Annotated in this window: 385 protein-coding genes, 11 tRNA genes, 3 rRNA genes and 1 other annotated feature (2 of these 400 only partly in view); of the genes, 244 read left to right on the top strand and 155 right to left on the bottom strand. The window is 44.2% G+C overall.

Annotated features, from left to right (window positions below; all coding sequences use genetic code 11):
* The 3 genes from ACM0P2_RS13855 to ACM0P2_RS13845 all read right to left on the bottom strand — a co-directional run.
* Positions 1-84 carry the 5' portion of a malate synthase G gene (locus ACM0P2_RS13855; RefSeq protein WP_419226709.1) on the bottom strand. Its footprint begins 2,112 nt before the window's first position, so 84 of the gene's 2,196 nt are visible here — the first part of the coding sequence; its start codon is at positions 82-84; its stop codon lies off the left edge, out of view.
* 98 nt (positions 85-182) lie between these two features.
* On the bottom strand, positions 183-1,127 hold the full coding sequence (locus ACM0P2_RS13850) for a LysR family transcriptional regulator (RefSeq protein ID WP_105931610.1): 945 nt from the start codon (positions 1,125-1,127) through the stop codon (positions 183-185).
* Positions 1,128-1,409: 282 nt separating this feature from the next.
* Positions 1,410-3,005, bottom strand: a complete 1,596-nt coding sequence (locus ACM0P2_RS13845) for an isocitrate lyase (RefSeq protein WP_120961413.1) — start codon at positions 3,003-3,005, stop codon at positions 1,410-1,412.
* A gap of 387 nt (positions 3,006-3,392) precedes the next feature.
* Here ACM0P2_RS13845 and ACM0P2_RS13840 point away from each other — a divergent pair, with 387 nt between their 5' ends.
* From ACM0P2_RS13840 to glsB, 3 genes are all read left to right on the top strand, one after another.
* Positions 3,393-4,355 carry a chemotaxis protein CheV gene (locus ACM0P2_RS13840; protein WP_159119955.1) on the top strand — a complete coding sequence of 321 codons (963 nt, stop codon included), beginning with the start codon at positions 3,393-3,395 and terminating at the stop codon, positions 4,353-4,355.
* A gap of 242 nt (positions 4,356-4,597) precedes the next feature.
* Positions 4,598-6,064 (top strand): alkaline phosphatase, encoded by a 1,467-nt coding sequence (locus ACM0P2_RS13835; RefSeq protein ID WP_159119956.1) that lies wholly within the window; start codon positions 4,598-4,600, stop codon positions 6,062-6,064.
* 122 nt (positions 6,065-6,186) lie between these two features.
* Complete coding sequence (glsB, locus tag ACM0P2_RS13830; RefSeq protein ID WP_159120011.1) at positions 6,187-7,095, top strand: glutaminase B; 909 nt, start codon at positions 6,187-6,189, stop codon at positions 7,093-7,095.
* On the opposite strand, the gene ACM0P2_RS13825 is transcribed toward glsB, so the two are convergent.
* The 12 genes from ACM0P2_RS13825 to ACM0P2_RS13770 form a co-directional block, all read right to left on the bottom strand.
* Positions 7,092-8,582 carry a lipocalin-like domain-containing protein gene (locus ACM0P2_RS13825; RefSeq protein ID WP_236547191.1) on the bottom strand — a complete coding sequence of 497 codons (1,491 nt, stop codon included), beginning with the start codon at positions 8,580-8,582 and terminating at the stop codon, positions 7,092-7,094. The two genes, glsB and ACM0P2_RS13825, sit on opposite strands and share 4 nt — an antisense overlap.
* Positions 8,579-11,515, bottom strand: a complete 2,937-nt coding sequence (locus tag ACM0P2_RS13820) for an FtsX-like permease family protein (protein ID WP_159120013.1) — start codon at positions 11,513-11,515, stop codon at positions 8,579-8,581. The genes ACM0P2_RS13825 and ACM0P2_RS13820 overlap by 4 nt, the downstream gene beginning before the upstream one ends.
* Before the next feature lie 119 nt (positions 11,516-11,634).
* Positions 11,635-12,315, bottom strand: a complete 681-nt coding sequence (locus ACM0P2_RS13815) for an ABC transporter ATP-binding protein (RefSeq protein ID WP_159119957.1) — start codon at positions 12,313-12,315, stop codon at positions 11,635-11,637.
* A 141-nt stretch (positions 12,316-12,456) separates the two neighbouring features.
* A complete protein-coding gene (locus tag ACM0P2_RS13810) occupies positions 12,457-13,158 on the bottom strand; it encodes a VC0807 family protein (protein WP_105931615.1) in 702 nt (233 codons plus the stop codon).
* A gap of 46 nt (positions 13,159-13,204) precedes the next feature.
* Positions 13,205-13,744, bottom strand: coding sequence for a rhomboid family intramembrane serine protease (locus ACM0P2_RS13805; protein ID WP_159119958.1), 540 nt, complete (start codon positions 13,742-13,744; stop codon positions 13,205-13,207).
* A 21-nt stretch (positions 13,745-13,765) separates the two neighbouring features.
* Positions 13,766-14,932 (bottom strand): glutathionylspermidine synthase family protein, encoded by a 1,167-nt coding sequence (locus tag ACM0P2_RS13800; protein WP_419226708.1) that lies wholly within the window; start codon positions 14,930-14,932, stop codon positions 13,766-13,768.
* A gap of 2 nt (positions 14,933-14,934) precedes the next feature.
* Positions 14,935-15,603 carry a DUF1190 family protein gene (locus ACM0P2_RS13795; RefSeq protein ID WP_159119960.1) on the bottom strand — a complete coding sequence of 223 codons (669 nt, stop codon included), beginning with the start codon at positions 15,601-15,603 and terminating at the stop codon, positions 14,935-14,937.
* A 10-nt stretch (positions 15,604-15,613) separates the two neighbouring features.
* Positions 15,614-16,030 (bottom strand): DUF350 domain-containing protein, encoded by a 417-nt coding sequence (locus tag ACM0P2_RS13790; protein WP_105931619.1) that lies wholly within the window; start codon positions 16,028-16,030, stop codon positions 15,614-15,616.
* A gap of 16 nt (positions 16,031-16,046) precedes the next feature.
* A complete protein-coding gene (locus ACM0P2_RS13785) occupies positions 16,047-16,691 on the bottom strand; it encodes a YjfK family protein (protein ID WP_419226707.1) in 645 nt (214 codons plus the stop codon).
* A gap of 12 nt (positions 16,692-16,703) precedes the next feature.
* The gene (locus ACM0P2_RS13780) at positions 16,704-17,759 is read right to left on the bottom strand and encodes a potassium channel protein (RefSeq protein WP_173359997.1); all 1,056 of its coding nucleotides are present in this window, start codon (positions 17,757-17,759) and stop codon (positions 16,704-16,706) included.
* Between the two features lie 149 nt (positions 17,760-17,908).
* Complete coding sequence (locus ACM0P2_RS13775) at positions 17,909-18,589, bottom strand: PspA/IM30 family protein (RefSeq protein ID WP_105931621.1); 681 nt, start codon at positions 18,587-18,589, stop codon at positions 17,909-17,911.
* Between the two features lie 24 nt (positions 18,590-18,613).
* Complete coding sequence (locus ACM0P2_RS13770; RefSeq protein ID WP_159119962.1) at positions 18,614-19,003, bottom strand: DUF2170 family protein; 390 nt, start codon at positions 19,001-19,003, stop codon at positions 18,614-18,616.
* A gap of 332 nt (positions 19,004-19,335) precedes the next feature.
* Here ACM0P2_RS13770 and ACM0P2_RS13765 point away from each other — a divergent pair, with 332 nt between their 5' ends.
* From ACM0P2_RS13765 to secF, 6 genes are all read left to right on the top strand, one after another.
* On the top strand, positions 19,336-19,539 hold the full coding sequence (locus ACM0P2_RS13765) for a DUF6471 domain-containing protein (protein WP_233095149.1): 204 nt from the start codon (positions 19,336-19,338) through the stop codon (positions 19,537-19,539).
* Positions 19,540-19,965: 426 nt separating this feature from the next.
* A complete protein-coding gene (gene queA, locus ACM0P2_RS13760) occupies positions 19,966-21,012 on the top strand; it encodes a tRNA preQ1(34) S-adenosylmethionine ribosyltransferase-isomerase QueA (protein ID WP_159119963.1) in 1,047 nt (348 codons plus the stop codon).
* Positions 21,013-21,159: 147 nt separating this feature from the next.
* Complete coding sequence (gene tgt / locus ACM0P2_RS13755; RefSeq protein ID WP_105931623.1) at positions 21,160-22,272, top strand: tRNA guanosine(34) transglycosylase Tgt; 1,113 nt, start codon at positions 21,160-21,162, stop codon at positions 22,270-22,272.
* 24 nt (positions 22,273-22,296) lie between these two features.
* The gene (yajC, locus tag ACM0P2_RS13750; RefSeq protein ID WP_105931624.1) at positions 22,297-22,632 is read left to right on the top strand and encodes a preprotein translocase subunit YajC; all 336 of its coding nucleotides are present in this window, start codon (positions 22,297-22,299) and stop codon (positions 22,630-22,632) included.
* Between the two features lie 55 nt (positions 22,633-22,687).
* On the top strand, positions 22,688-24,532 hold the full coding sequence (gene secD, locus ACM0P2_RS13745) for a protein translocase subunit SecD (protein WP_159119964.1): 1,845 nt from the start codon (positions 22,688-22,690) through the stop codon (positions 24,530-24,532).
* Between the two features lie 10 nt (positions 24,533-24,542).
* Positions 24,543-25,484 carry a protein translocase subunit SecF gene (gene secF, locus ACM0P2_RS13740; protein ID WP_159119965.1) on the top strand — a complete coding sequence of 314 codons (942 nt, stop codon included), beginning with the start codon at positions 24,543-24,545 and terminating at the stop codon, positions 25,482-25,484.
* Between the two features lie 75 nt (positions 25,485-25,559).
* Here secF and ACM0P2_RS13735 read toward each other — a convergent pair whose 3' ends face one another.
* The gene (locus tag ACM0P2_RS13735; protein ID WP_159119966.1) at positions 25,560-26,456 is read right to left on the bottom strand and encodes a LytR/AlgR family response regulator transcription factor; all 897 of its coding nucleotides are present in this window, start codon (positions 26,454-26,456) and stop codon (positions 25,560-25,562) included.
* A 108-nt stretch (positions 26,457-26,564) separates the two neighbouring features.
* On the opposite strand from ACM0P2_RS13735, the gene ACM0P2_RS13730 reads away from it, so the two are divergent.
* Positions 26,565-27,878: an acyltransferase family protein gene (locus tag ACM0P2_RS13730; RefSeq protein ID WP_159119967.1), complete on the top strand. Its 1,314-nt coding sequence runs from the start codon at positions 26,565-26,567 to the stop codon at positions 27,876-27,878.
* 157 nt (positions 27,879-28,035) lie between these two features.
* Here ACM0P2_RS13730 and suhB read toward each other — a convergent pair whose 3' ends face one another.
* Entirely contained in the window at positions 28,036-28,812 is a 777-nt protein-coding gene (gene suhB / locus ACM0P2_RS13725; protein ID WP_419226706.1) for an inositol-1-monophosphatase, read from the bottom strand.
* Positions 28,813-29,173: 361 nt separating this feature from the next.
* Between suhB and trmJ the strand changes: the two genes are divergently transcribed.
* Positions 29,174-29,938, top strand: coding sequence for a tRNA (cytosine(32)/uridine(32)-2'-O)-methyltransferase TrmJ (trmJ, locus tag ACM0P2_RS13720; protein WP_159119969.1), 765 nt, complete (start codon positions 29,174-29,176; stop codon positions 29,936-29,938).
* A 6-nt stretch (positions 29,939-29,944) separates the two neighbouring features.
* Entirely contained in the window at positions 29,945-30,769 is an 825-nt protein-coding gene (gene cysE / locus ACM0P2_RS13715) for a serine O-acetyltransferase (RefSeq protein WP_159119970.1), read from the top strand.
* Between the two features lie 52 nt (positions 30,770-30,821).
* On the opposite strand, the gene putP is transcribed toward cysE, so the two are convergent.
* The 3 genes from putP to putA form a co-directional block, all read right to left on the bottom strand.
* Positions 30,822-32,306, bottom strand: a complete 1,485-nt coding sequence (gene putP, locus ACM0P2_RS13710) for a sodium/proline symporter PutP (protein WP_419226705.1) — start codon at positions 32,304-32,306, stop codon at positions 30,822-30,824.
* Between the two features lie 70 nt (positions 32,307-32,376).
* A complete protein-coding gene (locus ACM0P2_RS13705; RefSeq protein ID WP_173359991.1) occupies positions 32,377-34,938 on the bottom strand; it encodes a TonB-dependent receptor plug domain-containing protein in 2,562 nt (853 codons plus the stop codon).
* A 52-nt stretch (positions 34,939-34,990) separates the two neighbouring features.
* The gene (gene putA, locus ACM0P2_RS13700) at positions 34,991-38,497 is read right to left on the bottom strand and encodes a bifunctional proline dehydrogenase/L-glutamate gamma-semialdehyde dehydrogenase PutA (RefSeq protein ID WP_419226704.1); all 3,507 of its coding nucleotides are present in this window, start codon (positions 38,495-38,497) and stop codon (positions 34,991-34,993) included.
* 152 nt (positions 38,498-38,649) lie between these two features.
* On the opposite strand from putA, the gene ACM0P2_RS13695 reads away from it, so the two are divergent.
* The 22 genes from ACM0P2_RS13695 to ACM0P2_RS13590 all read left to right on the top strand — a co-directional run bounded on the left by ACM0P2_RS13695 (position 38,650) and on the right by ACM0P2_RS13590 (position 61,074).
* Positions 38,650-39,096, top strand: coding sequence for an Lrp/AsnC family transcriptional regulator (locus ACM0P2_RS13695; RefSeq protein WP_236547194.1), 447 nt, complete (start codon positions 38,650-38,652; stop codon positions 39,094-39,096).
* Between the two features lie 103 nt (positions 39,097-39,199).
* Positions 39,200-40,672 (top strand): flavin-containing monooxygenase, encoded by a 1,473-nt coding sequence (locus tag ACM0P2_RS13690; RefSeq protein ID WP_419226703.1) that lies wholly within the window; start codon positions 39,200-39,202, stop codon positions 40,670-40,672.
* A gap of 30 nt (positions 40,673-40,702) precedes the next feature.
* Positions 40,703-41,611: an alpha/beta fold hydrolase gene (locus ACM0P2_RS13685; protein WP_173359989.1), complete on the top strand. Its 909-nt coding sequence runs from the start codon at positions 40,703-40,705 to the stop codon at positions 41,609-41,611.
* A 174-nt stretch (positions 41,612-41,785) separates the two neighbouring features.
* The gene (gene iscR / locus ACM0P2_RS13680) at positions 41,786-42,271 is read left to right on the top strand and encodes a Fe-S cluster assembly transcriptional regulator IscR (RefSeq protein WP_105931634.1); all 486 of its coding nucleotides are present in this window, start codon (positions 41,786-41,788) and stop codon (positions 42,269-42,271) included.
* Between the two features lie 18 nt (positions 42,272-42,289).
* Positions 42,290-43,456 (top strand): IscS subfamily cysteine desulfurase, encoded by a 1,167-nt coding sequence (locus ACM0P2_RS13675; RefSeq protein ID WP_159119991.1) that lies wholly within the window; start codon positions 42,290-42,292, stop codon positions 43,454-43,456.
* 338 nt (positions 43,457-43,794) lie between these two features.
* Positions 43,795-45,231, top strand: a complete 1,437-nt coding sequence (gene sufB, locus ACM0P2_RS13670; protein ID WP_105931636.1) for a Fe-S cluster assembly protein SufB — start codon at positions 43,795-43,797, stop codon at positions 45,229-45,231.
* Between the two features lie 3 nt (positions 45,232-45,234).
* The gene (sufC, locus tag ACM0P2_RS13665) at positions 45,235-45,996 is read left to right on the top strand and encodes a Fe-S cluster assembly ATPase SufC (protein WP_105931637.1); all 762 of its coding nucleotides are present in this window, start codon (positions 45,235-45,237) and stop codon (positions 45,994-45,996) included.
* Complete coding sequence (sufD, locus tag ACM0P2_RS13660; RefSeq protein WP_419226702.1) at positions 45,993-47,249, top strand: Fe-S cluster assembly protein SufD; 1,257 nt, start codon at positions 45,993-45,995, stop codon at positions 47,247-47,249. The genes sufC and sufD overlap by 4 nt, the downstream gene beginning before the upstream one ends.
* Positions 47,246-48,463: an aminotransferase class V-fold PLP-dependent enzyme gene (locus ACM0P2_RS13655; protein WP_105931639.1), complete on the top strand. Its 1,218-nt coding sequence runs from the start codon at positions 47,246-47,248 to the stop codon at positions 48,461-48,463. The genes sufD and ACM0P2_RS13655 overlap by 4 nt, the downstream gene beginning before the upstream one ends.
* Positions 48,464-48,472: 9 nt before the next feature.
* A complete protein-coding gene (locus tag ACM0P2_RS13650; protein ID WP_159119993.1) occupies positions 48,473-48,829 on the top strand; it encodes a HesB/IscA family protein in 357 nt (118 codons plus the stop codon).
* Positions 48,830-48,879: 50 nt separating this feature from the next.
* Positions 48,880-49,413, top strand: a complete 534-nt coding sequence (sufT, locus tag ACM0P2_RS13645; RefSeq protein ID WP_105931641.1) for a putative Fe-S cluster assembly protein SufT — start codon at positions 48,880-48,882, stop codon at positions 49,411-49,413.
* Positions 49,414-49,472: 59 nt separating this feature from the next.
* Complete coding sequence (locus tag ACM0P2_RS13640) at positions 49,473-49,883, top strand: SufE family protein (protein ID WP_159119994.1); 411 nt, start codon at positions 49,473-49,475, stop codon at positions 49,881-49,883.
* Positions 49,884-50,198: 315 nt separating this feature from the next.
* On the top strand, positions 50,199-50,630 hold the full coding sequence (ndk, locus tag ACM0P2_RS13635) for a nucleoside-diphosphate kinase (protein ID WP_012519000.1): 432 nt from the start codon (positions 50,199-50,201) through the stop codon (positions 50,628-50,630).
* Between the two features lie 310 nt (positions 50,631-50,940).
* Positions 50,941-52,059 carry a bifunctional tRNA (adenosine(37)-C2)-methyltransferase TrmG/ribosomal RNA large subunit methyltransferase RlmN gene (locus ACM0P2_RS13630; protein ID WP_159119995.1) on the top strand — a complete coding sequence of 373 codons (1,119 nt, stop codon included), beginning with the start codon at positions 50,941-50,943 and terminating at the stop codon, positions 52,057-52,059.
* A 24-nt stretch (positions 52,060-52,083) separates the two neighbouring features.
* Positions 52,084-53,274 (top strand): type IV pilus biogenesis/stability protein PilW, encoded by a 1,191-nt coding sequence (gene pilW / locus ACM0P2_RS13625; RefSeq protein ID WP_159119996.1) that lies wholly within the window; start codon positions 52,084-52,086, stop codon positions 53,272-53,274.
* 6 nt (positions 53,275-53,280) lie between these two features.
* On the top strand, positions 53,281-54,315 hold the full coding sequence (locus ACM0P2_RS13620) for a RodZ domain-containing protein (RefSeq protein WP_159119997.1): 1,035 nt from the start codon (positions 53,281-53,283) through the stop codon (positions 54,313-54,315).
* A gap of 8 nt (positions 54,316-54,323) precedes the next feature.
* Positions 54,324-55,442: a flavodoxin-dependent (E)-4-hydroxy-3-methylbut-2-enyl-diphosphate synthase gene (gene ispG, locus ACM0P2_RS13615; protein WP_105931646.1), complete on the top strand. Its 1,119-nt coding sequence runs from the start codon at positions 54,324-54,326 to the stop codon at positions 55,440-55,442.
* Between the two features lie 82 nt (positions 55,443-55,524).
* Entirely contained in the window at positions 55,525-56,808 is a 1,284-nt protein-coding gene (gene hisS, locus ACM0P2_RS13610; protein ID WP_159119998.1) for a histidine--tRNA ligase, read from the top strand.
* 12 nt (positions 56,809-56,820) lie between these two features.
* On the top strand, positions 56,821-57,441 hold the full coding sequence (locus ACM0P2_RS13605; RefSeq protein WP_105931648.1) for a YfgM family protein: 621 nt from the start codon (positions 56,821-56,823) through the stop codon (positions 57,439-57,441).
* A gap of 46 nt (positions 57,442-57,487) precedes the next feature.
* Positions 57,488-58,747, top strand: coding sequence for an outer membrane protein assembly factor BamB (bamB, locus tag ACM0P2_RS13600; RefSeq protein WP_159119999.1), 1,260 nt, complete (start codon positions 57,488-57,490; stop codon positions 58,745-58,747).
* Between the two features lie 307 nt (positions 58,748-59,054).
* On the top strand, positions 59,055-60,500 hold the full coding sequence (gene der / locus ACM0P2_RS13595; RefSeq protein ID WP_105931650.1) for a ribosome biogenesis GTPase Der: 1,446 nt from the start codon (positions 59,055-59,057) through the stop codon (positions 60,498-60,500).
* Between the two features lie 394 nt (positions 60,501-60,894).
* Positions 60,895-61,074, top strand: coding sequence for an exodeoxyribonuclease VII large subunit (locus ACM0P2_RS13590; protein WP_159120000.1), 180 nt, complete (start codon positions 60,895-60,897; stop codon positions 61,072-61,074).
* Here the strand turns inward: ACM0P2_RS13590 and ACM0P2_RS13585 are convergent.
* Both ACM0P2_RS13585 and xseA read right to left on the bottom strand, forming a co-directional pair.
* Positions 61,071-62,231 carry a hypothetical protein gene (locus tag ACM0P2_RS13585; RefSeq protein WP_419226701.1) on the bottom strand — a complete coding sequence of 387 codons (1,161 nt, stop codon included), beginning with the start codon at positions 62,229-62,231 and terminating at the stop codon, positions 61,071-61,073. The two genes, ACM0P2_RS13590 and ACM0P2_RS13585, sit on opposite strands and share 4 nt — an antisense overlap.
* Positions 62,232-62,246: 15 nt before the next feature.
* Positions 62,247-63,599, bottom strand: a complete 1,353-nt coding sequence (gene xseA / locus ACM0P2_RS13580; RefSeq protein ID WP_159120002.1) for an exodeoxyribonuclease VII large subunit — start codon at positions 63,597-63,599, stop codon at positions 62,247-62,249.
* 100 nt (positions 63,600-63,699) lie between these two features.
* Here xseA and guaB point away from each other — a divergent pair, with 100 nt between their 5' ends.
* The 4 genes from guaB to ACM0P2_RS13560 all read left to right on the top strand — a co-directional run bounded on the left by guaB (position 63,700) and on the right by ACM0P2_RS13560 (position 69,659).
* Positions 63,700-65,169, top strand: a complete 1,470-nt coding sequence (gene guaB / locus ACM0P2_RS13575) for an IMP dehydrogenase (RefSeq protein ID WP_105931655.1) — start codon at positions 63,700-63,702, stop codon at positions 65,167-65,169.
* Between the two features lie 71 nt (positions 65,170-65,240).
* Positions 65,241-66,818: a glutamine-hydrolyzing GMP synthase gene (gene guaA / locus ACM0P2_RS13570; RefSeq protein ID WP_159120003.1), complete on the top strand. Its 1,578-nt coding sequence runs from the start codon at positions 65,241-65,243 to the stop codon at positions 66,816-66,818.
* Positions 66,819-67,034: 216 nt separating this feature from the next.
* Positions 67,035-68,657, top strand: coding sequence for a methyl-accepting chemotaxis protein (locus ACM0P2_RS13565; RefSeq protein ID WP_159120004.1), 1,623 nt, complete (start codon positions 67,035-67,037; stop codon positions 68,655-68,657).
* Positions 68,658-68,756: 99 nt separating this feature from the next.
* Entirely contained in the window at positions 68,757-69,659 is a 903-nt protein-coding gene (locus ACM0P2_RS13560) for a histone deacetylase (protein WP_159120005.1), read from the top strand.
* Positions 69,660-69,762: 103 nt separating this feature from the next.
* Here the strand turns inward: ACM0P2_RS13560 and ACM0P2_RS13555 are convergent, their stop codons facing one another.
* The 6 genes from ACM0P2_RS13555 to folD form a co-directional block, all read right to left on the bottom strand.
* The gene (locus tag ACM0P2_RS13555) at positions 69,763-70,779 is read right to left on the bottom strand and encodes a phospholipase A (RefSeq protein WP_159120006.1); all 1,017 of its coding nucleotides are present in this window, start codon (positions 70,777-70,779) and stop codon (positions 69,763-69,765) included.
* A gap of 35 nt (positions 70,780-70,814) precedes the next feature.
* Positions 70,815-71,657 carry an MBL fold metallo-hydrolase gene (locus ACM0P2_RS13550; RefSeq protein ID WP_173359984.1) on the bottom strand — a complete coding sequence of 281 codons (843 nt, stop codon included), beginning with the start codon at positions 71,655-71,657 and terminating at the stop codon, positions 70,815-70,817.
* A 38-nt stretch (positions 71,658-71,695) separates the two neighbouring features.
* On the bottom strand, positions 71,696-73,414 hold the full coding sequence (locus ACM0P2_RS13545) for a proline--tRNA ligase (protein WP_159120007.1): 1,719 nt from the start codon (positions 73,412-73,414) through the stop codon (positions 71,696-71,698).
* Between the two features lie 154 nt (positions 73,415-73,568).
* Positions 73,569-74,288 (bottom strand): tRNA (N6-threonylcarbamoyladenosine(37)-N6)-methyltransferase TrmO, encoded by a 720-nt coding sequence (tsaA, locus tag ACM0P2_RS13540; RefSeq protein WP_173359983.1) that lies wholly within the window; start codon positions 74,286-74,288, stop codon positions 73,569-73,571.
* Positions 74,289-74,525: 237 nt separating this feature from the next.
* Entirely contained in the window at positions 74,526-75,113 is a 588-nt protein-coding gene (locus ACM0P2_RS13535) for a DUF1415 domain-containing protein (protein WP_173359982.1), read from the bottom strand.
* A gap of 105 nt (positions 75,114-75,218) precedes the next feature.
* Positions 75,219-76,073, bottom strand: a complete 855-nt coding sequence (gene folD / locus ACM0P2_RS13530; RefSeq protein WP_105931664.1) for a bifunctional methylenetetrahydrofolate dehydrogenase/methenyltetrahydrofolate cyclohydrolase FolD — start codon at positions 76,071-76,073, stop codon at positions 75,219-75,221.
* A 378-nt stretch (positions 76,074-76,451) separates the two neighbouring features.
* On the opposite strand from folD, the gene ACM0P2_RS13525 reads away from it, so the two are divergent.
* The 15 genes from ACM0P2_RS13525 to dapE all read left to right on the top strand — a co-directional run bounded on the left by ACM0P2_RS13525 (position 76,452) and on the right by dapE (position 88,587).
* Positions 76,452-76,528, top strand: a tRNA-Pro gene (locus tag ACM0P2_RS13525).
* A 23-nt stretch (positions 76,529-76,551) separates the two neighbouring features.
* Positions 76,552-76,628, top strand: a tRNA-Arg gene (locus ACM0P2_RS13520).
* 88 nt (positions 76,629-76,716) lie between these two features.
* A tRNA-His gene (locus ACM0P2_RS13515) sits at positions 76,717-76,792 on the top strand.
* A gap of 6 nt (positions 76,793-76,798) precedes the next feature.
* Positions 76,799-76,883, top strand: a tRNA-Leu gene (locus ACM0P2_RS13510).
* A 41-nt stretch (positions 76,884-76,924) separates the two neighbouring features.
* Positions 76,925-77,001: transfer RNA gene (locus ACM0P2_RS13505), tRNA-Pro, on the top strand.
* Between the two features lie 168 nt (positions 77,002-77,169).
* A tRNA-His gene (locus ACM0P2_RS13500) sits at positions 77,170-77,245 on the top strand.
* Positions 77,246-77,252: 7 nt separating this feature from the next.
* Positions 77,253-77,337, top strand: a tRNA-Leu gene (locus ACM0P2_RS13495).
* A 44-nt stretch (positions 77,338-77,381) separates the two neighbouring features.
* Positions 77,382-77,458 (top strand) — tRNA-Pro (locus tag ACM0P2_RS13490).
* Between the two features lie 352 nt (positions 77,459-77,810).
* Positions 77,811-79,115, top strand: coding sequence for a trigger factor (gene tig, locus ACM0P2_RS13485; RefSeq protein ID WP_105931665.1), 1,305 nt, complete (start codon positions 77,811-77,813; stop codon positions 79,113-79,115).
* Positions 79,116-79,213: 98 nt separating this feature from the next.
* Positions 79,214-79,843: an ATP-dependent Clp endopeptidase proteolytic subunit ClpP gene (gene clpP / locus ACM0P2_RS13480; RefSeq protein WP_105931666.1), complete on the top strand. Its 630-nt coding sequence runs from the start codon at positions 79,214-79,216 to the stop codon at positions 79,841-79,843.
* A 74-nt stretch (positions 79,844-79,917) separates the two neighbouring features.
* Positions 79,918-81,192: an ATP-dependent protease ATP-binding subunit ClpX gene (clpX, locus tag ACM0P2_RS13475; protein WP_105931757.1), complete on the top strand. Its 1,275-nt coding sequence runs from the start codon at positions 79,918-79,920 to the stop codon at positions 81,190-81,192.
* Between the two features lie 341 nt (positions 81,193-81,533).
* Entirely contained in the window at positions 81,534-83,885 is a 2,352-nt protein-coding gene (gene lon / locus ACM0P2_RS13470; protein ID WP_419226700.1) for an endopeptidase La, read from the top strand.
* Positions 83,886-84,206: 321 nt separating this feature from the next.
* Positions 84,207-84,479 (top strand): nucleoid-associated protein HU-beta, encoded by a 273-nt coding sequence (hupB, locus tag ACM0P2_RS13465; RefSeq protein ID WP_012518978.1) that lies wholly within the window; start codon positions 84,207-84,209, stop codon positions 84,477-84,479.
* Positions 84,480-84,791: 312 nt separating this feature from the next.
* On the top strand, positions 84,792-86,684 hold the full coding sequence (locus ACM0P2_RS13460) for a SurA N-terminal domain-containing protein (RefSeq protein WP_159120313.1): 1,893 nt from the start codon (positions 84,792-84,794) through the stop codon (positions 86,682-86,684).
* A 727-nt stretch (positions 86,685-87,411) separates the two neighbouring features.
* Positions 87,412-88,587, top strand: coding sequence for a succinyl-diaminopimelate desuccinylase (dapE, locus tag ACM0P2_RS13455; protein ID WP_159120312.1), 1,176 nt, complete (start codon positions 87,412-87,414; stop codon positions 88,585-88,587).
* A gap of 238 nt (positions 88,588-88,825) precedes the next feature.
* Here dapE and ACM0P2_RS13450 read toward each other — a convergent pair whose 3' ends face one another.
* From ACM0P2_RS13450 to ACM0P2_RS13440, 3 genes are all read right to left on the bottom strand, one after another.
* The gene (locus tag ACM0P2_RS13450; protein WP_159120311.1) at positions 88,826-90,544 is read right to left on the bottom strand and encodes a GNAT family N-acyltransferase; all 1,719 of its coding nucleotides are present in this window, start codon (positions 90,542-90,544) and stop codon (positions 88,826-88,828) included.
* A gap of 284 nt (positions 90,545-90,828) precedes the next feature.
* Positions 90,829-91,626: a UDP-2,3-diacylglucosamine diphosphatase gene (locus tag ACM0P2_RS13445; protein WP_159120310.1), complete on the bottom strand. Its 798-nt coding sequence runs from the start codon at positions 91,624-91,626 to the stop codon at positions 90,829-90,831.
* Positions 91,627-91,719: 93 nt separating this feature from the next.
* Positions 91,720-92,625: a LysR family transcriptional regulator gene (locus tag ACM0P2_RS13440; protein ID WP_159120309.1), complete on the bottom strand. Its 906-nt coding sequence runs from the start codon at positions 92,623-92,625 to the stop codon at positions 91,720-91,722.
* A 119-nt stretch (positions 92,626-92,744) separates the two neighbouring features.
* Between ACM0P2_RS13440 and ACM0P2_RS13435 the strand changes: the two genes are divergently transcribed.
* The 4 genes from ACM0P2_RS13435 (at position 92,745) to ACM0P2_RS13420 (ending at position 96,596) form a co-directional block, all read left to right on the top strand.
* Positions 92,745-93,644, top strand: coding sequence for a bile acid:sodium symporter family protein (locus tag ACM0P2_RS13435; protein ID WP_159120308.1), 900 nt, complete (start codon positions 92,745-92,747; stop codon positions 93,642-93,644).
* A 127-nt stretch (positions 93,645-93,771) separates the two neighbouring features.
* A complete protein-coding gene (locus ACM0P2_RS13430) occupies positions 93,772-94,602 on the top strand; it encodes an SDR family oxidoreductase (RefSeq protein WP_159120307.1) in 831 nt (276 codons plus the stop codon).
* A 135-nt stretch (positions 94,603-94,737) separates the two neighbouring features.
* On the top strand, positions 94,738-95,844 hold the full coding sequence (locus ACM0P2_RS13425) for a phosphotransferase family protein (RefSeq protein ID WP_159120306.1): 1,107 nt from the start codon (positions 94,738-94,740) through the stop codon (positions 95,842-95,844).
* Positions 95,844-96,596 (top strand): SDR family oxidoreductase, encoded by a 753-nt coding sequence (locus ACM0P2_RS13420; RefSeq protein WP_159120305.1) that lies wholly within the window; start codon positions 95,844-95,846, stop codon positions 96,594-96,596. Before ACM0P2_RS13425 ends, ACM0P2_RS13420 begins: the two co-directional genes overlap by 1 nt.
* A gap of 69 nt (positions 96,597-96,665) precedes the next feature.
* Here the strand turns inward: ACM0P2_RS13420 and rpsT are convergent, their stop codons facing one another.
* Positions 96,666-96,929, bottom strand: coding sequence for a 30S ribosomal protein S20 (gene rpsT, locus ACM0P2_RS13415; RefSeq protein WP_014950134.1), 264 nt, complete (start codon positions 96,927-96,929; stop codon positions 96,666-96,668).
* Positions 96,930-97,548: 619 nt separating this feature from the next.
* Between rpsT and murJ the strand changes: the two genes are divergently transcribed.
* The 11 genes from murJ (at position 97,549) to ACM0P2_RS13360 (ending at position 112,555) form a co-directional block, all read left to right on the top strand.
* The gene (gene murJ, locus ACM0P2_RS13410) at positions 97,549-99,108 is read left to right on the top strand and encodes a murein biosynthesis integral membrane protein MurJ (RefSeq protein WP_105931677.1); all 1,560 of its coding nucleotides are present in this window, start codon (positions 97,549-97,551) and stop codon (positions 99,106-99,108) included.
* 176 nt (positions 99,109-99,284) lie between these two features.
* Complete coding sequence (gene ribF / locus ACM0P2_RS13405) at positions 99,285-100,205, top strand: bifunctional riboflavin kinase/FAD synthetase (protein ID WP_159120303.1); 921 nt, start codon at positions 99,285-99,287, stop codon at positions 100,203-100,205.
* A gap of 269 nt (positions 100,206-100,474) precedes the next feature.
* Positions 100,475-103,294: an isoleucine--tRNA ligase gene (ileS, locus tag ACM0P2_RS13400; RefSeq protein ID WP_159120302.1), complete on the top strand. Its 2,820-nt coding sequence runs from the start codon at positions 100,475-100,477 to the stop codon at positions 103,292-103,294.
* Entirely contained in the window at positions 103,287-103,835 is a 549-nt protein-coding gene (lspA, locus tag ACM0P2_RS13395) for a signal peptidase II (RefSeq protein WP_159120301.1), read from the top strand. The genes ileS and lspA overlap by 8 nt, the downstream gene beginning before the upstream one ends.
* Before the next feature lie 14 nt (positions 103,836-103,849).
* On the top strand, positions 103,850-104,317 hold the full coding sequence (gene fkpB / locus ACM0P2_RS13390) for an FKBP-type peptidyl-prolyl cis-trans isomerase (RefSeq protein ID WP_105931681.1): 468 nt from the start codon (positions 103,850-103,852) through the stop codon (positions 104,315-104,317).
* A 2-nt stretch (positions 104,318-104,319) separates the two neighbouring features.
* On the top strand, positions 104,320-105,264 hold the full coding sequence (gene ispH, locus ACM0P2_RS13385; protein WP_159120300.1) for a 4-hydroxy-3-methylbut-2-enyl diphosphate reductase: 945 nt from the start codon (positions 104,320-104,322) through the stop codon (positions 105,262-105,264).
* Between the two features lie 677 nt (positions 105,265-105,941).
* Positions 105,942-106,592, top strand: coding sequence for a prepilin-type N-terminal cleavage/methylation domain-containing protein (locus ACM0P2_RS13380; protein ID WP_105931683.1), 651 nt, complete (start codon positions 105,942-105,944; stop codon positions 106,590-106,592).
* Entirely contained in the window at positions 106,589-107,449 is an 861-nt protein-coding gene (locus ACM0P2_RS13375; RefSeq protein ID WP_159120295.1) for a PilW family protein, read from the top strand. The genes ACM0P2_RS13380 and ACM0P2_RS13375 overlap by 4 nt, the downstream gene beginning before the upstream one ends.
* Positions 107,446-108,009: a PilX N-terminal domain-containing pilus assembly protein gene (locus ACM0P2_RS13370; RefSeq protein WP_159120294.1), complete on the top strand. Its 564-nt coding sequence runs from the start codon at positions 107,446-107,448 to the stop codon at positions 108,007-108,009. Before ACM0P2_RS13375 ends, ACM0P2_RS13370 begins: the two co-directional genes overlap by 4 nt.
* Positions 108,010-108,017: 8 nt before the next feature.
* A complete protein-coding gene (locus ACM0P2_RS13365; protein ID WP_159120293.1) occupies positions 108,018-112,088 on the top strand; it encodes a PilC/PilY family type IV pilus protein in 4,071 nt (1,356 codons plus the stop codon).
* A 2-nt stretch (positions 112,089-112,090) separates the two neighbouring features.
* Positions 112,091-112,555 carry a type IV pilin protein gene (locus tag ACM0P2_RS13360; protein ID WP_159120292.1) on the top strand — a complete coding sequence of 155 codons (465 nt, stop codon included), beginning with the start codon at positions 112,091-112,093 and terminating at the stop codon, positions 112,553-112,555.
* An 86-nt stretch (positions 112,556-112,641) separates the two neighbouring features.
* Here the strand turns inward: ACM0P2_RS13360 and ACM0P2_RS13355 are convergent, their stop codons facing one another.
* Genes ACM0P2_RS13355 through ACM0P2_RS13340 form a run of 4 tightly spaced genes read right to left on the bottom strand, consistent with a single transcriptional unit; the run spans position 112,642 to position 115,072 of the window.
* The gene (locus ACM0P2_RS13355) at positions 112,642-112,980 is read right to left on the bottom strand and encodes a hypothetical protein (RefSeq protein WP_236547218.1); all 339 of its coding nucleotides are present in this window, start codon (positions 112,978-112,980) and stop codon (positions 112,642-112,644) included.
* On the bottom strand, positions 112,967-113,887 hold the full coding sequence (locus tag ACM0P2_RS13350) for a hypothetical protein (RefSeq protein ID WP_159120291.1): 921 nt from the start codon (positions 113,885-113,887) through the stop codon (positions 112,967-112,969). The genes ACM0P2_RS13355 and ACM0P2_RS13350 overlap by 14 nt, the downstream gene beginning before the upstream one ends.
* Positions 113,877-114,557 carry a potassium:proton antiporter gene (locus tag ACM0P2_RS13345; protein ID WP_419226699.1) on the bottom strand — a complete coding sequence of 227 codons (681 nt, stop codon included), beginning with the start codon at positions 114,555-114,557 and terminating at the stop codon, positions 113,877-113,879. Before ACM0P2_RS13345 ends, ACM0P2_RS13350 begins: the two co-directional genes overlap by 11 nt.
* Complete coding sequence (locus ACM0P2_RS13340) at positions 114,518-115,072, bottom strand: prepilin-type N-terminal cleavage/methylation domain-containing protein (protein WP_159120289.1); 555 nt, start codon at positions 115,070-115,072, stop codon at positions 114,518-114,520. The genes ACM0P2_RS13345 and ACM0P2_RS13340 overlap by 40 nt, the downstream gene beginning before the upstream one ends.
* 78 nt (positions 115,073-115,150) lie before the next feature.
* On the opposite strand from ACM0P2_RS13340, the gene ACM0P2_RS13335 reads away from it, so the two are divergent.
* Positions 115,151-115,543, top strand: coding sequence for a type IV pilin protein (locus ACM0P2_RS13335; RefSeq protein WP_159120288.1), 393 nt, complete (start codon positions 115,151-115,153; stop codon positions 115,541-115,543).
* Between the two features lie 67 nt (positions 115,544-115,610).
* On the opposite strand, the gene ACM0P2_RS13330 is transcribed toward ACM0P2_RS13335, so the two are convergent.
* Positions 115,611-116,192, bottom strand: a complete 582-nt coding sequence (locus ACM0P2_RS13330; RefSeq protein ID WP_159120287.1) for a GspH/FimT family pseudopilin — start codon at positions 116,190-116,192, stop codon at positions 115,611-115,613.
* A gap of 460 nt (positions 116,193-116,652) precedes the next feature.
* Here ACM0P2_RS13330 and nadE point away from each other — a divergent pair, with 460 nt between their 5' ends.
* Together nadE and ACM0P2_RS13320 are read left to right on the top strand one after the other, a co-directional pair.
* Positions 116,653-117,489, top strand: coding sequence for an ammonia-dependent NAD(+) synthetase (gene nadE / locus ACM0P2_RS13325; RefSeq protein WP_120961304.1), 837 nt, complete (start codon positions 116,653-116,655; stop codon positions 117,487-117,489).
* 2 nt (positions 117,490-117,491) lie between these two features.
* Positions 117,492-117,830 carry a P-II family nitrogen regulator gene (locus ACM0P2_RS13320; protein ID WP_105931694.1) on the top strand — a complete coding sequence of 113 codons (339 nt, stop codon included), beginning with the start codon at positions 117,492-117,494 and terminating at the stop codon, positions 117,828-117,830.
* 88 nt (positions 117,831-117,918) lie between these two features.
* On the opposite strand, the gene ACM0P2_RS13315 is transcribed toward ACM0P2_RS13320, so the two are convergent.
* Both ACM0P2_RS13315 and ACM0P2_RS13310 read right to left on the bottom strand, forming a co-directional pair.
* On the bottom strand, positions 117,919-118,404 hold the full coding sequence (locus ACM0P2_RS13315) for an FKBP-type peptidyl-prolyl cis-trans isomerase (protein WP_159120286.1): 486 nt from the start codon (positions 118,402-118,404) through the stop codon (positions 117,919-117,921).
* A 78-nt stretch (positions 118,405-118,482) separates the two neighbouring features.
* Entirely contained in the window at positions 118,483-119,529 is a 1,047-nt protein-coding gene (locus ACM0P2_RS13310; RefSeq protein WP_419226698.1) for a YgfZ/GcvT domain-containing protein, read from the bottom strand.
* Between the two features lie 188 nt (positions 119,530-119,717).
* Between ACM0P2_RS13310 and ACM0P2_RS13305 the strand changes: the two genes are divergently transcribed.
* The 3 genes from ACM0P2_RS13305 to ACM0P2_RS13295 are packed head-to-tail and all read left to right on the top strand — an operon-like array spanning position 119,718 to position 121,365.
* Positions 119,718-119,969: a succinate dehydrogenase assembly factor 2 gene (locus ACM0P2_RS13305; RefSeq protein ID WP_159120284.1), complete on the top strand. Its 252-nt coding sequence runs from the start codon at positions 119,718-119,720 to the stop codon at positions 119,967-119,969.
* Positions 119,970-120,021: 52 nt separating this feature from the next.
* Positions 120,022-120,486, top strand: coding sequence for a hypothetical protein (locus ACM0P2_RS13300; RefSeq protein ID WP_419226697.1), 465 nt, complete (start codon positions 120,022-120,024; stop codon positions 120,484-120,486).
* Between the two features lie 3 nt (positions 120,487-120,489).
* Complete coding sequence (locus ACM0P2_RS13295) at positions 120,490-121,365, top strand: MaoC/PaaZ C-terminal domain-containing protein (RefSeq protein ID WP_419226696.1); 876 nt, start codon at positions 120,490-120,492, stop codon at positions 121,363-121,365.
* 203 nt (positions 121,366-121,568) lie between these two features.
* Here the strand turns inward: ACM0P2_RS13295 and nadB are convergent, their stop codons facing one another.
* Positions 121,569-123,254: an L-aspartate oxidase gene (nadB, locus tag ACM0P2_RS13290; RefSeq protein WP_419226695.1), complete on the bottom strand. Its 1,686-nt coding sequence runs from the start codon at positions 123,252-123,254 to the stop codon at positions 121,569-121,571.
* A 196-nt stretch (positions 123,255-123,450) separates the two neighbouring features.
* Here nadB and rpoE point away from each other — a divergent pair, with 196 nt between their 5' ends.
* The 10 genes from rpoE to ACM0P2_RS13240 all read left to right on the top strand — a co-directional run bounded on the left by rpoE (position 123,451) and on the right by ACM0P2_RS13240 (position 132,878).
* Positions 123,451-124,029 (top strand): RNA polymerase sigma factor RpoE, encoded by a 579-nt coding sequence (gene rpoE / locus ACM0P2_RS13285; protein ID WP_105931700.1) that lies wholly within the window; start codon positions 123,451-123,453, stop codon positions 124,027-124,029.
* Positions 124,030-124,128: 99 nt separating this feature from the next.
* Positions 124,129-124,713 carry a sigma-E factor negative regulatory protein gene (locus tag ACM0P2_RS13280; RefSeq protein ID WP_419226694.1) on the top strand — a complete coding sequence of 195 codons (585 nt, stop codon included), beginning with the start codon at positions 124,129-124,131 and terminating at the stop codon, positions 124,711-124,713.
* A 180-nt stretch (positions 124,714-124,893) separates the two neighbouring features.
* Positions 124,894-126,027: a MucB/RseB C-terminal domain-containing protein gene (locus tag ACM0P2_RS13275; protein ID WP_419226693.1), complete on the top strand. Its 1,134-nt coding sequence runs from the start codon at positions 124,894-124,896 to the stop codon at positions 126,025-126,027.
* An 11-nt stretch (positions 126,028-126,038) separates the two neighbouring features.
* On the top strand, positions 126,039-126,485 hold the full coding sequence (locus tag ACM0P2_RS13270) for a SoxR reducing system RseC family protein (RefSeq protein WP_419226692.1): 447 nt from the start codon (positions 126,039-126,041) through the stop codon (positions 126,483-126,485).
* Between the two features lie 313 nt (positions 126,486-126,798).
* Entirely contained in the window at positions 126,799-128,595 is a 1,797-nt protein-coding gene (gene lepA, locus ACM0P2_RS13265) for a translation elongation factor 4 (protein WP_419226691.1), read from the top strand.
* On the top strand, positions 128,595-129,497 hold the full coding sequence (gene lepB / locus ACM0P2_RS13260; RefSeq protein ID WP_159120278.1) for a signal peptidase I: 903 nt from the start codon (positions 128,595-128,597) through the stop codon (positions 129,495-129,497). The genes lepA and lepB (ACM0P2_RS13260) overlap by 1 nt, the downstream gene beginning before the upstream one ends.
* The gene (gene rnc / locus ACM0P2_RS13255) at positions 129,497-130,183 is read left to right on the top strand and encodes a ribonuclease III (protein ID WP_419226690.1); all 687 of its coding nucleotides are present in this window, start codon (positions 129,497-129,499) and stop codon (positions 130,181-130,183) included. Before lepB (ACM0P2_RS13260) ends, rnc begins: the two co-directional genes overlap by 1 nt.
* 19 nt (positions 130,184-130,202) lie before the next feature.
* Positions 130,203-131,114, top strand: a complete 912-nt coding sequence (era, locus tag ACM0P2_RS13250; protein ID WP_159120297.1) for a GTPase Era — start codon at positions 130,203-130,205, stop codon at positions 131,112-131,114.
* Positions 131,115-131,383: 269 nt separating this feature from the next.
* Positions 131,384-132,022, top strand: a complete 639-nt coding sequence (gene pdxH / locus ACM0P2_RS13245) for a pyridoxamine 5'-phosphate oxidase (RefSeq protein ID WP_419226689.1) — start codon at positions 131,384-131,386, stop codon at positions 132,020-132,022.
* Between the two features lie 55 nt (positions 132,023-132,077).
* A complete protein-coding gene (locus tag ACM0P2_RS13240; RefSeq protein WP_419226688.1) occupies positions 132,078-132,878 on the top strand; it encodes a TatD family hydrolase in 801 nt (266 codons plus the stop codon).
* 18 nt (positions 132,879-132,896) lie between these two features.
* Here the strand turns inward: ACM0P2_RS13240 and ACM0P2_RS13235 are convergent, their stop codons facing one another.
* Entirely contained in the window at positions 132,897-133,571 is a 675-nt protein-coding gene (locus ACM0P2_RS13235; protein ID WP_419227706.1) for a hypothetical protein, read from the bottom strand.
* Between the two features lie 148 nt (positions 133,572-133,719).
* Here ACM0P2_RS13235 and serB point away from each other — a divergent pair, with 148 nt between their 5' ends.
* Complete coding sequence (serB, locus tag ACM0P2_RS13230) at positions 133,720-134,709, top strand: phosphoserine phosphatase SerB (protein WP_419227705.1); 990 nt, start codon at positions 133,720-133,722, stop codon at positions 134,707-134,709.
* A gap of 134 nt (positions 134,710-134,843) precedes the next feature.
* On the opposite strand, the gene ACM0P2_RS13225 is transcribed toward serB, so the two are convergent.
* Positions 134,844-137,369, bottom strand: coding sequence for a PilZ domain-containing protein (locus ACM0P2_RS13225; RefSeq protein WP_419226687.1), 2,526 nt, complete (start codon positions 137,367-137,369; stop codon positions 134,844-134,846).
* A 188-nt stretch (positions 137,370-137,557) separates the two neighbouring features.
* On the opposite strand from ACM0P2_RS13225, the gene radA reads away from it, so the two are divergent.
* A complete protein-coding gene (gene radA / locus ACM0P2_RS13220) occupies positions 137,558-138,925 on the top strand; it encodes a DNA repair protein RadA (RefSeq protein ID WP_159120272.1) in 1,368 nt (455 codons plus the stop codon).
* A gap of 140 nt (positions 138,926-139,065) precedes the next feature.
* Here radA and ACM0P2_RS13215 read toward each other — a convergent pair whose 3' ends face one another.
* Both ACM0P2_RS13215 and ettA read right to left on the bottom strand, forming a co-directional pair.
* The gene (locus ACM0P2_RS13215; protein WP_159120271.1) at positions 139,066-139,473 is read right to left on the bottom strand and encodes a PilZ domain-containing protein; all 408 of its coding nucleotides are present in this window, start codon (positions 139,471-139,473) and stop codon (positions 139,066-139,068) included.
* Positions 139,474-139,626: 153 nt separating this feature from the next.
* Complete coding sequence (gene ettA, locus ACM0P2_RS13210) at positions 139,627-141,294, bottom strand: energy-dependent translational throttle protein EttA (RefSeq protein WP_159120270.1); 1,668 nt, start codon at positions 141,292-141,294, stop codon at positions 139,627-139,629.
* 345 nt (positions 141,295-141,639) lie between these two features.
* Between ettA and lpxD the strand changes: the two genes are divergently transcribed.
* The 10 genes from lpxD to ACM0P2_RS13160 all read left to right on the top strand — a co-directional run bounded on the left by lpxD (position 141,640) and on the right by ACM0P2_RS13160 (position 150,251).
* Complete coding sequence (lpxD, locus tag ACM0P2_RS13205) at positions 141,640-142,668, top strand: UDP-3-O-(3-hydroxymyristoyl)glucosamine N-acyltransferase (protein ID WP_419226686.1); 1,029 nt, start codon at positions 141,640-141,642, stop codon at positions 142,666-142,668.
* Positions 142,669-142,822: 154 nt separating this feature from the next.
* Positions 142,823-144,079, top strand: coding sequence for a serine hydroxymethyltransferase (gene glyA, locus ACM0P2_RS13200; RefSeq protein ID WP_105931715.1), 1,257 nt, complete (start codon positions 142,823-142,825; stop codon positions 144,077-144,079).
* Between the two features lie 99 nt (positions 144,080-144,178).
* Positions 144,179-144,628, top strand: coding sequence for a transcriptional regulator NrdR (gene nrdR, locus ACM0P2_RS13195; protein ID WP_012517538.1), 450 nt, complete (start codon positions 144,179-144,181; stop codon positions 144,626-144,628).
* A gap of 43 nt (positions 144,629-144,671) precedes the next feature.
* Positions 144,672-145,811, top strand: coding sequence for a bifunctional diaminohydroxyphosphoribosylaminopyrimidine deaminase/5-amino-6-(5-phosphoribosylamino)uracil reductase RibD (gene ribD, locus ACM0P2_RS13190; RefSeq protein ID WP_159120268.1), 1,140 nt, complete (start codon positions 144,672-144,674; stop codon positions 145,809-145,811).
* A 20-nt stretch (positions 145,812-145,831) separates the two neighbouring features.
* On the top strand, positions 145,832-146,494 hold the full coding sequence (locus ACM0P2_RS13185) for a riboflavin synthase (RefSeq protein ID WP_159120267.1): 663 nt from the start codon (positions 145,832-145,834) through the stop codon (positions 146,492-146,494).
* A gap of 20 nt (positions 146,495-146,514) precedes the next feature.
* Entirely contained in the window at positions 146,515-147,615 is a 1,101-nt protein-coding gene (ribBA, locus tag ACM0P2_RS13180) for a bifunctional 3,4-dihydroxy-2-butanone-4-phosphate synthase/GTP cyclohydrolase II (protein WP_159120266.1), read from the top strand.
* A gap of 174 nt (positions 147,616-147,789) precedes the next feature.
* Positions 147,790-148,263, top strand: a complete 474-nt coding sequence (gene ribE, locus ACM0P2_RS13175) for a 6,7-dimethyl-8-ribityllumazine synthase (protein ID WP_105931719.1) — start codon at positions 147,790-147,792, stop codon at positions 148,261-148,263.
* Between the two features lie 12 nt (positions 148,264-148,275).
* Complete coding sequence (gene nusB / locus ACM0P2_RS13170; protein WP_159120265.1) at positions 148,276-148,698, top strand: transcription antitermination factor NusB; 423 nt, start codon at positions 148,276-148,278, stop codon at positions 148,696-148,698.
* 47 nt (positions 148,699-148,745) lie between these two features.
* Positions 148,746-149,711 (top strand): thiamine-phosphate kinase, encoded by a 966-nt coding sequence (gene thiL / locus ACM0P2_RS13165; RefSeq protein ID WP_159120264.1) that lies wholly within the window; start codon positions 148,746-148,748, stop codon positions 149,709-149,711.
* Positions 149,712-149,750: 39 nt separating this feature from the next.
* Positions 149,751-150,251, top strand: coding sequence for a phosphatidylglycerophosphatase A (locus tag ACM0P2_RS13160; protein WP_159120263.1), 501 nt, complete (start codon positions 149,751-149,753; stop codon positions 150,249-150,251).
* Between the two features lie 159 nt (positions 150,252-150,410).
* Here ACM0P2_RS13160 and dxs read toward each other — a convergent pair whose 3' ends face one another.
* Genes dxs through xseB form a run of 3 tightly spaced genes read right to left on the bottom strand, consistent with a single transcriptional unit; the run spans position 150,411 to position 153,486 of the window.
* Positions 150,411-152,291, bottom strand: a complete 1,881-nt coding sequence (gene dxs, locus ACM0P2_RS13155; protein WP_419226685.1) for a 1-deoxy-D-xylulose-5-phosphate synthase — start codon at positions 152,289-152,291, stop codon at positions 150,411-150,413.
* A 32-nt stretch (positions 152,292-152,323) separates the two neighbouring features.
* A complete protein-coding gene (locus ACM0P2_RS13150) occupies positions 152,324-153,214 on the bottom strand; it encodes a farnesyl diphosphate synthase (RefSeq protein WP_419226684.1) in 891 nt (296 codons plus the stop codon).
* 29 nt (positions 153,215-153,243) lie between these two features.
* Positions 153,244-153,486, bottom strand: a complete 243-nt coding sequence (gene xseB, locus ACM0P2_RS13145) for an exodeoxyribonuclease VII small subunit (RefSeq protein WP_419226683.1) — start codon at positions 153,484-153,486, stop codon at positions 153,244-153,246.
* A 399-nt stretch (positions 153,487-153,885) separates the two neighbouring features.
* On the opposite strand from xseB, the gene pomA reads away from it, so the two are divergent.
* Positions 153,886-154,647, top strand: a complete 762-nt coding sequence (pomA, locus tag ACM0P2_RS13140) for a flagellar motor protein PomA (RefSeq protein ID WP_159120259.1) — start codon at positions 153,886-153,888, stop codon at positions 154,645-154,647.
* A complete protein-coding gene (locus ACM0P2_RS13135) occupies positions 154,647-155,576 on the top strand; it encodes a flagellar motor protein MotB (protein ID WP_159120258.1) in 930 nt (309 codons plus the stop codon). The genes pomA and ACM0P2_RS13135 overlap by 1 nt, the downstream gene beginning before the upstream one ends.
* Before the next feature lie 76 nt (positions 155,577-155,652).
* Here the strand turns inward: ACM0P2_RS13135 and ACM0P2_RS13130 are convergent, their stop codons facing one another.
* From ACM0P2_RS13130 to ACM0P2_RS13110, 5 genes are read right to left on the bottom strand one after another with little or no spacing between them, the layout of a single operon-like run.
* Complete coding sequence (locus tag ACM0P2_RS13130; RefSeq protein ID WP_159120257.1) at positions 155,653-156,909, bottom strand: SAM-dependent methyltransferase; 1,257 nt, start codon at positions 156,907-156,909, stop codon at positions 155,653-155,655.
* A gap of 2 nt (positions 156,910-156,911) precedes the next feature.
* The gene (locus ACM0P2_RS13125) at positions 156,912-157,655 is read right to left on the bottom strand and encodes a DUF1365 domain-containing protein (protein WP_159120256.1); all 744 of its coding nucleotides are present in this window, start codon (positions 157,653-157,655) and stop codon (positions 156,912-156,914) included.
* Positions 157,652-158,917 (bottom strand): NAD(P)/FAD-dependent oxidoreductase, encoded by a 1,266-nt coding sequence (locus tag ACM0P2_RS13120; RefSeq protein WP_159120255.1) that lies wholly within the window; start codon positions 158,915-158,917, stop codon positions 157,652-157,654. Before ACM0P2_RS13120 ends, ACM0P2_RS13125 begins: the two co-directional genes overlap by 4 nt.
* 11 nt (positions 158,918-158,928) lie before the next feature.
* A complete protein-coding gene (locus ACM0P2_RS13115) occupies positions 158,929-159,648 on the bottom strand; it encodes an SDR family NAD(P)-dependent oxidoreductase (protein WP_159120254.1) in 720 nt (239 codons plus the stop codon).
* Positions 159,645-160,085 (bottom strand): nuclear transport factor 2 family protein, encoded by a 441-nt coding sequence (locus ACM0P2_RS13110; protein ID WP_159120253.1) that lies wholly within the window; start codon positions 160,083-160,085, stop codon positions 159,645-159,647. The genes ACM0P2_RS13115 and ACM0P2_RS13110 overlap by 4 nt, the downstream gene beginning before the upstream one ends.
* Before the next feature lie 257 nt (positions 160,086-160,342).
* Here ACM0P2_RS13110 and ACM0P2_RS13105 point away from each other — a divergent pair, with 257 nt between their 5' ends.
* The 3 genes from ACM0P2_RS13105 (at position 160,343) to ACM0P2_RS13095 (ending at position 162,386) form a co-directional block, all read left to right on the top strand.
* Positions 160,343-160,918, top strand: a complete 576-nt coding sequence (locus ACM0P2_RS13105) for an LON peptidase substrate-binding domain-containing protein (protein ID WP_159120252.1) — start codon at positions 160,343-160,345, stop codon at positions 160,916-160,918.
* Between the two features lie 120 nt (positions 160,919-161,038).
* Positions 161,039-161,650: a sigma-70 family RNA polymerase sigma factor gene (locus ACM0P2_RS13100; protein ID WP_105931732.1), complete on the top strand. Its 612-nt coding sequence runs from the start codon at positions 161,039-161,041 to the stop codon at positions 161,648-161,650.
* Positions 161,643-162,386 (top strand): ChrR family anti-sigma-E factor, encoded by a 744-nt coding sequence (locus tag ACM0P2_RS13095; RefSeq protein ID WP_159120251.1) that lies wholly within the window; start codon positions 161,643-161,645, stop codon positions 162,384-162,386. The genes ACM0P2_RS13100 and ACM0P2_RS13095 overlap by 8 nt, the downstream gene beginning before the upstream one ends.
* A 112-nt stretch (positions 162,387-162,498) precedes the next feature.
* Here ACM0P2_RS13095 and ACM0P2_RS13090 read toward each other — a convergent pair whose 3' ends face one another.
* Positions 162,499-163,263 carry an outer membrane protein assembly factor BamD gene (locus ACM0P2_RS13090; protein WP_105931734.1) on the bottom strand — a complete coding sequence of 255 codons (765 nt, stop codon included), beginning with the start codon at positions 163,261-163,263 and terminating at the stop codon, positions 162,499-162,501.
* Positions 163,264-163,449: 186 nt separating this feature from the next.
* On the opposite strand from ACM0P2_RS13090, the gene rluD reads away from it, so the two are divergent.
* The 4 genes from rluD to dld all read left to right on the top strand — a co-directional run bounded on the left by rluD (position 163,450) and on the right by dld (position 169,796).
* Entirely contained in the window at positions 163,450-164,433 is a 984-nt protein-coding gene (rluD, locus tag ACM0P2_RS13085; RefSeq protein ID WP_159120249.1) for a 23S rRNA pseudouridine(1911/1915/1917) synthase RluD, read from the top strand.
* Between the two features lie 15 nt (positions 164,434-164,448).
* Positions 164,449-165,204: a peptidoglycan editing factor PgeF gene (gene pgeF / locus ACM0P2_RS13080; RefSeq protein WP_159120248.1), complete on the top strand. Its 756-nt coding sequence runs from the start codon at positions 164,449-164,451 to the stop codon at positions 165,202-165,204.
* A 189-nt stretch (positions 165,205-165,393) separates the two neighbouring features.
* Positions 165,394-167,970, top strand: a complete 2,577-nt coding sequence (gene clpB / locus ACM0P2_RS13075; protein WP_419226682.1) for an ATP-dependent chaperone ClpB — start codon at positions 165,394-165,396, stop codon at positions 167,968-167,970.
* Between the two features lie 122 nt (positions 167,971-168,092).
* Positions 168,093-169,796 carry a D-lactate dehydrogenase gene (gene dld, locus ACM0P2_RS13070; protein WP_419226681.1) on the top strand — a complete coding sequence of 568 codons (1,704 nt, stop codon included), beginning with the start codon at positions 168,093-168,095 and terminating at the stop codon, positions 169,794-169,796.
* A gap of 21 nt (positions 169,797-169,817) precedes the next feature.
* Here the strand turns inward: dld and prsT are convergent, their stop codons facing one another.
* From prsT to xdp1 (ACM0P2_RS13055), 3 genes are all read right to left on the bottom strand, one after another.
* Complete coding sequence (gene prsT, locus ACM0P2_RS13065) at positions 169,818-172,631, bottom strand: XrtA/PEP-CTERM system TPR-repeat protein PrsT (RefSeq protein WP_159120296.1); 2,814 nt, start codon at positions 172,629-172,631, stop codon at positions 169,818-169,820.
* A 105-nt stretch (positions 172,632-172,736) separates the two neighbouring features.
* Positions 172,737-173,702, bottom strand: coding sequence for an exosortase-dependent surface protein XDP1 (gene xdp1, locus ACM0P2_RS13060; protein WP_159120245.1), 966 nt, complete (start codon positions 173,700-173,702; stop codon positions 172,737-172,739).
* Between the two features lie 162 nt (positions 173,703-173,864).
* Positions 173,865-174,803, bottom strand: a complete 939-nt coding sequence (gene xdp1, locus ACM0P2_RS13055; protein WP_419226680.1) for an exosortase-dependent surface protein XDP1 — start codon at positions 174,801-174,803, stop codon at positions 173,865-173,867.
* Positions 174,804-175,184: 381 nt separating this feature from the next.
* Here xdp1 (ACM0P2_RS13055) and pssA point away from each other — a divergent pair, with 381 nt between their 5' ends.
* The 6 genes from pssA to rrf all read left to right on the top strand — a co-directional run bounded on the left by pssA (position 175,185) and on the right by rrf (position 181,877).
* Positions 175,185-175,988: a CDP-diacylglycerol--serine O-phosphatidyltransferase gene (pssA, locus tag ACM0P2_RS13050; protein ID WP_419226679.1), complete on the top strand. Its 804-nt coding sequence runs from the start codon at positions 175,185-175,187 to the stop codon at positions 175,986-175,988.
* Between the two features lie 466 nt (positions 175,989-176,454).
* A 16S ribosomal RNA gene (locus tag ACM0P2_RS13045) occupies positions 176,455-177,987 on the top strand.
* Between the two features lie 79 nt (positions 177,988-178,066).
* Positions 178,067-178,142 (top strand) — tRNA-Ala (locus ACM0P2_RS13040).
* A 46-nt stretch (positions 178,143-178,188) separates the two neighbouring features.
* Positions 178,189-178,265, top strand: a tRNA-Ile gene (locus ACM0P2_RS13035).
* Between the two features lie 386 nt (positions 178,266-178,651).
* A 23S ribosomal RNA gene (locus tag ACM0P2_RS13030) occupies positions 178,652-181,532 on the top strand.
* A gap of 229 nt (positions 181,533-181,761) precedes the next feature.
* Positions 181,762-181,877, top strand: a 5S ribosomal RNA gene (gene rrf / locus ACM0P2_RS13025).
* The 16S, 23S and 5S rRNA genes sit together here with 2 tRNA genes alongside, the layout of an rRNA operon.
* 88 nt (positions 181,878-181,965) lie before the next feature.
* Here the strand turns inward: rrf and ACM0P2_RS13020 are convergent.
* Positions 181,966-183,210: an IS4 family transposase gene (locus ACM0P2_RS13020; protein ID WP_419226678.1), complete on the bottom strand. Its 1,245-nt coding sequence runs from the start codon at positions 183,208-183,210 to the stop codon at positions 181,966-181,968.
* 272 nt (positions 183,211-183,482) lie between these two features.
* Here ACM0P2_RS13020 and ACM0P2_RS13015 point away from each other — a divergent pair, with 272 nt between their 5' ends.
* The 8 genes from ACM0P2_RS13015 to ACM0P2_RS12980 all read left to right on the top strand — a co-directional run bounded on the left by ACM0P2_RS13015 (position 183,483) and on the right by ACM0P2_RS12980 (position 191,076).
* Entirely contained in the window at positions 183,483-184,220 is a 738-nt protein-coding gene (locus tag ACM0P2_RS13015; RefSeq protein WP_236547038.1) for a transporter substrate-binding domain-containing protein, read from the top strand.
* Between the two features lie 211 nt (positions 184,221-184,431).
* Complete coding sequence (locus ACM0P2_RS13010) at positions 184,432-184,866, top strand: hypothetical protein (protein WP_419226677.1); 435 nt, start codon at positions 184,432-184,434, stop codon at positions 184,864-184,866.
* Positions 184,867-185,021: 155 nt separating this feature from the next.
* Complete coding sequence (locus tag ACM0P2_RS13005) at positions 185,022-185,873, top strand: DUF692 domain-containing protein (RefSeq protein WP_159117474.1); 852 nt, start codon at positions 185,022-185,024, stop codon at positions 185,871-185,873.
* Positions 185,870-186,634 (top strand): DNA-binding domain-containing protein, encoded by a 765-nt coding sequence (locus tag ACM0P2_RS13000; RefSeq protein ID WP_159117475.1) that lies wholly within the window; start codon positions 185,870-185,872, stop codon positions 186,632-186,634. Before ACM0P2_RS13005 ends, ACM0P2_RS13000 begins: the two co-directional genes overlap by 4 nt.
* Positions 186,635-186,865: 231 nt before the next feature.
* Positions 186,866-186,988, top strand: coding sequence for a hypothetical protein (locus tag ACM0P2_RS12995; RefSeq protein WP_256253717.1), 123 nt, complete (start codon positions 186,866-186,868; stop codon positions 186,986-186,988).
* 22 nt (positions 186,989-187,010) lie between these two features.
* Positions 187,011-187,547: an adenine phosphoribosyltransferase gene (apt, locus tag ACM0P2_RS12990; RefSeq protein ID WP_105929287.1), complete on the top strand. Its 537-nt coding sequence runs from the start codon at positions 187,011-187,013 to the stop codon at positions 187,545-187,547.
* A gap of 41 nt (positions 187,548-187,588) precedes the next feature.
* Positions 187,589-190,711, top strand: a complete 3,123-nt coding sequence (gene dnaX / locus ACM0P2_RS12985) for a DNA polymerase III subunit gamma/tau (RefSeq protein ID WP_419226676.1) — start codon at positions 187,589-187,591, stop codon at positions 190,709-190,711.
* A gap of 38 nt (positions 190,712-190,749) precedes the next feature.
* Positions 190,750-191,076 (top strand): YbaB/EbfC family nucleoid-associated protein, encoded by a 327-nt coding sequence (locus ACM0P2_RS12980; RefSeq protein ID WP_014950049.1) that lies wholly within the window; start codon positions 190,750-190,752, stop codon positions 191,074-191,076.
* 156 nt (positions 191,077-191,232) lie between these two features.
* Here ACM0P2_RS12980 and ACM0P2_RS12975 read toward each other — a convergent pair whose 3' ends face one another.
* A complete protein-coding gene (locus ACM0P2_RS12975) occupies positions 191,233-192,021 on the bottom strand; it encodes a ferredoxin--NADP reductase (protein WP_173360214.1) in 789 nt (262 codons plus the stop codon).
* Between the two features lie 249 nt (positions 192,022-192,270).
* Here ACM0P2_RS12975 and ACM0P2_RS12970 point away from each other — a divergent pair, with 249 nt between their 5' ends.
* The 8 genes from ACM0P2_RS12970 to ACM0P2_RS12935 all read left to right on the top strand — a co-directional run bounded on the left by ACM0P2_RS12970 (position 192,271) and on the right by ACM0P2_RS12935 (position 203,853).
* Entirely contained in the window at positions 192,271-192,975 is a 705-nt protein-coding gene (locus ACM0P2_RS12970; RefSeq protein ID WP_173360213.1) for a hypothetical protein, read from the top strand.
* A 272-nt stretch (positions 192,976-193,247) separates the two neighbouring features.
* On the top strand, positions 193,248-195,809 hold the full coding sequence (locus ACM0P2_RS12965; protein WP_159117479.1) for an HWE histidine kinase domain-containing protein: 2,562 nt from the start codon (positions 193,248-193,250) through the stop codon (positions 195,807-195,809).
* 4 nt (positions 195,810-195,813) lie between these two features.
* Positions 195,814-198,207, top strand: a complete 2,394-nt coding sequence (locus ACM0P2_RS12960; RefSeq protein ID WP_419226675.1) for an EAL domain-containing protein — start codon at positions 195,814-195,816, stop codon at positions 198,205-198,207.
* 355 nt (positions 198,208-198,562) lie between these two features.
* Positions 198,563-199,549, top strand: a complete 987-nt coding sequence (locus tag ACM0P2_RS12955) for a hypothetical protein (protein ID WP_419226674.1) — start codon at positions 198,563-198,565, stop codon at positions 199,547-199,549.
* 5 nt (positions 199,550-199,554) lie between these two features.
* The gene (gene recR, locus ACM0P2_RS12950; RefSeq protein WP_105929294.1) at positions 199,555-200,154 is read left to right on the top strand and encodes a recombination mediator RecR; all 600 of its coding nucleotides are present in this window, start codon (positions 199,555-199,557) and stop codon (positions 200,152-200,154) included.
* Between the two features lie 235 nt (positions 200,155-200,389).
* A complete protein-coding gene (htpG, locus tag ACM0P2_RS12945) occupies positions 200,390-202,312 on the top strand; it encodes a molecular chaperone HtpG (protein WP_173360211.1) in 1,923 nt (640 codons plus the stop codon).
* A gap of 351 nt (positions 202,313-202,663) precedes the next feature.
* Entirely contained in the window at positions 202,664-203,308 is a 645-nt protein-coding gene (adk, locus tag ACM0P2_RS12940; protein WP_159117482.1) for an adenylate kinase, read from the top strand.
* 149 nt (positions 203,309-203,457) lie between these two features.
* Positions 203,458-203,853, top strand: coding sequence for an MAPEG family protein (locus tag ACM0P2_RS12935; protein WP_071815288.1), 396 nt, complete (start codon positions 203,458-203,460; stop codon positions 203,851-203,853).
* Between the two features lie 109 nt (positions 203,854-203,962).
* Here ACM0P2_RS12935 and ACM0P2_RS12930 read toward each other — a convergent pair whose 3' ends face one another.
* Both ACM0P2_RS12930 and lepB (ACM0P2_RS12925) read right to left on the bottom strand, forming a co-directional pair.
* Positions 203,963-206,557 carry a TonB-dependent receptor gene (locus ACM0P2_RS12930; RefSeq protein ID WP_173360209.1) on the bottom strand — a complete coding sequence of 865 codons (2,595 nt, stop codon included), beginning with the start codon at positions 206,555-206,557 and terminating at the stop codon, positions 203,963-203,965.
* A 465-nt stretch (positions 206,558-207,022) separates the two neighbouring features.
* The gene (lepB, locus tag ACM0P2_RS12925) at positions 207,023-207,658 is read right to left on the bottom strand and encodes a signal peptidase I (RefSeq protein WP_173360208.1); all 636 of its coding nucleotides are present in this window, start codon (positions 207,656-207,658) and stop codon (positions 207,023-207,025) included.
* A 363-nt stretch (positions 207,659-208,021) separates the two neighbouring features.
* Here lepB (ACM0P2_RS12925) and ACM0P2_RS12920 point away from each other — a divergent pair, with 363 nt between their 5' ends.
* Complete coding sequence (locus ACM0P2_RS12920; protein WP_419226673.1) at positions 208,022-210,901, top strand: M16 family metallopeptidase; 2,880 nt, start codon at positions 208,022-208,024, stop codon at positions 210,899-210,901.
* A gap of 119 nt (positions 210,902-211,020) precedes the next feature.
* Here the strand turns inward: ACM0P2_RS12920 and ACM0P2_RS12915 are convergent, their stop codons facing one another.
* A complete protein-coding gene (locus ACM0P2_RS12915) occupies positions 211,021-213,156 on the bottom strand; it encodes a methyl-accepting chemotaxis protein (protein WP_173360206.1) in 2,136 nt (711 codons plus the stop codon).
* Between the two features lie 307 nt (positions 213,157-213,463).
* Here ACM0P2_RS12915 and ACM0P2_RS12910 point away from each other — a divergent pair, with 307 nt between their 5' ends.
* Positions 213,464-214,309, top strand: a complete 846-nt coding sequence (locus ACM0P2_RS12910) for a formate/nitrite transporter family protein (protein WP_173360205.1) — start codon at positions 213,464-213,466, stop codon at positions 214,307-214,309.
* A 75-nt stretch (positions 214,310-214,384) separates the two neighbouring features.
* Here ACM0P2_RS12910 and hisIE read toward each other — a convergent pair whose 3' ends face one another.
* From hisIE to hisG, 8 genes are read right to left on the bottom strand one after another with little or no spacing between them, the layout of a single operon-like run.
* Positions 214,385-215,002: a bifunctional phosphoribosyl-AMP cyclohydrolase/phosphoribosyl-ATP diphosphatase HisIE gene (gene hisIE, locus ACM0P2_RS12905; protein ID WP_159117488.1), complete on the bottom strand. Its 618-nt coding sequence runs from the start codon at positions 215,000-215,002 to the stop codon at positions 214,385-214,387.
* Complete coding sequence (hisF, locus tag ACM0P2_RS12900; protein ID WP_173360204.1) at positions 214,999-215,811, bottom strand: imidazole glycerol phosphate synthase subunit HisF; 813 nt, start codon at positions 215,809-215,811, stop codon at positions 214,999-215,001. Before hisF ends, hisIE begins: the two co-directional genes overlap by 4 nt.
* The gene (hisA, locus tag ACM0P2_RS12895) at positions 215,793-216,530 is read right to left on the bottom strand and encodes a 1-(5-phosphoribosyl)-5-[(5-phosphoribosylamino)methylideneamino]imidazole-4-carboxamide isomerase (protein ID WP_173360203.1); all 738 of its coding nucleotides are present in this window, start codon (positions 216,528-216,530) and stop codon (positions 215,793-215,795) included. Before hisA ends, hisF begins: the two co-directional genes overlap by 19 nt.
* A complete protein-coding gene (hisH, locus tag ACM0P2_RS12890; protein ID WP_159117491.1) occupies positions 216,530-217,159 on the bottom strand; it encodes an imidazole glycerol phosphate synthase subunit HisH in 630 nt (209 codons plus the stop codon). The genes hisA and hisH overlap by 1 nt, the downstream gene beginning before the upstream one ends.
* The gene (hisB, locus tag ACM0P2_RS12885; RefSeq protein WP_159117492.1) at positions 217,159-218,229 is read right to left on the bottom strand and encodes a bifunctional histidinol-phosphatase/imidazoleglycerol-phosphate dehydratase HisB; all 1,071 of its coding nucleotides are present in this window, start codon (positions 218,227-218,229) and stop codon (positions 217,159-217,161) included. The genes hisH and hisB overlap by 1 nt, the downstream gene beginning before the upstream one ends.
* Positions 218,226-219,305, bottom strand: coding sequence for a histidinol-phosphate transaminase (hisC, locus tag ACM0P2_RS12880; protein WP_159117493.1), 1,080 nt, complete (start codon positions 219,303-219,305; stop codon positions 218,226-218,228). The genes hisB and hisC overlap by 4 nt, the downstream gene beginning before the upstream one ends.
* The gene (gene hisD, locus ACM0P2_RS12875; RefSeq protein WP_159117494.1) at positions 219,305-220,609 is read right to left on the bottom strand and encodes a histidinol dehydrogenase; all 1,305 of its coding nucleotides are present in this window, start codon (positions 220,607-220,609) and stop codon (positions 219,305-219,307) included. The genes hisC and hisD overlap by 1 nt, the downstream gene beginning before the upstream one ends.
* Before the next feature lie 13 nt (positions 220,610-220,622).
* Positions 220,623-221,525: an ATP phosphoribosyltransferase gene (gene hisG / locus ACM0P2_RS12870; protein WP_159117495.1), complete on the bottom strand. Its 903-nt coding sequence runs from the start codon at positions 221,523-221,525 to the stop codon at positions 220,623-220,625.
* A gap of 50 nt (positions 221,526-221,575) precedes the next feature.
* Positions 221,576-221,693 (bottom strand) — a sequence feature (His leader region).
* Between the two features lie 230 nt (positions 221,694-221,923).
* Here hisG and ACM0P2_RS12865 point away from each other — a divergent pair.
* A complete protein-coding gene (locus tag ACM0P2_RS12865) occupies positions 221,924-222,163 on the top strand; it encodes a hypothetical protein (RefSeq protein ID WP_159117496.1) in 240 nt (79 codons plus the stop codon).
* 15 nt (positions 222,164-222,178) lie between these two features.
* On the opposite strand, the gene ACM0P2_RS12860 is transcribed toward ACM0P2_RS12865, so the two are convergent.
* Positions 222,179-222,952, bottom strand: a complete 774-nt coding sequence (locus ACM0P2_RS12860) for a ParA family protein (RefSeq protein ID WP_159117497.1) — start codon at positions 222,950-222,952, stop codon at positions 222,179-222,181.
* Between the two features lie 209 nt (positions 222,953-223,161).
* Here ACM0P2_RS12860 and ACM0P2_RS12855 point away from each other — a divergent pair, with 209 nt between their 5' ends.
* Together ACM0P2_RS12855 and ACM0P2_RS12850 are read left to right on the top strand one after the other, a co-directional pair.
* Positions 223,162-225,072 carry a TonB-dependent receptor domain-containing protein gene (locus ACM0P2_RS12855; protein ID WP_173360201.1) on the top strand — a complete coding sequence of 637 codons (1,911 nt, stop codon included), beginning with the start codon at positions 223,162-223,164 and terminating at the stop codon, positions 225,070-225,072.
* Positions 225,045-226,085: an MBL fold metallo-hydrolase gene (locus ACM0P2_RS12850; RefSeq protein ID WP_159117498.1), complete on the top strand. Its 1,041-nt coding sequence runs from the start codon at positions 225,045-225,047 to the stop codon at positions 226,083-226,085. The genes ACM0P2_RS12855 and ACM0P2_RS12850 overlap by 28 nt, the downstream gene beginning before the upstream one ends.
* A gap of 87 nt (positions 226,086-226,172) precedes the next feature.
* Here ACM0P2_RS12850 and ACM0P2_RS12845 read toward each other — a convergent pair whose 3' ends face one another.
* The 3 genes from ACM0P2_RS12845 to ACM0P2_RS12835 form a co-directional block, all read right to left on the bottom strand.
* Positions 226,173-226,745, bottom strand: a complete 573-nt coding sequence (locus ACM0P2_RS12845; protein WP_159117499.1) for a YSC84-related protein — start codon at positions 226,743-226,745, stop codon at positions 226,173-226,175.
* 161 nt (positions 226,746-226,906) lie between these two features.
* On the bottom strand, positions 226,907-227,152 hold the full coding sequence (locus ACM0P2_RS12840; RefSeq protein ID WP_159117500.1) for a DUF6482 family protein: 246 nt from the start codon (positions 227,150-227,152) through the stop codon (positions 226,907-226,909).
* A 144-nt stretch (positions 227,153-227,296) separates the two neighbouring features.
* Positions 227,297-227,779 (bottom strand): DUF2244 domain-containing protein, encoded by a 483-nt coding sequence (locus tag ACM0P2_RS12835; RefSeq protein WP_105929315.1) that lies wholly within the window; start codon positions 227,777-227,779, stop codon positions 227,297-227,299.
* A gap of 149 nt (positions 227,780-227,928) precedes the next feature.
* Between ACM0P2_RS12835 and ACM0P2_RS12830 the strand changes: the two genes are divergently transcribed.
* The 3 genes from ACM0P2_RS12830 (at position 227,929) to ACM0P2_RS12820 (ending at position 230,670) form a co-directional block, all read left to right on the top strand.
* The gene (locus ACM0P2_RS12830; RefSeq protein ID WP_159117501.1) at positions 227,929-228,840 is read left to right on the top strand and encodes a sulfite exporter TauE/SafE family protein; all 912 of its coding nucleotides are present in this window, start codon (positions 227,929-227,931) and stop codon (positions 228,838-228,840) included.
* Between the two features lie 102 nt (positions 228,841-228,942).
* The gene (locus tag ACM0P2_RS12825; RefSeq protein ID WP_159117502.1) at positions 228,943-230,247 is read left to right on the top strand and encodes an alpha-amylase family glycosyl hydrolase; all 1,305 of its coding nucleotides are present in this window, start codon (positions 228,943-228,945) and stop codon (positions 230,245-230,247) included.
* A gap of 201 nt (positions 230,248-230,448) precedes the next feature.
* Entirely contained in the window at positions 230,449-230,670 is a 222-nt protein-coding gene (locus ACM0P2_RS12820; protein ID WP_173360200.1) for a hypothetical protein, read from the top strand.
* A 73-nt stretch (positions 230,671-230,743) separates the two neighbouring features.
* On the opposite strand, the gene ACM0P2_RS12815 is transcribed toward ACM0P2_RS12820, so the two are convergent.
* The 4 genes from ACM0P2_RS12815 to ACM0P2_RS12800 form a co-directional block, all read right to left on the bottom strand.
* Positions 230,744-231,220, bottom strand: coding sequence for a GFA family protein (locus tag ACM0P2_RS12815; RefSeq protein ID WP_419226672.1), 477 nt, complete (start codon positions 231,218-231,220; stop codon positions 230,744-230,746).
* A gap of 174 nt (positions 231,221-231,394) precedes the next feature.
* Positions 231,395-232,006, bottom strand: a complete 612-nt coding sequence (locus ACM0P2_RS12810; protein ID WP_173360199.1) for a phosphatase PAP2 family protein — start codon at positions 232,004-232,006, stop codon at positions 231,395-231,397.
* 148 nt (positions 232,007-232,154) lie between these two features.
* Positions 232,155-232,799: a calcium-binding protein gene (locus tag ACM0P2_RS12805; protein ID WP_173360198.1), complete on the bottom strand. Its 645-nt coding sequence runs from the start codon at positions 232,797-232,799 to the stop codon at positions 232,155-232,157.
* 241 nt (positions 232,800-233,040) lie between these two features.
* Positions 233,041-234,099: an aromatic ring-hydroxylating oxygenase subunit alpha gene (locus tag ACM0P2_RS12800; protein WP_173360197.1), complete on the bottom strand. Its 1,059-nt coding sequence runs from the start codon at positions 234,097-234,099 to the stop codon at positions 233,041-233,043.
* Positions 234,100-234,261: 162 nt separating this feature from the next.
* On the opposite strand from ACM0P2_RS12800, the gene ACM0P2_RS12795 reads away from it, so the two are divergent.
* Positions 234,262-235,182, top strand: a complete 921-nt coding sequence (locus tag ACM0P2_RS12795; protein ID WP_173360216.1) for a cation diffusion facilitator family transporter — start codon at positions 234,262-234,264, stop codon at positions 235,180-235,182.
* A gap of 203 nt (positions 235,183-235,385) precedes the next feature.
* Positions 235,386-235,718, top strand: a complete 333-nt coding sequence (locus ACM0P2_RS12790) for a hypothetical protein (protein ID WP_159117508.1) — start codon at positions 235,386-235,388, stop codon at positions 235,716-235,718.
* Between the two features lie 87 nt (positions 235,719-235,805).
* On the opposite strand, the gene ACM0P2_RS12785 is transcribed toward ACM0P2_RS12790, so the two are convergent.
* On the bottom strand, positions 235,806-236,030 hold the full coding sequence (locus ACM0P2_RS12785; protein ID WP_159117509.1) for a hypothetical protein: 225 nt from the start codon (positions 236,028-236,030) through the stop codon (positions 235,806-235,808).
* A gap of 212 nt (positions 236,031-236,242) precedes the next feature.
* On the opposite strand from ACM0P2_RS12785, the gene ACM0P2_RS12780 reads away from it, so the two are divergent.
* From ACM0P2_RS12780 to ACM0P2_RS12725, 12 genes are all read left to right on the top strand, one after another.
* Positions 236,243-238,162 carry an ATP-dependent DNA helicase gene (locus ACM0P2_RS12780; RefSeq protein ID WP_120958883.1) on the top strand — a complete coding sequence of 640 codons (1,920 nt, stop codon included), beginning with the start codon at positions 236,243-236,245 and terminating at the stop codon, positions 238,160-238,162.
* A gap of 77 nt (positions 238,163-238,239) precedes the next feature.
* Positions 238,240-238,953: a tRNA (adenosine(37)-N6)-threonylcarbamoyltransferase complex dimerization subunit type 1 TsaB gene (gene tsaB, locus ACM0P2_RS12775; RefSeq protein WP_159117510.1), complete on the top strand. Its 714-nt coding sequence runs from the start codon at positions 238,240-238,242 to the stop codon at positions 238,951-238,953.
* 80 nt (positions 238,954-239,033) lie between these two features.
* Positions 239,034-239,327 (top strand): hypothetical protein, encoded by a 294-nt coding sequence (locus ACM0P2_RS12770; protein ID WP_159117511.1) that lies wholly within the window; start codon positions 239,034-239,036, stop codon positions 239,325-239,327.
* A 447-nt stretch (positions 239,328-239,774) separates the two neighbouring features.
* Positions 239,775-240,467: a Slp family lipoprotein gene (locus ACM0P2_RS12765; protein ID WP_159117512.1), complete on the top strand. Its 693-nt coding sequence runs from the start codon at positions 239,775-239,777 to the stop codon at positions 240,465-240,467.
* 95 nt (positions 240,468-240,562) lie between these two features.
* Positions 240,563-241,402 carry an alpha/beta fold hydrolase gene (locus ACM0P2_RS12760; protein WP_159117513.1) on the top strand — a complete coding sequence of 280 codons (840 nt, stop codon included), beginning with the start codon at positions 240,563-240,565 and terminating at the stop codon, positions 241,400-241,402.
* Between the two features lie 121 nt (positions 241,403-241,523).
* Complete coding sequence (fadD, locus tag ACM0P2_RS12755; protein ID WP_159117514.1) at positions 241,524-243,176, top strand: long-chain-fatty-acid--CoA ligase FadD; 1,653 nt, start codon at positions 241,524-241,526, stop codon at positions 243,174-243,176.
* A gap of 62 nt (positions 243,177-243,238) precedes the next feature.
* On the top strand, positions 243,239-244,396 hold the full coding sequence (gene rnd, locus ACM0P2_RS12750; RefSeq protein WP_159117515.1) for a ribonuclease D: 1,158 nt from the start codon (positions 243,239-243,241) through the stop codon (positions 244,394-244,396).
* 57 nt (positions 244,397-244,453) lie between these two features.
* Positions 244,454-244,750, top strand: coding sequence for a YcgL domain-containing protein (locus tag ACM0P2_RS12745; protein WP_120958887.1), 297 nt, complete (start codon positions 244,454-244,456; stop codon positions 244,748-244,750).
* Positions 244,751-244,756: 6 nt separating this feature from the next.
* Positions 244,757-245,839 carry a lytic murein transglycosylase gene (locus tag ACM0P2_RS12740; RefSeq protein WP_159117516.1) on the top strand — a complete coding sequence of 361 codons (1,083 nt, stop codon included), beginning with the start codon at positions 244,757-244,759 and terminating at the stop codon, positions 245,837-245,839.
* Positions 245,839-246,507: a fumarylacetoacetate hydrolase family protein gene (locus ACM0P2_RS12735; RefSeq protein ID WP_159117517.1), complete on the top strand. Its 669-nt coding sequence runs from the start codon at positions 245,839-245,841 to the stop codon at positions 246,505-246,507. The genes ACM0P2_RS12740 and ACM0P2_RS12735 overlap by 1 nt, the downstream gene beginning before the upstream one ends.
* Positions 246,504-246,998 (top strand): YcgN family cysteine cluster protein, encoded by a 495-nt coding sequence (locus tag ACM0P2_RS12730; protein ID WP_159117518.1) that lies wholly within the window; start codon positions 246,504-246,506, stop codon positions 246,996-246,998. The genes ACM0P2_RS12735 and ACM0P2_RS12730 overlap by 4 nt, the downstream gene beginning before the upstream one ends.
* Before the next feature lie 143 nt (positions 246,999-247,141).
* Positions 247,142-248,425, top strand: a complete 1,284-nt coding sequence (locus ACM0P2_RS12725) for an alginate export family protein (RefSeq protein WP_173360196.1) — start codon at positions 247,142-247,144, stop codon at positions 248,423-248,425.
* Positions 248,426-248,570: 145 nt separating this feature from the next.
* On the opposite strand, the gene ACM0P2_RS12720 is transcribed toward ACM0P2_RS12725, so the two are convergent.
* Genes ACM0P2_RS12720 through nhaB form a run of 3 tightly spaced genes read right to left on the bottom strand, consistent with a single transcriptional unit; the run spans position 248,571 to position 251,221 of the window.
* Positions 248,571-249,119, bottom strand: coding sequence for a GNAT family N-acetyltransferase (locus ACM0P2_RS12720; protein WP_159117520.1), 549 nt, complete (start codon positions 249,117-249,119; stop codon positions 248,571-248,573).
* Positions 249,116-249,643 (bottom strand): disulfide bond formation protein DsbB, encoded by a 528-nt coding sequence (gene dsbB, locus ACM0P2_RS12715; protein ID WP_159117521.1) that lies wholly within the window; start codon positions 249,641-249,643, stop codon positions 249,116-249,118. Before dsbB ends, ACM0P2_RS12720 begins: the two co-directional genes overlap by 4 nt.
* Positions 249,644-249,646: 3 nt before the next feature.
* Positions 249,647-251,221: a sodium/proton antiporter NhaB gene (gene nhaB, locus ACM0P2_RS12710; RefSeq protein ID WP_159117522.1), complete on the bottom strand. Its 1,575-nt coding sequence runs from the start codon at positions 251,219-251,221 to the stop codon at positions 249,647-249,649.
* A 430-nt stretch (positions 251,222-251,651) separates the two neighbouring features.
* On the opposite strand from nhaB, the gene fadR reads away from it, so the two are divergent.
* The 4 genes from fadR (at position 251,652) to ACM0P2_RS12690 (ending at position 256,518) form a co-directional block, all read left to right on the top strand.
* The gene (fadR, locus tag ACM0P2_RS12705) at positions 251,652-252,362 is read left to right on the top strand and encodes a fatty acid metabolism transcriptional regulator FadR (RefSeq protein WP_105929339.1); all 711 of its coding nucleotides are present in this window, start codon (positions 251,652-251,654) and stop codon (positions 252,360-252,362) included.
* A 470-nt stretch (positions 252,363-252,832) separates the two neighbouring features.
* Positions 252,833-255,010, top strand: a complete 2,178-nt coding sequence (locus tag ACM0P2_RS12700) for a S9 family peptidase (RefSeq protein ID WP_159117523.1) — start codon at positions 252,833-252,835, stop codon at positions 255,008-255,010.
* Between the two features lie 171 nt (positions 255,011-255,181).
* Entirely contained in the window at positions 255,182-255,541 is a 360-nt protein-coding gene (locus ACM0P2_RS12695) for a phasin-related domain-containing protein (protein WP_105929341.1), read from the top strand.
* 215 nt (positions 255,542-255,756) lie between these two features.
* Positions 255,757-256,518, top strand: a complete 762-nt coding sequence (locus tag ACM0P2_RS12690; RefSeq protein ID WP_173360195.1) for a hypothetical protein — start codon at positions 255,757-255,759, stop codon at positions 256,516-256,518.
* Between the two features lie 78 nt (positions 256,519-256,596).
* Here ACM0P2_RS12690 and ACM0P2_RS12685 read toward each other — a convergent pair whose 3' ends face one another.
* A complete protein-coding gene (locus tag ACM0P2_RS12685) occupies positions 256,597-258,033 on the bottom strand; it encodes a hypothetical protein (RefSeq protein ID WP_159117525.1) in 1,437 nt (478 codons plus the stop codon).
* A gap of 92 nt (positions 258,034-258,125) precedes the next feature.
* A complete protein-coding gene (locus ACM0P2_RS12680) occupies positions 258,126-259,586 on the bottom strand; it encodes a DUF3336 domain-containing protein (RefSeq protein WP_105929344.1) in 1,461 nt (486 codons plus the stop codon).
* 422 nt (positions 259,587-260,008) lie between these two features.
* Here ACM0P2_RS12680 and ACM0P2_RS12675 point away from each other — a divergent pair, with 422 nt between their 5' ends.
* The 3 genes from ACM0P2_RS12675 to ACM0P2_RS12665 all read left to right on the top strand — a co-directional run bounded on the left by ACM0P2_RS12675 (position 260,009) and on the right by ACM0P2_RS12665 (position 263,406).
* A complete protein-coding gene (locus tag ACM0P2_RS12675; protein ID WP_159117526.1) occupies positions 260,009-261,217 on the top strand; it encodes a DUF445 domain-containing protein in 1,209 nt (402 codons plus the stop codon).
* A 73-nt stretch (positions 261,218-261,290) separates the two neighbouring features.
* On the top strand, positions 261,291-261,956 hold the full coding sequence (locus tag ACM0P2_RS12670) for a TetR/AcrR family transcriptional regulator (protein WP_159117527.1): 666 nt from the start codon (positions 261,291-261,293) through the stop codon (positions 261,954-261,956).
* Positions 261,957-261,966: 10 nt separating this feature from the next.
* Positions 261,967-263,406 (top strand): wax ester/triacylglycerol synthase domain-containing protein, encoded by a 1,440-nt coding sequence (locus tag ACM0P2_RS12665; RefSeq protein ID WP_105929347.1) that lies wholly within the window; start codon positions 261,967-261,969, stop codon positions 263,404-263,406.
* A gap of 67 nt (positions 263,407-263,473) precedes the next feature.
* Here ACM0P2_RS12665 and ACM0P2_RS12660 read toward each other — a convergent pair whose 3' ends face one another.
* Entirely contained in the window at positions 263,474-264,199 is a 726-nt protein-coding gene (locus ACM0P2_RS12660; RefSeq protein ID WP_159117528.1) for a DUF1439 domain-containing protein, read from the bottom strand.
* Positions 264,200-264,406: 207 nt separating this feature from the next.
* Between ACM0P2_RS12660 and ACM0P2_RS12655 the strand changes: the two genes are divergently transcribed.
* A complete protein-coding gene (locus ACM0P2_RS12655; protein ID WP_159117529.1) occupies positions 264,407-266,044 on the top strand; it encodes a GMC family oxidoreductase in 1,638 nt (545 codons plus the stop codon).
* A gap of 218 nt (positions 266,045-266,262) precedes the next feature.
* Here ACM0P2_RS12655 and ACM0P2_RS12650 read toward each other — a convergent pair whose 3' ends face one another.
* Complete coding sequence (locus tag ACM0P2_RS12650; protein WP_159117533.1) at positions 266,263-266,868, bottom strand: TetR/AcrR family transcriptional regulator; 606 nt, start codon at positions 266,866-266,868, stop codon at positions 266,263-266,265.
* Positions 266,869-267,006: 138 nt separating this feature from the next.
* Here ACM0P2_RS12650 and ACM0P2_RS12645 point away from each other — a divergent pair, with 138 nt between their 5' ends.
* The 3 genes from ACM0P2_RS12645 to ACM0P2_RS12635 all read left to right on the top strand — a co-directional run bounded on the left by ACM0P2_RS12645 (position 267,007) and on the right by ACM0P2_RS12635 (position 270,568).
* Complete coding sequence (locus ACM0P2_RS12645) at positions 267,007-267,846, top strand: crotonase/enoyl-CoA hydratase family protein (RefSeq protein WP_159117534.1); 840 nt, start codon at positions 267,007-267,009, stop codon at positions 267,844-267,846.
* A gap of 117 nt (positions 267,847-267,963) precedes the next feature.
* Positions 267,964-270,006, top strand: coding sequence for an NADPH-dependent 2,4-dienoyl-CoA reductase (locus ACM0P2_RS12640; RefSeq protein WP_159117535.1), 2,043 nt, complete (start codon positions 267,964-267,966; stop codon positions 270,004-270,006).
* 208 nt (positions 270,007-270,214) lie between these two features.
* On the top strand, positions 270,215-270,568 hold the full coding sequence (locus ACM0P2_RS12635) for a HopJ type III effector protein (protein ID WP_159117536.1): 354 nt from the start codon (positions 270,215-270,217) through the stop codon (positions 270,566-270,568).
* 68 nt (positions 270,569-270,636) lie between these two features.
* Here the strand turns inward: ACM0P2_RS12635 and ACM0P2_RS12630 are convergent, their stop codons facing one another.
* Genes ACM0P2_RS12630 through ACM0P2_RS12620 form a run of 3 tightly spaced genes read right to left on the bottom strand, consistent with a single transcriptional unit; the run spans position 270,637 to position 273,058 of the window.
* The gene (locus ACM0P2_RS12630; RefSeq protein WP_159117537.1) at positions 270,637-271,854 is read right to left on the bottom strand and encodes a retropepsin-like aspartic protease family protein; all 1,218 of its coding nucleotides are present in this window, start codon (positions 271,852-271,854) and stop codon (positions 270,637-270,639) included.
* A complete protein-coding gene (locus tag ACM0P2_RS12625) occupies positions 271,851-272,300 on the bottom strand; it encodes an acyl-CoA thioesterase (protein ID WP_159117538.1) in 450 nt (149 codons plus the stop codon). The genes ACM0P2_RS12630 and ACM0P2_RS12625 overlap by 4 nt, the downstream gene beginning before the upstream one ends.
* Before the next feature lie 47 nt (positions 272,301-272,347).
* Complete coding sequence (locus ACM0P2_RS12620; RefSeq protein ID WP_159117539.1) at positions 272,348-273,058, bottom strand: FFLEELY motif protein; 711 nt, start codon at positions 273,056-273,058, stop codon at positions 272,348-272,350.
* 151 nt (positions 273,059-273,209) lie between these two features.
* Here ACM0P2_RS12620 and ACM0P2_RS12615 point away from each other — a divergent pair, with 151 nt between their 5' ends.
* The 4 genes from ACM0P2_RS12615 to ACM0P2_RS12600 all read left to right on the top strand — a co-directional run bounded on the left by ACM0P2_RS12615 (position 273,210) and on the right by ACM0P2_RS12600 (position 278,340).
* A complete protein-coding gene (locus tag ACM0P2_RS12615) occupies positions 273,210-273,818 on the top strand; it encodes an elongation factor P hydroxylase (RefSeq protein WP_159117540.1) in 609 nt (202 codons plus the stop codon).
* Complete coding sequence (locus ACM0P2_RS12610; protein ID WP_173360189.1) at positions 273,815-274,963, top strand: ATP-NAD kinase family protein; 1,149 nt, start codon at positions 273,815-273,817, stop codon at positions 274,961-274,963. The genes ACM0P2_RS12615 and ACM0P2_RS12610 overlap by 4 nt, the downstream gene beginning before the upstream one ends.
* Positions 274,964-275,087: 124 nt before the next feature.
* A complete protein-coding gene (locus ACM0P2_RS12605) occupies positions 275,088-275,381 on the top strand; it encodes a YfcL family protein (RefSeq protein ID WP_159117542.1) in 294 nt (97 codons plus the stop codon).
* A 205-nt stretch (positions 275,382-275,586) separates the two neighbouring features.
* On the top strand, positions 275,587-278,340 hold the full coding sequence (locus ACM0P2_RS12600) for a M16 family metallopeptidase (protein ID WP_159117543.1): 2,754 nt from the start codon (positions 275,587-275,589) through the stop codon (positions 278,338-278,340).
* A gap of 67 nt (positions 278,341-278,407) precedes the next feature.
* On the opposite strand, the gene ACM0P2_RS12595 is transcribed toward ACM0P2_RS12600, so the two are convergent.
* A complete protein-coding gene (locus ACM0P2_RS12595; protein ID WP_120958912.1) occupies positions 278,408-278,749 on the bottom strand; it encodes a carboxymuconolactone decarboxylase family protein in 342 nt (113 codons plus the stop codon).
* A 229-nt stretch (positions 278,750-278,978) separates the two neighbouring features.
* Here ACM0P2_RS12595 and ACM0P2_RS12590 point away from each other — a divergent pair, with 229 nt between their 5' ends.
* The 3 genes from ACM0P2_RS12590 to ACM0P2_RS12580 all read left to right on the top strand — a co-directional run bounded on the left by ACM0P2_RS12590 (position 278,979) and on the right by ACM0P2_RS12580 (position 285,233).
* Positions 278,979-283,187 (top strand): two-component regulator propeller domain-containing protein, encoded by a 4,209-nt coding sequence (locus tag ACM0P2_RS12590; RefSeq protein ID WP_419226671.1) that lies wholly within the window; start codon positions 278,979-278,981, stop codon positions 283,185-283,187.
* Positions 283,188-283,258: 71 nt separating this feature from the next.
* Positions 283,259-284,566, top strand: coding sequence for a short-chain fatty acid transporter (locus tag ACM0P2_RS12585; RefSeq protein ID WP_419226670.1), 1,308 nt, complete (start codon positions 283,259-283,261; stop codon positions 284,564-284,566).
* A 109-nt stretch (positions 284,567-284,675) separates the two neighbouring features.
* Positions 284,676-285,233: an isochorismatase family protein gene (locus ACM0P2_RS12580; RefSeq protein ID WP_419226669.1), complete on the top strand. Its 558-nt coding sequence runs from the start codon at positions 284,676-284,678 to the stop codon at positions 285,231-285,233.
* Positions 285,234-285,314: 81 nt separating this feature from the next.
* Here the strand turns inward: ACM0P2_RS12580 and ACM0P2_RS12575 are convergent, their stop codons facing one another.
* A complete protein-coding gene (locus tag ACM0P2_RS12575) occupies positions 285,315-286,841 on the bottom strand; it encodes an ATP-binding cassette domain-containing protein (protein WP_419227704.1) in 1,527 nt (508 codons plus the stop codon).
* A gap of 379 nt (positions 286,842-287,220) precedes the next feature.
* Between ACM0P2_RS12575 and ACM0P2_RS12570 the strand changes: the two genes are divergently transcribed.
* A complete protein-coding gene (locus tag ACM0P2_RS12570; RefSeq protein ID WP_419226668.1) occupies positions 287,221-288,399 on the top strand; it encodes an alcohol dehydrogenase family protein in 1,179 nt (392 codons plus the stop codon).
* 86 nt (positions 288,400-288,485) lie between these two features.
* On the opposite strand, the gene ACM0P2_RS12565 is transcribed toward ACM0P2_RS12570, so the two are convergent.
* The gene (locus ACM0P2_RS12565; protein WP_173360185.1) at positions 288,486-289,097 is read right to left on the bottom strand and encodes a chalcone isomerase family protein; all 612 of its coding nucleotides are present in this window, start codon (positions 289,095-289,097) and stop codon (positions 288,486-288,488) included.
* Between the two features lie 137 nt (positions 289,098-289,234).
* Between ACM0P2_RS12565 and ACM0P2_RS12560 the strand changes: the two genes are divergently transcribed.
* The 4 genes from ACM0P2_RS12560 (at position 289,235) to ACM0P2_RS12545 (ending at position 292,679) form a co-directional block, all read left to right on the top strand.
* The gene (locus ACM0P2_RS12560; protein ID WP_236547042.1) at positions 289,235-289,963 is read left to right on the top strand and encodes a hypothetical protein; all 729 of its coding nucleotides are present in this window, start codon (positions 289,235-289,237) and stop codon (positions 289,961-289,963) included.
* 555 nt (positions 289,964-290,518) lie between these two features.
* The gene (locus ACM0P2_RS12555) at positions 290,519-291,175 is read left to right on the top strand and encodes a FlgO family outer membrane protein (RefSeq protein WP_373995997.1); all 657 of its coding nucleotides are present in this window, start codon (positions 290,519-290,521) and stop codon (positions 291,173-291,175) included.
* A 4-nt stretch (positions 291,176-291,179) separates the two neighbouring features.
* Positions 291,180-291,944, top strand: a complete 765-nt coding sequence (locus ACM0P2_RS12550) for a FlgO family outer membrane protein (RefSeq protein WP_159117549.1) — start codon at positions 291,180-291,182, stop codon at positions 291,942-291,944.
* Between the two features lie 9 nt (positions 291,945-291,953).
* Positions 291,954-292,679, top strand: a complete 726-nt coding sequence (locus ACM0P2_RS12545) for a FlgO family outer membrane protein (protein WP_419226667.1) — start codon at positions 291,954-291,956, stop codon at positions 292,677-292,679.
* Between the two features lie 125 nt (positions 292,680-292,804).
* Here ACM0P2_RS12545 and mnmC read toward each other — a convergent pair whose 3' ends face one another.
* Both mnmC and ACM0P2_RS12535 read right to left on the bottom strand, forming a co-directional pair.
* A complete protein-coding gene (gene mnmC, locus ACM0P2_RS12540; protein ID WP_419226666.1) occupies positions 292,805-294,865 on the bottom strand; it encodes a bifunctional tRNA (5-methylaminomethyl-2-thiouridine)(34)-methyltransferase MnmD/FAD-dependent 5-carboxymethylaminomethyl-2-thiouridine(34) oxidoreductase MnmC in 2,061 nt (686 codons plus the stop codon).
* Positions 294,855-296,132, bottom strand: a complete 1,278-nt coding sequence (locus ACM0P2_RS12535; protein WP_236547044.1) for a Kelch repeat-containing protein — start codon at positions 296,130-296,132, stop codon at positions 294,855-294,857. Before ACM0P2_RS12535 ends, mnmC begins: the two co-directional genes overlap by 11 nt.
* A 368-nt stretch (positions 296,133-296,500) precedes the next feature.
* Between ACM0P2_RS12535 and fabB the strand changes: the two genes are divergently transcribed.
* Positions 296,501-297,715: a beta-ketoacyl-ACP synthase I gene (gene fabB, locus ACM0P2_RS12530; RefSeq protein ID WP_159117552.1), complete on the top strand. Its 1,215-nt coding sequence runs from the start codon at positions 296,501-296,503 to the stop codon at positions 297,713-297,715.
* A gap of 120 nt (positions 297,716-297,835) precedes the next feature.
* Here fabB and ACM0P2_RS12525 read toward each other — a convergent pair whose 3' ends face one another.
* Positions 297,836-299,557, bottom strand: a complete 1,722-nt coding sequence (locus ACM0P2_RS12525; protein ID WP_419226665.1) for a serine hydrolase domain-containing protein — start codon at positions 299,555-299,557, stop codon at positions 297,836-297,838.
* Positions 299,558-299,819: 262 nt separating this feature from the next.
* Here ACM0P2_RS12525 and ACM0P2_RS12520 point away from each other — a divergent pair, with 262 nt between their 5' ends.
* The 3 genes from ACM0P2_RS12520 (at position 299,820) to ACM0P2_RS12510 (ending at position 301,808) form a co-directional block, all read left to right on the top strand.
* Positions 299,820-300,440, top strand: a complete 621-nt coding sequence (locus ACM0P2_RS12520; protein WP_419226664.1) for a serine hydrolase domain-containing protein — start codon at positions 299,820-299,822, stop codon at positions 300,438-300,440.
* Between the two features lie 90 nt (positions 300,441-300,530).
* Positions 300,531-300,866 (top strand): hypothetical protein, encoded by a 336-nt coding sequence (locus ACM0P2_RS12515; protein ID WP_419226663.1) that lies wholly within the window; start codon positions 300,531-300,533, stop codon positions 300,864-300,866.
* Positions 300,867-301,100: 234 nt separating this feature from the next.
* Positions 301,101-301,808, top strand: a complete 708-nt coding sequence (locus tag ACM0P2_RS12510; RefSeq protein ID WP_419226662.1) for a hypothetical protein — start codon at positions 301,101-301,103, stop codon at positions 301,806-301,808.
* A gap of 190 nt (positions 301,809-301,998) precedes the next feature.
* On the opposite strand, the gene ACM0P2_RS12505 is transcribed toward ACM0P2_RS12510, so the two are convergent.
* The 3 genes from ACM0P2_RS12505 to ACM0P2_RS12495 all read right to left on the bottom strand — a co-directional run bounded on the left by ACM0P2_RS12505 (position 301,999) and on the right by ACM0P2_RS12495 (position 305,333).
* Positions 301,999-302,988 carry a proline iminopeptidase-family hydrolase gene (locus ACM0P2_RS12505; RefSeq protein WP_173360181.1) on the bottom strand — a complete coding sequence of 330 codons (990 nt, stop codon included), beginning with the start codon at positions 302,986-302,988 and terminating at the stop codon, positions 301,999-302,001.
* A gap of 665 nt (positions 302,989-303,653) precedes the next feature.
* On the bottom strand, positions 303,654-304,562 hold the full coding sequence (locus tag ACM0P2_RS12500) for an alpha/beta fold hydrolase (protein WP_419226661.1): 909 nt from the start codon (positions 304,560-304,562) through the stop codon (positions 303,654-303,656).
* Between the two features lie 81 nt (positions 304,563-304,643).
* Positions 304,644-305,333: a Crp/Fnr family transcriptional regulator gene (locus ACM0P2_RS12495; RefSeq protein WP_159117565.1), complete on the bottom strand. Its 690-nt coding sequence runs from the start codon at positions 305,331-305,333 to the stop codon at positions 304,644-304,646.
* Positions 305,334-305,512: 179 nt separating this feature from the next.
* Between ACM0P2_RS12495 and ACM0P2_RS12490 the strand changes: the two genes are divergently transcribed.
* From ACM0P2_RS12490 to purF, 11 genes are all read left to right on the top strand, one after another.
* Positions 305,513-306,268: a class II aldolase/adducin family protein gene (locus tag ACM0P2_RS12490; RefSeq protein ID WP_159117566.1), complete on the top strand. Its 756-nt coding sequence runs from the start codon at positions 305,513-305,515 to the stop codon at positions 306,266-306,268.
* A gap of 206 nt (positions 306,269-306,474) precedes the next feature.
* Positions 306,475-307,683 carry a 4-phosphoerythronate dehydrogenase gene (locus ACM0P2_RS12485; RefSeq protein WP_159117567.1) on the top strand — a complete coding sequence of 403 codons (1,209 nt, stop codon included), beginning with the start codon at positions 306,475-306,477 and terminating at the stop codon, positions 307,681-307,683.
* A 29-nt stretch (positions 307,684-307,712) separates the two neighbouring features.
* The gene (locus tag ACM0P2_RS12480; protein ID WP_159117568.1) at positions 307,713-308,729 is read left to right on the top strand and encodes an aspartate-semialdehyde dehydrogenase; all 1,017 of its coding nucleotides are present in this window, start codon (positions 307,713-307,715) and stop codon (positions 308,727-308,729) included.
* Positions 308,730-309,178: 449 nt separating this feature from the next.
* Positions 309,179-313,372: a FimV/HubP family polar landmark protein gene (locus tag ACM0P2_RS12475; RefSeq protein WP_419226660.1), complete on the top strand. Its 4,194-nt coding sequence runs from the start codon at positions 309,179-309,181 to the stop codon at positions 313,370-313,372.
* A 179-nt stretch (positions 313,373-313,551) separates the two neighbouring features.
* Positions 313,552-314,340 (top strand): tRNA pseudouridine(38-40) synthase TruA, encoded by a 789-nt coding sequence (gene truA / locus ACM0P2_RS12470; protein ID WP_159117570.1) that lies wholly within the window; start codon positions 313,552-313,554, stop codon positions 314,338-314,340.
* Between the two features lie 169 nt (positions 314,341-314,509).
* Complete coding sequence (locus ACM0P2_RS12465) at positions 314,510-315,310, top strand: substrate-binding periplasmic protein (RefSeq protein WP_159117571.1); 801 nt, start codon at positions 314,510-314,512, stop codon at positions 315,308-315,310.
* A 295-nt stretch (positions 315,311-315,605) separates the two neighbouring features.
* Positions 315,606-316,451, top strand: a complete 846-nt coding sequence (gene accD / locus ACM0P2_RS12460; RefSeq protein WP_159117572.1) for an acetyl-CoA carboxylase, carboxyltransferase subunit beta — start codon at positions 315,606-315,608, stop codon at positions 316,449-316,451.
* Positions 316,451-317,782 (top strand): bifunctional tetrahydrofolate synthase/dihydrofolate synthase, encoded by a 1,332-nt coding sequence (gene folC / locus ACM0P2_RS12455; protein ID WP_159117573.1) that lies wholly within the window; start codon positions 316,451-316,453, stop codon positions 317,780-317,782. The genes accD and folC overlap by 1 nt, the downstream gene beginning before the upstream one ends.
* A 45-nt stretch (positions 317,783-317,827) precedes the next feature.
* Positions 317,828-318,442, top strand: coding sequence for an SPOR domain-containing protein (locus tag ACM0P2_RS12450; protein ID WP_159117574.1), 615 nt, complete (start codon positions 317,828-317,830; stop codon positions 318,440-318,442).
* A 130-nt stretch (positions 318,443-318,572) separates the two neighbouring features.
* Entirely contained in the window at positions 318,573-319,061 is a 489-nt protein-coding gene (locus ACM0P2_RS12445) for a CvpA family protein (protein ID WP_159117575.1), read from the top strand.
* Positions 319,062-319,075: 14 nt separating this feature from the next.
* Positions 319,076-320,599 (top strand): amidophosphoribosyltransferase, encoded by a 1,524-nt coding sequence (gene purF / locus ACM0P2_RS12440; protein ID WP_120958931.1) that lies wholly within the window; start codon positions 319,076-319,078, stop codon positions 320,597-320,599.
* An 88-nt stretch (positions 320,600-320,687) separates the two neighbouring features.
* Here the strand turns inward: purF and ACM0P2_RS12435 are convergent, their stop codons facing one another.
* Entirely contained in the window at positions 320,688-321,287 is a 600-nt protein-coding gene (locus ACM0P2_RS12435) for a Yip1 family protein (protein WP_105929391.1), read from the bottom strand.
* Between the two features lie 207 nt (positions 321,288-321,494).
* A complete protein-coding gene (miaE, locus tag ACM0P2_RS12430; RefSeq protein ID WP_159117576.1) occupies positions 321,495-322,277 on the bottom strand; it encodes a tRNA isopentenyl-2-thiomethyl-A-37 hydroxylase MiaE in 783 nt (260 codons plus the stop codon).
* 165 nt (positions 322,278-322,442) lie between these two features.
* On the opposite strand from miaE, the gene ACM0P2_RS12425 reads away from it, so the two are divergent.
* The 4 genes from ACM0P2_RS12425 (at position 322,443) to ACM0P2_RS12410 (ending at position 326,782) form a co-directional block, all read left to right on the top strand.
* Complete coding sequence (locus tag ACM0P2_RS12425; protein ID WP_159117577.1) at positions 322,443-323,039, top strand: ACP phosphodiesterase; 597 nt, start codon at positions 322,443-322,445, stop codon at positions 323,037-323,039.
* Between the two features lie 271 nt (positions 323,040-323,310).
* The gene (locus ACM0P2_RS12420) at positions 323,311-324,819 is read left to right on the top strand and encodes a S10 family peptidase (RefSeq protein WP_373995999.1); all 1,509 of its coding nucleotides are present in this window, start codon (positions 323,311-323,313) and stop codon (positions 324,817-324,819) included.
* Between the two features lie 173 nt (positions 324,820-324,992).
* Entirely contained in the window at positions 324,993-326,246 is a 1,254-nt protein-coding gene (locus tag ACM0P2_RS12415) for a nidogen-like domain-containing protein (RefSeq protein ID WP_419226659.1), read from the top strand.
* A 56-nt stretch (positions 326,247-326,302) separates the two neighbouring features.
* Positions 326,303-326,782 (top strand): invasion associated locus B family protein, encoded by a 480-nt coding sequence (locus tag ACM0P2_RS12410; protein WP_159117580.1) that lies wholly within the window; start codon positions 326,303-326,305, stop codon positions 326,780-326,782.
* Between the two features lie 28 nt (positions 326,783-326,810).
* Here ACM0P2_RS12410 and ACM0P2_RS12405 read toward each other — a convergent pair whose 3' ends face one another.
* A complete protein-coding gene (locus ACM0P2_RS12405) occupies positions 326,811-327,728 on the bottom strand; it encodes a LysR family transcriptional regulator (protein WP_419226658.1) in 918 nt (305 codons plus the stop codon).
* 99 nt (positions 327,729-327,827) lie between these two features.
* Between ACM0P2_RS12405 and ACM0P2_RS12400 the strand changes: the two genes are divergently transcribed.
* Complete coding sequence (locus tag ACM0P2_RS12400) at positions 327,828-328,838, top strand: zinc-binding alcohol dehydrogenase family protein (protein ID WP_159117614.1); 1,011 nt, start codon at positions 327,828-327,830, stop codon at positions 328,836-328,838.
* A gap of 81 nt (positions 328,839-328,919) precedes the next feature.
* On the opposite strand, the gene ACM0P2_RS12395 is transcribed toward ACM0P2_RS12400, so the two are convergent.
* Positions 328,920-329,915, bottom strand: a complete 996-nt coding sequence (locus ACM0P2_RS12395; RefSeq protein ID WP_419226657.1) for a YhdH/YhfP family quinone oxidoreductase — start codon at positions 329,913-329,915, stop codon at positions 328,920-328,922.
* Positions 329,916-330,113: 198 nt separating this feature from the next.
* Between ACM0P2_RS12395 and ACM0P2_RS12390 the strand changes: the two genes are divergently transcribed.
* A complete protein-coding gene (locus ACM0P2_RS12390; protein ID WP_419226656.1) occupies positions 330,114-330,533 on the top strand; it encodes a winged helix-turn-helix transcriptional regulator in 420 nt (139 codons plus the stop codon).
* Between the two features lie 146 nt (positions 330,534-330,679).
* On the opposite strand, the gene gtfA is transcribed toward ACM0P2_RS12390, so the two are convergent.
* From gtfA to ACM0P2_RS12345, 9 genes are all read right to left on the bottom strand, one after another.
* A complete protein-coding gene (gene gtfA / locus ACM0P2_RS12385) occupies positions 330,680-332,176 on the bottom strand; it encodes a sucrose phosphorylase (RefSeq protein ID WP_419226655.1) in 1,497 nt (498 codons plus the stop codon).
* 346 nt (positions 332,177-332,522) lie between these two features.
* Positions 332,523-332,690 (bottom strand): oxidoreductase-like domain-containing protein, encoded by a 168-nt coding sequence (locus ACM0P2_RS12380; RefSeq protein WP_419226654.1) that lies wholly within the window; start codon positions 332,688-332,690, stop codon positions 332,523-332,525.
* A gap of 265 nt (positions 332,691-332,955) precedes the next feature.
* Entirely contained in the window at positions 332,956-334,725 is a 1,770-nt protein-coding gene (locus ACM0P2_RS12375; RefSeq protein ID WP_236547045.1) for a flotillin family protein, read from the bottom strand.
* A gap of 19 nt (positions 334,726-334,744) precedes the next feature.
* Entirely contained in the window at positions 334,745-335,359 is a 615-nt protein-coding gene (locus ACM0P2_RS12370) for an OB-fold-containig protein (RefSeq protein ID WP_419226653.1), read from the bottom strand.
* Between the two features lie 169 nt (positions 335,360-335,528).
* Positions 335,529-336,308 (bottom strand): hypothetical protein, encoded by a 780-nt coding sequence (locus ACM0P2_RS12365; RefSeq protein WP_419226652.1) that lies wholly within the window; start codon positions 336,306-336,308, stop codon positions 335,529-335,531.
* Positions 336,309-336,393: 85 nt separating this feature from the next.
* A complete protein-coding gene (locus tag ACM0P2_RS12360; protein WP_419226651.1) occupies positions 336,394-338,316 on the bottom strand; it encodes an alkaline phosphatase in 1,923 nt (640 codons plus the stop codon).
* Positions 338,317-338,330: 14 nt separating this feature from the next.
* Positions 338,331-339,914 (bottom strand): alkaline phosphatase, encoded by a 1,584-nt coding sequence (locus ACM0P2_RS12355; protein WP_159117589.1) that lies wholly within the window; start codon positions 339,912-339,914, stop codon positions 338,331-338,333.
* Between the two features lie 320 nt (positions 339,915-340,234).
* On the bottom strand, positions 340,235-340,960 hold the full coding sequence (lpxH, locus tag ACM0P2_RS12350) for a UDP-2,3-diacylglucosamine diphosphatase (protein WP_159117590.1): 726 nt from the start codon (positions 340,958-340,960) through the stop codon (positions 340,235-340,237).
* Positions 340,961-341,100: 140 nt separating this feature from the next.
* Positions 341,101-341,592, bottom strand: a complete 492-nt coding sequence (locus ACM0P2_RS12345) for a peptidylprolyl isomerase (protein ID WP_159117591.1) — start codon at positions 341,590-341,592, stop codon at positions 341,101-341,103.
* Between the two features lie 165 nt (positions 341,593-341,757).
* On the opposite strand from ACM0P2_RS12345, the gene cysS reads away from it, so the two are divergent.
* A complete protein-coding gene (gene cysS / locus ACM0P2_RS12340; RefSeq protein WP_419226650.1) occupies positions 341,758-343,140 on the top strand; it encodes a cysteine--tRNA ligase in 1,383 nt (460 codons plus the stop codon).
* A gap of 79 nt (positions 343,141-343,219) precedes the next feature.
* Here cysS and ACM0P2_RS12335 read toward each other — a convergent pair whose 3' ends face one another.
* The 3 genes from ACM0P2_RS12335 to gloB form a co-directional block, all read right to left on the bottom strand.
* Entirely contained in the window at positions 343,220-344,251 is a 1,032-nt protein-coding gene (locus tag ACM0P2_RS12335) for an ion transporter (protein ID WP_390608449.1), read from the bottom strand.
* Positions 344,252-344,284: 33 nt separating this feature from the next.
* Positions 344,285-345,949 carry a lytic transglycosylase gene (locus ACM0P2_RS12330; RefSeq protein ID WP_159117594.1) on the bottom strand — a complete coding sequence of 555 codons (1,665 nt, stop codon included), beginning with the start codon at positions 345,947-345,949 and terminating at the stop codon, positions 344,285-344,287.
* A gap of 64 nt (positions 345,950-346,013) precedes the next feature.
* Positions 346,014-346,805, bottom strand: coding sequence for a hydroxyacylglutathione hydrolase (gene gloB / locus ACM0P2_RS12325; protein WP_159117595.1), 792 nt, complete (start codon positions 346,803-346,805; stop codon positions 346,014-346,016).
* Positions 346,806-346,889: 84 nt separating this feature from the next.
* Here gloB and ACM0P2_RS12320 point away from each other — a divergent pair, with 84 nt between their 5' ends.
* On the top strand, positions 346,890-347,750 hold the full coding sequence (locus ACM0P2_RS12320; RefSeq protein WP_159117596.1) for a class I SAM-dependent methyltransferase: 861 nt from the start codon (positions 346,890-346,892) through the stop codon (positions 347,748-347,750).
* 197 nt (positions 347,751-347,947) lie between these two features.
* On the opposite strand, the gene metG is transcribed toward ACM0P2_RS12320, so the two are convergent.
* Positions 347,948-349,975 (bottom strand): methionine--tRNA ligase, encoded by a 2,028-nt coding sequence (metG, locus tag ACM0P2_RS12315; protein ID WP_159117597.1) that lies wholly within the window; start codon positions 349,973-349,975, stop codon positions 347,948-347,950.
* Positions 349,976-350,083: 108 nt separating this feature from the next.
* On the opposite strand from metG, the gene apbC reads away from it, so the two are divergent.
* From apbC to ACM0P2_RS12270, 9 genes are all read left to right on the top strand, one after another.
* On the top strand, positions 350,084-351,190 hold the full coding sequence (gene apbC, locus ACM0P2_RS12310) for an iron-sulfur cluster carrier protein ApbC (protein ID WP_159117598.1): 1,107 nt from the start codon (positions 350,084-350,086) through the stop codon (positions 351,188-351,190).
* 195 nt (positions 351,191-351,385) lie between these two features.
* Positions 351,386-351,979: a dCTP deaminase gene (gene dcd, locus ACM0P2_RS12305; protein ID WP_105929416.1), complete on the top strand. Its 594-nt coding sequence runs from the start codon at positions 351,386-351,388 to the stop codon at positions 351,977-351,979.
* Between the two features lie 139 nt (positions 351,980-352,118).
* Positions 352,119-353,555 carry an SLC13 family permease gene (locus ACM0P2_RS12300; protein WP_173360170.1) on the top strand — a complete coding sequence of 479 codons (1,437 nt, stop codon included), beginning with the start codon at positions 352,119-352,121 and terminating at the stop codon, positions 353,553-353,555.
* Positions 353,556-353,701: 146 nt separating this feature from the next.
* Positions 353,702-353,778 (top strand) — tRNA-Pro (locus ACM0P2_RS12295).
* Between the two features lie 335 nt (positions 353,779-354,113).
* Positions 354,114-354,704: a hypothetical protein gene (locus ACM0P2_RS12290; RefSeq protein WP_105929783.1), complete on the top strand. Its 591-nt coding sequence runs from the start codon at positions 354,114-354,116 to the stop codon at positions 354,702-354,704.
* 4 nt (positions 354,705-354,708) lie between these two features.
* On the top strand, positions 354,709-357,132 hold the full coding sequence (gene hsdR, locus ACM0P2_RS12285) for an EcoAI/FtnUII family type I restriction enzme subunit R (protein ID WP_105929782.1): 2,424 nt from the start codon (positions 354,709-354,711) through the stop codon (positions 357,130-357,132).
* 39 nt (positions 357,133-357,171) lie between these two features.
* The gene (locus tag ACM0P2_RS12280; protein ID WP_105929781.1) at positions 357,172-358,662 is read left to right on the top strand and encodes an N-6 DNA methylase; all 1,491 of its coding nucleotides are present in this window, start codon (positions 357,172-357,174) and stop codon (positions 358,660-358,662) included.
* Entirely contained in the window at positions 358,662-360,398 is a 1,737-nt protein-coding gene (locus ACM0P2_RS12275) for a restriction endonuclease subunit S (RefSeq protein WP_167390607.1), read from the top strand. The genes ACM0P2_RS12280 and ACM0P2_RS12275 overlap by 1 nt, the downstream gene beginning before the upstream one ends.
* A 125-nt stretch (positions 360,399-360,523) precedes the next feature.
* Positions 360,524-361,006, top strand: a complete 483-nt coding sequence (locus ACM0P2_RS12270; protein ID WP_159117600.1) for an HNH endonuclease — start codon at positions 360,524-360,526, stop codon at positions 361,004-361,006.
* A 320-nt stretch (positions 361,007-361,326) separates the two neighbouring features.
* Here ACM0P2_RS12270 and ACM0P2_RS12265 read toward each other — a convergent pair whose 3' ends face one another.
* The 6 genes from ACM0P2_RS12265 to ACM0P2_RS12240 form a co-directional block, all read right to left on the bottom strand.
* Entirely contained in the window at positions 361,327-361,665 is a 339-nt protein-coding gene (locus tag ACM0P2_RS12265) for a type II toxin-antitoxin system RnlB family antitoxin (RefSeq protein ID WP_105929778.1), read from the bottom strand.
* Positions 361,666-361,670: 5 nt separating this feature from the next.
* The gene (locus ACM0P2_RS12260) at positions 361,671-362,750 is read right to left on the bottom strand and encodes a type II toxin-antitoxin system RnlA family toxin (protein ID WP_105929777.1); all 1,080 of its coding nucleotides are present in this window, start codon (positions 362,748-362,750) and stop codon (positions 361,671-361,673) included.
* Between the two features lie 453 nt (positions 362,751-363,203).
* Positions 363,204-364,058, bottom strand: a complete 855-nt coding sequence (locus ACM0P2_RS12255) for an alpha/beta fold hydrolase (RefSeq protein ID WP_159117601.1) — start codon at positions 364,056-364,058, stop codon at positions 363,204-363,206.
* Between the two features lie 116 nt (positions 364,059-364,174).
* Positions 364,175-365,527: a sensor histidine kinase gene (locus tag ACM0P2_RS12250; protein WP_159117602.1), complete on the bottom strand. Its 1,353-nt coding sequence runs from the start codon at positions 365,525-365,527 to the stop codon at positions 364,175-364,177.
* Positions 365,527-367,053: a response regulator gene (locus ACM0P2_RS12245; protein ID WP_159117603.1), complete on the bottom strand. Its 1,527-nt coding sequence runs from the start codon at positions 367,051-367,053 to the stop codon at positions 365,527-365,529. The genes ACM0P2_RS12250 and ACM0P2_RS12245 overlap by 1 nt, the downstream gene beginning before the upstream one ends.
* 247 nt (positions 367,054-367,300) lie before the next feature.
* Complete coding sequence (locus tag ACM0P2_RS12240; RefSeq protein WP_159117604.1) at positions 367,301-368,803, bottom strand: catalase; 1,503 nt, start codon at positions 368,801-368,803, stop codon at positions 367,301-367,303.
* A gap of 233 nt (positions 368,804-369,036) precedes the next feature.
* Between ACM0P2_RS12240 and ACM0P2_RS12235 the strand changes: the two genes are divergently transcribed.
* A complete protein-coding gene (locus tag ACM0P2_RS12235) occupies positions 369,037-369,708 on the top strand; it encodes a nitroreductase (RefSeq protein WP_159117605.1) in 672 nt (223 codons plus the stop codon).
* A gap of 105 nt (positions 369,709-369,813) precedes the next feature.
* Here the strand turns inward: ACM0P2_RS12235 and ACM0P2_RS12230 are convergent, their stop codons facing one another.
* The 4 genes from ACM0P2_RS12230 to ACM0P2_RS12215 all read right to left on the bottom strand — a co-directional run bounded on the left by ACM0P2_RS12230 (position 369,814) and on the right by ACM0P2_RS12215 (position 375,100).
* Positions 369,814-371,700, bottom strand: coding sequence for a putative bifunctional diguanylate cyclase/phosphodiesterase (locus ACM0P2_RS12230; RefSeq protein ID WP_419226649.1), 1,887 nt, complete (start codon positions 371,698-371,700; stop codon positions 369,814-369,816).
* Between the two features lie 158 nt (positions 371,701-371,858).
* Positions 371,859-372,965, bottom strand: a complete 1,107-nt coding sequence (locus ACM0P2_RS12225; protein WP_173359935.1) for an NADH:flavin oxidoreductase/NADH oxidase — start codon at positions 372,963-372,965, stop codon at positions 371,859-371,861.
* Between the two features lie 99 nt (positions 372,966-373,064).
* Complete coding sequence (locus tag ACM0P2_RS12220; RefSeq protein ID WP_173359936.1) at positions 373,065-374,219, bottom strand: iron-containing alcohol dehydrogenase; 1,155 nt, start codon at positions 374,217-374,219, stop codon at positions 373,065-373,067.
* A 14-nt stretch (positions 374,220-374,233) separates the two neighbouring features.
* Positions 374,234-375,100, bottom strand: a complete 867-nt coding sequence (locus tag ACM0P2_RS12215) for a type 1 glutamine amidotransferase domain-containing protein (protein ID WP_419226648.1) — start codon at positions 375,098-375,100, stop codon at positions 374,234-374,236.
* Between the two features lie 108 nt (positions 375,101-375,208).
* Between ACM0P2_RS12215 and ACM0P2_RS12210 the strand changes: the two genes are divergently transcribed.
* The gene (locus ACM0P2_RS12210; RefSeq protein ID WP_419227703.1) at positions 375,209-376,117 is read left to right on the top strand and encodes a LysR family transcriptional regulator; all 909 of its coding nucleotides are present in this window, start codon (positions 375,209-375,211) and stop codon (positions 376,115-376,117) included.
* Between the two features lie 76 nt (positions 376,118-376,193).
* Here ACM0P2_RS12210 and ACM0P2_RS12205 read toward each other — a convergent pair whose 3' ends face one another.
* Entirely contained in the window at positions 376,194-376,598 is a 405-nt protein-coding gene (locus ACM0P2_RS12205; protein WP_120958972.1) for a phosphate ABC transporter substrate-binding protein, read from the bottom strand.
* A 154-nt stretch (positions 376,599-376,752) separates the two neighbouring features.
* Between ACM0P2_RS12205 and ACM0P2_RS12200 the strand changes: the two genes are divergently transcribed.
* The 6 genes from ACM0P2_RS12200 (at position 376,753) to ACM0P2_RS12175 (ending at position 387,838) form a co-directional block, all read left to right on the top strand.
* Positions 376,753-377,004 carry a hypothetical protein gene (locus ACM0P2_RS12200; protein ID WP_105929767.1) on the top strand — a complete coding sequence of 84 codons (252 nt, stop codon included), beginning with the start codon at positions 376,753-376,755 and terminating at the stop codon, positions 377,002-377,004.
* Between the two features lie 206 nt (positions 377,005-377,210).
* A complete protein-coding gene (locus tag ACM0P2_RS12195; protein WP_419226647.1) occupies positions 377,211-379,130 on the top strand; it encodes a Cache 3/Cache 2 fusion domain-containing protein in 1,920 nt (639 codons plus the stop codon).
* 179 nt (positions 379,131-379,309) lie between these two features.
* Positions 379,310-381,952, top strand: a complete 2,643-nt coding sequence (locus ACM0P2_RS12190) for a M1 family metallopeptidase (RefSeq protein ID WP_159117613.1) — start codon at positions 379,310-379,312, stop codon at positions 381,950-381,952.
* A 337-nt stretch (positions 381,953-382,289) separates the two neighbouring features.
* On the top strand, positions 382,290-386,249 hold the full coding sequence (locus tag ACM0P2_RS12185; protein ID WP_419226646.1) for an ExeM/NucH family extracellular endonuclease: 3,960 nt from the start codon (positions 382,290-382,292) through the stop codon (positions 386,247-386,249).
* A 16-nt stretch (positions 386,250-386,265) separates the two neighbouring features.
* Entirely contained in the window at positions 386,266-386,832 is a 567-nt protein-coding gene (locus tag ACM0P2_RS12180) for a PEP-CTERM sorting domain-containing protein (protein WP_159117617.1), read from the top strand.
* A gap of 118 nt (positions 386,833-386,950) precedes the next feature.
* Entirely contained in the window at positions 386,951-387,838 is an 888-nt protein-coding gene (locus ACM0P2_RS12175; RefSeq protein WP_419226645.1) for a WYL domain-containing protein, read from the top strand.
* A gap of 118 nt (positions 387,839-387,956) precedes the next feature.
* Here ACM0P2_RS12175 and ACM0P2_RS12170 read toward each other — a convergent pair whose 3' ends face one another.
* Entirely contained in the window at positions 387,957-390,083 is a 2,127-nt protein-coding gene (locus tag ACM0P2_RS12170; protein WP_159117619.1) for a response regulator, read from the bottom strand.
* 405 nt (positions 390,084-390,488) lie between these two features.
* On the opposite strand from ACM0P2_RS12170, the gene ACM0P2_RS12165 reads away from it, so the two are divergent.
* Together ACM0P2_RS12165 and ACM0P2_RS12160 are read left to right on the top strand one after the other, a co-directional pair.
* Complete coding sequence (locus ACM0P2_RS12165) at positions 390,489-392,363, top strand: alkaline phosphatase PhoX (protein WP_173359941.1); 1,875 nt, start codon at positions 390,489-390,491, stop codon at positions 392,361-392,363.
* A 64-nt stretch (positions 392,364-392,427) separates the two neighbouring features.
* Positions 392,428-394,170: a hypothetical protein gene (locus tag ACM0P2_RS12160; RefSeq protein WP_419226644.1), complete on the top strand. Its 1,743-nt coding sequence runs from the start codon at positions 392,428-392,430 to the stop codon at positions 394,168-394,170.
* A gap of 34 nt (positions 394,171-394,204) precedes the next feature.
* Here ACM0P2_RS12160 and ACM0P2_RS12155 read toward each other — a convergent pair whose 3' ends face one another.
* From ACM0P2_RS12155 to ACM0P2_RS12145, 3 genes are read right to left on the bottom strand one after another with little or no spacing between them, the layout of a single operon-like run.
* Complete coding sequence (locus tag ACM0P2_RS12155; protein WP_419226643.1) at positions 394,205-394,798, bottom strand: DUF1989 domain-containing protein; 594 nt, start codon at positions 394,796-394,798, stop codon at positions 394,205-394,207.
* 17 nt (positions 394,799-394,815) lie between these two features.
* Entirely contained in the window at positions 394,816-395,487 is a 672-nt protein-coding gene (gene gntA, locus ACM0P2_RS12150; RefSeq protein ID WP_159117623.1) for a guanitoxin biosynthesis heme-dependent pre-guanitoxin N-hydroxylase GntA, read from the bottom strand.
* 48 nt (positions 395,488-395,535) lie between these two features.
* Positions 395,536-396,516: a glycosyltransferase family 2 protein gene (locus tag ACM0P2_RS12145; protein ID WP_159117624.1), complete on the bottom strand. Its 981-nt coding sequence runs from the start codon at positions 396,514-396,516 to the stop codon at positions 395,536-395,538.
* A 600-nt stretch (positions 396,517-397,116) separates the two neighbouring features.
* Here ACM0P2_RS12145 and ACM0P2_RS12140 point away from each other — a divergent pair.
* Positions 397,117-397,665, top strand: a complete 549-nt coding sequence (locus ACM0P2_RS12140) for a hypothetical protein (protein WP_159117625.1) — start codon at positions 397,117-397,119, stop codon at positions 397,663-397,665.
* A gap of 28 nt (positions 397,666-397,693) precedes the next feature.
* Here ACM0P2_RS12140 and ACM0P2_RS12135 read toward each other — a convergent pair whose 3' ends face one another.
* The gene (locus ACM0P2_RS12135; RefSeq protein ID WP_159117626.1) at positions 397,694-398,671 is read right to left on the bottom strand and encodes an endonuclease/exonuclease/phosphatase family protein; all 978 of its coding nucleotides are present in this window, start codon (positions 398,669-398,671) and stop codon (positions 397,694-397,696) included.
* A gap of 360 nt (positions 398,672-399,031) precedes the next feature.
* On the opposite strand from ACM0P2_RS12135, the gene ACM0P2_RS12130 reads away from it, so the two are divergent.
* The gene (locus ACM0P2_RS12130; protein WP_419226642.1) at positions 399,032-399,631 is read left to right on the top strand and encodes a BON domain-containing protein; all 600 of its coding nucleotides are present in this window, start codon (positions 399,032-399,034) and stop codon (positions 399,629-399,631) included.
* Positions 399,632-399,927: 296 nt separating this feature from the next.
* Here ACM0P2_RS12130 and ACM0P2_RS12125 read toward each other — a convergent pair whose 3' ends face one another.
* Entirely contained in the window at positions 399,928-400,128 is a 201-nt protein-coding gene (locus ACM0P2_RS12125) for a hypothetical protein (protein WP_159117628.1), read from the bottom strand.
* Between the two features lie 598 nt (positions 400,129-400,726).
* Here ACM0P2_RS12125 and ACM0P2_RS12120 point away from each other — a divergent pair.
* A complete protein-coding gene (locus ACM0P2_RS12120) occupies positions 400,727-401,104 on the top strand; it encodes a hypothetical protein (RefSeq protein WP_159117629.1) in 378 nt (125 codons plus the stop codon).
* A gap of 71 nt (positions 401,105-401,175) precedes the next feature.
* On the opposite strand, the gene ACM0P2_RS12115 is transcribed toward ACM0P2_RS12120, so the two are convergent.
* The 3 genes from ACM0P2_RS12115 to ACM0P2_RS12105 form a co-directional block, all read right to left on the bottom strand.
* Positions 401,176-402,084: a 5'-methylthioadenosine/S-adenosylhomocysteine nucleosidase gene (locus ACM0P2_RS12115; RefSeq protein WP_159117630.1), complete on the bottom strand. Its 909-nt coding sequence runs from the start codon at positions 402,082-402,084 to the stop codon at positions 401,176-401,178.
* A 191-nt stretch (positions 402,085-402,275) separates the two neighbouring features.
* Complete coding sequence (gene pyk / locus ACM0P2_RS12110; protein ID WP_105929741.1) at positions 402,276-403,712, bottom strand: pyruvate kinase; 1,437 nt, start codon at positions 403,710-403,712, stop codon at positions 402,276-402,278.
* A 235-nt stretch (positions 403,713-403,947) separates the two neighbouring features.
* Positions 403,948-404,799 (bottom strand): MurR/RpiR family transcriptional regulator, encoded by an 852-nt coding sequence (locus ACM0P2_RS12105; RefSeq protein WP_105929740.1) that lies wholly within the window; start codon positions 404,797-404,799, stop codon positions 403,948-403,950.
* Positions 404,800-405,083: 284 nt separating this feature from the next.
* Between ACM0P2_RS12105 and zwf the strand changes: the two genes are divergently transcribed.
* Genes zwf through ACM0P2_RS12080 form a run of 5 tightly spaced genes read left to right on the top strand, consistent with a single transcriptional unit; the run spans position 405,084 to position 410,708 of the window.
* Entirely contained in the window at positions 405,084-406,577 is a 1,494-nt protein-coding gene (gene zwf, locus ACM0P2_RS12100) for a glucose-6-phosphate dehydrogenase (RefSeq protein WP_159117631.1), read from the top strand.
* Position 406,578: 1 nt separating this feature from the next.
* Entirely contained in the window at positions 406,579-407,271 is a 693-nt protein-coding gene (pgl, locus tag ACM0P2_RS12095; RefSeq protein WP_159117632.1) for a 6-phosphogluconolactonase, read from the top strand.
* Positions 407,272-407,280: 9 nt separating this feature from the next.
* Positions 407,281-409,107 (top strand): phosphogluconate dehydratase, encoded by a 1,827-nt coding sequence (edd, locus tag ACM0P2_RS12090; protein WP_105929737.1) that lies wholly within the window; start codon positions 407,281-407,283, stop codon positions 409,105-409,107.
* Positions 409,107-410,060 carry a glucokinase gene (locus ACM0P2_RS12085; protein WP_159117633.1) on the top strand — a complete coding sequence of 318 codons (954 nt, stop codon included), beginning with the start codon at positions 409,107-409,109 and terminating at the stop codon, positions 410,058-410,060. Before edd ends, ACM0P2_RS12085 begins: the two co-directional genes overlap by 1 nt.
* 3 nt (positions 410,061-410,063) lie before the next feature.
* Positions 410,064-410,708, top strand: coding sequence for a bifunctional 4-hydroxy-2-oxoglutarate aldolase/2-dehydro-3-deoxy-phosphogluconate aldolase (locus ACM0P2_RS12080; RefSeq protein ID WP_105929735.1), 645 nt, complete (start codon positions 410,064-410,066; stop codon positions 410,706-410,708).
* A 130-nt stretch (positions 410,709-410,838) separates the two neighbouring features.
* Here the strand turns inward: ACM0P2_RS12080 and ACM0P2_RS12075 are convergent, their stop codons facing one another.
* Entirely contained in the window at positions 410,839-411,690 is an 852-nt protein-coding gene (locus ACM0P2_RS12075; RefSeq protein ID WP_159117634.1) for a D-hexose-6-phosphate mutarotase, read from the bottom strand.
* A 186-nt stretch (positions 411,691-411,876) separates the two neighbouring features.
* The gene (gene gap / locus ACM0P2_RS12070; RefSeq protein ID WP_159117635.1) at positions 411,877-412,872 is read right to left on the bottom strand and encodes a type I glyceraldehyde-3-phosphate dehydrogenase; all 996 of its coding nucleotides are present in this window, start codon (positions 412,870-412,872) and stop codon (positions 411,877-411,879) included.
* 236 nt (positions 412,873-413,108) lie between these two features.
* Here gap and malQ point away from each other — a divergent pair, with 236 nt between their 5' ends.
* From malQ to msrB, 5 genes are all read left to right on the top strand, one after another.
* The gene (gene malQ / locus ACM0P2_RS12065; RefSeq protein WP_173359943.1) at positions 413,109-415,307 is read left to right on the top strand and encodes a 4-alpha-glucanotransferase; all 2,199 of its coding nucleotides are present in this window, start codon (positions 413,109-413,111) and stop codon (positions 415,305-415,307) included.
* Positions 415,308-415,483: 176 nt separating this feature from the next.
* Positions 415,484-417,667: a 1,4-alpha-glucan branching protein GlgB gene (gene glgB, locus ACM0P2_RS12060; RefSeq protein WP_173359944.1), complete on the top strand. Its 2,184-nt coding sequence runs from the start codon at positions 415,484-415,486 to the stop codon at positions 417,665-417,667.
* A gap of 31 nt (positions 417,668-417,698) precedes the next feature.
* Entirely contained in the window at positions 417,699-419,786 is a 2,088-nt protein-coding gene (gene glgX, locus ACM0P2_RS12055) for a glycogen debranching protein GlgX (RefSeq protein WP_419226641.1), read from the top strand.
* A 279-nt stretch (positions 419,787-420,065) separates the two neighbouring features.
* A complete protein-coding gene (gndA, locus tag ACM0P2_RS12050) occupies positions 420,066-421,619 on the top strand; it encodes an NADP-dependent phosphogluconate dehydrogenase (protein ID WP_159117639.1) in 1,554 nt (517 codons plus the stop codon).
* A gap of 113 nt (positions 421,620-421,732) precedes the next feature.
* Entirely contained in the window at positions 421,733-422,161 is a 429-nt protein-coding gene (msrB, locus tag ACM0P2_RS12045) for a peptide-methionine (R)-S-oxide reductase MsrB (protein WP_159117640.1), read from the top strand.
* A 160-nt stretch (positions 422,162-422,321) separates the two neighbouring features.
* Here the strand turns inward: msrB and ACM0P2_RS12040 are convergent, their stop codons facing one another.
* Entirely contained in the window at positions 422,322-423,206 is an 885-nt protein-coding gene (locus ACM0P2_RS12040; protein ID WP_419226640.1) for a DUF2989 domain-containing protein, read from the bottom strand.
* A 192-nt stretch (positions 423,207-423,398) separates the two neighbouring features.
* Here ACM0P2_RS12040 and ACM0P2_RS12035 point away from each other — a divergent pair, with 192 nt between their 5' ends.
* From ACM0P2_RS12035 to ACM0P2_RS12005, 7 genes are all read left to right on the top strand, one after another.
* Entirely contained in the window at positions 423,399-424,844 is a 1,446-nt protein-coding gene (locus tag ACM0P2_RS12035; protein WP_105929726.1) for a glyceraldehyde-3-phosphate dehydrogenase, read from the top strand.
* 175 nt (positions 424,845-425,019) lie between these two features.
* Positions 425,020-426,159 (top strand): M14 family metallopeptidase, encoded by a 1,140-nt coding sequence (locus ACM0P2_RS12030; protein WP_173359945.1) that lies wholly within the window; start codon positions 425,020-425,022, stop codon positions 426,157-426,159.
* Positions 426,160-426,262: 103 nt separating this feature from the next.
* Positions 426,263-427,921 (top strand): alanine/glycine:cation symporter family protein, encoded by a 1,659-nt coding sequence (locus ACM0P2_RS12025; protein ID WP_159117643.1) that lies wholly within the window; start codon positions 426,263-426,265, stop codon positions 427,919-427,921.
* Positions 427,922-428,178: 257 nt separating this feature from the next.
* Positions 428,179-428,505 carry a zinc ribbon domain-containing protein gene (locus tag ACM0P2_RS12020; RefSeq protein ID WP_014949837.1) on the top strand — a complete coding sequence of 109 codons (327 nt, stop codon included), beginning with the start codon at positions 428,179-428,181 and terminating at the stop codon, positions 428,503-428,505.
* Positions 428,506-428,799: a YeaC family protein gene (locus tag ACM0P2_RS12015; RefSeq protein WP_105929723.1), complete on the top strand. Its 294-nt coding sequence runs from the start codon at positions 428,506-428,508 to the stop codon at positions 428,797-428,799. It begins immediately after the preceding gene.
* On the top strand, positions 428,789-431,710 hold the full coding sequence (locus ACM0P2_RS12010) for a DUF349 domain-containing protein (protein WP_419226639.1): 2,922 nt from the start codon (positions 428,789-428,791) through the stop codon (positions 431,708-431,710). Before ACM0P2_RS12015 ends, ACM0P2_RS12010 begins: the two co-directional genes overlap by 11 nt.
* A complete protein-coding gene (locus tag ACM0P2_RS12005) occupies positions 431,711-431,929 on the top strand; it encodes a hypothetical protein (protein ID WP_159117645.1) in 219 nt (72 codons plus the stop codon). It abuts the gene before it with no gap.
* A 63-nt stretch (positions 431,930-431,992) separates the two neighbouring features.
* Here the strand turns inward: ACM0P2_RS12005 and ACM0P2_RS12000 are convergent, their stop codons facing one another.
* The 13 genes from ACM0P2_RS12000 to ACM0P2_RS11940 all read right to left on the bottom strand — a co-directional run bounded on the left by ACM0P2_RS12000 (position 431,993) and on the right by ACM0P2_RS11940 (position 442,077).
* Complete coding sequence (locus tag ACM0P2_RS12000; protein WP_159117646.1) at positions 431,993-432,187, bottom strand: hypothetical protein; 195 nt, start codon at positions 432,185-432,187, stop codon at positions 431,993-431,995.
* 38 nt (positions 432,188-432,225) lie between these two features.
* On the bottom strand, positions 432,226-432,402 hold the full coding sequence (locus ACM0P2_RS11995) for a DUF1328 domain-containing protein (RefSeq protein ID WP_025255564.1): 177 nt from the start codon (positions 432,400-432,402) through the stop codon (positions 432,226-432,228).
* Positions 432,403-432,645: 243 nt separating this feature from the next.
* Complete coding sequence (locus tag ACM0P2_RS11990) at positions 432,646-433,341, bottom strand: DUF2490 domain-containing protein (RefSeq protein WP_159117647.1); 696 nt, start codon at positions 433,339-433,341, stop codon at positions 432,646-432,648.
* A gap of 107 nt (positions 433,342-433,448) precedes the next feature.
* Positions 433,449-434,090, bottom strand: coding sequence for a phosphoribosyl-AMP cyclohydrolase (locus tag ACM0P2_RS11985; protein WP_159117648.1), 642 nt, complete (start codon positions 434,088-434,090; stop codon positions 433,449-433,451).
* A gap of 395 nt (positions 434,091-434,485) precedes the next feature.
* The gene (locus ACM0P2_RS11980; protein ID WP_159117649.1) at positions 434,486-435,058 is read right to left on the bottom strand and encodes a CC0125/CC1285 family lipoprotein; all 573 of its coding nucleotides are present in this window, start codon (positions 435,056-435,058) and stop codon (positions 434,486-434,488) included.
* Between the two features lie 25 nt (positions 435,059-435,083).
* Positions 435,084-435,341: a hypothetical protein gene (locus ACM0P2_RS11975; RefSeq protein WP_159117650.1), complete on the bottom strand. Its 258-nt coding sequence runs from the start codon at positions 435,339-435,341 to the stop codon at positions 435,084-435,086.
* Positions 435,342-435,385: 44 nt separating this feature from the next.
* Positions 435,386-435,898 carry a hypothetical protein gene (locus ACM0P2_RS11970; RefSeq protein ID WP_419226638.1) on the bottom strand — a complete coding sequence of 171 codons (513 nt, stop codon included), beginning with the start codon at positions 435,896-435,898 and terminating at the stop codon, positions 435,386-435,388.
* 4 nt (positions 435,899-435,902) lie between these two features.
* Positions 435,903-436,232 (bottom strand): DUF883 domain-containing protein, encoded by a 330-nt coding sequence (locus ACM0P2_RS11965; protein WP_105929716.1) that lies wholly within the window; start codon positions 436,230-436,232, stop codon positions 435,903-435,905.
* A gap of 203 nt (positions 436,233-436,435) precedes the next feature.
* Entirely contained in the window at positions 436,436-438,532 is a 2,097-nt protein-coding gene (locus ACM0P2_RS11960; RefSeq protein WP_419226637.1) for a response regulator, read from the bottom strand.
* A gap of 12 nt (positions 438,533-438,544) precedes the next feature.
* Entirely contained in the window at positions 438,545-438,997 is a 453-nt protein-coding gene (locus tag ACM0P2_RS11955; RefSeq protein ID WP_105929714.1) for a response regulator, read from the bottom strand.
* The gene (locus ACM0P2_RS11950) at positions 438,987-440,501 is read right to left on the bottom strand and encodes a sensor histidine kinase (RefSeq protein ID WP_159117653.1); all 1,515 of its coding nucleotides are present in this window, start codon (positions 440,499-440,501) and stop codon (positions 438,987-438,989) included. Before ACM0P2_RS11950 ends, ACM0P2_RS11955 begins: the two co-directional genes overlap by 11 nt.
* 4 nt (positions 440,502-440,505) lie before the next feature.
* Positions 440,506-440,730, bottom strand: a complete 225-nt coding sequence (locus tag ACM0P2_RS11945) for a hypothetical protein (RefSeq protein ID WP_159117654.1) — start codon at positions 440,728-440,730, stop codon at positions 440,506-440,508.
* Between the two features lie 15 nt (positions 440,731-440,745).
* Positions 440,746-442,077, bottom strand: coding sequence for a sigma-54-dependent transcriptional regulator (locus ACM0P2_RS11940; RefSeq protein ID WP_105929711.1), 1,332 nt, complete (start codon positions 442,075-442,077; stop codon positions 440,746-440,748).
* A 464-nt stretch (positions 442,078-442,541) separates the two neighbouring features.
* Between ACM0P2_RS11940 and ACM0P2_RS11935 the strand changes: the two genes are divergently transcribed.
* On the top strand, positions 442,542-443,147 hold the full coding sequence (locus ACM0P2_RS11935; RefSeq protein ID WP_419226636.1) for an exopolysaccharide biosynthesis protein: 606 nt from the start codon (positions 442,542-442,544) through the stop codon (positions 443,145-443,147).
* A 9-nt stretch (positions 443,148-443,156) separates the two neighbouring features.
* Here ACM0P2_RS11935 and ACM0P2_RS11930 read toward each other — a convergent pair whose 3' ends face one another.
* Positions 443,157-444,080, bottom strand: coding sequence for a LysR family transcriptional regulator (locus ACM0P2_RS11930; protein ID WP_419226635.1), 924 nt, complete (start codon positions 444,078-444,080; stop codon positions 443,157-443,159).
* 55 nt (positions 444,081-444,135) lie between these two features.
* Positions 444,136-444,486 carry a rhodanese-like domain-containing protein gene (locus tag ACM0P2_RS11925; RefSeq protein WP_120959019.1) on the bottom strand — a complete coding sequence of 117 codons (351 nt, stop codon included), beginning with the start codon at positions 444,484-444,486 and terminating at the stop codon, positions 444,136-444,138.
* Between the two features lie 186 nt (positions 444,487-444,672).
* On the opposite strand from ACM0P2_RS11925, the gene ACM0P2_RS11920 reads away from it, so the two are divergent.
* Entirely contained in the window at positions 444,673-444,984 is a 312-nt protein-coding gene (locus ACM0P2_RS11920) for an ArsR/SmtB family transcription factor (protein ID WP_105929707.1), read from the top strand.
* Between the two features lie 82 nt (positions 444,985-445,066).
* On the opposite strand, the gene ACM0P2_RS11915 is transcribed toward ACM0P2_RS11920, so the two are convergent.
* Together ACM0P2_RS11915 and maoP are read right to left on the bottom strand one after the other, a co-directional pair.
* On the bottom strand, positions 445,067-445,813 hold the full coding sequence (locus ACM0P2_RS11915; RefSeq protein ID WP_159117658.1) for a PRC-barrel domain-containing protein: 747 nt from the start codon (positions 445,811-445,813) through the stop codon (positions 445,067-445,069).
* Between the two features lie 196 nt (positions 445,814-446,009).
* Positions 446,010-446,366 (bottom strand): DUF413 domain-containing protein, encoded by a 357-nt coding sequence (maoP, locus tag ACM0P2_RS11910; protein ID WP_105929705.1) that lies wholly within the window; start codon positions 446,364-446,366, stop codon positions 446,010-446,012.
* A gap of 396 nt (positions 446,367-446,762) precedes the next feature.
* On the opposite strand from maoP, the gene ACM0P2_RS11905 reads away from it, so the two are divergent.
* The 7 genes from ACM0P2_RS11905 to ACM0P2_RS11875 all read left to right on the top strand — a co-directional run bounded on the left by ACM0P2_RS11905 (position 446,763) and on the right by ACM0P2_RS11875 (position 456,308).
* Positions 446,763-446,930, top strand: a complete 168-nt coding sequence (locus ACM0P2_RS11905; protein WP_167390606.1) for a hypothetical protein — start codon at positions 446,763-446,765, stop codon at positions 446,928-446,930.
* A 126-nt stretch (positions 446,931-447,056) separates the two neighbouring features.
* Entirely contained in the window at positions 447,057-447,887 is an 831-nt protein-coding gene (locus ACM0P2_RS11900) for a LysR family transcriptional regulator (protein WP_159117659.1), read from the top strand.
* Positions 447,888-447,954: 67 nt separating this feature from the next.
* A complete protein-coding gene (locus ACM0P2_RS11895) occupies positions 447,955-448,305 on the top strand; it encodes a DUF2750 domain-containing protein (RefSeq protein WP_105929703.1) in 351 nt (116 codons plus the stop codon).
* 59 nt (positions 448,306-448,364) lie between these two features.
* Positions 448,365-448,598, top strand: coding sequence for a DUF2789 domain-containing protein (locus tag ACM0P2_RS11890; RefSeq protein ID WP_014949810.1), 234 nt, complete (start codon positions 448,365-448,367; stop codon positions 448,596-448,598).
* Positions 448,599-448,663: 65 nt separating this feature from the next.
* Positions 448,664-450,049, top strand: a complete 1,386-nt coding sequence (locus ACM0P2_RS11885) for a ribonuclease J (RefSeq protein WP_419226634.1) — start codon at positions 448,664-448,666, stop codon at positions 450,047-450,049.
* Between the two features lie 200 nt (positions 450,050-450,249).
* On the top strand, positions 450,250-454,422 hold the full coding sequence (locus tag ACM0P2_RS11880; protein WP_419226633.1) for an EAL domain-containing protein: 4,173 nt from the start codon (positions 450,250-450,252) through the stop codon (positions 454,420-454,422).
* A 212-nt stretch (positions 454,423-454,634) separates the two neighbouring features.
* Positions 454,635-456,308, top strand: a complete 1,674-nt coding sequence (locus tag ACM0P2_RS11875; RefSeq protein ID WP_419226632.1) for an AMP-binding protein — start codon at positions 454,635-454,637, stop codon at positions 456,306-456,308.
* A gap of 120 nt (positions 456,309-456,428) precedes the next feature.
* Here the strand turns inward: ACM0P2_RS11875 and ACM0P2_RS11870 are convergent, their stop codons facing one another.
* Positions 456,429-457,082, bottom strand: a complete 654-nt coding sequence (locus ACM0P2_RS11870; protein ID WP_419226631.1) for a dUTP diphosphatase — start codon at positions 457,080-457,082, stop codon at positions 456,429-456,431.
* A 683-nt stretch (positions 457,083-457,765) separates the two neighbouring features.
* On the opposite strand from ACM0P2_RS11870, the gene recC reads away from it, so the two are divergent.
* Positions 457,766-461,373, top strand: the 5' portion of a protein-coding gene (gene recC / locus ACM0P2_RS11865) for an exodeoxyribonuclease V subunit gamma (RefSeq protein WP_419226630.1). Its footprint extends 22 nt past the window's final position; only the first 3,608 of its 3,630 coding nucleotides appear in the window; the start codon lies at positions 457,766-457,768; the stop codon falls past the right edge of the window.

The raw sequence follows: 461,373 nt of genomic DNA, 5'->3' as shown, positions 1-461,373 counted from the left end.
TGTACCAGGAAGAGCCTGTTCGTTGATAAAGTTATCGAGTTGTTCGGCAACCTGTAGTCGGCCTCTAGTAATATATCCTTGCATAACTACCTCTATACATTTGTCTGTTAACCCAGTGTAGTGTGTATAGAGATAGTTTTTTAATTTATGGTTTGTATTTTTGCCATATATCTCGTGAATGTTTAGCCGGCGTTCATTTCGCTAGCCACATCGCTGATTAAACGGCGTAGCCAAATGTGTCCTGCATCGTGGTGAAGTAGGGCACTCCACGCCATTTTTAACGCAATAGGCGGGATGTCGAAAGGGGGCTCTTTAATTACTACGTCTGGGTCGTGTTTAAATAAACGGGCAGCTTTACTTGGCAAGGTAGCAATAAGCTTCTGCTTTTTCGCAATCTGCAGGGCTGCATGATAATGACGCGTAAACACACGAATAGCGCGTTGTTTTCCAATTTTTGTTAGCTCAGCGTCAACCCACCCCAATTTTTGAACTTCATTTGGGTCAATACCCACGCCCACGCCAAAGCCAGTTTTGCTAACCCAAATATGCTGAGCACTCAGATAGCCCTCAAGGTCGCATTTTTCAACTAGCGGGTGGTCGGCACTCATTACACAGCTAAAGGTGTCATACCAGATAACTTTTTGGTGAAACGACAAAGGCAGTTCATCGAAGCGGTTAATTGCCATATCCACTTTACCTTGCTCTACATCGTGAAACGTCACGTCGCTTGGCGTGATAAGGTCGAGGGTAATATTAGGCGCTAAATCGGCTAGCCTGCCCACTAATTCAAGTAGCAGAGTACTCTCCGCATAGTCACTGGTCATTATGCGGAAGGTTCTGTCGCTGGTTAAGGGGTCGAAATCAGTCTCTGGCTGAATAGAACTTTCTAATCGACTAAGCACATCGCGAATAATAGGCTGTAGCTCAAGTGCGCGCTTAGTAGGTGTCATCCCGTCACTGGTGCGAACGAGAAGCGGATCTTTAAACAGATCGCGAAGGCGCTTTAAGCCGTTACTCATTGCTGGTTGAGTAATGCTTAGCTGGTTTGCCGCTTTCGTTACACTTCCTTCGCGCAACAGCACATCCAAATAAACCAATAAATTCAGGTCGACCTTCGCTATATTCATTATTCTAATGCTCTTTTTAAACTGAATTAAACGTAACTATTATAAAGCTTTTTTATTGCAATGTCAGATAAGCGTTTAGTCTTAAATGAATAGTTTTAATATTTTTAAGTTATTGGTTTTTAATGAGTATGTAGTTTTTTTATGAAGCCAAAAAAAAGATAGTTTTCTTTATTTTTTGTTGAGGGCATAAATAAAATAAATGTGAGGCATAAAAAAGGGCACCCGAAGGTGCCCTGTAGGAAAGGTTGGGATACTTTCCGTTTAACTCTTTACCTGTTCGCGTTATACGTCAAACTGGTTCATGGTGTTGTCTTCACCAGATGCTTTCAGTGCACCTTCACCAGAGAAGTACTCTTTGTGCGTGTCACCTAGGTCTGAACCTGCCATCGCCTGGTGCTTAACGCACGCTAGACCTTGACGAATTTCTTGACGCTGAACACCGCGTACATAAGCAAGCATGCCTTCTTCACCGAAGTAACCCTTTGCAAGGTTGTCAGTAGACAGTGCTGCAGTGTGGTAAGTAGGTAGCGTGATAAGGTGGTGGAAGATACCCGCTTCACGTGCTGCATCAGCTTGGAAGCTCTTAATCTTCTCATCAGCTTCTGCTGCAAGTTCGCTGTCATCGTAGTCAGCAGACATCAGTTTTGCGCGGTCGTAACCAGAAACGTCTTTGCCTGCTTCTGTCCATGCGTCAAATACTTGCTGACGGAAGTTAAGCGTCCAGTTGAACGATGGAGAGTTGTTGTATACCAGCTTAGCGTTTGGAACCTGTTCGCGAATAGCGTTAACCATTTCAGCGATCTGACCAACGTGAGGCTTTTCAGTCTCAATCCAAAGTAGGTCAGCACCGTGCTTAAGCGACGTCACACAGTCAAGTACTACACGGTCAAAACCTGTGTTGTCTTTAAAGCGGAATAAACCGTTTGGTAAGCGCTCAGGCTTAACAAGTTTGCCACCTTGCTTAAGCACTAGGTCGCCTTCAGTTAGGTCTTCCACACCCGCAACATCAGTCGTTTTAAGGAAGGCGTTATACTGGGCAGCTAGGTCACCTTCAGAGGTAGACACAGGAATTTTCTGAGTAAGACCAGCACCTAGTGAGTCAGTACGTGCAACAATTACACCTTCATCTACACCTAGTTCAAGGAATGCATAGCGTACTGCATTGATTTTTGCTAAGAAGTCTTCATGTGGAACCGTTACTTTACCGTCTTGGTGACCACATTGCTTAGCGTCCGATACTTGGTTTTCGATTTGGATACAGCACGCGCCAGCTTCAATCATTTGTTTCGCAAGTAGGTATGTTGCTTCTTCGTTACCGAAACCTGCGTCGATGTCAGCAATAATTGGCACTACGTGAGTTTCGTAGTTGTCTATTTCTGCTTGGATAGCCGCTACATCACCGCCATTTTTCTTTGCGTCGTCTAGTTTGTGGAAAAGGTCGCCCAATTCACGCGCATCTGCTTGGCGAAGGAAAGTGTAAAGCTCTTCGATAAGTGCAGATACTGATGTTTTTTCGTGCATTGATTGGTCAGGAAGAGGACCAAATTCAGAGCGAAGTGCTGCTACCATCCAACCTGAAAGATAAAGGTAGCTTTTGCTTGTAGTGCCTTGATGCTTCTTAACAGAAAGCATTTTTTGTTGGCCTACGAAACCATGCCAGCAGCCAAGTGACTGTGTGTACTGAGACGAATCTGCGTCGTATTCAGCCATGTCTTTGCGCATGATACTTGCTGTGTAACGAGCAATGTCTAAACCTGTTTTGAAACGGTTTTGAACCTTCATGCGTGCAGCGAACTCTGGATTAATGCCTTCCCAAGTTCCGTTTTGTGCTGCCTTTAATGTGGCGAAGTTATCAATGTCTTGTTGATATTGCGACATGAGCGTCTCTCCCGACTATAATTAAAATACTTAACGTTGTTTATGTTTACGCTGTAGGGCGTTCCCGTTGATTCCATTTCATCCTAGTGCCGGAATTGGAATAATAGAAATATATATTTTGCATTGCGGTCATTTATTTTGTGAATGTATGGGGTGTGCAGGGGCGTACAATGGCGTACAGGGGTGTACAGTGGCGTACATATATTAGCAAGTACGATGTTATGCACAGTAAGCGGTAGTTGCTGTCGTTTGTTTAATCAGTCTATTAGCTAAAAGGGTAATGGTATTGTGTGAGAAGGCAGGGTAAATTTCCGCGAGCAAATACGGCGGTAACATGCCTGCAATATTTTGGCTAGCTAATTGATATTAAGATAAAAAGTGGGTTTTATGAGTAGCAGTGTACTGTCGTCAGTTGATCAAAGAACAAAGCTAGTTGGTGAAAACAGACTAGAGCTTTTGATGTTCCAGCTTGGAACACGGCACGTTTTTGCCATGAATGTCTTTAAAATTAAAGAAGTCATTAATGTTCCAAAACTTAACATCATGCCTGGCTCTCACCATAATCTCAAAGGCGTGATGAACTACCGCGGTAGCTCAATTCCTATCATCGATTTACGACAAGCTATAAAAATGCGCGGTACGTCTACCGAAGAAACGGCGAAGAACGTGATCATTACTGAATACAATAGAAGCATTCAGGGTTTTATCATTGGTAACGTTAAAAACATTGTTAACACCTCCTGGGGCTCTATTCAGCCGCCTCCTTCAGCAATCGGAAAGTCAAACTATTTAACCGCCATAACTCAGGTGAATATTGAGGGTAAACAAGAGCTGGTCGAGATAATTGACGTTGAAAAAGTATTAGCTGAAATCATTGATTACGACACATCTATCTCTGAGGAAGTACTGGACAAAGAAATAGTTAACCACTTTGTGGGCAAGAAAGTGCTTATAGTGGATGACTCCAGCACCGCAAGAAAACAAATCAAAGATACCTTGGAACAGCTTGGTGTTACCATTATTGAGCGTAAGAACGGCGCTGAAGCGCTTTCATTGCTGAAGAAATGGGCTGATGAAGGCAAAAATCCTACCGACGAGATATTACTCATGTTTACCGACGCTGAAATGCCAGAGATGGACGGATATAGGCTGACATCAGAGGTGCGCGGCGATCCAAGAATGAGTGATTTGTTTATTGCGCTTAATACGTCCCTAAGCGGCAGCTTTAACGACGCCATGGTAGAAAAAGTGGGATGTAATCGATTTATTTCAAAATTCCAACCAGATATGCTTGTTGACGTTGCTCAGCAGCGCATGCGCGAATATCTTGAGTCTACCAACAATAAGTAGCCCTTTTTTCCCTTTCGTATTTTGACCTCCTAGCGTTGCCAGATGAACCTTTAGTCATCTGGTGGCGCAGCATTTTTATCCAAAAGCTTTGAGCATCTTGCCTGCCTGCATTACACTACTATTTTCTATCGCTTAACAAACATAAGTGCACATTAGCGAATAGTAGCGATAGCACCGATTTTTGTATCTGCACCCGATTAAAAGGGCTTTTAGATACTTTTAACTTACTCAGGGAAGTTTAAATGATTAAACAATTTGTTCGCACATCCGTTTTAAGCTGTGCGTCAATCGCCGTTTTAGCGGGTTGCGGTATCACTGAATCTGCAAATCAGCCTGCCAGCCCAAATAGTCTTTATCCACAATCTGTACCGAAGAATATTATTATGGTTGTTGCAGACGGTATGGGGCCTGCCTACACAACGGCATATCGTAATTTTGTTGACGATCCTTCAACACCTAAGATAGAACCCGTTGTGTTCGACGATATCTTAGTTGGCAATGCATCGACTTATCCTGCTCAAGTTTCTGGCTATGTAACAGATTCAGCCGCAGCGGCTACTGCATTGGCTACTGGCGTGAAGTCATATAATGGTGCAATTGGCGTTGATGTAAATAAGCAGCCTGTAAACTCAGTGATGTATCACGCGAAAAGCAAGGGTATGCGAACTGGTTTAGCGGTGACTTCTCAAATTGTTCATGCGACGCCTGCTTCTTACATCGCTCACAATGAAAGCCGTAAGAACTATAACGAAATTGCTGAAGATTTTTTCGATGTTCGCGCCGATGGAAAGTTCGTTGCTGATGTAATGCTGGGTGGTGGAACCTCATACTTTGAACGTGAAGACAGAGACATCTTGGCCGAGTTTATTGATGCGGGCTACGAATATGCTGATTCATACAACCGCCTAGCATCAGTACCTGCAGGGAGTAACGTATTGGGCTTATTTGCACCTGTAGCGCTGCCTGCAGTGCTTGATGATAAGCGTAAAAATCGCCTTGAGTACCTAACGCAAAATGCCATCAAGCATTTAGAAAACGATAACGGATACTTTCTTTTAGTTGAGGCAAGTCAGGTAGACTGGGCTGGTCATTCAAATGACATCGCTTCTGCTATGGCTGAAATGCACGACTTAGCGCTTACCATGGAATATCTACGGGATTACGTTAAAGCTAATCCCGACACCTTGGTCGTGTTAACTGCCGATCACAGTACCGGCGGTTTAACGATTGGTGCTAATGGCGACTATCGCTGGAGCCCAGAGCATTTGAAGTCAATGTCTGCATCAGTAATGACTATTGCTCTTGAAATGGCGAACGAAGAGAATCCTGGCGAGTTTGTTGCGAAAAAGCTAGGTCTTTCTTTAAGTGAAGAAGAGCTTGCTACCCTTGATAGCGTATCTAACCAGGATGATAAGACACGCTTCATGGCTGTGAAGACCTTTTTAGATACAAAAACTAACACAGGCTGGACCACTGGCGGCCATACTGGGGTAGATGTTGAAGTATTTGCTTTCGGTGCGGGGTATCAATCGTTCATGGGGCAAATAGACAATACGGATATTGCGAAGAAAATCTTCAGCTTTATTGATAAAAAGCAGCCGGTACAGATCGCGCCTCCATCGAAGAAAGTATCTACTAATATAGAGCTTACGTCTGACGAAGATGATGACGGCCAGTGTAATTTTAAAGAGGACTGGCACTGCAACTAGTTAATGCGATAGCTTCTTTGATTTAAGAAGTATCTTGTCATAAATAAAGCGCCGACGTTATATAACAGGCGCTTTATTTTTATCAGCAAAAAATGAGGCTATAACAGAGAATGGAAAACGAAATGCTGTCGTTACTTCAAGATATCTTTGAAGAAGTTGAACCTATGTTGGGAATGGGAAAGGTTGCTGACTACATTCCGGCTCTGGCGACGGTAAACCCACGACAATTTGGTATATCAATTTGTGACACCCAGGGGCGAATTACGTCAATCGGCGATGCCAGCGTGCCTTTTTCTATTCAAAGTATCTCGAAGGTTTTCAACTTAGTGTTAGCTATTAATCACTATGGAGAAACCATGTGGGATCGCGTGGGATGCGAGCCCTCAGGTCTGCCGTTTAACTCGTTAGTGCAGCTAGAATATGAAAATGGTATTCCACGAAACCCTTTTATCAACGCCGGAGCGCTGGTGGTTAGCGATATGGTGCAGTCTCGTTTTGCTTCCCCCTTCATTGCCATGCGAGACTTTGTAAGACGCTTAAGTTGTAACGGTGAGATTGTTGTTAATAAAGTAGTAGCAGAATCTGAATTTGAGCATCGCTCTCGCAACGCGGCAATGGCTTATTTGATGAAAGCCTACGGTAACTTTGAAAATGAGGTGGAGGATGTGCTTAGAAACTACTTCCATAACTGCGCACTGGAAATGAGCTGTGAAGATTTGGCGCGCTCTACCAGTTTTCTCGCTAACGCAGGTTTTTCTACTTGCGCCAACGAACAAGTGCTTACGCCTTATCAAACTAAACAGGTGAACGCCCTGTTAGCAACCAGCGGTATGTACGACGAAGCAGGTAGTTTCGCATTCAAAGTGGGGCTGCCAGGTAAAAGCGGGGTAGGCGGTGGCATTGTTGCCGTTGTACCTGGCCGTTTCTCAATTTGCGTATTTTCACCAGCGCTTAACAGTGTAGGTAACTCCCAGCTAGGCGTTGCCGCACTAACCTCGCTTAGCGAACGCATAAACTGGTCTATCTATTAATAGCCTGTCAACTCCATAAAGCCGCTTCCTGAGTGGCTTCCCTTTACCTGAACTCGCCCTTCGTAGTAGGGGAAAACACTGTCATTCCACTGATCTTTCTTAAACGCAGAGATAGTCACGTCGATATCCTTTGAAGGGATCTTTATTTGCCAATGAGAGGGAACAACATGGCGGCTATTCTCACGTTGTATCGTTGCATATTTTAACGGGGAGATAAAAATGTCATTCTGGCTCAGAGTCTCTTTATTTCCATTCTCAGTGATGTAGCTGGCGGTTATGTAAACCTCGTTTACGAGGTTTTCGCCATGCTTGTCGTTATCCTTACGTACTTTCTCGCTCTGGTTAGCGGCGTGCATGCGAAAAGCCATCAACTTACTGCCATCGTTTAAATGAAGCGAAAACCAATCCCATCCCATGGCTTGATTATTGGCTAGATGGCTTGTCCACTCATGGTCGAACCAACCGTTTCCTTTTACCTTTATCGCTTTACCGTCAACGTTAATAGCGCCCTCTGCCTGAATGAAAGGCTGACTGTAATAGTACGAGCGCAGACGCCCGTCCTCGGTCTTTTTGCTGTAGCCTTTTTCACCATGCTTAATAAAAGGGCCTGAAGTGGTGAGGTTCAGCGATACAGCTACGGCATTATCGTTGAGCTTGTGAGCACTGGTTAATGCAGCAGGTGATGATGCCTGTTGGTTTTCTTTTTCAGGTAGGTCAGACATTACTTGCTTAGTTTGCCCAAATGCAAAAGACAGTGTGGACGGAAACATGCTTTCGCGTTTGTTGTTGTCATCTATATCTTTTGTTGAGCTTTCCCATACCCAATCGTCTATGGCTGCGCTGAACGGTTGTGAGCGAACATAAGCGTTGCCTACGCCGCCAGAAGCGAAGCGTTCTTCGAAGTAATGAGCGTTTGCGGTATAAAGTGATGCATGTCCCATCCACTGCTGCCCGTTTGACCAGCTACTACTTGTGGCATCGATATGAGCATCGTCACTGGTATTAAAGCGAAAGAGAGTGTATTGAAGGCCGATTTCATCGCCAGTTTCGCTTTCCAATACGAAAGTTAAATACCACCATTCAAGCTGAAAATCAGGATGGCTTTTGTGATCAGAAGGCAACCGTAAGGGCTTGTTGCGCTCTACAGAGGTAAACCGAGCGCTAGTTTCCATGTCTCCAAAGAAGCGGTTGGGTGTGTTATTCACTTCATTATTTATACTGTCCGGTTTCTTTACAGTGTTATCCGCTGTATTGAGACTAGCTTCTGTGTAGGAGGTATTTTTACCACCGGTTTCATTTTTCATCGTTTCATCGGCGGGCTCGCTGCAAGCCGTTAATAAACAGCACGCAGCGATAATTCCAAGCAGTGCTGAAGATTTTATCTGTTTTTCCTCTTTATCTAACAGGCTTACGAATAACTTTTTCCATTGCTTTAGATAGTGGTTTAACAGTTGTAATGACAGCTTTTTAGCATGATTTAGCGTCATAGCTGAACCTCCTGCCTTAAGTCGATTTTTGGCTTTAACTTGCCCAAAGGAAGCAGCAGTACCAGCGATACGATAAGCAGAGACAAGCCCACGCTAGATACAATGACTTGTGCGTTAATGGCGAGCGGGTATGTCCAGTTAAACGCGTATCTGTTTACTAAGTTGATAAATACATACGCCAGATAAATACCAAAAGGTACGGCAAGAAGTGCAGACATAAAGCACAGCAACATGTACTGCATAAAGAGTGCAAATTTCACCTTGATTTGGCTTACTCCAAGGGCTCTAAGTACCGATAGCTGCGCCGCGCTGCCCAGGGTTAATACCGTCAGTGAAACTGCAAAAGCAATGCCTGCAACTAAAAGCGTTGTAATATTTAGGCCATCGGTCAATACAAAAGTCCTATCAAAGGTTTGCATAGAGATATCTAGTAAATTTTGCTTGGCATACAAGGTGTATTTACCTTGCATTTGGGGCTGTGCATCCAGCATTTTTTCTACTTCAGCTTTAAACTTAGCGTCGTTTGAATTAAGAGGCGTCGATGATCCGTCGCTAATATCACCGCCATAACCACCGCCCCTCTCTTTATTCTTTCCAGTGAACTTGGCTTCAGGTCTATCGGTTTTAACCGTTGGATAGATTGCCATTACGCCAGAGTACAATGCGTTTTTAACTACATCATCCTGCGTAGCAAAGAAGGGCAGGGGTACCAATACTTGACCGTTCAGATTCCCATAATCAGGGTAAATGCCGAGGACTTTCCACGTAGGCATTGTTGAAAAGATAGTTGAACCTACCTCTGAACCAGCCTGTGCTATTTGATCATTTAGCGCAGCGTTGTCCGATGTTTCTGACTGACGAAATTTGATACTCGAAATAGCCAACGTATCACCTAGCGCTATGTCATGCTTGTAGGCAAGCTGTTGATTGATAAAAATACCTTCGCCGTTAATGAATTTTTGCCACACAGAATTAATCGCTTTGTTTCCCTTTAGTCCATTCTGTGGTGACGTGCTTTTTTCTGGATTCGGCACTAGGCCTGACATTGGGCCTGACATTGAACCCGAAACAGTGCTTGAAACTGTTTTAAGTACTGAATCTAACACTAGTGCTTTTTTGCCGGTGTCGTGAACAGGGTAGCTACTTATAGATATCTTTGTGGGCGCATCTACCCTGCTTATTGCGCCCCCTCCGTTTCCAGCGACGCCTATGATTTTTCCTTCTACTTTCAAAAGAGGTGTTGTGGTCATGGAGGGTAAAAGCTTCACCCTTGAAAGAGGCTGGTTGGTATATAAATAGAAGGGGGCGTAAAGCCTTTGGGTTAACCACTGCTCGGTTGCGTTTCTGAAACTATCCGTCATGGTATTCATGCCAATATTGGCGGTAAGGGCGATGAAAAAAGCACATACTGCAAGGCGGGTTTTGCCCGATAATGAATGCATATTGGCAATAACATAATAAAACACCGGCCACTTTTTGGGCGTAATGCCTGTTAGTGCTTTTGCGATAATTGGAAGCCATAATAGTACTAGCACACAGCTAGATAGCAGAAGCAGTGCAACGAAGAGAAGTGCAGAAGCGGTTGAGGTGACAACCTGCTCTACAGCGAAGAGCAACAGGAGCGTAAACAGTGTTGAAGTCAGAACAAATAAAAGAGAAGCGCCTTTCGTTTTCTTCACTCGATTAACGGTCAAAGCCTTTGAAAGCTTTGATACCGGTACGAGTGCAAACAGGGCTAGCGAGAGAAATGTTACGAATAGCGCCAGGCCAAACAGCGAGAGCAAATTAACATCGGGGTTCACAAACACCGCGTTAAACAGCGACGTAAAAGTACCGCTGATTACCGGAGAGAGCAAAGTCGCGGCCTGAAAGCCTATAAACATTCCAATAGGTATGCTCATCAGACAATACAAAAGGAGTTCTGTGAATAAAGCACTCGTTAATATTGTGCTTGAAATACCCAACTGACGAAAGCGAATGATGTTAGGTAAGCGTGTACGGTACATTAAATTAAGCGCATTAAGCACGATGAATAGCGCTACTACCCCCATAAGTCCACTCATCGCCCACAGGTTTAAACGAAAGCTGTCGGGTAGAGAGCCTGTTTCATTTGTGGAACCTGAAGTCGTCACCGAGACGGGTGTACCAAGAACCGCCTCTATATCTCTAACGTCTTGCGTTTTGAGCGCAGTTAAAGCAATTAACCCGGCAAGTGGAAATTGCCCATCGTTTAAATTAACACCGGCTTTATAGAAATCGTCAATTGGAATCACCAGCGTATCTTGGGGAACCAGATTGGTAGTGCTGGCAGCTATAGTCGCAGGCCAGAAAAGTCGTGTTTCGTTACCTTCTGCTGACTTTATTTGCGGCGGCACATGGTGGCTATGGCAATTAAGCTTCGCGCTTGTGGCGGGATGTAGAAGCCCATTTACTGCAAAAACATCAAACGTATCTGAGGCTGAGCGCTGTGAATTCGATGGCTTTGGACTAAATATCCGTCCGTTACTTTTCAATGAAGCTTGCGAAGAGGACATTGAGTTTTGAAGTAAAGACATGTCAGGCACCGAAAAGCCTCGCATCCGGCTTCCCAGAAATGGCTGGGAATCTATACCTAACAGCGTAATCGTCGAATGCTTTTTGGTTTCCTGAGCTTCGTTTTTCTCGCTGCTACAGGTTAGCGTGATATCTCGTGTAGTAAATGCAATAAGCTGAGTAAAACCACTTCTTCGCAATAACGAATACTGCTCTTTGGTGAAATTTACCGCCTTGTCAGCTGGCGTAACAAGGCTATTGGTTAAAAGGCTTTGCTTATTTTGCAGCAGCTCACCCTGCGTGGCGCCCTCGTTTATCAATAGAACGGTAATTAACCCTGTATTTGCCAACACTATTGCAAAAATAATAAGCAACGGCTCCCACGAGCGCTTTTTCGCCATAGCAAAGAGAGCTAAGGTAGTGAGCAATAAGGTACGCAACCGTTTCTCCTTTTACTTGCTGTTTTGGTGCTTTATTTTGGTGTTGGATGGCTTCGCAATGTCATGGACTACATATCGGTTTAAACAAACGTGTCTTCAGACTCAGCGTTTGCTAGTACACCTTTATGCAGTCTCATAACTCGGTCTGCTCGTTTGGCCACATCACGACTGTGCGTAACTACCACTAACGCGGTATTAGTATTCTTACAGGTTTGATAAAGCAGATCCGCTACGCTCTCGCTGGTGGTTTCATCTAAGTTACCTGTAGGCTCGTCGGCTAGCACAAGGGAAGGGCGATGCACAAGGGCACGGGCAATGGCACAGCGCTGCTGTTCACCACCAGAAAGCTGGCTAAGGGGCTTTTTGGAAAGTGCTATAATACCTAGCTGCTGCATAAGCGCTTGCTGATAGCCTTTATCGTAATTTCCTTTAAGCCGTGCTGTGAAAGCAATATTGTCCCATGCGTTAAAGCAATCGAATAAGTTAAAGCTTTGAAAAACAATGCCCAGTTTGTTTTTGCGAAACCCATCAATGTCGTGAGCGTTATTTGTACGTTTCGTAATAGATAAGTTGTCGATGAGTATGTCACCGCTATCTGGCCTGTCGAAACCAGCGATTAGCGATAGCAACGTTGACTTTCCGCAGCCAGATGCGCCCTGAATGCTTACTGATTCAGCGCTATTTAATGTAAGTTCAAGATTGTTTAGCAGCGGCTTTTCTGAGGCAGAAAATGATTTTTTCAACTTGTTTATAATCAGCATAGGCAGGTATTTTTATAGTCTATAAGCGCCGACAATACTCAGCAGTAAACTCTATACGTATGGGGGAGGTATTAGGCTTAAAAGGCGTAGCTGTTTTAGAGAAACAAAAAAGGGGCGGTGAGCCCCTTAGTAGTAAACGCATTACTGATTTATAAAATTGTCGAGTTCTTCGCCAGTAATCTTTTTAATTTGCGCAAACAAATACCAAAGGGCAGCAATAAGCAAAATCATGCTCGGAATGACAATCACTGGATAGCTGAGCGCAGTCATTCGACCAAGTTCTTCGGTATAAGCGGTCGTGCCCGGTTCACTAACCAAAATCATTTTAGCCAGTATGTAGTTAAGCGCCGATGAAAGAAAAAAGGAGCTGGCAACGATATAAGAGCTAACCGCTACTTTCTTTTTAAATTCGCTCTGTTTGTTTTTGGCATCTAGTACTTGGTTAAGATGAGGCCAGTTGATAATTTGGTCGTTTAGGATGAGGATCTTAACCAAAGGCTTATTGGTGTATTGAGTAATGAGTACCGCAATGCCGATAAGACCCGGTATCGCCGCTTCTTTAATCGCAATGTATTCAGCAGGAAGTTTAAGTAAACTGAAGCCGCCAGTGAGCAGCACGCTGATAATACCTAGCACAGAAAAGCCGTTGACCTTTCCAGATTCTTTTAAGTCCCATAACCCATAGCCAATTGGAAAGCTTAATGCAGCAACAATGCTCCACGCTGGGCCTAAATAATCTTCAGAACTTGCATAGCTCATCAGAACCACGGGAATAACAATGTTAAACGCTAGGTTGCCGAAAAAGCCTTGGTTTTTTTGAGTCGGTTCTTGTACTGCTGACATATCTTCTAATAACGTCTTATCTTGTGGCCAATTATACGTGAACTAATTAGCGTGCCCAGTGCCATGCGGCAAATAAGCCACCAAGAAAGCCAAATAAATGATATTCAAAGGAAATAAATTTCGATGTGGGAAGTACGCCAACTAGCATTCCGCCGTAAAGCGCAGCAACCACGAGTGAAATAAGTAAATACCGCACTTTATTACTACGAAAGCCAGCCAATACGAGGAAGCCGAAATAGCCATATACCATACCACTTGCGCCGATATGTGTTGCCGTTCTGCCAAATAGCCACACACCCAAGCCACCTATAATAAGTGCGCTGAACGTGGCAATAATAAAGGTGCGCTTTCCCCATTGCATGGTTAGCCACATAAATAATAATAGGGGAACCAAGTTTGCCATTAAATGGGTTGGCGTACCGTGAAGAAAAGGGGCTGTAAAAATATAGGGTAATGTTGATAGCGTGCGCGGCACTACACCAAATTGGTTGAGTGCATTACCGGTAAGCAGGTTGGCAGCTTCTATTACAATTAACAGTGCTCCTAGCGTTAGCAGTACGCGAATTTGAAAAGAAAGCGGCTTCATCAAAAGGGCCCCTAAAATAGACTACAGAATAATATGAGGAAGGTAGCGAGAAAGATCTTGAGTAATAGCAGAAGCATCTTCCCTTACCGAAATACCCGCTGGCATGTCATCTACCAACCAACTCCCTATAAGCGTATGATTACCTTCAAAAACGGGTAAAGGTTCAAATGCTTGAACAATAAAGCCTTCTTCACCATACGGGCCTTCGCTGAGCACATTTTCAATGCCACTCTCAATCATAGATACATTGGCGCCTTCTCTAGAAAAAAGTGGCTTTTTAATCCATTTTCCAGACAGACTCTTTGCGCTTATTTCATCTGAGAAAAAAGAAGGGAGAAGGTTGGGATGGCCCTCAAATTTTTTCCAGAGCTGAGGCAAAAGCGCCTTATTAGAAATTACTGATTTCCATGGCGGCTCTATCCAATTAACCTGAGCATCTTCTAATATGTCGCCAAATTCTTCGCGCAGCATAAATTCCCAAGGATAAAGCTTAAAGCAATCTGTGATGGGGGCATCCTGAAGGTCAGTGAAAACGCCAGTGTCCGCCAAGCCAATATCTTCAATGAAAGTAAAGTCGGCGCTTAGGCCAGCCTCCTTTGCGCAATCTTGAAGGTACTGCACGGTTCCGCGATCTTCTACGGTATCTTTGCAGCATGCCATGTGTATCTGATTGATATTGTAATGAAGGGCTATTTCTCGAAAACGGTGCACCAGTTTCTCTTGCAAGCTGTTAAATTGGTCCGCGTGCAAGGGCAGCTTTCCCCGGTCTACGTTTTGCGATAGCCACAGCCACTGCCAAAAGCCTGACTCATACAAGCTGGTGGGCGTATCTGCGTTGTTCTCTAATAATTTTGCAGGCCCCTTGCCGTTATAAACGAGATCAAGACGTGAATATAAGCTTGGGTCTCGCTCACGCCAGCTATTGCGTACTAAGTCCCAATGCTGTTCTGGGATGCGAAAGCGAGTGAGTAATTCCTCACTATTCACCACATCCTCGGTAACCGACAAGCACATTTGATGTAGCTCGGCGGTAGGATCTTCAATATCGTTTTCGATTTGCGCTAGCGTAAATTGGTAGTAGGCGCTCTCATCCCAGTAGGGTTCGCCATACATGGTATGAAAATGAAAACCGAACTCGTTGGCCAGTTGCTGCCAGCCTTTGCGAGGCTGGCATGGCATTCTAAACATAGTTATCCGCCCCAGCCGCCTTTACGGCTGCTGCTGCCCCAAGAAGATTTAGCACGCACGCTGCTGCCAAACCCGCCTCGTTTCATCGTGCGGTTCACTGTGGGCTTAGGCTTATAAACATCCTTATTTACGCGGTAATTTCTTTTTCGTATATCACCGTCGAAGACATAGCCGTCTGCGGTTATCCAGCGTGAACGAAACGGTGAGTTATACGAATACGACGTGTATAAAGGTTGAGAGTAATAACGACTTGGTGAAAGCAAAGAACTCACCATATAGCCCGCCATAAATGGCATAAAGAAGCTACCACCACCATTATTCACTTGCTGGCACTGATTAGGACCGAATTCGTGTTCGCAGTCATATTCAGAACTAAAGCGCGGGCTGGTGCGCATGGCCTCGTCTACCGCCGTTTGGTAAGCCGCTTCACAGCGCTCTACAGCGCCAGGGTAGTCTTGTTTGCAGTCTTCTAGTGAAGTGTAAATAGTGGCATCTTCTTTTTCTGCGCCACAACCGCTTAAAATAACGCTGGCGACACCCAACGCCAAGGGCTTAACACTAAAGCCTTTTCGCATGCGACTAAGGTCAATGTGCTTGGTACGCTTTAGCGCTGGCTTTTCACCTTGCATACTTTCATGAAGGTTAAGCGGAGTATTTTGTTTATCAGTCATCGCTGCCCCCTTAATAGGTCATGCAAGCGGCATTTAATAAGCCAACGGCAATAGACATGCTGGCAAGCATCACACCTGCCGAAACTTCATTGTTGTTGATGCGTTCTGCGATTTTTGGCATGAAGCTAAAGCGTAAGATGGCGAAGGCGAGAGATTGCGCAACAACAGCGACCAGCGCCCAAATAGCAAAATCTACCACGGCAACGGAGTTTGAAGCTGCGCTACCTAAAGCGATGGCAAAACCAATAATGGCACCGCCGAAACCGATAGCGGCAGCGACGTTCTTATCTTCTTTAACCAGCTTCCATTCATCGTGGGGGGTAACTAGCGCATACACGAGTTTAAAGATAAACAGAAAGACAATCGACAAGCCAAAGTAAAGCGCAAAGTTATCTAAGCCTGCCAAAGACTGCATTATTGTATCCATAACTATTCCTTTTTAATTAACCGTTTATCGTGATATCGGCAGGCTCTATATCGAAACCTGTAGAGACCACCAAACATCTGTCTAAATTATTACCCACTTGTTTTTCTTCACCTACAACAAGCAGTGTTTCTACTCTATTATTTTCAATAGGCCGCTCGTAAAGCATCATAAACTGGTCGGTTTTACTTACATCACCATCTTCTTCATAAGTGGTTTCGGTTACCGCTACTGGGGGAGATTCGTCACCTACTGCGCCCCAAACACGGGTAAACACCTTGCCATCTACCTCATAGGTAGGCTGGCTAATGACGTTTTTCAAGCAATCGTTCCACTGGGCAGTATTGCCAATGGTTTTTGTTTCGTAAAAGTGCCATAGCTTAACATCAGTAACATGGTTTTCTGATAAGCCGCCATCGGTAACGACCTGTAAGAAGCCGTCGTCATCGGTATAAAATCGAAGTAGGGTACCGCCAGTATCTAGCGGTGCTTCGCCAACTGCTTGAATAAGCTGGGAGCGTGCAGCGCCTTCTATGGTTAATTCTGGCTCTAAAAGGGAGAGCTTTAAATTATCCAATTCAAAGGAACCACCAAGATAAAGCCCCATGATTTCAGGCGCTTTAGGCTTTTTGGGTTCCGCTTTTTTAAATAGCTTACTAAACATATCTACGGCCTCTTAGTCAGCGTCAAGAGACGACCAGTTAATTGCATTAATTCGGCGCTCGGCAATATAAAATAACGTGTCGCCCGGATTCAACGTAGCATCTAATGATGGGTTTACGACCATTTCTTTCACCAAACCATTGGGCGCATAGCCGATAAATATGGCGTCGTGTTTACGTTTCAAGTTAACAAACAATTTGGCTACGGAAATTGCTGAACAACTTTCCGGGATTTTGACAGAAAATTGCGCTTGCCCCTCATCAATACTCAATAAGTCGTGATGAAGCATACTTGAGCCTGGATCGAAGGCTGCTTTGACCAGCATTTCAATAGCAACACTGGGCGTACACTCCACTTTTGGGCAGTGGTCTTGCAGAAGGCTGACCAAGCTATCATCATTAAAATAAGCAACTTGATGGGCGTCCGGGTTGCGTTTGGTGCAGTAAAGCGCGGTGGTCATAGTGACATCATCTTGAGGGTTATCAATAAGAATGGTTCGGGCAGTGCCAACACAGGCGCGGTCCATGTCCTCGTCTTTATTGAACGAGTCGACTTTTACGAACTCAATAACACCTGGCATTGGGTTAGTAATATCGGCTTTTACACACAACACAATGTCTGGGCGCTCCGCCATGGCGTCACGCTCTTTAAGGATCAAATCGAGAAGCAACATGGTACGCTGCTCATTCCATCCAATTACCAAGATATGGTTATTCAGCATTAAGCTATTCATACCCAACAATCCTTTCTTCCACGTTAATGAAACCCAAGCTGCAATTCGACCAATAACCATGGCGAAGATACTTAAACCAAGCGGTATGACGTAAAGCGCTACAATTAATTTTCCGGCTGGTGTGACAGGAGACAAGTCGCCATAGCCTACCGTTGAGGCGGTTACCGCTAGCCAGTAGACAAAGTCGGTATTGGCAATGAGATCGTTTTCGTTAGCAGCGTACAGCAGCCAGTAACTTGTTACTGCGTAAAAAGCAGTGGCACCAACTATGGTGTACCAACGTGATTCTGCAAAATATTGCAGCATGATTTTTCGCAGTTTTATCCATGGAGACATAAAAGAAACAGCCCTTGTTATGCGTGCCTTTACTCTGCCTTGAAGTGCTTGATTTGTCTAGGTTAGGTTATCACCATAAGGTGAGTTTAACTGTATGATTTTGTAACAAGAATTAAAAATGGGAGCGTTAAAGCTCCCATTTCACATAGTTACTTGCCAAGAATTCGCGCTAGCTCGTCATCGGCTGAGGTTTTACTGCCTTTAATACCCGCTTCGGCTAAGCGCTTTTCAAGATCGCTGCTCGACTCTTCGCTAGCAAGTTCTTCCGCGGCTTGTAGTTCAGCGTTGCGCATCTTTTGCTTATCCTGAATGCGAGACAATGACTCTGTCGCCGTCTTCATTTTGCTATTCGCGCCCATGTGACGTGACGACACAGCAACTTGTGCTTTCTGAACGCTTTCAGTGGCCTTTACCATATCAACCTGTTGTTCAAGTCGACGCAAATTTGCTTTAGCCTGCTGAATATTATGTGCAAGTTGCTTTTCTGACTGCTTAAACTGGTCAAGGTAAGCTTGCTCTTGCTCGCGCTCTTCTTTCAGTTCAGCCACTTTCTGCGCGCAGTCTAGCGCGAGCTGACGATCGCTATCAATCGCCTTGCGAGCGTGCTCTTCATACTCTGCAATCGACGAATTAAAGCTATCGACTTTCTGTTGAGAAAGCTTACACTTCGCCAAAATTTGCGTACGTGCATGATCTGACTTGCGCAATTCTTCTTTGGCTTCTCTGATTTCTTGCTCCAGAATTCGAATAGCCTGACTATCTGCAACAGACTGAGCAGCTTCGGTAGCACCACCTTTTACTGCGGTAATAAGTTTTTTCCACACTGACATTCGCTTCTCCTTAAGAAGTAAATTTTAGTTAAGGTGTGTTTCGTAAGCATCTAGGAACGATGCAACATTCTGAAACAGGGTTTCAACTTCAATAACAATACTTTCGGCTTTCGACTGGGCACTTAGTGCACCAAAGGCGGTGTAGTATTCTTCGCCACCAATGTTTGAAATGCCTACTGTGGTAAGAGGAAATACCATATGGGTAGACAGAATTTCATGGTCTAACGCAGGTTTATCTTTCACATCAGAAGCAGCAAACAAGAGGCTTTCTACTAAAATCTGCTCTCCGCTGATAGCAAGCCATGCATCAATGCCGTCTTGATTAGCAATAAGCAGGCAGTTCTCCTCACGTGTTACCACAAAGTCATCGTGCTCTTTTAAGAAGCTCTCGATGCTCTCCAGTTCCCAGCTCATACCTTTCTCCTTTAATTATTGAAGCGATAATTTTGAAAATGAATGTCGTGTGTGGCGCTAACCCATTGTGCTTCTTTACTTGTTAAAGAGGACAATCAAAGGTGTTGACACCCGCTGTACTGTACCGACTATTTTCACTCTCGCCAATATCTTGACTTGCAGTGTAGACGCATTATGCCATAATCGTCAATATTAAATACGTGCTTTAAGTGTAAAAAAGTGTGTTTTTGTAAAATATACATCACAAATGTGTGGTTTTGGAGGCCGTCTTGACGACGATAAAAGCTAAAAATGCGTGGCGACAAACGGTGGCTAGAGTAGTGAAGTCTGAAATGTCGGTTCGGGGCGTAAAGTATCAAGCATTAAGCCAAAGGCTTGAGGAAATTGGGGTTGAGCAAAGTGCAGACAATCTTAGAAACAAAGTGAACAAAGGTATAATGGGCGCAGATTTACTGTTACAAATTTTGTATGTGTTGAAAGCGCGTCCATTAGATGCAGCACTTTTAGAAGAAATCTTAACTGACCTTGAGCGCTAAAACGCGTAAAATAAGAGGGTATCGTTGGGCAGTAGAGATTTTGTTGACACAGGGCCAGGTTTATAACCAGATTTAAATTATGAAAGCGTGGATGATATATCGGCATTGCAGATAAAAAAATACCCAGCAAATGCCGGGTACAAATAATAAGGAATGTTATTGGGAGAACATCATCACTATCTGCGTTTATCTTAAGCGTTTAAGAAAAATGATGCTATCAAAGAATGATGGTCGCGCGTATCTCTTTTGATGCTTAGTTATTTGAAATTATACGAACCTATGTAGCTATCTGAAAAGTATGAGCTTTAAGATTTGTATTGCTTTCATTTCTGTAAGCTTTAGCCAATTCTTTAGCCTTTAGTATAAACTTAACGATACTTAAAATTGCACTTTGGCTTAACATTAACACCTAATATTGTTGTAACTATGAAACTATCAGATTTTAGCTTTGAGCTACCCGAAAAACTTATCGCCAAATATCCCACTCAACAGCGTACAGCTAGTCGCTTATTACACCTAAACGGTAAAAGCGGCAGCGTAGAACACACTATGTTTGCTGACATGCTGAAATTTGTAGAGCCTGGCGATTTGCTAGTTTTTAACAATACACGCGTGATCCCAGCGCGCCTGCTGGGTAAGAAAGAAACGGGTGGCCAAGTAGAGGTGCTCATAGAGCGTATTACGTCTGACCACACTGCGCTTGCCCATGTGCGTGCCAGTAAAGCGCCCAAACCGGGTTCAAAACTTATTTTAGAAGAGAAGGTGAATGTAACGGTCACCGGTAGGGACGATGCATTATTTATTCTGCAATTTGATCACGATGAGACTGTACTGTCGCTGTTAGAAGCTCATGGCCACATGCCACTCCCACCTTATATCGACCGCCCCGATGAAAACTCAGACAAAGAGCGTTATCAAACGGTTTACAATGAAAAGCCAGGTGCAGTGGCTGCCCCCACGGCCGGTCTTCATTTTGATGAAGCTATTCTAGCTGCGTTGAAAGAGAAAGGTGTGAATTTGGCGTTTGTGACTTTGCACGTTGGTGCAGGGACGTTTCAGCCAGTGCGTGTTGATAACATCCAAGAGCATAAGATGCATGCAGAGTTCGCGGAAGTACCGCAAGATGTAGTAGATGCAGTGCTTGAAACAAAAGCCAACGGCAAACGAGTCATTGCAGTAGGTACTACATCAGTGCGTTCCCTAGAATCAGCCGCTAAAGCGTGCGTTGATCGCAAACATAAAGACGTTATCGCGCCATTTAACGAAGACACTGAAATTTTTATCTATCCCGGTTTTGAATTCAACGTGGTGGACGCCATGTTCACTAACTTTCACCTACCAGAGTCCACCCTAATGATGCTGATTAGCGCGTTTGCAGGTAAAGACAATGTGATGAAAGCCTATCAAGAAGCCATAGAAAAAGAGTATCGATTCTTTAGCTATGGTGATTCAATGTTTATTGAGCGCGCTTAAAAAAATAGGCGTTTAATTGCCTCGTACTAGTTTAGTTACAGATAAACATAGATACGGGGCATGATCTCAGCCAAATTACTGGTATAATCTCCGCCAATTTATTTTTATACCCAGCGCAAACGCGCATCAAAGTGGGAATGCTTTCACATGCAATTTGAGTTGTTAAAAACCGAAGGCCGAGCCAGACGCGGTCGTTTGGTGTTTGAACGCGGTGTTGTTGAAACTCCAGCGTTTATGCCCGTAGGCACTTACGGTACGGTTAAGGGGATGACCCCAGAAGAATTAAAAGACAGCGGTGCACACATCTGTCTTGGAAATACCTTTCACCTAATGCTACGCCCTGGTACCGGCATCATTCGCCAGCACGGCGATCTGCACGATTTTATGAATTGGGACAAGCCGATTCTTACTGATTCAGGCGGCTTCCAGGTATTTAGCTTGGGTGACTTGCGTAAAATTACCGAAGAAGGCGTAACGTTCCGCTCTCCAATTAATGGCGAAAAGATTTTGCTTACGCCTGAAAAATCGATGGAAGTTCAGCGTGATTTAGGCTCGGACATCGTGATGATTTTTGACGAATGCACACCGTATCCTGCTACTGAGCAAGAAGCGCGTATCTCGATGGAAATGTCGCTTCGCTGGGCTAAACGTAGTAAGGAAGCCCACGGCGATAACCCAGCGGCACTGTTTGGTATCATTCAGGGCGGTATGTATGAAGGACTGCGAGATGTCTCACTTGCTGGTCTTGAAGCGATTGGTTTTGACGGTTATGCCATTGGCGGTCTTTCAGTAGGCGAGCCGAAAGAAGATATGATCCGCATTATCGACCACACTGCACCAAAAATTCCTGAAGATAAGCCGCGCTACTTAATGGGCGTAGGTAAACCTGAAGATTTGGTTGAGTCTGTGCGTCGCGGTATCGATATGTTCGACTGCGTAATGCCAACACGTAACGCCCGTAACGGTCACCTGTTCGTGACGGAAGGCGTAGTGAAGATTCGCAATGCGAAACACAGAAACGATACCTCACCATTAGATGAGAATTGTGATTGCTACACTTGTAAAAACTATTCTCGCTCTTATCTACATCATTTGGACAAGTGTAACGAAATCTTGGGTGCGCGCTTAAACACCATCCATAACCTTCGCTACTATCAGCGTGTAATGCAGGGTCTTCGCGATGCGATTGACGCAGGTACACTTGATGAGTTTGTACAAGAATTTTATGAACAAAAAGGGTTGCCGGTTCCGGCACTATAACAACGATATTATTTGGGGAATTTTATGAGCCTATTTATCTCTAACGCTTACGCACAGTCTGCTGGTGCGCCGCAAGGTGGCGGCATGGAAATGATCATCATGCTAGCTGTATTTGGTTTAATCTTTTACTTCTTGCTTTACCGTCCACAAGCGAAGCGCGTAAAAGAGCATAAAAATCTAGTATCTTCACTTAGCAAAGGCGATGAAGTGCTCACACAAGGTGGTTTGGTAGGAAAAATCACTAAAGTGTCAGAAGAAAAAGACTTCATTGAAGTTGCACTAAATGAATCAAACAACATTGTTGTTCAGAAGTCTTCAGTAACTGCTGTGCTGCCAAAAGGCACAATGAAGTCACTGTAAGTAACAACCGCCGGGGCCGGGACGCTTCCCGGTTTTGGCACGAAAGGATTATCCAGTGCTAAACAAAAACTCCATATGGAAGGTACTGAGTGTACTCATTGTTGTTGCAATGTGTGCACTCTATGCACTTCCTAATATTTATGGCGAAGATCACGCCGTACAAATCTCAGCAGGTCGTGATGCTGTAGTTACAAACGCTACGGTTGAGCAAGTAAAAGCGGCCCTTGCCGAAAAGAATATCTCACCTAAGCGCGTTGAGTTTGAAAACGAGCAAATTTTAGTTCGTGTTTCTGATTCAGATACGCAGCTTGTTGCTCGCGAAACCCTTGAAAAAGTGCTTGGCGATGACTACTACGTTGCCATGAACCTAGCGCCAGACACACCAGAGTGGCTTGAAGGGCTAGGTGGTTCGCCAATGAAGCTTGGCCTTGACCTTCGTGGTGGCGTTCACTTCCTAATGGAAGTAGATATGTCAGAAGTTATCACTAAGTCGCTTGAAGATGCAGAGAGTGGTTTCCGTACCTCACTGCGTGAAGAAGGTATTCGCTATCGCGGCGTAAAGCAGGTTGATGATCATATCGACATTACTTTTCGTGATGAAGAGACTCTTGATAAGGCTGAATTCTTTCTACGCAATCAAAGCCGTGATCTTACCTTCAATCAAATCGATGACCTAACCCTTCGCGCTGTTTTCGCTGAAAGTAAGCTTCAGGAAATTCGCGACAACGCGGTTAAGCAAAACATCACCATTATTCGTAATCGTGTGAACCAGCTTGGTGTGGCAGAGCCGCTTGTTCAAAAGCAAGGTGCAGAGCGCATTGTGGTTCAGCTACCAGGTATTCAAGATACCGCTCGTGCAAAAGAGATTCTAAACGCAACAGCGACGCTAGAATTTCGCATGGTTGATCAGAAAAACGATATTCGCGACGCATTGAATGGTCGTGTACCTCCTGGTTCTCAGGTTATCGAAGACCAACAAGGCATTCCTCAGCTACTTGAAAAGCGCATTATGCTTACTGGTAGCCATATTATAGATGCAAACAGTGGGGTAGATGAGTACGGTCTTCCAAACGTGAATATTTCACTGGACTCTGAAGGCGGTAACAAGATGTCTCGCTCGACCCGAGGCAATATCGGTAAGCCAATGGCGACTGTATTCATTGAATACAAATCCACGGGTGAGAGAAACAAAGACGGCAAGTTAATCTTTGAAAAAGAAGAGCAGGTTATCTCTGTTGCAACTATTCGTGCGCAGCTGGGCAGTAAGTTTCAAATTACTGGTCTTGATTCTCCGAAGGAAGCACGGGACCTTGCGTTATTACTTCGCGCGGGTGCATTGATTGCGCCAATTCAAATTGTTGAAGAACGCACTGTAGGGCCAAGCTTAGGTAAGGAAAACATTGAGTTAGGTATGCAGGCCATTGTTTATGGCTTAGCGGCAGTGCTTGTTTTCATGTTGATTTACTACAAAGCTTTTGGCGTTGTGGCGAACATTGCTCTTATTACCAACTTGGTAATGATTGTTGGCATTATGTCGATGATTCCAGGCGCAACGCTAACACTACCGGGTATGGCGGGTATTGTTTTAACCGTTGGTATGGCGGTAGATGCGAACGTGCTTATTTATGAGCGTATCCGAGAAGAGCTTCGCGACGGGCGTAGTCCACAGCAAGCTATTCATCACGGGTATGACAGTGCATTCTCAACCATCTTGGATGCGAATATCACTACTTTCATTGCTGGTCTTATTCTGTTCGCGGTAGGTACCGGCCCAATTAAAGGCTTCTCTATTACGCTAATGATTGGTATCGCAACTTCAATGTTTACCGCTATTTTGGTTACTCGCGTTATTGTTAACGCAGTATGGGGCGGCAAACGTGTAGAGAAATTAGCGATTTAAGGAGCGTAAAATGCAGTTATTAAAATTATCCGAAACCGTTAATTTCATGCGCCTTCGCATTCCTGCGATGGTGCTATCGACACTTCTCATTATTGGCTCATTTGTTTCTCTTGGAGTGAACAGCCTTAATTGGGGTCTAGATTTTACTGGCGGTACGCTTATTGAAGTGGGCTATGAAGATTCGGCTGATCTAGAAGCGATTCGCGTACAGCTTAACGAAGCTAACTTTGAAGATGCTATAGTGCAGAATTTTGGCAGCAGCCAAGATGTACTTATCCGCATTGCTCCTCGTGATGGTGTTAAAGCCGTTACTATTGGCGAGCAGGTGCTTGCAGCACTACGTGCTGACGGTACTGCGGTTGATATGCGTCGTATCGAATTCGTAGGTCCAAACGTAGGCGAAGAGTTAACAGAGCAGGGCGGCCTTGCAATGCTAGTCGCACTGTTATGTATCCTCGTTTATGTCGCGATGCGTTTTGAATGGCGATTTGCTTTAGGGTCAGTATCGGCGCTAGCGCACGACGTTATACTTACGCTGGGTTTATTTTCAGTACTTCAAATTGAATTTGACCTTACGGTACTGGCTGCGGTGCTTGCAGTAATTGGTTATTCACTTAACGATACCATCGTTGTGTGTGACCGTATTCGTGAGAATTTCCGCAAAATTCGTAAAGGTGAGCCAGTTGAGATTATCAACATCTCACTAACGCAAACCCTTAACCGTACTATCATCACGTCACTAACGACGGTGTTAGTATTGGTTGCCTTGTTCTATAAAGGTGGTGCACTTATTCATGGTTTCGCCACTGCGTTGCTATTCGGTGTAGTGGTAGGTACTTACTCATCGGTGTATATCGCAAGTTCAGTGGCACTTGCATTGGGTATTAGTAAAGAAGACCTAATGCCACCACAGGTAGAGAAAGAAGGCGCTGACTTAGATCCTATGCCTTAGTTTTACACGCTTGAAACGTACAAAAAACCGTATCTATGATGCGGTTTTTTTATGCTTTAACAAAAGTGGAATTTACTATTGATTGGGGGCTAATGCTTGTTTCAGATCATCTTTATATCGCCTTGAAAGCGCTACTGATTGACCGTTATTGAGCATTATTGTTCCATCCCCTGTTTCTTCATAACTTATAGACACAATGGCAGGTATTCGCACTGCGTGCGACCGGTGCACTCGCATAAAGCCTTGATGCGCTCCTTCTTCACAAAACCGGCCAAGGGTATAACGCAAAGGGTAAACGCCCACGTGAGTATGAAGGTTAATGTAGTTTCCTGAGGCTTCTACTCGCTGTATGTCAGTGACTTGAACCAAAAACTCCTTATTGAGCTTTTTCACCAATAAATAGTCAGGTAAGGTGCTGGCCACGTTGTCATTCGTTATCTGTGATGTGTCGCGTGTAATAGGTGATGCTTCACCAATTAAGCGTTGATAGCCAAACCGTGCAATATAGTAAAAAGTAATCAGAGTAATATAGCCCCATACATCCTTTCGATATTCGTAGATGAACTCATTGAGCCATATCCCAAAGTCATAATTGCGTTCAGAGAATAAATAAACAAGCTTTCGAAACGCTACCATTAATAATACATGGGCTACCGAAAATAAACTGGCGAAGGCAAAATGCCACCCAAGCCATGTCGCTCCCACTTTTACTTTCTGATCGAGTGTACGTATAGCGATAATTAGTGGGATGACGAGTAAAGCGGTGCTCAAAGCACTCGAGTATTCCCAAACGTACGGCTCCCAAAGTGCTACGCTGTTATTGTCGCTTCGAGAAAATTCAGTCCAACTAGACGCAGCATTGATTGAATTGTTAATAAACAAATAGGCTGTAAGCAAAACAAATGCAGCGTATTTATGTTTTGATTCAGAATCCCTAAGAAACTGACTCCATTTTTCATCCCAGTTATTCACCGCTTAACCCTTTTTCCCTTAATCTCGTCACTTAGGCGTTTGCTGTCGGACGTCTATCACATTAGATGCAACACGTTAGTTAAGCACTATTGAATAGGAGTGAGGACATTGACGCAAGCATATGTTGATCAGGAAGCAACGTTTGTTAATAGAACTTCAAAGGGGGAGGCGAGAGAGATGGCCGTGGTCGAGAGTCCTGTCACTCAGCGTTATTTCGAGTTGGATGCACTGCGTGTCACCGCGTTTGGTGTACTCATTTTTTATCACATCGGAATGTATTACGTTTTAGAGTGGGGCTGGCATATAAAAAGCGACGTGCAATTTCCACTACTGCAAGATGTGATGATATTGACCAACCAATGGCGTATGTCTTTATTATTTTTGATCTCTGCCATGGTATTTACTGTCGTGCTGCGCCGCGCTTATGACCAAACGACCTCTCGCTGGCGTGTATCACTTTTACTACTGGGGAAGAGGGCGTTGCGGATATTAATTCCTCTTGTTTTCGGTATGTTTGTTATCGTCGCGCCCCAAGTATACGTAGAGTGGACAGTAAGCGGAGCACTAGCCATGCCGTTTAGCGAGTTCTACGTTGCTTACATTAATCCAAATACTGACTTGTTTATCGACAAACAATCGGTAATTGGCTTACTGACGTGGAATCACCTTTGGTTTTTACCTTACCTTTTTGTGTATAGCGCTTTCATATTGCTGTTTTTCCCGCTTATCAGATTTGTGGAAGTAAGGGCGTTGAGAGTACTCGATAGTTTGGCGCTGTTTAGCGTGTTAGTGGTTACGATCATGACTGCCATATGGCTGGAACTACGAGTAGCATATCCCACGTCGCACGACTTGCTTAATGATTGGTATAGTCATGCAAAGTACTTTTTTGTGATGCTGGTAGGTATTGTGATTGTGCTTAGACCCGCATTGTATGCTGCAATTATGAGGTCCCGTTACGTAAGCTTAACCATTGCGATAGTACTTTACAGCGTCATAATTTTAGACCGGCACGACTTGCTAGGCCCTACAGGGCAGTTAATGGAGTCGTCGCCTGGGTTTCGTGTTTTGGTTGGTGTAATCGTTGTACTTAATCACTGGGCATGGTTGGCAGCAATATTGGGGTTCGGTCGAAAATATTTGTCTTACCCGAGTAAGGTGGTGAGCTATTTGAACAAAGGCGTATTGCCTTACTATATGGTGCATCAAACGATAATTGTGGTGGCGGCATTCTTTTTGAGCTCCCGTGTATCGTCGACACTCGGAGAATTTATTTTAATAACGCTAATAACCGGTGTGGGGTGCGCACTGACATACGAAGTCGCCAAGCGCTTTTTAATACTTAGATTTTTGTTTGGCCTAAAGTTAAACACGAGTCCGCATAGCTCATTAGCCACTCAGCGAGAGGTAAAATGTTCGTAATCGCGGTGTGTTACCGCAGGTATAACGAAACCAATAAGTGAGAAAAAGAAAAAGGCGCTATGCCACGTCATTCGTGTCATAGCGCCTTTACTGTTTAACTGTGCTTGGTTTATCGGCTCAGTTTATGTGCTTACGAGCGATTTATTTAAGCTGCTTCTTACTTAAGATGCTTAACTAGGCCTTGAACCACCTTCACGCTACCAGCAACAATTTCACCTTTGTGAAGCGGGTCGTTTCCGCCTTTAAAGTCTGTTACCAATCCGCCAGCTTCACGAACAATAAGCTCACCTGCTGCAATGTCCCAAGACTTAATACCGCGCTCCCAGTAACCGTCGTGGCGGCCAGCTGCAACGTAAGCAAGATCTAGCGCTGCGCTACCCGCGCGGCGAATGTCACCCACTTCGTGGAAAATTTTGTTTAAACTTAGCGCGTACTCACCAAATGCAGCTTTGTTCTTGAAAGGTAATCCAGTAGCGATAATGGTTTCAGAAAGGTCGCGAGGCTTAGAAGCACGAATACGATAGCCGTTAAGCTGTGCACCTTGACCGCGACTCGCGGTAAATAATTCACTGCGAATTGGGTCGAAAACGACCGCTTGGTCTAGACGACCTTTGTGAAGAAGTGCAATTGAAACGGCAAAGTGAGGAATGCCTTTTACAAAGTTAGTGGTGCCATCTAGAGGATCGATAATCCACTGATAGTCAGTTTCTGTGCCCAGAACTTCACCCGCTTCTTCACCTAGGAAGCAATGGTTCGGGTAAGACTGCTGAATTTTATAAATAATTGCTTGTTCTGCTTCTTTGTCAACTTGTGTAACGAAGTCGTTCAAGCCTTTAGACTCTGTCGCAACTTCATTATGTTTTTCAAAACCACGAACAATAACTGTTCCAGCCGCACGCGCAGCGCGCACCGCAATATTCAGCATAGGATGCATAGATAAACCACCAATTGTAAAAGACCAATGAAACGAACCAGCTGTTTAAAAAATAGCTAGTTGTTTTCGAAAACGGGCGGAGTCTACCAGAATCACAGTGTGATGCAAATGAAATCCCACAACAGAATGTGTTAATCAAAAAAGTAAGCCTGGATTAGATGACGAATACAGAAAAGCAAGAAGCGGCTGCGTTACAGAACTTTAAAAGGGACTAGCATATACATCCAATTCGTTAGTCTGGAGACAGCTCTGAATAGCCATCTATACTGCCGCTGTGTTAAACTTGCGTAATTGAAGCTAGTTAGGTGATGCGAAGTAAGTGAGTGTCATCTTTTAAAGAAAGTACGTAGGTATTGCAGGCATGCTCGAAAATATTCGCATCATTTTAGTTAACACATCTCACACTGGAAACATTGGCTCGACGGCGCGCGCCATGAAGACCATGGGATTAAGCAGCTTGTATCTGGTAGACCCGGTAAATGAACCCGACGGCCAAGCAAGTGCGTTAGCGGCTGGCGCTGGGGATGTACTAGCAAATGCCAAAATTGTTAGCACATTGGAAGAAGCGGTGAAGGATTGTGGTTTAGTAGTGGGAACATCTGCTCGTTCTCGCACGCATTCATGGCCCATGCTCGGTCCAAGGGATTGTGGTGAAAAGCTTGTTCAAGAAGTGGAAAAGTACCCAGTTGCATTGGTGTTTGGTCGCGAAAACAGTGGTTTAACGAACGAAGAATTGCAGCAGTGCCATTTCCATATGTGTATTCCGGCTAACCCTGAATATAGCTCTCTGAACTTGGCAGCTGCTGTTCAAACCCTGTGTTATGAAATTCGTATGGCATTTTTGAATCGTGAAACCTATCCAAGTGTAGAGGAAGAGTATCCGCTTAATGAAGATCTGGAGCGTTTCTACGTGCATTTAGAGTCGACGTTAGAAAAGACATCGTTCATTCGCAAAAGTCATCCTGGCGTTGTGATGACGAAGCTTCGCCGACTTTTCAACCGCGCTCGCCCTGAATCACAAGAGCTAAATATCTTGCGCGGTATTTTGGCGTCTATCGATAAGTCAGTGAACAATGCTGCCTCAGGTGAATCCCACTTTACTGAAACAAAAGAAGAGAAAAAGTAAACGCGTATGTTTGCCCGTATTAAAGATGACATCAAAGGTGTTTTTCATCGTGACCCCGCGGCTAGAAACACGTTTGAAGTGCTAACTAACTATCCTGGCCTTCACGCAGTCTGGCTGCATCGCATCAGTCACAAGCTCTGGAAAGCTGAATGGAAATGGTTGGCGCGCACCTTATCAACATTTAGCCGCTGGCTGACGGGCATTGAAATTCACCCTGGCGCCACCTTAGGTCGCAGAGTATTCATCGACCATGGTATGGGCGTCGTTATCGGCGAAACCGCCGAGATTGGTGACGACGTTACGCTTTATCACGGCGTTACGCTTGGCGGTACTAGCTGGAAGGCAGGTAAACGTCACCCTACACTCAAAAATGGCTCGGTGGTGGGAGCGGGGGCTAAAGTTCTAGGGCCCATCACCATAGGTGAAAATGCTAAAGTAGGCTCTAACTCTGTTGTGGTAAAAGACATTCCAGACGGCGCGACGGCGGTAGGGATCCCTGGCCGTATAATCATTTCCAAGCAAAAGGAAATCTCTGCGGCTACAAATCCGCAGCGCGACAAAATAGCGCAGAAATATGGTTTTGATGCCTATGCGGTTGCGCCTGATAATCCAGACCCTGTGGCAAATGCCATGGGTATAATGCTAGAACATATGCACCAAATGGACACAAAAGTGGAAGAGATGTGCAAGGTTATTCAGTCGCTCGGTGGTGAAGTGTGTACAGACAATTTACACAATATCAGCGCTGAGGATTTTGCTGAAACGGGTATCGAATTTAACGAGTCAAAACAAAAAGATGGCGAACACGCGTCATTCGACCCGGCGATATAGAATGTGGTAAAGGCCCATCCCAAAGAGTAATTGGGATGGGTATCCTTTGCTATTAGTTCTGAAGCTTTTTCAAAACGTTATGGTGGCATTGCTCGAAGCGTTCTGAATGCTTCTCCGTCATGCTCACTAATAAAATGGCGAGTGTACTCACTAAGAAGCCAGGTATAAGTTCGTAAACATCACTAGTGCTAAGTCCAAACCCTAGCGAAACGTTCATATTCGACCACAAGATAGTCGTTAGACCTCCGCATACAATACCTGCAATGGCGCCGTTTTTCGTCATTTTATTCCAATAAAGGCTGATAAGGATCAAAGGTCCAAATGCTGCCCCAAAGCCTGCCCATGCGTTTCCTACTAATGATAGCACGCTGTTACTTCTATCTTGTGCAAGAATAAGTGCGACGAAAGCTACTCCAACAACCGAAAGTCGTGCAACGATGACTCGTTCTTTTTGACTCGCTTTTTTTCTAATGAAAGCGTAGTAAACGTCTTCTGTTATCGAACTCGATGACACTAATAGCTGAGACGAGATAGTACTCATTATCGCAGAAAGGATCGCCGCCAGTAAAAAGCCCGTGACCCAAGGGTGAAAAAGCGTGGTAGACATCACGATAAAGATTGTTTCAGAGTCTGCTATGGTAAGCCCATTTGCCGCGGCGAAAGCAGCGCCCGTTAACCCTACACCAATTGTCCCTAGTGTGACGGTCAACATCCAGCTCATGCCTATTCGTCTAGCGGCAACCAGGTCTTTCAATCCACGGATTGCCATAAAGCGCACTATGATATGTGGCTGACCAAAATAGCCAAGTCCCCAAGCCATGGCTGAAACAACAGTAATAAGGGCAGTATCTTGAAAGGAGAGTAGGGAGGGTTGCAAGTTTTGTAACTGGGTTATCGTAGTGTTCACACCTCCTATTTCTAAAACCGCCACCACAGGCACTAAAACTAATGCAACCAACATAATACATCCTTGGACGAAGTCAGTAACACTAACCGCGGTAAAGCCACCGAATGTGCTATACGAAACCACAACTAACGCTGTGAGGTAGATTCCTGTCTCGTAGCTTAAACCAAATGAAGATTCAAACAGCTTGCCACCTGCAACTAAACCGGATGTGGTGTATATGGCGAAAAATACAACGATGACGGCGGCACACAGTACGCGGATTATGCGGCTGTTATCGTTAAATCGACGTTCTAAGTATTCAGGTATTGTCACGGCATCATCAAGTTGTTCTGTATACACGCGTAGCCTAGGGGCGAGTAGCCTGTAATTTAAATAGGCGCCTATGGTCAATCCGATGGCCATCCATATACCATTTATTCCGACTAAAAATATGAGTCCAGGAAGACCCATTAAAATCCACCCGCTCATGTCAGATGCACCAGCAGACAATGCTGTCACCGCTGGGCCAAGTTGACGTCCGCCAAGCATGAAGCCCGATACGTCATTTTTTGTAGAAAAGTATCCGTAAGCACCAATTCCTAATAGCACAATGAAATAAAGTGCCAACGATAGATAAACACTATCTAGCATAGTTTTCTCTTCTTTTTTGTATGATTAAATAGGGGCTCTCGAAACGAGCCCCTATGCTATATAGGTATGATTAGAAGTTTGCCGATAGTCTTAAGTAGTAACTACCACCACCAAGTCCAGCAGGGTGGTTAAGGGGATATATAGCACCTAGGAAGCCGCCATCTCTACCCGTAAAACCTGCGGTTTCCCATTCGTCAGGGAACTCGTCAAACAGGTTTTTGGCACCTATTGCAACAGACATATTCTCATTGATGTCGTAGGCTAATTCAGCATCGACAATAAACATACTGGGTGTGACCACCGGCAGCGTTTCATCATTGAAGAGTGACTCATAAACTTCACCGTAGTAATTAACGCGAATCAGTGCGTTAAATGGTTCGAAGCTATGATCAACCGTAAATGTTGTGCGATAGTCAGGCAAGGCGTCTTCTACTTCACGTGCCCTTGCATCTGATACGGTTTCACCGCGATTCGTTACTTTGGTATCGGTGTAATTCAATGCCAATGTGAATTTTGTAGATGAGTTGTCCCAGTTGATAGGGTAGTTTGCAACTACATCTACACCTGAGGTTTCTGTATCGAAGTCATTAACAAAGAAAGAGATTTGGCTTACAGTAGCCGCCTCAGCTACGCCACCTGCGACTAACTGGTCGCGTTGTTCTGGTGTAAGTTCGCGAGTAACTTGTGCAATTCGATCGTCAATTTTTATATTGAAATAATCAACGGTCAACGATAGGTCACCTAAAGATGTGGTAAAACCTAAACTCACGTTGCGAGCGTCTTCAGGCCCTAACTGACCTCCACCAAATAGAGCCGCAAATGGACTTGTAGTCGAAACGACTAATAGCTCTTCTAACTGTCCATTATTAAAGTTAGTTGCTGCTCTTTGTAAGTTAGACTGTCCAACACTAGGGGCCCTGAATCCGGTGCTTACTGCCCCACGTATTGCGAAGTCATCATTAACCATATAACGAGCGGTTAACTTTCCATTCGTCGTAGTACCAAAATCACTGTAGTCTTCGTATCTAATGGCGAGGCCAAGTAGCAAGTCATCGGTAACATCCGCTTCAAAATCTACGTATGCACTTGAACTATTTCTAGAAAAATCTCCAGAGATGCTTGGATTGAAGCCTTGGAAGCCGTTAGAGCCTACTGAAAAGCCTTGTGAAACGAATTCACCCGCCGTATAAGAAGCCTCGTCTCCGGGAGTTATTTCAAACGATTCATCATGATACTGAAGACCGAAAGCGACGTTTAAATCTGATGCGAATGCAGCAACTTCAACAACCTTTGAGAAATCTGCGTTGAAAACGGTTTCATTCTCAATTTGCGCGCCTAAGTAGAACTCAGTAGGAGAGGCAGAACCTAATGATGCGTTAACGGTATTGTAAATTTCATAAGACAAATTATTTTCGCCGTTAACAACACTCACGTCGTAGGTTAAGCCGTTATCTAACTCGCCCTTGAGCCCTAGAGCAATGCTGTAATCTTCCACATTTCCGCCAAAGCGAGGCGTAAATCCACCCGGGAACCATGAAAAGAATGAAAAGCAGTTATCGCCAGCACCATTTACAAAGTTCTGTGCATCGTCAAAGCTGGTCGTTGGAAGAGGTCCTGTAGGACAGCCTTCACCGGTAGAGTCGGCAAAAAGTGCGTCTGAACCGCTAGCGAAAACGCCTTGTCTGTTAGTTGGATTACGGTAGAAAAAGCTACCATCGACGTCACGAGTCGCGTAGTTTGCAAAGCCATAAGCTTGCACGTATTCATTGATGTCATAGCCGCTATTTATAAAAAATTTGTAATCGTCAGAGACTTCGGGAGCACCCCAGACAACCACCGGGTTTTGAATCGGGAACCCTGCAGCATCTAACGCAGTTGCGCCGCTATTGGTCCCCTCACCATCCTGAACGCCTCGGCTAGTTGGGCCTGAATCTTTTGCTTGAAATGATGCGACCAAGAAACCGTCGTCACCCAAATGGAACCCATAAGCTCCTGAAACCTCAAACGTTTCACCATCGTTATAATATGACTTACCATATTGAGCGGTAATCATTCTTGTTTCAGGATCATCTTGAAGTGCATAGTTGATTACGCCTGCGATTGCATCAGAACCATATTGCGCAGCCGCACCATCTCTCAAGATCTCTACGCGTTTTAGTGCCGCACCGAACAATGGCGTTACGTCTACGCCTTGCGCTCCGCGGTTAACACCAGAAACAAATTCGCCTACTACCGCACCGCGATGACGACGCTTACCATTCACTAACACAAGGGTTTGGTCTGCTGCAAGTGAGCGAAGGTTTACTGGGCGCACCATACTTGCTGCGTCAGATATGGGTTCTCTACTTGCGTTTAAGGAGGGGACAACAGCTGTTAATGCGTCAATAGCATTAGTGCTGCCCTGACGCATTAATTCTTGAGAATCCACAATGTCGATTGGACTTGGCGTTTCCATCGCCGAGCGTGCTTGCGCTCTCCTTGAACCCAATACGGCTATTTGTTCATAGTCAGCTGCGTCATCTGCTGCCTCTTCGGTTTGCGCGTATGCCTGTGCAGAAAGGTAAGCTGTCGAAGATAACGCTATAGCAATCGACAGCGGTAAGAACTTTCTTTTGTTGAAGTTATAGTTCATTTTATTTCCTCTACTTGTTGTTTATCATTTTCTTAATTGTTTTAGTTTTGGGTTAGCAGGCAATCGCTAGTAGCGATGCGTTCCCTCCTGCTGCAGTTGTGTTAATACAGACGTGTCGCTCAAAAGTACAGCATTTTTGTACCTCTTCTGGCGAGGTTGTGAGTGATAGTATTGCTCCTTCTCGTAGTGACAATGCTATTCTTATTTCTCTTAATCGATTTTTTTCACAGTGGATAACTACCCCGTAGAAGCCACTCAATTTAGTTAAATCGTTTGCTGAAAGGGTGCCATCGATAGCATTGGCACCTTTTGCGCCTTTACAGATAATAAGAGGTATCGCCCCAGCTTGTTTAACCGCTTGAGACTGACGAACCGCTTCATCGAAATGTTCTCCAAGACACAAAATAACGCCCTTACCGAATTCTCTAAGTACATTCAATTCGCCTGTAGGTCCTGGCATAGTGGTTTCATTAAGTATGTGACGATTGTGAGTTTGGCCGAGGCTGTTAATCATGTTTTGGACGACGTCAAAGGCTAGTGTTTCTTTATCAATGTCGTGAGACGCCAAATTCAGCATGGTAGATTCTGACTTAATGAATTTACTTAGGTAATGTGGTCCACCTGCTTTTGGTCCTGTACCGGAGAGGTTCTCTCCGCCGAAAGGTTGTGAGCCAACGATGGCACCAACCTGATCACGGTTCACGTAGATATTGCCAACGTTTAGGCTTGATACGAGTTTTTCTACGCGAGAATCGATTCTGCTATGAATGCCAAAAGTTAAGCCGTAACCACTTGCGTTTACACGCTCTACTATTTGACCAATGTGCTTTGCTTTAAACTTTGCAACATGTAAGACAGGGCCAAAAATCTCGGTCTCAAGTGCATCAATTCCCGATGTTTCTATAACAGTAGGTGGAATAAAGTAACCATGATTTGGCACTTCACCTTCAAATGACACAACAATATTGTCTGCGTTATCGTTTATATAAGTACTTATGGTGTTTAGCGCTTGTTCGTTAATTACAGGCCCAATATCCGTGTCTATATGCCACGGGTCAGCGACCTTTAATTCATTAATTGCACCGCTCAGCATTGATATAAAGCTTGCGTAAATATCTTCCTGAATATAGAGCATGCGTAACGCTGAGCAGCGTTGGCCAGCAGATTGAAACGCAGAGCGCACCACGTCTTTTACTGCTTGCTCTAAAAGCGCGGTAGAGTCTACGATCATGCAATTAAGACCGCCCGTCTCGGCAATTAACGGCGCGTCAGGGGCGCAATGTTCAGCCATATTGCGGTTGATGCGTTGCGCGGTGAGCGTTGAGCCTGTGAAACATACACCGTCGATTTTCGGAGAAGCTGTTAACGTATTTCCAACCGTAGCTCCTTCTCCTGGAACCAGCTGAAATACGTCACGTGGTACGCCCGCTTTATATAGTAGCTTTGAGGCAAACCAAGCGGAAATCGTTGTCGTTTCCGCGGGTTTTGCTACAACAGCATTTCCACTCGCCAGAGCGGCGGCAACTTGGCCGATAAAGATCGCTAGCGGAAAGTTCCATGGAGAAACACAAGCAAAAATACCACATGGTTTCGATGCTTTTTGGTTTATCGCTTCCGCCGCATAGTAGCGTAAGAAGTCTACTGCTTCGCGAATTTCAGCGACCGCATCAAACGCATTTTTTCCCGCCTCGCGACAGAGTATGGCAAAAATTTCTCCGCTGTTTTGTTCGAGTAAGTCCGCGGCTCGATTAAGAATTGCACCCCTGGAGCGTACACCTTGTTCCTTCCAAATACGGGCACTATCGATGGCTCTAAGCACGTCAGACTCATCTGCAAAGACAACTGAACCAATAGCGTCATTATGGTTAGCAGGGTTTACGACTTCAAATGATGGCTTGTGAGAAACGTCATGCTTTACCAGTGGGGTAGCCTGCCATTGCGTATTCGAAAAGTGGTATCGCAATTCATTAAATGCATCTTGGTCTATGGGCTGAAAGAGATCGAATCCTTTAGAGTTTTTGCGATGTTCACCAAAAATGGCCTCAGGCATAGCAATAACCGATGTTTTGGGGACTTGAACTTGCGTAAGCGGATATTGTGTAACCTGTGATACTGGCACCGATTTATCGACAATTTGATTGACGAAAGATGAATTTGCGCCATTTTCCAGTAGTCGACGGACTAGGTATGCAAGCAGATCTCTGTGTTTACCTACTGGTGCATAGATTCGGCATTTTATACGCTCTTTTGATACAAGGTAGCGGTAAAGACTTTCTCCCATACCATGAAGACGTTGAAACTCAAAACCATTGTTATCATCTGTCATTTGTAAAATGGCGGCGACAGTACATGCATTATGTGTTGCAAACTGTGGGTAAATTACATGTCGCATATCTAAAAGTTTTTTAGCACAGTATAAATATGATGTGTCGGTTGCCGCTTTAGATGTGTAAACCGGGAAGTTTTTAACACCATTTACTTGCGCTTTCTTTATCTCCGCATCCCAATAAGCACCCTTAACAAGTCTTACTGTTATTTTGCGAGCCAATCGCGTTGAAAGTTCAAATAGCCAATCTAAAACGTGTGGGGCTGCTTTATTATAGGCTTGAACCACAACACCGAAGCCGTCCCACCCTTCTAAGCTAACATCACTTAATACGTCTTGAATAACCTCAAGCGACAGATCAAGTCGATCAGATTCTTCAGCGTCTATGTTTAGCCCTAAATTACCAGATTTGGCAAGTTGAGCGAGCTCCAGCACCTTTGGTGTAAGTTCTTCTAATACCCGTTCTTTGTTTATAGATTCATAACGGGGGTGAAGGGCTGAAAGCTTTATTGATATGCCCGCGTTTTGATGTATGTCGCCACTTCTAGACAGCGTGAGTAGGTGTTCAATCGCTTTTTTGTATTCAGCAAAATAGCGCTCAGCGTCGTGTTGCGTCAACGCAGCTTCACCCAACATATCATAAGAATAACCAAAGCCAGCTTTAACATTCGCTTGCCCGCGCTTCACTGCTGATGAAATAGATTCGCCTAGTACAAACTGATGCCCAAGCTCTTTCATTGCCATTTTTACGGCAACACGAATAGTAGGCGCACCAAGGCGCTTAACAAGTGGCTTAACTTTTTTAGTTATGCGTTTCTGCTCGTTCTTGCTGAGTACTTTGCCAGTTAGCATTAATCCCCATGTTGCCGCGTTAACTAAAGACGAACTAGACTGGCCTAGATGCTTATCCCATTCGGAAGAGGCTATCTTATCTTCGATTAATTCCTCGGCAGTAAAACCATCTGGCACTCGCAGTAATGCTTCAGCCAAACACATAAGAGCGATACCTTCATCCGTTGAAAGACCATACTTTGATAGGAACGTCTCCATTAAGCTTGGCTTCACATCATCGCGAAGGTGATGAACAAGCTTTTGCGCATATTCTTTTGTCAGCGCTTCATGGGCAATAGGCAGAGATAGCTGGTCGAGGAGCTTCTTAATCACAACAGATTCATCTTCTCTAATTGCGTTGTTGATATCGGTTCTCGAATGTAGTTTGCATACGTCAAGCATACAGTTAGGTCTCGTTAAAATGATTAAAGTCTGAGCATGATTCTACGCTTTGAGGTGTGGTTTTATTTCCTTTAATTAATCGATTAAGTGTGGTTTATTAGCTTTTTTATTGCTATTTTTAGTGTGTTTGGTTCGTAAAATGGGGTGTTTTAGTGAATTTGGATGCTTATGATAAAAAGATCATCAAGGAGTTATCTTCTGACGGCCGAATGTCCGTAAGTGAATTAGCAGATCGGATAGGGCTTTCAAAAACACCGTGTCAGAATCGACTAAAGCGACTTATAGAAAACGAATACATATTAGGTTTTAAAGCGATTGTTAATCATGCAAAGCTGGATATGGAAATGGTAGCGTTCACAGAAGTCACTATGTCAGATACAAAAGAGTCAGCGCTTGCAGCTTTCAATACAGCAGTCAGCAAAATACCTGAGATAGAGCAGTGTCATTTAATAGCGGGAACATTCGATTACCTCCTTAAAATACGAACTAGAAACATGAATCAATACCGTAAGATATTAGCGGAAACTGTTTCTGTTCTTCCGTTCATAGAGTCGACGTCAACGTATGTTTCTATGCAACCTATCAAGGAGCAAGGATAAATAAACTTGATATGGTCCTTAAGAAAGCGTTCAAGCATTGACGGAAGAACAACGGCAACATAGATTAACGTCATATCTTTTTTGATGACCATTAGAGACAAGCATGCAAAACACAGTGCCATTTTTAGATGTATTGATTGTTGGCGCGGGAATCTCCGGAATTGGCTGTGCTTATCACATACAAAAGAAATGTCCTGACTTGTCCTATTCGATTATTGAGGCACGAGGCGATCTCGGTGGCACTTGGGATTTATTTAAGTACCCGGGAATACGGTCAGATTCCGATTTATTTACCTTTGGTTACGACTTCAAACCGTGGAAAGAGAAAAAAGCAATTGCAGATGGTCGCTCAATAAAAGCTTATATAGAAGAGACGGCAGTAGAAAGCGGAATTAAAAAGCACATACGCTTTTTAACCCGTGTGGTTGATATAAATTGGCAAACTGACAAACAGTATTGGCTGGTAACGCTTGAGTCAGAACAAAGCGGGCAAAGTGAACAAGTAGCTGCAAGATGGATCTTCAATGCGTCAGGTTACTATCGTTATGACAAAGGTTACACGCCAGATTTTTCAGGGCAATCCCGTTTCAAAGGTCAGATTGTTCATCCTCAGCATTGGCCCGAAGATCTGGAGTACGAAAATAAACGAGTAGTTGTAATAGGAAGCGGTGCAACTGCGGTAACACTGGTGCCGGCAATTGCAAAAATAGCCTCACACGTGACGATGCTTCAAAGAACGCCGTCTTACGTATTGCCTGTGCCTGTAGAAGATCCTATCGCAAAGTATTTACGCGCGTTGTTTAACGACGATATCGCATTTAATGCAGCCAGACGGTTTAACATTGCGAAACAGCGCTGGGTATACGCATTTTGTCAGCGCTTCCCGAAACGAGCGCGAAAAATCATTCGTAGCCTAAACATTAAAATGCTGCCTGAGGGTTATCCCGTCGATAAGCACTTCAACCCGCCTTATAATCCTTGGGAGCAGAGACTTTGCGCTGTTCCAGACGGAGACTTGTTCGAATCCATCTCTGAAGGGAAGGCCTCGGTTGCTACCGATACTATCGATACGTTTACCGAAACGGGTATTCAACTTGAGTCAGGCGAACATTTAGATGCAGATATTATTGTTACCGCCACAGGGCTGAACCTTTTACCGTTAGGGGGGCTTATCCCCAAGATAGATGGCGACCCCGTATCCCTTCCAACATGCGTTACGTACAAAGGCATGTTGCTTAGTGGTGTCCCTAACTTTGCTATTGCAGTGGGGTACACAGCGTCTTCTTGGACATTAAAAATAGGGCTTTTGTGCGAGCATTTTACACGGTTACTGAATCACATGAAGCATCACGGCTTCGTTCAGTGTACGCCTGTGGCAGAACCAGATATGGAGACACAGCCGCTGCTAAACTTCGGTGCAGGATATATTCAGCGTTCATTAGATAAGTTACCCCGGCAAGGCATGCATTTTCCCTGGTCGATGTCGTTCAATTATGCAGAAGATGTGAAGATTTTTCGCAAAGGTCGAGTTGATGATCCTGCGCTGAAATTTGAAAAAAGAAAAGAGCAAGACTGATAATTTTGTCGAAATTTCAAGAGAATAAATATGAGCTTAGCGCAGCATAATGAACAGTATATAACGCTTAAATACGGCGACAAATTTTGCTACGCAGAGCACGGAGCGGACAATAACGACACCTTAATTTTAATAGCTGGGCTAGGTTTACAACTAGTGTATTGGCCCAAGGCTCTTATTGAGCGGTTAGTTGAAAGTGGTTTACACGTAATTTGCTTTGATAACCGTGATGCAGGCCGCTCTGTTCGCAGCAATACTCCTCACCCCAGTTTATTGCAGCAGTTGCGGGGTAAAGCTCCCAAAGGTGCTTATGGTTTAGATAAAATGGCAGAGGACACCGTGCAGCTCATGTCAGCATTAAATGTTGAAAAAGCGCATATCGTAGGCATGTCGATGGGTGGAATGATAGCCCAAACGCTGGCTAGCGAATATCCTAAAAATGTTAAGTCTTTAACCTCGATTTTTTCTACAACAGGTAATAGACGGGTAGGGCAGCCCTCTTATTCAACACTATGGCGAATGGCCAGAGCAAAAGCGCCGATGAATGAAAGCGAGGCCATTAAAAACTATCACGCTATGATGACCCATATTGGCGATGGTGTGGCAGAAGATGCTATTAATCAGTGGCATCAATACGCGCGACTAGCATGGCAAAGAAATGGCGCAAAAAGTGATGCAAAAGCCATGTTTAGACAAATTGGGGCTATTATGAAGTCCGGCGACCGCACCACATCGCTTCAGAGGATCACCGCCCCTACGTTAGTGATACATGGTGATGTGGATCGCATGGTTCACCCAAGTGGCGGGGCCGCTACAGCCAAAGCAATATCAGGGGCAAAACATCAGGTTCTGCGCGGGTTACGCCACCAGATTGATACCCTTCAGTCTCATCGGATAGCCGACAGTATTCTCGCCCACATTCATCTAAACACTAAATAAGATGACCGCTTTTAAAGTAGTTTGGCCATATCAAGGAGTCTGAACTACTTTTTCTAATTTATAAATCCGATTTCACGTATCAATAATACTTGACTATTTTACTAGGTTTTATACTTGACCAATTTAGTCGGGTATGTGAAAATTTCCGTCATTATAAAACGGCGGGAGAATCCAATGAAACTCACTTCTAAAGGGCGCTATGCGGTTACCGCGATGCTTGACGTCGCTTTGCATTCAAAGCGTGGTCCAGTGCCTCTTGCCGACATTTCAGAACGACAAGAAATCTCCTTATCCTATTTAGAACAGCTTTTTTCTCGTCTTCGTAAAGAGAAATTAGTTGATAGCGTTCGTGGTCCAGGCGGAGGTTATTTATTAGGCCGTGAAGCCAGCGAGATAGCGATAGGTGAAGTCATTCGCGCAGTGGATGAATCAATCGATGCTACACGCTGTCAAGGCCAAGCTGACTGTCAAGGCGGCGATCGCTGTCTAACCCATAGTTTGTGGCAGGATTTAAGTGATCGCATCGCTACGTTTTTAAATTCAATCACGTTAGGTGAGCTGATGGCAAAGCGGGATGTACAAGAGGTGGCTGGTCGACAAGACAGTAACGCATCCCTGCGTCACATAACTAGTGACATTGAAGTAAGTATTCAACTTTAAGTAGGTTTTGACTAACCCATGGCTTTATCAACACCCATTTATTTAGACTACGCGGCAACCACACCGGTGGAGCCACTCGTTGCCGAGGCAATGGCAAAGTGCCTGACACTTGACGGAAACTTTGGCAATCCAGCCTCTCGTAGCTATCGGTTTGGCTGGATGGCAGAAGAAGCGGTAGATGTCGCAAGAAATCAAATAAGCGACGCCCTCAACTGTGACCCAAGAGAAATTGTACTTACCTCAGGTGCCACCGAGTCGAATAATCTTGCGATAAAAGGCGTAGCCGAGGGATATGCTGAGAAGGGTAAGCATATTGTTACCGTGTCCACTGAACACAAGGCAGTCCTAGACACTTGCGAGTATCTGGAAAGCCAAGGCTTTGAAGTTACTTATCTTAATGTACAAGAAGACGGGCTGATAAAATTAACAGATCTAGAAAATGCGCTGCGCGAAGACACTATTTTAGTGTCCGTTATGCACGTGAATAATGAGCTAGGTGTAATTCAAGATATTCAAGCTATTGGTGATATTTGCCGCGGGCGTGATGTCCTTTTTCATGTGGATGGAGCGCAAAGCGTGGGTAAAATTGCAATGGATTTGGCGGAGTTACCCATAGATTTGCTGTCGATGTCGGCTCACAAGATGTATGGTCCGAAAGGAATGGGGGCACTTTACGTCCGCCGACGTCCTAAAATTAAGTTAGTTTCACAAATTCATGGTGGCGGGCACGAACGGGGCATGCGCTCGGGTACGCTAGCTACTCATCAAATTGTTGGAATGGGTGAAGCGCTTTCTTTAGCCGTATCGAAGATGGATGATGATAATGCGCGCATACTCGCGCTTAGAAATTCACTTTGGCAAGGCTTGCAGCAACTTGACGATATTTATCTCAACGGCCATGCGACACAGCGTATAGCAGGCATTCTCAATGTTAGTTTTGCTGGTGTTGATGGTGAAAGCTTAATGATGGGGTTGAACGATATTGCGGTATCGTCTGGCTCGGCATGTACATCGGCTAGCTTAGAGCCTTCATATGTTTTAAAGGCTATCGGCCGAAGCAACGAACTTGCCCATGCGGGCATTCGTTTTAGCGTTGGACGTTTTACGACCCAAGATGACATAGATTACGTAGTAAGGAAGGTTGTTGACGTAACTACCAAATTACGCGCTGCAATTACCGCGTAAATCACAATCACAGTGAGTCTTCATGTGAAGACTATGAATTAAAATTAATAGCCATGGGGCGTCGAAAATGCCACATGTAGCGTCAAAAGAGTATTTACCGCTGTAAAATAGCGGCTGAATATTTGAGTGAAATAGTCGGGTATTATATACTACGGCACCAAAATTTTAGGCTGTCCTCAATGTAACTGGCAGTTTCGGCCGTTTAGGTAAGTGAATAGATGCTTAATAGATTAAAGGTCGAACAAAAGTGAGTGCTTAAATTACCAAGACCGTGGGGTAATTTAATCGTCAGGAAAGCAAAGTGGCAGCAAATGCAGGCAAACAAGTGAGATCCCAACATGAGTGAACAGATCGAACAGGCGTTAGAAAGAAAGTACGATGCGGGTTTCTATTCAGAAATCGAATCAGAAACGTTTGAAAGCGGCCTGGACGAGTCGGTTATCCGCCGCATATCAGCAATGAAAAACGAGCCAGAATGGATGCTTGAATGGCGCTTAAAGTCTTATCGTGCATGGCTCGAAATGGAAGAGCCAGATTGGGCACACGTTGACTATCCTAAAATCGACTATCAATCAATTTCTTACTACTCGGCACCAAAGAGTATGAAGGATAAGCCGAAGTCGCTAGATGAAGTTGACCCTGAGCTACTGCGTACCTATGAGAAGCTGGGTATACCGCTACACGAACAAGAAATGTTAGCGGGTGTTGCAGTTGACGCTGTATTTGACTCGGTATCTGTTGTGACCACTTATCGCGAGAAACTTGAAGAAGCGGGCGTTATCTTCTGTCCGATTTCTGAAGCGGTTCACAAATATCCAGACCTTGTTAAGAAATACATTGGCTCAGTAGTTCCGCGCACGGATAACTACTTCGCTGCGCTAAACAGTGCGGTATTTACAGACGGTTCATTCGTTTATATTCCAAAAGGCACACGCTGCCCAATGGAGCTTTCTACTTATTTCCGTATTAACGAAATGAACACGGGTCAGTTCGAACGTACGTTGATTGTTGCCGACGAAGGCAGCTACGTAAGCTATCTAGAAGGTTGTACTGCACCGCAGCGCGACGAAAACCAGCTGCACGCTGCGGTGGTTGAATTAGTTGCGATGGACGACGCCCAAATCAAATACTCAACGGTACAAAACTGGTACCCGGGTGATGAAAACGGTAAAGGCGGTATCTACAACTTCGTAACGAAACGCGGTATTGCGCATACCAACGCGAAAATATCGTGGACGCAGGTTGAAACGGGCTCAGCGGTAACGTGGAAGTACCCAAGCTGTGTACTTAAAGGCGATAACAGTGTGGGTGAGTTCTACTCAGTCGCGCTAACACGCGGTCGTCAACAGGCCGATACCGGTACGAAGATGATCCATGTGGGTAAAAATACCAGGTCGACCATCATCTCTAAGGGGATCTCAGCGGGTAACAGCAACAATGCTTATCGCGGACTGGTTCAAATGGGTCCGCGCGCAGACGGTGCACGTAACTTCACCGAGTGCGACTCGCTACTTATCGGCGACAAGTGTGGCGCACACACGTTCCCTTATATCGAAAGCCGTAACCCTTCGGCCATTGTTGAGCACGAAGCAACAACATCGAAGGTGAGCGACGAACAATTATTCTTGTGTCAGCAACGCGGTCTAGACACAGAGAAAGCCGTTTCTATGATTGTTAACGGTTTCTGTAAAGAAGTATTCAAAGAGCTGCCAATGGAATTTGCCGTAGAAGCCGGCAAACTGCTCGAAATTAGTCTTGAAGGTTCAGTGGGGTAATCAATGCTTAGTATCAAGAATTTACATGCCAGCGTGGAAGAGAAAAACATCATTAAGGGTCTTAACCTTGAAGTTAAACCTGGTGAAGTACACGCTATCATGGGCCCTAACGGTGCCGGTAAAAGTACACTAGGTTACGTGCTCTCTGGACGTGACGGCTATGAAGTAAGTGAAGGTGAAGCGACCCTTAACGGTAAAGATTTGCTAGAGCTTGATGTTGAAGAGCGTGCACGAGAAGGCCTTTTCCTTGCGTTTCAATACCCAGTAGAGATTCCTGGCGTTAGCAACATGGAATTTATGAAAGAGTCGGTAAACGCCATGCGTGAAGAGCGCGGCGAAGCGCCACTGACTGCTGCTGAGTTCCTTAAAAAGGCGAAAGAGGCCTGTAAGCAAGTTCAGCTGCCACTCGACTTTCTTAAGCGCGGTGTAAACGAAGGTTTCTCAGGTGGTGAGAAAAAGCGCAACGAAATCATGCAGATGATTTTGCTAGAGCCAAAACTTTGTATTCTTGACGAATCCGACTCTGGCCTTGACGTTGACGCCCTGCAGGTTGTTGCCGATGGCGTAAACAGCCAACGCGACGGTGAGCGCAGCTTCATCGTTGTTACTCACTACCAGCGCCTTCTTGACTATATTAAGCCTGACTTTGTACACATTCTTGCTGACGGCAAAATCGTGAAAAGCGGAGATGCGTCATTAGCGCTAGAAGTAGAGAAGAGCGGATACGCATTCCTAGGTAAGGCGTACGAGGAGGCTGAGGCATGAGTCAATGGCTAGTACAGGTCATTGATACAGCGCAGCGCGACGACTATTTATCGCCCGTGCGTCAACAGGCCTTAGCACAGTTAAAAGCCGACGGTTGGCCAGCTCGAAGAAGCGAAAGCTGGCGCTTTACGCCACTCACGCCTGTAGAAAAGCGTGAAGCAAAACAAGCTGTACAAGCAGAGAACCTGCCAGTACCGGCTATAGATAACCTTAATGCTATAGACTTGATTTTTGTTGATGGCGTTTTGGTTACACAGGTTAATACGTTAGACGTACCAGCTGGCATGACAATTACGTCACTTAATACCGATGATGCCGCAACACAGCAGGCCATTAGCAGCGTGTATGGCCAGGTTAAACCTGCCGGTCATATGTTTGGTTTGGTGAACGATGCATTATGCCAACACGGTATATTTATAAACGTAGAAGCAAACGCGAAAATTGATACGCCAGTTCGTATCGTTAACATGGCCTCACAAGATGTAGATGCCCATACCCGCGTAGTCGTTAAAGTAGCCGAAGGCGCACGCGCTACCGTTATTGAACAAGGTTTCGGTGATACCGAAAGCTTAACAACCGCGTTTGCTGAGTACGATTTAGCTGATGATGCGCATCTAGAGCATTATCGCTTTGCCATGTTTACTGGCAAAGCAAAACAGTTAGGTGGTAGCCACTTTAAACTTCACAACCGCACTACGCTCAACAGCACTATGGTGGGGTATGGCAGTGAGCTATCGCGTTTAGACGTTGATATCCATCACGCTGGCGAATTTGCCGATGCGAAAATGAACGCCATTTATCTTCTGGCTGAGGGTGAGTTATTCGATCTTCACTCAACCATTGAGCATGCTATGCCAAACGGTACAACAGAAGAAAACGCGCGCGGCATCGTAGGTGACAAAGCCCGTGCTGTCTTTAATGGTCGTATTCATATTCATCGTGATGCACAGAAAACGTTAGCAGAGCTTAACAACCGTAACTTGTTGCTATCTCGTCGTGGCGTTATTAATACGAAGCCAGAGCTTGAAATTTACGCTGATGACGTTAAATGTGCCCACGGCGCAACGGTTGCCGAGATTGAAGAAGAAGCGCTGTACTACATGCTAACCCGCGGGATTTCTCGTAGTAAAGCGTTGGTCATGCTTAATTTTGGGTTTATTCAAGAGCTTATTAACGACGTGCCCAATGCGGCGGTACGTGAATGGCTAGCGCCCATCTTGAGTGAGCGTTTTTCCCAAATGGAGGTTAAATGAGCTTAGACGTTGCAGCACTTCGTGCCCAGTTTCCTATTTTATCTAAAACGGTAGACGGCAAGCCGCTTGTCTATCTTGATAATGCAGCGACGACTCAAAAGCCTCAGGCTGTGATTGACGCGCTTGTCGACTTTTATACAGGGACGAATGCGAACGTGCACCGTGGCGCGCATCATCTATCGGATGAGGCGACCCGCCGCTATGAAAATGCACGTACCAGCGTAGCTAAGTTTATTAACGCGACAGTTCGCGAAGAAGTGATCTGGACGGCCGGCACCACCGAAGCCATTAACATAGTGGCGAATGGAGTAGGGCAGCTTTTGAGCGAAGGCGATGAAGTAATGGTGACTGAGCTTGAGCATCACGCCAACTTGGTTACTTGGCAGCAGGCCTGTCGACGTGCGGGCGCAACGCTTAACATTGTCCCAATCTTCGATAGCGGAGAACTTGATGTTGAAGCATTTGATCGATTGCTGTCTGAAAACACCAAGATGGTGGCCTTTCCGCATGTTTCTAATGCACTAGGCACCGTTAACCCTATCAAATTACTTACCCAAAAAGCCAAAGCTGTTGGCGCATGGGTTTTAGTTGATGGCGCTCAGGGCATAGCTCACGGCGGCGTTGATGTTCAAGATATCGGCTGCGATTTCTACGCTTTTTCTGGTCACAAATTGTTTGGCCCAACGGGCATCGGTTGCCTGTGGGGTAAAAAAGACGTGTTAGAAACCTGGCCGGTGTGGCAGGTGGGCGGCGAAATGATTAAAGATGTCACGTACCATGAAGCTACATGGGGAGCGTTACCAAATCGTTTGGAAGCAGGCACGCCTAACATTGCCGGTGCTATTGGCATGGGAGCCGCAGTAGATTGGTTTAGTGGCCTTGATGTAAAAGCCTTGCACGAGCACGAGCAAAAACTGCTTGCTTATGCGACACAGCAGGCTGAAGCACTTGAAGGCATGCGTATCATAGGAACGGCCCCTAATAAGGTGGGCGTCCTCAGCTTCGCACTTGATGGCGCACATCCGGCTGATATTGGGTTTATTCTAGACAGGCAAGGCGTGGCAATTCGTACAGGCGATAACTGTGCACAGCCATTAATGAAGCGTCTTGGTGTTCCCGGAACTGCTCGTGCATCGTTCTCAATTTATAACACGCTTGAAGAAGTGGACAGCCTATTTGCTGCACTTAAAAAAGCAAAAATGATGTTGGCCTAAGGAGGCATTATGAGTGTTGAAACTTTCGTACCTAGTACAAAGCTCATTACGCTAACTGACAGTGCCGTTAAGCATTTCGAAAGTAAGCTTAAAGACAAGCCTGGTCAGTTAATTCGTTTATCAACAAAAGTCAGCGGCTGTACGGGTTATGCTTACGTGCTTGATTTTGCTGATAGTGCGCAGACGGGTGATGAGATAGTGGAAATCTCTCCTATTGTGAATGTGGCAGTTGCTGCAGATGCTACAGACCTTTTGCGTAACACCGAAATTGATTACGTGACGGAAGGCGTAAACGGCGTTATTAAATATAACAACCCTAACGTGGTTGATGAGTGCGGGTGTGGTGAGAGCTTTAACGTAGGCTAAGCGCCGCGATGAAGACCATCAACAGTAGAACAAAGAGTACTAAGTAGTTTATGAAGCAAAAAATGGTGACCACCGAGCGCGACTGTAAAGCGCGCTTAGTTCCTGCGGGTAACCCTACCGTGATCCCTGAAGGCGAGTTTGTGAATATCACCCAAGAACTCGGTGGTAACTATACGGTAACGTGGCGCGGTAATATGTACCGTATTGATGGTACAGATGCTGGTGCAATTGGCCGCAAAGCCATGACGCTGAGCTTTGACGCCCCCGAAGATGGAAACATCAGCGAACAGCAGGTGTGGGACGCTTTAGAAACTATTTATGACCCCGAAATTCCGATAAACCTCGTGTCTCTTGGTCTCATTTATAAAGTGGTGATAGACCAGGCATCAGGCGCTGTAAATATCGATATGACGCTTACTGCACCCGGGTGCGGCATGGGGCCGGTATTGGTTGGTGACGTTGAGTATCGAGTTGCTATGGTGCCACACGTTAAGAATGTAAACGTAGAACTCGTATTTGACCCTGCATGGTCACGCGATATGATGAGCGAAGAAGCTCAGCTTGAGGCGGGTTTATTCTTTTAAGCGGTTAAGGTAACTTACCGTCCGACACATTTTCTCTTTACAAAATTACGGAAATAGCAATGCAACTACCTAGCAGTGACGAAATTATTGATGATTTAGCGTTCTTCGATGATTGGGAACAGCGTTATCAGTACATCATTGACTTAGGCAAATCTATTCCGGGTTTACCTGAAGATGCAAAAACACCAGACCGCCTAGTTAAAGGCTGTCAGAGCAGTGTCTGGTTGGTTGAGTCTTATGATGGCAATAAAATCAACTTTGACGTAGACAGCGACGCCGTTATCGTTCAAGGCCTGCTTGCGTTAGTGCTTGCCGCCTACAACGAAAAAACGCCAAAGGATATTCTAGCATTTGATATCGACGGCTACTTTGAAGCGTTAGACTTAGAGCGCCATATCACCCCAACAAGGGGAAATGGTTTGCGCGCGATAGTTGGAAAGATCCAAGAGTTAGCAAAAGCGAACGCTTAATACTTTATAGTTGTTAACGCCATACCTATATAGGCGTTAATTACTTGAGATACTTGGCTGAATAGGCGTTTTGTTATTCCATCGTGGTTCTTTGCTAAGGGAAGATATTATGGCTATTACATGTCTGCCAGTGCAAAATAAAGTATACACTGTCATCAAACTGTCATGGGCTATGCGCTAATCTGACGATACATCCTAATAAAAAACAACACGTTACGCCTGTTTTAAAAAGGCGCTGGTCAAGCCGTTATTAATTGCCTATAATTCGCGGCCAAAATTTTAAAGATACATACACTAATTGTTTGGAGAGAGAACATGGCTCTTGAGCGTACTTTTTCGATTATCAAGCCTGATGCGGTAGCTAAAAACGTTATCGGTGCAATTTACAACCGTTTCGAATCTGCAGGTCTTCGCATCGTGGCATCTAAGATGATCCACATGAGCAAAGAGCAAGCAGAAGGCTTCTATGCAGAACACAAAGAGCGTCCTTTCTTCGGCGCACTTGTAGACTTCATGACGTCTGGTCCAGTTATGGTTCAAGTACTAGAAGGCGAAAACGCTGTTCTAGCTAACCGTGAAATCATGGGTGCAACGAACCCAGCTGATGCAGCTGCAGGTACACTTCGCTCTGACTACGCTGCGTCAATCGACGAAAACGCAGTTCACGGTTCTGACGCTCCAGAATCAGCAGCGCGTGAAATCGCATACTTCTTCTCTGAAGAAGAAATCTGCCCACGTACTCGCTAAGATTACGTAAGTAGAAAGAAACGAGGCTACAGCGCCTCGTTTTTTTTGCGCTGAAAAAGAGGAGGTGTGCGTTTTATGTGCTCTGCGTATTTCTCATGCAGGTAAGCTAAATTGTGCATTTCAAGTATAGCCAAACTTAACGATACTCTGCGTTAAATCGGCTTTTTCTCAAATCTCATCTGTGGTAAAATCCGCGCAAATTTTAATCAGCAGCCATTCGCTGTTCTAGCGATACTCAAGTTGCCTGATTTTTACACCATTTTTAGCAGTAAGAGGGGCATCCCTCGAAGGTACAAGGGTCATCGTATTCATGGCAAAAACTAACTTATTAAATCTAAATCGCGAAGGCTTGCGCAGTTTCTTTAAAGAAATGGGCGAGAAACCATTTCGTGCCGATCAGGTCATGAAATGGATTTACCAGCACGGAGTAAGCGATTTTGAGGAAATGAGTAACCTCAATAAAAACCTTCGCGCGATGCTCATCGAAAATTGCGAAATTAAAGCCCCAGAAATTGCATACTTTCAAGAAGCTAGCGATGGAACTATTAAATTCGCGCTTACCTTAGAGGGTGGTCAAGAGGTTGAGTCGGTTTGGATCCCAGAGACCGATCGAGCAACCTTGTGTGTTTCTTCACAAGTGGGTTGCGCCCTTGAGTGTACTTTCTGTTCAACGGCCCAGCAGGGTTTTAACCGTAATCTCAGTGTAAGCGAAATTATCGGTCAGGTATGGCGCGTTGCGACCTTCCTTGGGCTTTCTAAGGATACAAGCAAGCGTCCAATTACGAATGTTGTGATGATGGGAATGGGCGAGCCGCTGTTAAACCTTAAAAACGTGGTGCCAGCAATGGATATCATGTTAGACGACTTTGGCTTTGGTTTGTCAAAACGCCGTGTTACGTTAAGTACCTCTGGTGTTGTACCAGCCCTTGATATGCTTGGCGATCAAATTGACGTTGCGCTTGCTATCTCGCTACATGCGCCAACGGACGAGTTGCGTAACGAAATTGTACCTGTGAATAAAAAGTACAACATCGAGGCATTCTTAGCGGGTGTGAGACGTTACCTTGCCAAGTCTAAAGCTAACCAAGGTCGTGTGACGGTTGAATACGTAATGCTTTCGAACATCAACGACAGCACTGAGCAAGCTCATCAGCTGGCAAAGGTATTGAAAGATACACCTAGTAAAATAAACTTAATACCTTTCAATCCATACCCAGGTTCTCCATACACCTGTTCGAGCAATTCTCGCATCGATAGGTTTGCTAAAGTGCTTATGGAATATGGATTTACCACCGTAGTGCGTAAAACTCGAGGTGATGATATCGACGCTGCATGCGGTCAATTAGTAGGCGATGTAGTGGACAGAACGAAAAGAATGTTAAAAAAACAGGTGAAGGGCGAGGCAATTTCAGTAAAAATGGCCCAATAATCATTAAGATATTAGGGTAAGACTATGGTTGCAGGATTGCGCACTTCACTTCGCGTTGGTTTTTTAAGTGCGGTTCTACTAGCGACTGGCTGTGTAAGCAACAGCCAGTCGGGCTTGTACAGTGGTAATTTCGACCACGAGGAAGCGGCACGAACACGTACATCTTTGGGTCTCACCTATCTTAAAAACAATAACTATACGCAAGCAAAAAAGAATCTAGACAAGGCGCTAGAGTTCAATCCACGCTCTGCGGACGTTCAATTTGCTATGGCCTATTATTATCAGTTGGTTGGTGATAACCGTCGTGCCGAAGAGTTCTATCAAACCGCTATCGACATAGCCCCTGACAATGGTGACATTGCCAATAGCTATGGTGCGTTTAAATGTCAAAACGGCGAATATGACGACGCAAAGCGTTATTTCTTTAAAGCCATAAATAACCGCCTTTATGCAAATGCGGCCCAAACCTACGAAAACCTTGCGCTGTGTGCACAAAGCCAAGGCGAATTAGAAGACGCGATTGGCTACCTTCAAGAGGCGCTCAATCATCAGCCGGCGCGAGGCAAATCCCTTTTCTTGTTAAGTGAGTTGTATACTATTACAGAACAGTGGGATCTAGCCGAGTCTTCTTTACGTAAATATGAGCGGGTAGCGAGAGTATCTCCAGACTATTTATGGCTAGCGTATGAAGTTGCGAAAGGTAAGGGCGATTACCAAGCTGCTAATGAATACGGTGATATGATGATTGCCGTCTATCCCGAGAGCGAATTAACTCAGCGCTATCTTGCCGAACGAAAAACGATGCAAAGTAAAGTGGTTAGAACGGTGAAATCTGCCAAAGCAGAACCAAGTGATGGTCAAGGTTCAAGTTTGGGAGAAGGAGTTAACGCAGAGGGAAAACGTCTAGCGCAAACGTCGCAGGCTGAATCGAGTAGCGGTGAAAGTGAACCGAATCAACAGGCTACACTTTACAGTAATGAAGAAACGCCTGAAGTGAACGACGCGTTGGACAATGAAACAAACCAAAACACTGAATTATCTGCCCAAAGTAATAAATTCCATGTAGTAAAAGACGGTGAAAACTTATATCGTATTTCTTTACTGCACAATATCAGAATGGCGACACTGCAGAAGTGGAATAACCTAGAGAATACTGGCGCTATTATTGCTGGTCAGAAGCTTTGGTTAGTACCACCTAATATGCAGGAGGAATAAGGTTTAATGGTGTCAGAAGAAAACGCGAATCAAGAAGTCATTTCGCAACAAGAAGAAAATACGCCAAGCCCTGGGGCAATGCTAAAAGCACGCCGAGAGAAGTTGGGTTTATCTCAACAGGATATTGCTGATAAGCTTTTCTTAAAATCAAAACAAATCAATGATTTAGAAAACGATGTCATTGACGAAAAGTCATCTGTGACGTTTACGAAGGGATACGTGAGAAACTATGCCAAACAATTAGGCATGAATTCTCACGAAGTCATTGAGGCATTTGAACGGTATCACAATCAAACATCGGTCCCATCTTCAGAAAAACTTCAAAGTTTTTCAAAGCGTGTCGCCAAACAGACACACGATGACCGCTGGATGATGGTTACCTATGTTATTTTGCTGCTCATCATTGCTGGTGTGGTTATGTGGTGGTATCAGCAGCCAAATGATGAGGCGGTTTCAGACATTCCGCTCACTGAAGCAGTTAAGCGAGAGGCGGCTAATACACCTATCACATCTGAGGGTGGTGCATCGAATCGAACTCAGCTAAATGGCAGTGATTTATCAAGTGACCCTGCATCATCTACCTCTACAAATAACGATTTGTTGAATTCAAACGCTTCTTCAATTGATGAGCCAGTCATTGATGAAGAAAGTGATGAATTTGCGCAAGACGGTAGTATAAACGAGGGGGCTATTTCAGCCCCTGATACGGACATCAACGAAAGCAATAACCTTACGGCATTAGTAAGCAGCAATAGCCAATCTGAGCCTAATCTTGAAATTGCCGCAGAAAGTAATGCAGCGCCCATTTCTATGGTTTTTACTTTCGTTGACGATTGCTGGGTTAATATAAAAGACGCGTCTGGTGAAGCAATAGCCTACGGGGTTAAGCAAAAAGGGCGTGTGATGGAAATTCAGGGTGTTCCTCCTGTTGAAGTTACGCTCGGCGCACCGGATAATGTGCGTATATCAGTTAACGGCGAGACTGTTGATATTTCTTCATACCAGAACGGTAAAACAGCTCGGTTCGCACTTCCTTTATAGGTAATCAGATGTTTGCAGATAGTCCTATTAAACGCAGAAAGTCTACGCGTATTAATGTAGGTAACGTTCCCATTGGCGATGGCGCTCCCATTGCTGTTCAGTCTATGACAAATACTCGCACCACTGACGTGGCGGCGACTGTCGATCAAATTAATCGCATTGTTGCCGTAGGTGGTGAGATCGTTCGCGTATCTGTTCCCACCATGGAAGCGGCTGAAGCGTTCAAAGAAATTAAAAAGCAGGTAAGTGTGCCGCTCGTGGCTGATATCCACTTCGATTATCGTATTGCGCTCAAAGTGGCAGAATACGGCGTGGATTGCTTGCGTATAAACCCTGGTAATATCGGTAACATGGAACGGGTGCGTTCTGTTGTTGATTGTGCGAAAGATAAAAATATTCCTATTCGCATTGGTGTAAACGGCGGTTCTCTAGAAAAAGATTTACAAGAAAAGTATGGCGAACCTACGCCAGAAGCACTTGTTGAATCTGCCATGCGTCACGTTGATATTCTCGACAAGCTTAACTTCGATCAGTTCAAGGTAAGTGTTAAAGCCTCGGATGTGTTTCTTGCTGTAGGTGCATACCGTTTGTTGGCGCAAAAAATTGATCAACCTCTTCATCTGGGCATCACTGAAGCTGGCGGTCAACGGGCGGGCGCGGTTAAAAGTGCGGTAGGGCTTGGTATGTTATTGGCTGAAGGTATAGGCGATACTATTCGCGTGTCTCTTGCAGCTGATCCAGTAGAAGAAATAAAAGTTGGCTTTGATATATTGAAGTCACTACGCATTCGCTCGCGTGGGATCAATTTCATTGCGTGCCCGAGTTGCTCAAGACAGGAGTTTGACGTAATCGGCACAGTGAATGCCCTTGAACAAAGACTGGAAGACATCCTTACTCCAATGGATGTGTCTATCATAGGTTGTGTGGTTAATGGTCCTGGTGAAGCGGAAGTGTCTGATTTAGGCCTTACCGGTGCGCGCAATATGAGCGGCCTTTACGAAGACGGCAAACGTGTGAAAGAACGCCTTCCTAATGACGATTTGGTCGACAAACTTGAAGCTAAGATTCGCGCAAAAGCATCGCGTATAAGTGAGCAAAATAAAATACAGGTCTCGGTAAAAGACTAAGAGGTTTTTTGTTCATTGTTGTTTATTCCTAAAGCCCCTATAATGCGGGGCTTTTCACTATATAGCAGTATGAGAATTTCACGTGGCTAAGACTATTCAGGCAATTCGAGGCATGAATGACTGCCTACCGGAGATTTCCGGTACGTGGCAAAAGGTAGAATCTGTACTTCGTCAAGTGGTGGCGAGTTACGGTTACCAAGAAATACGTACTCCCATCGTTGAAAGCACCGACTTATTCAAGCGTTCCATCGGCGAAGTAACCGATATCGTTGAAAAAGAGATGTATACCTTTGAGGATAGAAATGGCGACAGCTTGACGCTTCGTCCAGAAGGCACAGCAAGCTGCGTGCGTGCAGGTAACGAACACGGTTTATTGTATAACCAACAACAGCGTTTGTGGTATATGGGCCCGATGTTCCGCCACGAACGTCCACAAAAAGGTCGCTACCGCCAATTCCACCAGTTTGGTGTGGAAACCTATGGCATGGATGGCCCGGACATCGATCTAGAGGTTATTCTACTTAGCGCACGTTTTTGGAAAGCGTTCGGTATTGAGCAGCATGTAAAACTGCAAATAAATACCCTAGGCTCAAACGAAGCGCGAGCAGCCTATCGCGATACGCTAGTGGAGTTCTTAAAAGAAAGAGCTGACCAGCTAGATGAAGATTCATTACGCCGACTAGAAACTAACCCGCTTCGCGTACTCGATTCTAAGAACCCAGAAGTTCAAGCGGCTATTGCTGATGCGCCAGCTCTTATCGATCACTTGGATGAAGAATCTAAAGTTCACTTTGAAACGCTTTGCGCGCGCTTAACGCAAGCGGGCATTGAATTTGAAATAAACCCTCGTTTAGTACGCGGACTAGATTACTACAACCGTACTGTGTTCGAATGGGTTACCGATAGCCTAGGCGCCCAAGGCACCGTGTGTGCAGGTGGTCGCTACGATGGCTTGGTTGAACAGTTAGGCGGTAAAGCAACACCAGCGGTTGGCTTTGCCATGGGTATAGAACGTTTGGTACTGTTGCTGACCACGCTTACAGAAGAAGGCCAAGATTCAAGCTTTGCTGACGTTTACGTGACGGCAATGGGCGATGACGCACAGTCTTATGCCATAGAAGTTGCTGAACACCTTCGCAATCGGCTTCCAAACGTGCGCATTATGATGCACTGTGGCGGCGGCAACTTTAAAAAACAATTAAAGCGTGCAGATAAAACAGGTGCACGTTTGGCGCTGCTTTTAGGTAATGACGAAATGCAGTCTCGCGAAGTAGGGGTAAAACCGCTACGCGACGGCCAAGAACAAGTTACAGTCAGCTTTGATACCTTATCTGATAGGGTTGCAGAGATGCTGAGCGCACAATAAAAAGAGGACACTATGGAACAGTTCGCAACAGAAGAACAACAAGTAGAAGCGATCAAGCGCTTTTGGAAAGAACACGGTACTGCAATCATTGTTGGTGCTGCACTAGGTTTAGGCGGTCTTTGGGGCTGGCGTTATTACTCAGATGCGCAAATAGAAAGCAAAGAAGCAGCATCTGTTGCATATCAAAATGCCGTCGAGACTTTTGGCACCGAAGGCAGCGATGCAAAAGTGAATGCGTTTATTGAAGAGAATAAAGACAGTGGCTATGCGAGTATTGCGGGCCTACTAGCGGCTAAGCAAGCGGTAGATGCGGGTGATTTAGACGCAGCGGCTTCGCATTTAAACAGCGTTGTTACCTTTGCTGAAAACGATGAATTAAAAGTACTTGCGTCACTTCGTTTAGCTCGCGTGCAAATTGAAATGAACCAGCTGGACGCGGCGTTGTCTACGCTTAGCAATGTAACAAACGACGCATTTTCAGCAGAAGTTTCTGAACTAAAAGGCGACGTGTATCAGAAACAAGGCAAGTTTGACGATGCGCGATTAGCTTATTCAAATGCGTTAGAAAAAAATGCCAACAATCCGCTTTTACAAATGAAACTAGATAACCTTTCGGTATCTGCAGCTCAGTAAGCGATAGTCCCATTGGGCTGGTGTAAATAATAAAGAGGTACGCAATTTGTTTCACAACACGTGTGGCCGTAAAGGTCGATTTGCTCGCACGATAGGTATGGCACTCGCGGTGTCTATCACAATGTCAGGCTGTTCAACCATTTCTGATTGGTTTGCAGATGACGAAGAATTAGAGATTCGCCGTTTAAAGCCTATTGAAGCTAAGTTCTCTCCACAGGTAGTCTGGGATCGTGATATTGGAGACGGTGTTGACCATTACTTTTCGCGTCTTCGTCCGGTTTACGCTTATGACAAACTCTACGCGGCAGACCGTCATGGTGTTGTCGTGGCGATGGAACCAGAATCTGGCAAAGTGTTGTGGCAAAAGGACTTCGCTCAATTCCGTTCTGAAGGCATGATGAGTGCGGTAACCAAATTATGGCGCAGCGGAGAAACTGCGCGTATTGGTGGTATTGCTGTTGCTGACAGACATGTATTCATTGGCACTGAAAATGGTTACGTAGCGGCAATGGACGCAGAAAGCGGTGAGCTTGTTTGGGAAGCCACAGTTCCTGGCGAAATCTTAGCAGCGCCAGCAGCCGATGAAGGCATTTTAGTGGTTAACACTGGTGCAGGCAGCCTTTTCGGTTTTAACACGCGCACTGGCGAACAGCTTTGGAGACATGAAGGCGACACTCCTCCGTTGACCCTTCGCGGCATTTCAGGCCCCATCGCATCTAACGGTGGTGCTATTGTAGGAACGCCGACTGGAAAAATTCAGGTGAACCTTATCGAAACAGGTGTGCTCGCATGGGAAACCGTAATAGCGACACCTTCTGGTGCAACAGAGCTAGAGCGTATCGTTGATATCGATACCACACCAGTATTGTTTGGCGGCACCATTTTTACAGTGTCGTACAACGGTACACTAGCTGCAGTCGAACTTCGTTCAGGTCGCGTTATTTGGAAACGTGAATATGCATCATTTCGCAATCTGACTATCGAGGGGAACAAAATTTTTGTTGTTGATAATAACTCCAACGTTTACGCCCTCGACAGACGCAATGGTGTAGAACTATGGTCTCAAGGCTTACTTAAGAAACGTTCGTTAACGGCCGCTACGCCTGTCGGTGACCACATTGTGGTTGGCGATAACTGGGGTTTCCTTCATTGGATTGAGCAAGAAACCGGTGAAGTGGTTGCTCGCTTAGATGTGGGGGGCGATGACGAAGACGACGCTATTTTTGCTGCGCCTCTTAAAGTGGATGACAGTGTAGTTGCGGTAACGCGAAATGGTGTTGTAGCGTCGGTACGCATACCGAATTAGAAAGATTACTGCTTAACAACCAAGTTAAATAGGGGCGTTTCGGATAATATTCGAAACGCCTTTTCTTATTGTCTACACCAATATATTTACAGCTTTCGATCACCTAATTCATTTTGTTAGGGCAATGTGTTAAGTCTCCCAGAACTGCATTGGTATTAGGTTGTGAACAAGGTATAATGCGCCCATTCTCGAAAGCCTCATCTAAAACACCACATGTTGGAGAATCATTCTCTTAAACCTAGTTTGTGATATTTGGTGTGCATGGCTTGTGCTTTTTTTAGCTTTCATGACCCTTAGGATCTGATAAATGTTACCCGTTGTTGCTTTGGTTGGCCGCCCAAATGTAGGCAAGTCAACCTTGTTTAATCGCCTTACAAATACCCGCGATGCACTCGTTGCTGATTACCCGGGCCTAACTCGCGACCGTAAATATGGCCAAGCGAAATTTGAAAAGCGCCAGTTTATCGTAGTGGATACCGGCGGTATTACGGGCGATGAAGAGGGCATTGATGCTGAAATGGCCCAGCAGTCACTTTTAGCCATCGAAGAAGCCGATGTTGTACTTTTTTTAGTGGATGCGCGAGCGGGTTTATTGCCAGCAGACCAAGGCATAGCTGACCACCTTCGCCGCATAAATAAAAAGGTATTTGTTGTAGCTAACAAAGTTGATGGCATTGATGGCGATAGTGAGAGCGCTGAGTTTTATTCACTTGGATTAGGTGCAATAAAGCAAATTGCAGCTGCACATGGACGCGGCATAAGCCAACTATTACAAGATGCGCTTAAACCTCTGGAAGTTGATTTTCCTGACATGGAGATTATCGATGAAGAGCCAGAGGAAGAAGAAGATGCGGAAACCCAGCGTCAGCGCTTGCAAGAACTTCCCATCAAGCTTGCTATAGTAGGCAAGCCAAACGTGGGTAAATCTACGCTCACAAACCGTATTCTCGGTGAAGAGCGCGTTGTTGTGTACGACATGCCAGGTACGACGCGAGACAGCGTTTATATTCCTATGGAGCGCGACGAGAGAGAGTACATTCTCATCGATACCGCAGGGGTGAGAAAGCGCAGAAAAATTAGCGAAGCGGTAGAGAAATTTTCAATTGTAAAAACCCTACAGGCCATTGAAGAGGCCAATGTGGTTCTATTAGTCATTGATGCCCGAGAAGGGATTACTGACCAAGACTTAAGCCTACTTGGCTTTGTGCTTAATTCGGGCCGTTCACTGGTGGTAGCCGTGAATAAATGGGATGGATTGAGTACGGATGTAAAAGACGATATCAAACGTGAGATGGATCGTCGTCTAGGCTTTATTGACTTTGCCCGTATTCACTTTATTTCTGCACTGCATGGCTCTGGTGTTGGCAATTTGTTTGAATCAGTTCAAGAGGCTTACTCAAGCGCCACTAAGCGTATCAATACCGCATTACTGACGCAGATTATGGAAATGGCGCAAGATGACCATCAACCTCCTCTTGTGCGCGGTCGTCGAGTGAAAATGAAGTACGCCCACGCTGGCGGATACAACCCTCCTGTGATTGTAATTCATGGCAACCAAGTTGACGATTTACCAAGCTCTTACAAACGCTTTTTGATGAATTATTTTAGAAAAGCACTCGAAATAATGGGCACGCCAATTAAGATAGAATTCAGAGAGGGTGCAAACCCATTTGAAGGTAAGAAGGCTAATTTAACCTTGGCCCAGCAGCGCAAACGCCGACGCATGATGTCTTATTATAAAGATAAAAAATAACGGGTTGAAACTAAGGCGCTATTTCTGATTAAGTTGAGGTGGCGCTTTGTTTCCATGAGATCTTCAGCCCTATTCCCGCGCTCTTCTCTAGTTTAAGCTGAGGTATCAGGTGATGAAATGCTGAGCGAGGTGGATTCAAGTCCGCAGTGTGTCGCACTTTTCTAGATATGTCTCACTAAATTAACTTACTGTTTTTATTAATGTAATTAACTGAGTCATAATTACACTCAGATTGTATTCTTTTCCTTTTTTCCACACCTGCCGTTTATCAGTAACTCTCTTTTTTGTCATTGAGCCCCTTTAAATTCGTAGGGCAATAACGGTAAGAGGTTGTGGAGCTATTTTTGCAAACGTCTTTAGTTTTGCCAGTGACTAACAGCGTTTGGGAGTAACCGTGTCAGTAGAAAAATTGTTTGATGTCGCCACACCACTTCAAAAAAATCAGATGTACAACTGGTTTGATAGATACAAATCTAAAGAACAGCAAAAAGTCTATATCCTAAGCAGCGAGGTAGAGAGTAAGTCAAAATTAAGAGGGGCGTTAGCAAAGCGACTTTCCGCTAAAAAAGCTTAGCGCTGAGTATCTAACAGCACAGCGCGAACCTTTTTCATCATTACAGACTCTTGAGGTACCTGAATCTTAGCAATCAGCTGATTGACGATGTTATCTGAAAAGTCAGGCGGAAAGGTTGTAGACACTTTTACGATTTTATCCTGCTGTCTGAATACATAGGTGGTGGCGTAAATTGTCGGCAAGTTATCTGAGGCGGCGCTTAAGCCTAATTTCCACCCGACCAATTGGCTATTTACCGCATAAGGTGACGCTGGGCTAACTTGAGCTAAGGTTAGCTTTTGTCGCTCTGCGGTTGCGCGGGCTCTCTGTAAGTCGCTTTCTAATTGTTTCGGCAATAACTCATTTTCTGTGATAGATAGCTGACCAATAAAGGGGTACACAGTGACATCAACTAAGGCGTCCTCATAATCCGGATGGGTGTAGCGAGTGATTGCACCGCTAAAGGGGTCAGGAAAAAGCTGGGTGTCTAGTTTTTTGAATTCGCCAACCGTGTCAGGCACCTGCAGTGCCACATCATAATTGCTTGCTTCTAACGCATTAAATAAGTATTTACTGGTAAATAACCCAGTTTGCCTAACGTGTTGAAGCCAGCGAGATACCAAGCGCTTAGTTTCTTTTCCGATATCAGCATTTTCTTTGTTATCGTCAACGCGTGTCTCAACGCCAGAATCAAACAGTGAAGAATCTATTTCTATACCTCGCCATTGCAGCGTGAATTCAGCGAATTGCCTTGCGTATTGCTGGTGCTCGTGTATTGCGGCGCCCACATTGGCAATAAGTAACTCATAGTCGTTCCCTTCGCCATAGGGGAGTAAGTTATTAAATTCGCCAGACTCGCTGAGCACATTAATGAAGCTGTCGGGCGAAATTACATCTTCGAAGCACAGGTTAGTATTGTCTTTATCAATTGGCGGTGAGTGGGAAAATTTTTGTTGTGAATGACAGGACTTGAGCAAGGCTTCGCTTGGGTAAGTAGAAAAGACCGACACACTTTGATTGACCGCGTAGGCATGGGCAACGCTAGACAGCATCGAAGGGATAAAAAAGCACAAGAAAAACAAAGACGTTGGCGCTAAGAATTTTAAAAACTCGCCAAAAAATGCATGAGCCCGCTGGCACAAACTAGAAAATGAAATCGCTGTTACATAAACGGGCATAATACTAAAGGCTACCTATTGGCGCTGAATGTCTGTCACTTTACTGATTATTTCACCGTCCGTCACTCGTGATTTTATCTCATCGCCAATATTCACTTTATCCACGCTGTTAATAGCAGTTTTGTCGTTAAGTGTAATGCTGTACCCCCTCGCTAGAGTTGATAGCGGGCTCACGGATTGTAAGAGGCTGACCTTTCCTCCAAGTTCATTTTTCTTACCCTTAATAAGCGCGCTCATACTAGAGGTAAGCTTATTACTGGCATACTCAAGTTTGTCTTTGGCTCGGGCTACCTTTGCCGATGGAGATTGCTGGTTTAGCCTGTATTCAAGCGCGTGAAGTTGCTTTTCGGCCTTAGCTAGGTCACTTTGCATTTTATGGGCTAAACGAAGCTGTAGCCTGTCTAAGGTTTGCCACTGAGACTGAATACGGCTTTGCGGGTGCAAAGCATTTAAACGCTGCTTCTTAAGCGTTAGTTGCTGCTTACTTGCCTGCAAATACTGATTAATGGCACGTGCTAAGCGCTGTTTTTGCTGATTTAACGTTTGATAAAGGGCAGTTGAATCCTGGCTTAAGATTTCGGCAGCAGCGGATGGAGTAGGGGCGCGTAAATCAGCCACGAAATCGCTTATGGTGAAATCTACTTCATGACCCACAGCGCTCACTATGGGAAGATTGCTTGCCGCGACTTCTCGGGCTAAACCTTCATCGTTAAAACACCACAGGTCTTCTAACGACCCGCCTCCCCGAGTGAGTAGTAGCACGTCTACTTCTGCACGTCTGTTTGCCGTGCGCAATGCATTAATCAATTGAAGCGGTGCAGTTTCTCCTTGCACCATTGACGGATAGACAATGACTTCAGTTTGTGGACTACGGCGCTTTAACACACTTAGCACATCGTGAAGTGCTGCACCGCTTGATGAAGTAATTACACCAATGCGGTTGATACGGTCAGGTAAAGAGCGCTTATTTGAAGTATCAAATAAACCTTCGTTGTTAAGTTTGAACTTCAACGCTTCAAACGCTTGCTTGAGTGCACCTTCGCCGTCGCTTTCCATATGCTCAACGACCAGTTGATAGTCGCCGCGCGCTTCGTAAAGCCCCACAGACGCGCGCACGAGTATTTTATCGCCTTCTTTAGGGCGAATACGCACGTTGCGATTAGCCCCTTTAAACATTGCGGCTCGAACTTGAGCTTTATTATCTTTGAGCGTGAAGTACCAGTGTCCTGATGCCGCCGCAACAAAGTTAGAAATTTCGGCCGACAGCCAAATAAGACCAATCTCGCCCTCAAGCACGGTTCTGGCTAAGCGATTTAGCTTGGTAACTGTTAAAATTTGTCGAGATGTAGATGGCGAATTTGTAAACATAAAAAAAATCACAGGGTTTAATACATTTAGAGTTTACCTGAAAAACAAAAAACACTACAATTGCGCCGCAATTAACCCTCAACTGAATAGGTGTTGTTGCATGCTACGTATCATCCAAGAAGCCCTGACGTTTGACGATGTGTTGCTGGTTCCCGGCCACTCGACCGTCCTTCCCCATACTGCAAATTTACAGACCCGTCTAACGCGCGGTGTAACGCTGAATATTCCAATGGTGTCTGCTGCCATGGACACGGTTTCCGAAGCCCGACTCGCTATTGCGCTGGCTCAAGAGGGTGGTATTGGTTTCATTCACAAGAATATGAAACCTGAAGAGCAAGCTAAGCACGTACGTGAAGTTAAAAAATACGAAAGCGGCGTGGTATCTGACCCTGTAACGGTAGAAGAGAACGCAACTATCGGTGAAGTTATCGCGCTATCTAAGCGTCTTGGTTACTCTGGCTTCCCAGTAACAGACAAAGACAATAACTTAATTGGTATTGTGACTGGTCGCGACCTTCGTTTTGAAAAACGTTTAAACCTTCCTATTAGTAACGTAATGACTGGTAAGGATGATCTGGTTACCGTTAAAGAAGGCGCAAGCTCTGACGTTGTGCTAGACCTTATGCACGAGCACCGCATTGAGAAAATACTCGTGGTTGACGACGCGTTTAAGCTAACCGGTTTGATCACAGTTAAAGATTTCCAAAAAGCAGAAAATAAACCGAATGCATGTAAAGACTCGCTGGGCCGCCTTCGCGTAGGTGCAGCAGTAAGTGTTGGCCCAGGTACTGACGAGCGCATTGCGCTATTGGTTGAAGCCGGTGCTGATGTATTGCTTATTGACACCTCTCACGGCCACTCTCAGGGCGTTATTGACCGCGTTAAGAAAGTACGCGCTGACTATCCTGAAGTTCAAATAATCGCAGGTAACGTTGCAACGGGCGACGGTGCAAAAGCACTGGCCGACGCAGGCGTAGACGCGGTTAAAGTTGGTATTGGCCCAGGGTCAATTTGTACAACCCGTATCGTTACTGGTTGTGGTGTACCTCAAATTACCGCGGTATCTGATGCGGTTGAAGCGCTAAAAGGCACTGATATCCCGGTTATCGCTGACGGCGGAATTCGCTTTTCTGGTGATATTGCCAAAGCATTAGCGGCTGGCGCAAGCTGCGTAATGGTTGGGAGCATGCTGGCTGGTACTGAAGAAGCACCCGGTGAAGTAGAGCTTTTCCAAGGTCGTTATTACAAATCCTATCGCGGAATGGGTTCACTGGGCGCTATGGATCAAAGCCACGGGTCGTCAGATCGTTATTTCCAAGAGTCTGATAACGCAGAAAAATTGGTACCAGAAGGTATTGAAGGTCGCGTAGCGTACAAAGGTCCAATTGCAAACATTATTCACCAGCAAATGGGCGGCTTGCGTTCAGCCATGGGTTTAACCGGCTGTGCTACAATTGAAGAACTCAATACTAAAGCACAGTTTGTGCGTGTGACCTCTGCCGGTATGGGCGAGAGCCACGTTCACGATGTGAGTATCACTAAAGAAGCGCCAAACTACCGCTTAGGTTAAGGCGACCGACGACTGCGAGGCTGGTTTTTACACCAGCCTTTGTTCTTTTATTTAACGGGTAAAAATAAAACATGACCACAAATATCCACGACCAACGCATACTTATTTTGGATTTTGGCTCGCAATACACGCAGTTGATAGCGCGTCGTGTTCGCGAAATCGGTGTTTACTGTGAGCTTTGGGCTTGGGATGTGACCGAAGAACAAATCCGCGAATTCAACCCGCAGGGTATTATTCTGTCAGGCGGCCCTGAGTCGGTAACCGAAGAAGGCTCACCACGCGCGCCTGAGTACGTATTTGAAGCAGGCGTACCCGTGCTAGGTGTGTGCTATGGCATGCAAACCATGGCACAGCAATTAGGTGGTGGTGTACTAGGTTCAGACAAACGTGAGTTTGGTTATGCACAGGTTGAAGTAATAAAGCCAAGCCCGCTGCTAGATAAAATTGAAGATGCTATTGGTGATAATGGCGCAGCACTTTTAGATGTATGGATGAGTCACGGTGATAAGGTAGCGGCGATTCCTGAAGGTTTTGAAACCATCGCGCAAACAGCATCTTGCCCGCATGCAGCTATGTATAACGCTGAAAAACAATTCTACGGGGTACAGTTTCATCCTGAGGTAACGCACACTCGCCAAGGCATGCGATTGCTTACCCAGTTCGTTATGGACATCTGTAAATGCGAGAAGCTTTGGACTGCTGACGCTATTATTGATGACGCCATTGAGCGCATTAAAGAAAAGGTAGGCGATGAGAGAGTCATTTTAGGGCTATCTGGTGGTGTTGATTCATCAGTAACCGCGATGTTGCTTCACCGTGCTATTGGCAAAAACCTGACCTGTGTGTTTGTTGATAATGGTTTGCTTCGTTTAAACGAAGCCGATCAAGTTATGGAAATGTTTGGTGACCACTTTGGGCTAAACATTATCCGTGTCGATGCTGAAGAACGCTTCCTTGAGCGCCTTAAAGGTATTGAAGATCCTGAGCTTAAGCGCAAAGCTATCGGCAATGAGTTTGTTCGTGTATTCGATGAAGAAGCGGGCAAGCTTGAAAATGCAAAATGGTTAGCGCAGGGGACTATATACCCAGATGTGATTGAGTCAGCGGGCTCTGCCACGGGTAAAGCACACGTGATTAAGTCGCACCACAACGTGGGCGGACTTCCAGAAGATATGGAACTTGGCCTTGTTGAACCACTGCGTGAACTATTCAAAGACGAAGTTCGCAAAATCGGCCTTGAGCTAGGCTTACCATACGACATGCTTTACCGTCACCCTTTCCCTGGCCCAGGCTTAGGCGTACGTGTACTTGGTGAAATAAAGAAAGAGTATTGCGATTTACTGCGTCGTGCTGATGCAATCTTTATCGAAGAACTATACGCGGCTGATTTGTATCAAAAAGTTAGCCAAGCGTTTACCGTATTCCTTCCAGTGCGCTCGGTAGGCGTAATGGGTGATGCCCGTAAATACGACTGGGTAGTAAGTTTACGTGCTGTAGAAACCATCGACTTTATGACAGCGCATTGGGCACACCTTCCATATGATTTCTTAGGTAAAGTGTCGAACCGGATTATTAACGAAATCGACGGTATCAGCCGTGTGGTTTACGATATATCAGGTAAGCCACCAGCTACGATTGAGTGGGAATAGGTCGAAGTTTACTGCCTATTTTTAGCTAGCTATTCTCAGCTACTATACTAAAAGAGCCTCCGGGCTCTTTTTTATTGCCTGTAAAACGCTGAGTTACATTTAGTATAAAGATAAATATAAAAGTATTTTTTGTTATACCTAGTATTTCACTTAAATGTCACAAAAATATCATTTAATGCCGACGTCCTTCTTCTAATTCATACTAAAGGTTAAGCCGTGTTCAACTACACAAGCATCAGCCGTTTGGTGATGACGCCCGTCCTCGCCAGCTTTCTCATTCTTGTCCTGCTAAACGGCGCGTCCATCTATAAGTCGTTTTCACTGCTTAACTCTTTTGACGAGCTGGAGAACACCCTTGTTCAGTCAGAACGAGACGTAAATACTACGCTTAGTACATTTAAAACTCAGGTGCAAGAGTGGAAAAACGTATTGCTTCGTGGCTACAAGCAAAGTGACAGAGAAAAGTACTGGGATCGCTTCAAACAACGGGAAGCTGAGATCACCCGCCAGTTTGACATAATGCTAGCAAACGGTGTCATTAGTGATGCTGTTAAATCCGACATACGCAAATTTCAGCAAGCTCACTCAGTCATGGGACAAAAATACCGAGAGGGTTATGACGCTTTTGTCAATTCAGGGTTTGACCCAAAAGTGGGAGATAGTTACGTGCGGGGGATTGATCGTGAGCCCGCTGAACTTTTAACCGCCATAGCGTCAGATATTGCAACAGATTCAGCAAATGCCATTGCTGAGCTTAAATCAAATACTCGCACTATGCTCTGGATGATTTTATTGGCCGCCATTGTACTGTCTGTACTTTCTATGGTGTATGTGATTGCTCGACTGCGCTCTCAAGTTATTAAGCCTACAAAACAGGTCGCTGCGTGCATATCAAACCTCGCTAACAGTCGTTACGATTACAGTTTAACGTATTCAAGTGAACATGAACTCGGGATGCTCGCAGATTCAGCTCGCGCATTACAGTTCAAGCTAAAAGACTCGGTGGCGCAATTGCAGCAAGCTGAGATAGAAATGGAAAAAGCGTTCGGAACTTTAGGCAATGTTAGTCAATCAATCATGGAAGGGGCGAATGGCCAGCGAGATGCATCCCGATCCCTTGATAACAGTACGGATAAGCTTAGAGAAATTGTGCAAAACTTGGTAGCAATTACTGACCAAGTGGCGGTAGCGACGAATAACTCAGAAAAAAATGTGGCAAGCTGTTATGCCACCTTTGAAAGTGCAAACGCGGGCTTTAAACAGCTAGCTAAAACGGTGACAGAGTCGAGTAATATCGTATTAGACCTTCAAACGCGCAGCACGAATATTTTGAAAGTAGTAAATGTGATCAACGAGATTGCAGATCAAACGAACCTGCTTGCGCTTAACGCAGCAATAGAAGCTGCTAGGGCAGGGGAGCACGGTCGAGGCTTTGCAGTAGTTGCAGACGAGGTTCGCGCACTGGCGGCTAAAACACAACAGTCGACGAAAGAAATTAACGATATATTGAGCAGCTTTGAGGCTGAGGCAAAAGGTGCTGTGTCAGCCATGTCGTCAGGTAAACAGCTATCCGATACTAATGCTGCTGAAGCGGCAGCCGCACTTGAGACGCTTAACAACGTGGTGAGAGATATTAAGGAAACTGCGAGCGTTGTTGTTGCCCTAAATGATGCTGCTGATGAACAAGAAGCGGTGCTGCATCAGGTTGAGGCAATTATTAGCAATGTGGTTACGTCGTCAGAGAAATATCACCAGTTGGCACAGCGTGACGATATGTCTCGCTCCATGAAAAGTATGTCAGATAACGTGGAAAAAGTGGTGAATAGTTTGACCCGCTAGTCCCTATTTGTCAGTATGAATCGATAACTAAAAGGAGCGTTTTGCTCCTTTTTTCATCGCGCGTTGTGCGCTTGTTTTCGAGAAATTGCGCTGATTCTAATGACAACACCACTTGTATTTCACCCGATTTATAGCCAGCTAGACCTTCCCGAACGCCATCGTTTTCCAATAGAAAAATATGTGGGTATTCGTGATGCGCTCATAAACCGGGGTGTGAGTGCTGAGCGATTTATTAAGCCTGAGCCTATCAGCGATGAGGCGCTCAGTTCCTTCTATGATCCAATATATGTTAAAGCGCTCACCGCAGGTTCCTTAGATAAAAACGCCATGCGGCGTATTGGGTTCCCTTGGTCGAAGCAGCTTATCGAACGAACACGCACGGCGGTTGCTGGTACCTGTTTAACTGCGTCATTAGCTCTCGAGACCGGTAAAGCCCTCAACCTTACAGGGGGGTATCACCATGCCTTTGCAGATTTCGGCTCTGGTTTTTGCTTATTCAATGATTTATACCTTGCCGCTAAAACTATGCAGAAAAACTCATCTATCGATAATGTGCTTATTGTTGATTTAGATGTACATCAAGGCGACGGTACGGCAAAGCTTGCTGAGAATGATTCAGATATTTTTACCTTATCTATTCACGGAGAAAAAAACTTTCCGCATAGGAAGCAGCATTCAGATATTGATATTGGTCTTGCTAAAGGCACCGAAGACGATGAATATTTAACTACGCTTGAACAAGCGCTGACATTAGCTTTACGGCAATTTCAGCCAGACGCCATCATCTATGATGCAGGTGTCGATGTGCACGTAAATGACGACTTAGGGCATCTACATATTTCTACCCAAGGCGTTTATGAAAGAGATAAGCAGGTATTTGCGTTGGCTGAACGTTTAGGTGTTCCAATAGCAGCAGTGATTGGCGGGGGTTACCAAAGAGATATTGCTGCACTGGTCGATGTGCATATTCAACTTTATCGCGCAGCCGGCGTGATTGATTAACTGCAATAAGTATTAACCGAAAAATAAAAAGCACGCTCAAACGGTATGATAAAGAACTGAATCGTTTGTAGCGCGCATTTTGTTTCAAACATGCTAAGTTGTTTTACAAGAAGAGCAACTGGAACCCGATACCAATGCGCTCTTGTGAGCGGTTATAGTCAATAAGCGAGTCGCCGTACCCGTTAAAGTATTGAAGAAGCACTTCGTAGCGGTCTGAAATCGGGTAGGTGAAGTCTAGCTGAATGCTGCCTCGGTTTTCATCGAAGTCCAGGTTGTTTCTCAATAGGGCAAGCACTTTGAAAGCACCAATTTTTCTCCCATATCCAAACTCCATACGGCCGTAATAATCCTCTATATCAGGGTTATCATCGCCGGTAGGATCTAATGGGTCTTCTTTTTCGTCTTCAGGAATGCGATACCAGGTTTTTAGGTAATAAATATCGTCGTTATCACTGAATACAATAGAGGCAAACAAGCGGTTCCAGCTACGAGAACGCAGCCCACTCTGACCGTTTGACATATGATTAAAACCTACTTGGAAGGTATTAAATTTATATCCCAATACGGAATAATCAGCGGTTTCCTGCCAAAAGACTTCCGGTTCGTAATTCGTTTCTCGGAAGGGCTTAGAAGCTTCGTTATTATATAGCTGCCAAAATGATGTCAACGTAAAGCCAAAGTACACCCCGTCGAACCCTGTATCTTCTAGATAAAGAGGAAGTTTCGCGCTTACTTGGAACTTAGCCTCTCTATTATCTACATTTTCTTCTGTTAGTTCTTCACTGCCGAACGTATTAGGGTTAGAAACATAAGTGATAGGAAGTAAATAGTTTTGTCTATGCTGGGTAATGGCAAAAACATTGTCTAGCGCTTCTTTATCACCTTCTAAGCGGTTATCTAGCGCACTTTCTGTGGTCGTATCACGTTTTATTATGTCAATGACCTCAATGCCGCTTTCATCCTGCGATGCTTTGGGGTCTTCATTTTCAACAGTGTCAACTTGTTCATTGTTGTCGACAGATGAAGCTTGCTTATTTATCACTTCTTGTGATTCTTGAGCGAATACACTCGTGCTAGCAGCAAACGCTGCCAAAAATACAAAAGGCTTTAACACAGACACCTTTAATTCTCCGTAACATGGGGTTATTGTTATGCTTAACTGAAGTCCAGTGTAAGGCCTTCGGAAGATGCAAATACGTGTAAAGTAGACTCTGCTACTGTGACATATTCATTACAATGTCTTACAACATCATCTATATCGTCATCTGTGCGTTCTGGATCATGACTGTATAGTGCTAATTTTTTTGCATTGGACGCCATAGCAAGTTTAACCGCCTCTTCAGCCACAGAGTGGCCCCATCCGTTTTTAGCAGGCATATCAGACAGCATATACTGTGCATCGTGGATAAGTAAGTCTGCATTCTCGGCAAATTTAGCAAAATCAATAAAGTCGGTTTCTTTCTTATAAGGAGGGTAAAGCTCATTATCTGTAATATAAGCAACCTTCACACCGTCAGCGTTTATGCAATAGGCGCTGCCGCTTCCCGGATGATTCATTGCAAGTCGCGTGATTTTTGCGCTTCCTATTACAAAGGTACTGTCCGCTTTCGGTATTTCAATAAGCGAGATGTTTGCTCTGAGCGCACTTCTTGGTACGGGAAATAACGATCCTTCCATTTGTTTTAAAATTTGGTCCGGTTCATTAAACAGTGTTTGCCCTGGATAGATATTTATTTCACGTTCGGCTTGATATATGGGAGGAAAGAAGGGGAAACCTTGTATGTGGTCCCAATGATTATGGCTCAGCAAAAGATAGATAGGGGTGTTCTTTTTCGCTAAGTGCTCGCCAAGGAGGCGAATACCAGTACCTGAGTCGAGGACGATATCTGTACCGTCCTCAAGCTCAATGTGAACGCATGCTGTGTTACCGCCATAGCGAACGAAAGCTGCTCCCGGTGTGGGTATAGACCCTCTTACGCCATAGAATGTTAACCGCATACGCCCTCTTTTCTTTACTTTTGGGGCAAGCTCAGATTTTAGAGTGCGGCTACAAAGTCCTTTGCTGCGCTGAGATCTAATAACTGCTTCTCGCCAGTACGTCTATTTTTATACTCAACCTGTTGATTATCTAGGTTTCTCTCACCGATAACAATACTATGAGGTATACCAATTAATTCCATGTCATTAAACATAACACCCGGGCGCTCCTTCCTGTCGTCAAACAGTACTTCCACACCTAGCGAGATAAGCTCTTGGTAAAGGGCTTCGGCTGCTTCTTTGATGCGATGAGACTTATGCATATTCATTGGTATTAATGCAATTTTAAACGGTGCGATAGGATCTGGCCACTTTATGCCAAATTTATCGTGGTTTTGCTCAATCGCAGCCGCTACTATGCGTGATACACCGATGCCGTAACAGCCCATAGTAAGCGTTTGGTGTTTACCTGACTCGCTTAGCACGCCACAGTTCATGGCTTCTGAATATTTTTGGCCCAGCTGGAAGATATGGCCTACTTCAATGCCTCGTTTAATATCAAGAGTGCCTTTTCCATCTGGAGACGCATCACCCGCTACCACGTTACGAATATCAACACCGGTTAAATCTTCTGACCAGTTAGCGTTAACGTTCACTTTACCGCCAACGCCAGCTCCTGTAGTGAAATCCGCAAGAGCGGCTGCACTTGCATCAACGTAAACTGGAACCGGTAAGTCATTTGCATTAGCAAACAGCGGAGAAACGCCAAGAACATCTTTTGCCTGTTCGAAAGAGGCTTCAACAAGCGGTGTAGCAACACCGTCTAACTTTTCTGCTTTAACATCATTTAACTCATGGTCAGCACGTAGCACCAATGCTACCCACTTATCAGAATTAATTTCCTCACCTTTGTCGTTAAGTTCATTAGCGGCTTTAACCAAAATAACTTTAACGGCTTTTGTTACATCTGCTTCAACGCTTTTTAAAATAGCGTTGAAATCTTTACCCTTGGCATCTTTTGTTTCAACAGCCACGCCAGAAGGCGTTGCTTTTTCTGGTGCCATGGCCTGTGCCATTTCAACATTTGCTGCGTAGTCACTGTCGCTTGAGAACGCAATATCGTCCTCGCCTGATGCTGCAAGCACGTGGAACTCGTGAGAGTGGTTACCACCAATTGAACCTGAATCTGCAATCACCGCTCTGAAGTCTAGGCCCATACGCGAGAAAATGGCGCAATAGGCGTCGTACATTTTCTGATAAGTTTCTTCTAAGCAGCTGTCTTCTAAATGGAAGCTATAGGCATCCTTCATAGTAAATTCACGGCCACGCATAATGCCGAAACGGGGGCGCACTTCGTCGCGGAATTTTGTTTGAATTTGGTATAGATTAAGCGGAAGCTGCTTGTAGCTGCTAATTTCGTTGCGCACAAGCGCAGTAATCACTTCTTCGTGCGTCGGGCCTAACACGAAGTCACGCTGGTGGCGGTCTTTAATGCGAAGCAGTTCAGGGCCATATTCTTCCCAGCGTCCAGATTCTTCCCACAGGTCAGCAGGCTGTACAACTGGCATAAGCACTTCAATCGCGCCTGCTTTGTTCATTTCCTCGCGAACAATGTTAGCGACTTTATTAAGGACACGAAGGCCTGAAGGCAACCACGTATATAGACCCGAGGCAAGCTTTCTGATCATGCCAGCTCTTAGCATTAGCTGGTGGCTGATAACCTCTGCATCTGCAGGTGTTTCTTTCTGCGTGGCAAGCAAATATTGACTAGTGCGCATGTAAAGCAGGTATCCTGTTATAAGTGTATTTATGAGCATAAGTGTGAAGGCCTATCAAAAAACCACTTAGGGAGAGACAAGGCGACACACGTTTGGGCGTATTCTAATTAACTGTGAGCCATTTCGCCACAGACGGTTAACACTATTCGTGTATTTATCCTAATGGAGTGAGTTCAGTAACCCACACATTCGCGTCTTTTATCTTAAAACCCACGTCGATATCGTATAGCGTAACGCGGTATGTTTTTTCGTCATTATCATTTTGCTGTTTATAAGCAGGGCGAGGATCTTGTGCAAGTACCGCGGTCACAAGAGAGCAAAAATCACGATGGCGATCTTTAATTTTGGCAAGGGCTGTCGAGAGATTTGGCGCGAAATACACGTCTCGATGAGGGATGGGGTTAATGTCATCAAGGGTGTCTCTCGCTTCAGAAATACTATCAGCGTAGGAAATATAAGGTTTAATATCAATGAGTGGGGTACCACATACTAAGTCTACCCCTGTGACTTTCAGCGTAACCTTGCCTTTTTCTATCGCTATACCCTCGTTTTCAACGACAGACATGCCAATACTATTTGGTCTATGAGTACTTCGACTTGCAAAAACGCCTATGGTAGCGTTACCCCCTAATCTGGGAGCTTTTACCGTGCTTTTCCAACCACGTTCTATGTTTTGATGGAACACGAATAAAAGCCACAAGTGACTGTAGTTTTCGATACCTTTTAGCATATTGATGTCATTAAAATCTTCGTTGAAGGTAATGGTGCCTTTTGCTCCGGCTAGATTGGGCTGTCTTGGTACAGCAAACTTTTGCTTAAAAGGCGTTTCAATAGTCGCAATGCTCGACACTTCAAAGGAACTAGTAGTGCTCACGCGGTATCCCTATTGTCATTAAATGTGAGTTGAATTGTCATATATCCCTCATAATTGGCATGTACTCTAACGCTTCAAGTTAACGCTTGGACCAAGCAAAGATGTTTTTGTCGAAAAGACTACGTCTCTCTTTGGTTTCCCTGGAGTAATCCAATTCTTTGGCCTGCCAAAGCTCGTATTTAGTTTACCGTCTGAGAAAGCGCGATTGATAGCCTTCCACGCAGCGTGCCAAATTAACTAACGGGTTTTATAAGGTAGGCTTTTCTTTTTCATCTCTGCTAACACGTTTTCGAAATAAGGGCAGCCAAGTGCCTGAGCCTTTTCGATGTTATGACTAAATATCTTCTCTGCATCCTCTTCTTTTTTCATGTATCGCGTGATGTCAGCTTCGCGAATTAAGTGCAGAAGTGGGTAGGGAGAGCGATTGGTATAGTTTTCAGCATCGTCTTTGTCGCTACCGTCGAACACATAATTTGGATGAAAGCTAGCCAATTGGAAAGTGCCACTATATCCCCAATCGTGAAGCATGCTATCGGCAATGGCTAGTACATCAAGGTATTCGTCAAAATCAGCAATAGTTGAGTGGGTAAGCGCAATTAACGTTGTGGCAGTACTTTCATTCTCTTCTAAATGCCGTAATTCATCAGAAAGGGATTGAATGATATCTCCCGCATCGCCAGCAACGACTACACAACGAATTTGGTTGGGCGTTCTTACATAACGCGCAAAGGGGCAAAAGTTGTGTTTTATTACAATATCATCGACCCACTTAAGCGTAGCGTCGATGACGTGCTTTTCGCACAACGATGAGGTTGGTTCCGCCATAAAGAAGTTATTCAATTTAGGTCTGTATTTAAAGAGGAGAGAGTATAAAGCAAAAAAGGCAGAAATTTACTTTCTGCCTTAAAAATTAGATTTTGTGTGAGCGCTTTAAGAGTGGTATTTCACGTAGGCTTCAAGTGTGTTTTCTATCAAACTCGCCACAGTCATTGGCCCAACACCACCGGGTACGGGGGTAATCCAACCAGCACGTTCTTTTGCTTTTTCGAAATCTACATCGCCCACTAATGAACCGTCGTTTACGCGATTAATGCCCACATCAATCACAATCGCGCCCTCTTTTACCCAGTCGCCTGGTATGAAGTTCGGTTTGCCGACAGCAACCACGAGTAAATCAGCGCGTTGAACGTGGCTTTTTAAATCTTGGGTGAACTTGTGGCAGGTGGTTACCGTACAGCCTGCCAATAATAGCTCTAAGCTCATTGGGCGACCCACAATATTTGATGCTCCAACAATAACCGCGTCCAAGCCCTTAACTGGACGCTTGGTAGACTCGATCATGGTCATAATGCCTTTTGGCGTGCAAGGGCGTAGCGCTGGAATACGCTGTGCTAGGCGACCAATATTATACGGGTGGAATCCGTCAACGTCTTTATGTGGATGAATGCGCTCTAGCACCTTTTCTGCATTTAAACCTGCAGGAAGAGGTAGTTGCACTAATATGCCGTCAATCTCTTTATCTTCATTTAGTTGGTCAACTAAATTAAGCAATGTTTCTTCCGTAGTGTCTGACGGCAGATCGAACGAACGGGATACAAAACCTACTTCGTCGCATGCTTTTCGTTTGTTTGATACATAAACTTGCGAGGCGGCGTCACTGCCTACTAAAACTACGGCAAGACCGGGCTGTCTTTTACCCGCTTGTGTAAGCGATTCAACATAGGAGGTTACGTGTTGGCGAACTTGTTTGGCAATTAATTTGCCGTCAATAAGATGAGCGGTCATAGTCTTGTACGATTCTTATATGGTTGGGTGGTCAACAAGTGCCCTATATTGTTTCACAAAACGGGGCTAATACTCTAGCAATTATTGGAAACTGTCATTTACTCTCTTTTCTTGTACTTTTCATCAAGCTAACTAAGACTCCACATCAACATTCATGTTGCCTAATTGGCTTACTTTTTCCATCTACGAAAACTCGCTACGCTGGCGCACTGGCGTTAAGATATTAAAAGCAAATTGCTTAAAAAAACGCGAGAATGGATGCTTTGTGAGCGGTTAGGTATTTTATTTGAAAAAGTGTTTGACGAGGTGGGGGGATGTCAGTAATATTCGCACCCCGTAACGGCACTGAGGCTAAGGCGTCAGGGTCGAAACGACAGTCGGTGAGTGGCGCAGCTTGGTAGCGCACTTGTTTTGGGTACAAGGGGTCGCAGGTTCAAATCCTGTCTCACCGACCATTTTTGCAGTAAAGATTCGCCAGGCGCCCGTAGCTCAGCTGGATAGAGCAACGGCCTTCTAAGCCGTGGGTCGCAGGTTCGAATCCTGCCGGGCGCGCCATGCGACTCAGGTAGGTCCTGATGGCAAGGCTCAATCTTTATGTTCATAATGCTAGGTTAGAGCATGTGAACCGCAAACACACCCTATGGTGGGCGTAGCTCAGTTGGTAGAGCCCCGGATTGTGATTCCGGTTGTCGTGGGTTCAAGTCCCATCGTCCACCCCACTTTTTGCGGAAGTGGTGGAATTGGTAGACACGCTGGATTTAGGTTCCAGTGCTTCACGGCGTGAGAGTTCAAGTCTCTCCTTCCGCACCATATTTTCAAGCTTTTATAAAAGCTTAATAAAGCATTTATATCGGTGAGTGGCGCAGCTTGGTAGCGCACTTGTTTTGGGTACAAGGGGTCGCAGGTTCAAATCCTGTCTCACCGACCATTTTTGCTTTTTCGATTCAATCAGTGCTGTTTGTCTAAGTAATTGTTCGGACTACTCATAATCGAATCGACATTAAGAATACAATGGAGCATAATTGTTTAATCCTTACAGCTCGACAGTCGTTTATGTGTTTTCAATTCACACATAAGACGAAAAAGGATTACTGTGGTGGGCGTAGCTCAGTTGGTAGAGCCCCGGATTGTGATTCCGGTTGTCGTGGGTTCAAGTCCCATCGTCCACCCCACTTTTTTGCGGAAGTGGTGGAATTGGTAGACACGCTGGATTTAGGTTCCAGTGCTTCACGGCGTGAGAGTTCAAGTCTCTCCTTCCGCACCATATATTAAGCTTGTAAAAGTTTGTCTTAAAAAAGATATCTCTGTCGGTGAGTGGCGCAGCTTGGTAGCGCACTTGTTTTGGGTACAAGGGGTCGCAGGTTCAAATCCTGTCTCACCGACCATTATCTTCTCTCAATTTTATCATTATCTCCTTTCGTAATTTTCGCGAACATTTGCTTATTTGTTTCAAAACTGCGCGTAAAGTCTTGCTTTTTGCTCAAAATGCATTCAAAAGCGTGTTACAAACTTGTGTTTGCCTCTCGACTCTTGTGGTATGCGGCTGTATACTACCGCGTCTTTTTTTAACCAGTACGTTTGCTTCAGGTTGGTATTTTGACGCGAATTCGCGACCTAACTTTGAAGTGATTAACGTCGAATAACGACCTCTACCCCGGCGTGATATGCAATTAATGCATGACGGGAGAGGGGATTGGGAACAAAGCGCCTGTAAAGGCGTATAGTTGAGGTAACATAATGCAAGTTTCAGTCGAGACGACCCAGGGTTTAGAACGCCGTCTTACTATCACCGTTCCATCCGATACGGTTGATTCAGCAGTTAAGTCACGCCTACAGCAGTTGGCAAAAACACAACGCATCAACGGCTTCCGCCCAGGCAAAGTTCCTGTAAGCGTAATCAAAAAGCGTTTCGGCCAGGCAGTTCGCCAAGAAGTCGCTGGCGATGTTATGCAGCAAAACTTCTACCAAGCAGTGATTCAAGAAAAAATTCAGCCTGCTGGTATGCCTAAGTTTGAACTGACTAAAGATGAAGACGGTCAGGACCTAGAGTTTGTAGCATCTTTCGAAGTCTACCCAGAAGTAGAAGTGAAGGGTGTAAGTGATATCGAAATCGAGAAGCCAGTAGTAGAAATTACTGACGAAGATTTAGATAACATGATGGAAACCCTTCAGAAGCAGCACGCAACTTGGAAAGAAGTTAAGCGTAAAGCGAAAAAAGACGACAAAGTGATTATCGACTTTGTTGGCTCTATCGACGGCGAAGAGTTCGAAGGCGGTAAAGCGGAAGATTTCGCGTTAGAGCTTGGTAAAGAGCGCATGATCCCTGGTTTCGAAAAGCCACTAGTAGGTGCGAAAGCGGGTGAGGAAGTGACTATTGAAGTAACGTTCCCTGAAGATTACCACGCTGAAAACCTGAAAGGTAAAGACGCTGTATTTAAAACTACCGTCAAGAAAGTTGAAGGTTTAGATCTTCCTAAAGTTGACGAAGAGTTTGCAAAACTATTCGGTGTTGAAGAAGGCGGTGTTGACGCGCTTAAAGCCGAAGTTCGCAAGAACATGCAGCGTGAACTAAACCAAACGCTTAAGGCGCAAGTTAAAGAAGATGTTATCGCTAAGCTTGTAGAAGCTAACGAAATTGACATCCCTCAAGCGCTTATCGACCAAGAAGTGAATGCACTTCGCGAACAAGCTAAACAACGCTTTAGCCAACAAGGCGGTGGTCAGAACCTACCAGACCTTCCTGCTGAATTGTTCACAGACAACGCTAAGCGTCGCGTGTCTATTGGTCTACTTCTTGGCGAAGTGATTAAGCAGAACGAACTTAAGGCGGACGAAGCTAAAGTAAACGAGATGATCGAAACTGCGGCTTCTGCGTATGAAGATCCTCAAGAAGTTATTGATTACTACAACAATAACCAAGAGCTTATGCAGCAAATGCAAAACGTTGCGCTTGAAGAGCAAGCTATCGAGTGGGTTCTTGAGCAAGCAAAAGTTACTGAAGTAACTAAAGCTTTTGACGAGGTTATGAACAAACAGGCGTAATTTTTTACTGTCTGATTGACAATACTTGTCAGCAACTGCTTAAATGCTCGGAGCCTTCCGAGCATTTTTGTTTTTAACGCTAGATAATCAAGGTAGCTATGACTAATACCCCGTTTGACCCAATGAATGCACTTGTTCCTATGGTTGTTGAGCAAACCTCTAAAGGTGAGCGCTCATACGATATTTATTCACGCCTGTTAAAAGAAAACGTTATTTTCTTAGTAGGACAAGTTGAAGATCACATGGCCAACCTCATCGTTGCTCAAATGTTGTTCTTAGAAGCTGAGAACCCTGAAAAAGACATTTTCCTATATATCAACTCGCCGGGCGGTTCTGTAACTGCGGGTATGGCAATATACGACACCATGCGCTTTATCAAGCCTGATGTGAGCACGGTATGTATGGGGCAAGCTGCAAGCATGGGAGCATTTCTTCTCTCTGCAGGCGCTAAAGGTAAGCGTTATTGTCTACCTAACTCGCGTGTTATGATTCACCAACCGCTAGGTGGTTTCCAAGGTCAGGCATCTGATTTTGAAATACATGCGAAAGAAATTCTGTCTATTAAAGAGAAATTGAATCGCCTAATGGCAGACCATACCGGTCAAGACTATGAGAAAGTCGCGCGCGATACAGATCGCGATAATTTCTTAAGTGCAACTGAGGCGAAAGAATATGGCCTGGTTGACCAAGTTTTAGCAAATCGATCTGACGTAGCCGGAACTAAGTAGTATAGTTATAGTAAACCTGAGTCAGTGCGAAGCACGTATTGGTTTTCGACTCAGGTAAGGCAGAGGCAAAAGTAATGAGTGATAAGCAAAGCGGTGACGGTGATAACAAGCTACTGTACTGTTCGTTTTGTGGCAAAAGCCAACACGAAGTAAGAAAGTTGATAGCAGGCCCGTCGGTATTCATTTGCGACGAGTGTGTTGAGTTATGTAACGATATCATTCGCGAAGAAATTAAGGAAATCGCGCCAAAGCAAAAGCAGGACGCTTTACCTAAACCAAGTGAAATTCATGCTCACCTTGACGACTACGTTATTGGGCAAGAACATGCAAAGAAGGTATTGTCTGTAGCGGTTTACAACCACTACAAGCGTTTGCGTAATGGCGACGTTCATGATGGTGTTGAGCTAGGCAAGAGTAATATTTTGCTTATCGGCCCTACGGGTAGTGGTAAAACGCTTCTGGCCGAAACTTTGGCGCGCTTGTTGGATGTTCCTTTTACTATGGCTGACGCCACCACGTTAACCGAGGCTGGTTACGTGGGCGAAGACGTAGAAAACATCATCCAGAAGCTTCTTCAAAAGTGCGATTATGACGTTGAAAAAGCGCAGCGCGGCATTGTGTATATCGACGAGATTGATAAGATTTCACGGAAGTCTGATAATCCGTCTATCACCCGCGATGTATCCGGTGAAGGTGTTCAACAGGCACTTCTTAAGCTGATTGAAGGCACGGTTGCTTCGGTACCACCTCAAGGCGGTCGTAAGCATCCTCAGCAAGAATTCCTACAAGTTGATACTTCTAAGATCCTCTTTATCTGCGGCGGTGCGTTTGCTGGACTTGATAAAGTTATTGAGCAGCGCGCGCAAAAAGATACAGGCATTGGTTTTGGTGCAACCGTTAAGTCGAAAGACAACAGCAAGCAAATTAGCGAGTTGTTTAAACAGGTTGAACCTGAAGACTTGGTTAAGTACGGTCTGATACCAGAGTTTATTGGTCGTCTACCGGTTGTAACCAGCCTTGAAGAACTAAATGAAGAAGCGCTGATTCAAATTTTACGCGAACCTAAGAATGCGATTACCAAGCAATACGGTGCGCTGTTCTCAATGGAGGACGTTGAACTTGAGTTTCGTGACGACGCTTTAAATGCAATAGCGAAAAAGGCAATGGTTCGTAAGACGGGCGCTCGCGGCCTTCGCTCAATTGTTGAAGCTGTGCTGCTTGATACCATGTACGATCTTCCTTCAATGGATGATGTGAGCAAAGTTGTCATTGATGAAACGGTTATTCGCGGCGAGTCGAAGCCTATTTTGATTTACGACAGTAATGAGAAAAAAGCGGCGTCTGAGTAATAGTTAGCGTTAGTAAACATGTTTAAAAAGGTCCTTCGGGGCCTTTTTTAATTGCTGTTGGTTATTTCTTTTGAGCCAAGAAAAGTCATATACCTTTTCGAAATATTGATAACTTGAACGATATTTGAACGGTTGAGCCCATCCAATCTATCCTTTCTGCTAGATTTCCCAGTTAAGTGTTGCCTTAAACGAAAAAATCGATAATGGTTATAGTATAGGTCAACAGGCCCTAGAGCAGGGAAGGTAAGATAAAGGAATTAACACACTTTAATAAGTTTCGATTGAACTTTGCTCTTGCATCCCCATATAAAAATGACATTTCAAACAAATTGAGAACAAGTATGACAGTTGAGCGTGAAAATCGCATTGAAATTCCTGTGCTTGCCTTGCGGGACGTGGTTGTTTACCCGCATATGGTCATACCCCTATTCGTTGGGCGTGAGAAATCTATCCGATGCCTTGAAGCGGCAATGGAGAATGACAAACAAATCTTCCTAGTAGCACAAAAAGATGCAGGTGTTGATGAACCAGAATCAGACGACATCTACACCGTAGGTACTATTGCCACTATTCTGCAGCTTTTAAAGCTACCTGACGGTACAGTGAAAGTGCTGGTAGAGGGGAGTGTTCGCGGTGAAATAGAAAGCTACAAGCAATCCGAGCCTTTCTTTGTAGCACATGTAGATAAGCTAGAAGACGAAGGTATTGATGAAAACGAGCAAGAAGTATTAATTCGATCTGCCGTTTCTCAGTTTGAAGGTTACGTTAAGCTTAACAAAAAAATTCCACCAGAAGTGCTTACATCGCTTAACGGTATAGAGGATGCTGCGCGTCTAGCCGACACGATGGCCGCGCACATGCCCCTGAAACTTACTGAAAAGCAAAAAGTGTTGGAGATGCAGGGCGTGAATGAACGCCTTGAGTATCTCATGGCGCTAATGGAAGGTGAGATTGATTTGCTGCAGGTCGAAAAGAAAATTCGCACCCGTGTCAAAAAGCAAATGGAGAAAAGCCAGCGTGAGTACTATTTGAATGAGCAAATGAAAGCCATTCAAAAAGAATTAGGTGAATTAGACGACGCGCCCGATGAGTTTGAAGCGCTGTCTAAGAAAATTACTGACGCGAAGATGCCAAAAGAAGCTGAAGACAAAGCGAAAGCTGAACTTCAAAAGCTAAAAATGATGTCTCCTATGTCAGCTGAAGCCACTGTTCTTCGAAGCTACATTGAGTGGCTTACTAACGTTCCGTGGAACAAGCGTTCGCCTGTGAAAAAGGATCTTTCCCGCGCCGAAAGTGTGCTTAATGAAGACCACTATGGTCTGGAAAAAGTAAAAGATCGCATTCTTGAGTACCTCGCGGTTCAGCAGCGCGTGAAAAAGCTCAAGGGCCCGATATTGTGCCTTGTAGGGCCTCCTGGCGTAGGTAAAACGTCGTTAGGTCAATCGATTGCAAAAGCGACCGGTCGAAAGTATGTGCGAATGGCGCTAGGCGGCGTGCGCGATGAAGCTGAAATACGAGGCCACCGTCGTACTTACATTGGATCTTTGCCGGGTAAGTTAGTGCAAAAAATGGCAAAAGTTGGCGTGAAAAATCCCCTCTTTTTGCTTGATGAAATAGATAAAATGTCTTCAGATATGCGCGGCGACCCAGCGTCAGCGCTTCTTGAGGTGCTTGATCCTGAGCAAAACAACAGCTTTAGCGATCATTATTTAGAAGTGGATTACGATTTGTCTGACGTGATGTTTGTTGCTACGTCAAACAGCATGAATATTCCAGGTCCGCTGCTTGACCGTATGGAAGTGATTCGCTTGTCAGGCTATACCGAAGATGAAAAGCTAAACATAGCTAAGAATCATCTTATTGGTAAGCAAATGGAGCGCAATGGCCTTAAAGCCAAAGAGCTTGAAATTACCGACTCTGCCGTTATCGGCATGATTCGCTACTACACCCGTGAAGCCGGTGTACGGAGTCTAGAGCGCGAAGTGTCTAAAGTATGCCGCAAAGCCGTTAAAGATATCTTGCTTAAGAAGAGCAAAGATAAGGTGGTGGTAACTCAGGATAACCTTAAAGATTACCTTGGTGTGCAGCGATTCGATTACGGCAAAGCGGACAAAGACAATCAAATCGGTCAGGTGACCGGTCTTGCATGGACTCAAGTAGGCGGCGATTTACTGACTATCGAAACCACGTCAGTGCCCGGTAAGGGAAAAATGACGTCAACGGGTTCGCTAGGTGACGTTATGCAAGAATCGATTAAAGCTGCGATGACCGTAGTGAGAAGTCGTGCTGAAAAACTTCGCATCAACGATGATTTTTATGAAAAACGTGACATTCATGTCCACGTACCTGAAGGTGCTACTCCGAAGGATGGCCCAAGTGCCGGTATTGCAATGTGTACTGCACTAGTGTCTTCACTCACGGGTAACCCTGTGAAGTGTGACGTGGCTATGACCGGAGAAATAACTCTGCGCGGTGAAGTGCTCGCAATTGGTGGACTTAAAGAAAAATTACTGGCAGCCCATCGTGGTGGCATTAAAACAGTGGTTATTCCGAAAGAAAATGAGCGTGATTTGGAAGAAATTCCAGATAATGTTAAGAAAGATTTGTCTATTCACCCGGTTAAGTGGATTGATGAAGTACTTGATATTGCACTCCAAGAGCCAGTAGAAAGCTTTGAAGTGGTCAAAAAGTAACTGACGCCGTGGCTGTAATCCTTTAATTTTAAAGGCGTGCAGCCACATTTTTTATATAAAATTGCAATAATTGTATAAAAAATGGTCGTTGGCGAAAAGAAAAGCCTATTTTTTTAAAAATAGGGCTTTCAAGTCGCAAAAGTTGTGTTACCTTTAAATGGTATTCGCTTGAAGCCTTGCCACAAAAGGGATTGCAGCGATTCATTAATAAAGTTAATTAATTGTGACTGAAGCTTGATGTTAACAAGCAAGCTTGCTATAACGTCCAGGCAAAATCGTTTTGGACAAACAGTATAATAACAATCGAAGGGGATCATAATTGTGAACAAGTCTCAACTTATCGACCAAATCGCTGCTGGTGCAGACATTTCTAAAGCAGCCGCTGGCCGCGCTCTTGACGCATTCACTGACTCAGTAACTGCGGCGCTTAAAGACGGCGACCAAGTAGCACTAGTAGGCTTTGGTACTTTCTCAGTTCGCGAACGTTCAGCTCGCAGTGGCCGCAACCCACAAACTGGTGAGACTATTCAGATTTCAGCAGCGAAAGTTCCATCTTTCAAAGCTGGTAAAGCACTGAAAGACGCTTGTAACTAAGCAAAAAATTATAGAAAAAGGCGATGGCTAGTCCATCGCCTTTTTTATTTCTAAAACAAAGAATCCAGTATTAGGGTCAGAGTCATGACTCTAACCCTAATATTTTAAGAGTAGAAATAACCCGTTGGGGCTTGCTGAGATTTTTACATGTCTCCGGCAATGTCTGAAATTAGCTCAAGACAGCACAAATAGTGCGTTTGGGCGTTTATATTCGGCGGCATTGGGTTATAATCAGCGCTTATTTTACCTGGCACTCGCCTTTTAATGGTGTGCCGAGGTAATTGTAGTAAGCAACGGAGTTGAAGAACAATCATGCTAGAAAGAATCAGAGAAGGTTCTCAAGGCCCTTGGGCGATGGCAATTATTGCGCTTATCGTCTTGAGTTTCGTATTCGCAGGCGTAGGAAGTTATCTAACGTCATCAGGTACTACTGCAGTAGCTACTGTTAACGGCGAAGAGATTTCGGCACAAGAACTAGAGCGTGCATATCAAAATCAGCGTGCACAAATGGAATCACAATACGGCGAAAGCATTGCTCAGCTTTTCTCTAGTGAGCAGTACCTTGCAGATTTCAGAAGAAATGTTTTAGACAGACTGGTTGCTGAGAAGCTTATTCAGCAGCAAGCTAATGAGATGGGCTTGCGCGTAAGTGACGAGCAAATTCGCGAAACCATAGTTCAAATGCCTGAATTTCAGTTTGGCGGTCAGTTCGATAATGAGCGATTCCAGGCTATTCTTCGTCAAAATGGTTTTCAAGTAGCCGACTTCCGCGATTATTTGCGTGTTCAGATGACGCAGAATCAATTGGCCGCTGCTTTGACTAACTCTTCTTTTGCCCTAGATGGTGAAGTAGAGCTAGCAAATGCCCTTCAGCGCCAAACTCGAGACGCCAAGTACGTATTGGTGAGCTCTGACGAATTTGCGAGTTCTGTTGAAGTAAGCGATGCCGATGTTGAAGCTTTCTATAACAACAACATTGCATCTTTCGACACAGAAGAACAGGTTAAGCTTGCCTACGTAAAACTTAGCGTTGAAGACTTAAAAGGTCGTGTCTCTGTGAATGATGAGGCTGTGCGCACTTATTATGATAATAATATCGCTAGCTACGGCACTGAAGAAGAGCGCCGCGTTTCTCACATTCTTATTGAATCGGGTGACGACGTAGACGCTGCTAGAGAGAAAGCGCAATCCCTTAAGGCAGAGCTTGATGCTGGCGCTGATTTTGCCACTCTTGCCAAAGAAAATTCTGACGATACTTTTTCTGCTGAAAATGGCGGTGATTTAGACTTCATTACACCAGAGATGATGGACCCGGCATTCGATGAAGCGGCGTTTGCACTAGAAAGTGTAGGTGATGTATCTGATGTTGTTGAAACTGACTTTGGTTTTCACATTATCAAGCTCACTGAACTAAAAGAAGCACAAGTAAAATCGTTTGACGAAGTAGCGAGTGAAATTCGCGACACGCTTCTTTACGATGCAGCAATGGAAAAGTATTTTGAGCTTCAAAATACGCTAGCTGAGATTGCATTCGAAGTACCAGATACGCTTGAAGACGCAGCTAATGCGGTCGATTTACCTGTTCAGGAATCGGTACTCTTCAGCCGAAATACAGCGCCTGCAGATCTAAGTTCTCCGGGGCTTCTAGATGTTGCGTTTTCTTCTGAATTAGTAGAAGAGGGGCTTAATAGTGATATTATCGAGCTAGACGATGAGACCGTTGTTGTTGCTCGTGTGGTTGAGCATCAGCCTCAGCGTACACAGTCGCTTGATGAAGTACGCGAAGGTATTGAAGCATCAGTTAAAGCCGAAAAATCAAGAGAAGCAGCGGAAGCATGGGCATTTGACTTAGCTCAAAAGGTACGTGCAGGTGAAAGCGTTGAAAGTGAACTTTCCGCAAAATCTGTATCTTGGGAAACGGCAACCAACGTACAGAGAGCCGGCGGTACGTTATCACGTGCGCTAGTTGATACTTTATTCTCTCTTGCTCTTGAAGGTGATGATAAGGTTGACGTTGCAACGACAGTAAACGGTGATGTGGCTGTAGTCATGCTTGAAGGCGTAAACAAAGCGCCGGCCCTTGAAAACGAGCTAGGAGAAAGTCTCAAGCAGCGCTTAGCGCAGGTTCAGGGACAGCGTGTTTATCAGCAGTATATCGATGCATTACGTGCAAGCGCCGATGTAACTATTTCCGAAGCTTTGTAGAGATTTATCCATTGCCCCCATAATATAACGAAATGGGGGATGCATAGTGGATACAGCGTTTTAAAGCCAGCATAGTCATTATGCTGGCTTTTTTATTGAGTGTGCAAAGTAGGTAATGTTAAAAGCGGTGCCCCAAGTTAAATGCAGAATTTGGGAAGAGCGCGGTAAAGCTTATGGGGCAATATAAGAAAAGGTTGCCTTCAAAAGAGAACTTGGAATAACGAGTTTGTAAAAGAGAGCCTTAAAAGTTTAACTCCGAAACGCTATGCATGTTTTCCTGACAATGCACACCATCTTTGGAGGTGCTCAGCACTCTGGCTTAATGAAGTCGGCTAGTGCGTCAAAAAAAGCATAAGAGTGTAAAACGCAGCGATTACACCTGAGAGTACAAAGATATATAAGAACCCCTGTTTACCTTGTTCTAATGTGTACTTGTTTGACTGCAAATAGCCAAACCAAAGCAGAGACAGAATAAGTGGTATTAAGACAATAATTTTTAACACTGTAATGCCTTTTTAAAGAAGATGTTCTAGTTATAACAAGCCGCTTGGCGTTAAACAATCTCTAGCGGTAATATTAGCGTCTACTTTAACGTTGACGGGCGTTTAACCTATTGGGGTGGCCAGAAAATAAACCCACGTCTGTCATTACATCGTCTCAAAACTGTTATAAACGTGTCACCTTAAGTTCGTGTAATAGACCCAAGTTTCATTATAGGTCTATACGTATGTCTGTTCATTCCCTACCTTCAGCGCTGCCCGCTCGCAGTATTCATTTTGCAGAAGTTTTAATGGCGAGAGAGTCGGTAACCCCAATAGACGCGGGCTGCCAAAGCTACCTGATGTACAAGCTCGAAAAGCTGGGGTTTGTTTGCGAAAAACATAAAGTGAACGGCGTAAAAAACCTCATTGCTAAATGGGGGCACGGTCCACTTCATTTTGCTTTTAGCGGACATACAGATGTTGTCCCTCCAGGGCCTTTAGATAAATGGAAGTCTAATCCTTTCTGCCCGGTAATTAGTCAAAATAAGCTCTATGGCCGTGGCGCGGCGGATATGAAAACAGGTATTGCAGCCATGCTAGCCGCAACAGAGCGAACCATTGCGTCAATGGATAAAAACAACGTTTCCTATTGGTGGTTAATAACTAGCGATGAAGAGGGAGAGGCGGAATGGGGATCAAGATGGATAGCCGAATACCTCTCGTCTCAAAACGTGCATTTGGATATGTGCTTAGTGGGTGAACCTTCAGCGTCTTCGCACACTGGAGACACCATTAAGATTGGGCGTAGAGGTTCACTCTCTGGAACCATCCATGTTACTGGAAAACAAGGCCATGTGGCGTACCCTAAAACTGCCATTAACGCTATTCACAAAGCCACTAAGGTCGTTACGGCACTTACGCAATATCCGTTTGATACAGGAAGCGATGATTTTCCTGGTACCACGCTTCAAGTCACACATATGGATACGGGAAGTTTCACGGATAATATTGTACCAAGTGCTGTTCGTATTGAATTTAACGTACGTTACTCATGGCACTACAATCAAGAAAGCCTATCAACGCTACTTCGCGAGGTGATTAATAGCGTTGATACACAAGCAACGGTCAGTTTTTCACGACCTTGTGAAGCGTATCTGAGCAAACCTAACAATAACGCAGAGGTATGCTTAATTACTTGCATTGAAAAAGCGATCAAATCTGCAACAGGGCGTTATCCAGTGGTGAGCACATCAGGAGGGACTTCAGACGGACGCTTTTTTGCAAGTGAAAGTACGCAGGTGGTAGAGGTAGGGGTTCCCAATACCACTATCCATCAAGTAAACGAACACATTCACTTATCTGATTTACTTACCCTTGAAGATATCTATGCCGACGTTCTTTTAAATGTGGGTGGCAGGTAAAGACACAATGCCGTTCATCAAATTTAAGGCTGCTAGCGTTAAAGATGTTTTAACAGTAAAGGGTTTAGATAACGTCACTAATGATAGCTAATAAGAACTAGTAGAGTAGGTCGCATTTATGCTGCAGCAGAGGAATAACTGAAAAAAGGAGCAATAATGTGATTGCTCCTTTTTTAATTCTGGTTGGTTACTAAAGAGTGTTAGCTGCTGGCTATTGCTAATTGCTGGCGATTAAGCGTTAGGCAGTCGCTTTCAACTGAATGTCAGTGAGGTAACGCTTGCGTTTTTTTTCAGTTAGCGTTTGCATATCGACGACCACGAGGCCATCAATGCAATCGTTGAAGTCAGGATCGACATTAAATCCTAAGAACGCAACGCCTCCCTCCTTTGCTACCTCAGAGTATTGTTTATAAAGCGTTGGAACATTCACTCCCATATTGGCAAGTAAATGCTTCAATTGCGTAAATTCCGCTTTATAGTCTTCACCTGTGAACTGATGTAGCGAATCTTGGGTCATTTGATAGGGGCGCTTGCAAGTGGCCTCACCGAATTTCGCAGGGAAATATGTAGAATAAAATTGTACAAGTAAGTCTTTCGCTGGTTCCGGGTACGCGTTACTCAAGGATACTGCACCGAACAGGTATCGATATTTAGGGTAACGACTTAAAAACGCGCCAATGCCAAACCATAGGTAGTCTAAGCTTCGCTTACCCCAGTAGCGTGGCTGCACAAAACTTCTACCAAGCTCCAAGCCTTCTTTAAATAGCTTCTCGTTATTCTCGCTGTAATTGAACAAGGTTGCAGAATACAAACCTGTAGGGTGGTCAGGGGCGGTAAGTAGCTCTGCATCGCCAAAACGATAAGCGCCTACAATTTCCAAATCACTTTCATCCCATAGTACAAGATGATAGTAATGTGAGTCGTATTGATCGATGTCTCTGCGCTTGTTAGTGCCTTCTCCAACCGCTCTAAACGCTACCTCTCTTAGTCGACCTATCTCGCGCATAATGGGCGAGCAGCTTTTGTGCTGATAGAGATAAATAGACTTTCCATCGCCCGTTTCGCCCAAGTGCTCGCACTCACGTATGGCTCTGGCAAGCTCTTTTCTATCCTCTGGCATTGCAATAGAGGCTTGAGTGTGAAAAACGCCTTTTTTATTGCTACCAATACGGTACAAATGGCGCTTAAAGAGCTTAACTTGCTCTTTAAGAGGGATAGTTGTTTGCTGATATGACTCAAAAGGAATAAGTTCACCAATTCGCATAGGAAGATGTTTTTTGCGCTGTTTAAACATCTCTTTAACGAGTAACGCTGTCGCAAGCGGTTTATAAACCATAGAGACACCGTAAAAGAGCGGGCTATTTTTGGCGTCAATGTAAACGGGCAAAATAGGTGCTTTCGCTTGCCTTGCAATGCGCAAAAAACCCGAATGCCAACGAGTATCACGCACACCCTGAGGTCGGAGTCTTGAAACTTCGCCTGCCGGAAAAATGAGGACGGCGCCATCTTTATTCAAATGAGAGTGAATGGCTGACAAATGTTGTTTGGGCGTTCCGCCCTGCATGTTGTTCACTGGGAGCAGCATATCGTGCAATGGCTCAATCGCCATAAGCATTTCGTTTGCAACCACTTTTAGGTCGTGACGCACTTCGCTAACAAGCTTTATCAATGCAAGAGCGTCTAGTGAACCAATAGGATGGTTTGCAATAATGACAACCCTTCCATCGCTAGGAATACGTTCCTTCTCGACATCTCGAGTAGAGTAGCTGATATTAAAATACTCAAGCACTTGCTCTACAAAATCGATATCTTCATAGTGAGGATATGTCTCGCCAAACTCAGTAATTTCACGCTCGTGAAGCAAATGTTTTAATACGAAAGACAGCGACTTAAAAAGAATTGGGTTATTCGCTACCTGAGGATAATGCTTGTTCAGTACTTCGTTTACGGTAAACATAGAACCTATTTCTCTTCCGGTTTTGGCGAACAATAGCAGGGCAATGTGACGTTTTTCACACACTTTGATGGCAGTTATTTGACAATGTTAATGAAATGTAAGTGCGTACTCTGCCTTCCTTAATTTTGTCGGTACAAGAGTGGGTTAGGTGCTTTTAGGCGTGAATAAAACGATTAGAGTGTCGTGGCTCATAAAAAGGTAGAACCCAAAAGCTGACTTTACATAGCAGCTTCAACGGCAATAAAGAATAGGGGCGGAATTGCGCCCCTATGTTGCTAAATGTTTTACGCGGCTTTAGATTGAGAGGATTTCACTGTGATTGACGTAACGCTCGCCGATTCCATGGTATCTAAATAATGAATAAGAGATAGATTACCGTTTTTATCTTCTGCCAACGCACTACAGTTTTCAATCCAGTCGCCGTCATTAATGTAGTGAATACCATTTTCTATACTGCTCTCTGGATGGTGGATGTGACCGCACACCACACCGTCAAGCCCCATCTCATCAGCGCGCTTACAGCATGCTTCTCGATAGCGGGCGATAGCTTCATTAGCCCCTTTGATGTGCTTTTTAATATAACCAGCTAGTGACCAGTATTCTCGTTTTCGCCAAGCGCGAAAGCGGTTAAACTCACGGTTGAGAAAGAGCAATAGGTCATAACCTTTATCGCCAATCCACGCATGAAACTTGCCCATTGTGACATCGCCATCGAATTGATCGCCATGTAAAACTAAATAGCGTTTACCCTGTGCCGTGGTGTGAACCAACTCGCGCTCAATCTCTATATCACCGAAAGCCATACCCGAATATGATTGGATAGGCTCGTCGTGATTTCCGGGTAAATAGACTACCCGTGTACCTTCTTGGCTCATTTGCATAAATTTATGCATCACCTGATTGTGGGCTTTGGGCCAGCGAAATTGCTTAGTCATTTGCCACATGTCAACAATGTCACCTACTAGATATAAGGTGTCTACAGTGATGCTATTTAGGAAGGAAAGTAAGTATTCTGCCTTACAATCGCGGTTTCCTAAATGGATGTCTGAAAGCCAGAGTGTGCGATAGTGTGTCTTTTTCATAGCGGGTTCCCAAAGCGATGCCTCGGACAGACACTATAGGTTTGCAAATTGACAGTACGGTGACGCTTGCTTGACCATTGTGTTACAGCGGTTTCAAATCCCTAACTTATCCGCCACTTCTACAAGTTTTTCTCGCATCCATACATTCACTAAGTCTTCATCGGCGTGTTTGTGCCAGTACATGTGTACGGGGAGTGGGGGGACGTCAAATGGAAGGGGCAGAATTTCGATATCGAATTTATTGCTGAATTGTTGGGCGAATCGCGTTGGCATGGTTAGCAAAAGATCGCATTGGCTAACTACGTTAACGGCAGCAAAGTAGTGTTCACACTGCAATGCGATGTTGCGATGTAAATTGTGCTGAGCAAGGGCTAGATCTACCGTATCTAATTTAGAGTCTTTCAAAGATACAAGCGCATGCTGTGCAACTGAGTAGCTCTTGATACTCGGGTTATCAACGTAGCTATTGCTAGGCGCGCATACTACGACAAACGTTTCTTCGCAGATAAACTGTGAACGAATGTCACGGCTGGTGGGAACTAACGCGTCAATTACGATATCAAGCTCTTTAGCGGCTAAGGCGGGAGCAAGCTCGGGCCAGGTAACCTGTCTGCTATTCACCGTGATATTGGGAGTATGTTTAACAAGCTCAGGAATAAGCACGGGGAAAAATATAGATTCTAAAACATCTCTCAAGCCAAGGTTCACCTGACGGGGTTTATCACTTATATCAAAGCCCACTTTACCTTTTAACGTGCTTTCAAGGGTTTCTATTGATTTTACAACCGATGCAATAATGCCTTGGCAAAATGGGGAAGGCACGACTTGTCGTCCATGACGAATAAACAGCGGGTCATCAAATTTCTCTCGCAGACGACCTAAGGCGTGACTCACCGCAGGCTGAGTAATATGCAGTGCGTTGGCGGCTTTCGTAATGCTGCCCTGATCGTAGACCGCGCGCAGCACAACAAACAAATTTAAGTCTAATTTTCCATGCATATTATTTATGGGTTTCCATAATAAGGCATCATTTTTATTTATTATAAAACAGAGTACACTGGCTTAAATGTTAATAAAAGGTTTCTTTTATAGAGGCTTCTTTTGTAAGGGGCGTGTGCATGCAGGCATCTGTACTTACCGAGGTGTTGTTACCTCTAGCGTTGGCATTTGTTATGTTTGGTATGGGGCTAACGCTAACCCTTGCAGACTTTGCCCGATTACTTAAATCTCCAAAAGCGGTGATAGCGGGTTTTATAGGGCAAATTATATTGCTGCCTATGTTGGCGCTAGGGCTATGTTTAGTTTTTGGTTTGCCCGAATATATTGCTGTTGGTGTCATGGTTTTAGCAGCGTGCCCTGGCGGTACTACCAGTAACTTAATCAGTCATATTGCGAAAGCGAATTTAGCCCTTTCAGTCAGCTTAACTGCTATTTCTACTATTGCTTGTGTATTTACAACGCCGTTCATCATTCAATTTGCTCTTGACTACTTTGTAAAAGAAAACGCGCCAGATTTTTCTATTATTCAAACAGTGATCGGGCTGGTTGGTATATCAATTGTACCGGTCATTTTAGGCATGACCATTCGTCGCTTTAACAGCAGGTTTGCTACTAAAACTGAAAGCTTCTTTCGGCAGTTTTCTATGTACTTCATGTTGCTTATGATTGTGGGCGTGCTGGTTTCAGAAAGAAACAATTTAGCCGCGTCCTTTGAAAGCGCGTTTTTGGTTTGCTTAACCTTAAATTTATCATCGGTATTGTTAGGGCTCGGGCTTGCTAAGCTTTCAAACCTAGCATTTAAAGACTCGCTCACGCTGGCCATTGAAATAGGCGTGCAAAACGCGGCGCTTGCAATGCTGATATGCATTACCTTTTTAGATGCGCCTGATTACGCGATTGCACCTGGTGTATATGGCGTAGCAATGTACATCGGGCCCGCACTATTGGCCCTGTGGGCAAAACGAAAAATGCATAGCGAACAGCCATCAGTGTCACTGCAAAAGACAGAATCAGTTTGATTGGATTGATAAGGCGGTCAATTCGAGCAAATAATGAAGTACTGATTAGCGCTTAACACAATAAAGCGCAACTAAACATAAATGCCGATACAAGAATAATGAAACAAGATCATTTAGGAAACACACAATGCGCATAATAATTACTGGAGGCGCGACCGGCTTGGGTCAAGCCATTGCCCTTAAATGGGCAGATAAATGGGCAAATAAAGAAGGCACTTTTGATATTTGTATTGCTGATATAAACCAAGAAAGAGGGGATGAAACGGTAAATGCACTTATCGCAAAAGGTGCAAATGCATTTTATGTGCATTGTGATATCACCTCGGACAGCGATGTACAAACGCTGGCGCAAACTATCGATTCCCGTTGGGGCGGCGTAGACTATGTTTTTAATAACGCAGGTGTTGCAACCGGCGGTAGCCTCTTAGATGAAAGTATTGAGCAATGGCAGTGGGTTTTCGATATCAACGTGCTGGGTATGGTGAGAGTTAGTCGTGCCCTATTACCGTTAATGCGCAAACAAGGTGGTGGCTACTTTATTAATATTGCATCGCAAGCGGGATTGACGCCAATTCCTTACATGGGTAGTTACAATGCGGTGAAAGCCGCTGTGGTGTCGTTTTCTGAAACCATGAAGTTGGAATTAGCTCCTGACAATATAAATGTGAGTGTGGTATGCCCTAGCTTTTTTAAAACTAACTTAGATGAGTCGATGAGAAGCACTAATCCCGCGTCGCATAAAATGATTAATAAGTTTTTTGCCAAAGCTGACATGACCAAAGAAGATGTTGCCGAGGCTATTTACCAACAGGTTAGTAAAAAGCAGTTTCTTGTTCTTACTCACAAATTGGGTAAACGGGCTTTCTTATTAAAGAAGCTGCTGCCAACTCAGCATTATATCAGCAACATGCTGAATCAAACCAAGACGATGAAACGTGTGATGGAAAAGCAAAATTAAGCCAACAAGTCGAGCATGTTTCGTGGGCACTTTACTACCGCGTGCTAAATAGCTCGCCACAAATCCTTAGCGCGAGAGCATACAGCCGTGCTTTAAAGTAAACGCTTTAAAATAGAATTAGAAAGAAGAATAATCATGCAACAGCAAGTCGTAGACAAGGCCGATAGCGTGCGCGCAGGCGAAGAACTAGATGTGGATGCAGTACATCATTGGCTTAAAAGTAATCTTAGTTCATCTGACCCATCACTTTTAGCTGCAATAAAAAACAGCGATAACCTACCTAGAGTTACCCAATATTCAGGTGGTGCCTCTAATTGGACATATTGTCTAGATTACCCCGACACCTCGCTCATTTTGCGCAGAGCGCCCGCAGGTACCAAAGCGAAAGGTGCACACGATATGGCGCGGGAGTACCGATTACAACATGCGTTAAAGCCTGTTTATCGCTACGTGCCAGAAATGCTTGGGTTATGTGAAGATGACAACGTGATAGGGACGGACTTTTATGTAATGGAAAAGTTCACCGGTGTTATCCCACGCAAAAATTTACCCCGAGGTTTAGACACCACAGAGCAGCAAACGAAACAGCTTTGTACAAATGTACTTGATAGTTTAATTGAGCTGCATAAAGTCGATTACCAAAAAGCAGGGCTTGAGCACCTTGGAAAAGGCGCAGGATATATAGAACGGCAAATCAGCGGGTGGAGCGAACGCTACAGTAAAGCGAAAACTTGGAACGTTCCTTCGGGCAAAAAGGTTATGCGCTGGCTTGAAAGAAACCTGCCTGATAACGAGCGTATTTGTATAACCCACAATGATTTTCGTTTCGATAATGTGGTGTTAAAACCGGACAACTACACGCAGATTATCGGGGTGTTAGATTGGGAATTGGCAACGTTAGGCGATCCGCTAATGGATTTGGGCAATACATTAGCGTATTGGGTTCAAGCTGATGATGACTTTTTAGCGCAATCAACCCGCCGCCAGCCCACGCATTTACCTGGAATGTTTACCCGTAAGCAGGTGGTCGCCTACTACTGCAAAGAAATGGAATTAGATGTAGAGGACTTTACTTTTTATGAGGTGTACGGACTTTTTCGGTTAGCAGGTATAGCCCAGCAAATTTACTACCGTTATCACCACAATCAAACAAACAATCCGGCGTTTAAAAACTTCTGGATCTTTATTCATTACTTAATGTGGCGCTGTAACAAGGCCATTAAAGCATCAGGAAAACGATAATGACAACAAGAAACAATATTCTGATAACAGGCGCAAGTTCTGGTTTAGGGAAAGGTATGGCCATAGAGTTTGCTAAACAAGGCTGTAACTTGGCTTTGTGTGCAAGGCGTTTTGAAAACTTAGAAAAGCTGAAAGAAGAGTTGCTTTCAATAAATCCGAAGATTGACGTGTATATTCGGTCGCTGGATGTTAACGATCACGATGCGGTTTTTGAAGTATTCGACGCATTTAAAGCCGACATGGGAACCCTCGATAGGGTAATTGTGAACGCTGGTATGGGAAAAGGGGCGTCCGTTGGGACCGGCTACTTTCATGCAAACAAGCAAACAGCGGTGACTAACTTTGTATCAGCACTAGCTCAGTGTGAAGCGGCAATGGCTATTTTCCGAGCGCAAAATAGCGGCCATTTGGTCACAATCTCTTCAATTAGCGCTGTGCGTGGGTTTAGGCGCGCAATGACGGTGTATGCGGCAACGAAAGCGGGCTTAACGTCTATGACCGAAGGTATTCGAATGGATGTGATGAACACCCCAATTAAAGTAACCTGTATTCACCCGGGCTTTATTCGCAGCGAGATTAATGAAAAGGTAGAGAAGGTGCCGTTTATCGTTGATACCGATGTGGGCTGTCGAGCTATGGTGAAAGCGATAAATAAAGAAAAGGCGAATGCCTTTGTACCAAGCTGGCCGTGGGCTATCTTACACTGGATAATGCGTATTGCACCGGCAAGTTCAATAAGGAAAATGAGCTAGGACGTAAAGCAAAATGCAGATATAAAAAAAAGCGCCGAAAGGCGCTTTTTTAACTACTAATCGTAAAGATTAACCTAGTGCTTTAATTTGCGCAGCTAGACGGCTCTTATGACGAGCAGCTTTGTTTTTGTGAATCAAGCCTTTAGTAGCCATTCTGTCAAGTACTGGAGTAGCAGCAGTAAGTGCAGCTTGAGCCGCTTCTTTGTCACCGCTTGCAATTGCAGCGATTACTTTCTTGATGCTTGTACGTGTCATTGAACGGCGGCTAGCGTTGTGCTGGCGACGCTTTTCGGCTTGGATTGCACGCTTCTTAGCAGACTTAATGTTAGCCAAGGTGTAACTCCCAAAATAAATTCATGTCAAAAACGAGGGTGCGGATTGTGCCTACCAAACGCCCAAATGTCAAACGATTTAAAAGTTAAATCGTTTCGCGATAAAACGCGCAAGCTATTGAACACAAAGTATGCTCAACACGTTGCACATTCTTTGCGACATTTTTTGCAGAAAGCCTTTAGCGAACAAGTAAGCCTTTAGCGACTTAAAAGAGCCTTTAGCGAACAAGTAAGCCTTTAGCGACCAAATAAGCCTTTAGCGACCAAGAGAGCCTCTAGCAACTTAATGAAAAACCGTCAGTAATTCTCAATAATTGAAGAATCCCCAACGACATTTCCCTGCGACATCAGAGCGGAAAGCCAAGCATAAACATAGCATCCCATATCGGGCGAGGATTATAGCAATAAACCGAGCGAAGATGCACAACTTATTTTGAAGAAATCGTTTCGCCTGCCTGAGCCTTTCGTTATTATGGATCGCTACGAAAAGTAGTGCTGGCTGTTTACCGTGTGTATTCCACAGATAAGGGAAGACATTGTCCAACGTACACAGCAGCTATGTTACGAATAGGGCTTTTTCGGGAAAGCCGAACTTTTACCTTCTCATCTGGAAATGTGACGTGTCACGGAAGTTAATTAAATCAGGTCTTATAGTTAGCGTAATGACCTTAGTCTCTCGCGTGTTGGGGTTGGTACGAGACGTGGTTGTCGCTCGATTGATGGGCGATGGTGCTGCTGCGGATGTATTCTTCTTTGCCAATAAAATCCCTAATTTTCTTCGGCGTTTGTTTGCTGAGGGGGCGTTCGCTCAGGCTTTTATTCCCGTATTGACGGAAGTTCATGCCAATGACGATAAAAAGCAACTCCGTGAATTTGTTGCCAAAATTAGCGGCACATTAGGAGCGATTGTTTTTGTCGTCTCCATCATAGGCGTCATTGCGTCCCCCGTACTTGCGGCGCTTTTTGGTACAGGGTGGTTTATCGCTTGGTTAGAAGGCGATGAAGCAGGTGATAAGTTTGTCCTTGCTTCAACCATGTTAAAAATAACATTTCCATACTTAGCGTTTATTTCACTAACAGGGCTCTCAGGCGCAATTCTAAATACGCTAAATAAATTTGCCGTAGCCGCATTCACGCCAGTATTGCTCAACGTTTGTATTATCGCATGCGCTATTTATCTGTCTCCAATGTTGGCGCAACCTGCTTATGCGTTGGCATGGGGCGTTTTTATCGGCGGGATAGTTCAGTTTGTATTTCAGCTCCCTTTTTTATTTAGGGCTGGATTATTGGTGAGACCTAAATGGGGATGGCACGATGAAAATGTCGTAAAAGTAAGAACGCTGATGATCCCCGCATTGTTTGGGGTGTCGGTTGGGCAAATTAATCTGTTGTTCGACACTTTTATCGCGAGCTTCCTTGTAACCGGCTCAATCAGTTGGCTGTACTACTCTGACAGATTGCTAGAGTTTCCTTTAGGCCTTTTCGGTATTGCAATTGCTACCGTTATTCTTCCCACACTGTCGCGAAACCACGTGAGTAACAACCCTAAAGCCTTTGCTGCAAATATAGACTGGGCGTTTCGTATGGTGTGTCTATTAGGTATACCAGCAGCAGTCGGCTTAGGTGTCATGGCTCGGCCCATTCTAACGGTCATTTTTCAGCGAGGCGCATTTACAGCTGAAACCGCAATAATGGCGTCGTACTCATTAACCGCGTACTCGTTTGGCCTATTGAGCTTTATGCTCGTGAAAGTTCTGGCCCCTGGTTTTTATTCGCGGCAAGACACCAAAACGCCCGTTAGGTTTGGTATTTGGTGCATGGTAGCCAATATGGTGTTCAACGTTGTTTTGGCTATCCCTTTCGGTTATGTGGGGCTAGCGATCGCCACCAGTATGTCGGCTACACTTAACGCTGCATTACTCTATATAACGCTACATCGGCAAGGCGTCTTCGCACTAAGTCGTACGTCCGTGTTATTTATTGCTCGTGTTCTCTTGTCTAGTGCTGCCATGGGCGGACTTATTTATTATCGCGATAAAGGGTTGGCCTTCTTTGATTTATCTCTATCCGCCCAAATGTTAGAAGTAGGAATTACGATCGCACTTTCAGTTGTGCTCTTCTTGGTCACCATGCTCGTTTTAGGTATGCGTCCTAGACACTTCAGAAGTGGCGGCGGGTGATTTTCGTATACGGTGATTGATGCTGGATTTAATAGCTTTTTCAGTTTTTTTGAATGCGGAGTTGCAGCAAGAGTTCAATCGCGCGGTAAGTAGGGCGGGTGTGCTTGGTATTGTGCTCGGTGTCGGCTATAATCGCGAGCTTTGATTTTCTAGCAGTTAAAAGGTAGTGGCTAACAGTGGAATTTATCCGCGGGCTAAACAATGTAAAACCGCACCATAAAGGGTGTGTGCTCACTATTGGCAAGTTCGACGGCGTACACCGTGGTCATCAAGCTGTGCTAGCCAATGTGCTTGAAAAAGCAAAGTCGCTAGCACTTCCTGCCACCGTCATGGTGTTTGAACCGCAGCCTGAAGAAGTCTTTATGCCAGACAAGGCACCGGCGCGCATCAGTCCTCTTCGTGAAAAATATGAGTTGTTGCGACAGCAAGGCGTGGACAGGTTACTCGCGGTAAGATTTAACGCAGAATTTGCCAAACAAAGTGCTGACACTTTCGTACATGACTTACTCGTCGATAAGCTAGGTGTAAAGTTTTTAGTTGTGGGAGACGACTTTCGTTTTGGAAATGGTCGTAAGGGCGACTTCCAAATGCTGCAAGCGGCAGGCAAGCAATATGGTTTTGACGTGGTAAGCACTCACAGCTTTACTATGCACGCTCATCGCATAAGCTCTACAGCAGTTCGCGATGCGTTAGCCGAAGGTGAATTTGGGCTTGCAACAGAAATGCTGGGGCGTCCCTTTGCTATTCATGGCAGAGTGGTTCATGGTGAGAAAAAAGGCCGTACCATTGGTTTCCCTACAGCGAATGTCATGCTGAAACGCCAAAAAACGCCTATTCATGGTGTGTTTGCGGTTCGTGTTGACGTAGATGGAAAGCACTTTAATGGTGTTGCTAATATTGGCACCCGACCTACTGTGAATGGCGTGAGAAACCAACTTGAAGTACACATTTTTGATTTGTCATCCGATTTATATGGCAAGCCTATAACGGTGTTTCCGATGGCAAAAATAAGAGATGAAATTAAATTTGATTCTTTCGAAGCGTTGAAAGAGCAAATTCAAGCAGATGCAGCACAAGCGCGTCTGTTATTAGCATAGTTAAACGTGATAAAGTCACGAAAAGTTTTTGCGCGTATCAGTTTTATTGAGCTCGATTTTTTTAACGTGGATCCTTGTTCGCGTAACGCGTTAGTAAGTCACTGTGCTAGAACATATAACGTCAGCCTTGCGCTAGTAAGAACGACACACAGTTTTACGTTGAACCTTTTACATTCAGCGTTTTAATTTGAACATCGCAAAATGAATATCGCCTTCACAATGTTTTAGTGCATTGGGTGAAAATTAAGGTAACCGGATAATACAATTTTATGAGTGATTACAAAGCCACACTAAACCTTCCAGAAACTGCGTTCCCGATGCGCGGTAACCTTGCTCAGCGCGAGCCGAAAATGCTTAAAGACTGGCAGGAGAAAGGGGTATACAGCAAAATTCGTGAAGCGAAAAAAGGCAAAAAGCCATTCATTCTGCACGATGGCCCTCCTTATGCAAACGGCGATATTCACATTGGTCACGCGGTTAACAAAATTCTTAAAGACATTATTGTAAAGTCGAAAAACCTTTCTGACTTCGATTCTCCGTACGTTCCAGGTTGGGATTGTCACGGTCTTCCTATTGAATTGATGGTGGAAAAGAAAGTTGGCAAGCCGGGCAAGAAAGTCACGGCAGCTGAATTTCGTCAAAAATGTCGCGAATATGCACAAAAGCAAATTGACGGCCAAATGGCTGACTTTAAACGCTTAGGAGTGTTTGGTGAATGGGATAACCCATACAAAACAATGGACTTCAAATCTGAAGCCGACATCATTCGCGCGTTAAGTAAAATAGTAGATTCAGGGCATTTGGAAAAAGGCTTTAAGCCCGTTCACTGGTGTACAGACTGCGGTTCGGCACTTGCTGAAGCAGAAGTTGAATACAAAGATAAAGTGTCTCCAGCTATTGATGTTAAGTTCCCGGTGGCTGATGTGGCTGCAATTGCAAAAGCGTTTGGCGTGTCTGAAGATGACTTGGTCACACACAAAGCAGGTGTTGTCATATGGACCACTACACCTTGGACTCTTCCAGCTAACCGCGCTATCAGCTTACATCCAGAGCTTACTTACGCAATAGTGGAGGTTCAGCCTTCAAACGAATGGTTCGTGGTAGCGCAAGATTTGCTAGAAAGCTGCATGACCCGCTATGGTGTTGAAGATTTCCGCGAAGTCGCAACCTGTACTGGTGCAGCACTTGATAAGCTAAAAGTGAATCACCCATTCTTAGATTTAGAAGTGCCGCTTATTCTAGGTGACCATGTTACTACTGAATCAGGTACAGGGTGCGTACACACAGCGCCTGCTCACGGTGTAGACGATTTTAACGTGGGTAAGCAGTACGATATCGAAGTGTATAACCCGGTTGGTAACAACGGTGTTTATCTTGAAAATACGCCTCTTTTTGCTGGTCAGTTCGTATTCAAAGCTAACGATGAAATTATCGAAACGGTAAAAGAGAAGGGCAACCTTGTCTTAAACGTAAAATACGAGCACAGCTACCCGCACTGCTGGCGCCACAAAACGCCAATCATTTTCCGCGCTACGCCTCAGTGGTTTGTAAGCATGGATAAAAAAGGCCTTCGCGCTGAATCTCTTGAGCAAATTAAGCAAACCAAATGGATCCCAGATTGGGGCCAAAACCGCATTGAGAAAATGGTTGAAGGTCGTCCAGACTGGTGTATCTCACGTCAACGTACCTGGGGCGTACCAATTCCTTTGTACGTGCATAAACTTACCGGTGAAATTCATCCAGAGTCTTCAGCATTGATGGAAAAAGTAGCGCTAGAAGTTGAAGCTAAGGGGATTCAAGCATGGTGGGATTTGGATGATGCAGTACTACTTGGCAGCGAGCTAGAAAACTACGAAAAAGTGACCGATACCTTAGACGTGTGGTTTGATTCAGGCGTCACTCACTACTTTGTTGTTGACCGTCGAGACGACATTCCGGCATCGGCTGATTTATACCTTGAAGGTTCTGACCAGCATCGTGGTTGGTTCATGTCTTCGCTAATGTCATCGACTGCCATGCACGGTCACGCGCCTTACAAAGAAGTGCTAACCCACGGCTTTACGGTAGATGCTCACGGCAGAAAAATGTCGAAGTCGGTAGGCAATGTTGTAGCGCCTCAGGAAGTCACTAACAAGTTAGGCGCAGACATCCTTCGTCTATGGGTGGCGTCTACTGACTATCGCGGAGAAATTGCGGTATCAGATGAAATATTAAAGCGTGCTGCCGATGGCTACCGCCGCGTACGTAACACCGCGCGTTTCTTACTTGCGAATCTTAACGGTTTCAAAGTAGAAGATGCGGTTGCAGAAGAGGATATGGTAGCACTTGACCGCTGGATTGTTGCGCGCGCTAAGGCACTTCAAGAAGAGCTAATCGAAGCATATAACAACTATGACTTGCTGGTAGTGTCGCAGAAACTTACCCACTTCTGTTCGATAGAGCTGGGAGCGTTCTACTTAGACGTAATTAAAGATCGTCAGTATACAGCCAAAGCAGATGGTGTGGCCCGTCGTTCATGCCAAACGGCGATGTACCATATCGTTGAAGCTTTAGTTCGCTGGATGGCACCGATTACCAGCTTTACTGCGCAAGAAATCTGGGAAAGTTTACCAGGCGAGCGCAGCGAATTTGTATTTACCGAAACCTGGTACGAAGGTTTTAATGACTTCACGCAGAGCGACACGTTTAACGATGCCCTGTGGCATCAGGTGCTAAGGGTAAAAGACGCGGCAAACCAAGCGATGGAACAGGCGCGTAAAGAAGGCGCGCTAGGTGGGTCACTTGAAGCGACTATATCGCTCTACGCTACCGAGTCGCTTTACAACGTGCTAGCTAAGCTAGAAGACGAACTGCGTTTTGTGCTTATCACGTCAGGCGTTACCCTTGAGAAAGTAGACGGTGCGCCATCTGATGCAAAAGCTACGGACGTTGAAGGTTTATGGTTAAGCGTTGACAAAGCAAGCGGCGAGAAATGCGTACGCTGCTGGCATCACCGTGAAGATGTAGGTTCACACGAAGGTCACGAAGAACTGTGTGGTCGCTGTGTGACAAATATCGACGGTGACGGAGAAGAGCGTCACTATGCTTAAGCTTTTTCGCGAAACAGGCTTGCGTTTCTTATGGATAAGCGCAATTGCGTTTATCCTTGATCAATGGAGTAAGTATACGGTTATTGACAGCATGTCGCTCTATCAGTCGATACAGGTATTGCCGTTTTTTAATTTTACTTACGTGCACAATTATGGCGCTGCATTTAGCTTTTTAGAAAATGCTGGAGGCTGGCAGCGCTGGTTCTTTACTACCATCGCTGTTGTAGTGAGTGCTGTCATTTTATGGTGGCTGAAACAGTCACCTCGATCGCAAAAGATGCTGCCGGTTGCTTTTGCCTTTATTTTAGGTGGCGCACTGGGTAACGTTTACGACCGTCTAGTTCATGGCTATGTCATCGACTTTTTAGATTTTTACGTAAACAATTACCACTGGCCGGCTTTCAACATTGCCGACAGCGCAATATTTATAGGCGCGGCTTTACTGATTATCGACATGTTTAAAAATAGCGATAAACAGCGTGAAGCAACCGGTGCAGAGGCGCAAACTGACTCTGCTGATAATAGCGAAACCATTAAGTAGTATTTGGATAGGTTATGACTGACTCATTATTAATTGGCGCTGACAGCGAAGTAATTCTTCATTTTGATTTAAAGCTAGAAGATGGCTCTGCCGCGGACAGCACTCGCGTAAACAATAAACCTGCCAAAATGGTAATGGGCGACGGTAGCCTTACGCCGAATTTTGAGGCCTGTTTACTTGGACTGAAAAAAGGTGATAAAAAAGCGTTTACGCTAGCGGCTAACGACGCATTCGGCGAGCCTAATCCGAACAATATCCACTACATGGATAGAAGTCGTTTTAGCGCTGATTTGAAGATAGAAGAAGGCATGATTTTAGCTTTTTCTCAGCCTGATGGTTCAGAAATTCCGGGGATAATCCGAAGCGCTGCTGGCGACTCTGTAACAGTAGACTTCAATCACCCACTAGCAGGGCAAACGGTTATTTTTGATGTTGAAATTATCGATGTAAAACCTGGCGTGTCAGCACAAGGTGGAAACTAGTTATGCAAATACATTTAGCTAATCCTCGTGGCTTTTGCGCAGGGGTCGACAGAGCTATCACCATAGTTGAGCGAGCCCTCGAAATGTTTGAACCGCCAATTTATGTGCGCCACGAAGTGGTACATAACAAATTCGTGGTTGATGGACTGCGTGAGCGCGGCGCGCTATTTGTAGATGAACTTCACGAGGTTCCAGACGACAGCATTGTCATTTTTTCTGCCCATGGCGTATCGCAAGCGGTAAGGAAAGAAGCGGAGAGTCGCGGTCTCAAAGTATTCGACGCTACCTGTCCATTGGTCACGAAAGTACATATGGAAGTCACCCGCGCCAGTAAAACAGGGACGGAGTGCATTTTGATAGGTCACGCTGGTCACCCAGAAGTTGAGGGGACGATGGGCCAGTACAGCAACGTTGACGGCGGTATTTATTTAGTTGAATCTGAAGCTGATGTGGCGACACTTGAAGTTAAAGATCCAACCAACCTTTATTACTGCAGCCAAACGACGCTATCTGTTGATGATACTGCTGATGTGATTGACGCGCTTCGCGCTAAATTCCCACATATCAATGGACCACGTAAAGACGATATTTGTTATGCCACTCAGAACCGCCAAGACGCGGTGCGAGACCTCGCTCAAGATTGCCAAATACTTCTTGTTGTTGGTGCGCAGAACAGTTCAAATTCAAATCGGCTTCGCGAGTTAGCGGAAAAAATTGGTGCTAAAGCACATTTAATAGCCGATGCTAACTGTATACAAAAAGAATGGTTAGAGGGTGTAGAGCATATAGGCGTAACTGCTGGCGCGTCTGCGCCAGAAGTGTTGGTGCAAGGCGTTGTTAACAGGCTAAAAGAATGGGGGGCAATCTCTGCCTCTGAACGTTCTGGACGAGAAGAAAATGTTGAATTTGCTGTGCCCAAAGAGTTGAGAGTTAAACAGGTCGTTTAGCCTTAAGGCGTAGCAAACATCTTAAAAAAACACCGCACTTTTTGCGGTGTTTTTTTATGCTTTTGTCTACTGGAAATTCAATAGCTCACGGATACATAATAATACCAGTCCGCATAGATAATTACCCACTCAGCGAGAGTTAAAATGTTCGTAATCGCGGCGTGTTACCACAGGTATAGTGGTTCTACATCAAGGTGACACAACAAAGAGTACGGACATTTTAAACTCGCCCTTCGGGAAGGTCTGGCAAGCTTTCTAGCTTCATTCTGGGAATTTGGAAGGGAAAAGCCATTCCTGCATTCCCACGCTTCGCTAGGAAACTTGCCAGCGCCTTCTGAGTGGGCACTTTTCTATGCGGATTGGTATGATACCCAAGTGATAGTCGCGAGCAAGTTGCAGGTTAGTTATTATTAATTTTCTACATCCTGCCCATGCGTATTAAAAAGTAGACTTCGATTTCTGCATAGCGATATTGCGAGGCACGCTGTACACATCAGAGATGGTGCGGTTTAAACTGCAGTTTGGTACCACTGTTTACCGTCTGTCTGGTCCAATATGAAAGGATTCTTAAAATTATACGTTTTAATAACCAAGGATACCCAGCGTTATACGCTTTTACCTTACTATACTACATTGGTAATAAAACCATTTGTAATGCAAGGTATATGTCGAAGGTAATGAAAGCTGAAAAGGTGATAGTTGAAAAAGTGAAAGGACGTAGACTCCACCGTCAAAGCGGTGCCGGTCTTATTGAAATCCTTATCACGCTTTTTATCCTTGCGGTGGGATTACTTGGTGTTGCTGCATTACAGTTCACCGGTTCTTTTGCGAACAAAGATGCAATTAGCAGAACCCAAGCAGAAATGGTTGCTGCACAAGTAGCAGAGCGCCTGCGCGCTGCGGCCCGGCCGGCCACTGTAGGCGATGGTATGGTTGCGAATAATGCCTACTTTTCCAGCAATAACTATAATTTTTCGACGCTCAGTTGTGCAGGCTCTTCTAACCCTTACTACGGCTGTTGCTTGACGAGACCGGCTGGTGTGCCGAATTGTGAAGGGCAATCCTGTAACGAAGCGCAAATGGCTGCTTATGACGGGTGGGCGCTTTCTTGTTCAGCTGTACAAACTAATCCTCAAACGAAAGTCTCAGTTTCTTGCGCTGACAACAATACCGCTGATATTTACAGCTGCAGCGCAGGCTCGCGTGTTCAGGTGCTACTTACTTGGCCTGTTTCATCATCGGGTAATCAAACTTATACCCTTAATTCTAGATGCAACCCAACTACCGGCGACAGCAATGCGTGTGTGTTCAAGGATATCACGTTATGAACTCGAATCAGTTGGGGTCTCAGCGGGGTTTTTCACTAGTTGAACTGATGATTACATTAACCTTGGGGTTGGTGATCTCAGGTGCAGTTATTCAGGTGCTAGTTAGTAGCAGTGTTACTAATAAACTCAATCAAGCTGTGTCGCAAGTGCAGGAGTCGGGGCGTTTCATAATGGGTAGATTGTCTGCCGAATTTTACGAAATTGGCCGCTACGATCAAGTAACCGCGAACATCGACGCTTCGGTCGACGTCGTCGCAGAAGCGGCTTATGTAGAAAATCATCCCATTGCCGTAGTTGGGGACTTCGCAACTAATGCAACCTTAGGCAGCGTCCAGACCGCAAGCGGGGGCAGCGACAAGCTCGTTGTAAGCTTATTGGCCCAGGAAGATTGTACGGGTAATTCACATGGCTATGCCGCGGGTAGTGAATTCCACGTGGTAAATCACTATTTTGTGACAGGAAGTACGCTTAAATGCACCGGCTACGATGGACGAGTGCTCCGTGGATTAAAAGCACAGGCCGTTTCTCCACTTTCCGTGACCTTGCTCGACAATGTAGAGAGCTTTCAAGTGCAATTTGGCGTTTCGGATACAATAACCAATTCGCGAGGACAAGCCATTTCATACGTGACCGCCGATGAAATTGCGGGTTTAAGAGCGTTAAATCAGCAAGTGGTATCACTGCGGTGGGCAATTATGCTTAAAAGCTATCAAAATGAAGTAAGGCAAACTCAGGCTCAAAAGTACGCACTGTTGAACGAATCGTCTAAAACCATGGATACCGCACATTATTACCAGGTGTTCTCAAAGACGCTAGCACTTCGAAATATGAAGAATTTTGTGAGGAGTTCGCAATGAAACAACAAGGCTTAGTGATGGTATTTGCATTGCTAGTATTGCTTTCGATTACTGTTTTAGGTGTAAGCGCGGTTACCAGTAGCTTGTCACAATCAAAGATGGCGGTGTCTATGCAGCAAAGCGGCTTGGCCTTTGATGCGGCTGAGGCAGCTATCGCAGGCGTGTTTTTCGAATCCGAAGATGAGACGTTACTTACAGATCCAACTAAAACCGATCCACTATCAGAAGCTAGACAGGGTACTGTATTTGACCCCCAGGCTGATACGATGAGTTGCTTTGACGAAGGACAGTGGACTGACCGTCACATGACTGAAGGGGGGCTCTCTGTGGGTGATAGGCATGTTACCGATGGCACTTATCAAAATGCAGCATCGTCAAAGAGTTGGTCTCGTACTGCATTTATTCGCGAGCAGGCTTGCCGAGGTTCAAGTAACGTGATTGGTGGAAGTAATGTGAACTGCCACGTGTTTATTATAAGAGGCTGCGGCAAAGTTGCAGGTAAATCCTCGGTTGTCGCTAACAGTTTGGCTGCTTCAGTATTTGGCCCGGCTTCACAATAGGTATCAGCATGAAAAAATTGACTACATATCTTGCTTCGATAACGCTTTTTAGCTGCATAGGCTTTTCCGCTTTTGGTGATGACCTTGATATTTATTTAGGCAATGCAAGCAACGCGGTTACCTATAATCCAAACGTTTTGTTCATCATGGACTCTTCAGGGAGTATGGGGGCGTACGACAATACCAGTCAAACTAGAATGCTTCGGGTTCAAAACGCGCTCAAAGAGGCCCTAGGAACTGCCACCAATATTAACGCTGGCCTGATGCGTTTTTCTGACTATGGCGGCCCTATTTTATATCCTATCCGCAATATAGATGAATCAGTACGACCTGAAATTATAATTTCCACTAACAACGATAATCACGACGCCCATGAAATCGACGGCAGCGTAACCACAGACAGCAACGACTTAATTTTAAGTAGTGGTACTAAAACCGTGACATCAGGACTGCGTTTTACTGAGTTGAATATTCCACAGGGTGCTACGATCATAAGCGCCAATATTCGCTTCACTTCCGAGAAGTTTAACGTCGCGGGTACCTCGTTAGTGTTTTCAGCCGAAGCTTCAGCTGAAAGCACGGCGTTTTCATCGTCAAGTAATAACCTGAGTAGCCGAGTAAAAACGGCTGCAAATGTTGAGTGGCTCACCGACAATAGCTTTCCAACATCGGGTGAGGTAATAACCACCCCCGATATCAGTGCCGTTATTCAAGAAGTCGTGGATTTATCAGCTTGGTGTGGCGGTAAAGACTTAAACATTTTAATTGAAGGCACGAGTTCAGATACAGCAAGCGCCCGAGAAGCCAGAGCAAGTGATGTAGGGCAAAGTGGTGCTCCTCAGCTAGTTGTTTCCTACGACGATTCAACGGCCACAGGTTGTATACAAGGGGAGGCCATTTATCAGGTTGCCAGTTCAAGAGATAATTCAGAAGAAAATGTTAATGGGTACCCTAATACCGGTAATGAGCTTACTTTCAATTCTTCATACAACGACTATATCGGTGTTCGTTTTAGGAATGTAAATATTCCCCAAGGTGCTGAAATAACAGAGGCCTACCTAGAATTTACGGCTTACAATACAAGAACAAGTGGAAATCCAAGTATGCGAATTCGTGGCGTTGCCGATAATGATGCCTCGGATTTTCACCCAGAGCGTCGTTACCGGCTACGAGACCTTCCAAAAACCTCAGGCATCACTTGGTCCATGCCTGACTTTTACAGTAATAATGATTATAGAACGCCGGATATAAGCAGCATCGTAAAACAAATTGTAGACCGCTCAGGTTGGCAATCTGGTAATGATATGGCTTTTGTACTTGATAACTTTGTTTCATATCGGGGGGCGCACACCTATAACCACTGGCCTTCTCGAGCACCTAAGCTTGTTGTGAAGTTCAATGGCTCCGCCACGCCTGGCTCATCGGCTTCAGTGCGCGAACATCTTATGAGCAAAATAGACGAACTGAGTGCTAACGGTTTTACTCCCATCGTTGACACGCTTTTGGAAGCAACAAATTATTATGGCGGTAGAAGTGTAGATTATGGCCGTAAACGTGGCGAAAGTGATGTTAGTAATTCAGTTAGACGTAGCACGCGAGTAAGCCATAGAAGCTCATATCTTGGCGCTGATTCAATTCTTCCTTCAGGGTGCTCGGAAGATAATCTATCTGACAGCGATTGCATTAATGAGCAGATACCCGCGCCTGCCACTTATATTTCACCAGTATCAGATTTGCAGTGTCAGACCAATAATCACATCGTATTGCTGTCCGATGGTGAGGCGAATAACAACCATAGTGTTTCTAAAATTCAAACCTTACTAGGCAAAAGCTGTACGGGTAGTGGTGGCGAGAAATGTGGTCTGGATTTAGTCAAAAATATAAGCGATACCTCCACATCTGTAATTGGGCCAAGGGTCATTACGCATACCATAGGTTTTGCCGCGAACAACACAGCAAATAATTTCTTGAATCAACTCGCTTTGCAAAGCGGTGGCGGCTTCTATCAAGCTGATAACAGCACCGATTTGCTCGAGGCTTTCAATACTATCCTGCGCTCAGTGAAGGACGTGAATGCCACTTTCGTTTCACCGGGTGTTGCGGTGAATCAGCTCAATCGTCTTACTCATAGAGACGAGCTTTATTTTGCTCTATTTAAGCCTAGTGAAGGCGCTATTTGGCCTGGGAACTTAAAGCGCTATCGCTTGAGTGGCGATAAGATTTTAGACAAAAATAGCCTGGGTGCGGTGGACAATGTAACGGGCTTTTTTGCAGAAAATGCCCATAGTTACTGGTCTACTCTTGCTGATGGAAGCGAAGTCAGTGAAGGCGGTGCAGCTAGCCGCTTAGGTGCAAATCGCAATATTTTTGTCTTCGATGGCGTTGGAACAATTGCAAGCGAAGCCAATCGCCTTCACGAGGATAATTCCAACATCACAAAGGCTGACCTTGCCATTCAAAGCGAAACAGATGCTGACCCATTACGAGATGCAATTTTAAAGTGGGCAAGAGGTCTTGATGTAAAAGACAGTAATGGCGATGGCAGCACCAGCGACTATCGTCCGCAGATGGGCGATCCCATCCATTCTCAACCTATTATCGTTAATTACGGGACTAACGATTCCGCTATTTTCGTCGCGACAAATCAGGGCATGTTGCATTCTTTCGATACAGAAACGGGAGAAGAAAATTTCGCTATCATGCCCAAAGAGCTACTTCAGAACCTACATCACTTTTACAAAGACACACCGTCGCTGAGTCACCAGTATGGACTCGATGGAGATATGATTTTAAGGATCTTCGACAATAAGAAGTATCTTTACGTGGGCATGCGAAGAGGCGGTCGTAATTATTATGGCTTTGATGTTACGCAGAAAGACTCTCCAAAACTTAAATTTAAACTAGAGGGTGGTCAGGGGGCTTTGGCGAAGTTGGGACAAACATGGTCAAGACCAACAATTACTAAAATTAACATGGGCGGACAGGTAAAAAATGTAATGATTGTTGGTGGTGGTTACGATGACGCTCAGGATGACCGTGCTATAAGAGCTAATGATGTGGTTGGTAATGCGGTATTTATTTTTGATGCCGACACAGGAAGCCTGCTTTGGCATGCAAGTAATGAAAATGCCGACCTTAACCTCTCAAACATGACCTACAGTATACCGGGGCGCATCTCTGTGATTGATAGGGATAACGATGGATTTGCTGATCATATGTATATTGCAGATACAGGTGGTCAACTGTTTAGATTAGATATTTACAACGGCAAATCGGGTGCTGACTTTATAAAAGGTGCGCGTCTTGCTGATTTTGGCGGTGACACAGCCGAAACTAATCGCCGCTTTTACTACGGTCCCGATGTTACGGAAATCGCTTTAGGTAACGAATTGTACTATGGCGTAGCACTGGGAAGTGGGTGGCGAGCATCTCCCCTAGACACTGTGGTGGAAGATAATTTTTATATGCTCAAAGATAGCGGCGTATTTAAACGCGACACGAACGGCAATTACACCTACATGGAAACGGTCTACGAAAGCGATATGTACAACGCCACAAGCCACACACTTAACAGTAGTGATGAAAACGAGCGTGAGCTTGCTTCGCAAGAGTTTGCAAACAAAGACGGGTGGTATCTAAACCTAAATATCAATGGTGAAAAAGTTTTATCTTCTCCGCTTATCATTGATTACAAGGTGTTCTTTACCACTTACATACCTGCGGTCAGTAGCACGAGCTCATGTGCGCCCCCCACTGGAAACAGCCGTGCTTATCTCGTTAACATGTTTAATGCGAATGCAGTAACGGATGTAAACAATGATGGTGAAGTTAATGAACTAGACCGTGCCGCCGATTTAAAACAAACCGGTATAGCTCCTGAAACGAAAATCCTAATTGAAGATATTGTTAGCCCCGTGGTCTGTCTGGGTACAGAGTGCGTTTCCGCGGTAATAGAAGTGGATGAAGATGGGAATGAGCAGGCCTGTACCAATGCTTTCGAGTGTTTAGCAGAGAATATTTATGGACGTTTCGAACGCGTTCAGCGCGGTAGTTGGCATTCGGAAACAGAAAGAGAGTAGTTATGACTATGAGAGTATCCCAGCAGGGTTTTTCACTGATTGAGCTAATGATTGTCGTCGCTATTGTCGGCATCATCGCAGCGATTGCCTATCCCTCTTATCAAGGCGTTATTTCAGATGGATACCGCGGCACAGGGCAAGCAGATTTACTAGGGCTGGCTTCTGCTATGGAGCGCCACCATAGTGGCTCTTTTAGCTATGAGGGCGCCGCTAATGGTGGCTCAAATACGGGGGCACCGGCAGTCTTTTCAGCATACTCTCCTTCATCTGAGCCAGCGGCAAATAAGCGCTATACGCTGAGTATCGTTGCTGCATCTGCGACAGCTTTCGAACTTAAAGCAACGCCCGTGACGGGGACTGGGCAGGCTGCTAATGGAGCGCTCTATTATTTCAGCGATGGAAGAAAAGGTTGGGATAAGAATAATAATGGTAATCTTGAATCTAGTGAATATTGTTGGTCGTGCTAAGCGGTTGAGGGCATTGCTTAGCGGCTTCTTTGCTGCCTTTTGAATGTTTAAATAGACCTTTCTCATGGCCTTATTAACGCTCTTAATCAGGGGGGCGTCGAAAGTAATGACGGCGTACCAAATACAGCGATATCACTCCACTGCTGATCTACGTTATCGTTGATATAATCCGTGCGCTTTAAGTTAATCACCGTTGTTTGACTGATTTGAGTATCAAGAATGGTTTCCCAAAGCACTAGCGCCCCGGTTTTGCTGTTTAACAAGTAAGCGCTTGTGCTTGTAAAAAGCAATAAAGTAATTAGCACTTCTACAAGAATTCCTCCCCCTTCAACTCTTGAAGTTAGACACCGGCTTTCAAGAAAAGCGCGGGGTAAACGCATACTTCTGAAAATACTTCTAAAAGATTCAATTTTAATCGTGATCATAGGATGTCCCTGGAATAGGAATTATTTTGGCAAGCACTGTGTTCTCTTGAAGGGCTTTGAGCAGTGGAGTGGAAAGCGTCGCCGTACCGTTTATTTGCTCAGTTACAGGCGCGTTTGATACATAGGTACCACTGATAGAGGCAGAACTCGCAACACGAAGCGTGTAAGGACTATGTGAAGATGAAAGCATAACAATCAGACCGTAGAGGTGAGTGTGTGCTTGAAGTGTTAAATCGCCATCGGCAACAATCAGCAATACAGGGTTAGAACTAGAGTTATGTGGTAGATCGCTAGGGTCCAGTTCACAATCTCCAGTTATCCAAAACACATTGCCAGACAGCATATTATGGCATTGAGTCAGACTCTCAACTTCTGCAAAGAAGTTAGCACTAAGTGCTGATGCATCACGGTTAAATAACCAGTTGGTCAATTGGCTATCCCACGAGAATTGCTGAGCGGAAGTTGGCAGTCTCAAAAGAGAAGGGTAGCGAAGAAATTTAGCCGTATATGTCGCGTTTGTACTATCGTGGGATACACTCACTTCAAATTGGGTTAGCGGTTGGCTATCTATTCCTTCTAATTCGCTTACCAAAATAGTGGTAGATAAATGAGCCACATCGGTTGCAGTCAAAGCAGTTAAAACGTGTTGTGAGCGTAGTGCTCTGGCAACGTTTTTTACGTGCAGTTTCAACTCAACTTGGTTGCTTTCGGCGTTGCGTCTTGCTTTTTCTAAGGTGTAAAACTGCTGGACGCTTTGTGATGTAGTTACCGTCGCAAAAGCCACAATGCTAAGAAGAATGGCCACAACTGCAAGCACTACCATCCCTTCTTGGTGTTTTTTATTACCAGTGAATCTTTGGCAACCACGTCTAGCGTTAAAAAACTGTTTTCTTTTTTCAACCGTCATTAGGCACCTCTACGATAAAGCTTTCATGGCTTTGTACCTCTGTGTCGATAATACTTTGAAGCGATATTTTTATTTCGTATGCTGATCCCCAACTACCTTTATGTATGCGATTTGCGCTGAACTGAGTGACGGAGAGTGTTTCTGGGTCAGTTAAGTCAAACCATCCACCTTGTTCACAAGTATTGCCATTTACTCGGTACTCTATCGCCTTGTTGTTTAACCGGAAGCCAAACAGCTCGCCCTGTGATTGGGATATTGCGCCGTCTTTATTTTTGTCGTAAGCAAATGTGATGCAGCTGTTTGAAGGTTCAGTTGAGCGTTCACCAAGAGCAACATTTGAAGCAGGGGAATGACCGCTAGACAAAGCTATAAATGGGGAGAGTATATTAGCCTCTTCAATAAATCCCGCCCTTCCCAATTGTTGAGAAATTGTGCTTTTCAACGCACGCATATCTTCTTCCAAGCTAGTGGCATGTTGGAGTGAAGAGAGCGCTACATGAGATTTCGCAGCATACGAAGCAACAATAGAAATCAGTAGACCGGACAATGCACATGCCACCAAAAGTTCCGTTATGCTGAAACCCGTTGCTCTGTGATGGTGATTATTGTGCACATAGGCAATGTGAAGTCTCAACATGGCGCTATACCGACAAAACTCTGTTCGGTGCATAACCTTACTCTTCCCAATGAACTAAAGGTTACCTTTGCATTAAAGCGCTCACTAGAAAGAGTAAAGGTTGTATTGCTGCCAAAGTTAAGCGTGCCGTGCTTATTAAAAGCGACCGTCTTGTCTGTGTTACCCACTGTATTGAGTTTGATATTCCATGCGGTGGGGAGTTCCAAATGAGAGGCTTCATTTAACGCGCATGTTTGATAGGAAGCACAGCTGCAATCCTGTTCGTTACTTATCAATAAACAATTGTCGTTTTCGATTTTCGCTATTAAGTAAAAGGTTTTTTGCTGGGCGAGGGACTGTATACGTGTTTGTTTTGCAAGTTCTGTGACCCGCGTAGCGAAATGTTTGAACGCATTTTTTTCCTGCCACCCTTGAAAAGACGGGACGGCAAGTAAAGAAAGTATGCTTAAAATTAGTAAAGAGACGAGCAGTTCTAATAATGATAGCCCCGCCATCATGTCAGGCTGTCTATTTTCATTTTTTTCTTTGCGAATTGTCCAAAAAGCCATGCGCAAGTCCAGTTATAGCAACAGAGGTAAATTGATAGGCTCAATGTACTTAATAACTCGCTAACGGGAAGCTGTACCATGGAAGGGAATTGCATTACAAATGATAAAAGGCAAGGGCAAGAAGGGTTTACCTTGATTGAGCTATTAGTTGCTATGGCTATTGTTGGATTGCTCAGTCTTGCTGCAACGTCTGCCATAAATACGACACGACAGATAAGCGAGATAAATAAAGTTAAAGCTCACTTACTATCACTTCAAGCGATGCAGTCGACAATGTGGCTCGAAACTGGGCATTACCTTCCGCCAAATGCGTTACCCAGCGCTAACATTCCAAACGTCAATTTTACGCAATCCAATAGTCAGGGGGGAGGCTATGAAATTGCCGCTACACGTTTATCACTAAGTACGGACGACAGCTGCCGAACGATAAAAATCAGTGAGGTAATGCTTTCACCTAAAGAATGCTGGTAAGAAAAGCGCTATACCAATCCGTATAGATAATTATCCATTGAATGTTAGTGTTTTAAAAAAGTGCTCATTAGCTGCACGTTAAATCATTACCAGCAAGGTCTTCTTTTGCTCCATCACCATCGCTATCTACAGCGACAGATATTCTGCCATAAAGCGACAGTAAAAGTGCTGACGCATAGTCAGTATCGCCATCATTGGGGCAAAGGGTGATGGTAGCGGCATTGTCGATACCGCCCTGTTCATTAAATACTAAGCTGCCGCTAATACCGTATAAAGTGTTGGCGGCATTGAGAGGGTCACTTGCAACGATCAAATCTTCGTTATTATCTCGGGTACTGTTGCCATTAACATCGATGAACACCATTTTGGCATCTCGCCAGTTGTTTGTGCAGGCGGTGTAATCAGCTGTGGGGCACAACACCACGTTAGTTTGCTCATCTACAGCAGTAAACCGGGCACGCTGAGCAACAGCGCTCAAATTGTTTAAATCAGCAGTAATTCTATTTTTGATAAGTATATTTTGTATACCTGGCGCAACCGTCGTTAATATTATGGCGAGAACAGCGACAGCCACCAGCATCTCTAACAGGGTCAGCCCTGTTTGCTTTGAGATTTTGCGACGATAATTTTTTTGCTTTTTGTTAATCATTTTAAAACGTTATCTGCCAATATTTTGCTATTCAACGGGAATGCCTTTTGTTTGCCTTTTTGTGGGTTTAACACTTGATTCATCTTATCTGTCAAGGCTTACCGCGTTTCCATAGAGATAGTTTGAAGGCTTAGTCCAACGTTTCTAAGTGTTTCTATCTTCAATGTAATGAAATCAAAAGGTAATAAGGCGTAAATGACCTATATTTTAGGGTAAACTAAAAAACAACGGCAATGGTATGTTTTACTGTGCTATCGCATCGTTGACCATACGCCTTATGGTTAATGAGGCTTCAAATAACATGCCTAGCCTTCATCATAATATAATAGGGATGGCTTGACCTTTTAGCAGTTGGTCAGGTCAATGTCTTTCTAATACGGGTGACGATAACACTAACATCCAAAGTGATATTGTCGTAGAATCAAGTTCCAGGACGCCTTAAAAATACGTGGATATTATAATGCAAAAACAAGCAGTTATTGATGAAATGAAAGTGCTGCCTGAAATTGACGTGGAATACGAAGTCGCACGTCGAGTCTCTTTTATAAAGAAGCAGTTGCTTACATCCGGTTTGAATTCTTTGGTACTTGGTATCAGTGGGGGAATTGATTCGTGCACATTGGGCCGTCTCGCTCAATTAGCCGTGAATGAATTGAACGAAGAGCATCACGAGAGCTATCAATTCATTGCAGTTCGTTTGCCTTACGATACGCAAGCGGACGAAGAAGACGCACAAAAATCTATCGACTTTATCCAACCTACGCATTCCGTTGCTGTAAACGTAAAGCCTGGTGCAGATGCCATTCATGCCTCAACGGCTGAGGCGCTATCCAATGCAGACCTTCTTCCTTCAAGCGAAGCAAAGCAAGACTTTGTCAAAGGAAATGTTAAAGCGCGCACTCGCATGGTTATTCAATATGAAATTGCGGGTATGGTTGACGGCTTAGTATTAGGTACCGATCACTCGGCTGAAAATATTACAGGGTTTTATACTAAATACGGAGATGGTGCTTGTGATCTGGCACCACTTTTTGGCTTAAGTAAGCGCCAAGTGCGTGCAGTGGCAGCCCATTTAGGTGCGCCGCACAATGTGATTACCAAAGCTCCCACCGCTGATTTGGAGAGTCTTTCTCCGCAAAAGGCGGATGAACAGGCGCTAGGAATGTCTTACGACCAAATCGATGACTTTTTGGAAGGTAAGCCCGTTTCTGCAGAAGTGGAAGAGAAATTGCTCTATATTTATGAGCGCACACAACATAAACGTGTGCCAATTCCAACAATTTACGATGAGTTGTAGTCATGAAAAAAATTGAAGCTATCATTAAACCGTTCAAAATGGACGATGTTAGGGAAGCGCTAGCTGAAGTCGGTATCGCAGGGATGACCGTGTCTGAAGTTAAAGGTTTTGGCCGCCAGAAAGGTCATACCGAGCTTTATCGCGGTGCAGAATACCAAGTTGACTTCCTACCGAAAATTAAAATTGAACTAGTGCTAGACGATGACAGGGTTGAGCAAGCCGTGGAAGCTATTCAGTCTTCAGCAAAAACAGGCAAGATTGGCGACGGAAAGATATTTGTTTACAGCGTAGAGCAGGCTGTGCGTATTCGTACTGGTGAACAAAACGAAGACGCGATTTAAAAGTTAGTGCTTACTGTGCATGAAAAAGGGAGCCAATTGGCTCCCTTTTCTTTATGCGCATTGGTATAAAAGCGAATGATCAAACATTTTAGTGGTCGTGCCCGCAACCGCCTTCACCATGAACATGACCATGTTCAAGTTCTTTTTGCGTTGCTTCACGTACATCAACAACTGATACATCGAACGTAAGTGGAATACCCGCTAGCGGGTGGTTTCCGTCTACAACTACTTCGTCATCAGTAGTTTCGATAATAATGACCGATTGCTCCCCCTGGGGGGTAGTAGCGCGGAAAGACATACCTACTTCAACATCCATCCCTTCAAACATTGAGCGAGGAACGGTTTGCACCAATTCATCAGCTCGCTCTCCATATGCTTTCTCGGGCTCTACAGATACATTAAAGCTATCGTCTTTTGTTTTGCCAATAAGTGCATCTTCAAGGCCTTCGATCAAAAAGCGGCGACCTAAAAGCACTACCAGTGGTGATTTCCCTTCTGAAGAGTCTAGCGTTGTGCCGTCTTCGGTTGATACGGTGTAGTGTAGCGTTACAACGCTGTCAGAAGTAATTGTCATAACAAATCCTATCTTGGCCTTATTGTTAAACTTGTTTCAGAATATAAGGCAGTAAATAAAAAGCAGCAAAACTGCTGCTTAGCGACGTTTTTTCACAATATTGCTAGCTTGTTGCTCAATACTGTACGGCAAGCTATTAGGGTAACAGGTAATAGCGTTATTATCAGCCAGTCTGTGTAAATCTTCAGAAGTAGTGTCGTTGTTAAGTACGGCGATAAACCATGTTTCGCTCTCTAATGCCGCCACTTTAATAACTTTACCGGCAACGCGCCAATTATCCCCCAGTTGCTTTTCTAGGCTGTCTCCGGGCTTTACAGAGACATGTCCTTTAAGCTTAAAACTGTACGCGGCTCGCTTGTTTTTGCCTAAAAAGCGGGTTCTAGCAACGACCTCTTGACCCATATAGCAGCCTTTATCAAAATCGATACCGTTGAGAGCCTGTACGTTGATCATTTGCGGAACATATTCGCCTATTGCTTCACTATCGAGCATAGGATGCACGCTTTCAATTTGAATTGCGTCGAATACAGTGTGCGAAAAACAAGGAAGTGAGTGGGCACCTATGTTTTCTTCAAACCGGTCAATCGCGTCTTTAATTAGAATCAGTACAAAGCCCTCGCGGCTTGTATTTGCAGTGAATATCACGCCTTGTTCACTTTCTACTTTTTGAAGTGTACTTGCTTTGCTCTGACTTGAACCAAATAGTTTTTCTAGTTCATCAATTCCAAAAAGCTCACAAAGCAATGTTTGCGTATTGCTGTTTTTAGCTGCGTCAGACGAAATAAAATAGGCATTATAACAAGGCGTGTCGTCTACTATATCGACTTTGGAAAAGACGCCATATTTATTGAGTTGCGCCAAAGATTGGTTACCCGCATCGGCATTAGTAAGTAATAACAGCTTGCTTGCATGTCTAGTCACATAGCCTGTCGCCCACGTTTTACCCTTGTTGTCACAATGGGCAAAATGCCTCGCTGTCACCTTGTCCAGCTTGTTAATATTCACTGTGATTTGACCGTGCAGGTAGCTGTCGGCTTGCTCACCTTCAAGAGAAATAATCATTGAGCCGGAAAGCTCAACCATAAATTCGTTAGGTAGGTCGTTTAACGATGCGATAGAGGTCATAGTCACCACTTATAAAATTTCGAGTCTGTTTCCAAAGTATGGCATAACCACCATTATTCAAGGGCAAGGCTACTAATTCTGTATAGATTAAGTTCTATTTAGTTTTCGCATCAGACCAAAAGAGCAGTGATCCCCACACTCTCGCCATGGTATTATTGTCAGTAAATAATAAGTGGTAAGGATGACAAATGTTTGAACCAAAAAGATTAGCGAGATTAAAATGGGCTTGCCGTCGGGGTATGCTGGAACTAGATGTGCTGCTACTACCTTTCGTTGAAGAGGCGTTTGAATCTCTTAGCTACGATGAGCAAGAAACATTTGAGCGGTTACTTACAAGCGATGACCCAGACCTATTTGCATGGATAATGGGTCATCAAAAGTGCGAAGATCCCGAGTTAGCCGCTATGGTCGCGACCATCGTAAATCGTGTCAAAGTATAGAATAAACATAACCTCTAACAAATATAGACCTTTATTGGGGGAGGCATGTGTAGTGCTTGTTTTTTGCGCAGCATTGTTTAGTCTCCCTTACAATATCTCAACCTGGGTTAACCTTACTGCTACTTTTGCAATTACCGCTGTAGCGACGCTTATTTGGTTGTCATGGCGTCTTTGGTATGCGCTTAGTAATAACAATAATCCTGTTCAATACGCTATCTCGCTTACGAACGAAGGCGTTATTCGGGTTATCGATGACGAGAGGACTACATTACCAGGCGCCGCTCACCAAACCTTCGATAACGCGGGAACTGACGGTATTTCGATGAAAATTCATCATACTTCACAGCTTTTCTCTTGGGGGCTCTGTATTAAGGTACTTCGTCGTAAGCGTAAGTGGTTTGAAAAAGACTACAGTCACTTAGGTTGGATATTGAAAGGAGAATGCTGCGAAGCAGATTACAGGCGCTTAGCAAGAGCTATTATTTTTGCTAGAAAAGCAACGAATTCAAGGAATTAATAGATGTTTCGTGAGTATACAAAAGCGTTGTTTAAACGCGTGGATGCACGACAGTTAATGCAATTTAAGCCGCCAACGCTGCCACAGCGTATCTACACCAATACTCTTAAGATAGATAATGCGCATTACTGTGCGTTTTGCCAAGAGGTAGACTGGCCGGCGAGTGAACATCCTCACCCCCTCTACTTGCAGATGTTGTCGCTGCCGTTGCAAATGCAGTGCTTATTAGACAAAAAAAGTCCATTTCCTTTGCTAGGCCTCATTCATGCGGCTAATAAAGTGTCAATTATCGAGCACGTCGATTTAAGCGAGCCTGTTGAATGTCGCGTACGCTTTCATGACGTAAGGCCGCATAATCGCGGATGGGAAGTCGACGTTATGCTTGAGGCGCTCCAATCTGGGCAACTTGTGTATAGGTCCATAAGCATTTATTTAGTCAAAATCAAAGCAGTCCACGTTGCGCCCTTGGTCGCTAGAAAAGAAGTACATGAAGACTGTGACATGCAAGATAGAGAGCTTATCGAAGCGCTTAGCGTAAATGTGAATACAGGTCGTCGATACGCTAAATTATCAGGTGATTATAATCCCATTCATTTATCCCGTATTTCAGCAAAAGTATTCGGGTTTAAACAGCCTATAGCACATGGTATGTGGACATTGTCTCGTGCAATATCGTCGTTCGTTAGTCATCAAGAAGACGCAGAATCTCTACAAGTGGAAGAGGTGACCTGCCGCTTTAAAAAACCTGTTTTCTTACCAAACGAAATTCATATTCATCAGCATTGTAGAACCCAAACTCACGCGTTGCTTGATGTTACAGACCGCGATGATAACAACACACATTTATCGGCAAGTGTAAGTTTCTCTGCCAAGTCTTAGCTGTTCGTCGGACAAGGCACTTGGTAAAGCGTGTTGAAGACGTGTGTGTCGTGTTTAGAGATACCGACAACCGCCTCTTACCATTAAAACAAACGTAAATGGGCTTATCGGGCGCAAATAAAAAGAGAGCACTATTTTGTGCTCTCTAGGGCCTGAATACACGGGCATATAGCCTTAGCGCCACGTCTTAAACTTTGTGTTTTTCATTCAGCGTCATTAAAGCTGTCTTGAGTAATTAACGAACCTACATCACTACCTGAAAGCTGCTTTCTTGGAGTCAGAACAGTAGGCTTGGGATTATCCAGTTGTTCAGGATGGTCTAGATTGAAGTGTAGTCCACGACTTTCTTTTCTCTCCATGGCGCATCGCACAATGAGCTCTGCGACAGTAACAAGATTGCGCAGCTCTAGTAGGTTATTGCTTACTCTAAAGTGAGAGTAGTATTCGGTAATTTCTTGCTCTAACAGTTTAATTCGTCGCATAGCGCGTTCAAGGCGCTTGTCTGTACGCACAATGCCAACGTAATCCCACATAAATAGCCTTAGTTCGTGCCAGTTATGTTGAATAATGACTTCTTCGTCAGAGTTAGATACCTGACTTTCGTCCCAAGGCGCGATGGATTCCTCGCAGTCAGCGCTTGGTAACTTCTTTAAAATGTCTTCAGCAGCGGCGCTAGCAAACACCACGCACTCTAACAGAGAGTTAGATGCCATGCGGTTTGCTCCGTGCAGCCCTGTGTAGGCTACTTCACCAATTGCATAAACATTGTTTAAGTCTGTTTTAGCGTTAAAGTCTGTCATAACGCCGCCGCAACTATAGTGGGCTGCTGGGACAACGGGGATGGGTTCGCGGGTAATATCTATGCCAAGTGAACGGCACTTCCGATAGATATTGGGGAAATGTTTAACGATAAAGTCAGCGGGCTTATGACTGATATCTAAGTACATGCAGTCAGCGCCCAATCGCTTCATTTCATAATCTATTGCCCGGGCTACTACATCACGAGGGGCAAGGTCGCCGCGCTCATCAAATTTGTGCATAAAGCGCGTGCCATCAGCGTGACAAAGGTTAGCACCTTCGCCCCGTAAGGCCTCGGTAATCAAAAAGTTGCGAGCTTGCGGATGATATAAACATGTAGGATGGAACTGATTGAATTCCATATTGGCAACGCGACAACCTGCGCGCCACGCCATTGCGATGCCATCGCCACTAGAAACATCTGGATTAGACGTATATTGGTAAACCTTACTGCCACCGCCCGTTGCTAATGCAACAAATGGCGCGCGAATAACCTCTACATGCTCTTGTTGCCTGTTCCAAACGTACGCGCCCACAACACTATTTTTCTCTTCTCTAGAAGGGATGAGGTCAATTGCATTATAGCGTTCGAATACATGAATATTTGGATGTGTGGATACCGCATCATTCAAGGTGATTTGAAGTGCTTCACCGGTTGCATCTGCGGCGTGAAGAATTCGTCTGTGGCTATGACCCCCTTCACGGGTTAAGTGAAAGCGCTCTTCACCCGACTCGTTTTTCTCTGTGTCAAACGGTACGCCATAACCAATCAGCCATTCAAGAGAAGACTTGGCTCGCTCTGCGGTAAATCGCACTGCCGGCTCCTCGCAAAGGCCTGCACCGGCTGCTAGGGTATCAGTAACGTGAGCATCGATGGAATCTTGCTCATCAAATACTGCCGCAATGCCACCTTGGGCATAACGTGTAGAGCCTTCGTTTCTGTCACTCTTACTCAGCACGATAACCTGACAATGGTCAGCAAGCTTGAGTGCAAGGCTTAATCCTGCCGCGCCGCTCCCAATAATCAATACGTCACAACGGTGTTCTATTGCATTTGATGTGGAAGTTAGTGAAGACGATACAGATTTCATGTATTTTTATATCAATCCAAACGAGCAAAGGTTCGGCAAGTCTAAAGGATGAAAAGCAAAACACAATCATTCTTGGCCTCTGTCTTAATCATTTTTTCAAATATTTAATACTTTTACCGAACTTTTAAGAAAAGAACGCGTCTACACCCATGCTTGTTAGAGCTATGTGTAGTTGAAGTAGGGAGTAATGGCTCGAATGAGCGAGCAGATAACCGACCAGCAACTGGTTGAAAAAGTACAGCGTGGCGATAAAAATGCGTTTAATTTGTTGGTAACTCGTTACCAGCACAAAGTAATGCATCTCGTCTCTCGCTATGTGAAAAATACCGGTGACGTGGCAGATGTAACGCAAGAAGCGTTCATTAAAGCCTATCGTGCCTTACCTAACTTTCGTGGCGACAGTGCATTTTACACTTGGCTTTATCGCATCGCGGTAAATAGCGCCAAGAATTATCTTGTATCTCAAGGTCGTAAGCCACCGGCCAGTGATGTTGATGCCGATGAGGCTGACTTCTATGAAGGTAGTGACGCACTTAAAGAGCAGTCGACACCGGAGAGAAGTTTACTCTCTGAAGAATTAGAGGAAACGCTCTTTAAAGTCGTGGAGAAGCTGCCTGACGATTTACGTATGGCAATTACACTTCGCGAAATTGAAGGGCTTAGTTACGAAGAAATTGCAAATGTAATGTCGTGCCCTGTTGGAACCGTGAGATCGCGTATTTTCAGGGCTCGTGAAGCGATAGATAAAGTTATTCAGCCGTTGTTAGAGAATTAAAGAAAAAGAAAATCAAAAAAAGATGAACTTTCTTTTTTACGAGATGACTAACAGCTGTGTTAGGGTAGTTAATGATCAAATTGATCTGGAAATGAATATATGACGCAACAGCAAGAAAAATTGTCCGCATTCATGGATGGTGAGATAGAAGGCAATGAAATCATCGATGCAATAAAGCATGATGAGGCGCTTCAAGCCAAATGGAAACGTTACCATGTATATCGCGGTGCAATGCGTAAAGAAGCAAGCGTTGCTCCACAACTTGATATTACAGCAAGCGTAGCCGCGGCACTTGAAAACGAGCCAGCTATAGTGGCACCAAAACGCTCCCGTTGGGCATCAATACCTTTGATTGGAAACGTTGTTCCATTTGCAAAGCAATCTGGCCAATTTGCGGTAGCGGCTTCGGTAGCTGTAGCGGTTATCTTTGGTGTTCAATACTCCAATCAGGATGCACCAACAGAGCCGTTCATGACGGCGCCGACAATCGCCCCTCAAGGCGGTTTGGCACCAGTCAGCCTGGAGCAAACTCGTGCATTGCCGCGCAACGACATGAATGAAGTCCTTGAGAAAAAGCGTAAGATAAATGCGCTAATTGCTGACCATGAACAGCAAATAAAACTCAAGCAAGCGCAAGAAGACGAGAACGAAAGTAACGCAAGCGGCCCGAAGCGACCTCAATAAGTTAAATTGGTAAGCTAAATTGTGCATCATGTTTTTGATGCCGTTGCTTCTCGACTAGCGAGTCAGTCATAGTATTTGGAAAAACGCGCTGTTGCGAGAGCTTGACTGACCGCAATACGGTTTTATATTTTAATCATACCAGCATATACTGCTGGTATGTTTGTTTTAAGGCGGGAAAAAATGCGCTTTAGTTCCATCCTTGCACTTTTTTTCATTTCGGGCGTTGTTATTCAACCAGCATTTGCCCAATCGGTTTCTTCCAACCAAGGAACTCAGTCATCTGATACTGTTACTCAACCTTCTCCATCGGAAATACTCGGTGAAGAGCCTAATAAGCAAAGCCTTCAAAACGACGAAGCGGATAACGGACGTGAAGAACGTCAACCTGATGAGCAAACCGAGTCAGTGAGGCGAGCAGACGTGCCACAATCGGCAAGCCAATGGCTCGCTGAGCTGCAGAACATCATCACTAATGCCAACTTTCAGGTGTCATTTGTTCAAACAGTTGCGGGTAAGGAAACCATTCCTTATCTGTGGCGCCATGGAATTATGGAAGACGGTTCAGAACTAGAACAGTTAAATCTTCAAAATGGTCCGGGTAGAGAGTTAATTCGCGTCAATGACGTGGTAAGCGTGTTTGAACCTGACGTGCAACCATACAGTTTGCGGTCTAAACATATTAACGGTCCCATACCTAGTGCGCTTCTTTATCACCCAGAACAGCTGTCAGACGCTTATGAATTTGTGGCGGTGGGAAGAGCAAGGGTCGCAGGTCGTTCGGCTCAGCAAATTCGTATAGTGAGTCGAGACAACACTCGCTTTGGCTATCAACTATGGCTAGACGAATCGTCAGGTATGTTGTTGAAGCTAAATATGCTCGATTTGCAGGGTGGGCTTTTGGAGCAAATTCAAGTTACTGCATTTGCTATATCACCGTCGCCCGCAGAGTATTTTTCACGAATTAACTCTGCGTCTTTACCCCCACCGATGGCCCTAAGCAACACGCCCATGCGTCCACACAGTTGGGATGTGACCTACTTGCCAGCGGGAATGAGAGAGATTAAGCAAGATACAAGACGACTGGCATTAACGGGGCAGGTGGTAGAGTATAAACTTTTCTCAGATGGTCTGGTCGATGTGTCTGTATATGTTCAGCCGGCCGATGACGCATTAGGTGAAACGTTGGCATTACGTAATGAAGTTAGTACGTTTCTAACGCTTACAGATGGCAAGGCGCAAGTGACTGTAGTGGGTGAGATACCCCTTCAAACAGCTAACGCTATTGCAAATTCTTTAAGACCAGTCACAAATTAGCACCAGTATTAATGATTAAAGAAACAGCTATGGTAATTGCGATCGATGGAGATAGTGTTACCGTTGAAGCAGCGATAAAATCTACTTGCAACGCTTGCCAAGCGCAAAGTGACTGTGGCACGGGAGTTATCTCTCGCGCCATTGCGCCGAAAACTCAACAGTTGACATTACGAACCCCGATGACGGTACATGTGGGGCAAAAAGTTATTGTCGGTATACCTGAAGCCGGTATCTTAAGTGCGTCGGCGTGGTTATATTTATTACCATTGATAACTTTTATGGGCGCATATTCAGCCTTTATGTCAGTGCTAAGCAGTACAGCTATCGCTCATGAATTGTGGGCGACTATTCCTAGTGCCTTCACCACCTTCGTAGTTTATAAGCTTATCGCATACAAGCTAAAACGGGTTGAAAGCACCAAGTATCAACCCGTATTGCTTGGAACATCAGACGTTTAATTGTTTATATGCTTTTTTTATATCAGGGTACATCGGTCTGGAATCTGTGCATTTAGCAAGATGCTTGTTACTAAGAAAATGAGTGTTGTGTAGCGCAGTGTCATACCTTTTTGGGTAAGTAACGCAGGCAGTTGCTATCTTTGGTGTTTGTTAATTTACGCATTCTTTAACCGTAGCCTACTAATTTTCTACATGGTGATTCGCTTTTCGCTTGAGAAATGGGTAAAATCCGCACGCGCTGCGTATAACCCTTGAAGCAAGGCAAGCAGCATTTTTTGTTTAATGAATTTTTCTGCAGGTAATTTCCAGCATTATGCAACAATCGCACATTCGTAATTTCAGTATTATCGCCCACATTGACCACGGTAAGTCTACGCTGTCAGACCGTTTAATCCAGCACTGTGGAGGGCTAACAGATCGCGAAATGGCTGAGCAGGTCCTCGACTCTATGGACCTGGAAAAAGAGCGCGGTATTACTATCAAAGCGCAAAGCGTGACACTGAACTATGAAGCCCGTGATGGTGAAACTTATCAGCTGAACTTCATCGATACTCCTGGGCACGTCGACTTCACCTATGAAGTTTCTCGTTCACTTGCCGCTTGTGAAGGTGCGCTTTTGGTGGTTGATGCGGGTCAGGGCGTAGAAGCACAAACATTGGCAAACTGCTATACCGCAATCGAGATGGATATGGAAGTAGTGCCGGTGTTAAATAAAATCGACCTGCCACAGGCCGAGCCAGACCGTGTTGCAGAAGAAATTGAAGATATTGTTGGTATCGATGCTCTTGACGCTGTGCGCTGCTCAGCGAAAACCGGTATCGGTATTGAAGATGTACTTGAAGTTATTGTAAATAAGATCCCACCGCCAGGGGGCGATCGCGAAGCGCCGCTTAAAGCACTTATTATCGATTCTTGGTTTGACAACTATCAGGGTGTTGTCTCGTTGGTACGCATTATGGAAGGACAGCTGACCAAAAAAGATAAGATTCAAATCATGTCGAACGGGCAGACACACCAAGTTGATAAAATTGGTGTATTTACGCCTAAGCCTCTGGATACAGGTGTATTGAGAGCAGGAGAAGTAGGCTTCATTATTGCCGGGATTAAAGATATTCAAGGTGCGCCGGTGGGCGACACCATTACATTGGCTCGCGATCCCGCTGATGCCATGTTACCCGGGTTTAAAAAGGTCAAGCCTCAGGTTTACGCCGGTATTTTCCCAATAAGCTCGGATGACTACGAAGATTTTCGTGACGCCCTCGCGAAGCTTAGCCTAAACGATGCATCGCTTTTTTATGAGCCAGAAAGCTCTGCGGCGCTCGGCTTTGGTTTCCGTATTGGATTCCTTGGCATGCTACACATGGAAATTATTCAAGAACGCTTAGAACGTGAGTATGACTTAGGCCTCATCACTACTGCGCCTACGGTAATCTACGAAGTAGAAACGACAAAAGGCGAAATACTTACCGTTGATAGTCCAGCAAAGCTGCCGCCGGTTAATGATATCGCTGAAATTCGAGAGCCTATGGTTGAAGCTAATATTCTTGTACCGCAAGAATATTTAGGTAACGTCATTACCCTTTGTATTGAAAAGCGCGGTATGCAAACCAACATGACATACCACGGTAAACAAGTAGCAGTAACTTACGAACTGCCTATGGCTGAAGTGGTACTTGATTTCTTTGACCGCTTAAAATCGACCAGCCGTGGCTTCGCGTCATTAGATTACAATTTCAAGCGCTTCCAGACATCAGACATGGTGCGTGTAGATATTCTTATCAACGGTGAGCGCGTAGACGCACTCGCAGTGATTACCCATAGAGAAAACTCTCAAGGCCGTGGACGTGAGTTAGTTGAAAAGCTTCGTGAGCTTATTCCACGTCAGATGTTCGATATCGCTATTCAAGCGGCTATTGGTAACCACATTGTTGCAAGAAGTACAGTAAAGCAGTTGCGTAAGAACGTTATCGCGAAGTGTTATGGCGGTGACGTAAGCCGTAAGAAGAAGCTACTTCAAAAGCAGAAAGAAGGTAAAAAGCGAATGAAGCAAGTGGGTAATGTTGAATTGCCACAAGATGCGTTCCTTGCAGTTCTTAAGGTAGGTAAATAATGGCAAATTACTTCTCTTTGATTTTGGTGGCACTCACCTTAATAACAGGATTAATCTGGCTAGTGGATAGCCTGGTGTTTGCGCCAAAGCGAAAAGCACGTTTACAGGCTGCGGCTACCGCAGAAGGAGCGGGCTATGGAGAAGACCCTCAACTGCCGTACTTAGTTGATACCTCACAACAGATTTTCCCTGTTATCGCGTTCGTTTTGGTATTGCGCTCATTTTTGTATGAACCGTTTCAAATCCCTTCAGGCTCAATGATGCCCACGCTATTGGTGGGTGACTTTATTTTGGTTGAAAAGTTTGCCTACGGCGTGAAAGACCCGGTTTTCAGAAGCAAGCTTATTGAAACCGGTGTGCCAGAACGCGGCGATGTAGTGGTTTTTAAATACCCTGAAGACCCGTCAATTGACTACATCAAGCGAGTAATTGGCCTACCAGGTGATACCGTGGTTTACCAAAATAAACAGGTTTATATCAAACCTAAATGCGAGTCTGGTAACAACTGTGCGAAACTTAAGGCAGTACCGCTTACGTTCCAAGAACGAGGTGAGTTTGTACAAGATATGGCGCAGTTAATGCGTTACACCGAAGATTTAGGCACAGTAGAACACGACATTTTACGCCACCCGGTGCGCGAGATATCACCGGTTAATTTTTACACTCAGCCGGGCACGCGGAGCAACGAGTGGATTGTGCCAGAAGGTCAATATTTCGTGCTGGGTGACAATCGCGACAATAGCCGTGACAGTCGTTTCTGGGGGTTTGTACCCGATGCGAATTTGGTCGGAAAAGCGGTAGCGATCTGGATTTCATTTGAATTTGAGCGTAACCCTGCAGATTTCTTACCGACGTGGGTGCCCACAGGTATTCGATTTGAGCGAGCAGGTGGCATTCATTAATGCAGGGAATTGATAAATATCGTCGTCTATATAAGGCGATAGGCTATACGTTTAACAATGAAGCTTTACTGGAGCAGGCGCTCACTCATCGAAGTGCGGCAAAGCAGCACAACGAACGTTTAGAGTTTCTGGGCGATGCCATCCTAGGTATGATTGTTGGGGAAACCTTGTTCAAACGTTTTCCAGCGGTGCCTGAAGGAAAGCTTACCAGAATGCGTTCAACCTTGGTCAAAGGGGAAACGCTAGCGGAGTTAGCTAAAGAAGCGAGCGTGGGAGAGTTGCTGAACCTTGGTCCTGGCGAGCTTAAAAGTGGTGGGCATCGCAGAAGTTCAATATTAGCCGATGCCGTTGAAGCCATTTTAGGGGCAATTTACTTGGACTCTGGTATGGATGAAGTCCGTTGCGTCATTGACAGACTGTGGGAAAGTCGTATCAACAAATTAGACCCGAACGCGCACCCTAAAGACAGCAAGACACGCCTTCAAGAGTTTTTGCAAGGGCGTAAGCAGTCGCTACCGACCTATGAGGTGCTGTCAATTTCGGGCAAAGATCACGCGCAAACATTTGAAGTGAGCTGCAAAGTAGAAAGCCTTTCTGAAGCAGTCGTGGCGTCTGGCAATAGCCGTCGTAAAGCAGAACAAGAAGCTGCTCGTTTAACATTGGAGAAGCTTGATGACAACGCATAATGAATCAGATTTGCCAGAAATGCCAGATATCCAAACACGCTGTGGTTTAGTGGCTATTGTTGGTCGGCCAAATGTGGGTAAGTCAACCTTGCTTAATCGTTTGCTGGGCCAAAAAGTAAGTATTACTTCTCGCAAACCGCAAACTACCCGACATCGTATTTTGGGTATCGACACTGACGGTGAGTATCAAGCGATATATGTTGATACGCCAGGCCTTCATCAAGACGAAAAACGCGCCATTAATCGCTATATGAATCGTGCGGCATCCAGTTCACTTGCCGAAGTTGGTCTTGTATTATTCGTCGTAGAAGGCGACCGTTTTACTGCCGACGATGAAATGGTGTTAAACAAAGTGAAGCAATCAAACCTTCCTTGCTATCTTATCGTAAATAAAATGGACAAGGTGGAAGATAAAGAAAACTTCATGCTCCATCTTAAAAAACTCGGCGAAAAGCACGGGTTTGAGCATATGATCCCGATTAGTGCAAAACAGAATAAAATGGTCGACGAAATAAGAGAGCTTGTTGCCAAATCTCTGCCAAAAAGCGAGTTCTTTTTTCCTGAAGACTACATCACCGACCGTTCTAGTCGCTTTATGGCGGCTGAAATAATCCGTGAAAAACTCATGCGGTTTACGGGCGACGAATTGCCATACTCAACTACCGTTGAGATAGAACAATTTAAGATGGCTGAAAATGGGGTGTACCGCATAAGTGGCCTTATTCTGGTTGAGCGTGAAACGCAAAAACGCATGATTATCGGAAAAGGCGGAAAGCATTTGAAAACCATTGGTGAGCATGCCCGTAAAGACATGGAAAACTTGTTTGACAACAAAGTGTTCCTAGAGCTCTGGGTTAAGGTTAAGCAAGGTTGGGCAGACGATGAGCGTGCATTACGCTCGCTTGGTTACGGCGACGACAGCAACTTTTAGTTTAAGATTATACTGTCTTTATAACGCTAGTTAGCTGTAACTGGCGTTGTATTAGAAATTATAGTCAGTCAGCATTTTTGTTTAGCTGTTTAGCTGTTTAGCTGTTTAGCTGTTTAGCTGTTTAGCTGTTTAGCTGTTTAGCTGTTTAGCTGAATGGCTTTTGGCAACTACCTTAGTAAAATGCGCCGATGTAAGTATTTACACGGTTATTTACGTATTCGGTTTTAAAAGCACTCGCAGGCGAAATAACCTTTTTTCAGGAGCGGTATATGGCAATTTCAGATATGCGCAGGCAGTACTCAAAGGGCAGTTTGAGTGAGTCAGATATTACTTCAAATCCGTTTACCTTATTCGATAAATGGCTGAAAGATGCTATCGACGCGGGCATTCCCGATCCGACAGCAATGACGGTGGCCACCGTTGATGCCAGTGGTCAGCCTTCTCAACGTATTGTCCTTTTGAAAGATGTGAGCGAAAAAGGTTTTGTGTTTTTCACAAATTTAGGCAGCCGCAAAGCACAAGAGTTATCCGTCAATCCGAAAGTATCATGCCATTTTCCATGGTTTTTTATGGAACGGCAGGTAAGAGTATGCGGAAGCGTCGATAAGCTTTCTGTATCTGAGAACGCAGCGTACTTTTTCTCTCGGCCTAAAGACAGTCAGCTTGCCGCCTATGCTTCAAAACAAAGTAAGCCTATTGGCAGTAGAGAATTATTGCTTACCCAGTTCAAGCAGCTAAAAGATAAATTTGCCAATAAGGAGCTTCCTGTTCCCGATTTTTGGGGTGGCTTCAGAATTGTGCCTCACCAAATTGAATTCTGGCAGGGTGGGGAAGACAGGCTACACGATCGTTTTGAGTACAATAAAACTCAAGAAGGAACGTGGACTACACAGCGTTTAATGCCATAAGCGAGAAGTGCGTAAGGCTCAAGCGCTATGAGGCGTACCTTGAGGTATTCACGTTATGATAGATAGTCACTGTCACCTAGATCTACTCGCCTCGGGCAAAAATCTAGAAGTGGTGTTGGATAGCGCAGTATCCAATGGTCTATCGAGGATAATGGCGCCAAGTGTTCATCCTGAATCTTGGCGTGAGCTTCAAAATATAGCAGATCAATATCGAAACATTATCCCAATTGATAGTGCTCTTGGACTTCATCCTTATTTTCTTGACGCAAACGACGCTCTTCCGTCAGACAAGATTATATCTCATCAACTATCTTTACTTGAAGAAGCAGCGTTAGCTCGTCATGCATCGGTAAAAGCTATTGGTGAAACGGGGGTTGATGGACACATTGATACACCCGTAAAGCTTCAGCAGCGGGTCTTCAATGCGCACCTGGCCCTTGCCGAGCGCATATCCTTACCCATTATCGTCCATCACAGAAAGAGCCATCACTTACTGCTTGAATGCTTCAAGCAATCTAATTATCAAGGTATTGGCGTAATTCATGCGTTTTCTGGCAGTGTAGAAGTAGCAAAAGGCTATATCGAGCGTGGTTTTTATTTAGGCATTGGTGGCACAATCACCTATGAACGGGCAAAAAAAACGCGACAAACGTTGGGCTATTTGCTGGAGCACCACATTGACAAACTACTTCTTGAGACAGATGCGCCGGATATGCCAATGTGCGGACGTCAGGGAGAGCCCAACGAACCTGGTTATCTCACAGACGTGGTAGACGCGATAAGCAAACTCTATAGCGTAGAAAAAAGTGAGGTAATAGCAGCCACAACACGCAATTATTTTCGCTTATTTGGATAGCACTTATTTGAAGAACACTTATTCTCTGATTTTCACATGCTTCTTTTTAGATTCTATGACTTGGATAAACCAAGGTCTGGACTTGTAAAAAGCCCTTGTGAGATAAACGCCTAATAGCAGCGCGAGAAACACTAAAATACCTGCGATAAGTGCCAGCTGATATCGCAATGTGAGCGGGCTTTCCAATACGGCCTGAGTATCGATATGGATATTTACATAGCCTAGCAAGTTACCTTCTTTATCTGTAATCATACCAATGTAAGTAAGCGGCGTAACGCGCTGAGATTGGCTTAATTCAACCACGCTGTTTATTTTAGGTAAGGGGGCAATATAACGTCCGTCCTTATCAAAAACAGCCAAGGCCAATATATGCGGCTCATCAACCAACACTGAGGCAACGGCCTCTATATAGTCTCTTTGGTTTTGAGAAGCACCGACAAGAGACGCAGAATTAGCCAGATCTTCAGCAATAAATGCCGGCTGTAAAAGTTTTGCATATTGTCTTGCTATACTTTCACCAGAGTAGCGGGTTTGAACGGTCAACCAGTCGCTTTGATATTGCTGAAACAACAGTAGCAATACAACAATTAGCGCAAACACTGTGCTTACTATCAACGTGTGAAAAAGTCTTTTTAGCGCGGTATATAATGAATGAGCGTCATTTTTATTATACGTTGCCGCTTTATTAAGCACATCGTCCAATTCGTATTTCCATAAAGTCTTTGCGTTTTCCTAACAGTAGGGGAATTCTAAATAATTTTAAAGATGATATTTTATTAGTTAGCCTAATTAGTTAGCATTGGGGTATCTTTTGCTTACTTTTGCAGTTTCTGTTTTCACCATGAAAAACACACTTTTCTCGACGCTCAATGACCACAACTCGCACACTGCCTCTTCGCTTTCACAGGTCGTTGGCTCTTCACACAATAACATGACGTTTACTCACACTCTAACTGTGATTGGTCAAGCCGTTACTCCTTACTTGATAGAGGGTGTGCTAAATAAACTGAAAGATGTGTTTACCCCCACAAGTTTAGCTTTTCATCATCTACATCAATGCTTAGGTGAAGACGTCATCGAAATTCGCGGTACGCTCCCTAGCACCGAACATGAAAATATCAATATTAAGCCACTTTTAGGTGACGTGTCCTCTTCCTACAATCTAGATATAGGTCTACAAGCATCTCGTCCATCTCTTTCTATCCCAGGTTTGTTAGTAATGGATATGGACAGCACAGTGATTGCGATTGAGTGTATTGATGAAATAGCGAAACTGGCTGGTGTAGGAGAACAGGTTGCGGAAGTGACCGCGAAAGCCATGCGCGGAGAAATTGCGTTTAATGACAGTTTGACACACCGCGTAGCGTGTTTAGAAGGGGTGGCGGTTTCCCACCTTGATCAAATCCGCGATAGCATTCCAATTATGCCTGGGATCCAAAGCTTGCTGACCGAGCTTAAGAAAAATCATTGGAAACTCGCTATAGCATCGGGGGGGTTCACATTTTTCGCAGATCATTTAAAGCAAAGACTCGGTCTTGATTTTGCAATATCGAACACGCTCGCCATTGAAGGTGATAAGCTCACCGGAAAAGTAGAAGGTGAAATCGTTAATGCTGATGTTAAAGCCAGAACGGTTAAGACGCTGGCTGACAAGTGGGAAATCCCAATTTCTCAAACGGTAGCTATGGGTGATGGCGCTAACGACTTAGTCATGATGGCGGAATCAGCGTTAGGTGTGGCGTGCCACGGTAAGCCGCTGGTTAACGAAAAAGCGGATGTGGCCATACGTGTTGGCAGTTTACACAGTCTGCTTTACTTCCTAGATAAATAGGGCTCTGTTAATTTTTGCTGGTTTTGCGTTTTTGTTCAACAGAGCCAGCTGGAGGAGAGTGCAGAAAACTACGGGTCCTTCAGTTGGAGCAACTAGCGAGCACACAGCAGTTAAATAAAATAGCAAGCGTGCCCTTAGGCATTGCTCAAAATAACCTGCGTAGGAGTTACGCTCTTTAGGGTTTTATTTGCGGTAATGTCTTCTCTTGAGAAGCCATATCTAATTAGCACTTCGTCTGTTACATCGACAAGGTGAGAGCAGGCAGCAAAACTCCATAGCTTTTTCTCTAGTTCACGAGCGCGATGCACGGCATACATGGTGACATAGTTAATTTCAGTTTGAAGCAAACTCATATCAGGTTTCCCCGTAGTCGTTAACATCACGTGAATCGCTATGAACTGGCCACGGGTCATAGCATCTCGTATAAATGCCCGACGCTGCTCGTTGCTTTCAAACTTATCAGAGTAGCGAGGAATTATTGCCATGCGAGGGTCTTTTTGGGATGCATCGAAGGAAATAAAAAGCTCCTGGCGTAGCGGCATATTTTCAAGCTTAACGGCTTTAATCCCACTTTGTACGAAAGGCGAGTCTTGTTTTCTATCTCTGAACAAAAACTCTAAATTAACTTTGCCTCGCTCGGCATATTGCGTGGTTAAATTTGTAACCCTCTCATCTTGCTTTCCAATTATGCAAGCCTGAGGTGTATAGCGAACGCCCTCTTTGCTCATCAAAAATGATAGAGAAGTCGCATTTCTAGCGTTGATGCAGCGAAGAGCTTGACCAATACCTGGGACTATTTCTTCATCACTCTCAACTTTTAAACTGGCTTTGTTCTTTTTAATGAGTTCTTCAAAAAAAGCGCGAGCGGATTTTCCTTCGTCGCCGGGCATGGTTTTTAAATGCAAAATGTTCTTATCTACGTTGTGATAAATAACTTCATATTGCAGGTGCATTACGTCGAAAGAGCTAGCAATTTCTTGGAGGCGAGGGAAGGCCACTTCTACCTTACCTTCTAAGTTTCCTTTATATTCTTTGCTCAGCTCAATTCTTAAACCTAAACCGTGAACTGAAATATCTTCACTGACACCAGTGTGAACCGTATCTTCATCGTTAAAGCGAGCTTCAACTTGGGTTCTTAGTTGATATCGGCTTTCAATGCGTTGTTCTTCGTATTTAAACCGTACTATTTGAATATTAGATGGGGCGCGATTACGTGGATGACCGAAATGACGCAAATGAGTAAGATCGCTACGGTTAAACTTAAACTCATTGTAAGTTTCTTGACCGGTCACCGAAGTCACGTCCGTGATGTGAGCCAAATAACGTAAACTTTTAAGTTTTGACATCAATCTCGCCGAAGGCGGTGAGTTAAGTTTTTTAACTTTACTACCTACCGAATCCGGAATTGAAAGAGGAATATGAGCCTGTTCGGGATTCATGTCGGTCAGTGTAACTTTGAACACTCGCCAGCTCGCTTTCCTTGAGCCAAACCCCAGAAAAACGCGAAAAAGCATATCTTTTTGCATGAGCTCTTCAAAAGAGGCTGAGTAAAAATAAACTTTCTCGCTATGCAAATGGGTAAAGCTGAATATGAAAATTTCACGAGCTTCTTCAGACATGCTGAGAAGTCGAGCAAGGCGCTCTTGCGTTAAAAGAAAATTCAATCTGCAGACGCCTTCTTCATCTTGCCAGTACTGAACGGTTTCTCTATTCACTTCGTTGGCCATGGCAAAGCGTGGTATAAGCGAATTATTTATCGCATCTATGAATACAGGAAGCGTTGGACTGCGCGGAGAGAAAAATTGTTCACACGTTTTACTGGTGATCGCCTCAACGGTATTGTTCATATTCACTTTATATCGGCGTTTATTACCGTGAATAAAGCTTTCTAGAAATTTATCGAAAGCAGGGTTTGGAAGTTCTTTATCTCTTTGTAGCGCTAAATAGTTGATATCGTTTTTGGCTATTATTTTAACGAGCTTATAAGCAATGCCATTTTTCTTATCCATGGCAAACTCGTTTTCCAAACCTCTGAAATAGATAAAAAGCTTTTCGCCTGTTTTGAAAAACGCGTCTTTTGAAAGCTTTATTTGTAGCCCTTCAAGTGAAATATCAACACTCAAGCCTCGCATCGACTGATTTGCAGTGTTGAAAATTTCAACGGCCACAGCAAAGTTCATTCGCTCCGTGTTGCGCTGACTGTAATCTAGAAGATTGACGGTGGGGACTTTAAATTGTTCTAACACGGCAGAGCGTTTTTTGGCTGTAGGGTTATCTTTGTCTGCGATTTCCTGTGCTAACTCTTTTTCCCGCAACAATCGAAAGTTGTTTTCAGTATTCTGGACCGCCTCGTAAACGCCATAAGTGTAGCGACCAAACACGCGCAGTTGCTCTTCGAACTTATCGACAGCAAGATCATCCATGTAGTGGCTTCGACCTTCATGCACATACTTTCTGCACTTGCCATCTACATGCCCTCTCAAATCAATGGTGCGCATACATGGCTTTGCTAAACGCTTCACTTCCATTTTTACTAAAAAACGTTTTTCCTTGGGCACATCTGCGGCAATTTGAAGCAACACTTGGTTAAACTCAGGCTCGTTAACCATGGGCTTTAACTGTTCAATTATATCAGCGTATTGCTTTAAATCTTGACTCATGAAGGCGCAACTTTACTCTTAGTTTTCATTATTTTAGTTTTTATCGGCCAATCAGAAAAACACATTAACCCATAAAGTTATAATACTTTTGGCTAAAATCATGAGTATAGCTAGGGGTTAGGTTTCTGATTAATTCCCTTTTATAGCATGTTAGAATACTCTTTTTAGTCTTTGGATAATACTGGAATATGGCAAAACGTAAAACTGCTTATGTGTGTTCTGATTGCGGGGCAGAGTTTCCTAGATGGCAGGGACAATGTTCCGAGTGTAAAGAGTGGAACACAATAAGTGAGTTTGTGGTCGCAAGTGCGAAAAGTGTCGCTCGACAAACCACGTCTGGTTATGCAGGGCAAACCGCAGCTAAAATTGAAACCCTCAACGCAATTGACTTAGAGTCACTTCCGCGATTTTCTTCAACGTTTAAAGAACTCGATAGAGTACTCGGTGGCGGTATAGTTCCGGGAGCTGCTATGTTGATAGGTGGTTCGCCAGGTGCAGGTAAGAGCACGCTGCTTCTGCAAGTAATGTGTCAGATGGCCAAAAGCGAAACTGCGCTTTATGTCACAGGGGAAGAATCGCTTCAACAAGTTGCTATGCGGGCAAAGCGTTTAAACCTTCCTGATGACAAGTTGATGATGTTAGCTGAAACAAACGTTGAGACAATATGCGACTTAGCGTTGACGAAAAAACCTAAAATTATGGTTATCGACTCGATTCAGGTTATGCATGTTTCAGATGTCCAGTCTGCTCCGGGAAGCGTTTCGCAGGTAAGAGAAAGTGCTGCGTACTTAACGCGTTTTGCGAAACAAAATCACATTGCTATGTTTATTGTGGGTCATGTTACAAAGGATGGAAACTTAGCGGGTCCAAAGGTCCTTGAGCACTGCATCGATAGCTCCATGATGCTTGAAGGAGAAAGTGACGGGCGATATCGCACGTTGCGCAGTCACAAAAACCGTTTCGGAGCGGTCAATGAACTTGGTGTATTTGCTATGACCGAAAGGGGGTTAAAGGAAGTCAGCAACCCATCTGCCATTTTCTTGAGCCGCGGTGATAACGAAACGCCCGGGTCTAGTGTGATGGTAATTTGGGAAGGTACGCGGCCTTTGCTGGTAGAAATACAAGCACTAGTAGATTACTCACAAATGTCTAACCCCAGGCGCATTGCGGTTGGTCTTGATCAGAACCGGCTTTCAATGCTGTTAGCTGTGTTGCATCGTCACGGCAATGTACAAATGAACGATCAAGATGTATTTGTTAACGTGGTTGGAGGCGTGCGTGTTTCGGAAACAAGCGCTGACTTAGCGCTATTGTTAGCTATGATTTCCAGCTTTAGAAACCGCTCATTACCTAAAGAACTGATCGTATTTGGAGAAGTGGGGTTGGCGGGTGAAATACGTCCCGTTCCTAATGGAACAGAGCGCATAGTAGAAGCAGCAAAGCATGGTTTTAAACGTGCAATTGTGCCAAAAGCAAACGCACCTAAACAGCCTATTAATGGTATGCAGGTTGTGCCGGTGGCACGACTGTCTGAAGCATTAGATGCGTTAGAGTAAAGTTATTCGCATGGCCTGAAATACTGACGTTATAGAGCAAACAAGTTATTTTGTTTGGGTAAAGTGCGCCCAATAATATGCATACGAGGCTAACAATGATTTATAAGTCGTCTTTCAGTCTTGTTCAATACAGCCGCAAGCTAATGGGCGTCTTGATAAACCGCATTAACTAGCGCGTTTAAATCTTTTTCCTCAATACTCGCATCTTCGCTGTTTAAAGTAATGAGGCGGCGAAGAGCGCTAATACTCTCTACGTCCATACGCTCAACTTTGCAGCCAAGAGATACACGCTCTTTCCTGCTATCGGCATGGCGGTATAACTGTGAGATATAAAGGGTAATAACAGGGCTATCTTCGTTTGCCTGAAAAGTAGCGACGTAGGGGTCGTGGCTATCGAAAGGTAAGTTTAACAAGGCTGTTTCAGTCGCCTGAAGCTTGATGCCCTGAAGCGACACATCACTGACTATCACGTCGATACTCGTATCGTTATGTGTTAGCGTGCCGTTAACATCTAGTGATACACGTTGAAATTGGCGCTTATCTGTCATTACTTTCTCACTTGGCTTTTGTTTCCGTTGTCAGTATTGGCTAATTTGCGCGCCTTCGCAACGAATGCCACTAAATAAAAAAGGCCTAAATCACTGATTAAGGCCTTTCATATTATTGGGATATAGGTGAAACCTATCTCATTTTTCTATGGATTATTTCGCCATGCGCTTATATTTAAGGCGGTGTGGCTCAACAATATCCTGTCCGAATTCTTGCTTCAGCCAGCCTTCATAGTCTGAATAGTTACCTTCAAAGAAATTGATGTTGCCTTCATCACGATAATCCATAATGTGTGTAGCAACACGGTCAAGGAACCAACGGTCGTGCGAAATAACCATGGCACAGCCTGGGAATTCCAACAACGCATTTTCTAAGGCGCGAAGTGTTTCAACATCAAGGTCGTTGGTTGGCTCATCCAGTAGCAATACGTTACCGCCCGCTTTAAGCAGTTTCGCAAGGTGAACACGGTTACGCTCACCACCCGACAAGTCCTTGATAAATTTCTGCTGGTCAGTGCCTTTGAAGTTGAATCGGCTGCAATATGCGCGGCTATTTATTTCAAAGTTACCAATGCGAATGATATCTTGTTCGTCAGAAATTTCTTTCCATACGGTGTTGTTTTCGTTCATGTGGTCACGGAACTGTTCTACCGCAGCAATTTGAACAGTTTCACCTAAATCGATGGTTCCTGAATCTGGTTGCTCAGCACCAGTAAGCATTCTGAACAAGGTCGATTTACCCGCACCGTTAGGACCAACGATACCCACAATGGCACCCTTTGGTACTTTAAATGTCAGGTCGTCAATAAGTACGCGATCGCCATAAGACTTTTTAAGGTTGCTCACTTCAATAACCTTGTCACCTAAGCGCTCACCTGGTGGGATGAAAAGCTCGTTGGTTTCGTTACGCTTTTGGTAATCGCTGGTGGAGAGTTCTTCGAAGCGGGCCATACGGGCTTTACTTTTAGCATGACGACCTTTTGGATTTGAGCGCACCCACTCAAGCTCCTGCTTCATGCTCTTCATACGTGCAGTTTCAGTACGCTCTTCTTGTTCAAGTCGGTTTTCTTTCTGTTCCAACCATGAAGAGTAGTTACCTTCCCATGGAATACCTTCACCACGGTCAAGTTCTAAAATCCAACCCGCTACGTTATCAAGGAAGTATCTATCGTGGGTAATGGCTACCACAGTACCTTCGTAATCGTGAAGGAAGCGTTCTAGCCACGCAACCGACTCTGCATCCAAGTGGTTGGTAGGTTCGTCAAGAAGCAGCATCTCAGGCTTTTCTAAAAGCAGGCGACATAGCGCTACACGACGCCTTTCACCACCAGAGAGCTTACTTACATCAGCATCCCACGGCGGAAGGCGTAGGGCATCTGCTGCTCGCTCTAGTGCATTTTCCAAGTTATGTCCGTCTTTGGCTTGAATGATGGCTTCTAGCTCGCCTTGCTCTTTCGCAAGGGCGTCGAAATCGGCATCCGCTTCTGCATATGCAGCGTACACTTCGTCAAGGCGAGTGAGCGCGTGCTTAACATCAGCAACGGCCTCTTCAATATTGCCGCGAACATCTTTTGTTTCATCAAGCTGCGGTTCTTGAGGAAGGTAGCCTACCTTAAGTCCAGGTTGAGGACGCGCTTCACCTTCAATATCAGTATCGATACCGGCCATTATACGAAGCAAGGTTGACTTACCTGCGCCGTTTAGACCTAGCACACCAATTTTGGCGCCAGGGAAGAAGCTAAGTGAAATGTTTTTAAGAATGTGTCTGTTTGGTGGGACGATTTTGCCCACTCGGTGCATACTGTAAACGTATTGAGCCATGCTTATCCTCGCTGAAAAAGCGGTGAAAAATAAAAATTTCTAAGGCGTGTTGAACTGCAATGCACGAAAATCGGCAATAAAGTTCAACACGTCCTAACTGGTGGCATATTCTACTCGTAACAGGGTAGTTTGTGCTAGTGACTTACACAAAGGTAGTTCGTGCCTGTGGAAATTTTGAGCGCTTGGGGTAAAAAGGTGAATTTATCCATCGGTCGATGAGACGATTTAATGTAAACTTAGCGTTATAAATCGAGAAGAGTTGATCCGTTGCCTGCGTGATAATCAATCGCAAAAACCTTCAGAATCAACACTCGATACCATCAAACATCCGAACAGGTAATAAAGATGACCGCCATGAATAAACGCACATACAGTTTGGACGAATTAGCTAAACATGTTGGTGGGGAAGTGCAGGGTGATGGAACTATCACGATTTCTGCAGTGGGCACGCTATCTGGTGCGGCTTCGCATCAAATTTCGTTTCTTACAAACCCTAAATATAAGCCGCAGTTAAAAGACACAAAAGCCGGTGCGGTAATTCTGCACGAAAGTTTAAAGGGTGATAGCCCTGTTCCTGCGTTAGTTGTGGGTAACCCACATGCTGCATTTGCACTTATAGCTCAGTTATTTGATACCACGCCATCAGTAGCCACTGGTATCTCAGAGTCAGCGGTAATCGCTCCTTCTGCTCGAATCGGTAGTGACGTGTCTCTTGGACACAACGTCATTGTTGAAGAGAATGTCGTTTTAGGTGATCGTGTAACTGTTGGTGCCAATACCGTTATCCGCAGAGGCACGCACATTGGTGAAGACTGTATTATTCATCCTAATGTGACCATCTATCACGATGTGGTCATCGGTAAGCGCGTGACTATCCATAGCCAAACAGTTATTGGCGCGGCTGGCTTCGGCTATGCAAACGATAAAGGGGTCTGGATCCCAATTCCACAGACTGGTTCGGTTCGCATTGGCGACGATAGTCAAATTGGGGCGAGTAGCAGCATCGACAGAGGTGCAATGGAAGATACGTTACTTGGCACTAACGTTATCATCGATAATCAGGTTCAAATTGGTCACAATTGTATTATTGGCGATCACTCATGCATTTGCGGCGCTACAGGTATTGCTGGCAGTTGCCATATCGGCAAGCACGTTATTATTGGCGGTGGAGTGGGCATAAATGGCCACATTAGCATTTGCGACAACGTTCAAGTGACAGGTTACACAATGATAGTTCAAGATATTACCGAGCCAGGTGTATATTCGTCGGGGCAGCCAGCTCAAACCAACCGGGACTGGCGCAAAAATACAGTTCGCCTTGCTAAAATTGGTAGTTTATTCGACCGTGTTAAAGCCCTCGAAAAACAGGTCTGATCTCGCTCAAGCGCAGGTTTTACGTTAAACCTGCGCCATTTATATTAATTTGGTCATAAAGCGGTATACAAGCAACTCAAAATGACTAGAATATGGCTCGAATTTGAGCAATCAGTGCGTAACGCCGTATAAAAACCGCAGTTAAGGAGCCCCCATGTTTTCTCGCGAAATGAATATAGCTGACTTCGATCCTGAATTAGCCAATGCCATGGCTAAAGAAGTTGAGCGTCAAGAACATCACATCGAACTCATTGCCTCTGAGAACTATTGTAGCCCACGTGTAATGGAAGCTCAGGGTTCTCAGCTTACGAATAAGTATGCTGAAGGCTACCCTGGTAAGCGTTATTACGGTGGTTGTGAGCACGTAGACGTTGTTGAACAACTTGCTATCGACCGTGCAAAGGCACTATTTGGTGCAGACTATGCGAACGTTCAACCGCACGCTGGTTCACAAGCTAACTCTGCCGTTTTCATGGCATTACTTGACGCAGGCGATACAGTTCTGGGTATGAGCCTTTCTGAAGGTGGTCACCTTACTCATGGTTCACACGTAAACTTTTCTGGTAAAACATACAACGCTGTACAGTATGGTCTGAACAAAGAAACCGGCGAAATTGATTACGCACAAGTTGAAGCTCTAGCAAAGGAACACAAACCAAAGATGATTATCGGCGGTTTCTCTGCGTATTCAGGTATTGTTGACTGGGCAAAATTCCGCGAAATCGCAGATAGCGTAGGTGCTTATTTGCTTGTAGATATGGCGCACGTTGCTGGTCTTGTGGCTGCTGGTGTTTATCCAAACCCACTTCCTCACGCACACGTAGTAACGACGACAACTCACAAAACCCTTGCGGGTCCGCGTAGTGGTCTAATCCTATCTTCATGTGGCGACGAAGCGATTTACAAAAAGCTTAATAGCTCGGTATTCCCGGGTAACCAGGGCGGCCCGCTTTGTCACGTGATTGCAGCTAAAGCAGTAGCTTTCAAAGAAGCATTACAGCCAGAATTTAAAGTGTATCAGCAACAGGTAGTGGCTAACGCGAAAGCGATGGTTGCTGTTATGCAAGAGCGCGGTTACAAAATCGTTTCTGGCGGAACAGACAATCACTTGTTCCTACTAGATCTTATTGACAAAGACATTACTGGTAAAGATGCCGATGCAGCACTAGGTGCAGCGAACATCACAGTAAACAAAAACTCAGTGCCAAACGATCCGCGTTCACCTTTTGTAACCAGTGGTCTTCGTATTGGTAGCCCGGCCATAACGCGTCGTGGTTTCAAAGAAGAGCAAGCTCAGCAAGTTGCAACATGGATTTGCGACATTTTAGACAACATGGGTGACGAATCTGTTATCAAACGTGTTCAAGAAGAAGTGGTTGCACTTTGCGCACAGTTCCCTGTTTATAAATAAATAGGTTTGTGTTTTATTGCGTACTTTGGTACTAATGCTGGACTATCTAGTCTAGATTAAGTTTTACGCGCCTAAGTACGCAATAATTAAGGATTATTCATGTTTTGCCCTTTTTGTTCAGAACAAGAAACAAAAGTTATTGATTCTCGTTTGGTTGCAGAGGGGCAACAAGTGCGAAGACGCCGTGAATGCATGGTGTGTCATGAGCGCTTCACCACCTTTGAAAGTGCAGAGCTTGTGATGCCCCGCGTTATAAAACGCGATGGCTCTCGCGAACCCTTCAACGAAGATAAACTTCGTGCAGGCTTGCAACGCGCGTTAGAAAAACGCCCTGTTAGCACAGAAAAAGTTGAACAATGTATTCTTTCACTCAAATCTCAGCTTCGCGCAACCGGCGAGAGGGAGGTGAGCAGTGAATTGCTTGGCAACTTAATTATGAAAGCCCTCAAAGAACTCGACAAAGTTGCCTATGTTCGGTTCGCCTCAGTTTATCGTTCCTTCGAAGACATTCGTGAATTTGGAGAAGAGATTGCACGCTTAGGGGATTAGGGTCAGTAAACCTTAAACACTTAGGGCTACAACAGGAATCCAAGTGAACCACGCTACGGTTAAAAATGACTATTTTTGGATGGCAAAAGCCATTCAACTTGCCCAAAAAGGGCGTTTCACCACCTCACCTAATCCTCGTGTTGGCTGTGTGGTTGTTGATGAAAACAATCAACTGCTCGGTCAGGGGTATCATGTCCAAGCGGGCACGCCCCATGCCGAAGTTCATGCACTCAGACAAGCTTCAAATGCTCGTGGCAACGGCGCTAAAGGTGCTACAGCATACGTAACCCTGGAGCCTTGCAGCCATTTTGGCCGCACGCCCCCCTGCGCTAGCGCGCTCATTGAAGCGCAGGTAGCACGCGTTGTAGTGGCAATGACAGATCCTAATCCAAATGTATGTGGTAATGGCATAAACATGCTGCAAGCCGCAGGTATCGAAGTCGTCAGTGATGTGATGGCCGCCGAAGCCGCTGCGCTTAATCCCGGATTCACCAAACGCATGCTTACGGGTAAACCTTTTGTAAGGGTTAAATTAGGTATAAGCCTTGACGGTAAAATTGCGCTTCAAAATGGGGTGAGCCAATGGATAACTGGGCCTGAAGCAAGACGTGATGTGCAGCGCTATCGCGCGCAAAGCTGCGCAGTGTTAACGGGTTCAGGTACTGTTGCGGCGGATAATCCCAGTCTTTTGGTGAGGGAACAAGAGGCAAAGCTCGAAAATTATCCCCTTGAGCATATTCGCCAACCTGCTCGCATCGTTGTGGATAGTCAGAGCAAACTAAACCGCGATTTTAATTTATTTAACGACGGTCACGCTACCTTTACTGCAACGTTACAGGCCCACCCTGATACTTCAGTTGGTCACTACATTCAAGTTGATGAAAAAGATGGCAAGGTCGACTTACATGGGTTGATGTCAGCGCTAGGTGATAAACAGTATAATGAGGTATGGGTAGAGGCAGGCCCTGGTCTTGCCGGAGCCCTATTGCAAGAAGGCCTTGTGGATGAGCTTATTTGCTATCAAGCACCCAAGCTATTAGGCGATAAAGGCGTGAGTATGGTCAATTTGCCAGCGTTCACCGCTTTAAATCAATCTATTTCACTCTCTCTTATTGAAAACCGTCAGGTGGGTAACGATATTAAGCTTATCTTTCGTCCTGATGTTAGCAACACCTGTCGTTAAAGCGACTAAAGAGGAACTTTATGTTTACTGGAATTATTCAAGCGTTAGGTACAATTAAAAAGCTTGATAACCGTGGCAACGATATTCGACTTACCGTTTCATCGCCTACGCTTGATATGTCTGATGTCGCTTTAGGCGATAGCATTGCGACCAATGGTGTTTGTTTGACAGTGACAGACATGGGGGCAGACTATTATTGCGCCGATGTTTCTGCTGAGACTATTAAGTTAACAGGGTTTGCACACTACAGTGCAGGGTCTACCGTGAATCTTGAAAAAGCGATGCGTCCCAGCGATCGTCTAGGTGGACACATTGTTTCTGGTCATGTTGATGGTGTGGGCCAAGTAACTCAGATTATTAAACATAAAGACTATGTAGAATTTTGGGTGAAAGCACCTGATGCGCTGGCTAAATATATTGCCCACAAGGGAAGTATCACCGTTGATGGCATAAGCTTAACGGTGAACGAAGTGAATGGTGCAGAGTTTATGCTTTGGATTATTCCCCACACGTTGCAAGAAACAATTATGGGAAGCTATAAAGTAGGCACTGCGGTGAATTTAGAGGTTGATGTTATTGCGCGCTATTTAGAGCGATTGATGCTTGGCGATAAAGCCGCTGAGCCGACAAGCAAGGGCATTGACATGGCATTTCTTGCCGAGAACGGATTTTTAAAAAAATAACCCTACAAGAAGCACACAATATGGCATTTAACACTACACAAGAAATAATTGAAGACATTCGTCAGGGTAAAATGGTTATCCTGATGGATGATGAAGACAGGGAAAACGAAGGCGACCTCATTATGGCGGCAGAGCACGTGACACCTGAAGCCATAAATTTCATGGTGACCCACGCTCGCGGTTTGGTTTGTTTACCAATGACGCAAGAGCGCTGTCGCACGCTTAATCTTCCGCTAATGGTGGATAAAAACGAAGCGCAGTTTTCAACCAACTTTACCGTATCCATTGAAGCGGCAACTGGCGTTACAACAGGTATATCGGCTGCCGATAGAGCAACAACCATAAAAGCTGCTGTTGCGAAAGACGCGAAAGCGACAGACATTGTACAACCTGGTCATATCTTTCCGCTAATTGCAAAAGATGGTGGTGTTTTAAACCGAGCTGGTCACACTGAAGCGGGTGTAGATTTACCGCGCCTTGCTGGTTTAGAGCCAGCTGGGGTTATTGTTGAGATTCTTAATGAAGATGGCACCATGGCGCGCCGTCCAGAATTAGAGAAGTTTGCTGCCAAGCATAATCTAAAAATAGGCACCATTGCAGATCTTATTGAATACCGTAACCTTAATGAAACGACTATTCAAAAAGTAGCTCAGTGTAATATGCCCACAGAATACGGCGATTTTGAGCTTCATACATTTAAAGATAGCATCGACAATCAGCTCCACTTCGCTCTTAAAAAAGGCGATATCAAAGAAAACGAGCCTACGCTTGTCCGTGTACACCTTCACAATACGTTTAGTGATCTTCTCGGCTCTACTCGCGGTATTCATCGCTCGATGACACTAGCCGATGGTATGCGAAAAATCTCAGAAGATGGCGGTGTGTTGGTGCTGTTAGGTAAGGAAGAGCACATAGAAAGCCAGGTACGTCGGTTTGCCGCAGAAGACAGAGGTGAACGTCCAACGGGAGCTGACTGGCAGGGCTCGTCACGCACTATCGGTGTAGGTAGTCAAATTCTTGCGTCTATGGGCGTGCACAAAATGCGCTTGCTTAGTAAGCCAATTAAATATCACGCACTTTCAGGTTACGGCCTTGAAGTAGTGGAGTACGTTCACGATTAGTGCTTAGCTGTAGGGCGGAGTAAAAGTGGAGAAGGTTTGCGACGAGCATTTCCTTCCCGCATTGAGTCAAGCTAACGTACCAGCTTATGAATAGTTGAAGTTACAGAAACAATCGATTTAGTTTGGGCGCAGTTGTGGTATACTTCGCGCCGTTTTTTCTCGAGGAATTAAACCATGCAGGTAATTGAAGGTAATATCAGAGCAACCGGTAAAAAGTTTGCTATTGTTGTAGCTCGCTTTAATAGCTTTGTTGTAGAAAGCTTACTGGAAGGTGCTTTAGACACGCTAGAGCGTCACGGTGAAGTAAATGAAGATGACATCACAGTGGTTCGCGTGCCTGGTGCCTACGAGTTACCTGTAGTAGCTAAGAAATTAGCTGAGAAAAAGTCATTTGACGCTATCATTGCACTAGGTGCAGTTATTCGTGGTGGTACGCCCCACTTTGATTTTGTCGCAGGGGAGAGCAATAAAGGCCTTGCACAAGTATCACTTGAATACGGTATTCCAGTTTCATTTGGCGTAATCACCACAGATTCAATTGAACAAGCTATCGAACGTTCAGGTACTAAAGCGGGTAACAAAGGTGCAGAAGCTGCATTGGGCGCGCTTGAAATGGTTAACGTTATCGATGCTGTTGAAAAGCTTTAAGGTAAAAATTAAGTGAAAGTTTCAGCTCGTCGTAAAGCCCGTGAATTAGCCCTGCAAGGGATATATTCATGGCAAATGAGTCACAACGATATTCAGCAAGTTGAACTGGCGCTAGCCACCAGTAACGACATGCAAAAGGTGGATATGGCATACTTTCAAGCGTTGTTACGAGGCGTTGCACATAACGCAAGTAAGCTTGATACTACCATTAAACCGTATCTTGGTCGTCTGCCTGAAGAGTTGGACCCAATAGAAAAAGCGATCTTGCGCATTGCGACGCTGGAACTGACTGAGCGCATTGATGTCCCTTATCGCGTAATTATTAATGAAGCGATTGAGCTTGCTAAAGCATTTGGTGCTGAAGAAAGCCACAAATTCATTAATGGTGCACTAGATAAAGCAGTGCGCACGTTGCGTAAAGACGAGCGCGACTAACCTTACCGTGGCGGCATGGATTGCCGCTAAAGGGTTTAAAAAATACTGTGAAAGAATTTGATCTTATCGGCCGCTATTTTTCAAACAGTGGCCATCGACGTAAAGACGTTGTTATTGGTATAGGCGATGACTGTGCTGTAACAACGGTTCCTGAAAATCAACAGCTAGCCGTTACCACTGATACTCTTGTTGCAGGTGTGCATTTCTTAGAAGATGCGCCAGCGAAATCTGTGGCATACAAAACAGTGGCCGTTAACTTAAGTGACCTTGCTGCGATGGGCGCTGAGCCTGCGTGGATTAGCCTGTCGCTATCGCTTCCAGAAGTTGACGAGCCGTGGCTTGACGACTTTGTTTCAGGCCTATATGAGCTTACTCAATACTATTCAGTACAGCTCATTGGTGGAGACACGGTGAAAGGGCCAATGGCCATGACGATTACCGCACAAGGTTTTATACCGCCAGGTTCTGAACTAACCCGAAGTGGAGCTAAGCCAGGGGACTGGGTATATGTTACCGGTACTTTAGGAGACGCTGGCGCGGGCTTAGATATCCTCCAAAATAAACTTAACGTAAGTGGTGAAGCCAAAGACGTGTTAGTGAACCGTCATTACTTTCCGACACCGCGCGTTGCAGTTGGTACCGCTATTCGCCGTATTGCTACCTCATGTATCGATATATCTGATGGTTTAATTTCAGATTTGAACCACATTCTTAAAGCGTCCAACTGCGGTGCCACTGTGCATGTTGAGCGTTTACCTCTTTCTCGTGCTCTAACAAGCGCTGTGTCGCCAGAGCAGGCAATAGAATACGCATTGTCTGCTGGTGATGACTATGAGCTTATTTTCACCGTTAGTGAAGAGCAGCGAGGTAGCCTTGAAACCTCTTTAGCGAGCACTAATGTAAAAGCGACATGCATTGGCCAGCTGACAGGCCACAGCGGTACACTTTCATTGTTGAAAGATAATGAGAAATACACGCCAGTTACGTCTTCTGGTTACGAGCATAGCTTTTAATTGAAAGCGTTAACAAAGATATAAGATAGAGGACGTTACATGCAGGCTGAGTTTCGCGCTAGAGTAAGTATGAAAAAACCAACCCATTTTCTCGCGTTAGGGTTCGGTAGTGGCTTAATTCCATTCATGCCGGGCACATTTGGCTCACTGGCCGCAGTGCCATTGCTTATAGCGTGTAGCCAAATTTCTATAGTTTCCTTTATTGCGCTCACTCTGATATTTTCAGTGGTAGGTATTTACCTTTGCGGCAAAACCGCAGATGACATGCAGGTTCACGATCACGGCTCCATTGTATGGGACGAAATTGCAGGTATGTTCGTGACCTTTCTTTTTGTACCCATCAGCGCCTCTTCATTGCTCGTTGGGTTTGTACTATTCAGGCTTTTTGATATTTTAAAGCCCTGGCCAATTGGTGTCATCGATAAGCGTTTGCACGGTGGTACAGGTATTATGCTTGACGATCTACTAGCGGGGGCTATGGCCTGTGGCTGTTTGCATTTGCTTATGGTGTTTTGGCCAGCGGCGCTGGCATTGTTTTAGTACAACGGTTGGCTTACCAACCTAACCTTTTAAATTGAAAAGCCCGCAATACATGCGGGCTTTTCTATGTTTAAACGACGATGCCTTAGTCAAGATGCATTAGTCACATTACAAGACAAAGTTAGCTCGCAACGGATTAAACGAATGTTTTGAGAGCCACTAACGTTTGGTGAGGCTGGTGGCCGCAGCAATAATACCTTCAGCATCTAAGCCGTGCTCTTTGTACATTTCCTGCTGAGTGCCTTGTAATATAAAGCTATCAGGCAGACCCAACATCTTCACTGCCTTAAGAACACCATTTTGCTGCAAGTGTTCAAGCACCGCACTGCCAGCACCACCCATAATACAACCGTCTTCTAGCGTGATAAGCGCGATGTGTTCACTGGCTGCTTTTAATACCGCGTCGCCGTCTAACGGCTTAATGAAACGCATGTCAATAACGGTAGCGTCAATCGCCTCTGCAGCTTCAAGCGCGTAGGGCAGTAGGCAGCCAAAGTTTAAAATGGCGATACTTTCAGACTTGCCTTTTGATGATTCTCGACACGTACGAGATTTACCAATCTCAAGCTCTTTCATGGCTTCGTCAGGCGTGACTCCCATGCCAGCACCACGAGGGTAACGAACAGCGGCCGGCTTTTGTAGCTTATGGCCAGTGTAAAGCATTTGGCGGCATTCATTTTCATCAGAAGGTGCCATAACTACCATATTTGGAATACAGCGAAGGAAAGCGATATCAAACGCCCCTTGGTGAGTTGGGCCATCTGCGCCCACTATGCCGGCTCTGTCTATCGCAAATAACACCGGTAAGTCTTGTATAGCTACATCATGAATGAGCTGATCATAGGCACGCTGCAAAAATGAAGAATAGATCGCGACAACCGCATTCATACCGTCTTTAGCGAGCCCTGCGCCGAAGGTTACGGCATGCTGCTCAGCAATGGCTACATCGAAGTATTGCTCAGGGAAGCGCTGAGAAAATTCTACCATCCCTGACCCTTCTCGCATGGCAGGGGTGACTGCCATGAGTTTTGGATCTTGTTCTGCCATATCACACAACCACTGACCGAAAATGGCCGAGTAAGTGGGGGCAGAGGGTTTAGATTTAGGCAGTGCATTGTCCGCTGGGTTGAACTTCGGTACTGCATGAAATTTGATAGGATCTTCTTCGGCTACCGCGTAACCCTTCCCTTTTTTGGTCACAACATGTAATAACTGAGGACCCTCAAACTTACGCATGTTGCGAAGGGTATCAACCACTGCATTTACGTCATGGCCATCAATCGGGCCAATATAATTAAATCCAAGCTCTTCAAAGATAGTGCCGGGTACAACCATCCCTTTTAGGTGCTCTTCTGCTCGGCTTGCAAATTCTTTGATAGGAGGAACGTTACTTAGCAGTTTTTTGCCGCCGTCACGTATAGAGTTAAAAAAATTACCCGTTAGCAAGCGTGCCAGGTGACTGTTAAGGGCGCCTACGTTTTCAGATATCGACATTTCGTTGTCGTTAAGTACGACAACCATGTCTTTTTTGATATCGCCTGCGTGATTAAGTGCTTCAAACGCCATACCAGCGGTCATCGCACCGTCACCAATGACAGCTACTACTTTGCGATCCTTTCCTTCTTTTTCTGCCGCCACAGCCATTCCTAGCGCTGCGCTTATCGACGTCGAAGAATGACCGACAGCGAAAGTATCGTACTCACTTTCAGGTGGCCACGGGAATGGATGAAGGCCGTTCTTTTGGCGAATGGTGCTCATGCGCTCTGCACGACCCGTAAGGATTTTGTGAGGATAGGCTTGATGGCCGACATCCCACAACAGTCGGTCGAATGGTGTGTTGTAAACGTAGTGAAGTGCTACCGTAAGCTCTACTGTTCCCAGTCCAGAGGCAAAGTGACCGCTGGTTTGACTCACACTGTTGAGTAAGTATTCACGTAACTCATCGGCAAGTTCGCGTAATTTTTCTTGAGGCAGTTGCCTCAACTTGTCAGGTGTTTGCGCAAGCGCAAGCGTTGGGTAATGTTGGAGATCTAAACTCATGTACTTATTATCTTTTTCAACATGGCGCGTGGCTAATGGTCGCGTTTCACCAAAAGCTCGCTAAACGCAATTAAACTGTCAGTATTGTAGGGTAAACGCGCCAATGCTTGAAGTGCATTATCGTGAAGCTTTGCTAATTCTCTCTTGGCTCCTTCCATGCCAAGCTTAGCTGGAAAGGTATTTTTCCCAAGTGCTTCGTCAGAACCTGCGGGTTTCCCTAATTTTTCGCTACTGCCCACAACATCTAAAATGTCGTCTTGTACTTGAAAGGCTAAGCCAATATCCGCTGCATATGCCATTAAGTCAATTTTAGTCTGAGGTAAAAGACCCTCACTAACGATGGCTACCATTTCTACGCAGGCTTGCAATAGGGCACCTGTTTTCAACTTATGAAGCGCTTTTAGCTCGTCTATTGAGATAGTTTTACCCGTGCTCGCTAGGTCGATGGCTTGACCGCCACACATGCCCACATAGCCGGCACTTTTAGCTAACACAGATAATAGCTGAGGGCGTTTGGCTTCAGCGTAGGTGCTCAAAGGTGCATCGGCTAATACGGTAAATGCAAGTGCTTGTAATGCATCACCTGCCAATATCGCTGTTGCTTCATCGAAGGCGATGTGACAGGTAGGCATACCGCGACGCAAGTCATCATCATCCATTGCCGGTAGATCGTCATGTACCAGCGAATAAGCGTGCACGCACTCAATAGCCATACTAATGGCCATTTGGTCTTTTTTGGGGACGTCTAGCGTATTACCCACTACCTGAACGAGCAATGGACGCATGCGTTTACCGCCTGCAAGTAGCGCGTGACGCATAGCGTCTTTTAGGCGCGGTGCGTAATCCGGTAGTTCATCAATCAGAGTAAGAAGAGATGCATCAGTTTGCTGTTTAACTTGCTGATGCAAAGCAGAAAAATTCATAGATTGCCTGTAATGTAAAAATGAACCTCTTAAGGCTGTTCACTTTCAGGTAGAGATTGAAGTGTTTCTTCGCCTTGTTCGTTAAGCAATATTTTTACTTTTTGCTCAGCGTTTTCAAGGGACTGCTGGCCTTGGCGAGAGAGTGCAATACCGCGTTCAAATTTTTCTAGCGCTTTATTTAATGGTAAATCACCGTTTTCCATTTCGTTAACGATAGCTTCTAATTCCGATAACGTTTCTTCGAAAGACGCTGATGGTTTTTCCGTCGTCATAAAAACACTCAATATAAAGGCTAAAATACGTATACCGCGCACATTAACCGAGGGTTGCACGAGGGTCAAATGGTTTGTCTGTATATCGCTAATAACATCATCGTATCGCTTTTTTTTCATTCAAGTCAAAAATCAGCATAGTGTTAAATTGTGCTATATTCGATGCTATCTTAGTAACCATAATTCCAGCCTCAAATAATAGCGCGTCGCGCTTTAATGCGAATAAAATGGTTTCCGAGTAAATAAAAAGGTAGGAAAGCGAGATAAAGCGTTATGCTCTAATTATAAAAATTAATAAATGTGATATTTTTCAACAATGTTGTTTTAGTATTTCTGTCTATTGCCGATAGAATGTCTGTAGATTAACAGCACTGACTGCGTTTAAATGGGGAAGAGTGAGTGGATTTAGCAACCGTCATAGGTATGTTGGGCGCCATTGGTTTCATAGTTATGGCTATGATCCTGGGCGGCAGCTTGAGCATGTTCATCGACGTGCAATCAATACTTATCGTATTTGGGGGCACCTTATTTGTCATTTTATCACAATTTACGTTAGGCCAGTTTTTTGGTGCGGGTAAGATTGCTGGTAAGGCATTCATGTTTAAAATTGAATCGCCCGAAGAACTTATTGAGAAGATTGTCGAAATGGCAGATGCTGCGCGTAAAGGCGGGTTTCTGGCGTTAGAAGAAGCAGAGATCTCAAACGAGTTCATGCAAAAAGGCGTTGATATGCTCGTAGACGGCCATGATATTGAGGTAGTCAGAGAAACCCTTTCCAAAGATATTTCCATGACATCAGAGCGCCACGATTTCGGAGCCTCGTTCTTTAAAGGTATGGGTGACATCGCTCCCGCGATGGGGATGATCGGTACGTTAATCGGGCTGGTAGCCATGCTTTCTAACATGGATGATCCGAAAGCCATCGGCCCTGCAATGGCGGTTGCACTACTTACTACTCTCTACGGTGCATTCTTCGCTAACGTTATCTGTCTGCCGATTGCTTTTAAACTATCCGTTCGTGCCGGTGAGGAAAAACTCAATCAAAGCTTGGTGCTAGATGGCATTGTTGGTATTGCCGATGGCCAAAATCCCCGTGTAATTGAGGGGGTGTTGAAAAACTATCTTGCAGCGAGTAAACGCGGAAGCGCAGAGGAAGAGTAATGGCTGAAGAAGAATGCCCAAAATGCCCCCCAGAGGGGCTGCCAGCTTGGATGGGGACCTTCGCCGACTTAATGTCGCTGCTGATGTGCTTTTTTGTACTTTTACTTTCGTTTTCTGAAATGGATGTACTTAAGTTCAAACAAATCGCGGGCTCAATGAAGTTCGCTTTTGGTGTTCAAAATAAAATTGAAGTTAAAGATATTCCCAAAGGTACTAGCGTTATCGCAATGGAGTTTCGCCCGGGTAAGCCTGATCCGACCCCTATCGAATCGATTCAGCAGCAGACCAACGAGATGACGCAGCAAATGCTGGAATTTCAGGCTGGTAATGAAGACTCAGCCGGTGGGCGGCAAAAGCAGCGCGGTGAGCAGCGAGGTGGTCAATCACAACAGACTGCGACAGAATCGTCTTCTTCCGCAGAGCAAAGCACTGACCAGTCACAAATGGCTGAGTTAATGAAGAAAGTGGCGCAGCAGCTCGAAAAGCAAATTCTAGATGGTTCGGTAGAGATGGAGTCGTTAGGGCAGCAGCTAACTATTCGTATACGTGAAAACGGCTCGTTTTCAGCAGGGTCTGCTTTCTTACAGCCTCAGTTTCAGCCTGTATTGAGAAAAATAGGTTCACTTTTAGCTGATGTTCCGGGAGAAATTGAAATTTCAGGTCACAGCGATGGTCAGCATATCGCTAACGAACTTTATCGTTCGAACTGGGACTTGTCTTCACAGCGTGCGGTAGCTGTAGCGGAAGCGATGCGTACAGCACCAGGCTTTGATGAAAGTCGCATGTCTGTGGTAGGTAAAGCAGATACGGTTCCTATTGTCGAGAATGCAACGACATCTAGTGATAGGGCGAAGAACCGCCGTGTGGAGATTAATATTAATCAGGGTAAGCCGATGATATCCAAACCTATTTCTGTGGTAGACGATTAACTGACAAGCATACAAAAACGGCGCTATTAGAGCGCCGTTTTTTATTCAACCCATTGGTACCACTTAACGATTAACACTATACTCGCGCGAGCTCTTGTCGATAGTGGGGTTTAGAAATAACCAGCTGTACGGTACTGATGGTTCTTTCTAAAAAGCCACCTTCACAATATTTTAAATAGTAAGTCCACATACGCATGAATCGCTCGTCATATCCGTCGTTTAGCAATTCATCTTTGGCCGACATGAACGCTTCATACCAATGATTAAGTGTCTTTGCGTAATCAACACCAATGTCGTGGAGGTCGCGAATCATCATATTAGTATATTTCTTCAGATGAGCATTTAACTGGTGTTGAGAGGGTAAAAAGCCACCGGGGAAAATATACTTCTGAATAAAATCTACACTGTTTGAGTAGCTGTCGTAACGCCTGTCGTCGATAGTGATAGACTGAAGCAACATAAGACCATCGTCTTTAAGAAGCGAAGAGCACTTTTCAAAAAAGTTCCCCAAATATTGTTTACCAACGGCTTCAATCATTTCGATAGATACCAGCTTGTCATATTGACCTTCAAGTAAGCGGTAATCTTTCTTCAGCAAAGTAATCTTGTCTTCAAGTCCTTCTTTTTTTATCCACTCCTTTGCCCAGGCGTGTTGCTCTTCCGAGATAGTCGTCGTTGTTACTCTACATCCGTAATGTTTAGCCGCGTAAACTGCCAGGCCACCCCAACCAGTACCAATTTCAATCAAGTGATCACTTTCTTGCAGCTGCAATTTATCGCAAATAGCTTTTAGCTTGTAATTTTGCGCTTCATTAAGCGACGCATTCGGATCTGGGTAGATAGCGGATGAATACATCATAGTAGGATCGAGGAAGCGAGTATAAAGCTTGTTGCCCAAATCGTAATGCGCTTCGATATTGCGCTTGGCTTGATCTTTTGTGTTTCTGCGAGCGAAATGTTGTATTTTATTGATGGGCATGGTGACCCACTTAAATTTGTTTTCCCACTCATCAAGGGTGGGTAAGTTTCTTGCAAAAATTCTCACTACTGCCGTAACTTCGTCACTGTCCCACAAATCGTCCATGTAGGCTTCACCCGCACCAACGCTTCCACCAAGTAAAAGGCGACGGTAGGCTTTTACATCTTTAATGTTTACCGTTGCTCGCAACTCATCGTCTTCTTTGCCAAAACGAGCGATAACGTCGCCATTTTCTTGAATAGTTAAACTGCCAAATGGCAGCTGTTTTAGGCATTGTAGAAACAACGTTCTACATACCTTATCTACAAAAGAGACCTCTGATGTGGTCAGTAGTACAGATTCACCGAAAGACATTGTTATTGTTCCTGACTTTTTTCTGGGTGTGTATACAGTGGCGTTCTTTTAAGCAATAGTTTAAACGCGTGCCAATAAATTCCGGCCACAGTTTTTATTGTCATACTGGGTATACGTTTAAGTGCTTGAGTTAGATTCGCATTATCTAAAGTATATTTTGTAAGATTTATCCCAGCACTGAACTCTTTGTCGCTTCGCACACAGTCCATCGCTAGAGAAAGTCTAGTAGAAGGCTGGGAAATTGACCATTTGTATGTCATGTCCATTGGATTAAAGGGCGATACATGAAACGCTTTTGGGGTATCGTCTTGGGTGTCTAAATTAACGAGATAGTGATGACGTTCGTTCCAAGGTGTGTTACTGACTTCGGCCAACATGTGCGTAAATTTACCGTCTGTATTGCGAAGGTAGTAAAAGTTGACGGGGCTGAAATACCAGCCCCACATTCGTAACTGTCCCAACATAAAAACGTCACCGGAAAGGGGAGTGCCATCATTAAGCTCAATCATTCTATTAAGCACTGCCTGACGAAGTGAGTGCGATGGATCGCCCAAGTAATCTTCTCGTTTAAAACGGACTCTTGCTTTTCCTTCGGCGGAAAAATATTTCAGCTCGTGTGACAAGGTTGTAAGCTCTTCTTCATCAAGCTTCAGCCAAAACAAGTAAATGTCATAATCAAATTTATGCTGGGTAGGCTTAAACCTTTGGTGATAAACCTTACCTTTGTAAATGGCACTCTCTGTCACAGCGTTTCACCAAAGCGAGCGCATACATCCAGTGCGCTTTTTACACCGTCTTCATGGAACCCGTTGTACCAATATGCGCCGCAAAAATGCAGGTTGTCTACACCGCAAATCTCATTTCTTCTCGCTTGAGCATTAACCATTTTCGCACTGTATTGCGGGTGAGCATACTGGTAGGTGCCCAATACGCTAGAAGGCTCAATTTCGGCGGAGTTGTTTAACGTTACGCAGTAAGTGTTTTCGACGTCTAACCGTTGAAGGATATTCATATTGTAGGTCACGGATGCAGGTCGTGACTCTTCACTGACATCTTCTTTGAGACGATAATTCCAACTTGCCCACGCTAACTTTCTTTTGGGGAGTTGGTTTATGTCTTTGTGCATCACTACGTCATTTTCGGCATAAGGAATGTTACCAAGGATGTCCTGATGCAGTGAATTAGGCGCACCCAGCATCCGTAATGCTTGATCACTATGGCAGGCAAAAACGACGTGGTCATATTGCAGTTTATCACCGGTCGAATCAGTAACTTCCCAGACATTGTCAACTTTCATAACGGATGTGACAGCGGATGAAAGCTTTATTTTCGATTCAAACGGAGCAATCAAAGGAGGGACATACTGGCTAGAGCCTCCTTTGATTGTGTACCACTGAGGTCTGTCGGTTATGTTGAGTAAGCCGTGGTTATTAAAGAATTGGAGAAAGAACGTAAGCGGGAACTTTCGCGTTTGCTCCAGGCTGCTTGACCAAATAGCCGCACACATAGGAAGTATGTAATAACGAGCAAAATCGTTGCTTAGACCCAGCTCTTTGATAATGTCTTCAAGGGTAAGAGCTGATGTATCCCGTCCTTCCGCGACCATCGCTTTACACGCTTTATTAAACGCAAGGATGTCTCTTACAATACGCCAGAATTTGGGGCGTAGAATATTGCGGCGTTGTGCGAATAGACTGTTAAGATTATTGCCGTTGTACTCAAGGTTGGCTTTTCTGCTCATCACAGAAAAACTCATTTCTGTGGGCTGATAATCTACATTAAGCTGCTTCATAAGTTTGATGAAATTGGGGTAGGTCCAGTCGTTAAATACAATAAACCCCGTGTCGATACTGTGCACTGCGCCGTTGTCGGTAATTTGTTTTGTAGCAGTGTGGCCGCCAATATAGTCGTTAGCTTCGTAAACCGTAATGTCGTTCTTTCTATTAAGTAGATGTGCGCAGGTTAGCCCTGATATTCCGGTGCCTATGATGGCAATCTTATTCGTCATTCGTTTGTCTCTTATTGTTTTTTTCGCATCGATAAAGATATGCGCTTCTGTAGCAGTGTTGGAAGTATGTGCATAAATCGGAGAATAAAGCCAAAAATTCTTGGGAAGAACACTGTCTGCTTATCATTCTCGATGCCAGCAAGCATAGCTTGTGCTGCTTCTTCTGCGCTGATTTTCATCGGCATTTCAAAGTCGTTTTTATCCGTTAAGGGCGTTTCGACGAAACCAGGCGATACCGCCTGAACTTTTATTCCTTTATGGTGAAGGTCGACTTCAAGTGATTTTGTAAAATAATGAAGGGCGGCTTTACTTGCGCCATAAGCTTGAGATTTGGTAAAGGGTAGCAGGCGCGCCATGCTATCTACGATAACAAGCTTATCTCCCTGCTGTAATTTAGGTAAGAGTGCGTCAACACAATTAACCACGCCGAAGAAATTAGGTTCAAATACTCGTCTGAACATGTCGGGCTCGAAATTATCGATATCAACATATTCGCAAGTTCCGGCGTTGAGTACTGCAATATCAAATTTTACTGCGGATAATGCACGGCGAGCGTCCTCAAGGTCGGTTACGTCAAATTGACACGCGTCTATATTGCTATTACTACTCAATTCATCTAACGCATCTTTGTTTCTACCGCACGCTATTACGCGATAACCTTCTTTAGCTGCGTGAATGGCAAGTGCTTTACCAATGCCTGATGTTGCGCCAGTAATTAAAATTGTTTTCACGATGCAAGCTTCCCTTTAATTTTTTTGATAACAAAACCTAAGATGGGTACGTGCTCGTAGACCATTTCGCCCAAGTCATAGTAATCTTTGTGGTAAGCAACTCTGTCATCTACAACGTTTAGTTGAGTAGTGCCGTCTAGCGTGATGTGCTTATTATTTCCTTTTAGCGTCAGGTGCATTGTCCAATTAACTATGTGTGTAACTTGAGTTCTCGCAGTATTGTTACCGTCACAGTCAAAAACGTCTGCAATGTCAAACCTGCAGCTTTCGGCCTGTGTTAGCAAGTTTGAAAAGTAATTTTTTACCGCGTCGATGCCGCGATGTGTTGTTATGGGGTCGACAAATACAACGTCTTTTGCGTAGATACTTTCAAGATCATCTGGAGATATTTGACATATATCCGTGTAAATTTTACAAAACCGCTCAATTACGTCCATCTATGCCCCTTACGTACATTCTGTCAGCGCACCTAGTTTAAGAAGTTGAATAGTTCAAGTAGTCATATCGTCACTTCCTAAACTTTTAACTACAAGTCTCTGATCTTGTTTTTGTTAATAAAGTTTTACGAAAACTAACTTACAGCAAATGAAGTGACTAAGATCACGTATTTGTACTTACCTGTGAAAAAAATTCCCATTCGATCCTATTTGTTCCCACTTGCGTAAGTATTTTCATGTTTTCGGAAGTGTCAATTATGAGTTTAGAACGATTTCCATTATTTCCTTTATCTGCCCATCTTTTACCAGAGGGTAGAATGGCTTTGAGAATTTTCGAGCCACGATATGTGCGCATGGTCAAACAGGCATGCGCCGAAAACAGTGGCTTTGTGATGTGTATGCTTAATTCAAATGGCGACAAGGAAACAAACAAACACATTCATAAAATCGGTACATACGCGCAGGTTGTAGACTTCGATATGCTCGATGACGGTTTGCTTGGCATAAAGGTTGCTGGTTCTCACTTAGTTGAGGTAAGTAATATTGAAGCCGAAAAAGATGGTCTTCGCACTGGCGATTGCAAAACAATACCGCAGTGGCAGTGTGATTTAGCACCTCAGCAAATAGCGCCTATGGACGAGCGACTTAAAGAAATATTCGGGAGCTATGAAGAATTGGCTGCGCTTTATGAATCACCTAAGTTCGACAACCCTAACTGGGTTTTGAACCGCTGGTTGGAATTACTTCCAGTAGATGGTTCGCAAAAGCAGCATTTTTTAGCTCAGAGAGAATGTACCAGTTTATTAAATTATCTCTCAGGTTTGATTGGATAGCCTTGGTAACTGACAGAGCTACATTACAAAATCGTAACTGAATATTGGCGAATTTCGCATACGCTTTAAGTCACAACGTCGTAGAATGATACAACCAAAACAGAAAAGCGGACGAATCTTATGTTAGTTGGAATTCCACTAGAACAAAGTAACAGCACAATCAAACCAAAAGAGTGTGCTACCGAAATGTCTGATTACTTGGTAGCGGTTGCAGATACTCGATGCAAACGTTCTTTTGCTAGAGTGTTTAATTATTTTGCGCCACGTCTTCGCTCTTATGCGTTGAAACAAATGGGCAACGAAGCCCTAGCGATGGAGCTAGTGCAGGATACAATGTCTAACGTGTGGCAAAAGGCTCATCTTTTTAATTCTGAGAAAGGCTCGCCCTCTACTTGGATTTTTACGATAGCGAGAAATATTCGCTTCGATATGTTACGCAAGCTACAAAACAGAAAAGAAGACGTTTGTTCTGATGATTTGTGGCCAGTGTTGTGCGAGCAAACAGCAGATGCGAATGAAACTTCGCTTGACGAGCAGGTTACATTAGAACAAATTGGATTTATGTTTGAATCGCTTCCAGCTAAGCAAAAGGCTGTGGTTGAGGCTATTTATATCGACGGTAAGTCACAACAAGAAGTCGCGGATGAGCTTTCTATCCCTCTTGGTACGGTAAAATCGAGAACACGTCTTGCGCTTCAACGGTTAAAGGTCATGCTGAACGACAATGATTAAGTTTCATCCTAGTGCCCGTCAGTTGTCTGATTTTGTTGAGGGCACGCTTTCACCTGCTATATCGTTGATGGTTTCTGCGCACTGCGATATGTGCGAGAAGTGTCAACGCCGAGTTGAAATAGAAACCGAAAGTCTTGCGGCTGAAATGGTTTCTTCAGTTAGCGCCAAAATGGATAACACTATCGACACGTCTTTCCAATTTGGCGACATGCTCTCACAGATTACGGCACTACCTTCAGGTAAACAGTCTGACTTTGGCAGCTATTGTGAAGTCGAGTACCAAGAGCCCTTCAAAAAAGATAGCAGCCGACGTCTACAAGCGAACGTGAGCACGATAGAGTTAGACGGGAGGTCATTTACGTTGCCGAGAACTCTGCATCGTTACATTGACAAAACCGGTAACTGGTCAAGCCTTGTAGGGAAATTGTGGCAGGCGCCTGTAGACTTAGGCAACCAAGGGGTTGCGAATTTTATTTTTATGGGGAGCGGTGGCAGTGTTCCAGAACATACTCATCGTGGTACCGAATACACATTAGTTATTGACGGCGAATTTAGCGATGGTTTAGGGCGTTATGATACCGGCGACTTTATTTTTATGGATGGTGAGAAAACGCATACGCCAAGAGCCGAGGGTAAAGAAGGGTGTTTAGTATTTAGCATAGTTGATCAGCCGCTACACTTTACGTCTGGTCTAGCGCGTCTTTTAAACCCGTTTAGCCATTTGTTTTTTAGGTAGCTCCCCAAAGGTATTGTTTCTAAAGGGTTGAAGCAAAGACGTCTTGAAAGACAAAAATGAAAAAACGCACGTTAGGTGCGTTTTTTGTTTTTACTGATAATAGCTATTTTGCTTAGCTAATGAACTCACTATCTGGATAGTTTAATTTCAGTGTTTTCATTGCATTGTTACGCAACTCTTCCAAACCAAGTTGTTCATAACTCGAAACCATAATTTCAAGCGCTTGTTGAACCTGTGTTGTATTCGGGAAATGCTCAATAACATAACGTCCGCGATTAGCAGCTGCAACGTAAGCCTGACGTCTCATGTAGAAACGGGCAATAGCAATTTCATAACGCGCCAAGCGGTCTTTAATATGCACCATACGTTGTTTTGCGTCCGCAGCATATTTACTGTCTGGATACTGCTGAATTAGCCTACGGAAATCTTCAAATGCCGCGCGAGACTTCGATGGGTCCCTGTCTGTACGGTCTATATTCATTAACTCTTGGAATAAATTGCTATCAGATTCCATGTTAGTTAATCCACGCATGTAATAGGCGTAATCAACATCTGAATGGTTTGGGTTTAGACGAATAAACCTGTCGATGGTGGCTAGGGTTTCTTCGTTTTTGCCCGATTTATAATAGCTATAAATCAAGTCAAGTTGAACCTGGTGAGAAAGTGGTCCAAAAGGATATCGAGAGTCTAGCGCACTTAATGTTTGCGCTGCAGCACTAAAGTTACCAACTTCCATGCTTTGTTTTGCTCTGTCGTACAGTTGCTGCGCGCCCATGTTTGCTAAAACAGCTTTCTCTTCATTATCTGAAGAGCTACATCCTGCGACAGACACCATAGCACCAAGTAAAACGGGTGCCAGTAGACGAAATGATTTCATAATAATTCTATTTTCCTGCTAAACAGTTTTAGTACTTCGCTGTCTAAGCCCATGTGTTAAACAACAACACTTTAATTGCATTCTAACGTACTAACGGTGAGAAAAACCATACAAAAACGTAAACAAGGCAGTGTACAGCGTCAAACCTTGTTATAATACCCTTTTTTAGACGTAATCAATGGTGTTATGACAGAGTCGCCCAACACAATACAATTAGAAGCTTCAACGGAAGCTGCCCATTTTGGTTTACGGTTAGATCAGGTTTTGGCTGATTTGTTCCCTGAATATTCCCGTTCTAAGCTAAAAACTTGGATTCAAGACGGTAATGTGGCGGTAAACGGTGAGGTAATCACTATTCCACGCCATAAAATGCAGATGGAAGAGGTTGTTACCGTTTGCGCCGAGATGGATGTTCAAGTTACAAGTGAAGCGCAAGATATTGCCTTGGATATTGTCTATGAAGACGATCATATCTTAGTAATAAACAAACCAGCCGATTTGGTTGTGCACCCTGGTGCAGGTAATCCAAGTGGTACCGTGCTCAATGCGCTTTTAAATCACGTACCCGAAATTGATAAGGTTCCTCGCGCAGGTATTGTTCACCGCCTCGATAAAGATACGACGGGCTTAATGGTGGTAGCAAAAACTATCCCAGCGCAAACTCATCTTGTCGATCAGCTTCAGCGTCGAGAAATGAGTCGAGAGTACGAAGCGATAGCTTTAGGTACAATGGTAGCGGGCGGGATCGTTGATGAACCCATAGGAAGACATGCGACTAAGCGAACTCACATGGCGGTGCGCGAGTCAGGTAAGCCTGCAGTTACGCATTTCCGCGTTATCGAAAAGTTCAGGGCTTACACCCATTTACGTCTTAAACTAGAGACGGGCCGTACTCATCAAATACGTGTGCATATGGCTCATATAAAGCATCCCTTATTGGGTGATCAAGTTTATGGCGGGCGTCCTCGTTTACCAAAAGGTGCTTCTGAGGAGTTTATTGCTGCTCTTCGCGGTTTCAAGCGTCAAGCACTTCATGCGGCTCAACTTTCTCTATTTCACCCAGATACTGAAGAGTGGATGACGTGGAAAGCGCCTTTACCTCAAGATATGCAGGACATGTTGAAATCGGTGAAAAAGGACAGCGAAGAAAACCCTCAAGACATGCTCTAAGCGGGTGAGAGGCCTATGCAAAATTCACATCAAGACATATCGACGTCAGCGACACTCAAATTGATCACGCCCGAGTGGACTTGTCCGTCTAACGTTGTGGCTTACACGACGACTCGAGCGGGTGGCGTTAGCATGGGGGATTTTGCAGGCTTGAATGTTGGGGCTCACGTAGGCGACGACTTACTTTTGGTTAAAGCCAACAGAAGTCTTCTGCCTAACGGAGACAAAATCACATGGTTGGAGCAGATACACAGCAACCGTGTGGTTTCACTACCCAGCTTAGATACAACCGCAGATGCGGCTTATTCAACGTCAAAATCTCATTTCTGTGCAGTAATGACCGCAGACTGTGTACCTATCTTATTATGCGATGTGAAAGGGCGAGAGGTAGCGGCTGTTCACGCTGGCTGGAAAGGTCTTCACACTAATATTATCAAAAACACGCTTTTAAATTTTACCTGTCCGAGAAATGAAATTATGGCGTGGATTGGGCCCGCTATTAGTCAGCCCTGCTACGAGGTAGATGCAGAAATAGCGGGTTCGTTTCTTCATATTCAAGGTGTCGTGATACCAAGTAGCAATCAAGACAGATATTTATTGAACTTACCCAAGATAGCGCAGGCTCAACTCGCGCAGGCAGGTGTCGAGAATGTAACGCAAAGTAACTTATGTACTTATTCTGATGAACATCACTTTTATTCTCACCGTAGGGCAACCCATCAACAAAAGCGGACTACAGGTAGAATGGTCAGCGTGATTGGTATACGCTAATTTCAGTGTTTGCTCACCTCTAGATGGGCTGGTAAAAACTCGGTCAACCAAATCAAAGTTTGCGCTATATCAAATCCTCATTAGTCTTTTTCATCTTTTTGGCTATCTTTTAGCGCTTATACTTGAATCACAATTCAGCTGCCTACATAACTAGACTATAAATAATTGTTCATTTTTTAGGTCGAGATTATGAGACTAGATAGATTTACCAGTAAATTTCAGCTCGCGATTTCCGATGCTCAATCACTCGCATTGGGGCGAGACCATCAATATATTGAACCTGTTCACCTTATGACTGCCATGCTTAATCAGCAAGGTGGTTCAGTTCGTCCACTGCTAGATCAGGCCAATATTAATGTAAATGCGCTGCGCTCAGCATTGAGTCAGGCTATTGAGCGTTTACCCCGCATTGAAGGTATAGGTGGCGATGTTCAGTTAAGCAAAGACAGCGGTATATTGCTTAACCTTTGCGACAAAATTGCGCAGCAGCGAAAAGATGAATACATCACATCAGAAATTTTTGTTCTAGCAGCATTACAAGATAAAGGCCGATTGGGTGAGATTTTTAAAAGCTTAAACATCACCAAAGAAGCCATTGAAACCGCGATAGACGACATGCGTGGTGGTCTGAAGGTGACAGACCCGAACGCGGAAGACGTGCGACAAGCCCTTGAGAAGTACACGACAGACTTAACCGAACGGGCTGAGCAAGGCAAGCTTGACCCCGTTATTGGGCGAGATGATGAGATTCGACGTACCGTGCAGGTACTGCAACGTAGAACCAAAAACAACCCTGTGCTTATCGGTGAGCCAGGTGTGGGTAAAACCGCGATTGTTGAAGGTTTAGCTCAGCGTATCATTAATGGTGAAGTGCCAGAGGGGCTCAAAAACAAGCGCGTGTTAGCTCTTGATATGGGATCGTTAGTCGCTGGCGCCAAATATCGCGGTGAGTTTGAAGAGCGCTTGAAAGCAGTACTGAACGAATTGGCGAAAGAAGAAGGGCGCGTTATTTTATTCGTTGACGAGTTACACACTATGGTGGGAGCAGGAAAGGGCGACGGTGCAATGGATGCGGGGAATATGCTTAAACCTGCGCTGGCCCGTGGTGAGCTTCACTGTGTGGGCGCAACTACGCTAGACGAATATCGTCAGTACATTGAAAAAGATGCAGCGCTAGAGCGTCGTTTCCAAAAAGTCTTGGTTGAAGAGCCAAGCGTTGAAGACACCATCGCCATCTTACGGGGGCTTAAAGAGCGCTACGAGCTTCATCACTCGGTGGATATCACTGACCCTGCCATCGTTGCAGCCGCCAGTTTGTCCCATCGCTATATAAGCGACCGTCAGCTACCGGATAAGGCCATTGACCTTATCGATGAAGCGGCATCTAGCATTCGTTTGCAAATAGACTCTAAGCCGGAAGAAATGGACCGACTAGAGCGCCGTATTATTCAGCTGAAGTTAGAAGAGCAGGCGCTTGCGAAAGAAACGGACGATGCAAGTCATAAAAGACTTGAAATGATTGAGCTAGAGCGTGAGCAAGCGGAAACCAAATATTCAGAGCTCGAAAAAGTATGGCTGGATGAAAAAGACGCCATGCAGGGTACCCAAACTATTAAGGGCGAGCTTGAGCAAGCCAAACTAGATTTGGAAATTGCGCGACGGGCTTCTGATTTAAATCGCATGTCGGAACTTCAGTATGGTCGAATTCCTGAGCTTGAGGCCAAGCTTGAGCAGGCGGCTGAAAATGAAACCCGAGAAACAACCTTACTTAAAAACAAAGTAACCGATGCTGAAATTGCAGACGTGCTTTCACGGTGGACGGGAATTCCAGTGGCAAGAATGCTGGAAGGTGAGCGCGAAAAATTACTTCGCATGGAAGACGTTCTTCATAAACGCGTGGTTGGTCAAGAAGAGGCCGTTGAGGCCGTATCAAATGCAATACGTCGCTCTAGAGCCGGTCTTGCGGATCCAAATCGTCCAATTGGTTCCTTCCTTTTTTTAGGGCCAACGGGGGTAGGAAAAACTGAGCTGTGCAAAGCGTTAGCTGGTTTCATGTTTGATACTGAAGACGCCATGATACGCATCGATATGTCTGAATTCATGGAGAAGCATTCTGTGGCGCGTTTAGTTGGCGCTCCTCCAGGCTACGTTGGCTATGAAGAAGGTGGTTATTTAACTGAAGCAGTGCGCCGTAAGCCTTATTCAGTAATATTGTTGGACGAAGTTGAAAAGGCGCATCCTGATGTATTCAACATTCTGCTTCAGGTGCTTGATGACGGCAGGCTTACTGACGGACAAGGACGCACTGTAGATTTTAAAAATACCGTTGTGATCATGACGTCTAACTTGGGCTCAGACATCATTCAAGATAAGCATAACGAAAGTCAGTATGATGAAATGAAGGGAATGGTAATGAACGTTGTAGGGCAGCATTTCAGGCCCGAGTTCATTAACCGGGTGGATGACATTGTAGTATTCCATCCACTTGGGAAAGAGCAAATTAAGTCTATTGCTAAAATTCAGCTTGCTTCTCTTCGCGCAAGATTGGCAGAAAAAGGGTATAAACTTTCGTTGTCTGCGGCCGCCATGGACAAGTTGGCCGATGCGGGCTTCGACCCAGTGTTTGGCGCACGTCCGCTTAAGCGAGCGATACAAGTGCAGGTGGAAAACCCGCTTGCGCATCAGTTGTTAGCAGGGGAGTTAATACCCGAATCAACAGTGCGCATAGATGCCGACGACAGCGGGCTCTTTATTGTCAGCAACTAAGACGTATTGAGATTAACTGCTTCAAAGGCACTGGAAACAGTGCCTTTTTTATTGCCTTATTACTGCTTTTTCCTTTAGTTTACCAGCTAGAGCAAACTTAGCGCAGGTGTTAGGAGTTATTCATGCAAACAGCCCCAATTATTGACGCATTTAAACGCGTACTCGGGGAAGGTAATCTTGCCGTTGGTAAACGTCAAACCGAACATTACCGAAAAGGGTGGCGATCGGGCGAGGGCGAAGCATTAGCGGTACTTTTTCCACAAACACTAATGCAATATTGGGAAGTGCTTAAGGTTTGCGTTGAATATAACTGTATCATCATTATGCAGGCCGCTAAAACGGGTTTGACTGAAGGTTCTACACCAAGCGGAAATGATTACGATAGACCTGTGGTGGTTATTAACACCTTAGCCATGGATGATATCGTTCTAATAAACGATGGTAGGCAGGTGTTGAGTTTTCCAGGGGCAACCCTGTTTAAGCTGGAAAAAATGTTGAAGCCACTAGGGCGCGCGCCACATTCGGTGATTGGGTCTTCGTGTTTAGGGGCGTCTATCGTTGGTGGCGTAGCAAACAATTCAGGTGGCGCGCTTGTCAAAAGAGGGCCTGCGTATACAGAGCTATCCTTATTCGCTCAAATAGATGAAAACGGCGAGCTAAAGCTGGTTAATCATTTAGGGATAGACTTGGGTGAAACACCTGAAGAAATTATCGGAAATCTTTCTTCTGGTAACTTTTCAAAATCACTCCCAGAAACGAGTAAGAAAGCGTCAGCCAGTGACTATGAAGAAATCGTTCGAGATGTAAATGCTGATACGCCGAGTCGTTTCAATGCCGATCCAACACGGCTTTATGAAGCCAGTGGCTGTGCGGGCAAAATTGCCGTTTTTGCCGTGCGCTTAGACACATTTGAAGTACCTAAAAAAGAACAAACGTTTTACATCGGCACGAACGATGCTGCTGTACTTACCCGCATCCGCAGAGATATTCTGTCAACGTTTGATAATGTTCCTGAAGTAGGTGAATACCTGCATAGAGAAATATTTGATATTGCAGATATGTATGGCAAAGATACGATATTAAGTATTGAACGTTTAGGCACAGATGCACTACCTAAAATGTTTGCACTCAAAGGGCGGGTGGATGCTGTGCTCAACAAACTGCCTTTTATGCCTCGTTACCTAAGCGACAGAGTTATGCAGTTTGGGAGTAAGCTTTTCTCTGACCAAATCCCCGCAAGCTTAAGAGCCTACCGCGACAAGTATGAGCATCATCTTATCCTTAAAATGAGCGATGGCGGGATTGAGGAGGCTAATTCACTTTTATCAAAGCTGTTTAATGTAGAGAAACTAGACGGTGATTACATTACTTGTGATGATGAGGAAGCATCCAAAGCGTTTTTATTGCGTTTCGCTGCTGCAGGTGCCGCGGTGCGTTATCAAATGATGCATCACGAGCAAGTAGGCGAAATTCTTGCCTTAGATATCGCATTACGTCGTAATGACGAGTTTTGGGTAGAAAAATTGCCTGAGCATATAGCCAAACATATTGAAAAGCCGCTTTATTACGGTCATTTCTTTTGCCACGTTTTCCATCAAGATTACATACTTAAAAAAGGCAGCGACCCCAAAAAAGTAAAGGCGGATATGTTGGCACTATTAGATAGCCGAGGCGCTAAATATCCTGCCGAGCATAACGTCGGCCATTTGTATGAAGCTGAGAGTACTCTACAAAAGTTTTACAGGGAACTAGACCCTACCAATATCTTTAACCCAGGTATTGGTAAGATGGAAAAGCACAAACGCAATTGTTCGTGCTGTGTTTAGTTGTGGATTGTTAGAACGCTATTATAGGCTTTCTAGTAACGCTTTAGCTTGTGGGCGCTTAAAGAAAGGGCGCTCAACACCAACTGCATACTCTAGTTCTTTTTTCGCTTCCTCAATTCTATTCAATTTTGCAAGGGTGTAGCCAAGGTGGTAGCGAATGTTAGGGTCGTTAGCGTCCCTTGCGAAAGCGTCTCTAAGCATTTTAAGACTACCCTCATAATCTCCCTGCAGAGCTTTAATGTGCCCGAAGGTGTCTAGTATTTTTGATGAATTAGGCTGTAACTCGTAGGCTTGCCGTGCATAGTTTTTCGCGGTAACGAGAGACTTTTCTATATGCATGATGGCTAGGCGGTTAAAAGCTTCAGCTGGGTTGAGAAGATTCGGCTCTTCAACAAGTTCTTTGTATAGTGCTATGGATTCGTCAAACTCTTGAATAAAGAAAAGGTACTGTGCCAGCAAGTTTTTCGCCAGCAGGTTGTTTTCATTTTCGTTCACCAATTTGCGTGCAGTATTTAAAAATACGTCAACAAACTGTTCGTTTAAGGCGTAGTTGTAGATCGCAACAAAGGCCTGGGCAAAAGAAGCGTCGACTTCTAGCGCTTTTTCAAAAGCGTTAATCGCACTTTCATTATTGCCTTTATTTGCAGCTAATCTTCCTTTCAAAAAATGGTAAACCGGGTTTTGTTGCTGGTTTGTAGGAATGGTCGCTAACAACGACTGTGCTTTATCGTTTTTCTGCAAATCTAACAATAAGCTGGTATAGCGCAACGTAACAAATGTGCTTGTGTCGGCTATTTCGTACGCACGAGCCATGGCGTCTAACGCACTCTCATTATCACCAATATTTCGGGCTTGGTCGGCATAGGCAATTAATTTACCCGCGTCATCATTAATAAAATTTCTTACAATGCTTAGCGTTTTTTCGGCGTCGGCACGTTGATTACTAGCAAGCTGAAGGGCAGCTTTACGAAGAAGGTAGTCAGCATTGTCGAAGTCATCTTTTATTAGCAGGTCTAAGTGATACAGTGCACTCTTGGTATCGCCTTGTTGCTGATACAAAGAAGAAACGCGTTCCCTAGCACCGATATTCGACGGCGTAAGTGTTAGTAAATCGAGATAGATTTGCTTTGCTTCATCTACCTTGCCTGCTTTGGTCAAATTAAACGCTTTTAGCATGAGCGTTTCATTATGCTGTGGTGACAAAGTAAGAAGTTCTTCAATCAATTGATTAGAAGTTTCTACGTTGCCCAAGCGACTTTCTGTAGCCGCCAAATTGAATTTTGCAGGAAAGAGAGTAGGGTTCTGCGCCAGCGCTTTCTCGATATTATCTTTAGCTTCTTCTAATTGCCCCTGTCTAATCAAGATGCCAGCTTTAAGGTTGTATACTTCAGCTTCGTCAGGATAAAGTTCACTCAGCAGGTTTGCACCTTTTAATGCATTGTCAAACTTCTGCGCCTGTAAATTCATTAATGAATAAGTGAAAAGAAAACCTGCGTTATCTTTGTAGTTAGGTAAATTAGTTTCGAGGATCGAAAGTGCTTCGTCCTGTTTCCCCCTCGCTGCCATCAGTTTAATTTTAAAAAGCTGAAGCTTATTTTCACTTGGGTACTTATATTCAAGGTTTTGCAACAGTCGTTCAGCTTTAAAGGCCTTGTTTTGGCGAATAAATAGGTCACCTAGAAGAAGTGCAGAATCAGGATCTTCCATTAACGCATCTTGATGACGCTCAAGCAGCGCAAGCGCTTGTTTGTCTTGCTGTGTTGCCATATAGACTTGGCTTAGCATTAATACTGCCTGCAGGTCATCAGGCTCCTGCTGTAAATAGGCATTAAAATCTTTTGCGGCTGTTTCCATGTTGTTATTAAAGAAATTCGTTAAACCGCTTATGTACAGCAACATGGGTTGAGAGGTTATCAGCTCAGGGTCGAGCTGCGCCATGAAATCGTTAAGCTCTTTTAGCTTTGCATTATCAATAGCTTGCTGGTTGTCTCTACTTTGTAGCCAGCTGTTGAGTAATATGGCTAGCGGATCGTTAGGCGTGTCTTCAATAATTTCATCCACGAAAAGCTTAGCCGTATCATAGTCTTTCGCTTCTAAATACAAGTCCACTAGGTTACGCAGGGCTATAGGGTCATCGCGGTTAAACGTTAGTGCTTTTTGTAAATGCGCGGTTGCTGCGACGGTATCACCTTGTCGGTAAGCAAGCTGGCCCTTCAATCGCCATGTGATTGCGTTTTCTGGTTCTAAAGACATGGCTTTATCGATAAGAGAATTCGCTTTTGCTAAGTCTTCATTTTGAAGGGCAATAGAGGCTAGGCCGTTTATAGCTGGCACGAAGTTAGGTGTGCGTGAGACTATAGTGTTGTAGTCCCGTAGGGCGCATTGCTCATCTTCCAGTCTAGTGCACGCAGTTGCACGAATCATTAACCACTCGCGCTCTGCTTCACCCGACAGCTTGGTTAAATCAGCAAAGTCGACAATCTCCTGATATCTGTTCAAAAACAACCAAGTGTTGCCGAGAGGCTCTGCCAGAAGATTAATATCGGCACCCATTTCCAGCGCTTCTACAAACTCCATCTCGGCCGCAGTAAGATAGCCATTAATAAGCAGTATTTCGCCCATGAGGATTTTTGCAGCTAGGTTTTCAGGGTCTTTCTGTAAGCTATTTTTTAGGTGGATATAGGCTTCGTCGTACTCGTTTTGATTAAACGCAGTAAGCGCTTTTTCATAGTCCTCTGAGGTGGTAGCGAAACTGTTAAAAGCGATTAATGATGAGGCAACTGCGGAAACGAGTGTGCGTTTCACGATGCCCTTTTTATTATTAAAGAAATCCATATAAACCTTCTATACATAGCCAAGCTGATGGCTGAAAAATAGCATAAAAAAAGGTGGCCTGAGCCACCTTTTAAAGATACGTGCTTTTTACGCGTTTTTAAACAATTATACGCGACGCTTACGTCTGTAAAGCACAAGCCCCAAACCTAGACTCATCAGTGCTAGAGCACCTGGCTCGCTGACTTCAGTTGGAGGTAGAGTCGTTTCATTTTCTAACCCAACGGTAAGTGAAGAAAGTTTAAAACCTACGTTATTGATAGAACCGCTCGCGCTCTGGTCGAATACGGTATTGTAGGCGCCAACAAGCCAATACTTAGCGGCGGTTAGATTCTTTGTGAATGAAGATTCGTAATAGTTCTCTGAATTTTTTGTTTCGCTAATGTCAAAATGGCCAAGTGCGCCAGTAATTACAGTGTCACTTACATCTGACCACGTAAAGTCACTAGTGCCGGTAAACAAAGCGTTAGCGCTATTATAATCGAGACCTGCAACAGTGACATCGTTCTCTTCGCCGCCATCATGGTAATTTGCAGAAAAAGTTCCGCCAGTTAAGACCACTTCTTGGTCAAACGAAAGTAGGATCATGTCAAAGTCTCTTGAACCATGATCATTGAAGTTGTCAACAGAATGGCTGTCTCCCCAAGGCACATAATTTCCATTACTATTATTATACCAAACTTGATCTTGGTTCGTCATACCGTAACCGTATGCTCGTGTGCCAGATATACAATTTCCATAGCTATTGATGCTGCAGTTTGTGTAATCGACCAGAGTCGCTTCTTTCACAGACTCATCTTCTGTACCTTCATCCCATGTATTGGTGTTGAAGTCATAGGTCAGTGCCTTACTTCCTGTGTCACTCCATGCAGAAACAGAAACTTTTACGTTAATGCCGTCAATCATAATACCTTGAGAAGCATCGGTACCCGAAAAGATATTGGTAGTACGGGTACTTCCAACACCGTCAACAAGCGTGTAAATTGCTTCATCTAATGCTCTGTCGCTAGCATAAATGCTTGTACTAAACGGAAGGAATAAAAGAGGAATACTTAAAAATTGCTTCAATTTCATTTTTGGACCACAACGACTATGAAAATATTTCCATGTCTAATGCATTTAATGTGCCACTTTCTAGGTGTATAATTTTATTGTTCTTTTTTGTGGGTTTGATTGGTTTGAGTAAAAAAAACTGACAGGTTGGACCACCTGTCATTGATCTAAAGTCTAATTTTCTTAAATGGATTTTTTACGGCGCCACATGACGAATAGAGAGCAAGTCATTAGTAGGCCGATAGTTCCAGGCTCAGACACTTCGGTTGTATCTGGTGTACCTGTTTTTTCTGTGACAGAGAAACCAATATTGGCAAGTTTGAACGCGTCGTTACCTATTCTTCCGTCGGTTTCACCAAATACAGTGTTGTACGCTCCCACCAACCAATATTGGGCCGACTCAGTGAACGTAAAGTCTGCGCGGTGATCTAAATATTCACAACTTTCGATGTCAAACGATGCTGATGTTAGGGCATCTGCAACTATATCACTCCACGTGTTAACGCCAGAAGTTAATTTCGCCGTATTGCCAAGCGCTGCTACAGAGACTTGACTGTCGTTACTGTTGTATAGCCAAGAAAAGCTAGCGCCGGTAAGCGTTACCGCAGAATCGAACGATAGCAACACAAAATCATAATCCCGTTCTACGTTTGTGAATCTGTAGTAGTCCGAGTTATCGCTACCGCTGGAAAAGTAGTTTAGATTATCAATGGCATGGTCTGCACTGCCACGGTAATTTGATTCATCATTATTAGTAACACCATAAGCCCATTTATCAGATATTTTCTCTAGCTTCGCGCCGACTACGGTTTCTCCAGTAATTCCCTGCGTATCAGAAAAGGCAGACATGTCTATATTTAGTCCGTCTATTTGAACAATGGCATTATCTGTTGGAGAGTTCTGAGTTACTTTGTTATCTACCAAGTCATAATTGTATTCACCTAACGGTGAATTGCATACTTTGCTTTGTTCTGATGTTTGACTTGACGAACCGCAATGTGAATAACTCTGCTTGGTATAATAGTAGGTGGCATATGCTGAATTAGCACTTAACGTGGATAGCAAAGCCGTGGAGACTAGTAATACAGACTTCAAAGAAAAGTGTTTTGGAAGTAATAGCATAATTGCTTTCCTATAAAAGAAGCGCTTTTCGCTTCTAGTACATACTAAGATAGCGTTGCACCTTTCTATTGGCGCACACTCAGTAGGTACCTAATTTCAACATGGACTTGTATGATATATGAACGGTGACCTATTTAAGGTATGTTGCCGTATACCTAGTTATTAGTCTTAGTTGATGGGATACGTCAGTCGACGAAGGTTTCTAGGGGTAGCTGCAAGCAATGTCGGCGGAAAATATTGACGGTTCTTTGTTGAACACGTTGCTAGATTGAAGCTGCGTAAGAATGAGTGGGAAAAGACACTGGATTCTTACTATGCTATGCGTTCACGCATATCTATGAAATAATTAACGCAATTGTATATGTAGAAGTACGAGGACATATGTCTGAACAAAAACGTAAAGGGATATACTTACTTCCCAACTTGTTGACAACAGCCGGATTGTTTTCTGGTTTCTTTGCTGTTGTTTCGTCAATGAACGGCCGGTTCGAAGCCGCGGCAGTGGCTATCTTTGTTGCTATGATTTTTGATGGCTTAGATGGTCGCGTGGCAAGAATGACAAACACACAAAGTGACTTCGGTGCTGAGTTTGACTCTATGGCCGATATGGTTTCTTTCGGTGTAGCGCCTGCACTTGTTGCTTACAACTGGGGGTTGACCGAGTTGGGCAAACTAGGTTGGTTAGCAGCCTTTATATATGTAGCTGGTGCAGCGCTTCGCTTGGCTCGTTTTAATACGCAGGTGGGTGTTGCTGACAAGCGCTTCTTCCAAGGGCTTGCAAGTCCTGCAGCAGCAGCTGTTGTTTCTGGCCTTGTATGGGTTGGTGTAGAATACGACGCTGTGGGTACTGATTACGGTTTTATTGTCGCTGCAGTAACTGGCTTAGCTGGGCTATTGATGGTTAGTAACTTTAAGTACAATTCTTTTAAAGAGGTAAACTGGCACGGCAAGGTTCCATTTGTTGGGCTGCTTTTAGTACTACTTATATTTGTTGTTGTGGCAACAGAGCCAGCATTAGTATTGTTCTTAGTGTTTGCTTTGTATGCACTAGCTGGGCCTATCAATACTTTTCGTACCGTTGATAAGGTAACCTTAGATGATGTAGTCGGCGATCACGAAGAAGACGCAGACTTTAATACTGACAAAAAGAAGCAGAGCGAAGGTGAAGACGTTTCTAAACAATAACTGACCAATTATGTGCCTCTAATAAGAGGGTAAATCTTCTCTTATAGTTACAGAGCAAAACATATTCCCGTTATTTTGCCCGTTAAATGAGCTAGTAGTATAAAAAGCGACCGAAAGGTCGCTTTTTTTATATTTATTTCAAAAAACAGTTGACGTGAGCGCTCATTTCCCTAAAATGCGCATCCGCTTCGGGGGAAAAGCAAAACAGTAACCCTCCTGAAGTAAGTCTCTACTACCTTTATAGGCCAGTAAAGACGGGAGTTTAGAAGAAACGCTTCAGAAAATAAATTTTCAAAAAGTGTTGACAACGAAAACTTCCAGCGTATAATGCGCACCTCACTCGAACAGGGTGAGTCACTAAGAAGCAACGGCTTCTAGTGAATGTTCTTTAACAATTTAGACAAGACAATCTGTGTGGGCACTCGTTAAGAGTGTCACATAACGACGATTCATATTTCGATATATTTAATTGAAGAGTTTGATCATGGCTCAGATTGAACGCTGGCGGCAGGCCTAACACATGCAAGTCGAACGGTAACATTTCTAGCTTGCTAGAAGATGACGAGTGGCGGACGGGTGAGTAATGCTTGGGAACTTGCCTTTGCGAGGGGGATAACAGTTGGAAACGACTGCTAATACCGCATAATATCTTCGGATCAAACGGGGCTTAGGCTCCGGCGCAAAGAGAGGCCCAAGTGAGATTAGCTAGTTGGTAGGGTAACGGCTTACCAAGGCAACGATCTCTAGCTGTTCTGAGAGGAAGATCAGCCACACTGGGACTGAGACACGGCCCAGACTCCTACGGGAGGCAGCAGTGGGGAATATTGCACAATGGGGGAAACCCTGATGCAGCCATGCCGCGTGTGTGAAGAAGGCCTTCGGGTTGTAAAGCACTTTCAGTTGTGAGGAAAAGTTAGTAGTTAATACCTGCTAGCCGTGACGTTAACAACAGAAGAAGCACCGGCTAACTCCGTGCCAGCAGCCGCGGTAATACGGAGGGTGCGAGCGTTAATCGGAATTACTGGGCGTAAAGCGCACGCAGGCGGTTTGTTAAGCTAGATGTGAAAGCCCCGGGCTCAACCTGGGATGGTCATTTAGAACTGGCAGACTAGAGTCTTGGAGAGGGGAGTGGAATTCCAGGTGTAGCGGTGAAATGCGTAGATATCTGGAGGAACATCAGTGGCGAAGGCGACTCCCTGGCCAAAGACTGACGCTCATGTGCGAAAGTGTGGGTAGCGAACAGGATTAGATACCCTGGTAGTCCACACCGTAAACGCTGTCTACTAGCTGTGTGTGCCTTTAAGGCGTGCGTAGCGAAGCTAACGCGATAAGTAGACCGCCTGGGGAGTACGGCCGCAAGGTTAAAACTCAAATGAATTGACGGGGGCCCGCACAAGCGGTGGAGCATGTGGTTTAATTCGATGCAACGCGAAGAACCTTACCTACACTTGACATGCTGAGAAGTTACTAGAGATAGTTTCGTGCCTTCGGGAACTCAGACACAGGTGCTGCATGGCTGTCGTCAGCTCGTGTCGTGAGATGTTGGGTTAAGTCCCGCAACGAGCGCAACCCTTGTCCTTAGTTGCCAGCATTAAGTTGGGCACTCTAAGGAGACTGCCGGTGACAAACCGGAGGAAGGTGGGGACGACGTCAAGTCATCATGGCCCTTACGTGTAGGGCTACACACGTGCTACAATGGCATTTACAGAGGGAAGCGAGACAGTGATGTGGAGCGGACCCCTTAAAGAATGTCGTAGTCCGGATTGGAGTCTGCAACTCGACTCCATGAAGTCGGAATCGCTAGTAATCGCAGGTCAGAATACTGCGGTGAATACGTTCCCGGGCCTTGTACACACCGCCCGTCACACCATGGGAGTGGGATGCAAAAGAAGTAGTTAGTCTAACCTTCGGGAGGACGATTACCACTTTGTGTTTCATGACTGGGGTGAAGTCGTAACAAGGTAACCCTAGGGGAACCTGGGGTTGGATCACCTCCTTACCATTACGTCGAAAGACGCACTTGATGCAGTGCCTACACAGATAGTCTTGTTTAAAAATGAAGAACGACACAAGTTTATGGGGCTATAGCTCAGCTGGGAGAGCGCCTGATTTGCATTCAGGAGGTCAGCAGTTCGATCCTGCTTAGCTCCACCATCTACTTGAATCTGAGCTTGAACAACGTTTAAGTGCAGTATACTGAAGGCTTGTAGCTCAGCTGGTTAGAGCGCACCCCTGATAAGGGTGAGGTCGGCAGTTCAAGTCTGCCCAAGCCTACCATTCCTTACTTTAAGAAAGGAAGGTAACAAAGGTAGAAACGTGTCACGTTGGACCCGAAATCCTAATGAATATTTACTGTTTCAGTAAGCATTGATTAGGGTTTTTTACTCTGAAGATGAAAGTACTGCTTTTGCAGGAAACATCGAATGTTCTTTAACAATTTGGAAAGCTGATATTAATAGTAATCAATCAAAATTGAGTAACTGAGAAGTCGAAAGACGTACTTTTTACTCTACTTGACTGAATTGCTTGTTATCTAAGAGCGCTGAAAAGCGTGCTAATCGGCAAGCCGATTAGCAAGAAGATAGCAAGGCAATTCTTCCGATTAGCTTGTCATTCATGCGACATAACTTAGACAGAAGTCAAAAGGCTGTTTGGGGTTGTATGGTTAAGTGACGAAGCGTATACGGTGGATGCCTTGGCAGTTAGAGGCGATGAAGGACGTGTAAGTCTGCGAAAAGCTGTGGTGAGCCGACAAAATGCATTTGAGCCACAGATGTCCGAATGGGGAAACCCACCTGTTTACAGGTATCGTTACGTGAATACATAGCGTAACGAGGCGAACGAGGGGAACTGAAACATCTAAGTACCCTTAGGAAAAGAAATCAATTGAGATTCCCCTAGTAGCGGCGAGCGAACGGGGAACAGCCCTTAAGCTGTATTGAATGTAGTGGAATCCTTTGGGAAGAGGAGCGATACAAGGTGATAGCCCTGTACACGACGCAATCTTTACAGTGAAATCGAGTAGGTCGGGACACGTGTTATCTTGACTGAATATGGGGGGACCATCCTCCAAGGCTAAATACTCCTAACTGACCGATAGTGAACCAGTACCGTGAGGGAAAGGCGAAAAGAACCCCTGTGAGGGGAGTGAAATAGAACCTGAAACCGTATACGTACAAGCAGTGGGAGCACCTTCGTGGTGTGACTGCGTACCTTTTGTATAATGGGTCAGCGACTTATATTTAGTAGCGAGGTTAAGTGAATAACGGAGCCGTAGCGAAAGCGAGTGTTAACTGCGCGTTTAGTTGCTAGGTATAGACCCGAAACCCGGTGATCTAGCCATGGGCAGGTTGAAGGTTGAGTAACATCAACTGGAGGACCGAACCCACTAACGTTGAAAAGTTAGGGGATGACCTGTGGCTGGGGGTGAAAGGCCAATCAAACCGGGAGATAGCTGGTTCTCCCCGAAATCTATTTAGGTAGAGCCTCGGACGAATTCCATTGGGGGTAGAGCACTGTTAAGGCTAGGGGGTCATCCCGACTTACCAACCCTTTGCAAACTCCGAATACCAATGAGAACTATCCGGGAGACACACGGCGGGTGCTAACGTCCGTCGTGGAGAGGGAAACAACCCAGACCGCCAGCTAAGGTCCCAAAATATTGCTAAGTGGGAAACGATGTGGGAAGGCACAGACAGCTAGGAGGTTGGCTTAGAAGCAGCCACCCTTTAAAGAAAGCGTAATAGCTCACTAGTCGAGTCGGCCTGCGCGGAAGATGTAACGGGGCTAAGCAATATACCGAAGCTGCGGCAGCACAGTTTACTGTGCTGGGTAGGGGAGCGTTGTGTAAGTGGATGAAGGTGAGTTGTAAAGCTTGCTGGACATATCACAAGTGCGAATGCTGACATGAGTAACGATAATGGGAGTGAAAAACTCCCACGCCGGAAGACCAAGGTTTCCTGTCCCATGCTAATCAGGGCAGGGTAAGTCGGCCCCTAAGGCGAGGCAGAAATGCGTAGTCGATGGGAAACGGATTAATATTTCCGTACTTATATAATCAGTGATGGAGGGACGGAGAAGGCTAGGCAAGCTTGGCGTTGGTTGTCCAAGTGAAAGCGAGTAGGCCGAAAACTTAGGTAAATCCGGGTTTTTAAAGCTGAGACGCGAGACGAGCTCCCAAGGGAGTGAAGTTGTTGATGCCCTGCTTCCAGGAAAAGCTTCTAAACTTATGATTATATGAACCGTACCCCAAACCGACACAGGTGGTCAGGTAGAGAATACTAAGGCGCTTGAGAGAACTCGGGTGAAGGAACTCGGCAAAATTGTACCGTAACTTCGGGAGAAGGTACGCCCCTGTTTGTGAACACTTCGCGTGGTAAGCAAATGGGGGCCGCAGTGACCAGGTGGCTGGGACTGTTTATTAAAAACACAGCACTCTGCAAACTCGTAAGAGGACGTATAGGGTGTGACACCTGCCCGGTGCCGGAAGGTTAATTGATGGGGTTAGTTTTCGGACGAAGCTCTTGATCGAAGCCCCGGTAAACGGCGGCCGTAACTATAACGGTCCTAAGGTAGCGAAATTCCTTGTCGGGTAAGTTCCGACCTGCACGAATGGTGTAACCATGGCCACGCTGTCTCCACCCGAGACTCAGTGAAATTGAAATCGCAGTGAAGATGCTGTGTACCCGCACCTAGACGGAAAGACCCCGTGAACCTTTACTACAGCTTGGCACTGAACATTGAACCTACATGTGTAGGATAGGTGGGAGGCTTTGAAGCACAGTCGCTAGATTGTGTGGAGCCGTCCTTGAAATACCACCCTTGTATGTTTGATGTTCTAACATTGGCCCCTTATCGGGGTTGTGGACAGTGTCTGGTGGGTAGTTTGACTGGGGCGGTCTCCTCCCAAATAGTAACGGAGGAGCACGAAGGTTAGCTAATCACGGTCGGACATCGTGAGGTTAGTGCAATGGCATAAGCTAGCTTAACTGCGAGACAGACACGTCGAGCAGGTACGAAAGTAGGTCATAGTGATCCGGTGGTTCTGTATGGAAGGGCCATCGCTCAACGGATAAAAGGTACTCCGGGGATAACAGGCTGATACCGCCCAAGAGTTCATATCGACGGCGGTGTTTGGCACCTCGATGTCGGCTCATCACATCCTGGGGCTGAAGTCGGTCCCAAGGGTATGGCTGTTCGCCATTTAAAGTGGTACGCGAGCTGGGTTTAGAACGTCGTGAGACAGTTCGGTCCCTATCTGGTGTGGGCGTTGGATGATTGATGGGAGCTGCTCCTAGTACGAGAGGACCGGAGTGGACGAACCGCTGGTGTTCGGGTTGTCATGCCAATGGCATTGCCCGGTAGCTACGTTCGGAACGGATAACCGCTGAAAGCATCTAAGCGGGAAGCCGGCCCAAAGATGAGTCATCCCTGACCTTTAAGGTCTGGAAGGGTTGTTATAGACGATGACGTTGATAGGCAGGGTGTGGAAGCGTTGTAAGGCGTTAAGCTAACCTGTACTAATTGCCCGAGAGGCTTAACCATACAACGCCCAAGAAGCTTTGGACTTCTGAGTGTTGTAGACAAGCTAAGCTCTGATAAAGAGCAGCAAGTAAGAGTAAAAAGCAGTTACTCACTGATTGAATTAATATTATCTTTCCCAAATTGTTAGTTATTAAGCAACGATGATTAAATAGGCTCTAAAGAGTACTGTTAGTCCTCCTTGCGCAGAAGTCATGATAAAAAGCATCATGATTCTGCACTAAAAGTTTTTCCTGGCAGCCATAGCGATACGGTACCACCTGACTCCATTCCGAACTCAGAAGTGAAACGTATTAGCGCCGATGGTAGTGTGGGGTCTCCCCATGTGAGAGTAGGACACTGCCAGGTCCCATTAAAAGAAACCCGCCTAACGGCGGGTTTTTTGCGTTTGGAAGAAACAAAAAATGGGGTCAGAGTCTGAGGGATCCCCACGAATTTAATTCCATGTGCCTGCGGCCCAGGCCCGGTCGACTATGGAGCTGTACCATTTGAGTGCAGCTTTCCACTGTCGCATAGTGAATCGTATTCGGCAAGCAACAGCTCTCAGGCCGAGATAGTGGAATGACAGCACGCTTCTGGTGTCGGTATTTGCTTGGAAGCGCCGATGTTTATTCGAAGAGACGACCACCATACCCAGTAGTATTGCCACCAGTGACGCTAACGTAGTCAGCAATACCAGTATTGTTAGACGCTGCTTTTTCACGCTTTTATTCTGTTCATAGCCAAGCCCGAACTTCGTGCTTTTCATGTCTCTGAAGCCCTCTTCAATCTGCATACGTTGGCGATAAATAGCAACGACCTGTTTTGATAAGCTTCGGTGAGACGCCAGTGATGTCGCTAATAGCCACGGGTCTTTTGCGCCTTGTGCATGCACTTTTGAGCGCTTTGAGGCTTTGCGTGTACCATCTGGATTTGAAGCATGACGTCCTTTAGATTTCTGTTTAAACAGAACTAGCGTGCAGGTAAAGGGGTTGCTCCTTACTATTTGGCTGTTATCAAAGCGCTTCGGTCGATTGGTCGCTTGGGCATAAAGGTGACGAATACACTGCCACGTATTTCCTCTATCAAGCGAGTAAAAGTGTGGCTTACGAATACGCCCGACAATATCCCAGCCTAACGCTGATACTTCCCTGAACCAGGGGGATTTATATCCTGCGTCGGTGACGATAATGGGCCGACAGTTGGAAGGTAATATGGCGTGCAACGTTTTTAAGAATGCCTTGTGCGTGGCTGGCTTCTCTTTGGTCTTGTTGCAGTGTACTTCTTGGTAAAGTGTGATGGGCCTTCCTTTCAGAGATATTGCCGCGCGTAAAAGAAAATGCGCTTTGCGGTCGTCTAAATCTGACCAGTCGATTGAGATAACAGGCCGTGATGTGCTGCCACAAAATAGTTGGCAAATAGATGCATAGATAAACGGTGTTTCACTTAATAAATGCGGGTTTGAAAGCAAGCGGTCGGCACGTTTAATCCGATGCTTCTCAAAAGCTTTATTGCTAATTCCTCGACCGATACTTGTAACAGTGGCAGCGCTCCCATGAAGAAGGCTTTTCACGCACGCCGTTACTGCATCCCGACGCGCTTTATGCATTTTATAGCTGACAAGCGATACAACATTGTTCACAATAGATAGGGCATTCATGGCAGTTTGGTCTCGGTGATGTTTGGCGATTGATCTGATCACCAAACGTCATGAATGTTCCTATCTTTTTTATCTTATTGATATCGCATTATTATTTGTGGGGATACCTCAGGGTCAGAGTACATTAATTCCCCGGTCATGCTCCAATGTCACATCCCAGCACTTAGTAGATCCATTGAGTAAGTGTAAACTAATTCATACTTATTATTTTGAAATGTAATTTGATCAAAAAACTTTATTCCACTAGATTCGGAAGGCGTGAGTAAATTTGTTTAATAAGATGTTTACCACATCTACAAAGAGGAGAGCTGCATTTGAGATTCTTTGTTATTGTAATCTTAACGCTACTCTATACACCATTGTATGCCCAGCCATCAGAACTGCCTAGAGAGAAGAAAAAGGTGGTTCTTGGCGTTGTTGAGTTTCCTCCTCTTGTTATAAAAAATATCGATAGCCCTGGCTGCCACGGCGATGCAGTCACTATTTCAAGAACTATTCTAGAGTTGGTTGGATACAAAGTAGAAGTTGAGTGTCCACCACCTGCTCGATTATTTGAGAGAATAAGGAAAGGGCAGGTTGATATTACGATGAACGTTAAAGGAACGAAAGCCTTAGAAAATACAGTAACTTTTATCGAAAAGCCATTCAGCTACTTATCTATTGTATTAATGACTAATTCAAAGGTCGAAAACAACAAGACTGTTGCGGCTATCAGAGGTTACGACTACGTAGGCCTTAGGCAAGAACTCGAAAATAAAGGCTATACATTTTTTGATATGGCCAACAGCTCTGATGCTATTCAGCTTTTTCAGTTTGGACGAACGTCTCATTTAGCGACATACGAAGCACCTTATCTCTATCATATAAAACGTAACTCAAACAATGTTGATGACCTTATTGTCTCTATGAGAAAAGATATCCCGACTTTTCTAGCAATTTCCAACGCCAGTGCAAAAAAAGAGGAACTTGAAAGTAAGCTTTCAGAGTTATTGGCGCTGTCTGATAGTCAAACAGTTATAGAGCAAATGCAGACACAAAATAATGAGAATTAATGAATTGTAATTACTCTATTCAACGTTCTGTAGTCGTATTCGCTTCTATTAGCGTTAAATTATTATTTTATAAAGATTATAAAATTCATATACTTACTATTTAGGTTTAAAAAAATTAATTTTTTTGAAATATCCTTTGACCGCGCAGGGTCTTTTAAATTACACGTACATACTGTGCGTCAAATATGTCTATTTTATTGAGGATACAACAATGAAACAAATCAAAAAATCATCAGTAGCAACAGCTTTAGGAGCGGTTGTAATTGGCTCTTTGGCGTCAACAGTAGCGGTTGCAGACGTAAATCCATTTGGTATGCAAGCGCTAGAGTCTGGCTACAGCCAGTTTGCAGCTGAAGGTAAGTGTGGCGAAGGCAAATGCGGCGGCGATAAGAAAGCTGAAAAAGAAGGCAAGTGTGGCGAAGGCAAATGCGGCGGCGATAAAAAAGCTGAAAAAGAAGGCAAGTGTGGCGAAGGCAAATGCGGCGGCGATAAAAAGGCTGAAAAAGAAGGCAAGTGTGGCGAAGGCAAATGCGGCGGCGATAAAAAGGCTGAAAAAGAAGGTAAGTGCGGCGAAGGTAAGTGCGGCGGCGATAAAAAGGCTGAAAAAGAAGGTAAGTGCGGCGAAGGTAAGTGCGGGAGCATGTAACACGCACGAATAAGATGGTGTAGCGTTCCCTAGTGAATTATTAGGAGAAATGTACGCAGTCAATATTTATCGAGAGATGGCCGTCTGCAGATGGCCATTTTTGTTTAAAAATATACGTCTTGAATGAAATGCCATGTGGTTAAAAGAGGGAATATATGAAGAATATTAAAGGCGCCGGTCTAGGTTTTCGTCGTGAAATGCTGAAAGATCTGCTACCTGTGTTACCTTCTGAAGTTGATTTTTGGGAAGTCGCACCAGAAAACTGGATCCCACTTGGTGGAAAGTACGAAGCGCAATTTCAGCAGGCTTCTAAACAAGCACTTTTTACCACTCACGGCTTGTCTCTCTCTATTGGAAGTAGCGATAAATTGGATGTCGAGTTTGTTAAAACCGTAAAACGATTTTTGGATGTAAACGACATCTCGCTATATAGCGAACATCTAAGTTTCTGTTCTGGTAATGGTCACATGTACGACCTTATGCCAATTCCTTTTACCGAGGGCGCAATAAATCATGTAGTTTCGCGTATAACCCAAGTGCAAGATATTATTGAAAGGCCATTGGTTCTAGAGAATGTATCTTATTACATTGCGCCCGGACAGGAGATGGACGAGCTAGAATTTACGTCGCGTATCCTGAAGGAATCGGGCTGCCTTATGCTTCTCGACGTAAATAATGTTTACGTGAACAGTATCAATCACAAATATGACGCTGAGGCCTTTATCAACAGCTTGCCGTCAGACAAGATTGTTTACGGGCATATTGCTGGTCATTATGATGAAGCTGCTGACTTAAAAATAGATACTCACGGGGCTGATGTCATTGAACCGGTTTGGAATCTTCTTGAGTACGCCTATCGCACACATGGAATTTTTCCGACTCTTCTTGAACGGGATTTTAATATTCCGCCGTTAAATGAACTGCTTGCAGAAGTGCAGAAGATTAAACAGATTCAAGCTCGATGTGAAAAGACACATCGGTTAGATGCTGAAGGAAGCGTGGCGTGACACAATCATTTAAAACAACGCAAAATGCACTCGTAAACGCAATAAAAGATCCGCGAACATTCAGCGATACAAACGAAGATAGCGCTCGCCGTATAAAAGTCTATCAGTCATTATTTTTCAATAATATTGATAATTTTATAAGTACAGGATTTCCAGTATTGAAATCAGTAGTACTTACACAATTTGGTGAAAGTGCATGGAAGAGTATTGTCCGTCAGTTCTTTATTGAGCATGAATGTCGTTCACCCTATTTTGCAGAGATCAGTAAAGAGTTTGTAGAGTATCTTTCAACTGAGCCTGCCTTCGACATTTCACTACCTGCTTTTGCAGCTGAACTAGCGCATTATGAATGGCTTGAGCTCGATGTAAGTATAAGAAAAAATGAAGAAGGCCGAGAGTTTTTTACCGAAGGCCAAACCGTCAACGCTGTGCACGTGTCTCCCTATGCCTCTTTGGCGGCATACCAATATGAAGTGCATTTAATAGGTAAAGACTATATTCCAGTGCAGCCTGCGCAAGAGCAGCAATTCTACGTGGTGTACAGAGACCGTAATTTTGATGTGCAGTTTGTTCATGTAAATCCGGTCACTGCGATATTAGTGAATACAATAGAGCAAAGTGAGAATGGGTTGAGTACAGACCAACTTGCTCAGTCTTTAATTCACCAAATTCCTCAAATACCCGCTGATGTACTGATCAATGGTATGAATCAAACCCTTTCAGATATGCTAACGAAAGGAATTTTAGTTCCTCTTAGCTAAGTATTACTTTTATTGATGGGTTAGCTTGTTGCCAACGTAGACGGGTTAAAACCTTTCGTTAAGGCAAGCCGCCAATAACGTTTCAGTATTATTTCTTCTGCTTAAACTAAACTTTCGCTACGATCTGTATTGAAAGTGAGCGATCAGTCACATTAGCGCTGTCAATCACGCGTGCTTTCGATTAACATTTAGCACCATTTTTTTGTTCACAAAATTGTTTAGGTAGTGCAAATGGCTGACAATTCAGATTTCAAAGAAGTCTATAACAAGTGGTACTTTCTAGCATCGCTAGTAACTCTAATCGCGTTCCCGTTGATGCATATCATCGCCGGCTGGTTCACCTTCTGGTTATAACGCAGACATTCAAGGCATAATTGTGACTGCAGAATATATTAAATCAGTTGTGAAAACCGTACCTGACTATCCAAAGCCAGGTATATTATTTAGAGATGTGACCAGCGTTTTAGAAGATCACAAAGCTTTCAGTAGCTGTATCTCGTTACTTGTAGAAAAGTATCAGGGTATGGGATTTACCAAGATTGCAGGTACTGAGGCGCGTGGGTTCCTTTTTGGTGCGCCATTGGCCATCGAAATGGGCATTGGTTTTGTTCCAGTGAGAAAACCCAACAAACTTCCTCGTGAAGTTGTAAGTGAAAGCTACGAGCTTGAATACGGCATGGATACATTGGAAATCCATAAAGATGCCATTGAACCAGGCGATAAAGTACTTCTTATCGATGATTTACTTGCAACTGGCGGAACCATTGCCGCTTCGGCAAAGCTAATCCGTTCGCTGGGTGGTGAAATTAACCATGCAGGTTTCGTGATTAATTTGCCTGATTTAGGTGGTGAGAAAAAATTGAGTACGCTTGATATCGAAAGCTATTCTATTTGTGAGTTTGAAGGCGAATAATCGTCTTAAAGCGTAACTAGCAAAAGGCGAAATACGTAATAATGAGTTATCAGGTACTAGCAAGGAAGTGGCGACCAGGCAAGTTCAGTGAACTTGTAGGTCAAGAACATGTCGTCTCTGCCATTTCAAATGCTTTGGATAACGATCGCCTACACCACGCATACCTTTTTACAGGTACGCGAGGCGTAGGTAAAACCACCATTGCGCGTATTTTTTCTAAAAGCCTTAACTGCGAAGAGGGGCAAGGCGCTAACCCTTGCGGGGTATGTAATACCTGTAAAGAAATAGAGCAGGGCAATTACGTCGACTTACTAGAGATTGATGCTGCATCAAGAACGAAAGTCGAGGACACTCGTGAGCTTCTTGACAATGTTCAGTACAGACCCACTCGCGGCCGCTATAAAGTGTACCTTATCGATGAGGTACACATGCTCTCTAAGCACAGTTTCAATGCGCTGCTGAAAACGCTGGAAGAGCCACCACCTCATGTAAAGTTTTTGCTTGCGACGACAGATCCACAGAAGCTCCCTATAACGATTTTATCACGATGTTTGCAGTTCAATTTGAAGGCAATGTCGCGGGAACAAATTGTTGGGCAGCTACAGCATATACTTCAACAAGAGCAACTGCCGTTTGAGCAACCTGCCTTAGCGCTGCTTGCTCGTGCCGCGCAAGGAAGCATGCGCGACGCGCTTAGCCTGACTGACCAAGCTATTGCGCAAGGTGGAAATCAGGTTCTGGCATCTGTCGTAACTGACATGCTCGGGCTGATGGATAAAAATCAGCTGCTTAAGGTGGTTCATGCTGTCGTTAGTAAAAGTCCTGCAGATGTACTTCAGCTGGTCAATGATATTGCAGAACAGGCGCCTGATTATGATAACGTGCATGGTGAACTTGCCAGTTTGTTACATCAAATTGCGTTGACGCAATGGGTGCCCGAAGCATGTAAGCTGGAAACTACATCCGCGAAAGCAATATTCCAGTTAGCCAAAACTATTCCCGCTGAACAAGTACAATTACTCTATCAGATTGCATTGCAGGGAAGAAGAGATCTACCGTTCGCTGCTGACGGTAAAAGCGCCTTTGAGATGACGTTGATGCGCATGATGTCATTTGCGCCGAATGTACCAATTGCTGATACTTCTAGCGAAATTGAAAACGGGAGGAGCGAGCATAGTTTACCTGTAGATCATGCTTCTTCCAGTGGTGGCCCGGGAAACGTCGGTAAGCAGGAGGAAGCGCCAAATAGCGAAACTCCTGCAGCAATAGCGCAGGAGCATACGGCACCTGAAACAGCAACAAAAAGTGCACTCGAAGAGCAAACAGAACGTTTGCAATCGGACAGCAAATTCGACGACATAAAAGCTATAGGGCAAAAAGACGCTGAACTTCATAGTGATGGTGACGGTTCCTCTGTAACCGCTATTGAACATGCCCCTCATCAACCTGTTGTCTCTGAAAACACTGTTTCGCAAAGCACAATAGTCGATAGCAAAGAGCAAAGCTTCCCTGACGTTGTATCAAAACAACCAATCGCACATGAAGAGGGCGACAGTGCAACTAATTCTTACAGTGCTCCTGTTTTAAAACCAGAACCTGCCTTTGATGATATTAACGCACAAACGGAAAACAAAAGTACTCTAGATGAGCCGCCTCTAGATGCCTATATGGACGAGATGCCGCCGCAGTCGGAAGACGACGGTTTTTATGGCGCTAGCGATAGCTTTATTGACAATGAGTCCTTTGACAACCAGCCGGCTAGCATGGGTACTACTGGTGAATTTGAGTTGGGAGCGCAAAACACAGGTGGTGAGCTAAGGGATAATGAAACACAACCGTCTTTATCTGCCGAAGAGCAGCTTACGTCGACGGCTGATATGCTTGCCCTGCGTCAAAAACTTAAGCAAAAAAAGGCGCAGGACGCTGACGCTCAGAACAACAAGTCTGCTAGTGATAAGAGCGCGAGTGCAAGTGATATTCAAGCTCGTTTTGCAAGGAGCAAAGCCGAGGCATCAAGTAATCAGTTTTCAGATAGTGCTATAAGCAATCTCCCAAACGCTCACTCGTTGTCAGGCGCCACGGAAACGAATAATACCTCAACGCAATTGCACAGCCAAGAAAGTGAAAACAGCCCTGAGCATGAGAACAGTGTTGAGCGAGAAAACGGCCCTGAGCAAGATAGCAGCCCTGAGCAAGCGAACAACCCTACGCTATATAGCAGCCACGAGCCAGAGAAGTCCCCTGAGTCGAAAGGCAATCAAGAGCAAAGTTTCAACACTCAAGATGCGATTCACAATCGAGGACAGAATGAGAGCGGTGAGTCTCAAGCAAGCGTCATAATTGAAGAGCGCGATAACAATGAACACATTGAGCGCACCGGGGAGCGCACCGGACACACACATAGTGACCTATCACCACCTGTAGATGGTGAACGTCAAAGCGCTAATACTGAAACAGACGACTTTTCACTTGATGATTTCGAAGAAGACATGCCTTTTTCGAAAGATGAAGTCAGAGCACAACCGAACATTGAGCATCAGCTTCAAGACGCACCGCCGTGGGCAACTGATTTTGATAACGCACCGTCACAGCATTTCGAAAATTACAAAGATGCAGTAGCCTTGGTAGATAACAATACGAGCCCAAATATACCGCTTCCCGAGCAACGGGAAGACGCAGGGGATCGTTCTTTTGTGCGTGATGCACTGGATTTTGATACGCCCCTCAGTAGTACTTACAGTGGCAAATTAAATGCATTTTTAAACGATGGAAGTAAGTTGATTCACGCGAGTCAAATAGATGACTGGAGTAATCTTGTTGAGCAAATGCCAGTCGCTGGATTACTAAAGCAATTAGTCCTGCACGCATCATTTTCTCGAGATGGTAATCAAGTATCCCTTGAAATTGACCATAGTCAGACGCACTTACTTAATGACAGTACGAAAAAACAGTTAGTTGACGCAATACATCATGGACTAGGTGAAAACGTAGAGGTAAATATCACCTTAGGTGAACCATCATCGACGCCTTTTGCGTTACAACAAGAGATTCATGCCATGCGCCACGCGCATGCGCATACGGTTATTAAAACCGATGAAACAATTCAAGCATTGCTATCGACTTTCGATGCGTCAGTGCTAACCGATTCGGTTAAAGCGCGATAGCAGAATTATTAACACCAAAACGAAGCGAGACAAAAATTATGTTTAAAGGTGGAATGGGCAATATCATGAAGCAGGCGCAGCAAATGCAAGAGCGCATGCAAAAAGCACAAGATGACCTAGCTAAAATCGAAGTAACCGGTGAAGCCGGTGCAGGTATGGTTAAAGTAACCATGACATGTAACCACAACGTTCGCCGCGTGGACATCGACGAGTCATTGATGGACGATGACAAAGACATGGTTGAAGATCTGGTTGCTGCAGCATTTAACGATGCAGTTCGCCGCGTTCAAGAAACAAGTAAAGAGAAAATGGGTGATGTGACTGGCGGAATGCCACTACCTCCTGGCTTCAAAATGCCGTTTTAAGCAAAAAGCCCCGTATTCATTGGCCTCTGGCTTTTTTAAAAGTTAGTTGGCAAATAGGGGACAAAGAAATATCTTAATAGCTCGGCATATGTCCGAGCTTTTCTGTTTTTGTCGAAAGTAAAACTTGGCACTTTAGCTTTTCAAGCCATGCAATGATCATTTTTCAATAAACGCCTGCTCAATTACATAGTGTCCCATTCGTCTAGAATTAGCCTTTGAGAAACCTCTATCGTTTAGCATGATCATGAGGTCCTGCAACATATTGTCATTTCCACAAAGCATGAAGCGATCGTGATCTGGATTTAAGGAAGGCATTGATGTATCGGCAAGCAGTTTGCCGTTTTCTATAAGGTCTGTGATGCGTCCTTCATGGCGCACACCTTCAAAAACATAGTCTTCTCGTGTTACCGAGGGGTAATAAATCAATTTTTCACGTACTTGTTCACCAAAATAAGGATTATTCGGCAGCACATTTTCAATTTCGCTCTGATAGGCTAACTCCGAGCGCCACCTCGTGCCGTGAACTAAAACGATTTTTTCAAATTTTTCATAAATAAAAGGGTCGCGAATTATACTCATAAAAGGCGCTAACCCTGTGCCTGTGCTAAGTAGATAGAGGTGCTTCCCAGGTAATAGGAAACCGGGTACTAGCGTACCCGCTGGTCTAACGGAAAGCATAATCTCATCGCCAATTGCAATATTTTGCAATCGTGATGTGAGAGCACCATCTGGCACTTTGATACTAAAAAATTCTAGCTCCTCTTCGTAATTCGGGCTAGCGATGCTGTATGCGCGCATCAGTGGTTTTCCGTCAACTTCCAACCCAATCATCACAAACTGACCACTTTCGAAACGAAATGATGACTCCCGGGTAGTTTTAAAGCTGAACAACGTCTCGTTCCAATGGTGAACATCAGTAACCGTCGCACTGATCAGATTTCGCATCCGCTCTCCTTATTATTTCACTGTACGGTGAAGTGTTAAACCAACTTACGTGAGGATATTTCTCAATAATATTGAAAGTACTATTTTGGGTACGAACGAACCATTTTTTCGTTTATCACCAAGTAGAAATTAAACTTTAAAAGTGGCGTAAGCTACATTAAGAAGTGTTTAGAATAGTTTGCAATACTTGCACAATACCCCAGCTAGCGAGTAAACAATAAAAAGATATGAGTTTACAAGGCTTCTATTTTGCTCGCTAAAATATTTAAACATTTTAAAGCCCGTGATGCGGAGCTGGCTTCTTCAAACAAGCATACTGGTGATGCGGTCTCTATTTGGCGCGATACTGGGCAGGTGTATTACTTAGAAAACACGTTAAAACTCACTTATCAGTCTAACTCAGGTGCGATTACGATTGAAAAAGTATCTCTTGAATCTCTTCCCCGCGTCCTTAAAGAACTTCAAAATTTAGACAATAATTCACCGCTCGCTCGCCAAGAGGTCGCTAATCAAACAGATGCATTTTACGTTAGCGTTTGCGGGGTAACATGGCAGCGCTCTTCTGATGGAAACAATGTTCGTGTCAAAGCGCTTCCCGAAGCTGCTGTGTTGAGAAGCCCAACTGCATGTTTTACAAAATCGCAGGCGGTATTTAAACATGCTTTTATGTTGGAGCATGACGATTTATTGTCACCGACGTCGTCTTCAAGCAAACCTGGCATTTACACATACAATCGAATTTCAATCGCAGATTTTACTGAACAGTTAAAACGTTCAAATGCACAGATAGCGCCCTCTCACAAAGCAAAAGTAGGCATCCAATATGAGAACTTTAAAAGTGCATTTACTGAGCATGAGCAGGCGAATATTGACCAGTGCCTTGAAACGGAGTTCTTCGAGAAAGTCGATGATGGGAAAATGAACCTGCTATCAAACGACGATAAGAGAACATAGCGAAGTCGCAGTGTTCTTGCCTGAATTCATAACGCTCAGGTAAAACTGGGATTATGCGTGTCATAGTAAAGCCTCTCAGTTATATTAATATATTCGCATGAACGTATCTTTATCTTGGAGAGTGGGCTATACCTTTAACAGCATCAGGTTAAAAACATATCCAAAATCCTTTTTAACACAGTCTTATCAGTAAACAGAAGGCTAATGATGTGATGCACCCTCAAACCAGAGATGTTAAGCAAGCAAACGAGTAAACAACTAAATGGCGTTTTATGAGCAGCGACACTAAAGAACTATCTTCACTAATCACGCAGTGTGACAAAGAGCCTATACACCTGTTAGGAAAAATTCAGAATCATGGATTTATGGTGGTTCTTGATAGGTCTGGAACGATTGAATTTTTATCAGAGAATGCCTCTGCATTTATAAATAAGAGTACAGACGAGTTAATCGGTGCTTCTTTTTGGAATCTCTTAGATCGGAATTTAGTTCATTCAATCAAAGGGGCACAAAGCCAAGCGATTATTCTTGGTAAAGCGGCCTATCTCTACTCGGTTTCTGTTGCTTTCTCCGACAATACGTTTGATTTATGTGTTCATCAAAGTGATGGATATCTTGTCCTTGAGTTTGAACATAGTGAGTCCTCGCGAAAATTTGAAAGTGTCATTGAGGCGTTGATGATTCAAATGACAATGTTTTCGGAACTCGGAGAGCTTTATTCTGGCCTTGCTCAAAGCGTTCGCACTGCAACGGGCTTTGATAGAGTGATGGTGTATCAGTTTCTTGCTGACGGCTCTGGTGAAGTAATCGCTGAATCAACATCAGGCGAAATGACCCCATTTTTAGGGTTAAGGTACCCCGCATCAGATATTCCTCGTCAGGCTCGGCAGCTGTACAAGAAAAACCTCATAAGAATCATATCTGACGTTTACGGTGAAACACATGAGATTTTAGGGAGAGATGAGAACAAAGCGCGGCATGTTGATCTATCGCTGTCTCGTCTGAGAGCTGTGTCTGAAGTGCATATTCAATATCTGAAAAACATGGGTGTTGGGGCATCCATGTCTATATCGCTTATTGTTGAGGGTGAGCTCTGGGGGTTAATTGCATGCCACCACAATAGCCCAAAAGTAGTGCCCAGTAGGCTCGTATCGCAATTAGAGTTATTCGCTGAAATGTTCTCGCTTGAGCTTTCTCGACGGCTAGTTACAGAACGGATCAGAGTGAGTGAACAAGCAAACTCAACCTTTGCACGAGTTTTAAGTAATTTTTCCCACGGAGGCTCAATTACTAACGCGATAGTCGAGCAGTTGGCCCTCTTAAAAACCCTTATTGATATAGATGGTGTGGGCTGTATTTTTAGCGGTGAATATACCAGAGCAGGCTCTGCTCTTGATGAGGAGAGTATTCTGCGCCTTACCGCTATCTTAAAGCGGCTTCCTGAAGAAGAAATACACCAATTTGATAGTTTGGCTGACTGTGGCGGTGATTTTTCTGGTGGAAAGGTTGCCGGTGTACTCGCGCTTAAGATATCAAGCCAACCTATGGATTACATATTCCTTTTCAGAAACTCAGTTGTAGAGCAGGTGACATGGGCAGGTAATCCAGAAAAGCGAGTTGAACAAAAAGGGGAAGAGAAGATCCTCACCCCAAGAGCAAGCTTTGACAAGTGGATCGAATATAATGAATTTAAGTCGATTCCGTGGACTACATTAGATATAGAACGGGCTAAATCCATTCGCCTTGGGGTTATGGAGCTGACGATCCGCCATCTCCATGAGAAAGAAGCATTACAGCGAGAGGCTAAAAAAAGGCTGGAACTGCTCATAGGAGAGCTTAACCATCGCGTTAGAAATATTTTAAACTTAGTGAGCGCTATTATCGGACAAACGTCTCAGCATAAAAAAAATATCAATGACTTTGTAAGCTCTCTGTCGTCCCGTATTTCAGCGTTAGCTTTGGGTCATGATCAACTTACTCACGCCTCATACAACAGTATTCATTTTCGGCAGTTGCTCAATAACGAGTTGAAAGCGTACATGGTCAACGAATCATCGTTCCATATTGAAGGCCCTGAAATCAAACTAAAGCCGTATGCAGTAACGCCCATTGTCCTTGTTTTCCATGAAATGATCACGAATGCTGCAAAGTACGGTGCGTTAAGCGCAACAAGTAATGACGGCAGGGTGTCAATCACTTGGGAGCTTAATAATAAGGGCTGCAAGATATTCTGGAAAGAACTTGGCGGCCCTCCTTTACATAGTCTAGGGGAAGATAGTTTTGGAATGACGGTTATTAAATCTGTTATTCCACATGAACTAAAAGGCCGAACTGAAATTAAGCCAACGATAACGGGCCTCACCGCAGAATTTTTGATACCCAGCAAATATATAGAGCTCGAAGACACTTATCTAATTGATGAACACGATGAAGGTAACAACAGAGCTATTAAAGCTAATAACATAGAGAGTCCTAAGCCACTTTCTAGCGCCTTTATTGTAGAAGATAACTTGCTTATTTCTCTAGATTTGAAGAAACACCTCAAAAAAATGGGGCTCGAGCAAATTGAAATTTTTGGCGATATTGCCAGTGTCCGAGCTGCTTTGGCGAAAAGTCGACCATCAATGATGTTTTTAGACGTACATTTGGGGCATGAAAATACCTTCCAATTGGGAGGAGAGATAGCGAAACTATCTATCCCATTTATATTTATAACAGGTTACGGCGCCGCAATTGATTTACCCTATGAGCTTAAAGATGTGACTGTGTTAACAAAACCTGTTGATACCGGTCTTTTAAAACAATCAATAGAAGCCTTCGGCTTTGAGGTGTGACGTAGTGACAAAAATAATGGCTCCGTCAGTAGTCATAGTCGAAGACAGTCTCGTCGAGATTATGAATATCCAAAACATACTCGCGGAGGCTGATATACGGGTCTTAGGCACTGCGATAAATACCGAACAACTTTTTGCGTTAATAGAAAAAGAAAGCCCTGATTTGATCCTCATGGATATAAACCTAGGCGGAGGTGAATCGGGTATAGACATTGCAAAGTTAGTTGCTGAACAGTTCGCGGTTCCCATCGTTTTTACTACTTCATATTGTGACGACACCACTATCTCTAATGCTTTAAAAGTGTCGCCCTATGGTTATCTCGTTAAACCCTATGGCGCATTGTCATTAACAACGACAATATTGGTCGCCCTTGAGAGAAAAAGAATTGAGCATGAACTCGCCTCGTCGAACCGCCGTTTTGCCATGGCGTCAGATATGGCGAAACTGGGAGTGTTAGAAATTGATAGCGCCTCTAGCTCTATAATCATTGAGAGTGTAGATAACCTTTTTGATTTTCCTAGAAAGCTCACCGTAGAGAAATTCCTTTCTTTGTTTACTGACGAGCAGCGCTTAGAAATGGCAGAAGCAATAAGGCTCAAGACTAATTATTTAACGACTCTGCAGTTAAAAATTGCTGGAAGAGAAACTCGTTGGTACCAGGTTGTCTTATCTGATGTAGTGTGGGAGAAGGACTATGTGCAAATTGGTGCTATTCAGGATATTTCAATTCTGCAACATGCTCAGTCTAACCTGACCATAGCAGATCGGGTTGTTAGTGAAATTAAAGAAGGGGTGCTGGTTTGCGATGCGAACGGGTCAATAGTCAAGGCTAACAAAGCGTTGTGCGAAATGCTTGGCTGCGAGCCGAGTGAGCTTATCTCACAGGATATAAATAAAATTTTCCCCAAAGAGCGCAGACACGACCCCCGTCCCGATTACCTAATGGATGGGTTAAGAACAGATCTCACCATCGTAAATGAAGGGCGTAGATATCATTTAGTTATGTCAGTCACGTCTTTCGATAATGGCAGTGGAGAAACTCACTTTGTTGCTATTTTGACCGATGTCTCAGACCTCAAGTCATCGGAAAACCAATTAAAGCTTTTAGCGTTTACCGACGCACTCACTGGGGCAGGCAACCGCAACCATTTAAATAATCTAGTAGAAACGTTCAGTGAGTCCTGCGAACCATTTTCAATTATTTTTATTGATATTGATGAATTCAAACTCATTAACGACACCCATGGTCACGAGGTAGGCGATGAAATCCTCAGAACTTGTGCCAGCCGTTTCAAAGCAGCAATTCGGCAAGACGACTCCGTCTTCAGGTTCGGTGGTGATGAGTTTGTAGTTGTTACAGGTACTACATGTGAAAAGCATTTGAGTAACGTGACTTTCAGGCTGTCAAAATGTTTTAGCAAATCTTTCAAAACATCATCGGGCAGCTTTAATATCTCGGCAAGTATAGGCGTGGCCACCTCGACAGGTAACATCCCTGCTGTTGATTTATTAAAAAATGCTGACATAGCTATGTTCTCAGCTAAACAAAACGGAAAAAATAACACAGTCGTATTCAGTGAAGACTTATCTAAAAACATAGAGTACCAACTGTTTATCCAGCAAGGGCTAAAAAGCGCAATTCAGAATAAACAAATCACCGCCTACTATCAGCCTATTATCGGGGCTAAAGGAGAAATAATAGCCATTGAAGCGCTTGCCAGATGGTACATTCCTAGCCACGGTCCTATTAGCCCAGATAAGTTTATTCCCATTGCTGAGCGCTCGAATCACATCCATGACATCGGTCTACTAATGTTGGATGAGGTTTGCTTTGCAATTAAAACCATCGATCGCTGGGGTTTCTCAAACGTAAGATTTAACTTAAATATGTCAGCTGTACAGCTTCAAAATTCAGGAATAATCGACCTGTTTGCGGAACGCTTCGCCTTTCATAATATTTCCGCAAAACGAATTGTTATAGAAATCACGGAATCAACCTTACAAAGTGAGAAAGCACGGGAGGTGCTAACAGCTATCAAGCAGCTAGGTGTTACAATTTCAATCGATGATTTTGGCACTGGTTTCTCATGCATCTCAGAACTTGCGGACGAAGCTTATGATTCGATAAAAATAGACCGTTCATTGCTGCCAGATTTTCCTCTTGAGACTAGAGGGGAACTACGAAGATCGCTCATTATCGAAAATGTAGTCTCAATGTGTGAAAAACTTGGAATGCCTTGTACTCTAGAGGGATTAGAAACTGCTGAACAGGTCAACTTTGCGAAGAAAATTGGTGCTCGTGCTATGCAAGGCTTTTACTTCAGTAAACCTCTTAGCTTGGAAGGGCTAATGGAGTTTCTTCAGGCCGAGTTTGCAACGAGAACCGTAAATGTTTAGCGCGACTAGCCTTCAGAAATAAACCAAGCTAGTAATGCCCATTATTAAAGGAGCGCGAGAAGTTAACGTTGGTATTTTGATTTTTTACCCTTGAGTTTTGCATCAATGCCAATCTCATATACGTTTTTGAGTATGTAGATAATTCCACTATACTGCTCAGCAAATTCAGACGGTTTCAATCAGTACAACATATCGCACGGATTGGTATTAGATGCGAGATTGGTCTTATTTCTTATATTATTCGTTATATTACTGTCGCCATCATTCCCAAACTGCGTAATGCTGCTTCTTACTAATCAAATTCAGGGAAATGATGTGTCGGCACACTTTTACCTAAGATAGAGGGTTTTTAGTAGTGCTAAGGAAAGGCTTAGTTATCACCACGGTTATTCTTCTTCCTATTGCCGCCGTGGCATTTTTTATGAGTGTGCATGAACTGTTTAAAATGAAAACAGTGACAGTCGATCCAAAACTTAAAGAAATATCAGGCATTGAATTCGATAAGTACAAAAGACTTTGGGCTATCAACGACAGTGGTGACGGACCCATTCTCTACATGCTCAATAAAGATGGTACGATAGAAAGAGAAGTTACGGTTACCAATGCAAAAAATGTCGATTGGGAAGATATGACTCAAAATAGTTTTGGTCATTTCTTTTTAGGCGACTTCGGGAATAATGACAATAGGCGCCGTTGGCTTACGATCTATAAAATCGAAAATCCCATTGATATAAAAACAGATACTACCGAAGCTGAAATTATAAAATTTACTTATCCGGAAATGGGAAAAGGCAAAGTTAAACCCCAAGATAAGAATTACGACCTAGAAGCCTTTGTTGAATATAAACGAAATCTTTATTTATTTACCAAAAACAGAACTCAGCCTTTTGATGGTATAACGAAGCTTTACAAGGTAGGTGATCATGCCGCCAACTTTGATGCACAGCTTATTGGCGAGTTTAAAACCTGTACCACGCTTGAAAAATTATGCTGGATAACCTCTGCTGCAATTAGTCCAGACAGAACAAAACTCGTATTACTAGACTCTACCAGTTTATGGCTGTTTGAAAATTTCGAAGGTGATAACTTCTTCAGTGGAGACGTGTCTCGCATCGACCTAGGCGTAGTCACACAAAAAGAGGCGGTTACTTTCTACGATAACAATACGCTGGTTTTTACAGATGAAGAGTATAAAGGGTTATTTGGTGGAAATGTGTATGAAGTTAAACTCGACCAAGCCAAGCGTAACGTGATTAAATACCGCGATAGACTAAAACGAGATAGCGAAGGCGCAGAACCAAAGCGCGGATCCTCTCAACTAGAAAAAGCACCGAAGCAGTAGATATTATGAAGTTCAGTCCCTTACTTTCAGAATTAATTCAGGCCCTAACTTGCTTACCTGGTGTTGGTAATAAAAGCGCGCAACGAATGGCGTTTCACCTTCTAGAGCGAAATCGCACGGGTGCTATTGATTTAAGCAATGTGCTTCATAATGCCATGGAGCATATTCATCACTGCAAGCGCTGTAGAACCTTCACTGAAGACGAACTATGTGACATATGCCGTCATCCAGAGCGCGAAGCAAGCGGCCTTCTGTGCATTGTAGAAAGCCCGCAAGATGTTTTAGCAATTGAGCAAACGTTAAGTTACAAAGGCCAATACTTTGTGCTGATGGGGCACTTATCACCTATTGACGGCGTAGGGCCCGAAGAAATAGGGTTAACAGAATTAGAAGCACGCCTTGGTGCGGGTGGAATTAATGAGGTGATCCTTGCTACCAATCCGACAGTGGAAGGAGAGGCGACGGCGCACTACATAGCACAACTTTGTGCAAGCCACAGTGTTGATGCTTCTCGTATTGCCCATGGCGTGCCAGTTGGCGGAGAGCTCGAGTATATTGACGGCAATACGCTAACCCATGCGTTTTCAGGCCGCCGTAAGCTTTAGTTTTAAAGCGTCGCGTTTTTCTATGAGTAAAGTAGAACGCGATTTTCTTCCTATTCGCCTATTGCTTTTTGGGCGACTCCCTCTTAATCGTTTGTAAAACAGCCTACGCCACTCGTTCTCATTAAAAAATCTCCCAATTGAAGATAAATTTTCGTTCTAAACGTTGAAAAGTACGTTGAGCGACCTTACCTGATTAACATCAAACGTGATCCATTCAACGAGGAGATATTGGATTATGGCTGAAGCAGCCCAAAAAGAAACCCACGGTTTTCAAACAGAAGTAAAACAGCTTCTTCAACTGATGATTCACTCTTTGTATTCAAACAAAGAAATTTTTCTACGCGAGCTGGTCTCAAACGCGGCAGATGCTGCAGACAAACTGCGCTTTCGTGCGCTAGAAAATGATAGCCTGTATGAAAATGATGGTGAATTAAACGTAAAGCTGAGCGTCGATAAAGAGGCGAACACGGTAACGATTACCGATAACGGTATTGGTATGACTCGCGATGAAGTAATCGCGAATTTAGGCACCATCGCAAAATCTGGCACTAAAGACTTCTTCAGCAAGCTTTCTGGCGATAGCGCGAAAGACTCGCAGCTTATTGGTCAGTTCGGTGTAGGCTTCTACTCAGCGTTTATCGTTGCAGACAAAGTGACGGTTCGTACTCGTGCAGCTGGCGCTGATGCCTCTACCGGTGTTGAATGGGTTTCAGACGGTGAAGGTGAATTCACCATCGCGGAAATCAACAAGCCTACGCGCGGTACAGAAATTACGCTTCATCTACGTGAAGACGAGAAAGAATTTGCCGACACATGGCGCCTTCGCTCTATCGTAAGCAAATACTCTGACCACATTAGCATTTCTGTGCAAATGTGGAAGGACGAAGTGCCAGAGAGTGAAGGTCCGGATGGCGAAAAAATAGAAGCTCAGCCTGGTGAGTGGGAAGTGGTTAACAAAGCCACCGCGCTTTGGACTCGTGAAAAGTCTGATATTCTTGACGAAGAATACAACGAATTCTACAAGCATATTTCTCACGACTTCGCTGATCCGCTAGCATGGGCACATAACAAAGTAGAAGGTAAAACAGAGTACACTAGCTTGCTTTACATACCTTCTAAAGCGCCGTTCGACATGTGGAACCGCGACCAAAACCATGGTCTTAAGCTTTACGTTCAACGCGTTTTCATCATGGATGACGCAGAGCAGTTTATGCCGACCTATCTGCGCTTTGTAAAAGGTTTGCTAGATAGTAACGATCTACCGCTAAACGTGTCTCGTGAAATCCTTCAAGACAACAAGATTACCCAAGCACTGCGCCAAGGCTGTACAAAGCGCGTTTTACAAATGCTTGAGAAAATGGCGAAGAATGACAGTGAGAAATATCAAACGTTCTGGAACGAATTTGGTAACGTGTTGAAAGAAGGGCCAGCAGAAGACTTTAGTAATCGCGAGAAGATTGCCGGACTATTGCGATTTGCATCTACCCATGGTGAATCTGACGCACAAACAGTTTCATTAGCTGATTATATTGAGCGCATGAAAGAAGGTCAGGACAAGATTTACTACGTGACTGCAGATAGCCTGCAAGCAGCGAAGTCTAGTCCACACCTTGAGATCTTCCGTAAGAAGGGAATCGAAGTGCTGCTAATGGGCGAGCGCATTGACGAATGGTTAATGTCTCACCTAACTGAGTTTAATGAGAAGCAGTTTGTTTCTATCGCGAAAGGAAACTTAGATTTAGGCGACTTAGAAGACGAAGAATCTAAGAAAGCCCAGGAAGAAGCAGAAAAAGAAGTTGAAGGTGTACTTGAAAGAGCAAAAGCTGCGCTCGGAGATAAGGTAGTAGACGTTAAGTTTACACATCGTCTTACTGATTCACCTGCAGTGATCGTTGCTGACGATAACGGCATGACTACGCAAATGATGAAGCTGATGCAGGCGGCTGGTCAGACAGTGCCAGACGTGAAGTATCATTTCGAACTAAACCCTGAGCATAGCTTGGTTAAACTGCTTGCTGATACGCAAGATGAAGAGCTATTTAATCAGTGGGTAGGTGTGTTGTTCGACCAAGCTGCGCTATCAGAACAGGGCAGCTTGAAAGACCCTTCTAGTTTTGTTCAGAACTTGAACACTTTATTAATGAAGTTGGCCAAATAGGCAAGTGAATTAGAATATTTACGTAAAAAAACGGGCGTCATGCCCGTTTTTTTATTGTAACGTTCTATAAAATTAAGTTTGACCGTTTTACTGTGCTATATTTTGGCAGTTAAAAATGTCAAGTTAATCGCTATGCGCGTTAAGTTATTCAGCTTCAGCAGGGGATGAGTTGTTTGGTAATTTTCTCATCAACATAAGTGTAAACCTATAAAAGCGCCAATAAGCTGAACATATATTCGCCATTAGTCTTAAGATTAACATTACGGTACTCCTTACACTTGTCACCCCTGTGTTGAATGTGTAAAGTGCCCGAAGTAAAAAGTTTAAAAATCATAAGCGGAGAACGCACTCATGCGAATCATTCTTCTCGGCGCTCCTGGCGCGGGTAAGGGCACACAAGCTCAGTTCTTGATGGGCAAATATGGCATTCCACAAATTTCAACGGGCGATATGCTTCGTGCTGCGATTAAAGCGGGCACTGAGCTTGGTCTTGAAGCAAAGCGTGTAATGGATGAAGGTAAGCTTGTTTCTGATGAAATCATCATTGGTCTAGTTAAAGAGCGTATCGCTCAAGACGACTGTAAAGATGGCTTCTTGTTAGATGGTTTCCCTCGCACTATTCCACAAGCTGATGCAATGAAAGAAGCTGGTGTTTCTGTTGACCACTGCATTGAGTTTGACGTTCCAGACGATGTAATTGTAGAGCGCATGGGGGGCCGTCGTGTTCACCCTGCATCGGGCCGTGTATATCACGTGGTATATAACCCACCGAAGGTGGAAGGGAAAGATAACGAGACCGGCGATGACCTAATTGTTCGTGATGACGATAAGGAAGAAACGGTACGCAAGCGCCTTGCAATTTACCATGAGCAAACCAAGCCGCTTGTAAATTACTACAGCGCAGAAGCCGAAGCTGGAAACTGTGAGTACCATAAGCTAGACGGTACTCGCCAAGTTGAAGAAGTAAGTGCTGAACTTGCAGAGCGTTTAGGCTAATCGTCGACAACGTTTACAAAAGGTCGCTTATGCGGCCTTTTTTGTTGCTTGTAACTTACTAGCAGATAACGTTTAATTGCGTTCATGATGATGAGAACGCAACTGCCGACCATTTCATCGCGATACAACTATAACATGTGGAGTTAACCATGGTTTTGCCAATCACGGCGTTTTACGCCAGCCTGCTGGGTATTTGTTACCTGTATTTGTCGTTTTTAGTTATTGGAGCCAGACGTCGCCACCAAGTAGGTATTGGAGATGGCGGTCATGAAGATCTTATTCGTCTGTCTAGAGCCCATGGTAATTTTAGTGAATACGTTCCTATTACGCTTATAATGATCGCGTGCTTCGAAGCCAATACGGGTCAAGTGTGGGCGGTTCACGCGCTAGGCAGTGCACTATTATTTGGTCGTGTGCTGCATGCCTATGGCCTAGGACGCCACTCTGGCGTTAGTTGGCAACGCTTCGCCGGTATGATTCTAACCTTCCTCGCTATGCTTTGTGCTGCCGTGGGTAACCTGGTGCTCATTCATTTTGGATTGTAAAATTAATCATAACAAGTTCCTTCAAACTGAATAGCTCGCTCGTGTGGTGGAATAAAAAAGCGCTCGGTGCATATAAAATGCATCGAGCGCTTTGTCTTCTTAGATACCTTTAGAAGCGGTAAGTTACTTTGGAGTAAACAAAACGGCCACGAGGGTTGTGTACACTGCCTACGTAACCATAAAGATCGCTATCGCCATCACCAATTGCAAACGGCGGCTCTTCATCTAGCAGGTTGTTTGAACCAATGACCAAGCGAAGATTATCGCTGTAGTTATAACCAAATTGTAAGTCTACCAGCATTTGAGAATCAACGGTTCTAGACGTATTTTCCTCGAAATCTAATACACCGTCGAAATCAATATCTGGGGTGTCTTCAAACTCACCAATAAAGCTAATGTTTAGGTTGGCATCAAACGCGCCTTTTGACCAAGTAGTGCCGAACAACCAGCGGTGTTCTGGATAACCGTATTCGCCCGTATATTCTAAACCGTCTTTTTCAAACTTATTCATGTAAGACCAATCTAGGTTAAAGCGCACGTTACCGTATTCTTGCAATTCCATGCTGTAATTAGCACTGAAATCAACACCTGATGCTTCTTGTGATGAGACATTCTGATAGGTGTTGAAAATTTTCTGAATAACACCTAGTGACTCACCTTGCTGAGGGTCTAAACGAACACAGACTGTACTGTCTTGATTATTACATTCTGCATCGTAAACAAGACCGAACTGCTGCTCGTCGATTTTGTTATCTTGGGTAATACTCCATACATCAATGCTCAAACCGAGTTCTTGAATAGGTGCGTAGATCACACCAACGTTCCACGACTCTGACTCTTCTGCATCAAGATTAGGGTTACCCGCAAACTCGATATTGTAGTCTAGCGATTCACAGTCTTGACCCGTTGCCTCACAGCGATATTGGTCTACGAAGAATACGCTTTTCTGCGATGGACCAAGGCCAACTTGTGCAAGAGAGGGTGCTCTAAACCCTTGTGCCCATGAGCCGCGAACTGTGACTTCATCACTTGGTGCCCAACGTAATGCGATTTTAGGATTGGTTGTGCTGCCAAAGTCACTGTAATGATCGTAACGGCCAGCGAGTTGAAGCTCTAGTTGATCAGCCAATGGAATTGATAACTCTAGATATGCTGCGTACTGGTCCCGTTCTGCTGAAGCTGAAACCGATTCAGTACCAAAAATGAGTCCCCGTTGGAACTGCACATCAGGAATATCAGACACTTGCTCTTCGCGATACTCGACACCCGCAGCCATCATCACAACGTCGTCACCAAAGCTAAAGGCTTCACCAGTGATATGTGCATCAACACTTGTCATGCGAGACTCACCGCGGCGTACAAGGCTTGTAGTGATTTCGTCAATCACACTTTGTGGGTTGGTTACGCCGCCGAAAGGGTTATAGTTACCAAGATCGATTTGTTCTTGTAGCCAGTCAACACGCACCCAACCTTGTGATTGGTCACCGCTTTGCTCCGAACGGCTTCGTCCTTTTTGTACTGATGCTTCCCAGTCGTAATCGTTAAATGTACCGCGTAATCCCGCAACTAAACGAAGGGTATCAGACTCAATATCCCAACGGCGCGCGCCAGCATCAACAGGGCGGTAGCGACCAATTTCAATGTCCTGACCAAATGGATTGTTGGGGTGAGTCCCCGGAACGGTTAGGCCCGCATCTTCATCCAAGGGCGTTGCTGCACCGCCTGCTTCCGATGTGTTGTGCTGCATAGCAACTTCCATAAACGCTGTTGTCTCATCGCCAATTTTGTAATCGAATTGGCCAATAAAGCCCACGCGTTCAGAGGCTGGAATTGTTAATCCAAACGGGCCGTAATCGAATAAGCAACTGCCAGAAGCCGTAGCGCTATCTGCAGGGCAGTCTGGATCGATTGTTTTAACGCCATCTACATAGAAGTAGCCTGGATAACCCCGTGATGAACGAAAATCCATACCGCCATACGGTGACTGGTTGGCCGTACCAAAACGGCCCATTTCATCAGCACCCAGCGTGCTGTTATTGAAATAGTCAATAATAACGGTTGCGCTGCTTTTTTCGCTTTGAGAGCCCCACAGAATACTTGCAGTGGTTTCGTCATAGCTAGGGCCAGTTGTGCCGCCATAGCCAGCGTTAATTTCAAGACCTTCATAGTCTTTCTTAAGTACAACGTTAACTACACCTGCTACCGCATCGGAACCATAAATTGCAGATGCGCCGTCTTTTAGAATATCAATGCGCTCGATGGCTGATACGGGTATCGAGTTAATATCTACAAATGAGTTGGTAATACTTTCGGCAAAGGCGCTGATGGCGACGCGGCGGCCGTTAATGAGAACTAGTGTTGCATCTGGTCCCATACCTCTGAGTGATACTGCTGCTGCACCATTAGCGGTAGAGTCTTGGCTGTTGTTGCGAGTTGAAAAAGTACCGGCACCCGTGGCTGGCATTCTTTCTAAAAGCTGCTGTAAGTTTTCATAGCCCATGCCTTCAATCATTGTTGCGTCAATTGACTGAATAGGAGAGGGGCCTTCCATATCTGTGCGTTTAATGCGTGAACCGGTGACTGCAATTCGCTCAAGGTTCGCTGCTTCTTCATCAGCTTGCTGCGCATGTACAGGACTTAGTGAGGTAATTCCTGCAAGTGCCAATCCCACTGCTATAGCACTTATTTTACGACCTTGTTTCATTGTTATTTCCTTATTATCCATTTACTTGTTGTGTGTTGCTGCAACATAAGTATGTTACGAACTCATGAATAGCATTTCTAATACTAAAGTTGCAATAGTAGCAATGGCGAAATTTGTGACACTTGGTTACAAGGTGTGTAAAGCAGGTATTCCTTTTTTACTTTTTAAAAGCGGCGTTATGAAATTTTGTGAAGAGAAAAAAGCCACGTTCCCATTGAGATGGAAAGCAAACCTAAGATTTAGAAATAGACGAGAGAGTACAGTGAGATAGGTTAATGCGTTTAATATTTGTACATAAATTAGGGGTTCTCAGCTCTCAGAAATATTTAGAGGTGCTCGCATTACCTCTAATACGCTCTGCAATTTGCTTCCCTTTCAAGCGAAGAATAATTAGACGCTGGTAAAGGTCGCTTAATAATATCTCTTCACGTTATCTGATGAAGGGAAGTCTCGACGGTGGTTCTATTATAACGCGGTGAAAAATCTTTCCTTTCTAGGCAGGTACATATCTTCAGTATCGAGTGAAAACGCAACATAATTTGCTTTTCCCTGTATTTCTTCAACAGGAATAAAACCGTAATAGCGAGAGTCTACGCTATTATTTCTGTTGTCACCTAGTGCGAGCACATGACCTTTAGGCACGGTTACAGCATTAAAGCTTTTCGCTGGGCTAGGTAGCGGATTAAGCGCAATTGTACGGGTATGCCCTAATATGTTTTCTAAAAAAAGAGAGCTACCCTTTGCTTCAACTGAAGCTTTCTCATCGTTAATAGATAGCCGATTTTCTTCTAGTTGCACCGTATCACCTTCTACTGCAACAACTCGCTTTATAAGTCTGGTATCAGCCGCGTGGCTATTGATAATAACAATGTCTCCGCGATTGACAGCGCCGGTTTTCGCTAGGACAACGTCTGTAAATGGAATTTCTAGCGTGTAGGCAGATTTATCAACAATAACTCTGTCTCCAACGTAAATGGTGGGTTCCATCGAACCAGTTGGCACATAGTACCAATCTGCTACACTGCTTCGAAAAGAGAAAAGTAACACCACAAACAAAATAAACGGGAAGTTGCTTCTAACACTTTGCTTAATGTTAATCACTATGGAGTCCTTTAATTAACTTTTCTCTTTTAATCTAATCACGTTGGTGAGCCTTCACTGCAATAATTCGCTCGTAGGTGTAGATTGTTCCCTTGCTAATTTGTTCCGTTTTGGCCGTGTGAAAATGTAACCAACTGTGTCAGAAGCTTAGTAATAACGCGGTGAATTGAACCAAATGAAATTTGAACGTTAAAGGCTTATATTTAATTTTTATTTTTATATCAGTTGTTTAGGTTTGCTTTTGTTATGGGTTTTGAACGTCCTCAGCATTGATAGCGCATTTTTCCAGCAAAAGGAATATCATGGCGCTAACAATGGGCCTGTGTTAATTATTATGGTTTTGATAGTCGAAGAACTTACAGCATGCTCAATTCCTTTAAACGAACCAGGCTATATACAGCAGTCGCGGTTGTTGCATTAAGCACATTATCAATCGGATGCACGAATAATAATCCCCCGGCCAGCAGCCAAGCTGCTGTCGAAAATGCCACCTCATTCAATGTAAATTATGAACGCTTCACGCTTGATAACGGGTTAACTGTTATTTTGCATGTAGATAGATCTGACCCTGTAGCGGCGGTCGCGTTAACTGCGCATGTGGGGTCTGCCAGAGAAAAAGAGGGGAGAACGGGATTTGCTCATCTCTTTGAGCATTTATTGTTTCTAGAGTCTGAAAACCTCGGTAAAGGTGGCTTAGATAAGCTAAGCGCCAGAATTGGGGGCTCAGGGGCGAATGGATCTACTAGCCGAGACAGCACCAACTATTATCAAACGGTGCCTATTGATGCGCTTGAAAAAATGATTTGGGCAGAGGCTGATAAATTAGGTTATTTCATTAACACAGTAACAGACCCTGTGCTCGCTAAAGAAAAGCAGGTGGTGAAAAATGAAAAGCGTCAAAGTGTTGATAATCGCCCTTACGGTCATAACCAATATGTAATTGATAAAAACCTATACCCAGAGGGTCATCCCTATAGTTGGCAAGTCATTGGTTCTCTAGAAGATTTGCAAAATGCCACGCTGGCAGATGTTAAAGAGTTTTTTAATAAATGGTACGTACCTAATAATGTGGTGCTAACCATTGCAGGTGATATTGACGTTGCCCAAACGAAAGCATGGGTTAGAAAATATTTCGATGAAATTCCGTCCGGCGAACCTATAGAAAAACTAACGCCTCAACCTGCAAAACTAGAAACCACGGTAAAACGCTTTCACATAGATAATTTTGCACAAGCGCCGATGTTAACGATGGTATGGCCAACGGTGCCTGAATATCACCGAGACTACTACGCGCTTCAAGTACTTTCCCAATATTTAAGCCAAGGGAAAAATGCACCGCTTAATCAAGTTCTCATCGACGAGAAAAAATTCACCAGCAATGTTTATTTATACGGCTACGACGCGGAAATTGCGGGACAGCTTCAGCTACAAACAATGGCGTTTAATGGTGTCGATTTAAATCAAGTTTTAGACGGTGTTAATGAAGCATTTGCGCGTTTTGAGAAAGACGGAATTTCATCAGAGGATTTAGCGCGTATTAAAGCAGGACAGGAAACGGAGTTCTATAAAGGGCTGTCCAGTGTTCTAGGGAAAGGCTTCCAGCTTGCGCAATACGAAATTTTTGCTGGCGGCGCCGGGTTTACTAGCCAGGACGTGCAAAAAATACTAGGCGTTAGCCAACAAGACGTTATGCGGGTGTACAACGCCTACATCAAAGATAAGCCATATGTCGCTACCAGCTTTGTACCTAAGGGAGAGCAAAGCTTAGTGCTTAAGGGATCGACAGCGGCGCAGGTGGTCGAAGAGCAGATAGTTGCTGGTGCTGAAGAAAGTTTTGATGCGTCGGTCGTTGCCGATTATGAGCGCACGCCGTCCTCGTTCGATCGAACGAAAGAACCTAGCTATGGCGACAGCGTAACTATTACGCCCCCAGAAGTTTGGCAAACTGACTTGTCTTCAGGGCTTCGCATTGCTGGTATTTCTAATGATGAAGTACCGCTAGTAATGTTTGAACTGAAACTTGACGGCGGAATGCTTTTCGACCAAGAGGATAAGAGAGGTACCGCGAACTTGCTGGCGGCAACGTTGCTTAAAGGAACCGCGACTAAATCGCCACAGGAGCTAGAGCAGGAACTAGAGCTACTTGGCGCATCTATTGAAGCCAATGCATCTGAAACGGATATCACAATAAGCGGGACGGTACTCTCTAAGCATTTCGATGCACTTATGCAGCTGGTGTCGGAAGTTGTGCTTTCTCCTCGATTCGATGAAAAAGAATTTGAACTGGCTAAAAACGATACAATCAATCAAATTGAACAAATCAGAGCCAATCCAAATGCAATTGCAGCTGTGGAATTCAAAGCACTGCTTTACGGGCAAGATCACCCATTTGCAAACACGGCATTAGGGGATATGCAAAGCGTACCCTCTATTACAATTGAGGATGTTAAAGCTTATTACAACAAAAATATCTCACCTTCTCTGACGAAGTTACATGTTGCTGGCGATATTGAACAAAAGGCTGTTACTAAGGCTGTATCAAACCTTAATATGCGGTGGGCCCAAAAAGACGTGACGTTACCAGCGGTATCAGAGCCAAAATTACCTGACGATGCCCAGTTATTTTTCTATGACGTGCCTAACGCAAAGCAGTCGGTCTTGTATTTTGGTCACGTGGCACCAAAAGTTACCCATCCAGACGCGTACAAGGCGAGCGTAATGAACTATCGGTTGGGCGGCGGCGGTTTTGCGTCACAGCTCATGCAGGAGCTGCGAGAAAATAAGGGCTATACCTATGGTATTCGCTCTTCGTTTTCTAGCGACCAATATACGGGTGAATTTACAATAAGAAGCGCTGTACGTACTAACGTCACACTAGAAGCTACCCAAGCCATCAAAGATATCTTGTCTTCGTTTCAGTCTGATTTTTCAAGTGAAGACTTAGCTGTTACCAAAGGTTTTACCCTTAAATCAGGCGCGCGCGCTTTCGAAACACTGGGGGCTAAACTGAATATGGTAAGTGAAATAAGTGACTTTGGGCTTGCCGATGACTATGTTCTGCAGCAACAGACTGAAGTAGAAAACCTGACCGTGAATGACGTCAAACAATTGTACGCCAACTACATTCACCCAGATAAAATGATTTATCTAATTGTAGGCGATAAAGCTTCTCAATTTGATCGTTTGAAGGCACTGGGCCTTGGAACGCCTGTCTTGCTCAATCCTTCTAAACAGCAGGACTAGTTATACATTGTTAAGCAAGGAGTAAAGCAAGTGTTCAACACCAAAATACCGGGTAAATAACATCAAAAGGCTCGTATGAATTGCATTCTGACGAGCCTTTTTTCCATGCGTTGAACGGCTTAATGGGTTTTTAGTTTGGCCAACAGCTCCCTAAGCGTGCTTACAGCACTGAAGATAGCTTTAGAGCTTTCTGCTGATGCTTTAGAGTTAGTGGAAACGTCAGACGTTGCATTACCAATAACCACCATATTTCTATTCAGTTCTTCACTCACTTGACTTTGTTCTTCTGCTGCAGCTGCCATTTGGGTCATGCGTTCACTGATTTCTCCAATCTGCAGTACTGTGGTCTGCATTTTTCCTAACGCGGATTGTGAAAGTTGAGCCGCATCTTCAGCTTTTCGACTGCCCGAGTGAATAGTGTTTACTGTATGATCAACTTCACTTTGTAATGCTGTGATAACTTTGCCAATTTCACCCACTGACTCTGCGGTCTTTGAGGCGAGAGAGCGAACTTCATCAGCAACGACACTAAACCCTCTGCCATTTTCACCCGCGCGTGCAGCCTCAATGGCAGCGTTTAGGGCCAATAGATTAGTTTGATCGGCTATCGCACCAATAACGTCAAGAATCTTTTTGATGTCAGCACTTCGCTGAGACACCGCTTGAACCGCATCCGATGCGTTTTGCATCTCTTTAGATAGCTCTGTCACCGAGTGTGTCGATTCTGAAATCTCGCTTTCCGTTTGTTTCACTGAATTGGTAGCGTTATCTGCATTATCAGCTGCATCGGCAGCTGTTCTCGCTACCTCTTGCGCGGTTTGAGACATTTCAGTAATAGCGGTAACGACACTGTCTATTTCAGCCTGCTGTACTTGGATTAGTGAGTTTGTACTTTCGGTGTGGCGCTGCGTTTCTCCACTTTGCTCAATGACCTGAGCACACGACTGTTTGGCTTGATCAAGGAGCTCCCGAACGCGCTCCTTAAAGAGATTGAACGCTTCACTTAACTGAATGAGTTCCGCGTGCGAATGCACGTGAATATTTTGCGTTAAATCTCCACCCTGTCCAGCGAGTTCTTCCATTCGCTCAGCGACTTGACGTACGGGTTGGATGATACTTTTTGTAAATACAAAAACGAGGGCAAGTGCAACAGCTGTACATATTATCGCCACGATAAGTTGTGTCGATAGCAGTGACGTCACTGCTGAAGAAATCATCGATTCGAGCGAGGTAACCGGCGCCATTGCATGTGTTTTACTCACGCCAACGATCATTTTCCATTTCACATCCGCAAGGGGTAGTGATATGTCTTGAGTGACATACAACATGCCATCGTTTTCAATAAGTCCAGACTGTTGTTTTGCACTTAACAGCATGTTTGATTTGGCTTTATCGCTAAAAACCTCAGTAAATGGTCGAGCCAGTTTGTCCTTTGCATTGGTTGCAGCAACGACTAAACCGTTTTGACTGACAACATAGACCTCAGCATTACCGTCATAGAGCGAAGCTTTGAGGCCTTCAGCTCGCTTTTGAATAATAGGAAGGTTTAGATCGGTTCCAACTACGCCGCGGAATTGGTTATTTGCGATAACAGGAACCGTTAGGCTAGTCATTAACTCAGTATAGCCTTCGCGAATTTCGTACTGATAAGGATTAGAAACGCAGGGCTTACGTGTTTCTTCATTACACAGATACCATTCAGCTGCTCTAAACCCGAATTCATCAAGCGTTGTGTCATGCTTTAACTCGGGATCAGTAATTGCTATCTGCTCAGCAGCGCCGTTCGTTCCTCGAATAAAATAAACCTCGAAGCTGCCTGTTCCTGGCGTTGAATGAGACTTACCGCTTATGTTTTCAGAAGCTTTACCGTCAAACCTGTTTGTTTCAAACTGCGCATAAACGCTTGAGGTTAAATTCGTATCCAACATACTTTCAACTAAGCGCTTGGTCTGTTCGCGGCTCAATGACAGCGAATCACTCGCTTCTATGCTTTTAGTAAGTTGAGCCGCTAACGCGTTTGGCAAGATATGTGCACCGTTAATAAGTGCTTCCGTTTGCGCTGCATATTGAGATGCCTTGGCAGATACAGTCTTCTGTATCTGGTCTACAATTTCTTGATTAACATGCTGGTCTATTTCTTTTTCTGTCCGATCAAGTAAAAGATAACTCACACAAATAAACACTGCGGCGAGGAGTATAAAAAGCATGCCAACAACAGACATAAGCTTGGAAGAAAGAGAATGACTTTTTTTCATTTATAAAAACAACTTTGGTTAAAAAGAGAGCAGTACTGAACATAGTACATTTTTGCGATTTTTAGCGGGACAATCCGAATTACTTGGTGGATATTGCACGATTAAGGTAGCAATACGCATTGTACATAATTCGTTCTATAACATCAGTTGTCTATTCATCTTTGTTGTTTTGGTTTTTATACCTTTGTATTGGCCCTAATACGTTAATGCATGAAGAGGTGTTTTGACCAAAAACAAGCGTGCCTTACGTATTATCTTTAGCTGCGTATACAAATGACGTAAATAAATGAGAAAACTGGAGAGGTTGATGGCTAAAGATGCTAAGGATTCGGGCGACAGACAGCAAGATGTGGCGTTGAGCCATACCGAAGAAAAGGATGTAAGAGATAACCAAAGCTTAAATTCTGTTTCTTTGTACGCCATCGTACATAGGGAAGGGCTTGAGGAACTTCAGCGCCCTATGATGTCGTTATGGTGGTCAGGGGTTGCAGCAGGTATCGGTATATCGATTTCAATCCTAGCCGAAGGAATTCTGCATCACCTCTTTGCAAATTCTCCCAATCAGTTTGTTATTGAGAATTTAGGCTACACCGTCGGGTTCGTGTTGGTTATCGTTGGTCGACTACAGCTTTTCACCGAAAATACGCTTTCGGTCATTCTTCCGCTATTAAGCAAGCCATCGTTAAATATGGGCTTTTGTATTGCGCGTCTGTGGTCTATTGTTTTCGCCGCTAATATGTTCGGCACCTTTCTAGCTGCATTATTTAGCTACACCCTGCAAGCTGTGCCTCCAGAGCTGGTAGAAGGAATGACTGCTATATCTGAGCATTATGCCAAGTTATCACCATCAGACGCTTTTTCTTACGGTATTACGTCTGGATTTATTATCGCCGCTATCGTGTGGATGAAGCCTTCGGTTAAGCATTCCCAAATATTGATGATTGTGATTTTTACCTATTTAATTGCTGTAGGTAATTTTACGCACGTAATTGCCGGCTCAACAGAGCTCTTCTTGTTAGCACTACAAGATAAGATAACTATTATCGAAACCGTTTCTCTAATCGGCGCTACATTGCTCGGGAATATCGTTGGCGGAACAGGGCTGTTCGCACTGCTGGCTTATGGGCAAGTGGTAAGGGAAATTGAGAAGTAACATTCAGTAGATAAAAATGCCCTTAGCGCAAAAACGCGAAGGGCATTTTAGATAAAAAGTTAGCGCACTCGTAAATTACTTATGACGCTGACGCAACACGTTAAGTGCATCGTTAAGCGACATGTCGCTTGCTTGAAGTAGTACAGTTAGGTGATACAACAAATCTGCGGCTTCGTTTTTAAGCTCTTCTTTGTCGTGCACCGTTGCTGCCAATGCGGTTTCTACACCTTCTTCACCTACCTTTTGCGCTATGCGCTTAATGCCTTTGTTGTAAAGACTAGCTGTGTAGCTGCTTTTTGGGTCGGCATTTTTGCGTGCAGCTAGTACTCGCTCTAAGTCTGCAAGAAAGGTAAATGCTGGTGTGTTGCCGTCAAACCAACAGCTTTCAACGCCGGTGTGGCATGTCGGGCCGTTAGGGTTGGCTAATACTAACAGTGAATCTTGGTCACAGTCGCAGGCCACGCTCACTAAATCTAGCGTGTTACCAGACGTTTCACCTTTGGTCCAAAGGCGCTGCTTTGAACGGCTGAAAAAGGTCACTTTACCCGTTTCAAGAGTTTTCGCTAGGGCATCTTGGTCCATATAACCTTGCATTAATACCTTGCCAGATAATGCGTCTTGCACAATGGCAGGCAGCAAGTTGTCCATTTTGTCCCAGGCTAGCTTATTGCTATTGTCATTATTAATGATCACGGGTTTACTCCTTCTGCTTGCGCCGTTAATCCGTGACGCTTACGCATGGCAACGCCATTGCTGGTTAACTCTGCTTTTAGCTCATCAATGTTGATGATGCCTTTGTGAAATACCGATGCTGCCAGGGCACCATCTACGTCAGCTTGTTGGAACACATCAGTAAAGTGAGCAATTTCGCCTGCACCACCTGATGCTATTAACGGTACTTCGCATACATCGCGTACGGCCTTCAGCTGCTTCACATCATAACCTTTACGCACGCCGTCCTGGTTCATACAGTTCAGTACAATTTCACCTGCACCACGCGACTGCACTTCTTTAATCCAGTCGATGGTTTGCCACTGACTTTTCTGCGTGCGGCTCTCATCACCGGTGAATTTATACACTTCATACTGGTCGGTCGCTTCGTTATAGAAACTGTCGATACCGATTACAACACACTGCTGACCGTATACGTCGTGAAGCTGATTAATAAGATCTGGGTTGTTAAGGGCAGGGGAGTTAATTGAAATCTTATCTGCACCCATTTCCAAAATGCGCCCAGCGTCCTCAATGCTTTTAATGCCGCCAGCTACGCAAAACGGGATATCAATAACCTGTGCAATTCGGCTTACCCAACTTTTATCTACCACACGGGCGTCAGAGCTGGCAGTAATATCGTAAAATACCAACTCATCGGCGCCAGCTTTTGCGTATTGCTCGGCAAGGGGTACAATATCGCCAATGATTTCGTGGTTTCTAAACTGAACGCCCTTAACAACTTTGCCGTCGCGTACGTCCAAACACGGTATTATGCGTTTTGCCAGCATGCGATAGCCTCCTTAACCGTAAACTTACCTTCAAGTAGTGCGCGACCTAGAATAACACCGCCAACGTTTGTGGATTTTAGCGCTTCAATATCAGCAATACTGCCAATACCACCTGACGCTTGCCAGCTTATATTAGGGAAACGGGCTGCCATTTCTTGATAGAGTTCGGTGTTCGCGCCTTGCAGTGTACCGTCGCGGCTAATGTCGGTACACAGCACGTGCTTAGCGCCTACCGTAGCGAAATCTTCCAGTAAGCCTTCAAGGGCTACGCCAGAGTTTTCTTGCCAGCCGTGGGTGGCAATAAGCTTTTCACCGCTATCGCTAATATTGATATCAAGGGCTAGTACAATGTGCTCTGGGCCGTATTTTTCTACCCAAGACTTTACAAGCTCGGGTTGTTTTACAGCCAAAGAACCAATCACTACGCGGCTTACGCCAATTTCAAGTAATTGCGCCACTTCTTCTTCGCTACGAATGCCGCCGCCGGCTTGAAACTTCATGCGCTTGGTGTCGACCATAGACTTGATAAGCGAAAGCTGACGCTTGCTGGTGTCTTTGGCGCCCGTAAGATCAACTATGTGAAGCCAAGTTGCGCCTTGGTCGGCATAGTCGTGAACCACGTCTACTGGGTCCAGTTCGTATTGGGTTTTCTGCTCGTAGTCGCCTTGATATAAGCGCACTACGCGTCCGTCAATAAGATCAATCGCTGGAATAATCATTATAGGTTCACAAAGTTAGTCAGTAATTGTGCTCCGGCCTCGCCAGAACGCTCTGGGTGAAATTGCACCCCGTAAAAGTTGTCTTTATTTATAGCTGCTGAAAACGTATTGCCATAAGTGCAGCTTGCAAGCGTGTGCTCGTATTCAGGAACGGCAAAACTGTGCACAAAGTAAAAGTAGGTATCTTGTGGGATGCCTTTGAACAAACTTTCGTTTTTATGAGAGACGGTGTTCCAACCCATGTGAGGCAAGCGCACGCCTTTCGATTCCATGCGCGCTACGTGACCTGGCATAAGGTTCAAACAGTCAATGTTGCCTGTACCTTTAAAACCACCTTCGGCGCTGGTTTCAACCATAAGCTGCATGCCTAAACATACGCCAAGCACAGGTTGTGTAAGCGACTGAAGGGTTTCCACTAGCGCTTTTTGCTTAATGCTTGTCATTGCCGCCGCCGCGGTACCTACACCCGGTAAAAACACTTTATCGGCGCTTTTAATCACGTTTACGTCGTCAGATACGTCTACTTCAACGCCCAAGCGCTCAAGGGCAAAGCGTACCGATGAAATGTTGGCGCAGCCGGTGTTTACTATTACGATTTTTTGTCGCTGGCTGGAATTTACCACTGACATTACAGTGCTCCTTTACTGCTTGGTAGTGCATCGCCTTGACGGGTAATAGCTTGACGTAGCGCTCGGCCAAATACTTTAAACAAGCTCTCTACCTGGTGGTGAGCATTACCTTCGCTGGTGGAAAGGTGTAATGATAACCCCATGCTTTGTGCAAGCGAGTAGAAGAAATGCGGCACCATTTCAGTGGCCATTTCACCTACCTGATCACGGCTAAATTCAGCCTCAAACTTAAGGTGCGGACGGTTCGAAATATCCATAATACATTCCGCACGACATTCATCCATTGGCAACGCAAAGCCAAAACGTCCAATTCCCCGTTTATCGCCCAGCGCTTTTTTAAGGGCTTCGCCAAGAGCAAGGGCGGTATCTTCTACACTGTGGTGATCGTCAATGTGCAAATCGCCACTGGTAGTTAGGTTTAGCTCGAAGCCACCGTGGGTCGCAATCTGGTCCAGCATGTGGTCAAAAAAGCCCATGCCGGTTTGAATTGTCGACTTAGCTTGCGAGTCTAAATCTACGCGAACGCGAATGTCGGTTTCAGAGGTTGTGCGTACCACTTCTGCTATACGTGAAGATGCAAGCAAGCTTTTCTGAATATCATTCCAGTTTAAGCTCTCGCGGTTGTACTGAAAGCTGCGAATACCCATGTTTTCAGCAAGCTGCACATCGGTAATTCTGTCACCAATCACAAACGAGCGGGTGAAATCCACTTTGCCTTGCTGCAGGTATTCTTGAACTAAACCGAGTTTTGGCTTGCGGCATGTGCAGTTATCAGCATCGAAGTGCGGGCAAATAAGCACGTCATCGAATACCACGCCTTGGCTTTCGAAAATGGCCATCATGGCATTGTGTGGCTTGTCGAAATCTTCTTGCGGGAAACTGTCTGTACCCAAGCCGTCTTGATTACTTACCATCACGAGTTTAAACCCAGCTGCCTTTAGTTTAAGCAACACGGGAATTACGTTTGGCTCGAAAACCAGCTTCTCTAAACTATCTAATTGCTTATCTACTGGCGGCTCTTCTACGAGTGTACCGTCGCGGTCAATAAATAAAATGGCTTGCTGACTCATGCCGCGTCCTCATTATTTTTAAATTCGTTAATTAACTGCATTAAACGCTGATTTTGCTCTTCAGTGCCGATGCTTACCCGTAAACAGTTGTGTAAATTAAGCTGTTTTGATTGATCGCGAATTAGCATGCCTTTGCTAACTAGGTATTGCATTAGTGCTTGCGCGTTTGCGTAGCGGAATAAGATAAAGTTTGCTCGTCTGTCACCCACCAATTCAAAGCCATTAATTGATGCCAGCGCTTCGGCTAAGGCCTCTTTTTCGCGATTAATGGTTGCCACTTGAAGTTCAAGTAGCGTTAACGATTCTGCCGACAATGCTTGTGCGGCAATCTGCGCCACTGGCTCTGGAATAGGATAAGGCGCTATTACTTTAAGCAGAGCTTGAATCACCGGTGCTTGGGCGAGGGTAAAACCACAGCGAAGACCGGCAAGTGCAAACGCTTTAGACAGCGTACGAAGTACCACCAAGTTGGGGTAGTTGTTTATTTCATTTGCCCACGTATTATCGGCATCAAACTCAATGTAGGCTTCATCTACAACAACGAGTGCTTTATCGGCAAAGTGATTGAGCACGGTTTTAATGTCTTCACGAGCAACTGGCGTACCGGTAGGGTTATTAGGCGCACAGATGAAAATCACGTTAACGTCATCTTCAGCGCATACAGCATTCACGTTAAGGCTAAAGTCGTCGTTAAGCGGCACTTTTTTGATGCCTACATCACAGGTTTCAGCACTGATGGCATACATACCGTAGGTAGGTGGGCAAATCAGAATGCTGTCTTTACCCGGCGTACAGAAGGTACGAATAAGTAACTCGATGCCCTCATCTGCACCGCGGGTAACAATAAGCTGCGACTTATCAAGCCCTGCGTAGTTTGCGTAACCACTCACTACCGCTTCAGGCTGACACGATGGATAGCGGTTAAAGTTACCGCTATCTACACTGTATTCGTTGGCATAAGGTGACTCGTTAGCGTTAAGCCAGTCTTGACCACCTGAAAACAAGCGACGCGCCGATTCATAAGGCTTTAGCGGCACTAAGTTTTCATTAATTAAGTTATCGATAAGTGCCGACATTAGGCGTCTCCCTGTTTAAGCGCCAGCATACGAAGTGCAACGGCTTGTTCGTGTGCATCTAACCCTTCTGCTGCCGCTAGTGCCATAATCGCAGGGCCTAAATTACGCATGCCATCTTCACTTAGTTCTTGAATTGTGTAGCGACGCATAAAGTCCAACAGGCCAAGGCTAGAGTAGTTCTTTGCATAGCCGTATGTGGGAAGCACGTGGTTCGTACCTGACGCATAATCACCAGCAGATTCTGGTGACCACGGGCCTAAGAAAATAGAGCCGGCGTATTTAATTTTTGGTAAGTAATCGCGAGCATTCTCAATTTGCACAATTAAGTGCTCAGCTGCATAGGCGTTGCTTGCTTCAATGGCTTGTTCAATGGAATCGGCCAATATATAGCGTGCATTTTCCATAGCTGGGCGAGCGATTTCAGCACGAGACAGCGTAGCTAATTGGCGTTCAACCGCGGCTTTTGCTTCTTCAATAAGCGTAGCGCTGTTAGATACCAAAATTGCTTGGGAATCTGGGCCGTGCTCGGCTTGAGACAGTAAATCTGCAGCTACAAACTCAGGGTTTGCGAATTCATCGGCTAGCACCAATACCTCTGACGGACCCGCCGGCATATCAATAGCAGCACCATCAGCACGTTGGCTAACTTGCTGTTTAGCTTCGGTAACAAAGCTATTGCCAGGGCCGAAGATTTTATCGACCTGAGGAATCGTTTCAGTACCCAATGCCATGGCTGCAACCGCTTGAGCGCCACCACACAAGAAGATTTTATCAATGCCGCATTTTCTTGCCGCGTAGGCAATTTCGGGCGCAATAAGTTGTTCTTTGTTTGGCGGTGTGCAAAGCAGTTTATTTTCACAGCCTGCCACCAATGCAGGCACGCCCAGCATTAACACGGTTGATGGAAGTGGTGCGCTGCCGCCCGGGATATAAAGACCCACTGCATCAAGGGCGGTGAAGCGCAGCTCGCATTTAACACCAGGCGTTGTGGTTAGCGCAATATCACTAGGCATTTGCGCTTCGTGAAACATTTTTATGTTGTTGAACGCCGTGTCGATAGCGTTTGCGACTTCAGGTGTTACCTTAGCTGCTAGGGCATCGATATTCTCTTGCGAAAGCACAAGGCTTTTTATATCTGGGCAATCGAACTTACGAGTATAGTCGAGAACTGCCGCATCACCTTCTGCTTCAACGCGGGCGATAATGTCGCCCACGGTCTGCTTTAATTGTTGGCTATTGGCCATAGCCGGGCGAGCTAGCGCCTGTTTTTTCTCATTTGCTGAAAGAGATGACCAAGTAATCATAATTGCCTGCCTTTTAGCCCATCATTTTTTCGATTGGCATTACAAGAATAGAGCTACAACCAAGGGCTTTGAGCTTTTCCATGGTTTCCCAGAATAAGGTTTCTGTAGAAACAACGTGGATAGCTACTTGCTCTTCGTTTCCAGCAAGTGGAAGTACCGTTGGATTTTCAGCACCTGGAAGTAGACTTTTAACTTGCTCTAAATAAGCTTTTGGCGCGTGTAGCATGATGTACTTACTTTCTTTTGCCAGTAATACGCCATCAACACGTGGCATTAGACGGTTAACCAGTGTTTCTTTCTCGTCGCTAAGTTCGCCGTCTGCGCGCTTAATAAGTACTGCTTTACTGCGGAAGATAACGTCTTTTTCCACAAGGCCATTTGCTTCAAGTGTTGCGCCTGTAGAAACCAAGTCACAAATAGCGTCAGCGACACCCGCGCGTGGTGCAACTTCCACTGAACCTTGAAGCATTACGGCTTTTGCGTTAATGCCTTGGTCCTTGAAATAACGCTCAAGAAGGTAAGGGTAGGTGGTCGCTACCTTTTTGCCTTCTAGAGACTGAATGCCGTCATATTTCATTTCGTTAGGGACTGCGATTGATAAGCGACAGCCACCGTAGTCTAGACGACGTAACACTTCATATTCAAACGGCTTACCCGCAGCTTTGCGCTCAAGCATTTTTTCTTCAAGCTCGTTTTCGCCGATAAAGCCAAGGTCACATACGCCATCCATAACAAGGCCTGGAATATCGTCGTCACGTACGCGAAGCAAATCAATAGGCTGGTTCGTTGAATGCGCAATCAGCAGGCGATCACGAATGTTCAGTTTTATGCCGATTGCTTTTAGAAGTGCGATGCTGTCATCACTTAAGCGACCTGATTTCTGTACGGCAATTCGAAGTCTGTTGCTGTTACTCATTGAAACGTTCCTTACACGTTGTGTTTTAACTTTTGATTGCGCCTAAAACGAAAAACCCCCGGAAGTTTCCTTCCGAGGGTCGAGAATTTTTCTATCTGCGCCGTTGGAAGGAAATATAGACCTTCCAGCACGAACCTGAAAGGTTATGCTTTGTGGTGATGGTGATGTTTCGCCGCGCAGTTAATCATTTTAGTGAATATAATTCCTAATTTCGAACGGCTGAAACATTAGCGGTTTGAGCCTCGATTTGCAAGGCAAAAGTGAACTCTTTTCCTACATTAACTCTAAATTAATATACATATAATAAAACTATTCGTTATGAATAAGTTGTGAACCATAATTTTGAGCACCACTCGGCCGATAAATTCTATAAACCCATACACATTTTAGGAGGGCGTATGAGCAACGATCTGCTGTTTCCCATTTTGCCTCGCAATACCAAAGTGCCGATTGAACCCGATGAGCGGGTGAAAAAAGTGCAGAAAACGAAGAAGTCTGAGCACATTAGTGAAGAAGACCGCGACAATTTCCAAGACATAAAGCGTACCGAGGTAATTGATGCATCAGCTGAGAACTCGAAAGACAAAGAACGAGACAATAAGAGCGGTGGGCTTAAGCACATTGATATTGATGTCTAATGTATCTTTTTAGTATTAGGTTTTGTCCGCGTTTAGCTCTGCAAATAAGGCGGCAATCTGTCCCGTCACTTTATGTTTAGACAAATAGAAGGGAAGTGGAATACGCTTGGAATGGGACTCTTTCACCTTTACCGTGGCGCTGATATAGCTATCTAATACTGGTAAACCCTCCGACTTGAGTGAGTTCACCAATTGTCCAGGAAGCTTCGCCTGACTATTAAATTGATTAACCACAATACCCAACAAACGTAGCTCAGGATTGTGATCCTCTTTAAGCTCCATCGCATTGTCGAGCAACCGCAAAATAGCCTGTGCGGAAAAATCATCGCAATCAAAAGGAACGCAAAACCCATCTGCAGCAATAAGTGCCGCTTTAGAGTAAAAGTTGAAATTAGGTGGTGTGTCGATAAAAATATTATCGAAATCGCCCTTTAATTCTTTTAGTGCGTCTTTGAGTTTAAAAATTTTATATCGAGATTCGAGTTCTCGCTCTACGTCAGCCAAAGCTGGTGAGGAAGGCATAATAAAGAGGTTTTCAAAAGGGGTTGGATGAACAAATTCAATAGGCTTTTTAGCCGTTCTGAATATTCCCACCACTTGTTTAAACATATCAGCAACAGAATTGCTTTTTTCGCTGGCGTCAAACCCCGCGTAGTGAGTACTGTTTCCCTGGGCATCTAAGTCTACTAATAGCGTTTTGTGGCCCACCTTCGCGCTTTGTGCGGCTAAATTGGTACTAATCGTTGATTTACCCACCCCACCTTTTTGATTAAATACCACGACAATCATACGCAATCCCTATGTTGAAACAGTTATTGAACACATCAATTGACTAAAATATGCCCAAATACCATTGTGGATGCAAAATATTGTTTTTATTTTGAACGTTAGCTCTCTGTTAAAGTACCTAAGCGGGACGATAAAAGCTAAATTCAACTTTACATCTTAATGATAATGATTATCATCAGCTTATTCTTTTTTATGTTAATCGATTAAGTATGCGTTTTACCCCCACGTTACTGGCAATTTCACTGTATTCACTGTCCTCTCAGAATGTTCTTGCTCAATCTAACGAACAAGATGATATGGAGAGCATCACTGTTACAGCTTCTGGCTTCGAGCAATTATTGTCACAAGCTCCCGCGTCAGTAAGCGTTATTGATAGAAAGCAACTTGTACAGCGCGCATACAAAGATATTACCGACGCCCTTCGAGATGTACCCGGTGTCACGGTTACGGGTGGCGGATATCGCCAAGATATAAGTGTTCGGGGCCTACCTGCACAATACACATCTATACTTGTTGATGGAAAAAAACAAACAGGTAGAGAGTCTCAGCCAAATGGCAGCGGCGGGTATGAACAAGATTGGTTGCCGCCATTGGACAGTATCGAACGAATTGAAATTGTGCGCGGGCCCATGTCTACCTTGTATGGTTCCGATGCAATGGGTGGCGTGATCAATATCATTACGCGAAAGAACTTTAGAAAGTGGAGCGGCAACCTTCGAGCAGAAACTAAAATTCAAGAAAACTCTGACAGTGGATCAGATAGTCAAGTCCAGCTCGCGTTTTCTGGGCCGTTAATCGAAAATTTGTTGAGCATTACAGCCAGCGGCCTTTATCAAAAGCGAGAAGAAGACAATATTGAGCGTGGTTACGCAGAAAAAGACCTCAGTAATATTCGTACAGCGTTTCACTTAACACCTAACACGACAGATGTACTAACGTTTGAATTCATTTCTCAAGATCAGACCCGCACCGCTACACCCGGTAAGTCTTTGCCAGAAAGAAACGCTTTATCAGAATTAGAGAGCGATAGGCAATCATATGCGCTGACTCACGAGGGGAAATATGGCGATGTGACTGCTCGCAGTTATATTCAGCAAGAGTCGGTAGAGAATGTGGGGAGAGACATCACCATTGATAATTTAGTGATAAATTCTCAATGGTCTTGGGTTGTTAGCGACAGTCATATGCTGACGTTAGGTGCAGAATTCCTTGAAGAGTCACTTGATGATTTTGATACAAATGGCGGTGATGCGACCAATATTGAAAATAGCCAGTGGTCTTTCTATGGCGAAGATGAATGGCGCATAACTGATAATTTAGCTTTTACGCTAGGCATTCGTCTTGATAACAACGAGCAGTTTAGTTCTCAATTTAGCCCTCGCGTATACGCGGTATACAATATCAACGACAATTGGGTGTTGAAAGGTGGTGTCTCTACTGGCTATCGCACACCTGAGCTTCGAGAAATGGCTGATGGTTGGATTCAAGAAAGCCGTGGGGGCAACGTTTACGGCAACCCAGACCTGTCACCAGAAACTACGTTGAACAAAGAGCTTGCTCTGTACTATTCCGGTGATGCTGGCCTAGAGTACAGTATTACTGTCTTTCACAATGACTTCGATGACAAAATTGCCATTGCCTCTTGCGAGTTATCTGTTTGCCTAGATGAAACGGATCGCTACAACATCAACGTAGATGAAGCTGAGTCTTACGGCGCTGAATTTGCAGGCAAATATAATGTTGGGAATTGGTCATTTAACGGGGCCTACAGCTTTACTCGCTCAGAGCAAAAAACCGGTGAAAATCAAGGTTTGCCTTTAGTTCAGCAGCCTAAACATTTGTTCACATTGAACACCACATATCGTATTTCTCGAGAAAGCGAAATTTGGTCAAGATGGACCGTGAGGGGAGAAGAAACGGCGTTAACGTCAGTATCGTCGCGCTCAATTTTGTCTCCCGGCGTTGGTTTGTTTGATATAGGTTACAACACTAAACTAACGCGCAATGTTAAGTTGCAAACTGGGCTCTACAATGCATTTGATAAAACTATGCGCTACGAAGAGTTTGGGTACGTTGAAGATGGAAGAAGATTGTGGCTGGGGGTAAATTGGACGTTTTAAAAATAGTAGCTATTGCATGGGCTGTTGGCTTTTCCACTAATTGCACTGCTAGCTCAACGCTAACTGCTGATGATTATGCTCGTAAGGGGCTAGAGAGCGCTAAGCATTTTCCTGGCTTTGCAAGCTTGTGCGATATCAGTGCTCCGCCCAGAGATATGTTTAAACTCGGTGAAAAGCGACAGGAAAGACCTAAGCGTGCCGAGAGTGGAAGCAAGCCCGAACGCAAAGGCAAGGGGCGGCGCCAAATACCACCCCAGAAGGTCTTTGATAACCTCTATTACGTGGGGGCAGGCAACGTTGCAAGTTGGGCAATCGACACAGGCAAGAGCATTGTTCTGGTGGATGCCTTGAATAATAACGAGCAAGCTCAACAGTATATAATTGATGGCCTCTCTGCACTCGGGTTAGGCAACAAGCCCATATCTCACCTGATTATTTCTCACGGTCACGGCGATCACTATGGTGGGTTTGAGCTTATCAAGTCGACATATAATCCTCGCATAGTCATGAGTAATGTAGAGTGGGATTACCTCGAAAACGATAAATTTGCCAGTTATCGTTGGGGTAAAAAGCCAAGCCGAGATGTTGCGGTAGCCGATGGTGAAAAATTGAAAGTTAACGGTACTGAATTAACGCTTTATGTTACGCCGGGCCATACACCAGGTACGTTAACGGTCATTTTCCCCGTAGTTGACGGAAACGAAGAACATCGGGCTGTGTTATGGGGCGGTACTGGGCTCAACTACGGCCCTGATGTCTCGCGCATTCAGTCTTATACGAACTCTGCCATGACAATGAAACGATTAGTAAAAGAACAAAATATTGATGTTTTTTTGTCAAATCATCCTGGCAGGGCGGGGACAAAAGAAAAGTTAGACGCCTTAAAAAGACGAAAGCCTGATGAAGAACACGCCTTTGTGCAAGGTCAAGAGGTGGTGTTTGAAGCTTTTGACTTGTTAGAAAATTGCACGCGAGCCCAGTGGATGCGTATTGAGGAAAATCAAAATCATTAATATAAAAAAGCGCCTCTTGTATTCACGAGGCGCTCATTGTCTGGATTTGCTGTAATTCAGCAAGATAAAGGCAAAAAACTCGAAAGATTAGTTTAATTCTTTATCTACCCAAAATTTGGTGCCTTTCACCGTTGCTTGTAACGTAAGGCCACTTTCAGTCATCGTGTAAACAGTAACGTTACCAAGATAACCTTCTCCTTCTGCTGAAGCGCCCTTGCTACCCGCTTTCGCTGCTACGTCTGCATTTCCGCCCACTGTCCATCCGTTATCGATGAAATAGTTCATTGCTTTTTGCGTATGGAAGACCATTACAATTCGGTAATCTTTTGCGCCTAACCCCAATCCAACGCCTCCTTCCGCCATATTCATATACGTTTTCGCGCCAGTGACGTTATTGTTCACGACACCATAGCCTGTGCCTGCGGCAACAAAGAAAACATTGATGTTGGCGTTGGTAAACACGGCATAACCCGCAGCATCTCTGATTTGAGAGCGTGTATCCGGTTTCTCGGTGTATAAACGAGTAAGCGCGTTTTCCTGCATGTTTAGAATGGCCTGTTGTTTTTCGGCGACAGTGCCACTCCCCATTGAGGCGCACGCGGTAAGCGTCATAATGACGGTAAATAGTAGTGATTTGACAGTTAACTTACTAATATTCATGCAGTTCTCCTTAGCATGTGGGTACTTCACAGCGTTTAGAAAAAACGGTTTCCATAGAGTCAAACCCAAAAACAAACACGCTTTTCCTACGTTAGTTATGCAGTACGCAAAAAACGTGCTAATCAGTGCAAAGTGCTGTCAAATTGTTCGTTATTTATTGTTTACCATTCAATTTCAAGCTCCAATGCCCCTGGATGATCGGTTTGTCCTACCATCTCTTCGTAAGGCGTACTCTGTCGAAGCCATACTTTATCGAAAGTTTTCGAGTGGAAGTGTTCTCTTATTTCATTCAAACAATGAAACGTCTTTGGTTCAGACTTATTGTTACGAACTAGAGTACGAGCGCTTCCCATGCCTGTTGACGCTAAATAATTACCGCCTTCCAATGACTCTATATATAAATTCATAAAAGTATCCTTTTAATGTCGCCGTTAATAATTACAACTGCCTTATATTAATTAGTTGAAACCCCGTACTATGATCATTAATTTTGTGTCATAGTCTCAGCGCAAAGGCGTCAAGCATTTTAGTTTCTTTAGTTTTAGAACTAATCACCACCACTTGTTCGTACATATCATTATTCCCGTTGTCTTCAAGCTATCGTGTACGCGCTGCTTATCATCCGCGTTTAAAAAAGCACCAAGCTCAAACTGTTGAAGGTGGGTTTGCAGTACCAATCGGGGAAGGCGCTTTTTTTCAGTATCTTTGAAAAAATAAAGGGATGTGTCGTGGCGAGGAAAACGCAAATGGGCGCCATTTGAACATTGAACAAAAATAGTTTGAGGGGAAATTAGCACCGTTTGCCATTGGTAGGTGGCTTTTGAAACCAAATACATAATGAGTGTCAGTAACCCTACTTCTATTCCAGCAAATGGTAAAATGACCCATGCGCCCGCAAATGCCCACGCGATGGCAATTGAGCTTATAAACAGCCCGAAGCTTGCCATAAGAAATTTCGTTTGTTGCCATGTTGCCGAGCGATTTGGCGAAAGGTGCAGTTGCACCTGCTGCTCAAATGTAGATACTTCAACCATGTTTTTACAAAATGCTGTATACGATAATTGTGTAAGTAAAAGCTTATACGCGATGTAACAACAATAGTTTGAAATTTGTACAAATGCGATTTGCTATTTAGTGCATTTAGCTTGTAACCGAATATTGTCGTATTTTTTTAAGGACCATTGTGACTTCTTTTATCAAGCGAAACCCCGGCAAGAAATTACTGCTTGGCACCTTGTTATGTGCTTGGATAATCTTATTACTCGCCCAGCCTTCTACTTTAGAACTCATTAAAGATTATGGCCTGTTCGGTGGGCTTGGAGTGATTGGCGCTATTTTTGCGAATGCTACTGGTGCTGGTGGTGGCGTTGTCTTTGTGCCGTTTTTTAATTACTTACTGTTTTCGCCACAAAGCGTGGTGGCGACGAGTTTTGCCATTCAGTGCTGCGGTATGACGGCAGGAGCGCTGACGTGGGCCACCTATTTTAGACGGCAACACCGCCATGACGATTATTGGAAAGCGCTACCAAGCGCATTAATGCTGTCGGTTCCTGCGTCGATTTGTGGAATAGGATTCGCTCAATATTCTTCACAAAGTACGCGATTACTTGAGCAATTTTGGGGCGGGGCTAACAACCTGCATATCGCTTTTGGAAGTTTTTCCATCTTACTAGCGGTAGCGATTTTCGCTTCTATTCCGCTGATGAAGCGTACACATTTCGAAAAAGATCTCTCCACAAAAGATTTAGTGTTGCTGCCATTCATCGGCTTTGTCGGAGGAATTATTACGGCGTGGCTATCAGTAGGCGTGGGGGAACTTGTTGCAGTATACCTAATTATTCGTGGCTTTAACGTAACTATGTCCATCGCTATCGCCGTCATTTTATCTGCCTTTACTGTGTGGTCATCCTTGCCTTATCACGTATTTATTAGCGACGCTATTGTGTGGCATGTGGTCTTGTTTGCCGGTGCGGGGGCCATCGTGGGTGGAATGATAGCCAAATACGTGGTTTTGGCATTCTCTGTACAGCGATTAAAACTTTTTTTCGGCATGTGGGTACTTATTTTAGGTATGACGAGTTTACCTATATTTTAAGCCGCTCAATTAACGGTATTTAAGTGACTGACAGGTTACGAACTAACAGTTACCCCAGACGCAAACTCAGTTTTCAATTTCGCATGAACAAGGAAAGATAATATGGATATCAATCCTGAACCTCAGAAACGCTACAACGTTTTGCAGCCACAATGGTCTTCGCATGCTGTCATCTATCAGGTGAACACGCGGCAATTTTCGAAAAAAGGAAATTTTGACGGGGTAAGAGAAGGGCTAGCTCACATAAAGTCTCTTGGAGCAGATATTGTCTGGTTAATGCCTATACATCCTATTGGTGAAAAAAATCGCAAAGGTGAGCTGGGAAGCCCTTATGCGGTTAAAGACTATTTAGCAGTAAATCCAGAATTCGGAACTGAAAAGGATTTTAAAGCACTGGTAGATGAGGCACATCGATTATCGTTAAAGATAATTATCGACTGGGTGCCAAACCACAGCGCGTGGGATAATCCTTTAGTAGACCAATACCCAGAATGGTACGCCAAAGATTATAAAGGAGACTTTCGTCCTTCTCCTTGGTGGGATTGGAGTGACATTATTGAGTTTGATTATGAGCAGGTCGGTTTAAGAAAATACATGATTGAGGCTCTATGCTACTGGGTCGAGACCTTTGATATTGACGGCTTTCGTTGTGATGTTGCGGGCTATGTACCCAATGATTTTTGGCAGCAAGCGGTAAGAGAATTAAACGCCATTAAACCTGTATTTATGTTGGCTGAATGGGAAAATCGCGATTTACATGAAAAGGCTTTCAATATGACGTATGCATGGAGCTGGAACGAGACGCTTCATGAGCTAGCATATGGTCGATGCTCACTTGATAGGCTGCGTAAATACTATTCGTGGAACGAGAGAAGCTGGCCGCATTCCGCTTATAGAATGACGTTTGTTAGCAATCACGATAAAAACGCGTGGGACGGCACACATCGTGAGCAGTTCGGTGATGCGCTTGAGGCATGTATTGCCCTTTCTGTATTGGGTGAGGGCATGCCACTAATACACAACGGGCAGGAAGCTGGTGAAACGAAACGGCTAGCTTTTTTTAAGCGAGATCCTATCGATTGGCAAGAGCATGAGATTGGTGCGTTGTACCGCAAACTGATAGCGCTTAAAAAATCTAAAGCGGTATTGGGGAACGGAGAATTTGGAAAAAGAATGATTCAAGTTCCAAACTCCAATATGGATAAAGTGTTTAGCTTTGTACGCCATAACGAAGACGAAAAAGTGTTTGTGTTCATCAATTTTTCTCGCGAGCAAGTAGACGTTATGTTCGCAGAACCTTTGTTTGAAGGTGAGTATGCACATTGGGATTCTGGTGAACGTATCACTTTTAATGCTGACTCATCTATCAAGCTTGGGCCATGGGAATTTCAAATTTGGGTAGCCTAGTAGGGCTGGCTATTTATCGGCTACGGTTTAGATGGTAGAAGATGAACGTGGTGCTGGTGATGGCTTTTAGTGCTTTGAATCCTTTACATTAAGACAGCATTTATCGAAATACACTGATCGATATGAGTCTTGCTCAACTACAAAACGCAAATGAACGTTCATCATGCTAGTTTACGCTCGAACACACATTAAGGACACCGTATGACTTCTAAAGAATCAAACGATAAAACAACCGATCGCTCCCTAGGGAATTTTGCTGCCGTTAAAACCTCGATCGCAAATGGTGATACTGAGGGAGTAAAGGCGCGATTAGAGGGAAATGCGCTTGATAAGCTTGAAAAAGATTACCTTATTGACCTTGCAAGATTAAGCGGGAATACTGAAATAGTGGGCATTATAGAGGCCGTTCCGGTCAGCGATTAAATTTGAGAGCCAGAAGACGGGGAGCAATTGTAACTTAGTATTCTAGGCAAAAATTTATTTTCAAAATGCTTTGCTACTCAGGCAAACCTTCAAGCTTTATTATGTTTACTACATTACTTTCCCAAGACGCTTTGCTGGACATAAAGATATGAGCAGTAGGTATTACTGCTACATCAGTGTCCAGACATCCCGCCGGTACAACTAGTATTCCTGAGGGGTGGTTGTTTGGAAGCGCCGTCCCGCAATCCTTACAGAAGCTCTTTTGGTGTTGGCTTCCGGCAAGTGTAAACGACGAGATGTTATCTTCACCTGAACACCAAATTAGCTTGCCCGTCTGACAAAAAAGGTTAGCAGCAAAGGCGGAACCTGTGTCTTTTTGACAATACTTACAGTGACACAAATAGAAACTCTCGAATTCAGCTTCAATCTCAAAAGCTACTGCACCACATAGGCAAGAACCAACATAATTAGTCATAACGTTTCCTGTATCAGACGGAAGTAAAGGCAAGGTTCGCATGCCGAACTCTGCGCTAGCTAAGTATTTACGCATGAACTCGTATCTTTCAAGTACTATTTTTCAACGTACTTGATGCCCTGTGGGCGCCAGGAAAATGGATCGAATCGGCCTTTCTTACTGCTGGAGTAGGGCGCACAGGTGTAAACGAATAGAAGGGGCTAACGACATGTTAGCCCTGAATAATGCACGTTTGCCCTGTGTAACATTTTAAATGTGGGGGCGCTTTTTAACTAACTGCTTAGTTTCAGCTATTACGGGTTTTTCTAACTTAGAAACCGCATAGGCAACACCAAACCCCAAACAGCTACCCACTAGCACATCGGATAGGTGGTGGGCATCTCGCATAGTTCTAGACTTTCCAATTACTGCGGTTGCTGCAAGCCCAGCCGCAGACGCTAAAAGCAATGGGCCTGAAGAACGGGGTATAGAGCCTGCTACAGCTGCTATTGCACTGGCGTGGCCTGATGGCATGGCGTTGTATTTGTCTTTCAACGCTGGCCCCTTAAATGCCGGCCCTGATTCTGCCCGGGGGCGTTTCCGGCCAATTAGCCGTTTAAGGCCCGCATTCAATAAGCCTGCAACCGACGCTGATATCGTGGATTTTAGAAGAAACCGCTGTAGTTTCGGCGTATTTGAAAATGTTGAAAGCGTGTAAGCTGCGCCAGTAATTGCCGCGACGGAAGGGGGAGTGGTCGCTTTGCTCAGTGTGTCGGAAGTAATTAAGCTTCCTATACCAGGAGTTGATTTATCCCGTCTCCTGTTTATTTTGGTTAGGGTTTTAAATGCCAGTAAGCTTTTTATGCTTGTAGAAAGTAACATGATTGATTCCTTAAAAATTCACGGTGAAGCACAGCAATCCGCTTGCTGCCAATGCGGTAAGATTCACTCACAGATTCGAATACTCACTTCAAGTAACGGGTCTTGTAAGTGAAAAAAGCCGCAGATGCGGCTTTTTTATCTATTTGAATTACTCTTCAGAATCATTCTTCATGCTTTGATACTGGGTATATTCTATACGCGTGATGAGTTCATCATTGTTAGAATCAATGTCATCAAAATCACGGGTTACGCCGCTTCGCGATGCTTCAGCTTTAGTAAGTGCACCGTCGTTATTTGAATCCATCATTTCAAATTTGCTCTCGGCAATTACTGTCTGTTCTGCTTTTACATCAATTTCCTTTTCAATGACTTTCTCATTTACTTCTGTCTCGGTGGTAGCCTGCAGTTCATGGGTCATTTTCTTGTCCTTCACCGAGCTCACTTGTTCGTCAATTTCACTGTCAACCGCTACATACGTTTCCATTGTTCCTTCTTCATGGATACTTTCTTGTTCCGCTCGTGCTGAAGAAACAACATCACCGTCGAAATGTTGAGGATATCTATCAATATGAGCGTCAAATTCCTTCATTGAAAGTTGCGTATCTGCGTTCTTATCGATTCGCGTAAAGTGCGCAAAAATATCACTGTCTTTAGCTTCTGCTCGCGATATATATCCATTGCCGTCTTTATCTAAATTCGCGAATGATGAGTCTATTTTTTCCATATCATCACCGGCAAATGCCATAGTAGAAAGTGCTGTACTGATAAGTGTTGCGATTGTTAACTTTTTCATATCTTGCTCCTTGGTTTACGGCCTCCATACTGCTCTAAAACGGAGGAGAGAATTCTATATGAGTGATTCACAGTACATGCCATTCTAGAAAAATATATATTTTTCATTTAGATAGGATTCTTGGCGTCGTCACGGCGCTGGCGATAATTGTGATAAATTTAGGAATTTCTGAAAAAGTTACTCGGTATCGTTAATAAAAAGTGAACAGCCTTGTTCAGCTCGTCGTTAATCACACTAGCTACTATTCACTGCCGGCCAACCAGTTGTAGAAGTGGGCTACTCCAGCTTCTAAAAAAGGTTCAATAGGGCCGTGTTCTTCTTCACCAGTTGAAAACAACGCTCGCCGCCCCTTTTCTAACAACAGGCAGGCTTCTTCGTCTTCTACAGCTGTTTCCATGTAAGCGCGCTTTTCTGCAGTAAAGTAGTGTGGCATGGTTTCATACAGTGATTTTGAATAGTAAAATTCTACGTGGTTTGTGCATGCATCTGCGCCCTTGGGGTAGATGGTGCTGACTACAATAATGTCTGGGTACCATTCAATCATGATGTTAGGGTATAAAAAGCACCAAATTGCGCCATATTTTGGAAGCGTATTACCATAGCAGCTCAAAAGTGCATCTTGGAATTCGCGATAATTGTCGGTAGTACGTTTCGTAAGCTCGCGACCCAGCCCTACTTTTTGTATTGAGAAGTCCTCACCAAACGACCATTCTAAGTCATCTGCTTTTACGAATTGGCGGAGCCCAGGGTGCATTGAATAAACATGATAATTTTCAAGGTATATTTCTACAAAGGTCTTCCAATTGAATTTGTATTCAGCTGTTTCAGAACCTGCATAGAAATAGCCAGTAAAGTCTAGGTACTCGTCTAGTCCAAGTGAAGTCAGATCTAGTTGAGGAGCACGGCCGCGAAACAACAGGCCGTTCCATGTTGTTAGTGATTCTTTTTTTAACTGTCCATTAGGGGCATCCTTAAAGTGAGGCGTGCCTTTTAACAGCCCTGTGTTGTCATAACCCCAGCAGTGCAATTTGCATACGATATTTCGGGTTCGACCATTTCCTTCAAGTAGTTTGGCCTGTCGGTGTAAACAAACGTTAGATATAAGTTCATAGCTCTCGCCCTGATTAAAAAGTGCATAACGGTCGTTAAAATGTGGCAATACTTGATAGCTAAACTTCTCGGGCACCATTAACGAGTGGCCTGCATATGCAACTCCGCGAGAGAAAGCTTGCTGGACTTCCTTATGGCTTTCGTCAGCATCAAAGTAACTTTTAATGGAAGGATGAGTAATGATTTTCATAGTTTAAAAGGTGGCCTAAAAACGCATCGCGTTACGTCGATTTTATATAGGCGCTATTTATCACTGAATTGGTTAAAAAAATAGCAATATTTTTCATTGAGCCACTATTTTTTTTAAAATATCAGAGTAGAATCCGCGCACCCTAATTTTGTAGTGACTTTCATGGACATTGGTTTCCATCACTCTGAAGAAAAGCGCTTGCTCACGCTTTCCTTTTACATCGCCGGCGTTTTTGTTTTTGTTGCACTCGGTTTCGCTATTGCAACTCACTCAGGCGCAATTTTATTCGATGCGGCGTACTCCTTAATTGCATTTGTTATGTCAACGTTAACGCTTAAAGTAGCGAGTCTAGTTCAGCGCCCAGACGACGACCGCTTTCATTTCGGCTACACCGCAATTGAACCTACTTTAAACATGTTCAAGTCGCTGATTATTATAGCTACTTGCATGTATGCCGTAGCGAGCTCTATTCAAAGTGTTATCGCAGGTGGCAACCCTTCCAACTATGACATTGGTATGTTTTACGGTGTGGTAGCAACCGCAGGCTGCTTTGGCATTTCGTTTTATATGCGTATTAAAGGGAAACACTTACTGTCAGACTTAGTCAGGGTAGATTCGCATACTTGGATGATCGATGGAGTGTTAAGCGCATCTATACTCCTCGCTTTCATTTTGGCGTACGGTCTTGAGGGGACGCAATATAGTATGCTTGCGCCCTACGTCGACCCGGTACTCCTCATCGTTCTTGGCTCAGCGATGTTGCCCGTGCCATTTAAAATTTTGCGGGAAAGCCTTAATGAGGTAATAAATAAAGCGCCGCCCGAAGCTATCTCGGCTGTAATTGAGAAAAAGTTTAAAAAGACGTTGGCTGACGTCCCTTACGAGCATGTTGAAGTTCGCATAAGTAAGCGCGGGAGAGATATGTATTTGTTAGTTCATATCATTGTGGATGATGCATTTTCTATCGCGACTATAAGTGATTTAGACGAAATCAGGCTCAAATGCGAAGCCGAGATGCGAGAGTGGGATCCGTCTATCATCATGGATATTTTATTTATTAAAGATCCCGAATTAGCGGAGTAAATTTTTGTTAGTGCTAGCATACTTACTTTGTGAGCGGTTTAATTTACCGCGCCAAATGCTGAACGTCTTAACAGAATGAAGCTAACTTATGTCATCGAGTTTAAAGTAGGGGATGTAAGTAATTTCGCAATCACAGTAAGGCTTTACTGGCTAATTACGCGAACATTTCCGATAATCAAGTTTTTAAGTCATGCGAATGTGTAATGGAAACTCGACTGCCCCTTTATAAAAAATTGCTGGTTATGTATCGAATTGAGCCGGGGTGTCTTGGGCCGCAGGGCGCTGATTACGTCGAGGAATTTTGTGTTTTCGCTAAACAAAAGCTTAAAGACAGGCATAGCCATTGTTTACGATGGGCAATTAAACCTCGCTATGACAAATCCTTGCCCGAGTTAGAGTTTCAGATAAAAAACGGAACTTTGTCTCGCGACAATGCAGCTAAGTATATGACACGTTTCGATATAGACATAGATGGGTTTGAAGAAGCGCTGGATGAAGAACTTGCTGATTTGGTTGACGCGTTTTTCGAGCGATAAAGTAGGGAACAAAGGGCGAAAGCAAAAACACAAAGGCCTCGATATCTAAATCAAGGCCACTATATAACAGAGTGAAGTTTAGCTAGATTAATCTAAAGACGAAACTTTAGCATAGCCTTCTGCTTCTAATTCATCATTAACACACTCAAGAACAAATTCGTTCTCTGGCTTGCCTTTTGTTCCCTCTTCTTCAGCCACTTCCTGGCAGAATTGCGTCAGTTCTTCAACAAGCTCCGCAGGTGCCGTTTCTGATGCCATTGCTGTTAAAGAGAACGCCATTGCAGTTAAACCGATTAAGACTAAACCCTTCATAATTACCTCGTAAAATAGTTGAGTGTAAACACTTACGAGCTGGATATTGCGCTCACTTTTCAGGTTAAAAAAGCTAATTTTTTTGCTCCAGAAGACAAAATCTTTTCATCAAATATTCACTACCCAAATGTGCAAAGCTTTAATGGGCATTCAATAGGCTTTTTGGCATAATGCGCGGCCGAGATTAGAAAAGTAATGACAGCGCCTAAACCATGCCAACAATAAACAATGTATTTTCTTCAGATGGTCTTCTTGCTAGCACCATCAAAGGTTTTGTTCCTCGTGAGGCGCAAACAGAAATGGCTAAGGCGGTTAAGCGCGCAATAGATACCACAGGCAGTTTGATTGTAGAAGCGGGTACAGGTACGGGGAAAACCTTTGCTTACCTTGCGCCTGCGTTATTAAGCGATGGAAAAGCTATTGTTTCTACCGGAACGAAAAATCTACAAGAGCAGTTATTTCACCGCGATTTACCACTCGTGAAGAAAGCCCTTGGCAGTAAGCGCAAAACTGCGCTATTGAAAGGCCGGTCAAACTACCTTTGTCTTCACCGTCTTGCTCAACACGGCGGCAATTCCACCCTGGTCGAAAAAGAGGTGTTAGGGCAGCTTTCAGAAGTGAAGCGGTGGTCTAGTACAACGAAAACGGGTGACATGGGCGAGCTGAAGACCCTTCCAGAAGATGCGCGCGTGCTGCCGTTAGTAACCTCTACAGTAGACAATTGCTTGGGGCGCGACTGTCCAGATTATGAAGATTGCTATCTAGTGAAAGCGCGTAGAAAGGCTTTGGACGCCGATATTATTGTGGTCAATCACCACCTGTTTTTCGCCGATATGGCACTTAAAGACACAGGGTTTGGCGAACTTATTCCTGAAGCCGATGCAATTATCTTTGATGAGGCTCATCAAATTCCCGACATTGCCAGTGATTATTTCGGCGAGTCGCTTTCAACGCGACAGATTCACGACATAGCTAAAGATATAACTCTACTATTTAGAACAGTGTTAAAAGATGCGGGGCAGCTAGATAAAGCGGCCGACAAATGCAGAATGATCGCATCTGATTTGCGCCTTCTGTTTCCTGATACAGCAGAGCGAGGGAACTGGGCGGAAGCGTTAGACCGTGACGACGTACGCATGCAGGTGGGTAAGCTTGCCGAAGCTCTCGGCGTGTTGCACGAGGTGTGTAAACTGCATATTGGTCGGGACAAAGACTTAGATAATATGTATGAGCGTGTGGTGGCGGCAAGAGAGCAACTTGATGCACTCAGCGACAATAAGCAGGAAAACGTGAGTTTGTGGTATGAAACAACCCAACGCCATTTGATTATGCATCTAACTCCGTTATCTATTGCTGCGAAATTCAGGCGATTCGTATCTTCACCGCCTCGCGGGTGGATTTTTACTTCAGCGACGTTAATGGTTAATGGCGGTTTCGAACACTTTCAGCGACGAATGGGTTTGGAAGATGCAGAAACACTAGGCTTAGATAGCCCATTTAATTATCCTGAACAGGCTATGTTGTGCGTGCCACGCTATTTGCCAGAGCCTAATAGCTATGCAATGCGTGAAACCTTACTGGAAACGGCGAAGCGTTTAATCAAAGCAAGCCGAGGGCGGTGCTTTTTATTATTCACCAGTCACGCCATGCTAAGAGAAATAGCTCAAAAGCTAGAAGATGAGATAGACAATCCACTACTCGTGCAAGGGACAACAACGAAACAGGCATTGCTCGATGCGTATTTAGCCGATGAAAAAGCGGTGCTTATGGGGACGGGAGCATTTTGGGAAGGCGTCGATGTGAGAGGAAACGACCTTGTCTGCGTTATGATTGATAAGCTGCCTTTCGCTTCGCCCGATGATCCGCTACTGCAGGCACGTATGGAAGATGTGAAAAAACGTGGGGCTAACCCTTTTGGTGTAATTCAGATCCCACAGGCTGTAATTACCCTTAAGCAAGGTGCAGGAAGATTAATTCGAGACCCTACAGATAAAGGCGTATTGGTTATTTGTGATAATCGCTTAGTCACGAAACCTTACGCTAAAACCTTTGTCGGAAGCTTGCCAGATATGAAGCGAACGAGAAGCTTAGATGAAGTAGAAAAATTTTTAGCCGGCATTGATGAAGCCTAAGTTAAAGCCCTAAATATCGGCTTCTTGGAAATTATAAGCAGAGGTCGATTTTAGGTTATACAACACAAGAGACATACATGAATATTTTAGCGATAGATACGGCAACCGAAGCATGTTCGGTAGCATTACAGCACAACGGAACACGTATTACCCGTTTTGAAATATGCCCACAGCAGCACAGTCAGCGTTTGCTTCCCATGGTTGACGAGGTATTAAAAGAAGCGAATATCACGTTAAATGACCTAGACTTACTCGCGTTCGGTCGGGGCCCTGGCAGTTTTACCGGGGTTCGTATAGCTACTGGCATGATACAAGGTTTAGCGCTTGGTACGGGGCTGAAGGTTGCCGGAATAAGCACGCTTGAAGCCATGGCGGTCGAGACTGCAGCCAAAATCAACGATGAAAGCGCAATTATTGCAGTAGCTTCGGATGCCCGCATGGATGAAGTTTACTTTGCCGTGTATTCTCACACTCCTGATGGCGTCTATCGAATAATTGATGAGCAGGTTTGTCCGCCTGAAAAGGCTTTGGAACAACTTGATTCAATGGACCAGGAAGTTAGCAAAAAAATTGTTACCGCAGGCTCCGGTTGGACTGCATATGAAAAGCTCAGCGAGTGGCGCGCAAATACATGTGGTGAAAGCCATGAAGACGTTTCCCTACCAAACGCAGAATATATGCTTAGCTTGGCATCAAAAGCGCAAGAGACTGGTGACGTGTTTGATGCAGTTAATGTAGAACCTGTTTATCTTCGAGACAAAGTGACGTGGAAAAAACTGCCGGGAAGATAATCCATATAAAAGTGGTTTGTAGCGTTTATGTGCTGCAAACCTATTATAATTTGGTACAAATTTTGCCTTAAAAACTTCGTATGATAATTAACAATAATTTTGCTTTACCGTCTTCAGAGCCTTCGCAGGGGCGGGTAGCTAAAATAAACAAAGACCCTGAGCAGCAAAGCAAAGGGCAAAGTGAATCGTCTGCCAGGGCGATCGTTGTTACGCCTGATAAACAAGGCACAGATAACGCAAAAGCATATCAGCAATTTATTCGCGAAGACGGCAATAATTATTCTCAAAACGCTATCGCCTCTTACACCAGTTTCGAAAAACAAGCGCAGCGAGAGTCAATTCGAGGAATGTTTGGCGTTGATATTTACGCCTAAAACGCAGATTTTTTAATTGCCTTGTAATGAACGTCACGGGCTTTTGTTAATGTATTCGCTTTACCTCCACTTTTTTACATGTAGTAGCGCACTGTAGTTAATCAAAACACTGTAGTTAATCAAAACACTTACGCAAAGATTACATTTTTGTTTAATTGTCTATGCGGACTAGTATTAACTGAACGAATGAATGGAAGGCAACTCTAAGATCTAGTTAATCTTGTATTAGCATAATTGTAATTGAACGGCAGTGGTTGTCGCTTCGTATTAATGCTAATGTTTAGATCAATAGCGTGTGCTTTTTCTTTTCAAGTTAAAGAGATACGAAAAACAACTTGTAGACCTGCTAAAGAAAATACATCGCTTTTTATCATGAAATTCAGGGTTTGCTTTGATTAAGTGCATTATTAACACGGCACTTTTTCCGGGGTTCAAAGGAGCGCTTTAATGTCTCGTTATTTAGTTTTACTCACAGTCTTCTTGTTTACCGGCTGTTCCATCGTACCTGATAGCATTGAGGTGCCAGAAGGCACGCAACTGGTCAGCTACTCAAAGGCGGTAACTTCAGGTGCCAATGCGCAAGGTCAGAAAGCGCGTTGGGGTGGTTTAATTGTCGGGGTAGAAAATAAACCTGACAAAACTTTTATTGAACTTGCTCATTTTCCGTTAAACCATTACGGCAAGCCCGGCACGAGTGGGGAAACCTCGGGGCGCTTTAAAGTTCAGATTGACGGATTTGTCGACCCCATTGTATTTGAAGAAGGTCGTTCGGCAACCTTTCTAGGTACTATTACCGCACCTACGATGGGTATGGTGGGTGAGCAACCCTATATTTATCCCACAATTATTGCCGATGATTACCACATGTGGCGCGACCGTGATGTTTATCACATGGATACTTTCGGATTTAATAGTTTCACAGGTTGGTATTCCCCATTTTGGGGCGGGGTGGGGCCATTTTATCACCCGTTTGGATGGCGCAATATGGGGTGGGGACATCCCGGATTTAGCCACACACGTATCATTCGGTATAGCAATGCGCCGAGCCGCTCTGCTATGCCTAGTACAAAAAAGGTAAGTGCTAAGTCCCAAAGCAGGGGAACGCGTTCGACCAATCAGACGAACCAGCAGCAAAAATAATTCACGTAACAGAAGGCGGCATAAAATTGCCGCCTTTTTTAATTTTTTCTGGCTAACATGGATTTGGGCGGCAATAGTCTGCCGGGAAGGACACTATGATTGAAACAGAATTTAATATTGGAAACCTCACTTTAGCGGCATTGGACAATCAAGGGGGCGGTAACGTCGTCATCGGATTGCACGGTTTTTTGGACAACGCAGAAAGTTTAAGGTTATTGGCACCTTATCTTCAAACTCACCGTTTCGTCGCGATTGACCTTGCTGGTCACGGTCGCTCGGGTCATCGAGCGGCAGGTGCCCACTATAACCAAGCTGACTATCTTCAGGATTTGTATGCATTAATAGAAACCCAAGGGTGGAAAGATGTGATTTTGCTAGGTCACTCTTTGGGTGGGATCTTGGCAAGTATGTTTGCTGCGCTGTTTCCTGAAAAAGTATCAGCGGTGATAAGTATTGATGCCTGTGGCCCCCTTACTGAATCTGAAGAAACGACACCGTCACAAATGCGTGAAGCTATTATTAGTCGCCATGCCAAGTCGCGCAATAAACTTCGTTTAGTCGATTTAGAGGACGCAGTAAAAGCAAGGTGCAAGATATCGGATATACCCGAAGAACACGCACGCTCAATTTTATCCAGAAACTTAACGCAGGATGCAGGCGGGCATTGTTTTTGGTCCAGCGATCCTAAACTTCGAACCAAATCTACTCTTAGACTTACAGAAAAACAGGCAGAATCGGTGATGCGTGCTATTGTATGCCCTGTACTTTTCATCGGTGCGTCTAACAGTTTTAAGAAACTAGACAGTGTGTTTTCGAAAAGAAAAGACTGGCTTTTAAATGCACAGTTCGAACGATTTGTAGGCGGCCACCATATTCACATGGAAAATACTGACGATATAGGGGTACTAATACGTCAATTTGTTGAGCAATTGTAAATTGTACCGTTTATTTTTTTTTACACTTCCTATACTATTCGCAAGTTATCAGACCAGTTACGTGAACGTGGCTCCCCATGCGTTCATCAAATAGTATAAGAATAAAGTAGAGGAGGTTTTGGTGGAAAAAACCTGGCTTAAGCATTACGACCCTCGCGTTTCCGCAGAAATTGATGCCGATCGCTATGCATCTGTAGTAGACATTTTCGAGCAGTCAGTAAAAAAGTTTAAAAATAAAGAAGCCTTCATTAACATGGGGCATTCAATTACGTTTGAAGAGTTAGATACCTTGTCTGCTCAATTTGCTGCTTATTTGCAGGCAAGCGGATTGAAGCGTGGTGACGCAGTGGCAATCATGATGCCAAACCTTCTTCAATATCCTATCGCCATGTTCGGTATTTTGCGCGCGGGTATGGTCGTGGTTAACGTTAACCCTCTTTACACCGCTCGTGAATTGAAGCATCAGCTTAATGATGCCAATGCTAAAGCCATCGTAATCGTCGAGAACTTTGCGTGTACCCTTGAAGAGGTTATTGCAGAGACGAATCTTCAAGAAGTTTTCCTAACCGCCTTGGGTGATATGCTGCCCGCACCAAAGCGTTGGATAGTTAACGCAGTAGTCAAATACGTTAAGAAAATGGTGCCCTCTTTCAATCTCCCTGAAACTACGTCTTTTATGTCAGCGGTTAAAAAAGGCCAGTCGCTGGAATATAAGCGTCCTGAAATTGATAGTGGCGATTTAGCGTTTCTCCAGTATACAGGTGGAACCACAGGGGTATCTAAAGGAGCAATGCTCACACACCGCAATATGGTGGCTAACCTTGAGCAGGTCTCAGGTATTTTAGAGACGGTGATTGAAGAAGGTGAAGATTTCGTAGTAACCGCACTTCCCCTTTACCATATCTTTGCGCTACTGGCGAATTGCCTTATGTTCGTTAAGTATGGTTGCCGCAACTTACTTATAACTAATCCTCGGGACATGCCTGCTTTCGTCAACGAATTAAGCAAGTACCCCTTCACTATCTTACCTGGCGTAAACACGCTTTTTAACGGCCTGCTAAATACCCCTGGGTTCGACGAATTAGACTTTAGCAAGTTCAAGTTTGGTTTAGGTGGCGGTATGGCCGTTCAGCGTCCTGTTGCTGAAAAGTGGGAAAAAGTAACTGGCACGGTACTACTGGAAGGTTACGGCCTTACAGAATGTTCACCTGTAGTTGCAGTAAACCCACCGCAAATCGAAGCTTATAAAGGCGCCATCGGTATGCCTGTTCCATCGACAGACATCAAACTACTTGATGATGACGGTAATCCCGTTGAAAAGGGAGAGCCGGGTGAATTGTGGGTGAAAGGTCCTCAGGTCATGAAAGGGTATTTGAACCGTCCAGAAGCAACAGAAGACATTCTTAAAGATGGATGGCTTGCAACAGGTGATATTGCAACGGTAGATGATGAAGGTTACTTCTATATTGTTGACCGTAAAAAGGATATGATCCTGGTATCAGGCTTTAACGTGTTTCCTAACGAAATCGAAGAAGTTGCCGCAATGCATGAAAATATTGTTGAAGCGGCAGCAGTGGGGGTTCCCCATGAAGTCAGTGGCGAAGTTGTTAAATTGTTTGTAGTTAAGAACAACGACGCCTTGACTGAAAAAGACGTTATCGCGCACTGTCGTAACCACTTAACGGGTTATAAGGTGCCTAAGCAAGTTGTTTTTAAAGACGACTTACCGAAAACCAATGTGGGTAAAATTCTGCGTCGGGAGCTTCGAGACTAATTCGAATGAAATAGTTTTGTGAAAGCCGGCGTTAGCCGGCTTTTTTATTACTGTGCAAAAATATGCAATATCAATTAATTACGACATTTGAACAATTAGACAAGGTGTGTACTGCTGCACAACGTCAAGAAGCTGTAGCCTTAGACACCGAATTTGTAAGAACAAGAACGCTTACGCCACATTTAGGCTTAATCCAGCTGTATGACGGGCACCAGCTTGTGCTTATCGATCCTCTCGCTATTGACAACATGCAGCCGTTTATCGCGCTCATGGAAAATACAGAAGTGGTAAAGGTGCTTCACTCATGTTCAGAAGACATGGAAGCTTTTCTTACCGCTTTTGGTACTGTCCCAACGCCCGTATTTGATACACAGTTGGCGGGAAGTATGCTGGATATGGGACCGTCTTTAGGCTACGCGAAGTTAGTGGAACTGCTTTGCGATATTAGCTTAGACAAGGGAGAGTCACGCACAGACTGGCTAGCCAGACCCCTTCGAGAGGCTCAGCTAAGCTATGCTGCTAATGATGTTCTGTATCTTCTGCCGTGCTATCAGCAGCTAGCCAGCAAAGTACAGGCAGCAGGTAAAGTGCACTGGATTTATCAAGAGATAGACCTACTGATTGAGAAAAAGCGCGCACAAATGCCAGAAGACTTTGCCTATTTGAGTATTAAAAACAACTGGCGTTTGAACAGCGAACAGCTCACTGTGCTTCAAGCTTTAGCTGCATGGCGATTAAATACGGCGAGAAAGAAAGACTTGGCGCTCAATTTTGTTTTTAAGGAAGGACACTTATTCGAAGCAGCGCAGCGTCTAATAGACAACAAATCTGCACTGTCACGGATTAATGGCGTTAATCATCAGTCGGTGAGGCGCTACGGTGACATCATTATTGCATTGATTGAAGAGGCCAGGGCGAAGTATGCGCAAACGCCCGAAAAGCTAAGACTTCCCGTTGTATTGCGACTTATTGATGTTGCGAAATATAAAAAGACGCTCGCAGAGTTAAAAGAGGTCAGTGAGCAAATTGCCAAAGATAACGGGGTTAATGCTGACGTAATAGCGTCTAAAAAACAGTTGAATCAACTGCTTAAATGGTACTGGTTTTCGGTTGACGAAACGCGGGTTCAGGGGTTAAAGCCTGATGTTCTTTCCACGTGGCGAGAAACCTTGTTTCGCCCCCACGTAACACGCCTTCTAGGCGATGCTCCGTCGCAGTAGTGCCAATTCATAAGACTGGTAAACGCAATTAGCCCAACATGAAGAGAAAACAACCTTATGTTATGTGCAGTTTATAAAACGCGAAAAAAAGAAGGTATGTATTTGTACGTGCCCAAGAAAGACAATTTTGAAGATGTGCCCGAACCGTTGATGCAAATGTTCGGTCGTCCAGAGCTTGTGACTATTCTCGCATTAGATAAACACGAGCGCCTCGGTATGGTCGACAAACAGAAATTAATTGATGAGCTTAGCGAAAAAGGTTTCTACCTTCAGGTGCCGCCTAAAGAAGAAAACCTCCTTGAGACACATCGTGAGTCTCTCGGTCTTTCAAAAACACCGGATAAAAAGTTTTAAATTACTATGTTATTTAATGCAGTAAATTTTTCGCTGGGCAAACTTGCGATAGGAGACATCCGCGATGCCCTCACCACGTCATTTAAAAAGCGTAACCTTTCAGTGCGTTTATCTGTTTTTGTACTTGCGTTGACATGTTTGCTTCACAACATCGCACAAGCGGCCGCAAGCGATGCGCTAACCGAAGAGGGTTTTGCTACCTATGTTGCTTCCTTAAAAACAGAGGCGATGAATAAGGGGATGGACCTTGATAAGCTGGAGGAAGCGTTCGCCACCATCACGTTTAGACCCACCGTTGTAAAGTCTGATAAAAACCAGCCTGAGAAAAAGATAACTCTTGATGATTATTTAGCTACGCGGGTGCCGGATTGGAAAGTTAAGCAAGCGGTGGCAAAGTACGATGAACATAGCACGTTGCTTGAGAAAATAGCCAAAGAATACGGCGTTCAAGCCAGATTCATCGTTGCCCTGTGGGGAAATGAGTCAAATTTTGGGAAAATTCAGGGCAATTACAGTGTGCTTTCTGCGTTGGCTTCGTTAGCGTACGAAGGGCGACGAGAAAAACTATTCAAAGACAACTTTTTTGCTGCACTGCAAATTTTAAATGAAGGACATACCAGCGTAGATGCCCTTCAAGGTTCGTGGGCTGGTGCAATGGGACAGACGCAGTTCATGCCTATCTCTTTCTTAAATTACGCTGTGGATTATGACGGCGACGGCAAGAAAGATATCTGGGGCACGGAGGCTGACGTTTTTGCCTCTATTGCAAACTATCTATCCTCTGAAGGATGGAATAGCAAGGGCACATGGGGAAGGCAAGTTAAACTCTCCGGTGCTGTGCCATTTTCGGGGCTAGCCAAAGCTAACATGAAGCCGTTGTCATTCTGGAAACAAAATGGAGTAACGCGTTTTGATGGAAGTGCCCTTCCCAATGTCGATATTAATGCGTCGCTTATTATGCCTGATGGTGAAGATGGGCGTATTTATCTGGTTTACGACAATTTTCACACGTTAATGAAGTGGAACCGCTCGTCATACTTTGGCATTTCGGTAGGCTATCTTTCAGAACGAATAAAGCGAGGATACTAATGCCTTATCATCACGTTGATATGGAAGGTAACGAGATTTTGTTACCGGTAAATAAAGTAATTTGCGTTGGACGCAATTACCTTGATCATATTCAAGAAATGAATTCTACAGTGTCTGAGACACCTTTACTCTTTATGAAACCCAAAGCCGCAATGTGTCACATGCACGATAAAGTTGCTGTGCCTACCGACAACGGTGAGTGTCATAATGAACTTGAAGTTTCGGTACTGCTCAAATCATCATTGAAAAACGCCAACGAAGATGAAGTAAAGGCTGCAATTTGGGGCGTCGGTTTAGGGTTAGACCTTACGCTTCGTGATGTCCAAGCCGCGTTGAAAAAGCAAGGTCAACCTTGGGAAAGATCTAAATCATTCGATAACAGCGCACCGCTTTCAGGCTTTGTACCATTAAATGACGTTGAGAATCTTGATGAACTGCGATTTCGTTTAATGATTAACGATGAGATTCGACAAGATGGTCATACAGCATTAATGCTTCACAAAATTGTTCCTCTTATTGCCCACATGTCCTCAGTGTTTACGTTAGACAGTGGGGATGTAATTCTAACCGGAACGCCAAAGGGGGTCGGCAAGCTAGCGCCCTCTGATACCGTTGTCGCAACGCTAGAAGGTCATCTAACCGTGCACACAGAGGTAGTCGCAGAATGACAGTCGCTTTTTGGGAAACGAAGTCTTTAGAGGAAATGTCTCAAAAAGAATGGGAATCGCTATGTGATGGTTGTGGCAAGTGCTGCCTGCAGAAGTTTATCGATGATGATGCTGTTGAAGAATACGAAGTCACCGATCACATCAAAGATAATGAGAAAATACACTACACCAACATAGTGTGTTCGTATTTAAATACGAAAAAGTGTGAGTGCACGCAATACGAGAAGCGAACAGAGCTTGTACCCGATTGCGTTAAACTCACTAAAGAAAACCTTAAAGACATTTTCTTTATGCCAAACAGCTGTGCCTATCGAAGACTCTATGAGGGCAGGGGGCTACCTTCATGGCACCCATTGCTTAACAAAGGTAAGAAGCATGTGATGCACGCAAAAGGGATGTCGGTAAGAAATAAAACGGTGTTTGAAACTGACGTCGACTTGAGCAACTTCGAAGATTATATTGCTATTTGGCCTCTCGAGGACTTAGATTGAGTTCGTACCGCACAGTTTTGAAGTACTACCGAATATGTCGACCTCGCCACAGACAATCATAGACTAAAGAGCATAAGTGTTACTTATGCGCTTAGTTTATACTTCCGCTTTATTTTTTTATCCTATTTACAAAAGGCTTAAAAATGGAGAAGTCGAGCGCTAGCGCTTCAGGATTATTAGTCGCTATGGCATGTCTAGCAATGCCCTTAAAAGCTGAAAGTCTAGATATCAATTATAGCGGTTCAGTGAGAATGCGTTACGAAACACTGAACAATCCTATTTTTCCCACTAATGAAGACACGCGTGAAAAAACGAACGAGCGCCTCTCTACCCGCATTAGATTAAAAGGCGAAGCCGTTTATCAAAACTGGCAGGCAGTCGCCGAGATAGAAGATTCTCGAGTGTATCTTGATGACAATGATCCTACGCTCAAGTCTGCTCAGGTGAATACACTTGAACCTGTTCAATTTTACATTACCTACAAGGGTATCAATGAATATCTAGATAGCGTTACCGTGGGCCGCGTAACGCTCGACCACGGTAGTCGCCGCCTTATGGGGCGAACTCGTTTTAGGAATGCTACTAATAGCTTTGAAGGTGCATTAGTCGATGGGCACTGGTCGGGATGGAATGTACGTGGTTTTTACCTATTACCGGTTTCTCGATTTCCATTTGATGCACCTTCACTTGACGATAATAAGCGCGCTTTTGATAAGAGCTTTAGCAATCAAAAATTTTTCGGGATTTATGCTGAATCACAAGATGATGCCTGGAAAATACATAGTTACTGGTTAAAAGAATCAGACACGGAAGCGCTTGCAACGAAAAATCGCGACCTTTTCACGCTGTCAGTGGATTATTCGAAAACTTTTTTCAAGGACTGGAAATACAATATCGAAGCGATAGGTCAAACAGGTCAGGCTAGACAGTCTGCATCGGCCTCTGATCTAGACGATAAAGACGTCACTGCATGGATGGTGCACAGTCATATTGGCAAACAGATAAGTGCAAGCACGTTTTTAAGAGCCGAGATCGATGCAGCAAGCGGCGACAATAATACAGACGATGCAACCATACGCGGGTTCGACTCGCTTTACGGTCTTAGGCGGTTTGATTTCGGCCCTACTGACGTTTATCAAGCGTTCCCGCGAAGCAATATTCTGGCACCTGGGCTGAGAGGAGTAACGAAACTAAACGGTGCACACACCATTATGGTTGGCTACAAAGGACTTTGGCTTCATAAAGTGCCCGAGGGGGAAAATGACTTCTTGGGTCATCAGGTCGAGTTTCGTTGGCGTTATCAAGCACATAAACCACTACGTGTTGAAATAGGGGGCGCATATCTTGCGAAAGGCAGCGCGTTACAAGCTGGTGCTTACCCCGATGACTCTCTGTATGCTTACACTGGGCTTATGTATTCGTTTTGATTACTCATCTAAACCAGAGCACTGATTGATACCAGTCCGCATAGATAAATACCCTCTTATCTTGAGCACTATCTCTTTAGCACTCCATGTGTGTTTTGGTATTTGAGTTGAGAGTAGTGGGTAATAGCTTACGATAGAAGGCAAATCATGAAGTCAGTGCGTAAAGTAGTGCATCCCTTCCGAATACACGTTTGCGGCATAATCCTTCTTTAATGCCGCCGATACGCTCAGCCACACGAATGCTTGCCTTGTTGTTTGGCTCTACAAAGCATTCTAAACGATGTAAATTCATCTGCGAAAAAGCGAGCTTTTTTAACGCTTCACAGATTGCTGTTGCTAACCCTTTACCGCAAGCGTCAGGTCTTAACCAGTACCCAAGGTTTGCCGTAAGGTGAGTGTGGTGGATATGGTTGATTATCCCCATACCCAAGCATTTATCTTCGTGAATAAGTAAATAAGTAAGTCCATAACCAGCTTCCCGAGCACTCTCCATATTAGCAATATACTGTTTAGCAAGCGCAGGGGTGACAGGGCACACCGCAGAACCAAACCACGGCTTAACATGATGAATGGATTGCTGGCCAGCCTCACAAAGCGCATGGCAATGTTTATCTGCTATGCGCTGAATTGAGACTGGGCCTTGCTCTGTATGAATAGAGGGCAGGCGAGAAGGTAGAATGGATAAGTCGATCAAAAGGGTTTTTTATCCAACAACCGACATGCGAAAACGAGTGCGAACACAACAAAATAGGCAGCAAAAATGATTTGCATCCATTCAGCCATACCCATCGACAAAAACTGCCATGAATCTTCTAAGCAATCCCCCTCTGCTGCAAATACTGCTGGTAGCCACTCATGCAACTGCAGCCAAGACGGGAAGTTAGGTACTATTTCACAGCTAGCAAAAAAAGGATTAGCCGCGTTAAGAATGCCCACGTGTTCTCTTGCAATCAAGAAGCCCCATCCAGCCGACACTGCCCAACCGGCAAAACCTAACATGCGTGTGAAGCCGTTGTTTTTTATAAGAACGATTAATGCAGAAAGCACTATGCCATACATTGCCGTTCGCTGGTAAATACACATAATGCAGGGCTTTAAGCCCATACCATACTGGAAATACAAGGCTGCAACTTCTAGAGCTAATGATGTAGCGAAAAGCACAAGCCACGATGACTTGTGCTCTGCCCACTGGCTTATGCCGTGAATCATACTACGCATACATTAGTGACCTGATACTGGCGCGCCAGCACCAGTTGCCGAGTGATGCTCAATCAGGTGCATGTCATATAAAACCTGTGTAGCGTCAGCCAGTCCCAAATAGGTCGCCAACAAGCCCACTATCGTAAGTACAATAGTATAAGGCAAAGCCATCATTACCATTCGCCCATATGACAAACGAAGTAGTGGAGCGATGGCTGACGTTAGCAAAAATAGGAAGGCTGCCTGACCATTCGGCGTAGCAACACTTGGTAAATTAGTTCCCGTGTTGATTGCTACAGCAAGCATATCGTACTGATCACGTGTGATTTGACCTGCTTCCAGAGCTGCCGTTACTTCAGTTATATACACTGAACCTACAAACACGTTATCGCTCACCATTGAAAGTACACCATTGGCTAGATAAAACATTACCATTTGTGTCTCACCTTCGAATGATAATACCCAGTGAATAACAGGTTGGAATAGGCCTTGGTCGATAATAACCGCAACCACGCCAAAGAAAACACAAAGCAGTGCAGTGAAGGGCAGTGCCTCTTCAAAGGCTTTACCTAATGCGTGCTCTTCGATAACACCGCTCATTGAAGTCGCTAAAACGATAACCGACAATCCAATTAAGCCAACTGACGCCATATGCGTCGCAAGACCCACTATTAACCAAATACCAATAAGTGCTTGAACCACTAACTTTGCAGTTTCACGCTTACTGCGGCCTTTGTCCATGTGGTCGTTGTAGTCGACTAAGATTTGTCTTACGGCAGAGGGTAACTTTGCGCCGTAGGAAAACATGCCGGTTTTTTCTAGTACAACGGTAGTTAGTAAACCAAAGATAAAAACAGGCAAAGATACGGGCGCCATTCTGATAAAGAATTCCACAAAGTCCCAGCCGGCTTTATCTGCGATTATTAAGTTTTGAGGTTCACCAACCATGGTCATAACGCCACCTAGCGCAGTACCTACCGCCGAGTGCATCATAAGGTTTCGCAAGAATGCTCTGAAATCCTCTAGGTCATGGCTTCCTAGTTCATCATCGCTGGTGTGATCATGTTCAGAGTGAAACTCTTTACCTGAGGCAACTTTGTGGTAGATAGAGTAAAAACCTAAGCCGACACTGATGATTACCGCGACTACCGTTAATGCATCCAAGAACGCTGACAGAAATGCAGAAGCGAAAATAAATGCTAATGAAAGAATAAGTTTGTTTTTCACTTTAATGACAAGTTTAGTGAAAAGGAACATCAAGAGATCTTTCATGAAGTAAATGCCGGCCACCATAAATACAAGCAGTAGCAGTACTTCTAAATTGACTTCAATCTCATGCATCATATGCCCGGGAGAGGTCATACCTATAAACATGGCTTCTATAAGAAGAAGGCCGCCTGGCTGCAGCGGGTAACACTTAAGTGCCATTGCCAGTGTAAAAATAAACTGAATAACGAGTGTCCAGCCAGCAATATAGGGATCCACCATAAAAATGAAGGGGTTTACAATGAGAAAGGCAATGATGGTTTTTTTATACCAGTCGGGCGCATGTCCCAGGAAGTTCTTATAGATCGCCGCGATCATTGAGGTTTGCATGAGTTCCTGTTCCTTTTACAACAAAGCACGCATTTTTGCGTATTTTTTCACTGTGTAGTTCCGGTTATTGCATACATAAACTGCTGGTGTAACGGGATGAATTTCGCTTAACCATGGTTTTGCTGCTGTCATTATAGTCGGAAATTAAGCGTACATGATATTAACGTCTTGAGAAAGCAAATCACAGACCCCACCATGTGAAAGTTACTGAATATTTATCACATTTTTCACGATTTTTATTGTGACGGGTAAAAAAGCCTTAAATTTTGGATGATATGTGTACAGTTGGGCGTTAGAAGATTTTTAAATAATACTTTAATTTTAAAGACTTGTTAAAAGCTTTAGTAGACTAGGCATAATTCATTGTGATAATAAAAGGGCATCTGGTACAATCAGTTACAAAATAACAAGAACGTGCAGGCGATTAGTTATGATTTATAAGGCACAGAGTCCAGCCGGATTCGCCGAAGAATATATTGTTGAATCTATATGGAGTGGAAGGTTTCCTCCTGGCACCATTTTGCCTGCAGAAAGAGAACTTTCTGAGTTGATTGGTGTAACGCGAACCACACTGCGTGAAGTGCTTCAGCGTTTGGCGCGAGATGGATGGTTAACCATTCAGCATGGTAAGCCAACAAAAGTGAATAACTTTTGGGAAACTTGCGGATTAAACATATTAGAAACGCTTGCTCGTTTAGACCAAGAAGGTATTCCCGAACTTGTCGACAACTTGTTGGCAGCGCGCACAAACTTGAGTGCGGTATTTATTCGGGGCGCTATCCGAAACAACCCTCAAGAGTCTGCTGCAATTATTGCTCGATATAAAGACGTTGAGCAAGAAGGGCTGGCGTTTGCTCAATTCGATTATCAAATGACTCATGACTTGGCGTTAGCATCGAACAACAACGTGTTTGTGCTTATGATGAATGGTTTCCGCGGTTTATACTCGCGTATTGGTGGTTACTTTTTCTCTCATCAGCAAGCGAGAGATGTTGCCAACAAGTACTACGCGGATCTTCTCAATGTTGCAGAGAATGGCTCGTACGAAAAAGTACCTGTAGTAGTAAGAAATTACGGTATTGAAAGTGGAAAGGTGTGGTCTGCCATCCGAGATGAAATGCCAAAAGACTTGGTCGACTAACGTTTTTTGTTTTTCCATTGGTTCGCATGTGGATACAAACAACAGGATAAATAATATCGCTAACATTGCTTCATTTAATCACGTGTGACTAGTTGAAGTGCTGTAACAGCATAGATACAGAATACGCCGCATCGCTTTGCAAAGCATGCGGCGTTTTTTTATTCCTTAGTTTTTTAAGCTATGTTGTGTAGGTCGCACAAACACGATGTAGACGTAAACACGCCCCTCAGTTTTAAATCACCTAGAGCAAGAAATTTCAACATATTTTGTTACATATTCCCGTCTTATATGGGAAGAGCGGGCATTGAGTATTGGTAGCGCGAATGTCCTGGGTATGTATACTCGATAGTCGAGTGTGCACTGTTTCGTTATCTTCAATGTGCACTGATGCTTTACTCGACTGTTTATTTTATAACGTTAGCATGTCACGAGCGTGTCGTTGAAATAGAAGCGAACATTTAGGAAAACAAATGAAATATTTATGGATGGTCATTGCTGCGGGCAGTTTACTATCAGGCTGTAGCTTGGAAAACAAACCTGAAAACACTGAAAAAATGCCAAAAAATACAATCACAAAAACCGTGCTTAATACCGAAACGCCTGCGCCTGTGGCGAAAAAAGTGCCTCATAAAATGGAAGCTCACGGTGTTACGCGTATTGATGACTACTACTGGATGCGAGACGACTCTCGCACCGACGATGCAATTTTTGCTCACCTAGCGTTAGAAAACAATTACGTGGAGACCGTGCTCGCGCCGCTAAAAGATACCCGCGAAGCGCTTTTTGAAGAGCTCGTGTCTCGTATTGAAAAAGATGATTCTACAGTACCTGTACTTGATAATGGGTACTGGTACTACACAAGTTATTCGGGAGAGAACGAATATCCTGTATACCTAAGAAAGCCGACACTAGATGCCAATCCTCAGGTTTTGTTAGACGCAAACATCATGTCTAAAGGACATGATTATTTCAGCATTGGTTCTTATGCAGTCAGCGAAAACAATGCCTTAATGGCATATTCAGAAGATACACTAAGCCGTCGTCTTTACACTATTTATGTGAAAAATTTAAAGGGCGATGAAAAGCTTGACGACGTTTTAGAAGGGACATCAGGAAACGTAGTATGGGCGAACGATAACACGCATCTTTTTTACGTCAAAAAAGACCCTCAAACCCTTTTGGGCTATCAGGTTTATCGCCATGAGTTGGGTACACCACAAAGTGACGATGTGCTGGTTTATGAAGAAAGCGACCCTACGTTTTATACTTACATCAGTAAAAGTAAAGACGATAGTGTTATTTATATACACCACCAAAATACGGATAAGACGGGTGTTTCCATTGTAGATGCGAACAACCCCACAGCGCCCGCACAGGTATTTTTGCCGTTAAAAAATGGGCAAGAGTATAGCGTTGCGAAAGCTGAAGACGGCTACTACGTTCTGACGAATATTGACGCAAAGAACTTTAGAGTTATGAAAGCGCCGCTTGATGCCACTGGCGATGTGTCAAAATGGGAAGATGTCATTGCTCACCGTCCAAATGTGTTCCTACAAGGCATTGAGGTAATGAAAAATCATTTGGTAGTAAAAGAAAAAGAAAACGGTATGCTTCGCATGGTGGTTCTTAACCTTACGACAAATGAAGAAAAAGTTATTCCAACACAAGATCCCATTTATGGCGCGTATTTTTATGCGAACCCTGAAATGGACACGAGCACACTTAGAATTCATTACAGCTCTCTCACAACTCCTGCGTCTATTGTTGATATCAATTTAGATACGCTCGACAGTGAAGTCATGAAGCAAACCCGCGTTTCTGAGACGTTTGATTCGTCCGCCTATAAATCGGAACGGGTTTCAATTGAAGCGCGAGATGGAACCGAGATACCCGTATCACTGGTGTACAGAAAGGACAAATTTAAGAAAGATGGAACGAACCCGCTTTATCAATATGCCTATGGTTCTTATGGTGCGACGATTGACCCTACCTTCAGAAGCAGCTGGTTGTCTTTAGTTGATAGAGGTTTTGTGGTTGCGATTGCACACATACGCGGTGGCCAAATGCTAGGCCGTCAATGGTATGAAGAGGGTAAAATGCACCGTAAGATCAATACTTTTACCGACTTCATTGACGTGACTAGAGGGCTCATTGCTTCGCAATATGCCGATAAAAGCAGAGTATTTGCGATGGGAGGCAGTGCAGGTGGCCTGTTAATGGGGGCAGTAGTAAATATGGCGCCTGAGCTTTATCGTGGCGTTAGTGCACACGTGCCTTTTGTTGATGTGGTGACTACCATGAGCGATGCTTCGATACCTCTGACAACGGGTGAATATTCAGAGTGGGGTAATCCAGCCAATAAAGATGAATTTGAGTATATGCTATCTTACTCACCCTACGACCAAGTCGAAAAGAAAGACTATCCGAACATGCTGGTAACAACTGGGCTCCACGATTCTCAAGTACAATATTTTGAGCCTATGAAGTGGGTTGCAAAGCTTAGAGAATATAAAACGGATGACAATTTGTTATTGTTTAAAACCGACATGGAAGCCGGGCACGGAGGTGCATCGGGGCGCTTTAAGCGCTTTGAGTCGACCGCCCTAGAATATGCCTTTGTTTTACATCTTGCAGGTGTACCGCTTTAATTCGATGCTAACTTTTTTGAATCTAGCGTTTGTATTTAAGCCCGAATAAGTCACCACTTTTCGGGCTTTTTTTATTTTTTGTGTTTTTAGTATGCGGATTCTAATTGTTAAGCGTAAAGTTTCTACATGGTGTTAAAACACACTTTTATTTAGCATTGATAGGAGCTCAATATGACGACTACAAACACAATCAAAGGCAAAATTAACGATGCCGAAGAAATGGCGCGTAAAATTTGGTTAGCAGGCCTTGGCGCTTACGGTAAAAGTGTTGAAGAAGCACAGGGGCGTTACGAAAAGTTAAGCGAAGAAGCAAGCAAAATGTTTGACGAGCTTGTAACTAAAGGCGAGTCATTAGAAGAAGATGCGAAAAGCAAAGTAAAGTCTACGACTAATGATGTTGAAAATCGCGTGGCTGATGTACGTAAGAAGCTAGGTCTTGATTCTGAGCCAGCAGATCAACGTATTGAAGAGCTTTCAGCTAAAATAGACGCGTTAACTGAAGCTGTAGCGAAATTAGCAGCGAATAAGTAATTCTTTGCTCTGTTGGGCACCGAAGGGTGCCCATTACGCATAGAGGCTTATAGCGCACGTAATCGTGCTAGCGGCTTAGCGCAATTGAGTGACAGCGCCGCTTTTTATAATTTTTTATAAATGGTAGGGCAGAGCGTTTACACCAGTAAATTATTGGTCTTATACGCACTTTACCACTGCTGTCATGCTTACTGAATCTCCACCACGGAGGCATTATGAGCAACAAGACTATCCCTAATTCAACGTTACCGTCTAGCCTAGACAAAGAATCGACGGCGGCTAACGGCACGGCAGTATCTCCTTTTAAATCATCACCACTATTTGGCTGGTTGTACGCGGGTACTGACCTGATAGCTGCGAGGCTCGACCAGGCAGCGGGCATGGTAAGCCAAAAAATTGATGATACTCAAGAAACCATAAACGCCATGCAGGCGAAAGGGCTCGAAGTTGAGAGTGAGCTGAGGCAAACCTTAAATCCGTTTGCATTGGTTGACGTTGCACAGAAGTTCGTAACTTCCACCCCGCTCTTTTCTGTACTTTCTGGTGGACAAAGACGGCAGCAAAAAGAACATCAGCTAGAGGCGTTAAATGCGAAGGTTGATTTACTGGTGGAGCAGGTTGCCTTGTTGGCAGCAAAGGAAGCTGCAAAACAGGTGAAAGCTAACGAAGCAGTGAAAACATCAGCTACTGTTAAAAATACGCCATCAAAAGCGAGCGCAGCAGCAAAGCCGACTCGCGCACGCAAAACAACTGCTTCTACAACGAAATCTGCACCTGCAGGCGCTACTGCCTCAAGTAAGAAAAGCGCAAGCTCGACAGCCAGTAAAAGCGCTGCGGCTAAATCGCCAACAAGAAAAACTGCAGCACTAGCTAAAAAAGAGGCGTCTAACGCTACGTCGAGTAGCGCTAGCAGCACAACAAATCCGTCCGCGACAAAAGACAGTAGCGCGTCTTCCGAAACAAAGAAAAACAATTAGTCGTGCTATTCGTCGGTAGTAATAACGTAAATAGGGTAAGCTCTTTGGCTTATCCTGTTTACTTACTTACTTCCTTCCTTATTTATTTAATTTGGCCCACAAATTTTGATGCTTCTTAAATCCAAAGTAGTCATACGGTTCCCAGAAGCTGGGTACCAGATTATCGACTTCATCCGGTGTGAAATTGTTAGAAAGTTGACTCATGATTTGATTCAGTTTTTCCTTGCCCACACGCATCAGCTTTTTTCGATTGGCAGGAAAATAAAGGTTTTGGCTTTTTGAAATAACCTCATGGGCGCCATTAGTTATAAATTTCTGGTTTCTCGTGACTATTTTACACAGTGGCTCGGCTGGATTCGCAGGGTTGAGACCGATAACAATAGCATATTCATACTGGTCCTTTTCCTGGCCATTTTCATTTACCGGTATGAAAGTGATGCCAAAGCCTTGAGGAAAGTAACCTACTAAATCAATGAAATCCTGTGCCAATTGCTTATTTAGCCCGTTCTTTTTAGATAACTGCTCAATCAATAAATACCCTTTTGGTAAGCTAAGGCGCGAATAATCTGATTTAGTGGACAGTACAATTGAGACATATATTTGAGGAATTTTGATAATTTCGCCCAAGCCAGTCTTGGAAACAAAAGCGTCTTTGACAAGATTAAGCATGAAGTCTTGTGCTTCTTTATGCACTAATATAAATCTGTTTCGCTCTTCTTTGATATCACCAATATAGTTCGGGATACCCAAGCCGTCGCTCAGGTATTTAAGGGTAAAGTGATAGTTAAGCTTAAGAAGATCTTTCCTCTGAGATTCTTCGAGTAAACGAAACTCATCTAAGTCGCCATTTTCTCCTTTCAGGATGGTTAGAGATGCAGGGCTCTGTAAACCTATGTCTTGCAGAAGTGCAGCTGTAATAAGCGGTCTTCCAAGCTCAACTTTCCATTTTTCCTGCCAGTAGCGATTTCCGCGAAAGCGCGATGAAGCTTCCCGGTATTTGGAGAGGTATCTGTGCGCGATAGTATCGTGTTCAAGCAAACGGTCGACAAGTCGCAAGGTTAATACCGCTTTATACAAAGGCTTAAACCGCATGTGAACCCGAGCAAAATTTCCTTCTGCTCCTGGCGTAAGTAGCATAAGCGTGCCGAGTAGTTTGGCGCTTTGTTGTTGAGTCTCTTGCCAGTTCTCACCTTCGCTCAACTCGATAATTTTGGTGCAAACAGCATCAAGACGCTCTAGCCTAGCAAGGCGCTCTTCCTCTAATTTCTCTGTGCTATTTTTTATCTGCTTAGCAAGCTGTTCAGCCAGAATTTCTTTTTTCTTATTACCTTCTATTTTTTTGAGTTCAACTTTTAAATCGCTAATGTGATTTAAAAGCGAAGGCGTAAGGGAAAAGTAATGACGAGCATCCTCAAACACTGAACCGTAGCCAGCTTCTTGAGGGGATATCATATTGATGAGTTGTTTTACTTGCTGTGTGTAAATGCTGTCTGGGTTTTGGCTTTGTGCGCTCACCGTTATCCTTTAATTTGATACTGTAAATAGCTGCTTGTTGTCTTAAGCTAATCCAGGCTAAGCAGTTCTGTCCACGCGTTTATATCCACGCGTTACCTTACGACATGGCCTAACTCTACTGCTTCACGTTTCTTCAATTGGCTTAAATGATACCGCAACTTCTCACTTATTTTGGTATTTCTTTTAATAACATGGAGTTGTGGCCATGATGCCCGTTCACCGCTATCTATCAACTGTGCGATACTCTCGCGGGTTGGGTTAGACAATACATGCGACAAGTTTCTTATTTGTCGCTTGGGTAATATATTGATATTGCCCACGTATTGCTGATCTATGATAGAACGTACTTTGTGAATAGCCAGCTTTGCGTTTTTATTTCCGGTCAAACGCTCAATAATATCGATGGCGAAAATACTGTTTGTTTTGGCAAGCTGACCAATGTGGCGCGCCGACATATCCCAAACAGAATTAGGATCGATACGGTTCGGCGAGATAAAAGGTACCGCTAAAGGATTAGTCTGACTAACAATACTGTGGTTCACGCCGTACAGCCTTGCTAGTCGCTCAAAGGGGAGGTCTGCCATTAATGAACCGTCCGCAAAGCGCCGATTTGGAATGTAAGGCACAATGTCTCCAGCCGGCGTTTTTGCACGTAGCTGAACGGGACTAAAAATAACCGGTACAGCGCAGGATGCCCTAACTGCCTGAGTAATGATGGCATTAGGCGAGGTTTTGGCATTTAACAACCGTGAGTGCTGGTGAAGATCAGCCGGAGAAACGGTTACTGTGATATGTCTCCCGGTTTTCTTAAACGCTTCTTCAAAGGTGGTAAGGTCAAAAAGCTCAATTAAGGCGTTTTCTAATACCGAGCTGTCGAATAGCCCTTTTTTTCCTAGCCCAGCAAAGCTGCGCCAATGTTTGAATGTTTCGTAGATAAACTCGGCGCTCAGTGATTCACGAAGTTCATCATGGTTGCGGGTACCCAACATGGCCGCAATGATTGACCCAGCACTTGAGCCTGAAACCACCGTGGGCAATAGGTTTTTTTCGTTGAGTGATTTAACGACGCCAGCATGGAAGAAGCCTAGACCTGCGCCGCCAGATAGCATCAAACAGCTTCGGCCAAAGGCATGCGCGGTTTCTTCAAAGAAAGAAAGCTTTTCGTAAAAGTCTACATGCTGTTCATCGGCGTGAAAAATTTGCTCTAGCGCCAGCGTCACTTCATCAATAAATTGTTCGACAAGATATTTAGTTCCGATTTTGCAGTGGGTAAGCAGTATCGGGTTGGCGATGTTTCCCAAATTACCGTGAAGGCCTTCATGAAGTATTGACATCAAAGCATGCAGGTCGCCTTTTCCTCTTGCTAGCTGCAGGCGCTGAACACGTTTGCGAATTAGCTTGTAATCGTAGTTTTCACTTTCGTCTTTTGCTTTCCACTCGTCAGCGCCCGACAGCGCATCATGAGCTAAGCATGCGCCTTCATATTCATCATAATTTCTCGCATGCTCGATATCATGTTCTAGTTTTTTTAATCGCAAATCGAATACTGCCATGACAAATACCTACAATGTTGAACTAGCAAAGTTATGCTTTGTTAACCGCTGTAATTTAAAAATTACAGCAATCTAATGCCCTTAGGTTTTGTAAATCGAACTCTCATCTAATGCTGAAGCTTATTCGCTAATAAGCTAGCTTTTACACCACACTATCCTTGAACAGACAATTCAAACGTGAATTCACGACGCACAACACCCTATACTTGCAGTTTATGAGCTTTATTTAGAATTCACTACCTAATAGCTAGATAACTAGACCTAATTTGCTATAAGAGCGTATTAATATGTCTAGTTATTACTGTTTCACTTACTTGTTTTCAATCAACAATTCGAAGTAATTTTACTTTTTACGTTGACCATTTCATAAGCACTCAGTAGCCTGATGATGAGAATAATAAATTGGAACCCTTACTTGCAGTATGGAATGGAACCTTGAAACCCTGAGTTTGCTATCAATTCCTTTAATTAGCGCTATCGTTGGCTGGCTTACCAACTATCTTGCGGTAAAGATGATGTTTTATCCCATCGAATTTGTGGGCGTAAAACCTATTTTCGGATGGCAAGGTCTTATCCCTGCAAAGCGCCGTCAAATGGCGGAGATTGAAGTTGAGTTAGTTCTTGGAAAGCTTCTTAGTGTTGAAGAGCTAGCTCAGCGGCTCGATGCAGACGAACTCACCAAGGCTATTGAAAGGCGTTTAAGCCAAGTTATTCGCAAAGTCGTAAACGATGTAATGTCCGAATCAGCGCCACAGCTGTGGGCAGCGCTTCCCGTACAAGGTAAAAACCTGGTCTATCAGCGAATAGAAAACGATATTCCCAATGTGGTTCATAAAATGGTGGATGACTTCCAGCATAATGTCTCTGAAATTTTGGATATTAAGGAACTGGTTGTAGAACAGCTCGTTAATGCGCCAGAACTAGTCAACGAAATATTTCTGACTGCGGGCAGTAAAGAGTTTCCCTTTATCGTGCGTTCAGGCTTCTATTTCGGTTTCCTATTCGGCCTACCGACCATGTTGCTTTGGTATTTTTATCAGGCTTGGTGGATATTGCCATTAGGCGGGCTCTTGGTCGGTTATGCGACAAATTGGATTGCCATTAAAATTATCTTTGAACCTAAACGACCGGTAAAATTAGGGCCCATCACTGTTCAGGGCATGTTTTTAAAGCGCCAAAAGGAAGTGTCTGAAGTTTACTCTACCATTATAGAGCAAAAGCTTATCACGCCTAAAAATATCACCCACATTATCCTTCACGGTTCAGGTTCAGCGCAGTTACTAGAACTCATTGAGCTTCACGTTAATGATGCCATCGAGCGCTATGTCGCCATAGCGCAACCCTATTTTGCACTGGGCGTCGGCTCGGAAAATTATCACAACATGAAAGCGCTAGCGGTGCGTCAAATATTCGATAATTCTGATAAATATCTGTTGTATGCGTTTGACTACGCCAACAATGCGTTGCAGGTTGGTCATGATCTCAGTGAGCGAATGCAGGCATTAAGCGTTGAAGAATTTGAAGGGGTATTGCGGCCAGCTTATCAACAAGACGAGTGGAAACTCATCGTGACCGGCGCTATTTTAGGTATGGTGGCTGGGATTGCCCAGCTTTATCTTGTTTTTATGTAGTGAAGATCATGCAGAGTGTTTTATACCGCAACGTTGCTATTTCATAGCTTATGTAAAAGGATTGGACTCAATTATGAAGACAGCGCAAAAAATATTACTTACTGCGCTTACGTTGTTTAACGAGCACGGCGAAAATACCGTGACCAGTGTAGACATTGCTTTAGAGTTGGATATTAGTCCAGGAAACCTTTATTACCACTTTAAAGGTAAAGACAGTATTGTAAGTGCATTAATGAAAATGCATGAGCAACAAATGCATAAAGTATTGAATAGGGATAAGCTAGATACTCTTCACCCTGAAGAAATCATGTACTATCTGTTTCTACTCGTTGATAGCATTCACGTTTTTCGTTTTTTTTATCGCAGTCCGGCGGATTTAGCTGAAAAATACCCAGCTATTGTTCGTCCCCGCCAGCACATACTGACAAACTTGAACAAACAGTTGGCGTTTCTTTTTGACGCGTTAGCTCAGCAAGAAACCCTTATCGCGACGAAATCAGATAGATCGTTACTAGTAGATTTAATCTCGTTGATCATAACTCAGTCGTGCCAATTCGATGAGTTAAACAGTCATATGGACAGTGCTATGCAGCGCTATCATGCGTTGTCGCTAATGATGGTGAGTGTATTACCAAGGCTGGCGCTTTCAGATGAACAGAAGCATCAACTGTCGCAGCTGCTCAACTCTCACGATTTCATGAGAGATGCTTCAACGCAATCCCCATTCGACTTCGCTTAGAGGAATAACCATGGCAAAAACGCTCAGTTTCTTAGATAAGTCATTTTGGATAACAGAATCAGATGAAAATCCGAAACATGTCGCTTGTTTGCAGCTACTTGCCATTCCTAAGGGAGCAAAAAGTACAGACTATGTTCCTCAATTGTTCCAAGAGATACGAAGTTTTGCTCGTGCTACCTCTCCATTTAATTGTGCAGTAAAAACCGTATTAGGTTATCCGGTGGGGTTTGCGCCCGTTAAAAAACTCAATATGGATTATCACGTTCAGATTCATCGCGTTGCTGATGTGAAAAACAGAGAAGCGCTAGATGGTTTCGTAGCGAGACTACATGCGTCACGTTTGGACCCCGATAAACCTTTGTGGCAATACCATTTCATATTTGACGATAATAGCGATACGTTTGCCATATATGCGCGGGTTCATCACATGTATGGAGACGGAGCGACATTGGTACGCTGGTTTCAGGCTGGCTATGTATCACACTCACATGAGACAAAGTTTACGCCGGTGTGGGCGGTAAAGCGGCTTAGGCACAGGCGTCATGAGCCCATCAGTTTTTATAAACGCCTAGTTGGTGTCGGTTACGCACTCAAAACGGCTTTTGATTTATTAGTTATTTTTCTTCGTATCTTTATGAAGATTTTACGGGTTAACCCTCACTATATGCCGGTTCCATTCACAGGGACAAAAACCGTACTAACTGGGCAGGTTAAAGCAGGGAGAGCGGTAGCGACCATGGATTTAGACTTTAAGCGAGTGAAGGCGCTTGCAAGACGTACTCGGTCGACTGCCAATGAAGTACTGTTATGTGCCTTTGATATCGGCGTTCATAAACTACTGCAAGATCACGGGCAGGTATTTAAAAAAGCCTTGTTCACCAATATGCCGATTAATTTGCGCAAACCCGGTGAGAAAACTACAGGCAATAAAATTGCCATTGTACCGGTTCAGCTCGCTCACGGCGAAACAGACCCCTACCTTCGACTGCGCCAAATTGTGGTCAATCATCGTATTGTAAAACACGCCGCTCAGCATGCCCGACCTGCAGCTTTTAGCGGCTATACCATTGTAATTCAATCGCTGGCATTAGTATTTGAATGGCTAAATTTATCGAGCGTAGTTAAGCCAATTGCCAATATTTTAATATCAAACGTACCAGGACCTAAAGATATCCGCTATTTGAAAGACGCTGAACTCTTAGCTTGCTATCCCATTTCGACGATGACACCGGGCGGCGGAGTAAACATTACGCTAATGACTTACGCGGGCACAGCGAACGTCGGCTTAGTATGCTGTAATAAAAATATAGAATCGTTGCAGCCGTTAGCAAGATACGTGGAAGAAGCGTTTGATATGTTAGAAGCGAGCGTGGACGACCCAAGACTCAATATTGAAGACATCGGCGAACAGGTAGATATGGTGCCGGTCTCCATTGTTTCAGACCATTAAAAACGTGGTAGAAAACCTTTCTTGAATGGTGAAGTATTGAAAACAGTAAGCTGAGACAAGGAAGAGGTTATTTGCTTAGGTAGAAACGGAGTACGTCGTCTTCAACCCGCACACTTTGACCAAGCTTGGAAAAAAGGACCTCTCGCCAGTGATCGTTTCGCATGGTGTGGCTTAAATGTTCTTGAGTAATCTGTTTTTTAATTGCGCTGTCAATTTGTGGTGTGTGGTAGTCCAATATCGCTTGCTTCGAGCCTGATAGATAGAGCCTCAGATAGTCGGCAGCGATGTCTGATGTGCCCGCGCTAAACAACGAAAAAGCGGTTTTCAGTGGCCCTCCGAACAAGTTATTGACACTTTTGGGAAAAAAGCGAGTGAGTAAAAATTGGGTATCTTTAATTAAAGCATAATCGTCGTTCACCAATGTGACGCTATCGGTTTTCAAGTCGACTAAATAAAGCGTACTCATGTTTTTGTCGTAGTGGGGGGTAGCAGATAAAGTGAAAACTACGTGGGCACGGTAGATAGTGGTTGCTGCAACTTCAATCTTTAACGCTGCTAAACACTGAAGGCCGATACGGTTATGTTCACTATCCAGAATCAAGTTACCTTCAAGGACTCTCACAGTACCCGTACCAACGGGTATCTCAAACGTGAATGTGTAGGGAAAACTATTAGCTATTAGACTGTGCAGCTCAGACTTGGAAAAATCGTCGTGTGTCAGTTTCCCTAGTTTTACAAGCCACTGAGCAAAATACACTTTGCATTTGTCTTTTAACGATAGGTTATTTGGCAAAATTCACACTCATGGTATTGCTAATGATTATGCAGTGGCTGACAGCAGGCTAGCGTTTTTCGATGATCGATAAACTAAGTTATCAGGATTATTAGATTTTTTAAATCTATCAATTTAATTCTTTTATTGATGAAGTATTGTTTGCTAATCTGGTCGTACCACAACGTTTTTTTAACATTATTCGATTTGGCTTAAGGAGCTAGCGAAATGAGCGAAGTACTCAACAAGTACGATTATATTATTGTAGGTGGAGGCTCTGCTGGTGCTGTTCTTGCCACGCGCTTGTCAGAAAATCCTGCGCTTGATATTTTGCTATTAGAAGCCGGCTCTAAAGACACGAATCCGTTAATCCATATTCCTTTTGGCCTTTCTGTACTCAGCCGCTTTGAAGGCATAGGCTGGGGGTATCATACGGCACCTCAAAAAGAAATGTATGACAGAGAGCTGTTTTGGCCTCGCGGTAAAACCTTGGGCGGCAGCAGTTCAGTCAACGCCATGTGCTATATACGGGGGCAAAAAGAAGACTACGACCGCTGGGCTAATGAAGAAGGAGCCGAGGGCTGGTCATTTGAAGATGTACTGCCTTATTTCAAACGCTCTGAGAACTTTGAAGAAGGGGCTGATGAGTTCCACGGCACAGGTGGCCCACTAAATGTTAGCAAGCTTCGGCATACAAGCGTGCTTTCAGACGCATTTGTAAATGCAGCGTCATTCGCCGGTTATAAACAGCTCGACGATTTTAATCGCGACGAGCGGGAAGGGCTTGGCTTTTATCACGTCACTCAAATTAACGGGCAACGCTGTTCTACCGCTAAAGGTTACCTTTCTCAAGCTAAGCATCGAAATAATTTGACGGTGCTCACGAAAGTTGCGGCAGAGAAAGTGCTGCTTAAAGAGGGCCGAGCTATCGGCGTTCAAGTGCGTGAAAAAGGCGCGGTAAATCGTTACTTTGCCAAAAGCGAAGTCATTTTATGTGGTGGCGCTATTAACTCGCCACAATTGCTTATGTTATCTGGCATTGGGCCACGCGCTGAGTTGGAAGAAAAAGGTATATTCGTCCAGCAAGACTTGCCGGGTGTCGGACAAAACTTGCAAGATCACCTGGATGCAATAGTACAGTATACCTGTAAAGCACGGGAAGGATACGCGGTAGCCTTCGGTGCGCTTCCTTCTTACATTAAAGCTAGCGTTGACTACGCGTTCAAACGAAATGGCATTCTTTCATCAAACGTTGCAGAGGCGGGGGGGTTTGTGAGCTCTAGTTTAGCCACACAAGGCCCCGACATTCAATTCCACTTTTTACCTGCAATTCTAAACGACCATGGAAGACAGCTAGCTTTTGGTTACGGTTATGGCCTTCACGTATGTTGCCTATACCCCAAAAGCCGCGGCACTATCTCGCTTCAAAGCAACCATCCTGCTGACCAGGCACTTATCGATCCGAATTATTTGTCTGCAAAAGAAGATCAGCAAGTCATGATTGAAGGCGTGCGTATTGCCCGAAAGCTACTATCTGCACCAGACTTCGACAAGTTCCAAGGCAGTGAGCTATACCCAGGGGAAGATGCGCAAACCGATGAAGAAATATTAGAATTTTTACGTGAGCGAGCTGAAACCATCTATCACCCAATTGGTACGTGTAAAATGGGCAGTGATGACGATGAGATGGCAGTGGTTGATACACAATTGCGAGTAAGAGGTGTAAAAAGTCTAAGAGTGGTAGATGCTTCGGTGATGCCAAGCTTGATTGGCGGCAATACCAATGCACCCACCGTCATGATTGCCGAACGTGCTGCTGAGTTTATTAAAGCGACCCACGAAGGTCAGCCTGTTTCTCTAGCTTAAGCTGAGTCTGCTTAAACAGGTGTGAAAGTTAGGAGCGAGGCACTGTCTCGCTATGACGCTTGCCAGACCTTCCCGAAGGGCGAGTTTAAAATGTCCGTACTCTTTGTTGTGTCACCTTGATGCAGAACCACTATACCTACGGTAACACGCCGCGATTACGAACATTTTAACTCTCGCTGAGTGGGTAATTATCTATGCGGACTGGTATTAAAGCTTGATTAGGGCTGCTTTTGCATAAATAAGTCCGCTGCACAGTCACACATTTCTTTAATATGGCTATTGTCAGCATAGATACCGTCAATCAGTAACCTTGCAATTCCATGTAACGTGCCCCACGTAACCTGAGCTAAACGAAGAGCATCTTGATTATTCGGCAGCAACCCTTTTTCTTGCCAATAGCGCGTCATCGTCACTTGAAACTGAAAGCAGGGGAATGCCACGTTTTTCAGGTCATTAGTGGCCGCTTGATTCTGCCAGATAGTACGACCAAACATTAATTCATACATCTCTGGGTTGTCGGCAGCGTAGCCAATGTATTCATGCACAAATTCGCGAAAACGCACCTGTGGAGTTTTATTGTCTTGCTCAAATATTCGTTTAGCTGCGGTATGCCAGTCACTAAAGCCTTTGGCCGCAATAGCGCTTAACAGGGCACTCTTGTCTTTAAAGTGGTGATAGGGCGCAGTACGAGAGACGCCGGCATCCTCAGCCAGCTTTCTCAGCGAAAGACTATCAACGCCATGCTCCGACAAACGCGCCGTTGCTGCCTCTATAAGGGCACTGCGTAAATCGCCATGATGATAGCTTTGTACTGCATTAGCCATATATCAAATATTTCCGTTGTTGCAATTGGGACGAATAGATAACGTTTTATCTTGACACTGTCAACATAGCCTTTTATCTTGACGCTGTCTAGTTTGCAAATTTGTTAACAGGAACAGCCCAAGGAGACAGCGCAAACCATGAAGTACTCTACATTAGAAGTAAAACAAGAAGGCCATATTGCCCACGTAGTACTTAATCGCCCTGAAGCGATGAACAGCATGATCCCAGAGTTCTGGACCGAGCTACCGGCAGCCATTCGTGAAATAGATGATGAAGCCAAAGCACGGGTAATCGTTATTTCATCTACAGGTAAGCATTTCTCTGCCGGTATGGATTTATCGGTGTTCCTGAATATGAAAGAAGACTTTAAGGGCGACCCATCGCGCAGAGCTGAGCGTATGCGCCGTATGGTGATGTTGCTTCAAGATAGCTTTACCGCCATAGAGCAGGCACGTATGCCGGTTATTGGTGCCGTGCAAGGCGGGGCAATTGGTGGAGCTGTAGATTTACTAAGTGCATGCGATATGCGCTATTGCACCCAAGATGCCTTTTTCACCATTAAAGAAACCCAATTAGGTATGACGGCGGATGTGGGCACGCTTCAGCGCCTCCCAAAGCTTATTCCCATTGGCATAGTGAAAGAGTTGGCGTATACCGGTCGCAACTTTGGTGCAGCAGAAGCGCAGCAGCTCGGCTTTGTGAATCAGGTATTCGATGATCAAGCGTCAATGCTAGAAGCGGTAATGAAAATAGCTCAGCAGATTGCAATGAATTCGCCGCTAGCAGTTTCAGGCACTAAGACTATGATTAACTACGCGGTAGAACACACGGTGGCAGAAAGCTTGACTTATATGGCCACATGGCAGGCGGGAATGTTCCAAATGGAAGACGTTTTCAAAGCCATGGAAGCACAGAAAACAAAAACGCTGCCGGAGTATCCGCCATTACACACAGCGATTAAGAAAATGAATTCGTAAGTGAATGTAATTAGTTGAATTTTAGAGCGCCTTCACAGAAAAAGCGTATTAGACAAGAATATTTAAACAGGCTTTTAACGGCTTTTACCAAGCCAAAACGACTTTCAGGAATGTATCATGAATCAGACCGTTACCGATCATCCCGTATACCCTCATTTATTTCGCCCGTTAGATTTAGGTTTTACCACCCTCAAAAACCGTGTGCTTATGGGCTCTATGCACACGGGCTTAGAAGAATTACCCGACGGCCACAAACGCATGGCGGCATTTTATGGCGAGCGTGCCAGAGGTGGTGTAGGTCTTATTGTTACCGGCGGTATTGGGCCAAATGAAGAAGGCGCTACTCATCCATCAACGTTTCGTCTAGACACCGACGAAGCGGTGAAAAACCACAAGGAAGTGACTGACGCGGTGCATATTGCAGGCGGCAAGATTTGTATGCAGATACTGCATACGGGTCGTTATGCGTATAGCCCTAAGCTTGTTGCACCTTCTGCGGTTCAAGCGCCAATTAATCCGTTTAAGCCTAAGGCACTTGAAGCTGAAGAGATTGAAAAGCAAATCAAAGATTTCATCACTGCCGCAACCCAAGCCCAGCGCGCAGGTTACGACGGCGTTGAAATCATGGGGTCAGAGGGTTATTTCCTTAACCAGTTTATTGCTAAGCGTACTAACCACCGTGACGATGAGTGGGGCGGCGAATACGAAAACCGAATCCGCCTGCCGATTGAAGTAGTACGCCGCGTGCGCGAGGCAGTAGGTAAGAACTTTATCATTATCTATCGTTTGTCGATGCTCGACCTGGTTGAAGGTGGCTCTACTTATGAAGAAGTCGTACAGCTTGGTAAAGAAATCGAAAAAGCGGGTGCCACTATTATCAACACCGGTATTGGCTGGCATGAGGCGCGTATCCCAACAATAGCAACTAAAGTACCCCGTGCGGCATTTACGTGGGTAACGGCTAAATTCCGCGAAGCACTATCAATTCCAGTGATTACATCGAACCGCATCAACACCCCAGAGGTTGCTGAAGAAGTGTTGTCTCGCGGTGATGCTGACATGGTATCTATGGCGCGTCCGTTCTTGGCCGACCCTGACTTTGTGCGCAAAGCGCAGCAAAATAAAGCCGATGAAATTAATACCTGTATTGGCTGTAACCAAGCCTGCCTTGACCATGTATTTAACGGTAAAATGACCAGCTGTTTGGTAAATCCAAGAGCCTGCCACGAGCTTGAAATTAACGTGAAACCAGCCGATACCAAAAAGCGTGTTGCAGTTGTGGGTGCAGGCCCGGCTGGATTAGCAGCGGCAGTCACCTCAGCTGAGCGTGGACACGATGTTGTGGTTTACGATGCATCTAGTGAAATTGGTGGTCAATTTAATATCGCCAAACAAATCCCTGGTAAAGAAGAGTTCTACGAGACGCTGCGTTATTTCAAGCGCCAGATTGAGCTTCACAAAAACATTACCCTTAAACTGAATACCTATGTTGACGCCGCCACGTTAAACGATGAAGGGTTTGACGAAGTGATGGTAGCAACGGGTATCAAACCACGCACGCCAGCGATTGAAGGTATTGAGCATGAGAAAGTGCTGACCTATATCGAAGTATTGAAGGAAAAGAAACCCGTTGGCAATAAAGTGGCCATTATCGGTGCTGGTGGTATTGGTTTTGATACCGCTGAATACTTGTCTCATGGCAAAGAAACGCCAAGCCAAGACATTCCTGCATTTATGAAAGAGTGGGGCATTGATATGACCTTCTCGGCTCGCGCGGGTATAGAAGGCGTTAAGCCGCAGCCAGAGCCATCGCCAAGAGAGATCTTCCTACTACAGCGCAAGACTACAAAAGTAGGCGCAGGTTTAGGCAAAACAACGGGGTGGGCACACAGAGTAGGCTTGCTGGCCAAAGGCGTTACCATGATCCCTGGCGTAAGCTACGATAAAATTGATGACGAAGGGCTACACATTACGGTAGAAGGCAATAGCCAAGTATTGCCAGTAGATAACATCATCATCTGTGCAGGCCAGGAGCCGATGCGAGATATCGTTGAAGGCTTAAACATGCCTTATCACTTAATTGGCGGTGCTGATGAAGCGTTAGAGCTAGACGCAAAACGCGCCATCGACCAAGGCACGCGAGTGTGTGCTGCAGTTTAACGACCTAGCACAAAAACAAAGTTAGAAATATAAGTGCCTCATTAAAAGGTACTTCAGATTGATGTAAACCCCTCTTTTTTCGGAGGGGTTTATTTTTTCTAGCTGCCGAAGGCTGTGATTTTTTATGAAAATACCGAAACCAAATTTGTTTCGGCCTGTTGAAGTTACCTAGACCTGCTATTATCACTTTCTTTTTTTCGAGATAAACATGGCATACAGCAACACCCGAGACTTAGTTCAAGCCGTTAGCAATTCACCAGAGACTATCGAGTTTAACGATGTTATCGCGCTCGTAGATAGTGCTTTTGCCTTTACGCCAACCGCGTTTACCAATGGTGATGTGTCAAACGAAGCAAACCAGAATAATGGTTCATGCAAGCTGCTTGCACTGGGTCAGCATTTAAAGCTAAATCAAGCACAAACACTGGCTTTGTTTGGACGATTCTATCGCGAAGACGTACTTAATAACCCTAGTGGTAACGACCACGCCAATATCCGCAACTTTATGAAAACAGGGCATGAAGGCGTGGCGTTTGAGACGTTTCCTTTAGTTGAACTATAAGACAGCAAAGCGTTATGACAGTTGAACGGGTAAAGGGTTGTGAAATCGTGACATCCTTTTGAAATAGGTTAGTCTCGCTCTGTCAAAATCAGCTCGCTAGACTGGGGCATTATCGCAAAGTCAAACTGCCCTAAGACGTTCATTCCCAGTAAACCATCAGCATCGGGTAGGGCGTCCTCGGGAAGAACGATGGCAGATACATCATTGAACTCGTAGCCAGCGAAATAAAATCGCGGTATTTGTATAAGTGGAGCTTCGATAGTTCCTGATGCGGTTCTAACGTTGAAGTTGCCAATAAACGTGAGGTTTCGCATACGGCCCAAGCGAGCAAATAATCGCGACGATATTGCAGTAGTACTGGCACCCGTATCTAAAATCATGTTGGCTTTTTGGTTAAGCGCCTTTGCCTCAAGACGATATTGATCGCCAATGCGTTCAAGGGCTACGCGTGTTTGATACCGAGCCGCGTCTGGGCTTGTGGGTTCAATTTCGCTGTTGCTTGGTGCGGTGTCTGCGCTGGCCATATCGCGCATTTCATAGGCTTTATCGCGAATCATATTGGCGTCTCTGTCGTTTAACGGCAGAGCGGCGAGTACATCTTCCATTAGCGTAAGCTTTTGCTGGTAAGCGTACGCTTCAGCCAAATTGAGGGTGTAGTGTTTAGCGTCGGGTATGCGTTGATACAAGGGCTCATTTAACCTAGCAACTAGTTCCCATTGTTCGTCTTGACTTAACTGCGTTTGCGCCTGCTGATATAAAGTGGCAATTTTAGTGTCGATCAACGAGAGCGTTTCAAGTGAAAGAGACAACTCAGCTAAATCGTAATAGTGTACCAGAGCCGTGGGAAGTGGCTTCGTCATCTCAATCAACTCACCTTCCAGTAACAGTAGCGATTCGTTGAGCGGGCTATTTTTTAAATAGTTGGTTAGTTCAGTGGCGAGTAACGCATACTGTCCGTCATCGAGCAGAGTGGTTAGGGCTGCTATATTATTTTGGGTAATCTGTCGCGAAGTTGAGCGTAGATCTTCACGCTCATTTGACGGTATGCTAGTTCTGTCAACCTTCGAAGAAAAGGTGGGTTCACGTTGTTTGTTGAAGGGCTCTATATTGCCCTTCGCCTGTTTCTCACTTTCTTGCGCTGCCTCATGTTGTAAACGATGCTCATAGCTTGCTTCCAGCTTATAAGCACTGTCATTGTGCTGCTTTAAGCTAATCCATAGGTAAACATTGATGCCTAACGACACGCATAGAAACAGTGTAAGCAGAACTGCGAGCCATCTTCTCATTGTTTTAAACACGCCTGACCATAAACGTCCACAAACTGCTTAGGCATCCGTTTTGGCGCGCCTGTATCAAGGCTAACACATACAAATGTGGTTATGGCATCGAATACGGTTTTGTTTCGCTTTGGGCAGATAAACTGAAATTGACGCTTTAAAGTCAGTTTGTTGTCACAATGCACTATCCACGTTGCGCATTCTAAGGTATCACCAAGATGAGTTGGCAGGTGATAGTTAAGTTCGTGACGCTTGATCACCATACCTCGGTTTAGCGCTTGATAATCGGCAAATTGTAAACCGAGCGCGTTTGAATGAGCCCATGCCAAGCTTTCTAGCTGCGACAGGTATGCCACATTATTCACATGTTGATAGTGGTCTATGTGCGTTTCATCAACATGCCATTGCTGCACGTAGGGGGTGTCTAACATCCAATTTAGCGTTGGGTTGCTCAAATTTCTTCCTTTCTTTCAATCTGTTTTATATCTACCACAACTTCGCTTCACATAACAGGTAAAGGGTTATCTTCAGGTAACGTCAACTCGTCACTCAATAACGTCTGCATTATCGCCTTTTCACGTACCAACACCGGCTGAATAAAGCTTTGTACATCACCTAAGGCTTTGAACGCATCGAACCCTCGTTCCAAAAATTCGTGTAGGGCAAGCAAGCCTGCAAGCTTTGCGGGTCTCCGCGATAGAGAAATTAGCATACCTATACCACGAATTTTTATGACATCAGAAAGTTGATCGCCCAAGTGTGAAATTATATCGATTTGATGTGTGCGATCGTCGATTCTGCTAACGTGTCGATAGGCGAGCGCATAGTTATCGCGATTGATGGGTTCGTCAGGAAAGTGAGCGTTAAGGTACTGAGCCATCGCCATATCTAAATCAAACGACAATGCATTTAACGATAGTGCATCGTCCATGGCGTTCATGGCTTTATCGGGGAGTACTTTTGCGAGTTTTGGAATAACGCGAACTAAGTCAGCGTCCCGTTGGCTAAAGTCTTTTGGGCCATACAACTCATCCACAAAAAACGCCATGGCTTTTTGGTAACGCTTTTGCTGGGCTAAATCGTCGTGAGTAACCAGTAAACGCTCACATTGCCAATGCTGCAGCTGATGAATGATAGGCATTACGCCCAGTTGATTAGCCAAATCACGAAGGGCATTTACCCGATGGATATGTTTAATGATCTCTTGCGCCAAATGACAAACTCCCCGTAACGTTGGCATAACTCAATTTTTGTAAACCTAGATTGACCCAAGCAAGCGTGCCTTTCAAGTGAGAAAGTGATGTTTTACTGGTATACTCGCCGCCATTAGTTTAGCTCGCTTATTTAGATTATTAATTAACGTAATGAACAGTCAAAGTAGTCAGTCATCATTGAACAATACCCTCGAAAATGATCCCGCTTATGCACACAAGCTAGGTTCAGAAAGAGACAAAGATGTTCCCACGTTAATATCATTATTTAATAGCACGTTTGAAGATTTCAATACACGCTTGGTTTTAGGCGATGATGAACCTATTTACATCCCTGCAGGTAACGAAAAACCTTACCATCAAATCGTGTTTGCTCATGGGTTTTTTTCAAGTGCTTTGCATGAGATTGCCCATTGGTGCATTGCGGGCGAAAAGCGCAGGCTTTTAGAAGATTACGGATACTGGTATTGCCCTGATGGACGTAATGAAACTCAGCAGGCAGATTTTGAAAAAGTAGAAATTAAGCCGCAAGCTATCGAATGGGCGTTTACCGAAGCCTGTGGAAGAAGATTTCAGGTGAGTACCGACAATTTGAACGGCGCAGAACCCGACAGAGAAGGTTTTACTAAAAATGTTGCAGCGCAGCTAGCGCTTTATAAAGCCGATGGCTTTCCGCCTAGAGCTGAACGCTTTATCAACGCCTTAGAAAATACTTTTTGCAAAAAGAAGCACGATGACGCCCCTGGAGCAAATGCAGCATGATAAATAACGACTCTGACCGCCCAGCCATTTTTAAGCTTGGTGTTCTGGTAAACCCTTTTGCTGGAATAGGCGGGGCTCTTGCACTTAAAGGCAGTGACGGCGCTGAAATTCGTGAAAAAGCACTTGCCATGGGTGCAGAGCAAAAAGCCAACGAAAAGATGGCTAAAGCACTTAGTATTCTTGAAGCATTATCGGGGCAATTTACTGTCATGACCGCGTCAGGCGATATGGGCGAAACAGTGTGTGAATCTCTAGGTATTCCTTATGAGGTAATCTACACACCTAATGCCGAGCAAACCGAAGGTGAAGATTCAGAGCGCGCTGCAAAAGCCATGGTAGAAGCTAACGTTGACCTACTACTGTTCGCAGGAGGCGACGGCACTGCGCGAAATATTTGCAGCGTAGTTGGCACGCAGGTACCAGTGTTAGGCGTGCCAGCGGGCTGCAAAATTCATTCAGGCGTTTACTGTGTATCGCCGTCAGCGGCGGGGCAGGTAGTAAGCCAAATGATCGCTGGTGAGCTAGTTAGCGAGATGGACGCCGAAGTCCGTGATATTGATGAAAATGCGTTTCGCGAAGGAAAAGTGATTGCTAAGCATTACGGTGAAATGCGGGTACCGGCCGAGTTGACTTACGTTCAAGCAGTAAAAATGGGCGGCAAAGAAGACGAGGCGCTAGTGTTAGACGACATTGCCGCTTATGTAAGCGAAATTATGGACGATGAGCCTGACACTTATTTTGTTATGGGTTCTGGCTCGACCGTGGGCGCGGTTATGGAGTTCCTCGACTTAGATAATACCTTGTTAGGTGTTGACGTAGTCAAGCAGGGTGAAGTAGTGGCAAGTGACGTGACTGCTAGCGAATTGATTACGCTAACTCAAGATAAACCCACCAAAGTGATTTTGACGGTTATTGGTGGTCAGGGGCATATCTTGGGCCGCGGAAATCAACAGTTAAGCCCCGCGTTTATTCGTCAAATTGGCAAACAAAACATGCTTGTCGTCGCCACTAAGCAAAAACTTCAGGCATTAAACGGTAAGCCGCTTCGATTAGATTCAAGCGATGCATCCCTCGATTCTGAATTAGCGGGCGCGTTTACGGTTATTACAGGCTACAAAGATAAAGTACTTTGCCAGGCTGTTTAAAAGCAAAAGCAAGATAAAAAGAAGAAGCGATGCGTTTATTGTCAGCACGTTTCATTTTAAATTTAAGAAAATAGAAAACTGAAGATTAAGAACTGATATCTAAATATCGAAAAAGGAGTATGAAGTGTTACCACCTGCTGCAGCACCAGAACATGTCGTTAAAGCGATTGCAGAGATAGAGGCAAGCCTTGACGACGTAGTTAATCACGGTAGCGACGACGAGTTGTTTATTGCAAGCTATCTGCAAGGGCATTTCGCAGTAGAATCCCGTCAACTGGAAATGCGAGAAGATGCCTCCATAGCCATGCTCAACGATAAAATGGTGGAAAGCTTAAATGAAGCGTTTGCCAACAATGAACTAGAAAGCGAAGACGCCAAACAAGTAAAGGCGCTTTGGGATAGGTTAGTCGCGATGTAAATGCGGCTATCCTTTGCTTCTCTCAACCGGTTGCTTTTTTCCTTTTTCTCTCAATCCTTTGTCCTTTACAATCCGTTACAGTTTTATTTTTCGTTATCCTTTATTTACTGCCAGATTAGCTTATCTTTTATAATGCCTCATAGTGAGTGTGCAGTGCTTGGCGCCCATAGGTGTTTAGCACAGACTAAAAATTAAGGATGACGACATGACTGTACTTGAATATCTCACCCAGCGCTTGAAAGTGAGCGTAGGTGTGCTGGCTGTAAGCAGTGCGCTGATAAGTTCAGCTTTTGCTGCGAATGACATCAATATCGATTACGAAAAGTTTACTACCGATAACGGGTTAACCGTAATTGTTCATGAAGACCGCAAAGCACCAGTGGTCGCTGTTGCAGTGTGGTACAAAGTAGGTTCAAAAGATGAGCCAGAGGGTAAATCTGGGTTTGCCCATTTGTTCGAACATCTAATGTTCAACGGCACCGAGAACTACGATGATGAATGGTTCGGGCCGCTTCAAGACGCCGGGGCCACAGGCCTAAACGGTACCACAAATTTTGACCGTACTAATTACTTTCAAACCGTTCCCACACCCGCACTAGACCGTATTTTGTGGATGGAATCTGATCGCATGGGTCACCTTTTAGGTGCTGTTACGCAAGAGAAGCTAGATGAACAGCGTGGCGTTGTACAAAATGAAAAGCGTCAAGGCGAAGACCAGCCCTACGGAAGCGTTTTTACACACATTTTTGAAGGTTTATTCCCCGTTGGACACCCATATCACCACACAGTGATTGGTTCAATGGAAGACCTTAATTCAGCGTCGTTAGATGACGTAAAGGGCTGGTTTAATAAATATTATGGCCCCAATAACGCGATTTTAGTGTTAAGCGGCGATATTAACGCTGAAGAAGCCAAACCTTTAGTTGATAAATACTTTGGCGATATTGAGCCCGGTCCTGCACTATCTAAATGGCAAGCATGGGTGCCGAAACGCAGCGTAAATACCCGCGAAATTATTCAGGACAAAGTGCCTCAATCACGAATTTATCGCCTTTGGGTGTCACCTGAGAATACATCTTCAACCGCAACCGATTTATTTATTGCAGCAAGCGCGTTGGGTGACGGCAAAAATTCTCGTCTATATAAAGAACTTGTTTACGACCAGCAAATTGCTACTAATGCCTCGGTATTTAACTACGAGCTACAAATGGCGTCTATTTTTGGCGTAACGGTTGACGTGAAAGACGGCGTTGACGTTGCCATGGTGGAAAAAGAAATCGATAAAGTCATTAGTGAATTTTTGCGTAAAGGGCCTAGCAAAGACGAAGTTAAATTGGTGTCGACTAAGCGACGTGCTTCGATTATTCGTGGTCTTGAAGAAGTAGGGGGCTTTGGTGGCAAGGCTGATACCCTTGCGAGCGGTGAATTTATTGCTGGTGACCCTAATTATTTTAAAACTGAGTTAAGTGAGCTAGATCAGGCGACGCCTAAAAGCGTTAAAGCCGCCGCCAATAAATGGCTAGAAGAAGGGTGGCATCAAATCACGGTTGTTCCGTTTATCGAGCACGCAGCCTCGACAGAAGGCGTTGATCGCAGTTCGGGTTTGCCGTCAATCGATGCCGAGACCCAACTGAGCTTCCCTGAAGTGAAAGAAACTACACTATCCAATGGTATAAATGTAGTATTTGCAAAACGCTCTACGGTTCCATTAGTTAATGTGGCTGTACAGTTTGATGCAGGTTACGCGGCTGACGCCGGTGGCAAGCTTGGACTTGCGAGTTTCACCACTCAGATGCTTGATGAAGGTGCAGGTAAATACGATGCTTTAGAACTGGCTGCAGAACTAGAACAGTTGGGAACAAATTTAAACGCCGGCTCAAATCTCGACACCACCACTGTTAGTATGTCGATGCTAACAGAGAACATGGAGCCATCGCTGGAACTCTTGGGTGATATCTTAAAATCACCCACGTTCAAAGATGAGGAAATAGAACGTCAACGTGCACTTATTCTAAGCAATATCGCACAGCAAAAAACACGGCCTGTAAGTATTGCGCTTACGTTGCTGCCACCGCTCATCTATGGCGAAGGCCATGCCTATGGTATTCCGTTTACTGGTAACGGAACAGAGCAAGACGTGCAAGCAATAACGCGAAGCGATCTAGTTAGCTTTAAAAATACGTGGCTACGCCCTGATAATGCGACAATTTTTGTTGTGGGTGACACTACGTTAGACGCCGTTAAACCTATGCTCGAAAAAGAGTTTGGTAAATGGAAAGTCAAAGGCGACAAGGGCGCGAAACACATTGCTGAAGCGACCATGCCTGAACAAGGTCAGGCAATTATTATCGACCGCCCAGGCGCGCAGCAGTCGCTTATTTTAGCCGCTCACTTGGCACCGGCTACGGGGGCTGATAACAACATAGCCATCAATGCTATGAACCAAACCTTAGGCGGAGCTTTTACCGCACGCGTGAATATGAATTTACGTGAAGATAAAAGTTGGTCTTATGGTGCGTACACTTTCCTACAAGATGCCAGAGGTCAGCGTCCGTTTATGGTTTATGCTCCCGTACAAACCGATAAAACAGGCCCGTCTCTGCGTGAACTTAAAAAAGAGATTAGCGCATATTTAGGTGATAAACCGCCGATGGAGAATGAACTCGAGAGAGCTCGGTTAGATGAAGTTCGCTCATTGCCAGGTCAATTCGAGACGGCGAATGCGGTGCTGAATAGTTTGCTGTCGAGTAAAAGGTTCAATCGACAATACAACTACCCTGAGTTTTTAGTGGAGAAGTACAACAATTTGACTTTGGACGACCTCAGCAGGGCGGCTGAAGAAGTGTTACACCCAGAAAAACTCACTTGGATAATCATTGGTGATGCTGAAAAGATCAAAGAAGAAGTTGAAGCAGCAGGACTTGGCAAGGTCAGTGTTCAAAGCATGAACTCGCTGTAATACGTACGCTTGTTAAAAGAGTAAATACAGGGTCGAAGACGTTTTCGACCCTTTACTTTATAGCGAATTATTCGCTAAATTCATCGAACGCACGTAGTGCATCTGCCGCGTACATAAACGATGGGCCACCGCCCATGTAAACTGACATCCCGCATACTTCTTCAATTTCTTCACGGGTTGCTCCTAAATTGACTAACGCTTTCGCGTGAAAACCTATACAACCGTCACAACGTGTGGCAATACCAATGGCAAGAGCAATAAGCTCTTTCGTTTTTTTATCTAACGCGCCGTCAGCGGTTGCAGCTTTAGCCATGTCGGAAAAGCCTTTCATTACCTCTGGGACACCTTTCTTAACTTCGCCTAAGTAAGGATTTAGGCTTTCTGTAATCTCTTTATATGATTTGGTCATTCTAAATGCTCCTGCTGTTTGTCGCTCATTTGAAAACAAGTAATAAACCTTCAATAGCGTTATGTTAAAGCGTGGTTTTTGGTTCACTATGATACAAGTCAAAGCTTTGCTCTTTTTATTGTGAAATACGTCTTTGGTAGAATAGATAAGGATAAAGAGATACTCTAAGGTTTGTTGAGTTTTATTTAGTAACCGTTTTATTATTTTGAAAATTATCTCAAGTCGTGGAATGGCGAGTTATCTATCTTCATTAGTCTGCTTTTTTACAGCGGCCATTTACGCCCTTACCAGCTTTGCAAGCGCCTCGCCGTCTCGCTCTGACACGCTCATGAATGAATATTCTGTAGAGCTGTTAACCGCCGAAGACGGCTTTGTATCATCTGAAATTTATTCCATCATTCAAGACCATCAAGGGTTTCTATGGTTTGGAACTGCAGAAAACGGGGTAATGCGTTATGACGGAAGAAAAATAACGCTATTTGAGGCGGATAATAGTCACAGTCAAAGCTTATCCCACAATGACGCCGGAAATTTAATGCTAGATGCTAATGGTGACATATGGATTGGCACTTGGGGCGGAGGTCTTAATAAATATGAGCCAACCACAGGTGAATTTTTTCGTTATTTGAACGATAACACTGACTCTACTTCTTTGTCTTCAAACCGAATTCAGTCACTGTTTAACGACGTAACAGGGCAACTTTGGTTTGGTTCTTATGATCAAGGCTTAAATAGATATTTAGGCGACGGAGAATTTGAGCAGGTTAAACATATTCCTACAGACGAAACGAGTCTTTCTCACAATCGTATTTGGGACATGATTGATAATGATGAACATACTATGTGGGTTGCAACAAGTTTCGGTTTGAACCTGCTAGACAAACGTTCCTTAACCGCCCAGCATTTTTTTCCAGACCCCAAAAACCAAACTGCAACAGGGGCAAATGAAATTCGAAGCCTGCTTAAAACGTCGTCTGACCAATTCTACGTTGCAACCCAAGAAGGCCCCTTTTTGTTTATTGCGGAATCAGGTGCCTTTATTCCTCAGAAAAACCGCGACGGCAAGAGCCTAGGTCAGGTTAACTCCATGATTGAAGACCATAACGGTACGGTATGGTTTGTAACGACTCAAGGCCTTTTTCGACATACTGGCAAAGGGAATACCGTTGAACAAGTTAACTTTGGTTATAACAACGGTCTTCGCATTATTTTTGAAGATCACACCAAAACTAAATGGATAACCAGTGAAGTCCACGGCATCTTTAAATTGGCTCCAAGGCGAAACATCAAGCAGATTAATAGCGATTCGCTGGCCTCGCCAAACGGTATTCAACGTGATGAAAATGGTGATATTTTGATTGTTACGGCTAACGCCGATATCTACAAGTGGGATGTGGATACTAAAACGTTAGAACAAGAGTATACATCGGTATTCGAGGGGCTTGAGGGCTACGAAAAGCAGGGGGTCATTGAACGCCCGATTATAGTGAGTGACGGAAATGGGGTTTTGTGGGTTGCACAAGATAATTTTATCGCCCGGGTTGACCGAAAAAGAGACCAGATAAAACACATCACTTTCCCACAAACGGATAGAAACTATCGTCAATTTACAGAATTCAGATCTCTCGCTTTGGATGACAAAGGTAGGGTTTGGATTGGAACCTACAAGCACGGTGTATTTGTTTACGACGAAAAAGCCGATGCTTTTCGTCATCTTACGGTTGAAGACGGGCTTTCACACCCAGAAACGCACATTATATACAAAGACCGCGAAGGCAATATGTGGGTGGGAACAGGGGGCGGTATCAACCTATGGTCTTCTGAAAAAGAACAGTTTATCCCCTTTAAAAGCGCAACACATCAGCAAAATGGTCTGCTAGGCAATATAGTGGAAGATATACATGAGACGAAAAATGGGCAAATATGGGTCGCCACCCAAATGGGTCTTAATCGCTATGTCCCTAAAACTAAGGCATTTGAATGGTTTGATGAGAGTAAGGGGCTTCCATCAAATTTAATCAGGGCAGTCGCTGACGGTGACGACAACCAAATATGGCTTACCACCAATAAAGGTATTTTTCTGTTCAACCCCGATACTCAACAGGCGTTAAGTTACAACAGTGAGACGGCCCTCGCGGGTAAAAATTTTTATTCAAATAGTCTTATCAAAGCATCCCAAAATACCTTCTTTACCAGCAGCCAACGTGGAGTCGAGTACTTCAGTTATTCAGACGTGAAAAATGAATTTGTAGACTCCAACATCGTTCTTACTGGCTTTAACAAAATGGGGGAGTCAGTAAGTTTTGGCACGCCTATGTCTTACGTCCGGGATATTTACCTTTCCTACGAAGACGACTTCTTTTCTCTGGAATTTGCTCACTTAGACTTTTCTGCTTCCAAGCGCTCTCATTTTGCCTATAAATTGGAAGGATATGATGAACAGTGGATTGATATCGGCAATCTCAATAATGTCTCTTTTACTAACTTAAGTGGTGGCACTTATACCTTTTTGGTCAAGGCAATGAGACCTAATGGTGATTGGGGCAAAGAAGTGCTATCGGTAAATTTACACGTAGCTGCCGCCCCTTGGAAAACATGGTGGGCTTATAGCTTTTACGCGGCTTTTCTTTTCAGCATCCTAGTTTTGTTCGTATATCTTAGAACGCGACTGCAACAAAGTGAAATTACAAAACAAAAGCAATTTGTTCAGGCACTCGAACAACAGGTCTCAGAGAAAACCGCATCTTTAGAGGCGCAAGCAGAAGATTTGAAACTGGCCTTACAACAAGCTGAGGAAGCTACAAAATTGAAGTCAGAATTTCTAGCAAACATGAGCCATGAAATTCGGACGCCCATGAATGGAGTAATTGGCATGCTGGGCTTGCTCAAAAGAAGTAACCTGACATCTGAACAAACTCAACGTCTCAACATTGCCAGCACAAGCGCTCATTCGTTACTGGTACTTATCAACGATATTTTAGATTTTTCAAAAATTGAAGCTGATAAGCTCGAAATAGAAACTGTCGAATTTGATGTGCGTGAAGTGATAGAAAATATTGCGCGTTCTCTGGCGTACAATGCGCAAGAGAAAGGGTTAGCATTGGTCGTTGACCCTTCAAAAGTGAACTTTGCGACGATTAAATCCGATCCAAACCGAATTCAGCAGATAATTACGAATCTACTCAGCAACGCAGTTAAATTTACAGATAATGGTGAGATACGTATTAAGGCAGAATTGATCCCTCACGTTACAGGCGAAACCGCAGCGTTGTGCATGACCATTGAAGATACGGGGATAGGTATACCAGATGAAAAAGTCCCGCACTTGTTTGATCTTTTCACTCAGGTCGACGCCTCAACTACAAGACGTTACGGCGGTACGGGATTAGGGCTTAGCATTACCAAAAAACTCTGCCAGCTTTTGGGTGGAGATATCAGTGTTAAGACCGAAGTAGGCAAGGGAAGCTGTTTTAGCGTTGTGTGCGAAGTTGGTTATGACAAAAACAGTGAATTAAGCAAACCCACGCTCTTTAAAAGCCATATGTGCTGCTTAATCGTTGACAGTAACGCTTCTACTAGAAAAGCAATGCAAGCCCAGCTTGAGCGTTGGGATGTTTGTGTCTTATGTGCCTCTTCGATAGACGAAGCCATCACCGAATTTTCCTTCATGGATGATGCTCATCAGGAGCACTCAGCGCCATTGATTGACGTTGTATTTTTAGATAAGCCTACCGATCCAACTGCGATATACGGATTTTGTCAAAGCCTTCGAAACGCTAAACGTACGAAGCACTCCAGAATCGTTTTAATGACCTTAATGGCCGATATGGATGCTGCTAGTGACATTAGCAAATTCGAAATTGAAGCGAGTTATCCTAAGCCACTTGCAACATCAGATCTGCTCTCTGTACTACAGAAAACAAATTTCAACAAGGAAGTAAGTAGCTATCCTGATACCAACTCTGTTAGAAATACTGCCGATAATTTCGAGCCTAAAGCATTGCTTATTGATCAACACAGAGTTGAGCCCGACCTATCCGTGAAAGATTTAGCCAACATATTATTAGTAGAAGATAACGAAATTAATCAATTAGTTGCTACTTCTGTAATTGAAAGCGAAGGGTATCGTGTAGATGTAGCAAAAAATGGGGTTGAAGCTTTAGCGCTGCTCACTCAATCGAAGCACGACAGCGAAGCCTACAAAATTATTTTTATGGATTGTCAAATGCCAGAAATGGACGGATTTGAAGCTACTCGGCTTATTCGTAAAGGGGAAGCCGGTGAGCGTTACAAAACTATTCCCATTATTGCTATGACGGCAAATGCCATGCAAAGTGACAAAGAAAAGTGCATGAAAACTGGTATGGATGATTTTTTGGCGAAACCCATTAAGCATGAGGAAGTTATATTCACGCTGAAAAATTGGCTTTCAAAATAGAATTTGATACTCGCTTACAGTCAAAAATACGGTAGTATGCAACAAGTTTTTAACATGTAGTGAGGGCGATAATGTTAAGCCGTGCATCAAAACCTTTTGTGAAACTTGTCGAACGTTATCTTCCAGACCCTTACATATTTGTACTTTTACTAACGCTTGTTACCTTCGCATTCGCCTCATCTATTCAAAATCAATCAATATTAACTACTGTTCAGCAGTGGGGCGATGGATTTTGGGGGCTGCTTACGTTTTCAATGCAAATGTTGTTGGTGCTAGTAACCGGCTTCATGTTGGCCTGCACGCCTTTGGTAAAAGCTATACTTGAAAGGCTTGCGAGTGTAGCAAAAAAACCTGGAAGCGCCATCGTGTTGGTTACTTTGGTATCGCTAATTGCAAGTTGGATAAATTGGGGCTTTGGGCTGGTAGTAGGGGCGCTTTTTGCCAAGGCCCTGGCTAAAAATGTTTCGGTAGATTATCGCTTGTTAGTGGCAAGTGCTTACTCGGGTTTTATTGTGTGGCATGGCGGTTTAGCGGGCTCTGTGCCGTTAACTATTGCAACGCCAGGTCACTTTTCCGAAGCACAAATTGGCGTAATTAGAACCAGTGAGACTATTTTTAGCAACTTCAATTTATTGTTATTAGCAATCATGTTCGTGATTATTCCGCTTGTTAATCGGTTAATGTTACCGCCTGAGTCTGAAAGCGTTATTGTCGATAGCGCAAAGCTACAAGACGATGCTCTACCTCCAGCAACAAACGAGCGGCCCGCGGACAAACTTGAAAACAGCAAAGTGCTCGGATTACTCGTAGGCTTTGCTGGGCTAGCCTACCTTATGAATTATTTCATCGAAGGTGGTGGACTGAATCTCAATATTGTTAATACGCTATTTCTCTTCCTCGCTATTGTCCTTCACGGTTCGCCACGCAATGTACTGCACAGCCTGCACCAAGCCGTGCAGGGGGGCAGTGGCATTGTTATACAATTCCCATTTTATGCCGGGATCATGGCGGTTATGGTGCAATCAGGATTAGCGCAAACAATGTCGCAGTGGCTAATTAGCTTTGCATCTGCCGAGTCGTTGCCGGTGTGGAGTTTTGTCAGCGCAGGCGTTGTTAATATCTTTGTGCCTTCGGGTGGAGGCCAGTGGGCAGTGCAAGCCCCAGTAATTTTGCCAGCCGCCGCTGAACTGGGGGCCGAAATAAATAGAGTGGCTATGGCGGTGGCGTGGGGTGATGCATGGACCAACCTGATTCAGCCATTTTGGGCGCTACCAGTGCTTGCCATAGCGGGCCTGAAAGCCAAAGATATTATGGGATTTTGTTTAGTTCAGCTTATAGTAACTGGCGTGATAATTTCGCTGGTTTTGCGGTTCGTTTAAGAAAATCTACTTTAAATATTGTATGAAATAAAAAGTGATTCGGCGCCGTCAAATACAGTAAATGAGTTTGGAATATTACGGCACAACAAACAGTTAAGTAGTGTGAAATATGCATTTAAACCAAGAAACGATAGGGTTGTTGATCGTAGATATCCAGGGCACTTTGGCTCGGAGAGTCAGCGATAGCCAAGCAATGATATGCAAAACTGCAAAGCTAATACAATGTTGTAAATTGCTTGATATACCCGTAGTCGTGCTTGAACAAAATCCTGATGGCTTAGGTGGAACGGTGCCTGAAATTGAAACTCATGTTTCAAGCGCCCCTCACTTTAAGAAGTTTTCTTTTAATGGTGTAGCGGGTACTGACCAGTATTCCTCTGAAATATTGGCGTACATTGGAAAAAAAGGATTAAGCCGGTGGCTGGTTGTTGGAATTGAAGCGCACGTATGTGTTTATCAAACGGTAGTGGGCTTACTAGAAAATGATTACGTTGTGGAAGTAATACATGACTGCATTTCTTCCAGAGAATCTTCTAACACTTTGCTAGCCATTAAAAATATGCTCGAGCGGGGCGCGCGGATCAGCAGTTTTGAGATGACAGTTTTTGAACTTTTACAATCAAGTCGACACCCCAAGTTCAGGGACGTGTTAGCGCTCATCAAATAAGAACACAACGTGAGTAAGGCACACCGTCGGTGCTAATTGTAAAGACATCACCTGAAAGACCAAGTTTTCTAACATTAACTATTAAACGTTATAGTCTTTCATATTTAACGTATTGAGAATACTTGGTATACGCTCTTCTTGATTGTGATTGACATACAAGAGTGTACTGGTGCCAGCCTTAGCCAGTATTTCGATAAGCTTAAGCACTTTTTGGCGGTTGAAGTCGTCTAAGCCATTGCAAGGTTCATCCAAAATAAGCACGGCAGGGTGCTTAACCATAGAGCGTGCTATTAGCACTAATCGCTGGTCACCAAACGACAGCGATTGAAACGGCGTGTTCTTTTTCTGTTTCAAGCCTAGTACTTCAAGCCACTGTTCTGCCACCGTGCGCTCTGCTAAGGTTGGGCGGGTGTACAGACCAATACTGTCGTGAAAGCCTGAAATTATCACGTGTTCAACACTTGCATTCACCTTGTACTGCATGTGCAACGAATTCGACATAATGCCAATGTGCTTTTTAATGTCCCATATGCTTTCTCCCGTTCCTCGTTTTATGCCAAACATGGTTAGGTTGTTGGTATAGCAATGGGAATTGTCACCGGTGAACATTTGAAGCAAACAGGTTTTGCCTGAACCATTGGGGCCAGTGATCTGCCAATGCTCATTTTTGTTAAGCGTAAAGTTGAGCTTTTCAAAAACGGTACGGTCATCGAAACGTACGAAGCCGTCTTTAAGCTGAATTAAGGTGTGAGGAAGTGCATCTAACTCACGGTTCAGCTCATTAGGGCTTTGGTCGTTGCGGTTTGGGGCATCGTCGTATTTCTCTCTAGCGTTAAGCGCTGCAGGTACATCGATATCATCAGACCCTAGCGCAAACCACGTGCTTAATTCCGAGCGCAAGTCGTCATAGTTAACTTTGCCTTCAGATTTCCATGTAATGATCAACTCATCCATAACAATCAACTGGGCTTGCATGTTTTTAGGAATATCTGCGAGTTTGTTGGCGGTAAGGACCAGTGATGCCTGTTGCTGAGAAACAACAAAACGACTGAATGCGCTAATAGCTTCAACATCTAGCCCTTCAAAGGGTTCATCAAGCAAAATAATTGCGGCATTGCTTAACCATGCCAGCATGATAATAACTTTTCGGGTTTCACCTGTAGAAAGTGAAAGAAACGCATTATCAAGCAAATGCTCAATTCTTAGAGCGGCAGCCAGCTCGTTGAAATAAGGGTGATTTTGATAATCCTCATTAGTGCGTTCGAATAGTTCGCGAACCTGCGTTGGCTCAGCTATTACGTCTAAAATATCTGCACTGTCTTTTTGTTTTTCTTCTTCAATTATCGCTTGTTGTTTAAAAACTGATACTTCTGCAACAACCGAACTGCATTCACGACTACCGCTTACTACTTTTCCGTTACCAGCAAGGGCGGAAATTAAGAGTGACTTCCCGCTGCTGTTTCTACCTGCAACAAGGCAGTGCGATGGTGGTTTTTCATCACTTATTGCTAGCGAAAATGCAGGGGTGATGTATTGATTAGAAAGCTTTGTTTGAAATTCGGAAAGATACAGCATTAATGATATTGAATGGATATGATGTAGAGCTATTGTGAAGTTTTCTGATTACGTGTCAATGGTGAATAAGACTTTCTGAAGCTTGAACCAGCTGGTAAGTTAGTTTTATGAAATTAGTGCCACAATCTGTGGTCGATTAAGGGAATAAGTTTTTGAACAAGGTAAAACTGAGATACTTTGAAATGAGCGATGTAGACAGGTTGGTGGAAATGAAACCACACCGAGGTCCATTCATTCATATTGATACCCGTGGGATTAAGGCGCGATGAAGAAAGCCTTAACTTCGGTAGACTTTAAACACTATGCAACCGTTTAAATGTTAGCCGTCAAAACGTAGCTGCTTTGCATGAGCGTCAGGCATACGTTATTTTGGGCTTTTTAACTGTTATTAATCCTAAACGTAAGAGAGATTATGAGTATTACTAGCTTGCTTGGCGATAAGCAAAGGTTTGATGTAAATCCTGACGATACAACTATGAAGGCTGTGGTGACCATGGCGAATGGTGGTTATGAGCAGTTAAATTACACCGATGTTCCCATGCCAAAACCGCTCGCTGGCGAAGTGCTAGTTCAGGTGTTAGCAGCAGGAGTCAATAATACAGAGATTAATACTCGATTAGGTTGGTATTCTTCTAAAGTCACGCAAGGCACTGACGCGTTGGACGAGAATGACGATGAGAAATCAAGCGCAGCAGAAGAGTTAGACGGTGGGTGGAATGAACAAACCCCTTTTCCGTTTATTCAAGGGACTGACTGTTGTGGTCGAATCGTGGCGGTTGGGGAAGACGTGGACCCTACACGTATCGGAGAGCGAATTTTAATCCGCTCCTGCATACGTAAGGATTCTTGGAGCTCATTAGAAAATATTTGGATGGCGTCAGACTTCGATGGCGCTTTCGCACAGTACGTAAAAATAACCGCGAGCGAAGCGTTCGCTGTCGAGAGCGATTGGTCGGATGCCGAGCTCGGAACCATACCTTGCGCTTATGGCACTGCTGAAAATATGGTCCATCGAGCTGGCGTTTCTAAAGGCGAGCATGTTTTGGTGACTGGGGCTTCCGGAGGCGTAGGTTCTGCGGTTGTGCAGTTAGCTAAACGCCGTGGTGCGAAAGTTACTGCCGTTGTAGGTAAAAATAAAATGGACGTACTTAAGGAAATAGGTGCAGACCGCGTTATCGAACGCAATAGCGACCTAATTGAAGTGTTAGGAGAAAAGTCGGTTGATGTAGTGATCGATAACGTTGCAGGTGAAGGATTCAAACAAATGTCCGTGGTTATGAAACGCGGTGGTCGCTACGCTTCATCCGGCGCTATAGCAGGGCCAATAGTAACCCTTGATATGCGTAACTTTTACTTGAAAGATCTCACCTTTATTGGCTGCACTGCGTGGGCTGAACCGGTTTTTCCTAATCTTGTTTCATATATCGAGCGTGGTGAGATAAAACCTATGTTAGCTAAAACCTACCCGCTGGAAGATATCGTGACAGCACAAAAAGATTTCTCCGAGAAAAAGCACGTAGGTAAAATTGTGTTGCTGCCACCTGAGCAGACAGATGCGCAACAAACGTATATTGCTAAGTTGAATCGCTAGCTCGGTACTGGAAGAAAACGTGCGCGAATGGCAAATGCATAGCATATGGCGACGCTAACCGCATTTGCCTTGCACCTATAATTAGCCTAGTTCACCAAAATGTTTTGTACTAAATCTTCAGTGTTCACGATAGGGTCTTTGCCAAACCATATGGACCACAAGGCGTCAGCCAACGCTTGGTTTTCAGTTTCGACAACTAGGGTATTGTTGAAAAATACATTAAGCTTCTTTTTAGAAAGTCGTGATAACGTAAGGGTTGAATGCTTCTCTACTTCATCCTGAAAGCCAGAGGATAGTCTTTGGATATCTTGTTTAATCTTACTCAGGTCAGAATCAGCGTTATTTTGTTCAATACCCTGCATGAGAGCTTCTTCTATTTGCTCTCGTGTCACATTCCTCAAGAACTCTAGTTCAATGCGCTGTTGTGTGTTTGCATTCAAGATGAACGTTATAAGCGAATCTTTAGTAGGGAAATCACCTTTAGGTTTTTCCATGAAGTGGCTCAGTCTGTAGACGTTAAAGAAAAAGCGTTTTTTAATTGTTGTACCACTTAACGAAAGGGCACCAGGAATGTTTATTACAGTGTTTTCACTCAAATCGTTATGGGTATATGACGAATCAGTCGCCGCAACTACCGACAAAGAAAAGCAAGACATAACTAAAAAACTAAAAACGCGGCTAAAAATTACTTGCGACAAAATTGTTCCTCTGAAAAAGCTGTTGAAATAGGTAACAAGGGTAATACTAATATCGTTAATAACAGTTAACGGCTACTTACGATCAATTTCGATACTTTCTCAGTACGAAGATAAGTGATAATAAAATAGAGATTCTCTTGAAGTTTATACGTTTTCTTCTTTTCGTTCCCCTTATTGTTACTTTGAGTAAACAAAGTCATGCAGATTACCTGCAAGGATGTGATGACCCCGAGTATCTTGAGTATATCGAGCAGCGTTTTGCGTATCTTGAATCAAGGAATCGTCGATTGCTTAATGATACATTGCAAGATTATCAACGAAATTTGTCGAACAACAGCAACCCATATAAGGTGCTGAATAGCTTAAGCCGGCACATAAAATATAGCGCGCAGTTTGAGCCTATTGAGATAGCAGAATTGAAAATAGAGCGCGCGTTCGACTACGCAAACAAAATGAGCATTGAACAACAAATTGCGGGCGACGTTTACGATGGTTTTAGCAGTGAAAACCACTACGTAGATATTGCAAGAGCATGGATTGCCTACCGAAAAGGCAACGTCGAGAAAACATTTTACGCCCTTCATAATTCAATAAATGATTTAGATTCTGCGTTACTAAGCGCTTTTGGCCCAGACTTTGATTTGGTGCGTCAACTTTATAATGATGGTTATGTTGAACCGGTAGTCACATACATCAAAAAAACAGAATCGTTCTGGACTGGAAAACGACCGGATGCATTGCGCGGGGCGTGGCTCGGTATGATAAACGCTGGCTGCAAAATACAGTTTGACTCTATTGATACGATAAAAGCTGAACAATTAGGCATTGGCGCTATCAACGTTCAAAAAGCGCTCGGTCTGGATTGATAGCAGTATTAAATAACGAATCACAAAAGCGCAGCATCTTCATTCACACCATAACAAGCCCTGCCATTAAAAGCTCTGCGTAATTTTTAACTTAGCTACCGTTTACGAAAAATATATAAAGCAGCATTGGCTCGAAGCTGGAAGGATGTCAATAGAGCCGTTGGCCACAAAGTTCAAAGATATCCCCAAGGTGGAAAATGTCAGATGAGAGCGGCATGTCAATCGGCAAAAGCGGCAACAAGTTTCCGTCTTTTTCGTCGGTTAAATCAATCTCTCCTCAAGGAAGATTGCAGAGTATCGATTTGTGTAGGACCTAGCTATGCATTCAAGCACGCATAAAAGTTAAAGATTTAAGCTTGCCATAGGAAGGTAGTCCGTTATCGAAATCACCTGTATTTGAGTAGCTACATTGCTTGGTGCGATTATTGCAATCCAGCGTTTAAAATGATTAATGAAAATGTCAGCCTTTTAGGCTGCGCAGCGGTTAACATCGGCTTTTGCGTATTTAGGCGATGATAATTTGACGTTTTTTAGCGGACATATCTAATGAATCGTATGATAAATAATGCCTCTCACGCTTTTTTGACAGGAAGTATTAGTGGATTAGTAAAAGTGCTGTGGTGTGTCGCACTTTGCGCGGGTTTGCTTGCGGGTTGCTCGACGCTTGAAGAGCCAAAAAGCCAATTTGCGCAAACCAATACCGGCGACGTATCGGCATTAGGTAATGTGGAATATCACACGTACATGTTGGCTAACGAACTTTTTGCTGATGTGGGTCCAGCGCGTCAGTCTCGCTATGCAGTAGTCGGCTTCGTGCCTGTCGATAGCATGAAATACAGCGCTGACCATCAACACCCGTTAATGTTGTTGGGTCATCAGCTTGAGCAGGGAATGATTACTGAAGCTACGAAAAGAGGCTTTTCTACTCAAGAATTTAAGCTTTCGAACGATATAATTGTTAGTGACGAAAGCGACAGAGTGTTAACACGCGATATCGACCAGTTGTCAAATGTTGAACGCGTCGATTTTTACATTACCGGCACCATGGTGTATCAAGAATCTGGTGCGGTGGTTAATGCTCGAATTATTAACGCTAGAAATAAAAACATTGTCGCTGCGGCAACACGTTTTTTCCCGGCCGAGCTGTTTTGGCGGGAAGAACAGGTAACAACCCGAAACGGCAAGTTATACAGAACCGAAGGTACGAGGTAACCCCATGAAAAGACGAAATCAATACGCGGCGCTTTCGCTTTGTGCTTCACTGCTCAGCGTTAGCGGGTGCTCTATGATGATGGGGGAAGAAGAGGTAGCCGAACAAACGCCTCAGCGTCCGGCTATGAATGTGATTGATATAACTGCCGCCGACCGTGCTCCTGCTAAGCCAGTTGATAGCACCAGTGACGCCCAGTCGCAGGGTATGGATGCTTACGGCGCTATCGGTCAACCCCCGTTGTATTCGAGTGTACAGGGCGCGTACAAAGGCCGACCTCTAACCAAGCACATTGGCGACTATGTGAAGAACATGACGCAAGATTTAATTGCCAATATGGAATACGTGAGCAACAAAACACCTATCGGTGTGACCCACTTTGCTCTACTAGATACCGACTTACAAAAAACGGATTTGCTTGGTCGTCAGATGGCGGAATCGTTTGTTCACGAACTGCATAAGTTCCGCGTGCCTGTTATCGACTTCAAAGCAACCGAGTATATTCGCATTACTGACGACGGCGACTTTGTATTGAGCCGCGATTATTTAGAATTGAGCAGCAGCCTGCCTATTGAATACGTGTTAACCGGTACAATGACCAAGCATCAAGGTGGCGTGTTAGTTAACGCACGTATATTAGGTATGGAGTCACGGGCGGTAGTGGCTACGGCACAAATGTTAGTGCCGTTCTACGTCGTAGATGCACTTATTCCAAGTGACGGAAGCCAGCGAAATGGCATGCGCGATGGCGTTAAACTAAGTCGCGGCTAGGAGTTCACAATGGTGTTTGTAAAGAAGTTAATCCCGAGTGCCTGGCTTGCAGTTGGCGTTATGCTAAGTGGGTTTATAGCAGGATGCACCAGCACAGAATCTATAGGCTCGTTTTGGTTAGGTGAAGACGGTGAAATTACACATGACGCCGAACCTGTTCCGGTGCCTAACCGTTCAGGATTAGTTTACACTCCCGACTCGCGAGACAGGCAATACCAGCAGCATGTGGAGGTAGAGCCGGGCTATAAAGACCCGTTACACCACGGCTATGCTCCAGCGCAAACTCATAAGCGTTTAAATGATTACGCTTCGCAGCTAGCGATGGAGTTAATGGACAATGCTACCCGTCTTACTCAGCAAGATATGGTGGGTGTGGCGAGCTTTGTTAGGCTTAATCAGTCGTTGAGTGATAGTACCGTGCTTGGCAATCAGCTCTCAGAGTACCTTATTGCCGAGCTGCAAGATTTTGGGTTAGCGGTCGTCGACTTTAAGCTTGCAGGTGGCATTACTGTAACGCCAGTGGGCGATTTCGTACTCACTCGCGATGGTACGGCGCTCGCTAAGCAGGTTGAAATGGATCATGTTGTAACCGGCACCATCATTGAAGATGACAGAGGCGTGCGTGTAAACGCGCGCATTGTGTCGCTGGAAAATAAACAAGTGGTGGCAAGCGCTAACGTATACATTCCCGCTTTTATCGTGATGGATTTGAATAAAATGGCTAGCGTAAACTAGCCATTTATTACCATCTTGCTCTGTCATCGAAAGCGAACTCTTTTCATGTTTGCTTAAAAATCTCTAAACATCCGGTCTTTTTTGTCTAGGCAGCAATAGCATTTTCAGAAAGACTTCTCCGCTTATTAACGTTGACTTCTAATCGCTTCTCGCGTCATAAAGCGGCTTGTGTTTACTGCATTAAGCAGATCGTTGCTTAAAGGCAGCGGTTCTTTGCACAAACTGCTCACCAAAACTTCTGCCATTAAAGGCGCTGTGGTTAACCCTCGTGAGCCCAAGCAAGTAAGGGTGGAAACTACACTATTTGGCAATACTGGCGAGGCGTTCAACGGCTTGCCTACGCCTAACATAGCGTAGTCTTCTTTCAACGAATCAAAATCATGTAATGCACCCACAACAGGCTGGTGGTCGGGTGAACCTAAACGCGTAGCCGCTCTGGCTTTACCGTCATGTTGTAATGCCTGAACTATGCTGGTGTTTGCCAGTGCCTGTACGTGTGTAGCGAGGTTCATTTCAGTTTCATCGCCTCGTACATCGGTACTTAAGTCGTTTTTAACGTAAGTTGAACCCAAGGCGTGTCGACCGTCGAGCGCGGGCGTCATATAGCCCTTGTGGCACAACACGGTGTTGAGCTGTTCAATCGGCATTTGGGTGGGGATAGCTTCAACCTGACCGCGAACAGGGCGAAGAGAAAGGCTGTCAAAATCGCTAGCGTTTACCGCACCTGCACCAAGGGCAAGGATAAGGTGATCGGCAGTAATAACTTCTTCACTCTCAGCGCTACCTAAGTTAAAACGAATCCGCACCCGCTGCTTTGTTGTCTCAACTGTCTCATGAGATACATAGGTATGATTGGGTTTCAGCTCGAGTTTGCCACTTTGAAGTGCTTCCTCAATCATGGTGGTAACTAGCTGTGGAGGAGAAATCCAACCGCCCAAGCCAATGTATAGGCCAGAGTAGGGAAGAGCTAGGTTAGCGATATCGCTCACTTCTTTGCTGTCCACGGGCTTAATCAAAGCATCTGGCCATACGTCGGCAGCAGCCAATTTATTTTGGCGATCTGCTACCTTGTCGTTAAAGCTTAGTTGAATAACGCCACAGAAATCATGGGTAACGTCGGCTAGGCCACAGGCTTTTGCATGTTCAATAGTGTGGTCGTAGGCTTGCCTAGCATACAAAAAGCTGTGCGCCTGAATGCGGCTGGCAATACTTGCTTCGCTGTGAAGCTGCGGGTAAAAGCCGCCTTGTGGGTTGCCAGAAGCGCCGCTTGCAAGGGTGTCACCATCAAAATACAAAGTAGTGCAAATGCCGCGTTTTACTAAAGCCAGGCATGCCGTAGCTGCTGCAAGGCCGGAGCCTACTACTGCGACTTTACTTGTTTTATCTAAACTGCCGTTAGCGTACCTGTAATAGGGGCCAGTAGGCAGGCGAAGTTTATGCTGTACATTCTCGTTGTCTTGGCTGAAAACGCCGGTCAACATGTCGCGCTTACGGCCAAAGCCATTGCGTTTTTTTATGGTAAAGCCCACACCGGCAAGCCCACGCTTTACGATGCCCGCAGCGGTAAACGTGCCAAAGGTTGTGCCGGTTTTTGACAAACGAGCCATTTGGCTAAACAGAGCATCGGTCCACATATCAGGGTTTTTGCTTGGTGCGAAACCATCTAAAAACCAGGCATCGATTAGTCCATTTACAGGGGAGTGCCACTGGGGAAGGAGTTCGTGAACATCACCAATCCATAAGTCGAGGGTGGTTGAGTGGCTATCGAAATGCAAGCGATGGCACCCCTCAAGGCCCATGGGGTAAAGTGAAGCGAGTGCTTCCGCTTCGTCTTTAAGGGCAGGAAAAGCTTCTAGCGCACGCTGCATATCCTGTTGAGGCAGGGGAAACTTTTCCGTGGTAATAAAATATAGGCGCTTTAACGGATGGTCAGGGTTTGCAGCTCTAAATTCATTAAAGGCACGCATGGCGACCAAAAAGTTCAGCCCAGTTCCAAAACCTGTTTCGGCGATAACAAAAGTAGGGTTGCGCCACTGTTGCCAGCGCTCAGCAAGGTCGTTGCCTGCAACAAAAACGTGTTGGGTTTCATCAATTCCGCTGTCGTTAGAAAAATAAACGTCGTCAAAATGGTCGGCGACAGGCGTACCGCTCTCATTAAAATGAACCTGTGCATGCTTAGATTTCACTGTTTATTTTGCTCCGTATATGTCGTTTTGGTGTTGGCACTTTACTTTTCACGACTTCAACAGCTTGCCCATCCGATGGCTGTTTTGAAACGTCAGAGCGCGCTTGGCTTTTAGATAAACAAGGCCCTTCTGCGAGTGTGGAAAAGTGCGAGATTACTTTACTGGTCACGTGCTGTGCGCCAAGCATACCGCCAATGGTGATCCAAGTACCGTTAATGTCAATTAATCCGCGGTGATCCATCGTAGGCGCTTCAGCTTCTGTTTTCGATATAGCCCAAGTTTCTTTTGCAATATCAAAGGTCCATATGGCGCCATCTGCAGTTGAAGGTTTACCGTTATAGCCAATGCCATTGTAGTTGTACGGATTAGTCGAACCGCCCACAAAATAGATTTTATTGGTGGCCTCATCGCCCGCAGCGGCCATGCGATAGCGCGCAGAACCTGTTGGATGCTGAAGCGTACGCCAATCAATCTTGAAAGGGTTTTCCTTGTCAATTTTACCTTTAAAGCAGGCGGTTTCCGCAACGAAACTCCGGCGTTTATTACTGTGGGGTGTTACTGATACACCGTCACAAATTACCATAGTGTTATTAACGATGCCGCCAGCGTGCCCAAATACTGGATTACCTAAGAAAGGGCTCGCCTGTTGCCATTGGCCGGTTTGCGTATCATAAACCTGCACAAGATTTACGTTGCCATCGTTATGCCAGCCTGAAACTAAGTATACGTAGCGATTTTGATAAACTAGGGCAGAAGCATCATCAACCGGCACGGGCATCGGCGCCAGTAGCTCATATTTCGTCGTTGTAGGTGAGTATTTATAGACGTCTGGCGTACTAATCTCGTTGTGAGTTTCATCAACGGTGTAACCGCCAAAAATATAGACGCTGTCTTTTACGCCCACTGCTACTGATGCCAAGCGACCTTTTAGCATAAGGCTGGAGGGTACTGGGGGAAGAGCTTGCCACTGCAAAGGCTTATCGTTGTTGTTAATCACAAGCAGCCAAGCACGGTTGTGTACATCTTTATAGGTTTTGTCTTCACCTAACCCCATAAAACTGAATACATATCGTTTGTCGTCTATGGTGACAGAAGCTACAGCATTGTTTGAAACTGGCTCTGGTAGCGCGGGAAGGACGATAGGCGTAGCTGTTGCTGAGACAGTCGCTGCAGAAGCAATGATAAAGGCAGCCACCACGAAAGAAAGTCGAGGTATCGCACTTTGGAAAATGTGTAGAGCAATAGTTCTTAGCTTTTTTAATAACACAGCAATCTTCAGTTTTATCTAAATTTCTAACGTTTGGCCGCGTATTCTACCTGTCACCTTTTTGTTTTTCCGCAAAAGTTTATGTTCAAGCTATTTTGAAGGTTTTGTGAAGGTATAAATTAACGCTGGTCATGACCCTGTGCATTCGTGCTACATTGGAAATATTCAGAACAAGAAAGCTTAGACAAAGACGGCATAAACGAAAAAGAAGGGAAGTGGGAATTTACCTGTTTATACACATAAGCCCAGAATTGAAACAGGTACTGCAACGCTTAAGTATGGCAAATTTGAGTATGGCAATTGGCAGAGCAGACCACTTTACCATTCAAAATCGTTACCATAAGCCGCAACAACGCAAAGGGTAAACTATGAGAAGAGCAGTTATCACCGGTCTTGGTATCGTATCAAGCATCGGCGTAAATAAAGAAGACGTACTTGCTTCACTTAAAGCGGGTAAGTCTGGAATTACATTTTCAGAACAGTTCGCCGAAATGGGCCTTCGCAGCCAAGTTTGGGGCAACATTGACATCGATTTGAAAGATCATATTGACCGTAAAGCTATGCGCTTTATGGGCGATGCGGCAGGCTACGCATATGTAGCGATGCAACAAGCCATTGCAGACTCTGGTTTAGAAGAAAGCGACATTTCAAACGAGCGCACAGGTATTATTGCTGGCTCAGGTGGCGCGTCTTCTGAAAACCAAGTACTTTCTGCTGATATTCTTCGCGAAAAAGGAGTTAAGCGTGTTGGTCCATACATGGTTCCTCGTTGTATGGCATCTACGGTATCGGCTTGCTTAGCCACACCGTTTAAAATTCGCGGCGTGAACTATTCAATTGCCTCTGCGTGTGCAACTAGTGCCCACTGTATTGGTAATGCGCTAGAGCTTATTCAGCTTGGTAAGCAAGACGTAGTATTCGCCGGTGGCGGCGAAGAGCTACATTGGTCATTATCAAGCCAGTTCGACGCTATGGGCGCACTAAGCTCTAAATATAACGACAATCCTGCGGTGGCATCACGTACTTATGACGCAGCACGCGACGGCTTTGTAAGTTCTGGCGGCGGCGGTATGGTTGTTGTTGAAGAGCTTGAGCACGCGCTTGCACGCGGCGCAAAAATCTACGGTGAAGTCGTAGGTTACGGTGCTACATCAGACGGTTTCGACATGGTTGCACCGTCGGGTGAAGGCGCAATTCGCTGCATGAAGATGGCGATGCAAAATATTGATGCGCCTATCGATTACTTAAATACTCACGGTACATCAACGCCTGTAGGTGACGTGAAAGAACTTGCGGCGATTCAAGAAGTGTTTGGCCAAGCGGGCGTGCCAATTAGTGCAACCAAGTCACTAACAGGTCACGCACTAGGTGCAGCGGGTGTAAACGAAGCTATCTATAGCTTGTTGATGATGGAAAATAACTTTATCGCGCCATCAATTAACATAGACACGCTGGATGATGCAGCACAAGGCTTAGATATTGTTACCCAAACACGTGAAGCAACGCTGAACACAGTGATGTCTAATAGCTTTGGCTTTGGCGGTACTAACGCTACGCTGGTTATGCAGCGTTATAACGGTTAAACAAATCCGCTTGAACCAGTAAGCTTTTTTAGCATCAGTTAAGAAGTTTCAAAAAACAAAAAGGGCGTAAACCTGAACACCATGAGTGTTGGTGTTTACGCCCTTTTTTATTGTAGTTAGCTATAGCTTTCTAAAATAAAGATTGCGAACACGACCGTTAGATATCCTAAAGCCATTTATCTCACCGTTAACATCGCGCTCAAATAGGATATCGCCAACTTGTGAGCTAAAAAAGTCACCTTTGACTGGCGCAATATAATGGTCGCTTAGACGGTGATGAGAAATTTTTAGCTGTTTATTTTCTGGTGAAAAGTGATAGGTGGAAGAAAGTTCAGGGCTGAAGTAACTGCCGGCGTATTGCGATAACCAGGTTTTGGTTATTTTGACTGGTGTATAGCCAACCGACACATACGTATCGACGTTGTCTACTTGCACTGTCATTAATTGTTTCTCATCACTTTCAGTAAACTTAACATAAATCTCTCCCTCTACATTCAGCATTTTGAAGGTGTTTTCGCTGATAGGAGCGAGTACGCTTACGTCATCTTGGCCTCTCGAATACATTAGTTTACCGTTTTCTAAATATATCTCTCGTGAGTACGCTTCTGGTTCATACCAATAGTGGCCCACATAGGCATTGAGTGTCTCTTCATCTAACTCAATAGAATCAGATATTTGTTTAGGTGAGATAGACTCCAAAAATGCGTTAGCAATCGCATTCTGAGGGGGAGGGGGATCTTTCTTCAAAAACCTGTCAGCAATTTGTAGAGCCAATTCCCATGGCCTTGCATCTGCGCCATTGTTCAATATTGCTATTGCTAAATTTTGTTTAGGGAATCGAGCTAAATACGAACGAAATCCTGCGTCTCCGCCGCTATGCTGAATATATTCGGTACCTTTGTAATGACTAATAAATTGCCCATATGCGCCACCAAATGTTTCTCCATTGTTTAAGGACGCAAGGGTGTTCATTTGCTCGATTATAGTAGGGCTACCCACAGTCGGCTCGGTAAAATTAGCTGACCATTTCAGAAGATCTTCTGCGGTCGTAAACAAACTGGTTGCACCTACATTTGAAAAGTTCAACACACTTTTTTTGTAACCATTACCATTGCGCTCGTATGAATAGGCTCTATTGCTAACGATCTTCTGATGGTCGTCATAAAACAAGCTGTTACTCATACTCAATGGCGTGAATAGCCTTTCTTGTGTGAATTGAGCAAAAGATTTACCGCTAACACGTGCAACAACCTCTGCTAATAGTGTGAACCCAGTATTTGAGTACAGATACTCTTCTCCCGGTTTGAAGTTTAGCTCTTTCTGTTTTGCTACCATTTTTAGTACGTGTTCGGTAGTGATTACGTCATCTAATCGCCAACCAGCCATACGCAACAAATTCCATTGATCTCGCATGCCGCTTGTATGCGATGCCAAGTGACGTAAGGTTATAGTGTGACCAAAATCCGGCACTTCTGGAATGTATTGTCGTATGTCGTCATCGAAATTTAACTTACCTTCTTCAGCAAGTAGAAGAATGGCGAATACGGTGAATTGCTTAGATACAGATGCAACGTGAAACATAGTTTCTGGCGTAACAGGTATATCGTATTCTAGGTTTGCACTACCGTAACCTTTTGAAAATATAATCTCTCCATCCTGCAGAACTGCAACTGAGGCCCCTGGCTTATTAATATCATCGAATTGGGTAAACAGTCGGTCAAACTCGATAGTTTGTTGTGAAGGGCTATTAAGAGGCTGTTCAGGTTTTGAAGATGGTTGGCAGGCGAATAAACCAATCAATAGTAGAAAACTAATGACTAGACGCGCTGCAAAATTAGACATTATAACGATTCCTTGTTATCACTTATTTTTAATTTTTTTCGACGAAGAGCAAACGTCAATACGCTGCAGAAAAACGCAAAAGCTATCCACAGGCAAAGATTAGAGTAAAGTTGTTTTAATTTGTAGGCAAACGTTTCTACACGAAAATAATTAGATAGGGATAACTCATGCACAGATTTGTTCAGGCATTCACTATTGGCCTACTACTAAATTCAGGTAAAGGTGTTGCACAAAATAATCAGATAATGCTTTTAGAAAAAAAATGGACGCTATTGCTGAAAAGAGCATTAGCCCAGATGGGCCTGGATGTTCTATAGGTATAATCCAGAACAAAGAGTTTATTTTCAAAAAAAGCTATGGACTAGCCAATATTGAACACCAAATACCGCTAAGTAGTCAATCGGTATTCAGAATGGCGTCGGTATCAAAGCAATTTACAGCTTTTGCTGTTTTGCTGTTAGCTGATGATGGCGCCATCGCGCTGACTGACGATATTCGTCAGCATTTGCCAGAACTAAAAGAATATGGAAAAAAGATCTCCATTAACTCAATACTCGGACATTTCAGCGGTTTGGGCGATTTTGAAGATCACCTAAATAAACTTCGTGATTCTTCCTTGAGCGGCTTTTTTATTGGGAGTGAACAGTTCGTATCAAATGCCGAGTACTATTCTGTTATTAAAGACTTTCCGCTTGTACATGAACCTGATACCACTATGGAATACAGTAATCACGGGTATATCATTCTGGCAAAATTAGTTGAACAAATAAGCGGATTGACGATACGCGAATTCACCAATAAGCGTATATTTGCTCCCCTTGGTATGAATCATACGTTTTTTTCAGATAGCGCCGAAGAGATTATTCCTAATCGAGCATCCTGATACCGTTCGCCTGAAGCAGGAAAACAACGCAATCATTTAACTGCCTTACACACAATTGGCGATGGAGGCTTATTCAGCACCATAGATGACATGCTGATATGGGATAATCACTTTTATGCTCCTAAGTTGGGTAAAAATCCTAAAGCGTTAATTGCGCTAATGAACAAGCCAAATGTGAATGTGCCAGAGAGCGATGAAGGGAAATGGTACTACGCCAATGGGCAAAATACCGATGGTCGTTATTTTTTCCACAACGGTGGTTGGGTTGGAACAGACACCAGCTACATTCGAAGACCAGACACTCAAACATCTGTTGTTGGAATGTGCAATTCTGTGTCACTAAGTGTAAATGATTTTACTTATGCAACCTTTGAGATATTGGCTGATTTAAAGTTGTGGGACGGGGAAGACCCTTCGGTATACTGAAATAAAAAGCGTAAGTGGATAAAAGAACAGCTATCGCTGACAGGCTCGAATTAAAAATACGAGTTGAACGCCCGCAAATTGTCTGTTGAGCCCCTAAGTGGTCGCCTTAGGTCAGCGCAGTACGTAGTATGCGGACATAGGTGAATATCGGAGTTTGTGAGCAAAAATACCATCATTGTGTAATCACAATTAATTGATTACAATTGTAATCTATGTTGTTATCAGAGTTCATGGATGAAAGTCTTAAACCCTTCTTTAGTTTTACTGTTTTTCTTATTATCGGGTTGTGCGAGCAAAACCACTGTTTATGTTTATGCAAAATACTTAGATACCACTCAAAGAGAAGAAATTAGGAATGTTTTTGATTCGTCTCAAAAATATCGCGTTCAATTTAATGAATTCGATTTTCCTGCGAGCGTTACAGAAAATACTCTTCTCTACTCGTTAATTTTACTTGAACCGGAAACCATTGATGCAGCCACTGCTCTATCTACTACTGCTGGCTTTCCAATTAAATATACTCAAGGGTTAAGCCAAGGAAATCACTGGTACACAAAAAACTCAATGGCTCTATTTTTATTACCGAAAGGCAAAGACAACAAGCTCTTTTTTTTCCGACAAGATTTAGTAAACGAATACAAGGCTCAAAACTGCAATGACACTACTTCTCTGCATCTCCACAAAGATGGCTCTTTCACTCTAAAAATGACTACGAAAAGCAATGCGAGTGATAAAGATATGGTTACTGGAGAGTGGAAATACAGGCAGTACCCATTTTTAGAATTGAGAAAAAAAGAGGCTGCATATGCCGACTATTACTTTGAAATAAAGCGGTTTAAAGGCGCTGACAAGGTAAGTGAAATAGATTTTGTGAAGCTGGAGTCTCTGAATACGGGGAGCTTGCCCGAGAACTGCTCCTTTTTAATCGGAACTAGAATTTGACTGGTGATTTGATTGTTATTAACTTCCGCTGTTTGTCTGTATGTGTCGTTGGCCTGCCCTTGGGCGCATGGAGCGCTCATAATTAGAAAGTTTAACGCAAAGCTTGTTGTAGAAGTTTAGGGTAGGTTGTTTTCCTACCCTGCACATTCAAGATGCTGTAATTAAGGTTCAGCCAAAGATATCAACCACATTAATTTGCATCCTTGCGCCTTAACCAACTGCGCAACAACGCCTGTGTCACTAAAGGTCTGTCGTCGTAAAAACCATGTGCCCCACCCGGCACCACGGCCAGTTCGGCGCCGGGCGCTAACGCGAGATAATCTTGAACGGTATCAATGCGTGCTGAATCGTACTGACCAATCATAAACAACGTTCTAGCAGGGTCGATATTGGTTAGCAAATGGGTGGCGTCGTAGTGCTTCAATACACCCGTAGACGAAAATTCACTTGGCCCCCACATGGCATTGTAAATCACCGGGTTGAATCCATTCCCCCCAACGTTTTCTTCATAAGAGATAATCGCTTCATTGGGCTTAACTGGCGTGTAATAAGCAGAATACAACTTGATATATGCAGCATTGCATACTGGTACTTCCGGAGGTTGGGATGATTCACATTCTTTAAGGGTGTCTTGTATTTTTTGAGGGGCTGCGTTTACCAACAAGTTAGCATCCATGATCCAGTGTGGCGTAGAAATAAATGTGCCGCCAAGCACAGTCGATACTGTGTGCTGTGGATATTTTGCTGTGTACTCCAAGGCAATGGCTGAGCCCCAGCTATGTCCCACCAGATGCCATTTCTCAACTTTTAAGTGCTTGCGAATAGCATCTAATGATTCAACAAAACGTTCAACACGCCAGTTTATTGGGTCGTTTGGCTGGTCTGATTTTCCGCTGTCGAGTTGGTCATACATGATTACCATGCGCTCGTCTGCCAGTTCAGTCATGCCTACAAAGCCATTGTGTGTGCCGCCAGGACCTCCGTGAATAAATACCACTGGAATGGAATCTGTGTGTGTGACGCCGTTAAGCCTGACATAAACGTTCCCGCCTTCAACGGGAACCATGAGTTCCTTATCTGCTATAACCACGGGGTATTCAGCGTATGCACTGAATGCCAACAATGAAAGACAGACTATATTTAATAAACGAGACATGAGGTAGTAAAAGGTTTTGTACATGATTAATTCCTAGAGTATGAATAAAGTGAAATATTCATCTTAGTAGTATGCTTTACTCGGGATATAACACTAACACAAGCGCGTTAGCATACTGGTGTTTTAGCGCCAAACTGTGGATTGAAACAGGCGATACTAATGTTCAGGGTCTTTGGCGCAGAGTATCGCTGGCGAGCTTCAGCACAAATACATCTGAGTGGGAAACCCTTATTGACTTTAACGCCCTTGCTTGATGAATTTCTTTTCGACATCACATTGCAATTATTTAGCTTGATGTGACAGCATTTCTTTAAATTTAGGGTAGTGTCGCTCAACGAGTTGAAACAGTAATGTCTGCTCTGGACGGGAACGTTTATAGGTATGAAAGTGAGTTGCTAGCAATGGCGCCCTTACTAGGGACTGGTATCTCAGTGTGCAGATGGTTTAGTTCATAGTCTACAGTCCTTTGAGTTAGAAAAATTCCTTGCATCAACGTCCGGTTATTGTTTTAAGCAGACCTTAAAGACGGAAACGAAGTTGCACTGCTCAACACAGAGCGTCACGTACAAGTCCATATTTAACTGAGTAAAACCGTAAGCTCATCCTAAAATTAGTAAAGGGCTACTGTGTCATTACTAGGTTTTTGGAAAATAACTACAAGGCATACCACAGCGGAATTCTAGTATTACTTAAAGCTTTTTAACTAACGTTTGAATAGCTTCAATAACAATTTCAGGCTGCATTTTGTGAATGGAATGCTGACGCGCTCCTGAAAAAATAATTGTGCTATTGATAGAGCGAGTGGCAATGTCTTCCTGCAAGGTCGCCCATACCAAATCTCTGGTTTTTGTATTATCGATTTCAGAAGACGCTTTATTCCGCGCAATAACCACCAAAGGCATATCGCCATAGTTAGGTGTTAATTCATTTAATTCACTAAGGCTTCTTGGAAAGTATTCGGCTTCATCTAAGCTAGTATATTGATGCTTGGTTGTACTTTTTTTGGCTTTTTCTTCTGGATTAGTGTTGGAAAGATACAATCTGGGAATACCGACAGGGGCTGCCCACATTCCAAATTTGAAAAGGTATTTTTGAAGAGAATTCGTTTGAGGCATCTCATCTATCTGATCTTCATGGGCAGAGTCTACTAATACCAAAGCGGCTATATATTCGGGAAAGGTGAGGGCATAGCGTTGCATGTTTACCCCGCCAAATGAATGGCCTACAAGGATAATTGGTCCAGTAATGTCTTTCTTTTCTAGAACCGAGTGAAGTTCTGCAACAATAGTTTTACTGTCTCTTTTGCGCGGGCTTTCTTCACTCCATCCAAGGCCAGCTCTGTCATAGGTAATGACTCTGGAAAACTGTGAGACTTCCGCTGCTACTTTGTTCCAGACTGATGAGTCATCACCCATACCAGCATCAAAAATAACGGTAACTTTCCCTGTTTCAGAATCCTCGACATAAAGACTGTAGCCACCGACGTCTATCATTTCTCCACGCTTGTCAAAAGAGGTGGAGTCGACATAGCTTGAATATGACTGATAAACAAAACCAACAAATAAAAGCATGACTATGCTGGCAGATAAAATTTTCAACGCGAACTTTCCTTTTCTTTGCATTTCCACGACTTTATTAATATTCCACAAGTCCTTTAGCAATTCAGCTAGTTATTTCGGTTAAATAAACTGATAACGACTAAACAAGGTATCTGGCTCGGGAATAGTGATTTTCCCGTAATGCCGTTGCAGCAAGCCTTCACATTCAAGCTCACCTAATAACTGGTTCACCGTTTGCCTACTGCTATTTATCATTTGCGCTAAAGACTCTTGCGAAAGGGTTAGCGTAATCGCGTTGTGTTTGGGCAAATGCTGACCGTAACTGGTGGTAAGCATTAAAAGCCGTTTTACCAGCTGGAGCTTAAGGCTAAGCCCTGCGCTTGAGTCAATAAACTGAAAAGCGCTGCGTACTCGCGTGCATAAAAGGCGAGTAAAATGCGGGTAGAGTTCAGGAAACTGCTCAAGCAGTGCTTTAAACGCGTTCTTTTGAATAATCGCCACGGTGCAATTTGTCTCACAGAAGTTGTCGTGAGTGCGAGGGAGGTCGTCAAACATCGATATCTCACCAAACCAGGTGCCGGGGCCCAGTAGCGCAAATAGCATTTCTCGACCATCTACGCCCACAGTGACAACTCTTAAACGACCTTCGCATACCCCGTAGAAACCTACGCCATCTTCTCCCTTGGCATGCAATTGCTGCCCTGCTTTTAAATGCTTAAGGCGCATCTTTTCGAACATAGCTTCCTGTAAATAAGAAGGGATCGCGCTAAACCACGTAGAGCTAGCCAGAACTGGTTTAAATTTTTCCATTTAACAAATTTCTTACAATGTCGTATATCCGACAGTGTATAGCAGCTGGGACGAGTAATGTAGACGGTAAGGAAAATTAAATGGAAGTTTCTTTGAAGCGCGCGAAGTATCGAGCCTTCAATAAGAGGCTGATACCCAGACCCTAATCAAATCATTTTATATATTGAAAGAGAAAAGCTATGACAGATTCAGTAAAGTCGAAGGTTAGCAATGAAGAATGGCAAACCCGCGTTGATCTTGCCGCATGTTATCGTGCGGTTGCAATGTATGGTTGGGACGACCTTATTTTTACTCACATTTCAGCGCGTGTGCCGGGGCCTGACCATCATTTCTTGATTAACCCTTACGGTTTGATGTTTGATGAGGTTACTGCGTCTAGTTTGGTTAAAGTAGATCTTCACGGTAATAAGGTGATGGAAAGCGAGTACGACATTAACCCAGCAGGTTTTACTATTCACAGCGCTGTTCATGAAGCTCGAGACGATGCAAAGTGCGTGTTGCATTTGCATACAGCAGAGGGCGTAGCGGTTTCCATTTTAGAGGACGGGTTACAGCCATACTCGCAGCAATCGCTTTTTCCGCTGGCATCACTTTCTTATCATGCTTACGAAGGCGTGGCGTTAAATCCTGACGAAAAAGCACGATTAGTGCGCGACCTGGGTGATACCCAGTTTATGATTTTGCGTAACCATGGGCTTTTAACCTGTGCTGATAATATTCCAGATGCCTTTTTGTTTATGTTTATTATGCAGCGCGCCTGTGAAATTCAGTTAAAAGCGCAGGCCACAGGCAAACCGCTTATTCCAATTCATTCAGCAATTCTAGATGGCATTCGAACACAGGCCGATCAAGTTACCAAACAGGCGGGTGGTTCCCTTGCATGGCCAGGTATTAAACGTCGTGTTGAGCGTCGTTTCCCTGGATACGACAAGTAACTATTTAAAGTTAACGTTATCTAATATCACGAGCTTAAGCGCTATTGCTTTTAGAGTTCCCGTTTTAAAAGATTGTATGAACTTCGGGCGTCTCTTAAATGTTGCGGCCAAACCTGTATTAAATGACGTAAATCAAACAAATTACAGACAAGATAAATCAATGGCGCTGGGTTACTAAAAGCCTAAGTTAAGGTACACTTAGCGCCATGAAAATACTTCTTGAAGATACCATTCCTTTTGGCACAGATTACCTCAACAGCGTAGGTGATGTTGAAACCTATGCTTGGCAATCTCTTGTGCCTGAAATGCTGCGCGATGTAGATATTCTTGCACTGCGTTCTACTACTAAGGTTACTCCTGAACTGCTGAAAAGCGCTAACAAGGTTAAATTTGTTACCACGGCAACGGCGGGCACTAATCATTTAGATAAAGCGCATTTGGACAGCATGGGTATTGCACATAGCAGCGCAGCGGGCTGTAATGCCGTCGCGGTGGCCGAGTATGTACTCAGTGTTTTGCTGCACGCCCAAAAAGCTCAAAAGCTTGATTTATACAATGCGACAGTGGGAATAGTGGGTGCTGGCAATGTAGGAACTGCACTATCAAAAATTTTAACGGCAATTGGCGTTAAACACTGCTTGTACGACCCTCCGTTACAGCAAGCGTTAGCAAGTACTGGTAAAACACAGCACAACGGTCAGTCGTTTGTAGATTTAGCACAAATTGCAACGTGCGACGTTGTCTCGCTTCATGCGCCTTTCATTAAAGGCGGCGACTATCCCACTTATCAGATGATCGACCAAACTTTTCTTGAAGCATTAACACCTGACCAGCTGCTTATCAATGCATGCCGTGGCGAGGTTATAGATGAAGAGGCACTACTTAACTTACTTCAACAAGAACAGGCGCCAACTGTGGTGCTTGATGTGTTCGATAACGAACCTGCTATAAACACAGGGTTATTTGACCACGTTTGGTTCGTTACGCCACATATTGCGGGTCATTCTGTAGAAGGCAAAGTGCGCGGTACACAAATGATTTACGAGCAAATTTGTGAGGTAGTAGGTACAGCACCAGATAAAGCGCTCAGCGACTTTTTAGATAAGACCAACCCAATAAACGCTGAGTTAGCATCGCCAGAGGCATCGCGATTGTCGGTTGATGATCTAATTACTGTGTTTCATCACGTGTATGACGTAGCCATTGACGATGAAATAACGCGAAACGCGTTTGCGTTAACGTCAGGCCATGATGAAATGCCAGATAGACACATTGCGAATACGTTTTCTGCACTGCGCAAGCAATACAGAGTTCGTCGCGAGTGCAGCGCCTATACGTTACAATTGCCAAAGAACACCAGCAAACAAATTCAAAACACATTCACCAAACTAGGCTTTTCCGTTAGTCTGGTTTAGATATTTTCTTATTAGGAGCATAAAGCATTATGTCGCAAGCGTTTGACGTAGCGGTACTTGGCGCCACAGGTTTAGTGGGCCAAACCATGATTGAACTATTAGAAGAGCGAGACTTTCCGGTAAACCGTTTGTATCCGCTTGCCAGTAAACGTTCAGCAGGTAGTACCGTGTCGTTTAAAGGCGAAGACATTGAAGTATTAGATGCTGATGATTTCGACTGGTCATTAGTGCAATTAGGTTTTTTCTCAGCCGGTGGAAGTATCTCAGCAAAATTTGCTCCGCTAGCTGCAGAAGAAGGCTGCATTGTAATCGACAATACTTCAGAGTTTCGTTACGAGCCAGATATCCCACTTGTAGTGCCAGAAGTTAACGCCCATGCACTGGCAGAGTTTCGCAATAGAAACATTATTGCGAACCCAAATTGCTCAACCATTCAAATGTTGGTTGCACTTAAACCTATTCAAGATGCCGTTGGCATTGACCGTATTAACGTATGTACCTACCAATCAGTGTCTGGTGCAGGTAAAGAAGCCATGGAAGAACTGGCTAAACAAACCGCAGGTTTGCTAAACGCACGTGAAGTAAAGCCAGAATCATTTAGTCGCCAAATTGCCTTTAACGTTATTCCTCAAATCGACGTTTTCCAAGACAACGATTACACCAAAGAAGAAATGAAAATGCTGTGGGAAACCCAAAAGATTATGGGTGACGAAAGCATTTTGGTAAACGCCACTGCAGTGCGCGTACCTGTGTTCTACGGACATGCAGAGGCCATTCACTTAGAAACGCGTTCGCCAATAGATGCGCAGCATGTTAAAGAGCTTTTAGCCGATGCGCCAGGCGTAACAGTTTACGACGGCAATGAGCAATTCCCAACGCAAGTTAGCAGTGCTAGCGGCAATGACATTGTTCATGTAGGGCGGATTAGAAATGACATTACTCACCCTTGTGGTTTAAACCTGTGGGTTGTGTCTGACAATATTCGCAAAGGTGCAGCAACAAACAGCATTCAAATTGCTGAAACACTTATTCGCGATTACTTATAAATGTTTCATAGAGGCTTCGCCTCTGGTTAATCGGATAAGCACAGGAAAAGGTAAACATTTTTCTGTGCTTGCCGATAGTTAACGAAAGGTCGGATTTTGACGTAACAAAACGACAATGAATTGGGAAAATTTAAACATTGTTACAGAGCAATACTTCTGTCTAACTAGATCACCCTTCATAACTGGTTTATAGTTTGTAAGGTTAGGAATAAATTAACGTTAAAAACAATCGTCAGTCAGACACTTAGACAAAATGTAAGAACACTAAAAAAGCGCAAATAAATCTTACTGCTAAGGTCGCAATAACTGCAAAACGCTAGCTTGGCGAGATGGTTTCAAGGTAGCTTTAGAATAAAAATAAAAGCCAATGTTTTCTTCCGTACTGATTGGCTAGAAAATCCGCCCAAACATACGGGTGGTCAAGACGCTTGAGGGCATATAGGATTGCTATGAAATTGCATTTGACGGGCTTACTTTTACTCACACTTTGTTTGTCTTGCCCTGTAACTACAGTAGATGCACAAGAACGCGCTACCTTCTTAAAAGGTCCAAAGGACGCTACCGATCAGTTTTCCGGGCTGGAATACGGCCCTATTGACGCCAACGACACACTTTGGCGAATAGCGGAACGCTACCGTCAAAATAATAATCTGAGTGTATATCAGGTTATGACAGCCATCTACGAGCTCAATCCTAACGCATTTGAAAACGGTAATTTAAATCTATTGGTCGATGGCGCGGTGCTTAAGCTTCCTTCAGAGCGCTACATTGCAAGAATTGATAAGCAAAAAGCCCAAATGCGCGCTGAGCAGGACGAAAGAGCATTTGCTGAAATGCTTAACAAGCCTGGTAGCAGCGTAAGGAACATCAAACCGGCTTCTCCGTTAGTTAATCAGCAAGACCTCACCCAAACTCAAACCGACATCGAACAAAAGATCACCCGTTTAGATCAGGAGCAAAATCGTCAGTTTGATGAACTACGCATGCAGTTTGCTGCATCTCTTGAAAATGTAGAAGCCATCCTTAACGAAAATCGACGCTTGTACGAACGCGTTGAAGCAGTTAATGGCGAGCTAGAAACGTTAAGAGGGCAAGTTGAAGGTGATGTAAAAGCACAGCTTGATATGCAAGTAGCGCTTCAGCAAGAGTTGCTAGATATGATTAAGGCTGAGCAAGCTCAGCGTGAAGCAGAAAAGCAATCATCGTTCTTGACCACGTTAACAAGCCCACTGAGTCTTATTATTGGCTCTGCATTTTTGTCGTTGTTACTCGTTGGCGGTTTGATCATGTGGTTGCTTAAACGCAACAGCAAACCTGAAGAGGCGCCATCAGCTGGACCCACAATAACGGCTAATGATGATGATATACCTGTACCTGATGCTGATATCGGCGACCTTTCAAGTGCTCTAGCGCCAGATTTAGATGAAAAAGCAGAATTATCTGACGACGACTTATTCAATGACGATGACCTTCTAGACGATGTACTCACCTCCGACTTAGAAGAGAGCTTAGATGACGAGCTTGAGTCCTTTGCAGACCTAGAAGACGATATGCTAGTGCCAGACAATGATGACGATTTGTTTGAAGCTGGTGATGATGAGCTTGACCAAAGTGAGCTTGACAGTTTGTTTGATGACGATGACTTATCAGACAAGGTGCTAAACGAAAATGACGCGGATGATCTGGAAGGTTTCGACTTATCGGGCGACGACGATGTTTTTGAAGAGAGTGGTGATAGCGATAGCGAGCAGGCCTCAGATTCAGCGAGTGCTGAAAACGCAGGTGACGATGATGATTTCGATATTGATGATTTACTTGATAATGTCCAAAGTCAAGGCACTGATGAGGAAAGCAAAGCTGAGATAGATGAGTCAGAGGAAATTAACCCTGACGATATCTTAAACGAGGTTAATGGTACCTCTGAATCTGAAAATGTTGATGAGGACGACATAGACGCGTTGCTTGCCAGTTCTGTTGAAGAGCTTACTGATGACGCTGAGCCAAATGAAATCTCACCCTCGCTCCCTACTATAGAGGATGAGGACGAAAAGCCCGAGATTAGCATTGATGATTTGTTGGAAGAGCATGGTGTTGATGCCGGTCTTACCGATGAGTTAGACAGTAACGATGAACTCATTAATGAAGACATGTTGAGTAAGCTCGATGACGAGATTAATCAGCAAAACAAAGAAATCGATAAAATCACCGACGATCTGCTCAACGAGATTGAACAAATAGAAATGATGGGTGGATTAGGCGAAGAAGAAGATGATGATGATGACTTTGAAGATGAAATAACAACATCAGCGCCGTCACCTCAGTCAATTCAAAGCCTTGACGCCATAACCGATGATTTAGACGATTTGCTTGAAGAAGAGATTGAGGTTGATTCGGACTTCAGCGATCCCCTCTCTGACGAGCTTATAGCGGAATTACAATCAGAACAAGAGAACGACGACAGCGATTTTGAAGACGACGATACTTCACCTGAATCTGTAGCTGAACCCGATGATGACGAAGATTTTGATGACCCTTTCACTGACGAGTTACTCGCCGAGCTTGAAGCTGAGCTTGAAGGTGAGCCTGTAGTTAGTCCGGAGGCCGATTCCCTTGAAGACACGAATAACGATATTTCTGATGGAGTCGACGAGGAAGAGGAAGACGATTTCAGTGATCCTTTAACCGACGAGCTACTTGCTGAATTGGAAGCTGAAGAGTCGAAAAGCAGTAGTGACGTAGAGCAGTTAACCGACGAGTTACTGTCTGAATTAGAGGCAGAAATCGAGTCGGGAGATGAAGACTTATCAGAGCCGGAATCAGAACTTGGTTCTGAGATGGAAGAACCAGAGCTTACCTCTGACACAGAGCCTGAAGTTGACCTTGGAACTAAAATCGAAGAAGAGCCTGAGCTTGAAGCCGAGGTGGATTCACTGCCAGAACCTGAACTAGAGTTTGAGCCCGAGGCTGAGTCAGAAATAGCGGCTGCCAATGAAAACGAGCTATCGAGCGAAGCTGAGATAGAGCCAGAAACAGAGCTCGATGTTGAGGAAGTACCAGAAGTTACCCCTGAAGCAGAATCAGAGAGTGAGTTTGGAACGGAAGCAGAGCAAGAGCCTGCATCAGAACTTGGTTCTGAGATGGAAGAACCAGAGGTTACCTCTGACGCAGAGCCTGAAGCTGAGCTTGGATCTGAAGTCGAAGAAGAGCCTAGTTCTATTGAAGAGCCTGAGCTTGAAGCCGAGGTAGATTCACTGCCAGAGCCTGAAGCTGAACTAGAGTTTGAATCCGATGCAGAATCAGAAATAGCGCCTGCCGATGAAGACGAAAACGATAGTGACGCTAACGCTGAGGCAAACGAAAGTGCTTTAACTTCTGAAGACCCCCTTGATGACGCTATTGAAGCGTTTGAAAAGCAAATGATGGATGATATTCCATCGTTTAGTCAAATGGGTGTGGATGAAGAACTTCAAGCAGAAGAAGCATTAAAAGAGAATACAGATTCGACGGATGAAAACACTTCAATGGGGTCTGAAGAGTCTCTATCTAGTGAAGAATCGAGTAGCGATGATGAATATGACGACAGTCTTCTGAATGACGCTTTCGACGAAATCGAAAGCTTCGAGTTAGAACAAGAAATTGATGGCGTTATTGACAGTGAAGATAACGAAGAAGAAACGTCTTCTGAAAATGAGGCGCTATCGGAAGAAGATAGTTCTCAAAAAAGTGCCAATAAAGATTTTGAAGAATTAGACGATGTCCCCGGACTTGATGATTGGCTCTCTGCTTCTGATGATGACACTGTTGACGACAACGAAATTCTTGACGATTTAGACAGTGCGGAATTCGATGAGTTACTTCAAAGCCTAGAGTCTGACGATGTGATGGATTCTAGCGAACTAGTAAGTGATGCAGAAGATAACCATGATTCTCTGAAAGAAACTAGCGTTGAAGCGAATGCCTCTAGTGATGAAGTAGAAGAAACCGCTAATCTTGAACAAGACGACGGTGAAGACGAAACGTTCGAACTTGAGCAAGACGAGGATGCTGATGCGAGACTTGAGCTCGAACAAGATGACGAAACGTTCGAACTTGAGCAAAGTGATGACAGCGAGCTCTTTGAGTTAGATGAGGATGAAGGGGCAGAGGAGTTAGACGAGCTTGAGATTCCAGATGATCTAGACATAGCCACGCCATCTGAGATTGAGGAAAGTGAGCCAGTAGTAGACGACCCTGCAGCTGACGATAACGGTGATGAACTTAAGCTAGATAATCCTGACCTTGACCTTGCTGCATTGTTGAGCGACATAGAGTCAGATGATGAAGGAGAGACGAGCTCTGCGTCACAAGATTTCCTCGATGTAGAATCGCTCTTAGATGACGGTGACGATGCAAATGCTATTGATCCTGACAGTCAGGCGCTTGATCTTGACGTGAGTTTATCTGATTTTACCGGCGTTTCTGATGACGATACGGTTATAGATATCGATAAAGATGCAGGCCAAAACGCAAACCTTGATTTAGCTCGTGCTTACATTGAAATGGATGATGCAGAGGCAGCAAGAGAGTTGCTAGAAGAAGTAATGAATGAAGGTAGCGAAGAACAAAAGCAGGAAGCTGAGTCAATACTAGCAAAAATCGTTTAGCGTTTGAGCGTTACTTTTTGAAATAAATAAACAGCCTGCCTTTTTAACGCAGGCTGTTTTTGTTTAAGTTACTGCGCGGTAACGGGTCATTCCGTTAGTGTTTTTTACGCATATGTGGCATTGCATGTTGCCCACAGGATGACTAAACTTAGCGCCTTTTTAGCGAAGGGGTAATGTAAATGGGGCGAATTGCCTTAGGGATTGAATACGATGGTGCGGCAGTTTACGGCTGGCAACGCCAGCGCGAAGTTCCCAGTGTTCAAGAACATCTCGAAAAGGCACTGTCGACAGTGGCCAATCAACCCATTGAGGTGCAATGTGCCGGGCGAACCGATGCAGGTGTGCATGCCACAGGGCAGGTGGTTCACTTCGATTGTGATGCTCCTCGCTCCGAACGCGCATGGACGCTCGGTGTAAATGCGAACCTACCTAATTCTGTAGCTGTTACCTGGGCGAAGAACGTCAGTGATGACTTTCACGCGCGTTTTTCTGCTACTCATCGTCGCTATCGTTACGTCATTCACAACGCAAAAATGCGTCCCGCTATTTTGCACTCAGGTGTTACGCACATTCATCGTGAGCTAGACGAAAAGAAAATGCACCTTGCTGCACAGGCGTTATTGGGAGAGCAAGATTTTACCTCATTTCGCGCAGCGCTATGCCAGAGTAAAACGCCATTTCGAAACGTTACCGATGTGAGCGTGAGCCGACAAGGCCGCTATGTCATTATTGATATTCGGGCAAACGCGTTCTTACACCACATGGTTCGCAACATTACCGGTGCGCTTGTTGAAATTGGTGCAGGGGAGCAAGATGTTAATTGGATTGCACACTTGCTAAGTCTAAAAGACAGAAGTAAATCAGCTGCAACGGCTAAGCCAAACGGTTTGTATTTGGTTGACGTAACTTATCCTGAGGAGCATGACTTGCCCAAAGGGCCTTTAGGACCTTTGTTTTTGCCAAATTGACATGATTTAGCACGCTAATAGATTGTGTGAAGCTACCCCAAGGGTTTTAAGCATTATGCTTTTTTTAGTGTTCTGCAGGGGAGTAAGGATGGTGAAGTAAACCGACGTATAATCGTGATTTTAGTGGTTCGTTCATAATGCGCTGTCGATAAATATACAAGGAGGTAATGTGCCTATTTTTCACTTCAGCTTAACACTACTTTGCTCGTTACTGTGTCTAACGACATTTTACTGCCGTGCTAATACACAAGGTCATATCCCTAGCGTGCGTTTTGCCGTTAACACACCCGGCTCAGCTCCTTATTTGTACTATGATGAGAGCGCAAAGAGCTACCAAGGCGTCGTTGTCGATTTTTTTAATGCTGATGAACTATCAAGTCAGTTTCGCGTCGTCTATTTAGATTCAAATCGCGCTAGAAGTGAAGATTTATTAAAGTCGTCGTCCGTAGACTTGTTTTTATCTTCCGAAAGTTGGATAAGTAAACCGAGCAGCTTTCTCTTTAGCGAAGAGTTGATTAAGCATGAAAGTTATATCTACTCCACTACAAATTTCGAAGGACCATTTGTTCCAGAGGAGAACGTATCCTCGAGTATCTGTACACGATACGGTTTTGTTTATCCTGCCTTAACACCGTATTTTGATAGGGAAGAAAATAATATTGATAGGGTTGACTCAAGTAGCCAATCTACAATGGCTATGATGCTGTCGAGAGGACGCTGTGACTTTGCGATAATGAATGAACACAATGCCCGTTCAGTCATGTTTGACCCGAAGTTCTGTTCTACAGAGTTTTATCAGTCGCCTAATGTTATTAGTCGGGTGAGTTTAGTGTTCGTTATTCGTTCTGGTTTCACTTCTCTTAAAGATAAAATCGATATCGCACTTAAGCATTTTGTTGAAAGCGGCCAAAGGCAACTATCTTTTGAGCGTCATTCAGGTGTTAACCAGTTTCCAAAGGCTAAATGCTAGAGACGTCTATTTAAGCCAGTACATACTGATACCTTTATATACTAATTTAAATGCAGGAATAACAGAGGTAAGCGTCACTAATCCCGACCGCCAACTTCTAAGACCAGTTTTGTTTTTTCCATTTCGTTGTATTGTGGTCTAATAGCGCGCTATATTAGGTAGCTGTTCTGTTGTATTACGTATTTTTTCTTTGTAATACAGCATGGAACTTAAAAATTTAATGTGTTGTTGGCCTCAAGTATGAACAAATATTAATCGTCATGGTCGGCAAACAAAAACAAAGGATTCAATTTCCATGAGCTGGATTCAAAAAATTCTCCCGCGCACGCAAACATCACACAAAGGTAATGTACCTGAAGGTATTTGGACAAAATGTGGTTCTTGCCAAGCTGTGTTGTACAAAAGCGAACTGGAAAAACTTCAGGAAGTTTGCCCTAAGTGTGATCATCATATGCGTATTACGGCACGCCGTCGTATTGATGCGTTTTTAGACGATGGCGATCGCGTAGAATTGGGTGCCGAGCATGAACCTCAAGACGTACTAAAGTTTAAAGACTCTAAGCGCTATAAAGACCGTATCGTTGCTGCACAAAAGGCGACAAACGAGAAAGATGCTTTAGTGGTAATGCAGGGGAAGCTGAAAGGCATGCCTGTGGTCGTCGCTTGTTTTGAGTTTGCGTTTATGGGCGGTTCAATGGCATCGGTGGTAGGTGCACGTTTTGTTGCGGCTGTTAATGCATGCTTAGAAAACGACATGCCACTCATTTGTTTCAGTGCAAGTGGCGGAGCGCGTATGCAAGAAGCGCTTATGTCGTTGATGCAAATGGCTAAAACATCTGCAGCTCTGGCTAAAATGAGCAAAAAAGGCCTGCCTTACATCAGTGTGCTTACCGACCCTACGATGGGTGGTGTATCAGCAAGTCTGGCAATGCTTGGTGACGTGAATGTGGCAGAGCCGAAAGCGCTTATCGGTTTTGCGGGTCCTCGTGTTATCGAACAAACAGTAAGAGAAAAGCTGCCTGAGGGTTTCCAGCGCAGTGAATTCCTTGTTGAGAAAGGCGCAATTGATATGATTGTTGACCGCAGAGATATGCGTGATAGATTACACAGCCTGTTGGTTAAGTTGCATCATAAAAATTAGTGAATAACGAAAACAATTTAAATACTGGCTCAGCGGAAAACGAACAAGACACTTCTGTGTCTTCAACTTCGCAAAAAAGCTTGAGCCAGTGGCTATCCTACCTAGAATCAATTCATCCTAGCGCCATCGATATGGGGCTAGACAGAGTGAAAGCGGTTGCCAATGCCATGGCACTATCGCTTAGCCAATCGCTGGTTATTACCGTAGCAGGCACAAATGGTAAAGGCACCACGTGTCGCTTGCTTGAGCAAGCCATGCTATCGCAAGGCAAAAGTGTTGCAGTGTACAGCTCACCACATTTAATCGATTACCGTGAACGGGTGCGTTACAACGGCGAGTTACCGCCTGCCAATGAATTTGTAGATGCTTTTGAGTTTGTTGAAAACGCACGAAAGGACACGGGTGGTGAGCCTATCACCTTGACGTACTTTGAGTTCGGTACGCTGGCTGCAATGAAAATGATGCAGTTATGGGCTGTAGATGTGGTGATTCTTGAAGTTGGCTTAGGTGGGCGTTTGGACGCCACTAACATTATTGATCCCAATCTCGCCGTTATTACCACAATCGACCTTGACCATCAGGATTGGCTTGGCAATACCCGGGAAAAAATCGCTCGCGAAAAAGCGGGCATTATGCGCAAAAACGGCAGTGCAGTAGTGGGTGAACTGTTCCCTCCATCGTCGCTTTATGATGTGGCTAATGAATTGCAAGCGAACGTACGCTGGGCAACACAAGACTTTGTAACGGAAGTGGCAAGTGATTACAGTGAGTGGAGTTGGAAAGGAAAGAGCAGTAGCTTCGCCTCGCTACCTTATCCTAAAATTCCACTTCAAAATGCGAGTACAGCGTTGGCTGCGCTAGAATTGCTAGACTTGCTACCCGAAGAAAGTGTGGTAAGAAACATTATTGAAAATACCACGATGCCAGGACGTCAGCAAACGATCAGTGAGTCGCCTCTCGTTGTGGTGGATGTTGCTCACAATCCGCAGGCAACGACGGCCATGCAGAATTGGCTAAATCGTTATGATGTAAGCAAAATGCGTATCGTCGTGGGCATGCTTAAAGATAAGTCAATTGCAGAAACTTTAGCGCCACTCTCTGCGCTTAATGCTGATTGGTATGTGTCGTCAACAAGCGGCCCTCGAGGCTGCAGTGCAGAAGTACTTGAAAATGCACTTGTTAATGCTGGTACAACCATAGAGAATATAAAGACGTTTAAAAACGTAACCTCGGCATATCAGCGCGCGCTTGCAGATTATCAAACTGGCGAACTTATTCTCGTTTTTGGTTCTTTCGTTACCGTAGCAGACGTGCTTGCTGAGCATAACTAACACGCGCATTGTAGAGAAAAACGTGTATTCAAGCAGGAGAGCACAGTGACATCGGCATTAAAGAATAGACTTGTGGGTACGATCATTGTCGTTGCCCTAGCGGTCATTTTTTTACCAGACTTTCTTGATGGCAAAAAGCAAACTAACAGAGAACCATTTGTTTCTGTACCCGCTAATCCACCAAAGAAGCCTATTGTAGAGCCCGAGCCATTTCCATCCGAACGAGTGGCAAAAGCGGCAGTTCCTGCGGTTGAAATAGAAGATGAAACCGCCATAGACGATGAGCCTATGGTGTCGTCACGTGATGAGGATTCAGGTGCCAGTGTTACTCAGGCGCCAAAAGAAAAAGTTTTCGAAGAGCAGGATAACCTCGCCAGCCAAACTGTGATTGATAACAAAGGCGCGGCGGCAGATGACGATGCGGGTTGGGTTATTCAGCTGGGAAGCTTTCGTCACGAGAAAAATGTTAAAGCGCTGTTAGCCAAACTCGAAAGGGCAGGCTACAGGGCCTTTAGCCGTAAAATTCAGACTAGCTCTGGGCCGCTTAATAAAGTTTTTGTTGGTCCTGATCTAGATAAAAACAAGCTAGAGTCGGCACTACCTCATCTAAAAGAGCTCACGAGCCTTAAAGGCAAAGTTACAACGTTCAAAGTAGAGTAGCGCGTATTCTTACCTTTATTGATTCGTATTACAGACTAGTAATATTTCTATCTTCTGTTAGAATGCGCGCCATCTCGCCAAAGGCTCGTTGCTTCATCACAAAAAGCAACATCAACGCAATAAAGAGACGATGAACTGGGTAGACTTTTCCATACTGGGTATCATTGCGGTATCTACCTTAATAAGCCTAATCAGAGGGTTTGTTAAAGAAGCCATCTCGTTAGTGGTATGGTTTGCTGCACTCTTTATTTCAAGCAATTTCTACGCAGACCTCGCCATTTATTTTACAGCCATTGACGACCCCTATTTAAAAAATGGCGCAGCTATTGCCGCGCTCTTTGTCGCAACGCTTATCCTCGGCGGCATGATAAATTACGTAATCAGCCAGTTGGTACAAGCCACGGGGCTGTCAGGAACCGATCGTGTCTTAGGCATAGTTTTTGGTGCATTGCGTGGCGTTTTGATAGTTAGCGCATTGCTCTTTTTTATGGATACCTTTACTCGCGCAGCCTCAGCAGCATGGTGGCAAGCGTCGGTACTCATTCCCGAGTTTGGTGTCATCATTGAGTGGTTTTTCAGCTATGTGAAAGACTCCTCCAGTTTCTTAAATCCCGCTTGAAATAGGTAACGCACATGTGTGGTATAGTCGGAATAGTTGGTAAAACGCCCGTAGCTCAGTCGCTGTACGACGGTCTGACGGTTATTCAGCACCGAGGACAAGATGCCGCAGGCATAATGACTATCGACCAAAATATGTTTAATTTGCGCAAAGCAAATGGCTTGGTTCGAGATGTTTTCCATACACGCCATATGAAAAGATTGTCAGGCAATATGGGTATCGGTCACGTGCGTTATCCAACGGCTGGGACGTCTAGCTCGGCAGAAGCACAACCATTCTATGTGAACTCACCGTTTGGTATTGCCTTTGCTCATAACGGCAACCTAACTAATGCCCACGAGTTGCAAGAAGAAGTATTCCGCATTGCTCGCCGTCACATTAATACTACCTCAGACTCTGAATTACTCCTTAACATTCTTGCTCATGAACTGCAGCAAGTTGCGGGTTTAAGTGTAAGTGCTGAACATATTTTTGAAGTCGTAACGAAGGTTCACAAAAAAATTCGTGGTGCCTATGCAGTAGTAGCAGCCATTATTGGCCAAGGTATCGTTGCGTTTCGTGACCCTCACGGTATTCGCCCTCTAGCGCTAGGTAAGCGTATGAGCGAGCTAGGCGAAGAATGGATGGTAGCCTCCGAAAGCGTAGCGCTTGATGCGGTAGGCTTTCAGTTTGTTCGTGATGTTATGCCAGGTGAAGCGGTATTTATTACTGAAGAAGGTCAGCTTCACACCAGACAATGTGCTGAAAACCCGGTAACTTCGCCGTGCATATTCGAGTTTGTTTATTTCGCTCGCCCCGACAGTTTTATCGACGGTATTTCAGTGTACGCGTCGCGCGTAAACATGGGCCGTAAACTGGGTGAAAAAATCAAACGGGAATGGGCAGACCTGGATATCGACGTGGTTATTCCTATTCCTGAAACATCGATGGACGTAGCGCTTCAAATAGCCAACACCCTTGAATTGCCATACAGACAAGGTTTTGTAAAGAACCGCTACATTGGCCGTACCTTTATTATGCCCGGCCAAACCATGCGTAAAAAGTCAGTACGCCGCAAGCTAAATGCAATTTCATCTGAATTCAGAGGCAAGAGCGTATTACTTGTTGATGACTCAATCGTACGTGGTACTACATCAGGTCAAATTATCGAAATGGCGCGTGAGTCAGGCGCGAAGAAAGTGTACTTTGCGTCAGCCGCCCCGGAAATTCGCTTCCCGAATGTTTACGGTATCGATATGCCATCGGCTAATGAGCTTATTGCTTATGGCCGTGAAATCGACCAAATAGCAGAGCTTATTCAAGCAGATGGCCTTATCTTCCAAGATATCTCTGATTTAGTAGATGCAGTTCGCGAAGAAAACGAAACCATTCAGCGTTTTGAAACGTCTGTTTTTGATGGAAATTATATTACTGCAGACATCGATCAAGCGTATCTTGAACGTATCGACTTGTCTCGCGGTGAACAATCGAGAAAAGCGCCGGTTGTACAGGCGGAGCTAAGTAATCTTGATGTGCACAACATGGATGCCGCTGATTAGTATTGCATTAGCTTTTAGATAAGCAGTGTTCACAAAAAAGCCGCTTTTAGAAGCGGCTTTTTAAATGGTTTAATCTTTTAAGAAGGCGTTAGTGAACGAATACCGGTCCACCAGTAAGCCCCCATACCAATACAGAACCTGTCATTAGGATAACCAGTAACACCAGACCGCACGTCACCACTGAACTTGAATAAATAAAGCCTTTATCTTCCGGCATGTGCATTAAAATTGGAACGCCAGAGTAAAGTAGGTATACCGAGTAGCTTATGCCGACCAACAAAGCTGTCATCACTACCCATAGCTCAGGATATAGACCCGCAAAACCCACCATAAACAGCGGTGTAGCTGTATAGGCTGCTAACTCTAACGATTGCGTGTACGTTGGCGTAGCATCAAAAGCTTTAGCGAGTTCATGAATAAGTACCGCTAATGCTACTACTCCGGCTATCAAACCAAAATACATGCCTATGCCCATCATAATGGCGGTATTTTCGCTAAGTCGTATGATGTCACCTGCACCAATACTCCAGCCGGTGTGGGCACTGGAGTAGTAAGCTACAAGTGAGGGAATGAGTGCTATAAATGCAATATGAGTAAGCGCGTAAAAATAGGTTTCGTGCTTGGTATCAATGGTTTGCCACTCTTCTCTTGGATGAGTGTAAATACCAATTAAGTGATTTAAAATCATAAGGTCCTGCCTTGTTCACCAACATTATTATTAGAGGATTGTTGTGAGGCAGTAAAAACACACGAATTAGCCGAGAATACAAATAAACTCGGACACAGCGGCAAGCGCTAAAGAACTGCCATTAACAATACGTTTACAAATTCAGTGTGCAGCAGAAAGTCAGAGGCGTCAATATAAATAGTTTAATTTATGAGCATCTCTAAATGGCTAGTTGATATTCGGCGCCCCAGAGTGGAAACGAAGCTCTTTGTCGTCACTTTCTATCAACGATTTTTCAACGTGACCGAAGTGAGCTACACGTTCAGTGATATCCGTGTCGGATATTTGTCCAGCAAGCGTGAGGTAATCCTCAAAGTGTCTGGCTTCAGAGCGTAATAATGAAACGTAAAACTTGCCTAAATCTTCAGACACAAAGGGAGCGAGCTTCGCAAAGCGTTCGCAAGAACGGGCTTCAATATAGGCGCCACAAATAAGCTTGTCGACAAGCTTTTCAGGTTCGTAGGTGCGTACATGACGTAGTAAGCCATTGGCGTAACGACTAGACGTTACCGATTTATATTCAAAGCCCAGTTCGTGCATAATCTCTAGCACTTGATAAAAATGATGTAGCTCTTCTTTTATTAGCATCACCATTTTATCTAGCATATCTTTTTTGAAAGGCTCAAGCCCTTTAACGTCAAAAACGCTTTTTGAAAGGTGCTTAGTGTTAAGCGACTGCCAATCGCCTTCATGTCTATAAGTGAAGTCCTCATAGGGTTTTAACCAGCCTAAAAGCACTTTACTTGTTTCCTCATCAGCAACGTAGCGGCGAAGCAAGTACATGGCTGACTGAGCCGCTTTCAATTCGCAAATTAAGTGATCGGTAAGGATGACGCGAAGGTTTTCTTCTTTTTGGGCTTCGTCTATCCACGACTGTGGGGTTTCGCAGTGCAAAAAAGCGTTAACTGGAGTAAGTAGTGAGGTGACTTCAGAGGTGGAAATTACAGACATGTTGAAACTCAATTTTAAGTGCTACGATGTTTCAGTAACATTTGAATTTGGCATCTGGCAACCTACGTTTCGGCGAGCCCACATTCAACGTTTCTGATCGAAGCGTGATTTTACTTGATACCTACAAGCCCTTACAACTTAAAAAAGAGGCCCTTAAATTACAAAATGAACTACCTAGCTCACCTTTTCCTGGCACGACCAACCGCAGATTCTCATTTTGGTAACTTATTGGGAGATTTTAGGCGAGGTGTTGATATCAACAGATTTGGAAACGCAGTTCAGCTAGGCCTTAAAAATCACTACGAAGTTGATCGATTCACCGATAGTCACGAGAGCGTTTTAGCTGCAAAGGTGCTATTCGATAAAAGTCGCCGGCGCTTTGCCCCTGTAGCATTGGATATCTATTTCGATCATCTACTCATTAAACACTGGACAAAATTTTCAACCCAATGTTTCGATGATTTTCGCGAGCAAAGCTTCGCTTTGTTAGAGCAGCGGTTGCCTACCATGCCAAGAACGATGCAGCACAGTGTAGGGCATATGATAACCCATGATTGGTTTGAGGATTATGCTGGAGAAGAAGGCATTGCCAAAGCGATTTCTGTTGTCGCCAAACGCATTCGTTTTCCCAATACTTTCCATAATGCTGTAGACGATATAGGCAAACACCAACAGGAAATAGAGGCGAGGTTTTTAGCGTTTTTCCCAGACCTCATTGCACATATAAACGATAACGGCCCTGAAAATATTGATAAAACGTAGCCCGTGTTACAGAAATGTATCGAAGAAATTGGTGGTTTTGTCGTTGATTGCTAAGCTGTCGTACAAACAGCGCTATAGTCTGACTAGGGTGTGTTGCTCATCTGTATAAGTTACAGGTTGGCAGGCTCTAAGAATACTAAAACGATAAAACTAACGACACACAAAGACAAGAGTAATGATGAATAAACAAGCCTTAAACCTAGTAACATCACTTGTGTCATTTCGCCACGATGATAACAAACATAAAGTGCTGCCCTGGCTAATGGCCGCTATGCTTGCTTTTGTAACTTTGAACGCGAGTGCTTCTGAAGATGAGAGAAGCCCCTCAGCACACGCTCGCGCTATGAAAATTGATAGCAGTGTAGTGACAGAACACGAAACTAAAATTCTTGGCAAGCGCGTGAAATACAGTGCTACTACAGGTACGCAACCCGTATGGAATAGTAAAGACGAAGCGGTTGCTACCTTATTCTACACGTACTATCAGCGAACTGACGTTAAAGAGAATACGGAGCGCCCGCTTATTATTTCCTTTAATGGTGGCCCTGGATCTGCCTCAGTATGGATGCACGTAGCGTACACTGGCCCTCGTATTCTTAATATTGACGATGAGGGTTATCCCGTTCAGCCCTATGGTGTTCAAACTAACCCTTATTCTATTTTAGATGTGGCAGACATCGTATTTGTAAACCCGGTAAACACAGGGTACAGCCGTGTACTACCCAAAGCCGATGGCAGTATGCCGTCGCAAGACGAACAACAAAAAATGTTCTTTGGCGTTAACGCCGATATCAGCTATTTAGCGGAGTGGGTGAATACCTTTGTAACACGCAATAATCGCTGGCGCTCTCCTAAATATTTAATTGGTGAAAGTTACGGTACTACGCGTGTTTCAGGTCTTGCTCTGGAGCTTCAAAATAGACAATGGATGTATTTAAACGGCGTTGTTTTGGTGTCGCCAACCGACATCGGTATTGAGCGCAATGGGCCTGTAAAAGCCGCTAACCGCTTGCCATATTTTGCGGCTGCAGCGTGGTATCACAATAAACTTGAGTCCGAACTTCAGAACAAAGATCTTACTGAATTACTTCCTGAAGTCGAAGACTTTACCATCAATAAACTCATTCCTGCGTTGGCTAAAGGCGGCTTCATCGGCGAAGCGGAAAAGCGTGATGTGCTTAAACAAATGGCGCGTTACTCAGGGTTAAGTGAAACGTCAATTGCTCAAAACAACTTAGACGTAAGCACAGCTTTTTTCTGGAAAGATTTATTGCGAGATGAAGGGAAGACCTTAGGTCGATTGGATAGCCGTTATTTAGGTATAGACGCGAAGCAAACTGGTGATCGCCCTGATTATTGGGCAGAGTTAACATCATGGTTGCATTCATTCACGCCTGCCATTAACTACTACCTGCGCGAAGAGTTAAATTACAAAACCGATATTAAATATAATATGTTTGGCAACGTGCATCCTTGGGATAGAAGCAATAACCAAACAGGAGAGAACTTGCGTTTGGCAATGGCGCAAAATCCGTATCTGAATGTGATGATTCAAGCTGGATACTACGATGGCGCAACTAACTACTTTGACGCCAAATACACCATGTGGCAACTTGATCAAAGTGGCAACCTAAAAGACCGCCTAAGCTTTAAAGGGTATCGCAGCGGACATATGATGTACCTGCGTCGCGATGACTTAAAACAGTCAAACCAAGACTTACGTGAGTTTATTCAAGCTAGCACACCAGGCAAAGGTGCGCCTGCTGAATACAAGAGATAGCACAACTAAAAGGCAGGACAAGGATGTCAGTTTCTTTTACATATGATTTGTTTTATGAATTGAAGTTGGTTTATGTTATTGATTATTATAGGTAAAACCATTTGGCCTGGAGTTTGCTAACGTTTTACTGACATATAAAAAATTTCATTAACAATAATTACAAGGACGTACCCGTGAGTAAACCTTCGCGTTTTAAACTATCTCTGCTTGCAAGTGCTGCGCTAGCATTTTCTATCTCAAGTACAACTGCCAATGCTTCTGTACTCCTCTCCGGTTGGGAAGGTTCTACTGAAAGCGGATTTGGTTTTTTTGCTATGGAAAGCAATGATGATGGCTCCTCTGGTCCCATCATTTTTGATTCCTATGATGCTTTGGCATTTAATAGCGGTTTAAATTTTTTCGGAACGACCTACGATAGATTTTTCATCAACAATAACGGCAACATTACCTTCAATGGTCCTGTAGGTACATTTACGCCTAACCCTTTTCCTAACAGCAATCAGCCAATGATTGCGCCATTTTGGGGGGATGTAGATACACGCTGCGCAGAATGTGGTGACGTATTTATTGGCTCTCCTAATGAAGATACCCTGGTAGTAACGTGGAATGACGTTGGTTACTACAGTCAAAATAGTGATCCGACCAACACGTTTCAGTTAGTGTTGATTGACAGGGAAGACACGGGCGCAGGTAATTTTGACGTTGAGTTTAGATATGAAGATATCGGCTGGACTTCAGGCGGTGCATCAAATGGTACTCCTGCTCAGGCGGGATATGACGCCGGCGATGGGGAAAACTTCTTTACCGTACCTGGTTCTCGAACTGCCGCTATTGCTGATATAGACGAAAGTAACAGCAACACGGGCACGCCTGGTATTTGGAAATTCGCCATTCGTGACGGTGTGTTACCGGGTGAGAATCCAGAAAATCCGATTCTACCGATTGTTAATCCAGAAACACCGACTGACTATGAATTTGAGTTTTCTATTGATGATCCCGACGAACTTGTTTTTATCGACCCGGATGTAGCCGTAGGTTATGACTATATTGTAAATAGTGGCCCAGATATCGCTTCGGTTCTTTTGCCAGAAGGTTATGATGACAACATGTTTGACTTATTCCTTTGGGATAATGGCCTTATGGATTGGCTAGATACAGGTACAGATATTACTGGAGGCGTGGAGTACGACTTCACTTCACCCGTAGACCGCTTCAGAATAATGGGAATTGATGTTTCGAATATGCTTGAACCAACGCCTGATGCGTTTGTGACTGGTTTAACGTTCGATGGCTCTGGTGTTATTAATATGAACCAAAATGCGGTTACTGTATTCGTACCTGATCCAACCCAGGTTCCTGCGCCCAGCACTTTGTTTCTTATGCTAGGAGCGCTATTTAGCACTTTCCTTATGAGAAAACGTAAGTAGCAGTAATAAATAAGATAGGGGGAGCATAAGCTCCCCATTTTTGTTAAGAGGTAGACGTGAAATATTTAGTAATAGTTAGTTCGATACTCGCTTCATTTTCTTCGTGGGCTGTCACAACGAGCGATTTTGGTAGTTGGAGTTTGCTGTGCAACGATTCTTCAGTTTGTACACTTAGCCAGCTTGTTGCTAAAGATGAGAAAGCAACTAAAGTATTGTTAGGCGTTAATGTTGATTATTCTTATTCGAAAGATTTTCCAGTTTTAAAAATAAAGCTACCTAAAAATACGCTAACAAAAAATGGGGTCGGAGTAAAAATAGATAATTTCGCGCCCTTACAAGTGCCTTTTTCTGGGTGTGACGAAAAGGCATGTCAAAGTATTATCAAAATAGATAGCCAGCTTCTAGAGCAATTGCATAACGGTGAAACCATGCTAGTTGCATATCAGAAGTCTGAAAGCCAGCAGGTTACCTTACCCGTATCATTAGCGGGTTTTGACGTAGCATACGCGCAGCTTAACAAAAAAGCTAAACGTTAAGTCTAACGTACCTCTACCAAGCTGGATTTCAATATACGCCGGCTTCTTTAAGGCGCGCTAAACATTCAGCGCAGCGCGCTTTTAACATGTCTCTTAATAACCTAACCGCTGGGGTGATCGATTGGCGGCTCGGGCAGATTAACCAAAGCTGCGTTGGTTTTGGTTGGTAGCCCGGCAATAATGTAACAAGACGCCCACTTAATATATCGTCACAGGTATCTAAACTTGATTTAACGGCAACCCCTTTGCCAGCTACGGCCCACCGTCTTACCATTTCACCATCGTTCGCTGTCCTGTTTCCGAGCATTTTTATCTTAAGTGGTTTTTCGTCGCGCACGAATTCCCATTCGTTATACACTTTGTCGTGAAGTTGATAAAAAAGCCCGTTGTGCGTTTTTAAGTCTTCAAATTGTTCTGGGGTGCCGTGGTTGTTGAGATAAGAAGGGGCGGCGACAAGAAACCGAGGTACGTCGCAAATTTTAAATCCGTAAACGCTTGCATCATCAGGTGAACCATAACGCAGAGCTAAATCAATAGGATCGCGGTAGAAATCGATATTGCTGTCGTTTAAGTTGAGCTTTACGCTTATTCTCTCATGCTCTTCCATAAAATCATCAAGCCACGGCGCTATTACATTTCGTCCTAAGTCAGATGATAAGCCTAGTCGCAGTTCACCCTCAATAACGCCAGTATCGCCTTTTAAGTTCTGCTTAGCATTTGCAAGCATCGCCATGGCTTGCTCACATGTTGGCAAGAAGCGCTCACCGGCAGAGGAAAGCCTAAGCGATCGAGTTGTGCGTATAAATAACTCAGCGCCGAGGGCTTGCTCAACCCGTTTAACTGCAGCACTCGCCGTAGCGGTGCGCATATTTAAATGGGTGGCGGCGGCGGTGATATTTCGAAACTCGGCTACTTTTATTACTACGTTGAGGTCATCTAGTAACATGGTTTTCAAATTTAATTTGATAATGTTTCTTGTATTGTGATGTTTATCCAAAATTAATCAAGAGTATGATGAACGTATCAATTAAAGGAGAGCACAATGATGAAAGCAGTCGGCTATACCCAGTCACTAGAGATTAGTGAACCCAATGCGTTAATGGATTTAGAACTCGCTAAGCCCAGCGCGTCTGGCAGGGATCTATTAGTTAAAATAAATGCCATTGCCGTGAACCCCGTTGATTACAAGATTCGTCAGCGTGTTAACCCTGAAGGCGAAGCGAAAGTGATAGGCTGGGATGCCGTAGGTGAGGTGGTTGAAATTGGCGCTGATGTCACCGAGTTTGCCGTTGGCGACAGAGTTTATTATGCCGGAGACCTTACCCGATCAGGGTCGAATGCCGAGTTTCAGTTGGTTGACGAGCGCATTGTCGGAAAAGCGCCGAAGTCTTTATCAGATAGCGATGCAGCGGCTCTTCCGCTAACCACAATTACGGCTTATGAATTGTTGTTTGATCATCTTGCACTAAAGCAGCAAAGTGAAAAAAGTGACGAAGTAGTACTTGTCGTTGGCGCAGCAGGAGGTGTTGGCTCAATAATGTTGCAACTACTTAAGAGTTTGACGGGCGCAACCGTGATCGCTACTGCATCTCGGGAAAGTTCAAAAAACTGGGTGCAAGAGTTAGGGGCCGACTACGTAGTTGACCACAGTAAACCTATGGCCGAGCAAATCAAAGTCTTGAATGTTGGTGAAGTGACTCATGTGGCGAGTTTAAACAACACACACCAATACATTGAAGATTATGTGGAAGTCATGAAGCCGAAGGGTAGATTGGCGTTAATTGACGACCCAGAAAGCTTGGATGTGGCAAAGCTTAAGCAAAAAAGTCTGTCATTACATTGGGAATTTATGTTTACCCGTTCAATGTTTGAAACTGATGATATGGTTGAGCAAAGTCGTTTACTTACTCATGTTGCATCACTTATTGATGAAGGAAAAATAAAGACAACTGTAGGAAAACACTTAGGTAAAATTAACGCTGAAAACTTGATTGAAGCGCACAGAATTTTAGAAGAAGGGCGGGCTATCGGTAAACTCGTCTTGGAAGGCTTCTAATTAAGAGAAGGTTAGTCGCAGGCAATATTATTGCCTGCGACTATTGATGGTGAATAGGAGAGAATAAATTGACGCCAAGGTCTATGCTTGCAAATTCACTAACGTACGGCCTGAGATCTGCCCCTCTAAAATGGCATCTATTTTTTCATTCACGGCTTCTAGGTTTACTTCCTCTGTAAGGTCATCAAGACAATCGAGCTTCCATTCACTGGCAAGCTTGTCCCACAATCTCAATCTAGGCGGCATAGGGCACTGTACAGAATCAATGCCAAGTAATGAAACGCCTCTCAAGATAAATGGAAATACGCTAACATTTAGATCGGCAGAAGCGGTAAGCCCGCAGCATGTCACTGTGCCGCCGTATTGCGTAGCCTTAATGGCTTGCGCTAAGTATTCACCACCCACCGTATCGACAGCGCCCGCGTATTGTTCTTTCAACATGGGGCGTTCTTTATTTTCTAACAGTTCATCGCGAGTTATTACTTTGCTTGCTCCGAGGTTTTTTAAGAATGACTCGTGTTTCTTTTTCCCTGTGCACGCCACCACTGAGTAACCCGCTTTGGCGAGCAATGCGACCGCGACAGAACCTACACCACCCGTTGCACCTGTTACTAAAATATCACCTTTTTGCGGTGTAACACCGTGTTCAACTAAACCTTGAACAGATAGCCCAGCAGTAAAACCTGCAGTGCCTATCACCATAGACTCCCTTAAGGATAAACCTGCGGGTTTAGCCACCGCCCATTCGCTCGGAATTCGAATATATTCGCCAAAGCCTCCCGCCGTGTTCATACCCAAGTCATAGCCCGTTACAATGACTTCATCACCTTCTTTGAAGCTGTTGTCATCGCAGGATACAACTGTGCCTGCAGCGTCTATACCCGGGGTATGGGGAAAGTTTCTGCTAACACCGGGATTTCCTGTCGCTGACAGGGCGTCTTTGTAATTAAGTGACGAATACTGCACCTTAATGAGCAAAGTACCCTCTGGCAAATCATCAAGTGAACGCTGTTTGATACGGCGAGTGAACGATTTATCTTCCTGTTTTTCTACTAGCAACGCTTTAAACGATGTCATACCTGTCTCCATTGGTCGAAAGTAACGCTACCATTGTGACAATATATATACTTTGCGCAAGTATGCACTTTTTAGTAGGGTAGTACCCTAAAAGATACTAATGGAAGTGGTCGCTAGTTTCTCTAAATTATCTTAGTGATGTTTGCATTGGTGAAAAACAAGAGCAGCAACGGCTGTGTTGCTTTTTAAGGAATTGCTATGACGGCGAATTTAACCAGGTTTGGAGCAGAAAAGAACGACGGTATTGTTACTGTAGATTCTATTAATGCCAAATCAGCGAAAATTGGGGAAAAAGAAAATGACGCGGCTCAGTATGTTTGTGGCGTAGCTGTATCGTTAGAAATAATTGGTGGAAAGTGGAAAGGCGTAATTTTATGGCATTTGTGCCATAAAACGCTGCGCTTTAGTCAATTGCGTAGGCGTTTGCAGGGCGTTACACAGAAAATGCTTACTCAGCAGTTAAGAGAACTAGAACGTGATGGGTTGGTCAATCGCAAAGTGTACGCTGAAGTGCCTCCACGGGTTGAATACTCACTTACAGACCTAGGTCGTACGCTAGAGCCAACTTTGCGCCAACTATGTGATTGGGGCAGAACCTACCATGATGAACATAGGTAATTTAAGGGGCAGCGATAAAGTGTATTAGGCGCTGCGTATTACGCAATGTGAGGAAAACAAAAAGGTGAGTATAGGAAAAACTTCCCCACACGCACCTTTTTCGAACCACAACTATTACTGAGGTTAATTACCCATCTATTTACGGTTTAGGCAAGTAAAGATACGACAGACAGCGTACTTTCCTCGCCGTTAGCGACAGTGTTTACTGTGGCACTCATATTGTTAAAATCGACGGTCAATGACGCCATATCGCCGTCTTTATTCCAAGTAAGTACCAGTGTGTTATTACTGTAGCTTACGTCGAAAACGCCATTGAAAGCTTGGCTTTCGTTTCTAAGGTTAATTAGCTGCATTAAGCCTTTTACGACCGGCTTTTGCACTGCCTCTTCAACCATAGCAGATGTTAAGTATGGACGGTTGATGTCACGACCTACGTTGGTTCTAGCAAGTAATTCCATATCGTTTTGCGCAGCGAGTAAACCACCGTAATAAACCTGAGGAATACCTGGGCTGAAGAACTGAATGGCACGCGCCACCAAATAAGCGAAGTCATCTTTGCCAAGCGCATCATAATAGGTACAGTTAACCTGATAGAGATCGACGTTATTGGCGGCAGCGCCTGTTGCTTTTTTGGACTCACCATTAGAGTTAACGTGAATTTGTTCCACCAACGCATTAATCGCCTCGGCGTTTAATAATCCCGGCTTGTCACCGCTTGCGCCCACGTCAACAATGCCGATGCCGTCGTGCGTATCTAGAACTGTAAAGCAGTTGCGAGGTGAAATTGATAACCAATGTGCCAGTGCGCTTGCATCTTTAGTAAATAGCGTATGCAGAACCAGAGGTGGTAGTGCAAAGTCATAAACGCTGTCACAACGAGCAGCAATATCAATCTGAGTTTGGTAGTGGCTGTGAATTTCTACCAGACACTGCATACCCATCGAACGTGCGCGCGTTGAAAGTTCTTCAATAAACTCGAAGGTTTCTTCAAGCATAAAACAGTTAGTGCCTGTGCGCTTAATTGCATAGCCTGCCGCGTCGAGACGAATGAGATCAACGTTGCTTTCAGTGAATGATTGTAGGATAGAAGATAAATAATTTTTACCCAATTGCGATTCAACATCAATATCGATTTGGTTGGAAGTAAAGGTAGTCCAAAACGGAACCGTCTCTGGAGAATCAGTTTCTGCACCTACCTCATAATCGCTGAAAAACGGTGTTGGGCGAGGGCGGAACACTTTCCCAATTTGTTCGTCGATTAACGCTTGGTCACTACCTTTAAACACATCTTCTTTAGTAAGAAATAGTGGCCAATAGTCAGACTCGCGACCTTTTTTCAACACATCTTTAAACGCTTCACTTTGGCCTGACATGTGATTAACAATCAAATCGGCCATAATATCAACCGACTCTCCCAGCTTCTTGATGTTGCCCCAGTCGCCCAATCGCTCATCGACAGAAGTGTGATCTATAGGGTCGAAGCCAGCATCTTCACCATCATAGGGATAATAGAAGGGTAGGACGTGAACACCTGTAAATAAGCCATTTAGCGGGCCTTGAAGAAGGCTTGTAAGGCTCTCGATGTTGCCATCACCTAGTCGGTCTGCATAGGTGATTAATTGAACGCCATTGCGTATAGACATGATAACTCTCCAAAATTCAGCATGTGCTAACTCGTACTTCAAATATATCGCGAGCTTGCATTACCTTAAATTAAGCGCTACCAGTCTTGAAGGTTCATAGCAGAACATATAACGGGCTTTGCTTAACTCTTTAACTTTTACTAACAGTTTATTAATGATAACTGAAAATAGTAAAATTATTTCTTAATCGATTAAGATAGGTTATCAGCCGAACGGGAAATTGTAAATGAGAAGTTCAAAAGTGATGCTTGTTATAAAAATGTGGGCTTGATGTTAATTTTAGAGTTTGTGTCAGTGTAAAATGCGAGTTATCGCCGCTAGTTCTTACTATAGCTTGTATCGTATTTCAGTTACCGGTGCTATTCGACGCGGTTTCATCTTCTTGTCTTTGTTTAGCCTCTTTCCACTTAGCCAGCTTTTCATAGTAAACATCCCAGATACAGGGGCAGCATGAGCCTCCACCACAGCAGTCGTCTCTTAGGGGCTTTTCAGGTTCTTCGGGTATAGATGACATGAAAAATCTCCTCTAATTTCAGTTAACACTTTGCTGCGAGTGTAAATATTATGTTGATGACGCCAAGAGCATAATAGTAACCATCATGTTACTACTTACAAATAATTTTTGCAGCTTGTGGGTAATGATCTATGCGGACTGGTATCAAGGAATAGTGTATACAAAAAACGCCCTCAACACGTGGAATGTCCTAGTGTTGAGGGCGTTTTTAATAGCGGGTACTGTGTAGTAACGTAAATTCTTAAACGGTTTCTAAATTTAAGTCTTATTCCGCGGGTGACGCCTCAGGCGCTTTGTTATCTTTTTTCTGTTCAACAGGTGTTGCAATCGTTTTTGGTTTTACAGCGCTAGCCTTAGTGAGCAGATCGCTGTTGCTTGTCACTAAATCGCTTAACGTACCCGTGTCGGCGTCTACCAAGCCCACTTCACGTAACATAGAATCTACCAAGGGGGCATTAGCGCGATAGCTTAGCGCGGCTTGCGTTACTTGTTCAGCTAAACCACCGCCTGCTGTGGCAATAGTGTGCTCACCTTTTGCGCCGCTACCTTGACCGTAGCCTTGCAGTATTTTGATGCCTTCGATATTTTCGAGAGGCTTAACTGCGTTTGCCACAAGTTCAGGCAATACTTTAAGCATCGCAAGGGCTTTCTGCAGTTCAATCTGTTCAGTTTTAAGGGTGTTCTCAGCTTCGTAAAGCGCCTGTTTACCTTGGGCTTCAACGGCGAGCACTTTTTCGTCAGCCGCAGCTTGAAGCATTTTGGCATCAGCACTGGCCTTCGCTTCAGTAAGAATAGCGGCAGCAGAGTTTTCTGCAGCTTCTCTCTTAGCCTGTGCTTCAACGGTGATACCAACCGCCTCACGTTCCGCTTCTTTGCGTGCATCTATAACTTCAATTTGTTTCTTACGCTCAGCTTCAGCTACAGATCTAGCAGTCAGTACCGCTTCTTCTTTTTCTACTTTTTGTTTTTCAGCTTCGGCCGCTTTCGCACGGGCGGCAGACTCTTCTTCTGATTTAGTTGCAACAGCAATCTGCTTGATTTGTTCCGAAACCTCTACTTCTTGCTGCTGGCGAATGCGTGCCTGTTCTAACGCTTGGCGCTTGGCGATTTCTTGCGTTTCAATTTCTCGTGACTTTTCAATTTCAGCAGCCTCAATTGCCCGTTCTTTCGCAATTTCTGCTTCCCGCTCTTCACGCTCTTTCATTTCACGCTGCTTGGCGATCTCAGCTTTTTGTTCCTGACGTTTAAAGGCCAGCACCTGCTCTTGGGCTAGGCGAGCCTCTTCTTCATCGCGCTTCACATCAAGAGATTGTTTTTCAGCCGCTAAGTTGCGTTGTTCGATATGAATACGGTTTTCTTGCTGAATATCGTTAGTTTCTTTGCGCTTCTCTTCAATGATCTTGGTTAAGCGAGCACGACCTTCAGCGTCGAAGGCGTTGTTCTCGTTGAAAAACTGAAGATCTGTCTGATCGAAGCCTGTTAAACTTACCGATTCTAGCTCAAGACCATTCTTTTCAAGATCGTTAGCCACACTTTGTTGAACTTTTTGAACAAAGTCAGCGCGCTGTTCATGCATTTCAGTCATGGTCATTTCAGCCGCTACTGCACGAAGTACGTCAACAAACTTCGACTCCATGAGTTTTTTAACTTCTTCAGCACGTGTGGTACGTGTACCAAGGGTTTGCGCAGCCATTGAGATGCCGCTCGCATTCGGTGCGACGCGCAAATAAAAATCAGCTTTTACGTCAACGCGCATGCGATCCTTGGTAATAAGCGCGTCTTTCTGGATTTTCTCCACCTCAATACGAAGTGTGTTCATGTTCACCGGAATAATTTCGTGAACAACAGGCAGTACTAAGGCACCTCCATCTTTTATTACTTTTTCGCCGCCTAACCCCGTTCTTACAAAGGCGGTTTCTTTGGTAGCACGGGTGTAGAGTTTTGCGAAAATAAGGCCAATAACAATGAGCCCTACAACAATGGCACCGGCAATAAAGAGTATTGACGGCAAGCTAGATGGTTGAATTGTATCCATACTTTTATCTCTTTTTAGGTTATTGGTAGCGTGTTGCTAACCAGCTGTGTTTATTTTTTTGAACTAAAATTACGCGCTCTCCTTGCGAGAAAAGCTCATGGTCTTCAAATGGCTCTACTAGTACAAAATGAGGTTGCGAGTAATGATCGGTGAACTTTGCCTCTGCGGGGTTTCCCCGACTTGCCTTTCCAATGGTTATCTCAGCAACAGAGCCAAGAAAATCGTCGCTAGTAAGGGCGCTGGATTGGACGCTGGGGAGTAAGTTTGAAATCAGCCGAACGATTTTTGCCGTGATAAACAACCCAAGCGCAAAGGCCAAAAGAACTGAGACAAGTGAAGGGAATGTTGTATTGAGTATACTTGCACTCAAACCGTTGATGATTAGCCCTGAAAGGCCAAAAAAGGTCATCAATACAATGAGGTAAACAAGAAAAGGAACTTTGTTTATATTTAGCCAGCTGGCAAAAGATGTACTAAGGAATCCTTCACCATCGAATTCGGCAAAGTCGTCGCCTAATCCCAAAAGACTCATACCAAAAACGGTGCTAACAAGCTCAAGAATAAAAACTAAGAAAACGGCAAATAGCGCGATGCTGAACCAAAAGTTTGCAGGGGAAAGAAGTACATCTGTCATTTACACCATCCATGATGAGTCACTCATTTTGCTCTTTTATACCATAGAACAAAAATTAAGCCAGTGAATAACTTATGTACTTTGGGATAGTTTGTAACAAAACCTTTTGGCATTGTCATTAAATGGCCATGTAAGCCTCATGACCATTCATTTATTAGGCAGTATATTCTTAGTGAGAATGGCTTTCACCAATGCTGTGGCCATGTTCGTCATAATAGCCACTAGCTCCGGCTTCAATAAACCCCTGCGTGACCATTTTAGTTAAAAATGGGTCAGTGTGATCATCGCCAATATCAGCGTAGTCTGTACTTTGATAGTCACGTCGTTTTGAAAAAAAGGCCTCTGTATTAGCATTTAAATCAATATTTTTTAGTGTCCATTCTCTGGTTACACCGTTTTTATCAACGCTAAAAAATGCTACCAACTTGAGATAGGGAAGCCATTTGAGTGTGAATTTACCTTGGGTGTTTTCAAGTGAGTAGTATTCCACGGTGTCGCACCCGTTACCGTCTTTTTTGTCTAGCGACATAGCATTGATGAGTTTGTCGCTTATTAGCTGGTAGCGGTAGGAAAAATCCCTCTCCTTTTTACCGTGGACAGTTTCTCCAGGCTGATATTCTATAGCGCGTTCGTGAGCATCGAAATATCGTGTTGGTTTTATAAAGCGGTCGCGAACCAGTGTCCAAGACTCAGTAACATTTGTCGCAGGATATTCATGCGCCACATTATTGGCATTTCGCCACAAATGAAGTGATGTGGTCTTTGGAGCTTTTGATGGGCTTTTAATGCTTATATCGTAAGTTGCGTGAAGGTTTGTGCTGTTGTTCTCGCAAACAAGTTCAGGTGATACGTCTATGGCAGAATGGCTCTTTGTATCTTGAGCAAAGCCATGCGTACTCAAACTAGAAAAAAGTACAAAAGCAAAGATAGGGGCTTTGTGTGATTTCATTCATTAAATCCTACAGTGAATGATGTTGCTTACTTACATGGAAAAAGGCGACCGAAGGCCGCCCTTGTTTTAACTTCTAACAAACTTATTCCATTGCACTTTCTGCTTGAGAAACGAAGTCTCCCGCAAAGTCCATAACATGGAAAATAACGCTTTGTTCGTTGGTACCGTTGACTAGGAAAGCGCCTGGGCCTTTCGCATAAATGCCTACGTCTTCACCCGAGTGCGTTTCAGAGCTCAACGGAATTAATGCTTCTTGGTGATAACCTGGTGTTGTAGTGTCAACATCAGTTATATCTTTACGACCTGTGTCTGGGCCTGCTAAATAAGACGCGTCTGAATTGGTAACGTCTCCCAGGTTTCTAAATCCCAAACCATTGGTGTAGCCAAGAGTAGTATATGGCGTACCGTCGGCAGCTGTAGCAGCTTCATCTGAACCTACGTTTACCACTTTACCTAAAATTGGGTTGCCGCGCTTAGGGTAACCCGCAATGGTAAATACGTGCCCGTGGTCAGCCGTTACGATGATCAGCGTATCTTCATCATCAGTAAGTTTATCAGCAGCGTCAACGGCTTCAGCAAAGGCGATAGTGTCGTGAAGCGCACCGTAGGCATTTCCTGCGTGGTGAGCGTGGTCAATACGACCAGATTCAACCATAAGGAAGAAACCTTTCTCATTGTTATCCAATACCTTAATTGCTGCGCTTGTCATTTCTGCGATAGACGGTTCGCCAGCAATATCGTTACTGCGGTCGGCTTCGTATTGCATGTGCGATTCGTTGAACAGAGCAAACACTTTTTCAGTGGTTTCAGTATCTAAGCCGTCGAAACCAGACTGATCAAAGATATACACACCGTTTTCATACATTGTCTGCCATTCTGCAGTCAGGTCACGTCCATCTGTACGATCTCCCTCAATGCTGCTCGCTGCATCCGGGCTGTTAAACGCTTCGTCGCGAGGTAAGAAGTGACGACGTCCGCCTCCCATTACCACCTCAATGCCATCAACGTCTAAGCCTTCGAAGTTTGCTTCCAAGTTAGCTTCGAAATTAATTAGCTGGTCGGCTATATCAGAGCAGCCTGCAGTAACCGCTGCTTCTGGCATATCCGAAATGTCTTCCCAGTTGCGGTCAGCAGATTTAGCGTAAGTTGCAGCAGGTGTTGCGTGTGTAATACGGGCAGTTGAAATGATGCCAGTAGACTTACCTGCAATTTCTGCAAGTTCAAGTGCCGTAACTAACTCATTACCCGCAACCGTTGAACAATCGCCGCGCTCAATATCTTCGTCAACCCCGATAACACCGACATCGGTTTTTATACCGCTCATCATCGCGGTCATAGTGCCCGCTGAATCTGGTGTTTGAGCATCGACATTATAAGTTTTTGAAAGGCCAGAGAAGGGGAATTTGTCGAAGCTAAGCTGGTTTTCTTCGCCGGCAAGACCGTTCATTTGACCGTCTAAAATTCGAGCTGCGGTAACCGTTGAAACGCCCATGCCGTCACCGACAAACAAGATAACATTTTTCGCTTTACCGCGAAGATTAGCAACCATAGCGTCTAATTCTTCTCGAGAATTAACCGTGGCAGTAAACGCCGCATTTGATGAAGCAGCACTTTCACCCGAAGTTGCATTCATCCAAACCGCTTTATTGTTTTCCACTTCGGTTTGAGCGGCTACGAACCACTCGTTATTTAAGCTAGTCAAAAGCTCACTGCTACTAACGCTGTTAACACCAGGAACACAAACATAGCTTGTTGAAGTGATTTCAGAATCGACAAGGGTGCCGTCAGCATCTGCATCTAAGCCAGAGTCGATGCGCACGCCTGAATTAGGACAATTAGCATCGCCCACCGCCAACTCAGTTTGAACGGTAAGGCTTGTTAAACCGTTTTGGCCATCAACGCCATCAACACCTGGTGCGCCGTCGTTGCCATCATCGCCTTCCAAGCTACACGCTGAAAGACCTGCTACTGCTACCGCAATTATACTTAATTTAAAAAGGTTCATATTCTTATCTCTACTTACTCGTTTACAAGGCCAAGCGCTTGATTAATCAAGTGGAAAACAACGTTTTGCTCTATTACGCCTTGCGCAAGCTGGCTTCCCGGTCCTTTGGCATGCAGTGCAATGTCTTCGCCAGAGTGTGTCTCTGAACTAAGTGGAATAAGTGCTTCTTGGTGATAGCCAGGCGTTGTTGTGTCGATATTAGTGATATCAACGCGGCCTGCTGCGTTTTCCAGTGCGTAGGTGGCATCAGAATCCGTTTCATCACCTAGGTTGCGGAAACCTAGACCGTTGGTGTAGCCAAGGGTGGTATAGGGTGTGCCGTCTGCCGCTGTTGCCGCATCATCAGAGCCCACATTCACTACCTTGCCAAGAATTGGATTACCGCGCTTTGGATAGCCAGCAATGGTAAACACGTGACCATGGTCGGCAGTTACAAGAATAAGCGTCTCTGACGGGTCGGTATTTTCAACCGCAGTCATTACCGCTTCTTCAAATGCTAAGGTGTCGGTTAATGCGCCTGCTGCATTACCTGCGTGGTGAGCGTGGTCAATACGACCTGATTCAACCATTAAGAAAAAGCCGTTCTCGTTGTTATCAAGAATATTGATTGCCGTTTCTGTCATCTCTGCAACTGATGGTTCGCCCGCAATGTCGTTTCCGCGGTCTGCTTCGTATTGCATATGAGACTCGTTGAAAAGACCGAAAACACGTTCTACACTTTCAGTGTCTATCGCGTCAAAACCTGCTTGGTCATAAACGTATACACCATTTTCGTACATGGCCTGCCATTCAGCTGTAAGGTCGCGCTCGTCGGTTCTATCGCCTTCAACATCGCTCACTGCATCAGGGCTATTGAATGCGGCGTCTTTTGGCAAGAAATGACGGCGACCACCGCCCATAGCGACATCGATACCGTCAACATCAACACCGGTGTAGCGTGCTTCTAAATACGTTTCAAAATTGACGAGCTGGTCAGCAATGTCACTACAGCCAGCAGTTACAGCAGCTTCAGGCATATCGGAAATGTCTTCCCAGTTACGATCTGCTGACTTTGCGTAGGTTGCCGCAGGGGTCGCATGGGTGATACGAGCAGTAGAAATAATACCTGTTGAAAGGCCTTTAATTTCTGCAAGTTCTAGCGCGGTAATAACTTCGTTGCCAGCAACAGTTGAACAGTTACCGCGTTCGATGTCTTCATCAACACCAATTACACCCACGTCAGTCTTAAGTCCTGACATCATCGCTGTCATGGTGCCTGCAGAATCCGGAGTTTGCGCATCTACATTGTATGTTTTAACTAACGCTGTATGAGGAAAGCTTTCAAAACTTAAGTAACCTTCTTCACCAGGGTTGCCTGCTAACTGCCCCTTATGAATTCGTGCTGAGGTAAGGGTAGAAATACCCATTCCATCGCCAACGAATAAAATAACATTCTTCGCTTTAAACTGATTGTTTGTTTGGAGCTTTGTAGATAGTTTGGCTTGAGCGTCAGTAAACCAAGCGCTGTTTGATTGATGCTCTGGTAACACAGCCGCGTGAAGACTAGCAGAAACCGCTAGAGCGACTGCGGTGCATGCCACTTTCCAGGTACGATTCATGATTTTTTCCTAAACGTATTGTTTGTATTGGTTGTGGTGTTGTCTAGACATCTCATCACTACCCATCATTATTCCTTGCATGGGGAGTGAATCGTTAAATCACGGAGAGCGTATGGAGAAAAGGTGACAATTCTTTGACACTTATATTGCTGAACTGTCATAAATGTCACAAAACTGTATTATCGAAGGAATTTTACGGTCGTCGTAAATTTGATAAAGCTTACGTTTTATAGTGAGTTAGCGGTAAGGAAATGCACACATTAAAATTTTATTAATGGTAATAAAAAAGTGGTAAGACCACGTGTAAGTGTCAGATTTTCTTACCTAAAGTTGTGATGTTGTAACATAACTTCGGAGGCGGTAACCTTCAACACACTGCCTTGGTCATACCAATCGCCAAGAACAATGCGCGTCGCTGATTTTCCATTCGCTTTGAGGCTATGAATGTTTGGTCTGTGCGTATGACCATGGATCATGCGCTGTACGCCCCACTTTTCCATCACCTTAACCACTTCTTCTGGCGTTACATCCATAATCTCAGGCTTTAGGTTCTGTTGCTTTTCTTTACTTTCGGCACGGCCGTTATCTGCTACACGCTGTCGATACCACAAGGGCAGGGCCAGCATTAACCTAGGCCACCACCAGCCACGTGATTTCTTGCGAAACTTTTGGTAGGCAACGTCACGGGTGCATAACTCGTCTCCGTGAGTAAGTAGCGTCGGTGTGCCATATAAATCGACAACTTCCTGTTCGTTTAGCAACGTCATGCCCGCTTTAGACAGCCATTTATCTCGAATAGCAAAGTCGCGGTTGCCGTGTATAAAGTAAACAGGGCAGTGCTCGCTCACCGCTTTAAAAGCTGATGCTATAGCGGTGTTAAAGGGGGTTACGTTGTCGTCACCAATCCACACTTCAAACAAATCGCCAAGTACGTAAAGTGCATCGGCATTAATCGCGTCTTCTTGTAAAAAGCGCATCAAACAGTCAGTAATATCCGGACGGTCTGCACTCAAATGTAAATCGGCAATGAAGTAGGTAAACGACATAGATCTTCTTAACGTGGTTTAAAAAGCCGCGTTACATTAACGCGGCTTGTACTTAACTGAAGGCCGTGAACTTGTCTCGACAGTTACGCCGGCCAAGCCATTGTTCTGGAAGTTGTAAAATCAGTTGTTGAGAGAGTTATTTAAGCAATAACTGCTTTTTCAATGATCACTGGCTCAACAGGTACATCCTGGTGGTAGCCGTTGTTACCGGTTTTAACCGCTTTGATCTTCTCTACCACGTCCATACCTTCAACCACTTTACCGAACGCGCAGTAGCCCCAACCGTTTACAGACTTACTAGTGTGGTTAAGGAAGTCGTTGTTGTTCACGTTAATGAAAAACTGCGCAGTAGCTGAGTGTGGGTCTTGAGTACGCGCCATCGCGATAGTACCAACTTCATTGGCAACACCGTTGTCGGCTTCGTTTTCGATAGGATCTTTGGTGTCTTTTTGGTCCATATCTGGCGTAAAACCACCACCTTGGATCATGAAGTTGTTAATTACACGGTGAAAAATAGTATTGTCGAAAAAACCGTCTTCAACGTAAGAAAGGAAATTCGCTACGGTTTTAGGCGCTTTATCTTCAAAAAGCTCAAGGGTGATGTCACCGAAATTTGTTTTTAACGTAACCATTGTGGGTTGTCCTGTGTGTTAGCATATAAAATGAGTGCGCGGATTTTAGCGCAAAACAGGGCAGTAGCGCAAAATAGTGCACCAACGCAAAAGCCTTGTACCATTTAAATGATGACGGTGCTAAACTTTGCGGCCCAAAAATTATGACAAATAGGAAATATAGACATGCTACATCTTTACAATACCCGAACCCGTGAAAAAGCGAAGTTTGTTCCGCTTCAAGAAGGGAAAGTGGGTTTGTATGTGTGTGGTATTACCGTTTATGACCTCAGTCATATGGGTCACGCCCGTACCTACCTAAGTTTCGATATTTTAGTACGCTACATGCGCCACCTTGGTTTAGATGTGAAGTATGTACGTAACATTACAGATATTGACGATAAAATTATTGCTCGCGCCAATGAAAATGGTGAAAGCTTTGAGGCGCTAACTGCACGCACTATCGCCATGATGCATGAAGACTTTGCGGCAATTAATTTACTCGAGCCAGATGTGGAGCCGACAGTAAGCGGCCACATGGACGAGATCATCGAAATTATTCAGCGCCTGATGGACAAAGGTTATGCTTATCAAGCGGCAAGCGGTGATGTGCTATTTGACGTAAGTAAGTATGAAGATTACGGCAAGTTGAGCAAGCAAGACCTAGATCAACTTAAAGCAGGTGCTCGTGTTGAAGTAGCGGCAGGTAAAGACGACCCGCTAGATTTTGTATTGTGGAAAACCACTAAGCCAGGTGAGCCTGCATGGCAATCGCCATGGGGCGACGGTCGCCCAGGTTGGCACATTGAGTGTTCAGCCATGAACCACAAGCACCTTGGTGCGCACTTTGATATTCATGGCGGTGGTTCAGATCTAACCTTCCCACACCATGAAAATGAGGTGGCTCAGTCGTGCTGCGCATACGACACGCCCTATGTAAACGTGTGGATGCACGCGGGTATGGTTCAAGTTAATGATGAAAAGATGTCTAAGTCATTAGGCAACTTCTTCACCTTGCGCGATGTGCTTAAAGAGCACGATTCAGAAACCTTGCGTTTTTTCTTAATGTCGGCGCATTATCGTAGTCAGTTAAGTTACTCACAAGACAACATCACCCAAGCAAAAGCGGCCCTGGAGCGTTTGTATACTGCGCTTCGTGGTGTTGAAGTAGACGAAAGCACTGACCTTAGCTACGGCGGTTATTTAGCGCGTTTTGAAGCGGCTATGAACGACGATTTAAACGTGCCTGAAGCCTTTTCAGTGTTATTTGATGTGGCCCGTGAGCTAAACCGCCAAAAGGGCAACGCCGAAGAAGCGGGTAAACTGGCAGCGGTTCTTAAAGGTTTAGGCGCAATTTTGGGTATGCTTCAAAGCGACCCAGACACCTATCTTAAAGGTGGTGAGGGCAATGATGACGAAGCGGCTGAAATTGAAGCGTTAATTAAACAACGTAACGACGCCCGTGCTTCGAAAGACTGGGCAGCCGCAGATGCTGCACGCGATGCATTAAACGCTAAAGGCGTAGTGCTAGAAGATGGCCCAAGCGGCACAACGTGGCGTAAAGCCTAATTAGCAGCCTGTGCTATTCGATAGTAGGAAAGCCCGCAATATGCGGGTTTTCTTTTTATCCTTCGATTAATAGCACCACTTATATTTCCGGTTTACCAGTCGGTATTGCCGATTCTTTTTCCGTTAAATGTGACTTCCACCGTTGCTGTGCAACGTGTGCTTTTACCAGTTCTAAGCATTCATTTACAACGTTAAGCACTTCTTTATCAAGCGCATCGGCAGTAGGGGTATAGTCGTGCATACCTACCGAAATGAAATGGTCGATGCGCTCTGCGTCTAAGTCGCTTAACAGGTTTACCAGCGATGTGGTAACAATATCCGTTACCGATTCCTCCAAGGTATTTTCGATAGTTCTACCAATAACTGGCAGGTAGTGGAGAGAGGAAACTTGTGCATTACTTCTTACTGCTTTACCCACGCTTTTTCTCACGTGCTCTCGAATCACCTCGCCGTGTTCTTCGCTTTGAATAGACTGGCCTAAATGGTTGATTACACCTGCCATCCATTGAGTAATGACAGGACGGCGGGGGGCAAGCACCTGTGCGTTGATATCATCTAATAAAGGAGAGCCCGCAGAGATGTCTTTTTGCGCATCGCTCAGCACTTTAACCACAATTCTGTCGCTCAGTTCCTCAACAAATACATCGTAGTAGAACGCAAAAAAGCGGAAAACCGCGGTTTGATTTAAGTCGATAATTTCGAACTTGTGCAAGCGATGTAGTATTGAGAATATGCGCAAGAAACGAAACAGGCGAGTAGGGCCGGTTGGTATCAAGCCAACAATGTCGTACCAGTGTAAAAAAGGGAAGAAATACCAGCGTAAGTGTTCTTTTCGAACAATAGCAACAATCCAGCGAAAGCAGAATTCGGTGAAAAATATGGCGATGAATACTAGGTCGACCAGTAAAAAGTTGTTGTGTATAGGGTCGTAAGTGCTCAGAAATGCAGGGAAATAAGTACCTAAAAGGCCATAAACGAAGTCTGTGGCATACAGCGCATCAAAAATGAGCCATGCCAGGTTTATGAAAAGTATCCCCAGCATGACTAAGTCTAAAATTAACCAAGGCGTTTCGTGACTGTTTCGCAAATTTTCTCGGTTAATTCTTAGCATTTCCGTATCCTGTATAGTCTTTTTAAACCATCATCAGCCCGAGGCGCTTAAACTTGTTACATCCACGTGAAGTTTAAGACGCTGACCTGGCTGTAAATAGCGTTTAGTATTAAGCGAATTCCACTTGCCTATGTCGCTTACTTTAACATTGAACTTACTGGCAATACGAGAGAGAGAATCACCGTTTCTCACCGTATAGGTGAGTGTTTTAGTAACCCCAGTTTTTGCGCTGCCTTCTTGCCAAACAACCAGCGTTTTGCCCGGGTGCAGCATATCGCCTGGAGCCATGCCGTTCCATTTTGCAAGCTGCTTGGTGCTTATCTTGTACTTACGCGCAATATCCCAAAGCGTATCACCCGATTTCACGGTGTGACTAACTTTCTGCTTAGAACTATGGCTATTTTGCAAGCTTGCGAGACGTTGTTCCTGCGACAAGGTATAGCTGTTTAGCTCTTGAAGCGCGACAGGTACCATAATAGCTTGACCCACGCGGATCATAGATGAATCCAGCTCATTGATTCGTTTTAGTACCTTTACCGTAGTGTGGTACTGCTTGGCAATTTTGCTTAAGCTATCGCCGGGCTTAACGGAATGTCGCACCCAGTTTAACCGCTCCTTTTGATCAATATTGGCAAGGGCCTGAGAAAACGCCGCCGCCTTTCCGATGGGAAGAACCAGCCGATGTGGGCCATCCGGAGAGGTTGCCCAGCGGTTGAAGCCTGGGTTTAATCCGTGCAGCTCTTTTAACGACATGCCTGCTAGCTCGGCTGCGAAGGCTAAATCGACCTGTGAGCCTATATCGACGACTTCGATAACCGCCACATTTTCAATTTCCGGCCAAGAGTAAGCGTATTCATCTTTGTTTTTGAGAATATCCGCCAATGCGAGAAGCTTTGGTACGTAGGCCCGAGTTTCCCTTGGCAAGTCTAAATTCCAAAAGTCAGTGGGTTTCCCCGCTCGCTGATTTGCTTTAATTGCTCTTTGTACTCGGCCTTCGCCGCTGTTGTACGCGGCAAGCGCGTGCAGCCAGTTTCCATCAAACATTTCATTTAAATAGGTAAGGTAATCAAGCGCACCTTGGGTTGAAGCAACTACATCACGGCGCCCGTCATACCACCAGTTTTGTGGCATGCCAAAGCGTTTACCCGTGCCGGGAATGAACTGCCACATTCCCGCAGCGCGTCCGTGGGAATAGGCAAAGGGGTCAAAAGCACTCTCTACAATAGGCAAAAGCACAAGCTCCATAGGCATATCGCGCTTTTCAATTTCTTCAACAATGTAATAAAGAAAAGGCTTTGCCCGTTTCACAACACGCGCCATATACTCGGGGTGCTTTAAGTACCACTTTCGTTGAGAACTAACTCTTCGGTCATCTGGAATTTCAAGCGCAAACTTGGCGCTAGCTCGCGCCCACACATCCGTAATTACCGCCTGTGTATGTACATCAGGAGTATCGGTGGTTTCCGCGCCTTCTTCTAGGGTTTGGTCGTTCGGGTGAATAACGTCGATAACGCCGTCCCGTGCAATCTCACAATCTGCGACGGCTTCTTCGGTATTATGAATTTCACTACAGGCTTCCAAAGAAGCGCTTTCGTTATTTTCTATCTGTGCATTGTCGTTATTATTATCGGTTAACTGACAACCCGTTAAACCTATCGCCAATATCAAGGGCGATAGAGGGAAAAACTTCAACTGCATATATGAAGAAACCTCTTGGAGCACTGCAAACCGTCAATATTACGATAAACGGCTTAATAATGCATCAAAACTCATCTTTCCAGCGGCGAACTGCAGCAAAGACTGCCACATCGTCGGCTAGGTTATTTTCGCAATACGCTTCGGCAGCAGTTTTTACAGAAAGTTCATGGGCGCGTAAAAATGGGTTTATATTTTTCTGCTCTTTAAGGTTACTTGGCAGCGTGGGTAGGTTTTGTCCACGCATAGAAGCTACCCAATCTGCATACTCATTCAGCGCTATATTGTTGGGCTCAACTGCTAGCGCAAACTTAACGTTCGCCTGGGTGTACTCATGGGTACAGTAAACTTTTGTGCTATCAGGCAGGCGCTTGAGCTTGTTTAGCGAGTGATGCATTTGCTCCGGTGAGCCTTCAAATAATCGCCCACAACCGGCAGAAAACAAGGTGTCGCCACAAAACAAAGCGCCATGTCCAAAGAACGCGATATGGTCAAGGGTGTGTCCAGGAACTTCCATCACCTGCAATGACAAATTCAGAACAGGAAGCGATACCGTATCTCCCTGAGACACCGATTTGGTGATGCCGCGAATATGATTACCTCGCGGACCAATAACAGGAAGGTCGGGCACAGCCGATACCAACTTTGCAATACCACCTGTGTGATCTCTGTGGTGATGCGTTATAAGTACGGCGCTAAGCGTTAATCCCTTTGCTTTGATAAAAGCTAACACTGGCTCGGCATCACCCGGATCCACAACAATAGCATTAGCATCATCGTGTAGGCACCAAATATAGTTATCAGTGAATGCGGGAATAGGGTGAACGGCTATGTTTGAAGGAAATGTTTCTGACGTCATTTTTGTACCTGCTTGTGTAGGTAGAATTATGCGTTACTATAGGGGCTTGTGGACAGCAGAGCAACCAAAGAGCGCGCAGTGATAATGAAATCGGCGTTTAAAGCCAAACCACCTCGCTACCCCACAAATTGGGGAGATTTTCCCGCTGGCGAACATATACGTACTGCGGTCAACAACGTATGCAGCGATTATGCAGAGCGCATTTTTGGCTATCACTTTGCAAAATTAGGTACGCTTAGCGCCGAAATTAACCTAGATAGCAGCCCAATACGGCATCATATTAACCATGTTCCATTCGACAGCGAGCTAAGCGGACAGTGTGAGCTTAATGGGGCGGATACAAACACATGTGAAAGTAAAGCGTCGAGCCACGCATTTAAAGACTGCGAATATGGTGACGTAAAGAAAAGTAGAGGTAACACCATAGTGGGGCAGTCACATCGACTGCCTTTCTCGGAAAACAGCATTGATGGCTTTCTATTGGCTAATGAATTAGATTTCGCACAAGACCCCCACGAAATCTTAAGAGAAGTAGACCGCGTTATTACGCAAAACGGGTACGTCATTATAAGTGGCTTTAATCCACTGAGCCTGGCAGGCATTGCTAAGTACTTACCGGTAAAGCGTGGCAACGTACTTCACGATGCACGCTTTTTCACCTCATATCGAATTAAAGACTGGTTACAGCTACTTGGCTTTGAAATAGTAGAACAGCGCCAAGTATTGTTTTCAACGCTCTTTTTTCAGCAACGGTGGAAGGGGGCGGTTAAGCTTCAAGAGTATTTAGCGTCTTATTTACCTTGGTGCAGCGCGGTCTATGTGATTTTAGCGAAAAAGCGGGTTATTCCCATGACCGCAATCAAACCCAAGCGGAACTTAAAACCCAGCTTTTCTGCAGTAGGCGCCAGTGTGAGAGCCTCTACCTTAAATCACTCACGTCGTTAAGAATACCGAGCATTTTTCCACAGAGTGTGAGGAGCGAGCAGACGACTAAACAAACGAAGTGACGAAGTGAAAAAGCACAAAATAAAAAAGCACAAAATAAAAAAGCCACGACATTTGAAACTCTCGTGGCTTTTATTAATGGATGGGCAAGGGCGCTCTTGATAAAAGCCCAAACGCTATATATTTCTTAAAGTACCTTACTTAACGCGCATACCAGGCTTTGCACCTTCGTGCGGCTCAAGAATGTATAGCTCGTCGCCGCCAGGACCAGCGGCTAATACCATGCCTTCACTCATACCAAAGCGCATTTTTCGAGGGGCCAAGTTCGCAACCATCACCGTATGCTTACCGATAAGCGCTTCTGGTGAGTAGGCCGACTTAATACCAGCGAAAACTTGTTTAGTTTCGCCGCCTAAATCTAGCTCTAAGCGCAGAAGCTTGTCAGCTTTTTCTACGTGCTCAGCGTTAGCGATACGTGCAATACGCAAATCAACCTTTGCGAAATCATCAAACGAGATAGTGTCGCTGATAGGATCTTTAGCTAGCGGGCTTTCTGGGTCGATAGCGGGTGCAGCTGGCGCTAGGCTTTCTTTTGAATCTTCAACCATGGCGTCAATTTTCTCCATTTCTACACGCTGCATCATTGGCTTAAACTTATTGATGGCGTGGCCTTTTAATAGGGTTTGCAGTGAATTCCAGTCGAACTTATCGTTTAAGAATTCTTCTGCTTTTTCTGCAAGAACAGGAAGCACAGGCTTCAAGTAAATGACCAACAGACGGAACATGTTAATACCGAGCGAGCACACATCGTGTGTAAATTGCTGCTTGGTTTCGTCTTTAATGGTTACCCAAGGTGCGTTGTTATCAATGAACTGGTTTGCTTTATCTGCAAGGGCCATAATTTCACGTACAGCTTGGTGATACTTACGCTTTTCGAAAAGGGCAGCAATACTTTCAGACGCGTTTTGGAACTCAACAATCAATTCAGGTTCTATCACGTTGTCAGATAATTTGCCGTCGAAACGCTTGGTAATAAAGCTTGCACAGCGGCTTGCTATGTTAACCACTTTACCTACAAGGTCTGAATTCACTTTTTGTGCAAAGTCAGTAAAGTTTAGGTCGATGTCGGTAACACCGTCGCCTAACTTAGACGCAAAGTAATAGCGCAGATATTCTGGATTAAGATGGTCAAGGTAAGTACGGCCTTTAATAAAAGTACCGCGCGACTTTGACATTTTCGCACCGTTCACGGTGACGAAGCCGTGAATGTTTACACCAGTTGGTTTGCGGTATCCCGCGCCTTCTAGCATGGCAGGCCAGAACAGACAGTGGAAATAGGTAATATCTTTACCAATAAAGTGGTAAAGCTCTGCTTCAGAGTCGGCCTTCCAGAAGTCATCAAACTCTAGGTTGTTCTGGTCGCAGAAGTTTTTGAAACTCGCCATGTAGCCAACCGGCGCATCTACCCATACGTAGAAGAACTTGTTAGGCGCACCTGGAATTTCAAATCCAAAGTAAGGCGCATCACGGCTGATGTCCCACTGCTGAAGACCTTCGGTGAACCACTCTTGTAGCTTGTTTGCCATTTCTTCTTGAAGGGCACCAGAGCGGATCCACTCCTTAAGCATGCCTTCAAATTTTGGTAGGTCAAAGAAGAAGTGCTCAGACTCACGTAGTACCGGTGTCGCACCAGATACAACGCTGCGCGGGTTTTTCACTTCAGTTGGGCTGTAAGTTGCACCACATACGTCACAGCTGTCACCGTTTTGATCTTCTGCGCCGCAGCTTGGGCACGTACCCTTAACGAAACGATCCGGCAAGAACATTTCTTTTTCAGGGTCGAACAATTGGTTAATGGTGCGCTTACTGATGTAGCCCGCGTTATCTAAGCGTGTGTAAATTTCTTCACACAGCGCCTTGTTTTCTGGCGAATGGGTTACATAGTAGTTGTCGTAGTTAACGTGAAAATCAACAAGGTCTTGGTGATGTTCAGCACGGGTTCTTGCCACCATTTCTTCTGGTGTAATGCCAAGCTCCTGGGCTTTAAGCATAACCGGCGTACCGTGTGCATCGTCTGCGCAAACACTGTAACATTCGTTTCCGCGAAGGCGCTGAAAACGAGTCCAGATATCGGTTTGAATGTGTTCTAGCAAGTGGCCTAAATGAATAGAGCCATTTGCGTATGGCAACGCACTGGTTACCAGAATTCGGCGTTTTTCTGACATAATGACGTTATTGATTCTTTGCGTTTCAAAATGGCTGCAAATACTAGCGGAAAACCGCGTTTTTTGCATTACGTAATTCACACAATTCTACTACTAGTAAGGCATTTTATGTTCTTTTCTCGCAAAGCAGAGCCGTTAACTAAAAAAGTTGCTGCTATTTTGGCCAAGTATTTTTCATTAGATGTTGACGATACTTTGTCATGGTGTGCTTTTAGTCAGCCAGAAAAAGAAGATGCGGGCGTTACAGTTACCTTGCCATTTTGTATTGCTACCCAATTAAACACTCTTAAGCAAGAAGTGCTCACGCAGCTAAAAGGGAAGCTCGGTGCTGACCAGCTCACGTTTAAACAGGTGGTGGCAAGTGGCGAAACTGAAGTAGCACCGGTTACCAATATTAAAAACATCATTGCGGTAGCCTCGGGCAAAGGTGGGGTAGGTAAGTCCACAACGAGTATTAATTTAGCATTTGCACTTATGCAGGAAGGCGCAAAGGTGGGTATTTTAGATGCCGATATTTATGGGCCGTCTATTCCCATTATGTTGGGCAACCCTGATGCACACCCTGAAAGTGAAGACAACAAGCACATGCAGCCACTTATGGCACATGGGCTGGTGGCGAACTCTATTGGTTATTTAGTTCCTCAGGAAGATGCCGCAGTATGGCGCGGCCCTATGGCAAGCCGAGCGCTCAAGCAGTTATTAGATGAAACGTTGTGGCCTGTACTCGATTACTTAATTGTCGATATGCCGCCAGGTACCGGCGATATTCAACTTACTATGGCTCAGCAAGTGCCGCTAACTGCATCTGTGGTAGTTACTACGCCGCAGGATTTAGCACTGGCGGATGCTCAAAAAGGCATAAGCATGTTTGAAAAAGTAAACGTGCCGGTGCTAGGGCTTATCGAAAACATGAGCTATTACCAATGCAGAGCTTGCGGAACAAGAGATTACGTGTTTTCAAAAGACGGTGGCGAGGCGCTTGCCGAACGTCACGGCCTGCCTCTTTTAGGTCAGCTTCCACTTGATATTCATATACGCGAGCATGGTGATGCTGGAACGCCTTTATTAGTTTCCTCACCTGAAAGCGACTTGAGTGAAAGCTATCGCGAGGCAGCGCGAGCACTGTCTATGCAGCTAGCCTTGACCGTTGAGCCGCGAAAAGGGGCTGCTAAACATATAAAAGGCGATCCGATAGGTATAGTAGGGAAGGCATAGATTAAAAGATTAGTCATGAATGCCTAGTTTTTGAAGCAGATGCAGAAGGAACGAGCGCCTATTAAAGGGTGTAAATTCAAAATTAGCTAAAACTTTTTAAAAATTGCACAAAAGCAAGTAAAACAAGCCTTTGAGCAGTTGAATGCAAGCAGTGACATCCGCATAATAGCGGCCTAATGAAATGAGGATTACACCATGCGCTTGTGCGACCGCGATATCTACCAACATCTACAAGATGGAAAAATTAAAATCGACCCTACACCTGACTACGATCAGATTAGCGGTGTAACGGTGGATATCCGATTAGGTAACAAATTTCGAGTGTTTGAAGATCACCAAGCACCGTTTATCGATTTGAGTGGCCCAAAAATTCAAGTTCAAGAAGCGCTGGACCACGTGATGAGCGATGAAATTGTGTTAGAAGAGGGTAAAGCCTTCTTTCTACACCCAGGTGAACTAGCACTTGCAATAACACATGAATCAGTCACGTTGCCAGACAATATTGTCGGTTGGCTAGACGGGCGCTCATCGCTTGCTCGGTTAGGTTTAATGGTGCACGTTACCGCGCATAGAATTGATCCGGGTTGGTCTGGCAATATCGTACTTGAATTTTACAATAGCGGTAAACTGCCGTTAGCGCTTCGCCCTAAAATGAAAATTGGAGCGCTGAGTTTTGAGGTGTTATCGGCGCCAGCTGAAAAGCCTTACAATGCAAGGGTCGATGCTAAATACAAAGGCCAAGCTGGCGCAGTAGCAAGCCGCATCTCGTCGGATGACCAGAGCAAGTAAGAAATACAACCTGAAAAAACAAGATTTTTTTGGAAAAGCCTCGTGCGTTTCCCGTTAAATACTGATAGAAAATAGATAAGCGATAACAAGGGTTAAAGCCCGAGTACTTATAATAAAGCTATCAGTAGTGGGAAGCGCTATGCACACAAACCCTGAACCCTCTTCAGAAATTCAACAACGAAAGCCAACACGCAAGAACAGCATTATCCTATTTGCGTTGTTTGCCTCCGTCCTAAGTGGCTTAGGCTTGTGGGCTATTGACCAGCCAAGCGACATTATTTTTACTGCTGCCATCACGTTATTTGTAGCGGTGCTTTGGGTAACCGAAGCGCTTCCCATTCCAGCTACCTCACTATTACCTTTTGCACTGTTCCCCTTATTTGGCGTGTTGTCTCACAGCGAGGCTGCGTCAGCGCTAGGAAGTCACGTAATTATCCTACTTATGGCTGCCTTTATGCTGTCAAAAGGGCTGGAGCGCGCTAACTTGCACAAGCGATTTGCGATTTACATGCTACGTATAACGGGCAGCGGCAGCCCCCTTAAACTGGTGTTGGGTTTTATGTTAACCACTGCCGTATTGAGCATGTGGATCAGCAATACGGCCACAGTACTTATGATGCTTCCTATGGCCATTGCTATTATCAACGCTGTAGATAACCCGCGATTTGGGGTGGCACTCATTCTAGGTATTGCCTATTCGGCAAGCTTGGGCGGGGTAGGGACACCAATTGGAACGCCACCTAACATAATCTTTATGAGCGTGTATGAAGAGACTCAAGGTATTGAATACAGCTTTCTTGACTGGATGAAAACCGGTGTACCAATTGTAATTTTAGGTGTGCCTGTCATGGCCTTCTGGTTAGCGCGCGGTATAAAAGAAGTGGGCAACATAGATTTGCCCGTGCCAGGCACTTGGACGAAGGCCGAAAAGCGTGTGCTTGCTATATTTGGCACCGTAGCGTTGGCGTGGATTTTCAGACCTTTTTGGACAGCTTGGATTGGCGTAACTACAATCAGCGACAGCACTATTGCTGTAGCAGGTGTTGCGGCTATGTTTTTTACCAATAGCGGCAATGACAATGGCGAAGTAGATGCAAAAGGTAACCGCGATAAGCTGCTAGACTGGAAAACCGCAAACGATATTCCTTGGGGAATGTTACTTTTGTTTGCAGGTGGAATTTGTATTGCGAAAGCGTTCATGTCATCGGGCCTAAGCGTTTTAATGGGCTCTTGGTTAACCGGTCTTGCCACCTTACCTGTGTTACTACTTGTTCTTGGTATTTGCTTGTTTGTTACGTTTCTTACTGAAATTACCTCTAATACCGCAACCTCTACCTTGCTTATGCCAATCCTTGCCGCCGCTGGTATTGCGGTGGGCGTAGACCCCAAGCTACTTATGATCCCCGCTGCCATAAGCGCAAGTTGTGCCTTCATGTTGCCAGTAGCAACCGCACCTAACGCCATTGCATATTCGACAGAAAAGTTCGATATAAAAACCATGGCGAGAGAAGGCATAATGCTAAACGTGCTGGTGGCTTTAGTAGTCACTGCGGTGTGTTACGTAACGCTAGCCTAATAAAGCGTGGTATTAAGAAAGTGGTAACCATGTGATTTGCCGTAGAAATAAGCAAAGATGGTTAGCATTTGAGCGCTTAAACAGGCTTATTGTTAATTCTCGTTGCATTGTGAACAAATATGAGTAGTATTACTCGCTCTTTCGGTCGGTGTGTAGCGCAGCCTGGTAGCGCACTGTCATGGGGTGTCAGGGGTCGGAGGTTCAAATCCTCTCACACCGACCAACTTCTCTGCTCCCCAGCGTATCTGTCCATTTCTCGTTTACTCATTTCAAGCGCTAGTAGCCAATTAGTAGCCAATTCAAAAAGATGTCTTTTGTGCCTCGTCGACTAACTTGTTGCCGCTTAATCGGAAGTCAAACTGCTCATTTTTTTCAATAAATAGTTTGCAATTAGCCTAAAGTGTTATATCGTGCTCTAGCGTTGATGGGCGCCTACCGCTTGCACGGGTAAAGCTTTGCACCATCATATACATATACTTCCGACTGTATCATTAAGCTGAGGCGCGTCGGGTTAGCAAGCTACCATCCGCAAGGTGACGCGTCGTTAGGTATGATGATATGTCTAATTACTCGTTTTTAAATATCCTAAAGTCACAATCTAAATCCCTACAACGTGCTTATGGTCTTTCAAGAGCCCAAGCTCTAGAGTTGATTGCCGGCCAGCATGGCTTCAGTAATTACCACGAATTACAAACCGTCGCTAAACGTAACCCCACAGATGCTCGGTTGATGAAGGCTGCATTGGGTACATCAGACTTAGCAGAAGTTATTTATGAAGATAATGTGTTTACACACTTCGAAGAAGTATTAGAATCTCACTTATCAAGTGAAATAGCGATGACCAATGCATCAAATTTCACGGTAGAAAATCTTGAGGTACTCGACGCCGCATATGCCGATTCTAAAGGCGACCTCTTTATTGAGATTGCATTCGAATATGATGGAGAGCAGGACCCAAATCGTGTTTACTCTGGAAAGAAGTTTTACGTAAGCGCAACCCTGATGTTGTTGCGCCGCAATGGAGAATGGGTCCCCTATGACGCGTTTGACGGTTTAGAAATTCATGAAATAGAAAGCGACACTGAATTCGAGTATCGTCTTGAAATGGAAAACTCACGGGCGGTAACGCCAAGTGATGCGGAGGCATAAGGAAATGATTGATAAAAAAGTACTCTCAGAAACCGACATCATCACTAAGTTCTTGCTGCCTGCAGTTAAAAAAGCAGGGTGGGACGATATGACCCAGATCCGCCAAGAGGTCAAACTACGCGACGGTAAGGTTATTGTTCGCGGTATGGCTGCAGCACGTAAAACAGTCAAGTCTGCTGACATTGTCTTGTATCACAAACCATCCATTCCACTGGCCGTAATTGAAGCAAAAGCGAATAAGCATGAAGTGGGCAAAGGTATTCAGCAAGGGCTGGATTATGCCAGGTTACTCGATGTGCCTTTTGTGTTTGCCAGTAACGGTGATGGGTTTGTATTTCATGATAAAACCAATCCCAACCAACTTGAATCAGAACTGTCGTTAGATGCGTTTCCTTCGCCTGCTGAGTTGTGGGCAAAGTATTTAGCATTCAAAGGGTTTAACGACGCACAGTTGCCCATCATTACCCAGGATTACTATGATGATGGCAGCGGTAAGTCACCTCGCTATTATCAGCTTCAGGCCATCAACAAAACAGTTGAGGCAGTATCTGCAGGACAAAACCGCATCTTGCTCGTCATGGCAACGGGTACCGGTAAAACCTACACTGCCTTTCAAATCATCTGGCGATTATGGAAGGCTAAAGCTAAAAAACGCATCTTGTTTTTGGCAGATCGTAATGTCCTCGTTGACCAAACACGCATTAATGACTTCCAGCCCTTCGGTCAGGCAATGACCAAAATAACAGGCAGAAAAATTGACCCTGCTTATGAAGTGCACCTTGCTTTATATCAAGCGTTAACGGGCCCTGAAGAATCTCAAAAAGCATACAAACAAGTCGATCCAGACTTCTTCGACCTGATTATTATCGATGAGTGTCACCGTGGTAGTGCAGCAGAAGACAGCGCGTGGCGTGAAATCCTTGAGTACTTCAGTGGGGCAACCCAAATAGGCTTAACCGCAACACCTAAAGAAACCGAAGAAGTTAGTAATATCGACTACTTCGGCGAGCCGGTATACATGTACTCGCTTAAAGAAGGCATTGAGGATGGCTTTCTTGCACCATACAAAGTGGTGAGAGTGGACATTGATGTTGACCTTCAGGGGTGGCGACCCACTAAAGGACAGGTGGACAAGCTGGGTAATGAAATTGAGGACAGGGTTTACAACCAAAAGGACTTTGACCGCACCATGGTTATTGACGAGCGCACGCAGTTGGTTGCGCAAACCATTACTAATTACCTTAAGCGCACCGACCCAATGGCTAAAACAATCGTCTTTTGTAACGACATTGACCATGCCGAGCGTATGCGTCGTGCTTTGGTGAACTGCAATCCAGAGCAAGTCGCAAAAAACGAAAAGTATGTGATGAAAATAACCGGCGATGATGAAGTGGGCAAGGCGCAACTTGATAACTTCATAAATCCCAAGAAAGCCTACCCAGTTATTGCCACCACATCAGAGCTCATGACAACCGGCGTGGACGCCAAAACCTGTAAGCTGGTGGTACTGGATCAGAACATTCAGTCCATGACCAAGTTCAAGCAAATCATTGGGCGGGGTACACGTATTGATGATAAATACGGCAAACTCTGGTTCACCATATTAGATTTCAAAAAAGCCACCGAGTTGTTTGCCGATGAACGCTTTGACGGTATTCCCGAAAAAATCATCACAACCAAGCCTGATGACATTAATGATCCGGATTCTGGCTTTGACGACATCATCGATGACATCGATAACGATAATGAAGATGGGCAAGGGTTTGATGAACAAGATGGTTACCCTAATGACTCTGGGCCCATTGACGGTGGCGACTGGACTGGCGGTGATGACGATGGGGGTGAAGCGGTACGCAAGTATCACGTAAACGGTGTCACGGTTAGTAAAGTTGCGGAGCGCGTTCAGTATTATGATACCGATGGCAAATTGGTCACCGAGTCTTTTAAGGACTATACCCGAAAAACCTTATCCAAACAGTTTGCATCGCTGGATGATTTTGTGCGCAGATGGAACGACACGGAACGCAAGCAAACTATTATCGATGAGCTTGCCGGTGAAGGCATTTTGTGGGAAGCACTGGAACAAGAAGTTGGTGAGGGTATCGACCCCTTTGACATGATATGTCACGTTGCATTTGACCAACCGCCACTTACGCGCAAAGAGCGAGCAAATAACGTCAAAAAACGTAACTACTTTACTAAGTATTCTGAACAGGCACAGCAGGTTCTGGATAAGCTGCTAGATAAGTATGCCGATGCAGGTGTACTGGAAGTCGAGAACCTGCAAACTATCAAAGTGCAGCCATTTACCGACATTGGCTCGGTCACTGAAATTGTCAAAAAAGGCTTTGGTGGTCGCAAACAATACGACGAAGCTATTACCGAATTAGAGCAGGCTATTTACCGTGCCACCGATAAAAGTGCCTAAGCTTTTTGCCTGCTAACCAAATAAAATAAGAGAGAAGAGATGTCAGTCAGTACAGTCATTAAATCGATTCAGGACATTATGCGCAAAGATGCTGGTGTCGACGGTGATGCGCAGCGTTTGGGGCAAATGTCCTGGTTACTGTTCCTTAAAATATTTGATGCCCAGGAAGAAGAGCTTGAGCTTGAATTGGATGATTACCGTGAACCTATCCCAGAACAGTATCTTTGGCGTAACTGGGCCGCAGATGAGCAGGGAATAACTGGTGATGAGTTGATGGAATTCGTAAACGATGATTTGTTTCCAACGCTGAAAAACTTAACCGCCCCGATTGACAAAAATCCACGTGGTTTTGTGGTACGTGAAGCATTTAGTGATGCCTTTAATTATATGAAAAACGGCACACTGCTTCGCCAGGTGATTAATAAACTCAACGAAGTGGATTTCACTGACTCAAAAGAACGACATCTGTTTGGTGATATTTACGAACAAATCCTTCGTGACTTGCAAAGCGCAGGCAACGCAGGTGAGTTCTATACACCGAGGGCAGTCACGCGCTTTATCGTTAATCGAGTTGACCCAAAACTGGGCGAACAAGTGTTCGACCCTGCGTGCGGTACAGGCGGGTTTCTAGCATGCAGTGTTGACCACATTAAAACTAACTACGTTAAAACCGGTAGCGACCATCAAACGCTACAAAAACAAATTCATGGAGTGGAAAAAAAGCAGTTACCACACCTGCTGGCAACTACCAATATGATGCTGCATGGTATTGAAGTGCCAGTTCAAATTAAGCATGACAATACGCTCAATAAGCCATTATCAAGCTGGGACGCTGACTTTGATGTCATCGTGACCAATCCACCCTTTGGTGGTACAGAGGAAGATGGCATTGAGAAAAACTTTCCCTCTGAGATGCAAACCCGTGAAACTGCAGATTTGTTCTTGCAGTTGATTGTAGAGGTGTTAAAAGACGGAGGACGCGCTGCAGTGGTGTTACCTGACGGTACGCTATTTGGTGAAGGTGTAAAAACTAAAATTAAAAAGCTGCTCACTGAGGAGTGTAACTTGCATACCATTGTGCGGTTACCTAATGGCGTATTTAACCCCTATACAGGCATTAAAACCAACCTACTGTTTTTCACCAAAGGTCAACCCACTAAAGACATCTGGTTCTATGAGCATCCGTACCCCAAGGGTGTGAAAAACTATTCCAAAACCAAGCCGATGAAGTTTGAAGAATTTCAGACCGAAATCGACTGGTGGGGCAGTGAAGAAGATGGTTTTGCCAGCCGCGTTGAAAATGAGCATGCGTGGAAAGTATCGATTGAGGAAGTCATCCAGCGTAACTTTAACCTGGACATAAAAAATCCGCATGAGGATGAGCAGGTCAGTCATGATCCAGAAGAGTTGCTAGCACAATATCAAACCCAACAAAATGAGATACAAGCACTGCGTGACCAGCTTAAAGGCATCTTGTCTGGGGCACTATCATCTGGCGGTTCAGTAACAGGCAAAGAGGGTAATGTCTAATGTCAGTTGAACAGCTAATTACCGATAATATTGATATTTGGACCTCGGCTATAAAAACCAAATCGGCGTCAGGTCGAGGCAGTTCAAATAAACTTGAGTTGTATGGCATTAAAAAACTGCGTGAGCTGATTTTGGAGTTGGCGGTGCGCGGTAAATTGGTGCCACAAGACCCCACCGACGAACCCGCATCAGAGCTTTTAAACAGATCAAAGAATGTAAAAGCGGAGCTAATTGATAGCGGGGTTCTAAAAAAATCACGTTCAAAGAAAAATATTCAACCTGAGCGATTCTTCGAATACCCGCCAGAGTGGATGGAAGCAAGCTTAGAAGACTTAATTCACGTGATAAACGGTAGAGCATACAAGAAAAATGAAATGCTTGAGGAAGGTACGCCGATACTGCGAGTTGGTAACCTATTCACTTCAAATGATTGGTACTACTCTGATCTTGAGTTGGAACCAGAGAAATACATAGATGATGGCGATTTAATCTATGCATGGTCTGCTTCATTTGGACCATTCATCTGGCAGGGTGGAAGGGTGATTTATCATTACCATATTTGGAAGATGGACATATTTTCCGAGGAGTGTTTGGACAAGCATTTTTCTAAGATTTTTTTGCAAGCTATATCAGAAAGAATTAAGGCAAGTGGAAGTGGTATTGCCATGATTCACATGACTAAGGAGCGAATGGAAAAAATAGTTCATCCGCTACCACCTATTGAAGAACAAAAACGCATCGTCGCCAAAGTCGATGAGCTAATGGCCCTGTGTGACCAGTTGGAGTCAAAAACCAAAAGCAGTATTGAAGCACATCAACTACTGGTCAAAACGCTGCTAGAGACGCTTACAAACGCCAAGGATGCCGATGATCTCAATGATAGCTGGCAACGCATCAGCGAACACTCCGATGTACTGTTTGCAACCGAAGACAGCATCGACCAGCTAAAGCAAACCATCCTGCAGCTCGCCGTAATGGGCAAACTCGTCAAACAAGACCCTAACGACGAACCCGCATCAAAACTGCTGGAGCGTATCGCGGCTGAAAAAGAACAGCTCATCAAAGATAAAAAAATCAAAAAGCAGAAGCCATTGCCGCCAATTGCTGACGATGAAAAGCCGTTTGATCTGCCTGATGGGTGGGAGTGGTGTCGACTTGCTGATATTGCATGTTTCGAAAATGGCGACAGGAGCAGTAAATATCCAAGCGGAAGTGATCTGGTTGGCAAGGGGGTTCCATTTTTTGGTGCACCAGACATTGAAGATGGATTTTTAGCATTTGGGTCAGACTTGAGATTCATTACGAAAGAAAAGTTCGAGTCACTGAATAGTGGAAAGTTGCGGCACGAGGATATTGTAGTTTTATTGCGAGGTAGTGTTGGAAAAACAGCAATGTTTTTGAAGAGTGATGAATACAATACCGGCTTTATAAATGCTCAGATGTTAATAATAAGAGCAATTAATTCTAACATTGTGTCGTTCAAGAAGGTGTTCTTTGATAGTGCAGCCTATTGGAAACAGGTCGCTGATGAAAAGTCGGGTGCAGTTATTCAACAGATGCCTGCATCCGCTATTGCCAAAATGTTATTCCCATTGCCACCGTTACCTGAACAAGAGCGTATTGTAACCAAAGTCGAAGAGTTAATAGCGTTGTGTGATGCTCTCAAAAGCAAGCTAAAAATGGTACAGAAGGTACAACTCGATATTTCAGAAGCTTTTGTTAAGCAAGCAAGCTAAGTTTTTGGTCACTGAATGGCTACTTTGTCGAGGCTGTTAAAGTTAAAAATTAATGAATACAGTTAGTTAAGTTGAGTATGGCCGGTCTTATTAGGAATGGGTGCTTATGTTAAGTGGGGATGATTATGGCTAAAGACACTCCATCAATGGCCAAAAATAAAATCAAGAGATGCCTTTGGGCTATCTATGACCAACACCCAAAGAAAAGTGAAGTTGATTCGTTGTGGACATATTTTGAGTCCAAGTGCGCTTACTGCGGGGTTGAAATTGAGCGCAGTTCAAGAACTGGTCACGTTGACCACCTGATACCGTCGGCAGAGGGCGGAAGTAACAGTATTCATAACCATGTATTGGCGTGTGCTCGTTGTAATGGTGATGAAAAACGAGAAGAGGACTGGTTAACTTTTCTCAGCAAAAAGTCAGGTAAGAGCTCGATATTTGAGCAGCGTCGTTCGAATATTGAAGAATGGTTGTCGCTAATGCCACCAAATGGCACTAATACAGCCTTGAAATCTGAGGTTGAAAAAGTTGTCGATAAAGCTTTGAAGGACTTTGACTCTGCTGTTGCTCAAGTGCGTTCACTGATTAATGTGAATGACAGAGGTTAATAATTATCTGTACATAATTATCTGTACTCGATTATGTCTGATCTGACATTAATAGTTCAGAGGAGGCAATCTAACCTGACTGACCGCTATGAGCAATTTGCAGTCACTTTTTAGCTAAGTCGCAATAGTCTGCATAAGGAGCGGACATTTAGATATAGCCCGTTTATGTCCCCTTATGAGTTACAACCTAAAGTTCAAACACCTCTGTTTAGGTGATTTTGACATACAAATGCAATGAACAGTAAGAAGTAAGACCTGTCCCCTAACTTCTCTTTACGGGGCGACGGGTTGTTATGTGAGCAAGAACGAACACGCAAAAATCAGTGAGTAAATTTTTCAACTTCTTCGGATGAGAGGACGCTGCCAAGTAGGAAAGTTTGATCCTGTTTGGCCATGGTGTCTTGTTCGTCTTTGATATTTGCGTTTACTTCTGATTCAAGCGCGAAGGAAGAGCGATCGAATTTCCGTTCGGAGAATTTCATGGATGCAAAGCGATTCTCTGCCAAGCCGTTGACGGCTAGCAAATCGAATAAAACCATACCCTCGAACTTTAAGTTATCGAGTTCTACGGTTAGCTGTTTTAACTGACGCAAAGGGTGAAAGTCTGGGGTAGCAGTAACCACAGCAATATCACCTATAATGCGTATCTTCTTGATCATAATTGTTATGTTCTAGCGGTATACAAATTATCAATGGCATTGTAAGCATCGTTTGAAAGACTAATAGCCATCTCCAAATTTGATATTAAACGGCTACCGCCGTCGAACTCCTCCATATGAAATAAGGTATGCCGATGTTTCCTATAAAAACTATAGCCGACATTGAAAGCGCGTTCCATTGCACCATTACCGATTTGGGCGCTGAAATCCGACTTAATTGTACACTGTCCACTTTTTGTGTCGACATTAAAAAAATCACCAAAACCATGTTCGGCGTTAGCAACAGACATACCATAGCTGTCAAGAAGTAGCTTCAATACTCCTTCTAACGCTCTGAGATCTGGGTATAGCAGAAGGCAATAATCGGGAAGCTGAGGCGATGCAAGTTTTACACAGCAACTCGAAATCAACAGCTTTTTAACCTGCGCAGGTAATTGTTCGTAACTATTCACAAAAAATCGCTTTAGGTGATCTTCTGCCATTTCAGTCCGAACTATCTCTGCACTATTATCGTCCTTTTTGTAGAGAACTTGAGCAAGCGCTTTAAGATCTAACAGATCGGTTAGCATGAAAATCACTCGCCGATAGCAAGATAAGGGCTTCCCCTGTATTTGCATATTTCTAGTGGTTCTATGGCTCGTTAATTTAAGTTGGTCTTGGTGCGCAATGCTTTTAAGCGTGATTTGCTTGCACGCAGGCTCATCACGATTGATTTCTATTTCAAACTCACCTGAATCATTGATGAAAGCAATTACTGAATCGAAATCTTCTGCCCTGATTCCATCAATAGACAGATTTACAGATTCAAATTCTGCTGGATTGATAGTTGCCTTCAAGTAATCAGCAAAATGTTCACCTAGTTCCTGATTGGTGCCAATTTTGTGGTTAATGGTTGTCGTACCATCTTGGTTGAGATAAAGGTCTACCATTGCGAACTTCGATCCAGCAGAACCGAATTTATATCGCTTTGCTTTTCCGACTACTGTTGGCTCCCCATCTTGTACCATATTGTTGCATTCTAAAAACTTGGCTACGTGAGCATCAATTGCATCTCTATCGAGATTTAGATTTTTGTAGTCGGACATTAATCACTCCCTGTGAGCGTAGCTGGGCTCAAATGCGAGCATATTATATGAAAGTGACACAATAGTAAAAAAGCCAGAAACCTTGTGGCTACGGGGTTGACATGCTGGCCATCAGGACTTGAATCAGAGAGTTGGCGATTTTGAGTCGCAAATTAAGAATAATGAACAGACTGCGTTTTTCGACTTCATTTGCCATACTCAATATAATTCAAATAGTCAGAGTGCTTTATGTGCCGTAACTCGGAAATGTCCAAAAAACGAGCGAGAGCGACAGTCTGCTAAACGTACAATCATGCCGGATAGAAATAGAGTCTTGACTAGCAGTCCATGGCACAAAGACGTTTGTCAGGTTTGGTCAAAATTTATATTTATAAAGTGTGAGATTGGGTTATAGATCAGGTTCAAATCCTCTCACACCGACCAACTTCTCTCTTCGAAGCGACACCCAAGCATTCAATTTCCAAGAAATTCAAAAACAGATCCCAACACCATCTCAGCACTTTCGATCTGCGGATAATGCCCGATATCAGCAAGCTCAACTACCTCAGCATTCGGAATAAGTGCTCTGTATCGTGCCACCATGTGTGCGCCAGAAATTGGGTCTGCTATGCCGGCGGTGAGTCGCATAGGAACGTTGGCATTTTGTAAGGCACCTACCCAGCGCTCTCGGTACTGCTTCCGCTGTTTCATATAGTCTAAAAGTAAATGCATATATTTGTGACCATTGTTTTCAGTAATAAGCGCCCAAAAGTCATCGATATCTCTATTTGAAGGCGGTGTGTTTCGGCCAAAAATATTGTGCATGCTTTTTCTAATTGCGTTTTTGTTTAAAAAGCGAATGAGTAGCCCACCAATAGGAGAGAGCAGTAGTTTCTGAATAGGTAAGGCGCGATGTGTTTCAGGAAATAGGCCGCCGTTGAGAAGGTGCAGTGAACTGATGCTAAACGAAAGGCTTTTTTCCAGGTGTTGCGCCAAAAGTTCTTGCGCTACGGTATCACCGTAATCGTGGGATAGAACGTGGGCATGGCTAACTTTTAAATGCTCCATTAAAGCGCTTATCACGGCGGCTTGTTCTTTAATGAGGTATTTTTTAGGTGCTTTAGTGCTAAAACCAAACCCCAGCATGTCGAGTGTTACACAACGAAACGCCTTTGTGAGTGCAGGCCATAGCTTTATCCAGTCGAAGCTAGCGGTGGGGTAGCCGTGAATGAGCAACAGCACTGGGCCCTTTCCCTCAGTTTGATAGAAAACGCGCTGATGGTTAATATTTAAAAACTGACCATTATCACGCCACTGGTTAAGCTGCATCTTTACTCACTCAAATTCCTTAAATGTGCCTAGCTTGGCCTGCTGGTGAATAAAAAACTGTCGCAAACACGACAGTTCTAGAATCAACCGAAATATTTGAGTGAGTCGTTGAAAGCTCAGTCCTCAGCGGGGATACATACGGTTACCGTAGTACCGTCTCCAGGTGTCGATAAAAGGCTAATATCACCATTAAATTTTTGCCGAACTAGATTATATAAAATATGAAGGCCCAGTCCTGTGCCGCCCTTATCTCTAGCGGTGGTATAGAATGGTTCAAAGACTTTTCGGTGAAACTCTTCGGCAATGCCTTTGCCGTTGTCCCTTACGCTTATAACAATATCGTTGTCTTTTTTACTGCAAGACACGGCGATTTTGTTTCCACCGTTATTTACAGACGGCCCAAAGGCGTGACGTTGTGCATTTGAAATCAGATTCGTCAGTATTTGTGCGATAACCCCAGGGCAGGTTGTAATCACCAAGTCGGGTGTTACATCAATTGAAAGTTCCACTTGCTCTTTGCGAAGCATAGGCTTAAGCGGGTTGCATACCCGCGGAATGTATTCATCTAGTGCTATCTTTTCAATTTCCAATGAAGTTTGGTCGGCAGAAGTTCGTTTAAAATCCTGTACCAAATTCGCTGCACGCATAAGGCTATTTTCGGCAAGTGTAAGGCCTTCAGAGCAGACTTCCTCAAAGTCTTTAAAGCCCTGTTCTGTCAGTTCACCCTGTTCAAAATCGCGAAATATTGCTTTAAGCTCTTCTTTACAGTTGCTAACAGACGTTAATGCTATTCCTAGCGGCGTATTGACCTCATGAGCAATACCTGCCACCAAATTACCCAATGCCGCCATTTTTTCCGATTCAATCAGTTTTTCTTGCGCAGCTTCTAATGCTGCCGTGCGGTCTTTTACGTTTTGTTCTAGCGTCTGGTTAGCTTGTATAAGTTTCGCTTCATATACTGCACGCTCGTTCGCACTTATTGCTCGTCCGTAAAGGTCAGCCAGCGATGCAGCGAACACTACCTCATCATCTTCCCATGTTCGGGCTTCACCCTGGTGTTCACAACAAATTATGCCAACCATTTTTCCACGATGGCGAATAGGTACATCTAACATCGAGGAGATGCCAAGCGGCTTCAAATACACATCGGCAAATTCAAAAGTTGCAACGTCTGTAATTGCGTCGTGCGCCGCAATCGTTCTTTCGCTATCTAGCGCCTCGAAATAGTGAGGAAAGTCTTTTCGCGTTAAGACCAGGCTTTCCTGCTCAAGGTTATTGCTTTTATCAATCAGCAGCGCACACTCAACGAGGGTCTGTTCAGCATCGTAAAGCCAGATGCCCGCTCGGGTGATTTGCAGGCCCTCACAAACAGAATTAATAATAAGCCTAAGAGCAGGGCTTAATTCTCCCTTATCAATGTCAGCACTTTGGCTAACACGCAGTAATATAAGTTCTAAAGACTCTTTCATTACTCTTCATCCGGTTCCAATGCGCGAATTTCTTGAATTTTGTCGAAATGCTCCAACATGATATGCGTAATAAGCGGGTCGAATTGTTTACCTGCATTTTCACGCAAATAAGCTTTTACCTCTTCTTCACTCCATGCAGGCTTGTAACAACGCTTAGATAAAAGCGCATCAACTACATCAACAATCGCCATAATGCGCCCCTCAAGAGGAATTTCGTCCTTTGACAGACCATCAGGATAACCCTTTCCATCCCAGCGTTCGTGGTGCGTTTTAGCGATGATAGCGCCCATCTTAGCCACAATACGGTCAGAGCCCGCCAGAAGGTCGTAACCTCGTTGAGCGTGTGTTTTCATTATTTCCCACTCTTCTGGATCAAGCTTACCTGGCTTATGCAAAATCGTTTCTGGAATACTTATTTTACCCACGTCATGAAGGGCTGCAGCATATCGAATGGTTTCGATAAATTCTTTACTCAAGTGCAGTTTTTCTGACAAGAACTCTGTCATAAGAATAACGCGCTTTACGTGGCCCCCCGTTTCTTTGCTACGCATTTCAATTGCGTCGCTCAGCACCATGATGAGTTCTTTTTGCGTTTGCTGAATATCCTCTTTTTGCGTGAGGTTTTGAAAAATTATCGCCACGTTTGAAGCAAACATTTCAAGGGTTTTACGCTGTAGGGCATCGAGAGGGCTGTTGAGTTTAACGTATAAAATATTGTGTGTGCTCTCTCCGGTAGGGTAGTAGCCGATAAAGAGTTCTTCAGATTGATAATGGGTTTTACTCGCAAGTACTTCTTTGACTTTTTCCTCAATAGACTCTGGTATTTTTTTAGAAATACCGGGTTCACACAATCCTACTAGATCGCCACTAGCGCCTAATACCGTCATTGTGGTGTCGCCATAGAGATCTGTGTGTTGAGTCGATAGATAAAGCACTGAGTTATCTAGATTTAAAAGCGTGAGTGTCTGTTTTAATACGGCGCTACCAAACTGAGACAATGACTGGCTCGCCAGTACGGATGAGGACGACTTCAGTACATCCTCCATACCGCGTTTACCCTTTTCGATGGTTTGAATGTCGCGATAAGACCTTATTGCGGTATACACGCAAGACTTTAGTTTTAATGAAGAAAGTTCCGTTTTAGCTTTGTAATCGTTGATGTCGTATCTTCGTATAACTTCTTCTTCGGGTGCTTGGCCGGGTTGTCCTGTTCGTAGTATGAGACGTGACGTGTGGTTGTCTAAATCGTTTCTTATGGCGTCAACAAGCTTTAAGCCTGCGTCGTCAGTTTCCATCACTACATCTACAAACGCCAGTGCAATATCAGGGTGGGCTTCGAATAATGCAAGGCCCTCCTCACCACTATATGCAGACAAAAACTCAACGCCCCGTTCCTCGAAAGTGAATTTCCGCAAAGTCAGTTTAGTGACTTCGTGTACGCCTTCTTCATCGTCTATGATGGCAATCTTCCAGGGCGCTTTACGAACAGAAACAGCTTCAGTTATTGATTTTTTAAATAGCGACATAGGTTTTAAAACAAGACTGGATATGATTTAAAAGTACGTCACAATTTCTATTGTCGCAATTAAAGCAAAATTAAATTGTTCTAAAGTTCAATGTGTTTGAATATTTACATTAAAAAGGTTTGCCGCGATTTATAGTAAATAAGAAGGGAAACAGGATAATAGAGTAGAAGGGTTTATAGGGTTAATGCCCTTGTCGCTTAAATGCCAAGCGACAAGAGAGTATTAACGTAATCAGTGGTTTAACTAATTAACTGTCTTCAATCGGTGTGTTTTCGGTAATGGGCACGGTATTTACATCCGTATCTAAACTTTCTACCGCATTTTTCACGCCAGCAGCATAATCGGGATGAACCTTCTCTAAAACTGCATACCAACGCTCTTTTACACTATCAGAACATGGGCCCATTGCGGCAGCGTAGTTCTTATATAAACGTTCCTTTTGGTCGTCTGAGAACATTTCATAGAGCTTACGAGGCTGCACGTAATCAACGTCAGATTCGTCCTGATGATATCGGTCGGCATCTCCGTCTATACGAAGCGGAGGCTCTTTTACCGAAAAGTCTGCAACTGGCCCATCATATTGATTCGGCTCATAGTACGCATCAGGATTGCCAAAGTCGTTGGTAAAAAAGCGCATAGCACCATCTTTATGATAGTGATTCACTTTACTATTTTTGGGCGCATTAGCCGGAAGCGCTTCGTAGTGCGTGCCTAGGCGATATCTGTGTGCATCAGCATAGGCAAAAACACGAGCTTGAAGCATTTTGTCGGGGCTGAAACCAATACCTGGCACTACATTAGATGGACTGAACGCTGCGTTCTCAACCATTTGGAAATAGTTTTCCGGGTTTTTGTTCATTTCCAACTCGCCCACTTCTATCAGTGGATATTCCTCATGGGGCCAAACTTTTGTCAAATCAAAAGGGTTGTAGCTTTGCTGTCCGGCTTCCTCCTCTGGCATAGCCTGAATGTACATCTTCCATTTAGGGTAGTTACCTTCTTCTATGGCGTTGTACAGCTCTTCCTGATATTTCTCACGGGTACTACCAATGATCTTTTCAGAGGTCTCATTGGTGTAGTTTTTGATGCCTTGCTGCGTTTTGAAGTGAAATTTCACCCAGTAACGCTTGCCGTCTTTGTTCCACATGCTAAAGGTGTGACTGCCATAGCCATTCATATGCATAGGGGAAACGGGAATACCACGGTCTGACATTAAAATGGTCACTTGGTGAACACTTTCTGGTTGGCCGGCCCAAAAGTCGAACATAGCTTCTGGTGAGCGAAGATTGGTTTTCGGATGGCGCTTCTGTGTACGAATGAAATCTGGAAACTTATAGCCGTCTCGGATAAAGAAAACGGGGGTGTTATTGCCCACCATGTCCCAGTTTCCTTGCTGAGTATAGAATTTAAGGCTAAATCCTCGAACATCCCGCTCGGTATCTGCTGCACCTGATTCTCCCGCTACAGTTGACCAACGGCTGAGGACTTCGGTTTGTTTTCCTATCTCGGAAAACATATCCGCGCAAGTATAGTCGGTAATATTGTGGGTAACGGTAAATGTGCCTTGTGCTCCCCATCCTTTAGCATGAACAACTCGCTCAGGAATTCTCTCACGGTTTTGATGGGCTAGCTTTTCAATAAGTTGATAATCTTGCAAGAGTGCAGGGCCGCGCTCTCCTGCGGTTTTTGTGGTCTCATTACTTACTACAGGGGCACCTGCGGAGGTGGTTAACTGCGGTTTCTTAGCCATTTGTAAACTCCTTTGATTGCTTTTTTGCAAAGCCAAACTTCCATAAACACTATGCGTGTCTGACTCATGACTTGCTGTTGCTACGGGTTGCTGACCGAAAGGGTTTATAAACTTCTATATATATCTATAAAAACAAACAATCCTAATTTATTGATAAGTCTATTGAAGCGAGCACCACTCCTGTTTACTCTATTTTTACATTTCGAGAGCTATTTAATGTGTTAGGGAAGTTCATGAATTTTGCAGAGTTTGCAGCATCAAGAAAAAGCGTTCGCGGGTTTACAAATCAACCAGTTACCAAAGAAACGGTAGATAAAATAATTAATGCGGCCAAATGGGCGCCGTCTTCATACAACACGCAAACATGGAAAATACACGCAGTAACAGGTGAAGTGTTAGATAAGATTCGCGAGGGCAATACCAAAAATACACTGGAAGGTAAGCCCCACGTTCGAGACTTTCCCTACAAAGAAGACTACGAGGGCATTCATCGTCAGCGTCAAATTGATGTGGCTATACAATTGTTCGATGTAATGGGTATTTCCCGAGAGGACAAAGAAAAGCGCATGGATTGGATGATGCGCGGTTTCCGCCAGTTTGATGCACCGGTTTCTTTGGTGCTGACCTACGATAAGTCATTAGAGCCTGCGGGCATAACGCAATTTGGCTTGGGCTCTTTGGCCTACGGTATTGTTCTTGCTGCTTGGGATTTAGGGCTTGGCTGCGTAATAAATGGGCAGGGCATAATGCAGTCAGAAGTGGTACATAAGTATGCTAACATCCCTGATGATGAAGCTATTATGATTTGTATAGCACTGGGCTATCCAGCCCCTGATTTTCCGGCAAACGACGTTCGTTCGACTCGCGCCGATAACGAAGAATTTGTGACTTATCACGGGTTTTAAACAGGGTACTTCCCCAATTTGATGATTTTTTCAAACGGCTTTTTATTTTTAGTGTAAGGCGCTAAAGCGTTAAGAACAGTGATTGAAGCAAGATGTGGCAGTGCCCTACAAAGTGTAAGATTGCGATGCGATAAGTGCTTCAATCTGTTTTTCGGGAACAGGTTTACTCCAATAGAAACCTTGTCCAACGTCACATCCCATTTCCTCTAATTTTTTGAGCGCTGCTTCATGTTCAATTCCTTCTGCAACAGTCACCATTCCCAAACTTTCCGCAATATTGATGATTGCTGAAACCAAGGGAACATCGTTTTCGTCAAGACCTAATGTGTTAATAAAAATTCGGTCTATTTTAAGCTTGTGCGCATTGAATTTACGAAGGTAATTTAAATTGGAATAACCCGTGCCAAAGTCGTCGATAGCAAATTGAACACCAAGATTTTTCATTTTTTCAAGCTGCTCAGGAATACTTCCGTTTTCGTCAGCGAGAATTGATTCAGTAAGTTCAAGTTCTAAAAATTTGGGATTAAGTTGTGTTAAATCTAGCGCGCGCTTTAAAATACTGGGCAGAGTTCCGTCTTTAAACTGCGCGAATGACAAGTTAACGGCAACCGATATCTCACTGTGTCCATTGCGATGCAGTTTAGCACAGAAAAGGCATGCTTGAATTAGCACCCATTCACCTAATGGGTTGATGAGCCCGCTACTTTCTGCCAATGGAATAAACTTATCGGGAAACACTAGTGACCCATCTTCTTGTGGCCAGCGCACTAATGCTTCAATCGAGCATATCTGGCCAGACTTCAAATCAATCAGGGGCTGGTAATACACTTCAAATTGGTTGGCAAGTACAGCAGGTCGAAGCCGCTGAATCAGCGAAAACTTCTCGTCGCTTTCTTCGTCAAACTTCACATCGTAAAATTCAAAGCGGTTTCTACCATTTCTTTTTGCTTCATACATAGCCACATCTGCTTTTCTGCATAGCTGTTTGAACTTGGCCCCGTCCTTTGGTGCTATTGCTACGCCAATTGAGGCTGAAACCACTATGTTAGTTTGAAATACTTCAAACTCAGAAGAGCACCAATCAATTAAACGCTCGCACAAGGTTTCTATGTGCTTGCGGTCGGTAATATTTGCAGCAAGCACAATAAACTCGTCACCACCGAATCGAATAAGACATTCATCGTCAGAAAGCTTCTCATTTATTAATTGCGAAATATGCTGTAAGAAACGGTCTCCAGCGGAGTGACCCAACGCGTCATTTACAGGTTTGAAATTATCTAAGTCAATAAAAGCTAGCGCCAATTGCAATCCATTAGCTTCGCTTTGCGCTAGTTTTTCGTTAAATAAGCGTTCTCCCAAAAGCCTATTGGTTAAGTTTGTAAGTGGGTCATGATGGGCTAAATACTGGATATGCTCTCTATTTTTCTTAACCTTTGTGTATTCAAGTTGCAGAGATGTCATGAGTCGACGAATATCCTGCACAAGTATGAACACACAGAAACCTGTGATCACAAAAATGATCATAATAAAAGTTAAATGAGACCACGTTAATTTAGGCGTGTTGGGAGTAATGACGCCTTCCATAACAAGCCATGTAAGGATAATACATTGAACTAATACGAGAGATAACACCGTGCCAAAGAGCCCAATGCCGCCGAGTAGAGCCGCAAAAATGATAATGGCTGGATAGCCAAGCATCGCGATATCGAAAGTGCCTGCACCTGTTGCTGATAGGGCAAACAGCATAGACGACAGTGCGACTAAAAGTAGGTAACTGCTGGCGACAACAAAATGTTTGTAAGCGAGTATTGCCGCAGTGAACATTGCTGCTAACGCTACGAGCATTATATCGAAGGTGATGTCTCTAGCAGCGAATAATGAGATAAACAGCCCAAAGCATGTCACTGTACTTATTTGAGTAACGCGATGCCTTCTAATTTTTATCAGGTCATCTGTGTCTAAAGATGGGGAAAGTATTTTGCCAGCCTTCATTCGCTAAGTTTTTGAAGTAAGTGAATGTCAACTTTAAACTTAACCTTATAAAAAGCAAGTGTATATAAGTCTATGTATTACGCCGTAAATTAGAGCGAATAATGTATGGAGTTAAAGAAAGACAGTAAAACGTTCTGTTTTACTGCCTGAATTAAGCGCTATCTCTCGTCAGACGGCGCGTAGCGCTCCAACCAGTGTGCGTATGGCGCGGGCATTACCCAAGACGGTTTCTCAACGCCAAGCTGTTTTGCAGCAAAGTAAGTCCAATGTGGGTTGGTAAGGTGCATTCTGCCTACCATTACTACGTCGAGCTGTTCATTTTTAACGGTGTCGTTTGCAAGTTCCGGTGTATCTACCCCCCAAGCGGTAGCTACGGGAATACCTGCTTCATCACGAACACGCTTAGCAATAGGCGCTAGGAAAGCGGGCCCCCATGGGATGTTCGCATCGGGCGTATTGAAACCTACGCTAACACTCACAAAATCAGCGCCAATTTCTTTGAACTGCTTTATAAGCTCAATAGATTCGTTAAGTGTTTGCTCGTCGTTACCATCGTATTCAATAACGCCAAAGCGCACAGTCAACGGCAGGTTCTCTGGCCATACTTTACGCACAGCGCCGAGTGTCTCAAGCAAGAAGCGCCCGCGACCTTGGGCGTCACCGCCGTATTCGTCGGTTCGCTTGTTGGCGTGTTTCGAGAAAAAGCTTTGAGCTAGATAACCGTGAGCAAAGTGAAGTTCAAGCCATTCATACCCAGCTTCAAGGGCTCGCTCAGCGCCTTTTACAAAATCATTCTTTACACGTTCGATATCGGCTTTAGACATTTCCGTTGGGGTAACAGGTAAATGTGCACCAAATGCTTCTGCCGATGGACCAATAGGCTGCCAACCTTTTTCTTCGGTAGGCTGGATATGATCATCGCCTTCCCAAGGGCGGTTAGCACTGGCTTTGCGACCGGCGTGAGCTATTTGAATACCTGCTACAGCGCCTTGGCTTTTTATGCGATCAGCGATGTTTTTCAAGCCGTCTACGTGTTCGTCTTTCCAAATGCCCAGGCAGTTTGGCGTAATTCGACCCTCTGGTGAAACGGCAGTGGCTTCAACAATGACAAGTCCTGCACCGCCTCGTGCAAATGATTGGTAGTTAGCTTCATGCCACTGATTAGTAAAACCGTCTTCGGCCGAGTACTGACACATAGGGGGCACGGCAATACGATTGCGAAGGGTCACGTCTTTCAAAGAAAATTGTTCAAATAAAGCAGTCATATTTCACTCTTTCAATATTGAGAATGGCTAGCACCCAACCTAACATTGGGTGCTATTATTTTTAGGCATGTGCGCTTCTGGTCACATGAGGGATTGGACTTATGCCGCTAACGTTAGAATCTCGCGCGCTTTAGCAAGGTCGATGTCGCCATGCTCACCAAGCGCTGTTAATCCATTGCGCTCTAAGTTGTCGATAAGCCCATCAATTGCAGACTTTTCTATGTCATAGTCTGATAGGCGGGTTTTCACCTGCATGGTTTCAAAAAAGTCCTGTACGGCTTTAATGGTCAAGTCGATGGCCTTTTCTTTGTCATCTTTTTCAATACCGAAAACGCGCTCGCCTAGTTGAAGGATTTTTTCCTGCTTTTTGTCGCGCTGAACAAACATAAGCGAAGGCAACACAATGGCTAAAGTTGCGGCGTGATCTAAACCATGTAGTGCTGTTAGTTCGTGGCCAATCATGTGAGTACCCCAGTCTTGTGGTACGCCTTTTCCAATAAGGCCGTTAAGCGCCATAGTTGCTGACCACATTACATTTGCACGAACGTCGTAGTCTTCAGGTGTTGCTAGGGCTTTAGGTCCTTCTTGAATTAAGGTTTGCAAAATACCTTCAGCAAAGCGGTCTTGAAGCGGTGCATTTACTGGGTAAGTTAAGTACTGTTCAATTACGTGAACAAAGGCGTCAACTACGCCGTTCGACACCTGTCGCGGCGGCAGTGAATACGTGAACTCCGGGTCGAGCACGGCGAAAACAGGTTGTACCGTTTCAGAAGAAAACGCGCGCTTCTGTGAGGTTTCTTTTCTGTTTACTACTGAGTTACCGTTACTTTCAGAACCGGTCGCAGGTAATGTAAGTACCGCGCCGATAGGTAGCGGATTTTCAAACGCGGCGCCTTTAACTAAGATGTCCCACGGATCGCCTTCAAAGTTGACTGCCGCAGCAACAAATTTTGCGCCGTCGATTACACTTCCGCCGCCCACAGCAAGAATAAAATTTACGTCATTTTCGCGGGCTACATCTACTGCTTTCATAAGTGTTTGAAACTCTGGGTTTGGTTCCACGCCCTGAAATTCAATAACGTCAGCGCCCTCAAGCGCGGTAGTTACCTTATTGTAAATACCGTTTTTCTTAATTGAGCCACCACCGTATAAAAAGAGGACTTTAGCTTGTTCCGGCAAACGTGAAGACACTTCACTTAGTTGACCTTTGCCGAATAGGATTTCGGTTTGATTTTTAAATGTAAAATTAAGCATTGTATTGCCTGTCCTTAATTAGATTGTGAATTTAGCTGCTGTAAAAGCTTTTCAGCCAGCAGTTCATCGGAAAATGGGTTTTGTCCTGTAATCAGTTCACGGTCTACCACTACATTAGGCGCCCACATTTCTTTGTATTCCATCTTGCCACCCGCTTGTGCCATGGCGTCTGCTGGGTAGTACAACAAACTTGCATCATCTAAAGTGCTTTCAAAATACGCTTCTTCCGGTGTCGAGAAGATTGTCATTTTGTAGCCTTCATAAATCCAACTGTCAGATGTGGCCTGCTCACCTGATTTCAATGCTAGCTCAAACGCCTGTGGGTTAGATTGACCAGAAAGTAAGGCGATTGGGCCATGGCAGATTGCGGCAGTGGGTTTTCCTTCGTGGTGGAAGTGAGACAAAATCTCGCCTACCTGAGGGTTGTTTGCTAAATCGATAAGCGGTGCATGTCCACCGGGAATGAACACGCCCTCGTATTCACCAAGCCCTCGCGCAATAACCTCACTCAGTGAAAGCGTGTCATCAATACCCTCTAATGACGCGACAAACGATTGAATCTCTCGCATCTGTGCTTCGCCACCATCAAAATATTGAGGTATGACAGACTTCTTATCTACCGAAGGAGCGTTACCCTTTGGTGTCGCTAGAACGAGCTTATAGCCAGCATCCATTAATGCTTTTGCCGGCACGCCAAATTCATTTAGATAATAACCAGTAGGCTCTGTTTTACCTTCGGTAAGTTGCATTACATTTTCACTTGAAAGTAATACGAGAACTTCACCTTTTGAAGGTTCTGGCGGCGTCTCGTTATTCGCAAATGCGAGCTGAGCGGAGCTCATAACTACTGTGAGCGATAAAATTGTTGATGCTTTTTTCATGGTAACTCCTGTCCCTCTTGAAAGTACGTGCATCTTAGACACCGAAGTTTGAATGCAGAAGTCAGATAAATTATTATGAGCCATCAAAAATCTGATGGGTGGATGGTCATGTCTTATTTAACTCAGCTCAAAACTTTCGTCGAGGTTTATCGCAGCGGCAACATAACGCGGGCAGCTTCCCGTTTGCATATGTCTCAACCTGCGGTAACAAGCCATATTCAAGCGATGGAAAATATCGTGGGGAAGGAGCTTTTTGTAAGAAAAGCCCGGGGAGTTGAGCCAACACCAATAGCAGATGATTTAGCACTTCAAGTGGCTAGTCATATCGATATGTTGGAGCAGAAAGTTGCTTCAATTCGAAGCCGGGCGTCAACAGATCACGGAACTCTGCATTTAGCAGGGCCCGCTGAATACTTGAGCTCAGTGGCGGGGCCTGCCCTTGCAAATTTACTTCAGGCAGATAAGGTCAACCTAGTCATACATACTGGAAATAAAAATAACACCTATGAGCTGCTAGAGAAGGACATTGCAGAGCTCGCTATTACAGCTTCTGAACCCACAGATGCCATGTACGAATACCAAAAATTAGATAAAGAGCGGTTGATCTTAGTAATGAACCGAGTACAGGGAAGGTTGCTTAAAGACAAAGAAATTACAGCTTCGCTGCTAAATCAGCACAAAATTGTTACCTATGATGAGCAATTACCGCTCATCCGCCGTTATTTTTCGGAAGTGTTTAACGCCCCGTGCGAATCGCCAGTGGCCGCGGTTTGCCCGGATATTCGGGCAATTAGCAATATTGTCAAAGCTGGTATCGGCTATTCCGTTCTACCCGATTATCTGTGTAAAGAAAGTATAGCAAAAGGTGAATTGATACCGCTTGGCTTAAAGGGGCCTGAAAATGAGATTTACCTTGTATGGAAAAAGGGAGCGCTCCGCAATCCAAGAGTAGACTTTGCAAAGGATGTAATCATGGCGTTTGCCAATATTAATCACTTCGCAAGTTACCCTGATTGATCAGGGAAGGGAAAGCGACGCATTGTTTTGCGTCGCTTTTTAATTGGTTTTTAGCCTCTCATTGTTTGAAACTGGCTTAAAACGTACCCACTATTTTTACGTCACCGCTTACCTTGCTTTCGTCAATAAAGCCGATAGTATTTGGGTTAGTGGCAACAAGCTGTAACATTTCTTCATCTGTCGCTATCATCTCAGGAGGAGTGCCTCTTCCTGTAAATACAAGCTTTGACCAAAATGCAGAGTATTGTGATTCTGATTTCCCCAGTACGTCATTATTGAAGGCATTTCGTGTGTCATTGCCTTGCTCGAACGTTAGCGGAATAGCTCGACTGCCATCTGGAAATGCCTTCATTTTTCCAAGATATATTTTTTTCACTGTATCGATGTCTACTCCAGAGTTATTGTTTGCGTTAACGATAACTGCGGTGCCAGCATATAGAGGAGCTGACAATAAAAAACACAGGGCTACAACTATTTTCATTGATGTTACCTTAATGCGCTTTTCGACAACGGGTGTTGTTCGATTGCGTCGTTGATAAACTAGGGCGATATACCACGAGTAAGTATAACCAAAATTCCGTACTTGTCGCATTAAGACAAAAGGTTAAATTAAAACGAGGAATATCAAATTCAGGATGGCAAAACCCAACCCCAAAGGCCCGGTGAGAACCGTTCAAATTTATTGTACGAAGTGCAAGTTTCAGTTGCTTAAGTACCGCAAAGGCGGAAAAGGGGCATTGGTAAAATGTTTTAAAGCGCGCATTGTCGAAAATTTCACTAAAAATGAAGGAATCTGCCCCTCATGCGAGAGTCAGTTCGCAAGAAGCACACTCATAAGAGGAGCTCCAGCACTGAAAATTGTGGGTGGAAAGGTAATTATGAAGTAGTTGGCTTTCGTACCACTTTGTAAATACTTGTATCATTTTAACTTTATATATTCTAATAATTTGCGCTGTTGTAAAAATGTTCTAGATTAAGAGTATGTGTAGTAAGTATATTTGCGATCTAGTATTTTAAGTAGGTCAAAATATTACGGGAAAACGATTTTTCAAGGGAGTGAAGGGCTGAATTCGTAAATTAGATGAGAAATTAGATGTCTATTCAAAGAAAGTTCCTGTTCTCCATTGCGGCAGTCATTGGGTTATTTGCCATTATTGTTGCTATTGTGACCGTGTTAACCACATCCGCTTCCATTTCTAATCAAGTCCAAGAGCAGAAAAACACTACCGCTGATAGGCTTGTGAATATACTCACCGTCACTGACGCTATCATGCTTGAACGTGTTAAAAGCAGTATGGCGCTTCTCAAACAACGAGGTGAGGCGTTAGGCGTGCCAAATCAAACCGACTATGTGACGGTAAAAGATACTCAGGCGCTCCAAATAAGGCTAGGTTCTTCAGCGCAGGCTAATTCTTTTGATTTGGTCGATGGGTTGACCAACGTTATGGGCGGAACAGCTACCATATTTAGTAAAACTGGCGATGACTATATAAGGGTTAGCACTAATGTAATTAAAAATGGTGAACGTGCAATAGGGACTAAGTTAGCGCCCCAAGGTAAAGCCATCAAGAAAATCAATCAGCAAGAAGCATATTATGGTGCCGTTGATATACTGGGTAGCCCCTATTTAACTGGTTATGAGCCCATGTTCAATGGTGCCGGTGACGTCATTGGTATCTGGTATGTAGGCTATTCCGCTGACTTAAACGTGCTTGAACAGGCCATCAAAAAAAGCCATGTTCTGGAAGACGGTTTCGTAGCACTTCGTGATGCAAAGGGTAATATTCGAATGCATTCTTCTCATGTAAATGACTCGCAAGTCACGAGTGCGCTATCTAACAATAGCGACTGGATTGTTACAGAAGTTCCGTTTTTGCCATGGGGGTACGACATTATACTTGCAGCTTCAGCCGCAGAGAAAAGTGCGATGGTGAGAAGCGAAGTGGTAGGGGTTATTTTCAAAATAGCCATCGCTAGTGCGTTTATTCTTATTACTATTTGGCTTTTGGTGAAACATATCGTCGGCAAGCCATTGGATGAGTTCATCGGGGTAGTAAACAACTTGTCTTCAGGGGACGGTGACCTTACCTTCCGTTTCCAAGCGTCTAGTAGCGATGAGTTTGGTACAATGGCTAGAGCGTTTAATGCGCTTCTAAGTCAGCTCCAAGACACCTTGCAAAGTGTTGATGAAGCTACCGAGCAAATGTTGGCTAAGTCGCAAACACTTAATGAAACCGCTATGCAATCTCAAAAGACTGTTTCACAGCTAGGAAGAGAGACAGAGTCAATTGATAACGCAATATCTCAGATGCAACAGAATACTGTAATGGTATCTTCTACCATTCAAAGTTCTAGTGAGGCTGCACATGCGGCCGATCAGGACACAAGAAACAGTGTTAATGTTTTGGCGCAGACCATCAGTGACATTCAGTCTCAAGCGAATGATGTTGATGCATCTGTACAAGTCATTACCGAGCTTGCTCAAGCCAGTGAAGAAATCAGTGGCGTAATGGAAGTCATAAGAAACATCGCTGAACAAACCAACTTACTAGCGTTAAATGCAGCGATAGAAGCAGCGAGAGCCGGTGAACAGGGAAGGGGTTTTGCAGTAGTGGCTGACGAGGTGCGCTCGCTAGCTAGCCGGACGCAGTCATCCACTGAAGAAATTCGCATCATGATTGAAAGATTACAGCAAGGAAGTCGCGTAGCTTCAGAGAAAATGCAGCAAAACAAAGAAACGGCATTCAAAACGGTAGAGTCAACAAAACATGCGGGCGACTCTCTGAAACAGGCACTTGATGCGGTAGCGCGAATAACCACACTTAATAAAGAAGCTGCAAGCATGGCTGATGGACAAACCTCCGTAGCTAATGAGGTTAACAAAGGCGTTATTAGTATTCAACAGGTGGGGCATGCCAACAGTGACTATGCTCAAGAGGTTGTGGAAAACTGCGAAGCGTTAGTTGAAAGGATAAAGAAAATGCAACTTCAGTTGCGGCGCTATCAATTTTAATCTGTATGTAAGCACGTTAATTGTGGTGCGATAAGCACCACAAATTATGCGTTTGACACCAATAGTAACAATTTCGGGTTTCGTTACGAGGCCTTTTGATTGATAAGGCCTTTTATCATCATTATTCTTGTCTGTGTACAAATATAGGGACTTTCCCCCCATAACATGGATAAACCATAATGAAACGATTTACGAAATTGGCCGTGGCTGTCGCCAGTGCCTGTGCGCTTAATTCGCTATCAGTAGCTACAGCCACAGCGCAAGAAACTGCGGTTTCTTCCGCTGTTGCGCCATTGCAAAAGACGCTAGCGGATGTTGAATATCGCTTACCTTCGCAAGTGGCGCCGACGTTCCAACGAATCCATCTCAATATCGACCCTGACAACCCAGCCTACACAGGGACCACAACAATTGATGTCACCGTAAAAAAGAAAACAAATAAAATTGGTTTTTACCAGCAGGACCTTACGGTAAGTTCTGCGCGCTTGGTGTCAGGAGACACCACTATTCCGCTTTCTGTGTCTATTGGCGATTACGATATAAATTGGGGAGAAGCGCAAAGCGAGATAGCTCCAGGTCATTATCAGTTAGAGATAAGTTTTGAGGGAAAGGTCAACACGTCTTCTGACGGCATGTATCTGTCACGCTTTGAAGATACCAACTATATTTTCACGCAATTTGAAGACATGCACGCCCGCAAAGCTTTTCCAAGTTTTGACGAACCGAATTTCAAGATTCCTTATCAGATGACGATCAGCTCGCCCGCCCATCAGGAGATAGTCGGGAACACACCTGTTGAGAAAACAACGGTTGAAAACGGCATAAAAACGGTAGTGTTTGAAAAAACAAAGCCTATGCCTACCTACCTAATAGCCTACACCGTTGGCCCTTTTGATAGCACAGAGATAACAGGCTTATCAATACCAGGAAAAATTTATGTGCCAAAAGGCTATGCAGACAAGACGAAATTCGTTGTTAAGCATACGCCTGAAATCCTAGCTTCGCTGGAAGACTTCTTTGGCATAAAATACCCGTACAAAAAGATGGACTTCGTGGCTGTTCCTAACTTTACTCATGGCGCAATGGAAAACGTGGGGCTGATCACTTACAGAGACAGCTTACTGTTGCTTGATGATAACCCAAGCGTTACCGAGCGATCTCGGCCACTTAATGTGATCGCTCACGAGCTTGCTCATCAATGGTTTGGTAACTTGGTAACCATGGCATGGTGGGATGATTTATGGTTAAACGAAGCGTTTGCCTCTTGGGCGGCAAGCCATACGATGAAAACCCTTTATCCAGAACTTAATTACGCCGATCGCATTGTTCAAGAGAGAGCGTTTACTGCGGATGCTAGCCCTACGGTTAAACCCGTTAAAAAGATAGTGAAAAGTCAGCCTGATGTAATGGATGGGCTTGGCCTTAACTATTCTAAAGGTGAGTCGATTTTACAGATGATAGAGTCGTTGATTGGTACAGAGAAATTCCGTGAGGGGGTTCAGAATTACATGAACACTCATGCCTGGGGTAACACGGTAGCAGATGACTTGTGGAACGCTCTTGATAACGTATCAGACTTCAACCTTAGTGCTATGATGAAAGCGTACTTAGAGCAGCCTGGCTATCCACTTATTCATATATCTAAAGAGGGTAAAATAACCCAATCTCGTTTTCATCTAGCTGGCGCCACGGTAGAAGATAAAACTTGGGCTATTCCGCTCAAACTCACTTATCAGTCGAAGGGCAAAATTCTTAACGAAGTCGTCTTCATTGATAAAGAGACTACGGTGTTGCCAAAGATAGCTGAAGCTGACTGGGTATTTCCTAATGACAATGCCACCGGATATTTCCGTTGGTCAGTAGAGCCCAGCCAACTCAACGCTTTACTTGATAACATTGATGTCCTCAATAAGCGTGAGAAGAAAAACCTGCTTTATAACTACCAAGCGCTATTAAACGCTGATGAAGTTGGCGTGGATAGTGTCATGAAAGTGCTGAATACTCTGGCTAAAGACGATGACCCAGCGGTAATTCGCGCTGCAGTTGGCGTATTAGAAGAGTTTGATTATTTAGTAAATGAGCGCAATAAAGACGCTTATGCAGCGCTTTTAAACCAAAATTATATGCCGTTATTAAAATCGCTTACGCTTACCCAAGCTGAGAAAGACAGCGCAGATGTAATTCGCCTGCGAAATCAACTTTATAAACTACTGGGTACCTATGCTAATAACCAATCATTGATAGAGCAAAGCGTTGATTTAGCCGACCAGTACAGTAGCGATACCACAAGCGTACCTTCAGGTATTGCGGGTACTGCAATTGAAATAGCGACGAAAAACAGTAAAGACGGCGAGCAAAGTAAATGGTTTAACGCAATTGTTGATGCATATAAAAAAGCCCAGCTGCCCAACGTGAAGAGCACGTTAATGTATTCTATGCACTTTGAAGATAAAGCCACCGTTTTCAAAATGTTAGATTTAGCTCTAACGGACGATATTACACCTGCAAATACTGTGTATATGGTGGTTCGTGTAGCCCGCAATCTCGATGACCAGACGCTACTTTACCAATGGCTGGATAAAAATTACGAGGCACTCATCAATAAAATGCCTGACTACCACGTGAGCCGCATGCCAGAGTTTGTTTCAACAACGTGTTCTAGTGATAACCTAGAATTAGCAAACGACTTCTACGGTAAAATAAGCAATAAATATCAAGGAATGTCGCGAGGTGTTGAGATCATGCAAGATGAATCTAAGCAATGCATGAGACTGAAGACGGCTTTTCAAGATGATTTTGACCGCTTCCTAAATAGTCAGTAAAGCGAGACACTAGCGCGATATAATTTCGTGTTACTCATTATTACTTAACGATGGAGGGCGCTATTGAGCGCCCTTTTTTTGTGCATAAAAAATTAAACCTGCATCTTTAGGGGTCATGAAAATGTGTCAAAAAGGTAACAATTAAGGTTTGTGACAAATCAGCTTGCCCTGTACCAAAGTTCAGTGGAGTTAATAAATAAATAAGCTTATTTAAAAGCTTTAACTCACTGATTTTTAAAGTATGTGACGTTTATATTATTATTTTCATTAAGTGCTTGCTGCGTATACGTATGTATAAGAATTTATACCTTCCTTATACAAAAAGCGGAAAGCAAAAATGGTTAATGAGGGTAACACACACAAATATAAGCTGAGTAAATCGGCTAAAGTGGTAAACGCATTATTAGCAGGTGCGTTATCACTAGGGGCTGTTTCATTTAATGCAACGGCAAACACAATATGGCAAGAAGATTTTGAATCCAGCGAGTTACAAGGTAAGGGCGCAACGGGTGCTATCGAAATAGGTACTAACGTAACTATTGAGAATGTAAATCGCTGGTCTATCGATGTATCGAATGGCCAGTTAACTGCAACTTCAGACTGGTTTCGTGTCGCAAATGGCGCAATGCAAGCCCGTGATGTTGATGGCGAAGTGGTTTGGTTGAGTGAATCAATTGATATCGCTAGTGCGGGTGATGTCACTATCAACGCAGTACTTTCTCAAAGTGGAACATTTGAATCGTCAGACTACATCGATGTGTTTTATTCACTCAATGGCGGCGCTTTTGAGCTTATAACGCTTACCGAAGGGGCTTCCAATACCGTACAAGATGATTTCGGTAGTGCTACGGTAGATGAAACAATCGGGAGTGGAAGTACACTAGTTTTAAAGGTTGCTATGGCTAATAATGCTGGCACTGAATACCTTAATTTAGACAGCATTTCAGTTAGCGGCGCGGGGTCTTCAGATGGTGGAGATCACGACGATGGCACTGATAACGGTGCCGAACCATCCGAAGGGCTTCTTTTCTTAAGCGGTAGTTGTTTTAACTGCCCTGACTTAGAAGCAATCAATTTAGCAAGTGGGTTTGTAGCATCAGATTACTATGCTGCTTTAGATGCAGCTATTGCCAACGGCGAAAGTGCACAAACACTGAAAGAAACGACGCATAATATCATTGAGAATGGTCATCGCACATTATCATATTCTGAAGTATGGACAGCGCTTACCTATACTGATGAAGACCCTGCGAATACCGACAATGTTATTCTTTTTTACAAAGGATTATCGCAAGGGAAGTTTACCAACGGAAGCGGTAGTCAAAGTACTAACCCAGACAATTGGAACCGTGAACATGTTTGGGCAAAAAGTCATGGCTTTTCAAGTTCAAGCTTAACGGCATACACCGATATTCTTCACCTGCGACCCACGGACATTTCCATTAACAGCTCGCGCGGTAACCTTGATTTTGACTTTAGCGATAGCGCACTTGCTGAAGCACCTGCGAACCGCGTTGATAACGATTCTTTTGAGCCACGCGATGCAGTGAAAGGCGACGTTGCTCGCTCAATGCTTTATATGGACGTGCGTTACGACGGCAATATTGCAGGTGACACAGAAGAAGATTTAGTATTGTTAAACCGCTTAACGTCTACTGATGAAGCGGCATTCGGCAAACTTTGTGTTTTGCTTCAGTGGCATGAAAGCGACCCAGTAGATGACTTCGAACGTCGCCGTAATGAACGTGTTTATGAATTCCAAGGTAACCGAAACCCGTTTATTGACAAGCCGGAACTTGCTTCGCTCATCTTTAATGAAAGCTGTGATGGCTCGGGTGGTGACACTGGCGGAGACACTGGTGGTGATAATGGGCCGTCAACCAATAGTGTTTACATCTCAGAGTATATTGAGGGTGGTAGCTTTAACAAAGCGATAGAGCTTTTTAATAGCTCGACTCAACCTGTGAGCTTGTCTGGTTATGAATTAGTTTTACTTTCAAACGGTGATACTGCCGATGCCGACCGCAAAGTGCTAGCGCTTGAAGGCGAGATTCCGGCAGGTGGTGTAGCAACAATCGCGCACGCACAAGCTGACCCATTGCTTACAGCTGGTTCTACAATCAGCAGTTTCGTAATGAACTTCAACGGCGACGATTACGTTGAATTGGTATATAACGGGCAAGTTGTAGATGCTCTGGGTACGTATGGGGTTGATACTGACTGGGGTAAAGACGTTACGCTAGTGCGTAAGAGTTCAGTGACAGGCGGAAATCCTAATCGTAACCCTGCTTTCACCACTGATGAATGGGATAGCTTTCCAAAAGATACGCTTAGTAACTTTGGCGGTCATAACGGTTCAGTAAGCGAACCAACGGACCCTACCGACCCAACTGACCCGACAGATCCTACTGACCCCATCGCTGAAGTAGTGCTTATCAGCGCGATTCAAGGTGACGGCGATGAGTCCGAAATGGTCGGTACCGACGTGATTGTTGAAGCGGTAGTAACAAAAGTAGTGCCTGCTATGAGTGGTTTCTTCGTTCAGGAAGAAGCGAATGATTCAGACGGTAATACGGCAACATCTGAAGGTGTATTTGTTTACGCAGGTTCATTTAGCCTACCTGAGGCAGGCGATGCAGTGCGTATAGCAGGTACAGTAGGTGAGCGCTTTGGTGTAACCCAAGTAGCCTTGTCAGCAGATGTAGAGGTTACTGGTACTGGTAGCAGTGTGCTTTACACACCAATCGCTATGCCGTTTAGCCCAAGTACGAATTTAGAAACCTTTGAAGGTATGCACATTAGTTTTGAGCAAACCCTTAAAGTTTCTGATATCTATAATCTTGGGCGTTATGGTCAGTTCAATGTGTCTTCAGAACGCTTGATGATTCCGACAAACCAATTTGTAGCGGGTTCAGAAGAAGCGCTGGCGTTAGCGGAAACTAATGCGCGAAACACTTTATTGGTTGAGGATGGAGCTACCTCACAGAATTTGGATGGAATCCCTTTCCCTGTTGGTGGCTTATCACATAATAACCCGCTGCGCTTAGGTGACAGTGTAGAAGCCCTTGAAGGTGTATTACATTATGCCTTTGGTGCTTACAACCTTATCCCTGTTGGTGATATCCAAACTGTACGTACTAATCCGCGGATTGCTGCACCACAGTTAAACGCTATTGGTGATGTAAAAGTTGCTAGCTTTAACGTGCTTAACTATTTCAATGGTCCAGACTTTCCAACTTCTCGCGGTGCTGACTCGGAAATTGAATTTGCTCGCCAGCAAGCGAAAACAGTATCTGCCATTGTGGCAATGAATGCAGACGTACTTGGCCTTGTTGAAATCGAAAACGATGGTTATAGCAGCGATTCTGCAATTGCGACATTAGTAGACAGCGTGAACGCTGAACTAGGCAGTGACGAGTACAGCTATGTAGCATTAGAGTCTCAATTAGGCGGAGATGAGATTGCTGTAGGTATTATTTATAAGCCAGCGGTAGTTTCACTTCAGGGTAATCCTGTGACCTCGTCTGAAGCACCGTTTGACTATGGTAATCGCCAACCTTTGCTACAAAGCTTTAGTGTGAACAGCAATGGCGAAGCGTTTACGTTAGCGATAAACCACTTTAAATCAAAAGGGAGCTGTGGCAGTGCTACAGGCAACAACGCCGACTTAGGTGACGGTCAAGGGTGTTGGAACGAACTGCGTACCCAAGCAGCACAAGGTCTAATTTCTCTTGTTGAGCAAAACAGCGACGTGTTGTCTGACCGCGTTATCGTGATGGGCGATTTAAATGCCTATGCGAAAGAAGAGCCTATTCTTGCTCTTGAAGAGGCTGGCTACAGCAATTTAGTCAACTTCTTCGATGGCGACAGCGCTTATTCCTATAGCTTCGGCGGCGAAATAGGTTACCTAGATCACGCCTTATCAAGCCCATCATTAACGGAATATGTGGTGGACGCGACGGTATGGCATATCAATGCAGATGAGCCTCGTGTATTCGACTATAACGTTGAATTTAAATCGGAAACTCAGCTTTCTAGTTACTACGGCGCTGACGCGTATCGTTCGTCAGATCACGACCCAGTAGTGGTAGTGCTTAATTTCCCAGAAGAAGTAACAGTTGGAGATTTCGATGGTGATAACGATGTAGATTACAGCGATATCATGGCCTTCTATCAACTGTTTTTGCAAGGGCAAGCCACGGGTAATAACTACGATTTTAACGGCGACGGCCAAATTAATTTCTTCGATATTCAAGCATTAATGGCGATGTGTACACGCGCTAATTGTGCAATTTAATTTTAGGAAAATAACAATGAAAAAATTCTTTTTACTATTAATGGTTGCAGCAACCTTCAACGCAAATGCAGCACTCATTTCGATTACAACAGATAAAGATACTTATAACGTTGGCGAAACGATTACAGCAACGGTGAGTGCTTCTGGTTTGTCATTAAATGGCGTTCAAACATACTTCTTCGGGTATGACATATCCGTTTTGTTTGATTCTCTGTTTGTAAGTTTAGACCCAACTACAGTTATGGACTTAGGCGCTATTGGGGTGCCACTTTTTGGTCCCTCAAATGATAGTTCAGCTAATTCAGCGTCATTAAGTAGCGCTACTTTTGGCCCTGTGGAGCTTTTTCAAGCTGGCAAAATTGAGGTAGACATTTTCTCTTTTGTTTTAGTTGCGCTAAGTAGCGGAATGGTCGACCTTTCATTTGCTAAGGCTGAATTATCAAATAACATTGGGTTTAACCTTCTCCTCGAGGCCCCCAGAGGCACTAGCTTCGAAATCGCCCAAGTACCTGCACCAGGTACCTTTGCGCTATCACTTCTGGCTTTAGGTGGTATGTTTTTCGCTCGTAAACGTGCGAAATAACAAACCTTAAATGCTAAACGTTTAAGCCCAGCCAAGTGCTGGGCTTTTTTATCTCTTTTGCTATTTACATGCGGCTTTAAATGAACCACACTGAATAAAAATACAATAAGTGCGCACCATGTTAGAAACCATTTCTTTTTCTCAACGCCAACGACTGGCGTATATCGACTTCTGCCTTTTGTTTAAAGGGGCCATTCATCGCCAAGATTTGATAAATCGATTTGAAGTAGGGCTATCAGCGGGCTCCCGCGACTTTACGCTCTACAAAGAACTAGCGCCCGATAACTTAATCTACGATCCAAGGGAAAAGCGTTACTTTCAAACAGAAAGCTTTATTCCGGTGTTCGAGCACGACGCAAAGCGCACCTTGGTAAAACTTGCCAACGACATCTCAGACGGCTTTGATGCTATTGGCGATGTGCATTTCCCTGTAGAAAGTGCGTCTTCGCTAAACGTGCCTGATATTTTTGTAGTGGCGAAAGTAGTGCAGGCTATTGTTAACAACAAGGCGATGAGTGTTATTTATACGTCGTTATCTAGCGGCAGCGGCGCGCGAGAACTGGTACCGCATAGTATTGTTGATAATGGTCAGCGGTGGCATGTTAGAGCGTTCGACAGAAAATCACAGAGCTTTAGAGACTTTGTTTTAACCCGCTTTAGCAAGGTGACAGTGAAAGCGGAACCAGAAGCACATGAATGTATCAAAAACGACAAAGAGTGGGGAAGACTTATCTCGCTCGAAATTGTGCCCCATCCTAAAAATATAAAATATCCTACCGCAATAGAGCTTGATTACGCGATGGAGGAGGGAGTGCTTACCGTAGAGGTACGTGCGGCCATGGCAGGGTACTTGTTAAGGCGTTGGAATGTTGACTGCACTAAGCACGCAAGTTTACGTACTGGTGAATATCAACTTTGGCTCAGAAACCAGCAAAGCCTTGTCAATACTGACAATCTGGCTATTGCACCGGGTTATGTTGTAGAAGAAGAACTGTACACAGTCTAGTAAAAAATTTGTGTGCGCTATGAAACCTGTGAATTAGCCATGCGCGCCGTATCAAACAGCCTCCAAGGTTGGAGTGATATAGTTAATTCGTTAGTTGTTTGGCGTTTGATAACGCTTATCATGAACCAAGGTATTTTCTGATACATAGCAGCAGCGTATCTTTGTCTAACGGCTTGGCTAAAAAGTCATCCATGCCGGCAGCCAAACATTCATCTTTGTCTTCAGCAAAGGCATTGGCGGTTAGCGCAACAATCGGAGTTTTTACCTCTAAGGTTTTACGCAATAATACAGAGGCTTCAATACCGCCCATGATTGGCATGTTACAGTCCATCAATATGAGGTCAAAGTTATGGTTTTTACAAACATTGACCGCGTCGGAGCCGTTTTTTACATGAAGAAAGTTGTACCCCTCATTTTGTAATATCGCTTTCACTATCTCGGCGTTTATTTCATTGTCTTCAGCCAATAATATTCGCTTTTTCTTGTTGATACTAAGCATGTTTTGTTGGTTAATCGGCTGCTTTTCTATTAACTTGGCTAAGTCGTTTTCCAACTCTCGCCTGTTGATAGGCTTTGCGTGAGTCTTCCAAATAAGTGCCTGTATGTCTCCTTCATCTTCTAAGCGCTCTAGCTCAGCAGATATCAGAATAATTTTTGGAAGCGATGCTGGACTCATGGTTTTCAATTGCTTAATCAGATCAGCACCGCTCATTTCTGGCATAGAAAGGTCTAAAATAATTACCTCATAACCAAGTGGGTTATCGTTTAGATAGGCGCTTGCACTTTCGTAGCAAGTTGGTTTAATCGACATTGAGGTAACAACATGTTCAAAATATTCACGGCTTGTTTGTAAATCGTCAATGATTGCACAGCGCAAATTCACATTTGTTTCTATAGCGATTTCAGGTAGGTGTGTTTCTTCAACTTTTAAATGAAACGTAAACGTACTGCCTTGACCAAGAACTGTGCGCACCTCGATATCGCCCCCCATTAGATTGGCAAGCTGCTTAGCAATGCTCAAACCTAACCCAGTGCCACCAAACTCGCGAGTTGTAGATTGGTCTGCTTGTTCAAATTTGCGAAAAATGGTTTTAAGTTTCGGTGAGGCTATACCTATACCCGTGTCAATTATATCGAACGTAAGAAGGTTGCCATCCTCTTGGCTTGCGTAGTCAACCTTAAATGTGACGGAGCCTTGCTCTGTAAACTTTATTGCATTGTTAAGTAAGTTGTGAAGGATTTGCGAAATGCGGGTAATATCGCCTTTGATTACATGAGGGAGAGAGGGATCTTTGACATATTTAAATGCTAAGCCTTTGCGTTGACAATATACCCGCTGAAGCGAGACCACATCATCTAGCACTTGGAGCAGGTCAACTGGCGCTTGTTCAATTTTAATCTTTCCCGCCTCTATTTTGGATATATCCAAAATGTCATTGATAAGTACGAGTAGCTGACGTCCAGCCGTTTTGGCCTTTTTAAGATAGATACCGCTCTTCTCTGGGTTATCAATTGCCAACTCTATCATACCAAACAGGCCGTTCATCGGGGTGCGAAGCTCGTGACTCATGCTAGAAAGAAATTCTGATTTGGCTTGATTAGCTTTTTGCGCTAACTCAGCATTATTTTCTGCTTGCTCTTTTAACGTGGTGAGTTTTTTGAATGAGCGTTTTATTTCAAGTTCCATTGGAAAAAATATACAGGCAGCTTCAACTGTCAGAAGAAAAAGTGCGGCTAGCCACAGGTACATCTCTATTGATAACACCGTTTCTACACGACTGGTTGCATCAAATTCGAACTGATTTACTACGTTATCCAGCTGCTCAAGAAGTGCTGTAAGTTGGTTAACGTCTAATAATTGGGTTGGTTTACATTCGCCGTTTTCTAAAACTTTTTCGGCCTTTGCAACATAGTCATTGACCATTCTATCGAGCTGGCCACTTTTAAAATAAGTATTGAAGGTGACAATGGGAAGCTGCTCTAACGAAATTAAATACTGGTGGTTCTGCTTGAAACGCGTTAATGACTTATTGAGGTAGCGGCGTTCATCACTGTCACCGCATATGTTTGCCGTGCCGACAAGCAGTGCAATACGCTGTGACAGCATACGCTGCTGACCCGCGATATTTATAATTTCTGCATCTTGTTGTTGGTGTTTAATAAGATCAGACAACACCAAAAAAGAAAGAGTGATAAGAGACGCCGTCAGTGCAAGAGCAATGATGTATCGAAATCGTATAGACATAGGAGCATGCGAAGCACAGTGATATTTAAAAGATAATAGATACCAAGTGGTTACGCAATGGGAATTCGAAGGCATATAGCCTTCGTTTTTTAAAGGCTCTTTTTAAATGTTGATGTCGTTCTACATGATGAAATAAATAATTCATAAACTGACTAAGTGGACTATCTTTTCTTAATTGGACATTCAAAAATCCTAAGCGCTGCGCCGCCTCCGTGTAAATTTACTTACCTTTTTCTTTTACTTTCAGGTTGTTGTGTCAAAAATCTTTCATTTTTGAGTCAATAATTTGTCACCCAAGTGTCATAAATCTTATCCACACTCTTTGCCCGCTAAGACCATTTAGCGAGGTGAGATTTTCGCTTGCCTCTAATCAATATAGAAAACAACTATAAGCAAGGAACCGTAATGAAAAGCGAAACTCTTCGTGGAATAAAGTATTCAGCGATTGCACTAGCAGTAACACTTGGAATGTCTGCCTGCTCACTAGAGGGTGATGATGGCGAAGACGGCGTTCAGGGGCCAGTGGGTGAACAAGGTCCAACAGGTGAGCAAGGCCCTTCTGGCGAACAGGGCCCTGTGGGTGAACAGGGACCAGAGGGGACAACAGCAGGTACACTTACTCGAATTGCGACTGTTCCTCTTGGCGCTGAAGTTACCGGTATTTTCTTAACTGATGAAGGCGACCTTTTCTTCAACGTACAGCATCCATCTGGCACTAACGCTGCGACTACTAGCGTAAATGATATGGCTATAAACACAGGTACTGTAGGTGTGCTAGCAGGCGCTAACTTCAATAATCTGCCAGTTACATTACCAAATTCACCTGTACCAAGCTCTGATGAAGAAAAAGAGCTGGTGGTTTCTGCTATTGGTCAATACCAAGTACTTGGTCAAACCGGTGATACTTTCGGTACTGATCTTCCTGAAGGTTTGGGCCACATCTACACACTAGATGGCGAAGAGCTTGTTCTTGAAAACGATATGCCTGACTTTAACGGCTTTATTTCAACTGCCGAAGGCGAAGGGTACCTGTTCTCAAACTGGGAAGAACTACCTGGCGGTATGAGCCGCATGAAAGTAGAAAAAGACGAGTTTGGTATGTGGGAAGTCACAGAAGCAATGATGCTTGATTTCTCTCCAGTATGGGGTACAGCAGCGAACTGCTTTGGTTCAATGTCACCTTGGGGTACGCCTCTTACGTCGGAAGAGTGGGTGGTTAACTCTGCGGTAGACACAACAACGTCTCCTAGCTGGAATAACCCAGAAGCCGTATCTACAGATGCACGCTTAGGTCGCATGTGGCAGATGACAGCACCAGATGCGCCAAACCCTTATAACTATGGCTACATTGCAGAAGTTACAGAGCCATTGGCTGATGAGCCAGTGATTGTTAAGCACTTCACGATGGGCCGTTATGAGCACGAAAATTCAACAGTAATGCCTGATGGAAAAACGGTTTATCTTTCTCAAGATGACACCGGCGGCGTGCTGTTTAAATTTGTCGCTGATACTGCAGAAGACCTATCAGCAGGTACACTTTACGGCGCAAAACTTACCCAGGATGCGGGTCAGAATGATCCTGCGACTACTGGCTTTGCGGTTGAGTGGGTTGAACTTGCTAGTGGCGACAATATGACTATTCGCGCATGGATTGATGAATACAACGGTATTGGCACCGACGGTTACGTAGATGGCCAAAGCTCTTACATCACGATGGCCGACGTTCAAGCGTGGGTGGATGGCGATACAACGTATCCAACAGTGGAAGAGGGCGGTTCAAGCGTAACCGCTGGCCAACCTATGGACGACCGCGTGGCGTTCCTAGAAAGCCGTGCAGCGGCCCGTCTTAAGGGTGCTACCGCAGAATGGAGAAAACTAGAAGGTATCTCTATTAATCAGAAGCGCGCAAAAGAAGCGGTGGAAGGGGTTGATACTATTGAAGGTGAAGTAGTAGAAAATGCTTACCTTTACATTGGCATTGCGGATATCGACAACACTATGGTTGACGGTGAAGGCGACATGCAGCTTTCTGCCCGCGTTAAAGATTGTGGTGGTGTTTATCGCGCGAAGCTCGAAGAAGGCTACAACATTTCTCGTATCGAACCTGTTGTGATGGGCGGTACGTACCGCTCAAGCCTAACAGGCGCAGAGCGTTGTGACGTAGAACAGCTTTCTCAGCCAGATAACGTAGTGGTAATGAACGACGGCCGTATTCTTATCGGTGAAGACGGTTTCCAAGAGAACAACACGCTGTGGATGTATGAGCCAGCAGATAAGTAAGTTTTCTCTTTAATTTAAAATATGCCGGGTGTATTCACACTCGGCTTTTTCCGTTGTGACGAATATGAAAATACTAAAAATAACTTCAGGTGCAGGCATTCTGCTTTCACTACTTGTCAGTGCAGGGTGCACTGAAAGCACAAGTGATGATTTAAACAATCAATCAAATACCGGCATGAGCACAAGTACTCACTCTGCCATCGGGAAAAGGCCTTCATCAGAGCAGACAAACGCCGACAATGTGCACTCTTACCCTTATCAAGAAGGGGACGATATTCCTGCTCTGGCATATATTGAGCATAATGAAGTGTACAACCCTGAATCGGTTATTCCTCCCCAGTGTTACACCAAAACTGAAGGGGTTAACAACCCGTGTTATGCATGTCATCAAAGTTACGATGCAATGGAAAAGCGCCCTAACCAAATGGGTGATGGTACGTTACAGGGCAATTATGAATTTTCCGATGTTGGGTTAACAAATAGCTGGAAGAATCTGTTTTTAGACCGTACTTCGCTTATAGCGGGTATTGACGATGCCACCATTCAAAAATATATAGCGCAAGATAACTACGCCGCATCGCTTAAAACAGACGCAATACCAGATTATATGCGAATAGAGGATTTAAGCGCAGCTGACGAAGCGTTTGATGGCGACGGTTTCGCTAAAGATAACAGCGGATGGGTGTCTTACAACTATAAGCCTTTCCCCAGCACCTTCTGGCCGACTAACGGATCGACTGGTGACGCCATGATCAGGCTTCCTGAAAGCTTTCAAACACTGAATGGCGAATACAATAAGGCCATTTATACATTGAACTTAAGCCTGGTTGAAATGGCAGTCAAAGAGCTAGACACACTAACCGTGGCAACGGTCGATGAATTAGCGCTGAACCTTGATATAAACCAAGACGGTAAGCTTACAAAATCAGTGACTGAAATAGCGCGTTCGTCGCATTATGTTGGCGATGCGAGTGCAATTCCGCTTGCCCATATGCTGTATCCTGAAGGTACCGAATTCTTGCATACGGTACGCTACATTGGCGTGGATGAAGATGGAAATATTTACAATGCGCCGCGTATGAAAGAGGTGCGCTACATGAAAAAACACATGTTCAGAAGCCGCGAAAGCTTAGCCTCTGCCTATTATGCCGAGGCAAAAGATAAACACTTTGAGAAACTGCCTCAAACTCGCTACCTAGGTGAAAAAGGGATAGATAATGGCTTTGGGTGGACGATTAACGGCTTCATCGAAGATGAGCAGGGCGAACTGCGTGCGCAACACGATCAAGAACTAGCATTTTGTAATGGCTGTCATAAAACAGTGGGGTCAACGTTCGATCAAACATTCTCATTCGCCCGTAAAGTACCTGGCAAGGCAGGGTGGGGCTATATTGATTTGCGTGCAATCGAAGATGTACCAAACATTAACGAAGAAACGGGTGAATACTTGACCTATATGGAGCGTGTAGGCGGCGGCGACGAGTTTCGTCAAAACGGCGAAATGCTGGCGAAATGGTTCGACGAAAAAGGCATGGTTAAAACGCAAGATCTGCAGCGCACTAAATCGGTTTACGACATCATCACGCCTTCGCCAGAGCGCGCTTATGCGCTAAATAAAGCGTATTTGACCATAGTTAAAGAACAAAGTTATCTTTTTGGTCGCGATGCGACACTGACAGAGGCAACCAATGTGTTGAGTACTATTGATGCAGCGCAACCGCCGCTAAAGCCTGAACATCGCTTTAAGTGGGACATGCGGCTTGATTGGCAACAAGAAAAACCGAGCGCTATTGCAGCGGCACAATAACGCTCGCCTCATTTGCTAAAATAATGCTCGCGAATTACAACGGGTTCGCGGGCATTATCTCAAATTGAATTGGCTTATATCGAAAATTGTTAAATTCACCGGCAGAACATGCAGTTAAACCTACAATCATATCCATTTTAGCTTCAAATATCGTGTAGTCGCCGGCTTTTGACTTCGGCGGCAAAACAGCAATTTTACCCGTACTGTCTACCTCAACATTCATAAATGTATTGAAGGTTGTGCATACGTGATGCTCTGGAATATCAAACTCAGCGAAAGCGGCAACTAAGTTACCGTGACAACCTGGTACCGGCTCTTCATTGGGGTAGAAGTGTTTGAAGGTATCTACGCTACAAGGCGTTAGTAAAAAATCATGATCCTCTACCTTATCGTCGATAATTTCAAACATGACGTTACTTTGATTAGAATAAAGCAGGCTGCCTTTTTTAAATTTAAGGCTTTCGTTGTAATCTAAACTCCTCCCCGAGGAAATGAACTCATCCTTATCATGCTCATTGAACGCGTAAAGGTCGGCCACTTGTTCCCCTTCAGGGTCAATGACTTTAAGGCGTTCACCTTTCTTGATAGTAAATGCAGTACCGCTTCTTGGCTGTATAGTTTGTCTCATACTGTGCCTTTTATATCTTATGAGTTAGTTTTTACTTGTTTAAAGGGGCATTCCCAGCTTTTTGAATGCTTTTTACCACTGTATTGATAAACTTCAGAACTTTCACCATGGTTAGCTAGCAATGGATTTTTACTGCCGCAGTAGGCGGCGTCACGCTTCCTGATATGATCTCTAAATGCTTCAAACTTCTGTTGTTTACGAAGCAGCTCAAACTGTTCGTGTAAATTAAACACGATTGCGGGATGAGAAAAACGTCGGCTCTTTCTAGAGGCATTTGGGTGCAACCCAATTACGAAAAAGCCCTTCCCGCCAAGACTTAAACTGAATTGAGCACTGTGCGGATCGCTTGATACTTTGCTATCCCAACTTTTTAAGCATGCGTCTACTTCATGAAGACGTTGAAGCTTTTCCCAGAGTACTTTATCAAACTCAGTTTCGGTAATGGTGTCGGGCTGTTCAAATGTAACCACAAGAGAGGAATACATATCACGCTTCAGCATAAATGCTTCTACGAACTTGTGAATTGAAGCCAAGATATCAGGTTCATTACTTTCGCAATAGATATCGTCAAATTGCAGAACGTGTATTTGCTTCTTAGTTAGCGCCGATTTAGCACCTACACAGGGGAAGTCCCCTTCCCCTATAAATGATAAAAAACGATGTGTTAGATCGGGTTTTATTAAAGACATTCCATATCTCCCTAAATTAAACATTACCGCTCATTTCTTATAAAGAAATTAAGCCGTGCTGCTTAAATGCTCTTGGCTTTTAGCTGGCGAATGAAAAGACGTGAATTCAAATCCGGCAGTCGACGGGGTAGGGGTTGAGGCGCTCGTATCCGTGTTGCTCGGGTCATCTTCCTGCTTGGGCAACTGAATAACCTTTAATCCATTTTCTTCGTAGTTTAAATCGATAAAGCCTTTCTCCGCATAAGCGGTGAGTACTTCAGTGCAAGGGTAGAAGCCCCATTTAGCGTGGAAGCGCTGAGCATTATGAACAAAATCTAATAAGTGATTGACGGGGCACTGGTAATTAGGGCGCTGTGGCGCAAAAGTGCGGGTAGGTAACTGCTCTAATGAATAGCCTAATGCTCTGCAGTTGGTAAAAAAGTCTTCGTCATTTAGTCCGAAACCCGCGTAGCCTTCATCGAAGCCGCCGGTTTTCTGAAAGTCTGCCTTACGAATAAAAAACACTGTAGAACAAACACTATCGTCACTAAACTTTCCATGATTAATTTCCTGATCTCTTGAGGGTATTTCGTTGTTATCTTCTTTGGGTAGCGTGTCGTCATTACTCGCTAAATAACCAATCTGTTGCTCGCACTTTGAAATGTCCGAATACGGTTTCTCACATCGCTCACTAGGCAAGAAAACAACGGAAGTAAAAATTACCGCGTTGTCTTTCAGTGCAAGTAAGCCATCTTTAAACAGTGATGGGGACACCACCGCATCAACATTTAAGTAAGCAAGGTTTGCGTGTTTCGCGGCTTGCATTCCTTTGTTTCTCGCCTTCGCGATAGGAAGTTCGCCTTGGGTCGTAAACTTGTGCACGATGTCGAATTTGTCGCTTTTTATCAGAGAAAGACCTGATGGTGGTGCCATCCATACGATGACAAGCTCGTCTGGTGTTGGAGAGCATTGCTCGAGTTGATCGATAAGGTGAATCAATTTCTCAGTTCTATTTTTAACAATAGTTACTGCACTTATTGGTGAACGCATACTCAACCTCCTTTGCCTAGCCCTATAATGCTTAACGCTTGCGACGGTGCACCTTGCACGTTGTATTTGTGTGAAAGCAAAGAACGTTCCTTTTCTTTAAGGTTTTGAATTTGATGGGGTATTTTTGTTTTTGGTGCCTTGCTAAGCACCAAGTTTTACGGGAGATAACGAAAGAGGTGCCCGATAAAGGAAAATTTTACATACCTATTGTATTCAGTGTTCTTTATTCTTAGCGCTTTTTTAGAACCATAAAAGTGTTAACTGAATGCCGTTAAAAATAGGAAAAACATCAAAGGAAATTAATCGAAATGTTAGACACAATTTGATGAAGAGGATTTCTTGCCTTTTTGGTCTTATTTAAGTGTACTTTAAGCGTGCAATTGCTTTGCCCTGGCAACTAATTTTGTTATGCTTATTAGCATGATTTTAAACATGAAATTAAAGATATCAGATATCTATTCTGTTATCGATAAACTCTTTTTCTGACGAAAAGTTTGATTTTCTCTCGCAATACTTTTCTATTCAGAGAGTAGGTAAATCTTCAGTCTTACTTGTAACGTATTAATTTTTATTTCTCTTATTCTTCTGGTGGAAAAGACTGTGGAATCACAATCGTCTGTATTTATTAAAAGCTATGATAAGCAATCACTGAAATCAGTGGATGTGATATCTGGAATTTCCCCTAACGCTATGCGAAGGGTGTTTGGTGGATGGATATTTTTCGCCGCAGTCGTAGGCGTTATTATCAGTGTTGCACCGGACTTAAGCACACAATTTATTGGTCTAACACTTTTTGTTTTATTCGCGTTTACGCTGATTATGTTTGGTCAAAGTCGAATCTCAGAGGGCTGGCCGGCGATAATCTGCGATAACGACATTATCGGTGTGGTACGCGACCCAGTAAAACGAGAGTATATATGTGTTAATTCATCACTAGTCAAAGCCGCTAACCCTACGCTAATTAAACCAAACAAAAAAGCGGTAGAGATTGTGTTGAACCGTGAGAATTTGTCCGAAGAGGAGCAAAGCGTGCTTAACCAAGCAGTTTGGCCTAGAGATGGGGCGCTTATTGGTTTAGCACACTTTAAAAAGCGAGAAGACGCGTGCGAAAGTCTAATGTGGTGTGTAAAGCACAGAAGCTCTCGTTAAACAGCCCGGACTACGCTCTCGAGCTTGTTTAATCGTCGATAAACGCTAGTTCAGTATACAAAGGGTAGTGGTCTGAACCTATACTCTCTAGCTTTTCTATGTGAACCAACGCAAAATGCTTAGAATGGAATACGTGATCTAGTGGCCATTTTACTAACGGGTATTTTGCGTGAAACGTGTTATAAAAGCCTCGACCTTCTCGTGGATCTAGCAATCCGCTTATCTTTTTAAATTTTCGTGTTGTCGGCGACCACGCCACATCGTTGAGGTCGCCTGCCACAATAATCGGCCCGTTTGTATTCGATATCTCCTTTCCAACAATAGCTAATTCGACATCACGAGGTTTTGCATACGTGTTTTCTGTTGGGCTAGGGGGCTTAGGATGAAGAAAGTAGAGGAGAGTGTCTTGCCCTTCTAAATTTATCTTTACCTTCATGGAAGGAACATCATCTTCAATCAGGAAATTAAGCGTAGCCTCTTCAAACGGTATTTTGCTATACAAGTGCATACCGTAAAGGTTTTCAAGCGCACAGAACTTCCGGTAAGGGTACTCCGATTCGATTTCACTAATTCCCTTTTGCCACTTTTCATTCGACTCTAATGTTACTAAGAAGTCCGGTTTCTTATTTCTGACGTGCGCTATAAGTTTTCTAAAGTCGTTGTTAGGCATATAGACGTTACTTGAAAGCACACTTACCGTGCTCGCTGCCTGCGATTTTTCTATTCTTTTGACATCTTTTTTATAAAAGGGTGTGTAAGGGAGTATCCAAACAAGTTGGTAGAGCAGAGTTATCCCTAGTCCTGTAATTACCAGCGAGTTAATAACTAACCAATGATTATCAGAAGTCCAATTTAATGCGTGACAAAGAAGAAGAATGACAATAATTACAGATATTTGCAGGCGAGGGAATTCCCAAACTCGAACCACCCAATGAGAAGAGGGTAAAAGAGGAACAAAGCTGACTACAATAAAGAGTATTGATGCAGCAAAAAGTGCAATATCCATTGGCTTAGCATCCTTGATATTAAAAATTTGAAATGCTGTTTCCTATCAAGTTTTTGAAAGGTACCTAGCAATAAGAAGATTTCTCTATTATCTACGCTTAAATTGTTAAATCAGTTTAATCTTTACTCATTTCAATACGGATGAAACTCAATTCACATTTATTGATTATTCTTCGATAGCTATGTCGGAGAACTCACATTTAAAGCAACAGGTAAAAAATTCTCGTTTCACAGCAAAGATTTCAAATTCTTGAACCATTAAATACGAATATTTCTATGATATTCATTCAAAAACAATGGGTTGCGTTGTTGGCAAGGTTCTAGCTTACTTCATTGTGAGTTTCGACAAAGGATAAATGTTATGAAACGTTCACTAATTTCTATGATTGTTGCTACAACGTTGACCACTGCAGCTTGTGCAGGAGATATGGACACTGACAACAAGTGGGAAAAGGGCGCCAAAGACGCATGGATTGATGGCAAAGCTGAAGCTACGCTGTTGTTCAATGGCAACCTAGATTCATTCGATATCAATACCGATGTGAAAAATGGCAATGTAGTGCTAACAGGTAAGGTTGAAAATTCTGTCGATAAAAAGCTAGCGGAAGAGCTGGTAGCAAACATTGACGGTGTAACCTCTGTAGACAACAAGTTGACCATTGTTTCTGACAAAGACATGGACGGCGACATGTCTGATGATATGGAAGATACGGTAGATGAAGGTACAAGCGAACTTACTGACGCTAAAATCGCTACTGTAATCAAGACCCGTCTTCTAATGGACACTGATATTTCTGGTTTCAACATTGATGTTGACGTTGAAAATGGCGTGGTAATGCTGTCGGGCGACGTTGATTCTGATGCAGAGCGCGATTTAGCGGTTGAAATCGCAAAAAATGCATCTGATGTTAAAAATGTGAAAAGCGACCTTCGTGTAGTGACTAAAACTGCAATGAACTAAACGCATTTCATGTAGATAAGTTTGAAAAGGGGCATTCGCCCCTTTTTCTTTTTAAATGTTAACCAAATATATAATTATCGAAGTCAATGCTTCTATTCTTCGTTAAGGAGAATTGCTTAGCTATTTTCAGATTTGATCTCTTTGCAAGATTCAGTGCAATCATCAAAAACAAAATAGAATTCATAGATAGTGATATCAGTTCCATATTGCTTACTTTCTACAATACGCTTTATGTTCGCGTTCTTGTTCTGATCCCAAAATAGGCGTAAGCACCGCAGAAGCCAAAACTACCATATTCAAATCACGCTAAATTTCAACAATTTTCCGTTCGCTTCAATCAAAATGCTTAAATCAAACTTTTCAGCTGAAATTACTCCAGCATTAGCAAGACTCGAAGCGAGAATTAATGTAAGAGACATTAAAACGGGCTTCATCCATGGGATAACAGAAACGTCACATAACCAGAAGGCAGTAGGCATTGTCTTTATTTTAGACATTTAAACCTCTTGGTAGACAATTGCTTACCGATGCATCTCATACTTAAATCAATATTATTGGTAAGTCCGGTTAAGGGGGTGAAATTGCGTTTTGTAATGCCAATTTAAAATCAATTGACAAAAGTTATGAAGTCTTTAAGTAGATTGCCTTAGAGAGGGAAGGGTGATTATGTGATTGTTGTTTTCACTACTGATTTAATTGTCTTTTAATACTTATGTCTATTTTCACGACAATATTTAGCGCGAAAAATGAACTTTTTGGTAATACCAAACATTCACTGAACACTATATTCTTCATCCACTGTTTATTTAAGGCCGTTTTTATAAATTTTGTTTGGATAGGCTTTGATTAAACCCGAAGGAAAGACACGGAAAATTTCTCTTAAAGTGTGTAGAAAATTCTTTCAATACATTTTGCAGTAGTAGTCTTGTTTCATATCTTCCTGAAATACAAAGAAATATATTGTGGTATAGAAGCTGCAATTACAAATTACACATAGTAATTAAAATTAGCGCATTGTTTGGCTTACCTTAACTTTTTAGCGCTAAGTTTATTAATCAGATTATGAGCAGTTCACAGTTGATCAAGGAGTGAAGCATGAACATTTTAAAGTGGGTTTATTCAGCTATAGTTGTTTCAGTTGTAATAGCATTAATCGGTCTGTTCGGGCAGGGCAAGCTTTCAATTAGCCAAGCAACGGCCGATGACGCTGAACGCACTGTTCATGCAGATATCGTCAAAGTTGAACAGACATTATCACTTGTAGAGTTTGATTTATCCAAAAAGGCGCATCTGCTTAGAAAAACACGCTTAGATTTTTATGTTAAGCAGGCAAAACAAGCTGATTTAAGAGGCTGGAAGTTTAAACGTGACGAGTTTGTTGAGCGCGCTGAGAACATCATTAGCCACCATCTTACACAATATGCGAACGATATAGCTCAAGAGACAGAGACCTACACTGCACAGGCAATCTAGCCGAAACTGCTTTAATGAAAACGCCCTTTACGCTTTGAGAAAGTAAAGGGCGTTTTTGGTTCTATGTAAATCTATCCGTCGATATTTGAAATGTAGGCTTTAATCACTTTTGCGACAAATGCTTGGCAATCCTCGGCTGTTGTAGGATCATATTCACCGTGATTAGTGATATTATTTGATAAAACGCGAATACCCAAAAACGGGATATGGTAGGCGTGAGCAATTTGGGCTGCCGAAGCTGTTTCCATTTCTTCCACGCTAGTACCTAGGTTCCTATTAAGCCATGCAATTCTATCTAGTTCATTGTTCCAAAAGTTACCGCTGCCGATTGTTCCTTTTACTACACTACCTCGTTCATATTGGTTAGCTAGCGATGAAGCCAGCGCGATTAATTGCTTATCGCCTAAATAAAACCGCAATTTTTCAGCATCCTTTGCACTACTTCCTTCTCCTGCACTCCCTTCAGATGCCATAATATCCATGGGGATCCAATTGAGAGGATTACTGCCTTCTCCTTGCACTAGCCTTGGCGTTTTAAAGCTTGATGCGTTTACACTGCGCTCGCCCAAAACGATGTCTCCGACTTTCAAAGATGGGTCATGTCCTCCAGATGTGCCCTGATTGATAATGAGGCGAGGATGGTATCGCTCTATACCAATAGCTGTTGCTGCCGCAGTGTTCTCTAAACCTTTACCAGTTTTAGCAACTACAATGGGGTAGCCGTCTAGCGTACCTTTGTAGAACACAGCATTACCTGCATATTCGATGGTCACATTGCTCAAGAGTGCAGTAAAATATTGAGCTTCTATGGGCATAGGGCCTTGAATCATTATTGGCTGTAACGGAGCACTTGGTGAGCTAACTTCAACGCTTTTCATATTATGCGTGGTAGGGGATGTAGCCCATGCACAATGACCAATAACGGTAAGAAAGGCTATTGTGAATAACCTAAAGGCATGGTGTTTATGGATATAGTACATACTGATCCTTGTTTTTATCGTTCTTGTCCTGAGAAATTTATAACGAAGAAACGTTTGGCATATTAGGTGAAGTTAATTGTTCCAATAACTTTCACACCGCTTTTTTATTATGTGTTTGGTTTGATATTACTATTTAAATTTCAGGCAAAAAAAAGCGAAGCATCTGCTTCGCTTTAATATAATAAATATGGTTATTCAACTTCCACAATTTTTAACGTGTTAGTTGCGCCTACTTTTTCCATTTCATCGCCATAAGTAAGGATGATGCTGTCGCCACTTTTTACTAAACCTTTTTCTTTTAGTGAAGCAATAACATCATACTTTAATCTACCAGGCTCGCTGTTAGATGAGTCAAAATAAACTGGCTTAACACCCCGACACAGCGCCATCGTGTTAAGCGTTGATTCGTGACGAGACATCGCAATAATTGGAAGTGACGTTGTGATGCGTGACATTAACGTTGGCGTAGTACCGCTTTCAGTTAAGCCCACAATTGCTTTAACGCTTGGAAGGTGATTTGCCGCATATACTGCAGATAGTGCAATTGACTCGCTCGTTGATGAGAATTGCTGGTCCATACGGTGCTTAGAAATTTTAACGCTTGGGTGGGTTTCTGCGCCTTCACAAACGCGGGCCATTGCTGCCACCGTCTCGATAGGAAAGTTACCTGCCGCTGTTTCAGCTGAAAGCATAACCGCGTCGGTGCCGTCTAAAACAGCGTTTGCAACGTCCATAACCTCTGCACGCGTTGGCATTGGGCTGTCAATCATCGACTCCATCATTTGCGTTGCGGTAATTACCACTTTGTTAAGCTGGCGAGAACGGGCGATTAACTTCTTCTGTACACCAACAAGTTCGGCATCACCAATTTCAACGCCTAAATCACCACGAGCTACCATAACGGCATCTGACGCAGAGATAATGTCATCCATAGCTTCGTCAGAAGCTACGGTTTCTGCGCGTTCAACCTTTGCACAAATTTTGGCATAACAACCTGCTGCTTCGGCAAGTTCTCTTGCGTAATTTAGGTCTGCACCACTTCTAGGGAACGACACCGCGAGGTAATCAACACCGATTTCCGCCGCAGTTTTAATGTCTTCTTTATCTTTGTCGGTAAGTGCATCGGCAGAAAGTCCACCACCTTGACGGTTAATGCCTTTGTTGTTTGAAAGTTTACCACCTACCGTAACTTCAGTGATAACTTTACGCCCTTCAACACCAGTAACTCTCAGTTGAATACGGCCATCATCAAGCAGAAGAATGTCACCAGCTGAAACGTCATCAGGTAGCGCTTTATAGTCTATTCCTACTTGATTAACATCACCTTCATCGCGACCAAGCTCGGCATCAAGGATAAACTTTGCGCCTACTTCTAAGCGAACTGGACCCTCGGCAAAGCGTGCTACGCGTATTTTAGGGCCTTGTAAGTCACCCAATATCGCTACGTATTTACCAAGATTTTTAGCTGCCTCACGAACGCGCTTCGCACGTTCTATATGGTCTTCAGCTTGCCCGTGAGAGAAATTCATGCGCACTGTGTTTGCGCCCGCAGCAATTAATGCCTGAATTTGTTCAAGAGAGTCGGTTGAAGGTCCAAGGGTGGCAAGAATTTTCGTTCTTCTGGTCATGTGATTCCGTCGCTGTTTCTAAGTTAGAAAAGACAAAGATGATTGGCAGCACATATGAACAGTGTGCCTGTAATCGCTTTACGTAATTTTATTACAGAATAATAGTTTAATTTGACAATAATGTGAATGAATTAAAGAAAAACGCCTTACTGGCTCGACCAGTTAGGCGTTTTTACAAAAGCTAAGGGTCATTTATTATACGACCATAATTCGGGCAATGATCAACGATAGGGGACTAATCACCGCGCTTTTCGTAACGAGAGCCGCGTAGCGTATCCTTGACGCGCTTTAGATTCTCTCTAAATTTATTGCCTCGGCGCAAAGTAAAGCCTGTAGCTAGAACGTCTATAAGCGTCAGCTGTGCGATGCGAGACGCCATCGGCATATACATGTCTGTGTCTTCAGGCACTTCTAATGATAAAACATAGCTACACTCTTGAGCGAGTGGACTGTCAGCTGAAGTGATGCCCACAACAGTGGCGTCGTTCATTCGAGCAATCTGTGCAATTTCTACAAGACTTTTTGTGCGACCGGTGTGACTTATTAATACTACCACGTCACCTGCCGAACAATTCATGCAACTCATGCGCTGCATTAAAATGTCTTCGAAATACACAACAGGTACATTGAAGCGGAAAAATTTGTTAAGTGCATCGTGCGCAACAGATGCTGATGCGCCCAAGCCAAAAAACGAGATCTTCTGCGCTTGTGTCAGCAAATCAACCACGCGATTCACTACATTTACATCAACGGACTGGCGAGCCACTTCAAGTGAAGCCATGGTCGATTCGAATATTTTATTGGTATATTCGTCCGGACTGTCGTTTTCGTCAACATGACGGTTTACATAGGGCGTGCCGTTGGCCAAGCTCTGTGCTAAGTGAAGTTTAAAGTCAGGAAAACCTTTAGTATCAAGTCTACGACAGAACCGATTAACGGTAGGCTCACTAACGTCAGACATTTTAGCAAGGGTTGCTATACTTGAATGTATCGCCGTTTGAGGGTTAGCGAGAATGACTTCTGCAACCTTTTTCTCAGATTTACTGAATGCCGCTTGATTTTGTGTGATTTTTTCTAAAATGTTCATACAGATATAGCAAATACTTAGCACTGTTTATTATAAGGTACATCGCTAATAGTACCTATTGTGACGTCGGTGACAAGAAAAATGTAATTTTTTGACAATATTTGTTGTTTCAACTGGGGTAAATGAGGGTAAACTGAGGGAAACGGTAAATATTTAGATCCTATAGTTGGTTCAAGTTGTAATTTTACTACATTTGGTGTTAACTATACGGTAAAAATAGTCGTTAGTGTTGTAAATAACTGTACAATACGCTGCGGACACATACATTTAAAAGGTCGACGAATATGGTATTGGATAATTCCTACGAACCCTGTGATTTTGTACTTTTTGGTACGCTGGGAGATCTTTCACGACGCAAGTTGCTGCCTTCTTTATATCAGCTTGAGAAAGCAAATCTGATGCATCCAGACACTACTATTGTTGGTGTTGCGCGTCAGGAAATGGAGCTTGAAGCTTACATTGAAGAAGTTCACACGAACCTTGTTAAGTTCGGTGAAAAGAACTTGTGTGAAGAAACTTGGGAACGCATGAAAGCGCGTTTACATTACGCCTGCGTCGACATGAAAGATGTTGATAGCTATTGTGTTCTTGATGACCATGTCGATCCTAGCCGCACAATGGTATGCTATTTAGCAACACCGCCAGCTATCTACGGCGACATTTGCCGCGGCTTACACAGCTGCAAAATTATCGATTCAAGCGTTCGTGTGGTGCTTGAAAAACCAATCGGTCACGATTTGGAATCCTCCAAGGTTATCAATGAGCAAGTTGCCGAATACTTCGACGAAAAACAAATCTATCGTATTGACCACTATTTAGGTAAAGAAACGGTTCTTAACCTGGTATCACTTCGTTTCGCAAACTCAATTTTCGCGACAAACTGGGATCACAACTGTATTGACCACGTTCAAATTTCAGTTGCTGAATCAGTAGGTATTGAAGGTCGCTGGGGTTATTTTGATGATGCTGGTCAAATGCGTGACATGGTTCAAAACCATTTATTACAAATTTTGAGTCTAGTGGCCATGGAGCCGCCAACAACGCTAGATGCTGACAGCATTCGCGACGAAAAACTGAAAGTGCTAAAAGCGCTTCGTCCAATTAACTCATTTAATATCAATGAAAGCACGGTACGTGGCCAATATACCTCGGGCTTTGTAAAGGGCGAAGAAGTACCTGGATACCTTGAAGAAGAAGGTGCCAATACGCAGAGCAAAACTGAAACCTTTATTGCTATCAAAGCGGAAATTGACAACTGGCGTTGGGCCGGCGTGCCGTTCTACCTGCGTACAGGTAAGCGCATGCCAACTAAGGTGAGTGAAGTTGTTATTTACTTCAAGCGCCAGCCGCACAACTTATTCGGCGATAGCTTTAAGAATCTTCCGCCTAACAAGCTAGTTATTCGTCTACAGCCCGATGAAGGCGTAGAAATAACTGTAATGAATAAAGTTCCAGGCCTTACCAGCTCAGGTTCTATGGATCTTCAAAAATCTAAGCTTAACTTGAGCTTCTCTGAAGCGTTTGCTGACGAGCGCATTCCTGACGCCTACGAAAAATTACTCCTTGAAGTGATGCTTGGCAATCAGGCGCTATTCGTACGCCGTGATGAAATTGAACAAGCTTGGACATGGGTAGACTCAATACTTGAGGCGTGGAAGCAATCAAGTGAGCCGCCAGAGCCATATCAAGCAGGTACATGGGGACCAGTAGACTCTATTGGTCTTCTTGCTCGCGAAAACCGCAGCTGGTATGAAAGCAAAACAGGGAAGAAGAAATAGTATGGCATTAACAACTCTATCATTCGAAACGCCTGACGCGCTTACTAATGCCTTTGCGCAAGATTTAGTAAGTATTCTCAAAACAGGGATCAAAACACGAGGTCGTGCCTCGCTTATCGTTAGTGGCGGTCGTACGCCGCTAGCGCTGTTTAAACAGCTAAGCGAAACCGATTTAGAGTGGGATAAAGTTGACATTACCCTTGCCGATGAGCGTTGGGTAGAAGAGGGCCACGAGGCCAGCAACACCAGTTTAGTAAAAAATAATTTAATTCAAAATAAAGCCGCAGCAGCTCGTTTTATCGAATTGAAAAGTGACGCTGATGATGCAAACGAAGGCGTGAATGCAGCTGAATCAAATTTAGCCAGCATGCCTCAGCCCTTTGACGCATTAATTCTTGGAATGGGAGAAGACGGACATACTGCTTCGCTTTTCCCTTGTTCTGAGCAGGTCCTTGACGGCTTAGATATGAGCAGCGGCAGAACATGCATTGCTGTTCAACCTACAACAGCACCTCATCAACGTATTTCACTAACGCTACCAGCGTTACTAAATAGCCGTAATATCTTTTTGCACTTAACGGGTGAAAAGAAAAAGCAAGTATTGCTAGATGCTATTGAAAATGCCACCGAAGCGCAAAAGCCCATCACCGCTGTAGTTAACCGTGCGCCGGTTACTTTGATGTGGGCGCCATAGGAGACAAACATGAATCCAAAAATTGCTGAAGTTACGCAACGAATTATCGAGCGTAGTAAAGAAACGCGTAAAGCGTATTTAGAAAAGATTGAAGCAGCCCGTCGTCAAGGTCCACACCGAGGTGTGTTGTCATGCGGCAACTTGGCTCACGGCTTTGCTGCATGTGGTACAAGCGAAAAAGCTGACCTTCGTTCAATGACTAAAGCCAACGTAGCTATCGTGTCTGCATACAACGATATGCTTTCCGCACATCAGCCGTATGAGACGTACCCAGCGATCATTCGTGAAGCCGTCAAAGAAGTTGGCAGTGTTGCGCAGTTCGCAGGTGGTGTTCCTGCAATGTGTGACGGCGTTACCCAAGGCCAGTCTGGTATGGACTTAAGCTTAATGAGCCGTGACAACATTGCTCAGGGTGCAGCTATCGCACTTTCACATAACATGTTCGATAGTACGTTGATGCTTGGTATCTGCGACAAAATCGTACCTGGACTATTGATGGGTGCATTAACTTTTGGTCACTTGCCAACCGTTTTTGTTCCTGCTGGTCCAATGCCGTCGGGTCTGCCAAACAAAGAAAAAGCACGGGTTCGCCAAGAATTTGCTGAAGGCAAAGTGGGTCGCGACGCACTACTTGAAGCTGAATCTCAGTCATATCACTCAGCAGGTACTTGTACTTTTTACGGTACAGCAAACTCTAACCAGCTAGTGGTTGAAATGATGGGCTTACATTTACCGGGCTCTTCTTTTGTTAATCCGGGTACACCGTTACGTGACGCGCTTACGAAAGCAGCAGCGGTTCAAGCAACGCGCTTAACTGACCTTGGTGACAACTACACGCCAATTGGTCACATTGTAGATGCTAAGGCCATTGTGAACGGTCTTGTGGGTCTGCTTGCAACAGGTGGTTCTACTAACCATACCATGCACCTAATTGCCGTCGCGCGTTCTGCAGGCTACATCGTAAATTGGGATGACTTCTCAGATATCTCTAATGCAGTGCCGCTGTTAACTCGCATCTATCCAAACGGTTCAGCTGACATCAATCACTTCGTTGCCGCTGGTGGTATGTCTTTACTTATCAAGCAATTGCTTGATGCGGGCCTACTGCACAACGATGTGAAAACAATTGTTGGTGAAGGCTTAGATTTATACACCAAAGAGCCTGTTTTGAAAGATGGTGAGTTAGAATGGCGAGATGGCCCTACTGAGTCACTCGATAAAGAAGTACTTGCTACAGTAGAAAACCCGTTTAAACCAGACGGTGGATTGAGTGTGCTTGACGGCAACCTAGGCCGTGGCGTAATCAAGACTTCTGCGCTTCGCACTCCGCACTGCAACATCAAAGCACCGGCCGTTGTTTTTGAAGACCAATTCGAGTTAGATGATGCGTTCAAATCTGGCAAGCTAGACAAAGATTGCATTGTTGTTGTTCGCTTCCAGGGCCCATCAGCGATTGGTATGCCAGAGCTTCACCGCTTAACGCCACCGCTTGGTGTGCTTCAAGACCGCGGCTTCAAAGTAGCCCTTGTAACTGACGGTCGTATGTCGGGTGCATCAGGTAAGGTACCTGCTGCTATCCATGTGACTCCGGAAGCGTACAAAGGTGGCTTGCTTGCTAAAGTGCAAGAGGGCGACATCATTGAGCTTAACACCGAAACCGGTGCGCTTACCTTGCATGTTGATGATGAAACGTTGGCCGCTCGTGAGGCTGCGCCAGCAAACCTAGCTAAGCATCACATAGGCATGGGACGTGAGATGTTCGCAGGTATGCGTGCAATACTTACTGGCGCAGAAGAAGGAGCGTGTTCTCTGTTTTATACGCAGGAGCAAGCATAATGAGCCAGAAGTTTGTGGCTGATGTTGGCGGCACAAATATTCGCGTTGCTAGGGTAACCGAGTCTGGTGTAGCCGACATTAAAAAGTACATGTGCAATGACTTTGCCAGTATAGATTTGGCCATAGGCCAATACTTTTCTGATATGGCGCAACACACCTTTACGCAAGGCTGTATTGCCATTGCATGCCCTGTGCTTGGCGATCAAGTCGAAATGACAAATCACAGTTGGGCGTTTTCACAAAATGCACTTCGCAGTCAGCTTAAGCTAGATGCGTTGTTTGTTATTAACGACTTTACGGCGGTAGCGCACTCTTTACCCGTGTTGGGTAAAGAGCAGGTGGTACAAATTGGCGAAGGTACCGCGAAAGAAAATGGCAATATTGCTGTTTTTGGTCCGGGGACGGGTCTTGGTGTTGAACACATCACAATGACGTCTTCTGGCTGGCAGACTCTTGATGGTGAAGGCGGTCACGTTGATTTTGCCCCTGTTGATGAAACTGACGTTGTAGTGTGGCGTCATCTGCAAAACACTTTGGGCAGAGCGTCTGCTGAAGAAGTAATGTCGGGTCGCGGACTGCATAATATCTATACAGCACTTGCTACTGACGCAAACGCCCCAGTGACTTTTACAGAGCCAGCGCAAATCACAGAAGCAGCCCTTAACGGTACGTGTAAGATTGCAGAAGCAACGCTTACGCAATTTTGTCGCATTATGGGGAGTTTCGCCGGTAATTTAGCGCTTAACATGGCCACGACTGGCGGCATCTTCATTGGCGGTGGTATTGCCAACCGTTTCCCTGAATTTATTCAAAACAGTGATTTTAGAGCTCGTTTTGAGGCAAAAGGGCAGATGAAGCACTACGTGAAAGACATTCCCACCTATTTAATTGCAGAGCCTGACCATGGTCTATTGGGTGCGGCTGCATATCTGAATCAAAATACAGCGAGCTAAATTATGACAACCAAATGGAAAACCTCTCCAGAGGAAATTTTTGCAGCCGGTCCAGTGGTACCTGTACTGGTTATCAACGACGTGGAAAAAGCCGTTCCTCTGGCAAAAGCGCTAATGGAAGGCGGGATCAAGGTATTAGAAGTGACCTTGCGTACGCCAGCGGCAATTGACGTGATTAAGCGTATTGCAGAGGAAGTACCTGATTCACTTATCGGAGCTGGCACGGTAACCAATGCGCAGCAGCTTAAAGCGGTAATTGAAGCTGGGGCTAAGTTTGCCATCAGTCCAGGTATGACTGCTGACCTACTTAAAGCAGGTATGGATGCAGATATCCCGCTTATTCCTGGTATTTCTTCTACGTCTGACCTTATGAAAGGCAAGGATGCAGGCTACACCCACATGAAGTTCTTCCCTGCAGAAGCGTCAGGCGGTGTTAAAGCTATCAAGTCTATTAGTGGTCCTTTCCCTGATGTGACGTTCTGCCCAACAGGCGGTATTGGTCCAAACAACTACAACGACTACCTAGCACTTAACAACGTTAAATGCGTAGGTGGTTCATGGCTTGCCCCTGACGACGCAATTGAGTCAGGTGATTGGGCGCGTATTACCCAGCTTGCTAAAGAAGCTGTTGCAGGCGCGAAGCAGTAAAAGCAAAACGCTTTTAAATTAAAAAAACCTGCCATTGTGCAGGTTTTTTTATATTTATGCGGACTGATATTAAACGGTGCTGATAAATAAGCATTTTGAGGCGCTAGATATCAACACATTGCTAAATGTACTATCTAGGAATGATAGTTTGCTTGAGTGCATGGCTTTCACCAGGGGCTAACGTTTGACCTTGTGTTAAAGATGTCTCTACGCATAGCATATGTTTATAGCCGAAGGGATCCATATCTGAAATAGAGGCCGCACCCTGCCACGGGTTCCATATTACAAGCGAATCATTACCTTCAGAAACAACTTCGGTAAATGCACTGCCGTCCACTTCGATTTCAGCGGTTTTAACCGGGGCAACATGTATTCGGTCTGTTTCACCAGTAATCGTATATGGCGCAGGTGTAGATTTTAAGGCCCAATCATCTAGCTTATCTTTGTATTGCCCTTCAATACCGTTTATCTGCGTATGTTGGATGTGATCTACTTGAAAGTAAGTGTGTAATGCGCAATTGAACTCGAATGGTACTACACCCGTATTTTCTGTAACGAGCGAGACTTCTAGCGCTTCACCGACGGCAATTTTCATAATAACGCTGCAGTCGTTTTCGAACCCTTCTGCACGGGTAAAGCTTGGAGAAAGGGTTATCGTTGTTCTCTTGTCTGTATCTTCTGAATTAACCAGCTTCCACACTTGTGTTCTTAAAAAACCATGAGAGGGGAGTGCACCCTTCTCGCGGCCGTGATCGTCGCTAAACCAAGGCCAGCATACTGGAATACCGCCACGAATAGGACGTTCGCCATTTAAATAGGCGTGAGGGCTTACCCAGAGTCGCTCTCGTTCGTCGACTTTTGGAATATAAGAAAGGATATGGCCGCCAAATAGGCTTATACGTGCTGAAGCGAACGAATTACTCACATCTAGAAAGGTGAGTCCATTAGACTCGCTAACGGTAACTGAATTAACAGGCGGCATAAGCCCTCCTTGGACAAATAAGAGAACAAAAAAGATAAGCGACGGGAAAACATGTATCGCTAGAACATCGTGCTAATAGAAAGCGTCACTTTCAAAAACAAAAAAGGTGCAAACGCATTGTTTACACCTTTAGATTAACTCAACTTATACAAAATTAGTTTAACTATTTTTGCAAAATTTGGTTTTTTACTTTGATATGTGAGCCACAAGGTCAAGAACCTTGTTTGAGTAGCCCCATTCGTTATCGTACCAAGATACTAATTTAACGAATGTATCAGTTAATGCGATACCTGCCGTAGCGTCAAAAACAGATGTGCGAGCGTCGCCAACGAAATCATTAGAAACAACAGCATCTTCGGTGTAGCCCATGATACCTTTCAAGTCGCCTTCAGAGGCTTCTTTCATGGCTGCGCAGATGTCAGCGTAGCTTGCAGGCTTTGCCAAGTTAACAGTAAGATCTACAACTGAAACGTTTGGTGTAGGTACACGGAAAGCCATGCCCGTAAGTTTGCCGTTTAGTTCTGGAATTACTTTACCTACAGCTTTCGCTGCCCCCGTTGACGATGGAATGATGTTTTGGCCAGCACCACGACCCCCGCGCCAATCTTTCATAGATGGGCCATCTACAGTTTTCTGTGTAGCCGTCGTCGCGTGAACGGTTGTCATTAGACCATCAACAATGCCAAACTTGTCATTAAGTACTTTAGCAAGTGGCGCTAAACAGTTAGTAGTACACGACGCGTTCGATACGATGGTTTCGCCCGCGTAGCTGTCTTGGTTCACACCCATAACGAACATAGGCGTATCATCTTTTGAAGGCGCAGACATAACAACCTTTTTAGCACCTGCTTCGATGTGTTTAGCCGCCGTTTCTTTTGTCAGGAATAGACCGGTAGATTCAACAACAACGTCAACGTCTACTTCATTCCACTTAAGTGCAGCTGGATCTCTTTCTGAAGTGATACGAATAGTTTTACCGTTTACTACTAGGTTGTTGTTATCAACCGTAACTTCACCGTCGAATAAACCGTGAGTCGAGTCGTACTTCAGAAGATAAGCAATGTAATCTGTGTCTAGCAAGTCGTTAATAGCTACAACTTCGATGTCATTGCGCTCTGCTGCTGCACGCATTACTAGGCGACCAATACGGCCAAAACCATTGATACCGATGCGAATTGTCATAACGTACCCCGATTGTTTAAATAAAATGAAAATAAATTACGTAAAGTATGGATCAAAATGCCATAATTAGCAAAATAAAAAGCAAATGTGTTGCAAAATTACGAATTAATACTTTTGCAATCGTATTCAGATATCGTCGAGCTCATGTTTCTAGAATAATGTTAAAAAATTGTATGTGACGCTTACGCTTTTTCTCAGATACTGCGTCTTTCACCGAATAACAGGAATGACAAACCATGACACAACAACTTCTGCAACAACTGGTTGAAATGCGGGGCATCGAAACCCAATATGTCGACGCATGGGGAAAACCTGCAACCATCGCAGAATCAAGCAAAGCCAAGTTGCTTAACACACTTGGTTATGACACTAGTAGTGACGAAAAAATTCAGTCACAAATAACGCAAGACGTTAAATCGGTATGGTTGTCGCCGCTTAACCCTGTTCAGGTTGTTCGCAATACCGAAGAAATTATCGTTGCCGTTCGTCTTCCTATCGAATTGGTCAACGACGAACATACCCTTACCATCACTTGCGAAAACGGTGAGGTTAAAGCGCACACATTTATCCCTGTTGATCAAGAAATGACGACTATGGCTCACATCGACGATGTCGAGTTTCATGAGTACGTTGTAACAGTTCCTTTGGATTTACCATTGGGTTATCACGATGTGGTATTAAGTGCTGATAACGATGAATTTGCGCGATCCCGTATTATCGTTGCGCCAGAAGCGTGCTACACGCCAAGTGAAATCAAAGAAGGCAAGAAAATTTGGGGCTTAAGCGTTCAACTTTATTGCGTGCGTAGTGAAAAGAACTGGGGTATTGGTGACTTTTCTGACCTTTCATTACTCATAGAAAAAGCAGCAGGTGTTGGTGCGGATTTTATTGGCCTCAATCCAATTCATGCTCTATATCCCGCTAATCCAAATGCGTGCTCGCCATATGGGCCAAGTTCTCGTCGTTGGTTGAATTATTTATATATTGATGTAACTACCATTGAAGGTTACGACGATGCCTCCGTACAGAGCCTAGTAAATAGTGATGATTTTAAAGCGACCCTTGAACATGCTCGCAATGTCGAACACGTGGATTATGAAGCAGTCGCACATTTGAAATTAGCTGCACTTAAAGCCGTTTTTGAGGTGTATAACGCAAAATATCTATGTAAAAACACCAAACAAAATAAAGCGTTTAAAGCGTTTGTGGAAGCTGGCGGTGAAAGCTTAGATATGTTGGCGGTATACGATGCGCTGCAGTCGCACCTAAAGGCTGATGGTAAAGAGAGCTGGGGCTGGCCAGTATTTCCTCAGGAATTTAAAGATTATCACAACCCAGCCGTGGCTAAATTTAAGCGCGCGAACGAGCAAGAAGTGAAATTCTATCTGTTTCTGCAGTGGATTGCGGCACAGCAGCTTGAACTAGCAAGCAGCAAAGCAACCGACGCAGGCATGACCATTGGTCTTTATCGCGATTTAGCCGTCGGCGTTAGTGAGGGCAGTGCCGAAATTTGGGGTAACAAAGACCTCTACTGCACGAACGCGAGCGTGGGGGCGCCACCCGATATTTTAGGTCCATTAGGTCAAAATTGGGGTTTACCACCTATGGATCCGCGTAAACTTTACGAACAGGGCTACCAGCCAATCATCGACTTATTTGCTTCGAACATGGCGTCTTCAGGCTCACTGCGTATTGACCACGTGATGGCGCTACTGCGTTTGTGGTGGGTTGTTAAAGGCGATAACGCAAAAGATGGCGGCTACGTGTATTACCCTGTAGATGACCTGTTAGGCATACTTGCACTAGAAAGTCACCGCAACGAGAGCCTGGTCATTGGCGAAGATTTAGGTACGGTGCCAGAGGAAATTCGCAGTAAGCTTGCAGATAACGGCGTGTATTCTTATCGTGTGTTTTTCTTTGAACAAGCTGAAGACGGTGGTTTCTTCTCACCAAGCCATTATCCTGTTCAGTCTATGTCCACGTTAACTACTCACGATATGCCAACGCTAATTGGTTACTGGCACTGTTTAGACCTTGAGCTAGGCAAAGATATCGGTCTTTATCCAACGGATGAAATTCTGCAGACCTTGTATGAAGACCGCCATGAAAATAAGCAGGAAATTCTAAATACCCTGCACGGCCATGGTTCAATTGATGACAATGTGGGTCACGATGTTAATTTCACAGGTATGAACCGAGAACTTAACAACGGGATGCAAGTTCATATGGCAGGAGGGTCTAGCGCACTCTTAAGTCTTCAGTTAGAAGACTGGTTAGAAATGGATAAGCCGGTGAATATCCCGGGTACGTTTAATGAATATCCTAACTGGCGCAGAAAACTCACCGAGAATATTGAATCGATGTTCGAAAGACATGATATTAATGATTTAGCGTCTAAACTTACTCAAGCACGAAAGCAAGCGAGCCAAGGGTAGGGCGTGTGTCCCTAATCATCATTATCAAAGAAACGGTAATTGATGGTTGCCTAGGTTACTTAATCGAGTAAGATAAAGTGCCATCACGGTGCTTTCGACAGGGCTTGAACGCAATAAGGCGCACTCAAGCCCTCAATTCAACCCGCTGAAATGCGGGTTTTTAATAGGAGTAGCGAATGCAATTAGCGCAGCAGTTTGAACAGGTATTATGTTCTCAGCCCTTTTCCCAACTAGGTATAATAACAAGTAGTAATGAGTCGAAACTTCGAGTGTGGCGCCCTAATGCTCAAGGAATCACCATTCAATGGGAAAATTCTGCGCTTGAAGATTTAACGCTCTCATCAAAAGATGGATTGTTTGAGGCGTCGCTACCAAAAGGTTATGACGGTGAAGTTTATCGGGTTATCACTCGAGGCTCCCAAGATAAAAAAGGTAATATTGACCCCTATCAGTTCACTGAACAGGCCTATCATGCAGTCCATTATATTGATAGCGCACCGGAAAATTTATACACGCAAGCTGGCGCACAGCTTATATCCCTCACTACAGGCAGTGGAAACGAAATTAGCGGTGTAAGATTTTGTGTTTTTGCGCCTAACGCCAGCACCGTTTCCCTTATCGGAGATTTCAATCAGTGGGATGGCCGTATGCACCCCATGGAAAAGACGTCAATGGGTTATTGGGTGCTTTTTGTACCAGAACTGACTGAGGGCGAACGTTACAAGTATCATATCAAAGACGCCCACGGGCACGACTTACCACATAAAGCTGACCCGCTGGGCTTCAGTGCCGAACAGTATCCATCGCACGCTTCAAAAATCTTCAACCACGATACCTATGAGTGGAACGACCAAGTTTGGATGGAACAGCGCGGTAAAAATAAGTACCAAAGCCCCATGAGTATTTATGAGGTACATTTAGGCTCGTGGAAGCGCCCGGACGATGCGTCTGGTGCTCGCTACCTGACTTATCGCGAGCTTGCTGATGATTTGATTGCTTATGTTAGTGACATGGGCTATACCCACGTCGAACTTCTCCCCATTTCTGAGTTTCCGTTTGATGGCTCATGGGGGTATCAGCCCGTAGGAATGTTTGCACCCACCAGTCGTTTCGGTAACCCGGATGATTTTAAATATTTTGTTGATAAATGCCACCAAGCTGGAATTGGCGTGATTATCGATTGGGTCCCCGCTCATTTTCCTGAAGATGGACATGGTTTAGCCCGATTCGATGGTTCTTGCGTTTATGAATACGAGGACCCACGCAAAGGCTGGCACCCAGACTGGAACTCATGCATTTATGATTTCGGTAAAGATACTGTTCGCCAGTTCCTAGTGGCAAATGCGCTATTTTGGTTAGATAAATTCCACGTGGACGGACTGCGTGTTGATGCCGTAGCTTCAATGCTGTATCTCGATTACTCGCGCAATGACGGCGAGTGGATCCCGAACGTGGACGGTGGTAATGAAAACTATGAAGCCATCAGTTTGCTTAAGTGGATGAACGAGGAAGTATATAAACACTATCCAGACGCCATGACGATTGCCGAAGAATCGACGTCGTTTCCCAAGGTTTCTCGCCCCGTATTCGATGGCGGCCTAGGTTTCGGTTTTAAGTGGAATATGGGTTGGATGCACGATTCATTACATTATATTGCTAAAGACCCCGCATATCGCAATTATCACCATGGCGATATCACGTTCAGTATGGTGTATGCGTTTGATGAAAACTTTGTACTGCCTATTTCACACGATGAAGTTGTGCACGGAAAGGGTAGTATGCTGCATAAGATGCCGGGGGATGAATGGCAGCAGGCAGCAAATTTACGCTGTTACGCCGGTTTTATGTATGGGCACCCTGGTAAGAAGCTAAATTTCATGGGGAACGAGCTCGCGCAGGCCCGTGAATGGAATCATGACAGTAGTCTTGACTGGCATCTTCTAGATTTCGACAAGCATAAGGGTGTTCAAACCCTTTACAAGGCGCTTAATCATCTTTATACGTCGACGCCTGCGTTGTATGAACAAGATCATAACCCCGCCGGTTTCGCTTGGTTAGACCACGGTAATGCCGACCAGAGCGTTGTGTCATTTGTACGAACATCTAAAGATGCAAAACAAAAGGTCTATGTTGTATCTAACTTTACTCCTGTACCGCGTAAGCATTTCAGGATAGGTGTTGATGAAGCGTGTTCGTTATCATTGGCTTTGAATACGGATGCCGGCGAATTCTGGGGAAGCAATTATGAAGTGGTTTCTAAAGTAGATACACAAAACACTCCGTGGAATGATCGACCCTATTCTGTGGAGGTAACGTTACCGCCCCTGTCTACTGTGTTTTATATTACCAACTTAGACTAAACCGTTAAGCTAATAGTACATTGAGAACGTTGTGAACGAGATACAAACAACCGCGCTAATTGAAATAAATGCAATAGGCCAGCCGTATCCATTAGGCGCATCAATTACAAAAGAAGGATGTAATTTCGCGGTATATGCACCAGACGCGAAAGCGGTAATATTGTGTTTTTTCAATAGCGATACAGAAGAGGCGATAAGCGAGCATCCGTTGCCGGAAAAAACAGGCGAGGTTTGGCATGGTCACTTCAGCGGCGTTAGTGCAGGGCAGTACTATGGATATCGGGTTGAACGGGGTGAGGGCGGTTTGCACTCAGTGCCCACTGACAAATTACTTATCGATCCTTACGCAAAGAAATTAAGCCGTGCGATAAAGTGGGATGCGCGACGTTACAAGCATGACTCTCAGTTTATGGTCCCAAAGTGTATTGTTATAGACGATAGCTCTTACGCTGTTAGCCATGCAAGTTCCCCTGTTATTCCAAAACACAAGCGTGTTGTTTATGAAGCCCACGTTAAAGGGCTCACTAAGCTTCACCCTGATGTACCGAAAGAGCATAGAGGCAAATTTATAGGGGCGGCGCATCCAAGCGTAATTAACCATTTAAAGGCGCTGGGTATCACTACGGTACAGTTTATGCCTTTGTGCTCATTCATGCCCGAACCGTTTATTACAGATAAAGGACTGACGAATTATTGGGGTTATAACCCCGTTAATTTTTTCGCGCCAGAGCCTCGCTACGGTGTGGCAGACGCCTTGGCCGAGCTTAAAGCAATGGTCGATGCGTACCACAGTGCTGGCCTTGAGGTAATTGTCGATGTGGTATTTAATCATACGGCAGAAGCAGGAGAGGGGGGCCCGATATTATCGTATAAAGGATTTTGCCCCTATCAAGCGTATTTATTGGAACAAACAAAAACCGGTGAGCTCGTCTATTCGAATCATTCAGGCTGTGGTAACACCGTAAACACCGCTCAACCATTTATGATGGGCCTTATTTTAGATGCGATGCGTCACTGGGTCTCGGTTATTGGTGTTGATGGTTTTCGGTTTGACTTAGCTGTTTGTTTGGGAAGAGAACCGCAGCAGTATAATAAAAAGTCCGGTTTGCTGCGGGCAATCAACGCCGATCCTATTCTAAGGGATAAAGTATTACTTGCCGAACCCTGGGACATTGGACCTGGCGGTTATCAGGTTGGCAACTTCCCGTCGCCTTGGCTTGAGGTTAACGATAAGTATAGAGACACAGTACGAGCATTTTGGCGCGGTGACGATGGCGTAACAGCTGATTTCGCAACGCGACTTATGGGCTCCAGAGATATATTTCACAAAGGGCGTCGACATATCAGTACATCGGTGAATAACGTAACCTATCACGATGGATTTACCCTTCATGATATGGTGACTTACGCCGAGCGTCATAATCTTGATAACTTGGAAGATAACAGAGATGGTCACGGTCACAACCTCTCGGCTAATTATGGTGTAGAGGGCGAAACCAACGATGAATCCGTTATCACCATGCGAGAGCGCCAGAAACGAAACCTCTTTGCAACCTTGATTTTTTCACAAGGTACGCCCCATATTCTTGGTGGCGATGAGCTAAGCCGAACCCAAAATGGAAACAATAACGCTTACTGCCAGGATAATCCTATAAGCTGGCTGAACTGGGAGATGAATAAACGCAAGCAGGACTTTCTGAGTTTTTGCCAATACGTTATTCGCCTGCGTCAATCTTCTTCCTTACTTAGTGAGTTAAAGCTTCATGATGATGCTTTTACCTTATCGCGAAATGTAAAAGAAATAAACTGGTATAAACCCGATGGTTCAGACAAAGCGTCTGAAGACTGGAATGCGCACCACAACAAGTCCTTTGGCGTTGAAATTAAGGGGTGTGCGTTAGGTGAACAAAAGCCAGAACATTGGTTTTTATGCGTTAACGCCAGTGAAAATGACGTGCGCTTCCATCTACCGTCTGTACTTCCAAAAGGGGGATGGACTATGCACCTAGATACCAGATACAGTTCGCTGGAAGAACAACCGTCAATATGTATACAAAAGGTATTCTTACAAGCCAGTAAATCACTCACGCTGTTTAGCTTTGCCCAGTTTACTGGGTAGAGCGCAATTGATTTTCGGTTAGTGTGCGTTAAGAATAATATCTCCCTATACTATAATGCGTTGAACCGACTAAGACTTTACCTTTGTTGGAATTTCATACAGCATAGGGTTGTAAGCTGAAGCTCAGGGTTAAAACCTCCGACCAATTAGCCTTTAATGCCTGTTTATGTTTACTGGTGGTGGTATTTACACCAGTGCAGACGAAATTACGATGTTTGACTGTTCATTATTGTTTCAGGTGGTATCATGCGCAGCCATCTGAAATGTGAGGGTGTTCCTATGCAAAAGAAAGGTGGTAATTCGCACGAAGACAAGTCGTGTGATATTGGTTTTATCGGTTTAGGGGTAATGGGTAGTAACCTGACCATGAACCTTGTGGACCATGGTTATCGCGTCGCGTGCTTCGACTTAGACCAAAACAAAGTTGAGTCTATTTTAGCTAAAGACGACAGCGAACGCGCCGAAAATACTGAGCCTCGTGTTGAAGGCTGTAGTTCATACACCGAGCTTTTGAGCAAATTAAAAGCCCCTCATTTAATTATCATCTCTGTGCCTGCGGGCGACCCAGTTGACCATGTTTGTAATCATCTGATTGATGCGGGTATTCATGCTGACGATATCGTTGTAGATACAGGTAACAGCTTGTGGACTGACTCTGTAGCCCGCGAAGAGCAGTATAAAGGGAAATTTATTTTCTTCTCTACTGCAGTGTCTGGCGGTGAAGTCGGTGCGCGCTTTGGTCCGTCTTTAATGCCTTCAGGCAACCCATATGCATGGACACGTATCGAGCCTGTGCTCAAAGCTATTGCTGCGAAGGTAGATCCTGAAACCGGTAAGCCACTAGAAAGTCATACGCCGGGTCAGCCAGTGTTAGAAGGCGAACCATGCGCGACTTATATAGGTCCCGTTGGAGCGGGTCACTACGTGAAAATGGTGCACAACGGCATAGAGTACGCCGACATGCAGCTAATTTGCGAAACCTATCATGTAATGCGCGAGGCGCTTCATATGGCGCCCGCTGAAATAGCAGAAGTATTTCGCAAGTGGAACCAAGGCAAGCTTAATAGCTATTTGATGGAAATCAGTGCCGAAGTGCTAGAGCAAATGGATCCAGAAACCAATCAGCCGCTTGTTGATGTTATTTTAGACAGGGCAGGCCAGAAAGGAACGGGTCTGTGGACCGCGGTAAGCGCATTACAGGTAGGTAGCCCGGCGCAAACTATTACATCAGCAGTATTCGCACGCAGTATATCTAGCCTGAAAGATGAGCGAGTGGCAGCGAGTAAAGTACTCACAGGTCCAGATGCGCGAACGTTTAGCGATGAAGAAAAAATGTCTATCGTTAACAAGCTAGAGCAAGCGCTCTACTGCTCGAAAATCTGTGCTTATGCTCAAGGTTTCCAGCTGATGGCTATGGCGGGTAAAGAACACGGTTGGACGTTAGAGTTTGGAGAAATCGCAAAAATTTGGCGTGCAGGCTGTATTATTCGCGCAGTATTTTTACAGTCGATTTCTAAGGCTTACGAAAACAACGAAGATCTTGCGAACTTGTTGATGGACCCGTTCTTTTCCGAACAAATTACCCAATTCCAAGCTGATTGGCGAGAATCTATCGCCCAAGCAACCCTTGCAGGGGTTCCTTGTCCTGCAATGATGTCAGCATTGAGTTATTACGATTCTTATCGCACAGCGGTATTACCTGCTAACCTGTTGCAAGGCCAGCGCGATTATTTCGGCGCGCACACTTATCAGCGTGTTGATAAACCAGCGGGTAAGAAGTACCACATCGAGTGGAGTGATCCAGCAAGGCCGCAAACTGCTATCAAAAGATAGCTGATAACATTCAACGCTATCGCTCTATGAGCCCTGTCATTAATGAGCGAGCGTTTTTAAGAAAAAGGTGTATTTGTTGTCAAATACGCCTTTTTTGTTTTAGGAGGTAAGCGATGTCGACAGATAATAATGAAGGTGTATCCAAAACAGAAAAAGATTGGAAAACAGATTTAAGTGAACAGGAATACTATGTGTGTCGTGAAGCGGGGACTGAGCGGCCCTTCACAGGGGTTCTTTTAGATGAACAGCGAGAAGGCTTGTATTTATGTAAGTGCTGTGAAGCTCCCTTATTTCCTTCAGATACCAAATTCGATGCCGGTTGTGGTTGGCCATCTTTTTATAAGCAGCTCGATGATGGCAATGTGGATTACAGAGAAGATTTAACTCACGGTATGCGAAGGGTTGAGATTTTTTGTAAGCAGTGTGGTTCCCACTTGGGGCACGTTTTTCCTGATGGACCTGCGCCAACGGGGCAGCGCTATTGTGTAAACTCACTGTCTATGACATTTAAGGGCGAAGACAACGTTAAAGTAAAAGGCTGATATTGCAGTCTCACAACGTCGCTAAAGAAGATTAAGGTAAACATCTGATTAAAAATTAACCTTGTGTTTGGCCTTCAATTTTAAAATTTAAAAAAACCGCCCATAAATGGCGGTTTTTTTAATTATTTACCGATAAAATTGTGTAACTAAGTTTCAAAAATCAGAGCTTATCTAGCTTAAGCGCATTCGCATCGAAGGTTGCGCTTTTAAGGCTGCTAACGACTTCATCGATGATAGCGTCCAATATTTCAGTAGGAAGTGCATGTTGTTGCCCCAATTGAACTCGCTGAGTTTCATCGAGTCTCTCATCGAAGGCTTCAGCGACGCCGTACCAGACATAAGCACGACGATAATTGTCTATGTCCATGCCTATAGAAGCGAGTGAATAAAAAACACTTACATCAATATCATCACTGTCGGTGTATAAGCTTAATGCGCGATAAAGGGTTTCTGTGGTGCGCTTTAAATCGGTTTTTATCTGAACTGAGGCAAGAGATACCAGTAAAGCGGGATCGGTAACCCGATTGCTTGCCGCGTAGCGCTCAAAGCGATGAAAAGCATCTTTATCGTTGAAACGAGTCCAGTGATAGTAGGAGAGGTAGGGGTCTAATGAATCTTTAGTCTCTCTGCTAAGCCGTTTAATTTCACGTTGAGCGGTGATCACGCCCTTAAGTCGGGTGGCTTCTTTTCCTTTGCGCTTTATGTGCTCAATGTGTTGCACTTCTTCTACACACGTTAAGTATTCTTCGAAATTCAAAAGAAGTGGGTATTTATATGCGTCATCTTTCGAGTCTTGGTTGTAGTAGCGAAGGCGAATAATTTCGGCTCGCTCGGCGCGACAGCGTGCGTCTAAACTTAAGTCGAGACAAATTTCGCTGTGCGACTCGCAAATTTCACTGATGGTGGGTTCGAAGAGATCGCCACAGCCGCCGAGGGCGAATAGTGAGACTAGCCCTAATGTCGGAGTTCGTATTTTTGTTGGAAACTTACCAAACAAATTCTTCGTTGTATGAGTTTTCATGGTGGTTTTGAAACTTATCAACAATTTGGTCTTCCTTGCTTGTTTATTTAAGATACTGCTCGTCACCGTCAGACGAAAACTCACCTAGTGTACCCTAAAAATAATAAAAAGCTGACGCGTAATTAAGAATTGTTGAACGTCTACGCCCTCTATTTTATGGCTGCAAATAGACATCAACGACAACACCGTTAATTTAATTTCGATGAAGGCAGAAGCATGAATCAACAGTTTGAGCAGGAATTACAAAGCAGCTGGCAAGAGCGTCAGGAATACGCAGAAATGATGTTGCCCCTTATTGGTAAGCTTTACCGCAATAAGGCAGTTGAAATTTCAGTTTACGGACGTTCATTATTAAATGCCAGTGCGATAGACGTTATCAAAGCGCATCGCAAAGTGCGACTGCACGAAGGTATCAAATTACGCCTTCGAGAAAGTTTCCCTATTTTAGAAGCGCTAAGCAATATGAAGCTGGCGCCTGCCCAAATCGATATCGGCAAACTAGCCTTCGATTTTCACTTCGGTTCTGCGGTTGATAACAGCGACCTTACGGCCTACCTCAACGAAAAACTAAACGACGTTGCCAACAAAGAGGACGATCAGAAGCCTCAAGACGTTGTACTTTATGGTTTTGGTCGTATTGGTCGCTTACTTGCACGCTTACTTATTGAGCGTCAGGGGAAAAATAACAAATTGCGTCTACGAGCCATTGTGGTCCGAGGTGGACGAGACGGCGACTTAGAAAAGCGAGCAAGCTTGTTGCGCCGCGATTCAGTTCATGGTCCTTTCAACGGGAGCATTACGGTAGATCACGAGCGAAACGCACTAAAAGCGAATGGCTCGTACATCCAAGTGATATATGCCAACAGCCCTGATGAGGTGGATTACACCCAATATGGTATAGATAACGCCATCATCGTTGATAACACGGGCATTTGGCGTGATCGCGATGGTCTTGGTCTTCACCTAAAGGCGAAAGGCGCAGCTAAAGCCATTCTTACTGCACCTGGTAAAGGTGACATTAAAAACATCGTACACGGTGTGAACGACGAAGAAGTAACACCAGAAGATACTATTGTTTCTGCTGCTAGCTGTACGACCAATGCCATTACACCGGTGCTTAAAGCGCTAGATGAAGAATATGGCATTGAAAATGGTCATGTTGAAACGGTTCACTCGTATACTAACGACCAAAACCTGATCGATAACTACCACAAAGGCGACCGTCGCGGACGAAGTGCACCACTTAACATGGTAATTACCGAAACTGGTGCGGCGAAAGCGGTTGCCAAGGCATATCCGAAACTAGCGGGTAAACTTACTGGTAACGCTATCCGTGTACCTACGCCGAATGTGTCTTTAGCTATTTTGAACTTGAATCTTAAAACGTCAGTAGATCGCATTGCAGTAAACGAATTTCTTCGTGATACCGCACTGTTCTCAAAGCTTCAGCATCAAATTGACTACACAGCAAGTAAAGAGATTGTATCTACAGACTTAGTTGGCTCTCGCGCTGCGTCAGTAGTAGATTCTCAGGCAACCATTGCCGCGGACAACCGCTTAACGCTTTATGTATGGTACGACAACGAGTTTGGTTACAGCTGTCAGGTATTGCGCGTAGTTCGTGACATGGCAGGGCTAAGCTTCCCTACATTGCCGCTTTAATAATCTTCTATAAAGCTGAGCTTTAAACTGTATAAAAAACCGACCCAAGTGGTCGGTTTTTTGATGGTGTAAACATTTTGTATACTTTCGACAGTATAAAAGCCGCTGAGTGCGTGGAATTTGTGTTTATGTCTATGCTAAATTAGCGCTCAAATAACGAGGAAAACGACAGTCTATGCATATTTCCAGTCAATTCGACAGCGGTAACATCGAAGTAGTTAGCGCACAATCACCAGACGATATTCGTCTTACCATTCCCAACGATAATCAATCTGAATTTGCTCAGTGGTTTCATTTTCGTTTAGTGGGCGAAACCTTTGTAACGCACACCATGACAATCGGTAACTTGGCAAAGTCGGCATATCCAGAAGGTTGGAAAGGATATAACGTTCTAGCGTCTTACGATCGTCACACGTGGTTTCGCATTCCTAGCGAATTTGACGGTGACAACCTTACGTTTTCACTTACGTTAGAACAGCCTAGCGTTTACTTTGCGTATTTCATTCCGTACAGCTATGAACGCCATCTCGATCTTGTGCACGATGCGCAAATGTCATTGTTGTGTGAGCACAAATTCTTAGGCCTTACTCTAGATGGCCGTGATATGTCTTTGCTGGTAATCGGTGAAGAAACGCCAGAGAAGAAAAAGGTATGGATAACAGCCCGCCAACACCCTGGCGAAACGATGGCCGAGTGGTGTGCAGAAGGCATTATATATCGTTTACTTGACGAGCAAGATGGTTTGGCGCGACAGTTGCTTGATAACGCCGTGTTCTACATTGTGCCAAACATGAACCCAGACGGCAGTGCACGAGGCCATCTGCGTACCAACGCTGTAGGCACCAACCTCAATCGCGAATGGGCAACGCCCTCGCAAGAAAAAAGCCCAGAAGTACTTTACGTACTTAACGCGATGAGTGAAATTGGTGTGGACATGTATCTTGATTTGCACGGTGATGAGGCATTACCGTACAACTTTGTGGCAGGAAGTGAAGGCAATCCAAGCTACAACGATACTATTGCAATGCTTGAAAATACGTTTAAAGATGCGCTATTGAATGCAACGCCTGAGTTTCAGGATGAATTCGGTTACGACAAAGACGAGCCAGGTAAGGCTAATTTAACCGTAGCGTCAAATGCGGTGGGTGAGAAGTTCAAATGTATGGCATACACAGTGGAAATGCCATTTAAAGATAACGCTAATGTGCCGGACGACATTTATGGATGGTCGGTACAGCGCAGCCGTCAATTAGGTGAAGATTTGCTTATTGGCGTGAATGCGGTTGTTAAAAAGCTAAAAGCATCAGAAAAATAAAAATAGGAAGCGAAAGCTTCCGCAAGAAAGGCCTCGACAAAAAGAGGCCTTTTAATTATTAAAATAAAACAACAATTAAACATAATAAAAAAGGGGAATAACGTTGGAAGGGTTATATGGTTTTCTAACTATGCTCGATGGATTCTTAGGGGGCGCGTTTTGGTTTCCTTATGTGCTGTTAGGTGTAGGTCTTTTCTTCACGGTTTATCTTAAGTTTCCGCAAATTCGTTTTTTTAAACACGCTTGGCAGGTTGTTACCGGCAAGTTTGACAAAGAAAGCGACCCTGGCGATACCACCCACTTTCGCGCGCTAACTACCGCACTGTCTGGCACGGTAGGTACAGGTAATATCTCAGGTGTGGCGTTTGCTATTTTCTTAGGTGGTCCAGCGGCATTATTCTGGATGTGGGTTACCGCTTTTTTGGGTATGACGACAAAGTTTGTTGAGGTAACCCTGTCGCATAAGTACCGTGTTAAAACCGAAGACGGCACAATGGCTGGTGGCCCAATGTATTACATGGACCGTCGTTTAAACATGAAATGGCTAGCTGTGGCCTTTGCTATCGCCACGGTAATAAGTTCATTTGGTACCGGCAACCTTCCTCAAAGTAACGGTATTGCACAAAGTATTGAAGCCACTTTTGGTTTTGAGCCTTGGTTAGTAGGAAGTGTATTGGGTATTCTTCTCGCCTTGGTTATTCTTGGTGGTATTCAGCGAATAGCGGCTTTCACCGCGCGCGTTGTTCCCGTAATGGCAGTTATCTACCTTATTGGTGCGCTTGCGGTTATTTTCGCGAACCTTGAAAATATTGGCCCTTCGTTTGCCGCTGTAATTGGTGATGCGTTTACCGGCTCAGCCGCTGCAGGTGGTTTCTTGGGGGCGTCGTTAGCTTACGCGTTTAACCGTGGTGTTAACCGTGGCCTGTTCTCGAACGAAGCCGGGCAGGGGTCTGCACCTATTGCTCACGCAGCTGCAAAAACGAAAGAGCCCGCATCAGAAGGTATGGTTTCTCTGCTGGAACCTTTCATCGACACCATTTTAATCTGTACCGTTACGGGTTTGGTTATTCTCTCTTCAGGTGTGTGGAAAGAAAAGCACGAAAACGTGTTCGATCGTTCCGATATGTATTTCGTGGCGGGAAAATACGACGATACCAACCAAGCTGATGTCGATAAATTATATGGCTACCTAAACGAGATTGAAGGTAACGTTGTTGAACCTTATACAGGGTCGATTACAGTTGTTAACGGCACTGCGGTAAGCGATGGCTTTACGCTTCTTAACGCTCGTTCAATTGCGGAAGACGTGAAGTATTCTGTCGGTAGTGAAGACTTGTTTACCGGTACCCTCAAAATTGTGGACGGTAAGCCAGTTAAAGAGAATTTAGAAATCAGCGGAAAGTCACTGGTTCACTCTGCAGCGCTAACGACGATTGCATTTACACGAGGCTTTTTTGGCGACTTCGGTCAATATATCGTGTCAATTGGCCTTATGCTGTTTGCGTTCTCAACTGCTATTGCCTGGTCTTACTACGGTGACCGCGCCATGACTTACCTTTTGGGGCCGCGTTCTGTTATGCCGTATCGCGTAATTTACGTTGCCGGTTTTGTTTGGGCTGCGTTCTCCGACACCACATTAGTTTGGGCACTGTCTGCCGTGGCTATCGTGGTAATGACCTTGCCTAACCTGTTTGGGATCATGCTGCTTTGTAAAGAGATGAAGGAGACCGTAAACGACTATTGGTCTCGCCACAAAAAGTAGAAACCACGGATTTATAAGGCGTCTTAAAAGACGCTGTTGTCTAACGTTTATACAGAAAACAAGTGAGTAAATTTGCGCGCCGGTGTACTTTGTTAAAAGTGTACACCCCGCGCATTTTTTGTTTTGGGATGTCATGGTTTATCCTCAGAATCGACTTCATTGTTGTGCCTAACTTCAGTATGATAGCCGTCCGCGTAAAATACTGGTGCAAATAGCATGAGTATTCTCATTTCGCACTCAATCATTAGGAGCAACATATGGCATTAGTTGACTGTCCTTCATGCAACAAGAAAACGTCTGACAAAGCGAAGACGTGCCCTCATTGCGATTTCAAAATCGGTGACGCGACTTCAGAAGATATAGAGCGCAAACAAAGCTTACAAAGATTTAAAAAGCTGGCGAGTATCCAGAACCAGTCTCTTCTTGCTATGCTAATATTCGTTGCGAGCTTTGGCTTCATGTATTGGGGCGGAACCCGTCCGGGTGATTTGCAACATAATTTGGCTATTTTGGGCGCAGTGGTTGGCTTTGTATGGTACTTAGTAAATCGTGCGCGTATTGTTTATATAAAGCGTTTTTCCTAAATGAATATTGAAGCACTATTAGCGAGTATGACGCCAGAAATCTATGAGCGTCTCCGCCAAGCAGTTGAAACCGGCAAATGGCCTGATGGCACACCTTTGAATAATGAGCAAAGAGAAAGCTCGATGCAGGCCGTTATGCTTTACCAAGCCAAAATTGAAAAGTCCTCAGAGCATATGACTGTAGGCGAGAACGGCGAAATTGTTCACAAAAGCAAAGCCGATTTTAAACGCTCATTACGTAGTGAGCAGGATGATAAAAATACAATAGCGCGGTTCAAACAGGATGATATTTAGTCGTATATTTACGCCTTCGCACCAAAGCCCTAAGCCTGAAAAAAGAATACAGGCAATTGAAAATCTCTCTCCATATAAGGCACAAGAAAAAACAATTCTTCACGAGCTCGCCTTCAACGACGAGGATCCCAATGTAAGTTTATCAGCGCTAGAGAAGCTCAATAGTTTCGTGTTGTGGCTTAAAATGTCGCAAATCGCGAAGCAGGCTCGAGTAAAAAAGGTCGCTGAGCAGAAAGTTAATTCAGCGCTTTTAAATGAGGGGGATCTTTCCCTATCTTGTGAAGAAAAATTGTCGTTTTTAAAAGAAACGGCGAGTCCCGAGTTCGTCATACAACTTCTACCCAAAATGCTCGAAAAAGACGCTGCACTGTTACGTGACGATACGTTAGCCAAAGCGTTAATTGAGAAAGTTAATAAACCTTCATTTACACATTACGTTTTTTTAGAAGGGGCAAGTGCCAGTTTACAAACACAGCTTATTAACGGTTACTCAACGATATCCGATTTGCAAAAGCTGGCAAAAAAAGTGTCGGATGACGATTTGTTGTCCAAAATCAACGTTCGCATAGACGCAATAAAAGAAGCGCAGCAGCGCCCAGTGGAACTTAAAAAGCAGCTAACTTTAACCTTATCAAAGTACCAAGCGCTACTTGATAAGCCGGACGTAGAGGTTGTCGAGCAAAAACGCCGAGAATTCGACAGTGAGCTTTCGGGGTTATTTGCCCAAATTAACCTTCTCACTCAGGAAGAACACACAGAATATAAAGAAAAACGAGAAAGGATTTCAGAGCAAGTAGACCGGTACTTATCGCGTATTCGCCCAGGGTGGGAAGAAAAACAGTTAGCTACTCAGCTTGCCAATACTCAAGCATTATGTGAACAACTATTGGCCCACGCTATCGAGCAAGTTTCATGGCTTTACGACAATCGCCTTTGTGAAGCGACACTTGCGGATGTAGCAACAGTAAACGAGAGTGTTCGCGGGGTAGAAGCTACGCTTGAGCAGTTAGCTCGTTTGGGAAATGAAAAATCAAGCGAGAAGCGCCTAAAAGAAATAACAAAAGCAGTAAACGAGTTAAACGACAAACTTGAACGTTTCTCTATGCAGCAACACTACGGGCAAAAGCTCCTGATTAAACTGCAAATGCTTGAGGATATTGCTACCAAAATAACAACACTTAGCGCTGTGAAGGTACAGAGCGGTCAAACAGACGCTAACCCAGCGGAACTAAGCGCACAAGTTGATGAAACGTCGCATGAAAACGTCACCCTTGATACTCTTCAGGCCGCATTTACTGAAGCGCGCGAGGATTATAAAAAGCTAAGTAGTGAGATTGACGCTATCCCTAAAGCGTTGTCAGGGCGTTACAAGGCATTGATTAATCGTGTAAGTGCTAAGGAAAGAGCGCAAAAAACAAAGCAAAATGAGCAAATCAAAAATGTTAGAAGACAAATAAGCGTTATTGATAATCTCATTGGTCAAGGAAAGTTTCGCGTCGCGATATCGAAATTTCAAAAGCTCGAAAATAACTACAATGAGATGCCCGATTCTGCGAAAGAACAAGTCGAAAAGCGCTTCGACAAAACGGCTGAAGAAGTCTCTCGTCTTGAGGGGTGGCAGAGTTATCTCGCTGCACCTCGTAAGCCTGCACTTGTAGAGGAAGCTCTAACTTTAGCGTCGACAGAAGCAGACGATATAAAAGCGCGAAGCGAAGCGATCAAATACCTTCGCAAACAGTGGTTGTCATTAACAACAACGACGAATAGCAGCACAACGGATGGTAGCGACGACGATTTGCAGAAGCAGTTTGACGATGCGCTAGAAAAAGCCTTCGAGCCTTGTCGTGAGCACTATGCAAAACTTGATGAGCAACGGCAACAAGCTCAAGAAAAACGCGTAGCTATCATAGCTTCTGTAAAATCGATAGATCCAAGCTTACCGGAAGCGGAGTTAGTTAAAATTTTCGACAGAGCAGCAAAGCAATGGCACGCTGCAGGCCAAGTTGAACGAGATACTTACGAGCAGCTGAAGCGCGAGTGGAAAGCGATTTCTGCTCCCATCCAAACTAAGATTCAAGCTTGGCAGAATGATAACCAAGCTCAGAAGCGAGATTTAGTATCGCAAGCTCAGCAACTTGCAAATCACGACGATGTAGCTGTTGCAGCAGACGAAGCTCAGAGTCTACAAAACCGATGGAAGCAAGTTGGTCATGCGGGCAAGCGGGAAGAGAGTAAACTTTGGTCGGAATTTAAAGCGGCAAATGACTTAGTTTTCGAACGCTTGAAAGCGGAAAGAAAATTACTCAATAACGTTGTAAACGAGAAGGTAGATTCACTGCTTTCTAATATCGAAAATATTGATACAAGCAGCGACGACGCTTCTTTCAACGAGTCTATGGCCCGCGTTAGAGAACAGCTTGCGGAACTACCTAAGCCGCAGCGCAGCAAAGTTGAGCGAAAATTAAATGTGGTTGAAAGCAAGCGCGAAGCGCAAGCAGAACGTGCACAGGCTCAATCTCAACGAGACAAAGCACAGGCACTCACTTCATTACTTAAGCTTAGCGTAGGTGAAGGTACTGAAGATAAGGAGACGCTAATTGAACGGTTGGGTAAGCGCTGGTCAGGTTTCTTCACTCAGTCTGACGGCTGCACTCGCTCGCAGCACGATAGGCGGTGGTTAACCGTTGCCTTGGAAGTGGCATCTAATATGCCAAGTCCAGATACTGATACATCAATAAGGTCAAGCGTTCAGTTACAGATGATGACTGCAAAACTTGAGCAAGGGGAGGCCGCCACGGCTTCCGAGATTTTAGCTGATTGGCTGTCGTATGATGTATTAGAGTTTAAAGACAATGCTTTAACCCAACGTGTTATTGCTGTTGTTGATGCACACCCCGAGGTGGTGTATTAAATGGAAAACGCTGTTGAATATGAATTTACGACAGAAATGTCTGCTTATCGGTTTTTGAACACCGTTAAACACCTTGATGCAGATGGATTGAAGGTTAAATTCGGAAAGTCTGACCATCACGTTAGTGTTAAGTATCGTTATATACTTGGTGAGTTTGATTCGACGCTATCGACGCTCGACGATTTAGCTAGAGACTTAGGTGGCGAAGAAGTTTCCTAGCTAGTTTTTAACGTAAACGAAAAAGGGTCAGACAATGTCTGACCCTTTGTTCTAAAGATCCTATTAACAATCTTTATCTTCGGCTTCTACGCCTTCTTTCACATCTTCGCAAGCATCTTCAACGGCGTTACCCGCATCGGTAACCATTTCGTCAAGCTCTTCACCTGCGTTTTCTGCTTCACCATCGCCACACGCGGCTAGTGATAGTGCAAATGCTGATGCTACTAATACTTTAGAAAGATTTTTAAATGAAAACATATCCTTACTCCTTTTTCCTATTAAAATGCTTGTTACTTCTAGGCTCTTGGTGCTTTGCCACGTAGCGCGTTAGCGATTAGTGAGATTACTAGCAATGCGATAAACACGAAAAATAGAAACTGTGCTATACCCGTTGCTGCACCTGCGATGCCTCCAAAACCAAAAACTGCTGCGATAATGGCGATAATAAAAAATGTAATTGCCCAACCTAACATAACTAAGTCCTCGTTTTGCTTCCGTTACTTACACAGTAACTAATGCTAGCTTCATGCCGAGTTGCTAAGTTAATGATATTTAATATAAATATTTATTTTTCTTATTTTATTGGACGATAGTAACTAGATAGTTAAAGTCACGATTACATAAAAAAGTGCATATTTTACATGACAGCATGAATTGTATTTGGAATTAGAATTAGTTTATCTATCTATATCTTTTCTCAATTCAATATATTGACTTCACCAACTCCCAAAGAACGTGAGTGATAAATTGTGGTTCGTTATTGCGTCAGCATTGTCGTCAGGAGGGTTGATATAATTGTGCATATAGCCCATTTCGATGCGCCACTTTTGATTTAATTGAAAGGCAGGGCCAATGTACAAACGATTCTGGTCAAAACCACTAGTCTGTCCCCAGTCCGTATCGTTGAAGCCAAAGAAAATTTCATCCCAGATAACGAAGCTCCAATTTTCAGTAAGTGGTTTAGACCATCTAATAAACTGTCTAAATCTATAGCCAGTATCGTCACCTTCGTCATGTCTAAATCGCTGCTCTAGACGACTTCTTCCGGACAAACTTCCGCCCATAAATTTGTTTAAGGAGTATGTCGACTGCTGCCATATTCTGTCCTCATGTATCAAGCCACCGTTACTATCAATTGTAACTCGGGCTACACCTAACCAAAGTGCAAAATCGTCTGAAAACTTGTATCCAAAACCTGGTCTTATGATAGAAACGCCCAAACGAGAAGCATCGTCTTTAAATCGTAAATGGCCATCAAACCAAAATTGCCATTTTCCATTGTTACTTGCATCGCCGGAAAGTGCCAATGCATTCCAAGATTGGATATCAGCATTCGCGAATGTTCGAACACTTGTAAATGTTAGAGATAACAAGAGCAAGGCACATAGGGATAACTTAGATTTTATGTTCATAGTATTTTAACATCTCAAAAAAAAAGACAGAGCGGAAGGGAAAGCCGCGCTGCCTAAACAAAGGGGAGAGACCCCTGAATATGCAAGTACTCAGGGGCTGAACTGACTTAATTTCCATTGGGGTTGTAGGGTAAGGATGATTGATGGGCCACAATTCGAAGATCACCGTCACTGTCTTTTACATAGGCAAATGTGTACTCTACCTTTGTTTCTCCGCCCTGTGTGTCGGTAAAGAAGTAGTTACCCATTGCTACCGCCATACGGCAGCTGTTATTGATAATGCCAACGTTATCAAACTTGACGTTTGTATAAGGTTTAATTGCGAAGCCTTTATCCTCAGCATAGGCATCGTTGCCGCCAACAAAGTAAGAAAGCGCTGCATCAAAGCTTGAACGGAATTGGTCATTAGCGGCCAGGGTTGGCTTAAATAAGACACTACTTAAATCGTAGCCATACATCGCCTGTATAAAATCGGCAGCCTCAGTTGAGTAATCGCCATCATTACTAAATACTGCGCCAATTCTGACTATACCGTCGCCCCATTTTCTCTGCGCTGACACCACCTCTCTTTCCGTGATGCACTCGTCGGAATAAAGTAGCGCGTTATCTAGTGCTTTTGCTTTTAAAACAGGCGCACTGGAAGCGGTATTGTCCATCTGCGGTTTAGCCACAGCACTGCACCCCGAGACTAACAACACTGTAGCCGCTGCAACTGCAGTCTTTGTAATCGCTGTGTTTAGTTTTTTCATCGCTGACTCCTTAGTCGTATGCAAAATTAAGTTCTGCGTCACCCAAATCACTAATATGATTAAGGCGTATAAACCTGCTATGCAGTTCATGTGATTAAGGATAGAGATTGTTGATGACAAAGACTTTTGTACAATATTAATAGAAGATTAACGGGGCATTAACGCCATGAAGGTGCGGGAAAAGCTTTGAATGCAGTGGTGCTCAGTTAAGGCTTTCTGAGCACGGTGTATAGTGCTTATCTAGCAACGCCGGTGTAATTATGGTGAAGCAGAGTAGAAGGTGGGGAAAAGTCGCGCAGTCGATGATAGCAGGTTTTATGAGCCTGGCAGTATGACACGATAAACACAGAGTCGCGATCGAACTGCCAGACGCGGATATTGTATCTTATTTAATTCTACTTTTTGGGTTCCAAAGGCTCTGACAATATCTCATTTACTGTGAAGGCATTTTTGCCCAAAGTAGTCTTATCGCTCGACATCTCTACATCTATAGTAAAGTAAATATCGTTTATCTGTGTTTTTACCACGTCATTAGAGCTAGGTACGGCCATTGGCTGAGCTACTTCGTCACAGCCTGACATTGTACACTGTTTATCGGTTTGAAAAGCTACGGGCTGTTCGTTGTTCGCCATTACCTCTCTTGCCATCACAGGCTTTTTATCAACACTGGTTTTTACAATAGCGAGGTGAGAAAAACCTTGAGATTTAGCTATCTCAGCGGCCCGATGCAGTGCGTATTGCTGAACGAGATCTGCAGGCGTTTTATCCGTTGCTTTAAAAAGGACTCTAATCTCGTTTTCAGAAAGCTTTTCGCTGGAATAACCGTACGCGGCTTTTGAACTAGCCGATTTATAGGGAGTAGGGGCTGCAATGGGAGAGGATGAGCAACCTGTTATGGCTAAAGCAAAAGTAGCCCCAATTAAGGCCAACTTAATTCGTGATTTTCTATTTATGATTGTATTGCCCATCTCACATACTCCTTAGGTACTGTGATTATTGGAATAATGACATCAACGCCGTTCGGCCTAAAGCCATCATTGCTTGATTACGTTTTGCTTTAGGCTTTGCATCTACTGCACCTTTATAGGCACCAAGTGCCGAAATACCTAACAGAACTTCGGGTTTTCCCATCAGTAACTTACATTGCCTTTTTGCTTGAGTAAGTGCAATGTCTGCGTGATGTTTTTGAGAAAAGTAAGCATGCTCTTTTTGAGCAATATCTTGTATGTTCGATTTAAGAAAAATATTCATAAATACTATCCTTCGTATTAACGAAGCTTTTACGAGCAAATAAGTTAACCAATAACTTTATGCCATGTTCGAATCAGCCGTTGAAAGCTTAAATAATTAAATGCATTTTGAGCAAGTTTAAACAAACCAAATGCTGCAGCGCTATTAAGTACGAGAAGCACAAGAGGTACTACGACATAATGTAGGCCAATGTTGTGCAAAACAGTGCCAATGGCAATGTTCAAAATAAGCCAGCAGACTGTGCCAACCGCAAACGCAGCTAAACAAGCAAAAACAGTTACAAAAAAGCTTTTTTTAATAAGCATTAATTCGCTGTTGGTCAACTCTAAAAACGCAAAGCCTTGCGCTTTTCGCTGAGCAAGTGCTTCTTGTAGTGCTGAGAAAATGTCCGAGAAAGCCGGGTCTGGATATTGCTGTTCGTTTATAGTGGAGCTTGCTGATTTACTCGTATTTAAATTGCGGGAATAAAAATTCGTCTGCGCCCCAGGGGGCGTCAGACGAAACGGATTTTCTTCGCACAGAGTAAATTGTGCTTTGTGAAAATCAGGGGCTTTCATCAAATTACTTCTTGCGTAGTAGTGAAGTTACTAACATACCAGCAGCAAACGCGATACCCGCTGTTGCAAGAGGATTTTCGATTGCATAGTTACGCACTTTTGAAGCTTGCCATTTTTGCTCTGCCAAGCGTTTTCTCTCAGACATACTTTCTGCAGACGATGATGCTGTTTTACGAATATTTTCTTCGGCAATACCCGCACTGTCTGCTAATTTATCGACGGATGCATGAAGAGAATCCTTTAATTGATCCGTCACTGGGTGGCTTGGCTCAGTCACGCCGTTTGCTGTGGTAGATTTTACCGTTTGCGATTTTGCTGATGCTTGTGTAGCCATAATACTCTCCTTAATATTTTGGGTTCAACATAAGAGGTGCAACGCTTATACCAATACTTTAACTTTTTGATTAATAAGAAATATTATGTTTACGACGTGGTTTGGGTAGTGAAAAGTTTGCAAGTCCCACGCACTGAGGTTGCAAACCTTTGTAATATTTTCGCAGTGTCTATGCGGACTGGTATTAGGCTAATGTCGCCCGCTTAGCCTACGACGGATTCTAAGTCATCTTTAGATACAGGCTTAAGGAGTGCGCTGTCTATACCAATAGATTTCATGCTTTCTGTGTCAGCTTCATGTCCGCTTACTATCGTTAGCGATGTGTCAGGAAGTGCTTTCTTCAGCTCAGCTGCAAGGTCATAACCGTTGTAATCGGGTAAGGTTAAATCCATGAGTATGTGGTCAAAACGTTGCTCTTGAGCTGTATTTAATGCATCTACACCACTATACGTAGTTGTAACTGTGTGACCTAAGTGTGAAAGAAACAGCTGTAAAAGCTCCGCCGCATCTTCATCATCTTCAATCACAAGGATTCGCTTGTTAATAACCCCCTTTTCACTCGACTTTTCATCAATGTCTGTCTTTTCGGGGCTGAGTGATGTTACATCTCGCTTGTTTTCATCTTCTGCTGAATAGGGGAGGTGTTTTTCCGGCGCAAACGGTTTGTCCAAAGGCATGTCAGCAACCTGAGCTTCTACGTTTGTAAACGTAACATGGTTACCAGGTGGCAAGTATTGAGAAAGCAAGGTGGCGAGCGCAAACCGGTCGATAGGTTTGCCGATAACATCATTAAACCCTTCTCGAATTAACGACTCTTTGAGTCCCTTCCGGCTGGCGGCTGTTACTGCAATAACAGGAATTTTTTTACCGTGACGGCGTATCGCATGAAGTGCTTCAATACCATTCATAACAGGCATGTGAATATCCATTAGCACCAGGTCGAAAGGTTGATTGTGTTCATCTGCTTCCAACACAGCTTCTAGCGCCTTAACGCCATTTTCAGCATAGCTGATATCCGCCTGTGACTGGCTCACTAAATGTCCGGTAAGCCTGCGTATTTCTCTTAAATCATCAACGATTAACACCCTTCCCGTCACACAGAGGTTGATACTACTTGATTCAACAGGTTGAATTTGCTCAAGCTGAAGGTCAACGAGAGGTTGTGATGAAATATTTCCGGGAGCAATATTAAAAGTAAAGATACTTCCTTCGCCATGTCGAGAAGTAACTGTTATATCTCCACCGAGCTTAGTGACGAGCTCTTTGCATATTGCCAGCCCCAAACCAGCGCCGCCGTGGTTGGCCCGCATTACATCTTCGATTTGTTCGAAAGGTTGAAATATGTTTTCTAGCTTATCAGGAGGCATTCCAATGCCAGTGTCCTCAACCGAGAAACATAAACGCGGCTCGTCTGGGGGCTCTGACGAGGGCACTTCAAGTGAAATCGTTAGCGTAATGCTTCCCTTGTCAGTAAACTTTACTGCGTTCGAGATTAGGTTGAGCAGCACTTGTCGCAGTCGAGTAGGGTCGGTCTTAATAAATTCAGGTATTTTGGTAGTTGAAACAACGTTAAGGCTTAAACCTTTGTCTTTCGCATTTAACCGCATAAGTGAATGGATGTCGGTAAGAAATGCCGATAAATTCACGTCTTGAATATTAAGCTCCAGTTTCTCTGCCATGATACGCGACATATCAAGAAGATCATTCAGCAAACTTAACAGATGCTTACCATTAGAGTGAATAATCGACAGTTCTTGTTGGAAAGGACTGTTGCGCGCGTCATCAATAAGTAGTTCTGTATATCCAAGAATAGAGGTCAGCGGGGTGCGGAGTTCATGACCCAAATGGGCGAGAAATTTGTCTTTCGCCTTGTTTTTTTGCTCAACTTTATTGCGTTCAAGCCGCTCGTTTTCGATGTCACGTCGCACCATTGCATAGCGTATGGTGCGCATAAATCGTGGAGACTCAATTTCAGATTTCTGCAAATAGTCAGCGGCGCCAGCACGCATGACCATTTCATCTACCGTTGCATCGGATTGGCCGGTTAAGATAACCACGGGTAGGCTAAATTGATTTGACTTTAAGACGCCTAAAACATCAATAGCGTTTTCTGCACCTAACAAATAGTCAAGTAAGCACAAATCGAAACTATCAGCTTTAAGTGCTTCCACTGCGTCTAAACTGTTTGTCACCCACGTTAGTTCAAACGAAGGTGACTCACATTGTTCCAGATAATCAGAGGTAAGGAAGTAATCATCTTCATCATCCTCGACTAATAAAACTTTAATAACCTCTGTCATCTAGTTCCCCGACTACTCGTGTGGCAACTCTACGAACTCTATCCAATAGCGTCCGAGCGCGCGCATTAGTTCAACCAGGCCTTCAAAGTTAACCGGCTTGGTTATGTAAGATGCACACCCTAAGTCGTATCCTCGAAGCATATCTTCTTCTTCCTTAGAGGTTGTTAAAATAACAACAGGAATACTTCTAAGTTTTGGATCGTTTTTAAGTTCTTGAAGTGCTTCTCTACCGTCTTTTCTAGGCATATTTAAATCTAACAGAATAAGACTAGGACGTGGCGCAGAAGCGGGGTCTGAGTATTTTCCCTCATGACGCAAAAACTCTAAGAGTTCAACGCCATCTTCAACGCAGAACAAATTGTTTAAAACTCGACTCTCTTTAAGTGCATCAACCGTGAGCAAACGGTCGTCTTCATCGTCGTCTGCCATAAGGATGTTGATAGGTTGGGACTGTTTACGCGTCATTGGTTGTTTCTCCACTATTGTTGTTAGTTCCAAAAGGATCACTGTCTTTTGGCAGTATTATCGAGAATGTTGCACCCTCTCCAGGCTTGCTTATTGCTTTAATTTGCCCATTGTGACGTTCAACTATACGGCGGCAAACAGCTAAACCAATACCGGTTCCTTTGTACTCACTTCTACCGTGTAAACGTTGGAAAGGTGCAAATATTTTCTCCGCAAAGGACTGCTCAAACCCAATGCCGTTGTCAGTTACCGTGATTTTTATCCACTCGTACTCTTCGGAAATGAGGATATCTGATATATCTTCGGGAAGTGCATTGGTTACATTTATCGAAACAATGGGCTTGACGCCTTCACTTTGAAACTTGAGCGCATTGGAAATAAGATTTAAAAACAGCTGTTCAAGTTGCGATTTATCGCCACGAATGACAGGCATATCACTCACATTTATTTCGGCGGATTTTTCATCAATAGCAATTTCTAAATCGTCAATAACGCTGTTTATCGCACGATTAAGGTCAACCTCGCCAAATTCCTTACCACGAGTTGATACGCGCGAAAACGCGAGAAGATCTGATATTAACATTGACATCCGCTCTGCTGCATTGAGCATGCGTGCAAGGTAATCTCTACCTCGTTCGTCTATGACATCGTTATAACCTGACTCTAGCCTATTACCGAACGCACGAATTTTTCTTAGAGGCTCTTGTAAATCATGAGAAGCGACAAAAGCAAAGTCTTCCAGTTCTCTGTTACTCCTTGCAAGTTCCTCAGAAAAAACGCTTAGCTCCTGAGTTCGCTCAGCAATCTTAGTTTCTAGATCCTCATTCACAGACTCAAGATCAGCTTGGTACTTTTCATGTTCCCGAGAGTTAATTTTCAACAGTAAAAATACGGTGATAATCAGAAGCAGAGTAGTGACCGAAGAAATGATTAATGTGTTCACGGAATCGCGTCGTAAGCTCATCAAGTTAGCCAAATGCGTTCCTTGCATGTTTCTCTCAGAACTATCGATTTCACTGAAAAGCGTTTCGAAACGCTTATAGAGGATAATCCCTTTGTCACTTTTTAGGAGATCGATTGCCTCTTGCTCTTTACCTGCTTTTACCAGTTCAACAACTTCAACGACCTCGTTAACCTTGGCTTTTGTCAATAAAAGCAGCTGTTCTATTCTGTCAGTTTGCACTTTAATGTCAGATGAATATGAACTTACTTCTACTTCATCCATGACCTCATTGATAAGGCCCAATGTTTCTGTGTAGTCAGCAAGATATTTTTCATCATCGGTTAGCATGAAGCCTCGTTGACCAGATTCAATTCTGAGCACGGCAACATGTAACCTGTTGACCGCGTTAATTACGCGGTTGGTAGTGAAAAGTCTTGCTTCAAGGGCAGAAAGGTCATTTAAAGTATTTACCACATAAAAAGAATTAGCCGTTATCACAACAATGACAAAAACAACAATAATGATCCAACTGTAAACAGAAGACAGCACTTTAGAAATCATTTAACTAATCCGCAATGTTGTCACCCAAGTCTGAGGTCATTTCAGTAAGGGTGTGGCTGCAGTCTTTCGCACTGCTAATTATTTTGTCTAACGCCGCAATTGCCTTTTCAGGGGCGACGTCTCCGTTTAAAGCCATTTTTACAAGTTCAGCCTGCATTGAAATCCTGTTAAGCGGCTTGCGTGCATCGTGTACGAAAACACTTAGCTTCGAAAATTCCTCGCTAGTCATACCGAATACCTCTTTTTATTCGTCTTTACTTAAATCACCATAGGCATGAAGACGGTTATAAAGCGTTTTAGTGCTGATCCCCAGCATTTCGGCTGCGGTGGTTTTATTGCCGTTCACTTTTTCAAGCGTGGCATAAATGAGTTCTTTTTCTACGTCCTCTATTGTCCTACCTGCCTGTAGCGCAGGGGTAGTACTTTGCTTTTGCGCAAAAGGAGACTCAATCGTTTTAGGAAGCTCAATTTCACTTTTTTCTGGGTCACTCATGATGGCAGCACGGTGAACAAAATGTCTCAATTCGCGAACGTTACCCGGCCAGTCATAGGCTTGTAACGTTTCAAGTTGGCTATCTTCCCAACGATAAATCGAGCCATTGTCTTTGTTGAATTCAGCGATAAAGGTTTTAGCAAGCAGCGGTATATCTTCTTTGCGTTCACGTAGGGGAGGGATAGTAATAGGAAAAACAGCAAGCCTAAAATAAATATCTTCTCGAAGTACCTTACTTTGTGCAATTTCTTCCATAGTGCGGTTCGTAGCCGAAACAACACGACAATTAACCGGAATCGATTTGGTTCCGCCAACGCGAAGTACAACTTTGTTTTCCAATACCCGAAGCAAATTCGGCTGCATATCAATTGGCATTTCTGTAATTTCATCAAGGAAAAGTGTGCCGCCTTCCGCTTGTTCGAATACACCTTCTTTTCTGCCTACAGCACCCGTAAATGCCCCTTTTTCATGACCGAATAATTCGCTTCCAATTAGTTCTTTAGAAAACGCGCCACAGTTTGTAGCGATATAGGGGCCTTCACTTTCAGAGGCGCGATGGATTGCGGCAGCAACCACTTCTTTACCTACGCCACTTTCACCTAGCAGCATAACGTTTGCACTTGTTTTACTGACGCGAGCAATAAGCTTATACAAGTCTTTCATCACCGGCGATTCGCCGATAAGTAAGTCAAAATGCTTCTCTATTTTTGCTTCTTCTGGCTCTTTACTCTTCTTTTTCTGACTTAGAACTGCTTCAATTTCTTCTCGTTGAATAGGTTTAACGAGGTAATCAACAGTCGGCCCACAAAGCCCTTTTATAACGCTCTTTACAGAAGGGTGACCAGTTATTAATGTAACTCGTGGTCGCTTTGGAAGTGCGTCTAATTCATTAAATAGGTGAGCCCCGCTACCATCAGGCAGCATAAAATCTAGTAAAACGTGGTCAAAGGTTTCTTTTTTTAACCAATCTCGCGCTTCTTCTAGTGTTCCGGCAGTAAGTACTTCATGCCCCAAAAATTCAATAATGGTACAGGCAACTTCTGTGAATTCGGCGTCGTCATCAACTAAAAGTACGGTTAGCACGTGGATGTCCCTCTCTTCTATTCCTAATTGGAAAAACTTGGAATTTAATCAATATTATGGTTTTCATAGTTCAGTCATCGCAGCATTACGAAATTTGCTATCGAAAGCTAGACAACTGCATACGTCAATTCTTTATAACTAGGAAAGTTAACTCGGCAGACGAAACAACCCATTCAAACTAGACCGCGTTTGTTGAGTAGTAACCTTTGAAGCTATTCCTATATTTCTAATTTTTGTTATTCGCAAAAACGTTTTATAAAAAGTGAATTTGCAAAAAACATTCCCATGCGCGCGATAGTTGTATTAAGTACCCAATGGCACATTTTTCGCACAGCTTTCATCTAATCATTGTTCGCAATATGGAGTGCTTTGTCTCGAAAATGCGCTTTATATTAGATTTTTAGCGAGGAATTCGTCAAACAGCATACCAGTTCACAGGTAAAGTTAAATCAAAGGATTTGAAAATGTTGGGAAAAACAGCTGAAAGATCAATGACATTATATGAGCTTCTTGGAAGAATGCAGCCCAGAGCTCAACAAGATGTCTTTCATCTTGCTGATTTTTGGAGTGTCTTAGAAAAAAGAGGCTTCGGTCCAATGCTTGCCTTGCCTTCATTTATCGCTTGTACACCTATTGGAGCTATTCCAGGAGTGCCATCTATAACAGGTGTGACGATTTTACTTATCTCTTTGCAAATTTTACTCGGTCAACGTCACCCGTGGCTCCCAGAAAAAGTAATGGAATTACAATGTGACGCCGACCAACTTAGATCGATAGTTGAAAAAGCGAAACCTTATGCGGTACGTATCGATCGATTCTTAGTTCCTCGGTGCTTTTTTATGCGTCAAACGGTTTTTCGATCGTTAATTGCATTGAATTGTATGCTATGCGGTGCGGTGATGATGCCACTGGAACTCATTCCGTTTATGGGTTTAATTCCCGCGTTTGCGGTTTTGATTATGGCAATAGGTATGGCCACTGACGATGGAGCAGTGGCTTTAGTTGGTGTGTCTGTTTCACTTTTAGGTTTTGTTTTAGGTTTTGAACAGCTCAGCGGCATCTTGAGCTAGTAAAGACGTTTAATCCGTACTACTGTCTATGATTAAGTCGGAGGTTGGAAGGTTCATCGTTTGATAACGTAATTCTCCGATAAAAGCGCGAGCCGCAGGACCAAGTGTGTCACCATCCTCAAAAGATAGATAAAGCAGCGCTTTTCTCAACGCAGCATTGTTGTCCAGCGGCAGGGGAACCAAGGTGCCGTCTTCAAGTTTGTTTTTAATAATAGCAATAGGCAACCACGCAAATCCTAAACCCTGCGCAATAACATCTACCGATGTCCTTACATGACTCACTGTCCACCGCTGTTCCGCTCCTAACCAGCCTACGTCAGCCTTACGTTCAGTTGATGAATCTCGAACCACAATCTGACGGTGAGCCTTTAAATCCTCTAACGTGAGTGTCCTACCCAACTGGTGTAACGGGTGGTGGGCGTGTGCGACGGCTACAAACTCGATCTCGCATAGATCTTCACTAAAACCATTTGGAAGGACGAAGGGCGAAATGCCCATATCCACCTTACCGCTGCTTAACAGAGAGTTTGCACCGCTCAATACGGTTTCCTCTAATTCAATACGCAACAAGGGATATTCGTCTGACACTTTTGCGAGAACGTTATATAGCAGTTCCGAAGGAAATATTATATCGACAGCAATACGTAATGTAGTTTCTGTTCCAGCCTGAAGACTGCTTGCCACCGCTTCTAGTTTGTGTGCCTCATCCAGCAAAAAACTAGCGCGACGATACATTAACTCGCCCTGCGGCGAGAGCTGTACTTTTCGTCCAATGTTTTCAAATAATCTGACACCGATAGCGTTTTCTAACTTTTGTACAGCATGATGAACACTTGACTGACTTTTATGTACTTCTACAGCGGCCTGATTAAAACCGCCTGCGTCGACAACGGCTTTGAACATTCGCCACTGTTCTAATGTGGATTTCAGCATGTATCGCTCTTTCTCTTTCTTTTCAGGCTTTTATATCACATGAGTTAATATTGAGTCATTTATCGCTAACTTCGTTAATTGTAGGCACTGAGCACGTTACAACAGATATATTTTCGTAACCTAATTTAGTTAGCTGCTCTGCCGCGAGCTTAGCGCGAACACCTGAGGCACAGTGAATGTAAAGGGGTGTGGATGCATCTTTGAATTGCTCAAGGGCTTTCATTTCGAGAACGCCACGGGGGATGTGTAATGCAGAACGAACGGGTTGTTCATTTACCTCTGCGGCTTCCCTCACGTCAATTAATGTACCTCCATTATTTTCTAACTCATTAAACGCCTGTTCTGCCGTTACAGTTCTAAAGTTAACGTCGATATTTTCTAAACGAGTCTTGATGTCAATGAGCATTTGGTTTCCTTTAAGTTAAGCTGGTGAACAACGCAGGTATTAAGTTTATATTTGTAATTTAGGATAGCAGAACAAGAGTCTTGACTGAAATTCATCGCATAAAATAGCCAATCGGCAATTTGTTTTATACTTTAGTATAATAAAGGGGTAAATTAGCCCAGTTATTTTACAAAAAAGGAAGTGCTTATGTCCGAGGATATGGTTATAGGTTCAAACGCGATAATGGAACATGCCGCAGAAGCTGAAATTTTTCTTAAGCAGTTTGCAAACAAAACGCGCCTTATGGTGCTTTGCTCATTACTCGAAGAGGAAAAGTCGGTTACTGAACTTCTTGATGTTGTCGATGTGTCTCAGCCAGTAATATCGCAGCATCTCGCCTTACTGCGAGAGTCAAAAATGGTAGCCACGCGTAGAGAGGGGCAAACTATCTTTTATCGTTTAGCTGACGAACGGGTTAAACGTTTGATAGCCTTAATGTTCGAATTTTTTTGCAAATGAAGTAAAAATTATCGTAAAAGACCCTCAAAACAATGTCCGTTTAAAGAAACGGACATTGAAAGAGAAAGGCATATCGCCTCATTTATATATTGCTATTAAGGTCACTGCATAGCGTTGCAATGTAACCATCTTCAGAAATCTTATCGTTATCCACTTCAGGTCGATTCATTAGTTCATCTTGGCTCAGATTCACGCTAACGTGATGAGCTGCCCAGTCGATGTTTTTGATATCGCTAGGTAATAACGCTAAATGCTTCCCGCCAGGTAGCCAGTTGTTTGTATCAACCACCAGAAGTACGATTTTCCAACTGCGCGTATCAATAATAAAATTACTAATATGACCTACATTGTCAGATGTCGTAGCAACTTCATATCCTCCAACTTCTCCCACCGCGCGTAAATGATTTGATGTTTTTTGAGGGTGAACAGTATCGGACTCCTCGGCATGCTGTAGTTCAACTAACTCATCGGGGTGGGCAAATTCGCCCCAAGCTCCGGGGCCTATCCAGTAGTAACCGTAGCCAAAGTACTTAAAAAGGTTCTCTTCGTACTCGCGAGAGACAGGTTTATGCTCGTCAATTGAAGGGCTATTCTTGAGTGTATCGACAGTCATATTAATATGAACTGTTTCATCTTCACAGGCTAACTGCTTGACCGAAATAGGGGATATCACGACTTTGCGGCTGAGGGGGAGCCAGGTATTAGTGTCCGCCACTAGATAGCGAACGGTGAAGGTTTCATCATCAAAAAGGATGTCGCGAATACCGCCCACTTTGTCATCAAGTGCATGAATAGAAAAGTGAGTAAGCTGTTTCGAACTAATAACCATCGTTGCGCCTCCTTTGCATGGGCTGGTTTAATCAGAGCAATAAAACCTAACACGGGCTTTTTTGCTCATCTTTAATCTAACTGTAGACATTCCTTAACGTTTCTCAATTTTGTTCTTTCCATAACTTGATTGAGATCATTTAAAGCTCAAACAAAAAAGCTCGCCATGGCGAGCTCTTTTGATCAGTCTATACTTTTTACGCAACGTCGAACTCGTCGTCTGAGTAGTCGTCATCGTAATCCGACTGATTACTTGCGCTACTGTGCAACGTATAAAAATGTTTTTTGCCTCTTGCAAGTCTGACGTACTTTGCCCACGCCTTCTCCATGTTATTGCTTGCTTCAACCTTACCACTAATAAAGTCAACAAAATGCGCTTCATCGTCACTTTCTGGTTTAAGTTCGCCACTCTCAAGTCCCAGCAGGGTTTTACCGTATGTGGTGAGAAGATCTGCTTCAGCAATGCTGAAGTCACCGGACTTACGAAATCCATAGGGAAACTTCAAACGGTCAATGTAAGGTTTTGCTGATGGTCTAATAGCTAAACTTTTCATAATGTACCCAACGTAATGTTTTGTTCAGCGCTCTTGTATGACAATTGAAAAGCAAGATAAAACAAAAGTTTTTTTTCTTATCAACAAAAAATTTTTAACTGAAGATAAATTCAAAAACTATGCGAGATAAAATAAGCGATAAATTGCTATTGGTGACTTGTAAAGTGATGTTCTTGTTCTTCTATGTTATTGAATAATAAAGAATATAACTTTTTCTGTTTTGTTTTTAGGTGATAGCAGATAAACGTTCTATCGATAGCTTTTGGTGACGGTAGATTTTTCAAAAACTACTCCATTTAGTCATCAAAAATTATTATCGCTACGATGATAAATTTTCGTTTTTCATTTTTACGCTTACGTTAATAATTAAGGTGTGTTAACAACTTAGAGAAAGCAATGAGCAAAGACTATCGTTACCAGCGTGAAGAATGGGACTCGGTAGAAGACGAAGGTTCTTACGCAAAGAAAACTAACGCTAAGCGTCAAAGCAGCGTCAAAGTTAAACAAAAGCGTGACCTACAACGTCGTGATAAACAGCGTCGTCTGCACCAAGAAGAATATTAATTCTACTAGTTGGTGAAAATTTGATTAAGCGTACCGTTTGTAACGGTGCGCTTCTGTGCTTTTGTGTTTACTTGCCGTATCATCTATGTCAATTTAGACACACTTTGATTCGGTTGTACAACAAGCATGGACATACGCTTCCTTACCACCTTTATAGAGGTGGCCAAAACTCGTCACTTTGGTAAAGCCGCAGAAAATCTTTACCTCACACAATCTGCAGTCAGTGCACGTATAAAGCTTCTTGAAGAATACTTTCATACCACGTTGTTCATCAGGCAAAGAAATAGTATCCAGCTTACGCAATCCGGAGAAAAGCTCCTGCCTTATGCGAAACAGCTTTGTGCAACACTAAACGAGGCTAAACAGGAATTACAAATTCAGTCGTCTGAATATGTAGTATGTGGCGCCACGCAATTAGCCAGTGAACTGTTGTTACCCCAAATGTTGAGTCACTTGCATAATGCCTTTCCGGATTGGTCGGTCAAAGCGGAAGTGCTTACGCTTGACACCTTGTCTCGTCAAATGCACGAACGCGTTACAGATTTGTCTTTTTCTACCGAACCGTTAAAGTCAGAAGAAGTGAATAGCACAGTGTTGCTAGAGCATGAACTTGCTCTGTATAGAGTCGGAGAGGGACGGGAAACCATAGATGCCGCCGATTTTGTTGCCATCGACTGGGGCGCCAAAGCAAGAGACTGGCTACTTACGACCTATCCACAATTACGAGATGCTAAATTAAGAACAAACTCTTTGAATTTAGCGTTAAACAACCTTCAAAGCGAAGGCGGTGTTGCTGTTTTACCCACGAATGTTCAAACCCAATTACCTGAAAATGTAAATCTTACGAAAATTAAAGTATTGGAAAACGTATCACTGAAAGTATACGTACACAGCATGAAGCAAGTAAGAAGAGTAGGTCTAACAGAAATAATAGACAGTGTGTCCACTGCAAATTAATCGTTAATTAGACAATAACTCTGAATACACAGAATGTGGCAATCGAGCCAATTAAAACGAGAATTTTATGCCAAATATACATCCATTGTTAGAAAAAAGTGCTGCTCAGCGATTAGACGCCAGTTTAGCTATTATTAAAGCCGAACAACGATTATTCATTCTCAAAGATGAGCATGGATGTGTGATGCTAACTACGGATGAAGAGGATGGCGTACCAATTTGGCCTGAATCTGAACTTGCATTATTGTGGGCGACAGAGGATTGGGCTCACTGTGAGGCGATGGAGCTTACTACCCAAGAGTTTTTAACTAAATGGGTTCCGGGTATGACCCAAGATGAGCTTATGGTCATCGTGTGTCCTGTACCTGCCGAAGAAGGTGAGGTAATAACGCCTGAAGATTTTGCAGAGTATTTATAACCTGTGATCTCAGAAGCAGATGTGCCGGTAAACAATTATTAGGAATAAAAGGAGACAATATGTTTACTGAGCAACCCACGATGAATAGTCTGTTTAGTCAACTTGGCCTAGGAAGTTCAGACGAAGAAATCGCTGAATTTTTTGAAACACACCGAGGACTGAATAAGAGTCAACATCTACATGAGGCTCCTTATTGGAACGAGAGTCAGTCTGCGTTTTTAAAGGATGCAATTGTTGAGGATGCAGCGTGGGCTGAAGTCATTGACCAGCTGAATGCCGAGTTACATGAGTAGTCGTGTTTTTGATATCAGAATTTATCCTCGCTAAGTAATCAAATTTAATTAAAGGTAGTGTTAATTTGTTGCAACCAACAGCGGACGACTTGTGGTTTGTTCCCCTAGGAGGGACCGGAGAGATTGGGATGAATCTTAATCTCTATGGCCACAATGGGCAGTGGCTGATGGTAGATTGCGGTGTCTCTTTCGATGAACCCTTGATACCGAGTTACAAAATCAAAAGGACTCATGGAGAAGGTAGCAAAGCAGGGACTACTCACCGAGTTGTCGCTCCCGACCCTTCTTTCATTGCTAGTCAAAAGGAGTCGCTGGCAGGTATTGTTATTACTCATGCTCACGAAGACCACGTAGGTGCAATCCCTTATCTATGGGAGAGATTTCAAAAGCCAATTTACACTACGCCTTTTACCGCTGAAGTACTCCGACGAAAACTCGCTAAAAGTAAATTGGCAAACCTTATTCCGATTGTTGAGGTTGACGCTGGCGATATCCGTCAAATTGGGCCATTTACAGTAAACTGGCTGGCGATTACCCACTCTCTGCCTGAGCCTTTTGCATTGAAAATATCCACACCAGTGGGGACCGTTCTACATACTGCTGATTGGAAAATTGATGCCAACCCTATTACCGGTACACCGTTTGACGTAAACCTTTACAAACAGCTTGGAAAAGAGAACATACTTGCGCTGGTAGGTGATTCTACTAACGCGACAAAACCTGGTTTCTCCATTTCCGAGCGCAACTGTTATGATGGATTACTCAGCACCATTTTACCCCTCAAAGGCAGGGTCGTTGTTGGATGCTTTGGTAGTAATATCGCGCGCCTTATTTCTTTAGCGAGGGTGGCGAAAAAAACGCAACGTTACATGGGGCTTTATGGGCGTTCACTATTAAACATGTACGGCATCGCTAAGCAGCAGGGGATTTGGCCTGACGACTTGCCAATTGCCGATGCGCAACATCTCGGCTATTTACCGCCACATGAGGTGCTTGCTGTGGCTACGGGTAGCCAAGGCGAGAAAAATACAGCGCTTGCAAGGCTAGCTAAAGATAATCACCCCCATCTTCAGGTCGAGAAGGGCGATACGGTGCTGTTCTCTTCTATAGTGATCCCAGGCAACGAGAAAAGCGTTGAGCGTTTAAGTAAATCACTGACAGATAAAGGAGTGACAGTGATTCATAGTGAAGACAGTTCTCTACCTATTCACGCTAGCGGTCACCCTTGTGAAGAAGAGCTCAAGCTTATGTATCACTGGGTAAAACCGAAGATTTCTATTCCTGTTCATGGCGAACACCTCCATCTTTCTGCTCATGCCAACATTGCGAAAGAGAGCGGTGTTTTAAAACATTATGTGGGGCAAAATGGTGATTTATATAGGCTAGCACCACAGCCTAGTATTAGACGTCAAATTGTTCCGACAGGTCGTATTCCCGTTCAACAAGATTAATGGTACCGAGTCGTTTATATACCTAAACTTAAAATAAAGGTAAAACGTTTCACTCAATTCGTAAAATAAATATCTTTTTTATCAACGTGATATCGCAATACTTTTGTGTTAAAAACCTGTGTACGGATGCTGCCCATGCTTAAAACATTCTGTTACACTGAAATGAATAATAATAAATCTTACCGAACGACCCTTATTCGATGCGAAGTTTCTTTTATTTGTTTCTGTTTCTTTTTGTTGTGGGATGGCAGGCGGCAGCGTCACCTCGATTATCCAATCCGGTTTTTCAATCGCTTTCGACAAAAAACGGTTTGCCTCAGGACATCGTTAACGACATAGTCCTCAGTGAAGACGGGTTTGTTTGGATAGCCACAGAAGGCGGGTTAGTTCGATGGGATGGCGTGCGTGCCAAACGAGTAGAAGGCCCTAATAATTCCATAGTTGATGCCTCAATTTACAAGCTCTCATTAAAGGGAAAAGAATCATTATGGTTTAGCGTTTACGGTAGAGGTGTTTTTTATTTAGATTTGGCAACTCAGAAGATTGAACAGATAGAGCCTACGAGTTATAGAGATATAAAAAGCTATGTTCAGCACGCAGAAAGCTTTCACTGGCAAAGTGAGAATCAAATAATCATCGCACTTGCAGAAGAAGTGCAGAGATTCAATACCCAGACCAACACACTCGAGACAGTAGCACGACTTCCTGACAAGTTTCTCGATAACAATCAGAGTATTCGTGCTGCGATTACCATAGACGACACGCTTCTTATTGCTACCACATCAGGTGTTTTCACTAAAGATGTAAACAACCCATCTCAATCGCTTAGCGAGCTTAACTATTTGGGCGAAATACCAGAAAATCTTGACAATTATAACGCCAAGTTTTTGATGGTAGATAACCAAGATAGGGTTTGGATCACAACGGTTCAGGGCGTTTTTGTTGCAGAGAAAACAAATTTCCTCGCGCAGTTACAAGGCAAGAAAGAAGGAGCTTTCACTCAAGCTGTATCCGATAGAAATGTTTGGACTATGGTGCAACACAAATCCGACGGATTTTGGATGGGTACGAATAAAGGGCTCTACGAATTAAATAAGACAGCTAACGGATGGCAGTATGAACACATCTTGGAGCCGCACAATGGGTCGACCGAGATATCAAATAAAAAGATATCAGCCATCGCAAAAGACGAATCTGGAAACCTTTGGCTTAGCTCTGTTTACGCGGGTGCGCTTTATTTTGGTACCAAAAGTGCTGATATCTTTTCAATACAGAATACGCGAACTGGAAGTGGCGACGTTCTTACGAGTCATGTGATATGGGCCCTAGCCGAAACACAGCCTAATGAACTGTGGCTAGGCACAGAGAATGGCCTCAATCGTTACAATTTAACGTCTAGAGAGTCCAACAAATATCTTTTTTCAGAATCTGAGCTTGCGTCTATGGGAGATGGTGCAATCGACCGCATCATTCCACTGTCTGATGGAAGACTCTTAATTCAATCCTACAATGGGATTCGACTTTTTGACCCAAAAACCGGTAAGTCGAAACGACCAGCTATTTTAAACGGTGGAGAGCCCTCTATTTTCGACGCTTACGCGCCAGGCGCAATGCTAGCAAGTGATGGCCAGCTTTACTTCATCGGGGCTTCCGATTTTATAAGGTACGACATTGAACAAAAACGTATTTCTACTTTAGAGCTCGACCCCCGAGTATTTGATATTAATTTTTCATTCGGTTTTCTAGGGGAGTCTCCCCATCATGACAATAGGCTGTTCCTCGCAACCGAAGGCGGCCTTTGGTTGATTGACCCTAAAACCTCCGGTCATGAACTTGTTTACAGATTTTCAGAGCTTCAACGGGCCAGAGACCGCTCTATAGGTTCCTGGGTTATCGATGATATGGGCGTGTTATGGCTTGCTTACAGTGGTGTAGGCCTTATTGGAATAGATGCCGACACCTTCGAGCCGCTGTACAATTTAGATGACTCCAATATTTTACTTTCCAATATTGTGTATGGCCTTCAAAAAGATGAGTCTGGGAAGATATGGTTTAGTTCTCATAAGGGCTTGCACAGGTATGATCCTTCAACTAGCCAAATAAAGAATTTCATCTACGGTCGTGAGTTGAGTGTGTCTGAATTTAATCAGGGAGCGTCACTCAAGCTCAATGATGGTCGGCTTGTTTACGGCTCTACAAGCGGCGCGGTCGTATTTTCACCGTCACAGTTAGAAAACTTAGAGACTGGAAAAAGTCTGCTAAGTAAGCAGACGGCGATTACCGAACTTTCTGTAGACAATAGAGCGCTTCCACAACCTCTTGCGAACTTAAATGGGCACCATTTTAACTTAGGCTATGAAGACTATGGCTTAACTATCCATTTTTCAGCACTTACTATGTCTGGTGTCGGGAAGGTAAAATATTACTATAAATTGCTTAACGGGGAGCAAACCGTGACAGAAGGCGTTACGGAAGATGCAAAAATTACTATCGCCAATATAGAGCCTGGCGACTACGTGTTCTCCGTCGTACCTACACCGGGAAGCTTCGACTTCAATGTCACTCCTGCTGAAGTTACTCTTTCCATGCCTTATGCGCCACTTCGTTCACCGCTGGCTTACACGATATACGCATTACTTATTATTGGTCTTTTGATCGCTTATTTGTTATCGCGTCAGCGTCAGCTATTCAGGTTACAAAAAGCCCAGCAACAGGTGACTTTGTTCAGTGATGCATTCAGGCAAACTCGCGACTGGGTTTTAATCTTTGATAAAGATAAGCGGCTTGTTGCAGCGAACCCAGCATTTGAGCAGGTGTTTGGATTTAACAGTAAGGAACCTTTACCCAAACAGCTAGCGAAACTTTATTTGCGCTATCCGAATTTGAACAGGCATCTTTCTGGAAAATTGCCAGAGATGCAGGGTGGTGATTTTTGGAAAGATGAAGCCACAATAGATGGTGCCGACGGAAAACGCTACGATGTTTTAATCGATATTACAGCGGTAAGTGGTGAAACTTATGATGCTGATCACTACCTCATTGTTATATCGGACATCACAGAGCAAAAAAATGCGGAGCGCAAACTCTTAAAAATTGCGACCTATGATAGTCTGACAGGCTTGGTAAACCGGCCACTCCTCTTAGATAGGTTAGAGCATGCTATTGGCTTGGCGCGCCACAACGCCCACCGTGTAGCCGTAATGTTTGTAGACTTAGATCGTTTTAAGGGAATTAACGACTCGCTAGGTCACGATTATGGCGATAAGTTGCTACGTATTGTAGCAAACAGAATGAGAAACCTTGTGGCCGAGTCGGGAACTGTTGCACGACTTGGTGGTGACGAGTTTGTGATCGTAATTGAAGAAGTTAGTAATGACGACGATTTAAGTCCATTTGTTTCGCAAATTATCGAGTCGGTCGAAACGCCAATTTCATTAGCAGAAGAGGTCCTTCGAGTGTCTTGCAGCATTGGCGTGGCATTTTATCCGGAGGACGCCTCAGAACCCGCTGAACTGATAAAGCAGGCGGATGTTGCGATGTATACGGCTAAAAAAGATGCGCTGAGCGGTTTTACGTACTTTACGAGCGACATGAACGAACGAGCAAAAAACCGACTTCAGCTAGAAAACAAGGTAAAACGCGCGTTCTCAGAAGACGGCTTCTTTAACAATTATCAGCCCATTATTGATTCGAGATACAACACGACTGTTGGCGTAGAGCTATTGTTGAGGGGAAGGCTGAACGATGAGCCGTTATACCCAGATCAATTCATTCCCGTGCTAGAAGAGCTCAAATACATAATTGAAGTTACACGCAGAGCGATGCGAAGAGCTGCTGAAGACTTGTCCTCATGGTATGAGCAAGGTTTTGAAGGATATGTTTCAATTAATCTGTCGGCATTGCATTTTAAAACCGAGTTCGATGTGGCGGGCGTTTTGAATTTACTTGGTGAGTTTGGGTTACCAAAGGAAGCATTCCGTTTTGAAATCACAGAAGGCGTATTGATGGACGATAGCGACAACGCGCTTAGGCAAATTCAACGTTTTGTTAACGAAGGTTTTGTACTAGCACTGGATGATTTTGGAACAGGGTATTCATCGCTCAGTTACCTAAAACGCTACCCGCTGTCTGTATTAAAAATTGATAAGAGCTTTGTTAATGAAATGGCGCCTGGTAACGCAAATGAAGCATTAGTGACTACCACTATCACACTTGCCAGCAATTTGAAGATGACGTGTATAGCCGAAGGCGTTGAAACAAAAGCGCAGGTTAACGAATTAAAATCAAAGTCGTGTTTTCTACACCAAGGCTATTTTTACGCGAAGCCATGTTCGGGCCAAGAGATTATTCCGCTTTTGTTTAAGTCATGGTAAAAAATTTTGTGGGTTTTGCCTAGATTACCTATAAAAATTAAAAAGCCTTAACTATAAGGAAACTAAATTCAGCGCTCAAAGTGTTGTTATTCATCGCAAATAATGTAAACGCTTGTTTAAAAGGCTTGTTTTTCAATTAAAAATAGGGCTTATTAGAAGTCTGTGAAATCATTGTAAAAATGATCTACATTATAACAACATATGAGTGACTTATGCCGCTAGACATGACAGCAAATACTACGGAAGTAATAACATCGCCATTGAGTATGTTGTACCACTGGGAAAAAAGCCGAGGGGACGACGTATTTCTTACTCAACCAATAAAGGGTGAATATCACGATTTCACTTGGAAGCAAGTGGCTGAACAGGCTCGAAAAGTCGCTGCACGTCTTCGTGAAATGAATTATCCTGCTGGCAGCCGTATAGGCATTTTTTCAAAGAACTGCGCAGAGTGGTTTATCGTTGACCTTGGCATAATGATGGCCGGTCACATTTCTGTTCCAATATTCTCCACAGCCGGGCCAGATACCGTTCAATACGTGTTAAAACATGCAGACGTACAGCTTTTATTCGTTGGCAAACTAGACAATACTGCAGAACAGGTTGCTTCTATTCCTGCCGAGTACCTAACCGTTGCTTTCCCGTATCCTAATATCGCTACCAAACAGCAATGGGATGAATTCATGGATATTGCGCCTATTGATGATTCGCCGGTTCACGACATGAACGATATCATGACCATTATCTATACGTCGGGCAGCACAGGCCAGCCAAAAGGCGTCGTTCATAGCTACAACACTGCATGTTGGGCGGCCCGTCGATCGTTAGATCAGTTGGGTATAAATCAAGATGATCGCACCATGAGTTACCTGCCGCTCGCACACATCACTGAGAGAGTGCTTGTTGAGCTTTCAAGCTATTACAGCGGCGGGAAAATCCACTTTGTTGAAGATTTGGCTACCTTCCAGCGTGACGTTGGTCACTGTCAGCCAACCTTGTTCATCTCGGTTCCTCGCCTGTGGACGAAGTTCCAAATGGGCGTGTTGGCGAAGATGCCACAGAAGAAGCTAGACACACTGCTGAAAATTCCAATTTTGAATAAGATTGTAGCGAAGAAAATTCGTAACGGCTTAGGAATTAACAATGCCCGCTTATGGGCTAGTGGCTCGGCGCCACTTGCACCAGCGGTAATAGAATGGTTTGCCAAAATAGGGATCAATATTTCCGAAGGTTGGGGTATGACCGAGAACAGCGCTTATGGTACAGGTAGCGTTCCATTCCGCCACGATAAAATAGGATGTATCGGTAAGCCGTACGATGGCGTTGACATTCGTACTTCTGAAGAGGGCGAAATTCAGGTTAAGTCGCCATGCAATATGTTGGAATATTATCTCGAGCCAGAAAAAACTGCCGAAGTCTTCACTGACGATGGTTACTTGCGAACCGGTGATAAAGGCGTTATCGATGCTGACGGCTACGTTAAAATTACGGGCCGTTTGAAAGATATATTTAAGACGGCTAAAGGCAAGTATGTGACGCCTGCGCCTATTGAAGCTAAGTTTATGGAAAACCCAATTGTGGAACAGGTGTGCGTTACGGGAACGAATCTACCTCAGCCTGTTGCTTTATTGGTGTTAAGCGAAGAGGCCCAGAAAAAAGATAAATCGGGAATTGAAGCAAGTCTTAAGAAAACCTTCGACGCTATCAACGCTAAGCTGGAAAGTCATCAGGTTATGGATCGTGTGGTAGTGATGAAAAACGAATGGAGCATTGAAAACGACCTGCTTACGCCAACATTAAAAGTAAAGCGTCACGTATTAGAAGAGCGTTTCGAAGATATTATCCAGGGTAACTACAGTGACAAATTAGTGTGGGTTGATGCGTAGACGTGCTAACTAGCTCAATCGGATTTGATGAACATCAAAAAGCTCTGTCATAGACAGAGCTTTTTTCTTGAACGCTCAGTTAACAGCTGCTTTATCGTGTTAAACGAAATGCAACCACGCTCAAGAAGGGTAGCGAGCGCGTAAACCTTCATAAACCAGGTCGCTAAACTCAGGCTTAGTTAAGTCAAGTGCGTCCATAACTTCTACTAAATGCTCGTTATCTTCACGGCCTTCCCATACTTTTACGTAAGTCCCATCCTTGTAACCATTATCTTGGCGGAAAAAATTAAGTACATTCTTACCTACGTATTGACGATACAGTTCGTCGGCCGACATGTCGCACTGACTTACAATGAACATAAATAGGGGAACACTAAAGCGCTTAGCGGCACAGAGCCCAGTCATCAACTCTAAATTATCAAGAAGCGACTGATTTGATGCGTCATAGTCTTTACCGTCAAACGCAACTAAGGCGTTGCCACTTGCCAGTTCAGAGGCAATGCTTTTAGCAGATTCCTCAATATTGCCTTTGTATTCAATAATGCAGGCGCTTAATGCAAAATGCCAAATATCAACTAACTCCATTTGAAGTTGAGGCAAATCTTTCTGCTGCGCCTTCCACCATTTCCAGCCGTGATGCTCGATAGCCTCAACCGACTCGACCATTGCCGCACGAAGGTAGCCATAACCTGCGTTCAGCCAGTCTGGGTTTACTTTTGCGTTCATTTTATCTTGAAGAGAAAGCATGGTGGCGAGTTGTTGCGCGGTTAACATTGTTGCTCCTGACCGTGAAATTATATTGCGTTTTATAAAGGTGAAATTGTACTTGAATGGTGCTTTGGGAGAAACCGCTAATTATCGTTTAAAAGCGAGTTCATCCTTACGATTTGGCTTTATGCGCATTGGTATTTCCCCGTGCTTGCTTGTGGTGCATTTGCACCAAGCTTAAACCTTAAGTATAAACCAAATGGCTCGAAAAATATGTAAGTTATTGATATTTAGAAGTTAAAAAGTTGGCACCCAACATGCAAAATCTTATAGTGTTAACAGTGCTGCGCAGTAGCGCTAACGTGAATGAGTGCCAGGCAACGCTTATTCACGTTGTTACTGAGTAGACCGTAAACCTTACCCATACAGATTTTTCGTGTCCTGAGGTCTGTGTGGGTTTTTTTTGCTCGAAAAACGTGGCTCTTACACCTTTTCTTTTATCCGCTTGATCACGTTCAATGTTTTTGCCTCTGAAACATCAACCCGCACATCGCTAATGAATGGCGTGAATGAAGCTATTGTAAAGAGACTCCCACCGTTATTTTTAACGCATAAGACATTTGCTTATCAATTTTTAGAGAAATAACTTAACTACTTTGTTGAATACGATACACTAAATTATAACGTCGACGATGTGTGCACGGTATCTTCACTGTATCTAAAAGCACGTTCTACAAAGGATTTTTCGATTGCTTGCGCTATATCCCTCTAACAAATTAGAACATTTAAGTTTTCTTCTTACTACGCTTTTACGTCAACAGCCTTTGGGCGTATTTACGCCGGAAACAATTTTGGTTGAAAGCCCAGGAATGCAGCACTGGGTAAGTATGCAGCTAGCAAACGAACACGGTGTAGCGATGAATATCGACTACCCTTTGCCGGTGCGCTTTATGTGGAATACTGCGCGAACGGTACTAGGAACTGATAAGGTACCAAAGCAATCGCCTTATCGCCGAGAAGTGTTGACGTGGCGAATAGATAATATTCTTCAAGATAGTTCGTTAATGGATAGCGACGCATTCGAGCAGGTAAACAAATACTGGCAGAGCGCAGGCAGTGAACAAGAGCAAGGGTTACAACGTCTTCAGCTTGCAACAGCCTTGGCTGACGTTTACGAACAGTATTTACTTTATCGACCAGACTGGCTATTCAAATGGGAGAATAATGAGCGCGCCGTCTTTGATGATATGGAAATATGGCAAAGTGAAATTTGGCGTATTTTAGCGAAAGATCAGCCCTTGCATCCTGCTCGCTTACACCAAATGACGCTAGAAGCACTCGAAGCGGGGAAAGTGCCAGCTAACTTGCCCAAGCGTGTCATTGTTTTCGCTATCAATACCATGGCTCCCCAACTTATTGCGTTTTTTGACGCGCTCGCTCAGCATATCGATATTCACATCTTTCATCTTAATCCAAGTGTCAATTACTGGGGGGAAGCGAAAAGCAGTAGCGAGCAAGCGAAGCTACTTCGTTTAGAAGGGCTCAGAAAGTGGATGGAAGAAGACCAGTCTAACCCTTTGTTAGGCAATTTAGGCAAGCAAGGACGAGAGTTATTTAACCTGCTTACTGAGCTAGACACGTTTGAGATAAGTGCATTTGATTCGCCAGATTTTGAAGGTGTAGGAGAGGGTGATAGAACAAACGAACAGGTTAATGGCAAAGGCCTGCTCGAATATATCCTTAACGACATATTGCACGCTGCACATCCTCAGCCAATTGATAGTCAATTAAAAGAAAACGACGACAGCGTTACCGTGATGTGCACCCATTCAGCGCTTCGAGAAGTCCAAGTCTTACACGATCACTTATTGCATTGGCTTTCTCAAGACAAAAATCGAACACCTTCTGATATTTTGGTCATGTGCCCCGCGATAGAAAATTATGCGCCTTTTGTAGACGCAGTATTTCACAGAGTAGGCACCAAATCTTTAGCCGGTACTGGGCAGGTGCGTCTCCCTTGCACCATAGCCGACAGAAGCCCGATGGATGCGGAGCCTCTTATTGCCGCATTCATGGCGCTACTCCAGCTACCGGATAGCCGTTTTGGTGTGTCAGATATTTTAGATTATCTTCAGCTTGATTCTGTTCAAAAGCGCTTTTCTGTGTCTCAAGATGATATCGAGCAAATGGTGGTTTGGTTAAAACAAGCGCATATCCATTGGGGGCTCAATAGTGCCCATAAAACTGCTGTTTCAGAGGGTGTTAGCTTAGACGACACTTACAGCTGGTGGTGGGGAATTCGTCGATTACTTATGGGAATGCTCGCGCCAGATAGTGAAATGATAGTAAGTGATTTACTTACCATTCCCGATGTAGAGGGGCAAAGTGCCCTTACCTTGGGCAAGCTTATAGAAGTTGTCGTCTTGCTGGGCGAGTTCGCACAGGAATTAACGGCACCGCGAACACCACAACAGTGGTCAAAGGCATTGATTGCACTTCGTGACGCCTGCTTTATGCCGATAAATGATCAGCAGCAAAGCTGGGATCTTATTGCCAAGGTTGCAGCAGATCTCGCCGCACGGTGCGAAGAAGCGGGTTACGAGCACGAGTTAACGTTGCGTCAGGTCCGCGATCTTTTACTTAATCGGTTCTCTTCGCCTGATGCGGGAAACCATTTTATGACCGGCCAAGTCACCGTATGTTCAATGCTTCCAATGCGAAGTATTCCGTTTAAAAAGGTGTGTATATTAGGGTTGAACGACAGTGAATTTCCTCGCAAATCGAGCCCCTTAGGGCTCGACCTAATGGCAGGCTGGGGTCGTCGAGTTGGCGATCGCTCTAGGCGGTTGGAAGACAGGTATTTATTCCTTGAAGCCATTATTTCAACGCGGGAAAGCCTGTATCTAAGCTACCAAGGTAACGATGTCACCAATAATAGTGAAAGGCAGCCCAGTCTTGTGTTGGCTGAATTTATGGATATGCTAGAAAATAGCTACGCATTATCTTTAGACAGCTACGCGGTTCATGCGCCACTACATCCGTTCAGCGAGGCGGTTTTTTCTGGTGTGTTGCCCAGCTATGAGACAGGGTGGCTGCGGTTGGCCGATGCGCTTCAGCAGAATAATTATCGAGCAGGTATCGAAAAAAGTGCTAACGACGGGCAATCAATAGAAGGCATGGCTAGCGAATCAGCAACCGAGACTATCCAGCCACCAAACGCACTTGCAGCCCAAGAATTACGTTTATCACATATGCAAATAGCCAGAGCGTTTAAAGATCCCCTTGAACACTTTGCTATTCAGAGGTTGGGAGTGAATCTAACTCAATCCTTTACCTTGCTTGAAAACAGCGAACCCTTTGAGACTAATGCGCTGCTTCGTTATCAAGTGCTAGACGCTATTTTTTCATCGCCAGATCGCATGTCAGCTGGTGAACAAGACTCCAATGAACTTACTTACAGTGAACAGGTGATCACGTATGCATCCCTAAGAGGGGATATCCCTAATAACGCTGTGGCGATGGATGAAGTGGAAATGTGGAAAGAAGGGGCACTAGCGCTGAGTCAAGCTATGGGCCCTCACGATGCGGACCCTAAAAAGGCACAATTTAAAGGGAAATATATTACCTTCAGCACTGCGGCATACAAAGGTCGCGATGCATTAGTAGAGCTTTGTGCCGGAAAGGTTGATACTCACAGAGCGCTGGGCTTTTTCATCTCTCAGTTGGTCTTTTCATGTAGCAATGAAGAAACTAGCTATACCGGTTATCCACTAGAAATCTATTCATGCTCGTGGGAAAAAGGGGAAACTACCCTGAAGAAACGAACGTTTCCTGCATTTGAACGTGATATCGCCGCGCAATTGCTATTATTTATCGAACAGCTTTATTTGGCTATTTATTCCGCGCCAACGCCTGTGTATCTCAGCCTTTTTGACAGCATTATCCCCGGCAAGAGAAATTCTGAGAGTAAACCTATCGTAGATAGCGTAACCCCTTCACTGTTTAACGAGATTCTGCGCGGGCTTGTGCGAATAAATGAAAGTTCCAGCGAAGCTGACAAGGCGCTGCTAAGCCAGCTTCGAATGACAATTGACGAAATATGTCCGTTCGTAGACAAAGATGATGCACCAAGCGAAGAAAAAGATGAGAAGGTTCAACAGATAGTCGGTCATGCCGCGGCGCTTTTTGACAGTGTCGAGTTGCAGCGGGCGTTAACCGATTGGCAGCAAACTAGCGGGCAATTTAGTGCTGATATAGCGAACAACCCCTACCTTAACTGGCTCTTCCCGCAAGGGGTTAGTTGGAATGACGTACCGCATCTTAGTGCGTTTATATTACTAGCTATGGTGAACAACGC

It is taken from the genome of Alteromonas sp. OM2203, from assembly GCF_048517045.1.
In the GTDB taxonomy this organism is placed as follows: domain Bacteria; phylum Pseudomonadota; class Gammaproteobacteria; order Enterobacterales; family Alteromonadaceae; genus Alteromonas; species Alteromonas gracilis.
Note: the sequence above shows the minus strand (reverse complement) of the source record. Positions and strands in the feature narration are given on the sequence as shown.

What these genes read in the sequence shown, in the direction of transcription:
- ACM0P2_RS13095 (WP_159120251.1), top strand. Translation starts at nt 161,643, where the DNA reads ATGATTAAGTTTCATCCTAGTGCCCGTCAGTTGTCTGATTTTGTTGAG.
- ACM0P2_RS12035 (WP_105929726.1), top strand. Translation starts at nt 423,399, where the DNA reads ATGAATCAACAGTTTGAGCAGGAATTACAAAGCAGCTGGCAAGAGCGT.
- ACM0P2_RS13770 (WP_159119962.1), bottom strand. Translation starts at nt 19,003, where the DNA reads ATGAGCTGGGAACTGGAGAGCATCGAGAGCTTCTTAAAAGAGCACGAT.
- ACM0P2_RS12240 (WP_159117604.1), bottom strand. Translation starts at nt 368,803, where the DNA reads ATGGCTAAGAAACCGCAGTTAACCACCTCCGCAGGTGCCCCTGTAGTA.
- der (WP_105931650.1), top strand. Translation starts at nt 59,055, where the DNA reads ATGTTACCCGTTGTTGCTTTGGTTGGCCGCCCAAATGTAGGCAAGTCA.
- ACM0P2_RS13160 (WP_159120263.1), top strand. Translation starts at nt 149,751, where the DNA reads ATGCAGGCTGAGTTTCGCGCTAGAGTAAGTATGAAAAAACCAACCCAT.
- ACM0P2_RS11995 (WP_025255564.1), bottom strand. Translation starts at nt 432,402, where the DNA reads ATGTTAGGTTGGGCAATTACATTTTTTATTATCGCCATTATCGCAGCA.
- ACM0P2_RS13010 (WP_419226677.1), top strand. Translation starts at nt 184,432, where the DNA reads ATGAAACAAATCAAAAAATCATCAGTAGCAACAGCTTTAGGAGCGGTT.
- ACM0P2_RS11950 (WP_159117653.1), bottom strand. Translation starts at nt 440,501, where the DNA reads ATGATTTCTAAAGTGCTGTCTTCTGTTTACAGTTGGATCATTATTGTT.
- ACM0P2_RS12485 (WP_159117567.1), top strand. Translation starts at nt 306,475, where the DNA reads ATGAAAATACTTCTTGAAGATACCATTCCTTTTGGCACAGATTACCTC.
- ACM0P2_RS13420 (WP_159120305.1), top strand. Translation starts at nt 95,844, where the DNA reads ATGACAACAAGAAACAATATTCTGATAACAGGCGCAAGTTCTGGTTTA.
- ACM0P2_RS12980 (WP_014950049.1), top strand. Translation starts at nt 190,750, where the DNA reads ATGTTTAAAGGTGGAATGGGCAATATCATGAAGCAGGCGCAGCAAATG.
- pssA (WP_419226679.1), top strand. Translation starts at nt 175,185, where the DNA reads ATGTCTGAACAAAAACGTAAAGGGATATACTTACTTCCCAACTTGTTG.
- ACM0P2_RS13780 (WP_173359997.1), bottom strand. Translation starts at nt 17,759, where the DNA reads ATGTCTCCATGGATAAAACTGCGAAAAATCATGCTGCAATATTTTGCA.
- ACM0P2_RS12730 (WP_159117518.1), top strand. Translation starts at nt 246,504, where the DNA reads ATGACAGTCGCTTTTTGGGAAACGAAGTCTTTAGAGGAAATGTCTCAA.
- ACM0P2_RS13675 (WP_159119991.1), top strand. Translation starts at nt 42,290, where the DNA reads ATGGCTTTATCAACACCCATTTATTTAGACTACGCGGCAACCACACCG.
- dxs (WP_419226685.1), bottom strand. Translation starts at nt 152,291, where the DNA reads ATGAGTTTAGATCTCCAACATTACCCAACGCTTGCGCTTGCGCAAACA.
- ACM0P2_RS13375 (WP_159120295.1), top strand. Translation starts at nt 106,589, where the DNA reads ATGAACTCGAATCAGTTGGGGTCTCAGCGGGGTTTTTCACTAGTTGAA.
- ACM0P2_RS12155 (WP_419226643.1), bottom strand. Translation starts at nt 394,798, where the DNA reads ATGAGACAAACTATACAGCCAAGAAGCGGTACTGCATTTACTATCAAG.
- ACM0P2_RS11930 (WP_419226635.1), bottom strand. Translation starts at nt 444,080, where the DNA reads ATGCTGAAATCCACATTAGAACAGTGGCGAATGTTCAAAGCCGTTGTC.
- lon (WP_419226700.1), top strand. Translation starts at nt 81,534, where the DNA reads ATGACAGTTGAGCGTGAAAATCGCATTGAAATTCCTGTGCTTGCCTTG.
- ACM0P2_RS12435 (WP_105929391.1), bottom strand. Translation starts at nt 321,287, where the DNA reads ATGATTTTAAATCACTTAATTGGTATTTACACTCATCCAAGAGAAGAG.
- rnc (WP_419226690.1), top strand. Translation starts at nt 129,497, where the DNA reads ATGCAGGGAATTGATAAATATCGTCGTCTATATAAGGCGATAGGCTAT.
- ACM0P2_RS11965 (WP_105929716.1), bottom strand. Translation starts at nt 436,232, where the DNA reads ATGGCTACACAAGCATCAGCAAAATCGCAAACGGTAAAATCTACCACA.
- gndA (WP_159117639.1), top strand. Translation starts at nt 420,066, where the DNA reads ATGCAAAAGAAAGGTGGTAATTCGCACGAAGACAAGTCGTGTGATATT.
- dld (WP_419226681.1), top strand. Translation starts at nt 168,093, where the DNA reads ATGCAAACAGCCCCAATTATTGACGCATTTAAACGCGTACTCGGGGAA.
- apbC (WP_159117598.1), top strand. Translation starts at nt 350,084, where the DNA reads ATGTTCTTTTCTCGCAAAGCAGAGCCGTTAACTAAAAAAGTTGCTGCT.
- clpP (WP_105931666.1), top strand. Translation starts at nt 79,214, where the DNA reads ATGACTAATACCCCGTTTGACCCAATGAATGCACTTGTTCCTATGGTT.
- tsaB (WP_159117510.1), top strand. Translation starts at nt 238,240, where the DNA reads ATGAATATTTTAGCGATAGATACGGCAACCGAAGCATGTTCGGTAGCA.
- ACM0P2_RS12920 (WP_419226673.1), top strand. Translation starts at nt 208,022, where the DNA reads ATGCTCAATTCCTTTAAACGAACCAGGCTATATACAGCAGTCGCGGTT.
- ACM0P2_RS12525 (WP_419226665.1), bottom strand. Translation starts at nt 299,557, where the DNA reads ATGTCTAATTTTGCAGCGCGTCTAGTCATTAGTTTTCTACTATTGATT.
- ACM0P2_RS12290 (WP_105929783.1), top strand. Translation starts at nt 354,114, where the DNA reads ATGTCTAATTACTCGTTTTTAAATATCCTAAAGTCACAATCTAAATCC.
- malQ (WP_173359943.1), top strand. Translation starts at nt 413,109, where the DNA reads ATGACACAACAACTTCTGCAACAACTGGTTGAAATGCGGGGCATCGAA.
- ACM0P2_RS12675 (WP_159117526.1), top strand. Translation starts at nt 260,009, where the DNA reads ATGGAATGGAACCTTGAAACCCTGAGTTTGCTATCAATTCCTTTAATT.
- ACM0P2_RS12745 (WP_120958887.1), top strand. Translation starts at nt 244,454, where the DNA reads ATGTTATGTGCAGTTTATAAAACGCGAAAAAAAGAAGGTATGTATTTG.
- nrdR (WP_012517538.1), top strand. Translation starts at nt 144,179, where the DNA reads ATGTTTTGCCCTTTTTGTTCAGAACAAGAAACAAAAGTTATTGATTCT.
- ACM0P2_RS13775 (WP_105931621.1), bottom strand. Translation starts at nt 18,589, where the DNA reads ATGTCAGTGTGGAAAAAACTTATTACCGCAGTAAAAGGTGGTGCTACC.
- tig (WP_105931665.1), top strand. Translation starts at nt 77,811, where the DNA reads ATGCAAGTTTCAGTCGAGACGACCCAGGGTTTAGAACGCCGTCTTACT.
- ACM0P2_RS12320 (WP_159117596.1), top strand. Translation starts at nt 346,890, where the DNA reads ATGAAATCGGCGTTTAAAGCCAAACCACCTCGCTACCCCACAAATTGG.
- ACM0P2_RS11895 (WP_105929703.1), top strand. Translation starts at nt 447,955, where the DNA reads ATGCCAAATATACATCCATTGTTAGAAAAAAGTGCTGCTCAGCGATTA.
- ACM0P2_RS13225 (WP_419226687.1), bottom strand. Translation starts at nt 137,369, where the DNA reads ATGAGTCAAGATTTAAAGCAATACGCTGATATAATTGAACAGTTAAAG.
- ACM0P2_RS13850 (WP_105931610.1), bottom strand. Translation starts at nt 1,127, where the DNA reads ATGAATATAGCGAAGGTCGACCTGAATTTATTGGTTTATTTGGATGTG.
- ACM0P2_RS12115 (WP_159117630.1), bottom strand. Translation starts at nt 402,084, where the DNA reads ATGTACTATATCCATAAACACCATGCCTTTAGGTTATTCACAATAGCC.
- ACM0P2_RS12280 (WP_105929781.1), top strand. Translation starts at nt 357,172, where the DNA reads ATGTCAGTCAGTACAGTCATTAAATCGATTCAGGACATTATGCGCAAA.
- ACM0P2_RS13295 (WP_419226696.1), top strand. Translation starts at nt 120,490, where the DNA reads ATGTTTCGTGAGTATACAAAAGCGTTGTTTAAACGCGTGGATGCACGA.
- era (WP_159120297.1), top strand. Translation starts at nt 130,203, where the DNA reads ATGCCAGATATCCAAACACGCTGTGGTTTAGTGGCTATTGTTGGTCGG.
- ACM0P2_RS13355 (WP_236547218.1), bottom strand. Translation starts at nt 112,980, where the DNA reads ATGATCACGATTAAAATTGAATCTTTTAGAAGTATTTTCAGAAGTATG.
- ACM0P2_RS12075 (WP_159117634.1), bottom strand. Translation starts at nt 411,690, where the DNA reads ATGCCGCCTGTTAATTCAGTTACCGTTAGCGAGTCTAATGGACTCACC.
- pilW (WP_159119996.1), top strand. Translation starts at nt 52,084, where the DNA reads ATGGTTGCAGGATTGCGCACTTCACTTCGCGTTGGTTTTTTAAGTGCG.
- ACM0P2_RS12545 (WP_419226667.1), top strand. Translation starts at nt 291,954, where the DNA reads ATGGTGTTTGTAAAGAAGTTAATCCCGAGTGCCTGGCTTGCAGTTGGC.
- clpX (WP_105931757.1), top strand. Translation starts at nt 79,918, where the DNA reads ATGAGTGATAAGCAAAGCGGTGACGGTGATAACAAGCTACTGTACTGT.
- ACM0P2_RS12355 (WP_159117589.1), bottom strand. Translation starts at nt 339,914, where the DNA reads ATGAATCGTACCTGGAAAGTGGCATGCACCGCAGTCGCTCTAGCGGTT.
- zwf (WP_159117631.1), top strand. Translation starts at nt 405,084, where the DNA reads ATGGTATTGGATAATTCCTACGAACCCTGTGATTTTGTACTTTTTGGT.
- ACM0P2_RS12930 (WP_173360209.1), bottom strand. Translation starts at nt 206,557, where the DNA reads ATGAAACAAGGTCGTAAAATAAGTGCTATAGCAGTGGGATTGGCACTT.
- ACM0P2_RS11875 (WP_419226632.1), top strand. Translation starts at nt 454,635, where the DNA reads ATGCCGCTAGACATGACAGCAAATACTACGGAAGTAATAACATCGCCA.
- ACM0P2_RS12555 (WP_373995997.1), top strand. Translation starts at nt 290,519, where the DNA reads ATGATAAATAATGCCTCTCACGCTTTTTTGACAGGAAGTATTAGTGGA.
- ACM0P2_RS12635 (WP_159117536.1), top strand. Translation starts at nt 270,215, where the DNA reads ATGGCATACAGCAACACCCGAGACTTAGTTCAAGCCGTTAGCAATTCA.
- ACM0P2_RS12520 (WP_419226664.1), top strand. Translation starts at nt 299,820, where the DNA reads ATGGACGCTATTGCTGAAAAGAGCATTAGCCCAGATGGGCCTGGATGT.
- hisA (WP_173360203.1), bottom strand. Translation starts at nt 216,530, where the DNA reads ATGATTATTCCAGCGATTGATCTTATTGACGGACGCGTAGTGCGCTTA.
- msrB (WP_159117640.1), top strand. Translation starts at nt 421,733, where the DNA reads ATGTCGACAGATAATAATGAAGGTGTATCCAAAACAGAAAAAGATTGG.
- ACM0P2_RS12860 (WP_159117497.1), bottom strand. Translation starts at nt 222,952, where the DNA reads ATGATTGTCGTGGTATTTAATCAAAAAGGTGGGGTGGGTAAATCAACG.
- ACM0P2_RS12770 (WP_159117511.1), top strand. Translation starts at nt 239,034, where the DNA reads ATGATAATTAACAATAATTTTGCTTTACCGTCTTCAGAGCCTTCGCAG.
- ACM0P2_RS12330 (WP_159117594.1), bottom strand. Translation starts at nt 345,949, where the DNA reads ATGCAGTTGAAGTTTTTCCCTCTATCGCCCTTGATATTGGCGATAGGT.
- ACM0P2_RS12665 (WP_105929347.1), top strand. Translation starts at nt 261,967, where the DNA reads ATGGCAAAAACGCTCAGTTTCTTAGATAAGTCATTTTGGATAACAGAA.
- ACM0P2_RS12495 (WP_159117565.1), bottom strand. Translation starts at nt 305,333, where the DNA reads ATGGAAAAATTTAAACCAGTTCTGGCTAGCTCTACGTGGTTTAGCGCG.
- ACM0P2_RS13820 (WP_159120013.1), bottom strand. Translation starts at nt 11,515, where the DNA reads ATGGCGAAAAAGCGCTCGTGGGAGCCGTTGCTTATTATTTTTGCAATA.
- edd (WP_105929737.1), top strand. Translation starts at nt 407,281, where the DNA reads ATGAATCCAAAAATTGCTGAAGTTACGCAACGAATTATCGAGCGTAGT.
- ACM0P2_RS12795 (WP_173360216.1), top strand. Translation starts at nt 234,262, where the DNA reads ATGGACATTGGTTTCCATCACTCTGAAGAAAAGCGCTTGCTCACGCTT.
- ACM0P2_RS13370 (WP_159120294.1), top strand. Translation starts at nt 107,446, where the DNA reads ATGAAACAACAAGGCTTAGTGATGGTATTTGCATTGCTAGTATTGCTT.
- ACM0P2_RS13785 (WP_419226707.1), bottom strand. Translation starts at nt 16,691, where the DNA reads ATGTTTAGTAAGCTATTTAAAAAAGCGGAACCCAAAAAGCCTAAAGCG.
- ACM0P2_RS12975 (WP_173360214.1), bottom strand. Translation starts at nt 192,021, where the DNA reads ATGCGAAATCTGATCAGTGCGACGGTTACTGATGTTCACCATTGGAAC.
- ACM0P2_RS12230 (WP_419226649.1), bottom strand. Translation starts at nt 371,700, where the DNA reads ATGAAGGCTGGCAAAATACTTTCCCCATCTTTAGACACAGATGACCTG.
- ACM0P2_RS12085 (WP_159117633.1), top strand. Translation starts at nt 409,107, where the DNA reads ATGAGCCAGAAGTTTGTGGCTGATGTTGGCGGCACAAATATTCGCGTT.
- ACM0P2_RS13605 (WP_105931648.1), top strand. Translation starts at nt 56,821, where the DNA reads ATGGAACAGTTCGCAACAGAAGAACAACAAGTAGAAGCGATCAAGCGC.
- cysE (WP_159119970.1), top strand. Translation starts at nt 29,945, where the DNA reads ATGTTTGCCCGTATTAAAGATGACATCAAAGGTGTTTTTCATCGTGAC.
- gap (WP_159117635.1), bottom strand. Translation starts at nt 412,872, where the DNA reads ATGACAATTCGCATCGGTATCAATGGTTTTGGCCGTATTGGTCGCCTA.
- ACM0P2_RS13460 (WP_159120313.1), top strand. Translation starts at nt 84,792, where the DNA reads ATGCTAGAAAGAATCAGAGAAGGTTCTCAAGGCCCTTGGGCGATGGCA.
- ACM0P2_RS12640 (WP_159117535.1), top strand. Translation starts at nt 267,964, where the DNA reads ATGAATCAGACCGTTACCGATCATCCCGTATACCCTCATTTATTTCGC.
- ACM0P2_RS12615 (WP_159117540.1), top strand. Translation starts at nt 273,210, where the DNA reads ATGAACAGTCAAAGTAGTCAGTCATCATTGAACAATACCCTCGAAAAT.
- ACM0P2_RS12300 (WP_173360170.1), top strand. Translation starts at nt 352,119, where the DNA reads ATGCACACAAACCCTGAACCCTCTTCAGAAATTCAACAACGAAAGCCA.
- ACM0P2_RS13345 (WP_419226699.1), bottom strand. Translation starts at nt 114,557, where the DNA reads ATGCACCGAACAGAGTTTTGTCGGTATAGCGCCATGTTGAGACTTCAC.
- ACM0P2_RS13330 (WP_159120287.1), bottom strand. Translation starts at nt 116,192, where the DNA reads ATGATTAACAAAAAGCAAAAAAATTATCGTCGCAAAATCTCAAAGCAA.
- ribBA (WP_159120266.1), top strand. Translation starts at nt 146,515, where the DNA reads ATGGCATTTAACACTACACAAGAAATAATTGAAGACATTCGTCAGGGT.
- ACM0P2_RS12695 (WP_105929341.1), top strand. Translation starts at nt 255,182, where the DNA reads ATGACGACTACAAACACAATCAAAGGCAAAATTAACGATGCCGAAGAA.
- ACM0P2_RS12105 (WP_105929740.1), bottom strand. Translation starts at nt 404,799, where the DNA reads ATGAACATTTTAGAAAAAATCACACAAAATCAAGCGGCATTCAGTAAA.
- ACM0P2_RS13350 (WP_159120291.1), bottom strand. Translation starts at nt 113,887, where the DNA reads ATGACGGTTGAAAAAAGAAAACAGTTTTTTAACGCTAGACGTGGTTGC.
- ACM0P2_RS13310 (WP_419226698.1), bottom strand. Translation starts at nt 119,529, where the DNA reads ATGACCTCTATCGCATCGTTAAACGACCTACCTAACGAATTTATGGTT.
- ACM0P2_RS12210 (WP_419227703.1), top strand. Translation starts at nt 375,209, where the DNA reads ATGTCTTATTTAACTCAGCTCAAAACTTTCGTCGAGGTTTATCGCAGC.
- ACM0P2_RS12515 (WP_419226663.1), top strand. Translation starts at nt 300,531, where the DNA reads ATGCTGATATGGGATAATCACTTTTATGCTCCTAAGTTGGGTAAAAAT.
- gloB (WP_159117595.1), bottom strand. Translation starts at nt 346,805, where the DNA reads ATGACGTCAGAAACATTTCCTTCAAACATAGCCGTTCACCCTATTCCC.
- accD (WP_159117572.1), top strand. Translation starts at nt 315,606, where the DNA reads ATGAGCTGGATTCAAAAAATTCTCCCGCGCACGCAAACATCACACAAA.
- ACM0P2_RS13440 (WP_159120309.1), bottom strand. Translation starts at nt 92,625, where the DNA reads ATGCATGGAAAATTAGACTTAAATTTGTTTGTTGTGCTGCGCGCGGTC.
- ACM0P2_RS13425 (WP_159120306.1), top strand. Translation starts at nt 94,738, where the DNA reads ATGCAACAGCAAGTCGTAGACAAGGCCGATAGCGTGCGCGCAGGCGAA.
- ACM0P2_RS13690 (WP_419226703.1), top strand. Translation starts at nt 39,200, where the DNA reads ATGCAAAACACAGTGCCATTTTTAGATGTATTGATTGTTGGCGCGGGA.
- adk (WP_159117482.1), top strand. Translation starts at nt 202,664, where the DNA reads ATGCGAATCATTCTTCTCGGCGCTCCTGGCGCGGGTAAGGGCACACAA.
- radA (WP_159120272.1), top strand. Translation starts at nt 137,558, where the DNA reads ATGGCAAAACGTAAAACTGCTTATGTGTGTTCTGATTGCGGGGCAGAG.
- ACM0P2_RS12375 (WP_236547045.1), bottom strand. Translation starts at nt 334,725, where the DNA reads ATGGATACAATTCAACCATCTAGCTTGCCGTCAATACTCTTTATTGCC.
- ACM0P2_RS12815 (WP_419226672.1), bottom strand. Translation starts at nt 231,220, where the DNA reads ATGCGTAAATACTTAGCTAGCGCAGAGTTCGGCATGCGAACCTTGCCT.
- suhB (WP_419226706.1), bottom strand. Translation starts at nt 28,812, where the DNA reads ATGCATCCTATGCTGAATATTGCGGTGCGCGCTGCGCGTGCGGCTGGA.
- ACM0P2_RS12220 (WP_173359936.1), bottom strand. Translation starts at nt 374,219, where the DNA reads ATGCTTAATTTTACATTTAAAAATCAAACCGAAATCCTATTCGGCAAA.
- lpxD (WP_419226686.1), top strand. Translation starts at nt 141,640, where the DNA reads ATGACCGCCATGAATAAACGCACATACAGTTTGGACGAATTAGCTAAA.
- ACM0P2_RS12650 (WP_159117533.1), bottom strand. Translation starts at nt 266,868, where the DNA reads ATGGCTAATGCAGTACAAAGCTATCATCATGGCGATTTACGCAGTGCC.
- ACM0P2_RS11960 (WP_419226637.1), bottom strand. Translation starts at nt 438,532, where the DNA reads ATGACAGAGGTTATTAAAGTTTTATTAGTCGAGGATGATGAAGATGAT.
- purF (WP_120958931.1), top strand. Translation starts at nt 319,076, where the DNA reads ATGTGTGGTATAGTCGGAATAGTTGGTAAAACGCCCGTAGCTCAGTCG.
- ACM0P2_RS11980 (WP_159117649.1), bottom strand. Translation starts at nt 435,058, where the DNA reads ATGGGCAATACAATCATAAATAGAAAATCACGAATTAAGTTGGCCTTA.
- hisC (WP_159117493.1), bottom strand. Translation starts at nt 219,305, where the DNA reads ATGTCGGCACTTATCGATAACTTAATTAATGAAAACTTAGTGCCGCTA.
- ispG (WP_105931646.1), top strand. Translation starts at nt 54,324, where the DNA reads ATGTTTGCAGATAGTCCTATTAAACGCAGAAAGTCTACGCGTATTAAT.
- ACM0P2_RS12740 (WP_159117516.1), top strand. Translation starts at nt 244,757, where the DNA reads ATGTTATTTAATGCAGTAAATTTTTCGCTGGGCAAACTTGCGATAGGA.
- ACM0P2_RS12235 (WP_159117605.1), top strand. Translation starts at nt 369,037, where the DNA reads ATGAATTTTGCAGAGTTTGCAGCATCAAGAAAAAGCGTTCGCGGGTTT.
- ACM0P2_RS11900 (WP_159117659.1), top strand. Translation starts at nt 447,057, where the DNA reads ATGGACATACGCTTCCTTACCACCTTTATAGAGGTGGCCAAAACTCGT.
- ACM0P2_RS13305 (WP_159120284.1), top strand. Translation starts at nt 119,718, where the DNA reads ATGTTTGAACCAAAAAGATTAGCGAGATTAAAATGGGCTTGCCGTCGG.
- secF (WP_159119965.1), top strand. Translation starts at nt 24,543, where the DNA reads ATGCAGTTATTAAAATTATCCGAAACCGTTAATTTCATGCGCCTTCGC.
- ACM0P2_RS12725 (WP_173360196.1), top strand. Translation starts at nt 247,142, where the DNA reads ATGGAGAAGTCGAGCGCTAGCGCTTCAGGATTATTAGTCGCTATGGCA.
- ACM0P2_RS13845 (WP_120961413.1), bottom strand. Translation starts at nt 3,005, where the DNA reads ATGTCGCAATATCAACAAGACATTGATAACTTCGCCACATTAAAGGCA.
- ACM0P2_RS13705 (WP_173359991.1), bottom strand. Translation starts at nt 34,938, where the DNA reads ATGAACTATAACTTCAACAAAAGAAAGTTCTTACCGCTGTCGATTGCT.
- ACM0P2_RS12255 (WP_159117601.1), bottom strand. Translation starts at nt 364,058, where the DNA reads ATGCAGCTTAACCAGTGGCGTGATAATGGTCAGTTTTTAAATATTAAC.
- pgeF (WP_159120248.1), top strand. Translation starts at nt 164,449, where the DNA reads ATGCAAAATTCACATCAAGACATATCGACGTCAGCGACACTCAAATTG.
- ACM0P2_RS11880 (WP_419226633.1), top strand. Translation starts at nt 450,250, where the DNA reads ATGCGAAGTTTCTTTTATTTGTTTCTGTTTCTTTTTGTTGTGGGATGG.
- ACM0P2_RS12420 (WP_373995999.1), top strand. Translation starts at nt 323,311, where the DNA reads ATGCTTGCTTTTGTAACTTTGAACGCGAGTGCTTCTGAAGATGAGAGA.
- serB (WP_419227705.1), top strand. Translation starts at nt 133,720, where the DNA reads ATGAAAAACACACTTTTCTCGACGCTCAATGACCACAACTCGCACACT.
- ACM0P2_RS12175 (WP_419226645.1), top strand. Translation starts at nt 386,951, where the DNA reads ATGTTAGAAACCATTTCTTTTTCTCAACGCCAACGACTGGCGTATATC.
- ACM0P2_RS12585 (WP_419226670.1), top strand. Translation starts at nt 283,259, where the DNA reads ATGTTAAGCCGTGCATCAAAACCTTTTGTGAAACTTGTCGAACGTTAT.
- ACM0P2_RS12265 (WP_105929778.1), bottom strand. Translation starts at nt 361,665, where the DNA reads ATGATCAAGAAGATACGCATTATAGGTGATATTGCTGTGGTTACTGCT.
- ACM0P2_RS12270 (WP_159117600.1), top strand. Translation starts at nt 360,524, where the DNA reads ATGGCTAAAGACACTCCATCAATGGCCAAAAATAAAATCAAGAGATGC.
- ACM0P2_RS12780 (WP_120958883.1), top strand. Translation starts at nt 236,243, where the DNA reads ATGCCAACAATAAACAATGTATTTTCTTCAGATGGTCTTCTTGCTAGC.
- xdp1 (WP_419226680.1), bottom strand. Translation starts at nt 174,803, where the DNA reads ATGCTATTACTTCCAAAACACTTTTCTTTGAAGTCTGTATTACTAGTC.
- ribE (WP_105931719.1), top strand. Translation starts at nt 147,790, where the DNA reads ATGCAGGTAATTGAAGGTAATATCAGAGCAACCGGTAAAAAGTTTGCT.
- dcd (WP_105929416.1), top strand. Translation starts at nt 351,386, where the DNA reads ATGCGCTTGTGCGACCGCGATATCTACCAACATCTACAAGATGGAAAA.
- ACM0P2_RS12015 (WP_105929723.1), top strand. Translation starts at nt 428,506, where the DNA reads ATGAATATTGAAGCACTATTAGCGAGTATGACGCCAGAAATCTATGAG.
- ACM0P2_RS13790 (WP_105931619.1), bottom strand. Translation starts at nt 16,030, where the DNA reads ATGGATACAATAATGCAGTCTTTGGCAGGCTTAGATAACTTTGCGCTT.
- xseB (WP_419226683.1), bottom strand. Translation starts at nt 153,486, where the DNA reads ATGACGACGGAAAAACCATCAGCGTCTTTCGAAGAAACGTTATCGGAA.
- ACM0P2_RS12590 (WP_419226671.1), top strand. Translation starts at nt 278,979, where the DNA reads ATGGCGAGTTATCTATCTTCATTAGTCTGCTTTTTTACAGCGGCCATT.
- ACM0P2_RS13810 (WP_105931615.1), bottom strand. Translation starts at nt 13,158, where the DNA reads ATGTCAGCAGTACAAGAACCGACTCAAAAAAACCAAGGCTTTTTCGGC.
- ACM0P2_RS12480 (WP_159117568.1), top strand. Translation starts at nt 307,713, where the DNA reads ATGTCGCAAGCGTTTGACGTAGCGGTACTTGGCGCCACAGGTTTAGTG.
- guaA (WP_159120003.1), top strand. Translation starts at nt 65,241, where the DNA reads ATGACCACAAATATCCACGACCAACGCATACTTATTTTGGATTTTGGC.
- sufD (WP_419226702.1), top strand. Translation starts at nt 45,993, where the DNA reads ATGAGTCAATGGCTAGTACAGGTCATTGATACAGCGCAGCGCGACGAC.
- ACM0P2_RS13185 (WP_159120267.1), top strand. Translation starts at nt 145,832, where the DNA reads ATGTTTACTGGAATTATTCAAGCGTTAGGTACAATTAAAAAGCTTGAT.
- metG (WP_159117597.1), bottom strand. Translation starts at nt 349,975, where the DNA reads ATGTCAGAAAAACGCCGAATTCTGGTAACCAGTGCGTTGCCATACGCA.
- ACM0P2_RS13340 (WP_159120289.1), bottom strand. Translation starts at nt 115,072, where the DNA reads ATGGCTTTTTGGACAATTCGCAAAGAAAAAAATGAAAATAGACAGCCT.
- ACM0P2_RS12690 (WP_173360195.1), top strand. Translation starts at nt 255,757, where the DNA reads ATGAGCAACAAGACTATCCCTAATTCAACGTTACCGTCTAGCCTAGAC.
- putP (WP_419226705.1), bottom strand. Translation starts at nt 32,306, where the DNA reads ATGCTAGATAGTGTTTATCTATCGTTGGCACTTTATTTCATTGTGCTA.
- ACM0P2_RS13090 (WP_105931734.1), bottom strand. Translation starts at nt 163,263, where the DNA reads ATGAAATCATTTCGTCTACTGGCACCCGTTTTACTTGGTGCTATGGTG.
- ACM0P2_RS12910 (WP_173360205.1), top strand. Translation starts at nt 213,464, where the DNA reads ATGGCTAAAGATGCTAAGGATTCGGGCGACAGACAGCAAGATGTGGCG.
- ACM0P2_RS11890 (WP_014949810.1), top strand. Translation starts at nt 448,365, where the DNA reads ATGTTTACTGAGCAACCCACGATGAATAGTCTGTTTAGTCAACTTGGC.
- ispH (WP_159120300.1), top strand. Translation starts at nt 104,320, where the DNA reads ATGCAAATACATTTAGCTAATCCTCGTGGCTTTTGCGCAGGGGTCGAC.
- ACM0P2_RS13105 (WP_159120252.1), top strand. Translation starts at nt 160,343, where the DNA reads ATGAGTTTAGAACGATTTCCATTATTTCCTTTATCTGCCCATCTTTTA.
- xdp1 (WP_159120245.1), bottom strand. Translation starts at nt 173,702, where the DNA reads ATGAAATTGAAGCAATTTTTAAGTATTCCTCTTTTATTCCTTCCGTTT.
- ACM0P2_RS12655 (WP_159117529.1), top strand. Translation starts at nt 264,407, where the DNA reads ATGAGCGAAGTACTCAACAAGTACGATTATATTATTGTAGGTGGAGGC.
- recR (WP_105929294.1), top strand. Translation starts at nt 199,555, where the DNA reads ATGAAGTTCAGTCCCTTACTTTCAGAATTAATTCAGGCCCTAACTTGC.
- pdxH (WP_419226689.1), top strand. Translation starts at nt 131,384, where the DNA reads ATGGCAATTTCAGATATGCGCAGGCAGTACTCAAAGGGCAGTTTGAGT.
- ACM0P2_RS12425 (WP_159117577.1), top strand. Translation starts at nt 322,443, where the DNA reads ATGAACTACCTAGCTCACCTTTTCCTGGCACGACCAACCGCAGATTCT.
- ACM0P2_RS12205 (WP_120958972.1), bottom strand. Translation starts at nt 376,598, where the DNA reads ATGAAAATAGTTGTAGCCCTGTGTTTTTTATTGTCAGCTCCTCTATAT.
- ACM0P2_RS11985 (WP_159117648.1), bottom strand. Translation starts at nt 434,090, where the DNA reads ATGAAAAAACTAAACACAGCGATTACAAAGACTGCAGTTGCAGCGGCT.
- ACM0P2_RS12600 (WP_159117543.1), top strand. Translation starts at nt 275,587, where the DNA reads ATGACTGTACTTGAATATCTCACCCAGCGCTTGAAAGTGAGCGTAGGT.
- ACM0P2_RS13815 (WP_159119957.1), bottom strand. Translation starts at nt 12,315, where the DNA reads ATGCTGATTATAAACAAGTTGAAAAAATCATTTTCTGCCTCAGAAAAG.
- ACM0P2_RS12445 (WP_159117575.1), top strand. Translation starts at nt 318,573, where the DNA reads ATGAACTGGGTAGACTTTTCCATACTGGGTATCATTGCGGTATCTACC.
- fkpB (WP_105931681.1), top strand. Translation starts at nt 103,850, where the DNA reads ATGACTGACTCATTATTAATTGGCGCTGACAGCGAAGTAATTCTTCAT.
- ACM0P2_RS12790 (WP_159117508.1), top strand. Translation starts at nt 235,386, where the DNA reads ATGGAAACTCGACTGCCCCTTTATAAAAAATTGCTGGTTATGTATCGA.
- ACM0P2_RS12825 (WP_159117502.1), top strand. Translation starts at nt 228,943, where the DNA reads ATGGATATCAATCCTGAACCTCAGAAACGCTACAACGTTTTGCAGCCA.
- ACM0P2_RS12405 (WP_419226658.1), bottom strand. Translation starts at nt 327,728, where the DNA reads ATGTTACTAGATGACCTCAACGTAGTAATAAAAGTAGCCGAGTTTCGA.
- hisH (WP_159117491.1), bottom strand. Translation starts at nt 217,159, where the DNA reads ATGTCAGTGGTAAATTCCAGCCAGCGACAAAAAATCGTAATAGTAAAC.
- lepB (WP_159120278.1), top strand. Translation starts at nt 128,595, where the DNA reads ATGGCAAATTACTTCTCTTTGATTTTGGTGGCACTCACCTTAATAACA.
- ACM0P2_RS12915 (WP_173360206.1), bottom strand. Translation starts at nt 213,156, where the DNA reads ATGAAAAAAAGTCATTCTCTTTCTTCCAAGCTTATGTCTGTTGTTGGC.
- ACM0P2_RS12200 (WP_105929767.1), top strand. Translation starts at nt 376,753, where the DNA reads ATGGCAAAACCCAACCCCAAAGGCCCGGTGAGAACCGTTCAAATTTAT.
- ACM0P2_RS12630 (WP_159117537.1), bottom strand. Translation starts at nt 271,854, where the DNA reads ATGAGAAGATGGCTCGCAGTTCTGCTTACACTGTTTCTATGCGTGTCG.
- ACM0P2_RS12820 (WP_173360200.1), top strand. Translation starts at nt 230,449, where the DNA reads ATGACTTCTAAAGAATCAAACGATAAAACAACCGATCGCTCCCTAGGG.
- ACM0P2_RS13655 (WP_105931639.1), top strand. Translation starts at nt 47,246, where the DNA reads ATGAGCTTAGACGTTGCAGCACTTCGTGCCCAGTTTCCTATTTTATCT.
- gtfA (WP_419226655.1), bottom strand. Translation starts at nt 332,176, where the DNA reads ATGTCTATACGCAATGGCGTTCAATTAATCACCTATGCAGACCGACTA.
- ACM0P2_RS13005 (WP_159117474.1), top strand. Translation starts at nt 185,022, where the DNA reads ATGAAGAATATTAAAGGCGCCGGTCTAGGTTTTCGTCGTGAAATGCTG.
- queA (WP_159119963.1), top strand. Translation starts at nt 19,966, where the DNA reads ATGAAACTATCAGATTTTAGCTTTGAGCTACCCGAAAAACTTATCGCC.
- ACM0P2_RS11925 (WP_120959019.1), bottom strand. Translation starts at nt 444,486, where the DNA reads ATGCTCATTGACATCAAGACTCGTTTAGAAAATATCGACGTTAACTTT.
- fadR (WP_105929339.1), top strand. Translation starts at nt 251,652, where the DNA reads ATGATTTATAAGGCACAGAGTCCAGCCGGATTCGCCGAAGAATATATT.
- rpoE (WP_105931700.1), top strand. Translation starts at nt 123,451, where the DNA reads ATGAGCGAGCAGATAACCGACCAGCAACTGGTTGAAAAAGTACAGCGT.
- lspA (WP_159120301.1), top strand. Translation starts at nt 103,287, where the DNA reads ATGCTTAAGCTTTTTCGCGAAACAGGCTTGCGTTTCTTATGGATAAGC.
- ACM0P2_RS12160 (WP_419226644.1), top strand. Translation starts at nt 392,428, where the DNA reads ATGAAAATACTAAAAATAACTTCAGGTGCAGGCATTCTGCTTTCACTA.
- ACM0P2_RS13335 (WP_159120288.1), top strand. Translation starts at nt 115,151, where the DNA reads ATGGAAGGGAATTGCATTACAAATGATAAAAGGCAAGGGCAAGAAGGG.
- ACM0P2_RS12810 (WP_173360199.1), bottom strand. Translation starts at nt 232,006, where the DNA reads ATGTTACTTTCTACAAGCATAAAAAGCTTACTGGCATTTAAAACCCTA.
- ACM0P2_RS12570 (WP_419226668.1), top strand. Translation starts at nt 287,221, where the DNA reads ATGAGTATTACTAGCTTGCTTGGCGATAAGCAAAGGTTTGATGTAAAT.
- ACM0P2_RS11955 (WP_105929714.1), bottom strand. Translation starts at nt 438,997, where the DNA reads ATGACGCGTAAACAGTCCCAACCTATCAACATCCTTATGGCAGACGAC.
- ACM0P2_RS13100 (WP_105931732.1), top strand. Translation starts at nt 161,039, where the DNA reads ATGTTAGTTGGAATTCCACTAGAACAAAGTAACAGCACAATCAAACCA.
- ACM0P2_RS13120 (WP_159120255.1), bottom strand. Translation starts at nt 158,917, where the DNA reads ATGACGAATAAGATTGCCATCATAGGCACCGGAATATCAGGGCTAACC.
- ACM0P2_RS13840 (WP_159119955.1), top strand. Translation starts at nt 3,393, where the DNA reads ATGAGTAGCAGTGTACTGTCGTCAGTTGATCAAAGAACAAAGCTAGTT.
- ACM0P2_RS12580 (WP_419226669.1), top strand. Translation starts at nt 284,676, where the DNA reads ATGCATTTAAACCAAGAAACGATAGGGTTGTTGATCGTAGATATCCAG.
- ACM0P2_RS12835 (WP_105929315.1), bottom strand. Translation starts at nt 227,779, where the DNA reads ATGGTTGAAGTATCTACATTTGAGCAGCAGGTGCAACTGCACCTTTCG.
- ACM0P2_RS11990 (WP_159117647.1), bottom strand. Translation starts at nt 433,341, where the DNA reads ATGAACATAAAATCTAAGTTATCCCTATGTGCCTTGCTCTTGTTATCT.
- ACM0P2_RS12935 (WP_071815288.1), top strand. Translation starts at nt 203,458, where the DNA reads ATGGTTTTGCCAATCACGGCGTTTTACGCCAGCCTGCTGGGTATTTGT.
- ACM0P2_RS13380 (WP_105931683.1), top strand. Translation starts at nt 105,942, where the DNA reads ATGAAAGCTGAAAAGGTGATAGTTGAAAAAGTGAAAGGACGTAGACTC.
- miaE (WP_159117576.1), bottom strand. Translation starts at nt 322,277, where the DNA reads ATGTCTGTAATTTCCACCTCTGAAGTCACCTCACTACTTACTCCAGTT.
- ACM0P2_RS12805 (WP_173360198.1), bottom strand. Translation starts at nt 232,799, where the DNA reads ATGAAAAAGTTAACAATCGCAACACTTATCAGTACAGCACTTTCTACT.
- ACM0P2_RS12185 (WP_419226646.1), top strand. Translation starts at nt 382,290, where the DNA reads ATGGTTAATGAGGGTAACACACACAAATATAAGCTGAGTAAATCGGCT.
- ACM0P2_RS13795 (WP_159119960.1), bottom strand. Translation starts at nt 15,603, where the DNA reads ATGACTGATAAACAAAATACTCCGCTTAACCTTCATGAAAGTATGCAA.
- ACM0P2_RS13640 (WP_159119994.1), top strand. Translation starts at nt 49,473, where the DNA reads ATGCAACTACCTAGCAGTGACGAAATTATTGATGATTTAGCGTTCTTC.
- ACM0P2_RS12995 (WP_256253717.1), top strand. Translation starts at nt 186,866, where the DNA reads ATGGCTGACAATTCAGATTTCAAAGAAGTCTATAACAAGTGGTACTTT.
- ACM0P2_RS12335 (WP_390608449.1), bottom strand. Translation starts at nt 344,251, where the DNA reads ATGCTAAGAATTAACCGAGAAAATTTGCGAAACAGTCACGAAACGCCT.
- ACM0P2_RS13620 (WP_159119997.1), top strand. Translation starts at nt 53,281, where the DNA reads ATGGTGTCAGAAGAAAACGCGAATCAAGAAGTCATTTCGCAACAAGAA.
- ileS (WP_159120302.1), top strand. Translation starts at nt 100,475, where the DNA reads ATGAGTGATTACAAAGCCACACTAAACCTTCCAGAAACTGCGTTCCCG.
- ACM0P2_RS13320 (WP_105931694.1), top strand. Translation starts at nt 117,492, where the DNA reads ATGAAAAAAATTGAAGCTATCATTAAACCGTTCAAAATGGACGATGTT.
- ACM0P2_RS12505 (WP_173360181.1), bottom strand. Translation starts at nt 302,988, where the DNA reads ATGTACAAAACCTTTTACTACCTCATGTCTCGTTTATTAAATATAGTC.
- folD (WP_105931664.1), bottom strand. Translation starts at nt 76,073, where the DNA reads ATGACCGCTCATCTTATTGACGGCAAATTAATTGCCAAACAAGTTCGC.
- ACM0P2_RS12855 (WP_173360201.1), top strand. Translation starts at nt 223,162, where the DNA reads ATGCGTTTTACCCCCACGTTACTGGCAATTTCACTGTATTCACTGTCC.
- ACM0P2_RS13315 (WP_159120286.1), bottom strand. Translation starts at nt 118,404, where the DNA reads ATGACAATTACTTCTGACAGCGTTGTAACGCTACACTACACCGTATCA.
- ACM0P2_RS12130 (WP_419226642.1), top strand. Translation starts at nt 399,032, where the DNA reads ATGAAACGTTCACTAATTTCTATGATTGTTGCTACAACGTTGACCACT.
- ACM0P2_RS12225 (WP_173359935.1), bottom strand. Translation starts at nt 372,965, where the DNA reads ATGACTGCTTTATTTGAACAATTTTCTTTGAAAGACGTGACCCTTCGC.
- ACM0P2_RS12080 (WP_105929735.1), top strand. Translation starts at nt 410,064, where the DNA reads ATGACAACCAAATGGAAAACCTCTCCAGAGGAAATTTTTGCAGCCGGT.
- ACM0P2_RS13630 (WP_159119995.1), top strand. Translation starts at nt 50,941, where the DNA reads ATGGCAAAAACTAACTTATTAAATCTAAATCGCGAAGGCTTGCGCAGT.
- ACM0P2_RS13535 (WP_173359982.1), bottom strand. Translation starts at nt 75,113, where the DNA reads ATGGCGGAACCAACCTCATCGTTGTGCGAAAAGCACGTCATCGACGCT.
- ACM0P2_RS11920 (WP_105929707.1), top strand. Translation starts at nt 444,673, where the DNA reads ATGTCCGAGGATATGGTTATAGGTTCAAACGCGATAATGGAACATGCC.
- ACM0P2_RS12765 (WP_159117512.1), top strand. Translation starts at nt 239,775, where the DNA reads ATGTCTCGTTATTTAGTTTTACTCACAGTCTTCTTGTTTACCGGCTGT.
- ACM0P2_RS12510 (WP_419226662.1), top strand. Translation starts at nt 301,101, where the DNA reads ATGAAAGTCTTAAACCCTTCTTTAGTTTTACTGTTTTTCTTATTATCG.
- ACM0P2_RS11975 (WP_159117650.1), bottom strand. Translation starts at nt 435,341, where the DNA reads ATGAATATTTTTCTTAAATCGAACATACAAGATATTGCTCAAAAAGAG.
- ACM0P2_RS13435 (WP_159120308.1), top strand. Translation starts at nt 92,745, where the DNA reads ATGCAGGCATCTGTACTTACCGAGGTGTTGTTACCTCTAGCGTTGGCA.
- ACM0P2_RS13240 (WP_419226688.1), top strand. Translation starts at nt 132,078, where the DNA reads ATGATAGATAGTCACTGTCACCTAGATCTACTCGCCTCGGGCAAAAAT.
- glsB (WP_159120011.1), top strand. Translation starts at nt 6,187, where the DNA reads ATGCTGTCGTTACTTCAAGATATCTTTGAAGAAGTTGAACCTATGTTG.
- ACM0P2_RS12275 (WP_167390607.1), top strand. Translation starts at nt 358,662, where the DNA reads ATGTCAGTTGAACAGCTAATTACCGATAATATTGATATTTGGACCTCG.
- htpG (WP_173360211.1), top strand. Translation starts at nt 200,390, where the DNA reads ATGGCTGAAGCAGCCCAAAAAGAAACCCACGGTTTTCAAACAGAAGTA.
- ACM0P2_RS12195 (WP_419226647.1), top strand. Translation starts at nt 377,211, where the DNA reads ATGTCTATTCAAAGAAAGTTCCTGTTCTCCATTGCGGCAGTCATTGGG.
- ACM0P2_RS12120 (WP_159117629.1), top strand. Translation starts at nt 400,727, where the DNA reads ATGAACATTTTAAAGTGGGTTTATTCAGCTATAGTTGTTTCAGTTGTA.
- ACM0P2_RS13560 (WP_159120005.1), top strand. Translation starts at nt 68,757, where the DNA reads ATGACAACACCACTTGTATTTCACCCGATTTATAGCCAGCTAGACCTT.
- sufC (WP_105931637.1), top strand. Translation starts at nt 45,235, where the DNA reads ATGCTTAGTATCAAGAATTTACATGCCAGCGTGGAAGAGAAAAACATC.
- ACM0P2_RS12010 (WP_419226639.1), top strand. Translation starts at nt 428,789, where the DNA reads ATGATATTTAGTCGTATATTTACGCCTTCGCACCAAAGCCCTAAGCCT.
- ACM0P2_RS12135 (WP_159117626.1), bottom strand. Translation starts at nt 398,671, where the DNA reads ATGGATATTGCACTTTTTGCTGCATCAATACTCTTTATTGTAGTCAGC.
- ACM0P2_RS11870 (WP_419226631.1), bottom strand. Translation starts at nt 457,082, where the DNA reads ATGTTAACCGCGCAACAACTCGCCACCATGCTTTCTCTTCAAGATAAA.
- nhaB (WP_159117522.1), bottom strand. Translation starts at nt 251,221, where the DNA reads ATGCAAACCTCAATGATCGCGGCGATCTATAAGAACTTCCTGGGACAT.
- iscR (WP_105931634.1), top strand. Translation starts at nt 41,786, where the DNA reads ATGAAACTCACTTCTAAAGGGCGCTATGCGGTTACCGCGATGCTTGAC.
- truA (WP_159117570.1), top strand. Translation starts at nt 313,552, where the DNA reads ATGGGGCGAATTGCCTTAGGGATTGAATACGATGGTGCGGCAGTTTAC.
- ACM0P2_RS12145 (WP_159117624.1), bottom strand. Translation starts at nt 396,516, where the DNA reads ATGCGTTCACCAATAAGTGCAGTAACTATTGTTAAAAATAGAACTGAG.
- ACM0P2_RS12390 (WP_419226656.1), top strand. Translation starts at nt 330,114, where the DNA reads ATGACGGCGAATTTAACCAGGTTTGGAGCAGAAAAGAACGACGGTATT.
- sufT (WP_105931641.1), top strand. Translation starts at nt 48,880, where the DNA reads ATGAAGCAAAAAATGGTGACCACCGAGCGCGACTGTAAAGCGCGCTTA.
- ACM0P2_RS12030 (WP_173359945.1), top strand. Translation starts at nt 425,020, where the DNA reads ATGCATATTTCCAGTCAATTCGACAGCGGTAACATCGAAGTAGTTAGC.
- cysS (WP_419226650.1), top strand. Translation starts at nt 341,758, where the DNA reads ATGCTACATCTTTACAATACCCGAACCCGTGAAAAAGCGAAGTTTGTT.
- ACM0P2_RS12610 (WP_173360189.1), top strand. Translation starts at nt 273,815, where the DNA reads ATGATAAATAACGACTCTGACCGCCCAGCCATTTTTAAGCTTGGTGTT.
- sufB (WP_105931636.1), top strand. Translation starts at nt 43,795, where the DNA reads ATGAGTGAACAGATCGAACAGGCGTTAGAAAGAAAGTACGATGCGGGT.
- fabB (WP_159117552.1), top strand. Translation starts at nt 296,501, where the DNA reads ATGAGAAGAGCAGTTATCACCGGTCTTGGTATCGTATCAAGCATCGGC.
- ACM0P2_RS12380 (WP_419226654.1), bottom strand. Translation starts at nt 332,690, where the DNA reads ATGTCATCTATACCCGAAGAACCTGAAAAGCCCCTAAGAGACGACTGC.
- gntA (WP_159117623.1), bottom strand. Translation starts at nt 395,487, where the DNA reads ATGTCTTTAATAAAACCCGATCTAACACATCGTTTTTTATCATTTATA.
- ACM0P2_RS13585 (WP_419226701.1), bottom strand. Translation starts at nt 62,231, where the DNA reads ATGCCCGTTTATGTAACAGCGATTTCATTTTCTAGTTTGTGCCAGCGG.
- ACM0P2_RS13805 (WP_159119958.1), bottom strand. Translation starts at nt 13,744, where the DNA reads ATGAAGCCGCTTTCTTTTCAAATTCGCGTACTGCTAACGCTAGGAGCA.
- lepA (WP_419226691.1), top strand. Translation starts at nt 126,799, where the DNA reads ATGCAACAATCGCACATTCGTAATTTCAGTATTATCGCCCACATTGAC.
- prsT (WP_159120296.1), bottom strand. Translation starts at nt 172,631, where the DNA reads ATGGATTTCTTTAATAATAAAAAGGGCATCGTGAAACGCACACTCGTT.
- ACM0P2_RS12735 (WP_159117517.1), top strand. Translation starts at nt 245,839, where the DNA reads ATGCCTTATCATCACGTTGATATGGAAGGTAACGAGATTTTGTTACCG.
- dsbB (WP_159117521.1), bottom strand. Translation starts at nt 249,643, where the DNA reads ATGCGTAGTATGATTCACGGCATAAGCCAGTGGGCAGAGCACAAGTCA.
- ACM0P2_RS12245 (WP_159117603.1), bottom strand. Translation starts at nt 367,053, where the DNA reads ATGTCGCTATTTAAAAAATCAATAACTGAAGCTGTTTCTGTTCGTAAA.
- hsdR (WP_105929782.1), top strand. Translation starts at nt 354,709, where the DNA reads ATGATTGATAAAAAAGTACTCTCAGAAACCGACATCATCACTAAGTTC.
- putA (WP_419226704.1), bottom strand. Translation starts at nt 38,497, where the DNA reads ATGCTTGACGTATGCAAACTACATTCGAGAACCGATATCAACAACGCA.
- ACM0P2_RS13450 (WP_159120311.1), bottom strand. Translation starts at nt 90,544, where the DNA reads ATGTTTACCGTAAACGAAGTACTGAACAAGCATTATCCTCAGGTAGCG.
- ACM0P2_RS12670 (WP_159117527.1), top strand. Translation starts at nt 261,291, where the DNA reads ATGAAGACAGCGCAAAAAATATTACTTACTGCGCTTACGTTGTTTAAC.
- clpB (WP_419226682.1), top strand. Translation starts at nt 165,394, where the DNA reads ATGAGACTAGATAGATTTACCAGTAAATTTCAGCTCGCGATTTCCGAT.
- ACM0P2_RS13130 (WP_159120257.1), bottom strand. Translation starts at nt 156,909, where the DNA reads ATGTCTTTCGGTGAATCTGTACTACTGACCACATCAGAGGTCTCTTTT.
- ACM0P2_RS11945 (WP_159117654.1), bottom strand. Translation starts at nt 440,730, where the DNA reads ATGACTAGCGAGGAATTTTCGAAGCTAAGTGTTTTCGTACACGATGCA.
- hisG (WP_159117495.1), bottom strand. Translation starts at nt 221,525, where the DNA reads ATGAGTAACAGCAACAGACTTCGAATTGCCGTACAGAAATCAGGTCGC.
- ACM0P2_RS12190 (WP_159117613.1), top strand. Translation starts at nt 379,310, where the DNA reads ATGAAACGATTTACGAAATTGGCCGTGGCTGTCGCCAGTGCCTGTGCG.
- ACM0P2_RS12595 (WP_120958912.1), bottom strand. Translation starts at nt 278,749, where the DNA reads ATGACCAAATCATATAAAGAGATTACAGAAAGCCTAAATCCTTACTTA.
- ACM0P2_RS12180 (WP_159117617.1), top strand. Translation starts at nt 386,266, where the DNA reads ATGAAAAAATTCTTTTTACTATTAATGGTTGCAGCAACCTTCAACGCA.
- ACM0P2_RS13800 (WP_419226708.1), bottom strand. Translation starts at nt 14,932, where the DNA reads ATGTTTAGAATGCCATGCCAGCCTCGCAAAGGCTGGCAGCAACTGGCC.
- ACM0P2_RS12020 (WP_014949837.1), top strand. Translation starts at nt 428,179, where the DNA reads ATGGCATTAGTTGACTGTCCTTCATGCAACAAGAAAACGTCTGACAAA.
- ACM0P2_RS13430 (WP_159120307.1), top strand. Translation starts at nt 93,772, where the DNA reads ATGCGCATAATAATTACTGGAGGCGCGACCGGCTTGGGTCAAGCCATT.
- ACM0P2_RS13685 (WP_173359989.1), top strand. Translation starts at nt 40,703, where the DNA reads ATGAGCTTAGCGCAGCATAATGAACAGTATATAACGCTTAAATACGGC.
- ACM0P2_RS13835 (WP_159119956.1), top strand. Translation starts at nt 4,598, where the DNA reads ATGATTAAACAATTTGTTCGCACATCCGTTTTAAGCTGTGCGTCAATC.
- nadB (WP_419226695.1), bottom strand. Translation starts at nt 123,254, where the DNA reads ATGAAATCTGTATCGTCTTCACTAACTTCCACATCAAATGCAATAGAA.
- ndk (WP_012519000.1), top strand. Translation starts at nt 50,199, where the DNA reads ATGGCTCTTGAGCGTACTTTTTCGATTATCAAGCCTGATGCGGTAGCT.
- ACM0P2_RS11915 (WP_159117658.1), bottom strand. Translation starts at nt 445,813, where the DNA reads ATGGTTATTAGTTCGAAACAGCTTACTCACTTTTCTATTCATGCACTT.
- ACM0P2_RS12785 (WP_159117509.1), bottom strand. Translation starts at nt 236,030, where the DNA reads ATGAAGGGTTTAGTCTTAATCGGTTTAACTGCAATGGCGTTCTCTTTA.
- ACM0P2_RS13270 (WP_419226692.1), top strand. Translation starts at nt 126,039, where the DNA reads ATGATTAAAGAAACAGCTATGGTAATTGCGATCGATGGAGATAGTGTT.
- ACM0P2_RS12965 (WP_159117479.1), top strand. Translation starts at nt 193,248, where the DNA reads ATGAGCAGCGACACTAAAGAACTATCTTCACTAATCACGCAGTGTGAC.
- ACM0P2_RS13275 (WP_419226693.1), top strand. Translation starts at nt 124,894, where the DNA reads ATGCGCTTTAGTTCCATCCTTGCACTTTTTTTCATTTCGGGCGTTGTT.
- ACM0P2_RS11935 (WP_419226636.1), top strand. Translation starts at nt 442,542, where the DNA reads ATGTTGGGAAAAACAGCTGAAAGATCAATGACATTATATGAGCTTCTT.
- pyk (WP_105929741.1), bottom strand. Translation starts at nt 403,712, where the DNA reads ATGACCAGAAGAACGAAAATTCTTGCCACCCTTGGACCTTCAACCGAC.
- maoP (WP_105929705.1), bottom strand. Translation starts at nt 446,366, where the DNA reads ATGAAAAGTTTAGCTATTAGACCATCAGCAAAACCTTACATTGACCGT.
- ACM0P2_RS13150 (WP_419226684.1), bottom strand. Translation starts at nt 153,214, where the DNA reads ATGAATTTTTCTGCTTTGCATCAGCAAGTTAAACAGCAAACTGATGCA.
- ACM0P2_RS13765 (WP_233095149.1), top strand. Translation starts at nt 19,336, where the DNA reads ATGTCGGTTCGGGGCGTAAAGTATCAAGCATTAAGCCAAAGGCTTGAG.
- ACM0P2_RS12165 (WP_173359941.1), top strand. Translation starts at nt 390,489, where the DNA reads ATGAAAAGCGAAACTCTTCGTGGAATAAAGTATTCAGCGATTGCACTA.
- lpxH (WP_159117590.1), bottom strand. Translation starts at nt 340,960, where the DNA reads ATGTCGTTTACCTACTTCATTGCCGATTTACATTTGAGTGCAGACCGT.
- ACM0P2_RS12645 (WP_159117534.1), top strand. Translation starts at nt 267,007, where the DNA reads ATGAAGTACTCTACATTAGAAGTAAAACAAGAAGGCCATATTGCCCAC.
- hisB (WP_159117492.1), bottom strand. Translation starts at nt 218,229, where the DNA reads ATGAGTCAGCAAGCCATTTTATTTATTGACCGCGACGGTACACTCGTA.
- ACM0P2_RS12490 (WP_159117566.1), top strand. Translation starts at nt 305,513, where the DNA reads ATGACAGATTCAGTAAAGTCGAAGGTTAGCAATGAAGAATGGCAAACC.
- ACM0P2_RS12550 (WP_159117549.1), top strand. Translation starts at nt 291,180, where the DNA reads ATGAAAAGACGAAATCAATACGCGGCGCTTTCGCTTTGTGCTTCACTG.
- ACM0P2_RS12370 (WP_419226653.1), bottom strand. Translation starts at nt 335,359, where the DNA reads ATGACAGATGTACTTCTTTCCCCTGCAAACTTTTGGTTCAGCATCGCG.
- ACM0P2_RS13280 (WP_419226694.1), top strand. Translation starts at nt 124,129, where the DNA reads ATGACGCAACAGCAAGAAAAATTGTCCGCATTCATGGATGGTGAGATA.
- nadE (WP_120961304.1), top strand. Translation starts at nt 116,653, where the DNA reads ATGCAAAAACAAGCAGTTATTGATGAAATGAAAGTGCTGCCTGAAATT.
- ACM0P2_RS12250 (WP_159117602.1), bottom strand. Translation starts at nt 365,527, where the DNA reads ATGAAAGAGTCTTTAGAACTTATATTACTGCGTGTTAGCCAAAGTGCT.
- ACM0P2_RS12005 (WP_159117645.1), top strand. Translation starts at nt 431,711, where the DNA reads ATGGAAAACGCTGTTGAATATGAATTTACGACAGAAATGTCTGCTTAT.
- glyA (WP_105931715.1), top strand. Translation starts at nt 142,823, where the DNA reads ATGTTTTCTCGCGAAATGAATATAGCTGACTTCGATCCTGAATTAGCC.
- ACM0P2_RS13825 (WP_236547191.1), bottom strand. Translation starts at nt 8,582, where the DNA reads ATGACGCTAAATCATGCTAAAAAGCTGTCATTACAACTGTTAAACCAC.
- ACM0P2_RS13550 (WP_173359984.1), bottom strand. Translation starts at nt 71,657, where the DNA reads ATGCGGTTAACATTCTATGGCGTAAGAGGGTCTATACCCACACCGGGA.
- dnaX (WP_419226676.1), top strand. Translation starts at nt 187,589, where the DNA reads ATGAGTTATCAGGTACTAGCAAGGAAGTGGCGACCAGGCAAGTTCAGT.
- ACM0P2_RS13445 (WP_159120310.1), bottom strand. Translation starts at nt 91,626, where the DNA reads ATGAAAAAGACACACTATCGCACACTCTGGCTTTCAGACATCCATTTA.
- tgt (WP_105931623.1), top strand. Translation starts at nt 21,160, where the DNA reads ATGCAATTTGAGTTGTTAAAAACCGAAGGCCGAGCCAGACGCGGTCGT.
- ACM0P2_RS13360 (WP_159120292.1), top strand. Translation starts at nt 112,091, where the DNA reads ATGACTATGAGAGTATCCCAGCAGGGTTTTTCACTGATTGAGCTAATG.
- ACM0P2_RS12840 (WP_159117500.1), bottom strand. Translation starts at nt 227,152, where the DNA reads ATGAATTTATATATAGAGTCATTGGAAGGCGGTAATTATTTAGCGTCA.
- xseA (WP_159120002.1), bottom strand. Translation starts at nt 63,599, where the DNA reads ATGTTTACAAATTCGCCATCTACATCTCGACAAATTTTAACAGTTACC.
- ettA (WP_159120270.1), bottom strand. Translation starts at nt 141,294, where the DNA reads ATGGCTCAATACGTTTACAGTATGCACCGAGTGGGCAAAATCGTCCCA.
- pgl (WP_159117632.1), top strand. Translation starts at nt 406,579, where the DNA reads ATGGCATTAACAACTCTATCATTCGAAACGCCTGACGCGCTTACTAAT.
- yajC (WP_105931624.1), top strand. Translation starts at nt 22,297, where the DNA reads ATGAGCCTATTTATCTCTAACGCTTACGCACAGTCTGCTGGTGCGCCG.
- ACM0P2_RS12700 (WP_159117523.1), top strand. Translation starts at nt 252,833, where the DNA reads ATGAAATATTTATGGATGGTCATTGCTGCGGGCAGTTTACTATCAGGC.
- ACM0P2_RS13215 (WP_159120271.1), bottom strand. Translation starts at nt 139,473, where the DNA reads ATGACAGATAAGCGCCAATTTCAACGTGTATCACTAGATGTTAACGGC.
- ACM0P2_RS12400 (WP_159117614.1), top strand. Translation starts at nt 327,828, where the DNA reads ATGAAAGCAGTCGGCTATACCCAGTCACTAGAGATTAGTGAACCCAAT.
- ACM0P2_RS11905 (WP_167390606.1), top strand. Translation starts at nt 446,763, where the DNA reads ATGAGCAAAGACTATCGTTACCAGCGTGAAGAATGGGACTCGGTAGAA.
- ACM0P2_RS12360 (WP_419226651.1), bottom strand. Translation starts at nt 338,316, where the DNA reads ATGAACCTTTTTAAATTAAGTATAATTGCGGTAGCAGTAGCAGGTCTT.
- ACM0P2_RS12345 (WP_159117591.1), bottom strand. Translation starts at nt 341,592, where the DNA reads ATGGTTACGTTAAAAACAAATTTCGGTGACATCACCCTTGAGCTTTTT.
- ACM0P2_RS13110 (WP_159120253.1), bottom strand. Translation starts at nt 160,085, where the DNA reads ATGGACGTAATTGAGCGGTTTTGTAAAATTTACACGGATATATGTCAA.
- ACM0P2_RS13650 (WP_159119993.1), top strand. Translation starts at nt 48,473, where the DNA reads ATGAGTGTTGAAACTTTCGTACCTAGTACAAAGCTCATTACGCTAACT.
- ACM0P2_RS13545 (WP_159120007.1), bottom strand. Translation starts at nt 73,414, where the DNA reads ATGCGCACTAGTCAATATTTGCTTGCCACGCAGAAAGAAACACCTGCA.
- hisD (WP_159117494.1), bottom strand. Translation starts at nt 220,609, where the DNA reads ATGATTACTTGGTCATCTCTTTCAGCAAATGAGAAAAAACAGGCGCTA.
- ACM0P2_RS12260 (WP_105929777.1), bottom strand. Translation starts at nt 362,750, where the DNA reads ATGTCCGACTACAAAAATCTAAATCTCGATAGAGATGCAATTGATGCT.
- ACM0P2_RS12865 (WP_159117496.1), top strand. Translation starts at nt 221,924, where the DNA reads ATGAGCAACGATCTGCTGTTTCCCATTTTGCCTCGCAATACCAAAGTG.
- ACM0P2_RS11970 (WP_419226638.1), bottom strand. Translation starts at nt 435,898, where the DNA reads ATGAAAGCCCCTGATTTTCACAAAGCACAATTTACTCTGTGCGAAGAA.
- rnd (WP_159117515.1), top strand. Translation starts at nt 243,239, where the DNA reads ATGCAATATCAATTAATTACGACATTTGAACAATTAGACAAGGTGTGT.
- ACM0P2_RS12125 (WP_159117628.1), bottom strand. Translation starts at nt 400,128, where the DNA reads ATGTCTAAAATAAAGACAATGCCTACTGCCTTCTGGTTATGTGACGTT.
- rluD (WP_159120249.1), top strand. Translation starts at nt 163,450, where the DNA reads ATGACAGAGTCGCCCAACACAATACAATTAGAAGCTTCAACGGAAGCT.
- ACM0P2_RS12170 (WP_159117619.1), bottom strand. Translation starts at nt 390,083, where the DNA reads ATGTCTATACGATTTCGATACATCATTGCTCTTGCACTGACGGCGTCT.
- trmJ (WP_159119969.1), top strand. Translation starts at nt 29,174, where the DNA reads ATGCTCGAAAATATTCGCATCATTTTAGTTAACACATCTCACACTGGA.
- ACM0P2_RS13365 (WP_159120293.1), top strand. Translation starts at nt 108,018, where the DNA reads ATGAAAAAATTGACTACATATCTTGCTTCGATAACGCTTTTTAGCTGC.
- ACM0P2_RS12395 (WP_419226657.1), bottom strand. Translation starts at nt 329,915, where the DNA reads ATGACATCGTTTAAAGCGTTGCTAGTAGAAAAACAGGAAGATAAATCG.
- ACM0P2_RS12215 (WP_419226648.1), bottom strand. Translation starts at nt 375,100, where the DNA reads ATGAAAAAAGCATCAACAATTTTATCGCTCACAGTAGTTATGAGCTCC.
- glgB (WP_173359944.1), top strand. Translation starts at nt 415,484, where the DNA reads ATGCAATTAGCGCAGCAGTTTGAACAGGTATTATGTTCTCAGCCCTTT.
- ACM0P2_RS12800 (WP_173360197.1), bottom strand. Translation starts at nt 234,099, where the DNA reads ATGAAAATCATTACTCATCCTTCCATTAAAAGTTACTTTGATGCTGAC.
- dapE (WP_159120312.1), top strand. Translation starts at nt 87,412, where the DNA reads ATGTCTGTTCATTCCCTACCTTCAGCGCTGCCCGCTCGCAGTATTCAT.
- ACM0P2_RS12000 (WP_159117646.1), bottom strand. Translation starts at nt 432,187, where the DNA reads ATGTTTTCATTTAAAAATCTTTCTAAAGTATTAGTAGCATCAGCATTT.
- ACM0P2_RS12475 (WP_419226660.1), top strand. Translation starts at nt 309,179, where the DNA reads ATGAAATTGCATTTGACGGGCTTACTTTTACTCACACTTTGTTTGTCT.
- guaB (WP_105931655.1), top strand. Translation starts at nt 63,700, where the DNA reads ATGCTACGTATCATCCAAGAAGCCCTGACGTTTGACGATGTGTTGCTG.
- ACM0P2_RS12760 (WP_159117513.1), top strand. Translation starts at nt 240,563, where the DNA reads ATGATTGAAACAGAATTTAATATTGGAAACCTCACTTTAGCGGCATTG.
- hisF (WP_173360204.1), bottom strand. Translation starts at nt 215,811, where the DNA reads ATGCTGGCAAAACGCATAATACCGTGTTTGGACGTACGCGACGGCAAA.
- ACM0P2_RS12845 (WP_159117499.1), bottom strand. Translation starts at nt 226,745, where the DNA reads ATGAATATTAGTAAGTTAACTGTCAAATCACTACTATTTACCGTCATT.
- ACM0P2_RS12680 (WP_105929344.1), bottom strand. Translation starts at nt 259,586, where the DNA reads ATGGCAGTATTCGATTTGCGATTAAAAAAACTAGAACATGATATCGAG.
- ACM0P2_RS12365 (WP_419226652.1), bottom strand. Translation starts at nt 336,308, where the DNA reads ATGAAATCACACAAAGCCCCTATCTTTGCTTTTGTACTTTTTTCTAGT.
- ACM0P2_RS13135 (WP_159120258.1), top strand. Translation starts at nt 154,647, where the DNA reads ATGGCTGAAGAAGAATGCCCAAAATGCCCCCCAGAGGGGCTGCCAGCT.